General features: G+C 66.7%; 410 protein-coding genes and 5 pseudogenes. 223 read left to right on the top strand and 192 right to left on the bottom strand.

The genetic code is table 11. The annotated features are described in order from the left end of the window. The first annotated feature begins 84 nt into the window (after positions 1–84). On the top strand, positions 85–1,560 hold the full coding sequence (locus HWX08_RS09405; protein WP_174921390.1) for a coniferyl aldehyde dehydrogenase: 1,476 nt from the start codon (positions 85–87) through the stop codon (positions 1,558–1,560). A gap of 36 nt (positions 1,561–1,596) precedes the next feature. On the opposite strand, the gene HWX08_RS09400 is transcribed toward HWX08_RS09405, so the two are convergent. Beyond that, positions 1,597–2,214 carry a LysE family translocator gene (locus HWX08_RS09400; protein ID WP_174921389.1) on the bottom strand — a complete coding sequence of 206 codons (618 nt, stop codon included), beginning with the start codon at positions 2,212–2,214 and terminating at the stop codon, positions 1,597–1,599. A gap of 67 nt (positions 2,215–2,281) precedes the next feature. Here HWX08_RS09400 and HWX08_RS09395 point away from each other — a divergent pair, with 67 nt between their 5' ends. The 7 genes from HWX08_RS09395 (at position 2,282) to HWX08_RS09365 (ending at position 9,582) form a co-directional block, all read left to right on the top strand. Further along, positions 2,282–3,205 (top strand): LysR family transcriptional regulator, encoded by a 924-nt coding sequence (locus HWX08_RS09395; protein WP_174921388.1) that lies wholly within the window; start codon positions 2,282–2,284, stop codon positions 3,203–3,205. A gap of 357 nt (positions 3,206–3,562) precedes the next feature. After that, entirely contained in the window at positions 3,563–4,102 is a 540-nt protein-coding gene (locus tag HWX08_RS09390; RefSeq protein WP_069258638.1) for a cytochrome b, read from the top strand. A gap of 306 nt (positions 4,103–4,408) precedes the next feature. Further along, complete coding sequence (locus HWX08_RS09385) at positions 4,409–4,831, top strand: cupin domain-containing protein (protein ID WP_174921387.1); 423 nt, start codon at positions 4,409–4,411, stop codon at positions 4,829–4,831. 144 nt (positions 4,832–4,975) lie between these two features. Beyond that, positions 4,976–6,142, top strand: a complete 1,167-nt coding sequence (locus tag HWX08_RS09380) for a porin (protein WP_069258636.1) — start codon at positions 4,976–4,978, stop codon at positions 6,140–6,142. Positions 6,143–6,199: 57 nt separating this feature from the next. After that, positions 6,200–6,817 carry an epoxyqueuosine reductase QueH gene (locus HWX08_RS09375; RefSeq protein ID WP_244122697.1) on the top strand — a complete coding sequence of 206 codons (618 nt, stop codon included), beginning with the start codon at positions 6,200–6,202 and terminating at the stop codon, positions 6,815–6,817. A gap of 729 nt (positions 6,818–7,546) precedes the next feature. Beyond that, positions 7,547–8,527: a DUF1852 domain-containing protein gene (locus HWX08_RS09370; RefSeq protein WP_174921386.1), complete on the top strand. Its 981-nt coding sequence runs from the start codon at positions 7,547–7,549 to the stop codon at positions 8,525–8,527. A gap of 26 nt (positions 8,528–8,553) precedes the next feature. After that, positions 8,554–9,582 carry a methionine synthase gene (locus HWX08_RS09365; RefSeq protein WP_208454946.1) on the top strand — a complete coding sequence of 343 codons (1,029 nt, stop codon included), beginning with the start codon at positions 8,554–8,556 and terminating at the stop codon, positions 9,580–9,582. On the opposite strand, the gene HWX08_RS09360 is transcribed toward HWX08_RS09365, so the two are convergent. After that, positions 9,579–9,851, bottom strand: a complete 273-nt coding sequence (locus tag HWX08_RS09360) for a hypothetical protein (protein WP_174921384.1) — start codon at positions 9,849–9,851, stop codon at positions 9,579–9,581. The two genes, HWX08_RS09365 and HWX08_RS09360, sit on opposite strands and share 4 nt — an antisense overlap. On the opposite strand from HWX08_RS09360, the gene HWX08_RS09355 reads away from it, so the two are divergent. Both HWX08_RS09355 and HWX08_RS09350 read left to right on the top strand, forming a co-directional pair. Further along, complete coding sequence (locus tag HWX08_RS09355) at positions 9,850–10,359, top strand: flavin reductase family protein (RefSeq protein ID WP_174921383.1); 510 nt, start codon at positions 9,850–9,852, stop codon at positions 10,357–10,359. The genes HWX08_RS09360 and HWX08_RS09355 overlap by 2 nt on opposite strands. A gap of 129 nt (positions 10,360–10,488) precedes the next feature. Beyond that, positions 10,489–10,821: a cupin domain-containing protein gene (locus HWX08_RS09350; RefSeq protein WP_174921382.1), complete on the top strand. Its 333-nt coding sequence runs from the start codon at positions 10,489–10,491 to the stop codon at positions 10,819–10,821. Positions 10,822–10,983: 162 nt separating this feature from the next. Here HWX08_RS09350 and HWX08_RS09345 read toward each other — a convergent pair whose 3' ends face one another. After that, on the bottom strand, positions 10,984–11,283 hold the full coding sequence (locus HWX08_RS09345; RefSeq protein ID WP_069258631.1) for an H-NS histone family protein: 300 nt from the start codon (positions 11,281–11,283) through the stop codon (positions 10,984–10,986). A gap of 282 nt (positions 11,284–11,565) precedes the next feature. Here HWX08_RS09345 and HWX08_RS09340 point away from each other — a divergent pair, with 282 nt between their 5' ends. The 3 genes from HWX08_RS09340 to HWX08_RS09330 all read left to right on the top strand — a co-directional run bounded on the left by HWX08_RS09340 (position 11,566) and on the right by HWX08_RS09330 (position 14,568). Continuing rightward, positions 11,566–12,054: a RidA family protein gene (locus HWX08_RS09340; protein ID WP_174921381.1), complete on the top strand. Its 489-nt coding sequence runs from the start codon at positions 11,566–11,568 to the stop codon at positions 12,052–12,054. Between the two features lie 776 nt (positions 12,055–12,830). Beyond that, positions 12,831–13,082: a hypothetical protein gene (locus HWX08_RS34690; RefSeq protein WP_341773820.1), complete on the top strand. Its 252-nt coding sequence runs from the start codon at positions 12,831–12,833 to the stop codon at positions 13,080–13,082. 400 nt (positions 13,083–13,482) lie between these two features. Further along, positions 13,483–14,568 carry a helix-turn-helix transcriptional regulator gene (locus HWX08_RS09330; RefSeq protein WP_226242856.1) on the top strand — a complete coding sequence of 362 codons (1,086 nt, stop codon included), beginning with the start codon at positions 13,483–13,485 and terminating at the stop codon, positions 14,566–14,568. Positions 14,569–14,638: 70 nt separating this feature from the next. Here the strand turns inward: HWX08_RS09330 and HWX08_RS09325 are convergent, their stop codons facing one another. Further along, complete coding sequence (locus HWX08_RS09325) at positions 14,639–16,804, bottom strand: glycoside hydrolase family 28 protein (protein WP_425128437.1); 2,166 nt, start codon at positions 16,802–16,804, stop codon at positions 14,639–14,641. 593 nt (positions 16,805–17,397) lie between these two features. Here HWX08_RS09325 and HWX08_RS09320 point away from each other — a divergent pair. From HWX08_RS09320 to HWX08_RS09310, 3 genes are read left to right on the top strand one after another with little or no spacing between them, the layout of a single operon-like run. Beyond that, entirely contained in the window at positions 17,398–18,384 is a 987-nt protein-coding gene (locus HWX08_RS09320; protein WP_069258627.1) for a TRAP transporter substrate-binding protein, read from the top strand. Beyond that, complete coding sequence (locus HWX08_RS09315; RefSeq protein WP_174921377.1) at positions 18,381–18,950, top strand: TRAP transporter small permease; 570 nt, start codon at positions 18,381–18,383, stop codon at positions 18,948–18,950. The genes HWX08_RS09320 and HWX08_RS09315 overlap by 4 nt, the downstream gene beginning before the upstream one ends. Before the next feature lie 4 nt (positions 18,951–18,954). Beyond that, positions 18,955–20,307, top strand: coding sequence for a TRAP transporter large permease (locus HWX08_RS09310; protein WP_069258625.1), 1,353 nt, complete (start codon positions 18,955–18,957; stop codon positions 20,305–20,307). A gap of 109 nt (positions 20,308–20,416) precedes the next feature. On the opposite strand, the gene HWX08_RS09305 is transcribed toward HWX08_RS09310, so the two are convergent. From HWX08_RS09305 to HWX08_RS09195, 23 genes are all read right to left on the bottom strand, one after another. After that, positions 20,417–20,659, bottom strand: a complete 243-nt coding sequence (locus HWX08_RS09305; protein WP_107314032.1) for a hypothetical protein — start codon at positions 20,657–20,659, stop codon at positions 20,417–20,419. Between the two features lie 32 nt (positions 20,660–20,691). Then, positions 20,692–22,146 (bottom strand): FAD-binding oxidoreductase, encoded by a 1,455-nt coding sequence (locus tag HWX08_RS09300; protein WP_174921376.1) that lies wholly within the window; start codon positions 22,144–22,146, stop codon positions 20,692–20,694. Between the two features lie 2 nt (positions 22,147–22,148). Then, on the bottom strand, positions 22,149–22,691 hold the full coding sequence (locus tag HWX08_RS09295) for a permease (protein WP_174921375.1): 543 nt from the start codon (positions 22,689–22,691) through the stop codon (positions 22,149–22,151). A 61-nt stretch (positions 22,692–22,752) separates the two neighbouring features. Then, positions 22,753–23,832, bottom strand: a complete 1,080-nt coding sequence (locus tag HWX08_RS09290; protein ID WP_174921374.1) for an ABC transporter permease — start codon at positions 23,830–23,832, stop codon at positions 22,753–22,755. Next, complete coding sequence (locus HWX08_RS09285) at positions 23,825–24,838, bottom strand: ATP-binding cassette domain-containing protein (RefSeq protein ID WP_174921373.1); 1,014 nt, start codon at positions 24,836–24,838, stop codon at positions 23,825–23,827. Before HWX08_RS09285 ends, HWX08_RS09290 begins: the two co-directional genes overlap by 8 nt. Before the next feature lie 13 nt (positions 24,839–24,851). After that, a complete protein-coding gene (locus HWX08_RS09280; protein WP_174921372.1) occupies positions 24,852–25,925 on the bottom strand; it encodes a TauD/TfdA family dioxygenase in 1,074 nt (357 codons plus the stop codon). A gap of 3 nt (positions 25,926–25,928) precedes the next feature. After that, positions 25,929–26,591, bottom strand: a complete 663-nt coding sequence (locus HWX08_RS09275; RefSeq protein ID WP_069258618.1) for a class I SAM-dependent methyltransferase — start codon at positions 26,589–26,591, stop codon at positions 25,929–25,931. Between the two features lie 35 nt (positions 26,592–26,626). Further along, complete coding sequence (locus HWX08_RS09270; protein ID WP_174921371.1) at positions 26,627–27,886, bottom strand: citrate/2-methylcitrate synthase; 1,260 nt, start codon at positions 27,884–27,886, stop codon at positions 26,627–26,629. A gap of 1 nt (position 27,887) precedes the next feature. Next, the gene (locus HWX08_RS09265) at positions 27,888–29,738 is read right to left on the bottom strand and encodes an acyl-CoA dehydrogenase family protein (protein WP_174921370.1); all 1,851 of its coding nucleotides are present in this window, start codon (positions 29,736–29,738) and stop codon (positions 27,888–27,890) included. Then, positions 29,738–30,829, bottom strand: a complete 1,092-nt coding sequence (locus HWX08_RS09260) for a hypothetical protein (RefSeq protein ID WP_175807008.1) — start codon at positions 30,827–30,829, stop codon at positions 29,738–29,740. The genes HWX08_RS09265 and HWX08_RS09260 overlap by 1 nt, the downstream gene beginning before the upstream one ends. Then, positions 30,826–32,400 (bottom strand): acyl-CoA ligase (AMP-forming), exosortase A system-associated, encoded by a 1,575-nt coding sequence (locus tag HWX08_RS09255; RefSeq protein ID WP_174920472.1) that lies wholly within the window; start codon positions 32,398–32,400, stop codon positions 30,826–30,828. Before HWX08_RS09255 ends, HWX08_RS09260 begins: the two co-directional genes overlap by 4 nt. Before the next feature lie 24 nt (positions 32,401–32,424). After that, positions 32,425–33,600 carry a PLP-dependent decarboxylase gene (locus tag HWX08_RS09250; RefSeq protein WP_174920471.1) on the bottom strand — a complete coding sequence of 392 codons (1,176 nt, stop codon included), beginning with the start codon at positions 33,598–33,600 and terminating at the stop codon, positions 32,425–32,427. Next, positions 33,590–34,579 (bottom strand): beta-ketoacyl-[acyl-carrier-protein] synthase family protein, encoded by a 990-nt coding sequence (locus tag HWX08_RS09245; RefSeq protein ID WP_069258612.1) that lies wholly within the window; start codon positions 34,577–34,579, stop codon positions 33,590–33,592. Before HWX08_RS09245 ends, HWX08_RS09250 begins: the two co-directional genes overlap by 11 nt. A gap of 3 nt (positions 34,580–34,582) precedes the next feature. Beyond that, positions 34,583–35,566 (bottom strand): ferritin-like domain-containing protein, encoded by a 984-nt coding sequence (locus tag HWX08_RS09240; protein WP_069249716.1) that lies wholly within the window; start codon positions 35,564–35,566, stop codon positions 34,583–34,585. 1 nt (position 35,567) lies between these two features. Continuing rightward, a complete protein-coding gene (locus HWX08_RS09235) occupies positions 35,568–36,200 on the bottom strand; it encodes a hypothetical protein (protein WP_174920470.1) in 633 nt (210 codons plus the stop codon). A 1-nt stretch (position 36,201) separates the two neighbouring features. Beyond that, positions 36,202–37,086, bottom strand: coding sequence for a hypothetical protein (locus HWX08_RS09230; protein WP_174920469.1), 885 nt, complete (start codon positions 37,084–37,086; stop codon positions 36,202–36,204). A 7-nt stretch (positions 37,087–37,093) separates the two neighbouring features. Continuing rightward, on the bottom strand, positions 37,094–37,348 hold the full coding sequence (locus HWX08_RS09225) for an acyl carrier protein (RefSeq protein WP_011661019.1): 255 nt from the start codon (positions 37,346–37,348) through the stop codon (positions 37,094–37,096). 58 nt (positions 37,349–37,406) lie between these two features. Further along, the gene (locus HWX08_RS09220; protein WP_174920468.1) at positions 37,407–38,513 is read right to left on the bottom strand and encodes a hypothetical protein; all 1,107 of its coding nucleotides are present in this window, start codon (positions 38,511–38,513) and stop codon (positions 37,407–37,409) included. Positions 38,514–38,527: 14 nt separating this feature from the next. After that, positions 38,528–39,847: a hypothetical protein gene (locus HWX08_RS09215; protein ID WP_174920467.1), complete on the bottom strand. Its 1,320-nt coding sequence runs from the start codon at positions 39,845–39,847 to the stop codon at positions 38,528–38,530. Further along, a complete protein-coding gene (locus HWX08_RS09210; protein ID WP_174920466.1) occupies positions 39,837–40,577 on the bottom strand; it encodes an outer membrane lipoprotein-sorting protein in 741 nt (246 codons plus the stop codon). Before HWX08_RS09210 ends, HWX08_RS09215 begins: the two co-directional genes overlap by 11 nt. Beyond that, positions 40,574–41,791, bottom strand: a complete 1,218-nt coding sequence (locus HWX08_RS09205; RefSeq protein WP_174920465.1) for an ABC transporter permease — start codon at positions 41,789–41,791, stop codon at positions 40,574–40,576. Before HWX08_RS09205 ends, HWX08_RS09210 begins: the two co-directional genes overlap by 4 nt. Further along, complete coding sequence (locus tag HWX08_RS09200) at positions 41,763–42,473, bottom strand: ABC transporter ATP-binding protein (protein WP_174920464.1); 711 nt, start codon at positions 42,471–42,473, stop codon at positions 41,763–41,765. Before HWX08_RS09200 ends, HWX08_RS09205 begins: the two co-directional genes overlap by 29 nt. Next, positions 42,470–44,236 (bottom strand): fatty acyl-AMP ligase, encoded by a 1,767-nt coding sequence (locus HWX08_RS09195; RefSeq protein WP_244122699.1) that lies wholly within the window; start codon positions 44,234–44,236, stop codon positions 42,470–42,472. The genes HWX08_RS09200 and HWX08_RS09195 overlap by 4 nt, the downstream gene beginning before the upstream one ends. Before the next feature lie 381 nt (positions 44,237–44,617). Here HWX08_RS09195 and HWX08_RS09190 point away from each other — a divergent pair, with 381 nt between their 5' ends. From HWX08_RS09190 to HWX08_RS09180, 3 genes are all read left to right on the top strand, one after another. Next, a complete protein-coding gene (locus HWX08_RS09190) occupies positions 44,618–45,565 on the top strand; it encodes a fatty acid desaturase family protein (protein WP_174920462.1) in 948 nt (315 codons plus the stop codon). A 31-nt stretch (positions 45,566–45,596) separates the two neighbouring features. Then, positions 45,597–46,469 (top strand): ferritin family protein, encoded by an 873-nt coding sequence (locus HWX08_RS09185; protein WP_174920461.1) that lies wholly within the window; start codon positions 45,597–45,599, stop codon positions 46,467–46,469. Between the two features lie 598 nt (positions 46,470–47,067). After that, positions 47,068–48,060 carry a LysR substrate-binding domain-containing protein gene (locus HWX08_RS09180; RefSeq protein WP_069258600.1) on the top strand — a complete coding sequence of 331 codons (993 nt, stop codon included), beginning with the start codon at positions 47,068–47,070 and terminating at the stop codon, positions 48,058–48,060. A 52-nt stretch (positions 48,061–48,112) separates the two neighbouring features. Here the strand turns inward: HWX08_RS09180 and proP are convergent, their stop codons facing one another. Continuing rightward, positions 48,113–49,582 (bottom strand): glycine betaine/L-proline transporter ProP, encoded by a 1,470-nt coding sequence (gene proP / locus HWX08_RS09175; RefSeq protein WP_174920460.1) that lies wholly within the window; start codon positions 49,580–49,582, stop codon positions 48,113–48,115. Between the two features lie 187 nt (positions 49,583–49,769). On the opposite strand from proP, the gene HWX08_RS09170 reads away from it, so the two are divergent. Continuing rightward, positions 49,770–50,006: a hypothetical protein gene (locus HWX08_RS09170; protein WP_174920459.1), complete on the top strand. Its 237-nt coding sequence runs from the start codon at positions 49,770–49,772 to the stop codon at positions 50,004–50,006. Positions 50,007–50,016: 10 nt separating this feature from the next. Here the strand turns inward: HWX08_RS09170 and HWX08_RS34760 are convergent, their stop codons facing one another. Further along, complete coding sequence (locus HWX08_RS34760) at positions 50,017–50,274, bottom strand: DUF4148 domain-containing protein (RefSeq protein ID WP_107312129.1); 258 nt, start codon at positions 50,272–50,274, stop codon at positions 50,017–50,019. A gap of 199 nt (positions 50,275–50,473) precedes the next feature. Here HWX08_RS34760 and HWX08_RS09160 point away from each other — a divergent pair, with 199 nt between their 5' ends. Beyond that, positions 50,474–51,151, top strand: coding sequence for a heavy metal response regulator transcription factor (locus HWX08_RS09160; protein ID WP_174920458.1), 678 nt, complete (start codon positions 50,474–50,476; stop codon positions 51,149–51,151). Next, complete coding sequence (locus HWX08_RS09155; RefSeq protein ID WP_174920457.1) at positions 51,148–52,629, top strand: heavy metal sensor histidine kinase; 1,482 nt, start codon at positions 51,148–51,150, stop codon at positions 52,627–52,629. Before HWX08_RS09160 ends, HWX08_RS09155 begins: the two co-directional genes overlap by 4 nt. Here HWX08_RS09155 and HWX08_RS09150 read toward each other — a convergent pair. The 3 genes from HWX08_RS09150 to HWX08_RS09140 are packed head-to-tail and all read right to left on the bottom strand — an operon-like array spanning position 52,610 to position 58,830. Continuing rightward, the gene (locus tag HWX08_RS09150) at positions 52,610–54,175 is read right to left on the bottom strand and encodes an efflux transporter outer membrane subunit (RefSeq protein WP_174920456.1); all 1,566 of its coding nucleotides are present in this window, start codon (positions 54,173–54,175) and stop codon (positions 52,610–52,612) included. The two genes, HWX08_RS09155 and HWX08_RS09150, sit on opposite strands and share 20 nt — an antisense overlap. Before the next feature lie 31 nt (positions 54,176–54,206). After that, positions 54,207–55,550, bottom strand: a complete 1,344-nt coding sequence (locus HWX08_RS09145) for an efflux RND transporter periplasmic adaptor subunit (RefSeq protein ID WP_174920455.1) — start codon at positions 55,548–55,550, stop codon at positions 54,207–54,209. A gap of 49 nt (positions 55,551–55,599) precedes the next feature. Next, a complete protein-coding gene (locus HWX08_RS09140; RefSeq protein WP_174920454.1) occupies positions 55,600–58,830 on the bottom strand; it encodes an efflux RND transporter permease subunit in 3,231 nt (1,076 codons plus the stop codon). Positions 58,831–59,100: 270 nt separating this feature from the next. On the opposite strand from HWX08_RS09140, the gene HWX08_RS09135 reads away from it, so the two are divergent. Both HWX08_RS09135 and HWX08_RS09130 read left to right on the top strand, forming a co-directional pair. Continuing rightward, positions 59,101–59,385 carry a DUF4148 domain-containing protein gene (locus tag HWX08_RS09135; protein ID WP_174920453.1) on the top strand — a complete coding sequence of 95 codons (285 nt, stop codon included), beginning with the start codon at positions 59,101–59,103 and terminating at the stop codon, positions 59,383–59,385. A 15-nt stretch (positions 59,386–59,400) separates the two neighbouring features. After that, entirely contained in the window at positions 59,401–59,628 is a 228-nt protein-coding gene (locus HWX08_RS09130; protein WP_174920452.1) for a hypothetical protein, read from the top strand. A gap of 127 nt (positions 59,629–59,755) precedes the next feature. Here HWX08_RS09130 and HWX08_RS09125 read toward each other — a convergent pair whose 3' ends face one another. Beyond that, on the bottom strand, positions 59,756–60,823 hold the full coding sequence (locus tag HWX08_RS09125) for a DNA topoisomerase IB (protein ID WP_244122700.1): 1,068 nt from the start codon (positions 60,821–60,823) through the stop codon (positions 59,756–59,758). Between the two features lie 407 nt (positions 60,824–61,230). Here HWX08_RS09125 and HWX08_RS09120 point away from each other — a divergent pair, with 407 nt between their 5' ends. From HWX08_RS09120 to HWX08_RS09100, 5 genes are read left to right on the top strand one after another with little or no spacing between them, the layout of a single operon-like run. Then, positions 61,231–62,193: an ABC transporter substrate-binding protein gene (locus HWX08_RS09120; protein ID WP_069258598.1), complete on the top strand. Its 963-nt coding sequence runs from the start codon at positions 61,231–61,233 to the stop codon at positions 62,191–62,193. Between the two features lie 60 nt (positions 62,194–62,253). Further along, complete coding sequence (locus HWX08_RS09115; RefSeq protein ID WP_174920451.1) at positions 62,254–63,768, top strand: sugar ABC transporter ATP-binding protein; 1,515 nt, start codon at positions 62,254–62,256, stop codon at positions 63,766–63,768. Beyond that, positions 63,765–64,805 (top strand): ABC transporter permease, encoded by a 1,041-nt coding sequence (locus tag HWX08_RS09110; RefSeq protein ID WP_174920450.1) that lies wholly within the window; start codon positions 63,765–63,767, stop codon positions 64,803–64,805. The genes HWX08_RS09115 and HWX08_RS09110 overlap by 4 nt, the downstream gene beginning before the upstream one ends. Beyond that, positions 64,802–65,893, top strand: coding sequence for a galactofuranose ABC transporter, permease protein YjfF (gene yjfF, locus HWX08_RS09105; RefSeq protein WP_174920449.1), 1,092 nt, complete (start codon positions 64,802–64,804; stop codon positions 65,891–65,893). Before HWX08_RS09110 ends, yjfF begins: the two co-directional genes overlap by 4 nt. A 29-nt stretch (positions 65,894–65,922) precedes the next feature. Beyond that, on the top strand, positions 65,923–66,210 hold the full coding sequence (locus HWX08_RS09100; RefSeq protein WP_174920448.1) for a hypothetical protein: 288 nt from the start codon (positions 65,923–65,925) through the stop codon (positions 66,208–66,210). Between the two features lie 48 nt (positions 66,211–66,258). Here HWX08_RS09100 and HWX08_RS09095 read toward each other — a convergent pair whose 3' ends face one another. Together HWX08_RS09095 and HWX08_RS09090 are read right to left on the bottom strand one after the other, a co-directional pair. Further along, on the bottom strand, positions 66,259–68,601 hold the full coding sequence (locus tag HWX08_RS09095; protein ID WP_174920447.1) for a sensor histidine kinase: 2,343 nt from the start codon (positions 68,599–68,601) through the stop codon (positions 66,259–66,261). Further along, complete coding sequence (locus HWX08_RS09090) at positions 68,594–69,427, bottom strand: response regulator transcription factor (protein WP_174920446.1); 834 nt, start codon at positions 69,425–69,427, stop codon at positions 68,594–68,596. Before HWX08_RS09090 ends, HWX08_RS09095 begins: the two co-directional genes overlap by 8 nt. 687 nt (positions 69,428–70,114) lie before the next feature. Between HWX08_RS09090 and HWX08_RS09085 the strand changes: the two genes are divergently transcribed. The 3 genes from HWX08_RS09085 to HWX08_RS09075 all read left to right on the top strand — a co-directional run bounded on the left by HWX08_RS09085 (position 70,115) and on the right by HWX08_RS09075 (position 76,752). Next, positions 70,115–70,489, top strand: coding sequence for a hypothetical protein (locus tag HWX08_RS09085; protein WP_174920445.1), 375 nt, complete (start codon positions 70,115–70,117; stop codon positions 70,487–70,489). 381 nt (positions 70,490–70,870) lie between these two features. Further along, positions 70,871–75,964: a YadA-like family protein gene (locus tag HWX08_RS34585; protein WP_175807010.1), complete on the top strand. Its 5,094-nt coding sequence runs from the start codon at positions 70,871–70,873 to the stop codon at positions 75,962–75,964. A gap of 125 nt (positions 75,965–76,089) precedes the next feature. Continuing rightward, a complete protein-coding gene (locus tag HWX08_RS09075) occupies positions 76,090–76,752 on the top strand; it encodes an OmpA family protein (protein ID WP_174920443.1) in 663 nt (220 codons plus the stop codon). A 214-nt stretch (positions 76,753–76,966) separates the two neighbouring features. On the opposite strand, the gene HWX08_RS09070 is transcribed toward HWX08_RS09075, so the two are convergent. Continuing rightward, the gene (locus HWX08_RS09070; protein ID WP_069258809.1) at positions 76,967–77,155 is read right to left on the bottom strand and encodes a hypothetical protein; all 189 of its coding nucleotides are present in this window, start codon (positions 77,153–77,155) and stop codon (positions 76,967–76,969) included. A 270-nt stretch (positions 77,156–77,425) separates the two neighbouring features. Between HWX08_RS09070 and HWX08_RS09065 the strand changes: the two genes are divergently transcribed. The 9 genes from HWX08_RS09065 to uvrA all read left to right on the top strand — a co-directional run bounded on the left by HWX08_RS09065 (position 77,426) and on the right by uvrA (position 90,242). Continuing rightward, complete coding sequence (locus HWX08_RS09065; protein WP_069258591.1) at positions 77,426–77,935, top strand: DUF1269 domain-containing protein; 510 nt, start codon at positions 77,426–77,428, stop codon at positions 77,933–77,935. A gap of 239 nt (positions 77,936–78,174) precedes the next feature. Next, positions 78,175–78,684: a hypothetical protein gene (locus HWX08_RS09060; protein ID WP_069258590.1), complete on the top strand. Its 510-nt coding sequence runs from the start codon at positions 78,175–78,177 to the stop codon at positions 78,682–78,684. 264 nt (positions 78,685–78,948) lie between these two features. Further along, positions 78,949–80,097, top strand: a complete 1,149-nt coding sequence (locus HWX08_RS09055; protein WP_174920442.1) for a c-type cytochrome — start codon at positions 78,949–78,951, stop codon at positions 80,095–80,097. A gap of 13 nt (positions 80,098–80,110) precedes the next feature. After that, positions 80,111–81,871, top strand: coding sequence for a cytochrome c oxidase subunit I (ctaD, locus tag HWX08_RS09050; protein ID WP_174920441.1), 1,761 nt, complete (start codon positions 80,111–80,113; stop codon positions 81,869–81,871). Continuing rightward, positions 81,868–82,479, top strand: a complete 612-nt coding sequence (locus HWX08_RS09045) for a cytochrome c oxidase subunit 3 (protein ID WP_174920440.1) — start codon at positions 81,868–81,870, stop codon at positions 82,477–82,479. Before ctaD ends, HWX08_RS09045 begins: the two co-directional genes overlap by 4 nt. After that, on the top strand, positions 82,476–83,210 hold the full coding sequence (locus tag HWX08_RS09040) for a heme-copper oxidase subunit III family protein (RefSeq protein WP_174920439.1): 735 nt from the start codon (positions 82,476–82,478) through the stop codon (positions 83,208–83,210). The genes HWX08_RS09045 and HWX08_RS09040 overlap by 4 nt, the downstream gene beginning before the upstream one ends. A gap of 8 nt (positions 83,211–83,218) precedes the next feature. Next, positions 83,219–83,560 carry a cytochrome C oxidase subunit IV family protein gene (locus HWX08_RS09035; RefSeq protein WP_174920438.1) on the top strand — a complete coding sequence of 114 codons (342 nt, stop codon included), beginning with the start codon at positions 83,219–83,221 and terminating at the stop codon, positions 83,558–83,560. A 173-nt stretch (positions 83,561–83,733) separates the two neighbouring features. Beyond that, a complete protein-coding gene (locus HWX08_RS09030) occupies positions 83,734–84,045 on the top strand; it encodes a high-potential iron-sulfur protein (protein WP_174920437.1) in 312 nt (103 codons plus the stop codon). A 302-nt stretch (positions 84,046–84,347) separates the two neighbouring features. Further along, complete coding sequence (gene uvrA, locus HWX08_RS09025; RefSeq protein ID WP_174920436.1) at positions 84,348–90,242, top strand: excinuclease ABC subunit UvrA; 5,895 nt, start codon at positions 84,348–84,350, stop codon at positions 90,240–90,242. Positions 90,243–90,360: 118 nt separating this feature from the next. Here the strand turns inward: uvrA and HWX08_RS34315 are convergent. The 8 genes and pseudogenes from HWX08_RS34315 to HWX08_RS08990 all read right to left on the bottom strand — a co-directional run. Then, positions 90,361–90,515 (bottom strand): annotated as a pseudogene (locus HWX08_RS34315) (long-chain fatty acid--CoA ligase); the annotation flags it as partial. A 47-nt stretch (positions 90,516–90,562) separates the two neighbouring features. Beyond that, positions 90,563–91,249 carry a nitroreductase family protein gene (locus HWX08_RS09020; RefSeq protein ID WP_174920435.1) on the bottom strand — a complete coding sequence of 229 codons (687 nt, stop codon included), beginning with the start codon at positions 91,247–91,249 and terminating at the stop codon, positions 90,563–90,565. A 151-nt stretch (positions 91,250–91,400) separates the two neighbouring features. Further along, positions 91,401–92,567: a CaiB/BaiF CoA transferase family protein gene (locus HWX08_RS09015; protein ID WP_174920434.1), complete on the bottom strand. Its 1,167-nt coding sequence runs from the start codon at positions 92,565–92,567 to the stop codon at positions 91,401–91,403. A gap of 2 nt (positions 92,568–92,569) precedes the next feature. Then, a complete protein-coding gene (locus HWX08_RS09010; protein ID WP_174920433.1) occupies positions 92,570–93,808 on the bottom strand; it encodes a CaiB/BaiF CoA transferase family protein in 1,239 nt (412 codons plus the stop codon). Positions 93,809–93,939: 131 nt separating this feature from the next. Beyond that, a complete protein-coding gene (locus HWX08_RS09005; protein WP_174920432.1) occupies positions 93,940–95,106 on the bottom strand; it encodes an acyl-CoA dehydrogenase family protein in 1,167 nt (388 codons plus the stop codon). Between the two features lie 25 nt (positions 95,107–95,131). After that, positions 95,132–95,593, bottom strand: coding sequence for a MaoC family dehydratase (locus HWX08_RS09000; protein WP_174920431.1), 462 nt, complete (start codon positions 95,591–95,593; stop codon positions 95,132–95,134). A 31-nt stretch (positions 95,594–95,624) separates the two neighbouring features. Then, entirely contained in the window at positions 95,625–96,512 is an 888-nt protein-coding gene (locus HWX08_RS08995; RefSeq protein ID WP_174920430.1) for an HpcH/HpaI aldolase/citrate lyase family protein, read from the bottom strand. 204 nt (positions 96,513–96,716) lie between these two features. Next, the gene (locus HWX08_RS08990; protein ID WP_174920429.1) at positions 96,717–97,334 is read right to left on the bottom strand and encodes a TetR/AcrR family transcriptional regulator; all 618 of its coding nucleotides are present in this window, start codon (positions 97,332–97,334) and stop codon (positions 96,717–96,719) included. Positions 97,335–97,408: 74 nt separating this feature from the next. On the opposite strand from HWX08_RS08990, the gene HWX08_RS08985 reads away from it, so the two are divergent. From HWX08_RS08985 to HWX08_RS08975, 3 genes are all read left to right on the top strand, one after another. After that, complete coding sequence (locus HWX08_RS08985) at positions 97,409–98,767, top strand: AraC family transcriptional regulator (RefSeq protein WP_244122701.1); 1,359 nt, start codon at positions 97,409–97,411, stop codon at positions 98,765–98,767. Between the two features lie 92 nt (positions 98,768–98,859). Next, positions 98,860–99,315 carry a nuclear transport factor 2 family protein gene (locus tag HWX08_RS08980; RefSeq protein WP_174920428.1) on the top strand — a complete coding sequence of 152 codons (456 nt, stop codon included), beginning with the start codon at positions 98,860–98,862 and terminating at the stop codon, positions 99,313–99,315. Between the two features lie 139 nt (positions 99,316–99,454). Beyond that, positions 99,455–99,667, top strand: a complete 213-nt coding sequence (locus HWX08_RS08975; protein ID WP_174920427.1) for a hypothetical protein — start codon at positions 99,455–99,457, stop codon at positions 99,665–99,667. Between the two features lie 102 nt (positions 99,668–99,769). On the opposite strand, the gene HWX08_RS08970 is transcribed toward HWX08_RS08975, so the two are convergent. Both HWX08_RS08970 and HWX08_RS08965 read right to left on the bottom strand, forming a co-directional pair. Then, entirely contained in the window at positions 99,770–101,284 is a 1,515-nt protein-coding gene (locus HWX08_RS08970) for an aldehyde dehydrogenase (protein ID WP_244122702.1), read from the bottom strand. Between the two features lie 92 nt (positions 101,285–101,376). Continuing rightward, positions 101,377–102,171, bottom strand: coding sequence for an SDR family NAD(P)-dependent oxidoreductase (locus HWX08_RS08965; protein ID WP_174920476.1), 795 nt, complete (start codon positions 102,169–102,171; stop codon positions 101,377–101,379). A 492-nt stretch (positions 102,172–102,663) separates the two neighbouring features. Here HWX08_RS08965 and HWX08_RS08960 point away from each other — a divergent pair, with 492 nt between their 5' ends. Beyond that, positions 102,664–103,632, top strand: a complete 969-nt coding sequence (locus HWX08_RS08960; RefSeq protein ID WP_174920426.1) for a PDR/VanB family oxidoreductase — start codon at positions 102,664–102,666, stop codon at positions 103,630–103,632. A 152-nt stretch (positions 103,633–103,784) separates the two neighbouring features. Here HWX08_RS08960 and HWX08_RS08955 read toward each other — a convergent pair whose 3' ends face one another. Further along, positions 103,785–104,966, bottom strand: a complete 1,182-nt coding sequence (locus tag HWX08_RS08955; protein WP_174920425.1) for a porin — start codon at positions 104,964–104,966, stop codon at positions 103,785–103,787. A gap of 436 nt (positions 104,967–105,402) precedes the next feature. Continuing rightward, the gene (locus HWX08_RS08950) at positions 105,403–105,681 is read right to left on the bottom strand and encodes a hypothetical protein (protein ID WP_244122703.1); all 279 of its coding nucleotides are present in this window, start codon (positions 105,679–105,681) and stop codon (positions 105,403–105,405) included. Positions 105,682–106,217: 536 nt separating this feature from the next. Between HWX08_RS08950 and HWX08_RS08945 the strand changes: the two genes are divergently transcribed. The 9 genes from HWX08_RS08945 to HWX08_RS08905 all read left to right on the top strand — a co-directional run bounded on the left by HWX08_RS08945 (position 106,218) and on the right by HWX08_RS08905 (position 116,210). Further along, positions 106,218–107,510: an acetyl-CoA hydrolase/transferase family protein gene (locus tag HWX08_RS08945; protein ID WP_174920424.1), complete on the top strand. Its 1,293-nt coding sequence runs from the start codon at positions 106,218–106,220 to the stop codon at positions 107,508–107,510. Positions 107,511–107,650: 140 nt separating this feature from the next. Next, the gene (locus HWX08_RS08940) at positions 107,651–108,805 is read left to right on the top strand and encodes a CaiB/BaiF CoA transferase family protein (protein ID WP_174920475.1); all 1,155 of its coding nucleotides are present in this window, start codon (positions 107,651–107,653) and stop codon (positions 108,803–108,805) included. A gap of 322 nt (positions 108,806–109,127) precedes the next feature. Continuing rightward, positions 109,128–110,270 carry an acyl-CoA dehydrogenase family protein gene (locus HWX08_RS08935; protein ID WP_174912036.1) on the top strand — a complete coding sequence of 381 codons (1,143 nt, stop codon included), beginning with the start codon at positions 109,128–109,130 and terminating at the stop codon, positions 110,268–110,270. Positions 110,271–110,354: 84 nt separating this feature from the next. Next, a complete protein-coding gene (locus tag HWX08_RS08930; RefSeq protein ID WP_059600924.1) occupies positions 110,355–110,852 on the top strand; it encodes a MaoC family dehydratase in 498 nt (165 codons plus the stop codon). An 11-nt stretch (positions 110,853–110,863) separates the two neighbouring features. After that, positions 110,864–112,075: a thiolase family protein gene (locus HWX08_RS08925; RefSeq protein WP_174920423.1), complete on the top strand. Its 1,212-nt coding sequence runs from the start codon at positions 110,864–110,866 to the stop codon at positions 112,073–112,075. 19 nt (positions 112,076–112,094) lie between these two features. Beyond that, entirely contained in the window at positions 112,095–112,514 is a 420-nt protein-coding gene (locus tag HWX08_RS08920; protein WP_174920422.1) for a Zn-ribbon domain-containing OB-fold protein, read from the top strand. A gap of 105 nt (positions 112,515–112,619) precedes the next feature. After that, positions 112,620–113,813, top strand: a complete 1,194-nt coding sequence (locus HWX08_RS08915) for a CaiB/BaiF CoA transferase family protein (RefSeq protein WP_174920421.1) — start codon at positions 112,620–112,622, stop codon at positions 113,811–113,813. Positions 113,814–113,838: 25 nt separating this feature from the next. Continuing rightward, positions 113,839–114,987, top strand: coding sequence for a CaiB/BaiF CoA transferase family protein (locus HWX08_RS08910; protein ID WP_174920420.1), 1,149 nt, complete (start codon positions 113,839–113,841; stop codon positions 114,985–114,987). Between the two features lie 290 nt (positions 114,988–115,277). Next, positions 115,278–116,210, top strand: a complete 933-nt coding sequence (locus HWX08_RS08905) for a LysR family transcriptional regulator (protein ID WP_174920419.1) — start codon at positions 115,278–115,280, stop codon at positions 116,208–116,210. 15 nt (positions 116,211–116,225) lie between these two features. On the opposite strand, the gene HWX08_RS08900 is transcribed toward HWX08_RS08905, so the two are convergent. Continuing rightward, complete coding sequence (locus tag HWX08_RS08900; protein WP_174920418.1) at positions 116,226–117,122, bottom strand: LysR family transcriptional regulator; 897 nt, start codon at positions 117,120–117,122, stop codon at positions 116,226–116,228. 111 nt (positions 117,123–117,233) lie between these two features. On the opposite strand from HWX08_RS08900, the gene HWX08_RS08895 reads away from it, so the two are divergent. The 3 genes from HWX08_RS08895 (at position 117,234) to HWX08_RS08885 (ending at position 120,553) form a co-directional block, all read left to right on the top strand. Then, positions 117,234–118,169 carry an alpha/beta hydrolase gene (locus tag HWX08_RS08895; RefSeq protein ID WP_174920417.1) on the top strand — a complete coding sequence of 312 codons (936 nt, stop codon included), beginning with the start codon at positions 117,234–117,236 and terminating at the stop codon, positions 118,167–118,169. 363 nt (positions 118,170–118,532) lie between these two features. Then, positions 118,533–119,978, top strand: a complete 1,446-nt coding sequence (locus HWX08_RS08890; RefSeq protein WP_174920416.1) for an MmgE/PrpD family protein — start codon at positions 118,533–118,535, stop codon at positions 119,976–119,978. Next, entirely contained in the window at positions 119,975–120,553 is a 579-nt protein-coding gene (locus HWX08_RS08885) for a DUF2889 domain-containing protein (RefSeq protein WP_174920415.1), read from the top strand. The genes HWX08_RS08890 and HWX08_RS08885 overlap by 4 nt, the downstream gene beginning before the upstream one ends. Before the next feature lie 259 nt (positions 120,554–120,812). Here the strand turns inward: HWX08_RS08885 and HWX08_RS08880 are convergent, their stop codons facing one another. From HWX08_RS08880 to HWX08_RS08870, 3 genes are all read right to left on the bottom strand, one after another. After that, positions 120,813–122,435: a GMC family oxidoreductase gene (locus HWX08_RS08880; RefSeq protein WP_174920414.1), complete on the bottom strand. Its 1,623-nt coding sequence runs from the start codon at positions 122,433–122,435 to the stop codon at positions 120,813–120,815. Positions 122,436–122,448: 13 nt separating this feature from the next. Beyond that, positions 122,449–123,735, bottom strand: coding sequence for an MFS transporter (locus tag HWX08_RS08875; protein ID WP_174920413.1), 1,287 nt, complete (start codon positions 123,733–123,735; stop codon positions 122,449–122,451). A gap of 551 nt (positions 123,736–124,286) precedes the next feature. After that, positions 124,287–125,840: an MFS transporter gene (locus tag HWX08_RS08870; protein ID WP_174920474.1), complete on the bottom strand. Its 1,554-nt coding sequence runs from the start codon at positions 125,838–125,840 to the stop codon at positions 124,287–124,289. Positions 125,841–126,562: 722 nt separating this feature from the next. Here HWX08_RS08870 and HWX08_RS08865 point away from each other — a divergent pair. The 3 genes from HWX08_RS08865 (at position 126,563) to HWX08_RS08855 (ending at position 129,594) form a co-directional block, all read left to right on the top strand. Further along, positions 126,563–127,519: an AraC family transcriptional regulator gene (locus tag HWX08_RS08865; RefSeq protein ID WP_174920412.1), complete on the top strand. Its 957-nt coding sequence runs from the start codon at positions 126,563–126,565 to the stop codon at positions 127,517–127,519. 415 nt (positions 127,520–127,934) lie between these two features. Then, the gene (locus HWX08_RS08860; RefSeq protein WP_174920411.1) at positions 127,935–128,297 is read left to right on the top strand and encodes a hypothetical protein; all 363 of its coding nucleotides are present in this window, start codon (positions 127,935–127,937) and stop codon (positions 128,295–128,297) included. Between the two features lie 52 nt (positions 128,298–128,349). Further along, positions 128,350–129,594: an aromatic ring-hydroxylating oxygenase subunit alpha gene (locus HWX08_RS08855; protein WP_174920410.1), complete on the top strand. Its 1,245-nt coding sequence runs from the start codon at positions 128,350–128,352 to the stop codon at positions 129,592–129,594. A 128-nt stretch (positions 129,595–129,722) separates the two neighbouring features. Here HWX08_RS08855 and HWX08_RS08850 read toward each other — a convergent pair whose 3' ends face one another. The 3 genes from HWX08_RS08850 to HWX08_RS08840 all read right to left on the bottom strand — a co-directional run bounded on the left by HWX08_RS08850 (position 129,723) and on the right by HWX08_RS08840 (position 133,780). Then, complete coding sequence (locus HWX08_RS08850) at positions 129,723–130,565, bottom strand: formate/nitrite transporter family protein (protein ID WP_107313403.1); 843 nt, start codon at positions 130,563–130,565, stop codon at positions 129,723–129,725. Positions 130,566–130,887: 322 nt separating this feature from the next. Continuing rightward, the gene (locus HWX08_RS08845) at positions 130,888–132,264 is read right to left on the bottom strand and encodes a nitrate regulatory protein (RefSeq protein WP_236858301.1); all 1,377 of its coding nucleotides are present in this window, start codon (positions 132,262–132,264) and stop codon (positions 130,888–130,890) included. Positions 132,265–132,376: 112 nt separating this feature from the next. Continuing rightward, positions 132,377–133,780 carry an aminotransferase-like domain-containing protein gene (locus tag HWX08_RS08840; RefSeq protein WP_069258348.1) on the bottom strand — a complete coding sequence of 468 codons (1,404 nt, stop codon included), beginning with the start codon at positions 133,778–133,780 and terminating at the stop codon, positions 132,377–132,379. Positions 133,781–133,948: 168 nt separating this feature from the next. Between HWX08_RS08840 and HWX08_RS08835 the strand changes: the two genes are divergently transcribed. From HWX08_RS08835 to HWX08_RS08765, 16 genes are all read left to right on the top strand, one after another. After that, the gene (locus HWX08_RS08835) at positions 133,949–134,230 is read left to right on the top strand and encodes a DUF2917 domain-containing protein (RefSeq protein ID WP_069258349.1); all 282 of its coding nucleotides are present in this window, start codon (positions 133,949–133,951) and stop codon (positions 134,228–134,230) included. 49 nt (positions 134,231–134,279) lie between these two features. Continuing rightward, a complete protein-coding gene (locus HWX08_RS08830; RefSeq protein WP_199855897.1) occupies positions 134,280–135,011 on the top strand; it encodes an AzlC family ABC transporter permease in 732 nt (243 codons plus the stop codon). Next, positions 135,001–135,333 (top strand): branched-chain amino acid transporter permease, encoded by a 333-nt coding sequence (locus HWX08_RS08825; RefSeq protein ID WP_069258351.1) that lies wholly within the window; start codon positions 135,001–135,003, stop codon positions 135,331–135,333. Before HWX08_RS08830 ends, HWX08_RS08825 begins: the two co-directional genes overlap by 11 nt. 101 nt (positions 135,334–135,434) lie before the next feature. Then, the gene (locus HWX08_RS08820; RefSeq protein WP_069258352.1) at positions 135,435–136,433 is read left to right on the top strand and encodes an SGNH/GDSL hydrolase family protein; all 999 of its coding nucleotides are present in this window, start codon (positions 135,435–135,437) and stop codon (positions 136,431–136,433) included. A 183-nt stretch (positions 136,434–136,616) separates the two neighbouring features. Beyond that, the gene (locus tag HWX08_RS08815; RefSeq protein ID WP_174920409.1) at positions 136,617–138,830 is read left to right on the top strand and encodes an iron-containing redox enzyme family protein; all 2,214 of its coding nucleotides are present in this window, start codon (positions 136,617–136,619) and stop codon (positions 138,828–138,830) included. A gap of 35 nt (positions 138,831–138,865) precedes the next feature. Beyond that, the gene (locus HWX08_RS08810) at positions 138,866–139,909 is read left to right on the top strand and encodes an inosamine-phosphate amidinotransferase 1 (RefSeq protein ID WP_174920408.1); all 1,044 of its coding nucleotides are present in this window, start codon (positions 138,866–138,868) and stop codon (positions 139,907–139,909) included. Between the two features lie 16 nt (positions 139,910–139,925). Then, complete coding sequence (locus HWX08_RS08805) at positions 139,926–140,606, top strand: LysE family translocator (RefSeq protein ID WP_084636082.1); 681 nt, start codon at positions 139,926–139,928, stop codon at positions 140,604–140,606. 63 nt (positions 140,607–140,669) lie between these two features. After that, a complete protein-coding gene (locus tag HWX08_RS08800) occupies positions 140,670–142,511 on the top strand; it encodes a carbamoyltransferase family protein (protein ID WP_174920407.1) in 1,842 nt (613 codons plus the stop codon). Between the two features lie 21 nt (positions 142,512–142,532). Continuing rightward, complete coding sequence (locus HWX08_RS34580) at positions 142,533–142,667, top strand: hypothetical protein (RefSeq protein WP_257785872.1); 135 nt, start codon at positions 142,533–142,535, stop codon at positions 142,665–142,667. 25 nt (positions 142,668–142,692) lie between these two features. Then, the gene (locus HWX08_RS08795; RefSeq protein ID WP_174920406.1) at positions 142,693–144,024 is read left to right on the top strand and encodes an aspartate aminotransferase family protein; all 1,332 of its coding nucleotides are present in this window, start codon (positions 142,693–142,695) and stop codon (positions 144,022–144,024) included. Between the two features lie 47 nt (positions 144,025–144,071). Next, entirely contained in the window at positions 144,072–144,311 is a 240-nt protein-coding gene (locus HWX08_RS08790; protein ID WP_167375380.1) for a hypothetical protein, read from the top strand. Beyond that, positions 144,308–145,537, top strand: coding sequence for an amidohydrolase family protein (locus HWX08_RS08785; RefSeq protein ID WP_174920405.1), 1,230 nt, complete (start codon positions 144,308–144,310; stop codon positions 145,535–145,537). The genes HWX08_RS08790 and HWX08_RS08785 overlap by 4 nt, the downstream gene beginning before the upstream one ends. A gap of 32 nt (positions 145,538–145,569) precedes the next feature. Then, positions 145,570–146,169 carry a formyltransferase family protein gene (locus HWX08_RS08780; RefSeq protein WP_069258358.1) on the top strand — a complete coding sequence of 200 codons (600 nt, stop codon included), beginning with the start codon at positions 145,570–145,572 and terminating at the stop codon, positions 146,167–146,169. 55 nt (positions 146,170–146,224) lie between these two features. After that, entirely contained in the window at positions 146,225–146,860 is a 636-nt protein-coding gene (locus HWX08_RS08775; protein WP_069258359.1) for a LysE family translocator, read from the top strand. A 20-nt stretch (positions 146,861–146,880) separates the two neighbouring features. After that, on the top strand, positions 146,881–148,110 hold the full coding sequence (locus HWX08_RS08770; RefSeq protein ID WP_069258360.1) for a hypothetical protein: 1,230 nt from the start codon (positions 146,881–146,883) through the stop codon (positions 148,108–148,110). A gap of 119 nt (positions 148,111–148,229) precedes the next feature. Next, positions 148,230–148,859: a hypothetical protein gene (locus tag HWX08_RS08765; RefSeq protein WP_174920404.1), complete on the top strand. Its 630-nt coding sequence runs from the start codon at positions 148,230–148,232 to the stop codon at positions 148,857–148,859. A gap of 83 nt (positions 148,860–148,942) precedes the next feature. Here the strand turns inward: HWX08_RS08765 and HWX08_RS08760 are convergent, their stop codons facing one another. After that, entirely contained in the window at positions 148,943–149,209 is a 267-nt protein-coding gene (locus HWX08_RS08760) for a hypothetical protein (protein ID WP_174920403.1), read from the bottom strand. A gap of 116 nt (positions 149,210–149,325) precedes the next feature. On the opposite strand from HWX08_RS08760, the gene HWX08_RS08755 reads away from it, so the two are divergent. Beyond that, positions 149,326–149,580 (top strand): type II toxin-antitoxin system Phd/YefM family antitoxin, encoded by a 255-nt coding sequence (locus HWX08_RS08755; RefSeq protein WP_069258363.1) that lies wholly within the window; start codon positions 149,326–149,328, stop codon positions 149,578–149,580. Continuing rightward, complete coding sequence (locus HWX08_RS08750; RefSeq protein ID WP_069258364.1) at positions 149,571–149,987, top strand: PIN domain-containing protein; 417 nt, start codon at positions 149,571–149,573, stop codon at positions 149,985–149,987. The genes HWX08_RS08755 and HWX08_RS08750 overlap by 10 nt, the downstream gene beginning before the upstream one ends. 170 nt (positions 149,988–150,157) lie before the next feature. On the opposite strand, the gene HWX08_RS08745 is transcribed toward HWX08_RS08750, so the two are convergent. Beyond that, positions 150,158–151,015, bottom strand: coding sequence for a PhzF family phenazine biosynthesis protein (locus HWX08_RS08745; protein ID WP_174920402.1), 858 nt, complete (start codon positions 151,013–151,015; stop codon positions 150,158–150,160). A 267-nt stretch (positions 151,016–151,282) separates the two neighbouring features. Between HWX08_RS08745 and HWX08_RS08740 the strand changes: the two genes are divergently transcribed. Beyond that, the gene (locus tag HWX08_RS08740) at positions 151,283–151,660 is read left to right on the top strand and encodes a hypothetical protein (protein ID WP_174920401.1); all 378 of its coding nucleotides are present in this window, start codon (positions 151,283–151,285) and stop codon (positions 151,658–151,660) included. Between the two features lie 120 nt (positions 151,661–151,780). Further along, the gene (locus HWX08_RS08735; RefSeq protein WP_174920400.1) at positions 151,781–152,416 is read left to right on the top strand and encodes an NUDIX hydrolase; all 636 of its coding nucleotides are present in this window, start codon (positions 151,781–151,783) and stop codon (positions 152,414–152,416) included. A 32-nt stretch (positions 152,417–152,448) separates the two neighbouring features. Here the strand turns inward: HWX08_RS08735 and HWX08_RS08730 are convergent, their stop codons facing one another. After that, complete coding sequence (locus HWX08_RS08730) at positions 152,449–153,420, bottom strand: AraC family transcriptional regulator (protein ID WP_174920399.1); 972 nt, start codon at positions 153,418–153,420, stop codon at positions 152,449–152,451. 94 nt (positions 153,421–153,514) lie between these two features. Between HWX08_RS08730 and HWX08_RS08725 the strand changes: the two genes are divergently transcribed. Together HWX08_RS08725 and HWX08_RS08720 are read left to right on the top strand one after the other, a co-directional pair. After that, complete coding sequence (locus HWX08_RS08725; protein WP_174920398.1) at positions 153,515–154,345, top strand: oxidoreductase; 831 nt, start codon at positions 153,515–153,517, stop codon at positions 154,343–154,345. Positions 154,346–154,535: 190 nt separating this feature from the next. Continuing rightward, entirely contained in the window at positions 154,536–155,372 is an 837-nt protein-coding gene (locus tag HWX08_RS08720) for an alpha/beta fold hydrolase (RefSeq protein ID WP_174920397.1), read from the top strand. A gap of 192 nt (positions 155,373–155,564) precedes the next feature. On the opposite strand, the gene HWX08_RS08715 is transcribed toward HWX08_RS08720, so the two are convergent. Together HWX08_RS08715 and HWX08_RS08710 are read right to left on the bottom strand one after the other, a co-directional pair. Then, on the bottom strand, positions 155,565–156,278 hold the full coding sequence (locus HWX08_RS08715; protein WP_069258369.1) for a DUF3142 domain-containing protein: 714 nt from the start codon (positions 156,276–156,278) through the stop codon (positions 155,565–155,567). A gap of 7 nt (positions 156,279–156,285) precedes the next feature. Next, positions 156,286–158,457: a PA5441 family protein gene (locus HWX08_RS08710; protein ID WP_174920396.1), complete on the bottom strand. Its 2,172-nt coding sequence runs from the start codon at positions 158,455–158,457 to the stop codon at positions 156,286–156,288. A gap of 459 nt (positions 158,458–158,916) precedes the next feature. Here HWX08_RS08710 and HWX08_RS08705 point away from each other — a divergent pair, with 459 nt between their 5' ends. From HWX08_RS08705 to HWX08_RS08695, 3 genes are all read left to right on the top strand, one after another. Continuing rightward, positions 158,917–160,431: a hypothetical protein gene (locus HWX08_RS08705; protein WP_069258371.1), complete on the top strand. Its 1,515-nt coding sequence runs from the start codon at positions 158,917–158,919 to the stop codon at positions 160,429–160,431. 37 nt (positions 160,432–160,468) lie between these two features. Continuing rightward, a complete protein-coding gene (locus tag HWX08_RS08700; RefSeq protein WP_069258372.1) occupies positions 160,469–160,795 on the top strand; it encodes a hypothetical protein in 327 nt (108 codons plus the stop codon). 147 nt (positions 160,796–160,942) lie between these two features. Continuing rightward, on the top strand, positions 160,943–161,995 hold the full coding sequence (locus tag HWX08_RS08695; RefSeq protein ID WP_069258373.1) for an AraC family transcriptional regulator: 1,053 nt from the start codon (positions 160,943–160,945) through the stop codon (positions 161,993–161,995). 50 nt (positions 161,996–162,045) lie between these two features. Here the strand turns inward: HWX08_RS08695 and HWX08_RS08690 are convergent, their stop codons facing one another. The 3 genes from HWX08_RS08690 to HWX08_RS08680 all read right to left on the bottom strand — a co-directional run bounded on the left by HWX08_RS08690 (position 162,046) and on the right by HWX08_RS08680 (position 165,129). Then, entirely contained in the window at positions 162,046–163,458 is a 1,413-nt protein-coding gene (locus HWX08_RS08690; RefSeq protein WP_174920395.1) for a 3-deoxy-D-arabino-heptulosonate 7-phosphate synthase, read from the bottom strand. A gap of 137 nt (positions 163,459–163,595) precedes the next feature. After that, a complete protein-coding gene (locus HWX08_RS08685; protein WP_174920394.1) occupies positions 163,596–164,150 on the bottom strand; it encodes a GNAT family N-acetyltransferase in 555 nt (184 codons plus the stop codon). A 217-nt stretch (positions 164,151–164,367) separates the two neighbouring features. Then, positions 164,368–165,129, bottom strand: coding sequence for a 2-keto-4-pentenoate hydratase (locus tag HWX08_RS08680; RefSeq protein WP_174920393.1), 762 nt, complete (start codon positions 165,127–165,129; stop codon positions 164,368–164,370). A gap of 485 nt (positions 165,130–165,614) precedes the next feature. Between HWX08_RS08680 and HWX08_RS08675 the strand changes: the two genes are divergently transcribed. From HWX08_RS08675 to HWX08_RS08645, 7 genes are all read left to right on the top strand, one after another. After that, positions 165,615–166,850, top strand: a complete 1,236-nt coding sequence (locus HWX08_RS08675) for an ABC transporter substrate-binding protein (RefSeq protein ID WP_174920392.1) — start codon at positions 165,615–165,617, stop codon at positions 166,848–166,850. A gap of 70 nt (positions 166,851–166,920) precedes the next feature. Next, complete coding sequence (locus HWX08_RS08670) at positions 166,921–167,790, top strand: carbohydrate ABC transporter permease (protein WP_069258377.1); 870 nt, start codon at positions 166,921–166,923, stop codon at positions 167,788–167,790. Continuing rightward, positions 167,787–168,689, top strand: a complete 903-nt coding sequence (locus tag HWX08_RS08665) for a carbohydrate ABC transporter permease (protein WP_174920391.1) — start codon at positions 167,787–167,789, stop codon at positions 168,687–168,689. The genes HWX08_RS08670 and HWX08_RS08665 overlap by 4 nt, the downstream gene beginning before the upstream one ends. Positions 168,690–168,693: 4 nt before the next feature. Further along, a complete protein-coding gene (locus tag HWX08_RS08660; RefSeq protein ID WP_174920390.1) occupies positions 168,694–169,479 on the top strand; it encodes an SDR family NAD(P)-dependent oxidoreductase in 786 nt (261 codons plus the stop codon). Next, the gene (gene dgoD, locus HWX08_RS08655) at positions 169,476–170,621 is read left to right on the top strand and encodes a galactonate dehydratase (RefSeq protein ID WP_069258380.1); all 1,146 of its coding nucleotides are present in this window, start codon (positions 169,476–169,478) and stop codon (positions 170,619–170,621) included. Before HWX08_RS08660 ends, dgoD begins: the two co-directional genes overlap by 4 nt. Positions 170,622–170,652: 31 nt before the next feature. Next, positions 170,653–171,732, top strand: a complete 1,080-nt coding sequence (locus HWX08_RS08650) for an ABC transporter ATP-binding protein (protein ID WP_069258381.1) — start codon at positions 170,653–170,655, stop codon at positions 171,730–171,732. Positions 171,733–171,802: 70 nt separating this feature from the next. Then, entirely contained in the window at positions 171,803–172,708 is a 906-nt protein-coding gene (locus HWX08_RS08645) for an SMP-30/gluconolactonase/LRE family protein (protein ID WP_174920389.1), read from the top strand. Positions 172,709–172,730: 22 nt separating this feature from the next. Here the strand turns inward: HWX08_RS08645 and HWX08_RS08640 are convergent, their stop codons facing one another. Beyond that, positions 172,731–173,726 (bottom strand): LacI family DNA-binding transcriptional regulator, encoded by a 996-nt coding sequence (locus HWX08_RS08640; protein ID WP_226243673.1) that lies wholly within the window; start codon positions 173,724–173,726, stop codon positions 172,731–172,733. A 307-nt stretch (positions 173,727–174,033) separates the two neighbouring features. Between HWX08_RS08640 and HWX08_RS08635 the strand changes: the two genes are divergently transcribed. From HWX08_RS08635 to HWX08_RS08615, 5 genes are all read left to right on the top strand, one after another. Continuing rightward, the gene (locus HWX08_RS08635) at positions 174,034–175,155 is read left to right on the top strand and encodes a porin (protein ID WP_174920388.1); all 1,122 of its coding nucleotides are present in this window, start codon (positions 174,034–174,036) and stop codon (positions 175,153–175,155) included. A 61-nt stretch (positions 175,156–175,216) separates the two neighbouring features. After that, a complete protein-coding gene (locus HWX08_RS08630) occupies positions 175,217–176,335 on the top strand; it encodes a 2-dehydro-3-deoxygalactonokinase (protein WP_174920387.1) in 1,119 nt (372 codons plus the stop codon). Continuing rightward, a complete protein-coding gene (locus HWX08_RS08625; protein WP_174920386.1) occupies positions 176,332–178,077 on the top strand; it encodes a right-handed parallel beta-helix repeat-containing protein in 1,746 nt (581 codons plus the stop codon). Before HWX08_RS08630 ends, HWX08_RS08625 begins: the two co-directional genes overlap by 4 nt. Positions 178,078–178,216: 139 nt before the next feature. Beyond that, positions 178,217–178,699, top strand: coding sequence for a universal stress protein (locus HWX08_RS08620; RefSeq protein ID WP_069258386.1), 483 nt, complete (start codon positions 178,217–178,219; stop codon positions 178,697–178,699). 15 nt (positions 178,700–178,714) lie between these two features. Next, on the top strand, positions 178,715–178,906 hold the full coding sequence (locus HWX08_RS08615; protein ID WP_069258387.1) for a DUF2964 family protein: 192 nt from the start codon (positions 178,715–178,717) through the stop codon (positions 178,904–178,906). 52 nt (positions 178,907–178,958) lie between these two features. Here the strand turns inward: HWX08_RS08615 and HWX08_RS08610 are convergent, their stop codons facing one another. After that, positions 178,959–180,137, bottom strand: a complete 1,179-nt coding sequence (locus tag HWX08_RS08610; RefSeq protein WP_174920385.1) for a tetratricopeptide repeat protein — start codon at positions 180,135–180,137, stop codon at positions 178,959–178,961. 299 nt (positions 180,138–180,436) lie between these two features. Between HWX08_RS08610 and HWX08_RS08605 the strand changes: the two genes are divergently transcribed. The 3 genes from HWX08_RS08605 (at position 180,437) to HWX08_RS08595 (ending at position 183,870) form a co-directional block, all read left to right on the top strand. Further along, positions 180,437–182,173, top strand: a complete 1,737-nt coding sequence (locus HWX08_RS08605) for a site-specific integrase (RefSeq protein ID WP_174920384.1) — start codon at positions 180,437–180,439, stop codon at positions 182,171–182,173. A 381-nt stretch (positions 182,174–182,554) separates the two neighbouring features. Next, positions 182,555–182,878: a TfoX/Sxy family protein gene (locus HWX08_RS08600; RefSeq protein WP_069258390.1), complete on the top strand. Its 324-nt coding sequence runs from the start codon at positions 182,555–182,557 to the stop codon at positions 182,876–182,878. A 71-nt stretch (positions 182,879–182,949) separates the two neighbouring features. Then, positions 182,950–183,870, top strand: a complete 921-nt coding sequence (locus HWX08_RS08595; protein ID WP_174920383.1) for a hypothetical protein — start codon at positions 182,950–182,952, stop codon at positions 183,868–183,870. 1,215 nt (positions 183,871–185,085) lie between these two features. Here the strand turns inward: HWX08_RS08595 and HWX08_RS08590 are convergent. From HWX08_RS08590 to HWX08_RS08565, 6 genes are all read right to left on the bottom strand, one after another. Further along, the gene (locus HWX08_RS08590; RefSeq protein WP_174920382.1) at positions 185,086–186,432 is read right to left on the bottom strand and encodes a hypothetical protein; all 1,347 of its coding nucleotides are present in this window, start codon (positions 186,430–186,432) and stop codon (positions 185,086–185,088) included. After that, entirely contained in the window at positions 186,429–192,743 is a 6,315-nt protein-coding gene (locus tag HWX08_RS08585) for an AAA domain-containing protein (protein WP_174920381.1), read from the bottom strand. The genes HWX08_RS08590 and HWX08_RS08585 overlap by 4 nt, the downstream gene beginning before the upstream one ends. A 17-nt stretch (positions 192,744–192,760) precedes the next feature. Continuing rightward, positions 192,761–193,402 carry a 4Fe-4S single cluster domain-containing protein gene (locus HWX08_RS08580; protein WP_174920380.1) on the bottom strand — a complete coding sequence of 214 codons (642 nt, stop codon included), beginning with the start codon at positions 193,400–193,402 and terminating at the stop codon, positions 192,761–192,763. Positions 193,403–193,405: 3 nt separating this feature from the next. Beyond that, positions 193,406–195,229, bottom strand: a complete 1,824-nt coding sequence (locus tag HWX08_RS08575; protein WP_174920379.1) for an AAA family ATPase — start codon at positions 195,227–195,229, stop codon at positions 193,406–193,408. A gap of 148 nt (positions 195,230–195,377) precedes the next feature. Further along, entirely contained in the window at positions 195,378–197,552 is a 2,175-nt protein-coding gene (locus HWX08_RS08570; RefSeq protein ID WP_174920378.1) for a DUF4132 domain-containing protein, read from the bottom strand. Beyond that, positions 197,545–197,694, bottom strand: a complete 150-nt coding sequence (locus HWX08_RS08565; RefSeq protein ID WP_174920377.1) for a hypothetical protein — start codon at positions 197,692–197,694, stop codon at positions 197,545–197,547. Before HWX08_RS08565 ends, HWX08_RS08570 begins: the two co-directional genes overlap by 8 nt. 434 nt (positions 197,695–198,128) lie before the next feature. Between HWX08_RS08565 and HWX08_RS08560 the strand changes: the two genes are divergently transcribed. Further along, positions 198,129–199,553, top strand: a complete 1,425-nt coding sequence (locus tag HWX08_RS08560; protein ID WP_174920376.1) for an aminotransferase-like domain-containing protein — start codon at positions 198,129–198,131, stop codon at positions 199,551–199,553. A 241-nt stretch (positions 199,554–199,794) separates the two neighbouring features. Here HWX08_RS08560 and HWX08_RS08555 read toward each other — a convergent pair whose 3' ends face one another. Then, positions 199,795–200,502: a pirin family protein gene (locus tag HWX08_RS08555; RefSeq protein WP_174920375.1), complete on the bottom strand. Its 708-nt coding sequence runs from the start codon at positions 200,500–200,502 to the stop codon at positions 199,795–199,797. 83 nt (positions 200,503–200,585) lie between these two features. After that, positions 200,586–201,350, bottom strand: coding sequence for an SDR family NAD(P)-dependent oxidoreductase (locus HWX08_RS08550; RefSeq protein ID WP_069258393.1), 765 nt, complete (start codon positions 201,348–201,350; stop codon positions 200,586–200,588). Between the two features lie 141 nt (positions 201,351–201,491). Between HWX08_RS08550 and HWX08_RS08545 the strand changes: the two genes are divergently transcribed. Next, positions 201,492–202,409: a LysR family transcriptional regulator gene (locus HWX08_RS08545; RefSeq protein ID WP_174920374.1), complete on the top strand. Its 918-nt coding sequence runs from the start codon at positions 201,492–201,494 to the stop codon at positions 202,407–202,409. 311 nt (positions 202,410–202,720) lie between these two features. Here HWX08_RS08545 and HWX08_RS08540 read toward each other — a convergent pair whose 3' ends face one another. The 4 genes from HWX08_RS08540 to HWX08_RS08525 all read right to left on the bottom strand — a co-directional run bounded on the left by HWX08_RS08540 (position 202,721) and on the right by HWX08_RS08525 (position 206,791). Then, on the bottom strand, positions 202,721–203,134 hold the full coding sequence (locus HWX08_RS08540; protein ID WP_174920333.1) for a hypothetical protein: 414 nt from the start codon (positions 203,132–203,134) through the stop codon (positions 202,721–202,723). 139 nt (positions 203,135–203,273) lie between these two features. Next, positions 203,274–204,137 carry an LD-carboxypeptidase gene (locus HWX08_RS08535; RefSeq protein ID WP_174920373.1) on the bottom strand — a complete coding sequence of 288 codons (864 nt, stop codon included), beginning with the start codon at positions 204,135–204,137 and terminating at the stop codon, positions 203,274–203,276. 358 nt (positions 204,138–204,495) lie between these two features. After that, entirely contained in the window at positions 204,496–205,497 is a 1,002-nt protein-coding gene (locus HWX08_RS34310) for a hypothetical protein (protein WP_226262379.1), read from the bottom strand. A gap of 280 nt (positions 205,498–205,777) precedes the next feature. Then, a complete protein-coding gene (locus HWX08_RS08525; protein ID WP_174920372.1) occupies positions 205,778–206,791 on the bottom strand; it encodes a LysR family transcriptional regulator in 1,014 nt (337 codons plus the stop codon). 105 nt (positions 206,792–206,896) lie between these two features. Here HWX08_RS08525 and HWX08_RS08520 point away from each other — a divergent pair, with 105 nt between their 5' ends. The 3 genes from HWX08_RS08520 to HWX08_RS08510 are packed head-to-tail and all read left to right on the top strand — an operon-like array spanning position 206,897 to position 209,037. Continuing rightward, the gene (locus HWX08_RS08520) at positions 206,897–207,631 is read left to right on the top strand and encodes an SDR family NAD(P)-dependent oxidoreductase (protein WP_174920371.1); all 735 of its coding nucleotides are present in this window, start codon (positions 206,897–206,899) and stop codon (positions 207,629–207,631) included. Positions 207,632–207,642: 11 nt separating this feature from the next. After that, positions 207,643–208,410: an SDR family NAD(P)-dependent oxidoreductase gene (locus HWX08_RS08515; RefSeq protein WP_174920370.1), complete on the top strand. Its 768-nt coding sequence runs from the start codon at positions 207,643–207,645 to the stop codon at positions 208,408–208,410. A gap of 27 nt (positions 208,411–208,437) precedes the next feature. Continuing rightward, positions 208,438–209,037: an NADPH-dependent F420 reductase gene (locus HWX08_RS08510; protein WP_174920369.1), complete on the top strand. Its 600-nt coding sequence runs from the start codon at positions 208,438–208,440 to the stop codon at positions 209,035–209,037. Positions 209,038–209,285: 248 nt separating this feature from the next. Here the strand turns inward: HWX08_RS08510 and moaD are convergent, their stop codons facing one another. The 5 genes from moaD to fdhD form a co-directional block, all read right to left on the bottom strand. Then, positions 209,286–209,543: a molybdopterin converting factor subunit 1 gene (gene moaD, locus HWX08_RS08505; RefSeq protein ID WP_069258399.1), complete on the bottom strand. Its 258-nt coding sequence runs from the start codon at positions 209,541–209,543 to the stop codon at positions 209,286–209,288. Between the two features lie 76 nt (positions 209,544–209,619). Further along, complete coding sequence (locus tag HWX08_RS08500; RefSeq protein WP_069258400.1) at positions 209,620–210,189, bottom strand: molybdenum cofactor biosynthesis protein MoaE; 570 nt, start codon at positions 210,187–210,189, stop codon at positions 209,620–209,622. Between the two features lie 47 nt (positions 210,190–210,236). Further along, positions 210,237–211,361 carry a GTP 3',8-cyclase MoaA gene (moaA, locus tag HWX08_RS08495; RefSeq protein ID WP_174920368.1) on the bottom strand — a complete coding sequence of 375 codons (1,125 nt, stop codon included), beginning with the start codon at positions 211,359–211,361 and terminating at the stop codon, positions 210,237–210,239. Positions 211,362–211,563: 202 nt separating this feature from the next. Further along, positions 211,564–212,778, bottom strand: coding sequence for a molybdopterin molybdotransferase MoeA (locus HWX08_RS08490; RefSeq protein WP_174920367.1), 1,215 nt, complete (start codon positions 212,776–212,778; stop codon positions 211,564–211,566). Further along, entirely contained in the window at positions 212,775–213,647 is an 873-nt protein-coding gene (gene fdhD, locus HWX08_RS08485; RefSeq protein ID WP_174920366.1) for a formate dehydrogenase accessory sulfurtransferase FdhD, read from the bottom strand. Before fdhD ends, HWX08_RS08490 begins: the two co-directional genes overlap by 4 nt. A 427-nt stretch (positions 213,648–214,074) precedes the next feature. Between fdhD and HWX08_RS08480 the strand changes: the two genes are divergently transcribed. The 3 genes from HWX08_RS08480 (at position 214,075) to HWX08_RS08470 (ending at position 217,570) form a co-directional block, all read left to right on the top strand. Next, positions 214,075–215,475: a cytochrome ubiquinol oxidase subunit I gene (locus tag HWX08_RS08480; RefSeq protein ID WP_069258404.1), complete on the top strand. Its 1,401-nt coding sequence runs from the start codon at positions 214,075–214,077 to the stop codon at positions 215,473–215,475. Between the two features lie 3 nt (positions 215,476–215,478). Continuing rightward, positions 215,479–216,486 (top strand): cytochrome d ubiquinol oxidase subunit II, encoded by a 1,008-nt coding sequence (cydB, locus tag HWX08_RS08475; RefSeq protein WP_069258405.1) that lies wholly within the window; start codon positions 215,479–215,481, stop codon positions 216,484–216,486. A 163-nt stretch (positions 216,487–216,649) separates the two neighbouring features. After that, positions 216,650–217,570, top strand: coding sequence for a bestrophin family protein (locus HWX08_RS08470; protein WP_174920365.1), 921 nt, complete (start codon positions 216,650–216,652; stop codon positions 217,568–217,570). Between the two features lie 168 nt (positions 217,571–217,738). On the opposite strand, the gene trpS is transcribed toward HWX08_RS08470, so the two are convergent. Both trpS and HWX08_RS08460 read right to left on the bottom strand, forming a co-directional pair. Then, entirely contained in the window at positions 217,739–218,752 is a 1,014-nt protein-coding gene (trpS, locus tag HWX08_RS08465; protein WP_174920364.1) for a tryptophan--tRNA ligase, read from the bottom strand. A 213-nt stretch (positions 218,753–218,965) separates the two neighbouring features. Beyond that, positions 218,966–219,121, bottom strand: coding sequence for a hypothetical protein (locus HWX08_RS08460; protein ID WP_167375384.1), 156 nt, complete (start codon positions 219,119–219,121; stop codon positions 218,966–218,968). A gap of 219 nt (positions 219,122–219,340) precedes the next feature. Between HWX08_RS08460 and HWX08_RS08455 the strand changes: the two genes are divergently transcribed. Beyond that, a complete protein-coding gene (locus HWX08_RS08455; RefSeq protein ID WP_174920363.1) occupies positions 219,341–219,514 on the top strand; it encodes a hypothetical protein in 174 nt (57 codons plus the stop codon). A 36-nt stretch (positions 219,515–219,550) separates the two neighbouring features. Here the strand turns inward: HWX08_RS08455 and HWX08_RS08450 are convergent, their stop codons facing one another. The 6 genes from HWX08_RS08450 to HWX08_RS08425 form a co-directional block, all read right to left on the bottom strand. Next, positions 219,551–220,879: an MFS transporter gene (locus HWX08_RS08450; protein ID WP_174920362.1), complete on the bottom strand. Its 1,329-nt coding sequence runs from the start codon at positions 220,877–220,879 to the stop codon at positions 219,551–219,553. A gap of 79 nt (positions 220,880–220,958) precedes the next feature. Beyond that, the gene (locus HWX08_RS08445) at positions 220,959–221,708 is read right to left on the bottom strand and encodes an SDR family NAD(P)-dependent oxidoreductase (RefSeq protein ID WP_174920361.1); all 750 of its coding nucleotides are present in this window, start codon (positions 221,706–221,708) and stop codon (positions 220,959–220,961) included. Positions 221,709–221,896: 188 nt separating this feature from the next. Further along, positions 221,897–222,787, bottom strand: coding sequence for a LysR substrate-binding domain-containing protein (locus HWX08_RS08440; RefSeq protein WP_174920473.1), 891 nt, complete (start codon positions 222,785–222,787; stop codon positions 221,897–221,899). A gap of 786 nt (positions 222,788–223,573) precedes the next feature. Then, on the bottom strand, positions 223,574–224,140 hold the full coding sequence (locus HWX08_RS08435; protein WP_159069182.1) for a hypothetical protein: 567 nt from the start codon (positions 224,138–224,140) through the stop codon (positions 223,574–223,576). A gap of 212 nt (positions 224,141–224,352) precedes the next feature. After that, positions 224,353–224,757 carry a hypothetical protein gene (locus HWX08_RS08430; protein WP_157126826.1) on the bottom strand — a complete coding sequence of 135 codons (405 nt, stop codon included), beginning with the start codon at positions 224,755–224,757 and terminating at the stop codon, positions 224,353–224,355. Between the two features lie 218 nt (positions 224,758–224,975). Continuing rightward, the gene (locus tag HWX08_RS08425; protein WP_069258822.1) at positions 224,976–225,578 is read right to left on the bottom strand and encodes a TetR/AcrR family transcriptional regulator; all 603 of its coding nucleotides are present in this window, start codon (positions 225,576–225,578) and stop codon (positions 224,976–224,978) included. 644 nt (positions 225,579–226,222) lie between these two features. Here HWX08_RS08425 and HWX08_RS08420 point away from each other — a divergent pair. From HWX08_RS08420 to HWX08_RS08400, 6 genes are all read left to right on the top strand, one after another. Next, positions 226,223–227,302, top strand: coding sequence for a DUF6396 domain-containing protein (locus tag HWX08_RS08420; RefSeq protein ID WP_244122704.1), 1,080 nt, complete (start codon positions 226,223–226,225; stop codon positions 227,300–227,302). An 18-nt stretch (positions 227,303–227,320) separates the two neighbouring features. Beyond that, positions 227,321–227,617: a hypothetical protein gene (locus HWX08_RS34305; protein WP_244122705.1), complete on the top strand. Its 297-nt coding sequence runs from the start codon at positions 227,321–227,323 to the stop codon at positions 227,615–227,617. A 233-nt stretch (positions 227,618–227,850) separates the two neighbouring features. Next, a complete protein-coding gene (locus HWX08_RS08415; protein ID WP_174920360.1) occupies positions 227,851–228,507 on the top strand; it encodes a hypothetical protein in 657 nt (218 codons plus the stop codon). An 81-nt stretch (positions 228,508–228,588) separates the two neighbouring features. Further along, positions 228,589–228,921: a RebB family R body protein gene (locus HWX08_RS08410; protein WP_059574945.1), complete on the top strand. Its 333-nt coding sequence runs from the start codon at positions 228,589–228,591 to the stop codon at positions 228,919–228,921. A 187-nt stretch (positions 228,922–229,108) separates the two neighbouring features. Beyond that, positions 229,109–229,465, top strand: coding sequence for a RebB family R body protein (locus tag HWX08_RS08405; protein ID WP_069258414.1), 357 nt, complete (start codon positions 229,109–229,111; stop codon positions 229,463–229,465). Between the two features lie 178 nt (positions 229,466–229,643). Beyond that, on the top strand, positions 229,644–229,967 hold the full coding sequence (locus HWX08_RS08400) for a RebB family R body protein (protein ID WP_069258415.1): 324 nt from the start codon (positions 229,644–229,646) through the stop codon (positions 229,965–229,967). A gap of 82 nt (positions 229,968–230,049) precedes the next feature. Here HWX08_RS08400 and HWX08_RS08395 read toward each other — a convergent pair whose 3' ends face one another. Beyond that, positions 230,050–230,724, bottom strand: coding sequence for a Crp/Fnr family transcriptional regulator (locus HWX08_RS08395; protein ID WP_107314246.1), 675 nt, complete (start codon positions 230,722–230,724; stop codon positions 230,050–230,052). A 407-nt stretch (positions 230,725–231,131) separates the two neighbouring features. Here HWX08_RS08395 and HWX08_RS08390 point away from each other — a divergent pair, with 407 nt between their 5' ends. From HWX08_RS08390 to argE, 7 genes are all read left to right on the top strand, one after another. Beyond that, the gene (locus tag HWX08_RS08390) at positions 231,132–231,689 is read left to right on the top strand and encodes an RNA polymerase sigma factor (protein ID WP_174920359.1); all 558 of its coding nucleotides are present in this window, start codon (positions 231,132–231,134) and stop codon (positions 231,687–231,689) included. A gap of 114 nt (positions 231,690–231,803) precedes the next feature. Further along, positions 231,804–232,121 (top strand): RebB family R body protein, encoded by a 318-nt coding sequence (locus HWX08_RS08385; RefSeq protein WP_069258418.1) that lies wholly within the window; start codon positions 231,804–231,806, stop codon positions 232,119–232,121. Positions 232,122–232,156: 35 nt separating this feature from the next. After that, the gene (locus tag HWX08_RS08380) at positions 232,157–232,750 is read left to right on the top strand and encodes a hypothetical protein (RefSeq protein WP_244122706.1); all 594 of its coding nucleotides are present in this window, start codon (positions 232,157–232,159) and stop codon (positions 232,748–232,750) included. A 306-nt stretch (positions 232,751–233,056) separates the two neighbouring features. Continuing rightward, complete coding sequence (locus HWX08_RS08375) at positions 233,057–234,397, top strand: flavin-containing monooxygenase (protein ID WP_174920357.1); 1,341 nt, start codon at positions 233,057–233,059, stop codon at positions 234,395–234,397. Positions 234,398–234,472: 75 nt separating this feature from the next. Next, a complete protein-coding gene (locus tag HWX08_RS08370; RefSeq protein ID WP_069258421.1) occupies positions 234,473–234,910 on the top strand; it encodes a RidA family protein in 438 nt (145 codons plus the stop codon). Positions 234,911–234,918: 8 nt separating this feature from the next. After that, positions 234,919–235,596: a DUF1028 domain-containing protein gene (locus HWX08_RS08365; protein WP_174920356.1), complete on the top strand. Its 678-nt coding sequence runs from the start codon at positions 234,919–234,921 to the stop codon at positions 235,594–235,596. Continuing rightward, positions 235,589–236,752: an acetylornithine deacetylase gene (argE, locus tag HWX08_RS08360; protein ID WP_174920355.1), complete on the top strand. Its 1,164-nt coding sequence runs from the start codon at positions 235,589–235,591 to the stop codon at positions 236,750–236,752. Before HWX08_RS08365 ends, argE begins: the two co-directional genes overlap by 8 nt. Before the next feature lie 60 nt (positions 236,753–236,812). Here argE and HWX08_RS08355 read toward each other — a convergent pair whose 3' ends face one another. Then, on the bottom strand, positions 236,813–237,736 hold the full coding sequence (locus tag HWX08_RS08355) for a LysR substrate-binding domain-containing protein (RefSeq protein ID WP_069258424.1): 924 nt from the start codon (positions 237,734–237,736) through the stop codon (positions 236,813–236,815). A gap of 398 nt (positions 237,737–238,134) precedes the next feature. On the opposite strand from HWX08_RS08355, the gene HWX08_RS08350 reads away from it, so the two are divergent. Beyond that, on the top strand, positions 238,135–239,556 hold the full coding sequence (locus tag HWX08_RS08350) for a purine-cytosine permease family protein (RefSeq protein ID WP_174920354.1): 1,422 nt from the start codon (positions 238,135–238,137) through the stop codon (positions 239,554–239,556). A 130-nt stretch (positions 239,557–239,686) separates the two neighbouring features. Here HWX08_RS08350 and HWX08_RS08345 read toward each other — a convergent pair whose 3' ends face one another. The 5 genes from HWX08_RS08345 to HWX08_RS08325 all read right to left on the bottom strand — a co-directional run bounded on the left by HWX08_RS08345 (position 239,687) and on the right by HWX08_RS08325 (position 248,229). After that, positions 239,687–241,966 carry an FdhF/YdeP family oxidoreductase gene (locus HWX08_RS08345; protein WP_174920353.1) on the bottom strand — a complete coding sequence of 760 codons (2,280 nt, stop codon included), beginning with the start codon at positions 241,964–241,966 and terminating at the stop codon, positions 239,687–239,689. A 124-nt stretch (positions 241,967–242,090) separates the two neighbouring features. Then, positions 242,091–244,937 carry an ATP-dependent Clp protease ATP-binding subunit gene (locus HWX08_RS08340; RefSeq protein ID WP_174920352.1) on the bottom strand — a complete coding sequence of 949 codons (2,847 nt, stop codon included), beginning with the start codon at positions 244,935–244,937 and terminating at the stop codon, positions 242,091–242,093. A gap of 620 nt (positions 244,938–245,557) precedes the next feature. Continuing rightward, positions 245,558–245,827, bottom strand: coding sequence for a hypothetical protein (locus HWX08_RS08335; protein WP_174920351.1), 270 nt, complete (start codon positions 245,825–245,827; stop codon positions 245,558–245,560). Positions 245,828–245,929: 102 nt separating this feature from the next. After that, a complete protein-coding gene (locus tag HWX08_RS08330; protein ID WP_174920350.1) occupies positions 245,930–246,745 on the bottom strand; it encodes a family 1 encapsulin nanocompartment shell protein in 816 nt (271 codons plus the stop codon). Between the two features lie 443 nt (positions 246,746–247,188). After that, positions 247,189–248,229, bottom strand: a complete 1,041-nt coding sequence (locus HWX08_RS08325) for a Dyp-type peroxidase (RefSeq protein ID WP_174920349.1) — start codon at positions 248,227–248,229, stop codon at positions 247,189–247,191. 389 nt (positions 248,230–248,618) lie between these two features. Here HWX08_RS08325 and HWX08_RS08320 point away from each other — a divergent pair, with 389 nt between their 5' ends. From HWX08_RS08320 to HWX08_RS08295, 6 genes are all read left to right on the top strand, one after another. After that, positions 248,619–249,002, top strand: coding sequence for a helix-turn-helix domain-containing protein (locus HWX08_RS08320; protein WP_174920348.1), 384 nt, complete (start codon positions 248,619–248,621; stop codon positions 249,000–249,002). Beyond that, positions 248,999–249,448: a phosphate-starvation-inducible protein PsiE gene (locus HWX08_RS08315; protein WP_069258432.1), complete on the top strand. Its 450-nt coding sequence runs from the start codon at positions 248,999–249,001 to the stop codon at positions 249,446–249,448. Before HWX08_RS08320 ends, HWX08_RS08315 begins: the two co-directional genes overlap by 4 nt. A gap of 51 nt (positions 249,449–249,499) precedes the next feature. Continuing rightward, entirely contained in the window at positions 249,500–249,697 is a 198-nt protein-coding gene (locus HWX08_RS08310) for a hypothetical protein (protein ID WP_174920347.1), read from the top strand. A 66-nt stretch (positions 249,698–249,763) separates the two neighbouring features. Then, positions 249,764–250,219 (top strand): DUF1269 domain-containing protein, encoded by a 456-nt coding sequence (locus HWX08_RS08305; RefSeq protein WP_174920346.1) that lies wholly within the window; start codon positions 249,764–249,766, stop codon positions 250,217–250,219. Positions 250,220–250,253: 34 nt separating this feature from the next. Beyond that, positions 250,254–250,502, top strand: a complete 249-nt coding sequence (locus tag HWX08_RS08300) for a hypothetical protein (RefSeq protein WP_069258435.1) — start codon at positions 250,254–250,256, stop codon at positions 250,500–250,502. 387 nt (positions 250,503–250,889) lie between these two features. Then, a complete protein-coding gene (locus HWX08_RS08295) occupies positions 250,890–252,314 on the top strand; it encodes an aminotransferase-like domain-containing protein (RefSeq protein ID WP_174920345.1) in 1,425 nt (474 codons plus the stop codon). Positions 252,315–252,346: 32 nt separating this feature from the next. Here HWX08_RS08295 and HWX08_RS08290 read toward each other — a convergent pair whose 3' ends face one another. Next, positions 252,347–253,507 carry an NAD-dependent formate dehydrogenase gene (locus HWX08_RS08290; RefSeq protein WP_174920344.1) on the bottom strand — a complete coding sequence of 387 codons (1,161 nt, stop codon included), beginning with the start codon at positions 253,505–253,507 and terminating at the stop codon, positions 252,347–252,349. Between the two features lie 234 nt (positions 253,508–253,741). On the opposite strand from HWX08_RS08290, the gene HWX08_RS08285 reads away from it, so the two are divergent. Both HWX08_RS08285 and HWX08_RS08280 read left to right on the top strand, forming a co-directional pair. Beyond that, positions 253,742–255,274 (top strand): FAD-dependent oxidoreductase, encoded by a 1,533-nt coding sequence (locus HWX08_RS08285; protein WP_174920343.1) that lies wholly within the window; start codon positions 253,742–253,744, stop codon positions 255,272–255,274. A 37-nt stretch (positions 255,275–255,311) separates the two neighbouring features. Further along, the gene (locus HWX08_RS08280) at positions 255,312–255,689 is read left to right on the top strand and encodes a DUF5594 family protein (protein WP_174920342.1); all 378 of its coding nucleotides are present in this window, start codon (positions 255,312–255,314) and stop codon (positions 255,687–255,689) included. 37 nt (positions 255,690–255,726) lie between these two features. Here the strand turns inward: HWX08_RS08280 and HWX08_RS08275 are convergent, their stop codons facing one another. Continuing rightward, the gene (locus HWX08_RS08275) at positions 255,727–255,948 is read right to left on the bottom strand and encodes a DUF6566 family protein (protein ID WP_069258440.1); all 222 of its coding nucleotides are present in this window, start codon (positions 255,946–255,948) and stop codon (positions 255,727–255,729) included. Between the two features lie 122 nt (positions 255,949–256,070). Between HWX08_RS08275 and HWX08_RS08270 the strand changes: the two genes are divergently transcribed. The 3 genes from HWX08_RS08270 (at position 256,071) to HWX08_RS08260 (ending at position 259,042) form a co-directional block, all read left to right on the top strand. Continuing rightward, positions 256,071–256,709, top strand: coding sequence for a MarC family protein (locus tag HWX08_RS08270; protein WP_069258441.1), 639 nt, complete (start codon positions 256,071–256,073; stop codon positions 256,707–256,709). A 46-nt stretch (positions 256,710–256,755) separates the two neighbouring features. Continuing rightward, positions 256,756–257,220: a DUF1269 domain-containing protein gene (locus tag HWX08_RS08265; protein WP_174920341.1), complete on the top strand. Its 465-nt coding sequence runs from the start codon at positions 256,756–256,758 to the stop codon at positions 257,218–257,220. Between the two features lie 454 nt (positions 257,221–257,674). Then, the gene (locus HWX08_RS08260; RefSeq protein ID WP_069258442.1) at positions 257,675–259,042 is read left to right on the top strand and encodes a sigma-54-dependent transcriptional regulator; all 1,368 of its coding nucleotides are present in this window, start codon (positions 257,675–257,677) and stop codon (positions 259,040–259,042) included. A 254-nt stretch (positions 259,043–259,296) separates the two neighbouring features. Here HWX08_RS08260 and HWX08_RS08255 read toward each other — a convergent pair whose 3' ends face one another. Further along, on the bottom strand, positions 259,297–259,518 hold the full coding sequence (locus HWX08_RS08255) for a CBS domain-containing protein (RefSeq protein WP_174920340.1): 222 nt from the start codon (positions 259,516–259,518) through the stop codon (positions 259,297–259,299). Between the two features lie 217 nt (positions 259,519–259,735). Here HWX08_RS08255 and HWX08_RS08250 point away from each other — a divergent pair, with 217 nt between their 5' ends. The 7 genes from HWX08_RS08250 to HWX08_RS08225 all read left to right on the top strand — a co-directional run bounded on the left by HWX08_RS08250 (position 259,736) and on the right by HWX08_RS08225 (position 263,731). Continuing rightward, positions 259,736–261,196: an RNA polymerase factor sigma-54 gene (locus HWX08_RS08250; protein WP_174920339.1), complete on the top strand. Its 1,461-nt coding sequence runs from the start codon at positions 259,736–259,738 to the stop codon at positions 261,194–261,196. Next, positions 261,193–261,495 carry a hypothetical protein gene (locus HWX08_RS08245; protein ID WP_174920338.1) on the top strand — a complete coding sequence of 101 codons (303 nt, stop codon included), beginning with the start codon at positions 261,193–261,195 and terminating at the stop codon, positions 261,493–261,495. The genes HWX08_RS08250 and HWX08_RS08245 overlap by 4 nt, the downstream gene beginning before the upstream one ends. A gap of 46 nt (positions 261,496–261,541) precedes the next feature. Further along, complete coding sequence (locus tag HWX08_RS08240; RefSeq protein WP_027792525.1) at positions 261,542–261,703, top strand: DUF1328 family protein; 162 nt, start codon at positions 261,542–261,544, stop codon at positions 261,701–261,703. A 624-nt stretch (positions 261,704–262,327) separates the two neighbouring features. Continuing rightward, entirely contained in the window at positions 262,328–262,708 is a 381-nt protein-coding gene (locus HWX08_RS08235) for a hypothetical protein (protein ID WP_174920337.1), read from the top strand. 112 nt (positions 262,709–262,820) lie between these two features. Next, positions 262,821–262,943: a hypothetical protein gene (locus HWX08_RS34575; RefSeq protein ID WP_279610504.1), complete on the top strand. Its 123-nt coding sequence runs from the start codon at positions 262,821–262,823 to the stop codon at positions 262,941–262,943. A gap of 4 nt (positions 262,944–262,947) precedes the next feature. Further along, a complete protein-coding gene (locus tag HWX08_RS08230) occupies positions 262,948–263,289 on the top strand; it encodes a DUF1488 family protein (RefSeq protein ID WP_174920336.1) in 342 nt (113 codons plus the stop codon). Positions 263,290–263,503: 214 nt separating this feature from the next. Further along, positions 263,504–263,731, top strand: coding sequence for a hypothetical protein (locus HWX08_RS08225; RefSeq protein WP_069258447.1), 228 nt, complete (start codon positions 263,504–263,506; stop codon positions 263,729–263,731). On the opposite strand, the gene treY is transcribed toward HWX08_RS08225, so the two are convergent. The 8 genes from treY to HWX08_RS08185 all read right to left on the bottom strand — a co-directional run bounded on the left by treY (position 263,718) and on the right by HWX08_RS08185 (position 282,170). Then, a complete protein-coding gene (treY, locus tag HWX08_RS08220) occupies positions 263,718–266,510 on the bottom strand; it encodes a malto-oligosyltrehalose synthase (protein WP_174920335.1) in 2,793 nt (930 codons plus the stop codon). The genes HWX08_RS08225 and treY overlap by 14 nt on opposite strands. Next, entirely contained in the window at positions 266,507–268,729 is a 2,223-nt protein-coding gene (malQ, locus tag HWX08_RS08215; protein WP_175807012.1) for a 4-alpha-glucanotransferase, read from the bottom strand. The genes treY and malQ overlap by 4 nt, the downstream gene beginning before the upstream one ends. Further along, the gene (gene treZ / locus HWX08_RS08210) at positions 268,726–270,597 is read right to left on the bottom strand and encodes a malto-oligosyltrehalose trehalohydrolase (protein WP_174919997.1); all 1,872 of its coding nucleotides are present in this window, start codon (positions 270,595–270,597) and stop codon (positions 268,726–268,728) included. Before treZ ends, malQ begins: the two co-directional genes overlap by 4 nt. Further along, positions 270,594–272,720 (bottom strand): glycogen debranching protein GlgX, encoded by a 2,127-nt coding sequence (gene glgX, locus HWX08_RS08205; protein ID WP_069258451.1) that lies wholly within the window; start codon positions 272,718–272,720, stop codon positions 270,594–270,596. Before glgX ends, treZ begins: the two co-directional genes overlap by 4 nt. A gap of 32 nt (positions 272,721–272,752) precedes the next feature. Further along, positions 272,753–274,960 carry a 1,4-alpha-glucan branching protein GlgB gene (gene glgB, locus HWX08_RS08200; RefSeq protein WP_174919995.1) on the bottom strand — a complete coding sequence of 736 codons (2,208 nt, stop codon included), beginning with the start codon at positions 274,958–274,960 and terminating at the stop codon, positions 272,753–272,755. Further along, positions 274,957–278,367, bottom strand: a complete 3,411-nt coding sequence (gene treS, locus HWX08_RS08195; protein ID WP_174920042.1) for a maltose alpha-D-glucosyltransferase — start codon at positions 278,365–278,367, stop codon at positions 274,957–274,959. The genes glgB and treS overlap by 4 nt, the downstream gene beginning before the upstream one ends. Continuing rightward, complete coding sequence (locus tag HWX08_RS08190) at positions 278,367–281,744, bottom strand: maltotransferase domain-containing protein (RefSeq protein ID WP_174919993.1); 3,378 nt, start codon at positions 281,742–281,744, stop codon at positions 278,367–278,369. Before HWX08_RS08190 ends, treS begins: the two co-directional genes overlap by 1 nt. 141 nt (positions 281,745–281,885) lie before the next feature. Next, positions 281,886–282,170 carry a hypothetical protein gene (locus HWX08_RS08185; protein ID WP_174920040.1) on the bottom strand — a complete coding sequence of 95 codons (285 nt, stop codon included), beginning with the start codon at positions 282,168–282,170 and terminating at the stop codon, positions 281,886–281,888. A 323-nt stretch (positions 282,171–282,493) separates the two neighbouring features. On the opposite strand from HWX08_RS08185, the gene HWX08_RS08180 reads away from it, so the two are divergent. Next, positions 282,494–282,736 (top strand): DUF6566 family protein, encoded by a 243-nt coding sequence (locus tag HWX08_RS08180; protein ID WP_174919991.1) that lies wholly within the window; start codon positions 282,494–282,496, stop codon positions 282,734–282,736. Between the two features lie 87 nt (positions 282,737–282,823). Here HWX08_RS08180 and HWX08_RS08175 read toward each other — a convergent pair whose 3' ends face one another. Further along, positions 282,824–283,498 carry an HAD family hydrolase gene (locus HWX08_RS08175; RefSeq protein ID WP_107312070.1) on the bottom strand — a complete coding sequence of 225 codons (675 nt, stop codon included), beginning with the start codon at positions 283,496–283,498 and terminating at the stop codon, positions 282,824–282,826. A 215-nt stretch (positions 283,499–283,713) separates the two neighbouring features. Between HWX08_RS08175 and HWX08_RS08170 the strand changes: the two genes are divergently transcribed. The 11 genes from HWX08_RS08170 (at position 283,714) to HWX08_RS08120 (ending at position 294,619) form a co-directional block, all read left to right on the top strand. Continuing rightward, a complete protein-coding gene (locus HWX08_RS08170) occupies positions 283,714–284,910 on the top strand; it encodes a sugar transporter (protein WP_174919984.1) in 1,197 nt (398 codons plus the stop codon). Positions 284,911–285,220: 310 nt separating this feature from the next. Beyond that, positions 285,221–285,934: a helix-turn-helix transcriptional regulator gene (locus HWX08_RS08165; RefSeq protein ID WP_069258790.1), complete on the top strand. Its 714-nt coding sequence runs from the start codon at positions 285,221–285,223 to the stop codon at positions 285,932–285,934. A gap of 101 nt (positions 285,935–286,035) precedes the next feature. Next, positions 286,036–287,508, top strand: coding sequence for an indoleacetamide hydrolase (gene iaaH / locus HWX08_RS08160; RefSeq protein ID WP_174919982.1), 1,473 nt, complete (start codon positions 286,036–286,038; stop codon positions 287,506–287,508). 541 nt (positions 287,509–288,049) lie between these two features. Beyond that, positions 288,050–289,186 (top strand): muconate/chloromuconate family cycloisomerase, encoded by a 1,137-nt coding sequence (locus HWX08_RS08155; RefSeq protein ID WP_174919980.1) that lies wholly within the window; start codon positions 288,050–288,052, stop codon positions 289,184–289,186. 56 nt (positions 289,187–289,242) lie between these two features. Then, the gene (catA, locus tag HWX08_RS08150; RefSeq protein ID WP_174919978.1) at positions 289,243–290,187 is read left to right on the top strand and encodes a catechol 1,2-dioxygenase; all 945 of its coding nucleotides are present in this window, start codon (positions 289,243–289,245) and stop codon (positions 290,185–290,187) included. A gap of 120 nt (positions 290,188–290,307) precedes the next feature. Continuing rightward, positions 290,308–291,666, top strand: a complete 1,359-nt coding sequence (locus HWX08_RS08145; RefSeq protein WP_107312065.1) for a Rieske 2Fe-2S domain-containing protein — start codon at positions 290,308–290,310, stop codon at positions 291,664–291,666. Then, complete coding sequence (gene benB, locus HWX08_RS08140) at positions 291,663–292,151, top strand: benzoate 1,2-dioxygenase small subunit (RefSeq protein WP_174919976.1); 489 nt, start codon at positions 291,663–291,665, stop codon at positions 292,149–292,151. Before HWX08_RS08145 ends, benB begins: the two co-directional genes overlap by 4 nt. Before the next feature lie 45 nt (positions 292,152–292,196). Continuing rightward, positions 292,197–293,219 carry a benzoate 1,2-dioxygenase electron transfer component BenC gene (gene benC / locus HWX08_RS08135; RefSeq protein ID WP_174919974.1) on the top strand — a complete coding sequence of 341 codons (1,023 nt, stop codon included), beginning with the start codon at positions 292,197–292,199 and terminating at the stop codon, positions 293,217–293,219. Then, positions 293,216–293,992: a benzoate diol dehydrogenase BenD gene (gene benD, locus HWX08_RS08130; RefSeq protein ID WP_174919972.1), complete on the top strand. Its 777-nt coding sequence runs from the start codon at positions 293,216–293,218 to the stop codon at positions 293,990–293,992. Before benC ends, benD begins: the two co-directional genes overlap by 4 nt. 73 nt (positions 293,993–294,065) lie before the next feature. Further along, the gene (locus tag HWX08_RS08125; protein WP_174919970.1) at positions 294,066–294,464 is read left to right on the top strand and encodes a RidA family protein; all 399 of its coding nucleotides are present in this window, start codon (positions 294,066–294,068) and stop codon (positions 294,462–294,464) included. Further along, entirely contained in the window at positions 294,464–294,619 is a 156-nt protein-coding gene (locus HWX08_RS08120) for a hypothetical protein (protein WP_174919704.1), read from the top strand. The genes HWX08_RS08125 and HWX08_RS08120 overlap by 1 nt, the downstream gene beginning before the upstream one ends. 218 nt (positions 294,620–294,837) lie before the next feature. On the opposite strand, the gene HWX08_RS08115 is transcribed toward HWX08_RS08120, so the two are convergent. Continuing rightward, a complete protein-coding gene (locus HWX08_RS08115) occupies positions 294,838–295,548 on the bottom strand; it encodes a response regulator (RefSeq protein ID WP_069258464.1) in 711 nt (236 codons plus the stop codon). A gap of 587 nt (positions 295,549–296,135) precedes the next feature. Here HWX08_RS08115 and HWX08_RS08110 point away from each other — a divergent pair. Further along, positions 296,136–296,483 carry a hypothetical protein gene (locus HWX08_RS08110; RefSeq protein ID WP_174919969.1) on the top strand — a complete coding sequence of 116 codons (348 nt, stop codon included), beginning with the start codon at positions 296,136–296,138 and terminating at the stop codon, positions 296,481–296,483. 140 nt (positions 296,484–296,623) lie between these two features. Then, positions 296,624–296,776: a hypothetical protein gene (locus tag HWX08_RS08105; RefSeq protein WP_244122707.1), complete on the top strand. Its 153-nt coding sequence runs from the start codon at positions 296,624–296,626 to the stop codon at positions 296,774–296,776. Positions 296,777–296,807: 31 nt separating this feature from the next. On the opposite strand, the gene HWX08_RS08100 is transcribed toward HWX08_RS08105, so the two are convergent. From HWX08_RS08100 to HWX08_RS08090, 3 genes are all read right to left on the bottom strand, one after another. Then, complete coding sequence (locus HWX08_RS08100) at positions 296,808–297,347, bottom strand: GNAT family N-acetyltransferase (RefSeq protein ID WP_069258467.1); 540 nt, start codon at positions 297,345–297,347, stop codon at positions 296,808–296,810. A gap of 195 nt (positions 297,348–297,542) precedes the next feature. Beyond that, positions 297,543–297,764 carry a hypothetical protein gene (locus HWX08_RS08095; RefSeq protein WP_174919967.1) on the bottom strand — a complete coding sequence of 74 codons (222 nt, stop codon included), beginning with the start codon at positions 297,762–297,764 and terminating at the stop codon, positions 297,543–297,545. 66 nt (positions 297,765–297,830) lie between these two features. Beyond that, complete coding sequence (locus HWX08_RS08090; protein ID WP_175914419.1) at positions 297,831–298,082, bottom strand: HPr family phosphocarrier protein; 252 nt, start codon at positions 298,080–298,082, stop codon at positions 297,831–297,833. 407 nt (positions 298,083–298,489) lie between these two features. On the opposite strand from HWX08_RS08090, the gene HWX08_RS08085 reads away from it, so the two are divergent. After that, positions 298,490–298,843: a zinc ribbon domain-containing protein YjdM gene (locus HWX08_RS08085; RefSeq protein WP_404822563.1), complete on the top strand. Its 354-nt coding sequence runs from the start codon at positions 298,490–298,492 to the stop codon at positions 298,841–298,843. 43 nt (positions 298,844–298,886) lie between these two features. After that, positions 298,887–299,723 carry a class I SAM-dependent methyltransferase gene (locus tag HWX08_RS08080; RefSeq protein ID WP_174919964.1) on the top strand — a complete coding sequence of 279 codons (837 nt, stop codon included), beginning with the start codon at positions 298,887–298,889 and terminating at the stop codon, positions 299,721–299,723. 44 nt (positions 299,724–299,767) lie between these two features. On the opposite strand, the gene HWX08_RS08075 is transcribed toward HWX08_RS08080, so the two are convergent. Together HWX08_RS08075 and HWX08_RS08070 are read right to left on the bottom strand one after the other, a co-directional pair. Beyond that, the gene (locus HWX08_RS08075) at positions 299,768–299,953 is read right to left on the bottom strand and encodes a ribbon-helix-helix protein, CopG family (RefSeq protein WP_069258471.1); all 186 of its coding nucleotides are present in this window, start codon (positions 299,951–299,953) and stop codon (positions 299,768–299,770) included. Positions 299,954–300,040: 87 nt separating this feature from the next. Further along, positions 300,041–300,799, bottom strand: a complete 759-nt coding sequence (locus HWX08_RS08070) for a YoaK family protein (RefSeq protein ID WP_174919962.1) — start codon at positions 300,797–300,799, stop codon at positions 300,041–300,043. A gap of 249 nt (positions 300,800–301,048) precedes the next feature. On the opposite strand from HWX08_RS08070, the gene HWX08_RS08065 reads away from it, so the two are divergent. Both HWX08_RS08065 and HWX08_RS08060 read left to right on the top strand, forming a co-directional pair. Continuing rightward, on the top strand, positions 301,049–301,399 hold the full coding sequence (locus HWX08_RS08065) for a hypothetical protein (RefSeq protein WP_069258473.1): 351 nt from the start codon (positions 301,049–301,051) through the stop codon (positions 301,397–301,399). Further along, positions 301,396–301,608, top strand: coding sequence for a twin transmembrane helix small protein (locus HWX08_RS08060; protein WP_006489184.1), 213 nt, complete (start codon positions 301,396–301,398; stop codon positions 301,606–301,608). Before HWX08_RS08065 ends, HWX08_RS08060 begins: the two co-directional genes overlap by 4 nt. Positions 301,609–301,803: 195 nt before the next feature. On the opposite strand, the gene HWX08_RS08055 is transcribed toward HWX08_RS08060, so the two are convergent. Further along, positions 301,804–302,721, bottom strand: a complete 918-nt coding sequence (locus HWX08_RS08055) for an AraC family transcriptional regulator (protein ID WP_174919961.1) — start codon at positions 302,719–302,721, stop codon at positions 301,804–301,806. A 138-nt stretch (positions 302,722–302,859) separates the two neighbouring features. On the opposite strand from HWX08_RS08055, the gene HWX08_RS08050 reads away from it, so the two are divergent. Then, on the top strand, positions 302,860–303,825 hold the full coding sequence (locus HWX08_RS08050) for an SDR family NAD(P)-dependent oxidoreductase (RefSeq protein WP_174920037.1): 966 nt from the start codon (positions 302,860–302,862) through the stop codon (positions 303,823–303,825). Positions 303,826–303,906: 81 nt separating this feature from the next. On the opposite strand, the gene HWX08_RS08045 is transcribed toward HWX08_RS08050, so the two are convergent. Further along, positions 303,907–305,211, bottom strand: a complete 1,305-nt coding sequence (locus tag HWX08_RS08045) for a HipA domain-containing protein (RefSeq protein WP_174919959.1) — start codon at positions 305,209–305,211, stop codon at positions 303,907–303,909. After that, complete coding sequence (locus HWX08_RS08040) at positions 305,201–305,485, bottom strand: helix-turn-helix domain-containing protein (protein ID WP_069258475.1); 285 nt, start codon at positions 305,483–305,485, stop codon at positions 305,201–305,203. Before HWX08_RS08040 ends, HWX08_RS08045 begins: the two co-directional genes overlap by 11 nt. On the opposite strand from HWX08_RS08040, the gene HWX08_RS08035 reads away from it, so the two are divergent. Both HWX08_RS08035 and HWX08_RS08030 read left to right on the top strand, forming a co-directional pair. Next, positions 305,484–305,762 (top strand): hypothetical protein, encoded by a 279-nt coding sequence (locus HWX08_RS08035; protein WP_174919957.1) that lies wholly within the window; start codon positions 305,484–305,486, stop codon positions 305,760–305,762. The genes HWX08_RS08040 and HWX08_RS08035 overlap by 2 nt on opposite strands. A gap of 39 nt (positions 305,763–305,801) precedes the next feature. Further along, positions 305,802–306,512 (top strand): MgtC/SapB family protein, encoded by a 711-nt coding sequence (locus HWX08_RS08030; RefSeq protein WP_174920035.1) that lies wholly within the window; start codon positions 305,802–305,804, stop codon positions 306,510–306,512. 195 nt (positions 306,513–306,707) lie between these two features. On the opposite strand, the gene HWX08_RS08025 is transcribed toward HWX08_RS08030, so the two are convergent. Continuing rightward, a complete protein-coding gene (locus HWX08_RS08025) occupies positions 306,708–307,892 on the bottom strand; it encodes a porin (RefSeq protein ID WP_174919955.1) in 1,185 nt (394 codons plus the stop codon). Between HWX08_RS08025 and HWX08_RS08020 the strand changes: the two genes are divergently transcribed. The 3 genes from HWX08_RS08020 to HWX08_RS08010 all read left to right on the top strand — a co-directional run bounded on the left by HWX08_RS08020 (position 307,891) and on the right by HWX08_RS08010 (position 309,779). Beyond that, positions 307,891–308,256, top strand: a complete 366-nt coding sequence (locus HWX08_RS08020) for a hypothetical protein (protein WP_157126809.1) — start codon at positions 307,891–307,893, stop codon at positions 308,254–308,256. The genes HWX08_RS08025 and HWX08_RS08020 overlap by 2 nt on opposite strands. Before the next feature lie 120 nt (positions 308,257–308,376). Further along, entirely contained in the window at positions 308,377–308,721 is a 345-nt protein-coding gene (locus HWX08_RS08015) for a DUF3088 domain-containing protein (protein ID WP_107312048.1), read from the top strand. Positions 308,722–308,771: 50 nt separating this feature from the next. After that, entirely contained in the window at positions 308,772–309,779 is a 1,008-nt protein-coding gene (locus tag HWX08_RS08010; protein ID WP_174919953.1) for an ABC transporter substrate-binding protein, read from the top strand. A gap of 134 nt (positions 309,780–309,913) precedes the next feature. Here HWX08_RS08010 and HWX08_RS08005 read toward each other — a convergent pair whose 3' ends face one another. Next, complete coding sequence (locus tag HWX08_RS08005; RefSeq protein ID WP_174919951.1) at positions 309,914–310,234, bottom strand: hypothetical protein; 321 nt, start codon at positions 310,232–310,234, stop codon at positions 309,914–309,916. An 882-nt stretch (positions 310,235–311,116) separates the two neighbouring features. Here HWX08_RS08005 and HWX08_RS08000 point away from each other — a divergent pair. From HWX08_RS08000 to HWX08_RS07985, 4 genes and pseudogenes are all read left to right on the top strand, one after another. Next, positions 311,117–311,542, top strand: coding sequence for a MarR family winged helix-turn-helix transcriptional regulator (locus HWX08_RS08000; protein ID WP_174919949.1), 426 nt, complete (start codon positions 311,117–311,119; stop codon positions 311,540–311,542). 598 nt (positions 311,543–312,140) lie between these two features. Beyond that, a pseudogene (locus HWX08_RS34755) lies at positions 312,141–312,392 on the top strand (MFS transporter); the annotation flags it as partial. A 69-nt stretch (positions 312,393–312,461) separates the two neighbouring features. Continuing rightward, complete coding sequence (locus HWX08_RS07990; RefSeq protein ID WP_174919948.1) at positions 312,462–313,781, top strand: chloride channel protein; 1,320 nt, start codon at positions 312,462–312,464, stop codon at positions 313,779–313,781. 58 nt (positions 313,782–313,839) lie between these two features. Then, positions 313,840–314,244, top strand: coding sequence for a BspC domain-containing protein (locus tag HWX08_RS07985; protein ID WP_226262336.1), 405 nt, complete (start codon positions 313,840–313,842; stop codon positions 314,242–314,244). A gap of 756 nt (positions 314,245–315,000) precedes the next feature. Here HWX08_RS07985 and HWX08_RS07980 read toward each other — a convergent pair. Next, positions 315,001–315,873 carry a slipin family protein gene (locus tag HWX08_RS07980; protein ID WP_089448659.1) on the bottom strand — a complete coding sequence of 291 codons (873 nt, stop codon included), beginning with the start codon at positions 315,871–315,873 and terminating at the stop codon, positions 315,001–315,003. A gap of 327 nt (positions 315,874–316,200) precedes the next feature. Between HWX08_RS07980 and HWX08_RS07975 the strand changes: the two genes are divergently transcribed. The 4 genes from HWX08_RS07975 (at position 316,201) to HWX08_RS07960 (ending at position 326,987) form a co-directional block, all read left to right on the top strand. Next, on the top strand, positions 316,201–316,653 hold the full coding sequence (locus HWX08_RS07975) for a type II toxin-antitoxin system HicB family antitoxin (protein ID WP_174919946.1): 453 nt from the start codon (positions 316,201–316,203) through the stop codon (positions 316,651–316,653). 59 nt (positions 316,654–316,712) lie between these two features. Further along, entirely contained in the window at positions 316,713–325,337 is an 8,625-nt protein-coding gene (locus HWX08_RS07970; RefSeq protein ID WP_174919944.1) for a glycoside hydrolase family 94 protein, read from the top strand. A gap of 161 nt (positions 325,338–325,498) precedes the next feature. Continuing rightward, on the top strand, positions 325,499–325,717 hold the full coding sequence (locus HWX08_RS07965) for a glycine zipper 2TM domain-containing protein (protein ID WP_050780501.1): 219 nt from the start codon (positions 325,499–325,501) through the stop codon (positions 325,715–325,717). Between the two features lie 88 nt (positions 325,718–325,805). After that, positions 325,806–326,987, top strand: a complete 1,182-nt coding sequence (locus tag HWX08_RS07960; RefSeq protein WP_012328539.1) for a DesA family fatty acid desaturase — start codon at positions 325,806–325,808, stop codon at positions 326,985–326,987. A gap of 64 nt (positions 326,988–327,051) precedes the next feature. Here the strand turns inward: HWX08_RS07960 and HWX08_RS07955 are convergent, their stop codons facing one another. After that, positions 327,052–327,231 (bottom strand): hypothetical protein, encoded by a 180-nt coding sequence (locus HWX08_RS07955; protein WP_174919942.1) that lies wholly within the window; start codon positions 327,229–327,231, stop codon positions 327,052–327,054. 52 nt (positions 327,232–327,283) lie between these two features. After that, positions 327,284–327,556: a hypothetical protein gene (locus HWX08_RS07950; RefSeq protein WP_089448656.1), complete on the bottom strand. Its 273-nt coding sequence runs from the start codon at positions 327,554–327,556 to the stop codon at positions 327,284–327,286. Between the two features lie 527 nt (positions 327,557–328,083). Here HWX08_RS07950 and HWX08_RS07945 point away from each other — a divergent pair. Then, positions 328,084–328,419 (top strand): hypothetical protein, encoded by a 336-nt coding sequence (locus tag HWX08_RS07945; protein WP_174920033.1) that lies wholly within the window; start codon positions 328,084–328,086, stop codon positions 328,417–328,419. A 116-nt stretch (positions 328,420–328,535) separates the two neighbouring features. Here HWX08_RS07945 and HWX08_RS07940 read toward each other — a convergent pair whose 3' ends face one another. Next, the gene (locus HWX08_RS07940) at positions 328,536–328,712 is read right to left on the bottom strand and encodes a CsbD family protein (RefSeq protein ID WP_012328536.1); all 177 of its coding nucleotides are present in this window, start codon (positions 328,710–328,712) and stop codon (positions 328,536–328,538) included. A 320-nt stretch (positions 328,713–329,032) separates the two neighbouring features. Between HWX08_RS07940 and HWX08_RS07935 the strand changes: the two genes are divergently transcribed. Together HWX08_RS07935 and HWX08_RS07930 are read left to right on the top strand one after the other, a co-directional pair. Continuing rightward, positions 329,033–329,620, top strand: a complete 588-nt coding sequence (locus tag HWX08_RS07935; RefSeq protein WP_012328535.1) for a BPSL1445 family SYLF domain-containing lipoprotein — start codon at positions 329,033–329,035, stop codon at positions 329,618–329,620. A 62-nt stretch (positions 329,621–329,682) separates the two neighbouring features. Next, on the top strand, positions 329,683–329,829 hold the full coding sequence (locus HWX08_RS07930; RefSeq protein ID WP_006413561.1) for a DUF3096 domain-containing protein: 147 nt from the start codon (positions 329,683–329,685) through the stop codon (positions 329,827–329,829). A gap of 61 nt (positions 329,830–329,890) precedes the next feature. Here HWX08_RS07930 and HWX08_RS07925 read toward each other — a convergent pair whose 3' ends face one another. Continuing rightward, the gene (locus HWX08_RS07925) at positions 329,891–330,130 is read right to left on the bottom strand and encodes a DUF2252 family protein (RefSeq protein ID WP_174919940.1); all 240 of its coding nucleotides are present in this window, start codon (positions 330,128–330,130) and stop codon (positions 329,891–329,893) included. A 43-nt stretch (positions 330,131–330,173) separates the two neighbouring features. Beyond that, the gene (locus HWX08_RS07920; protein ID WP_174919937.1) at positions 330,174–330,380 is read right to left on the bottom strand and encodes a hypothetical protein; all 207 of its coding nucleotides are present in this window, start codon (positions 330,378–330,380) and stop codon (positions 330,174–330,176) included. A gap of 569 nt (positions 330,381–330,949) precedes the next feature. Here HWX08_RS07920 and HWX08_RS07915 point away from each other — a divergent pair. Next, positions 330,950–331,108, top strand: a complete 159-nt coding sequence (locus tag HWX08_RS07915) for a DUF3309 family protein (RefSeq protein ID WP_105801283.1) — start codon at positions 330,950–330,952, stop codon at positions 331,106–331,108. A 127-nt stretch (positions 331,109–331,235) separates the two neighbouring features. Here HWX08_RS07915 and HWX08_RS07910 read toward each other — a convergent pair whose 3' ends face one another. Beyond that, positions 331,236–332,525 carry a cation:proton antiporter gene (locus HWX08_RS07910; RefSeq protein ID WP_012328530.1) on the bottom strand — a complete coding sequence of 430 codons (1,290 nt, stop codon included), beginning with the start codon at positions 332,523–332,525 and terminating at the stop codon, positions 331,236–331,238. Positions 332,526–332,908: 383 nt separating this feature from the next. Here HWX08_RS07910 and HWX08_RS07905 point away from each other — a divergent pair, with 383 nt between their 5' ends. After that, positions 332,909–333,127 carry a hypothetical protein gene (locus HWX08_RS07905; RefSeq protein WP_080001097.1) on the top strand — a complete coding sequence of 73 codons (219 nt, stop codon included), beginning with the start codon at positions 332,909–332,911 and terminating at the stop codon, positions 333,125–333,127. A 166-nt stretch (positions 333,128–333,293) separates the two neighbouring features. Next, positions 333,294–334,970: pseudogene (gene pgm, locus HWX08_RS07900) on the top strand (phosphoglucomutase (alpha-D-glucose-1,6-bisphosphate-dependent)). Between the two features lie 23 nt (positions 334,971–334,993). Here pgm and tkt read toward each other — a convergent pair. The 4 genes from tkt to HWX08_RS07880 form a co-directional block, all read right to left on the bottom strand. Next, the gene (tkt, locus tag HWX08_RS07895; protein WP_012328529.1) at positions 334,994–337,069 is read right to left on the bottom strand and encodes a transketolase; all 2,076 of its coding nucleotides are present in this window, start codon (positions 337,067–337,069) and stop codon (positions 334,994–334,996) included. A gap of 81 nt (positions 337,070–337,150) precedes the next feature. After that, the gene (locus tag HWX08_RS07890) at positions 337,151–337,936 is read right to left on the bottom strand and encodes a PRC-barrel domain-containing protein (protein ID WP_012328528.1); all 786 of its coding nucleotides are present in this window, start codon (positions 337,934–337,936) and stop codon (positions 337,151–337,153) included. A 350-nt stretch (positions 337,937–338,286) separates the two neighbouring features. After that, positions 338,287–338,550 carry a hypothetical protein gene (locus HWX08_RS07885; RefSeq protein ID WP_226248740.1) on the bottom strand — a complete coding sequence of 88 codons (264 nt, stop codon included), beginning with the start codon at positions 338,548–338,550 and terminating at the stop codon, positions 338,287–338,289. Positions 338,551–338,683: 133 nt separating this feature from the next. Continuing rightward, complete coding sequence (locus HWX08_RS07880) at positions 338,684–339,172, bottom strand: Spy/CpxP family protein refolding chaperone (RefSeq protein ID WP_174919935.1); 489 nt, start codon at positions 339,170–339,172, stop codon at positions 338,684–338,686. A gap of 316 nt (positions 339,173–339,488) precedes the next feature. Here HWX08_RS07880 and HWX08_RS34680 point away from each other — a divergent pair, with 316 nt between their 5' ends. Next, entirely contained in the window at positions 339,489–339,671 is a 183-nt protein-coding gene (locus HWX08_RS34680) for a hypothetical protein (RefSeq protein WP_341773824.1), read from the top strand. 243 nt (positions 339,672–339,914) lie between these two features. Here the strand turns inward: HWX08_RS34680 and HWX08_RS07875 are convergent, their stop codons facing one another. The 3 genes from HWX08_RS07875 to HWX08_RS07865 all read right to left on the bottom strand — a co-directional run bounded on the left by HWX08_RS07875 (position 339,915) and on the right by HWX08_RS07865 (position 342,823). Further along, positions 339,915–340,634, bottom strand: a complete 720-nt coding sequence (locus HWX08_RS07875; RefSeq protein ID WP_012328517.1) for a Crp/Fnr family transcriptional regulator — start codon at positions 340,632–340,634, stop codon at positions 339,915–339,917. A gap of 446 nt (positions 340,635–341,080) precedes the next feature. Beyond that, positions 341,081–341,899 carry a PRC-barrel domain-containing protein gene (locus tag HWX08_RS07870; RefSeq protein ID WP_174919933.1) on the bottom strand — a complete coding sequence of 273 codons (819 nt, stop codon included), beginning with the start codon at positions 341,897–341,899 and terminating at the stop codon, positions 341,081–341,083. 492 nt (positions 341,900–342,391) lie between these two features. Beyond that, the gene (locus HWX08_RS07865) at positions 342,392–342,823 is read right to left on the bottom strand and encodes a peptidase associated/transthyretin-like domain-containing protein (RefSeq protein ID WP_041491976.1); all 432 of its coding nucleotides are present in this window, start codon (positions 342,821–342,823) and stop codon (positions 342,392–342,394) included. Between the two features lie 516 nt (positions 342,824–343,339). Here HWX08_RS07865 and HWX08_RS07860 point away from each other — a divergent pair. Beyond that, positions 343,340–343,558, top strand: a complete 219-nt coding sequence (locus HWX08_RS07860) for a hypothetical protein (protein WP_012328514.1) — start codon at positions 343,340–343,342, stop codon at positions 343,556–343,558. 248 nt (positions 343,559–343,806) lie between these two features. Here the strand turns inward: HWX08_RS07860 and HWX08_RS07855 are convergent, their stop codons facing one another. Together HWX08_RS07855 and HWX08_RS07850 are read right to left on the bottom strand one after the other, a co-directional pair. Next, positions 343,807–344,109, bottom strand: a complete 303-nt coding sequence (locus HWX08_RS07855) for a hypothetical protein (RefSeq protein ID WP_144020730.1) — start codon at positions 344,107–344,109, stop codon at positions 343,807–343,809. 97 nt (positions 344,110–344,206) lie between these two features. After that, on the bottom strand, positions 344,207–344,893 hold the full coding sequence (locus HWX08_RS07850) for a Crp/Fnr family transcriptional regulator (protein ID WP_041492076.1): 687 nt from the start codon (positions 344,891–344,893) through the stop codon (positions 344,207–344,209). Positions 344,894–345,409: 516 nt separating this feature from the next. On the opposite strand from HWX08_RS07850, the gene HWX08_RS07845 reads away from it, so the two are divergent. After that, positions 345,410–345,748: a hypothetical protein gene (locus tag HWX08_RS07845; RefSeq protein WP_012328512.1), complete on the top strand. Its 339-nt coding sequence runs from the start codon at positions 345,410–345,412 to the stop codon at positions 345,746–345,748. A gap of 419 nt (positions 345,749–346,167) precedes the next feature. Then, positions 346,168–347,031, top strand: a pseudogene (locus HWX08_RS07840) (ATP-dependent metallopeptidase FtsH/Yme1/Tma family protein); the annotation flags it as partial. Positions 347,032–347,244: 213 nt separating this feature from the next. Here HWX08_RS07840 and HWX08_RS07835 read toward each other — a convergent pair. The 4 genes from HWX08_RS07835 to HWX08_RS07820 all read right to left on the bottom strand — a co-directional run bounded on the left by HWX08_RS07835 (position 347,245) and on the right by HWX08_RS07820 (position 352,019). Beyond that, positions 347,245–348,294 (bottom strand): AraC-like ligand-binding domain-containing protein, encoded by a 1,050-nt coding sequence (locus HWX08_RS07835; RefSeq protein ID WP_174920031.1) that lies wholly within the window; start codon positions 348,292–348,294, stop codon positions 347,245–347,247. Positions 348,295–348,399: 105 nt separating this feature from the next. Continuing rightward, on the bottom strand, positions 348,400–349,926 hold the full coding sequence (locus HWX08_RS07830) for an amidase (RefSeq protein ID WP_174919931.1): 1,527 nt from the start codon (positions 349,924–349,926) through the stop codon (positions 348,400–348,402). A gap of 57 nt (positions 349,927–349,983) precedes the next feature. Next, positions 349,984–351,042, bottom strand: a complete 1,059-nt coding sequence (gene oxdA / locus HWX08_RS07825; protein WP_069258501.1) for an aliphatic aldoxime dehydratase — start codon at positions 351,040–351,042, stop codon at positions 349,984–349,986. An 80-nt stretch (positions 351,043–351,122) separates the two neighbouring features. Then, complete coding sequence (locus HWX08_RS07820) at positions 351,123–352,019, bottom strand: transporter (protein WP_069258502.1); 897 nt, start codon at positions 352,017–352,019, stop codon at positions 351,123–351,125. A 552-nt stretch (positions 352,020–352,571) separates the two neighbouring features. Here HWX08_RS07820 and nthA point away from each other — a divergent pair. From nthA to HWX08_RS07775, 9 genes are all read left to right on the top strand, one after another. Further along, positions 352,572–353,171 (top strand): nitrile hydratase subunit alpha, encoded by a 600-nt coding sequence (gene nthA / locus HWX08_RS07815; protein ID WP_174919928.1) that lies wholly within the window; start codon positions 352,572–352,574, stop codon positions 353,169–353,171. Positions 353,172–353,210: 39 nt separating this feature from the next. Then, the gene (gene nthB / locus HWX08_RS07810; RefSeq protein WP_174919927.1) at positions 353,211–353,903 is read left to right on the top strand and encodes a nitrile hydratase subunit beta; all 693 of its coding nucleotides are present in this window, start codon (positions 353,211–353,213) and stop codon (positions 353,901–353,903) included. Between the two features lie 29 nt (positions 353,904–353,932). Then, positions 353,933–355,192 (top strand): GTP-binding protein, encoded by a 1,260-nt coding sequence (locus HWX08_RS07805; RefSeq protein ID WP_244122716.1) that lies wholly within the window; start codon positions 353,933–353,935, stop codon positions 355,190–355,192. A gap of 458 nt (positions 355,193–355,650) precedes the next feature. Continuing rightward, positions 355,651–356,595, top strand: a complete 945-nt coding sequence (locus tag HWX08_RS07800) for a helix-turn-helix domain-containing protein (protein ID WP_174919923.1) — start codon at positions 355,651–355,653, stop codon at positions 356,593–356,595. A gap of 281 nt (positions 356,596–356,876) precedes the next feature. Further along, entirely contained in the window at positions 356,877–358,316 is a 1,440-nt protein-coding gene (locus tag HWX08_RS07795) for an APC family permease (protein WP_174919921.1), read from the top strand. A 274-nt stretch (positions 358,317–358,590) separates the two neighbouring features. Continuing rightward, positions 358,591–360,036 (top strand): aldehyde dehydrogenase family protein, encoded by a 1,446-nt coding sequence (locus HWX08_RS07790; RefSeq protein ID WP_174919919.1) that lies wholly within the window; start codon positions 358,591–358,593, stop codon positions 360,034–360,036. 55 nt (positions 360,037–360,091) lie between these two features. Then, entirely contained in the window at positions 360,092–361,456 is a 1,365-nt protein-coding gene (locus tag HWX08_RS07785; protein ID WP_174919918.1) for an aspartate aminotransferase family protein, read from the top strand. Positions 361,457–361,617: 161 nt separating this feature from the next. Further along, positions 361,618–362,181 (top strand): cytochrome b, encoded by a 564-nt coding sequence (locus HWX08_RS07780; RefSeq protein WP_174919916.1) that lies wholly within the window; start codon positions 361,618–361,620, stop codon positions 362,179–362,181. 193 nt (positions 362,182–362,374) lie between these two features. Continuing rightward, a complete protein-coding gene (locus HWX08_RS07775) occupies positions 362,375–363,523 on the top strand; it encodes a porin (protein WP_174919914.1) in 1,149 nt (382 codons plus the stop codon). A gap of 68 nt (positions 363,524–363,591) precedes the next feature. Here the strand turns inward: HWX08_RS07775 and HWX08_RS07770 are convergent, their stop codons facing one another. Continuing rightward, positions 363,592–364,647: a porin gene (locus tag HWX08_RS07770; RefSeq protein ID WP_174919912.1), complete on the bottom strand. Its 1,056-nt coding sequence runs from the start codon at positions 364,645–364,647 to the stop codon at positions 363,592–363,594. Positions 364,648–364,961: 314 nt separating this feature from the next. Between HWX08_RS07770 and HWX08_RS07765 the strand changes: the two genes are divergently transcribed. Continuing rightward, positions 364,962–365,690 (top strand): IclR family transcriptional regulator, encoded by a 729-nt coding sequence (locus tag HWX08_RS07765; RefSeq protein WP_174919910.1) that lies wholly within the window; start codon positions 364,962–364,964, stop codon positions 365,688–365,690. Between the two features lie 32 nt (positions 365,691–365,722). Here HWX08_RS07765 and HWX08_RS07760 read toward each other — a convergent pair whose 3' ends face one another. The 9 genes from HWX08_RS07760 to HWX08_RS07720 are packed head-to-tail and all read right to left on the bottom strand — an operon-like array spanning position 365,723 to position 374,800. After that, on the bottom strand, positions 365,723–367,204 hold the full coding sequence (locus HWX08_RS07760; RefSeq protein WP_174919908.1) for an NAD-dependent succinate-semialdehyde dehydrogenase: 1,482 nt from the start codon (positions 367,202–367,204) through the stop codon (positions 365,723–365,725). Positions 367,205–367,258: 54 nt separating this feature from the next. Further along, a complete protein-coding gene (locus tag HWX08_RS07755; RefSeq protein ID WP_174919906.1) occupies positions 367,259–367,591 on the bottom strand; it encodes an NIPSNAP family protein in 333 nt (110 codons plus the stop codon). Then, positions 367,581–369,212, bottom strand: coding sequence for a bifunctional 3-(3-hydroxy-phenyl)propionate/3-hydroxycinnamic acid hydroxylase (locus HWX08_RS07750; RefSeq protein WP_174919905.1), 1,632 nt, complete (start codon positions 369,210–369,212; stop codon positions 367,581–367,583). Before HWX08_RS07750 ends, HWX08_RS07755 begins: the two co-directional genes overlap by 11 nt. Before the next feature lie 3 nt (positions 369,213–369,215). Next, positions 369,216–370,094: an alpha/beta fold hydrolase gene (locus HWX08_RS07745; RefSeq protein ID WP_174919903.1), complete on the bottom strand. Its 879-nt coding sequence runs from the start codon at positions 370,092–370,094 to the stop codon at positions 369,216–369,218. Between the two features lie 27 nt (positions 370,095–370,121). After that, positions 370,122–370,727 carry an amino acid synthesis family protein gene (locus HWX08_RS07740; RefSeq protein WP_174919901.1) on the bottom strand — a complete coding sequence of 202 codons (606 nt, stop codon included), beginning with the start codon at positions 370,725–370,727 and terminating at the stop codon, positions 370,122–370,124. A gap of 50 nt (positions 370,728–370,777) precedes the next feature. Beyond that, on the bottom strand, positions 370,778–371,293 hold the full coding sequence (locus HWX08_RS07735; protein ID WP_069258517.1) for a VOC family protein: 516 nt from the start codon (positions 371,291–371,293) through the stop codon (positions 370,778–370,780). A gap of 12 nt (positions 371,294–371,305) precedes the next feature. Then, positions 371,306–372,343, bottom strand: coding sequence for a WD40/YVTN/BNR-like repeat-containing protein (locus HWX08_RS07730; protein WP_107312651.1), 1,038 nt, complete (start codon positions 372,341–372,343; stop codon positions 371,306–371,308). 15 nt (positions 372,344–372,358) lie between these two features. Next, positions 372,359–373,171 (bottom strand): SDR family NAD(P)-dependent oxidoreductase, encoded by an 813-nt coding sequence (locus tag HWX08_RS07725; RefSeq protein ID WP_107312650.1) that lies wholly within the window; start codon positions 373,169–373,171, stop codon positions 372,359–372,361. Between the two features lie 48 nt (positions 373,172–373,219). Continuing rightward, complete coding sequence (locus tag HWX08_RS07720; RefSeq protein ID WP_174919899.1) at positions 373,220–374,800, bottom strand: acetolactate synthase large subunit; 1,581 nt, start codon at positions 374,798–374,800, stop codon at positions 373,220–373,222. A gap of 759 nt (positions 374,801–375,559) precedes the next feature. On the opposite strand from HWX08_RS07720, the gene HWX08_RS07715 reads away from it, so the two are divergent. Then, positions 375,560–377,986: a membrane-bound PQQ-dependent dehydrogenase, glucose/quinate/shikimate family gene (locus HWX08_RS07715; RefSeq protein ID WP_174919897.1), complete on the top strand. Its 2,427-nt coding sequence runs from the start codon at positions 375,560–375,562 to the stop codon at positions 377,984–377,986. Positions 377,987–378,093: 107 nt separating this feature from the next. Next, positions 378,094–379,209, top strand: a complete 1,116-nt coding sequence (locus HWX08_RS07710; protein ID WP_174919895.1) for a porin — start codon at positions 378,094–378,096, stop codon at positions 379,207–379,209. 168 nt (positions 379,210–379,377) lie between these two features. On the opposite strand, the gene HWX08_RS07705 is transcribed toward HWX08_RS07710, so the two are convergent. The 10 genes from HWX08_RS07705 to HWX08_RS07660 form a co-directional block, all read right to left on the bottom strand. Next, positions 379,378–380,310 carry an amidohydrolase family protein gene (locus HWX08_RS07705; protein WP_174919893.1) on the bottom strand — a complete coding sequence of 311 codons (933 nt, stop codon included), beginning with the start codon at positions 380,308–380,310 and terminating at the stop codon, positions 379,378–379,380. Positions 380,311–380,312: 2 nt separating this feature from the next. After that, complete coding sequence (locus HWX08_RS07700; protein WP_174919891.1) at positions 380,313–381,635, bottom strand: MFS transporter; 1,323 nt, start codon at positions 381,633–381,635, stop codon at positions 380,313–380,315. Positions 381,636–381,646: 11 nt separating this feature from the next. Beyond that, a complete protein-coding gene (locus HWX08_RS07695; protein WP_174919889.1) occupies positions 381,647–382,885 on the bottom strand; it encodes an MFS transporter in 1,239 nt (412 codons plus the stop codon). Beyond that, positions 382,882–384,162 (bottom strand): MFS transporter, encoded by a 1,281-nt coding sequence (locus tag HWX08_RS07690; protein ID WP_174919888.1) that lies wholly within the window; start codon positions 384,160–384,162, stop codon positions 382,882–382,884. Before HWX08_RS07690 ends, HWX08_RS07695 begins: the two co-directional genes overlap by 4 nt. After that, the gene (locus HWX08_RS07685) at positions 384,159–385,205 is read right to left on the bottom strand and encodes an amidohydrolase family protein (RefSeq protein WP_174919886.1); all 1,047 of its coding nucleotides are present in this window, start codon (positions 385,203–385,205) and stop codon (positions 384,159–384,161) included. Before HWX08_RS07685 ends, HWX08_RS07690 begins: the two co-directional genes overlap by 4 nt. 10 nt (positions 385,206–385,215) lie before the next feature. Next, positions 385,216–386,367 (bottom strand): porin, encoded by a 1,152-nt coding sequence (locus tag HWX08_RS07680; protein WP_174919884.1) that lies wholly within the window; start codon positions 386,365–386,367, stop codon positions 385,216–385,218. Between the two features lie 47 nt (positions 386,368–386,414). Then, on the bottom strand, positions 386,415–387,794 hold the full coding sequence (locus tag HWX08_RS07675) for an MFS transporter (protein ID WP_069258528.1): 1,380 nt from the start codon (positions 387,792–387,794) through the stop codon (positions 386,415–386,417). Positions 387,795–387,885: 91 nt separating this feature from the next. Further along, positions 387,886–388,815 carry an SMP-30/gluconolactonase/LRE family protein gene (locus tag HWX08_RS07670; protein ID WP_174919882.1) on the bottom strand — a complete coding sequence of 310 codons (930 nt, stop codon included), beginning with the start codon at positions 388,813–388,815 and terminating at the stop codon, positions 387,886–387,888. Positions 388,816–388,836: 21 nt separating this feature from the next. Further along, entirely contained in the window at positions 388,837–389,784 is a 948-nt protein-coding gene (locus HWX08_RS07665; protein ID WP_174919880.1) for an NAD(P)-dependent oxidoreductase, read from the bottom strand. After that, a complete protein-coding gene (locus HWX08_RS07660; RefSeq protein WP_069258531.1) occupies positions 389,784–390,482 on the bottom strand; it encodes an RraA family protein in 699 nt (232 codons plus the stop codon). Before HWX08_RS07660 ends, HWX08_RS07665 begins: the two co-directional genes overlap by 1 nt. A 165-nt stretch (positions 390,483–390,647) precedes the next feature. Here HWX08_RS07660 and HWX08_RS07655 point away from each other — a divergent pair, with 165 nt between their 5' ends. Then, positions 390,648–391,382, top strand: coding sequence for an IclR family transcriptional regulator (locus tag HWX08_RS07655; protein WP_174920029.1), 735 nt, complete (start codon positions 390,648–390,650; stop codon positions 391,380–391,382). A gap of 115 nt (positions 391,383–391,497) precedes the next feature. Here HWX08_RS07655 and HWX08_RS07650 read toward each other — a convergent pair whose 3' ends face one another. The 5 genes from HWX08_RS07650 to HWX08_RS07630 form a co-directional block, all read right to left on the bottom strand. Continuing rightward, the gene (locus HWX08_RS07650; protein ID WP_174919878.1) at positions 391,498–392,304 is read right to left on the bottom strand and encodes an alpha/beta fold hydrolase; all 807 of its coding nucleotides are present in this window, start codon (positions 392,302–392,304) and stop codon (positions 391,498–391,500) included. 80 nt (positions 392,305–392,384) lie between these two features. Further along, complete coding sequence (locus tag HWX08_RS07645) at positions 392,385–393,602, bottom strand: pyridoxal phosphate-dependent aminotransferase (RefSeq protein ID WP_174919875.1); 1,218 nt, start codon at positions 393,600–393,602, stop codon at positions 392,385–392,387. After that, on the bottom strand, positions 393,599–394,243 hold the full coding sequence (locus HWX08_RS07640) for an RraA family protein (protein ID WP_174919873.1): 645 nt from the start codon (positions 394,241–394,243) through the stop codon (positions 393,599–393,601). Before HWX08_RS07640 ends, HWX08_RS07645 begins: the two co-directional genes overlap by 4 nt. Positions 394,244–394,246: 3 nt before the next feature. Continuing rightward, positions 394,247–394,927, bottom strand: a complete 681-nt coding sequence (locus HWX08_RS07635) for an RraA family protein (RefSeq protein ID WP_174919871.1) — start codon at positions 394,925–394,927, stop codon at positions 394,247–394,249. Positions 394,928–394,955: 28 nt separating this feature from the next. Next, entirely contained in the window at positions 394,956–395,615 is a 660-nt protein-coding gene (locus HWX08_RS07630) for an RraA family protein (protein ID WP_174919869.1), read from the bottom strand. A gap of 190 nt (positions 395,616–395,805) precedes the next feature. Between HWX08_RS07630 and HWX08_RS07625 the strand changes: the two genes are divergently transcribed. Both HWX08_RS07625 and HWX08_RS34750 read left to right on the top strand, forming a co-directional pair. Beyond that, complete coding sequence (locus HWX08_RS07625) at positions 395,806–396,720, top strand: LysR substrate-binding domain-containing protein (RefSeq protein WP_069258537.1); 915 nt, start codon at positions 395,806–395,808, stop codon at positions 396,718–396,720. Positions 396,721–396,888: 168 nt separating this feature from the next. Next, positions 396,889–397,014: pseudogene (locus HWX08_RS34750) on the top strand (hypothetical protein); the annotation flags it as partial. A gap of 409 nt (positions 397,015–397,423) precedes the next feature. Here the strand turns inward: HWX08_RS34750 and HWX08_RS34290 are convergent. From HWX08_RS34290 to HWX08_RS07595, 5 genes are all read right to left on the bottom strand, one after another. Then, positions 397,424–397,729 carry a hypothetical protein gene (locus HWX08_RS34290; RefSeq protein WP_244122710.1) on the bottom strand — a complete coding sequence of 102 codons (306 nt, stop codon included), beginning with the start codon at positions 397,727–397,729 and terminating at the stop codon, positions 397,424–397,426. Between the two features lie 122 nt (positions 397,730–397,851). Then, complete coding sequence (locus tag HWX08_RS34285) at positions 397,852–398,163, bottom strand: hypothetical protein (protein WP_244122711.1); 312 nt, start codon at positions 398,161–398,163, stop codon at positions 397,852–397,854. An 8-nt stretch (positions 398,164–398,171) separates the two neighbouring features. Further along, positions 398,172–398,603 carry a hypothetical protein gene (locus HWX08_RS07605; RefSeq protein WP_244122712.1) on the bottom strand — a complete coding sequence of 144 codons (432 nt, stop codon included), beginning with the start codon at positions 398,601–398,603 and terminating at the stop codon, positions 398,172–398,174. Positions 398,604–398,656: 53 nt separating this feature from the next. Continuing rightward, entirely contained in the window at positions 398,657–400,774 is a 2,118-nt protein-coding gene (locus HWX08_RS07600) for a putative bifunctional diguanylate cyclase/phosphodiesterase (protein ID WP_244122717.1), read from the bottom strand. A 557-nt stretch (positions 400,775–401,331) separates the two neighbouring features. Beyond that, on the bottom strand, positions 401,332–403,029 hold the full coding sequence (locus tag HWX08_RS07595) for a M4 family metallopeptidase (RefSeq protein ID WP_174919865.1): 1,698 nt from the start codon (positions 403,027–403,029) through the stop codon (positions 401,332–401,334). 632 nt (positions 403,030–403,661) lie between these two features. On the opposite strand from HWX08_RS07595, the gene HWX08_RS07590 reads away from it, so the two are divergent. Next, a complete protein-coding gene (locus tag HWX08_RS07590) occupies positions 403,662–404,192 on the top strand; it encodes a P-loop NTPase family protein (RefSeq protein WP_174919863.1) in 531 nt (176 codons plus the stop codon). Between the two features lie 22 nt (positions 404,193–404,214). Here HWX08_RS07590 and HWX08_RS07585 read toward each other — a convergent pair whose 3' ends face one another. Next, complete coding sequence (locus HWX08_RS07585) at positions 404,215–404,622, bottom strand: VOC family protein (protein WP_174919861.1); 408 nt, start codon at positions 404,620–404,622, stop codon at positions 404,215–404,217. 422 nt (positions 404,623–405,044) lie between these two features. After that, positions 405,045–408,659 carry a YadA family autotransporter adhesin gene (locus HWX08_RS07580; RefSeq protein ID WP_174919859.1) on the bottom strand — a complete coding sequence of 1,205 codons (3,615 nt, stop codon included), beginning with the start codon at positions 408,657–408,659 and terminating at the stop codon, positions 405,045–405,047. Positions 408,660–409,789: 1,130 nt separating this feature from the next. Between HWX08_RS07580 and HWX08_RS07575 the strand changes: the two genes are divergently transcribed. Then, positions 409,790–410,599 carry a response regulator transcription factor gene (locus tag HWX08_RS07575; RefSeq protein WP_174919857.1) on the top strand — a complete coding sequence of 270 codons (810 nt, stop codon included), beginning with the start codon at positions 409,790–409,792 and terminating at the stop codon, positions 410,597–410,599. Between the two features lie 22 nt (positions 410,600–410,621). Here the strand turns inward: HWX08_RS07575 and HWX08_RS07570 are convergent, their stop codons facing one another. Continuing rightward, complete coding sequence (locus tag HWX08_RS07570) at positions 410,622–412,790, bottom strand: TonB-dependent siderophore receptor (protein ID WP_174919855.1); 2,169 nt, start codon at positions 412,788–412,790, stop codon at positions 410,622–410,624. Positions 412,791–413,262: 472 nt separating this feature from the next. On the opposite strand from HWX08_RS07570, the gene HWX08_RS07565 reads away from it, so the two are divergent. Next, positions 413,263–413,433 (top strand): hypothetical protein, encoded by a 171-nt coding sequence (locus tag HWX08_RS07565; protein ID WP_167375386.1) that lies wholly within the window; start codon positions 413,263–413,265, stop codon positions 413,431–413,433. 284 nt (positions 413,434–413,717) lie between these two features. On the opposite strand, the gene HWX08_RS07560 is transcribed toward HWX08_RS07565, so the two are convergent. Next, positions 413,718–414,743 carry an AraC family transcriptional regulator gene (locus HWX08_RS07560; protein WP_174919854.1) on the bottom strand — a complete coding sequence of 342 codons (1,026 nt, stop codon included), beginning with the start codon at positions 414,741–414,743 and terminating at the stop codon, positions 413,718–413,720. A gap of 352 nt (positions 414,744–415,095) precedes the next feature. On the opposite strand from HWX08_RS07560, the gene HWX08_RS07555 reads away from it, so the two are divergent. The 6 genes from HWX08_RS07555 to HWX08_RS07530 all read left to right on the top strand — a co-directional run bounded on the left by HWX08_RS07555 (position 415,096) and on the right by HWX08_RS07530 (position 421,409). Next, positions 415,096–416,343 carry a dienelactone hydrolase family protein gene (locus tag HWX08_RS07555; protein ID WP_174919852.1) on the top strand — a complete coding sequence of 416 codons (1,248 nt, stop codon included), beginning with the start codon at positions 415,096–415,098 and terminating at the stop codon, positions 416,341–416,343. Positions 416,344–416,383: 40 nt separating this feature from the next. Further along, positions 416,384–417,172 (top strand): SDR family oxidoreductase, encoded by a 789-nt coding sequence (locus HWX08_RS07550; RefSeq protein WP_107312194.1) that lies wholly within the window; start codon positions 416,384–416,386, stop codon positions 417,170–417,172. 67 nt (positions 417,173–417,239) lie between these two features. Next, positions 417,240–418,478, top strand: a complete 1,239-nt coding sequence (locus tag HWX08_RS07545) for a styrene monooxygenase/indole monooxygenase family protein (RefSeq protein ID WP_174919850.1) — start codon at positions 417,240–417,242, stop codon at positions 418,476–418,478. A gap of 5 nt (positions 418,479–418,483) precedes the next feature. After that, positions 418,484–419,011 carry a flavin reductase family protein gene (locus tag HWX08_RS07540; RefSeq protein WP_069258549.1) on the top strand — a complete coding sequence of 176 codons (528 nt, stop codon included), beginning with the start codon at positions 418,484–418,486 and terminating at the stop codon, positions 419,009–419,011. Between the two features lie 36 nt (positions 419,012–419,047). Next, on the top strand, positions 419,048–420,004 hold the full coding sequence (locus HWX08_RS07535) for a SphA family protein (protein ID WP_174919849.1): 957 nt from the start codon (positions 419,048–419,050) through the stop codon (positions 420,002–420,004). Between the two features lie 202 nt (positions 420,005–420,206). Next, complete coding sequence (locus tag HWX08_RS07530; protein ID WP_226242745.1) at positions 420,207–421,409, top strand: serine hydrolase domain-containing protein; 1,203 nt, start codon at positions 420,207–420,209, stop codon at positions 421,407–421,409. Positions 421,410–421,481: 72 nt separating this feature from the next. Here HWX08_RS07530 and HWX08_RS07525 read toward each other — a convergent pair whose 3' ends face one another. From HWX08_RS07525 to HWX08_RS07515, 3 genes are read right to left on the bottom strand one after another with little or no spacing between them, the layout of a single operon-like run. After that, positions 421,482–422,456: a hypothetical protein gene (locus HWX08_RS07525; RefSeq protein WP_107312192.1), complete on the bottom strand. Its 975-nt coding sequence runs from the start codon at positions 422,454–422,456 to the stop codon at positions 421,482–421,484. Then, positions 422,453–422,971: a (2Fe-2S)-binding protein gene (locus HWX08_RS07520; protein WP_069258552.1), complete on the bottom strand. Its 519-nt coding sequence runs from the start codon at positions 422,969–422,971 to the stop codon at positions 422,453–422,455. Before HWX08_RS07520 ends, HWX08_RS07525 begins: the two co-directional genes overlap by 4 nt. Further along, the gene (locus tag HWX08_RS07515) at positions 422,968–425,703 is read right to left on the bottom strand and encodes a xanthine dehydrogenase family protein molybdopterin-binding subunit (protein ID WP_174919847.1); all 2,736 of its coding nucleotides are present in this window, start codon (positions 425,701–425,703) and stop codon (positions 422,968–422,970) included. Before HWX08_RS07515 ends, HWX08_RS07520 begins: the two co-directional genes overlap by 4 nt. 614 nt (positions 425,704–426,317) lie before the next feature. Here HWX08_RS07515 and HWX08_RS07510 point away from each other — a divergent pair. From HWX08_RS07510 to HWX08_RS07495, 4 genes are all read left to right on the top strand, one after another. Beyond that, a complete protein-coding gene (locus tag HWX08_RS07510) occupies positions 426,318–427,106 on the top strand; it encodes a hypothetical protein (RefSeq protein ID WP_157126814.1) in 789 nt (262 codons plus the stop codon). 377 nt (positions 427,107–427,483) lie between these two features. Beyond that, positions 427,484–428,047 carry a hypothetical protein gene (locus tag HWX08_RS07505; RefSeq protein WP_481968964.1) on the top strand — a complete coding sequence of 188 codons (564 nt, stop codon included), beginning with the start codon at positions 427,484–427,486 and terminating at the stop codon, positions 428,045–428,047. Further along, a complete protein-coding gene (locus tag HWX08_RS07500; protein WP_174919845.1) occupies positions 428,044–429,423 on the top strand; it encodes a glycosyltransferase family 87 protein in 1,380 nt (459 codons plus the stop codon). The genes HWX08_RS07505 and HWX08_RS07500 overlap by 4 nt, the downstream gene beginning before the upstream one ends. 24 nt (positions 429,424–429,447) lie before the next feature. Next, positions 429,448–430,494: a glycosyltransferase family 2 protein gene (locus tag HWX08_RS07495; RefSeq protein ID WP_174919843.1), complete on the top strand. Its 1,047-nt coding sequence runs from the start codon at positions 429,448–429,450 to the stop codon at positions 430,492–430,494. Positions 430,495–430,553: 59 nt separating this feature from the next. Here HWX08_RS07495 and HWX08_RS07490 read toward each other — a convergent pair whose 3' ends face one another. Then, entirely contained in the window at positions 430,554–431,492 is a 939-nt protein-coding gene (locus HWX08_RS07490; RefSeq protein WP_174919841.1) for an ABC transporter substrate-binding protein, read from the bottom strand. 98 nt (positions 431,493–431,590) lie between these two features. Next, positions 431,591–432,715, bottom strand: coding sequence for a TauD/TfdA family dioxygenase (locus tag HWX08_RS07485; RefSeq protein WP_174919839.1), 1,125 nt, complete (start codon positions 432,713–432,715; stop codon positions 431,591–431,593). 444 nt (positions 432,716–433,159) lie between these two features. Here HWX08_RS07485 and HWX08_RS07480 point away from each other — a divergent pair, with 444 nt between their 5' ends. Beyond that, positions 433,160–434,605, top strand: a complete 1,446-nt coding sequence (locus tag HWX08_RS07480) for an MFS transporter (RefSeq protein WP_174919837.1) — start codon at positions 433,160–433,162, stop codon at positions 434,603–434,605. Positions 434,606–434,655: 50 nt separating this feature from the next. Next, positions 434,656–435,924: an ATP-grasp domain-containing protein gene (locus tag HWX08_RS07475; protein WP_174919835.1), complete on the top strand. Its 1,269-nt coding sequence runs from the start codon at positions 434,656–434,658 to the stop codon at positions 435,922–435,924. A gap of 30 nt (positions 435,925–435,954) precedes the next feature. Here HWX08_RS07475 and HWX08_RS07470 read toward each other — a convergent pair whose 3' ends face one another. After that, the gene (locus tag HWX08_RS07470; RefSeq protein ID WP_174919833.1) at positions 435,955–436,833 is read right to left on the bottom strand and encodes a LysR family transcriptional regulator; all 879 of its coding nucleotides are present in this window, start codon (positions 436,831–436,833) and stop codon (positions 435,955–435,957) included. Between the two features lie 166 nt (positions 436,834–436,999). On the opposite strand from HWX08_RS07470, the gene HWX08_RS07465 reads away from it, so the two are divergent. Both HWX08_RS07465 and HWX08_RS07460 read left to right on the top strand, forming a co-directional pair. Continuing rightward, positions 437,000–437,944 carry a hypothetical protein gene (locus tag HWX08_RS07465; protein WP_174919832.1) on the top strand — a complete coding sequence of 315 codons (945 nt, stop codon included), beginning with the start codon at positions 437,000–437,002 and terminating at the stop codon, positions 437,942–437,944. A 49-nt stretch (positions 437,945–437,993) separates the two neighbouring features. Beyond that, positions 437,994–439,211, top strand: coding sequence for an ATP-grasp domain-containing protein (locus HWX08_RS07460; protein WP_244122713.1), 1,218 nt, complete (start codon positions 437,994–437,996; stop codon positions 439,209–439,211). A 243-nt stretch (positions 439,212–439,454) separates the two neighbouring features. Here HWX08_RS07460 and HWX08_RS07455 read toward each other — a convergent pair whose 3' ends face one another. After that, positions 439,455–439,988 (bottom strand): GNAT family N-acetyltransferase, encoded by a 534-nt coding sequence (locus tag HWX08_RS07455; protein ID WP_244122714.1) that lies wholly within the window; start codon positions 439,986–439,988, stop codon positions 439,455–439,457. Between the two features lie 403 nt (positions 439,989–440,391). On the opposite strand from HWX08_RS07455, the gene HWX08_RS07450 reads away from it, so the two are divergent. Beyond that, a complete protein-coding gene (locus HWX08_RS07450) occupies positions 440,392–441,495 on the top strand; it encodes an extracellular catalytic domain type 1 short-chain-length polyhydroxyalkanoate depolymerase (protein WP_174919830.1) in 1,104 nt (367 codons plus the stop codon). Positions 441,496–441,571: 76 nt separating this feature from the next. On the opposite strand, the gene HWX08_RS07445 is transcribed toward HWX08_RS07450, so the two are convergent. The 4 genes from HWX08_RS07445 to HWX08_RS07430 form a co-directional block, all read right to left on the bottom strand. After that, positions 441,572–443,341, bottom strand: a complete 1,770-nt coding sequence (locus HWX08_RS07445; RefSeq protein ID WP_174919828.1) for a histidine kinase — start codon at positions 443,339–443,341, stop codon at positions 441,572–441,574. Between the two features lie 78 nt (positions 443,342–443,419). Beyond that, positions 443,420–444,838 carry a response regulator c-di-GMP phosphodiesterase, NosR family gene (gene nosR / locus HWX08_RS07440; protein WP_069258566.1) on the bottom strand — a complete coding sequence of 473 codons (1,419 nt, stop codon included), beginning with the start codon at positions 444,836–444,838 and terminating at the stop codon, positions 443,420–443,422. A 137-nt stretch (positions 444,839–444,975) separates the two neighbouring features. Further along, positions 444,976–445,425 carry a GNAT family N-acetyltransferase gene (locus tag HWX08_RS07435; RefSeq protein WP_107312158.1) on the bottom strand — a complete coding sequence of 150 codons (450 nt, stop codon included), beginning with the start codon at positions 445,423–445,425 and terminating at the stop codon, positions 444,976–444,978. Positions 445,426–445,530: 105 nt separating this feature from the next. Next, the gene (locus tag HWX08_RS07430) at positions 445,531–445,968 is read right to left on the bottom strand and encodes a tetratricopeptide repeat protein (protein WP_069258568.1); all 438 of its coding nucleotides are present in this window, start codon (positions 445,966–445,968) and stop codon (positions 445,531–445,533) included. 418 nt (positions 445,969–446,386) lie between these two features. Here HWX08_RS07430 and HWX08_RS07425 point away from each other — a divergent pair, with 418 nt between their 5' ends. After that, complete coding sequence (locus tag HWX08_RS07425; RefSeq protein WP_174919826.1) at positions 446,387–447,028, top strand: ABC transporter ATP-binding protein; 642 nt, start codon at positions 446,387–446,389, stop codon at positions 447,026–447,028. 225 nt (positions 447,029–447,253) lie between these two features. On the opposite strand, the gene pntB is transcribed toward HWX08_RS07425, so the two are convergent. From pntB to HWX08_RS07410, 3 genes are all read right to left on the bottom strand, one after another. Next, complete coding sequence (pntB, locus tag HWX08_RS07420) at positions 447,254–448,666, bottom strand: Re/Si-specific NAD(P)(+) transhydrogenase subunit beta (protein WP_069258570.1); 1,413 nt, start codon at positions 448,664–448,666, stop codon at positions 447,254–447,256. A gap of 13 nt (positions 448,667–448,679) precedes the next feature. After that, positions 448,680–450,272: a Re/Si-specific NAD(P)(+) transhydrogenase subunit alpha gene (locus HWX08_RS07415; protein ID WP_107312155.1), complete on the bottom strand. Its 1,593-nt coding sequence runs from the start codon at positions 450,270–450,272 to the stop codon at positions 448,680–448,682. A 791-nt stretch (positions 450,273–451,063) separates the two neighbouring features. Continuing rightward, positions 451,064–451,969, bottom strand: coding sequence for a LysR substrate-binding domain-containing protein (locus HWX08_RS07410; RefSeq protein WP_069258572.1), 906 nt, complete (start codon positions 451,967–451,969; stop codon positions 451,064–451,066). Positions 451,970–452,134: 165 nt separating this feature from the next. Between HWX08_RS07410 and HWX08_RS07405 the strand changes: the two genes are divergently transcribed. The 3 genes from HWX08_RS07405 to HWX08_RS07395 are packed head-to-tail and all read left to right on the top strand — an operon-like array spanning position 452,135 to position 453,869. After that, positions 452,135–452,671, top strand: a complete 537-nt coding sequence (locus HWX08_RS07405) for a sugar ABC transporter (RefSeq protein WP_174919824.1) — start codon at positions 452,135–452,137, stop codon at positions 452,669–452,671. A 7-nt stretch (positions 452,672–452,678) separates the two neighbouring features. Then, on the top strand, positions 452,679–453,005 hold the full coding sequence (locus HWX08_RS07400) for a hypothetical protein (RefSeq protein ID WP_174919823.1): 327 nt from the start codon (positions 452,679–452,681) through the stop codon (positions 453,003–453,005). 18 nt (positions 453,006–453,023) lie between these two features. Beyond that, on the top strand, positions 453,024–453,869 hold the full coding sequence (locus HWX08_RS07395; protein WP_174920022.1) for an MBL fold metallo-hydrolase: 846 nt from the start codon (positions 453,024–453,026) through the stop codon (positions 453,867–453,869). A 457-nt stretch (positions 453,870–454,326) separates the two neighbouring features. On the opposite strand, the gene HWX08_RS07390 is transcribed toward HWX08_RS07395, so the two are convergent. The 3 genes from HWX08_RS07390 to HWX08_RS07380 all read right to left on the bottom strand — a co-directional run bounded on the left by HWX08_RS07390 (position 454,327) and on the right by HWX08_RS07380 (position 457,263). Further along, positions 454,327–454,875 (bottom strand): glutathione peroxidase, encoded by a 549-nt coding sequence (locus tag HWX08_RS07390; RefSeq protein ID WP_174920020.1) that lies wholly within the window; start codon positions 454,873–454,875, stop codon positions 454,327–454,329. Positions 454,876–454,990: 115 nt separating this feature from the next. Further along, positions 454,991–455,641, bottom strand: coding sequence for a DJ-1/PfpI family protein (locus tag HWX08_RS07385; RefSeq protein WP_069258576.1), 651 nt, complete (start codon positions 455,639–455,641; stop codon positions 454,991–454,993). 176 nt (positions 455,642–455,817) lie between these two features. After that, a complete protein-coding gene (locus HWX08_RS07380) occupies positions 455,818–457,263 on the bottom strand; it encodes a DEAD/DEAH box helicase (protein ID WP_174920018.1) in 1,446 nt (481 codons plus the stop codon). Positions 457,264–457,668: 405 nt separating this feature from the next. Between HWX08_RS07380 and HWX08_RS07375 the strand changes: the two genes are divergently transcribed. Continuing rightward, positions 457,669–458,403, top strand: a complete 735-nt coding sequence (locus HWX08_RS07375; protein ID WP_174919821.1) for an ABC transporter substrate-binding protein — start codon at positions 457,669–457,671, stop codon at positions 458,401–458,403. Positions 458,404–458,578: 175 nt separating this feature from the next. On the opposite strand, the gene HWX08_RS07370 is transcribed toward HWX08_RS07375, so the two are convergent. Continuing rightward, positions 458,579–459,508 carry a LysR family transcriptional regulator gene (locus HWX08_RS07370; protein ID WP_069258808.1) on the bottom strand — a complete coding sequence of 310 codons (930 nt, stop codon included), beginning with the start codon at positions 459,506–459,508 and terminating at the stop codon, positions 458,579–458,581. A gap of 112 nt (positions 459,509–459,620) precedes the next feature. Here HWX08_RS07370 and HWX08_RS07365 point away from each other — a divergent pair, with 112 nt between their 5' ends. Together HWX08_RS07365 and HWX08_RS07360 are read left to right on the top strand one after the other, a co-directional pair. Continuing rightward, on the top strand, positions 459,621–460,793 hold the full coding sequence (locus HWX08_RS07365) for an acyl-CoA dehydrogenase family protein (protein WP_174919819.1): 1,173 nt from the start codon (positions 459,621–459,623) through the stop codon (positions 460,791–460,793). Between the two features lie 20 nt (positions 460,794–460,813). Further along, a partial coding sequence (locus tag HWX08_RS07360) for an electron transfer flavoprotein subunit beta/FixA family protein (protein WP_175869750.1) occupies positions 460,814–461,373 on the top strand: 560 nt, incomplete at its 3' end.

Genomic DNA, 461,373 nt, shown 5'->3' with positions numbered 1-461,373 from the left:
TTGACAGGGAACACATTGTGGTCCTATGATCCGCTTCATGCAAGTTGACAGTGTCTACATCAGCGCAACCTCGTGAGGTGCACCATGGCCGTTTCCGCAGAATCCAGCTCGAGCGCCGACCCGGCGGCATTGCTGGCCCGCCAGCGCAACGCATTCGTCAGCGAGGGGCCGCCGAGTTTGCAGCAGCGCAAGGCCCGGCTCGCGCGGCTGCGTGCCGCGGTGCTCGCGTATCGCAGCGAAGTGGAAGCGGCCGTCAGCGCCGATTTCGGGCATCGTTCGCGGCACGAGACCGCGATCATGGAGCTGGTCGGCGTGATCCAGTCGATCGACTACCTGACGCGCAACCTGCGCCGCTTCATGAAGCCGCAGCGCCGGCACGTCGGGATTTTCTATCGGGCCGGGCACGCGCACGTCGAATACCAGCCGCTCGGTGTCGTCGGCGTGATGGCGCCGTGGAATTACCCGTTCTCGCTCACGTTCATTCCGCTCGCCACCGCGCTGGCCGCCGGCAACCGCGCGATGCTCAAGCCGTCGGAACTGACGCCGCGCACGAGCGAGGTGATGCGCCGGATGCTCGCGGAGACTTTCCCGAACGAAGAAGTCGCGGTCGTGCTCGGCGGCCCGGAAGTCGGCGCCGCATTCAGCGGATTGCCGTTCGACCATCTGTTGTTTACCGGCAGCACGCAGGTAGGCCGCAAGGTCATGAAGGCGGCCAGCGACAATCTGGTGCCGGTAACGCTTGAACTCGGCGGCAAGAGCCCGGCGATCGTCGCGAGGGGGCACGTGAACGGCCGGACGATGTCGAGCATCGTGTTCGGCAAGCTGTCGAACGCCGGGCAGACCTGTGTCGCACCCGACTATGCGCTGGTGCACGAAGACGACCTGGACGCGTTCATCGCGCAATACGATGCGGCCGTGGCGCGCTTCTATCCGGGCGGGCCGACCAGCCCCGACTACACGTCCATCGTCAGCGACCGGCACTTCGACCGCCTGAAAAATCTCGTCGACGAAGCGCGCGGCAAGGGCGCGCGCGTGATCGAGGCGGGCGTGAACCCGCGGCAGGCGGCCACCCGCAAGCGCACGCTCGCGCCCACGCTGATCGTCGGGGCTGGCGACGATACGACCGTCATGCAGGAAGAGATCTTCGGGCCGATCCTGCCGGTGCGCACGTATCGCACGATCGACGAGGTCGTCGACTACGTGAATGCGCGTCCGCGTCCGCTTGCGCTGTATTACTTCGGCGCGCAGGACGGCGACTGCGAATCGTTGCTCAGGCGCACCACGTCGGGCAACGTCGGCATCAACAACACGCTGCTGCATGTCGCGCAGGAAGACTTGCCGTTCGGCGGTGTCGGGCCGAGCGGGATGGGTGCGTATCACGGCATCGAGGGATTCCGCGCGATGAGCCACGCGAAGGGCGTGTTCGCGCTGGGGCGCTGGAACCTGCCGAGCCTGCTGCGCGCGCCGTTCGGCAAGCTCGCTGACCTGTCGCTGACGGCGCTGCTCGGGCGCAGCCGCGAACCGGCGGGCGTGCGCGCGGGGTTGAGCGCCAGGCGCTGAGCCGGATTCGGGTTGCGGGGCGGCGCGCGGCCTGAATCAGCGCGCGCCGCGCACGATCGCAAGCGCGATGCCGAAGCCCACGAGCAGGCACCCGAAGGTGCGGTCGATCCAGTGCCGCAGCGACAGCAGGCGATCGCGCACGGCCGTCGCGGAGAAGCACAGCGCCACCAGGCTGAACCAGCCGGCGTGCGCGACGGCGATGAACGCGCCGTAGCCGAGCTGCACGATCAACGGCGTGTCGGGCCGCACGGCCTGCATGAACAGGCTGACGATGAACACCGTGGTCTTCGGGTTCAGCGCATTGGTCAGGAAACCGGTGCGCAGCGCGGCCAGGTCGGATAGCGGCGCGGCCGGTGCGTCGGCCTGCCCGCTGCCGGGCTTCGTCATCAGCATCTTCATGCCGAGGTAGATCAGGTAGACCGCGCCGATCAGTTTGACGGCGTTGAAGAGCCACAGCGACTCGCGGATCAGCAGGCCGACGCCCAGCAGCGTGTAGCTCACGTGAACCGTCACGCCCAGCCCGATACCCAGCGCGGTGAGCACGCCCGACCGGCGCGACAGCATCAGGCTGTTGCGCGTGACCATCGCGAAGTCCGGGCCCGGGCTGATCACGGCAAGCAGCGTGATGGTGACTACAACTATCAGTTCGGTCATCGTGTCGTCCTTGCGATTGGTCAGTTGATGGCGCAATCTTATGGGTCATGTTTCGTCGGGAAAAGCGATGATTTCTGACCAGAATGGTGAGTTAGGCTCACAACCCGTTCGCACGACCCTGCCGTCGCTGATGGCGCTGCGTTGCTTCGAGGCAGCAGCGCGTCACGAGAACTTCAGCCGCGCCGCCGACGAGCTGTGCCTGACGCATGGCGCGGTGAGTCGGGCGGTGCGTTTGCTCGAGGACGACCTGGGCGTCGCGCTGTTTCAGCGGCGCAGCCGTCGTGTCTTCCTGACCGATGCGGGCCGCAAGCTGGCGCAGGCGGTTCACGACGGGCTGGGGCTGATACGTGACGCCGCACAGGAATTGCGCACCGAGGCGGCGCTGGCGCGGCGCTGGGTGCTGTCGTGCGAGCCGACGCTGCTGATGCGCTGGCTGATTCCGCGCTGGCCGGATTTTCAGGCGCGGCATGCGGGCGTCGACATTCACCTGGCCGCGGCGGGCGGGCCGTTTTCGTTCGACAGCGGGATCGACATGGCGATTCGGCGCAATGACTTTGCGTGGCCGGCGGGTTATCACGCGGCGCCTCTGTTCGCGGAGCAGGTGGGGCCGGTTTGCCGGCCGGACAAGGTCGATGTGTGGTTTTCCGCGCGTCGCGGGATTCGCGCGCTGAAGGCGGACGTGCCGCATCTGCATACGCGGACACGGCCGGCCGCGTGGAAGGAATGGGCAGCGGCGGCGAATCAGCCGGCTCCGCGCGGACGCGGGCAGATGTTCGATCATTTCTATTTCAGTTTGCAGGCGGCGGTCGCGGGGCTCGGTGTCGCCATCGGGCCGTGGCATCTCGTTCGCGACGATGTTGAAAGCGGTGTGCTGGTCGCGCCGATGGGGTTCGTCGAGGACGGTTCGCTTTACAGCTTGCTGACGCCGGAACCGGTGGCGGCGGGCAGTGCGCAGGCGGATGTGCTGGGGTGGTTGCGGGCGGTGGTTTGATGGGGCGTGTGGGATGCGCGGCGGCGGTTTCTGTTGGCGTGTCGTGGCCAAGGTCGACATGTGCACGGTATCCGCGCAGGCCGCCGTGATCACCGTCGCCGGTGTGGCGAATCAGGTGCGAAAGTTTTGCCCGCCGCGTCCGCGATAAAGACGGTTGCCGCGTGAAGATGGACGGCCCGGCGAAATCCGGGGCAAGCGGGCGAGCGCGGGATATCAGTTGCCTTCCGTGAAAAACGAATGGCGACCGATGCGTACTGCGGGAATAAATCCCGGTCGGCTCGGGTATTTCAGGCATCGCGACGTTCTGCATATCGAACGTTCAGGTGAACGACACCCAACCGTACCGGAGAGGCCGCCATGTCACACCCCAATCACGCCGCCTATGCGCGCTTCGCGATCGCCATGCACTGGTCGATCGCCATCCTGATCCTGTCGAACCTGTCGATCGGAATCTACATGGATACGTTTCCGCACAACTCGTCGCAGTTCAACAGTGTGCTGTTTTATCACGCGTCGATCGGCAGCCTGATCTTCATGCTGACCGTGCCGCGCGTCGTGTGGCGGGTGACGCATACGCCGCCGCCGTTGCCGGCCAGCGTTCCGGCATGGCAGGCGCGGATCGCCGGCGTATTGCACGGCGCGCTGTACCTGCTGCTGATCCTCGTGCCGCTGACCGGCTACGTGCACCGCCTCGCCGGCGCCCATCCGGTCAGCTTCTTCGGAATCGCGCAATTGCCGATGCTGGTCGGTCGAGACGAACCGTTGCGGCTGCTGACCGATACGCTGCATCGCGCGTTGGTGCTGACGCTGGGCCTGCTACTGGCGATGCACATCGCGGCCGGACTGAAACACAAATTCGTCGACCGAGACGGTGTCGCGGAGCGGATGGGGATTTGAGCGCGACGTCAGGATGGAGGTCGTCTGCCGTCGCCGCATCGGCGCGGCGAGACAGATCGCGCGAGTGCTTTGTTTTGCCGCTCATTTCCATCAGGGAAATCCCGGTAAAGCGCAAGGTTATCAAACGCGATTAACTTATATCAAACAAATTTTGACGACGATTTATGTTCCTGATATGGTTTTTAACACTCGCAACGCACGGCCCGATGGCGTTGGCGCCCGGCGAAAAGATCCGCGTATTTCGCCAGCGGCTGAGCCGGATGCCCGGTCGGTCTGCAAGGGCCGACGGTATTTCCGGGGCGCCTGTTGTCGCGGGTGAAGCGTGGTCGGGTTTCGTCATCGCCGATCTCGCTCGCGGATATTGTGCAAACGTCGAGCGTGACGGTGCCGTACTTCTTCGAAATGCCATTGGAGAAGGGGTGGGCCACGCGCGGTGATTCGCTCGAACGTTGTGGCTTTGCGGCTTCGTCTGATCGGCTGGATCACGAATGCGACGGGGTCGAGTTCCTTTGCGTGATCGACGGCGCGGTTTTGCTGGATCTGGAAGATCAGGTATTCGTGCTGCAAACAGATGACTCGGCACATGGCCGAATCGCTGGAGTGACACCGGAAGCAAGGCGGCGGCATTCGTCCGGGCAGGGATGCCGCGATTGTTCTGATCGGAGACATGCCGGACAGGTCGAGAAGTGTGGCGCTTCCCTGCATAAAACTTTAAGGATGACGAAATGATCGAACTGACTATGTCGATTTGTCGAATATGACGCCGGCCGTTGCGACCGAGACGACGCCCATGCCGTGCGCCGTCATCTGCCTTCGAATACAACAAGACCCGTTTCAAACAATCCCGAAACCACTCCCGACAGTGAAATACAGATGAAAAACAAAAAAATCAACGTCAGCGTTATCGCTGTTGCCGCTTTCGCGGCATCGTCGGCCGCAATGGCACAGTCGTCGGTCACCCTGTATGGCATGCTCGATGCGGGCATCGGTTATACCTCGAACATCAACGGCCACAAGCGGTTCGGCCTCGATGGCGGTGCCGCGGGTTCGAACAAGTGGGGTCTCAAGGGGCAGGAAGATCTCGGCGGCGGGCTCAAGGCTCAATTCAAGATCGAGAATGGTTTCAACATCGGCACGGGCGGCATAGGCGGGCAGGGGCCGATCGGTTCGACGCGTTCGCTGTTCAACCGGCAAGCCTACGTCGGTCTCACGTCCGATCAGTACGGTACGCTGCGCATGGGGCGCCAGCTCGACGCCGTGACGGAAATGGTCCAGGGCCTGACGGGCGACGCCATTTCCGCGTCGACGTTCTCGACTCCGGGCGACGTGGACAACAACGACAACACGACGAACCAGAACAGCGCGGTGAAATACATTTCGCCGATCATCCACGGCTTCCAGGCCGAAGCCGCGTACTCGTTCGGCGGCGTCGCCGGTGCGATGGGTTCGGGGCAATCGTGGTCGGCGGCGGCGAACTACGCTCAAGGCGGCCTGACGGTCGCCGGCGGCTACTTCCATGCGGCAAACCAGGGTGCGAACGGGTGGACGAACGCGACCGCGCAACCGAGTTTCGGTGGTGCGCTGGGCTATCCGAGTTCGGGTTACAACGGCGGCAATGCGTTCAAGAGCGCGGGTATAGCGCAGGTCGCTGCCCAATACCAGATTGGCGCGTATACCGCCGGCTTGCGTTATTCGAACGCGCAATACCAGGGTAACGACGGCCAGCCGTCGATCCATTTCAACGTGCTGGGTGCGCTCCTGCAGTACCAGGTCACCCCGGCGCTGGCGCTGGCGACCGGGTATACGTACGTCTACGGTTCCGCGCCCACGCCCAAACTCGCCGCCGAAGGCCGTACGATGGCATCGATCAACCAGGTATCGCTGGGCGCGACGTATTCGCTGTCGAAGAGCACGTCGCTGTACGCGATGGGGGCCTACGTTCATGCCCAGGGCGCGCAGGCGTCGGCGGCCGACTTCGGCAACACCGCATCGGGCGGCAACCAGGTTCAGGTCAACATCGGCATGTATCACGGGTTCTGATCGCAGGCCCGGAAGTCCGGAGTGGTGGACACATTACTCCGGCAACGAAGCATTCCGGTGGAAGAACCGCACGCGCTCGCTCGGCAGTTTGCCCAGGGTGAGCGCGGCACGCTGCGCGTCGGCATCGACTTCACGATCTTCTTCTACAACCTGCATATCCATCCGCTGAAGGAATACGAACTCCGCAAGCAGGAAAATATCCGGTTTACGGAGAAGTTCGGTATTCCGTTCATTGATGCCGACTGCGACCGCGACAACTGGTTCGAACGCGCCAAGGGAATGGAAAACGAACCGGAGCGCGGCATCCGCTGCATGATGTGCTTCGATATGCGTTTCGAGCGCACGGCATTGTATGCGCATGAACATGGCTTCCCCGTCATTACCAGCTCATTGGGCATCTCGCGGTGGAAGAACATGCAGCAGATCAACGATTGCGGTGTGCGCGCAGCTTCGCATTATCCGGACATGCTGTATTGGGAATACAACTGGCGCAAAGCCGGCGGCTCGGCGCGCAAGATCGAGATCAGCAAGCGGGAAAACTTCTACCAGCAGGAATATTGCGGCTGCGTCTACTCGCTGCGCGACCCCAATCGGCATCGCGTCGAAAGCGGCCGGGAACGCATTCAGCTGGGTGTGAAGTTTTACGGCGACGACGATTCCTCAGTCGAATCCTGAGCGCGCCGTTCGTTCCCGGATCAACACGTAGTGGTTTGAAGACGCCGTGCTCGGTCATCGCGTGATCGCGCAGCGTACCGCCCGGGGCATGAGCTGGATCGCCGCGGCGTAGTCCATTGGCATTCCGCTGGCGCGCCGGAAGCGACACTAAAACGAACCGGGCGTCTTTCGGCTGCGAATCAGATCGAGATCGAAGCCGCTTGCGGCCATTTCATTCGTCGCTCGTTATCCCCGCATTGACCGCGGTAAGAGACGTTTCTTTCACGCACGCCCCATTTCGCTGTTCGCCGCGGAATTCGATCCGAAGCAAACGAACACACGTTGTCGCGCAAGGCGCTCGTCAGGCTCGCGCCATGACCTCGCCGCCGGGCTGTCCGCGCGGCGGTGTGCTTCGGGGATCAGGCCCTGCCAGCAACGAAGACTCCGGAACCCGATGTGCGTGGCCTCGCGAGCGTCGGGTATCAGGCGTCGCATGGCCGTGTGGCGGCCTTCACCGGACGACGGAGGTGCGAACGGAGCGGGCCGGCCACACGCATCGATCCATGAACATGATTAATGGATGGATGAGATTATTTCACTTTTATTCATCGATCGATCGACATAAAATTTTGCCTTGAATGCCGATATCGTAAAAATTTCTGCGGAAAGGTCGGAAATAAAATCGGGGTGCATTGAAAAGTCAAGAAATGAATTCTGGCTTTCTCTCTGAAATCAGGGTGTCAGATCATAATGAGCAAAGATTTTACATTTTCCATCAAGCGTATCAGCTTCGATGAAGATTATCGTCCGTCGGACAGTACGCGTATCACGACCAATTTTGCCAATTTGGCGAGAGGGGCGAGTCGTCGGGAGAATCTTCGGAACACGTTCAGGATGATCGACAATCGTTTCAATGCGTTGGCGCATTGGGATAATCCTGAAGGCGATCGTTATGCCGTCAAACTTGAAATCATTTCCGTCGAAATGAGTATCGATGGTGAAGGCAGCAGTGCCCTTCCCTTGATCGAGGTATTGAAAACGAATATCGTCGATCGAAAAACCGGCGAGCTGATCGACGGCATCGTCGGGAACAATTTTTCTTCTTACGTGCGGGATTACGACTTCAGCGTGCTGCTGCTGGAGCACACCAGGAATCAGCCCGAGTTCAGCACGCCGGAGAACTTCGGCGATCTGCACGGGAAGCTGTTCAAGTGCTTCGTGAACTCCAGCGCCTACAAGGCCAACTTCAAGAAGCCGCCCGTTATTTGCCTGAGTGTGTCGAGCAGCAAGCGGTATCACCGGACCGCGAATCAGCATCCGGTGCTGGGTATTGAATACGAGCAGGACGAATACTCGCTGACCGACGAATATTTCCGGAAAATGGGGTTGAAGGTTCGCTATTTCATGCCGCCGAATAGCGTTGCGCCTCTGGCCTTTTATTTTTCCGGCGATTTGCTCGCTGATTACAGCGATCTCGAGCTTATCGGCACCATCAGCACGATGGATACGTTCCAGAAAATTTACCGGCCCGAGATTTACAACGCGAATTCGGCAGCGGGGAAATGCTATCGGCCAAGCCTGAATCATCAGGACTATTCGCTGACCCGAATTGTTTACGATCGGGAAGAACGCAGCCGGCTGGCCGTCGAGCAGGGAAGGTTCGTCGAGGCGCATTTCATCAAGCCTTACCGGGCCGTTCTTGAACAGTGGTCCGCCAATTACGCGCTTTGATCAATAAGAGTACAAGGTCATCTATCGTGAAGAAACTGTTACCTACGTCGACTGCCGGCAGCCTGCCCAAACCCTCGTGGCTCGCACAACCCGAGACGCTCTGGTCGCCCTGGAAATTGCAGGACGAAGGACTGATCGAGGGCAAACAGGATGCGCTGCGTTTGTCGTTGCAAGAGCAGCAACACGCGGGCATCGATATCGTCAGCGACGGTGAGCAGACGCGTCAGCATTTCGTGACCACGTTCATCGAACACCTGAGCGGGGTCGATTTTCAGAACCGCAAGACCGTCAGAATTCGCGATCGCTATGATGCCAGCGTGCCAACGGTCGTCGGTGCCGTTGCCCGACAAAAGCCGGTTTTCGTTGAAGATGCGAAGTTTTTGCGTCGGCAAACCACGCAGCCCATCAAATGGGCGCTGCCGGGCCCGATGACGATGATCGATACGCTGTATGACGATCACTATAAAAGCCGAGAAAAGCTGGCCTGGGAGTTCGCCAAGATTCTGAATCAGGAGGCGAAGGAACTGGAGGCTGCCGGCGTCGACATCATTCAATTCGACGAACCCGCGTTCAACGTCTTCTTTGACGAGGTGAACGACTGGGGCGTTGCGACGCTCGAGCGGGCCATCGAAGGTCTCAAGTGCGAGACTGCCGTGCATATTTGCTATGGCTATGGCATCAAGGCCAACACCGACTGGAAAAAGACGCTGGGTTCGGAATGGCGGCAATACGAAGAGGCCTTCCCGAAGCTGCAAAAATCCAGCATCGACATGGTTTCGCTGGAGTGCCACAACTCGCGTGTTCCGATGGATCTGATCGAACTCATTCGGGGCAAGAAGGTGATGGTCGGGGCCATCGACGTGGCGACCAATACCGTCGAAACGCCCGACGAAGTGGCCGACACGCTACGAAAAGCACTTCAGTTCGTGGATGCCGACAAGCTCTATCCTTGCACCAACTGCGGCATGGCGCCCCTGTCTCGTGAAGTGGCGCGAGGCAAGCTGAATGCGTTGAGCGCGGGCGCAGAAATCGTCCGAAGAGAAATCTCGAACTAGTTCCGCGCTGCGGTCAGAAGCGGTGCTCGGGGAATGGAAGGCGATGCGGATTTCAGGGAAAGGCTCAAACGCGCTGCCTGAATCGGCCGGAACACGCCGCCCGGATTTTCCGAGCACGACGATGCAGCAAAGTCCCGCTTCGGTTCTGTCGACTTCGATCGATGGGCCGCTTCCTCGATCGACAACCGATGAAGTAGGCCGGAATTCACTGACGACTTCCGGCTTTCCCGGGCATTTTCGAGCCGCCCCCAGCATTCAGTATCTGCCATGTCAATTTCCAGCCCCGTCATCGAGCCATTGCGCTTTCGCGAAGCACTCGGACATTACGCATCCGGTATCACGGTCATTGCATCACGCGTCGATGGCGAGCTGATCGGCTTCACTTGCCAGTCGTTCCATAGCGTGTCGATGAGCCCGCCGCTGGTGTCGTTCAGCGTGATGTCCGGTTCGGCCAGCTATCCCAAAATCCGCCGGGCAGGTCGATTCGTCGTCAATATCCTGTCGGACGAGCAAGTCGGGATTTCCAACCAGTTCGCTCGACGAGGCACGGACAAGTGGCGCGGCGTCGAATGGCAGGAATCGCCGCTGGGCAACCCGATCATCGTCGGCAGCCTTCACTGGCTCGACTGCGAAATCCATGCCGAACACGTCGCGGGCGATCACCTGATCGTGATCGGTGAAGTGAAAGCGTTGAACCTGCAAGAAGCGACTGCCACGCAGCCATTGCTGTATTTCAAGGGGCAATATTGCAACATCGCCGCGCAGGGCGCGGTGTGAATGTCTTTGGGCCGGATTGCGCGCATCACGCCCCCATCGCCGCAAAACAAGTCAGCCGTGCCGGCACTCACTGCACTACAGTGAACATTCCCGCCACTTCAATGCCGATTGCCCCGGCTACGCCACCCGATGCAACTTCAAACCGGCAACCTGTTCACGACCGACGGCCAGCGCGGCGACGATGAACATATCGACCTCCTCGTCACCGGCCAAGGTCTGAACGTCGAGCGAATCGTATCGATGGGCCACACGAGCCCCGACGGCTTCTGGTATGACGACCCGCGCGCCGAATGGGTCGTGCTGCTGTCGGGCGCGGCCGTGCTCGAATTCGAAGAGGGTGCGAAACGTCATGAAATGCATCCCGGCGACTACGTGCTGATCGAGCCGCATTGCCGCCATCGGGTCGCATGGACGCACGAAGAGACGCAATCCGTCTGGCTTGCGATTTATTACGAACGTTGAATCGGGAATGTCGGGCGGCGCGCAATCCGGCGCGTAGCGTGCAACCACGCGCCGGAACGCGCAAAGCTTCATCAACCGGGAACGGTCTTTGAATACCGCCGGTATCGATACCCAAATGGCAGGACGGCGCGCTATACCGCACGCCGGTACGCGTCGAGAATCTTATTCCTGAATCAGAAAGCGATTGCGATTCTTTGCGTCCTTGATCCATGCGGGCGCGCGACCGCGGCCCGACCAGGTCGCCCCGGTCTTCGGATCGCGATACTTGGCCTGCACGGGAGCAGCCGCTTGCCTCGCCGGGCGACCACGACGCGTGCCGAAAATGTCCTTTTCGGTGATGCCGTATTCCGCAACCTTGGTGCGGATGTCTTCGATGATCGCCTGGAATTCCGCGGCACGGGCAGCTTCGGCTTTCTCGGCCAAAGCTTCCATTTGGGCTTTCAGTTCCTTGTAAGTTGCCATATATCACTCTTCAGGTTGAGTACACATATGATAGCGGTTTCAACGGAAAGTTTTGAGGAAATTCACTCAGACTACGAATTTCTTCGTCAATCTGGCTATGCAGGACTGCTTCCATTGCCTGAAAAGTGTATCGCGGTTGAGAAAACATGGAGGATTACCCGGGAAAGCTTAACGGCGACGACCGGTCGCTTTGACCGTGCACGGCATGTCTTTTTTTCTGCAGACAGTCAGCCGTGACTTAATTATCCTTTACATTTTTCTGAAGTATCGGGGAATTCACCCATGAACAGAGACGATAAGCTGGTACAGATCGCGGCCGAATTCGGCTTCAATCCGGACGAGGAAATCAGGATCGGCGGAAAGTACACGCCGGTTCTGGTCGACGGGAACACGGCCTACGTGGCCGGCCAGATTCCGCGGATCGGCGACGTGGTGCATTTCATCGGCGTAGCGGGGGAATCCGTTTCGCTCGATGACGCTCGCCGCGCGGCGGGCGTATCGGCGCTGCGTGCGCTGTCGCTGATCAGAAAGCACCGCGGCACGCTCGACGCGATCGCGTCGGTGCCGCGCATCACCGTGTACGTGCGAAGCGCACCCGGTTTCACGATGCAAAGTGAAGTCGCCGACGGCGCATCCGACGTGCTGTATGCCGTGCTGGGCGACGCCGGCGTTCATACGCGCTCGTCGGTAGGCGTGCTGCAATTGCCCAAAGGCGCGTCGGTGGAGGCGGATTTCATTTTCGGGCTGAAGCGTGGCGATACCGGCGGCTGATTTCCGCGGGCCGCATCTCGCAGGTGTGTAGGTTCACGAAACGATCTTGTCGGCGATGCATCATTTGCTTGCAATGCCGAAAGCAATTAAAAGACTGCTGCCGAAGGCATTCGAAAAAATTGCTCTCCCGAGAGGCAATTCGAATCCTTCAGGCGGCGTTTCCGATAGCCGCGATACGAATGCGCGTCACCGGCAGATGCAAGCAGGCCGCGTAGTCGTGCAATCCGTCCGCACACGATCCCGTGCGCTGCCCATCGAATTGGGCGCGAACGTTGTCGCGGTCCGTGCATTCAAAGCAAACAGGTGCGTCAAACCCACACCCGCAATTGCCCCGCATGTGGCAACGCGCTACGCCTGCGCGCGCGGCAAATCTTCGCGTTCTGACTGCACGACAGCAGAGCGCCGCCTACGCGCCGTTCAACGAGTCGGTGCGATCGCGCATCGTCGGTAGCCGAATGCCTGTCGCACCGATCCCCGGCCGCCCGCAACGCCGGGAAACCCCGTTTCGCCGATATCGCCCGGTATCCCCACTTTGGGAGATGCCGTTACCCGACAGTCAGCCTACGATTGGCCACAGGGCATCGGGGCCGGAGTCGTCAGACCAAACGAACCGGCCCGCCATTCCAGGTCGAAATCAGCCAATGCCCATGCGGTTGACTGACACGGCTTTTTCGTACGATGGCGACCGGCGTGTGCGGCGAATCGTTTGCATCGCAGCATGATGGCGCGTTGATGACGGAAGGCCTGCTGTCGTATTTCGGGGAATTTCAATCAATATGCTGGCACGAGACTACGTGGAACGAGAGCTTTCTCACATTCAGAGAATGGTGGCTCTCCTGGACAGCGAGACGAACGCTGACGATGTGTCGATGTCGGGCGCGGGGCGTGTGCGGCACCCGCGCTACTGGCGCGGGCGAATCGAAGAAGTGCTGTCGGCGCCCGACGTGCCGTGCCACGTCAGAAAGCTCGGCGAAGCGATGCTCGTGAAGATCGACGCGATGGAATCGCGGTTCGCGACGATGAAGTAAGCGCATCGTCGGAACCGGCGCGGGCACGCGCGCGATCGCGCCGCCGACCGGCCGGCCGGTCGCCATCTCATCGAGCAGGGCCGCGCGGATTTCGTCGATCGACAGCGTGGTGCCGGTCGGATTGTTCGCCATGCGCCGCCGCATCGCATACCCGGTGCGGATGAAAAGCGCGACCTGGCGCGCCGGATTCGATTACGTGGCGAAGCCGAAAAACGTCTGCAAAAAACCCGGAAAAGAAACCTGAAAAGAAGCCAAAACCCCACATTCCGTCTGACGATAACCGTAACAAACGTGGTATTTCGACCAAACGAGAACGAGTGATTCAAACGCGGGCGCCGATTGACTAAGATGCGCTGAAGTCGTTCGACAAAAACGCACGGCGCGGGGTGGCCAGATGCAGATGAACGGGTTGATTCCGTCGGCATGGATCGATGACGTCTACGCGGCGGCGCTCGGCGATCAGCGATGGGAAACGGTGCTCGCCGGGCTGCGATCGTGCGTCGGCGTGCGCATGGTCACGCTGCTGTCGTTCGACGACACGGCGAGGGTGCCGGCGATCGAGCAGGCGGCGGCCGACGACGCGGCGTGGGTCGCCGCATGTCGCCACGCGTACAACACCGAGTTCTATCGGTGCGACCCGGTCGTGCCGGTCGCCGGCAACTGGCCGGCGGGGCGCTGGTTCGAGGACGTCAGGCACCTGTCCGCGCACCAGCGCGCGCACAGCGCGTTCTATCAGGAATTCCTCCAACCGTTCGGGATCGGCAGCATCGCCGGCCTGTACATCCATCGCAGCGAGGGCGCCGGCGCGTTCCTCAGCGTCCAGAGCGGCCTCGAATCGCACGGGCTTTCCGACGATCAGCGTCGCGCGATCGAAGGCATGGGCATGCACATCAACCGTGCGCTGCAGATCCAGGCGCGGATCGGCGCGCTGGAAGCACGTGTGGCGGCCGCCGAATCGGCGCTCGACGCGATTTCCGTGCCGGTGTTTCTGCTCGGTGCGCAGCGCGAGGTGCGCTACACGAATCGCGCGGCCGAGCGACTAATGACGGCCGAGCCGGCGATGCGGGTCGTGAACGGAAGATTCGCGCCGGAAGGCTGCGTCGACGATGCGCAGTGGCGGCAAGCGTACGCGCGCGGCGGGCTGTTGTTGCGGCGTACGACGGGCGAGCCGTTGCCGCTGGCATTGACGCCGGTGCCCGAGCAGTCGCGCGTCAAACGCGAGCGGCCGGGCGTCGAGATGCTGATGACGGCCGCCGACCTGCATTCGCCGTCGGCCCGCGCGCAGCGGCTGCGCGTGTTCTACGGGCTGTCGGCGGCCGAGGCCGAGCTCGCCGTGCTGCTGTGCTGCGACGGTCTGTCGCCGCAGGAATGCGCGGCGCTGCGCGGCGTGTCGATCGGCACGATCCGCTCGCAGATCAAATCGATCTACGCGAAGACGGCGGTGGCGCGCGCGGCGCAATTGACGTCGCTGGTCCTGCAAACGTGAACGCGCCGCCCGCACAGGCGCGGTGGGTTTCCCGCGTCGGTGCGGGAAGCCCGCGCGCCTCGGCCGCGCGTTACAGCGCCGGCGCCCACGTCGAACCGAACGGGTTCGACTGGTCGATGCCGGGGAAGTCGACGAACGCCTTGCTGCAGTCGAGCACGCTGGCCGGATCGATCGTACGGACCGCCGTGCCGTTGACGACGACCCGGTTCGCCGTCGACGGGAACACCGGCAGGTTCACGTTGTGCAGCGTGAGGTTCGCGTCGGACGCGATCGTCGCGATGCCGTCGGGCGTGTCGGCAACCACGTCGCTCAGCGACATCACGAGCGGGAAGGCCGGCTCGCCGTAGCCGCCGGTGTTCGCTTCGAACCCCTGCAGCTTCACGCCGGCCGAGCCCTGGATCACGACGTTCGCGAGCGAGATGTCGTGGAAGTTCGGGTACAGCGGCCCGCTCGCGGGCACGGCCTTCGTGCTGTAGTACGGCGTGAACAGCAGCGCGTTCTTCGCGTCGCGGATGCAGATGTTCGAATAGCGGATGTTGCTCACTTCGCCGCCGCGCGCATAGTCGGACTTGATGCGCAGCCCTTCCTCCGAATCCTGGAACGAATTGTCGTACACCTGAACGTTCGTCACGCCGCCGTTGGTCTCGCTGCCGATCGAGATGCCGTGCCCCCAGTAGATGTGGTTGTGTGCGATCGCGATCCCCCATTTGCGATCGCTGCGCACGTCGCGATTGCCGTCGATGCCGAACAGCCCCGAACCGGCGGGCGCCGGATTGTTGCTGCCCTTCAGCGCGATGTCGTCGTCGCCGGTGCTCACGTAGTTGTACGCGAACACGAAGTTCTTCAGGTAGCCGTCGAACGAGATCGCGGCGGCGGACGTCGTCGCGCTGCCGGTCGACAGCGCCGCCGCGGTCGGCTTCGACGCGGAGCCCGGGTCGAACGCATCGGTGTTCTTCACGTTGTCCGCGTTGAAGGTCTGCCCGTTGTACAGCGGATTGCCGTTGCCGGCCGGGTTCGCGAATGCGGCGAGCGTCGGCGTCTGCACCTTCACGTTCCAGATCGTCAGCCCGTCGATGCCGCTCGGCACCACGTGGAAATTCGGGCTGTTGTTCAGCGTGATGCGGTACAGCGTGAGGTTCTTCGCGTAGTTGAACACCATCAGCCGGAAATTCGACTGCGAGCCGAAGCCGGTCGTGCCGTTCTGCACCATGTTGCCGAGATACGCGAGATCCCACCACGTCATGTTGCGCACCGTCGATTTCGAATCGACGACGGTGCCGCCGTCGTCGCATGCGGTGCCGTCGGGCGCCACCGTGCCGGCCTTGTAGGCCGCGTACGTGTTCGAGCAGGTCAGGTCGACCTTCATCAGCGGGTATTTCGCATCGGACGTGACGAGCTCCGCGTAGCCGCGCCCGTCGATGCGGCCGTCGCCGACCACCGCCGCGTTCACGAGGTTCGTGCCGGTGATCATTGCGGCGCAGTTCGACGAGCTGCCGGCCTTCGTCGCGCTGACGGCCGTATTGCCGCAGTACGGGCCCGCGACGTTCGGCGAATACGCCTTCACGTCGCGCGACGCATACAGCGTGACGCCCTTGTCGATCCACAGCGTGACGCCGGACGGCAGCGTCAGCGGCCCGCTGATGAAGCCGTTGCCCGGGCCCCCATGGTTGACGACGAGGCGCACCGCGAACTTGCTCGCGCGGTACTTCGGCTTGGCCAGCTCCTCGCCGGACGCGCCGGCAAGGTTCGCGTTCGGCACGGCCGCCGCCTTCTGCGCGGCGGTGGCCGCGGCGTCCGCCGCCGCGATCGTCGCGCCGACCTCGGCATCCACCGCCGCGCCGCACGCGTCGAGCGCGGCCTGGATGCGTGCCTGGTCGGGGTTGGCCGTCGCGGCCGACACGGCCTTGCCGACGCCGGCCGTCGACGGGTCGGCCTCCGGCGGTAGCGAGCCGTCGGGGCGGCTCACGAGCGTATTGGCGGCCTCGAGCGTGCTGCACACCTGCGTGTCGGCGGGCAGCGCGGGTTCGGCCGGCAGGCTCGCATCGACGGTGGTCGTCCCGACCTGGAACACGCTCGTCGCGGGCGGCGCGGTGGGCGCGCCGCCGCCGGCGCTGCCGGTGCTGCTCGAATCGTCACCGCCGCACGCGGTGAGTGCCGTGGCCGTCACAAGCAGCGCGGCGAGCAGGCCGAGCGCGCGCGGGCGCCGGTTCGGCCGGGAAAAGGGAAACGTCGTCACGGAGATCTCCTGATAAGGCATCGGTCGAACGCGATGCCGGTTGGGGTATCGGGCAGTCGGACGGCACGGGCCGTCGCGCGGGGCGAGCGCGCGGCCGGGGCGGGCCGCCGGCAAGGCTGGCGTGGAACGGAGCGGGCACGGCCGCCGTCGCGGGTGGTCGGGGCGGGGTGGGGCGCCGCAGGCGCGAATCGCGTCGCGCACGATGCGCGGCCGGCGTGTGCTCGTGGCATCCCGGCGGCAGGGCTGCGCTGAGGTCAGTCATCCTATAACGAAGGCTGAACGAAGCGAAAGCAGCCATTCATGTGTCGGTAAACCGCCACGAAAGTGCCCGATTCGAATCCAGACCCGTTTCCGGAAAACGTTTCGCTGAAAGTCGCGTAAACAGAGAACGGGATTCCCCGATCCACGCCACAGACCCGTTATGGAGGCGGTTATAGGGGTATGCACCAAGTGAGTTAAACGATTAACCGACGTACATTCGCTCAACACGTCATACGACGTATGACTCAGCGGTTCGGGAACGCGTATCGACGACGCCCACGCGGGCCGACGGATCGCCGCACAACAACGATCGACCATCTAGGAGACTCACCATGAAGCACCGATTCACCGGCTCCCGTACCGCCTTGGCCGTCGCACTGATGGCCGGTTTCGCGATGTCCGCGCAGGCGCGCGTGTTCCGTTCGGCGGACGTGCATGGCGACAATTTCCCGACCAACATGGCCGTGAAGTTCATGGGCGACGAACTGTCGAAGCAGACGGGCGGCAAGGATTCGATCAAGGTGTTCGGCAACAGCGCGCTCGGCTCCGAGAAGGATACGGTCGACCAGGTGCGGATCGGCGCGATCGACATGGCGCGTGTGAACGGCGCGTCGTTCAACGAGATCGTGCCGGAATCGCTGATTCCGTCGTTCCCGTTCCTGTTCCGCGACGTCGACCATTTCCGCAAGGCGATGTACGGTCCGGCCGGCCAGAAGATCCTCGATGCGTTCACCGCGAAGGGGATGATCGCGCTGACGTTCTACGAGAGCGGCGCGCGCTCGATCTACGCGAAGCGCCCGGTGCGCTCGCCGGCCGACATGAAGGGGCTGAAGGTGCGCGTGCAGCCGTCGGACCTGATGGTCGACGAGATCAAGGCGATGGGCGGCACGCCGACGCCGATGCCGTTCGCCGAGGTGTACACGGGCCTGAAGACGGGCCTCGTCGATGCGGCGGAGAACAACATGCCGTCGTACGAGGAAACCAAGCACTACGAAGTGGCGCCCGATTACTCGGAGACGCAGCACGCGATGACGCCGGAAGTGCTGGTGTTCTCGAAGAAGGTCTGGGACACGCTGTCGCCGCAGGAGCAGGCCGCCATCCGGAAGGCGGCGGCCGATTCGGTGCCGTACTACCAGAAGCTGTGGACCGCGCGCGAGGCGTCCGCGCAGCAGATGGTGACGAAGGGCGGCGCGAAGATCCTGCCGGCCGCGCAGATCGACCGCGCGGCGTTCGTGAAGGCGATGCAGCCGCTGTGGACGAAGTATGAAAAGACGCCGCAGATGAAGCAGATCGTCGACGAGATCGAGGCCACCAAGTGACGCGTCGCACTTCCCTGAACGGCGCGGCGGCCGCGGGGGCGGCTGCCGCCCCGGACGGCGCCGCGCCGCACCGTCCGCATGCGGCGCCGCTGCTGCGCTGCGTGAACGACGTGCTGTTTCGCGTGCTGGCCGTGATCGCGTCCACGTGCCTCGCGGTGCTGACGGTGCTGGTGTTCTATGCGGTCGTGATGCGCTACGTGTTCGAGAACGCGCCGGATTTCGTCGAGCCGATCGCGCTGCTGCTGGTGATCGTGATCGCGATGTTCGGCGCCGCGATGAAGGTGCGCGACGGCGGCCATATCGGCCTCGATTCGCTCGTGCGCCGGCTGTCGCCGAAGGCGCGCACCGTGGTGATCGCGATCCAGCACCTGTGCCTGATCGCGTTCGCGATCATGATCATGGCGGGCTGCGGCAGCATGGCCGCCGAGACGATGGGCGACCGCATTCCGATCATCGGGCTGCCCGAAGGCGTGCGCTACCTGATCGCGATACCGGCGGCGATCGCCATCATTCTCTTCTCGCTCGAGCACCTGCTCGCGCTTCGTCGTTCTTCGCCGGGGCAATAACGCCATGGAACTCGCGATCCTGTCCGTCAGTTTTCTGATTTTCCTCGTGCTCGGGGTACCCGTGTCGTTCGCGCTCGGGATTGCCTGCGTGCTCACCTACATGGTCGAAGGCCTGCCGATCGCCACCGCGATGCAGGCGATGATCTCGGGGATGAATGCGTTCTCGTTCCTCGCGGTGCCGTTCTTCATCTTCTCCGGCGAACTGATGCTGCACGGCGGCATCGCGGACCGGATCCTGCGCTTCGCGCAGGCGACCGTCGGCCATTTCCGCGGCGGCCTCGGGATGGCGAACGTCGTCGCCTGCACGCTGTTCGGCGGCGTGTCGGGCTCGCCGACCGCCGATACGTCGGCGATGGGCGGCGTGGTGATTCCGCTGATGAAGCGCGAAGGCTACAGCGCCGCGTACGCGGTCAACGTGACGACGCATGCGTCGCTCGCCGGTGCGCTGATGCCGACGTCGACCAACATGATCATCTACGCGTTCGCCGCGCAGGGCATCACCGGGATGCTGCATGGGCAGCCGGTGAGTGGCGTGTCGATCGGCGACCTGCTGTTCTCGGGGCTGCTGCCGGTGTTGTGGGTGATGGGCTTCGTGCTCGCCGCCGCGTACTGGCAGGCCGTGCGTCACGGCTATCCGCGCCGTGAAGACGGCTCGTCCGCGCTGCCCGCGTTCCCCGGCTGGTATGCGGTGCTGCGCAGCTTCGTCGGCGCGGTGCCCGGCCTGATGGTGATCGCGATCATCCTCGTGTGCGTCGCGAAGGGGATTGCGACCGCGACCGAAGCCGCCGCGATCGCCGTCGTGTACTCGCTCGTGCTGACAGCAGTGGTCTACCGCACGCTGACGGCCCAGAAGCTGCGCCGTGCGCTGTCGCACGCGGCGCGTACGACGGGCGTCGTGCTGCTGCTGATCGCGGTGTCCAACATGCTGCGCTTCCAGATGTCGTACCTGGAGATTCCGGATGCGATCGAAGGGCTGCTGAAGCAGTCGACCGCCGCGCCGTGGCTGATGCTGCTGTACATCAACATCATCCAGGTGTTCCTCGGCACGTTCGTCGACATGGCCGCGCACATCCTGATCACGACGCCGCTGTTCCTGCCGATCGCGATGGCGTGCGGCGTCGGGCCGGTGCAGTTCGGGATCATGCTGCTGCTGAACTGCTCGCTCGGCCTCGTGCATCCGCCGATCGGCTCGGTGCAGTTCGTCGGCTGCGCGATCGGCAACGTGTCGATCGGCGAGACCACGAAGATGGCGTGGCCGTACTACCTCGCGATCTTCAGCGCGATCAACATCGTCACGTATATGCCGTTCTTCTCGACGTGGCTGCCGAGCCTGATCAGCGGGCACGCGGTGTTCTGATTCGCCGAAACGCGCGGCTCGCCCGACGCGGCGCCTGACGACCGAGGTTGTCAGGCGCCGCGGTCGTTTTTGCGGGCCGGGTTCGATTTGCGGCCACGCACCTGAACGCTCAATCCTGCCGCGTATCGGGCTCGCCGTTGCCGCCGGCCGACCGGTCGTCGCGCCAATCGGCCAGCTCGCGCCACAGCGCCGGGCGCGCATGATCGCGCGGCGGCAGCCGGATCACGTACGCCACACCGCCCACGTTGATCACGACGCCCGAGTCGGGCAGCGTGGCCGGAATGCCGGCGAACGGCGGGTCGTTCTCCGGTTCGTCGGCCGTATTCGGGCCGGGCGGGTGTCGAAGCATCATGTGAATTCTCCAGGGCGCCGTGCAGCGGCGCGTCAATAGCGGACACGCCCGATCAGCCCGAGCGGATCGACGGCGTGCTGGACGGCGGCGGCGACCTGCCGCTGGGCGGCCGGCACGTGCTTGCGGTAGTACGCGACGTTGACGGGCCCGACGCCGTGCTCCGCGCTGAAGCAGCCGCCGGCGCGCACGACGCGCTCGTACAGCGCGCCGCGCAGCGCCACCTGCTGCAGCGGCCCGTAGCGTGGCGCGCTGGCGTGCGGGATCGACACGACGAGATGGCAGCCGCCGTCGCCGAAATGTCCGAACGCGTAGCAGCGCAGCGACGGATGCGCGGACGCGATCCACTGCTCGGCGTCGGCGACGAACGCGGCGAGCGCGCCGCGCGCAAACGACACGTCGAACGACAGCGGGCTGCCGTCCTGCGCGACCGCGGCCGGCAGCGCGTCGCGGATGCGCCAGAACCGTTCGGCCGGCGCGCAGGCCGCGTCGAGCACCACCTGCTCGCCGGCCAGCGCGTCGAGCGTCGCGATCACGCGTTCTTCGAGCAGCGCATCGAGCCCCGGCAGGCCGGTCGCGATTTCGACGAGCGCATGGCACGCGCCGGCATCGGCGTCGAACGGAACGCGCACCGCCGGATACGCGGCCGCGACGCAGCCGACGGCCGCGGCCGACATGAACTCGAACGCCGACAGCATCTCGCCGAACGCGCGCTCGAACGCGAGCAGGCCGGCGAGCGCCGCGTCGTACGACGCAAACGCGACGAACGCGGCGCACGACGAGCGTTCGAGCGGCGCGAGCGCGAACGACACGGCCGTCACGAGCCCGTTCGCGCCGTTCGCGCCGATGAAGCATTGCGTGACGTCGAAACCCGCGTTGCGCTTGCGCAGCGGCGCGAGCGCGTCGATCACGGTGCCGGCCGCATCGGCGAGCACGACTTCGACGCCGAGCACGTTGCGGCGCACGTCGCCGTACTTGATCAGGCGGCTGCCGCCCGCGTTCGCGCCGACGAGGCCGCCGGCCGCCGGATCGCTGCCGAGGTCGATCGGCAGGCAGAGACCGGCTTCGGCCGCCACGCGGTTGATGTCGGACAGCCGTGCGCCGGCGTCGACCGTGATGCTGCGATTGGCCGCGTCGAACGCGCGCACCGCGCGCATCCGGTCGAACGACACCACGCATTGGGTGCCGCTGCGGTCGGGCACGGCGGCGCCGACGAGCCCGGTGCGCGCGCCCTGCGCGACGAGCGCGATGCGGTGCGCGACGGCGACCCGCGCGAGCGCGCTCGTCTCGGCGGTCGACGCCGGCCGCGCAATGCCGAGCGCGATGCCGCCGTGATGCGCGACGTCGGCCACGTACGGCGCGCAGGATTCGCACGCTTCGTCCGATTTGTCCGATTCACTCGATTGGCCCGACGCACCGTCGAGCCAGCCGTCGCCGAGCGTTGCGGCGAGTGCGTGCCGTTGCACGGCGCGCTCGGGCTGGGCACTCATCGTCAGTGGGCCCGCACGAGCTGCTTGCGCAGCCGGCCGCGCACGACGACCAGCGCGATCAACGGCACGACGCCGCCCCAAAGCGGGCTGTGTCGCATCGCGATCGACACCGCGAGCGCGACGACGGTGACGGCGAGCAGCACGATCGACAGCGACCGCGCGCGCGCGTGATCGACGAACGTGCCGTCGACGAAGCCGCCTGCCGACCACGCGGTATGCACGATGCCGACGACCAGCACGCAGACGAGCATCGCGGCCGGCCCGAGTTCCTCGCCCCACAAACGGCTACCGGCGGGCGATACCAGCGCGAGCACCGCGCCGATCACGAGGAACAGGTCGACGCCGATCGCGATGCTGTTGCGGTCCGCGCGGCGGACCAGCCATGCGCCGTGCACGAGCGCGAGCACGCCGCCGATCAGGAACGCATGCGTCCAGCGCACGTCCGGCTGTTCGGGGCCGAGGCGGCCGTAGAACAGGAACACGATCGCCGGTAGGAAGTTGCTCGCGTGCAGCAGGTAGTCGGTTATGGGATTGCTGGACTTCATCGGGGATTTCTCCTTCGTCGAAACATCGAAATGTCGAAACATCGAAGCGGCGGCCGGCGCGTCACGCGTCGTGCCAGCGGAACAGCCGCGCGGCGGCGAACAGGAACAGCGCGGTGCTCGCGGTCATGCCGAGCAGTTGCGGCGCGAGCTGCGCGTACGGGGCGCCGTCGACCAGCGCGCCGCGCAGCGCGACCGCGAACTGGTTGGTCGGCAGGAACGCGAGGACGGCCTTCAGCCAGGCCGGCGCGTCGTGCATCGGGATCGTCAGGTCGCTGAAGAACAGCAGCGGGTAGTAGGTGACGTTGCACGCGAGTTCGGCCGCGGCGAGCGATTTCGTGCGGCTCGCGAGCAGCACGCCGATGCTGAGCACCATCGCCGCGCCGAGCAGCACGATCGGCAGCGCGCGCAGCCCGTCGGGCGTCGCAATCGGCAGCGCGATGCCGAACGCGACGCGCGCGACGGTCAGCAGCACGAGCGCCGACAGCGCCATCATCGCCATCCGCGCGACGACCAGCGCGGCGAGAAACACGCCGCGCGAGACCGGGAAGCACACGTACAGCTTGAACGTATTGCGCTCGCGCAGCGACGCGATCGCGGTGGTGGTCGAGTTGAGGCCGATCGCCATGAACGCCATCACGAGAATGCCGGTCGCGAAGAACGCGCCATAGTCGAACGGGCGGCGCGCGGGCGCCGCGTTCTCGAAGCGCGCCTGCGCGGCGGGCAGCCCGAGCCGCTGCGCGGCGCAGCGCGCGAGCGCGATCTCGACGACGCGCGACGCGGCCTTTACGGCCAGCGAGCCGTTGAAGTCGTAACGGATCGTCGCGGGCGTGCGCTCGTCGGCGCCGAGCACGACGGTCACGCGATCGGCGGCCGCGCCGCGGCCGTCGAAGGTCGCCTTCACCGTGTCGCTGTGCGTGAGGCTCGCGACGATCTGCGCTTCGCATGCGCGGCTGTACGGCGTGGCGCCGCCGGGCACGTCGAACGCGACGTCCGCGGTGCCGAGCGAACCCGACCCGCCGAACGCGAACAGCATCACGCTCAGCAGGAACACCGGGAACACGAGCGTCCAGAACAGCGACGAGCGGCTGCGCAGATAGCCGAGCAGCTCGTTGCGCACGAGGATCAGGAACACCTTAGTCATGAATGGGGCCCTCGGTACAGACGCGCAGCAGGTCGCCCGGCGTGCTCGGCGCGAGCGCGAGATGCTGGATGCCCCGTTCGCCGACGATGCGGTGCACGTTCGGATGCAGCGTTGCGTCGCCGAACACCTCGACGACGTGCGTGGGCGACACGCGCACGCCGGTCACGCCCGGCAGCGCCGCGAGCCGCTTGCGCAGCGCGCGCGCGTCGGCTTCGTCGCGGCAATGCAGGACCGCGCGCGCGTCGCCGACGAGTTCGGCGCGCAGCGCGTCCCGGTCGCCCTGGTAGCGCACGCCGCCGTCGCGCACCCACACGAGATCGTCGACGACGGCCAGCTCTTCCTCCGCATGGCAGATCATCGCGATGCTCGTGCCGCGCGCGCGGTGGCGCAGCAGGTCGATCACGACGCCCGCATAGCGGCGGTCGAGGCCGGTGAACGGCTCGTCGAGCACGGCCAGTTCGGGCCGGTGCGCGAGCGCGACGTAGAGATCCACGCGCTGGCGCTGCCCCTTCGACAGCGCGCGGCACGGCTTGTCGAGCAGCTCGGCAATGCCGAGCGCATCGGTGACCGCGGCATCCGTGTGCACGTACATCGCGCGGTGCAGCGCGACGATTTCCGACACGCGCAGATGATCGGGATACTCGACCTTCTGCAACTGCGCGCCGAGGCGCCGCAGCGAGCGCGTATCGCGCATGAAGCGCGCGGCCGGCTCGTCGAGCACGCGCACGTCGGTGCCGCCGCGCCGGAAGCCGAGCAGCGTTTCGAGCAGCGTGGTCTTGCCGGAGCCGTTCGGCCCGACGATCGCGGTGACGGCGCCGAGCCGGAACCGCACGTGGCGCGCGGAAAAGCGGAAATCGCCGGCCGCGACGTCGATCGCGCGCGCACCCAGCGCCGCGCCCGGCGCGTGCGCATCGGGCAGCGGCGGCGCGGCCGTGCGCAGCGGCCGGTCGAATGCGGTGTGCGGGCCGAACAGCGCGCGCACGGAGGCGAGGAACGAATCGCTCATCGTCGGCTTCCTGTCAGTCGAACAGCATGACCTGCGTGTCGCGCGCGCCCCGGTACGGGTTGCGGCCGTGCGCGACCAGCATGTTGTCGACGACGAGCACGTCGCCGGCCTGCCACGGGAATGCCAGCTCCTCGTCGTCGAACGCGTCGTAGATCGGCGCGAGATCGTCGAACGGCATCGGCGAGCCGTCGCCGTAGCGGATCTCGTACGGGAATGCGGCGCGTGCGCCGTACATGCGCTGCAGGTAGCGGAAGCTCAGTTCGCCCATCGAGCGCGGGTTCGGGTGCTGCGCGCTCGCCTGGTTGAACCACACGGTTTCGCCGGTGCGCGGATGCACGCGCAGCGCGCTACCCACATGCGACACGGTCACGCTGCCGTCGTCGAGCCAGCGGCAGCCGACGCCGCGCTCCGCGCACAGCCGCTCGACCTCGTCGCGCTCGCGCGTGCCGAACGCGTCGTCCCACGGCCGGTGGTATTCGGCGAACGGCAGGTTCGGGTTCGCGGCGAGGCCGTCCGCGCGATCGCCGGGCGCCGCGAAATTGCGCAGGTACATCACGCCGCGCTCGGCGAACCGTTCGCGCAGCGCGGCCGGCACGCGCGCCGTCACGCGCCGCATGTCGCAGATCGGCGTCTCGCCGCCCGCGTCGGCCGGCTGCCGGCAGTAGAACGCGACGAGGCGCGGAAATGCGGGCATGTAGGCCATCTCCTGGTGCAGCCCGATCTTGAACGGCGGCGGCATGCGGGTCGACTCGTACACCCGGCCGTCGATCTGCCTGCGCGGCGCGGCGCCCGCCGTGTAGCCGTTCGCGTGCGCCGGATACAGCGCGCCGAGGCGGCCGAACGCAGCGGTGTCGGGCACCGCGAAGCCGCGCCACAGCAGCGCGCCGCACGCGTCGAGCAGCGTGTCGATCGTGTCGAGCCGCGAGCGGTACCACGCGACGAACATCTCCGGCGACGTCGCGAGTTCGGCGCTGCGCGGCGTCACGCACAACGGCAGCGTCGCGCCGGGCGCGACCGCCGCGCAGTGCACGTCGTCGGCGCCGAGCCGTGCGGCGGCATGCGCGGCGAGGAAGGCGAGGTCGGTCATCGCTCAGGCCAGCGCCGGTTTCTTCAGCAGGATCTCGAAGCCGAGCGCGCCGAGCCCCGCGCTCGGGCTGTAGATCGACGCGACGTCGGCGAGACCGGCTTCGGCGACGAGCGCGTGCGCTTCGTCGAGCGTGATCTTCTCCTCGACGTGGGTCGGCGGATAGTCGGCGGCGGCGCGCATCTCGGTGAAGCGGTCGAGCAGGTGCTGCGGCGCGTCGCGGCGCATGTCGTGCACGAGCGCGATCCCGCCCGGCTCCAGTACGCGATACATCTCGGTGAGGCTCAGCGCCTTGTCGGGCAGATGGTGCAGCGTCGCGCGGCCGACGGCCATCGTCAGCGTGCCGTCGTCGAACGGCAGCGCGAGCGCGTCGCCCACGCGCATCTCGATCGTGTCGTCGAGACCGAGGTCGTGGATGCGCGGGCGGCCTTCGTCGAGCATCGCCGGATCGAGATCGATGCCGACGTAGCGCCAGCCGCGCATCGCCGGATCGGTCGCGAGCCGCACCGGCACGACGCCGGTGGCCGTGCCGATGTCGGCGATCGTGCCGGGCGTCATCGCGCGCGCGAGCTGGCGGATGCGGCTGATGAACAGCAGGTCCCACGGTTCGAGCGTTTCGGTGGCGAAGCGATCGTAGTCGTTCGCCGGGCGCAGGTTCTTGAGCAGCATGACGTTCCTTTGGCTGAGTGCGGAGGGAGAAGGGTTCACAACCAGCCGACCGGCACGGCGGCCAGCAGCCGTCGCGCGGTCGCGCTGTTGACGCCGAAAGCCGGGCGGCGCCGGCGCTCGACCGCATGCGCGGCCATCGCCGCGATGCGCGCGCCGAGTCCGACGCCGACACCCCACGACGGCGCGGCGACACCGAGTTCGAGCAGCGTCGCGGCGGTCAGGAAATCGATGTTCGGCCGCAACGCGCGGCGCGCGTCGGCCTGCGCGCAGCACGCGTCGAACAGCGTCACGTACGCGCCGTCGAAGCCGCATGTGGCGAACCGGCCGCGCATGTGCGGCGGCCGCGGGTCGGCGACGAACAGCGGATGGCCGAAGCCGTACAGCGTGCGTTTCGCGTCGAGCGTCGCATCGATCGCCGCGCGCCCGGCCGCATCGAGCGCGGCGGCCGGTGCATCGGTGCCGCCGGGGATCGCGCGCACGAGCGCGGCGAGCCACTGCATCGCTTCGAGCGCCGCGCCGACGTGCGACGGTCCGCTCGCGAGGAAACCGGACGCGATCGCCTGCGTGAGCGTCACGCCGGTGCCGATCGCGACGCGCGGCGCGAGCACGGTCGGCGTGATGTAGCCGAAGCCGGCGTGCCACGCGACGAGCAGCATGTCCATCGCCGCCTGCGCCGGTGCGTCGGTGCGCGTCGCGCCGGTCAGCACGAGCATGCGACGGGCTTGCGTCGCGGCGCCGTCGAGCGACGCGCCGGCCGCATCGTCGCGCGCGGCGAACGGGCGGCCTTCGATCGCCGCACGCAGCAGGAACGGCGCGGCGGCCGCGCACAGCAGCATCGTGTCGAGATCGGCGTCGTCCGGCGCGGCGTCGCCGCGCACGCGCGCGGTCACGTCGTCGAAGCCGCGCAGCAGGCCGGACGCGGCCGCGAACACCGGCGCGACGCCGGCCGCGCCGAGATCTGCTGCGAAGGACTGCGCGGCCGAGCCGGGCGCCAGCGCATCGGCGAACGTCGCGAGCCGCGCGCCGATCGCCGCTTCGTGCGTGCGATGCGCGGCGCTGCCCGGCGCGACGTCGAACCACAGATGCGCGAGTGCGCCTTCGAACGTCGTCGCGCCGATCAGCGCGTTCAGGTCGAGATCGCGCACGCGCAGCGCTTCGGGTTCGAGCGTCGCGCCGTCGATGTCGGTGCCGCGGTGGCGGGTGGCGGGGCGGCCGAGCAGGTTGCGCGGTGCGTCGCCGGACGACGCATTCGTGGCAGGCGTGACGGTAGTGCCGTGATTAAGTGTCGTGTCCATGTCATTCCACCTGCGCGAGTTCTTCGCTGCTGACGCTGATCGCCGCCTGCGCCATCGTGGCGATCACGGCCGCGTGCTGGTCGACGACGGGCAGCACGTTCGCGAAGTAGTAGCGCGCGCTTTTCAGCTTGCCGCGATAGAACGCGAGTTCGGCAGGCGTGTCGGCCGTTTCCGGCGCGTCGAGCCGGCGCGCGGCGATCGTCGCCGATTCGAGCAGCACCCACGCCGACGTGACGATGCCGAACATCTCGAGAAAGCGCGTGTAGAACTGGCTGCTGCGGTGCGTGTGGCCGTCCTGCACGTCGCGCGCGATGTCGTCGAGCGCGGCGGCGATCCGGTCGGCGCCCGCGCGCAGCGCGTCGAACAGCGGGCGCAGTTCCGCGTGCGTGCCCGCGTGATGCTGGCGTGCGAGAAACACGTCGAGCTCGTCGCGGTAGTACTGGATCAGCCGCGAATGGCGGCCGAAGCCGAGCTTGTCGCGCACGAGGTCCTGCGCCTGGATGTAGTTCGTGCCTTCCCAGATCGACAGGATCTTCACGTCGCGCGCGTTCTGCTCGACGGGGCTCGCGTCGGTATAGCCGAGCCCGCCGTGCACCTGGATCGCGGTTTCGCAGATCCGCCATGCCTGGTCGGAGATGAACGCCTTGCAGATCGGCGTCAGCAGCAACTGGAGCTTGCGATGGCGCTCGATCTCGGCCGGGTCGGCATCGGGCGTCGCTTCGAGCATCGCCGCGCGCGTCGCGGTCGCCGCGAGCTTGCCGAGCAGGCCGCGGCAGCCGTCGACACGGCTTTTCATGTCGACGAGCATGCGCTGCACGTCCGCGTGCTCGACGATCGCGACACGTGCGGCGTTGGTGTTCGATGCGCGCTCGATAGGCCGGCCCTGCAGCCGGCGCCCCGCGTATTCGACTGCGTGCAGGTACGCGCTCGACGCGACGCCGACGCCGAACATGCCCGTGCTCATCCGCGCCTGGTTCATCAGCGGCATCAACTGCAGCAGGCCGACGTTGCGCCGGCCGCCGAGCAGCCAGCCTCGGGTCGTGCCGTTCGCGCCGAACACGAGATGCGTGTTCGCGCAGCCCTTGAGCCCCATCTTGCGCGGCAGGCCGATGCAGTCGACGTGGTTCGGCTGCAGTTCGCCCGTCTCCTCGTCCGGCCAGAAGCGCGGCACGACGAGGCACGACAGCGAGAACGAGTCGGGCGACGCGGTGTCGATGCGGCCGAGCACGAAGTACAGCGTGTTCTCGGTCAGCTCGTGCATGCCGGCGGAGATGTAGACCTTCTCGCCGTCGATCGCGTAGATGTCGCGTTCGAGCGGCGTCGCGCGCAGTGCGACCGCGGTGAGGTCGGTGCCGGCCTGCGGTTCGGTCGCGCAGAAGCATGCGTCCCAGCGGTACGCTTCGAGCGGCGCGATCAACGCCTTCTGGTGCGGCGTGCCGTGCATCTGCAGCAGCTTGATCGCGGGGCGCGTGAAGCCGCCGTACGTCATGAACGACGGGTTCGCGCCCATGAACATCTCGTAGATCATCTGCGTGACGATCGGCGGCAGCCCGTGCGCGGTGCCGAACAGCGTGTTCGACCATTCGTCGCGAAAGCGCGCCCACAGCGCGTGGAAATGCGACGGAATGCGCACCTGGCCGTCGTCGAGCAGCGTGCAGCCCTCGACGTCCGCCTGCTGATAGCTGCGGCCGAGGTCGAGCGCGAAGTCGCGCGCGCGTTCGAGCAGCGCGTCGATCGATGCGCGGTCGTGCGTGCCGTACGGGTTGGGCTCGGTCAGGAAGCGCCGGTCGGCTTCGAACAGTTCCCACAGAAAGAAGCGCAGTTCGCGCAGGCTCACCTTGTAGGCGCTCATCACGCGTCTCCTTCGATATCGAGCGCGGCGTCGAGGCCGCCGGCGAGGTCGACGACGGCCGCCGCCGCCGCGCCGTGCAGCGCCGCATCCCACACGAGCACCGTGCGGCGTTCGCCTTCGTCGAGCGCGCCGGCGAGCCGGATCAGTGCGGCCGCCGATTCGGCCGACGACAGGTGGCCCGCGGCTTCATGCTGGATGCGCGCGGCGACCGGGATCGACGCGGCGTCGGCCACGCGCGCGGCGAAGCCCGGATCGAAACCGGGCGGCACGCACCAGTCGATCTGGTTCGCGCGCAGGTTCGCGTGGTCGAGCGCGCGGCGGATCGCCCGTGCGGCGACCGGCGCGAGCGTGTCGCGCAGCGTGACCGGCGCGTCGGCCCACGGATCGGCGATCGACGGCCCGAATTCGACCGCGACGGATCGCACGCCGCCCCAGTCGGCCGGCTCGGGCGTCGGGCCCGCACGCGACACGAGCAGCGCGGCGGCCGCGTCGCCGTAGCCGACCAGGTCGCCGAACTGGCGGAAGAACGGGTAGAGCCACTTGTCGCTGAGGATCACGAGCGCCTGGTCGCCTTCGTCGAGCAGCCCGTCGAGCAGCATCAACGCGGAATACCAGCCGAGCGTGCCGTTCTGGCCGAGCGCGAACGGCGTCACGCGCTGCAGCCCGAGTTCGTACTGCATGCGCCCGACGACCGAATCGCCGATGCCTTCGTTGAGCGCGCAGCTCGCGACGATCACGTGGGTCGTGCGGGCCAGTTGCGCGGAGCCGAGCTGGTCGCGCAGGTCGAGCGCCGCGTCGGCGGCGAGGTCGGCGAGGCTGCGCCCGGGCGGCGCGACCCGCAGCGTGGGCCGGCCGCCCGGCGCGAGGCGCGTGCCTTCGTCGGGCGTCAGCGCGCCCATCCCGCGCGGCCGCGCGAAGCGGGCCTGCGGCAGCAGCAGGTGGCGGTAGCCGGGATGGCGTTCCTGCGCCTGGATCGCGCTGAACACGACCGACGGCGGCAGCACCACGACGCCGCCCGACAGCGCGAGCGTGCCGGGCGCGGCGACGCGGCGCGCGCCGAGGCAGGTTTCATCGAGCGTCGACAAGGTCATGCGGCGGTCTCCTCGTTCGTGTGCGCGAACGCGTCGCGGTACTGGTTTTTCAGCGCGGGGCGGTCGATCTTGCCGTTCGGGTTGCGCGGCAACGCGGGCAGCGATTCGACGACGAGCGGGTTCATGTAGGTGGGCAATGCGTCGCGGCACGCGCGCGCGATGTCGGCGCGGCATGCGTCGGCGTCGAGCGTCGACACGACGCATGCGGCGATCGCCTCGCCGAGCGACGCGTGCGGCACGCCGAACACCGCGGCCTCGCGGATGTGGGGCAGCGCGAACAGCACGTCCTCGACCTCGGTCGGGCTCACGCGATAGCCGGACGTCTTGATCATGTCGTCGCCGCGCGCGACGAAGTACAGGTAGCCGTCCGCGTCGCGGCGCACGATGTCGCCGGACCACACCGCGACGTCGGCGCGCGGAATCTCGCCGTGCCGGCGCGGCAGCGCGCGAAAGCGCTGCGCGGTCAGCTCGGGCCGGTTCCAGTAGCCGAGCGTGACGAACGCGCCGCGATGCACGAGTTCGCCGGGCTCGTCGGCCGCGCATTCGCTGCCGTCCGCGCGCAGCACGAGGATTTCGGCGTTCGGCACGGCCTTGCCGATCGACGTCGGCCGCAGGGCGGCGTCGGCCGGCGGCAGGTACGTCGAGCGGAACGCTTCGGTCAGTCCGTACATCAGGTACGGCGCGGCGTTCGTGAACAGCGCCTGCAGCCGGTGCAGCAGCGGGGTCGCGAGATGGCCGCCCGTGTTCGCGAAGCGGCGGATCCGCGTGCGGGCGGTATCGCTCCAGCCGGTGGACGCGAGCTGCATCCACAACGGCGGCACGCCGGTGATCGACGTCACGCCGAATGCGTCGCAATGGCGCGGCACCTCGGCCGGCTGCAGGAAATCGAGCGGCGCGTAGCACGCGCCGACGGCGAGCGCGGTCGTGAGCTGGCTCAGGCCCGCATCGAAACTGAGCGGCAGCACGCCGAGCACGACGTCGTCGTCGGCCAGCGCCTGGTAAGCGGCGACGCTGAACGCGCCCGACACCAGGTTGCGATGCGACACGACCACGCCTTTCGGCTTGCCGGTCGAGCCGGACGTGTAGAGCAGCGCGGCGGGATCGTCGTCGACCGAGCGGCCGGCGGCGAACGATGCTGAAGTGTCGGCGCCGGACGCGCCGATCGCGTCGGCCAGCTCCTCGATCAGCATCGCGCGTTCACCGACGAGCGCGGCGAGCGCCGGCAAGCGCTTGATCCGCTGCGCGCCCGTGATGAACAGCGCCGCGCCGCTGTCGGTGACGATGTGTTCGATCTGCGCTTCCTTCAACTGCGGATTGACCGGCACGAAGATCGCGCCGAGCGCGTTGGCCGCGAGCATCGCGACCACGGTTTCGACGCGCTTCGGCGCGTAGATCGCGACACGCTCGCCGGGCCGCACGCCGCGCGACGCGAGCGCGGCGGCCGCGCGGCGGACTGCGCGCGCGAGCTGTTCGTAGGTCATCGTGCCGCCGCCGTCGGCATAGGCGGGATGCTGCGGCCAACGCTGCGCGCCGTGTTCGAGCAGGTCGGCGACGCTGATCAGGGCGTTCATGATCGGCTCCTCTGTTGGATGGGTCTAGGCGGGCCGCACGTACACGTGCGCGGCTTCGTGGGACAGGAAATGCGCCATCGAGTACGTGCGGTGATACGCGCCGCAGCGCGCGAACACCGCGATGTCGCCGACCTGCGGCGGCGCGCCCGCGTCGTCGCGGCCGATCACGTCCGCGCGGCTGCAGGTGCTGCCGACGTACAGCGTCGGCACGCCGCGCGACGGCGGCGCGGGGGCGCGGCGCACCAGCGACGGCGCGGCCAGCCGGCGCATCACCGATTCGGTCTGCGCGAGCAGGAACGCATGCGACAGTCCGCCGTCGCAGACGGCGATCGTGCGGTCCTGCCACGTCTTGACCGCGACGACGCGCGTCGCGAACACGCCCGCGTCGGCGAAGATCGCGCGGCCGGATTCGTGCGCGAGCGAATACCGGCCGGCCAGCGGCGCGAGCGCGCTCGCATAGCGCTCGAATGCGGCGTCGCCCGGATGATCGTCGGCGAAGCCGCCGCCGAGGCTCAGCGAGGCGAGCGGCGCGCCGTTGGCGGGCGCGAGATCGCGGGCCAGTGCCGCGAGCCGTTCGGGCAGCACGAGCGTGTCGGGCTGCGTCGCGTCCTGCCGGATGAACGAGTGCGGGCCGGAGAATACGTGCAGCCCGGCCACCGGCAAGCCGGCGGCGGCGAGCGTGCGCACCGCGTCGTGCGCTTCATTCGGCGTCATCCCGAAGTGGTCGTGCCACAGCGGGCGCGCATCGTCGCCGGCCAGCGCGCCGGCATTCACGCGCAGCAGCACCGAACCCGGCGTGCTGCCGCCGGCCGCCGCCTCGCGCGCGAGCGGCACGAAGCGCGCGACTGCGTCCGGGTTGTCGAGCACGAAGTGGCAGCGCGACGCGAGCCCCGCACGCATGAACATCTCGTCCATCGCCGGGTTGTTCAGGTAGCGCGGCGCCTTGATCCGGCCGATCACCGCGTCGAGTTCGCCGCGGCTCGCGAGCTCGACGCCGTCCTCGTACGCGTGCGCGCAGCGGGCGAGCAGGTCCTGGTTCGGGTTCGCCTTCAGCGACACGATCAGCCGCGTGCCGAGCCGCGCCTTCAGCGACCGGTAGCGCGCGATCGCGACTTCCGGCTCGTACACGTAGCACGGCGTGCGCAGATCGGCGATCCACGCGTGGTCGCCGGTGGGCGGAAGCGGGCGCTCAGGCGTCATGGCGGCCCACCGGATGGAGCGTGGCGGCCGCGTACGCGCCGCAGTTCGACTGCATGACGCCCAGCACGCGCTGCCCGCGCGCGACCGCGTCGAGCCCGACGTCGGCCAGGTTGATCGGGAAATCCGAACAGCACGCATGGCCGCGCGCATGGATGTTCTCCGCATAGAGCCGCTCGGCCGGCACGCGCATCGCGCGGCACAGCGCATTCCAGCCGGGCAGGTCGGCGTTGTGCGGCAGCACGAGTTCGTATGCGTCGAGCGCGTGCGGTTCCAGTGCGACGGCCGCGTCGATCGCCTTGCGCGTGTACGGCCACTCCATCATGATCAGGTCGGCCTCGTTCGCGGCGACGGTGTCCGAGCCGCGATGCCATTTCGCATGCGTCTCGATCGCGATGCCGCCGAGGCGGTTCTTCGTGCTGTTGCGCGCGATCAGCATCGCGGCCGCGCCGTCGCACTGCACGCCCGTCATCTGCCGCATCCGGTAATCCTCGCCGTACACGCGGTCGGACGACACGACGAGCGCCGCGTCGAGCTGCGGATGGCGGCGCATCAGCGCGCGCACCGCCTCGATGCCGGCCGCGACCGACACGCAATTGAGCTGCGCGACCGAGCCGAGCCACAGCGGCTCGATGCCGAACCGCGCGGCTACTTCATGCGGCAGGCTGCGAGGCGCGGGCGGCACGCTGAACTGCTGCGTGTGCACGTGGACGATCGCGCCGATGTCGGACGGCGCGACGCGCGCCGTGTCGAGCAGCCGGCCGACCGCCGCGATCGCGAGATCGGTCTCGCTCGTGTCGAGCGCCATGTGGAAATAACGGCTGCCCGACTGCGCGATCGCCGCGGCCCGCTGCGCGGGGTAGTCGCGCTCGGCGGCCCATGCTTCGATGTCGACCGGCAGGCCCGGCAGCTCGTAGGCCACCGCGTCGATGCCGATCCAGAAGCCGGCGCTGCGTGAGGCTGGGGAGGCGTTCGTCGTCATGGTTCAGTTGAGCGGCATCGCCGCGTAGTCGAGGACGTCGAGTTTTTCGAAGGTCGCCTGCACGGTCGGCGTGAGCAGGCCCATCTCGCGGATCGTCGGCACCAGGCGCCGGAAGATCGAGCGGCGGATCGAGCTGGACACGGGCGACTCGCGCACCATCGCGCTGCATTCGCGTTTCGACAGCCCCATCGGCTCCCAGATGTCGTCCGCACACAGGTGCTCGTACAGCACGGCCGCGCCTTCGCAGACGAACTCCTCGCGCTCGCGCAGCTCGACCGCGCTCATCTCCGCATACACGCGGCACAGCGTGATCCGCCCGACCGCGAAGTGGCGCGACTCGTCGCGCTGGATGCGCACGAACAGGTCCTTGATGAACGGATCGGTGCTGTACGCGACGACGCTCTGGAAGATCGACAGCGCGATGCCCTCGACGAGCACCTGCATGCCGAGGTTCGTCATGTCGAGCGCACTGCTCGTGATCGTGTCGTGCAGCAGCCCCTTCAGCGAGCGGCTCATCGGGTAGCTGACGTCGAGCTTCTCGTTGACGAGCTTCGCGTACGCCTCGACGTGGCGCGCTTCGTCCATCATCTGCGCGGCGGCGCACAGCCGCGCGCTCAGGCCGTTCTCGGCCGACGCGAGCTTCGACGCGCAGATCAGCGCGGCCTGCTCGCCATGCAGGATCTGCGACAGCAGCCAGCCCTGCGCGTGATGGCGCACCTCGCGCTTGTCGGCGTCGGACAGCTTGCCCCACAGTTCCGTGCCGTAGATCAGCAGCGTCGGGTCGGGCATGCCCAGCGGATTCGCCGGATCGAGGTCGTGACTCCAGTCGACGTCGGTCGCGACGTCCCACTGCGCGGCCTTCGCCTTCTCGTACAGCCGGTTCAGCGCCTCTTCGCGCAGCGCGTAGTCGTTCGACATCAGCGCGTCGACGGGCATCGACCAGCGGATGTCGGCCGTATCCTGCATCACGGTAAGCGTGTCAGTCATGTCAAGGTCTCCCCGGCCGCGCGGCGGCGCCGGAATGATGGGCGGAATCGGTAAGCAGCGGGGCGGCGGCGCGTGGCGTCGCCGGGTGCGGTTCGAGACGGATCGCATACGACGGCCATGGGCCGCGCAACTGCGCGTCGAACGCGTCGGCGAGCCGCGCGGGCCAGATCGCGCAGCACACGCGGTTGTCGCCGGCGAACTCCGCATCGCGCAGGATGCGGTCGCCGATCCACACGACCGGGGCGCCGCGTGCGGCATCGCGCAGCGCTTCGTCGTACAGGTGCACGCCGAGCAGCACGTGCGGCGCGAGCAGTTCGGCCGGCAGCGCACCGAAGTACGGCGCGCAGACTTCGATGAACACGCGCGCGTCCGGATGCACGGCGTCGCGGATGCGCACCGCGATTTCCGCGAGGAACGCGAAATACTGGACGTGGTCGAGCAGCACGCGGCGTTCGCCGCCGAGCGTGTCGCCCGCGTCGCCAGCGTCGTATACGTCGCCCGCGCTTTCCGCGAGCGCGGCGCGCGCATAGTCGGCCGGCGTGTCGAGCGGCATCCGGTACGCGCTCGCGGCGACCGCGACCGGCTGCCGCGCATCGCGCTCGATCCGGTAGGTGAAGTGAACGGGTCGCACCATGTCACGCCTCGCCGTCGAGTGAGAAGGTCGCATCCGGCGCGAACGCGACGTCCGCGACCGCGTAATAGCCGTTCAGCGCGAGCGAGCAGACGGCCGCGCGGCGCGGCGTGTCGCCGTCGCGGTGCGCGAGCAGCACCGACAGCCACGGATCGCTGCCGAATGCGTGACCGAACAGCCCGTGACCGTCGGGCAGCAGCGGCGTCTTGCCGACCGACGCGAGCAGCGCGCGGCGCGACGTGGCTGGAAAGAACGGCAGCGCCGCGTGCAAGCCGGGGCGCGCCGCGCAGAACGTGCGGATGTCGCGGCCCAGCCGCACGACCGCGCTGGCCGGCGGCGCGGCGTCCGCGAGCACCGAGCGCGCGGACGGCGACGCTTCGCGGCCGACGTCGACGAGCAGCGTGCACACGCCGAAGCCCGAGCGCCCCCACGCGGGGTTGCCGTGCCAGTACGTGTAGCCGTGCACGTCGATGTCGACGATCTGCAGCAGCAGCGTGCGCGGCCCGGTTTCCGCCGCGGTCGCGAGCGCGCGGCGCAGCACGTAGCCCCAGCCCGCGCACTCGTACGAGCAGGTCATCCAGTCGGGCGTGTAGTCGTTCGCGCCGGCGAGCGCGTGCGCGAACACGCGATGCTGCGGCGAATCGTTCATCAGCAGCATCGACAGGATCGTCGAGCTGACCACGTAGTCGTCCGCGCCGACCGCGCCGCACAGGCGCTCGCGTTCGGCGCACGCGAGCGTGCCGATCGCGTGCGCCGTGTCGTCGAGCGGCACGGCCGCGCCGTCGCGCGACGGCGCGACGCGCCGGTACGCGAGCGCCTGCACGGTCAGTGCGGTCGCCGGTGCCGGCTGGGCGGCGGGAGCCGCCGCGGTCGCAAGGGGCGCGAGCATCGTCGTGTCAGGCGGCGTGCTGCTGGCGGCGCAGTTGCGCGTCGAGCTGCTGCAGCGTCGTGTACTGCGTGATGTTCAGCGCCTCCGGATCGATCGAGCCGTAGAGCTGTTCGCAGAACACGATCAGCTCGACGATGTTCAGCGAATCGATGCCGAGTTCGCCGATGCCGGCGTCGGTGTCGACGGTCTCGACGTTGAGGATCTTCGCGACTTCGCGGGACAGGATGTCGAGCGCGTCGGCCGGAACGGTCTGGGTCGTCATGAGAGGAGCTCCTGGTAATGAAGTGGGTTGATCGGGATCGATCGGCCTGTCGCGTGGGTCAACTGCCGGCTTCGCAGCGCAGGCTCTTGCGAAGCTCGTGATAACAACGGTACGAACTGCCTTCCATCTTCGAGAACGCCAGCAGGTCGCGCTGATCGTCGAAGGTCGCGACCCGGCCGTCGCGCACGAGCGCCGTCAGGAACTCGTTCGACAGCAGCTTGATCGCGAGCACGCGCTGCACCTTGCCGAAGCTGTAGTGCGCGTCGTCGGTCTGGCTGCGCGCGGCGTCCTCGATGAAGCGGTGCACGGCGCGCGCGTCGGCGTCGAGTTCGACGCGGCCGGTGCGTTCGAGCCAGCCGACGTGCGCCATCAGCGCGCGGACGAAGTACGGCCGCACGACGGTCAGGTACTTGTTGAACACGGTCGGGCCGCCGATCCGCAGCCGATCGTCGGCGCTCGCGCGCACCTGGCCGCCGACGTTCGCGAGCTGCAGATTGCCCGCGAGGAACGGCGCGCCGCAGGTCGTGCGCTTCAGCTTGCGGTACTCGTCGGGCCACACGAGGTACGCGGCGGGGAACATCACGCCCGGCAGCCGCGCGGCCACGACCGCCATGCAGTCGCGATGCGCTTCGATGCCCCAGACCTTGTCGACGGTGAGCGCGAGCCCGTGGTCGTCGCTGCGCACGACCGTGCGCCACGCGGCGAGCGTCGGGCCGCCGCCGTCGCTCATCAGGAATGCGAAGTTGTGGCCGCTGTCGATGCAGTCGCACGCGCGGCGGTTCTGGTCTTCCGAAAAGAACAGCCCGAACATGATGCGGATGAACGCGCGCATGAACGGCTTGAACAGATGATGAAACCCTTCGCGGCCGATCTGTTCGAGCAGCGCCTCGGTGAGCGGCGCCTCGTCGTGTTGCAGCGGCGTCGACGCGGACGAATCGGGCAGCACGTCCGGCGTGGCGGGATGCAGCGCGATCACCATCTCGCTGTCGAGCAGCCGCACGGCGGCCGCTTCGACGAGCCGGGCGGCCGCGCGCGGCGGCGTGCCGAGCGATGCGATCGTGTCGAAGTGGCGCAGCACCGGATACGCGGCCTGGTCGGCCACGCGCAGCAGCAGCGGGGTCGCGAGCGGGGCGGCGGACGAAGCGGGAACGGAAAGCGTGGACATGGGCAGGATTCCTGTCAGAAGCGCACGCGCACGGCGGCGTCGATACGGGTGCCGAGACCGACCATCCGGTACTCGGAACTGCTGTCGGAGAACGCGCGGGTGACCGCGACATCGACGCTCACGCGCTTGCTTACGTCGGCGACGGCCTGCGCTATCGCGAGCAGGCCCTTGTCTTGCGGCGAGTAGACGCCGCGCAGCGAATACTCGACGCGGCCGATCTTCTTGCCGAGACGTGCGAACAGGTAGTCGCGCAGGTTGCCGTCGACGCTCACGAAATCGGCCGTGCCGCCGAGGCCGGCCAGCGCGGCGCCGGGTGCGGCGGGCAGCAGTGCGTTGTTCGCGCGCACCGCGCCGACCATCCGGCGCCACTGGCTCGCGTCGTAACGCGCTTCGTCGTGCGACCACTCGACGATCAGCGAGACGTTGCCGGGCAGCGCGCTCTGCATGCCGACCGCGCTGCGCCACATGACCTGGCGATCGTTGCGGCGATCGACGGCGTCGTATGCGTTCGGGGAATCGAGCGGCGTGCCGTTCGCGATGAACGCCGGCAGCGGCCGCGTCGTGCCGCGTTCGAGCCACGCGCTCGCATAGACGGTGTTCGAGCGCGCGACGTCGAACGACAGCGTCGCGCCGGCGCCGCCGCGCCCCGCGTGACGGCCGGCGAGCAGCGCGGCCGAGCCGCCCGACCAGTTGTACGCCCCGCGCACGAGCTGCGTCGCGCCCTGCACGTCGCGGTTGTCGACGTCGTTGCGCAGCGTGCGGTTTTCGCCGGCGATGAATTGCACCGTGGTCTGCTCGCCGGCCCATTTCGCTTCGACGAGCGGCGTGCCTTCGACGTCGCCGTAGCGGTCGTAGATGTCGGCCGTCGCCGCGCGCTTCTGGAAGAAGCCGAGCGGAAAGAACGCCTGCGACGTGTCGAGCGGATCGATCCGCTTGCCGGCCGTGAGCGTGATGCCGTTGTCAAACGCGTAGCGCACGCCGGCCTCGTTGAAGCGGGTGGCCTGCGCGCCGAGCGAGTGGTTGGCGGCCACCGCGCGGGCGTTCAGGAACAGGTTTTCGCCGTCGATGCGCGCGAGCACGCCCGCTTCCTGCAGGTTGCGCGGCTCGTCGCCGATCAGGTGGCCGAGCAACGCGTGGCCGTCCATGCTGTCGACCGAGCGGGCGTACGCGATGCCGTTCAGCGTGCTCAACTGTTCCATCAGCGATTCTCCGTGCGCGAGCGTGCAGCCGAGCGCCAGCGGAACGGCGAGCGCGACACGCGGCCAGCTGCGGCTGGTTGACGGGCGAGGGCGGTCACGATGGGCGTCGGCATGGGCGTCGCGGTCACTGGCCATCGGCAAGCGTGTCGGGGTTGAACCAGCCCGACGGAATCCGGTGCGGCTGGCCGTCGAGGATATCGACGACGCTCGCGCGCTGCTTCTCGATCTCGTTGCGATACGTGATCTTGCGGATCACCTTGCGCCCGTTCGCATCGACCGGCGCGGCGAAGTCGGCGCTGCGAAACAGCAGGCCGCTCGCGAGGAAGAACTGCGCGCGCACCGGCACGTCGGTATCGGGCGTGACCCACAGCTTGATCGTCGGGTACACGTTGTCGGGGTCGGTCGCGGTCAGGTCGAGCTCGGTGGCCGGCTTGCCGGCGATCGTCGTCGCGCCCGCCGCGGCCGACGCGCGATAGCTGTCCGCCCAGTGCGTGCGCGTGATGTCGCTGATCACGACCTCGCCCTGCAGCCGTTGCATCCCGTTGATGCGGACCGCGCTGCGCGTGTTTGGCACGTAGAACCAGTGGCCGCGCGTCGTCGCGAGATACTTCTGGCCGTCGTTCTCGCCGCTGCGCGTGAGCGCGAGCGTGTCGCCGTTGCCGCGCGTGTAGACGAGGTAGCGGGTCGCGTCGCCGGCCTGCCCGCCGACTTCGTTCGTGATCTGGATGGTCGTCTGCGTATCGGCGGCCGTGCTGCGATATGCGTCGGCGCGGGCGAGCATGGTCTGGGCCGTCGGCGCGTCGGCGGCCTGCACGAGCGGCGCGCACGCGACGAGCGCGGCGGCCAGGGAGCGAATGCGAATCATGGGGCGAGTCCTTCGAGGATGTTGCGTTTGGCGAGCCCGAGCGTCGCGAGCAGCGCGGCGGCCACTCCGAGCGCGACGAACGCGCCTTCGACGGCGGCCACGGCGGCCGGCGACACCGCGAATTCGAGCAGGATCGGCTTCACGCGGCCCGGCGGCGCGGGCAGATGGATCTGCGCGTGGTTGAGCGCGACCATCGTCAGCAGCGCCGCCGCGATGCCCGCGGCGGCGCCCAGCAGGCCTAGAAAGGCGGTCTCCTGGATCAGCACACCGCGCACCGTTGCAGCCGGCACGCCGAGCGCACGCAGGGTCGAGATCTCGCGACGGCGCTCGACGATGCTCATCAGGATCCAGTTGCTCATCGACAGCAGGATGGTCAGGCAGAGAATCGCGCCGAACACCGAGAACTGGTTCTTGTACAGCGCGACGACCTGGTGATAGAGCGACACGAGCTGGTCCCAGGTCTTCACGTCGAGCGTCGGCAGCGCGGCGCGCAGCGTCGCGGCGGCGGCCGGCGTGTGCGCCGTGTCCGACAGGAACACCGCGATACGCGACGCGCGGTCGGTGCGCAGCAGCGCCTGCGCGGCCGTGAACGTCACGTCGACGATCCGCTCGTCGACGTCCTTGTTGCCCGTGCTCATCACGCCGACGATCTGCGCGTCGGTCGCGTTGATGCCGCCGTGCGCGGTCGACGCCATCAGCTGCACGACCGAGCCGACGTGCACGCCGAGCTTGCGCGCGAGTTCGGCGCCGACGACGACTTCGGTGCCGGCATTCGTCGGCGACAGGTAGCGGCCCGACAGCACCGTGTGATAGTCGAAGAAGCCGGGCGGCTCGCGGTTCGGCTCGATGCCTTCGCCGACGAAGCCGTCGCTCAGGTCGCCGTTCGAGATCAGCCCGTCGAAGTCGATGCCGCGCGCGGTGGTCGCGACGCCGGGCAGCGCCGCGATCGCGTGCGCTGCGGCGGCCTGCTCGTCGGCGCTCAACCCGTACTGCAGCGGCCGCTCGCCGATCAGGTCGAGATAGCCGCGGTGCAGCACCTGCACGTGGCCGACGCCGCTGTCGATCGACCCTTCGCGCACCGCGTCGAAGGTCGCGATCACATAGCCGAGCGCGAGGCTCGACGCGAACGCGGCAACGCCGATCATCGCCATCGTGAGCACGGTACGGCGCTTGTTGCGCCAGAGGTTACGCCACGCAAACGTCGACCAGTTCACGATTCACTCCCGGTACGCCGTCGCGCATCTCGATGCGGCGCGGCAGGTGCGCGCACAGACGATCGTCGTGCGACGCAATCAGAAAGGCGGTGCCCAGCGTGCGGTTGGTGTCGAGGATCAGCTCGGCCACCGCCCGCGCGTTGGTGCTGTCGAGGCTGGCGGTCGGCTCGTCCGCGATCACGATCGCCGGCTCCTTGGCGAGCGCGCGGGCCAGCGCGACCCGTTGCTGCTCGCCGCCGGACAGCTCGCCGGGGCGGTGGCGTTCGCGCGCGGCGAGCCCCACCGCGTCGAGCATCGCGCGGGCGCGCTCGCGGCGCGTGCGCGGCGTGCCCCATGCGAAGCAGCCGAGCTCGACGTTCTCGAGCGCGGACATCACCGGTATCAGGTTGAACTGCTGGAACACGAAGCCGATGCGCTCGCGGCGGATCCGCTCGAGCGTATCCGGCGCATCGTCGATCCGGCGGCCTTCGAGCCAGCGCTCGCCGGTGCTCGGCACGTCGAGAAAGCCGGCGAGGTTGAGCAGCGTGCTCTTGCCGCTGCCCGAGGGGCCGACGAGCGCGACGACGTCGCGCCGGCCGATCGAGATCGTCGCGCCGCGCACCGCGACGACGCGGCCCGCGCCCTCGTACACGCGTGAGACGTCGCGCAGTTCGAGCACCGGCGTGAGCGGGGCGGCCGTCATGCGTACGCTCCGTGGCCGGCTTCGGCGGCCGCCGGCGCGTGGATCACGGGCAGCGCGCCGTTCGCATACAGGTCGCGGCACTTCACGCGCTGCAGCTTGCCGCTCGTCGTGCGCGGCAGCGAGCCGGGTTCGACGAAGCACAGATCCTGCGCGGCGAAGCCGATGCGCGACGCGAGCAGTTGCTGGCACTCGGCGCGCGTCTGCGGCGTCGCATCGACGGGCCGCGCTTCGATCGCGACGACCAGCCGCTCGGTGCCGGTCTCCGGGTCGGGCAGCCCGAACGCGATGCAGGTGCTCTTGCGCAGCGTGCGATGCGACGCAAGCGCTTCCTCGATTTCGTGCGGGAAGTAGTTACTGCCGCGAATGATGATGACTTCCTTCTTGCGCCCGAGGATATGAAGCTGGCCGTCCGCGACGTAGCCGATGTCGCCGGTGCGGAACCAGCCGTCGGCCGTCAGCGGCGCGGCGATCGAGCCGTCGTCGGGGTTCAGGTAGCCGAGCATCACCGACGTGCCGCGGATCGCGACTTCGCCCACCGCGCGGTTCGCCAGCGCATGGTCGCCGTCGTCGAGAATCCGGAACGCCATGCCGTCGATCGGCGTGCCCATCGCGAGCACGGTTTCGGTGTTGGCGGCGGCGGCGCCGTCATTCGCGGCGGCCGGCTGCGCGTCGCGGCGCTCGATCAGCGCGCGCCGGTCGAGCGTGTCGGCGATCACGTACGGCGCGCCGTCGATCGCGCCGTCGTGCCACGCACGATGCATCGATACCGCGAGCGTCGATTCGGCCATTCCGTAGCACGGCTGCAGCGCCGATGCGGCGAGACCGTACGGCGCGAACGTCGCCGCGAAGTCGCGCAGCGTCGCGTCGTCCACGCGTTCGCCGCCGATGAAGATGTTGCGGCACGCGGACAGGTCGACGCCTACCATCGCGGCGGCATTGAAGCGGCGCACGCAGTAGCGCAGCGCGAAGGTCGGCACCGATGTAGTCGTCGCGCGCGCCGACGCGATGCGCTTCAGCCAGCCGAGCGGATTCCGGATGAAGCTGTTCGGCTGCATCATCAGCAGCGGGGCGCGGTAGTGCATGTTCGACAGCAGCGTGAGCAGCCCCATGTCGTGATAGAGCGGCAGCCACGATGCAGTGCCGTCGCCGGCCGCGATGTCGAAACGCACCGATCCGCCGATGCCGAGCACGTTCGCGATCACGTTCTCGTGGCTGAGCACCGCGGCCTTCGGGTGCGACGTCGAACCCGACGTGAGCTGTACGTGATGCGGGTCGCGGCCGTGCTTCGCGCTGATCAGCGCGCGCCCGCCGGCATCCGCGGCGCTCGACAGCATCTCGAGATCGACGACGCGGGTGGAGGACGCGGGGAATGCAGCGTCGCGCCACGCGGCGGCCTGCGCATCCGCGGCGATGACGACGCGCGGCCGGTACAGCTCGCAGGCGACGTCGATCACCTGCCGCCCGGCGGCGGCGCGGCGCGCGGGAACGGGCACGGTGCAGGGCAGCGCGCCCGTCATCACGCAGGCCATCATCGCGGCCGCATGCTCGACCGACGCGGGCAATGCGAGCATCACCAGGTCGTTCTCGCGCACGCCGAGTTCGCGCAGCGCGCCGGCCTGGCGAAACACTTCTTCCGCGAAGCGCCGGTACGTGATGCCCGCCTCGTTGCCGGCCTCGTCGACGAACGTCATGCGGTGCAGCGCGCCCGCGACGTCCTCGAGCGATTCGATCAGGCGATGAATGGTGGATGCGCACTTCGTCACGAGGATTCTCCCCTTGAGGAACACGGACGCTCGGGCCACGGTGCCGGCGGCGCCGTTCGTCGAGTGAGGAGGATTCTTGCCGGATCGATGCGACGCGACAAACGGAATCTACGCACGCTATGCATGAGCGGAACGCATCCACGAGGTGACCGGTCGGTCGCATTCGACCAGTCGTCTAGTTCACGATGTGGTGCGCTCATGCGCGGGCGTCATGCAATGCGTTCGGAAAATTCGTTTGTCCGAAGCATCGACTCACAGAAGAATTGCAACCCGGCAGCGCGCCAGCGTCGCCGCGTCATCGTGCCGGGCAGGGTCCGGCCCAAGGAGAGCGTTTTGTCCGTCACCTCATCGCTTGTCGCCCGCCAGAAACCGGTTGCAGACATGAAGAGCCGTCCGAGCGGCGTCGTCTTCTCGCTGAAGCTGGCGGTCTACGTCGCGCTCATCGCGCACGGGATGCTGTTCGCGCTGTCGACGTATGTGATCCTGAAGATCTTCGGTATCCTGCTGATCGATGCGATGTATGCGCACGGCGTCGAGCTGCAGCATCAGGCGCTGCACTACCAGGGGTTCCGGAGCAAGCGGCTGAACATCGTGTTCGGCGTGCTGCTCGGCATGCCGATGCTCGTGTCGTTCCATGCATACCAGGACAGCCACCTGCGCCATCACCGGCTGCTCGGCACGCCCGAGAACAAGGAGTTCTTCGACTACGGCGACCAGTACGGCGCGAGCCCGGTCGTCAATCTCGGCCTGTGGGCGTGGCGGCTGTCGATGGCCGCGCACTATCTCCAGTTCGCGAAGAACGTCGCGAAACTCGTCGTGCCGGGGGCGCGCTTCGGCGACAACCCGCTCGTGTCGCGTGCGATCCGCCGCGATCACCTGCTGATGGTCGCGGCGATCGCGCTGCTGGCCGGCGTGTCGGTCGCGCTGCACACGTGGTTCGCCGTGTGGGTGTGGGTCGTGCCGCTCGTGTTCGTGGCCGCGCCCGTGCATGCGCTGGTCGAGATGCCCGAGCACTACCGCTGCGACCTGACGAGCACCGACCCGTTCCGTAACACGCGGACGATCGAGAGCAACGCATTCATGACGTGGTTCACGAACGGCAACAACTATCACGTCGAGCATCACATGATGCCGAACCTGCCGATCGAGCGGCTGCACGACCTGCACGGCGCGATCGCGCCGCGCATCCGCTATTACCACCGCACGTACCGGCAGTTCTATTCCGCGCTGCTGCGCGGCCGGCTGTCGCCGCGCACGGTGGACGACGACGCGGACGACCGTGTGCCCGACGCCGAAGCGGCGGCGCCGGCGTCTACGCAATCGGCATGACCGCGACGTGCGCGAACGCCCTTGAACGACGGTGACGACGATGCTCTATCCGGAATTATTCAGATCGCTGGAAGCGGTGCGCTGGGACATGGAGAAGGACATTCCGTGGGACAGGTTCGACGCCGCGCGGCTCACCGACGAGCAGGCCGAGACGATCAGGATGAACGCGATCACCGAGTGGTCGGCGTTGCCCGCGACGGAGATGTTCCTGCGCGACAACCGGCACGACAGCGATTTCTCCGCGTTCATGAGCGTGTGGTTCTTCGAAGAGCAGAAGCATTCGCTCGTGCTGATGGAATACCTGCGCCGCTTCAAGCCGGAAATGGTGCCGACCGAAGCGGAACTGCACGCGGTGCGCTTCGAGTTCGACCCGGCGCCGCCGCTCGAAACGCTGATGCTGCACTTCTGCGGCGAAATCCGCCTGAACCACTGGTACCGCTGCGCGGCCGACTGGCACACCGAGCCGGTCATCAAGCAGATCTACGAAACGATCTCGCGCGATGAAGCGCGCCATGGCGGCGCATACCTGCGCTATATGAAGAAGGCATTGAACGACTGCGGCGACGTCGCGCGTGCGGCGTTCGCGAAGATCGGCGTGCTGATGGCGTCGGCGCGCCGCACCGAGAAGCCGCTGCACCCGACCAACCTGCACGTGAACCAGGCGCTGTTCCCGCGCGACACCGTGCAGTCGCGCCTGCCCGATCCGGAGTGGCTCGAGCGCTGGCTCGACGAGCAGATCCGCTTCGACGGCGAGTGGGAAAAGAAGGTCGTCGAACGCATCCTGCACAACCTGTCGATCCTGTTCGAGCGCACGTTCGCGACCGCGCAGGAATTGAATCGCTACCGCCGCGAGGTGACCGCGCGATCCCAGTGCGTGGCGGACGGCGTAATGGACAGCGCATAGTTGATATGCGTGCTGTCCAGCAATGAAGGAACCGATTCCAGATGCATGCATTCAGGTCGCCGATACGGTCGACCGAATAAGCATTGCCGGAAACAATTGATTCGTCAATTTACGGGAATTGCACGATGCAATTCAATTTCATGCGTTTAGTATATTTTCATAAACATGAGTTTACGGATTTGAATTGCAATGCGCGAGTGCGTTGGCGCGTGGTTTCTTTTCGCAATCCGGGAAGTTAAAATATTTGTCGGGGAATTGAAATTGTATTGTAGGTATCGTCGAATAGCGCCGTTACAACGTCGAAACAGCCGTCGCAGCGTCGATTTGCGCCCGAAATCCTCTGTTTTAACGCGCCGTTGTCGATCATCGTCGCGATCATTCACGCCACGCATTTATTTACAAAATCACAACTTCATAATGCCAATGTAAGCATATCGTGCCGATGAAAATCGATAGATAAATACAAGTGTCACGATTGAAAATAAGAATGATCCGCATCCATGCTTCAATATAAAATCGTTTCCGAATCCAAATAGGAGAGACGATTCAGGGAGACGAGCGGCGATTTGCCTGGTGGGTGCAACTTTGAGGCGGCGGTATGGCTAATGTGAGATTGGCAAAGCGATTGAGAAGTATGCCTTCGCTGGATTTCCTGAGAGGCTTCGAATGCGCGGCGCGTCATTTGAGCTTTACGCGTGCCGGGCAGGAACTGAACGTCACGCAATCCGCCGTGAGTCGGCAAGTCAAGGCGCTCGAGGAGCAGCTCCGGATCGAGCTCTTTCATCGGCACATTCGTTCGCTGACGCTGACCGACAAGGGGCGTGAGCTGTACGACGCGATCTCGTTCGCGCTGTCCGACCTGGAATCGGTGATCGGCAAGCTGTCGTCGAGCGTGGGCCAGCGTTCGATCTCGTTGTCGACCACGGTCTCGTTCGCGGCGCTGTGGCTGATTCCGCGCCTCGGCTCGTTCCGCGCGAGCTATCCCGACATCGACGTGCGCGTGTCGGCCACCAGCGAAATTGAAGATCTTAAACGCAAACGTTTGCACCTGGCCGTGCGATATGCAGGGCCGTATACGTCGACGGACGATACCGACGTATTGTTTCGCGAACGTGTCGTGGCGGTGTGCAGCCCGAGCCTGCTGGCGGCGACGGGCGACGCCGCGTCGATGAAGCCGGCGGATCTCGACAAGCACGTGCTGCTGCATCTCGACGATCCGCGCGGCGAGTGGCCGTGGCACGGCTGGAGCCATCTGCTGAAGGAACTCGGCGTGCCGCGCCTGCGGCCCGCCGGCGCGCTGCATTTCAGCCAGTACGACCAGCTGGTGCAGGCGGCGGTCGACGGCCACGGCATCGCGATCGGGCGGCGGCCGCTGGTCGACGGGCTGCTGAAGCAGGGCCGGCTCGTCGAGCTGTTCCCGCACTGCACGGTCGCATCGGGCAGCTACGTGCTCGTGCAGAACCCGGATGCGTGCAACGAGTTCGATATCGCGGTGCTGACCAACTGGCTGCTCGAACAGGCGGATCATCCGCTCGCGTCGGGCCAGGAAGCGGCGGGCAGCAACGTGCTGCCGATGTTGCGCGTCGGGTAGCACGGGCGCGCCGTCGCGGCGAAGGTGTCGCGCCCGCCGATGAGTACCGGCATCACACCCGTTCGCTGACCGGCGTGAACTTGCGGTTCCGCCCGCGTGCGTCGTCGGCGCTGCCGCGAACGAGGCTCAGCGCTTCCGCGCGGCTCGCCACGCACGGCGCGGAGCCGGGCAGCGGCTGGCGTGCGGTCTCGCGCAGCGCGAGCACCGACACGATGCCGATGAACGATGCGCCCATCAGGTAGTACGCGGGCATCATCAGGTCGCCGGTGCGATCGACGAGCCATGCGGTGACGAGCGGCGTCGTGCCGCCGAACAGCGACACCGACACGTTGAAGCCGATCGCGAGCGCGCCGTAGCGGATTCGCGTGGGGAACAGCGCGGGCAGCGCCGACGGCATCACGCCGGTGAACGTCGACAGCAGGACGCCGTAGATCAGCATCCCGCCGAACACCGGCAGCATGCCGCCGGTGCGGATCAGCATCAGCGCCGGCACCGCGAGCACGAGCAGGCCCACGCAGCCGGCCATCATCACAGGCTTGCGGCCGACCTGGTCCGACAGGTGCCCGGCATAGAGCGTCATCGGCATCATCAGCACCATCACGAGCAGCACGAGGAACAGGCCGTGCGATTCGCGAAAGTGCAGCGTCGCCGACAGGTAGCTCGGCAGATACGACAGCGCCATGTAGTCGGTCACGTTGAAGATCAGCACGAGGCCGACGCATTGCAGCAGCGGCTTCCACTGTTCGGCGAGCAGCGTCGCGAAGCGCTGCTTCGGCCGCGTGCGTTCGTCCGCTTCGCGTGCTTCGGCTTCCTTCTTGAAGGCTGGCGTTTCCTCCAGTTTGAGCCGCACGTAGAGGCCGACGAGACCGAGCGGGCCGGCGATGAAGAACGGTACGCGCCAGCCCCACGACAGCAGCGCTTCCTGCGACAGCGTGGCCGTCAACAGCGCGACCGTGGCCGCGCCGAGCGTATAGCCGATCAGCGTGCCGAACTCGAGGAAGCTGCCCATGAAGCCGCGGCGCCTGTCGGTTGCGAATTCGGCGATGAAGGTGGCTGCGCCGCCGTATTCGCCGCCGGTCGAGAAGCCCTGCACGAGCCGCGCGACGAGCAGCAGTACCGGCGCCATGATGCCGATCGACGCGTAGCTCGGGATCAGGCCGATCGCGAACGTGCCGGCGGCCATCATGATCATCGTGGCGGCGAGCACGCGCTGGCGGCCGATGCGGTCGCCGAGCGGGCCGAACACCATGCCGCCGAGCGGGCGCACGAGGAACGCGGCCGCGAACGTGCCGAAGGTGGCGAGCAGCTGCGCGGACGGGCTGCTGGACGGGAAGAACACCTTGCCGAGCGTGACGGCGATATAGCTGTACACGCCGAAGTCGAACCATTCCATCGCGTTGCCGAACGCCATTGCGCCGACCGCGCGCTTGAGGACGGCGGGGTCGACGATCGTGATGTCGTCCAGCTTGACGGACTGGCGCGAAGACCGGGCTTTCGCGGGGTGCGCTTGCGACGGGCTCAATGAACTCTCCTGGAATGGCCTGGGCAGCCGGCCGGGCGCGAATGCGAAAGGGCGGTCGCGCCGGGGGCGGCGAAGGCGGATGTCTCGGATGCGTCGATGCCGGTGGCGTGACGCGCGCGGCGGACGACACCGGTCAGGTATGTGGTGCGAACCAGTTTAGAGAATCGGGGACGAGCGGCTATCGGTCATGCGCCTGGAACCCGGTGGTAAACGACACGCGCGGGAGCGGCGCCGATTGCGCGCCGTCGACGGTCAATTTGCCGCGCGCCTGCGTCATCGGCAACCGGTGGTGATTCGACCGTCCGGCAATACGAAAGCCGGCTTGATCGAAAAGGAAATCCGCGAACGCGCCGGCGCGCGCCGCGGAATCCGCCGAAATCTGCCGGGCAGCCGAGACATCCGACCGTCAGCCGATTGTCGGTAACATGCCGGGATCAATGGTCGGCCGATGCCGTCGTGGCGGGCGCCGCGTCGCGATGGGCGATCGCATAGAGCTGGCGATTGCGCGCGATCTGCGACGCCGACGGCGGATAGTCGTTCCGGTTCCACGGCAGCAGGCCGTCGGCTTCGGCATCGATCAGTTGCTGGCGGACTTCGGCGCGCGTGAGCGGCGCCTGCGTGGACTGGGCAAACGCCTGCGTGCCGAACGGCAGGCTCAAAGCGGCAAGAACGAAAGCAGCGACGAGTTTCATGGCGACTCCTTGGCGGTTGAACGAATGGGCGAGCGAGAGCAGGCCCACGCTTCGAATTCTGGCCGCCGCGGCAGTCGCCACCCTGACCCGCCGATTACAGTTTCGTAATCGGGCCGCGCCGCGCCCGCGCGGGCGGTTCGGCCGCGCGGTTTGCCGGTAACATCGGCCCATGTCACCACCGAATGCGACGGAGTCGATCATGCGCATCCTGATAGTCGAAGACGAACCGAAGACCGGCGCTTACCTGAAGAAAGGGCTGGAGGAGTCCGGCTTCAGCGTCGATCTCGCGAAGGACGGCGGCGAGGGGCTGACGCTCGCGCAGGAAGAAAGCTACGACGTGATCGTGCTCGACGTGATGCTGCCCGTGCTCGACGGCTGGAGCGTGCTCAAGCGGTTGCGCGACACGCGCGAGACGCCCGTGCTGTTCCTGACCGCGCGCGACGACGTGCAGGATCGCGTGCACGGGCTCGAACTCGGCGCCGACGACTACCTCGTGAAACCGTTCGCGTTCGTCGAACTGCTCGCGCGCATCCGCACGCTCGCGCGCCGCGGGCCGCCGCGCGAGACCGAGCGCATCGCGGTGGGCGACCTGGAGATCGATGTCGTGCGCCGCCGCGTGAAGCGCGGCACGGTGCGGATCGACCTGACGCCGCGCGAATTCTCGCTGCTGCAGTTGCTCGCGCGCCGGCAGGGCGAGGTGCTGAGCCGCACGCAGATCGCGTCGTACGTGTGGGACATGAATTTCGACAGCGATACCAACGTCGTCGAGGTCGCGATTCGCCGGCTGCGCGCGAAGATCGACGACGCATACCCCGTCAAGCTGATCCATACGGTGCGCGGCGTCGGCTACGTGCTCGAACCGAAAGGCGACGCATGACGCTCGGCCGCTCGCTCGGCGCGACGCTCGCGCTCGCGTTCGGCGCGATCACGCTCGCCGTGTTCGCGCTGGTCGGCGCCTACGTGTACACGGGCCTCGAACGGCAGGTGAGCACGCAGGACGACCTCGACATCGTGCTCGCCGCGCGGCATACGCGCCGGCTCGCCGGAGAACTCGACTCGCTCGATGCCGTGCGTGCGCACGCGGACCGGCTCACGAGCCAGGTGCTCGGCAACGAGGCGCTGTCGCTGGCGGTGGTCGATGCGCAGGGCAACGTGCTCGCGCGCCACAACGTCGAGCGCACCGAGTTCGACGATCCGCCGGACACGGCCGCCGGTGCGTCGTCGCCCGCGCCGCGCACGTTACCCGATGCCGAACTGTTCCCGCCGCACGCGACGCCGGTGCCCGCGAACCAGCGGATTACCGCCGACCGGATCGCGACGTGGACCGCCGACGGCGGCACGCCCGTGCGCGGCGTCGTCGCCGATGCCGCATTGCGCGACCGCACGACGATCCGGATCGCGATCGCGCGCAACATGAGCGATCGCGCCGAACTGCTCGACGGCTACCGCGACAAGCTGAAGATCGCCGGCGGCCTGGGCGCGCTGTTCGCGATGCTGCTCAGCTACTGGCTGATCCGAAAGTCGCTCGCGCCGCTGCGGGAGATCGTCGCGAACACGGGCCGGATCACCGTCGACAAGCTCGATACGCGGCTCGACGCATCGCGCGCGCCGCGCGAGCTGACGGCGCTGGTCGATGCGCAGAACGCGATGCTCGGCCGCCTGCAGCAGGCGTTCGGGCACCTGTCGCAATTCAGCGCGGATCTCGCGCACGACCTGCGCACGCCGCTGAACAACATGCGCGGCGCGACCGAGGTCGCGTTGGCGCGGCCGCGTTCGGCCGACGAATATCAGGCGCTGCTCGAATCGAACCTCGAGGAATACGACCGCCTCGCGCGAATGATCGAGAACGTGCTGTTTCTCGCCCGCGCCGAGCATCCCGGTTTTGTCACGCGGCAGCGCGCATTCGACGTGCACGTCGAACTGGAACGCATCGCCGGCTATTTCGAAGGGCTGGCCGACGAAGCCGGTTCGACGGTGTGCGTCGACGGGCACGGCCGGCTGACCGCCGATCTCGAACTGTTTCGCCGCGCGGTCAGCAACCTGCTCGCGAACGCGCTGCGCTACACGCCGGCGGGCGGCGTCATTGCGCTGCGGGTCGACGAAACGGCGGACGCGGTGTGCGTGGTCGTATCGAACCCGGGCGAACCGATCGATCCCGCGCTGCTGCCGCGCATCTTCGACCGCTTCGTGCGCGGCGACCCCGCGCGCAGCGGCGGTGTGCCGGGCGGCACGGCCGGGCTGGGCCTCGCGATCGTGCGTTCGGTGATGGAACTGCACGGCGGCACCGCGCGCGTCGAAAGCGATGCGGGCGGCACGCGATTCATCCTGACCTTCGTCAAGACGCCGACGGCGTAGCGGCCGTGTGCCCGACGGCGGCGATGTCGGCGCCTGTGTGCCAGCCGCCGCCCAATGCCGTCAGCAACCCGACCGCGGCCTCCATCCGGCGTGCGGCGATCTGGTCGGCCAGGCGCCGGTTCGTCAGCGCGATCGTCTGCGCGGTCACGACATCGAGATAGCTGACCGCGCCCGCGTTGAAGCGGTTGGTCGTCAGCCGCAGCGACAGGTCGGCCGCGTCGGTCGCGCGCTGCTGGCTGCGGGCTTCCGACGCGAGCGCATCGAGCGCGGACAGCCGGTCCTCGACCTGCTGGAACGCGACGAGCACCGTTTGCCGATAGTCGGCGACCACGCCGTCGTATTGCGCATGCGCGCCGCGCAGCGACGCGCTGCGGCGGCCGCCGTCGAACAGCGTGCCGGCGAGCTGCGAACCGAGCGACCAGAACAGGCTCGGCGCGGTGAGCCACGGCGCGAAGAACCCGCTTTCGAGCCCGGCGCTCGCCGACAGCACGAGGTCCGGAAAGAACGCGGCGCGCGCCTCGCCGATCTGCGCGTTCGCGGCCGCGACGCGGCGCTCGGCCGCCGCGATGTCGGGCCGCCGTTCGAGCAGTTGCGACGGCACGCCGGCCGGAATCGTCGGCACCTCGAACGATTGCACGCGCGGCGGCAGCGCGAACGTCGACGCGCTTTCGCCGACCAGTGTCGCGATCGCGTGCTGGAGCTGCGCGCGCGACGCGTCGATGTCGGTGTCCTGCGTGCGCGTGGATTCGAGTTGCGTCTCGGCCTGCGCGACGGCCGACGCGTCGATCGCGCCGGCGGCGAGCTGCCGTTTCAGCAGCGTCAGCGCGTCCGCGTATGCACGCACCGTATCGTCGAGCAACTGCTTTTGCGTATCGAGCGAGCGCAGCGCGAAATAATCGGTCGCGAGTTCGGCCGTGACCGACAGCTTCACGGCCTGCAGGTCGGCGGCGCTCGCGTCGGCGTTCGCCTGCGCGCCCGCCACCGCGTCGCGCACGCGGCCGAACACGTCGGGTTCCCAGCTCGCGGCCACGCCGGCCTGATAGTCGGGGGTCGTCTTGCCGGCGAGCGACGAGCCGAGCTTGTTCTGCGACAGGCGCGCGCGGCTCTGCGCGACGCCGGCCGTGACGGTCGGCAGGAACCCCGCATGCTGGTAGTCGACCATCGCGCGCGCCTGCTGGAGATCGGCGACGGCCTTCTTCACGGTCTGGTTCGAGATGTCGACGCGGGCTTCGAGCGCGTTCAGGCCGACATCGCCGAAGACGGTCCACCATGGGCCGCGCGGCGCGGCATCGGCCGGCGCCGCGACGTTCCAGCCGGGTTGGGCGGCGGAGCCAGCCGCCGGTATGCCCGATGCCGGTACGCCCGATGCCGGTACGCCCGATGCCGGTACGCCCGATGCCGGCACACCCGCATAGTGCGCAGGCACCGCGACGGTGGGCGGCGAATAAGGCGGCAGCGTCGAGCACGCGGACAACGCGGCCACGGCGGCGGCGACGCCGAGCACGACGACGCGGCGGGTGAACGGAAGCGGACGAAGGAAGCGCATGGTGGATATCTCGCGGGTTTTCATGGGCACATCAGCCTCGGGCGTGCGTGGAAGCCGTCGTCGGCATCGAAGCCGGCGCGGCGACCGCGGCGGGCGTCGACGCTGCCGCACCGGGTGCCGGGCCCGTGCGGACCGCCGGCGCGATCGACACGATCTTCACGATCTCGCCGGCGGCAATCGAGTCGCCCGGGTTGTCGATCACGCGATCGCTCGCGGCGAGCCCCGACACGATCTCGACGCGCGTGCCGAAATCGCGCCCGATCTGCACGGTCTTCAGCGCGGTAGTGCCGTTCGCGGCGACGGTCGCGACCGTCACGCCGTTCGGCCGGAACAGCAGCGCGCTGACCGGCAGCTCGAACGCCGGGGCCGCGCTCGGCACGAGCAGGTGCGCCCGCGCATACGCGCCGGGCATCAGCGCGCCGTCGCCGTTGTCGACGTCGATCTCGACGCGCAGCGTGCGCGTGACCGGATCGATCGCGCCCGCGCTGCGCGCGACGCGCGCGGCGAAGCGCCGCCCCGGATACTGCTGCGTGGTCAGGTAGACCGACGTGCCCGTCGTCACGCCGGCCGCGCTGTCCTGCGGCACGTCGACGAACACGCGCAGCGTCCCAGTCTGTTCGAGATGGAACAGCTCGCCGGACAGGCCCGGGCTGCCCGGCGTGCCGCCCGCGGTGACGAGCGTGCCGACGTCGACGTTGCGCGCGGTGATCACGCCGTCGAACGGCGCCGCGACCGCTTCGTACGACACCAGCTCGGTCAGGTGCGCGACGTTCGCCTGCGCGGAGGCCAGCATCGCGCGCTTCGCGTTCATGTCCGCGACCTTCGTGTCGGTGTCCTGCTGCGACACCGATTGCGTCTTCAGCATGTCCTGCCAGCGCTGCGCGGTCGATTTTGCGTAGTCGTAGTTCGCCTGCGCGGTCGCGGCGTCGGCGCGCGCCTGCCGCAACTGCGCGTCGAGGTCGGGCGCGGTGATCCGCGCGAGCGTCTGTCCGGCCTTCACGTGCGCGCCGATGTCGGCGCTCCAGTGCGCGATATAGCCGCTCGTGCGCGCATAGATCGACGCCTCGGCATAGGGCATCACCGCGCCCGGCAGCGTCAGCGTCTGGTCGGTGGGCGCCGCGCCCGGCAGGATCACCGAGACCGGCAGCGCCTGCTGCGCGGCCACCTGTACGCGTTGCGCGGCGCGCGCGTCGATGCGCGGCACGATGCCGGCGGCCAGCAGCGCGGCGGCCGCCGCGATCGCGACGAGTGCAACGTTCAGTGTGCGCCCGCGCCGGGACGGCGAAGGTTCGGGCGCCGTGGCGCGCGCGGTGGGCGTTGCCGTGTGCGCTTCGGCGGCCGGCGGCGGGGCGAGAGGGTCGGTCGTGTCGTTCATGATGGATTCGGGGTCGGGCGAGTCGAAGGAAGTCCAGGGGTAGCCGCGCTCAGCGCAACGCCGGTGCGTCCTGCGCGCGGCGCGCGGTGGCCGCGTCGCGGCGCCGGTCGAGCCACGCATGGACGAAGCCGAACACGACGGGCACGAACAGCAGCGTCGACAGCGTGCCGAACGCCAGCCCGCCGATCACCGCGCGGCCGAGCGGCGCGTTCTGTTCGCCGCCGTCGCCGAGGCCGAGCGCCATCGGCAGCATGCCGATCAGCATCGCGAGCGCGGTCATCACGACCGGGCGGAAGCGGCCGAACCCCGCGTCGAGCGCGGCCTGCCACGGCGGCGCGCCGCCCGCGATCAGCTCGCGCGCCGCGTTGACGACCAGGATGCTGTTCGCGGTCGCGATGCCGATGCACAGGATCGTGCCGGTCAGCGCGGGCACCGACAGCGTCGTGCGCGTGACGAACAGCATCCACGCGATGCCGGCGAGCGACGCGGGCAGGCCGCCGACGATCACGAGCGGATCGAGCCACGACTGGAAGTTGACGACCATCAGCAGGTAGACGAGGGCGATCGCGAGCGCGAGGCCGCCGAGCAGCCCGGCAAACGACTCGTGCATCGCCTGCACCTGGCCGCGCAGCACGATCGACGAACCGGGCGGCAACTGCGCGCGCGCATCGTCGACGAGCTTCGTCACGTCGACCGTGACGCCGCCGAGATCGCGCCCCTGCACCGACGCGAAGATGTCCAGCACCGGCTGCACGTTGTAGTGCGAGACGACCGCCTGCTGCGTCGCGCGCGAGAAGCTGCCGAGCGTGCCGAGCAGGTTCTGCACGGGCGCGCCGGCGGCCGGGCCGCCGGCCGGCGTTTGCGGCGAACGCGCGGCGCCGGTCGGCAGCGGTACGTTCGCGAGCGCCTGCAGCGAATCGACCGTGTACTGCGGCGCCTGCACCACCAGCGGATAGCTGACACCGTTGCGCGGATCGAGCCAGAAGTTCGGCGTCGTCTGCGAGCTGCCGGACAGCGCGATCAGCAGGTTCTGCGCGACGTCGCGCTGCGCGAGGCCGGCCTGGATCGCCTTCGTGCGGTCCACGTTCACATTGATCGCCGGTTCGTCGCCGGGCTGCTGGATGCGCGCGTCGACGAGGCCGCGCACGCCGCGCAGCTTCGCGAGCAGCGCGTTCGCGACGGCGCGGTTCTGGTCGAGCTTGTTGCCGACGATCTGGATGTCGATCGGCGCCGGCAGCCCGAAATTGAGGATCTGGCTGACGATGTCGGCCGGCAGGAACGCGAACGTCACGCCGGGAAACGACTGCGCGAGCAGGTTGCGCAGCTTCGCGACGTAGGCGGCGGTCGGTGCATGGTTCGGCTTCAGCGTGATCATCACGTCGGCGTCCTCGGTGCCGATCGGGTCGGACGAGTCGTACGTGAGGTTGATCCCGCTCACCGGCACGCCGATGTTGTCGAGCACGCTCGCGATGTCGTGCGCGGGAATCACGTCATGAATGCGCGCTTCCACTTCGTCGGTCAGGCGCGCGGTTTCCTCGATCCGCGTGCCGGTCGGCGCGCGCAGATGCAGGCGGATCTCGCCCGTGTCGACCGACGGGAAGAAGTCCTGGCCGGCGAACGCGAACAGTGCGGTCGATGCAGCGCACGCGAGCAGGAAGGCGGCCGCGAAACGGCGGCGGCGCGCGATTGCCGCCGCGAGTAGCGCGCGATAGCGCAGCCGGACCGCCTCGAAGCGATGTTCGAAGCCGGCCTGTAAACGCGCGATCCGGGCGAACACGCCGCGCGGCGGCCGGCCGTGCCCCTTCGCGCGCATCAGCACCATCGCGAGCGTCGGCACCAGCGTGCGCGAGAAGAAATACGACGCGACCATCGCGAAGATCACCGCCTCGGCCATCGGCACGAACAGGTAGCGTGCGACGCCCGTCAGCAGGAACATCGGCACGAACACGATGCAGATCGACAGCGTCGACACGAAGGTCGGCACCGCGATCTCGCCCGCGCCGGTCAGGATCGCGTCTTCGAGCGGCGCGCCGCGTTCGAGGTGATGCGTGATGTTCTCGATCGCGACGGTGGCGTCGTCGACGAGAATCCCGACCGCGAGCGCGAGGCCGCCGAGCGTCATGATGTTGATCGTCTGGCCGAGCGCGGCCAGCGCGAGCAGCGACGTGAGCACCGCGAGCGGAATCGACACCGCGATGATCAGCGTCGCGCGCCAGCTGCCGAGGAACAGCAGGATCATCAGCGCGGTGAGGCACGCGGCGATCAGCGCCTCGCGCACGACGCCCTGGATCGCCGCCTTCACGAACACCGACTGATCGCCGAGCGCCGAGATGTGCAGCGCCTTCGGCAGCCCGGCCGCGATCTTCGGCAGCATCGCCTTGACCTGGTCGATGATCGCCAACGTCGATGCGCTGCCGGTCTTCTCGACGGTCAGCAGCGCCGCGCGCTTGCCGTCGGCGCGCACGATGTTGGTCTGCGGCGCGTAGCCGTCGCGAACGTGCGCGACGTCGCGCACATAGACGACGCTGCCGCCGATCGTCTTCACCGGCAGGTCGTTCAGCGCGGCGACCGTTCGCGTGCTGCCGTTCATCTGCACGTCGTACTCGCGCGTGCCGATCTTTGCAGTGCCGCCGGGCAGGATCAGGTTCTGCGCGTTGATCGCGTTCACGACGTCGATCGGCGCGAGCCCCTTCGCCTGCAGCGCGCGCGTATCGAGGTCGACGACGATCTGGCGGATCTTGCCGCCGAACGGCAGCGGCACGGCCGCGCCCTGCACGGTCGCGAGCTGTGTGCGGATGAAGCTGTTGCCGAGGTCGTAGAGCTGCTGCTCGGCGAGCGTGTCGCTCGACAGCCCGAGCTGCAGGATCGGCACCGTCGACGCGTTGTACGTGATGATGTTCGGCGGCAGCGTGCCGGGCGGCAGGATCCGCAGGATCGACGTGGAGTTGCTCGCGGCTTCCGCGATCGCGCGGTTGATGTCCGCGCCGGGGTGGAAGAAGATCTTCACGACCGACACGCCGTTCAGCGACTGCGATTCGATGTGCTCAATGTCGTCGACGTCGGACGTGAGCGCGCGTTCGTAGTTCGACGTGATGCGCTTGGCCATGTCCTCGGCGGAGAAGCCGTTGTACGACCAGACGATGCTGACGACCGGGATGTCGATGTTCGGAAAGATGTCGGTCGGCGTGCGCAGCAGCGCGAGCGGCCCCGCGATGAAGATCAGCAGCGCGAGCACGACGAACGTATAGGGCCGGCGCAACGCCAGCCGGACGATCCACATGATGTTTTCCTCGAAGCAGGGCACGGGCGCCGCATTCGATGCGACGAGCGTGCAGTCTGACGATGCCGCGTTGACCCGACCCTGACCCGAAGATTACGAAGCTGTTATCCGCGCGCCGCGCCGCGGATTTCGAAATTGTCATCCGGCAGTCAGCGTCGCGCCGGCCGCGATCGCCAGAATGAATGCGTCAGGCGGCGAAACCGTATCCGAGGTCCCGCCGGCGACGCATCGACGATGCGTCCTCATCGAACCGTTTTCGGGAGTTTCATCATGAATCGCAGACTGATCGCAGCCGCCGCGCTGCTCGCACTCGTCATCGGCACGCCGGTCGCCGCTTTCGCACAGACGTCGTCGTCGGGCCTGACGCGCGCCGACGTGATCGCCGAACTGGTCCAGGCGCAGCGCGACGGCACCGTGCCCACGTCGAACTGGGACTATCCGCCGAGCACGCAGACGATCGCGCGCAATCGCGAGCTTTATGCGATCGCGCACGGCGAGCCGGCCACCGCGACCGCGAGCGCGTCGACGCCGGTGTCGGCCGTCAACGCGCATTGACGCGGGAGCCGGGCGATGAAGCTCCTTTCCCGACTGGCGATCGCCGCGCTGCTCGCGGCGGCGGTCGCGCCGGCATTTGCGCGCGGCATGCCGCAACTGCCCGATGACGACGGCGGGCGAGCCAGCGTGCTGCGCGAATTGAACCCGACACGGGTGGACGGCGATGCGCGCACGCGCGCCGCCGGCGTCGTTTCGAATCGGGGCGTCGACACCGACAGGCACGCGATGGCGTGCCGAAAGTGAGCGTCGCCGGGTATCGCGGACTGGGCATACTGCCGCGGTTCGGGACGGTCGCGCGCACGCAAGCCGACGGTCAACGGGCGGGTGGCGAGCGATACCGGTTGCGCCGACGCCGACGCTGTTCGCTCGCTCACCCAGCCTTGCGGCGGCTCGCCGACGCGAGCAACGCCACGAACGCCGCTTCGTCCACGCGCAGCCCGCGCGGCGTGCGCATCACCGCGAGCGACGCCAGCATGCCCGCTTCGAACGCGTCGAGCACCGCCGGATGAATGTAGCAGCGCCGGCACACGGCCGGCGTGTTGCGCAGCAGGTCGGCCACCGCGCGCACGGTCTCGACGATCTGCTTGCGCGCGTGCGTGACGCCGCGATGCGGCGCGCGCCGCAGCAACGCGAGCGCATGCACGCTGCCGGCCCACGTCCGGTAATCCTTCGCGGTGAAATCGGTGCCGCTTGCCGCGCGCAGGTAGTCGTTCACGTCGGACGAGCCGACTGCGTGGCGCGCGCCGTCGTCGACATACTGGAACAGCTCGTGGCCGGGCAGCTCGGCGCAGCGCCGTACGATCCGCGCGACCCGGGCGTCGTCGACCGTCACGTCGTGCTCGATGCCGCTCTTGCCGGTGAAGCGCAGGCGCACCTGGCCGGCTCGGAGCTTCAGGTGACGCTTGCGCAGCGTGGTCAATCCGTACGACGCGTTGTCGCGCGCGTATTCCGCATTGCCGATCCGGGCGAGCGTCGTGTCGAGCAGGCGGACGATCGTCGCGACGATCTTGTCGCGCGGCATGCCCGGCAACGCGAGATCGCGCGCGACGCGGGCGCGGATACGCGGCAGCGCGCGTGCGAAGGCCGCCATCCGCGCGTACTTGTTCGCGTCGCGCGTCGCCCGCCACTGCGGGTGGTAGCGGTACTGCTTGCGCCCGCGCGCGTCGCGGCCCGTCGCCTGCAGGTGGCCGAGCGGATCCATGCAGATCCACACGTCGGTATAGGCGGGCGGGATCGCGAGCGCGTTGATCCGGGCGATTTCGTCGGCGTCGCGGATCCGTGAACCGTCCTGCCGGTAGTACGCGAAGCCGTTGCGCAGGCGGCGGCGCGTGTAGCCGGGGCGGCTATCGTCGACGTGGCGCAGCGCCGCAGCCGCCTGCGGGCCGGGCTGGCCCGCCCGGGTCCGGGGCGGCGCGGCGGTAGACGCGTGTTTTTTCATGCTGCAGTGCGACGTTCGGCCAAGGGGGATGTGCGCAGCGATCTGCGCTCGCGTGCGGCGGGCATCGTCGTTCTCCTTTTTTGCGGGCGGGCCGCTTCGATTCGCGAGCGGTTGTGTCGTGCGCGAGCAAGATTCGTGCGCCGGCGACATAAGCGGTTGCCCGACGCCGCAACCCCCCGCCCCACGGGCTTCCCCCAGTGTTTAGGTGTTTATACGTATGCCGAATCCGATATCGCCTCAATCCAATATTTCATTAGAAGGTTATCGGACTTGTTTCTAGACTGATGCGGGGTCTACAGACCGGTCCGGCGCGAAGCCCGCGGCCGGTGCACAGCCCCGACCCGCGTCCGCGCCACGCAGAAACACAACAGCGCCGCGGCAGACAACGACATCATCGGAGACGGACCATGACATTCATCAGGAAGCTCGCGGCCGGCACGCTCGTCGCCGCGGCGACGGTGCTGGCAGGCGGCGCGCACGCGCAGCAGAAGCCGATCACGCTCGGGTTCTCGCAGGTCGGCGCGGAAAGCGCGTGGCGCACCGCGAACACCGTGTCGGTGAAAAGCGCGGCCAAGGACGCCGGCATCAACCTGAAATTCTCGGATGCGCAGCAGAAGCAGGAAAACCAGATCCGCGCGATCCGCTCGTTCATTGCGCAGAAGGTCGACGTGATCGCGTTCTCGCCGGTCGTCGAATCGGGCTGGGAGCCGGTGCTGACCGAAGCGAAGGCCGCGCACATCCCGGTGATCCTGACCGACCGCGCGGTCGACGTGAAGGACCCGTCGCTGTACGTGACGATGATCGGCTCCGACTTCCTCGAGGAAGGGCGGCGCGCGGGCCACTGGATGGAAGAGCGTTACAAGAACGACCCGGGCCCGATCAACATCGTCGAGCTGCAGGGCACGGTCGGTTCCGCGCCGGCCAACGATCGCCGCGCGGGCCTGCTCGAAGTGATCAAGAGCAATCCTAAATTCAAGGTGATCGCGTCGCAGAGCGGCGACTTCACGCTGGCCGGCGGCAAGCAGGTGATGGAAGCGTTCGCGAAGACCTACGGCAAGCAGATCAACGTCGTCTATGCACACAACGACGACATGGCGCTCGGCGCGATCCAGGCGATGGAGGAAGCGGGGATCAAGCCCGGCAAGGACGTGAGCGTCGTGTCGTTCGACGCGACGAAGGGCGGCTTCCAGGCGATGGTCGCCGGCAAGATCAACGTCGACGTCGAATGCAGCCCGCTGCTCGGCCCGCAGCTGATGAGCGCGGTGAAGGACGTCGTCGCGGGCAAGCCGCTGCCCAAGCGCATCGTGACGAACGAGACCGTGTTCCCGATGAACGTCGCGGCGCAGGTGCTGCCGACCCGGAAGTACTGACCTGTTCGCCTGGACGGCGGCGCGGCAGCCGCTGCCAGGCGACGCTTCGACGGAGGAGGCATGGAGAGTTCGCCGGTGGTCGAGATGATCGGTATCGACAAGGCGTTTCCGGGCGTCAACGCGCTGCAACGCGTGGACTTCCGGCTGTTTCCGGGCGAGATCCACGCGCTGATGGGCCAGAACGGCGCCGGCAAGTCGACGCTGATCAACGTGCTCACCGGCGTGCATGCGCACGATGCGGGCGAGATTCGCGTCGGCGGCCGGCCGGTGCGCTTCGCCGCGCCGCGCGAGGCCGAGGCGGCGGGGATCCAGACGCTCTATCAGGAAGTGAACCTGTGCGCGAACCTGTCGGTCGCCGAGAACATCTTCGCGGGCCGGCAGCCGATGCGGCGCGGCGCGATCGACTGGAAGGCGATCCATGCGCGCGCACGCGCGGCGCTCGCCGAACTCGACCTGTCGCTCGACGTCACGCGCTCGCTCGACGCGTATCCGATCGCCGTGCAGCAGATGGTCGCGATTGCGCGCGCGGTGTCGGTCGATGCGCGCGTGCTGATCCTCGACGAACCGACGTCGAGCCTCGACGACGGTGAAGTCGCGCGGCTGTTCGACGTGCTGCGGCGGCTGAAGGCGTCGGGCATCGCGATCCTGTTCGTCACGCACTTTCTCGAACAGACCTATGCGGTGTCCGACCGGATCACCGTGATGCGCAACGGCGAGCGCGAAGGCGAGTACCTCGCGCGCGATTTGCCGGTCGATGCGCTGGTCGCGAAGATGACCGGCCGCGAGCCGATGTCCGGCACGCTGCAGGCCGGCGCGGCGGCCGTGCGGCGCGACGTCGGTGCGGCCGCGCCGTTCCTGTCGATGCAGCAGGTCGGCCGGCGCGGGATGATCAGCCCGCTCGACCTCGACGTGCGGCCCGGCGAGATCGTCGGGCTGGCCGGGCTGCTCGGCTCGGGGCGCACGGAGACCGCGCGGCTGGCCTTCGCGGCCGAGCGGGGCGACACCGGTGCGATCGAGATCGACGGCGCCCGCGCGCGGCTCGCGTCGCCGCACGACGCGGTCCGCAACGGCATCGCGTACTGCCCGGAGGATCGCAAGAAGGAGGGCATCGTCGCCGCGCTGTCGATCCGCGAGAACATCGTGCTCGCGCTACAGGCCCGGCGCGGCTGGTGGCGGCTGATCGGCCGCGCGCGCCAGCGTGCGCTCGCCGACGACTACATCGCGCGGCTCGGCATCAAGGCGCGCGACGCGGAGCAGCCGATCGGGCTGCTGTCCGGCGGCAACCAGCAGAAGGTGCTGCTCGCGCGCTGGCTCGCGACGGAACCGAAGCTGCTGATCCTCGACGAGCCGACGCGCGGCATCGACGTCGCCGCGAAATTCGACATCATGGAGCGCGTGCTCGCGCTCTGTGCGCAGGGGCTCGCGATCCTGTTCATCTCGTCCGAGATCAGCGAGGTGGTGCGCGTGAGCCACCGGATCGCGGTGCTGCGCGACCGCCGCAAGGTCGCCGAATTGTCGGGCGCCGATACGTCCGAGGAGCAGGTTTACCAATTGATCGCGGGAGGCCGGCCATGATGCGGTTGCGCATGCTGTTTCGTCATTCGCTCGCGTGGCCACTGCTGACGCTCGCGCTGCTGTTTGCGTTGGACGTCGCGCATCGCCCGGGCTTCCTGTCGATCGCGCTGCTCGACGGCCACCTGTTCGGCGCGCCGATCGACATCCTCAATCGCGCGGCGCCGCTCGTGATCGTGTCGCTCGGCATGACGCTCGTGATCGCGACGCGCGGAATCGACATCTCGGTCGGCGCGATCGTCGCGATCGCCGGCGCGGCGGCCGCGATCGTGCTCGATGCGGACCCGTCGCGGGTCGGCGCCGCGCTGGCCGCCGCGCTCGGCGTCGGGCTGCTGGCCGGCGCGTGGAACGGGCTGCTCGTCGCGTTCGTCGGGATGCAGCCGATCATCGCGACGCTGATCCTGATGGTGGCCGGGCGCGGCATCGCGCAATTGCTGACGGGCGGCCAGATCATCCCGATCGGCGCGCCGGGCTACCTGATGCTCGGCGGCGGTTATGTCGCGACCGTGCCCTGCGCGGTGTGGATCGCGCTCGCGACGATCGCAGCGACCGCGCTGCTGGTGAACCGCACGGCGCTCGGGCTGTTCATTCGCGCGATCGGCGTGAATCCGGTTGCGACGCGGCTCGTCGGGCTGCGCTCGGGCGCGGTCGTGTTCGGCGTGTATCTGTGTTGCGGCGTGATGTCGGCGCTCGCGGGCATCCTCGCGAGCTCGAACGTGCGCAGCGCGGACGGCAACAACGCGGGGCTGCTGCTCGAACTCGACGCAATCCTCGCGGTGACGCTCGGCGGCACGTCGCTGCTCGGCGGCCGCTTCAGCCTCGCGGGCTCGGTGCTCGGCGCGCTGATCATCCAGACGCTCACCTACACGACCTATTCGATCGGCGTGCCGCCGGAGGCGACGCTCGTCGTCAAGGCGGTCGTCGTGATCGTCGTGACGCTGATCCAGTCGGACGCGGCGCGCGCGCTGCTGGTCCGGCACGCGTCGCGGCTGCTGCCTTCCGCGCGTTCGCGCGCCACTACCGGAGCGACGCCGAGATGACCCGTTTCCTTGGCCGCCTTGCCGACCCGCGCACGCTGCCGATCGTCGTGACGATCGTGCTGTTCGCCGCGCTGTTCGGCTTCGGGTCCGTGATGTACACGGGCTTTTTCTCGATGCAGGTGCTGACCGGGCTGCTCGTCGACAACGCGTTCCTGCTGATCGTCGCGATCGGGATGACGTTCGTGATCGTATCGGGCGGCATCGACCTGTCGGTGGGCTCGGTCGTCGCGCTGACGACGATCTTCTGCGCGGTCGGCGCCGAGCGGCTGCACTGGCCCGTGTGGGTGATCGTGCCGCTGGTGCTCGCGTTCGGCGCGCTGTACGGCGCGGCGATGGGCGCGCTGATCCACTACTTCCGGCTGCAGCCGTTCATCGTCACGCTCGCCGGGATGTTTCTCGCGCGCGGCGCCTGCTTCCTGATCACGACGCAGTCGATCACGATCAACGAGCCGGCGTTCCATGCGATTGCCGGCATCAGCGTGCCGGTCGGCGGCGGCATGCTGAGCGCGGGCGCGCTGATCGCGCTCGCGACGCTGGCCGTCGCGATCTACGTCGCCCATTTCACGCGCTTCGGCCGCAACGTGTATGCGGTCGGCGGCAACGAACGCTCGGCGCTGCTGATGGGGCTGCCGGTCGCGCGCACGAAAATCGGCGTCTATGCGCTGAGCGGCTTCTGTTCGGCGCTCGGCGGCGTGGTGTTCACGCTGTACGTGCTGTCGGGTTACGGGCTGCAGGCACAGGGCATGGAGCTCGACGCGATCGCCGCGACCGTGATCGGCGGCACGCTGCTGACGGGCGGCGTGGGCTACGTGATCGGTTCGGTGTTCGGCGTCGGCATCCTCGGCACGATCCAGGTGCTGATCACGTTCGACGGCACGCTGAGTTCGTGGTGGACGCGGATTGTGATCGGCGCGCTGCTGTGCGTGTTCTGCGTGCTGCAACGGGTCATCGAGCGGCACGCGACGCGGCGCCGCACCGGCGGCACGGGGCTCGGCGCGCGGCGGCCGGCACGCGATGCCGCACCCGTGCGGCCGGCACCGCCCGAGGAAGACGTCGCACTGGTCTCGTCGATGCGGCGGTCGTCGTGACACCAACCGGCTGGCGCGACGAGAGCGGGATGACACGCGAGAACGTGACGGCGGCCGCGGCCCACGTGTCCGCCGCCGAGCCCGGCCGGCGGCCGCTGCTCGATCTGGGCGACGCGCGCGATCGCCGGATCGTGGCCGATGCATTGCGGGCGCTGCTGCGCGAACGCTCGGAAGCGCTGGCGTTCGCGATTCGCGTGGCCGACGAGCAGGGCCGCCCGCGCCAGGATGCCGGCGAATTCGGGTTGACCGACATCATGCGCTTGGCCCGCGTCGTCGAGCGGGCCGAGCGGCATCGCGCGCGAGACGAGGTGGCGTGATCGACAGCGCGCGCACGCCGGTGTGTGCGTGTGCCCGTTCCCGTGCCGTCAGGCCCGCCCGGCCGCGTCCGCCTCGGTGTCGAACAATCCGTCCGGCACGCGCGTCCGCTTGAGCGAACCGGCCAGTTTTTCGATCGCGGGCAGGTCCAGCGCATCGAGGTGCTCGCGCATCGTCCGCACGAACGGCGCATGGTCCGGCTCGTCCGCATACCGGCCGAGCCATTCCTCGATATCGGTTAGCCGGCCTTCGCCGGCGAGCACGATCAGCTCGGCGAGCGCGTCGGCGCTCGGGCAGCGCATCGCGGGCACGACGATCTCCGGTACGTCGCCGTCGGGCTGAAACCGCCTGATAAGTCCCGACGCCGGCGCGAGCGCATGGCCGAGGGCGGGCGCGACGACCGGGAACGAGAACGACGTGCCGACGCCCGGCTGGCTGGTGACGGCCAGCTCGCCGCCCATCGCGGCGACGATGCGCTGCGCGATGAACAGGCCGAGCCCGGTGCCGCCGTTGACGGCCTGTACCTGCTGGTACGCGCGGAAGATGTCGGTGGTCGCGGTGATGTCGATGCCGATGCCCGTATCGGCGACCTCGAACAGCAGGCGCCACGTGTCGTCGCTGTCGCGCGATGCATGCACCGACAGCGTGACCGTGCCGTCGCGCGTGAATTTCGATGCATTGGACAGCAGGTTCAGCAGCACCTGCTGCAACCGGATGCCGTCGATCAGCACCGTACGCGGCAGCGCCGTGAGGGGCCGGTAGACGAACCGGTTGTCCTGCTGCGCGCACAGCGCGACCGCGTAGTGGCCGATGTCGTCCAGCAGCGCGGGCAGGTCGGTGCGGTCGGGCGCGATGCCGAGCGGCTGGAGTTCGGCCTTCGTGAACGCGAGCAATTCGTCGATCAGCGTGAGCTGGTAGCGGATGCTGCGGTCGATCGACCGGATCAGCCGCGCCTGGCTGCGCGTCGCGCCTTGCAGCAGCAGCTTCGCGTAGCCGTTGATCGTCGACAGCGGCGCGCGCAGGTCGTGGCTGACATAGCCGAGCGTCTCGATCTTCTGCAGCATGTGCGTCTTCGACTGCTGCAACGCGTCGTTGAGCGCCACCGTGCGCCGCGCGACTTCGTCGCGCAGGCGATCCTGCTCGGTGAGCTGCCAGTGTTCGAGCCGCTTGCGCGCCTCGGTGCGCTGGCGGCCCACGTGGTCGATCCATGCGGCCAGCACCAGCAGGTGCGTCGCGAGGCCGACGATGGCGATGACGGGGTTCGGATAGAAATCGGATTTCAGCCAGAGCAGCCACGCCGGCGTCGCGCTCATGCCGTCGAGCATCCGCAGCAGGATGTTGAAGCTCGCGAACGTGACGGCGAGCAGCATCACGCGGCTCGTCGGCGTGCGGCGGATCACGAGCATCAGCGCGAGGCCGATGTTCACGAACCCCAGCGCCATGTTCAGCCGCAGGCAGAACCACGTGAACGTCAGCAGGTCGCCGAATGCCGCGCCGGCCATGCCGACGCATTCGAGCGCGAGGAACGCGACGTAGACCGTGCGCATCGGCATGCCGGCCTTCTCGCGGCGCGCGATCATCAGGATGAAGACGATGAAGCACGCGATCGCCAGATACGCGAAGATCACTTCGCCGCGCGCCGACCACGCGTAGGCGCCGGGCCACAGATACATCACGGTATAGCCGCGGTAAGTCGCCTCGAACAGCGTCGTGCTCAGGGCCAGCGCCGCGAGCACGACGAACAGGCGGCTGCGCGAAAAGAACCCGATCAGCAGCGCGCACCACACGAGCGCGAGCAGGCCGCCGAAGAAGCCGAAGTTCCACATCGCGGCGCGCAGTTCGTGTGCGTTCCACGCATCGCGGGTGAACGCGGCCGGTTCGAGCCGCATTTCCTTGCGCGACGTGATGCGGATCAGCACGGGCAGCCGTTCGCCCGCTCGTAGCGTCGCGTCGAGCACCGGATAGCGGGAGACCGGCGGATTCGCGTTGCCGCCCTCCGCCGGGAATCGGCCGGCGAGCGTCCACGCGCCGCCGCGATCGACATAGAAGTCCGCGCGGTCGACGCGTGCGTCGCGAATCGCGAGCACCAGCGCGCGCTCGACGGTGTCGAGATTGGCGAGCGTCGCGCCCACCCACCACGCCGAGCGGGAAAACTCGACGTTGAACGCCGGTTCCGCTGCCGCGGGGGCGTCGCGGCGCGAGCGTTCGAGCCGCGCGGCCACGTCGCCGACGGACATCGCCGCGCCCGGATCCTCGACGATCGACATCGCTTCCACGCGCGCGGTTTGCGCGGTGGGTGCCGTCGCGTCGACGCGGGGCGCCGCGCGCGCGGCCACCAGTGCCACCAGCAGCGGCAGGATGGCGAGCCAGCCGGATGCGCGACGCCTATGCATTGCGCGGGTGTTCATGCGACGGCGGCGGCGCGTCGGGCGTCGGGCGCTGCCGCCGCCAGTCGGACGGCGTGATGCCGAAGCGTTCGCGAAACGCGGTCGCGAAATTGCCCGGCGTCGAAAAGCCGATCTCCTCGGCGATGTCGCCGATGCCCATCGACGTTTCCGCGAGAAAGTGCTTCGCCGCCCGCAGCCGCGTATCGCGCAGATATTCGAACACGGACTGGCCCAGGTGATCGCGGAACACGCGGGACAGTCGCTTCTCGTGCGTGCCGACCTGCCGCGCGAGTTCGTCGAGCGCCGGCGGATGGCGCAGCTCGCGCAGCAGGATCTCGCTGGCCGCGCGCACCAGTGCGGCGTCGGGGTGATCGGGCAGTTCGGGCAGGTGCGCGAACGGCGGGCTGCGCCGCGCGCGCTTCAGGTGATTGCGGATGCGGGCGATCACCTCGGCCGGTTCGAACGGCTTCACGATGTAGTCGAGCGCGCCCGTTTCGAGCCCCGCGATCCGGTCCTCGAGATCGCCCGCGGCCGTCAGGATGATGACGGGAATGTTCTGCGTCGACGGCGTGGACGCCAGCAGCCGGCACGCGGCGAAACCGTCCATGCGCGGCATCCTCACATCCATCAGGATCAGGTCGGGCGCGATGGCCTGCGCGCGGTGATAGGCCTGCAGGCCGTCGAATGCGACGCTGATCCGGCACTGCGCGACACGCAGGATTTCCGTCAGGAGCCGCAGGTCGTTCGGGCGGTCGTCTACGACGAGAATGTGTGCGCCAGCGAGATCCGGTGTGGCGCGAGGCAACGCCGAACTGGACGAGCGGGATGACATGGTTGCGAAGGCTTAGGGGGTAGGCCGGGGGGGCGGACTCGCTGCATCGTTGTGCGCGATTGTTGCAAAAAATTATAAGTCGACAAAGACCCCGACGGTGGGATTCCGTGCGGCGCGTATGGACATGTTTGACAGCGCGAAGATCCGGTGGCGATCGCCCACCCGGACGGCGGAAAAGGAGTCGGCAAAAAATTCCGGATTCGATATTAAATACCGGCCTTTATTGCCGATTAAATGACGCGGCCATGAAATTGGCCCGGATGATGAATTGGCGTTCTTTTTGTAGAAATGTGATCGGTGCGGGAATTCATCGATTCCGTCAATTCGTTTTGCCGGAGATTAAGATTTTATTTATATCCGGTTAAAACTACTTTCACATTTATCGAGGAGGACGACGGCGAATCGTATGAATGTAAATAACTTCCGCTCCAGAAAACAATTTGTCCGCTTCGGAAAAGGTTCGATCCGGAGAAGCCCGGCACACTTGGCGCGACGCGGATGGAATCGGTTCTTGGGTACCGGCCGGTTCCGCGCGAAATTTTCTGTTGCCGCCGTCTTTTCGAGAATGCGGTATTCAATGTGACATTGGATGCTGGCAGTCTAAACCTTCTGGAAAGCAGCGATGCAATGCAGGTTGGCACGAGGTAATGCGGGTTCCATCGTTCGTCGAATGATCTGATATGAAAAATGACCGACGAAGCATGGATGACGATGCAATTCTGGCACATCAGGCAACAAGAAATAGTCAAAGAAAGTCAGCAGGGTAATTCAGTGCAGGGGTCGTCCGGCAGTCGCATTCCATTCCGGAAATCCGGAATGGAATGCGTACGCGAGGATGGAAAGGGTGAGTGGTTCGCGTCGATTGCCGGGCGGTACGATTTTCCGGACGGCGATTGCGAAATGCACTCTCGATTCAGGCGGGGCACGAAAAACATGAATATCGAAAGCATGGCAGATCAAAGCACCGGTTCGCCCGACCCGGTGTCGGCTGTCAGCGGCCGCGATCCGGCGGCGCATGCGTCGGCTCCGGGGGGCATGCGGCGTCATCCTCCCCCCGAATAACACTACGCGGGCGGCGCGCCGGTTCGGCGCGACGTCCGTCCATCCGGCGTCTGAACGACGCAATCTCATGAGATTCGAGGTCGCCCGCGCGTCACGCGCGACGGGGCGGGCGTCCGCGCGCGTTCCCGGAACGGCGCGCAGCGTGCCGCCCGATCCGGGCACCCGGCTTCCATGAATCGATAAACCGCGATCGTCGTCGTGCGGTCGTGTGCTTGCGACGTGTGTCGCGTGCGCCGTGCAGAACTGCTCGGCAGTCAATTTAGAAGTCCGAAGTAGGTTGCGGAGCGTCGCGAGGCGGGTGAAAACGGAGACGGAGACAGTCTTTGCCCGGTCGCGTTCGCTGTTGCGTCATCCAGCACATGTGAACCGAGGGAAAACAAGATGAACAAGTCGTTCAAGTCGATCTGGAACGAAGCACTGGGCGCGTGGGTCGCGGCGTCGGAGCTCGATCGTGCGCGCGGCAAGCGGGTCGCGTCGTCGAGAAGCGCGGCCGCGCATGCGGCGGACGCGGGCGCCGTCGCGGGCCTTTCAACGCAGGCGGCGCTGTCGCCCAGGCGGCTCGTCGTGATGATGGCGGCCGCGTATCTCGGGCTGTTCCAGGCCGGCGCGCATGCGCAATATTCGGCGGGCGGCGGCTCCGCGACCGGCGGCGCAAGTTCGACCGCGATCGGCAACGGTTCCGTCGCGTCGCAGGTGAATGCGACCTCCTACGGCAACCTGTCGACCGCGGCGGGCCAGTCGTCCACGGCGATCGGCCCCGGCGCGCGTGCGATGGCCGATGGCGGGACGGCCATCGGCATCAACTCGCAGGCGACCGGCTTCAACAGCGCGGCGCTGGGCGTGCAGGCAATCAGCAGCGGCTCTTTCTCGGTTGCCGTCGGCAATCTGTCGAGCGCGACCCAAACCGGCGCGGTGGCGATGGGCAGCGGCGCGGCCGCGACCGGCGTTTCGGCCGTCGGGCTCGGCAACAACGCGCTGGCGTCCGGCCAGTATGCGGCCGCGCTCGGTCTCGGGGCGAGCGCGGTCGGGGCGCAAAGCGTGTCGCTCGGCTATGCGTCGAATGCGACCAACACGGGCTCGGTTGCGCTCGGCAACCAGTCGACGAGTTCGGGCGCGGCCGGCGTTGCGGTGGGCAGCGGCGCGCTGGCCTCCGGAAATTCGGGTGTGGCGATGGGCGTCAACAGCGGCGCGAAGGGTACTTCGTCGATCGCGATCGGCTGGGGCGGCACCGCCGGCGTGCCGGGTTCGGGCACGCAGTCGCTCGGCTCCAGTTCGATCGCGATGGGCTCGAATACGACGGCCACCGCCAACAATGCGATTGCGTTCGGCGTGAACACCGTTGGATCGGGCGTCAGTTCGATCGCGATGGGCGTGCAATCGAGCGCGACGCAGCAGTTCGGCCTTGCGTTCGGCAATCTCGCGCTCGCCACCGGCGCAGCGGGGACCGCGCTGGGCGCCAGCGCGACGGCATCGCAGACCAACGCGTTCGCGGCAGGCACCTCGAGCAAGGCGACCGGCGCCAACGCGATCGCGCTGGGCGCGCAGGCCACGTCCGCCGCGACGAACACGGTTGCCCTGGGCGCGGCAGCTTCGGCGACCGACGACGGCAGTGTCGCCATCGGCGCTTCGTCGAACGCGGGCAACAACACCGGCACGCCGACCTATCGCGCGACCGCGGTCGGTGCCGGCAGCCAGGCGACCGGGCAGTTCTCGTCCGCATTCGGCGCGACCGCGGCCGCGACCGGCAACGCCGCCGTGGCGATCGGCGATGCCGCCAATGCGTCGGCCGCCAACGCGATCGCGATGGGCAGCAGCGCCGTCGCCGATGCGGGCAACGCCGTGGCGATCGGCACGGGCGCCACCGCCACGGGCGGCACGGCGGTGTCGATCGGCGCGGGCAACACCGCCGTCGGCAACGGTGCGGTGGCGATCGGCGATCCGAGTTACGCCAGCGGCACGGGGGCGTTCACGGGCGGCGCGAACAACATCGCCAACAGCGACGGCACAGCATCCGCGACGGTCTCCAATCAGGCCAATGGCGCGGTGGCGATCGGCAACAACAACAAGGCGATCGGTCAGGGCAGCGTCGCGCTGGGCAACGGATCGACGGCGGGCGCGGCGGGCATCGCCGGCAATATCGCGTTGGGCGACGGCGCGACGGCGGCGACCAGCGCCGGCGACGTCGCGCTCGGCTCCGGGTCGGTGACGGCTGCGCCGAATCCGACCTCGACCGGCACCATCGGCGGCGTCACGTACACGTTCAACGGCGTCAATCCGACCAGCGTCGTCAGCGTCGGCGCGGCGGGCCACGAGCGCCAGATCACCAACGTCGCCGCGGGGCGGATCAGTTCGTCGAGCACGGATGCGATCAACGGCTCGCAGCTCGATGCGACGAATCAGGCGGTGACGTCGCTGTCGACGTCGACGCAGTCCAGCATCACGTCGTTGTCGACGTCCACGTCGACGGGGATCGGCTCGTTGTCCACGGGGCTGAGTTCGACCAATAGCGCCGTCACCTCGCTGTCGACGTCCACGTCCACCGGTCTGTCGTCGGCCAATAGCGCGATCACGTCGTTGTCCACGTCGACGTCGACGGGGATCGGCTCGTTGTCCACGGGGCTGAGTTCGACCAATAGCGCCGTCACCTCGCTGTCGACGTCCACGTCCACCGGTCTGTCGTCGGCCAATAGCGCGATCACATCGTTGTCCACGTCGACGTCGACGGGGATCAGCTCGTTGTCCACGGGCCTGAGTTCGACCAACAGCACGGTGACGTCGTTGTCGACGTCTACATCCACCGGTCTGTCGTCGGCCAATAGCGCGATCACGTCGCTGTCCACATCGACGTCGACGGGGATCGGCTCGTTGTCCACGGGCCTCAGTTCGACCAACAGCGCGGTGACGTCGCTGTCGACGTCGACATCCACCGGTCTGTCGTCGGCCAATAGCGCGATCACGTCGTTGTCGACGTCCACATCGACGGGGATCAGCTCGTTGTCCACGGGCCTGAGTTCGACGAACAGCACGGTAACCTCGCTGTCGACGTCCACGTCGACCGGTCTGTCGTCGGCCAATAGCGCGATCACGTCGTTGTCCACGTCCACGTCGACGGGGATCGGGTCGTTGTCCACCGGCTTGAGCTCGACGAACAGCGCGGTGACGTCGTTGTCGACGTCCACGTCCACCGGTCTGTCGTCGGCCAACAGCGCGATCACGTCGTTGTCCACGTCCACATCGACGGGAATCGGCTCGTTGTCCACCGGCTTGAGTTCGACCAACAGCACGGTGACGTCGCTGTCCACGTCGACGTCGACCGGCATCAGCTCGCTGTCCACCGGCCTGAGCTCGACGAACAGCACGGTGACGTCGCTGTCGACATCCACGTCGACCGGAATCAGCTCGCTGTCCACCGGCCTGAGTTCGACGAACAGCATGGTGACGTCGCTGTCGACGTCCACGTCGACGGGCATCGGCTCGCTGTCCACCGGCCTGAGCGCGACGAACAGCAACGTCACGTCGCTGTCGACCGCCACGTCGACCAGCATCGGTTCGCTGTCCACCGGCCTCAGCTCGACGACCAGCGCGATTTCGTCGCTGTCGACGTCGACCTCGACGACCGTCGGCTCGCTGTCCACCGGGCTGTCGAGCACGAACAGCAGCCTGACGTCGCTGTCCACCGCGACGTCGACGGGCATCGGCTCGCTGTCCACGGGCCTCAGCTCGATCGCGAACAACAACACCAATCTCGGCAACAGCACGGCGGGCGCGATCGGCGGCGGGGCCACCTACGATCCGACGACCGGCGCGATTTCGGCGCCGTCGTACGTGACGTACAACAGCGACGGCTCGACGACGGTCAACCACAACGTCGGTTCGGCGATCGACAACATCAACGCGAACGGCATCAAGTATTTCCACGCGAACTCGACCGCACCGGACAGCCAGGCGCTCGGTGTCGACAGCGTGGCGATCGGCCCGAACGCGATCGCGCGCGTGGACGGCAGCATCGCGCTCGGCTCGGGTTCGGTGTCCGATCGGCCGATCGTGCAGTCGTCCGGATTCCTGCGCAACGGCAGCGCGTCGATTCCGTTCGATACGACCGACGAGAAACTGCTCGGCGCGGTGTCGCTCGGCGATGCGACGGGCAAGACCTACCGTCAGATCACCAATCTCGCGGACGGCACCGGGCAACACGACGCGGTGACGGTGCGGCAGCTGACCGGCGCATTGCAGTCGTTCGCGGTCACGCCGGAGAAATACTTTCATGCGAACTCGACGGCGGCGGATTCGCTCGCGGTCGGCGCGGAATCGGTCGCGGTCGGGCCGACGACGGTCGTGAACGGCGACAACGGCGTGGGCATCGGCAACGGCGCGATCGTCGATCAGACCGCGCCCGGCGGCATCGCGATCGGTCAGGCGGCGAGTTCCGCGCAGGCCGACGCGATCGCGCTCGGCAGCGGCGCGACGGCGACCGGCGCGCAGTCGGTCGCACAGGGCGCCAACGCGGCGGCGGTCAGCGTGGGCAGCGTCGCGCTCGGTTCCGGCGCGCGCAGCACCGCGACCGATGCGCTCGCGCTCGGGGCCGGCGCGTCGTCGACGTTCGCGAACAGCGTCGCGCTCGGCGCGGGTTCACTGACGACGGTCGGCGCACTGACGAACTACATCGCGTACGGCCTGACCAGCCCGCAATCGTCCGCGGGCGAAGTGAACGTCGGCAACCGGCAGATCACCGGCCTCGCGGCAGGCAAGAGCGGCACGGATGCGGTGAACGTGTCGCAGCTCGACTCGGTCGCGAACCAACTGACGACGCTGATCGACCAGCGCACCGCGAACGGCTCGTATTCGACCCATCCGACCGGCACGAACGTTGCGCCGGTGGTGGCCGGCGCGAACTCGTCGGCGGGCGGCTCGGGCTCGGTGGCATCGGGCTCGAACAGCACGGCGGTCGGCAACGCGTCGACGGCGTCCGGTAACGGCTCGACCGCGATCGGCGTCGGTGCGGTAGCGTCGGGCAACAATTCGACCGCGCTCGGCGCGGGCAGCAACGACGGCGGCCGGTCGAACGTGGTCGCGGTCGGCTCGGCGGATTCGCCGCGGCAGGTCGCCAACGTCGCGGCCGGCACGCAAGGCAACGACGCGGTGAACGTCAATCAGCTGAATGCGGTGTCGAACCAATTCACGCAGTCGCTGAACACGGTCAACAACCAGCTCACGCAGATGCAGCAGCAGATCCAGCAGACCGATTCGATGGCACGTGAGGGGATCGCGGCCACCGCCGCCATGGCGTCGATTCCGCACATGGACCGCGATTCGAACTTCGCGATGGGGGTCGGCACGGCGACGTTCCAGGGCCAGAAGGCCATGGCGGTCGGCATGCAGGCGCGTATCACGGAGAACCTGAAGGCGACGGTGAACGGCGGTTTCGCCGGCAGCCAGCGCGTCGTCGGCGCGGGCATGCTGTATCAGTGGAAGTGATCGCGCGCAGCGGTTCGTTCCGGCACGCGTTGCCGGAGCGGACCGCGCCGAACGCAATCGCACGCGGATGCGGCTGCATCGTTGCGCCGCCCGCGTCGCGCCCCTCGCATTTTCGGAGTCAACAAGTGAAAAACATCCATCTTGCCCTGCTGGCGTCCGTCGTTTCCCTCGCGGCCTGTTCGAGCGCGTCGGGGCCGACTTACAACGCCTATGAACTTCAGCCCCGTGACGGCATCCGGACCTTCCGGGTCGACTGTCACGGCATCCTGTCGAGCGCGCAGACCTGCGTGAAGGTCGCGACGCGCATGTGCGGCAACGAGCCGGTGCGCCGGATCGACTCCACGACGCCGTACCGCGACGGCGCCGATCCGCACTCGATGGTGTTCCAGTGCGGTGCGGCCCCCGCGCCGGTCGCGGCGGCCGCCGCGCCGGCACCGGCCGCGGTCGAGAAGGTGAGCCTGACCGGCGATGCGTACTTCGCGACCGACTCGGCGGTGCTCACGCCCGCGGCGAGCGCCGCGCTCGACAAGCTGCTCGACCAGCAGGGCGACAAGCATTTCTCGCGCGTGGACGTGGACGGCTATACCGACGCGACCGGCTCGGACGCGCACAACCAGGCGCTGTCGAAGCGCCGCGCCGATGCCGTCGCCGCGTATCTGCGCGAACACGGGCTGAAGGCGGATTCGTTTGCCGCGACGGGGCACGGCGAAGCCAATCCGGCGGCATCGAACGATACCGTCGAGGGCCGTGCACGCAATCGCCGTGTGGAAATTTCGCTGCAGAAGTAACGCGTAGCGACCGCGGTTGCCGCAGGCGTGATCGTCGACACGGACGGGACGGCGCGCTTGCGGCAGCGGCGCTAGATGGCAACGCGGGCCGTCGAGGACAGATACGCGAACGCGGCGCGTGTGCGGTGTCGCCGCCGTCGTCGCACGGACGCCGTTGCAGCAGCGGCGCGATGCAGGTTCGATCCGCGAGCCGTCATCCGCGCCGCGCAACGGATCAGTGCCTGATCACGCAGACGGCCACGATCTCGTATCCGGGGTCGGCATGCGTATTCGCCGCTTTTTCCGCTTCGTCATACGAACCGAAGGACATTGCGTCTTCGATTGCTGGCGCCATGCCGATGTCGCCGTCCTCGGCAGTGCAGAGGAATTGCTCGCCGGTCTTCACGACGTAGACGGACATCATGATTCCCTCCATCGGTTGCAGGGGGAAATTCCAGTCTAGCAGGCAGGAGAGGATGCGGCAGTCTGCCGTGTCGTCGACGTGAGGCCGTGGGTCCGACGCGGCGCGTGTGCAAGCGCAAAGCCGCGCACGATACCCGCATGCGACCCCGAACCCCGAACGCGATGTCACCGTCGGAATGCCCGTGTGCGCACGGATACCATGCGGCCGACGCTGACCTAGAATGAAACAGGCTCCGTTGCGGATGAGCCGATGGAAAAAGAGGGGGGTGCCATGAGACGCCTTTATTTTCTCGTCCCCGATACGCAGATGGCGAAGGCGATCGTCGATGACCTGCTGCGCGCTCGCATCATCTGGCGCCATATTCATGTGCTCGCCAATCACAGCGTCCAACTCGATGAGTTGCCCGAAGCATCGTTGCTTCAGAGCAGCGACGTCGTGCATGCGCTCGAGCGCGGCGTCGCGCTCGGCGGTGCGACCGGCGCGCTCATCGGCCTCGTCGCGCTGGTGTTCCCTCCCGCGGAACTCGTGATCGCGGGCGGCGCCGTCGTCGCATTGACGCTCGCGGGCGCGGGCTTCGGCGCGTGGACGGCCGCGATGATCGGCATCGCCGAGCCGAACGGGCGACTCGCGCGATTCCGCGAAGCCATCCGGGACGGCCAGATCCTGATCATGGCCGACGTGCCAGCGCTGCGGGAGCAGGAAATCGAGGAGATGGTCGCCCGGCATTTTCCGACGGCGGACCTGGAGGGCGCCGAACCCACGACGCCGATCTTCCCCTGACGCGCGAACATTCGCAGATACGGACACCGGCGCTCGTCGACGTGCCCCGACGAACGCGTGTTCGCATGGCCGCGATCCTCGGCGGCATGCCGTTGCGTTCCGATGCGCCGCACGGGCTTCTCGCGCGTTGCGCCGGCCCCGTATCCGGCCGTTGAGGATCACGGGCCGTCGGCGCGAATCGCGCGTTCGGAACCCGAGTGCTGAAGTCGAATCTTCAGCAGCTTCAGCAAGGAGGTCATATGGAACTGCACCTTCAATCACATCATTGGGAACGGCGCACGCCGGACTGGGTCGCCGCCGCGGTGGCCGGCCTCGCGGGCGGTGCGCTGGTGATCGTGCTGGAATTCTTCTGGTCGACGCTGGTGCTCGGTGAAAGCCCGTGGCGGCCGACCCACAAGATCGCGGCGATGGTGATGGGCCGCAGCGCGCTCGGTCAGCTCTCGCAATTCAAGCTCGAAATCGTCGCGATGGCATTGCTGCTGCACTACGTGCTCGGCGCGATCATGGGGATGATGCTCGCCGCGATCATCGCGCCGTTCCGCTTCGATTCGAGCGTGGGGATGGAAGCGGTGATCGGGCTGGCCTTCGGTATCGTCGCGTATGCGTGGAACTTCCATGTGATGACGGCCGTGTTTCCGTGGTTCGTGTCGGAACGGGGTGCCGGGCCGTTGCTGGCCAACCTGCTGTTCGGCGTGGTCGCCGCCGTCGCTTACGGCAGGCTGGAGCGATGGCGCGGGCACGGCCACTGACGTATCGATCCCTCCCGTCGCGCGGGCCTGAAATACGCGGCGTGCGCGCCCCGCCGCGCTGCCTTGCACGATGCACGGGAGCGGACTACCTTTTTCTTTAGAGCCGTCGTATGCGACGCATCGTGAAGCGATCCCGGCGGAGTCGCCGGCGCCGAGCGCCGACGATACGACGATAAGAAGAATGCGAAACGCGGCGATGCGGCACGACGCCGCCGGCCGCGTCGTGCCGACGGCTCGAGCGCGTGACATGCAGCGAGGCGGCGTATGGCCCTTGCGATTGCCCTGGTCCTGATCATCGTATTGGCGGTGGGGTTTCACTTTGCCAGCCCTTGGTGGATCACGCCGATCGCGTCGAACTGGGTGCGCATGGACGACATGCTGACGATCACGCTCGTCATCACCGGCGCATTCTTCATCGCGATCAACCTGTTCATCGTGATCGCACTGGTGCGCTACCGTCACCGCGACGGCCATCGCGCCGCCTACGCGCCGCACGACAGGCGGCTCGAATGGTGGCTGATCGGGCTGACCTCGGTCGGCGTGGCGGCGTTGCTGGCGCCGGGGCTCTTCGTCTACGCGGACTACGTCCGGCCGCCGCCGAAGGCGTTGCAGATGGAAGTGCTCGGCCAGCAATGGCAATGGCGCTTCCGTTTCGCCGGACCGGGCGGCAAGCTGGGCACGACGGACGTGCGCTACATCAGCAACGACAACCCGTTCGGCCTGAATCCCGCCGACCCCAACGGCCGCGACAACTACCTGATCGAGTCGCCCGAGGTGCACCTGCCGCTCAACCGGCCGGTCCAGGTGCTGACCCGGTCGCGCGACGTGCTGCACGACTTCTACGTGCCGCCGTTTCGCGCGCGCATGAACATGGTGCCGGGCATGGTGACCACCTTCTGGTTCACGCCGACCAAGGCGGGGCGTTACGACATCCTGTGCGCGCAGCTCTGCGGCATCGGGCACTCCGGCATGCGCGGCGTGGTGGTGGTGGAGGACGAGGCATCGTTCTCGCGCTGGCTCGCGCGGCAGCCGACGTTCGCGCAACGGCAGCTGGCCGGCGTGCAGTCGGCATCCGCCGCCGCGGGCGGCGGCGCACCGGCGCTCGCCGAGCTGGGCAGGACGCTCGCGGCGGCCAAGGGCTGCGTCGCGTGCCATACCGTGGACGGCAGTCCGCGCGTCGGCCCGACGTGGAAGGGGCTGTACGGCAAGACCGAAACGATGGCCGACGGCAGCACCGCGAAGGTGGACGACGCGTATCTGCGCGCGTTCATCCGCAACCCGACGGCCCGCGTCGTGAAGGGTTTCTCGCCGATCATGCCGCGCTTCGACCTGAGCGACCAGGAACTGAACGCGCTGGTCGCCTATATCGAGGCGCAGGGCGGGCCGGACACCGCCGACGCGGCCCGGCGCTAGCGGAGCAGAGGCCATGACGTACGCACACCCCGACCACGCCCCGCGCAGCTTCTGGACCCGCTACGTGTGGAGCCAGGACCACAAGGTCATCGCCGTGCAGTACGCGCTGACGGCCATCGCCATCGGCCTGGTCGGCATGGTGCTGTCGGATCTGATGCGGCTGCAGCTCGGCTTCCCGGGCAAGTTCGCGTTCATCGACGCGACCCACTACTACCAGTTCGTCACGATGCACGGGATGATCATGGTGATCTACCTGCTGACGGCGCTGTTCCTGGGCGGCTTCGGCAACTACCTGATCCCGCTGATGCTCGGCGCGCGCGACATGGTGTTCCCGTTCCCCAACATGCTCAGCTACTGGGTCTACCTGCTGGCCGTGCTGGTGCTGATGGCGAGCTTCTTCGTGCCGGGCGGGCCGACCGGCGCGGGCTGGACGCTGTATCCGCCGCAGGCGATCCTGCCGGGCACGCCGGGCGTGCAATGGGGCATCGTGCTGATGCTCGTGTCGCTGGCGATCTTCATCGTCGCGGCGACGATGGGCGGCCTGAACTACGTCACCACCACGCTGCAGGCGCGCACGCGCGGGATGACGCTGATGCGCATGCCGCTCACCGTGTGGGGGATCTTCACCGCGACCATCCTGGCGCTGCTCGCGTTTCCGGCGCTGTTCGTGTCGGCGGCGATGATGCTGCTCGACCGGACGCTCGGCACCAGCTTCTTCGTGCCGGCCGTGGTGTCGATGGGGCAGACGCTCAAGCACGCGGGCGGCAGCCCGCTGCTGTTTCAGCACCTGTTCTGGTTCTTCGGGCATCCGGAGGTCTACATCGTCGCGCTGCCGGCCTTCGGCATCGCGTCGGACCTCATCAGCACGCACGCGCGCAAGAGCATCTTCGGCTACCGGATGATGGTGTGGGCGATCGTCGTCATCGGTGCGCTGAGCTTCGTGGTCTGGGCGCACCACATGTTCATCGCCGGCATGAACCCGTACTTCGGCTTCTTCTTTGCGACGACCACGCTCGTCATCGCCGTGCCGACCGCGCTCAAGGTCTACAACTGGGTGCTGACGCTGTGGCGCGGCGACATCCATCTGACCGTGCCGATGCTGTTCGCGATCGGCTTCATCAGCACGTTCGTGCTGGGCGGGCTGACCGGGCTCTACCTCGGCAACGTGAGCGTGGACATTCCGCTGTCGAACACGTACTTCGTGGTCGCGCACTTCCACATGGTGATGGCCGTGTCGCCGATCCTGGTGGTGTTCGGCGGCCTCTATCACTGGTATCCGAAGGTGACGGGCCGCATGCTCGACGACACGCTCGGGCGCGTGCATTTCTGGATCACCTTCGTCGGGACCTATGCGATCTACTTCCCGATGCACTATCTCGGCATCCTCGGCATGCCGCGACGGTATTACGCGTACGAGGGCTACAGTTTCATTCCGCATTCGGCGCAGACGCTCAACGCGTTCATTACCGTCGTCGCGCTGATCGTCGCGGCCGCGCAGCTGCTGTTCCTGTTCAACCTCGCGTGGAGCCTCGCGCGCGGCAAGCGCGCCGACGGCAACCCGTGGCGCGCGACCACGCTCGAATGGCAGACGCCGCAAACGCCGCCGGCGCACGGCAACTGGGGCGCCGCGCCGCCGGTCGTTTACCGCTGGGCATACGAATACAGTCCACCGGGGCAGGCGCAGGACTTCGTCCCGCAGAACCAGCCGCCCGCGACGCCATCCGGGCCCGAGCCGGCCCGGCCGGCGCTTCATCCCGGCGAGGCGCGCGAATGACCACGCTGCCGCGCCCCTTCGTTCCCGATGCGCGATCCGGCGCGCCGAACGCGGGCCGCACGGGTTTGATCGTCTTCATGGCGGTCGCCACCGCGTTGTTTTCGCTGCTGCTGCTCGCCTATGGGATGCGCATGCGCGAGCCGGACTGGCAGCCGATCCCGCACCCGGCGCTGCTCTGGTGGAACACCGGCGCGCTGGCGCTCGCAAGCGCGGCGATGCAGCAGGCCCGGCGGATCACCTGGCACCGCGCCGCGTGGCTGGTCGCCGGCGGGGGGCTGGCGGCGCTGTTCGTGATCGGGCAACTGGCCGCGTGGCGCATGCTGTCCGCCGCCGGGCAGACGATCGCCGTCAATCCGTCCGACAGCTTCCTCTACCTGCTCACCGGCCTGCACGGGCTGCACGTGCTCGGCGGGCTCGCGGCCTGGGGGATGACCATCGTGCGTGTGCGGCGCGCGGACCCGTTCCGCGCGCAGCGCGCCATCTCACTGTGCGCGATCTACTGGCATTTTCTGCTGGCGGTCTGGCTCGTGCTGCTCGCGGCGATGTGGTGGATCACCCCCGCGATCGTCGCCGCCGTTTGCGGGCCGCTGTATGGAGCCGCCCCATGACCTCGCCCACGCTCCACCCCGAATCCGCCGGCGAATCCGCGGCCGAACCGGCCGTCGACCTCGCGCCGCCCGGCGGCGGCCCCGACGGCTGGCGCGGCATCGTCACCGACTGGTCGGCCGACCGCGAAGCGTTCAAGGTGCCGTGGGGCAAGGCGATGATGTGGATCTTCCTGCTGTCGGACACTTTCGTCTTCAGCAGCTTCCTGATCGGCTACATGACGGTGCGCATGTCGACCACGGCGCCGTGGCCCGATACGTCGAAGGTGTTCGGGCTCACCGTGGGCGGCGTGGAGGTGCCGTTGCTGCTGATCGCGATCATGACGTTCATCCTGATCAGCAGCAGCGGCACGATGGCGATGGCCGTGAACTTCGGCTACCGGCGCAACGCCAGGCGCGCCGCCGCGCTGTTGCTGGCGACCGCGCTGCTGGGCGCGACCTTCGTGTCGCTGCAGGCCTTCGAATGGAGCAATCTGATCTTCCGCGAAGGCATACGGCCGTGGGGCAACCCGATGGGCGCCGCCCAGTTCGGCGCGTGCTTCTTCATGATCACCGGGTTCCACGGCTTTCACGTGAGCTGCGGCGTGATCTACCTGCTGCTGGTCGCACGCAAGATCCTGCAACCGGGGTTCGCCGATCGCGGCAACTTTCAGATCGTCGAGATTGCCGGCCTGTACTGGCACTTCGTCGATCTCGTGTGGGTGTTCATCTTCGCGCTGTTCTATTTGTGGTGAGGCCGGGTATGGACCATACCGATCCCGCCGATCGACCCGACGCCGCGCACGGCCAGCAGCATCCGGTCGGCATCTACCTGAAGATCTGGGGCCTGCTGTTCGTGCTGAGCACGCTGTCGTACCTGGTCGACTACTTCCACGTGCAGGGCCTGCTGCGCTGGGTGCTGATCGTCGTGCTGATGATCGCCAAGGCCGGGCTGATCGTGTCGATTTTCATGCACATGATGTGGGAGCGGCTGGCGCTGGTGTACGCGATCCTGATCCCGCCGCTGTGCCTGCTGGTGCTGCTGGTGCTGATGGCCGCCGAAGCGCATCACACGTTCGGCATGCGGGTGCTGTTCTTCCACTGATCCCGTCGACAGCCGTGCATCCCGTCAATCACCGTGCGCCGGTCGACCGGCGCCGCGCATCGCGACGGGTGCGATGCGTGGGCGCCATACGGGGCGATCGCCGGACGCCGTCATGTCGTCGCGGAATCTCGCTTTCCCGACATGCGTTCACGCACACCTGAAAGGAGGCTCCCATGACATTCTCACGCCGACGTTTCATCGCAGCCACCACCGTTTTCGCGTCCGCGCTGGCCGTCGGACGTCGCGCGGCGGCGGATGCCGGGGTGGTGCAGGAATCCGATGCAAACGCGCTGGCGCTCGGTTACAAGGCGGATGCCGGCCGGGTCGATCGCGCGAAATTTCCGAAGTTTCAGGCGGGCCAGGCCTGTGCGAATTGCCAGTTCTTCCAGGGCAAGACCGGCGCCGCGATCGCGCCGTGCGCCATTTTCGGCGGCAAGCAGGTGGCGGCCAAGGGCTGGTGCAGCGCCTATTCGAAGAAGGCGTAGCACGCAGGTGCGGCATGACGGCGCTGCCGGCGCGCGTGACGCGCAAGCGATTGACGGGGCCGGACCAACCCACCGGCGCGTGAACGCAAGGCCGGGCCCGCCGACGCGAAGCCGGCGTAATCTGGCGGCTTTCCCGCACACGCGCCGCGCATGGAAAACTGTATGAATATACAGTATAGTATCCGTCGAACTCGAGCGGCGCGGGCATGACCCGTGCGGCACGGTCGCCGCGCATTGCGCGTATCCGCCACAGCGTTCCGGCACCGTGAATTCCGGCTAACTCATTCAGACGGGCAGGCAAATTGTCATCCAGCAATCTGATCCGCATTCGCGGAGCACGTCAGCACAACCTCAAGAACCTCGATCTCGACCTGCGCACCGGCGAGATGACGGTCGTCACCGGCCCGTCGGGCTCCGGCAAGTCGAGCCTCGTGTTCGACACGCTGTATGCGGAAGGCCAGCGGCGCTACGTCGAGACCTTCAGCGCGTACGCGCGGCAGTTCCTCGACCGGATGGACCGCCCGCAGGTCGAGCGCGTCGACGGCGTGCCGCCCGCGATCGCGATCGACCAGACCAACCCGGTCCGCAGTTCGCGCTCGACGGTCGGCACGATGACGGAGCTGAACGATCACCTGAAGCTGCTGTACGCGCGCGCGGCCGAGCTGTTCGACCGCCAGACCGCGCGGCAGGTGCGGCACGACACGCCGGAAACGATCTACGCGGAGCTCGTCGCGCGCACGCAGGCGGACGATCCGCGCGTCGTCGTCACGTTCCCGGTCGAGCTGCCGGAAGCGGTGTCCGACGAGGAAATCGCGCAGTGGCTGTCGGCGAGCGGCTATACGCGCGTGCAGGCGCAGCGCGAAGTGGCGTCGCCCACGGGCGCGCGCAAGGTGCTCGACGTGGTGGCCGACCGCTTCCGCGTGCAAGGCGCCGACAAGGCGCGCGTGGTCGAGGCGATCGAGGCGTCGCTGAAGCGCGGCGGCGGCCGCGTGAACGTCTACGTGCTCGCGGCGGAGGCGGAAAACGTAGTCGCCGAGCCGCAGGTGTGGCGTTTTTCCACCGGCCTTCACGATCCCGACAGCGACCTGCGCTACGCGGAGCCGCAGGCGGCGCTGTTCTCGTTCAACTCGGCGTACGGCGCGTGCGAGACCTGCCGCGGCTTCGGCCGCGTGATCGGCGTCGATCTCGGCCTCGTGATTCCCGACGCGCGCAAGACGTTGCGCGGCGGGGCGATCAAGCCGATGCAGACGCCCGCATGGAAGGAGTGCCAGGACGACCTGATGCGCTACGCGGCGAAAGCCGGCATCCCGCGCGACACGCCGTGGGCCGACCTGTCGGACGCCGAGCGCGACTGGGTCGTCAACGGTTCGCCCGACTGGAACGGCAAGTGGCAGAGCCAGTGGTACGGCGTGAAACGCTTCTTCGGCTATCTCGAATCGAAGGCGTACAAGATGCACATCCGCGTGCTGCTGTCGAAATACCGCAGCTACACGCCGTGCGACGTGTGCGGCGGCGCGCGCCTGAAGACGGAATCGCTGCAATGGCGGCTCGGCTCGAAGGAGAATGCCGACCGCGTGCTCGCGCCGGCCGATCGCTTCATGCCGCGCGGCGTCGACTGGAGCCGCGCGCAGCTCGAAGCGCTGCCGGGCCTGACCGTGCACGACCTGATGCTGCTGTCGATCGAGCGCATCCGCCGCTTCTTCGACGACATCACGCTGCCGAGCGCGCTGCTCGACGATGCGCTGAAGCTGCTGCTCGCCGAGGTGCGCACGCGCCTGAAATACTTGTGCGACGTGGGGCTCGGCTACCTGACGCTCGACCGGCAGAGCCGCACGCTGTCGGGCGGCGAAGTGCAGCGGATCAACCTGACGACGGCGCTCGGCACGTCGCTCACGAAAACCCTGTTCGTGCTCGACGAGCCGAGCATCGGGCTGCATCCGCGCGACCTCACGCGGATCGTCGAGGCGATGCAGCGGCTGCGCGACGCGGGCAATACGCTGGTGGTCGTCGAACACGATCCGTCGGTGATGCTCGCGGCCGACCGGCTGATCGACATGGGGCCCGGCCCCGGCGAGCGCGGCGGCACGATCGTCTACGACGGCACGCCGGCCGACATCCGTTCCGCGCCCACGCTGACGGGCGAATATCTCGGCGGGCGCAAGCAGGTCGCGCATGCGTCGAACTGGGCGCGCCGCGTGGTCGACGCGAACACACCGCGCATCGTGCTCGAAGGCGCGAGCGAACACAACCTGCGCGACGTGACGGTCGAGATTCCGCTGCAACGGCTCGTCTGCGTGACGGGCGTGTCGGGCTCCGGCAAGTCCACGCTGCTGCAGGACGTGCTGTATCCGGCGATGGCGCGGCACCACGGCAAGGCGACCGAGTCGCCGGGCGCCTACCGCAGCCTCACGGGCGCCGACCAGGTGGGCGACGTCGTGTTCGTCGACCAGTCGCCGATCGGCAAGACCACGCGCTCGAACCCGGCGAGCTACGTCGGCGCGTTCGACGAAATCCGCAAGCTGTTCGCGAAGGCGCCGCTCGCGCTGCAGCGCGGCTACGGCGCGGGCACGTTCAGCTTCAACTCGGGCGACGGCCGGTGCCCGACCTGCGGCGGCTCGGGCTTCGAGCACATCGAGATGCAGTTCCTGAGCGACGTCTACCTGCGCTGCCCGGACTGCGACGGCAGCCGCTACCGCGCCGAGATTCTCGAAGTGCGCATCGAGCGCGACGGCCGCGCGCTGAACATCGCCGACGTGCTCGACCTCACGGTCAGCGAGGCGGCCGCGTTCTTCGCGGCCGACGCCGAGGTGCTGCGCGTGCTTCAGCCGATCGTCGACGTCGGCCTCGAATACGTGAAGCTCGGCCAGCCGGTGCCGACGCTGTCGGGCGGCGAGGCGCAGCGGCTGAAACTGGCCGGTTTCCTCGCCGAATCGGCGGCGGCGGCCAACGGGCGCCGGGTCGCGACGGAAGAGGCGCGCATCGCGCGCGCGAAGCTGTTCATGTTCGACGAGCCGACCACCGGGCTGCACTTCGATGACATCGCGAAGCTGATGCAGGCGTTCGGCAAGCTGCTCGCGGCCGGCCATTCGCTGATCGTGATCGAGCACAACCTCGACGTGATCCGCGCGGCCGACTGGCTGATCGACCTCGGCCCGGAAGGCGGCGACGGCGGCGGGCGCGTGCTGTGCGCGGGCACGCCCGACGACGTGAAGGGCTGCGCCGAATCGCACACGGGCGTGGCGCTGCTGCAGTACGACCGCGACATGGATACCGAAGCGGCGCTCGCCGACGAAGGCAAGCCGCTGCAGGCCGTGCTGAATGCGGCGCGCGAGCGGCGTGCGATCGAAGGCGAGGACGTCGTGCGGATCGTCAACGCGCGCGAGCACAACCTGAAATCCCTCGACGTCGACATCCCGCACGGCAAGTTCAACGTGATCACCGGCGTGTCGGGTTCCGGCAAGTCGACGCTCGCGTTCGACATCCTGTTCCACGAAGGCCAGCGCCGCTACCTCGAATCGCTGAACGCGTATGCGCGCTCGATCGTGCAGCCGGCCGGCCGCCCCGAAGTCGACGCGGTGTACGGCATCCCGCCGACGGTGGCGATCGAGCAGCGGCTGTCGCGCGGCGGGCGCAAGAGCACCGTCGCGACCACGTCCGAGGTCTGGCACTTCCTGCGGCTGCTGTACGTGAAGCTCGGCCTGCAGCATTGCATCCACGACGGCACGCCGGTCACGTCGCAATCGGTCGAATCGATCGCCGCGCAGTTGCTGCGCGATCATCGCGGCGAGCACGTCGGGCTGCTCGCGCCGCTCGTCGTGAACCGCAAGGGCGTGTATACCGATCTCGCGAAATGGGCGAAGGCGCGCGGCAGCACGCATCTGCGCGTGGACGGCGAGTTCGTGCCGGTCGATCCGTGGCCGAAGCTCGACCGCTTCCGCGAGCACACGATCGAGTTGCCGGTGGCCGATATCGTCGTGTCGCCGGACAACGAGGCCGAGCTGCGGCGCATGCTCGACGACACGCTCGAGCTCGGCAAGGGCGTGATGCATCTGCTCGCACCGCTCGACGGGCTGCACGATGCGATGCGCAACGATCATTCCACCGCGCGCGTCGGCACGGTCAAGGTGCTGTCGGTCAAGCGTGCGTGCCCGGTGTGCGGCACGAGCTATCCGGAGCTGGACCCGCGGATGTTTTCGTACAACAGCAAGCACGGCTGGTGCACGACCTGCGTCGGCACCGGCGTCACGCTCACGCGCGAGCAGCGCGCCGCGTACGACGACACCGTGCTCGCCGGGGACGATCGCGGCCGCGAGCAGACGCTGCCGTCGGACGAGCAGGAACCGGAAGGCGTCGGCAACGAGCCGTGCCCGGACTGCCACGGCACGCGGCTGAACCCGTCCGCGCGCGCGGTTACGTTCGATGCGCATCCGATCGTCGAAGTCGCGCAATGGACGGTGTCCGACACGCGCCGCTGGATCGACCGGCTGGCACTCACCGGGCGCGACGCGCAGATCGCGCGCGACATCGTCAGCGAGATCGGCAGCCGTCTCGCGTTTCTCGAGGAAGTCGGGCTCGGCTACCTGAGCCTCGATCGCGCGGCGCCGAGCCTGTCGGGCGGCGAAGCGCAGCGCATCCGGCTCGCCGCGCAGCTCGGCAGCAACCTGCAGGGCGTGTGCTACGTGCTCGACGAGCCGACGATCGGCCTGCATCCGCGCGACAACCAGATCCTGCTCGACGCGCTGCGCAAGCTCGGCGACAAGGGCAATACGCTCGTCGTCGTCGAGCATGACGAGGACACGATTCGCCGCGCCGATCACATCATCGACGTCGGCCCGGGCGCCGGCAAGCGCGGCGGCACGCTGGTCGCGCAGGGCGCGGTGGCCGATCTGGCCGCGCAGTCCGATTCGGTTACCGGGCGGCTGCTCGCGCAGCCGATGACGCACCCGCTGCAGCCGCGCCGCGGCGTGAGCCTGCCGGGCAGGAAGGGCGAGCCGGCGGTGCCGGACGCGTGGCTGACCGTGCATGGCGCGAAGCTGCACAACCTGCGCGACGTCACCGTCGGCATTCCGCTCGCGCGGCTCGTCGCGGTGACGGGCGTGAGCGGCTCGGGCAAGTCGACGCTCGCGCGTGACGTGCTGATGACGAACCTGCTCGATGCGGTCGGCCGCTCGGTGCTGTCGTCGCCGGCCACGCGGCGCGCGCGTAAGGCCGCGCAGCAGGATGCGCCGGCCGCCAATCGCCGTTCGAGCGTGCTCGCGCGCAGCGCGCCGCGGCCGTCGCTGAACGTCACGCATGCGTGGCAGGGCTGTGCGTCGCTGAGCGGCTGGGAGCAGATCGACCGCGTGCTGGAAGTCGACCAGACGCCGATCGGCAAGACGCCGCGTTCGTGCCCGGCCACCTATATCGGTGTGTGGGACACGATCCGCAAGCTGTTCGCCGATACGCTGGAAGCGCGGGCGCGCGGCTACACGGCGTCGCGCTTCTCGTTCAATACCGGCGACGGGCGCTGCCCCGCGTGCGAAGGGCAAGGCGTGCGCACGATCGGCATGAGCTTCCTGCCCGACGTGAAGGTGCCGTGCGACGTGTGCCACGGGCAGCGCTTCAACCCCGAAACGCTCGCCGTCACGTGGCGCGGCCGGAACATCGGCGACGTGCTGACGATGGAAATCGACGAAGCGGTGGAATTCTTCGCGCCGATGTCGAACATCGCGCATCCGCTGCAGCTGATGAAGGACGTCGGGCTCGGCTACCTGACGCTCGGCCAGCCGTCGCCCACGCTGTCGGGCGGCGAGGCGCAGCGCATCAAGCTCGTCACCGAGCTGACGAAGGTGCGCGACGACATCACGCGGCGCGGCCAGAAGGCGCCGCACACGCTGTACGTGCTCGACGAACCGACGGTCGGCCTGCACATGGCGGACGTCGCGAAGCTGATTCGCGTGCTGCACCGGCTCGTCGATGCGGGGCACAGCGTCGTCGTGATCGAGCATGACCTCGACGTGATCGCGGAAGCCGACTGGATCATCGATCTCGGGCCGGAAGGCGGCGTGGGCGGCGGCACGATCGTCGCGGCGGCACCGCCGGAGGCGCTGGCGAAGGTGAGCGCGAGCCATACCGGGCAGGCGCTCAAGCCCGTGCTGGCGCGCACGCGTGCGGACGACGGGGAAGTCGAGCGCGAGGGCGAAGCGCGGGTGGGTTGAGCGCGACGCGTCGTGTCGACGGCCTCTTCTTGAGCGATGCGGCTCATGCACCCCTCGCTTCGAGGGGTGTTTTTTTGAGGGCGGTCGTCTGGGCGATATGCCGCGGCCGTGATCGCGGGGCGCGCACGCCGTCGCCCCGTAGTTCGCGTTCGAGCGCATCGGCCAGCGTGCCGCCGTCCGCGTGGCTCAGGCTGCGATCGGGGAGATGGATGAACGGGCGCCCGGGGTCTCGGACAGCCAGCGATCCAGCAATTCACGAATGCGTGCGGTCATGCCCGATTCTCGTTGCCCTTTGCTGCGATACGCGTATGGCAGCCGGCTCAGACGAAGCGCATGACGTCGTCCACGCCGGCGCGCGTGGTGCGGAACTGGTTGACGGGATGCGCGCCTTCCGCGTACCCGAACGAGATGCCGCAAATCATGTGCTGCGTATCGGGAATGCCGAAATACTCGCGCACGAAACGGGCATGGCGGGCCAGCGCGCCCTGCGGCGTGGTGGCCACGCCGTGCGCATACGCCGCGATCAGGAACGACGACACGAAGCCGCCCGCGTCGATGAGCGCATACGGGCCGAGTTCCACCGGCACCGTGACGATCGCCACGTGCGGCGCGTCGAACATGCGGAAGTTGCGGAATGCCTGTTCGGCGCCGCGCTCCGTGTCGTTCGGGCCGATACCCAGCGCCGAATACAGCGCAATGCCGGCGCCGCGACGTCGTTCGCGGTAAACGCCTTCATAGCTCGGCGGGAAGGGTAGGTCCGATTCGTTTTCCGGATGCGCGTTGACCCGCCGGATCAGCACTTGCCGAAAGCGTTCGGTGCTCTCGGGCGTTTCGGTGACGACCAGTTGCCACGGCTGCACGTTGCACCACGAGGCCGAGCGGCCCGCCATGCCGACGATGCTGCGGATCAGTTCGGCGTCGAGCGCCTGATGTCGATAGGCGCGGCAAGTAGAGCGCCCGCTCGTCAGGCAGTCGAGCGCCGCGAGTTCGGGGGTAGGCGATGTCATGTCGGTTGTGTCCTTGCCCGTTGCCCGCCCCGCGCGCTTCGGGGGCACGACGGGCGCGAGCGGAAAACCATCGGGGGGAACACGCCGGCGATTGCACCGGCGGCGGCCATGCGGCGCGCGCGACGCGATCGGCGGCCGTGTTCGCCCTCGGTCAGATGAACGTGCCCTGCGCGCGCCAGGCGTCGATGCGCGCGTCCGGTAGCCAGTCCTGCAGCGCGGCGATCGCGTTGTCGGTGGTCGGCGCAGCGGGTGGCTCGGGCGGTGCGGCCGGCGTGCGCGAGAAACGCGGGCCGGGCGCCGGATGCGTCACGCCGTTCAGGTCGACGAACGTGCGGCGCGCCTTCACATGCGGATGATTCGGCGCTTCGTCGAAGTCGAGCACGGGCGCCACGCACACGTCGAGATGGCCGAGCCGTCGCGCCCACTCGTCGCGCGTGCGTTCCCGGAATTTCGCGGCGAATATCTGCTTGGCTTCGGGCCATTGCGCGCGATCCATCTGCGCCTGCAGCCGCGGATGGTCCTGCAGTCCGAGCTGTTCGAGCAGCAGCCGGTAGAACTTGCCCTCGATGGGGCCGACGCTCACGTACTTCCCGTCCGCGCACGCGTAGACCTCGTAGAACGGCGCGCCGGTGTCGAGCAGGTTCGTGCCGCGCGCGTGGTCGAGCATGCCGGCCGCATGCAGGCCCATCGTCACCGTCATGATCGACGCCACGCCGTCGATCATCGCGGCGTCCACCACCTGCCCCTGCCCGGAACCGCGCGCTTCGAGGATGCCGGCGAGCAGCCCGAAGGCGAGGTACAGCGAGCCGCCCGCATAGTCGCCCAGCACGTTGAGCGGCGGCGTCGGCGCCTGCCCGGCGCGGCCCATCGCATGCAGCGCGCCAGTGATCGAAATGTAGTTCAGGTCGTGGCCGGCCACCTGCGACAGCGGGCCGTCCTGCCCCCATCCGGTCACACGGCCGTAGACGAGGCGAGGGTTGCGCGCCAGGCACGGCTCGGGGCCGAGACCGAGGCGCTCCATCACGCCGGGGCGAAAGCCTTCGATCAGGCCGTCGGCCCGCTCGATCAGCTCGAGCACCATTTCGACGGCAGCGGGATCTTTCAGGTCGACGCGCACGGACTTGCGATTGCGCAGGCCCAGGTCGAATTCCACGGGGCGCGGCGCGCCGAGCCCCGAAGGCTCCTTGCGATCCACGCGGATGACGGTCGCGCCCAGATCGGCGAGGAACATCGCGGCCAGCGGCCCGGGGCCGATGCCCGCGATCTCGACGATCCGGATGCCCGCGAGCGGGCCGCGGCGGGATGGCGCAGCGGACATGGTCAGATCACTCCCTGCTCGCGCAGTTCTTGCAGGCGATCCTCGGACAGCTTGAGCAGCCCGCGGTAGATCTCGTCGTTGGCGGCGCCAAGCTCCTGCGCCGGCTGGTCGAACTGCACGGGCGTCTGCGACAGCTTGATCGGCAGGCCCATGCCCATCGCGTCGACGTCGGCCAACCCCGGGTGCTCCAGCCGCACCACGGCGCCGCGCGCCTGCAGCACCGGGTCCTTCAGCACGTCGAGCGGCGAGCGCACGGGCGCAGCCGGCACGCCGCGCCGGACCTGCAGCTCCGCGATGACTTCCTCGGTGCTGTGGCGGCTCGTCCAGTCCTCGATGATCGCGTTGATCTCGGCCGCATGCTTCATGCGCGGGCCGCGTGTCGCGTAGCGCGGGTCCGTGACCATCTCCGGCCGGCCCACCGCTTCCATCAGGTTCTTGAACCAGTCGGGCTGAAACGCCACCATCGCCACGTGGCCGTCGCGCGTGCCGTAGACGCCGAAGGGCACCAGACGATCCTGGAAATTGCCCGAGCGCTTCGCGTAGCCGTGCTTGAGGAACACGTCGAAATGCTCCTCGGCCACCAGCGACGACAGGCAGTCGAGCATCGACACCTGCACGCACTGGCCCACGCCGGTGCGGCCGCGGTGAATCAGCGCGGCGAGGATGCCGTTGACGGCGTACAGCGGCGCGATCAGGTCGGCGATCGGCAGGCCCGAGCGGGTCGGCGGGCCATCGGCGAAACCGGTCACGTCCATGATCCCCGACAGCGCCTGGACGATGATGTCCATGCCTTTCAGGTTCGTGTACGGGCTCGGCTCGCCGAACGCCTTGATCGACGCATAGACGATGCGCGGGTTGACCTCGCGCACGCTCTCGTAGTCCACGCCCAGCCGCGCTGTCACGCCTTCACTGGCGTTTTCGATGACGACGTCGGATTCCTTGACCAGATCCATGAACAGCGCCTTGCCCTGTTCCGATTTCAGGTCGAGCGTGATGCTTTTCTTGTTGCGCGCGCGATTGAGAACGGTCAGCGACACCTCGTCGTCGCCCCGGACGCCGAAGTGGATGCCGTTCTTGCCGACATACGGGGGATTGTTGCGTGCGATGTCGCCGCCGCTCGGCGATTCGACCCGAATGACTTCGGCACCCATGCCACCCAGCAGCAGCGATCCGTACGGGCCGGCCAGGGCCACGGTCAGATCGAGCACTCGGATACCTTCCAACGGTCTTGCTGCTGACATGCTTGTCTCCTGAAACTGGTCTGCGGCCGGTGCGCGGCCCGGATGCGCCGGTCGCGGCGCGCAGACAGTTCTTTATGCCTGTTCGGTGCGCCGGCGTGCCCGACCCGGGGCACGCCGGCGCATTGCCGGGTTCAGTACGATTTCGGCAACCCGAGCTTACGCTCGGCAATGTTCGACAGAATGAGTTGCGGGGTGACAGGGGCAATGTAGCCGATCCACGCTTCGCGCATGAACCGCTCGACGTGATACTCCTTCGCGTAGCCGAAGCCGCCGTGCGTGAGGATCGAGGTCTGGCACGCATTCATGCACGCTTCGGAGGCCAGCAGCTTCGCCGCGTTCGCCTCCGAGCCGCATGGTTGCCCGCGGTCGTACAGGTCCGCCGCCGCGAAGATCATGTGGTTCGCGGCTTCCAGCTCCGCCCAATTGCGCGCGAGCGGATGCTGCACGCCCTGGTTCTGGCCGATCGGGCGGCCGAACACGACGCGCTCCTTCGCGTATTGCGTCGCGAGGTTGAGCACCGCGCGGCCGATACCGACCTGCTCGACGGCCACCAGCACGCGCTCGGCGTTCATCCCGTGGAAGATGTAGCTCAGACCCTTGCCTTCCTCTCCGATCAGTTCGTCCTTCGACACAGGCAGATCGTCGATGAACAGCTCGTTGGTGTCGACCGCCGCGCGGCCGAGCTTGTCGATCTCGCGGATGTCGACATACTTGCGGTCGAGCTTCGTGTAGAACAGGCTCAGCCCCTCGCTGTGCTTCTTCACTTCCTCGATCGGCGTGGTGCGCGCGAGGATCAGCATGTGGTCGGCCACCTGCGCGGTCGAGATGAAGACCTTCTTGCCCGAGATCAGGTAATTGCCGTCGGGCTGCTTCTTCGCGACCACCTTGAGCTTCGTGGTGTCGAGGCCCGTATCAGGCTCGGTCACCGCGAAACAGGCCTTGTGCTCGCCGCGCGCGAACGGTGGCAGCCACGCTTTCTTCTGCGCATCCGTGCCGAAATGCACGACCGGCTGCAGGCCGAAGATGTTCATGTGGATGGTCGACGCGGCCGCTTGCCCGCCGCATTCGGCGACCGTGCGCATGAACAGCGCCGCTTCCGTCACGCCCAGGTTCGCGCCGCCCACGTCTTCCGGCATGCAGATGCCGAGCCAGCCGCCGCTCGCGACGGCCGTGAAGAACTCGTGCGGGAATTCGTGGTTCTTGTCCTTGTTGCGCCAGTACTCGAGCGGAAAGTCCGCGCAGATCTTCTGCGCCGCATCGACGATCGCGACCTGCTCGGCGCTCAGTTGGTAGTCCATGTCCGGATCTCCTGCGGGAATGAGGTCAGGCCTGGCCGGCGGGGCGCAGCATCATCAGGCCCGTGCGCACGGCCGTGCACACGATCTCGTCGCGCTGGTTCTTCGCCACGTGCTTGAACGTGACGATGCCCGAATCGTTGCGACTCTTCGACAGACGCGTGTCGACGATTTCGGTTTCGACGCGGATCGTGTCGCCGTGAAAGGTCGGCTTCGGGAACGCGATCTCGCCGAAGCCCAGATTGCCGAGCGTCGTGCCGAGCGTCGTTTCGTACACGGTGATGCCGGCTACCAGCGCGAGCAGGAACATGCTGTTCACGAGGCGCTGGCCGTACATCGTGTTCTTGCTGTATTCGGCGTCGATGTGCAGCGGCGCGCAGTTGTAGGTCATCGCCGAGAACAGCACGTTGTCGGTTTCGGTCACCGTGCGGCGGATCGCATGCTCGATCACCATGCCGGGCTTGAATTCTTCGAAGTAAAGGCCTGCCATTTATTGTCTCCTGACGTATTCGGGTGGGCAATCAGCGGTTGAACGACTGCGCGAGCGCGATGATTTCGCGCGCGGTTTTCGCGTGGGCGATGTCGATGTGCTCGCCGTCATAGATGCACGACGCGCGGCCTTCCGCCTGGGCCTTGTCGAGCGCATCGATCATGCCCTGGTAGAACGCCACTTCCTCTTCGGTGGGGCTGTAGGTCCGGTTGACGATCTCGACGTTCGACGGATGCAGCACGAGCTCGCCGCTCATGCCGAGCTGCCGGTCGTTCGCCGACGAAACCTTGAGGCCGTCAAGGTCGTGCACCTGTTGCCACACGCCGCCGATCGGCAGCTTGCCGGCGGCGCGCGCGGCCATCACGATGCGCGACTTCAAGAATTGCGTTTCGCGACCTTCGAGCGACCAGACGGTCTTCAGCGCGCGCGCCACGTCGGCGTTCTTCGCCGTCGCGCCCACGATCGCGGGCACCCGTTCGTGCTGCGCGATTTCGTATGCGAGTTGCAGCGAGCGGGCGGTTTCCAGCAGCGGAATCACCTTGGTGTGACCGACTTCGACGCCGGCGCGGTACTCGGCTTCGGCCAGCATCGACGACACGGTATGGATGTCTTCCGGCCCGCAGGGCTTGGAGATCACGATGCCCTCGACCACCGGGTTCACGATGGCCAGGATGTCGTCGAAGTCGTACAGGTGCGCGCTGCGGTTGATGCGCACCCAGACGCGCTGCTGCTGCCCGGCCAGCCAGTCCAGCTTGGAGCGCACGATTTCGCGTGCTTCGACTTTCTGGGCCGGCGGCACGCTGTCCTCGAGATCGAGGATCAGCGCGTCGGCCCCGGACTGAATGGATTTCTCGATCCAGGTCGGCTTGTTGCCCGGAACGAAAAGGAAGGAACGGATCGGTTTCATCTGCGTCGTCATGACTGTCTCGGCCTGTTGATGGAGGGCATCTGATACGTGCGTCAGGCTTTACCTAACAACTGGTAGTTAGTTTGATGCGCAAATGCCGAAACCGTCATTGGGGTTTGTACCGAGAGGCAGTCGCCGCCACGCATCGGTGCGAGCGCCGGTTGCGGGTGCGAAGGGGCGTGCGGAGGGTGCTTGTTGCAGGCAAGGGCGCGGGAATCACCGCGACGGCGGCCCCACGCCCGAGAAGAACATGTTGCAAAGCTGGCTGGCGATCCGTTCCAGCGAGCCCTTTTGCGGGTTGAACCACGACTCGATCGAATTGATGCTGCCGAGGATATGGACGCGCGCGAGGTGGATGTCCACGTCGTTGCGGAGCCTGCCTTCGGCGCGCAGGTCTTGCAGCAAGCCGTTCCAGAGCGCCTGGTGACGCTCGCGCCGCACGACCTGCCGTTCGCGAATCGTGTCGGGCAACTGGCCCAGCAGCCGGCCGTGCGCGACCGCGAAATCGCCGTGCATGACGAGGCCGCGCATCTGCCCGAGTACCGCAGCGCGGAACCGCTGTTCGGCCGTGGCGCCGGGGGCGAGCGCGTCGAGCTGCTCGTTCAGGTGATGGACGATGCGTTCGGCGCCTTGCTCCATCACCGCCTCGACCAGCTCTTCCTTCGACGAAAAATGGTAGTAGATGCTCGCGGCCTCGATGCCGGCCTGATCGGCGATGTTGCGCATCGTCGTGGCCGAATAGCCTTGCAGGCCGAACGTGCGCGCGGCAAAACGGATCAGCGATTCACGCGTCTCGCACGTGCTGACAACATTCGACTTCGTTCGTTTGGCCATACCCCTGGATGCCTGCGCATGGTGAGTCATGTCGGCATACTAACAGTAGTTAGGCTGGCGCCGGGGTGGCCTGCGTGCGCGAACGGAGCGCCTCGCGAAATGAGGCGATCCGCTCGTTGTCCGTGCGGCGTGCGGCCACCCTGCTGGCGATCGTCGCCCGGCATTACGACCTTGCGATGCGCGCGCGGCATCCACAGTACGGAACGAAATCGCCGCGCGAATTGACTTGCGTTCGCGGTGGAATCAGGCTTGGTCACATAGCGTCCGGCCGTGGGCGACGCCGTAGCCGGTTTCGACGCCGCGCCGCGACCGCCGCAGGACACCAGAACATAGTCAGCGTCGCAACGGCCAGGACCGGCAGTGCGGCCAGGAGACAGACGATGCGGGTCCGCCGTGGTCCGAAGGACGGTGTACCGGTCATCGTTCACGGATGGATGCCTATGGACTCGCTCTCGGATGTGCTTGCGCGGCTGAAGCCGCACAGCCAGTTCTATGCGGGACTCGACGCGGCGGGCGAGTGGTCGTTCGCGTTTCCGGAATATGACGGAATCAAGTTCGCCGCGGTGTTGCAGGGCGCATGCTGGGGCGTGATCGAAGGCGTTGCGCAGCCGGTCCGCTTCGAGAAGGGCGATTGCTTCCTGCTGAACAGCCGGCGCAGCATCGTATTGTCGACCGACCTGGCGCTCGAGCCGCAGGACTCGACGGCGATCATGGATGCGGTCGCGCGCGATGGCATCGCGGTCCACGGCGGCGGCGGCGACGTGCTGCTGATCAGCGGATTCTTCGCGTTTGCCGGTGACCATGCTGCGCTGCCGTTCGATGCACTGCCGCCGCTCGTCAGTGTGCCACGCGCGTCGAGCCAGGCCGAGGTGCTGCGCTGGTCGCTCGACCAGTTGACCGCCGAGCTGCGCGACCCGCAGCCGGGTAGTGCGCTGGTGTCGAACCATCTGCTGCACCTGATGCTCGTGCACGTGCTGCGCCTTCATCTGGCGGCCACGCCCGCCGGATGGTTCATGGCGTTGTCGGACCGGCGGATCGGCGCGGCCATCGGCGCGATTCATGCGGAGCCCGCGCGCCACTGGACGCTTGACGAACTGGCGCGCATTGCCGGGCTGTCCAGAACCGTCTTCGCGCAGCGCTTCAAGTGCCTCGTCGGCGCGACCACGATCCACTACCTGACACGCTGGCGGATGCTGATCGCCGCGGACCGGCTGCGCGCCGGTCGCGAAAGCATCGCATCGATCGCGTTCTCGCTCGGCTACGAATCCGAAAGTGCGTTTTGCACCGCATTCAAGCGAACCATGTGCTGCTCGCCGACGCAGTATCGCCGCCGGGCGCGAGCGGCAGATCCGTACGATCTCGAAACAGACGCGCACGGTGGCGATAGGTCCGAGCGGACCGAAAAAAATAACATGGTGCTGTGTCCGATCTAGATCGTCGCGCTTCGCAACGAAAACACGTGTATCGGAAACCGTGCCCGGCGTGTGTCCGGGCACGCATCAGACCATAACGGGAGACCACCGGCATGACCGCCAGCGATTCCAGCCTCGACGCAGCACTGCGGCGACTCGTCGATACCGACGGGATCCGCACCTTGATGTCGAAGTACTGTCACGGCATCGACAAGCACGACGAAGCCCTCTTCATGAGCATCTGGGCGGACGACGGCATCTACGAGCTGCCGCGCGGACAGACTGCCGGCATCGACGGGATCCGGCAGCTGGTCCGTAAGGTCTGGCGCGAGGTGCCGAAGTGCCACCATCACATCACGAATCCGCTGATCGAGATCGATGGCGATCGCGCGACGGCGGCTACCGACGTCATCTATTATCGGCAGACGGACGACGGCGTACTGCAGCTGCTTTCGGGAACCTATGCATTCAGGTTCGCGAGAATCGCCGGGGTATGGAAGACGACATATCTGAAATTCTCCAGTTTCGGCACGGTCAGCCCGGTCTTCAAGGAAAACATCGGCGGGTGATGGTGTCGTCCGCTGGCGTAGTGGGTGGATTGAACGGATCGCCTGGCGATAAGCAACGTGCGTAATGATTCGGATGACGATGTAATTTTCAAAAAAAATGAAGATGAAGAATGACTGATCATCCAACCGGTGAATCGAGATGTTCGACGAAGCCGGCCACGCGTGCGTGCGCGACCCGGGCGTGCCGGTCATCATGGGGCCGGCAGCGATGGCCAAACTGGCCGAAGCGGTGGTCGACCGGCGCAGAAGCCTCGGCCTGACCAAGTCGGAGGTCGTGACCGGCACGTATCGAACGACGCCGGCCTACATCCACGAAGAACTTCAGGCAATGGGGAAGAAACTCGTTGCGTGACGCCATGACGACAATTCGCCGCCGATTCTTCGCCGATACGCACGGGTTGCGCCAAAGCGATGCGCAGACGGTGAGTCCGCGCATCGCCGACACGCCATCCGTTCAGTCCGCATACAGGTTCGGAAACTGCCCGGTGGTGCTGATTACCGTCGTCCGGGTTTCCAGATACGGATCGAGCGCGTCGATCCCGTTTTCGCGCCCCCAGCCGCTCGCCTTGAAACCGCCGTACGGCGTCGACCAGCGCAGGAACGAGTAGGTGTTGACCCACACCATGCCCGCGTCGATACGGCCGGACACGCGATGCGCGCGGCCAACGTCGCGTGTCCACAGGCCCGCCGTCAACCCGTAGGGCGTGTCGTTCGCGATCGCGACCGCCTCGTCTTCGCCGTCGAACGGAATCAGCGACGCCACCGGGCCGAAGATCTCGTCGCGCGCGACGCGCATGCGGTTCGTGACGCCGGCGAATACGGTCGGCTCGACGAAATAGCCGGCCGCGAGTTCGGGCGTCGCGATCCGATGCCCGCCGGCAACGAGTTCCGCGCCGTCTTGCTTGCCGATCTCGATGTATGAAAGCGTCTTGTCCAGTTGCGCCTGATGCGACTGCGGGCCCATATGATTCGAATCGATCGACGGCATGCCGACGCGCACCGACTTCGCGCGCGCGCAGAACGCGTCGACCACGCGCTCGTAGATCGGCCGCTCGACGAGCACGCGCGAGCCGAGCGCGCAGCTCTGCCCGGTCAGCCGCCACGCGGATGCGGTGGCGGCATTGATCGCGTTGTCGAGGTCGGCGTCCGCGAACAGGATATGCGGCGCCTTGCCGCCGAGTTCGAACGTGAAGCGCTTCAGGTTGTCGGCGCCGTCGCGAACCATCTGCTTGGCGGTCTGGCTGGCGCCCGTAAACGAGATCTTGTCGATGTCCGGATGCTTGACCAGATGCGCGCCGGCGGTGCGCCCGTAGCCGGGCACCACGTTGAATACGCCGGGCGGAAAGCCCGCTTCATAGACGAGACGCGCAAGCTCGAGCGCCGAAACAGGCGTTTGCTCGGCAGGCTTGACGACGACCGTGCAGCCCGCCGCGAGCGCGGCGCCGATCTTCAGGCAGGTGGCGAGCAGCGGCGCATTCCACGGGATGATCGCGCCCACCACGCCGATCGGCACGCGCGTCGTGAACGCATGAACGCTGTCGTCGATCGGAATGGTCGTGCCTTGCGCCTTGTCCGCCAGCGACGCGAACCACTGATACCACTGCACCTGCGCCGTCAGGCTCGCGCGATGCTCGCGCACGAGATTGCCGTTGTCGCGCGACTCGATGATCGCCAGTTCGGGAACCGCCGCGCTGAAGCGTTCCGCGAGGCGGCGCAGCAGCGCCGCGCGCTCGTGTCCCGGTGTGCGGCGCCACGGGCCATTGAATGCGGCGCGCGCCGCGGCGACCGCGCGATCGATGTCCTGCGGGCCGCCCATCGGCGCGATCGCCCAAGGCCGGCCGGTAGCCGGATCGATGCTTTCGACCAGCTCGCCGTCGATCGGCTTCACCCAGGCGCCGTCGATATAGAGATGTTCGTAGCGGCGCAATGATGTGCCATCCGTCATTGCGTGTTGTGAGGTGTTCGACATTCGGTACTCCAGTCAGGTCGTGCGTGGTGCGTGAAAGCATGCCGTGCGCGCGTCGCGCCGGTTCGTGAACGGGTGCAACGGCCGCCCGCCGCTCAGATCGGCGTATCGGCGACGCCGCCGTCCACCCGCAGCGCGGCGCCCGTCGTGGCGGACGCGAGCGGCGAGCACGTGTAGAGCACGAGGTTGGCCACTTCGTCGACCGACGCGAAGCGCCGCGTGATCGACGACGGACGCAGCGCCTTGACGAGTTCGGCGCCTTGTTCCTCGATGGTTTTGCCGGTGCGACGGATCTCGGCTTCCAGGAAACCCACGACGCCTTCACTCAGCGTCGGGCCGGGAAGTACCGCGTTCACCGTGACGCCGGTTTCCGTCATGCGTTTCGCGAGGCCGCGCGAAAGTCCGAGCAGTGCCGTCTTGGTGACCGCGTAATGCAGCATGTCGGGCGGCGTGCTGATCCCGCACTCGGAACTGATGAACACGACGCGCCCCCAGTTGCGCTCGCCCATTTTCGGCAGATAGGCTCGCGACAGCCGGACCCCGGACATGATGTTGATATCGAAGTACCGCTGCCACGTTGCGTCCGATGTCGCGAAGAAATCGGCGGTTTCGTAGATGGCCGCGTTGTTCACCAGAATGTCGCAGTCGGGCACCTGTTCGACGAGCGCATCGCATCCGGCGGCGGACGACAGGTCGGCGGCCGCGCCGCGCACCTGCGCACCCGGAATCGCGGCCTTGATCGCCGCGACGGCCGGCGCGATCCGCTTCTCGTTGACGTCGTTCACGACGACCTCGGCGCCGCACCGCGCGAACTGCTTCGCGATCGCATGGCCGATGCCCTGCGCCGCGCCGGTCACGACGGCAAGCTTGCCGTCCAGCGTGATCTGCATGATGTCTCCTTGTGTGGTCGATTCTGTCGGCAGCGAGCCGTCGCGCGTTCGCTGTTTCGTGACGATCGGTCGTTGCGCGCGCCGTTGCCCGAAGCCGGCCGGGATCGCGTGATCCGCAGTGTCCGGTTCGCACGGGGATGTGCCGGGACGCGTGTCCAGCGGGTTCGGTATTCGCGACCGCTTCATCGGCGCAATGCGTCGCGTGCTGATCGTAAGCACCGGATGCCGAGCAGGCCATGCTGCGGCGTTCGAATCTCTTGCTCGATCGTACGGAATCACGTCGTGTGCGCATACGCCGGTACGCGTGACCCGTCGCAAGCAAGGAGGCCGCCCCGAAGTACGGAACGCCGAAACGCGTCGAATTGACACCGGACAGCTCCGCCTCTGTAATCGAAAGATCAGGGAAGGGAAATCGCGCGATGTCCGTCGTGCGTTTTTCACAGGTTGACGATCGCGAACGAACGCGCTTAGCGACGTTCCAGGAAAGAGGTGATGAACATGATCGACGGACTGACCGTCCGGGTTGCGGCGAAGCATGAAGAAGCCGTCGACATCTGCAGTTTCGAACTGGTTCATGCGGATGGCCTGCCGCTGCCGCCGTTCTCGGCAGGTTCGCATATCGACGTGAACGTGCCCGGCGGCCCGACGCGCCAGTATTCTCTGTGCAATGCACCCGACGAAAATCATCGGTACCGGATCGCCGTGCTGCGCGATCCGAAGTCGCGTGGCGGGTCGGTCGGCATGCACGACCGGGTGAACGTAGGCGACGTGCTGACGATCAGCGTTCCGAAGAATCATTTCGCGCTCGCGCGTGACGCGACGCACAGCCTGCTTCTGGCGGGCGGCATCGGTGTGACGCCGATTCTCTGCATGGCGGAACGGCTGGCGCGCATCGATGCGTCATTCGACATGCATTACTGCACGCGTTCACGCACGCGCACGGCATTTCTCGACCACATCGCACGCGCGCCCTATGCCAGTCGCGTGCAGGTTCATTGCGACGACGAAGACGACAGCCAGCGATTCGATCTCGCGGCACGGCTCGCTGTTCCCGAACCCGGCACGCACCTGTACGTATGCGGCCCGAAGGGATTCATGGACGCGGTGCTGGCCACCGCGCGTGCGAACGGATGGCCGGAAGCGCAACTGCATTACGAGTTCTTCGCGGCGGACGCGCGACAGACGGATCGTGACGGCCGTTTCGAAGTCGAGATAGCGAGCTCGGGCAGGGTGATCGTCGTCGAAAAGAACGAAACGGTCGTGCGGGCGCTCGCGAAGGCCGGTATCGAGATCGAGACGTCGTGCGAGCAGGGCGTGTGCGGGACGTGCGCGACGCGCGTGCTGGCGGGAGAGCCCGAGCATTTCGATTTCTGCCTGACGGCTGACGAACGCGCAGCGAACGACCAGTTCATGCCGTGCTGTTCCCGTTCGAAATCCGCCAGGCTGGTGCTGGACCTGTAACGGGCCGGCGTCGACGGCCGGTTCCGGCTCGTCGCAGCAGAGGCGAAACAGCAGAGGCGAAATGCAGTGCGCCGCACGAATCCGCCGCAGACGTCGCGGCGGATTCGTGCGGCGCGGCACTTCGATGCGACGACCGAGGTCGTCGCGACGCGTCAGAACTTGTGCCGCATCGCGACGCGCAGCGCGATCTGATGGTTGGACGTCGACGGCGTCAGCTGGTTGATCGACGCGACCGCGCTACGGCCGGTCGAATCGGTTCCGCTTGCACGCTGATACGTGCCGACGAAGTAGACGTCGGTGCGTTTCGACAGGAAGTAGTCGGCACCGAACGATGCCTGGTTGTAGTGCGCACCGCCGGTCGCATCGGCGCCGCTGTTCTTCGTATACACGTAGTTCGCGCCGACGACGAACGCCGGTGTGATCTGATACTTGACGTTCAGCTCCGCGTTGTTGAATTTCGCGGTTCCGCTGATCCCGCCGGCCGGCACGGGGCCCGTCGTGGTATCGCCGAGATGACGGAACTGCGTGTTCGAATAGGTCGCGCCCAGCGTCAGCGAACCGATCGTGTAGGCGGCCCCCGTGCCGATCACCTGCAGCGTGTGCGCCGATGCATAACCCGAAATCACGGGCGATGCGCCGAAGTTCGAGCCGGGCACCCCGTTGACCGTCGCGGCAACGGTTCCGCCCGATCCGTAAAACGACGTGTTCGGGTTTCGCACGTTGAGGTAGCCCGCGGCCATCGAAAGCGGGCCGTTCGTGTAGCTGGCGCCGGCCGACCAGATCTGGTTGCGGCCGGTGTGTCCCGACACGCCGCCCAGCGAGTAGAGCGCGGTCGCGGTCACGCCGTGAAATAGCGGGCTGGTGTACTTGATCGCATTGTTGACGCGGTTCGTATTGTTGAAGTTGTCGTTGTCGGACGGATGGGCGGCCAGGTAGCCGCCCCATTGATCGCCCGCTTCGAGCAGCCCGACCGAATCGACGACGGAATCGTACTGGCGCCCGAGGGTGACGACACCGTATGGGCCGGAAAGGCCGACATAAGCCTGCCGGCCGAATTCGAGGCCGCCCTGGCCGAGCTTGCCGGTATTGACGTCGAAGCCGTTTTCCATCACGGCGACCGCGCCGTAGCCGCTGCCGAGATCTTCCTTCACGCGCAACCCCCAGCGGCTTCCGTTCAGCACGCCGCTCGCAAGGCTGTAGAGATGATGGCCGGATGCGTTGCTGACGTAGTTGACCCCTTCGTCGAGGATCCCGTACAACTGCACGCTGCTCTGCGCATGTGCCGTGCCGCCGACGCAACCCACCGCTGCGCAAAGCGCAATCGTCTTTTTCATTGACTGTCTCCAAACTGCTTTCGAATTTACGTGTCGTGACGTAGCAATCAGCAGGAGATTCAATGATTCGGAAAGCTAAACGACAGGGATAGATGGAGGTCGTCTTCCAGCTGCCTGATCGCCATGCTCGACCGAATCTGAAACGTCCCGCTGCAGCAACGTTCGGTGATTAGATGCGTGGCCGATATCATCGTCAATCGATCGGGCGATCCGATTCCGTGCAGTGAAACAGGCGTGGGGAGACGCCGTGCGGACAGCGTAGAGACCCTTAAGGGTAAAACCGCAACGCGCGGGATCGATCGCGTTGTGTCGCGATCGTGCAGCGTTGCGGGCGATGAGGAGGAGGTCGATCAACGGCGGCGATCGTGATCGCAGGTGCCGGCACGCACGCGTTGAATCGCAGGCGGATCATCCGGCGGAGGGATTGAAACTGTCGTTACTTCACGAGGTGAATTCGTCGTCCGGATTCAGTGGGTGCCGACGGCGTATCGATGCGCACGGTGCCGCCGCCCTCGACGTTTTCCTTCGCGATCCGCATGGCCTGATCGAACTGCGTGCCGGTGGCCACGTGACGATGATCGACGCTGACCAGCCACCCGCGTCCGCTGTGGCACCAGCGTATCCGCCGTTCGTCGAGCAACGCGACGAACCATCGCCACAGTGCGGCGTCTTCCGCGTTGGCGCTGTCGCGCGCTGCCGCGCGCGCGCCCATCATGCTCGATAAGTCATCCTCGGTTCGTCGCTTTTGCATTGTCTGAGCCTCTCAATGAGCAGGCCGGCCCGTCGATTCCGGCACCGTGTCGAACAGGTCGCCGACGAAGCCACCATTGACCGCGCGTTCTACCGGGGCCCAACCTTGCCGTAGCGTCAACAGTGTCGGTTCGGCTGCCGCGACGTCAAGAACGCATCCGCAATGATTCCGTACTTCGGAACGCTCGAGGGGGATGAGGAATCGGGGCAGCCGGACGGGTCATGCTTGCCGGACGAAAAGGCCCGGCACGGACGTTCCGACGTACGGAACAACCGCCGGCCCTGCATTGACGGTCCGGGGTACGCCGCACACGATGTGCCGATGCCCGCCGCATCGTCCGGCGACCGGGCGCGGTCCGGAACAGACACACATCCGGATTTCCCGTCGATACGCAGACGCCGCCGACGCGACGCACGAGAACATCAATCCGTCATGACGACGATTCCGGATCACGTGAACGACGCCGGAGCGTGCGACATGACATTCGACCCTGTCCATTCATGCACCACGCAGAACTCGCGATTCCGGGCGGTTCGACCGATGCCCGCCTGCCCGGCGACTGCCGCGCACTCTCCGCGCTGATTCGCCCCGGCGATACGGTGATGTGGGGTCAGTCGCACGCCGAGCCGGTGACGCTGATGCGCGCGCTGGTCGCCCAGCGGCACAGCTTGCAACGGATTCGTCTCTTTCTCGGTATCGGGCTCGCCGACATACTCGCGCCCGAACACGCCGACGCATTCGATTTCCTCGCCTATTGCGGCAGCGGCGCGAACCGCAAGCTCGCGCGTGCGAACGTGCTCGACATTCTTCCCGCCCATTATTCGCAACTGCCGGAACTGATCCGCAGCGGCACGTTGCGGATCGACGTCGTGATGCTCCAGGTCTCGCCGCCGGACGAACACGGCCGCTACAGCCTTGGGCTTGCGCGCGAATATCTGGTGGAAGCGCTGAAGCATGCGCGGGAGATCGTCGCGGAAGTGCATCCCGACGTGCCGTGGACCTATGGCGGTCCGTTCTTGCGCGCCGCCGACATCGATTTGCTGGTCGCGTCGGACACGCCGTTCCCGGACGCCGCTGCGACGGCGCCCGGGCCGGCGGAGCAGGCGATCGGGCGACACGTCGCGTCGCTCGTCGAAGACGGCGCGACGCTGCAGACGGGCATCGGCGCGATTCCGGACGCGGTGATGGCTGCGCTTCACGACAAGCGCGACCTCGGCGTGCATACCGGCAGCATCGGCGACGGCGTCGCCGCGCTGTGCGAAGCCGGCGTCGTGACGAATGCGCGCAAGACGATCGATGCGGGCATCACTGTCGGCGGCGTCATCATCGGCTCCGCGCGCGTGCGCCGCTTTGCCCATCGCAATCCGGCACTCGAACTGCGCGGCACCGAATACACGCACAACCCGCACGTGCTGCGCCGGATCGATCGCTTCGTTGCAATCAATTCGGCGGTGGAGGTCGACCTGACGGGTCAGGTCAACGCGGAAGTTGTCGCCGGCACGTATGTCGGCGCGGTCGGCGGCGTCGGCGATTTTCTGCGGGCGGCGCAGAACAGTCGCGGCGGCGTGCCGATCGTGGCGTTGCCGTCCACCGCAGGCGCGCACAGTCGCATCGTGACGACACTGTCCGGCCCCGTGACGGTGCCGCGCAGCGACGCGTGCGTGATGGTCACCGAATATGGGGTCGCCGATCTGCGCGGTCTGTCGCTCGCGCAGCGCGTGCCGAAGATGATTGCGATTGCGCATCCCGATCATCGCGAGCGGCTCGCGCGCGAGGCCGGCCTGTCTGGCTGACGCGGTGGCGCGAACCGATCGTCGCGCCCATCCGGCCGGTTCGATCGGGCCGAATCGGTGTTTCGATTAATCGGAATTGGCCTGCCGGCCTGACCCGCGTAAGCTGAACCGAAAAGAGCCATCTCTTGGAGACGATCGAAATGGGCAATGCAAAGGGGCCGCTGGCCGGCATCAGGATCGTGGAACTGGGCGGCGTCGGGCCGGTGCCGTTCTGCTGCATGCTGTTGTCGGATCTGGGTGCGGATATCATCCGCATCGACCGCCCGCCGGGCTACGACGGCGGCCAGCCGGGCGATCCGCGTTTCAATTTGCTGAATCGCGGCCGGCGCAGCGCCGCGTTCGACCTGAAGCAGCCGGAAGCGGCCGGCGCGGTGCTGAAGCTCGTCGCCCGGGCCGACGTGCTCGTCGAAGGCTTCCGTCCCGGCGTCGCCGAAAAGCTCGGCCTCGGGCCCGACGCGTGCCTCGCGGCCAACCCGGCGCTCGTCTACGGCCGCATGACCGGCTGGGGGCAGGACGGCCCGCTCGCGCAGGCGCCGGGTCACGACATCAACTACATCTCGCTGAGCGGCGTGCTGCACGCGGTCGGCGCGGCCGGCGGACCGCCGGTGATCCCGCTCAACCTGGCCGGCGACTTCGGCGGCGGCTCGCTGTATCTCGCGCTCGGCGTGGTGTCGGCGCTCTTCGAGAGCCGACGATCGGGGATAGGGCAGGTCGTGGACGCCGCGATGGTCGACGGTTCGGCGTCGCTGATGACGCTCTTCTACGGGATGTTCGCGAGCGGATACTGGAAGGACGAACGCGGCAGCAATCGTCTCGACTCCGGCGCGCCCTGGTACAACGTGTACGAGACGAAGGACGGCCGCTGGGTCAGCGTCGGATCGAACGAAACGCGCTTCTGGCGCAATACGCTGGCATTGCTCGGCCTGCCTGAAGGCGACATGCCGGATCAGCACGATCGCGCGCGATGGCCCGAGATTCACGCGAAGTTCGCCGCGATCTTCCGCACGCGCACGCGCGACGAATGGTGCGCGCTCGCCGAAGGCCGGGACGTCTGCATCGCGCCGGTGATGTCGCTGACGGAAGCGCCCACCCATCCGCACCTGCGCGCGCGGCAGACGTTCGTCGAGCGCGATGGCGTCGTCCAGCCCGCGCCGGCGCCGCGCTTCAGCCGCACGCCCGGCGCGATCCAGTCGTCGCCGGCGCGGCCCGGCGAACACACCGACGCCGTGCTCGCCGACTGGGGGTTCACGCCCGCGGAACTCGCGACGCTGCGCGAGACGGGCGCGATCGCGTGACCTGAACGCAGCCTGCCGTCGATGTCGTAAACGCCCGCAGCGCGTGCGGGCGCGTTCCTGCTGTTCCCCCCGGAATCCCCTCCGGGGTTCCTCTCTCCCCGCGTAGCGCGGCGTACCCATTCCATCCCGTTCTTCACGTTGCAATCGCATCCGCGATCGAGGTCGCGACGCCGTGCGCGAACAGGCTGAACCGCGCTTCGACATTTTCGAAGCGCCGCTTCAGAAATGGCCAGTTGGTTCGAAGCGCATGAGGCCCTAAGCTCGATTCCATGACGAACAGCGCGCCTGCCCGAGCAGACGCCGATAACTGGAGCGAAGACAAATGGCTAACTTTCTCGACGAATCGCAGACCATGTGGCTCGACACCGTGAACAAGTTCATGGACAACGAGATCACGGTCGAATACGTGCGCAAGTGCGACATGAATCGCGATTACCCGTACGAGGCCTACGAAAAGATCGCAAAGCAGGGCTGGCTCGGGATCCTGATTCCGGAGGAAGAAGGCGGATCGGGCGGCGACATCTTCGATTATTCGCTGATGGCAGAAGGCCTCGGCAAGTTCGGCTTCGACTTCGCGTGCTCGGTGCTGGTGCCGACGTTTACCGCGATGAACATCATCAAGTTCGGCACGCCCGAGCAGAAGAAAAAATACGTACAGCCGTTCATCGACGGCAAAATCCGTTTCTCGGTGTCGATCTCGGAACCCGATGCGGGTTCCGATGCGGCGAACACGAAGACGCGTGCACGCCGCGACACCAATGGCGACTGGATCGTCAGCGGCCAGAAGCTCTGGTGCAGCGGCGCGGCCGCGAAGGATACCGTGATCGCGATGCTGGTGCGCACCAGCACGGACGACAAGCACAAGGGCCTGTCGGTGCTGCTGATTCCGAACGACACGCCGGGCATGGTGATCAACAAGCTGCCGACGCTGTCGCGCCATGCGACGGGCACGACCGAAATCTTCCTCGACGAAGTACGCGTGCCGGCCGATGCGTTGCTGGGCGAAGAAGGGCAGGGCTGGAAGATCATCACCGAGCACCTCGAGCTCGAGCGTTGCGCGGTGGCGGCAGCTTATACCGGCAATGCCCAACAGGCAGTGGCGACGGCCACGCGCTACGCGCACGACCGCATTCAGTTCGACCATCAACTGTACGACTTCCAGGTCATTCGCCACATGCTCGCCGACTGCCAGACGAAGGTCGACGCGGCACGTCTGCTTTGCTATCGCGCGGCGCGGATGGCGGCCGATCACGTGCCGTGCAGCCGCGAGGTGTCGATGGCGAAGCTGTACGGCTCGGAGACGCTGAAGGAATGCGCGCTGGCCGGCATGCAGATTCTCGGCGGCTACGCGAACCTGCCGGAAGCGGACATGGAACGCTACCTGCGCGAAAGCATTCAATCGACGATCGGCGGCGGTACGTCGCAGATCCAGCGCACGATCATCGCGAAGTCGATGCGCCAGTAACCGGGCCGACGCATCTTCCAACGGCCCGGCGCGCTTGCCGCCGTCGCGCCGGATCCTCAAACCAGGCAATAAGGAGACACCGCCATGAGCGGCATCAACAACAGCATCAACATTCCGCTCGACGAGCTCGAAGTCGGTCAGAAATTCCGTTCGCCCGGCCGCACCGTAACCGAGAGCGACGTCGTGATGTTCTGCATGTTCACCGGCAACTGGATCGAGATCCATTCGAACAAGGAATACGCGGAAAAAACGCGCTGGGGCGAACGCATCGTGCAGGGCATGCTGACGTTCTCGCTGATCTCCGGCCTGCTGCAGTTCGGCCCGGCGATCCAGGCGAATTACGGCGTCGACAAGATGCGTTTCCTGAATCCGGTGAAGATCGGCGACACGGTGTACGCGAGCGCCGAAGTCATCGCGAAGAAGGACAAGGACGACAAGTTTGGCGTCGGCACGATGCTGATCCAGGCATACAACCAGCGTGGTGAAGTCGTGCAGCGCAGCGAATGGAGCCTGCTGATGCTGCGCAAGCGCGCGGATCTCGACGCGCTGATCGCCGAAGCGCAGCCCGAGTTCAAGGTCTGAGGAGCGCGGCCATGACTCCTCGTCCGGTTGCGGCGATCGTCGGCATGGGCGATGCCTATGCGTCACGTGCGAATCGCAAGGACCCGCTTCAGTTGGCCGCCGAGGCAACGCTCGATGCGCTTGCCGACGCGGGCATCCGCAAGGATCAGGTCGACGCGGTGTTCACGGGACGCTCGCCGTGGGCCGACAAGCGTTCGCAGTGGAGCAACATCTTCATCTCGCACATGCAGATGCCGGTGACGCTCACCAGCGAGCTGACGATGCACGGTGCGGGCCTGACGTCGACGCTCGCGATCGCGTCGCAGATGATCGCCGCCGGCCGTGCCGAGTACGTGCTGTGCCTGCAGAGCGACGCGACCGAGCTGTTCGTCGACGCGGTCGCGATGGGCGCGGAAGCCGACGCGGACCCGCAGTTCGAGATTCCGTACGGCCCCACGATCCCGGCGCTCTATGCGCAGGCCGCGCAGCGCTACTTTCACGAGTTCGGCATTACCGAGGACGATCTTGCCGATGTGGCGATCGCGAACCAGCGTTGGGGACGCCATCATCCGCACGCGGCGAAGGCGAAGTTCGGCGAGATCGATCGCGCGGCGGTGCTGTCGTCGCCGTACGTGGCGACACCGCTGCGGCGCTGGATGTGTTCGACGTGGGGCGGCGGCACGGGAGGCGCGCTGGTCGTGACCTCGCTGGAAAACGCGCGCCACGCACGCGATCCGGTGTACCTGCTCGGCTACGGATCGGCCACGACGCACGAATATCTGACCGACCGCATGAACATGCGTCAATGCAGGTTCGACAGTCTCGGCGCATTGCCGAACCTGACGACCACGGCAACGGCCGAGGCGGCGCGACAGGCGTACACCATGTCGGGCCTGACGCCTTCCGACATCGACATGGCGCAGATCTCGGTGAACTTCGCGCACATGGGGCCGATCGTGATGGAGGACCTGGGCTTCGCGAAGAAGGGGCGCGGCATCGATCTCTATCGCGAAGGCCGTACCGGCGTCGACGGCGACCTGCCGACCGACACCAACGGCGGCTGGCTGTCGTTCGGGCAGCCCGGTATCTCGTGCAACATGGACAGCATGGTCGAAGCGGTCCGGCAGTTGCGCGGGCAGGCGCTCGGGCTCGCGCCGGCCCGCCGCCCGCAAACCGTGCTGGTGCAGGGCGCGGGCGGGATGCTGGCCGCCGGCGCGGTGCTGCTGCTGTCGTCCGCAACGTAATATCCGACCGGAGCATTCCATGATCGAAACGCATTCGCCGAACGCCTGGCCGCAGCCTTACCGGCTGCTCGACGCGCAACCCTACTGGGACGCGCTGGCCGACGACAAGCTGACGTACCAGCGCTGCACGTCCTGTCACGAAGCCGTGTGGCCGGCTCACTCGTTCTGCACGCATTGCGGCGCAAAATCCCTTGACTGGACCGAAGCGTCGGGCCGCGGCGAAATCTATTCGCACAGCACGATCATGCGCGGACCGACGCCGGTGTGGGCCGGGATCGTTCCGTACACGGTCGGCTTCATCCGCATGGACGAAGGCTACTATCTGTTCGCTCAGATCGACGCGCCGCCTGAAACGATCCGGATCGGCCAGCACGTCGAAGTCCGGTTCGTGCTGCGCGGCGCGCAAAAGCTGCCGGTGTTCGTGCCGTCGAAAACCTGAGGGCCGCGCACGGCGCGCCGGTCCACCGGCGCCCGCGCGGCGTGCCCGCTCACGGAGGAGACATCGTGAAGCCCTTCAATTTTCATACCGTCGTCGGAGGCTGACATGGCCGGACCGCTCGACGGCGTACGCATTCTCGACCTGACGTCGAATTTCATGGGCCCCTATGCGTCGCTGCTGCTCGCGGACATGGGCGCCGACGTGTGCAAGATCGAATCGCGCGACGGCGACACGACGCGCCACATCGGCCCGAGCCGTCATCCGGGCATGGGCCCGATCTTTCTGCACCTGAATCGCAACAAGCGCAGCCTCGTGCTCGACCTCAAGCATCCGGACGGGATCGGCGCGCTGAAGCGCATGGCGGAATCGGCCGACGTGCTGCTGTACAGCATGCGGCCGCACACGATGGCGAAGCTCGGCATTGCGTACGAGGATGTGTGCAAGTCCAATTCGCGCATCATCTACTGCGGTGCGTTCGGCTTCGGACAGAACGGCCCCTATGCGTCACGCCCGGCGTACGACGACCTGATCCAGGCCGCGGTCGGGATGCCGGTGCTGCAAAGCCGGAAGGCGGGGCCGCCGACCTACGTCGCGACTGCAATTGCCGATCGCGTGGTCGGCATGGCAACCAGCAATGCGGTCGCGATGGCGCTTTACCGGCGCGAGAAGACCGGCGTCGGGCAGCAGGTGTTCGTGCCGATGCTCGAGACCTTCGCGCATTTCGTGCTCGGCGATCATCTGTACGGGCACACGTTCGTGCCGCCGCTCGGCGACTGGGGCTATGCGCGGATGATGAATCCCGACCGCCGCCCGTATCGCACGCTCGACGGCTATATCGGCGTGAACGTCTATGCGGACCATCACTGGCAGCGTTTCTTCGTGCTGTCCGGGCATCCGGAGATGGCCGACGATCCACGCTTCAACAACATCGGCGGGCGCACCGAGCACATCGCGCAGCTGTACGCGTTCCTCGCGAGCGTGTTCGAAACGCGGACCACGGCCGAATGGGTGAACGCGCTGACCGAAGCGGACATTCCGGTGATCGAGATGAATACCCCCGAAACGCTGATCGACGATCCGCACATGACGGCGGTCGGCTTTTTCGCCGAGCAGGATCATCCGTCCGAAGGCCGGATCAGGACGCTGGGCATTGCGCAGCAATGGAGCGAAAGCGCGCCGGAGCTGCGTCATCCGGCGCCTCGCCTGGGCGAGCATTCGGTCGCGCTGCTGACCGAATACGGCTTCGGCCGCACCGAAATCGACGGGATGCTGCGTTCCGGCGGCGTGTCTCAATTGTAGTCACCACAAAATCAGGAGAAGCGACATGTTGCGTGACTTGCCACTGTCGGGGGTCGTCGTGGTCGAACTGAGCGATAGCGCATCGGTGCCGTTCAGCGGAAAAATCCTCGCATCGCTCGGCGCCGAAGTGTGGAAGATCGAGCGACCGACCGGGGACTCGGCGCGCGGGTGGGGGCCGAGCGAATGGAAGGGCAGCGGCGCCGCATTTCACGCACTGAATCGCGGCAAGCGTGCGATCTGCATCGACATCAAGGATCGCGCACAGCTGGCGACGCTGCATCGGCTGATCGCCGAGCATGCGGACGTATTCATCCACAACTTGAGACCGGGCTCCAGTGCCGAATATGGGCTCGATGCCGACAGCCTGCGCGTGACCAAGCCGGAGCTGGTCTACTGCGAGATCGGCGCGTTCGGCCATCTCGGGCCGCTGAACACGCTGCCGGGCTACGATCCGCTGATGCAGGCGTTCTCGGGGATCATGAGCATCACCGGCGAGGAAGGGCAGGCGCCGGTCCGCGCCGGTGTGTCGATCGTCGATTTCGGCGCAGGGCTGTGGGCCGTGATCGGCATCCTGTCGGCGCTGTATCGCCGCCAGATCAAGCACTGCGGCGCGACCGTCAACGGCTCGCTGCTGGAAACGGCGATCGGCTGGATGACGGTGGCGATCGCGAACTACAGCGCGGACGGCGATACCGGCGGCCGGCACGGATCGGGCGTCGCGTTCATCGTCCCGCATCGCGCGTATTCGACGGCCGACGGCCACCTGATCGTCAGCGCCGCGAACGACGCGCTGTTCGCCAAGCTGTGCGCGGCGCTGGAGCGTCCAGAATGGGCGCACGACGAGCGCTTTGCGACCAATGCGGCGCGCCTGCGCAATCGCGCGGAGATCGACCGCCTGATCGGCGAGCGGCTCGCGACGGACAACCGCGCGGCGTGGCAGGCGCGCTTGCAGGCGGCAGGCATTCCCGTCGCGCCGATTCAGACCACCGCGGAGGTGGTTGCGCACGCGCAGACGCACGCGCTCGGCATCATCGAGAAACCGTCGGACGACGAGATCGGCCTGGTCGGGCTGCCGCTGTCGTTCGACGGCAAGCGCCCGCCGCCGCTGCACGCGGCCCGCGACATCGGCGCCGACAATGCGTTGCTCGACGCGCTCCTCAAGACGGGCCGCTAGGCGCATCGCGGCAACGGTATGAAGATTGGCGAAGCCGCGCGCCGCCGCGGCTACCGTTCCACTGAAACCTGCACGCGCGGCCGGCACTGCATGCCCCCGGCCGCGTTCTGCCGCGCCGCATCACTGTTCGAACGGATCTCGGTGTAGGATCGGCTTCGAACGCCGCCGTCCTTCACGCCCCTCGCATTCGCCGCAACGCATCGTTCCCGTTGCGACGAGCCCGGCACGACTGCGACGCGCAACCGGCTGCGGCGCCCGACAACGTCATGAAGACGTGCATGAGGGGAGACATGAGTACATTCAATCGCCTGCACCTGATCCGGCAGGTCGATCTGTTCACGCTGAAGCTGTTCCTGTCGGCGGTCGAGGAGCAGCAGATCGGGCTTGCGGCCATCCGCGAGAACGTGGCCGCGTCGACCGCGACCAAGCGCATCCAGGACCTCGAGGACATCGCGGGCATCAAGCTGCTGGAACGCAACCCGAAAGGCGTTGCGCCGAGCCCGGCCGGCGAGGTGCTGGTCCGCTATATCCGCCGGATCTTCGACGACCTCGACGACATGCGTTCCGAGATCGCGTCGTTTACCGATGGCATGCGGGGAGAACTCTCCGTCGCGTCGGCGCGCTCCATCATCGTGCCGTTTCTCGCACGCGAGATCGGCGACTTCCAGCGCGACTATCCGCTCGTCGATCTGGTGGTGAACGAACTCGAGAACGCCGAGATCGTGCAGGCCGTCGCGCGCGGCGATGCGGACGTCGGTGTATTCGCGGCCGCGCACGAACTCGATCTGGGCGGCGTCGACGTGACGCCTTACCGCGAGGATCGCCTGATCGCGGTCGTCCCGCTGGGCCACCCGCTCACCGCGCGCGCGAGCCTGACGACACAGGATCTGCTGTCGGAGAACCTGATCGTGGTTGGTGCGATGCTCGGCGCGATTCGCGCGGCGGCGCGCCGCATCGGTGTCGATTTCGAGCCGCGGTACGGCGTCAGGAGCGCGGGCGTCGCCGTCAGCCTCGTGCAGGCGGGCCTCGGCGTGACCGTGCAGCCGGAGTGCCTGGTCAGTCATGAACTGTTCAGTCGCGTCGCCGTGATGGAGCTCGCGGAGCCGTGGGCCGTGCGCCGCATCCATATTGCGACTGCGCGCGGCCGCGAGCAGGGCCCGATCGCGCGCGCGCTGATCCGGCAACTGCTGGACCGGCCGGCCGAAGACGTGCCGCTGGAATAACGGCACCCCCCGTCTTTACGGCTTCCTGTATTTCAGCGCGTCGACCAGCAGCGAGAACGCGGATGTCGCGTGCCGCCGGTTCGCGTAGTAGAGGTGGTAGCCCTCGAAGGTCTTGCGCCATGCGCCCAGCACCTCGACCAGTTGCCCGGACGCGAGGGCCGCGCGCACGTACTCCTCGGGCAGATACGCGAGCCCGAGGCCGGCGAGCGCCGCATCCCGCACCGGCGCGATGCTGGTGTATACCAGCGGGCCGTCCACCTTGATGCGGTGCTCGTTGCCGCCCTTCGTGAAAAGCCACGGCAGGAATTCGCCATGCGTCGGCAGGCGCAGGTTGATGCACGCATGCGACACGAGATCGGGCGGGCGCTTGGGTGCTGGGTGGTGTTCGAGATACGCGGGCGCGCAGACGACGGCCATCGGAATGTCGGGGCCGATCCGCACGGCGATCATGTCCTTCGCGACGAGGCGGCCGCGTCGCACACCGGCGTCGAAACGACCGTCGACGATGTCGGCAAGCCCGTAGTCGGTCGTGATCTCGATCCGGATGCCCGGATGATCGGGCAGGAAGCGGGCAATGGCCGGCTGCAGCACGCTCTGTACTGCGAATTCGTCGGCCGTCAGCCGGACCACGCCGGTCGGCTTGCCGATCAGTTCGCCGATTTCCTCGAGGCCGGCATCGATTTCGCTCATCGCGGGGCCGACGCGGTTCAACAGCCGTTCGCCGGCCTCGGTCAGCGACACGCTGCGCGTCGTGCGCGCGAACAGCCGCAGGTCGAGCCGCGCCTCGAGGCCGCGGATGGTCTGGCTCAGCGCCGACTGCGACACGCCGAGCCGTGCCGCCGCACGGGTAAAGCTGCGCTCTTCCGCCACCATCACGAACGCGGACAGATCCTTCAGATTGTTGCCGGCCATTGAGAAACTCTGCTTATGACTTTAAGCAGATTTTGCAGGATTATCACTCGGCGAGCCAGCGTCTAACATTGGTGCAGTTTCGAATTTCCCACCGCACTGGAGGACAACGCCATGCCGCAATCCGTCAAATTCCGCAACCGCTCGGCAGACATTGCTGCCGATCTGTACGTCCCGCCGAACTTCGACGCCGGCACGAAGTATCCGGCCATCATCTGCGCGCATCCGATCAGCAGCTGCAAGGAGCAGACCGCGTCGATCTACGCGCAGAAGCTGGCCGCGCTCGGCTTCGTGACGCTCGCGTTCGACGCATCCCATCAGGGCGCGAGCGGCGGCGAGCCGCGTTACCTGGAAGATCCGGCGTCGCGCGTGGAGGACTTCCGGTGCGCGGTCGATTATCTGGTGACGCTCGAATACGTGGACGACGAGCGCATCGGCGTGCTGGGCATCTGCGGTGGCGGCGGCTATGCAGTCAACGCTGCGATGACCGAGCGCCGGATCAAGGCGGTGGGCACCGTCGTCGCGGCCAATTATGGCCGCCTCATGCGCGAAGGCGATATGTCGGCCGACGCGGCGCTGGCGACGCTCGACGCGATCGGCAAGCAGCGTACCGCCGAGGCGCGCGGCGCCGAACCGTTGATCGTCAACTACATTCCCGCGTCGGAGGCGCTGCGCGAGCAGGCCGGGATCGACGACATCGACATCGTCGAAGCCGTCGACTACTACACGACGCCGCGCGGGCAGCAACCGGGCTCGCCGAACAAGCTGCGCTTCTCTGGCCTGCAGGCGGCGGTGGGCTTCGACGCGTTTCACCTCGCGGAGCAACTGCTTACCCAGCCGCTGCAGATCGTCATCGGCAGCAGGCCCGGCGCATTTGGATCGTACCGCGACGGCTACGAACTGTTCGAGCGCGCGCGTTCGAGCCGGAAGAACCTGTTCGTCGTCGACGGCGCGAGCCACTACGACCTGTACGACAAACCCGAATGCGTCGAGCAGGCGATGGCGAAGCTGGGGCCGTTCTTCCAGGACAACCTCGGTTCGGCCCGCTGACGACGGCGCCGTGCGCGGCGCATTCCGAACCGAATTCGCCGGCGACGTGAACATGCGCCCGGAACCTCCTGGCGAGGGGAAAGCACGACGTTCGCGTCGAATATCCGCGGGCACGCCCGATACGGTCGATCGACGATCGGGCATACCCGTTTACGGCAACGGTGCCTTTTCAAAGTACGGGAGAGTCGCCCGGCGCGAATTGACGGCGAACCGCTGCCCGGATCATCCTGACGGCGTGCGCTGCCTGCGCGACGCTGCGCGCTGACATCGACGAAACGTTCACACGGCGTGCGTATCGCGGCCGCACGCTGCGATGTCGCAGCGTGCGTCGACGGGCAGGCGCGTCACGACAGGAGACGGACCATGCACTTTCCCGACGGCGCCGGTGAACCGGCATCCACGCCGACGGACGTCACCGCGGCGATCGCCGCGCATGTCGCGCGCGTGGCGAACGGGCGCTCGACCGATGCCGATACGCAAGCGCTGCGCCGGCTTTTTCTCGACAACTTCATCGTCTCGCTGTGGGGCGTGACCCGGCCGTGGACCGGCCAGATCGCGCGCTGGTCGCGTCGTTTCGCCGGCACGGGTGCAAGTCCGGTGCTCGGCGCCGACTGGACGGCCGATGCGTCCGTTGCCGCACTGGTGCATGGCACGGCGTCTCACAGCTACGAACTCGACGATACGCATAACGAGACGCTGAGCCATCCCGGCGCGGCCGTCATTCCCGCGGCGCTGGCCGTGGCAGCCGACATCGGTGCGTCGCAGGCGATGCTGTTCCGTGCGGTGGCGGCAGGATACGAAGCGATGGCGCTGGTTGGCGCGGCAGCGGGCGGCATGGAAACCGTGCATCGCGGCTTTCATCCCACGGCGATTTTCGGCACGTTCGGCGCGGCTACCGCATGTGTGGCGTTGCATGCATACCGGGACGACGCGCCGGTCACGCCGGACTCGCTGATCCGTGCCTGGGGACATGCCTTGTCGCAGGCGAGCGGCTCGATGCAGTTCTCGGCGGAGGCGTCGGGCGGAGAGGTCAAGCGGGTTCATGCGGGTATCGCGGCACGCAATGGCGTGCTCGCCGCGGAATTCGCGCGGATGGATGCGGTAACGGCACCGCAGCGGGTCGTCGAAGGCACCTACGGGCTCGCGGCGCTGTTCGGCGGCCCGCTGCGGGCGGTGGAGCTGAACGGCGCGCTGCAGATCCATTCGATCAGCCTCAAGCCTTACGCGTGCTGCCGCCTGTTCCACTCGACGATCGACGCGCTGGCCGAACTGACCGACAACTTTGCGATGCGGACCGACGACATCCGCGAGATCGTGATCAGCGGCCCCCGGCTCATCGCGGATCAGCACATGCTCGCGCGGCCCGAGTCGGCGATGGCCGCCCAATACAGTTGCCCTTATATCGTCGGCGCGACGCTGAGCTATGGGCCTTACCGTTACGACGCGTACGACGACACGTTCCTCGACGATCCGCAGATCCGGCGCATCGCGCAGCGTGTGCGTTTCGAAGCCAGCGATGCGCTGACGCAGTATTACCCGACCCGCTTCGCGACCGGCGCCCGGATCGTGCGCGATGGCGGCACCGCGCATTCCAGCGTTGTCATCGACAGCGTCGGCACGCCCGCCAGGCCGTTGACGCTCGACCAGATCATCGCGAAAGGCGACGGCCTGGCGTCGCATGGCGTGCATGCGTCGGCGGCCGGACAATATGCCGAGCTCATCCGTGACGAGCGCAGCGATGGCCGGGTGCTCGCGCACGCGCTGGCGAATGTTTCGCGCGAAATCGATGCAAACAGGAGTGCGGGATGAGCGGTCACGCTAACGCTGCTGCCACGGAACACGTCACGCGCGAGCCGCTGCACGCCCGGCACATTTCATTCGAGGGGTTCAGGCGAAGCGACGGCCTCTTTGAAATCGAAGGCCATCTGACGGACCGGAAATCGCACGATTTCGCACCGCCGAGCGGCGCGCGCGTGGTGCCGGCGAACGAGCCGATTCACGATCTCGGCCTGCGCGTCGTGTTCGATCTCGACATGGTCATCCACGCGGTCGGCACCTTCATCCGCGCGTATCCATACCGCGAATGCCCGGGCGGCGGCGCGTCGCTGCAAGCGCTGGTCGGACTGCGCATCGGTGCAGGCTGGAGCGGCGAGGTGCGCAAGCGCCTGCCGCCCGGCGACACCTGCACGCACTTGCGCGAAATCCTGATTCCGCTCGCAACCGCTGCCATCCAGACCGTCAACCCGCTGCGCTCGCAAGCCTTGCTCGACGCGACCGATGCCGGCGGGACACCGCTCAAGATCGACAGTTGCTACGCATACGGTGCGTCGCGCGAACTCGTCCTGCAGCGCTGGCCGACGTTTCACCGGCCGGACAAGCGCTAGTCGATATGCGCGTCGGCGCATGATCCGCATGCGTCGAGCCAATTCGCGACGAGCAGCGTGTCGCAACCGCTACGGCTGATCGCCGGAAACGAAGCCGGCTCGCTGTGGTTCAGTCGGTAAATCTTCGATACGGCCGCGAGCGCGGACAAGAAACTGTCCGCGATCCAGGGCGGCACGCACATGTCGCGCTACGACGCGCCGGCGCAGATGCCCGCAGCGGTGTCGAAGCTTGGCGCCGTTCTTTGGCAAGCACCGGTAATCACGCGGGCACCGCGCGGGCGGACATCGCATCCGCTCGGATCAGGTCCGCGGCCTTTTCGCCGATCATGATGCAGGCCGCGTTGGTATTGCCGGCGACGATCTTCGGCATGATGGACGCGTCGGCGACGCGCAGCCGGCCGACGCCGCGGACGCGCAGCCGCGGATCGACGACGGCCTGTGCATCGACACCCATCCGGCATGTGCCGACCTGGTGCCAGCCGCTGTTGCCGTGAGTCTTGAGATGCGCGAGCCACTGTTCGTCGGTCGTGATGGACGCTCCCGGTACGCGCTCCTCGATGATCCGCGACGCGAGCGGGGCAGTGTTCGCGATGCGCCGCATCAGCCGCAAACCCGCGATCGAGCGCCGGATGTCGCCCGGATCGCTCAGGTAATTCGGGTGAAACGCGGGCGCCTGCAACGGGTCGGGCGACTTCAGTTCCATATGGCCGCGCGAATCGGGCGTCAGCAGGACGACCGACGCGCCGATGGCCGGGAAATCGTCGACGACCGGCTCGCCGGACGCCGCGAACTTGAACGTCATCGGGCTCACCGTCAGTTGGAGATCCGCTTCCGGGCGTTCCGGCTCGCTGCGCGCGTAGGCCGTCACGGGTGCCGCGCCGAGCGCGAGATAGCCGCTGCGGGTCAGCAGATAACGCATGCCTTCCAGATACTTGCGTAGCCCGCGCAGCCGGTGGTTATACGAGCTGTCCGGCGTGACGCGCCATGCGAGCGAGCCGAACCAGTGATCCTGCAGGTCGCGGCCTACGCCGGGGGAATCAATCGTCGCCGCGATCCCGTGCCGATGCAGGGCCGCGGCGTCGCCGATGCCGGACAGCATCAGCAACTGCGGCGATGCGAGCGCGCCGCCCGACAGGATCACTTCGCGCGCAGCGGCGATGTGCCGCCGCTCGCCGCGATCCAATACCTCGATGCCGGTGGCCTGGCCGGCTTCCAGAACCACGCGCATCACCCGCACGCCGGTGCGCACCGTCAGGTTGCGACGATGGCGCACCGGTTCGATGAATGCGTTGTAGGACGTGTGGCGGCGCCCGTCGCGGATCGTGTATTGCCGATAGGCGACGCCTTCGTGCGGCGGCCCGTTCAGATCCGCGCTGCGGCGAATGCCGGCCTGCTGCGCGGCGGCGATGAAATCGTCGGCGCTCGGATGCGAGATCGCCGCGTCGCTGACATGCAGCGGCCCCTGTCCGCCGTGATGGTCGTTTGCGCCACGCTGGTTCGTTTCCGAGCGGATGAAATACGGCAGCACGTCCGCCCAGCTCCATCCGTCGTTGCCGAGCGCGGCCCAATGGTCGAAATCGCTCGGCTGGCCGCGCATGTAGATCATCCCGTTGATCGAACTGCTGCCGCCGAGGCCCTTGCCGCGCGGCCAGTACACCGTCCGGCCGCCTAGCGTCGGCACGGGCTCGGTATCGAACGCCCAGTTGAACCGCTTGTCCATGAACAGCTTGCCCGCGCCGGCGGGCATGCGCACCCAGAAGTTGTTCATGTCCGGGCCGGCTTCGACGAGCAGTACCCGCACCGCGGGGTCCTCGGACAGGCGGCTCGCCACCACGCAGCCCGACGAGCCTGCGCCTACCACGATGTAGTCGTATGTTTCCATCGAACGGGCGACCTTATTCCGATTTCGGGATCAGCGGCACGACCGTTGCCGCGATGATGGCGGGGATGGCAAACGCGTAGAAATTCCAGTGCATGCCGAGGTTGGCGCCGACGATCCAGCCACCGATCATCGGCCCGAGGATCGACCCGAAGCGCCCGACGGCCTGTGCGCCGCCCAGCGCCGATCCTCGGCACGAGGTCGGGAAGTGTGCGGCGATATACCCGTAGATCAGGCTGCTCGTGCCGATCGAGCCCAGCCCGGCGCCGAACACGGCGAGCATCAGCCACGTGGAGCCGAGCTTCTGGCTCAGCACGATCAGCGACACGCCGCCGATCACGAGAAACGGAAACATCACGCGTCGCGAGCCGAGGCGATCGGCCAGCCACGCGCCGCCGAGCATGCCCACGACCGCGCCGAACTGCATCACCAGCAGGAACTGCAGCGACGAGCCGAGCGGATACCCGGCCGCTCGCATCAACTGCGGCAGCCACGCATTGAGCCCGTAGATGATCAGTTGCACGCAGAAGGTCATGAACGCGAGCAGCAGCGCGGTGGCGCGGAACTCGCGGGAGAGCACCAGCCGGTAGCCGCTTGCCGCCTGCGCGGTGCCTGGCGACGCGCGCTGGGCATCCTTGTCGCGCAGGATCTGGTCGAGATCGAGCGAATAGCGGGCCGCGAGCGCGCGCGCTTCGACCATGCGACCACGCTCGACCAGGAAATCCACCGACTCGGGAAGCAGGAAATACATGACCGGCATGAGCAGCGCGTAGAACGCGCCGAGCGCATACAACGTGCGCCAGCCGTGCTCGTGAAGCAACGCGATGGCGAGCAACGCGCTGACGATGCCGCCTACCGAGTAGCCGGTCAGCGTGAGCGCGTTGTAGAGCTGGCGGCGCCCCTTGGGCGCGTACTCCACCGACAGCGCCACGGCGGACGGCACCACGCCGCCCATGCCGATCCCGGTGACGAAGCGGGCCGCGCCCAGGAACGTGGGGGAGGTCGCAAATGCGCAGACGACCGACCCGACGGAGAACCACAGCACGCCCACCATGAGCAGACGGCGCCGGCCGATGCGATCGGTCAGCGGGCCGGCCACCGCGAGGCCGACCATCAGCCCGACCAGCGTCCAGCTGCCGATCAGGCCGGCGGTGGCAGGGCTCAGATGCCAGCCGGGCTCTGCCAGAAGATGTGGAACGGTTGCGCCGTAGACGATGAGATCGTAGCCATCGGCCACGAGCGTCAGAAAGCATAGAAGAATGATGAAAAGACTGCTGCGGACCGGCTGCGTTGCTTGATTCATGTCGTCTCCATACCTTTGTTGTATATGTGTTGCCGGGCGAATAATTCAGGATTCCGTAGTCATGGCGATCGTGCTTGCCACACCGCGGATGCCCGGCCGATCAATTCCGGGTGCGTCCCGGATTCTTCTTGTGCGTCGAGTCAGGTCACGCCCGAGCGGCGGACCTGGAGTGTGCGTGCACATCGCGGGTGATTGCCGACACTGCGTTCCGGTCATGAAGATGAGCGGCCGGAACGGGCGATGCCTGCCATGCGATCCAATGCTGCTGTCGTCCCGTACCGATGCCCGTATACCGGGTTCGCCTCGGCTGCCCGTGTCGGACAGCGTAAAAGCACGCCGGCGGCAAACCAATTGAGTTTTTGCGAAGCCTCGGTTCGGAGGGATCGAATCCGGCGCGCATGCGCCGGCAGATGTCTCTGCAGACGAAAGCCGTGCACCGGGCGTCCGCATGTGCGAGCGTGTTATCCCGCCAATCTGGCTTGGCGAGCTCGGGAATTCCTGCGGTCTCGTGTGTAGGGTGCAGGCCAGGTGCATTGGCGATCCGCATCCGGTTACCTGATCTGCCGCTGCACCGAGGCGATCACGCCGCCTGCGAGCGCGATCCCTGCAATCATCTCGAAGCCGTCCAGCACGCTCAGGAAGCTGGCCTGGTGTGCGGCCATACTCGCCAGTCGACCCAGCGACAGGCTGCGCGCCGCGCCTTCGCCCAATCCCTGCGCCTCGAACGCATGCGTCATCGTTTCGAGCGCGTTCTGGAACACCGGGTTATACGGGCTTGCGAATTCGACGAGACGCGTATGATGCAGCGCCGTGCGATGCTGATCCACGATAATGAACGTCGCGGTGGACAGCGAGTAAGCCATCTGCTTGACGACATTCTTGAAGCGGTAACCGTGCGTGAATTCGTCGTTCGAGAAAATCTGAAACGCTGCGCTCGCCGTCGGCAGTGCGATGAACATCAGCAGAAAGCCGCGCAACACCAGCGGCGGCAGCAGCCAGCCCACGCTGACGTCGGGAGGCAGGTTGAGCATCCAGACACTGATCGTGGCTGCCATGACGAAGCCCGGTACGATCAGCCATTTGCGCCTGATGAGGCGCGAGTACTTGAAATACGCGATCGCCATCGGTATCGCCGCGAGCGAAGTCAGCCCGACGATGCGGCCGGTATTTTCCACCGGGTAGCCCAGCCCGCCTTGCAGCAACCGCGACACCAGAAAGCCGATCGCATTGCTGATGAAGTAATAGAAGGCATAGAGCACGATACCTTGCCGGAAAGGCCCTTCGCGCAGCGCATTCAGGCGAACCAGCGGGCGTGGATCGTGCCACTGGTGCCACGCAAACCAGCCGATCGCGGTCAGCCCCGCGACGGTGGCCAGCGGCATCAGGGGCGTGGTGCTGAACACTTCGAAGCGCAATTGCTGCGCGACGATCTGCAGCGCACCCAGTGCGATGGCGAACACCAGATAGGGCCACAGATGAGTGGCGCTGCGCCGCTCGACCGGGCGCCTGCCGATGTGCGGCACCACGAGGAATGCAAACACCGATAGTGCGGCCCCACCCACCGTCGAGCACATGAACAGCGCGCGCCAGTCGAAGCATGCAACGAGATAACCGCCTGCCATCGGCGCGAGTGCGCTCGCGAGCAGGATCATGATCAGGAAGATGCGCGTGGCCGGTGCGCGATCCTGCGGCGTGAAACCGATTTGCAGCATGATGCGGCAGGTGCCGAGCATCGGTCCGATGAAATAGCCCTGAAAGCCGCGCGCCGTGGCGAGCGCAAGCGACGATTCGCTGAGCGACGCGATCAGCGCGCCCGCCGCGAACATCAGCAGGCAGCCGCTCAGGTAGCGCCGGAAGCCGAGGCGCTCGATCAGCCACTGCTGTTGCACGATGCCGAGCACGGAGGCAGTCGCATAGGCGGTCGACGACCACACCAGCTCGTCCGGCGACGCATTGATGCCGCCCGCGATAACGCTCGTAAAGAACGAGAAGATCGTGTTGTCGAAGTAGTCGATGCCGACAGCCAGCGCGATCGCCCACGGCAGCAGATCGCTGCGTAAATGTCTGAGCGTGAATACGCGGGCGCGGGCGGGCGTGATTTTCATGACGCCGCCACCTCGGGCACGTGCGTCGACGGCACTTGCCCGCGCGCGAATCCGGCCGGAGGCAGGGCGCGCATGGGGAACGTGGCGTAGCCGGGGCTGAGAGAGTGGCCGCAAAGTGTCATCGACTACCGATTGTCCAGGGTATCCTCGCCGAACGACGGTGAAGACGCGTGCAACGCATGTCAACGGGATGGCAGTCCTCGCAGTGCATTCCGCAAGGCGCTATGTCGAAGCCGATTATTCCCGGTGTCGCTGGTCGACGATAAGGGCTAACGGGCGTTCATTCCGTGCTTTGAAATCAATGCACGGGATTTCCACACGGCTTCGTCGGAGCGGCGGCTCCGACAAACTTCATGCCGGGTATGCGAAAGCGGTCCAATCCGGCACGCTACTGATGCGCGGGCGCTTTTCCGGCCGGATTTGTGCGATGAGCCGGGCAAGCCGATATGTGACACAGTAAGATCGGGGTTATCGCGCAAAAAGTCGCACGACGAACGCGCACGGGCGGATGCGCCCATTGGCATGATGCTTTTGGTCGGTGCATCGGGCATGGCACCCGTCGCCCGATCGGTTCGCGCGCAACGTTTCCGCCACGGTATGAGAGTGGGCACCGCGGGATGACCGCGGTAGCGCTCCGCTACGACGCCGTGGTATCGATATCGACTGTCGGCATCGGTCCTCATTGAGGATGACGTCGATCAACGACTGCAATCCGGATATCCATGGATCCGCTTTCGGACGTTCTTTCACTATTAAAACCGTGCAACCGGCTTTATGCGTCGTTCGACACGGGCGGTACGTGGTCCCTATTCTTTCCGCCATACAACGGCATCAAGTTCGCAGCCGTTCTGCAAGGCGAATGCTGGGGAAGCGTCGATGGCATGGCAGAACCCGTCCGGCTGGAAGAGGGCGACTGTTTCCTGCTGAACCGAGGCAGCGGAATCGTGCTGTCGGCCGATCCGTCCCTGCCGCCGCAAGACTCGTCGGCCGTTCTGGAAGCCATCGAACGTGACGGGATCGCCATCCATAACGGTGGTGGCGATGTCCTTCTGATAGGCGCGTTCTTCTCGTTTCCCGATGATCACGCGGCGATGCTGCTCGACGCACTTCCGCCGTTCTTCAGTTTTCCACGCACGACCCGTCAAGCGGATATCCTGCGCTGGTTGCTCGATCAGTTGAAATCGGAATTGCATGCGTCGCTGCCGGGCGGCACGCTGGTGTCGAATCATCTTCTGCACCTCATGCTGGTGCAGATGCTACGGCTTCATCTAGCCACGTCACCCTCCGATTTTCCCGTCGGATTGTTCGTCGCACTGTCGGATCGACAGCTTCGAACAGCGATTGACGCAATGCATGCCGATCCTGGCCGTCGGTGGTCGCTCGACGCACTCGCGCGGATCGCCGGACTCTCGCGCACGATTTTCGCGCGTCGGTTCAGAGAAACCGTCGGCGAAACGCCGATGGGCTACCTGATGCGATGGCGCATGCTCACGGCGATGGATCGATTGCGCCATACGAGCGAAAGCGTCGCATCGATTGCATTTGCGCTCGGTTACCAGTCGGAAAGTGCATTCTGCACCGCGTTCAAGCGAACGACGTCCTGCTCCCCTGTCCAGTATCGACGCCAGCCGCCGACGGTCGACGACGACACGCGTCACGTGCCTGGACGTCACCGCTAGAGGGTGCACTAGAACCGGACATACGCCCGCTCGGCGGTCGACAGGCTTCGACCGCCGAATCCCGGCATGCGCTGCCGCACTGCGACGATCGCGTTTCGGTCTTCCCGTCGGTCGGCCGTCGATCGAACGGTTCCGGAAATCCGTACGCGCTATAAACAAATTCGGACGCTTTCGAAATACCCGCTCACTCACCGCCGAATACTATCTACCCGAGTGCCGTCGATCCCAACCGGACCCGACGGCACCGAATGCCCGCCGACAGGTACGTCGCCTCGTCACATTTATTCGCATTGCAAATTATTTGAATCGTCACGCAATGACGCTTCATCGTAATGCGTATGGCGCGGCCTGATCCGCTTACAGAAAAAACAGAATCTGCGTCACCGTCCGACGCAGAGACATCCGGAGGAGCAAGATGACTGAAGCAGTATCCGATGAGTCTGGCCGTCTGCCGCAGGGTTTCGAGGATCTCGAGCCGTTTCTCGCACAGTGGAGCGCGCCGACATCCCATGAACGATGGATCAACCGCGCAGCGATGCCTTACGCGGAGATCGTGACGTTCTATGAAGCGATGTCCGCGCAGGCGGAGGAGGCGACCGTCCATCTCGAGCAGTTTCCGCTCGATGACATGCCGGCGCCCGAGCAGAACCTGTTCCGCCTGCTGCTCGCGATGTGCCACGCCGCGATCGCCGTGGAGATGCACGGGGCGCCGGGTATCCGACATGCGCCGCCCGTTCACGCATTGACGATTACGACCGGTTTTCAGCCGCACGGCTGAGCACGTGTCGATTCGATTAAGACCCCGTCCTTCACCCCTTTCAGGAGCTGGCATGAACCACCCTGGCGAACTCGAACCGAGCTTGACCGAATCCGTCGGACTGTCGACGAAACCGATGCCCGTGTCGCTGTATACCGACCCGGCCCAATACGAGACCGAGCGCGAGCGCATTTTCCGTCGTGCGTGGTTGATGGTGGGTCGCGTCGAGCGCATTCCGAAGCCGGGCGATTTCTTCGTGAAGGAACTCGCGATCTTCAACGCCTCCGTCATCATCGCGCGCTCGGACGACGGCGAGATCCGCGCATTTCACAACGTGTGCGCGCACCGCGCGAACATCGTCGAACATCGTCCGAACGGAAATGCGAAACGCTTCGTTTGCCGCTATCACAGCTGGGGCTACAACAATGCGGGCGCACTCGCGCACGTGCCCGACGAAGCCGGGTTCTTCAACCTGGACAAGAAGAAATGCGGGTTGACGCCGGTGGCGGTCGAGCAGTGGGACGGCTGGATCTTCATCAACATGGCGCCGGCGCCGGAAGTCGGCCTGAAGGAATTCCTGGGACCGGCGGCGGACACGCTCGCGGGCATCGCCTATCAGAATCCGGATCATCCGATCGTGCTGCGCGGTGAATTCAGGGCGAACTGGAAGGCGGTGGCCGAGAACTTCAGCGAGGCCTACCACATCGCGTCGATTCACCCGAAGACGCTGGGTCCGGTCTACACCGGGCAACCGAATCCGTTCAGCCGTCCGATCAGTGCGAATCTCTACGGTGCGCACCGCTCGATGTCGCTGTGGCTGAACACCGGCAGCCAGCCGTCGGAGCAGGCGAAAGTGATGCGCTGGCTGTTCTCCGCCGGACAGACGGTGACCGGCACGCGAAAGGGCAACGAGATCAACCCGGTCGTCGAGCACCAGGCCGTCAACCCGACCAAGCACACCGAGTGGTCGAGCGATGTGAACTGGTTTTTCCCGAACTGGCATCTGCAGATTTCGGCGAACCAGTTCTGGACGCACGAGTTCTGGCCGACCTCGGCGAATACGACTGTCTGGGAAGCACGCTTCTACAACCGGAAAGCGACGACCGTACGCGAGCGCCTCCAGCTCGAGCATTTCACGTCGCACATCGCCGACACGATGCTCGAGGATCTCGGCAACATCGAAAGCATGCAAGCCGGCATGGAGTCAGGCGCAAAATCGTTCGTGTACTTCAACGAAAGCGAGATCCTGTGCCGACACGGTCTCGAGCAGGTCGTCAAGTGGTCCGCTGCAGAGACTGTGCGGGACGCACTCGCGTAAGTGACAGCGCGTGCGCGGCGGCGGCAACTGCTCGCCGCGCACCCGCCGCGAGCAGAGGGCGATGCGCATTCCGGGCCGGCGCCCGGTGCTGCGCATCCAGTTTTTTCAAGGCCGCTGAAGCGCGCCGATCACGCCTTGCGCGCAACGACCCCCACCGGCGCGGCGGGCACGCGTTTCGGCGCGGTCTTGTAGTGCGTGCTGTACAGCGCCGCGCCGACGAACAGCAGCCCGCCGACCAGGTTGCCGAGCACGGTCGGGATCTCGTTCCACAGCAGGTAGTCGACGATCGTGAAGTGGGCGCCGAGCATCAGGCCGGACGGGAACAGGAACATGTTCACGACCGAGTGCTCGAAGCCCATGTAGAAGAACACGAGGATCGGCATCCACATCGCGATCACCTTGCCCGGCACGGACGTCGACATCATCGCGGCGACCACGCCGGTCGACACCATCCAGTTGCACATCACGCCGCGCACGAACAGCGTGAGCATGCCGGCCGCGCCATGGGCCGCATAGCCGAGCGTGCGTGCTTCGCCGATGCCGCCGATCTTCTGTCCGATCGCGTTCGGCGCCTCCGAAAAGCCGAACGTGAAGATGATCGCCATGAACAGCGCGACCGTCAGCGCGCCCGCGAAATTGCCGAAGAACACCAGCGTCCAGTTGCGGAACACGCCGCCCCAGGTCGCGCCGGGCCGGCGGTCGATCACCGCGAGCGGCGCGAGCGTGAAGACGCCGGTGAGCAGGTCGAAGCCGAGCAGGTACAGCATGCAGAAGCCGACCGGAAACAGCAGCGAACCGGCCAGCGCGTTGCCGGTATTGATCGTGATGCTGACCGCGAAAGCGGCCGCGAGTGCGAGGATCGCTCCCGCCATATAGGCGCGAATCAGGGTATCGCGGGTCGACATCGACAGTTTCGATTCACCGGCGTCGACCATCTTGGTGACGAACTCGTTGGGCGTGAGGTAGGCCATGGTGTGCGCTCGCAAAGTTGGACGGGCAAAAAAAATCCGCGCCGGGCACTCGCTCGACGTGCGGGTACCCGGCGCGGACGCTGTTATCCACGTGATCGTCCGCCATGGTTCGACATGGCGCGACCGTCAGGCCGCCATTAGCCTGACGATCGTGTTGTTCGCAACTTTCATACCAGTGACGAGGAAATCGCGGGGCAGGCCGGCCGGGCGCGCCATTCCGGGCAGCGGCCGCCGCGAAACGACCGCGGCGCATCGCACTCGTGCGGTGCAATCGCGCCTCCCGCCCGCGCCGCGCGCGCTATCGCGGTGCGGCGGGTTCCGTTCAGGTCGTGCCGCGCCGCGACCGTCGCCGCGCGGCAGGCCGTGCGTGCTCGTCGACGAATCGCTCGGGCGACGTCAGCGCGTCTTCCGCGATATCGGCAAGCGGACGATTGCCGTCCATCGACGCCTTCTGCAGCATTCGGTACGCTTCGTCTTCCCGCAGGTTGTAGCGCGTCATCAGCGTGTTTTTCGCGCGCTGCACGAGCTTGCGCTCGTAAAGGGCGCGGCGCGCGGCGTCGAGTTCGACCTCCGCGCCGGCCAGTCGCGCCGATTGCGATTCCAGCAGCGACTTGAGGCTGGCGAGCGTCGACGGATCGGCGCCGGACAGGCGCTCCGGCGGTTCGTGAACCGCCGCGCGCGACGTCGGCGGCTCGCCGGCGAAGAAATGGGCGAGCGCCTGGATATGCGGCGGCGGATTGTTTCGCAACTGCGCCATCAGGCGCTCGGAATCGCGCAGCGTACGGCGTGCGTCGTCGATTCGCGCGTCGCAGGTTTCACGCACCTGCAGCGTCAGCGCGATCTGGAGGTGCCAGAGATCGTCGATGCGGGCGCTCGCCGCGTCGAACCACGCTTCGCTCAGGCCGGCATCGAGCGCATCGCCGGCCTGCGCCGTGCACAGTACGCGTCGCAGCTTCTCGAGCGCTACCTCGTGTTGCTCCGTCATCCGCGTTTCGCGCCATGCGTTTTGCGCGGCGCTCGCAAAGTTGGCGAACACCTCGAGGCTGCGCTCCTGCGCCGCAATCAGATACAGCAGCCGCTGCTGCTGGTCCGCCGAAAACGTGCCTGCCGCGAACATATGGGCGCCGACTGCGCGTTCCTGTCCCGCTTCCTCCTTGCCTTCGACGACATGGACGAGCGCGATCAGCATGCGCGCCACCGACGGGTCCGCCGCGCTGTCGGCAAGCTGGAAAATCAGTTCCACGAGGCCGCCGATCACGGTGCTGAACGCCTGGACGGAATCCGGCGCGGAGAGCGTGATGCGCTCGATCCGTTCGCGCAGCACGTCCAGCGATTCCAGGTCGAGCAGCACCCAGGCGATCAGCGACAGCAGGCGTGACGTCGAGCCGCGCGACGGCGTCAGTTCCAGATCCAGGCGTTCGCGCAGCTGCGCGACGAGCGGCGCCGATTCGTCGCGCGCGGCCGCGCGTTCCGCGGCGAAACGCCGGCCGAGCGACGCCAGATAGATGCTGGTCGCGCCGCGTTCGCGCTGCAGCGCGTGGATCAGGCGGCCGAGCAGGTCGATCAGCTCGATCTGCTCGGCCACGCGGCGCAGCGCCGCGATTTCCTGCTGCTTGGCGAACAGCGCGAATTGCAGGGCGGTGGCGGACATGGTGGCGTTGAGCGGCGGTAGAGGCTGAACGCAGTGTAGTGCGGACAATAAATGGCGTTGTCGCGCGCCACAGCTTCGGAGCCCGCCGACACGTCGCCGCGGTTCGATCGCAGACACTTGCAGCGATGCGGCTTGCACTCAGGCAAGCACCCCCGTCACGTCACCGCGCGAGCCGGGGCGCCGCGTTGATGAACGGCTCCGCCAGCAGGTCGCTTGCCGCCGCCACGTTGAGCCGGACCCACGGCGTCGTTTCGCCGTTCGGACGGTAGTCACGCCCCGGCGCGAGATCGAGCCCGAACGTGCGCGCGGCTTCGCAGAGCCGCGCCGAATCCTCCACGCCGGGCACGCATGCCCAGACGAACATGCCGCCGCTCGGCTGTTCGTACACTTCCCAGCCCGCCTGCCGCAACCGCGCAACCGTGTTGGCCGACGCCTGCGCGAGACGCCTGCGCAGCCGCTCCAGGTGCTTGCGGTGCGTACCGCGTTCGAGCAGCAACGCGACGATGCTTTCCGCGATGCGCGCGCCGCCCATGCTGGTGAGCGCCTTCAGGTCGACGAGCGACTTGATCAGGTCGGGCCGCGCAGCCAGGTAGCCGATCCGCAGCGACGACGACAGCGACTTCGAAAAGCCGCCGAGGTAGATCACGCGTTCGAGCTGGTCGAGCGTCGCGAGCCGCTGGGAAGGGGCCGCTTCGAAGTCCGCGTAGACGTCGTCCTCGACGAACGTGAAATCGTGCTGGTGCGCGAGCTGCAGCAGCCGGAACATGACCTGCGGCGTAATGCTCGTCGCGGTCGGGTTGTGGAACACGGTATTGACGAAGAACAGCTTCGGACGGTGTTCGCGCAGCAGCGCCTCGGCCATTTCGACGTCTGGCCCCGTGGCGCGGCGCGGCACGCCGACGAGCTTCACGCCGTGCAGCTTCAGCAGGCCGAACAGGTTGAAGTAGCCCGGGTCCTCGACGAACACCGTGTCGCCCGGTTTCAGCATCAGGCGCACGATCAGGTCGAGCGCCTGGCTCGCGCTGTGCGTGACGACGATCTGCTGCGGCTGCGCGTCGATGCCGAGCGGCGCGAGGTGCCGGCTCAGATGCTGCCGCAGCAGCGGATCGCCCTGCGGTTGCGCATAGTCGACGAGGTTCGCCGCGTCGCTGCGCACCACGTGACGCGTGGCTTGCGCGATGCCGTCGACGTCGCGCCACGCGGCCGGCATGAAGCCGCTCGACAGTTTGACGCGATCGTCGCTCGACGCGAACTGGCCGAGGATGTGGCTCGATTCCTCCTCGGCGACCCGCGGATCCGCGCCGCCGGCGAGCGCATGAGTATCGAACCGGTCGGTCACATAGAAGCCGGAACCGTGACGGGGTCGGATCAGCCCGCGCGCGGCGAGCAGATCGTATGCCTCGACGACGGGAAAGCGGCTGATCTGCTGGTCGGCCGCCATCTTGCGGATCGACGGCAGTTTTACGCCGCTGCGCAAATGCCGCGAGCGGATCATCTGTTCGAGCTGACAGGCCAACTGCTCGGTCAGCGGAACGCCTGCCGTCGTATCGAGCGCAAGTTTCATTCGACCCCACCGTGGGTAAGTGCACGCAAAGTGTTCAGTAAAACCACAGAACACTTTGCGGGTGATTGTTCGGGTTTGTTCATTCCATCGGACGCATTCTAGCCGAATAATCGCCGCCGTAAGACCTTCAGAAAGGCGGCGATCGCGCCGAGCGGCAAGGAGGACCAAATGCGGGAAATCCGGCTGTTCCAACTTGAAGAAGACGGCACGCCCACGCGCTGGGATGCGTGGACGCGGCAAACGCTGGTGGTGCGTCGCGGCATGGTGTGGGTGACGGTGCCGGACGTGCTGAGGGATTTCTGGCTGCGCGAGAACGAGCGATTCGATCTCGCCGCGCATTCGACGATCTGGGTGAGCGGGATCGGCGGGAGCGAGATCGCGATCGCGGAGGAGCGGCCGGTGCGTGCGCAGACCGGCTCGCGGCTGCGCATGCTGTTGTGGGGGCGATGACGGCGGACGCGCGCGGCGGCCGCCGGTAACCGATGGGGAGTCGGAAAGCGTGAGTGTCGAGTCGCAGCCGTTCGTGATGGCGCTGCCGAAGTCAGAGCAGCTCTATCAATCGTTCCGACTGTCGATCCCGGTGGCGATGGCGTACGTGCCGCTCGGGATCGCATTCGGCGTGTTCCTCGTGACCAGCGGGGTGCAGTGGTACTGGGCGCCGCTATCGGCGCTGATGATCTTCGCGGGCTCGATCGAGTTCCTCGCGGTGAGCCTGATGGTGTCCGGGATGACGCTGCCGCAGGTCGCGCTGACCGCGCTGATCGTCAATTTCCGTCACGTGTTCTACGGGCTGTCGTTTCCGTACACCCGGCTGCACACAGTGCCGCAGCGACTGTACGGCGTCTTCGCGCTGACCGACGAGACCTATGCGATCACGTCGGCGGGCGAAGGGGCGACGCTCAACGGCTTCCAGATCACCGCGTTGCAGGTCATCAGCCATGTGTGGTGGGTCGGCGGCGCGCTGCTCGGCTCGCTCACGGGCCTCGCGATCCCGAGCAGCGTCAAGGGCTTCGGTTTTGCGCTGACGTCGATGTTCGTGATCCTCGCGGTCGACGCGGTGCGCACGAAGGGCACCGCGCGGCTGATCGGCGCCGCGGCGGTCGCGAGCGCGGCCGCCTTCGCGAGCGAGAAATGGCTTTACCACGAATCGTTCCTGTTCGCCGGTCTGCTGGTTTATCTCGCGATATTGACTTTGCTTTATATTTTCGGAGCAAAAGATCGTGACGAATGATTGGCGTGCATTTTCCGTAATAATCACCATTTCTGTTGTCACAATTGGTTTGCGTTATGCGCCGATTTTGTTGGTGAAACGACTTGAAAAAAACGGATACCTCCGATATCTTGGCGAAAGCATGCCGCCGGGTGTCATGATCCTGCTGGTGCTGTATACGCTTAAAGACAAGGACATTAGCCATTATCCGTATTGCCTGCCCGATCTGGCGGCGCTTGCGCTGTCCGTGCTGGTTTACTGGAAATCCAGGAACGGCCTGCTGGCGATCGCCGCCGGGCTCGTGCCTTATATATTGGCCGTGAATTTCCTTGTCGCCAATTGATTGAAATCGATTTTCAAAAGATCCACTTGCGCTCGATGTGGATTTAAAGAATCATGGGCCGTCGCTTAATAAATAAGAAATAATATCTGAGAGAGATAGCAATGAGTGCACGCGAGGAACTGACGCCGCAAATGGCGGATTACGAGAAGAAATTCACCGACGGTGGAGAGGTCCGTTGGTTGCCGTATCTGATGTATTTCCATCCCGCGGAGCATCGCTCGCCGGTCGTCAACACCGACGCGAGCGGATTCCGCTACTCGGAGCGCGGCGGCGTGCGCTACTCGGTCGCCGATCACGCGGGCATCCATTCCGCGCGATTGCTCGCCGGCAGCTCGACGGTGTTCGGCATCGGCGCGAGCGCCGATCGCTGGACGCTGTCGTCGCGGCTGTCGGAGAACGACCGTCGCGGCGCGCCGTGGCTGAACTTCGGTGGACGCAGTTTCAACTCCACCCAGGAGCTGATCCTGTTCACGCTGTATCGCCACCTGTTGCCGAAGGTCGAGGAAATCGTGCTGTTTTCCGGCTTCAACAATCTGGGCCTCGCGCGGCAGCCGAGCCAGAACCGGCTTGAGCACGGTGCATTCTTCAACTGCAACCAGTTCTTCGATGCGTTCCGTCCGGAACCGGCCGGTCGCCGCAAGGGGCTGTCGCTGTTCGGCCGCGGTGAGGTCGAAGAGCCGGTCGAGCCGCCGCCGTCGCTCGACGCGCAGATCGATTACGCCGCCGATCTCACGCTGCGTCATCTGGATGCGTGGCGTGCGCTCGCGGCGGATCTGGGCGCGAAGCTCACCTTCATCCTGCAGCCGCTTGCCGGATGGATTCGTCCGAAGGGCTGCGCACAGGAGGAAGCGCTGTTCGCCGAGCTCGACCGCGCGGGCCGTTTCAGCGACGTGTACGGCGACATCCTGACGCGCGACGCGTGCAACGCGTACGCGGCGAAATTGAGCGACGGCGCGTCGAAGCTCGGCGTGAAGTTCGTCAACATCACCCCGTTCATCGCGGAGGCGCTGAAGCCCGACCAGTGGCTGTTCGTCGACCGCATCCATTTCACCGACCAGGGGCATGACTTCGTCTCGAAGCTCATTCTCGACGTCATCTGAAGGAGCAGACCATGAATGTGTTCAAGCGACTCTTCTCCCGGCTCGGTCAACTGTTCGGCAAGAAAAAGAAGAAGGCCGATTCGTCGATCTACCCGATGTTCTGATTCCGGCACGCGTGTCGCGTGACGAGCAGGTGGCTGCACGGGCAGCCGCCCGGATTGCTGCATTCTTCAGAGGCCCGACATGTGGCGTGAGACCTATCGACTGGCGACCGATCCGGAAGCCTTTCTCGACGACCGGCGTATTCGCGCGCGGCTCGCGGGAACGACCGCCGTCGAACCCGGCCGGCGTGCGCAGGCATTTTCCGCACAGGTCGACGAGATCGTCGCGTGGCGCGACTCGCGGCGCGACGGTTGGCAGCAGCTCGCGAACGATGCGCATCGCACCGGCGGCGGCGCGGCGTTCGCCAGCGCGATCCTCGTGCAATCGGCGCCGCTCGCGTCGGTGCTCGGCGCGTGGCTGCAAGGCATGAGCGCGCCCGGCGTGTTCGAGGACGACGCACATCTGCGCATCATGGCGCTGCATGCGGGCGAGGTCGGCGTCGGCCGGCCGGAAGCGTCGCGCTACGACCGGTTCAAGGCGCTGTTGCGCGAGGCCGCGCTCGCCGATGTCGCGCTCGAGCCGTTCGAGCTGTCGACGGTTGCGTCGATCGACGACGAAGCGTTCCGCCTGCCGGCGCTGCTGCTGGCGATGAGCCGCCGTTCGGACGCGTTCGGCCCGGAACTCGCGGCCGTCGATCTCGCGTTTCGCTCGATCGGCCTCATGCCCTGCTGGGCCGCGCTCGGCACCGTGCCGGCGCACGCATTCGACGTGCGGGCGCTCGATCTGCGCACGCCCGTCGGGCGGGTGGAAGGGCTCGACGCGCCCGCCCAGTCGCGCTGGGTGGTCGAACAGTATGCGGCGCACGACACCGCGGCGCGCGAGCGCATCGAGCACACGCTCACATGGACGTTCGATGCGCTGCGCGCTTGGGATGCGTTCGTCGAAGCCGCGGCCGCCCGCGTGGCATCGCCGCGGCTGGCGATGGCGCGGCTGATGCAGCAGCGTGCGCGCGAGGCGATGGTCTATCACCACGAGTACAAGCTCGGCGGGCGTGTGCTGTCCGAGTGGTTCAAGGACGCGCTGCGCGACCCGGAGCCGCTGGTCGACATGCTCGCGAAAAGCCGCCTCGTCGTGCCCGGCCACGCGGAGCGCAGCCCGCTGGTCACGACGCTGATCGGCCCGGGCGGACGGATGTTCCGCGTATTCAGCGACGACGATCTCGCGATCATCCGCCGCTGGATCGATGCGCTGGCCGACGCACCGGCGGCGATCGCGGCCGCACCGCGCGCGGCGGCGGCCGAACCGCGGCCGGTACCCAAGACGGCACCGGAGACGGAACCGGCGCTGTCGCTGGCCGTCGACGACACGACGCTCGGCAGCGCGCCGTCGAGCCTGCGCGAACTGTATTTCGTGCTGCAGGGCCGGGCGCTCGCGCCGCGCACGCGGCAACTCGCCGAGCGCTATGTGCGCGACTGGCTCGCGCGCGCCGCGCGCTCGCTGCACCGCGCCAACCGCGGGCTGCCCGCGACGTGGCACGTGGGGGCGTTGCGGGCATGGCTGCTCGACCAGCACGACCGGCACGGGCGCGAATTCGAGCAGAGCGATCCGGCCAGCCTGCCGTCGCGCGAGGAGGTCATCGATTCCACGCTGCAGCTAGCGCCGCTCACGCTGATCGACGGCTCGTGGCTGCAGGGGTTCAGCGACTGGCGGCTCGCCGCGTCGCAGGTCGGCTTCGCGCTGTTCCAGACCTACTGGGACGAGCTCGGTAACGGCCTGTACGCGTTGAATCACCCGAAGATCTATCGCGACGGGCTGCGCGAGATGGGCATCGAACTGCCGCCGACCGGCAGTCGCGCATTCGCGCACGATCCGCGCTTTCGCGACGAGTCGTTCCGCCTGCCGGTCTACTGGCTGTGCCTCGGCAAGTTACCGCGCACGTTCATGCCGGAGATCCTCGGGATGAACCTCGCGATGGAACTGTCGGGGGTGGGCGGCAGCTACCGGAGCGCGCGGCGCTTCCTGCGCCACTACGGCTTCGGCACGGCGTTCGTCGATCTGCACAACACGATCGACAACGTGTCGACCGGCCATTCCGCGTGGGCGGTCGACGCGATCGACGCGTACATGCGCCAGGCGGCCGCGCAGGGCGCGGGCGCCGACGTGACGGCCGCGAGCTGGGAGCGGGTTCGAATCGGCTACGAATCGCTCGCGCCGTTGCCCGATCGCCGGGAGCGCTGGTTCGGCAAGCTCGGCGCGCGGCGCTGGACCCGCGTCGCGCCGGGCACCGGCGGCGCGTCGTCTGTGTCGTCCGCGTCGGACCTGTTTCACCATGCGCCGGTTGCGCGGCCCGCATGAGCGGCGCGCCGACCGACCACCTTCGAGGCCGTGTAATGTCACTTGTCAACGTACACAACGAATGGGACCCGCTGGAGGAGATGATCGTCGGGATCGCGGACGGCGCGCAGGTGCCGCGCCCCGACCCGGGCCTCTACGCGCTCGACTATGCCGAGCATCACGCGCGCGCCGACGAGATTCCTTCGGGCCCGTATCCGGACCAGGTGCGTGCGGAAGCGGCGGAAGACCTCGACGCGTTCGCCGCATTCCTGCGCGGGCAAGGAGTGACGGTGCGCCGCCCGGAGACGACCGATCACACGGCGACGTTCGGCACGCCCGACTGGCACACGGACGGCGAGTACAACTACTGTCCGCGCGATGTGCTGCTGCCGATCGGCAACACGATCATCGAGGCGCCGATGGCATTGCGCAGCCGCTATTTCGAGTCGCACGCGTACCGCTCGCACCTGCTCGACTATTTCGCGAGCGGCGCGCAGTGGATCGCTGCGCCGCGTCCGCGGCTGCGCGACGCGACGTACCGTGCGAACCCGGCCGACGGCCAGATCCTGGCGAACCTCGAGCCGGTGTTCGACGCGGCGAACGTGATCCGGATGGGCCGCGACCTCCTGTACCTCGTGTCGAGGAGCGGCAATCGCCTCGGCCTCGAATGGCTGCAGCGCACGCTGGGCGACGGCTATCGTGTGCACGCGATCGAGGGGCTGTACGACGGCACCCACATCGACACGACGATCACGCTCGTGCGACCCGGCCTCGTCGTGCTGAATCCCGAGCGCATCACGCGCGCGCAGGTGCCGGAGATCTTCCGCAACTGGGAGGTGATCTGGTGTCCGGAAATGGTCGATACGGGCTACTGCTGGTCGTATCCGCGCGCGTCGATCTGGCAGGGGATGAATTTCATCATGGTCAACCCGTCGCTCGCGGTCGTGAACGATCGGCAACTGCCGCTGATCCGCGCGCTGGAGAAGCATCGCGTCGACGTGGCGCCGCTGAGCATGCGTCATGCACGCAGCCTGAGCGGCGGGTTCCACTGCGTGTCGGTGGACGTCCGCCGGCGCGGCAGCCTCGAAGACTACCGCTGAACGGAGCCGCACCGCGATGGATTACCTGTCGATCATTCTGTTCGTGATTTCGACCTGCGTGACGCCCGGTCCGAACAACGTGATGCTGATGTCGTCCGGCGTGAACTTCGGCACCGCGCGCACGATGCGCCACGTGATCGGGATCAACGTCGGCTTTCCGCTGATGCTGATCGCGGTCGGGCTCGGCGCGGGCGTGGTGTTTCATCGCTACCCGTCGCTGCACGATGTGCTGCAGGTCGTCGGCGCCGTCTACATGCTGTATCTCGCGTACCGCATCGCGACCGCGCCGACCGTCGATTTCAACGCGAAATCGGGGGCGCCGCTCGGCGTGATGTCCGCGGCGCTGTTCCAGTGGGTGAACCCGAAGGCATGGGTGATGGCCGTCGGTGCGGTGCTGACGTATGCGTCGACGTCCGGTTCGTATGCGTTCGACGTGCTCGTGATCGCGCTGCTGTTCTGCGTGTTCGGCTCGCCGTGCTCGATGGTGTGGGTGTTCTTCGGGACGTTCCTGCGGCGCTACCTGGCGAAGCCGCGCGCGCTGCGCGTGTTCAACGTCGCGATGAGCGCGGTGCTTGTTGTCTCGCTGGTACCGGCCCTGCACGGCCTCGTCGCGAAAGGGCACCGCGACGCAGCCGGCGATGCGCCGGCCCGGCCCGTCGCCGGGCATGTCGTGGCGGCGCACGACCGTCTGTCGTAGCGCTGTCCGTCGCGCCCGCGCATTTCCAACTCAAACAACCGATCAATCGACAGTCACTTCGACATGGCCAACCATATACTCGGCATCTCGGCGTTTTATCACGACAGCGCAGCCGCGCTGATCCGGGACGGCGTGCCTATCGCGGCCGCCCAGGAAGAACGCTTCACCCGGGTGCGTCACGATCCGGCGTTTCCCGCGAATGCGATCCGCTACTGTCTCGACGAGGCAGGCATCCGTCTCGGCGACCTGACGGCGATCGTCTACTACGAGGATCCGAAGGAGAAATTCTCGCGCGTGATGTCGTCGTTCGCGAGCGCCGGCACCGGCGGCGCTCGGGCGTTCGCGCATACGATCCCCGAATGGCTGCGCTGGAAGCGCCGCATGATCGAGCACGTCGACCAGGAGATCGCGCAGCTCGGGCTCGGACACGCACCGAAGGTGATCGCGTCGCAGCATCACCGCTCGCATGCGGCCGCCGCGTTCTTTCCGTCGCCGTTCGAGCGCGCGGCCGTGCTGTGCATCGACGGCATCGGCGAATGGCACTCGACGACCGTGTGGCGCGGTGACGGCACGTCGCTGCGCCTGCTGAACTCGATCTCGTATCCGCATTCGGTCGGGCTGTTCTATTCGGCATTCACGTACTACTGCGGCTTCAAGGTCGATTCCGGCGAATACAAGCTGATGGGGCTCGCGCCGTACGGCGATCCGATCTATGCGGACACGATCCGCGACGAGCTGATCAACATCCGCGCCGACGGCTCGTTCACGCTCAACATGGATTACTTCGAATACCTGAAGGGCGAGCGGATGGTCGGCGACGCGTTCGAGCGGCTGTTCGGTGCGCCAATCCGCCGGCCCGAAAGCCCGATTTCCCAGCGCGAATGCGATCTCGCGGCATCGGTGCAGAAGGTGACCGAGGAAGTCGTGCTCGGGCTCGCGCGCGCGGCGGTCGAGCAGGCTGGCGAACGCCGGCTCTGCCTCGCGGGCGGTGTCGCGCTCAATTGCGTCGCGAACGGCGTGCTGAGCCGCTCGGGCGAATTCGACTCGCTGTGGATCCAGCCGGCCGCCGGCGACGCCGGCTGTGCGCTCGGCGCGGCGATGGATGCCGCGGTGAAGCTCGACGGCCGGCCGCATGTCGGCACCAGGCTCGCGGATGCGATGAGCGGCGCGCTGCTCGGCCCGCGCTTCGGCGACGACGAGATCGCCGCGTTCCTCGACGGCCACGGCTATCGCTACAAGCGCCTCGAAGGCGAGGCGCTGTTCGACGAGGTCGCCGGCCATCTCGCCGAGGGCGCCGTGGTCGGCTGGTTCCAGGACCGCATGGAGTTCGGGCCGCGCGCGCTCGGCGCACGGTCGATCATCGGAGACCCGCGCGACACGACCATGCAGCGCAAGATGAACCTCAAGATCAAGCACCGCGAATCGTTCCGGCCGTTTGCGCCCGCCGTGCTGCTCGAGGATGCGACGCAGTATTTCGACATCCGCGAGGAGAGCCCGTACATGCTGATCGTGTCCGAGGTCGCCGATGCGATCAAGACCGAACAGTCGCGCAGCCCGGGCGGCCCGAACCGCGGGCTCGGCAGCATCAACGACGTGCGCTCGACGCTGCCCGCGATCACGCACGTCGATCTGTCGGCGCGCGTGCAGACGGTCACCGACGAGAGCAATCCGGCGTTCGCGCGCCTGTTGCGTGCGTTCAAGCGCCGCACCGGCTGCCCGGTGCTCGTCAATACGTCGTTCAACGTGCGCGGCGAGCCGATCGTTTGCCGGCCGGAAGAGGCGTACGCGTGCTTCATGCGTACCGAAATGGACGTGCTGGTGCTCGGCTCGCACGTGCTCGTGCGGGCGGACCAGCCCGTGTTCGAAGAAGAAACCGACTGGCGCGAGGCGATTCCGCTCGACTGACATCGGATCTGGGAGACAACCATGCTGCTCAAGACACTGTCCTTTCTGCTTTACCTCCTCGTGCTCGTGCCGATCGGGTGGCTGCGCCGGCTCGGCAACCACTCGCGCTTCAGCCCGGGTTTCCATCGCGCGCCCACGTCGTGGGACCGCACCTGAACACGCACGTCACGGAACCACGCACATGTCAGCAGTCATCTACAAGAACCTGAATGCCGCGCCGATCGTCGCGACGGGCGGTGCGGGCGTCTGGATCGAGGACGCCGCCGGCAAGCGCTATCTCGACACCTGCGGCGGTGTCGCGGTATCGAGCCTCGGGCACGCGCATCCGCGCATCGTCGCGGCGATGGAACGCGAGGCGCGCAAGCTCGCGTGGGCGCATGCGGGCAGCTTCACGACGCCCGCCGCCGAGGAACTCGCCGAGCGGCTCGTCGCCGCGTCGAACGGGCTCGCGAAGGCGCAGTTCCTGTCCGGCGGCTCGGAGGTGATGGAGCTCGCGATGAAGATCGCGTACCAGTACCAGTGCGAGCGCGGCAAGCCGTCGAAGCAGACGTTCATCGCGCGCCGCCAGGGCTATCACGGCAGCACGCTCGGCACGCTCGCCGTATCGGGCAATCCGCAGCGACGCTCGGTGTTCGAGCCGCTGCTGCCGCCGGCGGAGTTCGTGTCGCCGTGCTACGCGTACCGCCATCAGCGCGCGGGCGAGAGCGACGACGCGTATGCGACGCGTCTCGCACAGGAGCTCGACGACAAGATCCGCGTGCTCGGCGCGGAGAACGTCTGCGCGTTCGTCGTGGAAACGGTGGTCGGCTCCACGAACGGCGCGGTCCCGGCGGTGCCGGGTTACCTGAAGAGGATCCGCGAGGTGTGCGACCGGCACGACGTGCTGCTGCTGCTCGACGAGGTGATGGCCGGCATGGGCCGCACCGGCCCGCTCTTCGCGTATCTCGACGACTGCATCGTGCCGGACCTCGTCGCCGTCGGCAAAGGGCTGGCGGCCGGCTATCAGCCGATCGCGGCGGTCCTGACGAGCGCGGCGATCCACGACGCGATCGCGCACGGCACCGGCGTGCTCGGCAACGGCCAGACCCACGTGAACCATCCGTTCGCCTGCGCGGTCGCGCTCGAAGTGCAGCGCACGATCGAGGACGAGCGGCTGCTCGACGCGGTGCGCGCACGCGGCGAGCAACTGCGTGCGCGGCTGCGCGAGCGGCTCGCCAACGTCGAGAACGTCGGCGACGTGCGCGGCAGGGGGCTGTTCGTCGGCGTGGAGTTCGTCGACGACCGCGCAACGAAGGCGCCGTTCAGCGGCGGCGGCGCGTTCGCCGCGCGCCTGAAGCGCGAGGCGCTCGGGCGCGGCCTGCTGATCTATCCGGGGTCCGGCACGGCGGACGGCGTGCACGGCAATCATGTGCTGTTCGCGCCGCCCTTCGTCGCGACCGCGCAGGACATCGACGAGATGGTCGAGCGCTTCGCGGACGTCGTGCAGGCGTGCGTGGTCGCGCAACCGGCATGACGCACGGCCTGCACGAAGGATTCGCGCGCGGAACGGGAGACGACGCGATGAAACTGCAAGCGGATGAACTGGACGGATGGGTGCTGGAGCACGCGGATTTCGAGCGGCTGCCGTCGCACGGCTACCTGTTCTACTCGGACCGGCGCTGCTACGTGTGCTATCCGGCGAGCGGCGCACGGCGCACGCGCGACGTGCTGCCGCGCGTCGTCGACCTGCTCGCGCGGGGCGGCGACGGCGCGTGCCGGCTGCGCGGCCTGCTGACGCTCGCTGCAACGGAGGACGCATGATGCATGCGGAATCACTGATCGTTACACCGGCGCGGGCGTTGCCGCCCGTGGCGCCGGCACCGCGCGACGACGATGCGTGGGCGCTCGTCAACGCGCTCGTATTCGACAGCCGCGCCCACGTGCTGCGCCAGGCCGACGTCGAGATCGCGGCCGGCGAGATCGTCGCGGTCGTGCCGGCGGGTGCCGCGCGCGTGTCGCGGCGCATCGACGCGAGCGGGCTTCTGTGCGCGCCGGGGCTTGCCGGCGTGTTCCCCGCGACGGGCGGCGCGCAGGCCGACGCGCTGCCCGGCGACGCGCTGTCGCGTTCGCTGGCGCGCGGCATCACGTTGACCGGTTGCCTGACGGCGGACGTCGCGGGCGACCTGCCGCGCGCGATGCGGGCCGGCGGCCGCGTCGTGCTGTTCGCGACGCTCACCGATCGTTGGGTCGGCCCCGGCGACGGGCCGCCGATCCGCAGCGTCGACGGCTGTCTGCTCGAATACGCACGGGCGCTGCAGGCCGCCGACGAAGCGCGCGCGCGCGTGGTCGTCGCGCCGGCGATCGGCTCGCAGCTCGCGGCATCGCCGCGTCTCGTCCTCGCGCTGCACGAGGCGGCGCGCCGACGCGGCGGCCGTTTCGCGGTGCGCATCGACGGCGGCGGCGAATATGCGTCGCAGTTCCGCGACGCGTACGGCTGCTCCGGTGTCGCGCTGTTGCGCAGCCTCGATGCGCTCGATTCGCATGTGCTGGCCTATCCGGCCACGCCGCTCGGCAGTCACGAGCGCAGCATGCTGCGCGCGAGCGGCGCACACGTGGTCGGCGCCACGCCCGCGCAGGGCGGCGAGGCGGCCGTGCTCGCGTGGTCGGGCGCCGACGCGGGCTTCGATGCGTGGCTCGACGTGCGCCGCCGCGAACGTCGGGCCGCATCGGCCGCGTGGCGCGCGCGGGATGCGGCCGCCGAACTGGTCGACAGCCTGACGTGGAAGGGCGCACGCGCGCTCGGGCTGGCCGACGCCGGCCGCGTGGCGACCGGACAGCGTGCCGACCTGCTGCTGTACGACCGGCCGCCCGCCGTGCGCGAGCGCCCGGCCGCCTTCGACGCCGCGGCGTTTCTCGAGCTGGTCGCGCACACGAGGCCGGCCGCCGTGCTCGTCGACGGCGAATGGGCCATCGGCGCGCCGCCGGCCGCCGCGTATGCGCCCGGCGGGCCGTCCGCCGACGATTTCGCGATCCGCTTTGCACGCTGATCGTTTTTTCACCGTTTGAGGGAGGGTGTCCGATGTCGAACGAACCGTGCCGGGACAAGGTCCTGCTGTCGGTCTGCACGATGAACTGGTGCGATCTGGGCGTCGAATTTGCGAAGACGGTGTTCTCCGACGTCGAGGTGTTCCGCTGGGATCCGGGCGACCCGTATCCGCACCACCTGCGCGACTGGGAAGGCGACTGGATCATCTCGTACCGGGGCGACTTCATCTTCCCGAAGGAGATCTACTCGCGGGCCCGCAAGGGAGCGATCAACTTCCATCCGGCGCCGCCGAAGTATCGCGGGCTCGGCAGCCAGCACTACGCGATCTACTACGGCGACGAGACTTACGGCTCGACCTGCCACCATCTCGCGCCGTCGGTGGACAGCGGGCAGATCATCAACGTCGCGCGCTTCAACGTCGCGCAGGCGGAAACCGCGTCGTCGCTCCGGCTGCATGTCGGCGCGTACTGCCTGCAGCAGTTCATCGAGCTCGTCACGGACTACATCGTGCCGGGCCGCGCGTTGCCGCAGTCGACCGAACGCTGGGGCGAGCGCCTGTACCGGCAGGGCGAGCTGCAGGGATGGATGGACAAGATCCGGCAGGAAGAGCCCGATCACCGTTGTTTCAGATAAGCATGACGACGCGCGGCGAGACGGCCGCGCGTCCCGACCGGCACAGGATACCCAGATGAATCTCGCGCATTTCTCCAACTTCGGCGTCGCGTTCGCCGTCTACCTGATCGGCACGGCGACGCCGGGGCCGGGCAACCTGTCGATCGCGAACGCGTCGCTCAACTACGGACGCACGCCCGGTCTGGCGATGGCGGCCGGCGTGATTTCCGGCTCGCTCTGCTGGGGCGTGACGGCGGCGGCCGGCGTGTCCGCGATGCTGTTGTCGTACCGGCCGCTGCTCACGTGGCTCAAGATCCTCGGCGCCCTCTACTTGCTGTGGCTCGCGTACAAGGCGATCCGCACCGCGTATTCGTCGCGTGACCCGCTGAAGGCGGGCGCGCAGGCGCGGCGCGGCAGCCTGGCGGTGTTCTATCTGCAGGGGCTCGGCATCCACCTCACGAACCCGAAAGCGATTCTGACGTGGCTGACCGTGACGACGCTCGGGCTGTCTGCGAACTCGCCGGCGTGGACGAGCTTCGTGCTCGTCGCCGGTTGCGCGGTGCTCGGCTTCATCGTGTTCACGACGTATGCGCTTGCGTTCTCGTCGCATTCGGCGGGGCCGTTCTTCACGCGCACACGCAAGCCGTTCGGGCTCTTCTGCGGGCTGTTCTACTGCGTGCTCGCGGCGGGCTTCATCCGCTCGCTCGCCTAGCGTCTCCGGCGGAGCGCCGCGTGAGGCATCTTCAGACCAGCGACCCGACCATCGCATTTCAGCTATGGCGCGAACGCACGCGCCAGGACAACTGCCTGCATCTGGAGATCGCGCTCAATTATCTGAGCGAGGCCGTGTTCGAGGCGCAGTTCGCCGCGGCGACAGCCAGTCTCGCGTGGCGCGCGACGCCGGTGAATCCGGGCGACCCGGACGACATGCGCTCGGTCGTCGACACCGTGCAGCAGGTCGCGGCCCGGCGCGCGTGCCGGCTGTTCGGTGCCGAGTATGCGAATGCGCTGCCGATGTCCGGCTCGCAGGCGGGCGTCGTGGTGCAGCACGCGACACTGCGTTGCGGCGACGCGGTGCTCGACGTGTCGGCCTCGCGCGGGCGGCCGACGCTGCGGATCTCGCGCGTGAACGCGCTCGGGCACCTCGACCCGCTGGCCGGCTGCTGGATCGGCGACGGACGCGGCCAGATCGATTGCGCCGCGCTCGCGTGGCATGTGCAGACGGTCGCGCCGCGAGTCGTTCGCGCGACCGTCACGGCCAACTGGGGGCTGGACGACTGGGCGCCGCTCGCGGTCGTCGCGCATGACGGCGGCGCGTATTTCACGGTCGATCTCGGTCACTTCGCGGGGCCCGTCGCGGCGGGGATCCTGCAGTCGCCGGTGCCGTATGCCGATTTCGTGTCGATGGCGACGAACGGCACGCTGCGCGGGCCGCGCGGCGGGCTCGTGCTCGCGCAGGCCCGCTTCGAGCCGCACGTCGAGCGCGCGCTCGTCGTGGGAAACGACACGCTCGTCGCGCTCGCGGCGAAGGCGGTTGCGTTTCACGAGGCGTTCGCCGAACCGTTTCGCCGGTACCAGCGGCAAATGCTCGACAACGTCCGGGCGATGTCCGCGGTGCTCGTCGAGCGCGGCTTCAGGACGGACAGCCGCGAGTCCGGGCAGATCGTCGTCGGCGGTCTCGGGCCGGCGGGCGGTGCGTCGGCCGCGCTCGAACGACTGGCGGCCGCGCACGTGCTCGCGGACCGCTACCGCCTCTACCGGCCGGACGAGGATCAGATCGTCGATGCGGGAATCGGTGTCGGCGTGGCGGCACTGACCGCACGCGGACTGACGACGCGGGACGCTGCCCACGTCGCGCACCTGATCGCCGACGTGCTCGGCGCGCCGCAGCGCGACGAAATCGTCGAGCGTGCTCGCGACGAGGTTCATGAGCTGTGCAGGCAGTTTCCGGTGGGGCAATGAGCGGAGTGGATCACGCTGGGTACGGTCCGGGCGCGTCGTCGGGGTGAGCGGCGTTGTGCGTCGATTCTGCGGGCGGCGATCACTCGACAGGTGGGAATGGAATCTGATTCGCAATCCGAATGGAAATACGCAAAAGAACGAAAGTGCGCCTGTACGGCACGTATCGGTGGCCATGGCATGCGATGCCGCGTCAACCCGTCTCGTGGGGCGGGCTCGATCTGTCTTCGGTGTTCGGCAAGCCGCTTCCCGGTTTCTGCGCGTACTACGGTAGTTCGGCACTCGATTTCATCAAGGCGGATGCGGCTCTCGGTTGCGGATACTCGCCGCGCGGCGCTCCGACGCATCAGCTTGCCTATTTCGAGCTGACTGCGCATTTTTCCAACCCGGCGCCCCACGCGACGAACTCGATCGACCGCTGGAAGCGCGCGAATACGTCGGTCCTCGATCTTCGGCAGGGACGATATGCGCACGCGCTGTTGCCGATGCTCGAATCCGTGTTCGGGGCCAACGGGCACAGCGGCATCGTCACGGCGCTGAACGCCGAACCGGAACGGGTGCGGGAGATCGTGAACGCGCTCCCTCATCTCGAAGCGGTGGTTTTTCCGATCCAGTGTGCGGACGACGTCACGCGGCTCCTGATGTGGGTCGTCGATCCGGACAAGGCCATCTCGGCCATTGCTCCGAGTGCGACAGGGTTGGCATTTTCGTTACGAACGGACGGCAGGGCGGACATGACCGTTCCGGTTTGAAACCGGATCGGCGCCATCGGGAGCCTTGCTTTCGCTCGATCCGGTGGCGGCCCTGAAAGCGCGTTCGTGCGCACGCCCGGCGTTCATGCGTAGCTGGCGATCAGCGTATCGAGATTGTGTTGCGCGCGCGCCGTGAGCGGCGCGAATTCAGCCGAGTGAAACAGCGGGTCTTGCGCGCGCAGATGTTCGAGCGCCTGCCTGCGGCCGGTGCGGAACCCGGCCGACGGCGCATCGAGGTCCTGCGCCCATTCGCGAGCGATCGCGCAGTCGTAATCGCGCAGCCGGTCGGGCTCGGCCGCGAGGATCGCGAGATCGGCATCGAGAAAAATCTGCCCGGCCCGCTGGCTCACCGACCATTGGAAGCAATACTCTGCCCGTCCTGCAAAGGACCGGCTTTCTTTGCATCGCCCCGCGCAAAATGCGTATATTACGTATAATACGCATTCTAGAGCCCTCGGAGGTCGACATGCCAACCATTACAGCAACCGAGCTGGCACGCAACACGCGCCAGATCCTCGACCAGGTCGCGCAGCGTCGCGAAACCGTCGTGGTCGAACGTAACCAGACCGTAATCGCTCGCCTGGTGCCGGCCGAACCCGTCATGAACGCGGCGCAGGCGCTCGAGGGCTTGCCGCAGACGCTAGGCGCCGAGGACGCGGCCCGCTGGCTGCGCGATAGCCGCACTGGCTTCGAAGACGGAGTGCGTGACCCGTGGGCGTAATTATCGACAGCTGCGTTTGGGTGGGCTTGGCGGGTGGTGCAGTTGAGCCGCGCGCCGTGATCGACGCCGCCGGCGACGCGCCGGTGTTCATCTCAACGGTCTCGCTCGGCGAACTGGCATTCGGCGTGCATGCATGCGCGGACGCCGCTGAGCGTGCGCGGCGGGCCGCACACCTGAGGCAGCTCGAGCGCCGGCCGGTGCTCGACGTCACGAGCCACACCGCGGCCGCGTTCGGCGTATTGGCAGCGGCCGTCAAGCAAGCCGGCCGCTCGCCGCGTCCGCGCTATAACGATCTGTGGATCGCGGCGCAGGCAATCGAGCACGGCTACGTGCTAATGACGCTGAACACCGCGGATTTCGCGGATTTGCCTGGGCTGACCGTGCTGATGCCTGCAGCGGCGGCCTGACGTGGCCGCCGCTCTTGAGCCTGACCGGAGTGCACGATGGCATTCCGCAATACCTCGACGCGCCGGCTTTCATCGATGAGCGCAACTTTCGCCAGTTGACGCCGATCGGCGCGCATTTGCGCGACGCGTATCCGCAGCTCGCCATCGCGCACGGCGACGACCGAACTGGGTTACACGTCGATCACGCCGCGCCCGAGTTCGATCACGCGCCCGCCGACGCCGATCGTGCCGGCTGCGTCGACCGATAGCCGCAGCAGGCAAGGCCGGCCGATGGCTTCACCCTGTTCGACCTGGAATGCGGCAGGCAGGCTGCGGTTCATCGCCAGCAGCCATCCGCCCAGGTTCGCACAGGCGGACCCGGTGCCCGGGTCTTCCGACACGCTGCCCTGCTTCACGAAGAAGTAGCGCGACACCACCGTCCCCGGCCGCTCGGCGTCGAACGCGAACACGTACGCGGTCTTGCGGCCGAGGCTGCTCGTCGGCCAGGTGTCGACGCTTGCGCCGTCAGGCTGCGCGCGGCGCACGGCGGCGGGGTCGCGGAGCGCGACGAGCAACTGGTCGGCGCCGGTGTCGACCCAGAGCGGCGGCGCGAGCAGATCGCCTTCGTCGAGCCCCAGCAGGGCCGCCATCCGTGCATCGGACAATGCGCACGGCGCCGTCTTCGGCATGCCTGCGTGCGGCGCGGTGAACGTCCACACGTCGCCTTGCGCGAGGACGTCGACCACGCCGGCCTTGAATTCGAGCGCGAGCCGGTCGCCCGTACCCAGCAGGCTGCGCACGACCTGCGCGGTGCCGAGCGTCGGATGGCCCGCAAACGCCATCTCGTGACCCGGCGTGAAGATCCGAACCCGCGCATGCGCACGCTCCGACGGCAGCACGAAGGTCGTCTCCGACAGGTTGAACTGCACCGCGAGTGCCCGCATGGTCGCGTCGTCCATGCCACGCGCATCTTCGAATACGCACAACGGGTTGCCGCCGAACGTCGATTCGGCGAACACGTTCAGCAAGCGGAAGGCATAAGAGGTCATTCGAGGCTCGTGTGAGTGTGGAATTTCCGTGTCCGCGCGGAATGTGCGCGGCTCGCTACGCGGGGCAGCCGCGCGGCGTTGCAGCGGTCGGTTCGGATTATCGAGCGGCGCGAGCATCGCCGGCATGTCGGGGTGCTTCAGGAGCTTCCTGTATTCCGCCAGATTCATTGCATCGATCTGCACGCGACTGCCCATGTCCGCCTTGATGGTCTCGATCGAGAGCAACGTAATCGCCGAATGGGTCGTCAAGGTGGCGTGACCGGATGAATGATCGCCGAAATCCGAGACTGCCGCCTCGGTGTCGTCCGCTACCGCTACCACGATCCGGCGACCGGACCGCCGCAGACTGGCGCTCGCGCCGCATTTGTTCCTGTCGCGGCGGCGCGCCGCGGTGAGCGTGCGATTGCCGCAAATCGCCACGTGCGTCTCGACGCCTCGCGCAGCGGCCCGAGATCGCCGATCGCTTCGTTCCGGCCGCCCGCGAAGCGCTGCGTTCGCGCATTGACGATGACGCGCGCGACGACGATTCGACATCCGATTTTCGTGCATGATGGGATTGCACCGTTGATCGCCGCCGATCGGGCTTGCGCCACGCCGGCGAAGCGTTTCGCGCCGCAGCGGACGGTCGCGGCTTCGTGCGTGTGATGGGCGATCGCACGCGAACGCGGCATGATCGGATTGCCCCCAACGACGCCGCACCCACGCAACACCTGTCGGGGTCAGGGTCGCCCGGCGCGTGCCGGTTGCCGCACGCAGGAGGAAGTCATGGAACCTGACGGAAACGTCGCGAATACCGGCGGCGAGCCGGCCGTGCTCGACGCGATCGTCCGTGCGGTGGAAGGCTGCGGCATTCCTGCCGGCACCGACTGGCCGACGGCGATGCAATCGCTCGCGGACAACGACGGGCAGTGGAAATTCTCGGCAGTGCTGGTCGCGATCGTCGCACGCCGTGAGCCAACGATCCTGTTGACCCTGCGCGCGCCGAATCTCAGCGAATACTCGTCGCATGTGAGCTTTCCGGGCGGCCGCCCGGCGGCGTCCGATCGCGATATCGGCGCGACCGCATTGCGCGAGGCGTTCGAGGAAATCCGCCTCGCGCCGGACGCGGTCCGCGTAGTCGGCAGCTTGCCGATTCACAAGACCAGAAAGCGCCGTCACGCGATCTTTCCCGTGATCGGCATCGTGCCGGAAACGGCGCTATGGGAGGCGGCGCCCGCGGAAGTCGCCGAGATCTTCGAGTTTCCGTTCTCCGTGCTGCTGAATCCGGATCTGCTGCGGCAATACACGGACGGCGAGCGCACGGGCGCGTGGTACTGGGCGGAGCAGACGCAGGACATCTGGGGCGTGACCGCGCTCATCCTGAAGTCGGTCGCCGGTCTCGTGCGCGATGCCGTGCGTTGACGGCAAGCGACACGGCCGGATATCGACGCCGTTCAATGCGACGACACGAACGCCGCATCGTCGAACGCCGCCGGAAGAGCGAAGCTGTCGCGCATGCGCTGCGTTTCCTTCGCCGGCGTCAGGCCGAACAGGCGTTTGAATTCGCGGCTGAACTGCGACGGGCTCGCATACCCGACCGCATAGCCGGCCGCTTCCGCAGTCAGGTCCTCGCGCACCATCAGCAAGCGCGCCTGATGCAGCCGGATCGACTTCAGGTACTGCATCGGCGACACCTGCGTGATCGCCTTGAAGTGACTGTGAAAGCTCGGCACGCTCATGCCGGCTTCGTCGGCCAGTTGCGACACGTCGAGCGGCTGCGCGTAATCGGCGTGGATCACGCGCAGCGACCGGCCGATCCGGCCGAACTGCCCGCGCATCGCCAGCGCGCTGCGCATCGCGCTGCCCTGCGCGCCGGTGAGCACGCGGAAATACAGCTCGCGCAGCAACGCCGGGCCGAGCACCGCGGCGTCGAGCGGCCGGTGCAGCGCGTCGACGAAACGCAGCACCGATGCGTGCATCGTCTCGTCCATCGGCGTCGACATCATGCTGCGGGGTGCCTGCACGGGCTCCGCGATGCCTGCCCGGTCGATCTGCGCGGCGAGTTCGGCGGCCAGCGTGAAATCGAGGTGCAGGTACAGCGCGAGCAGCGGGCGTTCCGGCGTGGCGTCGGTTTCCATGGTGAACGGCACGGGCACGGACACCGCCAGATAGTGATGCGCGTCGTACAGATAGCGCTCGCCGCCGAAGTAGCCGCGCTTGCAGCCCTGGCACACGATCACGATGCCCGGGTCGTACAGCACCGGCGTGCGCGACAGCGCGCGGTTCGAGCGCAGGATGCGCACGCTCGGCAGCGCCGTCAGGTTGTAGCCTTCGTCGGGCGCCAGCGCGCGCAGCAGCGCAACCAGGCGCTTGCGTTCGCGCGGCGGCAGCGACGGAACACGGTCGGAAGAGGGCTCGTTACTCATAGTTTTGTGCAAGAAAATCAGCGGAATCGGGCTTATTCCGCGTAGCGGGTCAGACTAGTATGCATGCTTCAATCGACATTCGGGAGAAGCTCACATGGCATCTGGCAACCTCATGCTCATCACCGGCGTCAGCAGCGGCTTCGGCCGCGCGCTCGCTCAGGAAGCGCTCGCGGCCGGTCACACGGTGGTCGGCACCGTGAGAAGCGAGCAAGCGGCGCGGGATTTCGACGCGCTGTCCGCGCAGGCGGTCGCGCGCGTGCTCGACGTGACCGACTTCGATCGCATCGACGGCGTCGTGGCTGACATCGAGGCGAACGTCGGGCCCGTCGACGTGCTCGTGAACAACGCCGGCTACGGGCACGAAGGGATCATGGAAGAATCGCCGCTCGCGGAGATGCGCAGGCAGTTCGACGTGAACGTATTCGGCGCGGTGGCGATGATGAAGGCGGTCGTGCCGTACATGCGCGAACGGCGGCACGGCCGCATCCTGAACGTCACGTCGATGGGTGGCCACATCACGATGCCGGGCATCGCGTACTACTGCGGCAGCAAGTTCGCGCTGGAAGGCATTTCCGAAGCCGCCGGCAAGGAGCTGGCGCCGTTCGGCATCGCGGTGACGGCCGTCGCGCCGGGTTCGTTCCGCACCGACTGGGCCGGCCGCTCGATGTCGCGCACGCCGCGCTCGATCGCGGATTACGACGCGCTCTTCGATCCGATCCGTCAGGCACGCGAAGAGAGGAGCGGCAAGCAGCTGGGCGATCCCGCGAAGGCCGCGCGGGCGATGCTCGCGGCGATCGCGTCGGACCATCCGCCCGCGCATCTGCTGCTCGGCAGCGACGCGCTGCGGCTCGTGCGCGGCAAGCTGGCGGCGCTGGACGAGGAAATCCGGGCGTGGGAGGCCGTGACGGTGTCGACGGACGGTTGACGCGCGAGGCGGCGCGCCGGGCACGACGGGCACGGGCGCGTCGACGCGGCATCGTTCGCACCGCGAGGTTTCGCACGCGTCGACCGGATCGCCGACGCTCGTTCGCATCCTGGAAGCATCGTTTAACAAACCTGTCCCATAATGGCTACCGGCCGGAGCGCCACCTTCATCCACCTCACAGGAGTCCGCGATGCCATACGTCACCACGAAAGATCACGTCGAGATTTTCTACAAGGACTGGGGGCCGAAGGACGCGCAGCCCATCGTCTTCCATCATGGCTGGCCGTTGTCCGCGGACGACTGGGACGCGCAGATGCTCTTCTTCGTCCAGAAGGGCTATCGCGTGGTGGCGCACGATCGGCGTGGCCATGGGCGGTCGGCGCAGGTGTCGGACGGCCATGACATGGATCATTACGCGGCAGATGCGTTCGCGGTCGTCGAAGCGCTCGACCTGCGCAACGCGGTGCACATCGGCCATTCGACGGGCGGCGGCGAAGTGGCGCGCTACGTCGCGAAGCACGGCGAGCCGGCCGGCCGCGTCGCGAAGGCGGTGCTGGTCAGCGCCGTGCCGCCGCTGATGCTGAAAACCGAATCGAACCCCGAAGGGTTGCCGATCGAGGTGTTCGACGGCTTCCGCAAGGCGCTCGCGGACAATCGCGCGCAGTTCTTCCTCGATGTGCCGAGCGGCCCGTTCTACGGGTTCAACCGCAACGGTGCAACCGTGCATCAGGGCGTGATCCGCAACTGGTGGCGGCAGGGGATGGAGGGTAGCGCCAAGGCGCATTACGAGGGCATCAAGGCGTTTTCGGAAACGGACCAGACCGAAGACCTGAAGTCGATCTCGGTCCCGACGCTCGTGCTGCACGGCGAAGACGACCAGATCGTGCCGATCGCGGATGCCGCGCTGAAGTCGATCAAGCTGCTGAAGAACGGCACGCTGAAGACGTACCCGGGCTACTCGCACGGGATGCTGACGATCAACGCGGACGTGCTCAACGCCGACCTGCTGGCTTTCGTGCAGGCATAACGGTTGCCGGGGCGGCACCGGCCCGCTGCGGCGGGCCGCGCCGTCGCGGGAGACCGAACCGGTTCAGCGCGACCTTCGGCCGCAAGCTCGACGGCCGCGAGGATGCGATGCCAGGTTACGCGAGACGATGCTGAAGATCGACGATCACGAAGCCGGAGCACGGGTGCGGTCGACGCCGCCTTGCTTTGCCCGTCAGCCGTTGCGCAGGAACACGACGTAGCCGCGGAACCACGGGTTCGTCGCGAGGTAGGGCGGCGCGTCCCACTCGCCGCCCTGGATGATGCCGATGCGAAACGGCAACTGCAGCCGCGCGACGCGCGGCAGGTAGTCCGCGTAGTCGGGGATCGTGCGGCGGCCCTGGTAGGTCTGTACGACCACTTCGTCGACGATTCCCCTGAGCTGGTTGACCTGGTCGGTATCGATGCGGCTGCTCCAGTCGAGCAGCCCGGTGATGCTCAGCCGGCAATCGGCGGGCAGCGTCTCGCGCAGCGACCGCAGGAATTCGAGGTAATCCTGCAGGTGGCGCGTGCGCGCATCGAAGTCGATCTGGATGCCGGCGATCGTGCGGCCCGACGCGCGCCAGCGCGTGAGCTGCGCGAGCATGATCTGCGCGACGCGCGGCGTCCAGCGCAGCGTGTGCGCACGATAGACGAGCCAGACGCGCGCGTTCGGCGCGGGCGGCAGCGCGACACCCTGCGCGATCACGCGGACCTGCGACTCGTCCCGCGGCGACGCTTCGATCTGCCCTTGCAGCACGTAGACGGCGCGGGCGTCGCGCACGACCGCCTGCGGCTTCACGCCCGCCCACAGCCAGAACGCGTCGTACTGCTTGGCGTCGACGGTGCCGGCCAGCGCGACGCGCCCGGCCAGCAGCGCGACACACGCGATGCACGCGATACGCTTCACGCGGCGCTTACCAGTAGTAGCGCAGCTTCTGCGCCCACGGGCTGCCCGGGTAGCTGGCCTTCAGCGCATCGAACCAGCGCTTGCGCGCGTTCTTCGGCACGTCCTTGCCGCCGCATTCGTTGTAGCCGGCCGGCGCATAGCACTTGATCGCACGGTAATACGCGTACGCCCGGTCGTTCGGGTTCGCCTGCGCATCGGCCATCACCGTCACGTAGCTCGACATCCGCTCGTACGGCTTGCCCGCGAACTGCGACGGCGCCGCGCCGAGCGTCGGCGGGATGCGGGTGGCGGAGGTCTTCGACGCATAGCGCATCCACGGTGGCACCGGATCGCCTTCGAGGCCCGACGCGGGCGGGTGCAGGCGCACGAAATCGGCGAGACAGTTCAGCCCCTTCGCATCGGCGGGATTCTGCTGGAGCGTCGCGGCGATGTCGTGCGCGGACGGGCACACATAGCCGTCTTCGTTTTTCGCGCCCGCCGCGACGAACGGCTTCAGCGGATCGGCCGGCGTGCCGGGCACCAGCGCGGCATCGGCGATGAATTCGGCGTAGTGCGAACGCGTGAGTTCCTTGTACAGCAGCGTGTACAGCGCGGTGTCGCGCAGCGCGCCGCCGCTCGCCTGGTTTTGCGCCTGCGCGCGCAGCAGGTCCGCACTGGCCGAGCGTTGCAGCAGCACGGCGCGGATCGCGGCGTTCTGCACCGGCGAATCGTCGGCGAACGCATCGTTGACGAGCCCGGCTTGCTCCAGGTTGATCGCGAGCGCGAGTTCCAGGGCTTCGCGCTGGAAGCGGAACGTCGCGAGCGGGATCAGGTCGCGCCACAGCTGGCGCGCCTTGTCGGTCTGGCCGCTATCTTCCAGCGCGAACCCGCGCAGCGCCTGCTGGCTCAGGCCGAAGTAGTCGAGCGGCTCGGCGGGTGCCTGCGGCAGCAACGCGAGCGCGGCGTCCGGCTTGCGGCCGACCTGCACGTACCAGGTCGCGAGCAGGTAGTCATGGAGCGCGGGCGCGTTCGCGAAGCGCGGCTTCTGCGCCTGCAGGTCGTCCAGCGTCAGCGGCTTGGCGCGGCTCGAATCGCTGCTGTCCGACGTGCGCATGCGCAGCAGGTCGACGGTCGCGAGCACGGTCGGCGACTGAATCTGTCGCGCATCGAATTCCGCGCCGAACAGCAGCTTGCTGTCGAGTTCGTTCGCGAGCTGGATCAGCGGCACGTTCGACGTCGCCGGCGACCAGCGCGCAAGCGCGTGGCCGTACAGGTCGGCCTGCTGCGTGACGTTCCCGCCGAGCCACGCGACACGCCGCAGCAGCCCCGTCGCGGAGGTCGCATAGCGTCCCTGCGGATAGATCTTCAGGTAGGTGCGAAAGACCGTATTCGCGGCGTCGAGCGACACCTTCGTCACGCGCTCGCGCGACGGCACGGGGCTGTCGTTGTCGAACGCGTTGGCCTGCGCGGCGTTCAGTTGCGCGCGCCCGGCCATGTAGAGCCCGGTTTCCTTCAGCCACGGGTTCGCGCTGTGCGACGCGCTCGCGAACGCGCGGGTCGCGCCCAGGAAGTCGGCGCGGTAGAACGCGTTCGTGCCGTCGAGGTAGGCGGCGAACTGCTGGCCGAGCGGCGACTTGACCGGCGGCTTTGCCCAGGCCGCGCTCGCGCCGCCCGCGGCACAGGTCTTCTGGGCGATGTCGGCGCGCGCGGTGCGCAGCCGTGCGGCTTCATCGGCGGGGAGGCCGCCGGCGCTGCCCAGTGCGTCGTTGAATGCGTCGGCGCCCGCGCGCATGCTGCGGCAGATGCTGCCTTCGCCGTCGGCGTACCGGTTCGACGCCGTGTCGGCATCCGCGGCGTCGCCGCTCTTGTCGGGCGCTTTCTGCCCGATGTCGATCCATCCGGAGAAGTCCATCGGGAACGGCACGACGATCTGGTTGATCCGGTCTTTCGCCGGGATCGTCTTCGGGTCCGGAAACGTCTGCGCGACCTTGGCGCTGTCGACCATCATCAGCATCGCGTTGATGCGGGTGTCGTTGGCGGGGCTGAGCATCGGCACGTTCGCGCACGAGTAGGCGGTTTGCCGGAGCGTGGGGGGCGCATAGCAGCCGTCGTCCCCGCTGGCATGGGCGGCCGGAATCCAGAACAGGCCGGCCGCCAGCGCGGCGAACAGGTGTCGGTGCAGCAATGGGGTGTTGGGCATTTTTTCTTGTCCCGGGTGTGAGGCCGCAGCGGCCGGGTCTCTCAGGCGAGGCGTTTCGCCCCGGCGCGTATCGTACCGCACCGGCCACTCGGGCTGATTCGGCCGCGAGCGCGCGCAGGCCAGGCGCCGGTTTCCGCAGATGCGGGCGGGCGAAACGGAAGTCCACTCACTGTAGACGCAACGCCACCTTGAATCCGGACGCCCTGAATTAAGATGCAGCCGGCAGCGACGGACATCCGTCGATAGATGACACGTCGTGTCCGCGCTGCCCGACGGGGGCGGTCTGCAGAAAGCGGCGTTCGCATCGATTCGCACGACGGAATCGGGCATGACGGGAACGAACGCCGGTTTTCATGCCTGTTCAATAGCACTGCTTATCAATCGACTGGCCGGCGCGATGCAGCGTGTCGGCGAACGGCTGACGAGAGTAAGCCGGAGAACGACAAAAAGAGGATTCCGATGAAACCCATTGCATGGATGGTCATGGCAGCCGCGCTCGCGCTGTCCGCATGCGGCGGCGACGACGTCGCCACGAACGGCGGCGCGTCGTCGACGTCGCCGGACAAGCCCGGTTCACCTTCCGGTCCGACCTCGCCCGGCGGTTCGAACGGCGGTTCGAATGGCGGACCGACGGACGGCGGAACCACGCAGCCGCAGGCCGGCTGGTCGAAGGCGGCGGCCGTGGACGGCAAGGGACCGGAAGGCGAGCCCAGCGTGACACTCGACGCGAGCGGCAATGCGCTCGCCACCTGGATGACCAACGGCACGGCCGGCACGACCGGCAACGAAATGTGGGGCGCGCGCTATGTGGCGGGCTCCGGCTGGGGAAGCGCGACGCGGCTCGACACGAGCGACGGTTCGCATGCGATGAATTCGCTGACCGGGGTGCAGCCGCAACTGGTCGGCAACGCGAGCGGGCAGGCGGTCGCGTTCTGGACCGAATGGACGCCGGGCCCCAACACCTATGCGCTGTGGGCGCGCCCGTACAGCCCGGGCACCGGGTGGGGCACGCCGGTCTCGCTGGCGCCGGACATGGCCGGCTCGTCCTATACGGCCGGCATGGACAGTCAGGGCAACGCGCTCGTCGCGTGGACGCAGTCGATCAGCCTGCTCGATACGCGCATCGCGTGGTCGCGCTATACGCAGGCCGGACAGTGGTCGCCGACGGCACTGATCCAGATGCCGGTGCAGACCGGCCCCGACGCCGTGACCGGCGACACCGACAACGTGAGGCCGATGATCTCGGTCCTGTCGTCGGGCCGGGCCGTGCTCGCGTGGCGGCAGACCAACCATACGAAGTCGGCGCTGTGGACGGCCACGTACGACGCGACCAACGGCTGGGCCAACGTCAATCAGGCGGTGTCGAATTCGAGCCTGTTCACGACGATCGTCTCGCCGACGGCCGGCATGGATGCGAAGGGCAACATCACGCTGGTCTGGGGGCAACTCGACGTGACGGGCGGCAAGCTCTACACCAGCACGATGTCGCAGCGCTATGTCTCCGGCACCGGATGGCAGCCCGCGCAGCCCGTCGCCCCGGCGATCGCGGTGCCCACCGGGTTCATCGCGACGCCGATGCTGACCGTCAACGAAAACGGCGTGGCCGCCGCGATGTGGGCGGAGGGCGGCGCCGTCCTGCAGGCGAGCGTATCGGACGCCGGCGGAAACTGGGGCCCGCTGCAGAAGCTGACGGAACACCTGAACGGCGCGGCGCTCCAGTACCCGCCGCTCGTGATCGATCCGGCCGGCAACGTGTCGGTCGCATGGGAGGACACGGGCACGCCGAACGCGACGGTCGTCTTCGCGGCCAGCTATCGGAAGGGGGCGTGGAGCACGGCGACGCTGGATCCGCAGAGCGGATCGTGGCCGGCGCTGGCCGTCAATGCGGCGGGAGCGATGGCGCTCGTCTGGCAATCGTATGTCACGAATATCGGCAGCCAGATCCAGTCCAGTTTTTATACGCCGGGTTCGTAACCGGCCGGCATCGGGAAGTCGAAGGAGAAATCAGACCATGAAGAAAACCTTGCATTGCACCGGACGGACCGCGCTGGGCGCGGCGCTCGCCGGCCTCCTGTTGTCCGCGTGCGGGTCGACGCAGATGAACATGGTCGACGTGCAGACGTCGACCGCGAAGACGCTCGGGCTCGCGTCGTCGGACGAGATCACGATCGCCAACGTGCAGTACGGGAAGAAGGACGGCCTCGGCGGCCAGAAGGTGAGTTACGACGCGACGACCGGCAAGGGGCGGCGTTTCGGCTGCACGGTGTTCATGATTCCGGGGCTCACGCCGATCGATCGGCCGACGTACAACAACTGGGAATGCCATCCGCAACGCTGATGGCCGCGGCAACGACGGCGCCCGTCGCGGCGCGCCGGGCGACCGCCTGCGGGACGATCCGCCGCGCCGGCCTTGCGCCGGCGCAATTTGGTCCGATAATCGACGAACCGATCTATCCTCTCGTGTCGGCTCGATAAAAATACTGTCATGGATCAAGCGGAATTCGTCCCCGTTTTCAAGTTTCGCACCATCGATTACCCGGAGCCGGACCGGTTCCACGTCTGGGTCAAGGACATGCTGTGCGATTACCGCCTCGACGATGACGGCGGTCACGGCCCGTTCGACGCGGAAGCGAGCGGCGCGGCGCTCGGCCCGCTGATCCTGTCGGGCCGGCACTGGCGATCGCGCGCGCCGGTCTATCGGGTCAATCGGACCACGCGGCGGATCCGGCTCGACGGCCAGGATTCGATCCGCTTCACGCTGCTGCTCGGCGGGCGGGTGGCCAGCCATATCGGCGGGCCCGAACTGGTCAAGGGCGCCGGCGAACTGTTCGTCTACGACGTCGCGCAGGTCAACGACTGCAGGGTCGAGGCCGGCGACGTGATCAGCCTCGTCGTGCCCAGATACCTGCTGCCGAGTCATGCGGCGCGGGCGCACGGCCAGACGCTGACGAGCGGCGTGGGGCGGCTGGTCGGCGACCACATGCTGTCGCTGTTCCGCAATCTGTCGAAGCTGCGCACGCACGAGATCCCCGGCATCGTGCAATCGATGCTGTTGCTGTTGAGCGCGGCCGTGTCCCCGACCACGCAGGCGCTGCACGACGCATGCGGCCCGATCGACGGGGCGCTGGCCGAACGGGTGCGACGCTACATCGACGTGCACCTGCTGGAACCCGATCTCGATCCCGACCGGATCTGCCGCGATATCGGTGTGTCGAGAGCGCGGCTCTATCAACTGTTCAAGGAAGACGGCGGCGTGATGCGGCAGATCACGCGCCGGCGGCTGCGTCACGCGTACCACGTGCTGGGCGACCCGCAGCGCCGGCATCGGCGCATCGCGGAGATCGCATGGGCGCACGGCTTTCCCGACGAGAAGTATTTCCACCGGCTGTTCAAGGCGGAGTTCGGCCATACGCCGAAGGAAACGCTCGAATGCGCGACCGCGCCGGTGCTGCTGCCCTGCGATGCGGCCGACGATCGGTGGGCGGATGGCGGCCGGCTGGCAGGGTGGACGCTGCCGTTCGGCGTGCTAACCAACTGAGTGGGCGGGCAGCGCGTTGCGGCTGCCATGCGGCGGCCCCGTTTCGTGCGTCACGCGTAGACGCTGCTCGCCACGCCGCCTTCATCGACATCGTCGATCGCGGCGCGCAAGTCGTCGATCGCCACCATCAATTCGCGAACCTGCCGCAACGACGGGTACTGATGCAGCACGGCATGCCATTGCGGCAGCGTCAGCAGCGCGTGCCAGACGACGCCCAGGCCGTCCGGGTCGGCATCCGGCTGCTGCGCGAGCGCGCTCGCGTATGCGAGGCTGGCTTGCGCCGACAGCAACTGCATTCGGCTCGCGGCGCCGAGCAGGCGCGGCGTCGCGTCCGCGGACGCATCGCAGCAATAGAGCACTTCCCGGGGCAGCGTGGCGTCGTCGGTCGTCAGCGCGCGCAGCGACGCGCCGTGCACGCGCACCGTGCCCTGGTGCGTCTCGAACGCATAGATCGTATCCGGGTCGGCCTGCGCGAGCAGGGTCAGGCCGCGCAGCAGCCGCGGCAGATCGGTCGTCGCGGCATCCGCGGACGCCTTCGCTTCGACGAGGAAGCGCACTTTCCATGCGGGTGCCGGGTCGTCGTCGCGCGGGCGTTCGAGCAGGACCGCGTCCCATTCGGTTTTCGCGCGATCGTGCCGGCCCGGTATCGACGACGGCACGCGCATCGACGTCACCACCCGGTACGTGCGGCGCGCGTCGACGGCGTCGAGCCGGCGGGCCAGCGCGTCGAGCGCCTGCGCGGCCAGCGCTTCGGCGGCGGCGCCGCGCCGCTGCGACGCGACGCCCTGCGCGACGGCGACCGTGCTGCCTTCGAGCGGACCATGGCGAACCCAGAGCGCGCGATAGCGGCGCACGTGCTCGTCCGCGGCCAGCGCGTCGACGCGCAGCATGCGTGCGAGCGCGGGGCTGTCTTTCAACTTGACGATGTCCTGCTCGAATGCGGCGTCGCTCGCCATGTCGGGCAGCGCGAGCAACTGCCGCAGCGTGTCGTGCAGGTCGGCCCACGACGCGGCGGTGGCGGCCGCATGCAGCCGCGCGAGCCCGTCGCGTTGCCACGGGCGGGCGCTGCGCTCGAGCTTGGCCGGGTGCGCGATCGCGTTGACGGCCGAATGCAGCGCGCGGCGGTCCTGTTCGGCGTGCGCGGTCAACGACGCGTATTCGCGCACGCTCGGCGCATCGTGTCGCAGCACCGCGGCCTGGAAGGCGGGGTCGCCGCCGTGCGGATCCATCGCATCGCGGATCATCCGTGCGAGCGCGTCGATGAAGCGCTGCCGCAGTGCCGCGCCGGGTGTCTGCCCGTCGCTGCGCGTCCGGCGCGCTTCCTCGATCACGATCGCCAGCGTGGCGGCCGGGTTCGCGGCGTCGGCCGGCGACAGCGCGCGGTCGAGCGGCGGCAGCCGGTAGCGGCGTGCGACGGTGCGCAGGGTTTCGTCGAGCAAGGCGGGAAGCGGTGTCAGCGACATGTTCGGGATCGGCGTGAAAGCGGTGCGCGGGCGCGGCGGAGCGGGCCGGAGCGAGCGACGATGTACAACGGTATCACGCCGGCGCGGGCGGGGCAGCGCATGTCGTTGCGAAGGAGCGGACGTGTCGGCCTGCGGTATCAGTCGGGCGCAATGTCCTTGGTCAACGTCTCGATGGTCAGGTTCGCGTCTCGCGGTCGGCCGACGCGGGCGTCCAACGGGTAGCCCTTCCGCTCGCCCGTTCGCGTGTAGCCGCGGCGCAAGTAGAAGTCGATCAGCTCATGGCGTACGGACAGAACGACCATCGCGGCCGTTTGGATCTTCCAGCTGCGGACGGCGAATTGCTCGGCCTCGTTCAGCAGTGCCTTTCCGAGCCCGCGGTCCTGCATCGACGGCGCGACGGCCAAGGTGCCGATATAGGCCGCGCTTCCGTCTTTCCTGACTTCGATGCAGCCGGCGATGCGGCCATCGATTTCCGCGACGAGCAGGACGGTGTCCGGTGTACGCAGCGTCGCGGCGAGCTGCGGCGATGTGATCCGCGGGCCGTCGATCAATGCGGATTCGTGCGTCCATCCGGCCGCGGCCGTCGTCGGGCGGTACGCCGCATTGACAAGTCGGACGAGCGCGTCGACGTCCTGCTCGTTTGCCGTGCGGTAGCGGGCGGCGCGTTGGATCGCGCCGGTCGTTTCATCCATTGGAGCACCCCGGGTTCGTTGCATCGGTTCGTTCTGAACGTCACGTCGTCGTCGCTCAAGGGTAGAGGGACGATTGGCTGCCACTGTGGAGGGGGCAGACGCGCACCTGATTACGGTCGCGAAAGACGCCGCGCATCGATTGCCGCCGTCACGCTGCGATCAGTAGTCAGCGATCAGCATCCCGACCTGGCTTAGCGATGCCTACGCACCGCGCCCGTCACGCCGTCAACGTCACCGACAGGCTCCCAAGTTCGCCGAAGCGGACCGTCAGTGCATCGCCGAGCGGCACCTCGATCGCGCCTGCATACGAGCCGGTCGTCACGATCTGCCCGGCACGCACCGGATCGCCGCGCGACGCGAGGAAATTGACGAGCCACACCAGCGGCTTGAGCGGATCGCCGTCCGGATGGCGGCCGTCGATCGTGCGGTTCAGCGCGCCTTCGAACGACAGCGCCAGCGTCTCGAGCGGCACGTTCAGCCCGTCGGGTACGACCGGGCCGACACACAGCCCCTGGTTGAATTGCCCGTCGGCCAGCAGCTCGAACTTCGATGCGCGCGTGGGTTCCGCATAGCGACAGCCGAGCACTTCGAGCACGATGCGCACTTCGCGGATCGCGTCGCGTACGGCCCGGTCGTCGTACGGCCGTTCGCGCGCGGGCAGGTCGCGGTCGAGCACGAACGCGATTTCCGGTTCGATCCGCACGATCGGCCCGCCGACGACGCGGTACGGCGCATCGGCCTCGCGGATCGTCGACGCGAAGATCGGCGCGAGGATCACGCGGTCGGGCGGCGGCAGCGCGCATTTCCAGCCGCCGACGGGTTCGCCGAGCAGGTCGGTCACGCGCTGCTGGATCGCGAGCGCGTCCTCCACGTTCTCGGGACGCAGCGCATCGGGCAGCAGCGGGCCGGGCGAGCCGGCATGGCGGGCGGCGACGAGATGCTGGGCGGCGCCGTCCACGCGTTCGGTAGTTGTTGTCATGTCGGTTGAGCGAATTGGAAGTGGAGCCCGCAAAAAGGGGCCGGACGAAAGTCGCACATGCGATGATAGCGCGCTTCGGCGGGACGGCTGTTCTGTGTCCGTCGAGGGTGGAAGCGGCAGCCTGGGCGCTTGCGCACCATCATCGTCTTCGCGAATTTTCCGTAAATCTGGATAGACACGCGTTTTTCCCTAAAACAACGATTCCTTCGATCCGGATACCGGAACGAACCTTCCATCGTCGTCCGGTCGCGTACCGGCGAACCTCGGGCGCGCCATCCCGTACGCCTCGGGATATCCCCTAGACGATCGCTTCATGTCCGCGCTTGCAAGCCGGGCACGTTGTGCGACACAATAGGGAAAGCGCTTTCCCAAATAAATCGGACGACGGGGACGCGCGGGCTTCCAGCGCGACGGATCGCGGCCGCCTTGCGTGCCGCATGCCACTGGCCGAGCGCAACGACTCAACAACGACGTGGAGACAGCAGATGTTCAACAGGCTTCGGGCGGCAACTTTCGCAGTCCTTTCAGTGTTGGCGGCGCAGGTGTGCGCCGCGCCGGTCACGCTCGACGTGACGGGCTGGAAGGGCGGCGGCGCCGAGCCCGCCAACATGGCGGTGCTGATCGCAAAGTTCGAGAAGGAAAACCCCGACATCAAGGTCAAGTTCGAGTACATGTCGCGTAACGACACGACGACGGTCGTGTCGTCGCGGCTGCAGGGCGGCAACGGGCCCGACGTGCTGATGGTCGACCGCGAGCTGATGCGGCAGTGGCAGGGCGCGCATCAGTTGCTGGACCTGAGCGGCGAGAAGTGGGTGCCGACGATCTGGCGCGGCGTGCGCGCGCATGCGCAGGTCGGCGGCAAGACCTACATGCTGCCGATGGAGCTGGTCGGCATCGGCCTGTTCGCGAACCTCGACCTGTTCAAGCGCGCGGGCGTCGCGACGGTGCCGACCGACGTCGACCAGCTGAAAGCCGCGTGCGGGAAGCTGGCGGCGGCCGGCATCACGCCGATGTTGCTGCCCGCGAAGGAAGGCTGGGCACCCGCGGCGCTCGTGATCGCGTCGGGGCTCGCGGCCGGCGGCGGCGACGCCGATGCTCGCGCCGAATCGTTCGTCGGCGCGGGCAGCGCGCGTTTCGCGGCCGATCCGGCGTTCAGGCAGTCGATGGCCGCGCTGAAAGTGCTCGCCGACGCGAAGTGCTTCGCGCCGCGCCTGAACGATGGCGTGAGCGCATGGAGCACGGGGTTGACCGAGTTCCAGGCCGGTCGCGTCGCGATGATGCCGCAGGGTGCGTGGAACATCGCGAAGTTCAGCGCGACGAAGGGGTTGGCGTTCCAGTTCGCGCCGCTGCCGGCGCTCGTGCCCGGCAACGGGCCCGTCGCGCTCGACATGCTCGGCACCGCGTGGGCGATCAACGCGGCGTCGCATCAGGCCGACGCGGCGAAGAAATGGCTCGCGTTCTGGGCACGCCCCGACAACGACCGCCAGTTCCTCGACGCGGAAGCCGGGTTCAGCCCGTTCGAGGGCGGTGCCGACGCGATGCCGCCGCAGGCGCAGCCGTATTCGGCCGCGCAGAAGAACGGGCATGTCGTTCTGTATCCGAAGGGCGTGTGGACCGGAACGCTGTTCACGGCGATCTGGAATTCGATGTCCGCGTATTTCCTCGACATCGGGCAGGACCCGGCGAAGCTGCTCGCGCGGTGGGATGCGGCCGCACGATGAACCGCGTATCCGCTGACATTTCCCGCGCCGCGCGATTGCGCGCGGTGCGGTTCGACGAAGGAGGTGCCCGATGAAGCGCAACCGGACCTTGCTGTGGTGCGCCGTGCCGGCGCTCGCGCTGTATGCGTTGCTGAGCCTGTATCCGCTGTTCAAGGCAGCGCGCATGAGCCTGACGGATTTTTCCGGCGTGGGCGATGCGCACTGGATCGGGCTCGCGAACTACGCGGCGGCGTTTCGCGATCCCGCGAGCCTGCATACGCTCGTCGTCACGTTCGCGTATGCGGCGATCGTCGTGATCGTGCAGAACGGGCTCGGGCTGCTGTTCGCGGCCTTGCTGTTCTCGCTGCCGCGGCTGCGCGGCGCGCTGCGGGTCGGGCTGCTGGTGCCGAGCATGTTCTCGGCGGTGATCGCCGGCTTCGTATGGGAGTACCTGTACTCGCCGCTCGGCGGCGGCATCAACGAACTGCTGCATCTCGTGCGTCTCGACGCGCTGCAGCAGGTATGGCTCGGCGATCCGTCGGTCACGCTGCCGGCCGTCACGGCCGTGCACGTGTGGATGTACGTCGGCTATTCGACCGCGATCTTCCTGGCCGGCTACCTGAACATTCCGTCCGAACTGCACGATGCCGCGAAGCTCGACGGCGCGAACGCATGGGTGCGCTTCACCCGCATCGACCTGCCGCTGCTCGCGCCGGCGTTCACCGTGAACATCACGCTGAGCACGATCGGCACGCTGAAGACCTTCGAGCTGCCGCTCGTGCTGACCAACGGCGGCCCCGACGGCGCGACGACCACGCTCGGGCTGCAGATCTTCCACAGCCTGTTCAACGACTACAAGTTCGGTTTCGCGAGCGCGCTGTCGATGATCATGCTCGCGATCGTCGTGGTGGTCGCGACCACCCAGAACACGATCCTGCGACGCCGGGAGGACAACCTGTGAACGTCATCCGTCAACGCTTTCACGCGGACCGTCCGTCCGCCGGCACGTCGGGCGGCGGGCTGCGCGCGGGCGCGCTGCTGCGCCGCGTACCGGGCTTCGCGCGGCTCGTTGCCGCAATCGCGATCGTCGCGATCGTGCTGCTGCCGACGATCTACATGGTGCTGATGTCGCTGCGCACCGGCGACGACATCATCGCGCGCCCGCTCGGGCTGCCCGATCACGTGTTCTTCGGCAACTACGCGGCCGTGTTCACGCAGATGAACTACTGGCGCAGCGTCGCGAACACGATCGGCATCACGCTTGCGGTCACGTTCCTCGTCGCCATGCTGTCGTCGCTCGCGGCCTATCCGCTGGCGCGCGTGAAGGGCAGGCTGTCGAACGCGGTCTACATCGTGCTGACGCTCGGTCTGACGATCCCGATGTTCGTCAGCCTGACGCCGCTCTACGTGCTGTTCCGCGACCTGCACCTGCTCAACACGTACCTCGGCGTCGTGCTCGCGTACACGGTGCAGAGCCTGCCGCTCGGCGTGTTCTTCTACACGAGCTTCCTGAAGCGGATTCCGCTCGAACTCGAGGAAGCCGCGGTGATGGACGGCTGCAGCCCGCTGCAGGTGTACTGGTACATCGTGCTGCCGCTGTTGCGGCCGATCACCGGCACGCTCGCGATGTTCGTCACGCTGTCGGTGTGGAACGACCTCGTCTATCCGCTGCTGTTCCTGACCGACTCGTCGAAATTCACGATCACGGTCGCGGTGTTCCGCTTCATCGGCACCAACGACATCGATCCGACCAAGCTGTTCCCGGCCGCCGTGATGGGCACGCTGCCGCTGCTCGTGCTGTTCTTCATTCTCCAGCGCAGGATCGTCGCGGGCATCACGGCCGGCGCGGTCAAGGGGTGACACCATGAATCCATTCGAATCGCTCGACGGCCGCGTGGTCGTCGTCACCGGCGGCGGCGACGGCATCGGCCTCGGCGTCGTCGAAGTCCTCGCGCAATGCGGCGTGCAGGTCGTGGTCGCGGAGAAGAACGCCGCGCGCGCCGATGCGGTGCGCGAACGGCTCGGCGGGCGGGACGCGCTGTTCGTCGAAACGGACGTCGCCGATCCCGCGAGCGTGGCTGCGCTGTTCGACCGCGTCGATGCACGTCACGGCCGGCTCGACGGGCTCGTGAACAATGCGGGCATTACGCTGCACGGCCCGTTCGACACATTCTCGCTCGACGACTGCGACCGCCTGTACCGCACCAACCTGCGCGCGATGTTCCAGTGCGCGCAGCTCGCGGCGCCGCGCATCGCGCGCGCGGGCGGCGGCGCGATCGTCAACATCGCGTCGAATCACGCGGGCGCGAGCGTACCGGGCTTCGAGATGTATGCGGCGACCAAGGGCGGCATCGTCGCAATGTCGCGTGCGATGGCGACGAGCCTCGCGCCGCAGCGCATCCGCGTGAATACGCTAAGCCCCGGCTTCACGCTGAACGCGCCGATCGGCGCGGCGCTCGAGCGCGATCCCGCGCTGCTCGACGCATACCGCGCGCTGCATCCGGCGCAGCGCATCAACGAGCCGGCGGATATCGGCCGGATTGCCGCGTTCCTGCTGTCGGACGCGGCGATCGCCATCGCCGGCGCGGATCTCGTCGCCGACAACGGCATGTCGGCATTGCTGTTCAACCGCACCCGTTCCTCCTCATGAAGATCACCGAAATCGAAACATTCGCGGTCGCGCCGCGCTGGCAGTTCGTGAAGGTCAGCACCGACGAGGGCCTCGCCGGCTGGGGCGAACCGATCGTCGAAGGGCGCGCGGCCACCACGGCCGCCGCCGTGCACGAACTCGCCGACTACCTGATCGGCCGCGATCCGCGCCACATCGAGGATCTGTTCCAGGTGATGTATCGCGGCGGCTTCTATCGCGGCGGCCCGATCCTGACGAGCGCGATTTCGGGCATCGAGCAGGCCCTGTGGGACATCAAGGCGCGCGCGCTCGGCGTGTGCGTCTACGACCTGCTCGGCGGGCCGGTGCGCGACAAGGCGCGCGTCTATGCGCACGTGAAGGGCGACACGCCCGACGAGATGGCCGCGAACGCGCGGCAGCTCGTCGAGGCCGGCTATACCGCGCTGAAGATGGGCGTGGTCAACGCAACCGACTGGATCGAATCGCCGGCGGCGATCGATCGCGCGGTCGCGCGTTTCGGCACGGTGCGCGATGCGATCGGCAAGGACGTGGGGCTCGGCATCGACTTTCACGGCCGCGTGCGCCGCCCGGTGGCGAAGGCGCTCGCGAAAGCGCTTGCGCCGTTCGATCCGATGTTCTACGAGGAATTGCTGCTGCCCGAGCACAACGATGCGCTGCGCGAAGTCGCGCGCGACTGCGCGGTGCCGCTCGCGACCGGCGAACGGCTGTTCACGCGCTGGCAGTTCAAGGAATTACTGCAGGAGGGCGTCGTCGACATCGTGCAGCCCGACGTGAGTCACACGGGCGGCATCTGGGAGCTGCGCAAGATCGCGGCGATGGCCGAAGCGTACGACGTCGCGGTCGCGCCGCATTGCCCGCTGGGGCCCCTGACGCTCGCGGCGTCGCTGCAGATCGATTTCTGCACGCCGAACGCGTTCATCCAGGAGCAGTCGACCAATGTGGCCTATCACGACGACAACGCGATGTATGCGTACACGCGCGGCATTCCGTTTGCGTTCGACGCGGGTTACGTCGCGCGCCCGGATGCGCCGGGGCTCGGCGTCGAGATCGACGAGGACAAGGTGAGGGAGGCTGCCGCAACCGGGCACCGCTGGCGCAACCCGGTGTGGCGTCGCGAGGACGGCTCGGTCGCCGAATGGTGAGCGGCAACAACGGACGAGGAGAAACGCAATCATGGCAAGTGTGTCGCTCAAGCAGATCCGCAAGCGTTACGACGACGGCGCGGATGTGATCAAGGACGTCAGCCTCGACATCGAGGACGGCGAATTCATGGTGTTCGTCGGCCCGTCGGGCTGCGGCAAGTCGACGATGTTGCGGATGCTCGCGGGGCTCGAGGAGATCACGTCGGGCGACCTGCTGATCGACGGGCGCCGCGTCAACGACGTGCCGGCCGCGAAGCGCGGGCTCGCGATGGTGTTCCAGAACTATGCGCTCTATCCGCACATGACGGTGTTCGAGAACATGGCGTTCGGGCTGAAGCTCGCGGGTGTCGACGCGGCCGAGACGCGCACGCGCGTCGGGCAGGCGGCCGAGGCGCTGCGACTGTCCGCGCTGCTCGAGCGCAAGCCGAAGGCGCTGTCCGGCGGCCAGCGGCAGCGCGTCGCGATCGGTCGCGCGATCGTGCGCAAGCCGGGCGTGTTTCTGTTCGACGAACCGCTGTCGAACCTCGACGCGGCGTTGCGCGGCGGGATGCGGCTCGAACTCGCACGGCTGCATCGCGAGCTCGGCAGCACGATGATCTACGTGACGCACGACCAGGTCGAGGCGATGACGCTCGGCGACCGGATCGCGGTGTTCAACGGCGGGCGCATCGAACAGGTCGGCTCGCCGCTCGCGCTGTACGAGCAGCCGGCGAACCACTTCGTCGCGTCGTTCCTCGGCTCGCCGTCGATGAACTTCCTGCCGTGCCGCGCGCACGGCGGCGTCGACGCCCCGCGCTTCGACGTGCCGGGCGGCTCGCTCGCGGTCGCGCCGGATGCCGCGCGCGCATGGCCGTCGGGTTCGCTGCAGCTCGGCATCCGGCCGGAGAATCTCGCGGTCGGCGCGCCCGGCACGGGGCTCGACGGCCGTGTCACGCACGCCGAGCATCTGGGCGACGCGACGATCGTCTATGTCGAGCTCGCAGGCCACGATCGGCCGCTGTCGGTGCGGCAGAACCGCGACGCGTATGCGGTCGCGGCCGGGCAGCCGGTCGGCGTGCGTGTCGACATGCGGCACGCGCACTTTTTCGACGACGCGGGCCGCGCGCTCTGAGTCCGGCCGGCAGGTTCCGCCCGCCGCACCGGGGGCGGCCGAACGCATGCATGCATAAGACAGAACTTCGATGACGACAGTAAAACTGGTACAGGGCGCGAACGCGATCCTGGGTGAAGGCCCGCTCTGGTGCGAACGCTCGGCGTCGCTCTACTGGATCGACATCAAGCGCACCGCGCTCTACCGCTACACGCCCGGCCACGGGCAGACGGGCTTCTGGTTGCTGCCGGAGCTGGCCGGTTGCGTCGCGAGTGTCGACGACGGCCGGCTGCTCGTCGCGCTGAAAAGCGGCCTGCACCTGTTCGATGCCGCGCACGGCACGCTCGAACGGCTGGCCGACGCCGCGCATGCGCGGCCGTCGCTGCGCTACAACGACGGCGCGGTCGACGCGCGGGGCCGCTTCTGGGTCGGCACGATGGCCGACGACGGCGACGGCCCCGGCGATCTGCATTGCTTCGAGCATGCGCATGCCTCGCGCGTAGCGGTGGCCGGCTTCGCCTGCGCGAACGGGATGGGCTGGAGCCCCGACGGCGCAACGATGTACGTGACGGATTCCGGCCGCCGCACGATCATCGCGTACGACTTCGACGTCGCCGCGGGGCGGTTGTCGAACGCGCGGCCGTTCGCGACGTTCGGCGACGCGCGCGGCGTGCCCGACGGGCTCGCGGTCGATGCGCAGGGCGGCGTGTGGTCGGCGATCTGGGACGGCTGGCGGCTGCATCGCTACGCGCCGGACGGCACGCTCGACCGGGTCGTCGAGATGCCGGTGCAGCGGCCGACCAGCGTCGCGTTCGGCGGTGCCGATCGCGCGACGCTGTTCGTGACGTCCGCGTCGGTCAACGTGAGCGCCGACGGGTTGCTGCGCGGGCCGCTCGCGGGCAGCCTGTTCGAGACGCGCCCGGGCGTGGCCGGGCTCGAACAGCATTGCATCGCGCGTGCGTGGCTGGGTGAAGCGCTCGCGGCCGTGCCGCGTTGACCGGACAGCGAGCGGCGCTCGCCTAGCGGCGGCGCGCGTCGCGCGGCCGCACCGTCGATTCGCGCACCACCAGCCGCGCGTCGAGCATCGTGTGCGGATCGGGCGACTTGCCGGCGAGCGCGTCGAGCAGCGTCGTCATCGCGACTTCGCCCGCGCGCTCGGTTTCGGTGTCGATCGACGTCAGCGTGGGTGACGTGAGCTTGCCGAGTTCGAGGTTGTCGAAACCGCACACGGCGACGTCGTGCGGGATCGCGATGCCGAGCCGTTCGGCTTCCTTGATGAAGCCGGCCGCAATCATGTCGTTGTAGCAGATCACCGCGTCGGGCGGCTCGGCCGCCAGCATCACCGATGCGCACACGCGCTCGCCGTCGGCCACCGTCGCACGCGGCACGCTGAAAGTGCGCAGCGGCAGGCCGGCGCGCGCGAGCACCTGCTCGGCGCCGGCGCGGCGTTCGTCGTCGCCGCGCGCGTTCGGCAGGCTGATGTACGCGAAGCGCTGGTATTTCTCCATCAGCAGATGCTGCGCGAGCATTTCGCCCGCGCGGACCGGATCGGAGTACAGCGTGAGCAGCCCGTCGCGTGGCGCGGAACCGACCGCGACCACCGGCTTGCCGAGGCTCGCGGTCCAGCGCAGGTCGTCGTCGGGCATGCTGGTGTTCAGGATCAGCCCGTCGACGCGCCGGCTCAGTTTCGTCAGCGCCGGCCGTTCACCCTTGCGGTTCTCGTCGGCGTCGACGATCAGGACGACGAAGTCGTTGCGCTGCGCGATGCGGTTCACGCCCTTGACCATCGCGGTGAAGTACGGGTTGAGAATGTCCTGGATCACGACGCCGACGGCGCCCGTCTGGCCGGTGGCCATCGAGCGCGCGAGCGGGTTCGACTCGTAGCCGAGCTCCTCGATCGCTTCGGCAATGCGGCGCTCGACGTCGGGCGAGAAGCGCTTCGTCTTGTTGATGAACTTCGAGACGGTTCCGATGGAGACGCCGGCTGCGGCGGCGACTTCGTTGATCTTGGCCACGATGAAAGTGTGTGTCAGTGCATTTTGCCGGCGAGCATAGCATGCGCGCCGGCGGCGGCGACCGTGCGGCGGCAGCGGGTGCGTGCCGTGCGATCGGACTCGGTAGTATCCCTTGGAGGACTCGAAATTCCTTGAAAAAGCGCAATCGTGCATCGACAATGAAAGCGCTTTCCCTTTCGCGAGCATAGCACGCGCGCAGTCCACTCGAAGCGGAGTGGAAAACGACGCACGACGACCGCCGCGAAATTTTTTTGCAACGGAGGGAAAGCGTTTTCCCTTATCAGATAACAAGCAGGAGGAGATCTGGATGCGACAGTATGGGTGGATCGCGGCGCTCGCTCTGGCGGTGCCGACCGTGGCGCACGCGCAATCGAGCGTTACCGTGTGGGGGCGTGTGGGCGGCGACGTGCAGTACCTGAGCGGCGTGCAGAACGGCCCGCATTCGACGGGCTCGCGCTTCTCGGAAGGCAACGACTGGGGGACGAGCATCCTCGGCATCACCGGCAAGGAGGATCTCGGCGGCGGCAACCAGGCCGTGTTCTGGCTCGAGTCGTCGATCAACGCGGCGAACGGCAACTACGGCGGCGGCGTGCTGTTCCAGCGCGGCGCGTGGGTGGGTTTCAAGAACGAGCGCTACGGGTTTTTGCGGCTCGGGCAGGGTTCGTTCATCAACAGCTACATCTGGTCGTACGATCCGCTGCTTGAGGAGAACTATTCGGTCGAGTCGCTGACGTCGTACCGCAACGGGCCGAAGCTGTCGAACGGGATCCGCTACGAATCGCCGAAATTCGGCGGCTTCTCGTTCGCGCTGCAGGCGAACCTCGGCAACAGCGCGAACGGCTGGTTGCGCGGCTCGCCGAACAACGTGAGCGCGACGGGGCTGTCCGACGGCGCGACGCTCGCTTATACGCACGGCGACTTCGAGGTGCGGGCCATCTGGAACGAGATCCGCAACCAGTACGGTCGCGAAGACAACCTGTTCACCGCGTCGCAGGAAGCGTTCATCGGCGTGCGCGACCGCTTCGGCCCCGCGCTGGTGCAGCTCGGATATACGCGCTACAGCGCGCCCGACACGCCCGCCGGCCTGTCGCGCACCGCGAACTACTACTGGGGCGGCGTGACCTATGACGCGACGCCGTTCCTGCATCTGCAGAGCGCCGTCTACTCGATGAAGATCGACGCGGGCCAGTGGACCGCCGATCACAGCGGCGAAGGGCGCTCGACGATCATCGGCCTTGGCGCGATGTACGACCTGTCCAAGCGCACGTTCCTGTATGCGACGGCCGCGCATGTGTTCAACAGCGCGGGTGCGAACCTGGGCGTGAACCCGCAGTCGCCGGGGTTCGGCAATGGCAACGGGCTCGGCGCGTCGCCGCTGCCGGGCCATGGACAGACGGGCGTCTACGCCGGGATCGAGACGCTCTTCTGATATCGGCCTGACGAAGCCGTTCCCAGCAACCAATAAACAGAGGAATCCTATGCAAAAAGCAATGCCTCGACCCGACGGCGACGCGCTCGTCCCGCGCCTGATCGCACTCGACTGGGGCACCACATCGCTGCGCGCATACCTGATGGCGGGTGCGGGGGCCGTGCTCGACGAACGGGCCGCGCCGAAGGGCGTGATGCAACTGGGCGGCGCGGCCGTCGCGATCGCTGACGCCTGCGATGCGGCGTTCGAGGACGTGTGCGGCGCATGGCTCGATGCATGGCCGACGCTGCCGGTCGTCGCGGCCGGCATGGTCGGCAGCGCGCAGGGCTGGCGCGAGGCGCCGTATGTGGACGTGTCGATCGACGCGGCCCGGCTCGGCGCGTCGCTGCAAACGGTGCGCGCGCGGCGCGGCACGACCGTGCATATCGTGCCGGGGCTGATCCAGCGTGGCGAACTGGCGAACGTGATGCGCGGCGAGGAAACGCAGATCGTCGGTGCGTTGCACGCGGGCGGCGCGACGCACGACGCTGCATCGCTTCGCTGGATCGGGTTGCCGGGCACGCATTCAAAGTGGGTCGCCGTGCGCGGCTCGCGGATTGAACGCTTCCGCACCTTCATGACGGGCGAACTGTACGCGCTGCTGTGCACGCACAGCCTGCTCGGCCGCACGATGCAGCCGTCGTCCGGGTTCGCGCGCGACGCATTCGAGCGCGGCGTGCGCGCCGCACAGGCCGGCCATGCGACGGGATTGCTCGCGACGATCTTCGGCAGCCGCGCGCGGTTGCTGGCTGGAGACCTGGCGCCGGTCGAGCAGGCCGACTACCTGTCCGGCGTGCTGATCGGGCATGAGCTGGCGGGGCTCGCCGCGGAAGGCGACGGGCCGGCTGCCGACGCAGGCGCAGGCGTGCCGCGATCGATGCTGATCGGCGATGCCGCGTTGTGCGAGCGTTACAGGCATGCGGCATCGCTGTTCGGCTGGCCGCCCGCCGATACGATCGACGGCGCGGCGGCAGCGGGGCTGTGGGTGCTGGCCGAGCGCGCGGGGTTGCTGGCGGTGTCGTCGTCCCGCGCAGCCGGCGAGCGGCCGAACGATGACGATGTTGTTTCCGCGGCCGGCGGCGCCGGCGCGTTCACACCACCCGGGTCGATCGCCCGGCAACAGGAGGAGGCATCACGATGAACAGACGCAATCTGGTGGCATGCGTATCGGTCGCGCTCGCAGCGTGCGGCGGGGATGGAAGCGGGAGTGCGCCCGCGGCAGGCATCGCGAGTGCGCGGGCAGCCGCGCCGATTCCTGCCGGCGCGTCGGTCTACGTCGACTGCTCGCAGCCGGACGACGGCACGGGTTCTCAGGCGTCGCCGTTCAATCGGCTCGGCGATCTCGCGACGACGATCGGAGCCGGCACGCACGTGTACTTCAAGCGGAGTGCGACGTGCACGGGCCAGTTCGTATCGCAGGGCTCCGGCACCGCATCGGCACCGATCGTCGTGGCGGCCTACGGCAGCGGAACCGCGCGGCCGGTGATCGCCGGCAACGTGTCGGGGCACGGGGCGGCCGGCGCGGCTGTCGCGCTGACGAACCAGGAATACTGGGAAATCCACGACCTCGAAGTGACCAATACGGCTGCCCAGCGTGCGGAGCGCAACGGGATCCTCGTACTGCTGCAGGACTTCCGGAACGGCACCGATGCGAACGGCAATCCGCTCGGCGTCGGCCATCACTACTTGATCGACAACGTGTACGTGCACAACGTCTATGGCAACAACGACGACAGCAACGACCAGAACACGACGCCGGGCGTGACCGGCAACAAGTGGAGCAACGGCATCCAGTTTCGCGTGACGGGTACCGCCATCCCGAACCGCTTCGACGGTGTCACCGTGCAGAACAGCAAGATAGCGACGGTCGACCGCGAAGGGCTGACGACGTGGTCCGACCAGAATTGCCGCACGCAGTTCGGCTGCACGGGCACTCAGAACTGGCTCGCGTCGACGAACGTCGTATTCAAGGGCAATACGATTCACGACATCGGCGGCGACGGCATGGTGATTCGCGTTGCGCAGAACGCGCAGGCGTACGGCAACCTCGGTTACGACATCGCGATGCGCGCGCTCAACTCGAACGCGGGCTTCTGGACCATCAACAGCGACGGTACCGACTTTCAGTATAACGAAGTGCATCACGTGCGGCGCGGTTCGGGCAACAACGACGGCGAAGCGTTCGATGCCGACTACGGCAACAACAATCCGATCTTCCGGCACAACTACAGTCACGACAACGCGGGCGGCTTCCTGCTGTTGTGCGGCGGTTGCGGCGGAGGCGCCTACACGCAGGGCGTCGTCGCACGCTACAACCTGAGCGTGAACGATGCGCGCGAGATCGTGATGGCCGACGGTTCGGGCAAATTCAACAGCGACGGCAGCGTCACCGGGCCGCTGCAGTTCTACAACAACACGATCTACCTGCCGGCCGGATCGAGTACGGCGATCACTGCCACGCAGAGCGCCGGCTACAAGACGGCGATCCAGTTCTCGAACAACATCGTCGACAATCTCGGCACGGGCGCTTACCTGGCGTCGAGCGCGAATTACGTGCCGACGTGGCGCAACAACCTGTTCTTCGGCACCAACCATGCGGGCGATCCGTCGGACGCTACCGAAATCAGCGGCGATCCGCAGTTCGCGGGCCCGCTGACCGACGCGAGCGGCAATTCACCGACCGGCTTCGCCGGCGGTCCGTACGACAATTACGCGGCGCTCGCGGGGTTCAGGATTGCCGCGCAGTCGCCTGCCGCGAGCAAGGGCAGCATGATCGAACTGCCGAGCACGGTCGACCTGTACCAGAATCCGTTGCCGACGAAGTGCGCGCCCGACATCGGCGCGCATCAGGTGACGCCGGTGCCGGCGACGTGCGCACCGTGACGGCGACGCGACGCTTTGCCGCGCCGCCGGCTGCCGGTCGATCTTGATCTCCGTCAACCTCCGAACCCGCCATCAGCCGATGATGGTGACAAGGCCGCGCGCCATGGGACGCGCGGCCACTCACCCCAGCGAGGTTCGCATGTACGAAAAGATCATGGTGGCCGTCGACGGCAGCGCTTCGTCGAAGCAGGCGCTTGCCGAGGCAGTGAAGGTCGCGCTGGCAGGCGACGCGCACGTCAGCGTCGTGTATGTGGTGGACAAGTCGGTGCTGTTCACCTACGCGGGCCGTTTCGACCCGCACGCGCTGGTCGAGGAAATCCGCGACGACGGCCGCAAGGTGCTGCGCGAAGCCGAGCAGATCATTGCACTTGCCGGCGCGAAGGGCGAGGCCGAACTCGTCGAGACCGAGAGCATCGGCGAGGACATCGCGGAGCGCCTGCAGCGCTACGTGAAGGAATGCGGGATCGATCTCGCGGTGGTCGGCACGCACGGGCGGCGCGGGATCCGCCGCGTGCTGCTCGGCAGCGTCGCCGAGCGCTTCGTGCGCGGCTCGAAGTGCCCGGTGCTGCTGATTCGCGGCGACGATGATGACGCAGCGGCTACGGCTGCCGCTGCTGCCTGACGCGAGGGACGCACGATGATACGTCGCCAGTACCGGATCGTCGTTGCGGCGATCGCCGTGTTCGTGTCGCTCGCGGGGATGATGGCCGTGGTGTCGGGGCTGCTGTTCGACAACACGATGGCGCTGCGCGGCGGCGCGATCGCGCTGATCGTCGGCGTGGCCGCCTTCGTCGTGATGCTCAATCCGGGGCCGAAAGGCGAGGCGTGACGCGGGCGGGCCCGCACGCTTTCTTGTTTCCCGCCCCGCCGTTGTTTCTCACTTACTCGCTGGCGGTATCCGGCGCCTTCGCGTCGTCCTGCCCGATCGGTATCGCCAGCCGCTTCACCGTCTCCGCCAGCTCCGCGTTCTTCGGCTGAATCTTCCGCGCCTGCGCGAACGCATCGCGCGCTTCATCCCGGCGCCCCATCTTCCACAGCACTTCGCCCTTGTGCGTCAGTCCGGTCGCTTGGGCTTCGCGCGCATCGTCGTCGCCGTCCTTCGCGAAGATCGCGATCGAACGGCCGAACCACGCGAGCGCCTCTTCATTGCGATCGAGCCGGTACAGCGCCCAGCCCTTGCTGTCGAGTGCATACGGATCGTCGGGCGACTTCGCGAGATGCGCGTCGATCATCTCGAGCCCCCGTTCGACTTCCACGCCGGCGTCCGCGAGCCGGTAGCCGATGTCGTTCAGGTGATCGTCCGGAATCCTGTCGAAATCGAGCGCGGCAGTCACGCGGCCCGCATCGCGTTCGGCGATCGCGAGCGACAGCAGCTTCGCGACGATATGCTGCCGTAAATCGCTGCTGATCCGGTCACCGTTGGCGACCAGCGTGCCGAGGTACTGCGTGTACAGGTCGGGCGCGCCCGGGGCGTTTGCGCTGTTCGCGATCGCCGCGCCTGGCCCCGCGCACCAGTCGGTGTCGGCCGAGCCGGCCAGTGTGCCGACGTAAAGATTGACGTTGCGCGGCGTGCGCGATTGCGCGTAGTAGGTGTAGCCGTTGGCATCCGAGTAGCCGCACGCCAGATATTCGTTCTCGACGTCCAGCACGTACGGGACGTGGCCAAGCGGTGTCGTGCCGCCCGGGTCGACCACCCGGAACGATTCGCCCATGTCGCCGTCGCCGATGACCGGGTTGAACACCCACTGCTTCTCCGGATGCCGTTTCGGCAGCCGGATCGTCACGGTGCGCCCGGCCGCGTCGGTCGTGCCGAAGATCACGCTGTCATGCTGATCCGGCTTGACGGGCAGCCCCGCGATGACCTGACCGGGCAGGAACAGCCGGTAGCGCGCATTCGGCAGCGGCTGCTGCGTGACGGGGTCGCGCAGCACGAACTGGTGAACGTAAGCCCCTTTTCCGAGCGACGCGGTCGGCGGGATATAGGTGCGCGCGTACGCGGCCGGCAGGGCGGTGCAGCTCAAGGTCGCGGCGACGAGCGCGGCGAGAAGGCGGGATGTCATGGATTTGCGGTTCTTGTTGGTAAAGGTGTTATTGACCGACGGCCGGAAATGCAATGAACGATCTGCGGGACTTTCGATGTCCCGCTGCGATCCCGATACGGATGGCCGGATCGTCCAGCGCAATTCAATGCGGATCTCTCCCGCCGCAACGTGATGCGGGGAAACGGCGGACGGATCACGCGCGAATGCAGTGCGCAGCATAACAGGCTGGGTCGAACGTCCCGCCCGTGAACTTTCATCTCGACGGAACGCCGCGCGCGACGTTTCCGGCCGCGCGCGCTTCTGTCAAACTTGCGACCATGAAACCTCGCCTCACCTCATCGCCTTCCTCCGATTCCGCGCCTGCGCCCGCAGGCTTTCCCGACGCCGACGAACTGGCCGCGCTGCGTGCGTGGTATGCGGGCATGACCGTGCGCCAGGTCGTCGAGCGCTACCTGCCCGATCGGCTCGGCGACGGGCGTTCGGCGCGCGGTGTGATCGGCGGCATCCGGCGCCGCCTCGTGCGCGTCGCGCGGCAAGCGGGCCGGCCCGATCTCGCGGAGCGGCTCGGTCATCCCGACGGTGAGCGTGCGCAGGCGGCGAAGGCCGCGGCCGAAGCGATCGGCGTGCTGCGTCATGCGCGCGCGCCGGTCCCGCAGATCAGCGACGACGTCGGCCTGTGGCTACCCGCGCGCGCGGTCGTCGCGCTGCGTGCGCACGGCATCACGACGCTGGCCGACCTCACGGTGCGGATTCCGCGCCGGCGCCAGTGGTGGCGTGCGATCGCGGGCCTCGGCGTGGCCGGTGCGCGGCACATCGAGGCGTTTTTCGCCGCGCATCCGGACCTGACCGAACGGGCGCGCGCGCTGATCGCGGCGACGCCGCGCGGCAGCATCGTGCCGTGGGAGCAGTTGAAGCTGCCGCACGAGGTCGACGGCTCGGCCGGCACGTTCCGCGCGCCGCGCGCGACCTGCACGCTCGATGCGGACAACGACTACGCGGCCGTGCATGCGTGGTTGTCGCTGCACGAATCGGCCGCGACGCGGCGTGCGTACCGGAAGGAGGCCGAGCGGCTGATCCTGTGGGCGATCGTCGAACGCGGCCGCGCGCTGTCGTCGTTGACGACCGAGGATGCGGTCGCGTATCGCGCGTTCGTGCGGCGCCCGACGCCGCACGAGCGCTGGGTCGGGCCCGTGCGGCCGCGCGGCGCGCCCGACTGGCGGCCGTTCTCGGGCGCACTGTCCGCCCGCTCGGCGGCGTACACGCTGTCGGTGCTCGGCGCGCTGTTCCGCTGGCTGATCGAGCAGCGCTACCTGCTCGCGAATCCGTTCGCGGGCGTCAAGGTGCGCGACACGCGCGGCGCGAACGCACTCGACACGTCGCATGCGTTCACCGAAGGCGAGTGGCTGCTCGTGCGGACGATCGCCGACGGGCTCGAGTTCCGCAAAGCTACGGCGGCCGGCGCGCCGCAGTCGGGCTGGACGCCGGCCGCCGCGCAACGGCTGCGCTTCATTCTCGATTTCGGCTACGCGACCGGGCTGCGCGCGAGCGAGCTGGTCGGCGCGACGCTCGGCGACATCGAGACCGATGTGCACGGCGATGCGTGGCTGAAGGTGATCGGCAAGGGCGGCAAGGCCGCGCGGGTCGCGTTGCCGCCGCTCGCGCGCACGGGGCTCGACCGCTATCTGGTCGCGCGCCGGCTGCCGGTCACGCCGTCGCGCTGGCGGCCCGATACGCCGCTGATCCCGAGCCTCGCGGAAGACGGCGCGGCCGCGATCACGAGCGTGCGGCTGTGGAAGGTGATGCAGCGGTTCTTCGCGCAGACGGCCGAGCAGGTCGATGCCGACAATCCCGCGCTCGCGCAGAAGCTGCGGCAGGCGAGCCCGCACTGGATGCGGCATACGCATGCGACGCATGCGTTGGCGCGCGGCGCGGAGTTGACGACCGTGCGCGACAACCTGCGGCATGCGTCGATCTCGACGACGTCGATTTATCTGCACGGCGACGACGTGAAGCGCGCGCGGCAGATGTCGAGCGCGTTCGCGGCCGACAAGTAACGGCGTCGTTTCGGTCGGGCGGCGGCCGCACGCCGCCGCGTGTGGGCCATGTCGGCTGTCGACGCGTGCTCTGCCGCGCGTTTCCGCGCCGCGCTCGAAAGCGGGGCGGCCGCGCTGCGGCGCGTGGCGAATGCGTGCGTGCGGTTTTGACCATACGAGAAACATGCGATTCAGGTTTAAGCGCGGGCCGGATGTCGCACCGTCATGCAACTGTCACGGCCCATAGCGCAGCGCGCCATGGGCCGGCAAGCGCCGCCCTCCGCGCGTTAATCCACGTTCCGCCGACGAAACGATGCCGCACCGCAGCGCAGTCGGATTTATCCATCGCGCGGAACGGTCCGCCACACACGACGGTCATAAACTTTTTGCAAGGAGCGACGGATGGCATCGAGCCAAAGTACGGTCGATTTCATCGTCGAGCAGATGGCGGGGGCCGGCACGGTATCGGCACGCAAGATGTTCGGCGAGTACGGTATCTATTGCGACGGCAAGATGGTCGCGCTCGTCTGCGACGACCGGCTGTTCGTCAAGCCCACGGCCGAAGGCCGCGCGTTTCTCGGCACCTGCGACGAAGGCTCGCCGTATCCGGCCGCGAAACCGCACCTCGTGATCGGCGGCGAGCGCTGGGACGACCGCGAATGGCTGTCGGCGCTGATCCGGATCACCGCCGCGCAGTTGCCGGTGCCAGTCAAGCGCGGCCGCTAGCAGCCGTGCGCGATCCGCAGGCGTATTCTGTGATACATGCGCGCGGCCATCGCGCGCCAGGGAGTACAAGAATGGAGACATCCGGACATTCGTGCGGCACGCGGCTTGGCCGCCGCGCGGCGCGCACGCTCGTGGCGGCGTTGTGTGTCGGCTGGAGCGCGCTGTCGTTCGGCGCGGAGGCCGCGAACGGCGCGGCCGCGCTGCTCGACCGTTACCACAGCCTCGGCGCGCAACTGAAGGACAACGCGTTTCACCGGCCGCTGGTCCTCGAATCGGCGGAAGCGTCGTCGTCGCTGAAGGGCGACATCTACGCGGTGGTCGACTATCCGTACGCAGTCGTGAGCGGCCAGCTCGACGATCCCGCGCAGGGCCCCGCGAACTGGTGCGCGGTGCTGATCCTGCATCTGAACACGAAGTATTGCCATGCGTCGACCGGCAGCAACGGCCCGGTGCTCGACGTGAACCTCGGCCGCAAGATCCAGCAGAAGCTGCCGGACACCTATCGCGTGCAGTTCCGCTATCGCGTGGCGGCCGCGACGCCCGACTATTTCCAGGTCGACCTGACCGCCGACAGCGGCCCGATGGGCACGAAGGATTACCGGATCGCGCTGGAGGCCGTGCCGGTGGGCGGTTCGCGCACGTTCCTGCATCTCACGTATTCGTATGGCTTCGGCACGGTCGGGCGCATGGCGATGAAGACCTACCTGGCGACCGTCGGCAGCGACAAGGTCGGCTTCACGGCCGTCGGCGGCGGATCGGCCGCGCAGCCGCAGTATGTCGGCGGCGTGCGCGGGCTGCTGGAGCGCAACACGATGCGCTACTACCTCGCGATCGATGCGTATCTCGCGACGCTCGACAAGCCGCTCGACCAGCGCCTCGCGCGCTGGTTCGACGCGACCGAGCAGTATCCGCAGCAATTGCACGAGGTCGAGCGCGGCGCGTATCTGCAGATGAAAACGCAGGAGGTGCAGCGGCAGCAGGCGGCGCGGTAGGGGGCGCATGGTTGATGCGGCGCAGCAAGCGGACAGCTTCGTGAACGTTGTCCATCTGGCTGGCACGAGATGGAAGTGTGTGGCGGACACAATTCGACACCGTTTTCCAGGAGCCCGTCGGAGCCGATTATTCGCAACCGCGACCCGGAATTCACCAAACGGATTGTCCACTATCTGTTTTTCCGGGTGATTTATTAGAGTCGTTGAGTTCGACGGAGGATTGTATTAATCCTCTTCCCAAAGGCTATGGCATAAAATCCTATCATCATCGAGCGATAGGGGGTAAGGGGCGACAAGGGAAATTTGGTCGGCAATGACTTGGTGTGGCTGCACGGATCTGATTGAATCACTCTAATGCAGATGCGGACGGTCACATTATAAAATACCAAAAACGTCATATCGGGGAAGTATATGGCACTGATAGGTAACAGCCTGGTTGGTATAGGTTTGCTTGCATCATTGATCGGTATTGGCGGCTTTGTAGATACACGCAAGGTCGATCGGAGGTTCAAGACTGGCTATAAGAACAACGAGCCGGATTCTAGAAATTTTGCTCGGTCAGGAAAGGTCTTGTTGTGTGGCATCGGTCTATTTTTATTCGGGTTGGTAGTTAACAGCATGTCGGATTCGGACATACAAGCTACCCGAACCGAAGCGACTCACAAGGGCCGGCCAGCGGAAGATCTTTCCTCTGGATATTCATCGGAATCGACAAACGAGAATGTGCGGCCGGAGGTGCATGCATCAGCTCGATCCGCATCCAGCATGCCGAGTTCTGAGCGTCCATCATTCGAAAAATCTGAACAGAACAGCAGCGCGTCGGACGCGTCTGCGGGTCATGCCGTGCAAACGCGAGTTTTCGAGACTAGTTTCAACTGTTCACGGGCATCGCACGATGACGAATCGGCAATCTGTCATGACCCGGGTTTGGCCGCAATGGACCGGAGGTTGGCGCAACTGTATACGGCTGCACTGCAAACCGTCTCGGATCCGGAGTCTCTTCGGCAATCCGAGTCAGACTGGGTCGGTACGCGACATCAGTGTGGCAACGACCTCGATTGTTTGCGTCGCGCATACGGCGAGAGAATCGGCCAGTTCATGGGTTCGCTAGGTTCGAAGCCTTTGCTTCCCGAAGATGGGAAATAGAATCGCGTCGGTACCGAAGCCCCTGGCGCGCGGCATATGCCGCGCCCGGAAGACTTTCCGACGCACGATTTACCTCAGCGTGCGCATGGCTGCTGCGGGGCTGGACGCATGGTCCATCTCGGAAACAACCTTGAGCGGTACCTCGCCAACACCCATTGCACGTTCGATCAGCAAGTCATCACCATGTTGTGCCAGCAACGCCTGCAACCGGCCAAACTCGCCACACCAGAGCGTTTCGACATCTTTATCGCGGGCAACGTCGCGATTCGCGGCGAGAGATACGGCCCGAACCTGCAGGCGACCCGCTTGAGCCTGACCACCGATTTCCACACCATAGTCCGGCAGGGAGGGTTTCTTGACGACGACCCGGCCGTCCTTCGCCCATGCCGTCGTCATACCCTCATGTACTTCATAGCCGAGTCGCGCCAAGCCGCTCAGGATGGCGTTGCGCCGAGCCTCCGCCGCTTGTTGCTGTCGCACTCGAGCTATTAGTTCCTGCCCGGATCGGGTCAGCTCGGCCACGAAGTCAGGCGACGTGGTGATATCGCATTGTCGGGCACGTTCGACAAACATTGCAGTGTCTGCCGTGTCGTAAGCCCGAATCTCCGCCGTTAATTCTTCCAGTGCCGAGATAGCCGTGCGACGTGCGCGAGCCGCGTCGATGGCGCTCGACAGGTCGAGGATCAGGCTGTCGAGCAACAGGCTTCGTCGCGCGTCGCTCGGTTCGTCTTCGAGGGCATCCAGGCGCGACGAGAATCCGGCGACCGCTTGTGGTTCCAGGAATACCCGTGCTTCGCCGATCTGTCGATCGAGACGGTCGATCGACGGATCACGAGACGCAGCCATTTGCGTCGCCGTCCACGTTTGGAAGGTTGCCGTCGTTTCCGTCGGCATGAGGCGATTCGCTAGAGCCCGTTGCGCATCGTTGAGCGTTCGTTCTACCGCAGGCGTCAGAAGAGCGAACCCTTGCGCGAGCAGGGCATCGGCGTTCTTGAGCATGTTTCCCGAGCGCAAGTGATCGAGCTGCTTATGGAGTTCAGCCGGAATCTCGACGCCTTTCGCTTCGAGTGCGTCGAGCAATGTCACCGCGCTGTGCCGTCCTTGCCGCCGGCGCTTCGCTGCCTGCTCGGCCTGCTCGATTGCCGCCTGTTGACGCCGGGCGAGATCCGACTTCAGGAAAGCGATCTCGTCAGGCACTTTCTTTTGCAAGTCCATAAACGCGTCGGCTGCGATCAATGCTCCCAGCGCGTCACGGCGAGCCCGGGTCGCGGCGATCTCCTCATCAAGCAGCTTGCCGATATGTGTGCCTTCGGCAATCCACGTGGCGATGGCCTGGTCAAGACGTTGCAGATGTCCCTCGCAGATGGCGACGATTTCCTCGCGCGTCACGATCCGAACAACTTTCGGGCCACTCATGCCACCACCTCCTGGTTCAGGGCCAGCGCTATGGCTGATTTGAGGCGTGCCTTTTCCGTTTCCGGATCGTGGTACCAGGCCTGCGACGACACGCGATGCAGAGTCGGAATCGCCCGTCCCAGCACGGACGGCCGCCAGATTTCCCGGGCACGCGCATGTTCGAGCAGGGGGTGACGTGGCGCATCGCACTCGATGCCGATCGCATAAAGGCCGGTTTCCGGATTTGCGATCGCAAAATCGAGTCCGAACGCATCGCCTTCCTGGGCGGACACCGGTGATAGGCCGAGGTTCTTCAGATAGGCAAGCACGTCTTCCGCGAATCCGTCGACGGTACCCGCCTGCCGCAACTTTGCATGCGCTCGTTCGCTGCTCATGCGGCCAAGCAACGCACGGCCGGCAGGCAGTTCACCGTTCGACATCGCGCGTGCGTATTCCATATAACCCTGAAGATAGTCGCGCGGAATCGCTGGCTTGCGCTGCGTTGTGAGCATATCGGAGATCTCGCGGATCGGCATCGACGTGATGAGCACGACTTTATGGCGGGCGCGCGTCACGGCCACATTGAGACGTCGCTCGCCGCCGCTCTGCCCAAGCACGCCAAACATGCGTCGGAAGGTTCCCTGACCGTTTCGCCCAAAGGTCGTCGAAAAGACGATGACGTCGCGCTCGTCCCCTTGGACATTCTCGACGTTCTTCACGAATACGGCCATGTCCTCGCCGCGATCGGTTCTGTCGAGCTCCTCACGATAGGCGTCGCGGAACGCCTCATCGTCTTCTGCGCGCTGCTCCAGGCGTTCCAGAATGAGGTCTGCTTGTTTGCGGTTGAACGTGACCACGCCGACGGAAGGGCGGTGCGCGTAGGGTTGTTGCCACAGTTGCGCGAGATAGGCGACCACGCGATCCGCTTCGTCGCTGTTGGTCTGCTGCTCGTAAAGACCATTAACCTGGATGAGTTCGAGGGGCTTGACCTCACGCACCGTGGCATCCGGATGGCGAACAGGCACGCTGAGGTTGTTCTCATAGAACGCTGCGTTCGAATAGCCGATCAACTCTCGATACGACGAACGATAGTGAATCTGCAGCGTCGACACGGGCAGCGCGCTCCGTGCCAGTTGCAGCAGGTCGGGGCAGTCCTTGATTTCGCGTCGGTTCCATGTGTCCTCGAAGCGCTCACGTTCGTCTTCCGTCGCCGCTTCGTCGGGTTGCTCACCGTCGAAGATTTCCGCTTCGTCGCTATCTGCCCGGCTCGAAAAGAACGCCGTCGGCGGCATTTGCTTTTCGTCGCCACTGACAATCGACAAGTTGCCTCGGAACAGCGTGGGGATTGCGTATTCCACCGGCATCTGCGATGCCTCGTCGTAGACGACGGAATCGAACAACCCCGATTTCAGCGGCAGTACGCGGCTGGCAACGTCGGGGTTCATCAGCCAGACCGGCCGCAGCGCCATCAGGCCCAGCCCCGTACCGAGTTCGATGAATTCACGCAGGCGCCGAGAGCGCCGACCGGTCAAACGAGTCACGTCTTCCCAATCACGTGCCGAACCCAGTCTACTGCGGTCGATACCGTTGCGAAGCATCTCGCGGTTCAGGCGACGCATCTCCTCATCGGCAGCCGCGAGCGCATCGATTTTTGCGGCCGTTTCACTTTGGTCGAGCAGCAACTCGGGATTGTCCTGCTCCATGCGCCGTTTCCATCCGAGTCGCGCTTCGCGGTTGATCATGCGCCGCACTGCGTCGTCGAGGTGTTCGGGCGGCAGACGCGTCAGAGCATCTTCGTGGTCGCGCATGATGGCAAATACGTCGAGTGCCTCTGATGAGACATGCCGCGCTCGCGTCCGGAATTGCTGATACGCGGCTAATGTCGGCAATGCATCGCTAATGCGGTTCAACGGTGCCTGATAACTGATGTTGTCGGCAATCGCCTGCCGGCAGGCGGAGACAAGTTCTGTCGAGAGCCACTCGTCGAGCGGCCTCAGCGCACGAAGACTGTGCTGACGTGCGTTGTGTCGCACAAACGCGGTCTCGAAACCGTCGAGCAACTGCTTGACGGGTGCTCGATCTCCAGTCATCACGGCCGAGTCGAACTCGTCGCCGCGTGGCGCGATCGCAAGATGCTGCGCGAGTTCGCGGATTTCCTCGAGCTGCCGCAGGCGGGTCAGGCACGCGTCGGCGAGTCCCGGCCCGCAGGTAGGTTCAACCGTATCGAGATGCAATGCCCGGCTGATCGTGTTCAACGTGTCGCGTAGCGGCCTCCAGGCCTTTTCGAGTCGGGTAGCGGCCAGCAGTTTGCGAAGCGTCTCGTCTGTCGCGGGAGCACCGCAGCCGATGACGAACTTCATCAGGTGACTACGCCGCAGATAAGTGGCCGGGTTGAGGCGACTCAACAGAGACGGTGCGCGAGTCGCCAACGTCGCCTGCGTTTCGAGCTTGCTGAGCTCAGGATCCGGCAGGCGTGCAACGGTATCCGACAACGCGGTGTCGAAGCCGCTGGTGTCGACTGCCAGCAAATCGCGATGCAGGCCGCCGAGTGCTGTGTAATGCCGATGACCTTCAGCATCGGCATGATCTGCCGGTCGAAACAACGGCAACCATTGCGCAAGCCGCTTGCGTTGCGTATCGTCCAGCGCGACGAGGCGGCTAGCGTTGGCATCGAGCCACGCGCGATACGGGGCGGGGTCGTCGACATCGAATCGCGCGGGATGCGCCGCGAGCGTCTCGATTCGCAGGCGCTCCGCCTCGCAAAAATCGGCGAAGAACGCATTGAACGTTTCGAGCGTGGCCGCATCCGTCGCGAAGGACTGCAATTGCACCAGTGGGCTGCCCTCGAACTTCGACGGCAACCAGTAACGGGTGAGCGGTGCGCAGTGTTCTTCGAGCGTGGTCAGTGCCGAAATATCGAGCGTGGCAAGCCGTGCACGCAACTGCGGCACGCTGACAGGCGGAGTGCCGGCTTCGAGCTGGATCAGTTCGCCGAGCAGTGCCCGATAGCTGAGACCGGTCGATTCGTCGACGCGATGCAGTGCTGCATGCTGACGATCAAGTTCGCCCTCGAGGGTCTCGATTCTCGCGGCCATGCGTTCACGCTGGCGAACCAATCCGTGGTCGAATACGGTGCCGCGAAAGATCGCGTCCAGTTGCTCGCGAACTGCCCGGATTGTTGGCTCGCGGTCCTTGTTGACGTCGTTGAGCATGACGATGCGATCGCCCAGGCCTTCCGCGACGAGACGCTTGCGAACGACCTCCAATGCGGCATGCTTCTGACAGACGATCAGCAGGCTGCGACCTTGCCCGATCGCGTCGGCCACCATGTTGACGATTGTCTGGCTCTTGCCGGTACCGGGCGGTCCTTCGACCAGCAGTCCGGGGCCCTGACGCGCCTGCAGGATCGCCGCTTCTTGCGATGGATCGCTTGCTACCGTTAGGAATCTGTTGAGTTCGGTTGTGACTGCTTCGGATGCATCGTAGGCTGATTTGTCCTTGAGCCGCAGCATCGACTCGAGTGCGGTACCGGAAGGCGACAATTGCTTGAGCTGACGCAGATCCTCGCCGATGGCCTGGCCGGCGAAGTCGACGTGAAAGAGCACGCCGGAGCAGGCGATGCGTGTCGTGCCGAGGGGCATGTCGAGGGTCGGCAACGGTAGCGCGCCGAGTTTCCGACTTTCCACGTCGGCCAGCAGGCCGAAAGCATCGACCACGTCGGCCGCTTTCAACGCGGAACGTCCGAGCACCTCGTCGGCTGCGACGCGCCACGCCTTGACGGCCTCGCGTCCCAGCAAGCCCTCGAGCGCCGGATTCAGGCGAACCTCCTCGCGTTCGCCATCAAAAGCCATCGCGACCTGGCCTCGCGTGCCGAGTTCCATCAGCAGTTTGACTGGCCACAACAGGATGGGAGCGATGCGAGGGCGCGTCGTACTGCGATGGTCCTTGTAAAGCAGGAACGGGAAGCCGAGATAGAGGCCGTCGATGCCGGTATCGCGCTTGTAGAGCGAGGTCTGCCGGTACAGCGTGTTCAATCGGCCTTCGAGCGTTCCGCCTGTACCAAACACGGCCGGATCCACCGAGACCGTCTGTACGTTACGCTGGAGCAGATGGTCGAGCAGCGCGGTGCTGGCGAATCGCTCGCCGTTCAGTTCGTGAAGATCGATACGACCCGTGGTTTTGCCGATGGTCATCCGTACCAGCGGACCTCGCAATACGGCAGTGGCAACTTTTTTCTCGAAGAAGTCGAGTATCTGCGATACGTATTGCTGCTTCTGCGGTTCCAGCCACTGCTCGGCAGGCACGGACAGGAGGACGACCACTTCGTGCAGGGGCAGACGACGTTCCAATCGGAACTGCTCCGCCCAGTCGTCGATTGTCTGATTTCCGGTCCGCGCGAACCCGGCGATTCGCTCATCAACGGCGTGGAACAGCTCGACGCGCGGCAACGCAAGCGCGGTCCGGGCAGCCTGACGGTCAAACATCAGAATCTGCTCTCGCTCCGCAATGGCTGCCGCCTGGTTGAGGATCTCGTCGACCGAACGAAACTGCGAAATTGTCGCGCTCAACAGAACGATCAGGTCTTCCTCGCTGAGGACGCGGCGCTCCGACAGCGACAGCAGGCCGTGATGGTCTGAATCGGGCAACAACAGCCGTCGCTCTTCCCATTGCGCGGCCAAATGGGCACGCGACGTGGAAAGCAGTGCGATGCGCACCATGTCCTCGTCAAGTTCGATGCCAAGATGAGCGGCGCGGTGTCGCACTTCATTAGCTCGAGAGCGCAGTCTGGACAGCCAGTTTTCCGTGTCCAGTCGTTCCAGGAATGCCGGAACCGGCCCGGTCACCAAGTCGTAACCCTCGAGCGGGTTTTGCAGCAGCCAACCAGGCGTGACGATCTCGCCGCGCAGGATAAGCGGCATGTCGGGATTCAACAGCTTGAGCGCGATCATCAGACGGCAATCGTCATCAACACCGTCGAGTTGAGCAACCTGACGCAGGCCGGCTAGCGCTTTTGCGCCGGCGCCGGCCTGTTCTGCCCATGTCAGCACAACGCCGCGATGAAGGTGGTCGCGTGCCACTTCCCAATTCTCGCGCTCCGCAGCGGCCAGCGCGAAGACCGCCGGTTTCCGATATTGCCGCGCGCCCAGCGCGATGCTGGCGCCTTCGTCATCGTCGGAATCGACAGTCGCCGCCGACGGAGCATCTTCCGGTTTGCCATCCAGCCAGGCTTTGACTTGAGGCCATTGCCAGCGTTGATGTCGGTCACGTGCCAGCAAGCCTCGCAGCAAGAGGTGAAGTGACGGATCCAGATCGTCCGGCAGAGTGACGCCGTTGGCCAGCACATGAATCAGAAACGCGCGCGGGTTGATGCCCTCGAAACAGCGGCCGTCGGTCAGCTGCTCGAGCAGGATCATGCCGAGGCTCCACCAGTCGGACGCCGCGGCAACACCGCCGGCAATGGCTTCCGGTGCCATATAGCGCGTCGTTTCGAGAGGCGAGACGATATCGAGATCGAATTCGGACAGCCGTGCCGAGCCAAAGCCGCTGATGACGAGGTCCAGCGGTTCGCGGCTGCGAACAAGCAATGTTCCGGGCCGGAGGTCTCGGTGTCGAAGCCCCGCTTCCGAAAACGCCTGCAGGGCTCGGCCCAGTTCATCGACGACATGACGGATCGTCGCGATATCGCGTACGGCCATGCCGAGATCGGCCAGCGTACCACCGCTCATCTCCTCGGCGACTTCGTAAGCACGTTGATCCCAGCGTCCGGTGGCGATGATGTCCGGCACATGCTCGCGCGGCAGGCGGCGAACCACGTCGTAGACCGCCGGGTCCGGTTCTGCGCCCGGTCGATAAAGCGTCAGGATCGCCTGCCTGCCGGTCTCGTCCTGCTGGGCCACGTAGCGTTCGCGCACGCCGTCCGTACTGGAAATCTGACGCAATAGTCTCCAGCCGTCGATCTTCGTTTCTTCGGCGGGTGCCGGCGGCGATGCCTCGGTCGAGCGATCTGCCGAAATCTCGACGTCGCTGCCGAGAGGTGGCACATCAGCGGGCGCGGCCGGATCTGCGCCGCATTCGAGGCACATGAGGTCGCCGTCGTTCATCGGATGGCCGTTCGTGCACGACAATGATGTCGGCACCGCGGATTCGAGTGCGTCTGAAGCCGCTTGCTGGCTGACATTCTCGACAGTGATCACATCTTGGGGGCGCCAGCCGTTTGCCCGGATCGGTACTCCAGATAAGTCCCAGTTGCAAACGGCTTCTCCGACCGTGCCTGCACAGAACCACTCATCGACCGACCGCTCGGTTCGGCAATTCGGGCAAAAACGCATCATGGCTGACATTTCCTGTCTTATCTATTTCGTACCTTATTCGCACTGATCCGGACGTGATGGCCCTGATCGTTCAATAGGTCTCTCAATCGTTGAAAATCGTCTCGGTCCGGTATCCCCGCGAACCAGACGCTACCATCGTCGTCGAACATGACGTCGAGCGCCTTACCGTTTCGTGGCGCGTGTTCGTAGTGTGCAAAACGAGCATGGCCGAGTGCGGTGAGGCAATGCAGCCGTTGATTGTCGCTGCCGCGCAAAGGGCGTGTCTGCGGGGCGTCGATGTCGAACGGATCCGAGATCAGCGCATCGATCAAGCCGTCGGCGCGGGCGAGCGTATCAGCCACCGATTCGATCGGGTGGCCGCTATAGACGAGCACGTCGCCAGCCGATTGCTGCCGTAGGCCACGCAACAGCGCGATCAGCGCGTCTGGCTGATCGAACGGCTCTCCACCCGAGATCGTGATGCCGGTGGATTCAGGCAACCAGGTTTGGACCTGCGACAAGATGGCGCCTACGTCGGTTTCGCCTCCGGCGTTTGCCCATGTATCCATCGAAATGCACCCGGGGCATCGGATCGTGCAACCCTGAAACCAGATGCCGATTCGCTGCCCAGGCCCGAGTGTCGTCACGGGAAAGTGCAGGCGCGAAACGCGAATATCCATGGCCTAGCGCTTTTGCAACTCGAACGAGCCGCAGTCGATGCCCGAAATGACAAACCGATCACCGGCGTTCGCATCCTGATCGAACAGGCCGCGTGCCAGCGGATTAAGCAGGTGCGCTTCGATCTGGTTTCGGATGCCGCGGCCGCCGTTTGACAGATCGCCGAGGCATTTCGCCTGGAGCGCTATCTTGGAACTGGAGTCGAGGTCAACGACGATGCCTTGGGAGGCGACGTCGTCGAGGACGGCATGGACCATCTGCTCGAAAATGTCCGTCGCGACATCCTCGCGGATGAAGTCGAAGACGATGATGTTCTCGCCGATGCGGTTGAGGATTTCTGGCCGGTTCAGGACCAGCTTGAAATGCCGATGGATTTCCCCGAGGACTTTCTTCTGGATTTCCGCAAAGTCGTTTCCTGGGTGGATATTGGCCACGCGCTGACCCGATTCGTCCTGGCGGTAAATGCCGAGGTTCGACGTAAAAACGATCAACGCTTCGGAAAAGTACACGCGATCACCGCGTCCCGACGTCAGCACGCCGTCATCGAGAATTTGTAGAAACTTGTCGAGAATGCGTGGATGCGCCTTTTCGATTTCGTCGAAGAGCACCACGCTGAACGGGCGTTCGCGAATCGCATTCGTCAATTCTCCGCCGACGTCGTAGCCGACGTAGCCGGGTGGAGCGCCGATGAGCCGCTGATCGGCATGCTCCGCACTGAACTCGGACATGTCGAAGCGGATGTAGGCACTTTCGTCGCCGAACAGCAGGCTCGTGATCGTCTTGGCGAGTTCGGTTTTCCCGACGCCGGTCGGGCCGGCGAGGAACGCGACACCGCGGGGCCGGTTTCCTTTCCGCTGAGAACCGACGCCCGTCATCGCTCGTTTGACGAGGTCGAGCATGTGCGTGACTGCATGCGCTTGGCCTTTGACTCGCCGGCGAATGAAGGCGTCGGCGTGACGGATCTTGTCTCGATCGATTTGCTGCCACGGATCCTCGGTGACGCCCACTTTATAACGTCGCACGGCGTCGGCAATTTTATCGAGGGGAACCTGTTCGACGCGGGCGAGCGTGGCGATCGCATTCATGTCGGCCAGCAGCAATCCGTCGCAACCGTCAACGAATGCGGATTCTGCGTCGGAAAGACTGTCCGGTGTAGTGGCCTGGGCGCCCGGTACGCCACGCAGCAATGCGCCGGCCAACGCCCGACGCGCGGCACTGTCGGGTTTCGACACGGGAATATGCCGTATCCGAGGGTTGTCGATCAGCAACCAGTCTGGCAGATCGCCTTCCTTGTCGACGATCCAGATCACGGTATTGAAATACGGACGGCGCAGTTCTCCCCAGGGGCGGGGTGCGGCCATATGCGCCAGCACCAGTGCGCGCGTGAACAGGGTGTGTTCCGTCGGGTTCAGGGTTTCGGCGCGAATCGCCAGTCGAGAAGCAAAATCGACGACGAGGGCAATCGGCGGCCCGGGCAGCGTGGCCAGGCGTTCAAGGCATGCGGTGAGCGCGTCAATGCCGCCCGGCGCCACGCCATCGACCGGTGTCAAGCCAAGACGTCGCAGGGTTGCATCGGCAGGCTCCGTTGGCGGCACCCGGCTGTCGGGTACCGTGAAGCCTGAAATCGGGCTCCAGGCGACCCACTGCGCATAGCCTGACTCCCGCAGATTGTCGCCGAGCGTACTCACCAGCGACTGTGCCGTCACCACTTCGGGAGCAACTTCACATGCCTGCAAATCGCGTACGTTTCCCGAGAGCACGAATTGGCTTTTCAACGGGAGGAAGCGCAGCAGATCCCGTAACCATCTTGGCTTGGTGTAGGCAGGCATGTCGTGACGGCGAGCAAAGTAAGTGAAAGCAAAACGTTACCATAGCCGCCCGACCGGGATATGCAGAACGAATAAGGCTACCGGAAACGATTCGATATATTTTTACGCGCTGAGAAACGGTTATTGGCGGCCATGCTTATTCACGGGCTCAGCCGAGCAACCCCGCGACGACATCGACGATCCGCTGCAACAACGCTTCGTCATAAGGCAGCCACGGCACCGCGTGCAGCGGCGACGGCGGCGGCTCGATCGCGGGTTCGACGGGCTCGCCGTCGCGCATCACGCGCCCGGTCGCGCAATGCACCGACCACGCACCGACACGCACATGCCGTTCGTCGATCGTCATCCGCCCTTGCGCGATCGGCCCCGCGAACACGAGCGACAGCACGTTCCTGCGATGCCGCGCCATCGTACTCAGCGGCAGATCCGACAACCGGTTCAGGCGCTCCCAGCGTTGTGCCTCGCGTTCGCGCCGGCGCGCCGGATCGGCCGTGAGCGCGGCGGCTGCGTCGCGTGTCGCGTCGTCGTCGAGCGCGAACGCGGCGACGCTCACGAGCAGGTCGACCGCGCGCGCCACTTCCGAGAACACGACACGATCGATCTCGCCGATCGGCAGCGGTACCCAGCGGCGATCGTGCCGGCGTTCGAAGTGCAGCCGGCGCGACGTGCCGTGGCTTTCCGAACCCGGATAGAGCCGCGCATCGACGAGAAAGGTCGCGCGCACGTCGCCGAACTCGCGCACGAGCCCGTCGTCGTATGCCCGGATCGACCAGCCTTCGCGCCGCGCGACGCCGATCAGCGGCCGGCTCGACAGCACGTGGCCTTCGAACATCGCGGAATCGCTGGCCGCCGCATCGCCGTCGTCCGGTACGTAGTATTCGCGGAAAGCCTGCCTGACCGGCTGCCGCAGCGTGCGGCCGACGATCGCACGTTGCCACGCGAGGCGCTCGTCCGCGTCGGCCAGCAGCGGGTGCCATAGCCGGATCTCGCTGTCGCCGGCGATGTCGATCGCGTGCCCGGCCGTGTCGCGCAGCACGACCTTGCCTTTCGCGATCTCCGGCATGAACGACCGCGTCGAGCCATCGCGGCCGCGCGCGTGCCAGATCATGCGCGCGGCGAACGCGGCGCCGGCAGGCGCATCGACGAGGCGTTCGCGCCATTCGGCATGGCCGAGCGTCATCGGTTGCCAGAAGCCGGCTTCCATGCACGTGGCGAGCATCGCGAGCTGCTTCTTGTCGGGCTTCGCATCGAGCGTCATGCGCAGCGCGGTGCGCGGCCGCTCGCCGAGCGCGCGTTCGGCCGGCTTCAGGTTGCGCGCGAGCTTCTTCTGCACGCCGGCATGACGCACGATGGCCAGCGCGTCGCGCAACGCGCGCACGCTCTCGGGCGTCGGGATCGTCTCGACCGCATGGCCGAGCGCGATCGCGAGCGATTGAGACGGCGCGGTCTTCGCGGCCGTCGGCGCGACGCACACGCCGGTCAGCAGCGGCCCGATCAGCGGACGCAGCCACGCTTCGTCGCGATAGGCGGCCACGCGAGCGGCGCGCGCGACGACCTGCGCGTCGTCGGTCGTAAACGCGCGATCGGCTTCGTACGGCACGGCGCCGGCATGCAAGGCCGCGACCTGCCGCGCGGCCTCGGTCAGCGCGTCGCGCGCGAAGGCGACGTACGCGGCGTCTTCCGCGAGCGTGACGGCCGGATCGCTGAAGTCGATCCACAGACGCTTCGGCGCGAAATAGCCGTCGTGGGTCGCGGCCAGCGCGAGCAACGCGGCCGGCCCGAGTTCGGGCAGCACGTCGAGTTCGCGCACGCGGAACGGCGAGTCGGCCAGCGCCAGGGCATACGCATCGCGTCGTGCCGAGAAGTCGCGGCGACCGGCGAACCAGTCGAGCGCATAGGCGCCATACGCGGACGCCCCGCGCATCCCTCCTTCCTCCGGTTCGCCCGCGATGCGGGCGAGTTCGGCCTGCAGCGCGGGCGACGGCAGCGCGTCGAGGCAGGGCAGATCCTCCAGCGCGCGTTGCCATCCGCCGGCAGGAATGTCGCGAAACAGTTCGAGCGCCGCGTCGGCGTCGACGAGCGGCACGAGGCCGAGCGCATCGATCTGCCCGCGCAGCCAGCGCGCGAATTCGGCGCGCGCGTCGTCGTACGCGTGGTCGCGCCGCATGAGGTCGTGCTCGACGCGACGCAGCGCCGGCCAGACGGCGCCCAGCGACGATGCGTCGAGCGTCGACAGGTCGGGCGGCGCGCCGGTGAAGCGCGGATGGTCCGCCGTGCCGGTCAGCCGCGCGACGAGCTGCGCGACGAGGTCTCGGTCAGGCATGGGCGGACTCCTTGCCGACGGCGTGCGATGGCCGGGCGCCGGCGCGGCCGGACGCGTCGTTTGCGTACCCGTTTTTCCGTCCCTGCCGGACTGCGCGGCTCGCGCCGACAAGCCCGGCTGCCTGTTCGATCGTGGATTGCATGGTCTGACTCCGGCAATGAAAACCGTGCGGCGGCACAGTATTGCACCCCAATTGACGCAATCGGGCGAATGGCGGCCCGGCGGGCGTTCCGGGCCGATCCGGCCGCGTGGCGCGGCCGCCCGCCCGTTTCATAAGACGTACAGTTCTCCCGCCATGCGCGATTCGCGCCGAACTGTACTCTTGTTCGCGCGATCGATGTGTGTACTCGTCGCCAACTGTTCTGCTCTTAAGATTCCATCATCAAGTGCACAGTGCCGCAGATCCAGTCGTCCCGGACCCCTGTTGGCGCATCTTCAAGAGAGCCAGGCGATGGAAAAGGCAAAACCGGAGGGAAGGATCAGGAATCACGACGGCCCGGTCGGCGGGCGAAACGCGTGCGCGCCGGATGCGCGTGGGATGGCCGTGCGGCCGCGCACACCGGCGGGAGGCACGCGATGAAACTCTATGAAAAACTCGCGGACGACATCGAGCGCCTGATCCGCCAGGGCGTGTACCGGCACGGCGACCGGATTCCGTCGGTGCGGCAGGCGAGCCAGCAGCACCGGATCAGCATCACGACCGTGCTGCATGCGTATCTGCTGCTGGAAAGCCGCGGGCTGCTCGAAAGCCGCCCGCAGTCCGGCTATTTCGTGAACCTGCGTCGCGACGACAGCCATGCACCGGTGCGCGAGCTGCGGCCGTCGAAACCGATCGCGATTTCGTCGTCGGTGGACGTGAGCCGGCTCGTGCTGTCGACGCTGCGCTCGATCGGCACGGACGACGCGGTGCCGCTCGGCTCGCCGTATCCGGACCCGAGCCTGTTCCCGTTCGAGAAGCTGAACCGCTACGCGTATGCGGCCGGCCGCGACAAGTCGCTGTGGGGCGTGACCGACGGGCTGCCGCCCGGCCATCCGCGGCTGATCCGGCAGATCGCGCGGCGCTACCTGGAAAACGGGATGTCGGTGGACCCGAACGAGATCATCGTGACGGTGGGCGCGACGGAGGCGATCAACCTGTGTCTGCAGGCGGTGGCGAAGCCGGGCGACACGATCGCGGTGGAGTCGCCGACGTTCTACGCGATGCTGCACGCGATCGAGCGGATGGGGATGAAGGCGATCGAGGTGGCGACGCATCCGGAATACGGGATCGACGTCGCGGCGCTGGCCACGATCGCGAAATCGCAGCCGATCGCCGCGTGCATGGTGATGCCGAACTTCCAGAACCCGCTCGGCTTCCAGATGCCGGATGCGCGCAAGCGCGAGCTGGTGGAATTCGCGACGAACGCGGGCATGCCGCTGATCGAGAACGGTGTGTACAACGAACTGTACTTCGGCGACGCACATCCGAGTTCGCTGAAGTCCTATGACCGCAGCGGGATCGTGTTGCATTGCTCGTCGTTCTCGAAGAGCCTGACGGCCGCGTACCGGATCGGCTGGGCGCTGCCGGGCCGTTATCGCGACCAGGTCGAGAAGCTGAAATTCCTGAACACGCTCGCGACGCCGTCGCTGCCGCAGCTCGCGATCGCGGAGTTTCTCGAACGCGACGGCTACGAGCATCACCTGCGGCGGATTCGGAAGGCGTATGCGCAGCAGGCGAACCTGATGCGCGCGATGGTGTCGCGGTTCTTTCCGGAGGGCACGCGCATTTCGAGCCCGGCGGGGGGCTACGTGCTGTGGGTCGAGTTGCCCGCGCAGGTCGACGCGATGCGGCTGTACCAGCTCGCGCTGGAGCAGGGAATCACGATCGGGCCGGGCTACATGTTCTCGATCACGGACAGCTACCGGAACTTCATCCGGCTGAATTACAGCAGCCCGTGGTCGCCGGAGATCGAGCAAGCGGTGATCACGGTCGGCAAGCTGGCCGCGGCTTGCATGCGGTGAAGGGGCGTGCGCGGGGTTTTGCGCTTTTACGACGAAGCCGGCCTGGTGCCGGCTTTTTCTTGGTTCTTCGCGGATTCATGGGGATGTCGCTTGCCGGCCCGTCACGGACATCCGGTCGCGCGGGATCGACGTCGGATCCTCATCGCAAAGCCGCCATTTAAAGCTACCAAACCGAGTCGTGTGCAAAACGTGGAAACCCGTGAAGAATGCCATCGCGCGCGAGCGCAACGGAATAATTTCCCTACCGTAAAAGCTCGACTATCACGACATCGGTGTCGTCTCGCGCTACCAACGTAAGCTGCGATTCGTCGCGTATGGCAACTCCGTCGCGTGGCGCGAGCCGGATTTCCCCGACATCCAGCCGACCATGATCGGCAACCAGATACGCCATGCGTGACGCCGGCAACACGTGATGCACCGTCGTGCCTTCGCGTAACGTCGCGATACGCACGCGCGCGTCCGCGTGAATAGGCAGCGCGCCCGCGCGCACATCGTCGGCATCGCCGCTCGCCAGCGTGACGAAGCGGCCTTCGCGACATCCGCGCGAACAGATACGCGTCGCCCAACGGGACGTGCCGCCCGGCGTGTGCGGATGTAACCAGATCTGGAATAGCCGCGCAGGCACATCTTCTTCGTTACGCTCGGCATGGTGGACCGCGGTGCCCGCACTCATCACCTGCAGGGAATCGGCGACCAGTCGCGCGCGATTGCCCGAGTCGTCTTCATACGTGATCGCGCCCGAGCACACCCATGTCACGATCTCAACGTCGCGGTGAGCATGCAGGTTGAAGCCCGAGCGCGGCGCGAACTCATCGTCGTTCCACACGTAGAGCGCGCCAAGCGGCGCATGGCCGACTCGTCCGCATTCGCCGAAGCGGAAATGCAGTCGCGTATCGAGCCGGTTGCGCCTGACTACGCCAAGCGAAAGGTAAGGACGATGTTCGATCATGATGTGCATTCGCTCAAACGCGCGCATTCGCCGGGCGCTGGTGCGATCGTCGAGGGCGCCGCAACCGCGCGCCCAGGCTGCGCTCAGACCTGCTGCTGGCCGCCATCGACGAATAGCTCGACGCCGTTCACGAAGCTCGCATCGTCAGAGGCCAGGAACAGCGCGGCGCTCGCGATCTCGCCCGGCTCGCCGAGACGCCCCATCGGGATCTGGGCAGCCAGGTAATCGGCGAGACCCTGGCGTTGGGCGGCATCGTCACCGGCGAGGTCGAGCAGGCCGGGCGTGCGCGTCGCGCCCGGGCTGATCGTGTTCACGCGGACGCGGCGGTCCTTCAGATCGAGAATCCAACTGCGTACGAAGGCGCGCACTGCGGCTTTCGATGCCGAATACACGCTGAATGCAGCCGTGCCCGCGCTGCCTGCCGTCGAACCCGTGAGGATCACCGACGCACCCTCGGCGAGCAGCGGCAGCGCCTTTTGTACCGTGAACAGCACGCCCTTCACGTTGCGATCGAAGGTGTCGTCGTAGTGTTCTTCGGTGATGCTGCCAAGCGGCAGCATCGAGCCGCCGCCGGCGTTCGCGAACAGCACGTCGAGATGCCCCTGTTCTTCCTTGATCTGCGCATACAGCGCGTCGAGCTCACTCATCTTCGTGGAATCGCCACGTACGCCCGTCGCGTTGCCGCCTGCTTCGCGGATGCCCTTCACCGCGGCATCGAGTTCGGCCTGACGGCGGCCGGTGAGGTAGACGTGCGCGCCTTCTGCCGCGAAACGCTGTGCGGTCGCGAGGCCGATGCCGCTGGTTGCGCCGGTAACGAGTGCAATCTTGTTGTCGAGCTTGCGTGCCATGGTGTTTCTCCTTTCGGTCGGTAACTGGATGACTGCGTTCGGTGTTGCGTGCTGCGATGTGAGGAGAATATCGACGGCCTTATCTTTTCGAAATAGAATTGATTGAAATCAACCGTTGCAAAAATGAAAAGATGAGGGGAAATGGCGAAGCTGCCTGATTTCGAAGGACTCGCGATGTTCGCGAAGGTCGCCGAGGAAGGATCGTTCGCGGCCGCGGCGCGCGCGATCGGGGTATCGGTGGCCACGGTGTCTCGTGGCGTCGCCCGTCTGGAAGACCGGCTAGGCGCGCGGCTCTTCAACCGCACATCGCGCCAGCTCTCACTCACCGAGTTCGGCCGAACGATCTGCGAGACGGCCGGGGAGATCTACCGTCAGGCCGAAGAAGCAGAAAGCGCCGCGCGCGAGATGTCGGTGCAGCCGCGAGGACTGGTGCGTCTGGCCGTGCCGATGTCGTTCGGGCTGCGCTGGGTCGCGCCCCTGCTGCCCGCGTTCTTTCGCGCGTATCCGGAGGTGTCGATCGACCTGCATCTATCGGACGCGTCGGTCGACCTGGTTGCCGATGGCTTCGACGCCGCACTGCGCATTGCCGCGCTGCCGGATTCGTCGCTGGTGGCGCGACGGCTATGCGCGGTCACACAATTTGTGGTGGCGTCGCCCGCGTACCTGAAGCGCGAAGGACGGCCCGCGCATCCGCGCGAACTGGTGGGCCGGCCGTGTCTCTCATACGCGTACCGCGCACGCAGCGACGTCTGGCGCTTCACGAACGCCTCGGGGGAGGAGGAGCCGGTCATGCCGGCCGGTCCGCTGCGCGTGACCAATTCCGATGCGCTGCTGCCCACGCTGCTTGACGGACTCGCAATTGCCGAGCTGCCCGAATTCATCGCCGCCGAGTATCTGGCCGATGGCCGCCTCGAAGCGATCCTCACCGACTGGTCGCTGACGAAGGGCGGCCTTTACTTCGTCACGCCATCGGCGCGCGCCCGTCCCGCCAAGGTGGCTGCGCTGTCCGATTATTTTGCGGAGCATCTGTCCGAGCCGTCATGGCGATGGCCGAAGTAATACCTTCGACGAGCTGAATGGCTGGCTGCCCGTCCTCAGCTGTTGCGTGAGGTGTTGGACACGGTAGCAGCGGCAGATGCTTCCGAGCATTGCTGCCATCGAAGAATCGAGAAAGCGGACTTCCGGTCATCTACTTTGCGGACGTCCGCCGACGAGCGACGGGCCGTACTGGTTGCTCCCCAGGCTTGACGGGTTTTCCGGTTTTTTTAGTCTTGTGCAAGACCGGGCTCTGGGTAGCATCCTTCGGGCAACTCCGGCAATCGCCTAGACAGCAGTCATTCACCGTTCAGACCGTCCTGTACTGCTCCCGCTCAATTCAAAATGAGCGATTCGCTGACGAAGACGTTATAAGGCGTAATTTCCAGATCCAGATTTTCAGGGACGGGTATGCCGTTCCCGCAATAGTTGATTTCGACATCGGCAAGATGCCCGGACTCGTCGGCAAAGAGCAGAATCTCGATCGATCCCCGACCTTCCGGTTCCCGCCGATCCCGGAAGTCCGCTTCAAACACCATGCGATAAGGTCGCCCACTCGCTGCGACGGCGATGGGAGGCACTTTATCGGGCGCGGCCAACGACAGGCCGAAAGTGTTGCATCCGCATTCACAGAGTCTGACTATCTCTGCATTCGAGAACTGCGCTGCCAGCGCGTCTCGATTTGGAAATGGGCAGTGTTCAAGAATAAACGCAACCCAATAGGCTGCCTGTTTCAGATCGTTCGGCATCTTGCGTCCTGGCATCGCGGCTTGTGGCGTCAACGTCGATTGTCGGCGGTTCAAGCGGCACTGTCGAACGTCACGATGTGGCCGAATCCCGTCCGCTTCCCGACAATAGACGATCGGACAGGGTGTGCGAAGGGCAAAGCTATCGCAGCAACATGCCTCCGCGGATCTCGGCAGGCCGTCCAACCACCCACGACAGATTGCGCTGACCATGACCCACGGGAAGGCCCCCATAGATCGGGGCGCCGAGCGGCGCCAGCACGTCCAGCAGAACGTCCGTGAGTAAGTAGTTGGCCCCGGCTGGCAACGGGCAGCGGATGAAGTCGCCGAGCACAATCGCGCGTGCGCCATCGAGGATACCGGCGTGACGCATCGTCATGATGCTACGGTCAATGCGGTATGCAAGTTCAGTAACGTCCTCCAGAACGACAATGGAGTCGCGAAATCTAGGCTGCCAACGGCTGCCGGCCATGCTCGCGAGTACCGTGAGATTGCCGCCGACAAGCGGCCCCCCGATCGAATCAGCCGACCCATGCAGACGTTCGAGTGGCAGTGGCGTCGGCGAGACCCTGGTGAGTGCGCCCAGAACGCTGAGGCGCGACTCCTCGTCAACTTTCGTCGCGAGGCCGTTGAGCGTCGGTCCGTGAATTACGTTAATGCCGGGAATCTGCTTCAGCGCGCAGAAAAGCGCGGTCGCATCGGAGAAGCCGATCACGGTTTTCTCTCGTGGCACGGTAGTGGGCAGCGCGGGCAGCACATGCGCAGAGCCATAGCCGGCGCGTGCGATCCAGACGATATCGACTGCCGGGTCTGACAACGCCGCAAGCAAATCGCCAATACGATCCTGATGAGATCCCGCGAGATACCGGAACCGGTCAGCTACGTGCGCGCCGACAGAGACGGAAAACCCCCAACTTTCCAGCAGCGATACGGCCCGCGCCAGGTTATCCCTGTCAGGAATACCCGCCGGCGCCACGACGGCCACCCGTTTACCTTGCACTATCACGTCGGTTGCTCCATTGTTTCACCGGTCGCCGGTGCCAAGCATTCGAGCGGAGCGTAGCCGCGCTCCAACCGGAGCCCGCCTCCGCATTGAAAGCAGAAATCGTTGCGTCTTGCCTGCCGCTTGCAACTTCTGACGCAACGATTGTCGCGAACCGCGAACTGCCGTATGAACGAGACATAATGCGACCTGCAAGCTTACGAGATGCGCCGCCGGTGCAGTGGCAATGCAGCCCGGGTCACGTCTTTATCAGCCTGACGCCGACGTCGACGATTCAGGCGCTGAGGCCGAGTGGCCGTTCATGGCGGTAGCTGCCGCTCGCCATCGCCTCTGCACCGACAACAACTGACCGGCCTCGTCCTTACGAAGAAGGTTCGAGGCAATCACTTCGACGGATCAAGACCCGTACCGCGCGCAAGAGGTGACGGTTTATCGTCGGAATCAGTGTCGCAGGAATCTCATAAGGCCCAGCGGTTCGAAAATCGGCTGCGTGCAGGATGTGAGCCTGCCCGCCGTTGAACTGAACGAACGCTTCGATCGTCGGGTCGTCCCGCATCGCAGCTTTCATGTCGTCGTCCCCGATCCAGTGGGATGAATAAAGGGTGAACGTCGGTCCGTCAAACGGTGGAAGCGCTCGGAAACCCGCGTGAACGAGCCAGTCGAATTGCGCCCGATTCACTTTAACGATACTAGACGCGCCGTAAAGACCGTTATCGCTGCGCGCGAGATGCTCGATCCACCAGTCGTTTTGCCATGGTTCGTAACCGAGCAACGCACCTTCGAGTCGCTCCATGTTTTCGCAGCCATCGCCTTGCCGGTTGAGATTCTGACGGAAAAACTCCAAAGCCGGGATGCGCCACTCCTCGCCTTTGAGCGCATATAGGATTTGCCCGATTCGCCGCGCCGGACGGCCGTGACGCACCGGTGCGTCGACGATGATTTCCTGCGAGTGCAAGACACCTCGAGCCACATACTCGTCAAAGCGAGCCTTCCGTTCGACCGATGGCCGGTATTCGCTGTCGAAATCGATGAACCCGAATGGTTTGCGCCCTTGCACCATCAAAGCCAGCTCGTAACCAGTATGGACAAAGTACGGTACAGGAACACGGTCTTTCACATATTTCGCGAGGATGGTTTCGCGTGACCCGTGTTCAAAGTCGATCGCGAAGAATTCGCAAACGTCGGCGACCTGTATCGGCGACAGAAGATACCAATCGTCAAGCTCGGCATCCTCCGGGGCGTCCGGGTCGACGAGCCGCCGCAGCGCCTCAACATCGTCGATTTCGAATCGGATCTGAAGGCACGGGTACAGAAGATCAGGATCGATCGCCGACAGAATGAACGAGTTTTTCGAATCTCTCATGGCAGCTTCCCGTGCGTCAGTTTGAAGACTTCGATTCAATTCGCGCGAAGATTGTCGACGATCTACGGGCCCACCCGCAATGAGAAACGAACTGGCCCCCGGCGCCAGATTACCTTTCAATGTTCGCCCTTGACCGTCACTGGCTGAATCGACCCAGACAGCCAAAGATGCTTACCAGTGCAACGACAGCGAGAAACATCCCAACCAATGCGTAAGCGGAGAGAACTCGATTCCGAGCATTGCTGCCATCGAGGATTCGAGAAAGCGGACTTCCGGTCATCTACTTTGCGGACGTCCGCCGACGAGCGACGGGCCGTACTGGTTGCTCCCCAGGCTTGACGGGTTTTCCGGTTTTTTTAGTCTTGTGCAAGACCGGGCTCTGGGTAGCATCCGTCGGGCAGCTCTGACAATCGCCGAGACGCTCAACGAGTTGCGCCTCGCATTCGGAAATCGAGTACCCGCGCCGCAGCGAGATCATGAAGGTGAGCGGACGCATGTGCCATGCGCGCCGTTGGAGTTCGACCAGTGTTCCCTTCGCGAGGTCGTCATCGACCATATGGCGCGGCATGTGACCCCAGCACAAGCCGCCCCTGAGCAGATCGTGCTTCGCGCCGAGATCATTCACCCACCACTGGCGTTCACTGGCGACCCCCTGTTGTGTCTTTTCCGCATCGGGCTGATTGTCCGTTACAACGAGCTGGATGTGCCGGGCAAATTCCTCCCGTGGAATTTGCCCCGCGATCGAGGCCAGCGGATGCGATGGCGCACAGACGGTCACCATTTGTGCGTCGCATAGATGCTGCCGCTCTATGGTACCGGGGCTCAGCTCCGGCACGTCCGTGATCGTCACCGCCAATGCGCACGTGCCTTCGAGAACCAGGCGCTCGCCGCCCTGCATGGTTGTCATGCGCAGATTGATCGCAACCGTCGGAAAGTCCGCCTGCAAGGTGCGCAGGCATTCGATCAGGTGCGCACGTGGGAAATAGCTATCCACGGCAATCGAGACCTGTGGGACGCCGGCTTCGGCAATCGCAACCGCACGCATCTTCATTTCCTCGGTGCGCGAGATGACCCCGCGCGCGTCGGGCAGGAGGCTGCGGCCCGCGGCCGTCAGCGTCGCCTTGCGAGTGTTGCGCTCGAACAGCACCACATCGAAGGCGCTCTCGAGTGCGCCGATCGCATGACTGATCGCGGACTGTGCGCGCCTCAGCTGCCTTGCCGCTCCGGAAAAGCTTCCCTGGTCACACACGGCGACGAATGCCCGAAGTTGATTGATGGTGACGTTGTCCAGCATATCTATCTAGAAAGTAGATGGTATTTATAGATATTCAGTCAATTGGCTTTATGAATCAAGGGCCTCAGAATCGGTTTGTCGCTTTTGTTTCGAAGGATGCAAGACATGAACAGACTGAACGGAAAGACCGCAGTGATCACCGGTGGCGCTACCGGCATCGGCCGCGCCGCGGCAAAGCGTTTCATCGAGGAGGGCGCCTTCGTCTTCATCTTCGGCCGCCGGCAGGAAGCACTCGACGCCGCCGTGGCCGACCTCGGGCCCAATGCCCGTGCAGTGAAGGGCTCGGTCTCCGACCTGGCCGACCTCGACCGGCTCTACGCGGCGGTGAAGGCCGAGCGCGGCACCCTCGACGTCGTTTTCGCCAATGCCGGGGCGGGAAGCCAGCTGCCACTCGGCCAGATTACCGCCGGGCACATCGACGAAATCTTCGATACCAACGTGAAGGGTTCGATCTTCACGGTCCAGAAGGCGCTGCCTCTGATGGGCCGGGGCGGTTCGATCATCCTGACCGGATCGAGCGCCGGCACCACGGGCGCCCCGGCATTCAGCGCCTACAGCGCGAGCAAGGCGGCCGTGCGCAACCTCGCACGGACCTGGGCAGAGGACCTGAAGGGCACCGGTATCCGGGTGAACGTGCTGTCCCCTGGGCCGACTGCGACCGAACTCGCGAAGGAAGCGCTCGGCGAGGAAGGCATGAAGGTTTTCGCTTCGCTCAATCCGCTCCAGCGTATGGCCGATCCGGCGGAGATCGCGGCGGTGGCCGCCTTTCTCGCGTCGTCGGACAGCAGCTTCATGACCGCCAGCGAGGTTGCCGTGGACGGTGGCCTCGCACAACTCTGAGGAAAAGACAGATGACTCAATCGCTGAAGGGCAAGACAGCGCTCGTTACGGGGGCATCGCGAGGCATTGGCCGCGCCATTGCCGAACGTCTTGCAAAGGACGGCGTGCTGGTCGCGCTGACCTACAACGCCAGCAAATCCGCCGCGGACGAGGTGGTCGCGGCCATCGAGAAAGCGGGCGGCACCGCGTTCGCGATCCATGCGGACCTCGTCGACCCGGCGGCCGTCCCGGCCTTGTTCGAGAGACTTGACGACGAGTTCACCCGACGGAACGGCAGCAAGGCCCTCGACATTCTGGTCAACAACGCCGGCAATTCCGGCTGGGTCGGCTTCAAGGACGCGACGCCGGAGAGCTGGGACACCCTGATGGCGGTCTACGCCCGCGCGCCCTTCTTCATCGTTCAGGCCGCGCTCGATCGTCTCGCCGATGGCGGACGCATCGTCAACATTTCGTCCGCTGCCGCCACGAAGCCCGTGACGGCTGCGCCTGTCTACTCGATGGCGAAAGCGGCCATCAACACGCTGACCCATACGCTCGCCATCGAACTGGGGCCGCGTGGCATCACCGCGAACGCGGTCGCGCCGGGCTACACGCGAACGGATGCGAACGCAGCCTTGCGGGAGAACCCCGAACTCGTCAAGGCGCTCGAGGCCCAGATCGCGCTGGGACGCTGTGGCGAGCCTTCGGAAATCGCCGCCGTCGTCGCTTTCCTCGCTTCCGACGATGGCCATTGGGTGACAGGCCAGACGATCGAAGCGAGCGGCGGCTACAAGCTCTGAGCGCGCCGGGAAACGACGGAGAAACCTATGAGTTACGCAATCATCGGCTTCGGCAAGATTGGCCGCGCACTTGCCAGGGCGTTCGCCCGCAACGGTATCGAGGTGGCCGTTGCAACCACGCGCGACCCGAAGAGCTTTGCAGCCGAGGCAGCCGCGATCGGCCCCACGATCATTCCCCAAACCCTGACTGAAGCCGTCAAGGCGGACATCATCTTTCTGGCAGTGCGTTTCGAGTCGCACGCGGACGTCGCAAAAGCACTGCCCGACTGGACGGGGAAGACCATCGTCGACGCGATGAACACGCAGACCCCGCTCGAGGAGCTGAGCGGTCTCCCTTCTTCTGCCTTCGTCGCGAAGGCGTTCACCGGAGCCCGGCTGGTGAAAGGCTTCAACCATCTGGTCGCGGCCGTCCTCGATCGGAATCCGGCCGAGCACGGTGGCAGGAGAGTCGTGTTTCTCGCGAGCGACGACGACACCGCAGCAGCGAAGATCGGCGAGCTTGCGGAAAACCTCGGTTTCGCGCCGATCGAACTCGGCGGGCTGTCGGAGGGTGGACTACTTGTGCATGCGCGCGGGAAAAGCTGGGGTCGACTGATCTTCAAGGACTTGATCAAGTTCGACCAATGACAACGGCTTGCGGTCATTTCGCTGAGTCGAATGGCCGATTACCGGTGCGGACTCGACCCATCGATGCAGCGGCCCCGGGATCACGGCCATCAGGCGCATGTACACCGTGATCCCGGTGAACATGCCGGGCACTTCGAAATCTTTCAGCAGCGTCGCGACGCCGCCCGCCCGGCGGCAATTCTCGAAACCTGCGGGCGTGTGCTGCACGGGGCCGTCGACGTCATGATGAATTGGGGCCCATCGTCATGTCACCCGCCCGTCACCGGCGGAAAAAACGCCACTTCGCTATCTTCCCGCACGACGAAGCCGCCCGTCACCATCTCGAGATTGACGGCCGCCCGCACGGGCCGGTCCATCCGCAACGCTTCAGCGCTGCGTGCGTCGCGCGCGGCCAGCGTGCTGCGCAGCGCGTCGACGGTCAGTTCGCGCGCATCGATCTCGACGGTTTCCTCGTCGGTATCGAGTTGCTCGCGGATGCTTGCAAAGTATTTGATCGTCAGTTTCATTGCGATGTCTTGAATGGAATCGGAATCGGCGGAATGGGCGGAACCGGCAGAATCGGAAAACGCGCAGCGGGCGCGCTCACCCCCAGCGCCGCATCGCCTGATCGTCGTGCGCCTTCGCCTCGACCCAGCCGGATGCGCCGTCGTGGCGGATCTCCTTCTTCCAGAACGGCGCGTGGGTCTTCAGGAAGTCCATCAGGAACTCGCATGCATCGAACGCGGACCCGCGATGCGCGGCGGCCACCACGACCAGCACGACCGCCTGGCCGAGCGGAATGCGGCCGACGCGATGCACGATCTTGATCGCTTCGAGCTGCCAGCGCGCGCTCGCTTCCTCGACGATGCTCCACAGCGCCTGTTCGGTCATCGTCGGATAGTGCTCGACTTCGAGCGCGACGACGTCGTCGACGTCGCCTTCGTTGCGCACGACACCGAGAAAATTCACGACCGCACCGACATTCGGATTGCGAACGATCGGCGCCAGCTCGGCGCCCGCGTCGATCGGCACGTACTGCACGCGCACTTCGAAGCCGGCGGTGATCGCCGGCGGCGGCTCGGGGTGCGGGTCGGTCGTGCCGTCGGGTGCGGGGCCGGCGGCATGCAACGGATCGTCCGGCAGCCCGGCGCGGGATTCGGTGAAGGTCGTCATGACAGGTTCTCCTGTGGGCAGTGCGTTCCGGGTCGCGCGGCGGCCCCTCAGCCGCCGACCAGCGACATGCGCACGGTCGGATAGGTCTTGCCCGGCGCGCGGGCCGGCCGGGCGGCCCGACGCTCGGAATAGCGGTCGTCGCGGTGCGTCCAGCGCTCGCGCACGGCGGCGGCGAGATCGCCGGTCGAGGTTGCGTCGTCGAGCCACGGCCGCAGGTCGGTGCCCTGCGTCGCGAACAGGCACGTATAGAGCGTGCCGTCGGCCGACACGCGGGCGCGCGAACAGGTGCCGCAGAACGGATGCGACACGCTCGCGATGAAGCCGACTTCGCCCGCGCCGTCGATGTGCGCGCAACGGATCGCGGTCGCGTCGTGCGCCGGTTCGCCGACGAGCACGAGCGGATAGTGCGCGTCGATCGTCTCGCGCATCTGCGCGGCGGGCACGACCTTGTCGCCGGACCACAAATGCGCGCCGCCGACGTCCATGTATTCGATGAATCGTACGGCCACGCCCGTATGCCGGAAGTGCCGCACGAGCGGCAGGATCTGCTCGTCGTTCGCGCCGCGTTCGATCACCGCGTTGACCTTGACCGGTGCGAGCCCGGCCGCCTGCGCGGCCTCGATGCCGGCCAGCACGCGCGACACGGGCACGTCGGCATCGCTCATCCGGCGGAACACCGCGTCGTCGAGCGCATCGAGGCTGACGGTCACGCGCGACAGCCCCGCGTCGCGCAGCGAGCGCGCCTTCGCGGCGAGCAGCGAACCGTTGGTCGTCAGCGCGATTTCGACGGGCTTGCCGTCGACGGTCGTCAGCGCGGCGAGGCGTTCGATCAGCGCTTCGAGATTGCGGCGCAGCAGCGGTTCGCCGCCCGTGATGCGGATTTTTTCGACGCCGAGCGACGTGAACGCGCGGGCGATCTTCTCCAGTTGTGCGAACGACAGCCGGTCGGACGACGGCATGAACGCGTAGTCGGGGCCGAAGGTGTCGCGCGGCATGCAGTAGCCGCAGCGGAAATTGCACTGGTCGATCACGGACAGGCGCAGGTCGCGCAGCGGGCGGCCGAGCGTGTCGGTCGTGCGGAGAAAAGCGCCGGGCGATGCGCGGCCGGAAGGTGCGGCCGCGGCCGGCGCGGCGGAAGCGATGGCATTCACGATCGGTTCGTCGGCCTGCAAGAAGTAAGCGGTGAGGCGTCCCCGGTCGGACGAACGCGTGCGGATGTGCGCTCGCGCGGCGCGTGACGAGCCTCATCGTGAGGATAGTCCGCCGGGTTTTCCCGGCAGGGGCACAATCGCGTCCGAATTGCAGGAATACAGTTCGCGATGCGGGCGGCGCGGCGGCGAATGCCGTGGGTCGGACGCATGACGGCCGTCGCGCTCATGCGAGCCACTGCGCGAATTCGTAATACGGAACCGCGTCGCCGCGCGCGATGCGCCGCCCGGCCGGCAGCCGGGCCAGCCCGCTCGCCTGCACGAGCGATTGCAGCGTGCCGGCGCCTTGCTGGCGCAGCGTATCGAGGCCGGGCGCACCGTCGAGCCCGACCGCGCAGTGCACGCGCACGAAGCGCTCGCGCTGCGCATCGGGCTCGAAGTCGGCGTCGATCGGCAGCGACGGCACGATCGGCACGCGCGCGTCGCGGCCTTGCAGCCGGCGGATCAGCGGCGCGACGAACAGCGCGAACGCGGTCATCGCGGCGCCCGGATTGCCGGGCAGCAGCACCACCGGCCGCGTGTCGAGCCGGGCGAGTGCAACCGGCTTGCCCGGCTTCATGCGCACACCGGTGACGATGAACGATGCGTCGAGTGCGTGCAGTGCGGGCCGCAGCAGATCCTTGTCGCCGACCGACGCGCCGCCGACGCAAATCACGAGGTCGCAGCCCGCGTGCAGGTCGCGCAGCGCGCGATCGACGGCGGGCGCGGTGTCGGCCGCATGCACGTTCATCGCGACCGCGGCGCCGGTTCCCGCGACCAGCGCGGCGAGCATCGGCGCATTGCTGTTGTAAATCTGTTGCGGAGCACGCGGCTGGCCGCACGCGACGAGCTCGTCGCCGGTCGTCAGGATGCCGACGCGCAGCGCCGGCCGCACGTCGACGCGCGCGAGCCCCTGCGCGGCCGCCACGCCGACGTGCATCGCGCCCATGCGCACGCCGGCCGGCACGAGCAGGTCGCCGGCGCGCACTTCCTCGCCGCGGCGGCGGATATGCGTGCCGTCGCGCTGCGGCGCGTCGAATACGACCCGGCCGTCCTGCTCGCGGGCGTGCTCCTGCATCACGACGGTGTCCGCGCCGGGCGGTATCACGCTGCCGGTGAAGATGCGCGCGACCGTGCGCGGGGCCAGCGGCGCCGGCGTGTCGCCCGCATAGCAGCGTTGCGCGACGGGCAGCGGCTCGCCCGATGCGAGATCCGCGTGACGTACGGCGTAGCCGTCCATCGCGCTCTGGTCGACCGGCGGCTGGTCGAGCACGGCGGTGAGCGGCGCGGCCAGCACGTGGCCGGCGGCTTGCGCGACCGGGACGGCGCGGGTGGCGTCGAGCGGCGCGAATGCGCTCGCGAAATGCTGCTGCGCGGTATCGAAATCGGTCAGTGGGTTCATCGGGAGAGCGCCGGATGCGCCCGAGCGGGCGCCGGTTGATCAGGGTGGATGGCGTCGGGCGACACGTACTCGACGAAGCCGTCGTTGCGACAGAAGCCGAGCAGCCGCACGCCGGCTTCGCGGGCGACGTCGATCGCAAGCGACGTCGGTGCCGAGATCGTCGCGATCATCGGGATGCCGACCCGCGCGGCCTTGCGCACCAGTTCGTAGCTTGCGCGGCTCGACAGGAACACGAAGCCGTCGTGAAGGTTCGCGCGGCGCCGCGCGAGCCGGCCGATCAGCTTGTCGAGCGCGTTGTGGCGGCCGACGTCCTCGAACACGTCGAGCACCGCGCCATCGCGGTCGCACCACGCGGCCGCGTGGATGCCGCCCGTCTCCCGCATCAGCGTTTGACGGGCCGGCAACGCCCGCGCGGCGCGTTCGAGCGCTTGCGCGCCGATCCCGGCGGCCGAGCCGGCGGCGGCGATGCGCGGCGGGTGCAGGTCGAGCTGTGCGATGCTTTCGATCCCGCATACGCCGCAGCCGGTGCGGCCGGCCAGCGCGCGCCGGTGCGCCTTCATCGCCATGAATGCCTGCTGCGACACGGTGAGCCGCACTTCGGCGCTGCCGGGCCGCCATTCGCTTTCGATGTCGAACACGTCCGACGCGCGCTCGACGATGCCTTCGCTCAGCGCGAAGCCGAGGCCGAATACGTCGAGATCGATCGGGGTGGCCATCATGACCGTGTGCGCGATGCCGTTGAATACGAGTGCAACCGGCGTTTCGTCGACGACGCGGTCGACGGTGTCGCGCGCTTCGCCGGCACGGTGACGCGTCACATGACACGCGGTGCTGCCGGTCGGGTCGTCGCGGCGGATGCAGGACTCCATGCGGTTTTCTCCAGGGGATCGGCCGGGGGGGCCGGCCGGGTCGGGCGCATGCGCCCAACCACGGGAATCGATGCTGCCGGGCGGATTCGGCCGGAGAAGGCGCGCCGTGGCGGCAGGCAAGCGTTGGATCGGATGTTAACGGGGATGAAAGGCGAGCCGGATGTACAGCGCCGCTACGCGGAAAGCAGTACAGCTGAGCGTCCCGCAGGCACGAAATGTGTTTTCCGTGCACACATCTTCGGCCACGGCAGCAGCACAGTTTCAGCGCACGTTCGAACGATTGCGAGTATCGTTGCAAACGCGATATCGTCATTCACGCTTCGATGCCATGCGAGTAACCGTTTGTGTTCGCATGTGTTGTCGCCAAGCCGTCGCGCGATTTCCTGCTTCGGGCGTACGTCCTCACAACCACGAGCAAATTACGGTCATGGAAATCTTCGATGCGTTCCATCTCGCCCGGTTGCAATTCGCGTTCACGGTGTCGTTCCACATCGTGTTTCCCGCGATCAGCATCGGCATGGCGAGCTTCCTGGCGGTGCTGGAATGGCGCTACCTCGTCACCGGCGACGCCGCCTACAAATCCATGTTCCAGTTCTGGTCGAAGATCTTCGCGATCGGCTTCGGGATGGGCGTGGTCTCCGGCGTCGTGATGGCGTACGAGTTCGGCACGAACTGGGCCGGCTTCTCGCGCGTCGCGGGCAACATCACCGGCCCGCTGCTCACGTATGAAGTGCTCACGGCGTTCTTCCTCGAAGCCGGCTTCCTCGGCGTGATGCTGTTCGGCTGGCAGCGCGTGAGCCCGCGCGCGCACTTCTTCGCGACGCTGATGGTCGCGGTCGGCACGCTGATCTCGACGTTCTGGATTCTCGCGTCGAACAGCTTCATGCAGACGCCGCAGGGCTACAAGATCGAGAACGGCCTCGTCGTGCCGGTCGACTGGTTCAAGGTCGTCTTCAACCCGTCGTTCCCGTACCGTCTCGTGCACATGACGATCGCCGCGTTCATCGTCGCGGGCTTCATCGTCGCCGCATGCGGCGCATGGCACCTGCTGAAGGGGCGCCGCGACGAGCCGGTGAAGCGCAGCTTCTCGATGGCGCTGTGGATGCTGCTGGTTCTCGCGCCGATCCAGATCGTCGTCGGCGACGCGCACGGGCTGAACACGCGCGAATACCAGCCGGCGAAGATCGCGGCGATCGAGGGGCTGTGGGAAACCGAGAAGGGCGGCACCGCGCTGAACCTCGTCGGGCTGCCCGACATGCAGGCCGAAACCACCCGCTATGCGATCCAGGTGCCGCACCTCGGCAGCCTGATCCTCACGCACAGCTGGGACGGCGAGATTCGCGGGCTGAAGGAATTCGCGCCGCAGGACCGCCCGTATTCGCCGATCATCTTCTGGACGTTCCGGATCATGGCGGGCCTCGGGATGCTGATGCTGCTCACCGCGCTGCTCGGGTTGCTGCTGAGAAAGGGCGGGCGCCTGTATGAAACGCGCTGGTTCCAGTGGTTCGTGGTGGCGATGGGGCCGTCGGGCATCGTCGCGCTGCTGGCCGGCTGGATCACGACCGAGGTCGGGCGTCAGCCGTGGACCGTCTACGGCGTGCTGCGCACCGTCGATTCCGTCGCGCCGCTCAGCGCGCAGCAGGTCGGCGTGTCGCTGCTGATCTTCGTGGTCGTGTATTTCCTGGTGTTCGGAACGGGTATCTACTACATGATGAAACTGATGAAGCGCGGGCCGGCCGCGCAGGCCGGGTATATCGAGCTGCACCGGCATCCGGGGCTGCGCAAGAGCGCGCTGTCCACGCCGCTGAACGTGACCGAAGCGGAGTAAGCCATGCACATCGATCTTCCTGTCGTGTGGGCCGCGATCATCGGCCTCGGCGTATTCATCTACGTGATGCTGGACGGCTTCGATCTCGGCATCGGCCTGCTGTTTCCGTTTTTCGACGCGAAAGCCGAGCGCCAGGTGATGCTCGACACCGTCGCGCCGGTGTGGGACGGCAACGAGACGTTCCTCGTGCTCGGCGGCGCGGGCCTCTACGGCGCGTTCCCGGTCGTGTATTCGACGCTGCTGCCCGCGAACTACCTGCCGCTGGTGCTGATGCTGGTCGGCCTGATTTTCCGCGGCGCCGCGTTCGAATTGCGCGCGAAGGCCACGCGCACGCAGCACATGTGGGATCTCGCGTTCATCGGGGGCTCGGCGCTCGCCGCGTTCTGCCAGGGGATCGTGCTTGGTTCGCTGCTGCAGGGCATCAAGATCGAGAACCACCAGTTCGCGGGCGGGCCGTTCGACTGGCTGTCGCCGTTCAGCATGCTGTGCGGGATCGGCGTGCTCGTCACCTATGCGACGCTCGGCTGCGGCTGGCTGATCCTGAAGGTCGACGGCGAACTGCAGCGCAAGATGCGGCTGTTGATGAAGCCGCTCACGGGCGTGCTGCTCGCGGTGATGGGCGTGGTGAGCCTGTGGACCGTGATCGGGCTGCCGGCCGTCGCGCACCGCTGGTTCGGCAGCGGCAACCTCGGCTGGTTCCTGCCGGTGCCGGTCCTCGTCGTCGCCTGCGTGTGGGGCATCTTCCACACGGTGAAGCGTGCGCACGAGGCCACGCCGTTCCTGTTGACGCTCGCGCTCGTGTTCCTCGGCTACACGGGGCTCGTGATCAGCATCTGGCCGAACATCGTGCCGCCGTCGCTGACGATCTGGGACGCGTCGTCGAGCCATTCGAGCCAGCTGTTCGCGCTCGTCGGCACCGTGATCGTGCTGCCGATCATCCTCGTGTACAACGCGATGCAGTACCGCGTGTTCCGCGGCAAGGTGCGCGAGGGCGACATCGGCTATCACTGAGCGGCAAGCGATGTGACGGGGCACGGCCGGCGCGGGCGTATCATTGCGCCCAGCCTGGCCCGGCACCCGAGTGAAAGCGGCCCGCCACGCGCGGGCCGTTGCGCATCGGGTGCGCGCGCAACGGATGGCGTTTGCGTATTACTTTGGCAGTCGAGACAACACCATGATCGTCAGACCACGACAGAACTGGCTCAGGATGCTGTTCGTATGGAACGGCTCCGTGCTGCAATCGATCATTCCGCAGCTCGTGTTCATGGCGGTCGTCAGCACGCTGGCGGTCTTCACGAACGGGCGCATCTTCGGCGAGAAGATTCCGCTCAACACAGCGCCGTTCACGCTGTTCGGGCTCGCGCTCGCGATCTTTCTCGGGTTTCGCAACAACGCGAGCTTCGAGCGCTTCAAGGAGGCGCGGCATCTGTGGGGCAACCTGCTGATCGCCGCACGCGCCGTGACGTCGCAACTGCATCGCTACCTGCCCGACGGCGTGAGCGATGCCGAGCGCAACCGGCTCGCCGATCTGCTGATCGCGCTCGCGTATGCGCTGAAGCATCAGCTGCGTCATACCGATCCGACCGAAGACCTGCATCGCATTCTCGGCGCGGAGCGCACGGCCGCGCTCGGCGGCAAATGCTACAAGCCGGTCGCGATCCTCGACGAACTGCGCGGCGGTATCGTCCGCGCGCTGGGCCGCGCGCCCGGCAGCGAAACGACCTGCTGGATGTTCGAGGCGCAGCTCGACGAGCTCGGCAAATCGGTCGGGGGGTGCGAGCGCATCCTGTCGACGCCGATTCCGTTTTCGTACAGCGTGCTGCTGCATCGCACCGTGTATGCGTATTGCGTGCTGCTGCCGTTCGGGCTCGTCGATTCGACGGAGTTCTTCACGCCGCTGATCTGCGTGTTCATTTCGTACACGCTGATCGCGCTCGAGGCGATCGCGAACGAGGTGGCCGAGCCGTTCGGCCTCGCGCCGAATGCGCTCGCGCTCGATGCGATCACGCGCACGATCGAGCGGTCGGTGCTGGAACTGGGTGACCGGCCGTTGCCCGAGGAGTTCGTGCCGGCGTCGACGTATCAGATCACGTGAGAACGGGCGGACGCTAGTTTTCGATCGCTTTGGAGTCCCACGTTCCGAGCGATATCGCTTTGTGCAGCATGCCGACGGTCAATGCCTGTCGCTGGAACGTGTGGGGCTTTCGGAGCAGGTAACCTCCGGAGCGCATCGCGTCCCCGCAATGCGCATCCGCAGCGCCGCTCAATCGAAATACGTGAGCCCCATCGCGCGCTTCACGTCGGCCAGCGTCGCACCGGCCACTTCGCGCGCATGCAGCGTGCCGCGCTTCAGGATCGTCATCACTTCGGCCTTGTCGGTCTCGAACTCGCGGCGGCGCGCGCGGATCGGCTCGATCAGCGCCTGCAGCCGCTCGTTCAGCACGCGCTTGACGACGCTGTCGCCGAGGCCGCCGCGGCGATAGTGGGCCTTCAGCTCGTCGACCTTCGCCACGTCCGGCTCGAACGCGTCGAGGAACGTGAACACGACGTTGCCCTCCACCTGGCCCGGGTCGCTCACGCGCAGGTGGTTCGGATCGGTGTACATGTCCTTCACGGCCTGCGCGATTTCGTCGGGCGTCGAGCCGAGCGTGATCGCGTTGCCGAGCGACTTGCTCATCTTCGCCTTGCCGTCGATGCCCGGCAGCCGCGTGACCGACGACAGTACGGCCTCGCATTCGACCAGCACCGGTTGATCGACGGTCGCGTTGAAGCGGCGCACGAGTTCGTTGGTCTGCTCGATCATCGGCAACTGATCGTCGCCGACCGGCACGTGTGTTGCCTTGAACGCGGTGATGTCGGCTGCCTGACTCACCGGGTAGGTGAGAAAGCCGGCCGGGATGTCGCGCTCGAACCCGCGCAGGCGGATCTCTTCCTTGATGGTCGGATTGCGTTCGAGGCGCGCGACCGTGACGAGGTTGAGCAGGTATTGCGACAGCTCGGCGAGCTCGGGCACCTGCGACTGCACGACGATCGTCGAGATCGCCGGATCGATGCCGACGGCGAGGTAGTCGAGCGCGACCTCGATCACGTTCTCGGTGACGCGCTGGCGGCGGCCCATGTTGTCGGTCAGCGCCTGCGTGTCGGCGAGCAGCAGGAATTGCGTCGCTTCGTGCTGCATCTGCACGCGTGCGCGCAGCGAGCCGATGTAGTGGCCGAGATGCAGCGGGCCGGTCGTGCGGTCGCCGGTGAGGATGGTCGGGCGGGTCGGGTGGGTCATGTTGGTCGTTGCTCCGGGTTGTCGAAGCCGCCAGCCATGATGTCTGCGCAGAAACGCAAATGCCGCCATGGCTGGCGGCATCACGTTTGGGACATGCAAAAGGAAACGGGCCGCCTGGTCAGGCGCGCCACCAGCGATGCACGTTCGGCGAGGCAGGTTTGATTTCCATGGCGGGGAGTATAGCGCAAGTCACGGGCGGGACGCGCGGCGGCGTCAGCGTATGACCGACTCCATCGCGAGGTAGGCGGTTTCGGCCGACGGCCACAGCAGGTACAGCAGGCCGGCCATCAGCAGCAACGCGCCGGCACGCGCGAGCGGCGTGCGGTCTTTGTCGTGCGGGGGGCGGGGCGGCTGCTTCGGGTTCTTCATGCTTGCTGGCGCGCGAGGCGCCACTCCAACGGTTACTGCAACGGGTCGCGCGGGGCGAGGCCGGGGTGTTGCGGGGTTCTACGGGGTAGGGGTGCGGTTGGCGGACCGTGTCGCTCAGGGCGCGGCAGGTCGGCCGATCGCGAGTTTTAAAAGGGGACAGTTAAGCGCCCTGTGGCTGCCGACTATGACAGGCGACGGACATCCTACCAGTTCGTAGGTATGGACACAGTCAAGAATTGTCGGGACGTGGCGTTGAAAGAGCGCGTGGCCGCGGCGTGCTTTGCCAAATTAAAAATCGGAATTGCCGATTACCGTGAAGTGGCGACAAGCGGCGACGGCGCGCTCGGCAAGCGTCAGCCCATCCGATACGGAATGTTCATGACGGATCCTTGATTCAAAAAAGGCGAGTCTTTGCAGGGGCGGACGGCGTCAGCGATTGACGGCTTTGGCCGGCACGAGGAAAACGAGCCCGGCACCGATGACGATGGCGACGGAGATGAAGAGGAGCCCCGCCGTCGATTTACCGGTCAGATCGTTCAACCAGCCCACGATGGCCGGCGAGAAGAAGCCGGCGAGATTGGCGAAACAGTTCACCGCCGCGATACCCGCCGCCGCGGACATGCCGCCGAGAAGCGCGGTCGGCAGCGACCAGAACTGTGACGACGAAGCGAGAATGCCTGCGGCGGCAACGCTGACACACACCAGCGACGCGCCGACACCGCCCAGCGCCGGCAGCGTGGCGAAGCCGACTGCCGATATGAGCATCGGGATCGCAAGATGCAGACGGCGTTCGCGATGGCGGTCCGCGCTCGCTCCCACCAGCGGCAGCGCAATGATGGCGCACAGGTACGGGATGGCAGTAAACACGCCCACCCACAGCGGATCGGCCACGCCGGATCTGCGGATGATCGTCGGCAGCCAGAATGTGAGCCCATATTGACCGAGCACGACGCAGAAGTAGATGGAGGCCATCAACCACAAACGACGATCGCCGATGAACGACCCGATCGACACATGCGCGATCTTGTGCGCGTTGTCGTTCGCCACGTTTCGCACGAGGAGCGCTTTCTCCGCATCGGTGAGCCACTTCGCGGCAGCGATACCGTTATCGAGGTAGAACAGGATCGCGACACCAAGGAGCAACGACGGCAGCGCTTCGAGGATGAACAGCCACTTCCAGCCAGCCAATCCTTGTACGCCCTGGAACGCATGCAGGATGTAACCGGACAGCGGGCCGCCGACGATGCCGGCCAGCGGAATAGCCATGAAAAAGAGCGAGAGTGCTTTTGCGCGCCGTGCCGAAGGAAACCAGTAAGTCAGGTACAGAATGACACCTGGCGCGAACCCCGCCTCGGCCACGCCCAACATGAAGCGGAGAACATAGAACGTCGTGGGCGACTTGACGAAGGCAAACGAGGCCGAGATCACGGCCCAGGTCAGCATGATGCGAGCGAGCCAGTTTCGTGCGCCTACTCTGTGCAACATGAGATTGCTCGGCACTTCGAAGAGAAAATAACCGAGAAAGAAAATGCCGGCGCCAAGGCCATACACGGTCTCGCTGAAGCGCAGGTCGTTGAGCATCTGCAGTTTTGCGAAACCCACGTTGACACGATCGAGATAAGCGCCCAGGTAGCACAGCATCAGGAACGGTATCAGGCGCCGTCCGACTTTCGCATACGTTTTTGTTTCGAAGCTCGTCGAGTCGGCGAGCGTCGTGACATCGCCCGCCATTGACGGCGCGGTGGCCTTCGTTTTCATGGTTGTCTCCTGCCATATCGCCCCGGGTTTTACCGCCGGGTGCATTGACCAGCCGCCGCAACCGCGGCCGATGTCGTGCTTAATGGATCAGCATTCCGCCGTTGACGTCGAGCGTGATGCCCGTGAGGTAAGTCGACAGGTCGCTCGAGAGGAACAGGCAGGCGTTCGCGACGTCCGCGGCATCCCCGAGCCGGCCGAGCGGGATGCCCTTGATGACGTCGGCGCGCATCTCGGCCGTGAGCTTGTCGCCGGTGATGTCGGTCTGAATGAGACCTGGGGTGATCGAGTTGACGCGGATGTTGTCCGGGCCGAGCTCACGCGCCATCGCGCGAGCGAGACCGAGTACACCGGCTTTGGCTGCGCTGTAGTGCGGACCGCCGAAGATGCCGCCGCCGCGTTGTGCGGAAACGGATGACATGCAGACGATGCTGCCGCTCCTTTGCGCCCGCATGTGTGGAATGACCGCTTGCGACATATAGAGCGTGCCGCGCAGGTTCACGTCGATGACCGCATCGAAGTTGTCGGCGCCGATGTCCATCGTCTTCAAAGGCTGCGTGATGCCTGCGTTGTTGATCAGGCCATCTACACGGCCGTACTTCTCGATGACCGCCGCGACGGCAGATAGACATGCGGCTTTGTCGGTCACATCGCAGCGGAGGCCGAGGTTGTCGCCGCCGAACTCGTGTGCAGCACGCTCGGCGTCTTCCTTGTGAAGATCCAGAATCACGACGCGCGCGCCTTGCGCGGCGAGCGCCTTTGCGGTCGCCTTGCCGATGCCGCGCGGCGAGGCGGCACCGGTTACGATTACCACTTTGCTGTCGAGCAACATGTTGTCTCCATCGATCATGTTAGTTGGTGGACGCAGTTTCAGTGCTTCAACCAGCTCGATCAATGCAGTTCGGCTCAACTATTGCTGAAGAATTTTCAGGTGTGGCTGCAACGGAGGCTCACGGGTGTCGGAATGCGGCCTTTGGCGTGACGCCGGGGAGCCGCCGCCCCGACCGGCGCGGCGCGACGCTACACGGCGGCGCGGCTGGTCTCTCGCTCGATCCAGTCTAAAAATTTGGACACGCGTGGCAAGTCCAGATTCCGGGCAGGGTATACGAGGTGATGCGCTCCGACCTCGACCGCATGCGTGCGATCGAAGACCGGTACGAGTGAACCTCGTTTGAGATGGACGGATGCGAGCATCGTGCTTTCGAGCGCAATGCCGTGTCCCAATGCCGCGGCTTCGAGAGACATGTACGAGCGGTCGAACGCGAAATCGTATGCCTTGTGCGATACCGCGACGCCGAACTTGCCGAACCATTGCTTCCACTGTACGAGCGGCGTTTCCGAAAAGATCAGGCGCCGTTCGAGCAGATCATCGGGGGTACGCACCGGGTGTTGTTCGAGGTATTCCGCCGATGCAAGCGGCGTGATGAACTCGTTGCGTAGCGTCTTGATCTCGCCATCGGTCCAATGGGCGTAGCCATGCCTGATGTCGAGATCATAGTGGCCCGAGGTGAACGACACGTCCTCGTACGAGCACGCGAGATTCAACTGAATGTCGCCGTTCGCTTCCTGAAACGAGGCCAGCCGCGGCAGCAGCCACATCAACCCAAAGCTGGGACTCGAATGAATGCGAAGAATCTCGATACCCGACTGGCTCGATGCACGCTCGGTCGCGCGGCTCAGGTCGGCGAGCGATCCGGTGACATCGACCAGGTACTGCTGGCCCGTTGGCGTCAGCACGAGTCCCCGCCCCAGCCTCGTGAACAAGGGTCTTCCAATCATGGATTCGAGATTGGCAATCTGATGGCTGACCGCCGATGGCGTTAACCCTAATTCATCAGCTGCCCGATTGACGCTCTTTGTCCGGGCGACACTCTCGAACGCGACGATGGCTTTTAGCGGTGGGATGCGCATTGTTCCTGGATGCTGCGTTGACAAACTGTACTGGATCAGGGTGGTCTGCTTCCCTGAGAGCGGTTTCGGAAATGTCGCGTATCCAGGAGGTAATGGCAAGCCGCGGTTCGGCTGATAGGTCATCGGTTCGCGAGGGCGCGAGGGGTTGTGCAAACTGGAGGGCGAGTTCGGCGACCGGACGCATCCGCCGGTAGTCGGACAGGGCAGGTCTCGGGTCGAAATTCGGCGTTCAGATGCTTTGACCGTCTGGCGGCGCGTGGCTGGCGTCCGACGGCTGGCGGCCGACCGCGGCCGGCCGTTGTCCTCCGAGGGGCGACCGGCGCAGATCGACCCCGACCGGTCACACAACGCCACGTACTGCGCATGGCTGCTTTAGGGGCACAACGGCCACGCAACCTTGAGCGGAATCATGTTGACGGCTGCTGGATGCGTGTCGAGCGACGAGCCCTTCATCATGAGCTCTTACCGTCAGTCTGAGCCAGTATGCTCAAGCTGACGCACGATACCGCGCCAGTACGGGCGGCATTTTCTGCCGAACCCGTTTGCATCATCGGTCAGCGAGCGGCCAACTACCGGCGCACGGGAGGAGGGATTTTTCAAACGTGGGTTCTGCGAAGACAGCAGCGCGCCCGCGTCACGCTCGCTGCGAGACTGAACACGCCTGATGCCGAGGTCTGCCAAATCCGGTGGCGTCAGGTCGCTGACGAGCCGATCACGACTGAGCGTGACATGATGCCGTGTGAACGGCGTCCGCAGCCGAAATTTTGGAGTGCAGATTTGTTGACGCTAGCTTCCCGAATGTTCCGCCATACATCCGGCGAGCCGCGCATAGGCCGCCTGCAGTCCGACCAGCTTGGCCTTGAACACCTCGTTACCGGCGAGAGAAACCGAAAGGTTGTTCGTGTCCGCTTTTTCCTTCAGCACCGACATGATTTTCACGGCAACCATAAGCGTGCCGTTTGACTTATTCCCGATGGTAGTCTGCAGGGCAGGCCAGTTGAACGTGCCGTCATTCCCACGAACAGCGAGCATCACGCGCCGCGTCGAGTCAGCGGTCTTTGGAATACGCGGACTTTCGAACCACAACATTCCGGACCCCGACTTTGCCATTTCCGCATCCATTGGACCATGAATTGAATATGTTCCATTGGGGGTCACGAAACTGATTGAACATTGGTAGCCGTCATTTTTTGGATTGCGCACCAAGACCCAAAAATAGTCGTCTCCCTTATCGAAGAGCTCGTGTGCGACCGCTCCATTTGCGCTCGGGCTGGCATTATCAGAAGCCGCCCGAGACGCTGCCGCGCCACAGAGCAAGGCACCTGCGGCCAATGCTACAGAAAGGGCCTTCAAGACAGTCCGTACATTCGACATGGGTCCACCTGTCATCAAAGGAATGCGATATCGGTCAATTGAAAGGCGTCCAGTTGGCAAAGCTCCATGGCAGAGAGTCGCCCGACCTGAGGTTGGGGGTACGGAAACATCCTGGGGGCATCCACCCACGCTGTCCGTCAGGCCGTCCCTGCAATCAGGTGCGACGACCTGTATCCCGACGACACTTCGCACTATGGGCAAGGCACCAATCCGACCGTGTCCCCATAGTTGATCGAGCACATGTGCTGTTCAGGCGGTGCCGGCGGTCGATAGTTCGGCGACATACGCTTCTGGATTTCTGCGCCCTCCGCAGCCTGCTGGTCGGCCTCCCACTGAGCATCATGCTCAAACCTTTGGCGGATTGCTGCTTTTCCCTCTGGGGTCTTGTTATAAGCCTCGGCTGCCGCTTGCGACTTCTGCAACTGAAGTTGGTAGAGCTGTGCTTCTTCGGGCGTCATTGCGTATTTGCTTTGCGGCAATGTACAGCCGCTCATCAACGCCAATGCCAGCAGCGCGCCTGTCAGTACGTTCCGTTGACCTGAAAACATTGCGAGCCCCTTAACGTTGCCATTTATTGCGCCGTTCTGAAGGCGCACGCCGCGTATCGTGTCCCACCCCACACCAACTAACCTGCCGGCGCGCGTCAAATGATACCGGTTGGTCTATTTTATGGTCAAGTTGCGAGCAGGCATATTTGCGTCGGCTTTGTGTCACACCTTCTGGAATCCGGGTCCTAGCCGCTGATCCATCTGTGCGGATAGCCGCGAACACGTACGTGTACAGACCCGCCGGCTCAATCGCCAACGCGGGCATGTTACTTCCCTGTTTGTGAGATTTTTCTTGCTGGAGGCGAGCTTGGCAGATACTGCATCAGAAGGGTTTCGGCCGCATGCCAAGCCTCCGTAGCGCACTGGGTGTTGTTTGACGCTCGGGCTTCTACGGTGGCGCCATCGAGAAGCAACATGAAGATCCCGCTCAACCATGCTGCTTTCGCAGTGGGGAGTATCCCTTCCAGCGTGCATGCCATTAGCCGTGTCATGTCCAGACGGTAGCGAATGGCGACCTCCGATATGTTCGGGTGATCCCGTCCGAACTCAGCAAGCGCACGCTCAAACAGGCAGCCGGCAAACTCGGGAGCCCGGAACCACGCTCCATACCAGTCGAAGACCGCTTTCACTTTGTCTGTGGGGTCGTCTTGCGCATATATGTGCGGCTCGACGCTTGCGAAGATGAGTGCGTACCGTTGGACAAGGACCTCGCGGATCAGATCGTCCTTGCCAGCGAAGTGCCGGTACAAAGTCATCCGCGCAACCCCGGATTCGCTGATAATCCGCTCGATACCGACCGACTGGAAGCCGTGTATCGAGAAGAGTCGCGTCGCGGTATCCACCACCATTTGCCGCTTGCTCGCTCGCATCGAAACGTTTCCCTGGTACTCCTTCCTTGAGTCGAAGGGTCGCCCGCTAAAATACAGGCGCATCGGGTTCAATTGTAGCGAAAGTCCACGCTCCCCCGCGATAACAGCGCCCGTCACGCGCACGATCAACAATCGCTTTAGCTTCGTGGTCGGAACGAAACATGATTACGGGACGGGGCAGAAGATTTCCCCGCTGCTGAGCTACATCTCAAGCGTTGCCTCGCCGAGCAAGTAGCAGGTCGGACCAAGTTCCGGCAAGCGCTTGACGCCGAGACGCCTATAGCCGATTCAAGATCCGAGCGTCTAAACGGCCGCTTTCGAGATGGACGCGTCGTTCGAGCGTCGCAGCCAAGCGAAGACCGAGAGTCTCTTCCTGGCCGAACTGAGCCGCAACCCCGTGGCTGGCGGACCGGCTTCGGCCAACGAAATTGCCCGAAAGCAAGGGGACGCGCGAACCCGCTTCATTCATCCGTTCCATGATGACCGTATAACAAGCGTTCGCTTTTCCTGAGCAGGCTTCCCAAATCGTGCTAAATCAATTGTGTTCGACCTCCGCCAACCGTATCGGATTGCCCCGGTTATTTTCTGCTTGCCTGTTCCTCGCATGTGCCGCCTGCTCGATGCACGATTCTCTTCCGCGAAACATGTCGCTCGACGCTTTCAATCCGCATCGCGAGACGTTCGTTTGCGTGCACGAAGCCGCCGTGGTTCCGGCAATCGATCCCGAGGCGGATCGCTGGAATCAGCAGGCGATGAAGATGACGGGTGCATTGTTGTGGCCGAACCAGCGCGACTACAAGGGCGCTGTCGACTTGTGGACGAAGGCGGCCGAGCGCAAGCACTGGAAGGCGATGCTGAATCTGGCGAATGCGTATGCCCAGGGGGTGGGCGTGGATCGCAATACCGAACGCGCCGTGCAGATCACCGAAGAGGCGATAAAGCTGGGCATCCCCGCGGCCTACGATCTGATGGGCGCGTATTACATGAACGGAGTGGGCGTCAAGCAGGATGCCAGTCGTGCTTATGCCTTCCGGCAACTTGCAGCGGACAAGGGCAGCCCCAGCGCCATGGCGTACTTGGGCAACAAGCTCGACGCCGCCTACGATGATCCGAAATCCGGTTTCTGGGGGAATCGAAAGATTGCGCTCAAAATGCTCGAATGCGGCGTCGCCCAGGGCAACGGAGATGCCGCGTACGCGCTTGGAACGACACTGGTCGGCACCGACAAGTCGATGGACGAGGACAATGTGCGAGCACTCAAGATTCTGCATGAGGGCGTGAAGTACGGTAGCGCTAAGAGTGCTGCATATCTGTTCGGTGCGTTCGATGACGGCGATCCTATAGCGGGGAGCGTGAAGGATCGTGCCCGCGCCGAGCGCTACAGCGTCCTTGCCGATCGCCTCGAGCGCGATCCCGACCTGCGTCTGCCCAATCTCGACAAGGTCGTGCCGCTGCCGCCCGCCAGACTGCCCAAGTGGGACGGCAACAAGGAGACGTTGATCGACGCGGCGAAGGCCGTGACGTCCGCGCCGGTGTCGCCGGCCAAGCCCGCTGCCCATCCCGTGTCGCTGCGTACGGGCCGCGCGCACGTGCCCGATGGCGCCATGCTGCCGGAGAAGCCGCAGGTTGCCGTTCCCCCGCAGGCGGAAACGACCGCCGCGCCGGTCGGCGGCTACTGGCTCGCACAATTGAAATATCCGGCCGCCGAACGTCACTTCGCATGAAATTACACGCAGGCGCCGATGCATTCCCGGCAGGACGAACCGTTCGATCGGGGTCGCCCTGGCCTGATGCCCGAGGACGGCCGCATCTCCTTCCACTATGTCGGCGACGTGATTCCGATGCCCGCGCAACCGCTGGAATCGCATTCGCGCGTCGCGCAACGCATCGTGCGCGCCGCCGAATTTCCCGATCCGGCCATCCGGTGTCGCGGCACGCACGCATATAGAAATCGACCTTTCGCGCGACACGGCATGTCCGCGAAATGTATTCCTTTCTACCCGCCGTCCTCGCCGCACGCCCACCACACGTATCGCTGACCCGCCATCGGCGCGCACCGCGCACGCGGAGCCCGATTTCACAGACTCGTCTCACGGTTCGTCCCTGCAGCGGTCCTGCCGAATTTCCGGTCAGGCCATCGCACGTCCATTTCCGGGAGAACACCATGCGATATCCATTGCAGCCTGCCGACCGGCGCACCGCCGCACGGCGTCCGTCCGCTCCCCGCCCGCACGCACCGGCGCCGCGGGCGGACTTCGAGACGAGGTAAGCCATGAGCCAAGACGCACTCGACCCGCTGCTGCGGCAGCTCGCGGAGAAGCGATTGGGGCGGCCCCTCGCGCCGGCCGAAGAACAGGCGCTGCTGGACCAACTGTCGGGCAGGCACGGAAATCCGCCGGCGACGGCCGCCGGCACGGCCGCGCCGGCGCCCGCCGCGAACCGGCCGTTGCCGCAGTTGAAAACCCGGCAGGAAGCGCGCGAACAGATCAAGCACTTCCTGCAGCTCAACCAGCAGAAGGCGTACGAGAAGATGCGCGGCATCCTCCAGACGATCGACGCACAGAACGAGACGACGCTCGGCATGCTGGCGTCGGAACAGCGGAAAGTGGCGGGCGTGCTCGACGCGAACGAGCCGTCGGGCGACGGCGACGCGCAGGCCGGTGCCGCGGCCGAGATCCAGGACAGCACCCGCGAGGCGCTGGCGATGATCGGCGAACAGTTGACCGGCCTGATCCGGCAGGAAATCGACGCCTGCTTCCGGCAATACGTCGATTCGCTCGCCGAACGGCTCTCCGCGCGGCTCGACGCGATGGAGGCACGGCTGCGCAGCGCCGCCGACGCCCCGGCCGAACCTTCCGACGCGCCCGAACTGCCCATCGCCGTCGTCACGACCGTTCACGATACCCGCGGCGCAGCGTCCATGGAGTAGCACGCGGGTTATTCGGCAGAAAACGAGACCGGCCGGCCCCCGATGTGCGATCTCTCAACTACGTGAACCAAGGAGCTACAAATGGCTGATACGTGTCAAGTGTGCCAGGTGAATCCCGCGATTACCGATGCGGTCACACAGGTCAACGTCAAGGTGGTCGCGGAAGCGCCGGCAATGGCGATGGGCTCGCTGTACCAGGCCCAGAGCCATTCGCTCAGCATCCTGTTCGAGAACGCGGTGCAGCAGCAGTCGCAGGCCGCGATCCAGTCGCAGACGTCGACGAACGTGGGGACGATGCAGCTCTACACGATCGGGCCGGAAAGCGCGGGCGCGGCCGCCACGGAAATCGGCGCGAACGGGATCATCTCGATTCTGGCCGACGTGATCGCGATCGGGAAGGCCGTCAAGGGCTGACGTGCCATCGCAACGCCGTGGTTGAACGGCGGCGCAAGCGGCACGCGCCGCCAACGCCGCCGCCGTGCCGCGGCCCCGCATGGCCGCCGGCGCCTGAACAGCGGTGCCGCGCGGTGTTCCGGAGCAAACGACAGAACGGGCAGAGCCGATTCGATGCGGCGCCTGTTCGCGAATCAGGAGAAATACGATGGCAGATAACGCAGATGACCTGAAAGACCCGTGCAACTGCAAGACGTGCGCGGTGAACGCCGCGATCACCGACGCGGTCACGCAAACCAACGTCAAGGTGGTCGGCGAAGCGCCGGCGATGGCAACGGGCTCGTTGTACCAGGCCCAGAGCCATTCGCTCAGCGTGCTGTTCGAGAACGCGGTACAGCAGCAGTCGCAGTCGGCGGTGCAACTGCCGACCTCGACGAACGTGGGCACGATGCAGCTGTACACGCTCGGGCCGGCGAGCGCAGGCGCCGCCTCGACGGAAATCGGCTCGAACGGCGTGCTGTCCGTACTGGCCGACGTGCTCGCGCTCGGCAAGGCGCTTGTCTGACGCGCAGGCTGGCGTCGACGCCGGGCGGCGGCCCCGATCGGTGGCCGCCGCCCGGCGCCCGATGTCGTGTCGATGCGCGCACAGCATCGACGGCCCGTGCGGCGGGGCGTCGCCGACCGACCCACTCATGCTTTCGCCGTGACTGCACCGCAGCGGCGAGCCAACCAGGAGCAACGACATGCCGGAACAGGTTTCCGCCGCGGTGACCGATGCGGTCACGCAATCCAACGTCAAGGTGGTGGGCGAGGCGCCCGCCGTGGCCTTGGGCACGCTCATGCAGTCGAACAGCCACGCCTCCGCGATCCTGCTGCACAACGCGGTGCAGATGCAGGCGAACCAGGCCATGTCCAACCTCGCCGCCACGACCGTCGGCGTCATGCAGCTCTATGCCGGCTCGCCGGCGGCGGCGGCCGGCGCCGCGCGCTCGGCGAACGACAGCTTTGCGTCACAACTGTCCGCGGTCGCGCAACTGCTGAACGCGATCGGCCATTGGCGCGGCTGATCCTCCCCGCGCGCCGCCCGATCCGGCGCCCGCGCTTTCCCCCGCGCCGCGGCACCGCACGACGCTCGTGCGTGCCCGGCCGTCAATTGGCGTCGACGATGGTCCGGAGCAGTTCCGGCTTCTCGATCGTCACGCCGTGTTCGTGAAGCCGGATCAGGCCGTCGCGCTGCATCTTCTGCAGGCTGCTGTTCAGTCGCGGCCGGCTGACGTTGAGCATCGCCGCGAGGACGCTCTGGTTCTCCGGCAGCGGCACCTCGAGATCATTCCCTTGCATGCGGTTCAGCAGATGGCGCGCGAGCCTCGCTTCGAGCCGGTACAGGCATGCCGATTCGACGAAGTCGCTCAACTGGTGGATGTGCCGGCACAGCTGCTCGTGGATGCGCCCCATGAATTCCGCGTTGGCCAGCAGCGGCGCGAAATACGGGCGATGCAGCAGCGAGATGCGGCAGTCGGCGCTCAACTGGGCCGTGAAGTTGCGCCGGTGTGCGCGGATCAGCGTGTTCTCGCCGATGAGTTCGCCCGGCATCGAGTGACCGAGGATGATCTCGCGTCCGCCGGGTTCGTGCAGCGTCTTGTAGACGCGTCCGCAGTGCACGAACGCGACGAAATCACCCGGATCGCCCTTGAAGAACAACAGGCGATTGCCGTGTTCGGGCCACGGCGTGACATGGCGCTCCACGTGAGCGATCAGGCTTTCCGGGAGGTCGGTGAGTATCGGTATATTGCGCAGCGTCTGAGCGTTAGCAAGGGCAGGCATGTTTTCCGCGCGAGGTTGTTTGACGATACGACCACCTAGCGAAAAACGCTGTCTTCGGCATTGCGTGAAAAAAGAAAAATGAAAGTATCGAGATAATCGGCCAGCAGTCCGTACAGGGCGGCACTTCGGCGGCAACGGCGCTGGGTCGATCGGCATGGATAGCGGCATGCCGGCCAGCGAACACGTCGTGGCGGCAGTCGTTCTTTTTCATCGCAATGCCGATATTCAGGTCCGGCGACGCACCTGAAACAACGGATCGGGCAATACCGGGGAATTGAAAATTCCGTTCATAATAATCAAGAAAATTTACCGAAACCGATTATCGTTATAACGGTGTTACACGGGTAACAGCGCCATTCCCGGCGTCGAATCGATTCTGTGTTTTCCATGAAAAAGGAAGACACGGGATGACAACCTCGAACCAGCACGCTGCCGCGACGCCCGAGTCTCCGGCGCAGCAGCTCGATCGCACGTGGCGGGAAATGCAGGGGAAATTGCGGCGCCGCGCGCGCCTGTTATGCAAGGGCGATATTCACCGCGCGGACGACCTGCTCTCCGATACCGCACTCAAGGTCCACATTTACCTGCAGCGCTCGCCGGAGCGCGTTCAGAACCTCTCCGGTTTTCTCTTTCTGGTGCTGAATCACGCCTTCCTCGACGGCGCGCGGCGCCGGTTGCGCGAGCGCGGCATGCTCGAATTCGACCCGGGCTGGGACGACGACCATATCGTCGAGCTGGCGGGTCACGCGCCGTCGGTGGAGCAGCAACTGCTGCTTCGACAGCAGTTGCTGCGTCTGCAGCACGCGTTGTCCACGCTGCCACCTCAGCAGCAGATGCTGTTCACGCTGAAGTTCGAGGAGGACCGGTCCTACCTGCACATCGCGGCGGCGCTCGGGATCAACGAACCGCTCGCCAGAAAGCGCGTCGAGCTGTTGCGCAAGAAGTTGCGCGACGAACTCGCGTAAGCACGTTCACGAACGCGGGTATGCAGCGTTCCTAACGGCATGTGCGGCGTCGCTGGCCTGCCGGCCCGTCCGTTCCTTCAATCGCATGCCGGAGCCGAGATCCGAGGAGGCCTCGTGGCAGACAAAGTCAATGAGCAGATTACCGACGCGGTGACACAGACCAACGTCAACGTCGTCGCGGGATCTCCGGCCCAGGCGCTGGGTACGCTTTACCAGATGTTCAGCCAGGCGGTCGGCATCTCGGCGCAGAACATGACGCAGCAGCAGGCCGCGCTGAACCAGATTTCGAACGCCGTCGTGTCGAAGGCGGTGGCGATGATCCTGTCCGTCGAAGCGTCGCCGAAGAGCGCGTCGGGCGGTGGGACGGGTGGCGGATCGGGCGGCTTGCCGCAGGTTCCGGCGGCCGGGCCGCAGACGGGTTCGGCGCATTAGGTCGCGATGACTCTCGGGATACGTGAACCATGAACATGAAAGGTCTTTTGGGCGGACGCGGCGACGGTGCGACGCAGACGCCGGACGCCGTCACGGACGCGGACGCCGCAGTCGAAGCCACGACGCCGGCCGGGACACCGAAGGCCGGCGCGCGCGCGTGGCCGGTGAGCCGGCTGCGCCGGTTCACCGATGCGCTGAAAGCGCCCGACCCGGTCGCCGGTGCGGCCGGGTCGGGCGGCTCCGCGCTGCAGACCGTGCAGGCGATCAATGCGGAGGCGGCGTCCTATGCGACGACGCAGATCGCCGTCGGCCCGAACATGTTGATCACGCAGGCGGGCGGGATGGTCGCGCAGGCGGCGGCCAACTACTTCGAGGCGACGACGTCGCTGGCGATCGCGGGCAAGAGCGTACTGATGAAGGATCTGGCGCAGAAGACCGTCGACGAGAACGTGCGCGGGATGGCGATGGATGCGGTGGGTCTGCTGTTGACCGATCTGTTCGTGGCGACCGCGGCGATCGTCGCGGGTGCCGCGGAAGCGATCGAAGGCGAGGCCGCGAGCGTCGCGCTCGACAGGATCGACGAGAGCCTGCAGAAGTATCAGGCCCTGCTGGACAAGAAAGGCGTATAGCGCGAGGGTGGCGGCGCGGGACGGTGCAGCCAACGCCGGCGGCGCCGGCAGCGTCGACGACGGCCCCGCAGGCGCGACACGACAGGCGTCGAGTCGATGCACGCGTGAGCGTCGGCGCGACACGGACGCATCGAACCGCTCCCGGCCCATACGCCGCCCGCCATCCCCGCCACGCCCAGCTTTTTGCTCGTCAACACCAACAAAAAACATCATTTCGCGCCACGCGGCCTGTCAGCAGAATGTCTCCATTCCCCCTCACGCGACGACACGAGCGTCGCATGAGCCGCACTTCAGAAGGAGACAGCCGTGGCAGTCGAAACAACGTCAATCGATACGCTCGTCGTCGGCGCCGGTCAGGCCGGCGTGGCGATGAGTGAGCACCTGGGCAAGCTGGGCGTGCCGCATCTCGTGCTGGAGCGCAGCCGCATCGCCGAGCGCTGGCGCACGGGGCGCTGGGATTCGCTGGTCGCGAACGGCCCCGCGTGGCACGACCGCTTCCCCGGCCTCGAATTCGACGGCCTCGATCCCGATGCGTTCGCGTCGAAAGACCAGGTCGCCGACTACTTCGAAGCGTATGCGCGCAAGTTCAACGCGCCGATCCGTACGGGCGTCGAGGTGAAGAAGGTCGTGCGCAATACGGGCAAGCCGGGTTTCGTCGTCGAGACGTCCGACGGCACGATCGAGGCGAACCGCGTGGTCGTCGCGACGGGGCCGTTCCAGCGCCCGGTGATTCCGCCGATCGCGCCGGACGACGCGCGCCTCGTGCAGATCCATTCCGCCGACTACCGCAACCCGGGCCAGCTTCCGGACGGCGCGGTACTGGTGGTCGGCGCGGGTTCGTCGGGTGTGCAGATTGCCGACGAACTGCAGCGCGCGGGCCGGCAGGTGTACCTGTCGGTCGGCCCGCACGATCGCCCGCCGCGCGCGTATCGCGGCCGCGACTTCTGCTGGTGGCTCGGCGTGCTCGGCGAATGGGACAAGGAAGTCGCGACGCCCGGCCGCGAACACGTGACGATCGCGGTAAGCGGCGCGCGCGGCGGCCATACGGTCGATTTCCGCCGGCTCGCGAACCAGGGCGTGACGCTCGTCGGGCTGACGAAATCGTTCGACGGCGGCGTGGCCGTGTTCGAACGCGATCTGGCGATCAATCTCGCACGCGGCGACGAGAACTACCTGTCGCTGCTCGACGCGGCCGACGCCTATGCGGCGCGTAACGGCCTCGACCTGCCGGAAGAACCGGAGGCCCGCCGCATCCTGCCGAACCCGGAATGTGTCGCGCATCCGATTCTCGCGCTCGACCTCGCCGGCGCGGGCGTCACGTCGATCGTCTGGGCGACGGGCTATGCGGTCGACTACGACTGGCTGAAGGTCGACGCATTCGCCGACGACGGCAAGCCGCAGCATCAGCGCGGCGTGTCGAAGGAGCCGGGCATCTATTTCCTCGGGCTGCCGTGGCTGTCGCGGCGCGGCTCCAGCTTCATCTGGGGCGTGTGGCACGACGCGCGGCACATCGCCGATCACATCGCGATACAGCGCACCTACCTCGAATACCACGACGCATCGCAGCGCCGCGCGACGTCGGCCGCGGCGCAGGACGGCGGCGTGTCGCGCGCCGACGCGCAGCCGCTTGCCGATGCGGTGAACTGAACGGACCCCTGCCGCCAGCCGCACCGCGTTCGTGCCCGGTGCGGCGGCGCGACCCTTGACGACTGAAGGATTTCGATGAGCGAACCGACCCATACCCGTATCCGCATGTTCAACACGAAGGATACCTACCCGAACCAGACGCTCGACAACGACCTGTGCCAGGCCGTGCGGGCTGGCAACACCGTCTACGTGCGCGGCCAGGTCGGCACCGATTTCGACGGCAACCTGACCGGCCTCGGCGATCCGCGCGCGCAGGCCGAGCAGGCGATGAAGAACGTGAAGCAGTTGCTGGAAGAAGCCGGCAGCGACCTCACGCACATCGTGAAGACGACGACCTACCTGATCGACCCGCGCTATCGCGAGCCCGTGTACCAGGAAGTCGGCAAGTGGCTGAAGGGCGTGTACCCGATCTCGACGGGGCTCGTCGTGTCCGCGCTCGGCCAGCCGCAGTGGCTGATGGAAATCGACGTAATCGCGGTGATCCCGGACAACTGGCAGCCGAACCGCGCATAGGAGGCAACATGACTTTCTCCATCGTCGGGCGCTGCCCGGAGACGGGCCAGCTCGGGATCGCGATCAGCTCGTCGAGCATCGCGGTGGGCGCACGCTGCCCGTGGGTACGCGCGGGCGTCGGCGCGGTCGCGACGCAGAACGTCACGCTGCCGGCGCTGGGGCCCCAGACGCTCGACCTGATCGAGCACGAGCAGCTCGCGCCGGCCGCCGCACTCGACCGCGCGCTCAGCGCGAACGGCTGGAGCCAGTACCGGCAGGTGACGGTGATCGACGGGCAGGGGCAGACGGCGTGCTTCACCGGCAAGGAAGCGCTCGGCACGCATCATGCGGTGCGGGGCGAGCAATGCGTGGCGGCCGGCAACCTGCTGGCCGCGCCGGCCGTGATCGACGCGATGGTGCGCGCGTTCGAACAGGCGCCCGGCGTGCTCGCCGATCGGCTGCTGGCCGCGATGCACGCGGCAATGAAAGCCGGCGGCGAGGCGGGGCCCGTGCATTCGGCCGCGCTGCAGGTGGCCGGCGACGTGACCTGGCCGATCGTCGATCTGCGTATCGACTGGGCCGACGTGGACCCGATCGGGCAGCTCGACGCGCTGTGGCGTGCGTATCGACCGCAGATGCAGGACTACCAGACGCGCGCGCTGAACCCGACCGCCGCGCCGAGCTACGGAGTGCCGGGCGATGAATGACACGTCGAGCCGCGCGTTGCTGGAGCGGCTGATCGCTTTCGCGACGGTCAGCCGCGATTCGAACCTCGAGATGATCGGTTTCATCCGCGACTATCTCGCGGGCTTCGGCGTCGAGAGCGAACTGTTCTACAACGCAGAGCGCACGAAGGCAAGCCTGTACGCGACGATCGGCCCGCGCGATCGCGGCGGCATCGCGCTGTCGGGCCATACCGACGTGGTACCGGTGGACGGGCAGGCGTGGACGGTCGAGCCGTTCCGGCTGACGGAGCGCGACGGCCGCCTGTACGGCCGCGGCACGGCCGACATGAAGGGCTTCATCGCGTCGGTGCTGGCGGCCGTGCCGGCGTTCGTCGCACGGCCGCTCGGCACGCCCGTGCATCTGGCGTTCTCGTACGACGAGGAAGTCGGCTGCCTCGGCGTGCGGCCGATGCTCGACGCGCTGGCCGCGCGCGCGCACCGGCCGCGCCTGTGCCTGATCGGCGAGCCGACCGAACTGAAGCCGGTGCTCGGTCACAAGGGCAAGCTCGCGATGCGCTGCCACGTGAAGGGCGCCGCGTGCCATTCGGCGTACGCGCCATCGGGCGTCAACGCGATCGACTACGCGGCGAAGCTGATCGGCCGGCTCGGCGAGATCGGCGCGGCGCTCGCGCGGCCCGAACGGCACGACAGCCGTTTCGATCCGCCGTTCTCGACCGTGCAGACGGGGCTCATCAAGGGCGGCCGCGCGCTGAACATCGTGCCGGCCGAATGCGAATTCGATTTCGAGGTGCGTGCGCTGCCGGATTTCGACGCGCACGACGTGCCGAACAAGCTGCTCGATTATGCGGAATCCGAACTGTTGCCGACGATGCGCGCGGTGCAGCCCGATACCGATATCCGGCTGCAGCCGCTGGGCGCGTATCCGGGGCTCGCCACCGCGCCTGACAGCGAAGCCGCGCGGCTGCTCGCGATGCTGAGCGGCTCCGATGCGTTCGGCACGGTGGCGTTCGGCACCGAGGGTGGGCTGTTCGGGCAGGCCGGCATTCCGACCGTGGTGTGCGGGCCCGGCAGCATGGACCAGGGGCACAAGCCCGACGAGTTCGTCACGCTCGACCAGCTCCACGGCTGCGACGCGATGCTGGGGCGGCTGGCCGCGCATCTCGCTGCGGCCGTCTGACGCGGCGAGCGGCCGACACGCACGCACCGCGTCCCGCGGCGCGTGCGTTTTTTCTTGTCGTTATTGCGCGGTTTCCGCGACGAGCTGCGCGAGCCGTTCGCGGCAGAAATCGACGAACGACTGCGCCTGCTTCGTGAGCTGGCCGCGTTTCAGCCGTGCGCTCACGAGTCCCGACGGGCTCACCGTTTCGCTGAGGCCGATCGTCACGACGCGCTGGCCGTCGTACGTGTATTCGGAATGCGGGCGCGTGACGAGCAGCGAGAAGCCGAACCCCTGGCCGACCATCCCGCGCACCATCTCGATCGACGGCGACCCGAACACGATGTTCGGCGTGAGCCCGAGCTCGTGAAACAGGCTGACGAAATACGTTCGGCTCGGCTGCACGTCGAGCAGGATCATCGGCTCGACGCACAGGTCGCGCAGCGACACGTGCGTCTGCCCCGCGAACCGGTGATTCTCCGGCAGCAGCACGTAGGGCTGCTGCGGCGGCATCAGCGGTTCGGTCTCGATCGTGCCGTCGAGATCGTGGTCGTACATGAGCGCGAGATCGAACGTGCCGGACGTCAGGCCCTGCACGAGTTCCTGCTGGTCGCCGTCGCGCAGCCGGATGTTCACGCCCGGGTAGCGCTCGCGAAAGCCCGCGATCAGCTGCGGCAGATAGAGCGGCGCGACCGTCTCGAAGCAGCCGATGTCGATCTGCCCGGTGATCACGTCGTTGTCGGCGAGCGCGTTCTGTTCGAATTCGTGCGCGATACGCAGCAGCTCCTGCGCTTTCCTGTAAAAGCGCGTGCCGCTCGGCGTCAGCGACACGCCCTGCGCGTGGTGGCGGATGAACAGCTTCACGCCGAAGCTTTCTTCCAGCCCCTTGATCGCGCTGGAGATCGACGGTTGCGCGATGAAGAGCTGGCGCGATGCCTCGGCGACGCTGCCCGATTCCACCGTCGTCACGAAGTATTTCAGTTGCCGCAAAGTGTAGTGAGCCACAAGCACCTCTGATGCACGGCCCCGGCGTGCCGCCGCGGGCGCAATCTGTCCATGGTTGTGCGTAGCACCTTACCTGAAAGCCTCCCGCCGGCGGCATTTCCGCTGCAGAGCTTTTTCGTATGTCGCAGAAATATTTTTAGTATTTTCCGGTCCCGCCGAGCGTGGCGCACCATCGCCTTCAACCCGGATCACGAAGCACACGAAGCGGCCGCGCGCGTGCCGGCGGGACAGGTCATCCGTCCCCGCCTGCCGCGCATTCGCCGCTTCGCCCGACACCGCCGCGCGTGCACGCGGCGCGCCGTCGCTCGCGCATCCGGCCCGATTGCCGGCGCGCACCCCGACGCGCGCCGGCGCGAAACGGCACGCGCGCATCGTCGCGCAGGACAGGAGACTTCACCATGACGAACGCGGAACGCAATGCGTCCCCGATGATAGAGAAGCATACGATCGGCTACGTGCCGCCCGCGGAGCGCCACGGCAAGGTGCGCGACCTGTTCACGCTCTGGTTCGGCGGCAACATCGCGCCGCTGCCGATCGTGACCGGCGCGCTCGGCGTGCAGCTCTTCCACCTGAACCTGATGTGGGGGATCGTCGCGATCGTCGTCGGCCAGGCGGTCGGCGGCGTGCTGATGGCGCTGCATTCGGCGCAGGGGCCGCAGATGGGCATCCCGCAGATGATCCAGAGCCGCGCGCAGTTCGGCTCGTGGGGCGCGCTGCTCGTCACGGTGATCGCGGCCGTGATGTACGTCGGCTTCTTCGCGTCGAACATCGTGCTCGCCGGCAAGTCGGTGCACGGCATCGCGTCGTCGGTGCCGGTGCCCGTCGGCATCGTGATCGGCGCGGTGGGGTCGGGGCTGATCGGCATCGTCGGCTACCGGTTCATCCACATCCTGAACCGCATCGGCACGTGGGTGCTCGGCATCGGCATCGTCGTCGGCTTCTGGATGATCCTCACGCATGTGAGCACCGACGATTTCCTGACGCGCGGCGGCTTCGACTTCGCGGGCTGGCTTGCGACGGTGTCGCTGTCGGCGTTGTGGCAGATCGCGTTCGCGCCGTACGTGTCGGACTATTCGCGCTATCTGCCGGAGGACGTCGGCGTCGCGTCGACGTTCTGGGCGACCTATCTCGGCTGCACGATCGGCTCGACGCTCGCGTTCGTCTTCGGCGCGGTCGCGGTGCTCGCGGTGCCGGCCGGCGCGGACACGATGGACGCGGTCAAGCAGGCGACGGGCCCGCTCGGCCCGCTGATGCTCGTGCTGTTCCTGCTGAGCGTGATCAGCCACAACGCGCTGAACCTGTACGGCGCGGTGCTCGCGGTGATCACGTCGGTGCAGACGTTCGCGTACAAGTGGATTCCGACCGCCAGGGCGCGTGCGGTGGTGTCGGTCGTGATCTTCGTCGCGTGCTGCTACGCGGCGATCGGCGCGTCGACGAACTTCGTCGGCAATCTGGTGGATCTGGTGCTCGCGCTGCTCGTCGTGCTGGTGCCGTGGACCGCGATCAACCTGATCGACTTCTACGTGATCCACAAGGGCAAGTACGACATCCAGTCGATCTTCATGGCCGATGGCGGGATCTACGGCCGTTTCAACCCGCAGGCGCTGCTCGCGTATGCGATCGGCATCCTTGTGCAGATTCCGTTCATGAACACGCCGATGTATGCAGGCCCGATCCCCGCGCATCTCGGCGGCGCGGACCTGTCGTGGCTCGTTGGGCTCGTGCTGACGTCGCCGCTGTACTACTGGCTCGCGACGCGCGACAGCGCGTACCGGCGCCGGCAGACCGGCGCGCATCTGCCGCCGACGGCCGCGCGGTAAGCGGGGCGTTGTTCAACGCGGAGAACGAAGGCGGCCGCCGCATCGGTTGCGATGGGGCGGCCCGGGAAAGCGTTTCGGGAAGAAGCGGGCAGGCTCGCGGCCGGCGCCGCGCCGCGAGCCTGCCCGTGCATCAGACGACCGCCGAGCGCACGACGCGCACCGGCACCGACTTGTACGACGGCGTGCCGCTTTCCTTGTCGATGTAGTCGAGCGGCACCAGCACGTTTGCTTCCGGGTAGTACGCGCCGACCGAACCCGGCGCGATGTCGTACTCGATCGCCGTGATCTTCTCGAGGCGCAGCGTGCGGCCCGATGCGGTGAGCGTCTCGATGTCGACGAGGTCGCCGTGTTCGAGCCCGTACTTCGCGAGATCCGCCGGGTTCATGAACAGCACGTCGCGCCGCCCGAACACGCCGCGATAGCGATCGTCGAGCCCGTAGATCGTCGTGTTGTACTGGTCGTGGCTGCGCAGCGTGATCAGCCGCAGCACCTGCTCGGCGCCGAGCACGTCGGCATCTTCCTTCACGCCCTTGTAGACCGAGAACATCGCCTTGCCGGTCGGCGTCGGCCACACGCGCTCGGTGGGCGGTAGCGGCAGGCGGAAGCCGCCCGGCGTGCGGATGCGCTCGTTGAACGCCTCGAAGCCGGGCACCGTACGATCGATCAGGTCGCGGATGCGGTCGTAGTCGGCGATCAGGTCGAGCCACACGACCTTGCTCGCCGGCAGCGTCGCATGCGCGATTCCCGCGATGATCGCGGGTTCCGAGCGCAACTGGTCGGACGCCGGCTTGAGCTTGCCGGCCGACGCGTGAACCATCGACATCGAATCCTCGACGGTGATCGACTGCCGGCCGCCCGCCTGCATGTCGAGCTCGGTGCGGCCGAGCACCGGCAGGATGAAGGTTTCCTTGCCGACCAGCAGGTGAGAGCGGTTCAGCTTGGTGCCGAGATGCACGCTCAGGTCGAGCTTCGCCATCGCCGGGAACGACTGTTCCGGATCGGGCAGCGCGACCGCGAAGTTGCCGCCGAGGCACAGCAGCGCCTTCGCGGTGCCGTCGATCATCGCCTGCATCGCCTGCACGGCGTCATGCCCGTGATGGACGGGCGGCGTGAAGCCGAACACGTCCTCGATTTTCTTCAGGAACTCGGCTGACGGCTTTTCGGTGATGCCGACCGTGCGGTTGCCCTGCACGTTCGAATGGCCGCGCAGCGGGCACACGCCGGCGCCGGGCTTGCCGATGTTGCCGCGCATCAGCAGCAGGTCGGCGATCAGGCGCACGGTTGCGGTGCCCTTGTTGTGCTGCGTGACGCCCATCCCGTACGTGACGATCGTCGCGTTCGACTTCGCGTAGGCGAGCGCGACCTGTTCGAGTTGCGCCTGGCTCAAGCCGCTCGCGCGTTCGATGTCGTCCCACGACGTGGCTTCGAGGTCGGCCGAGAACGCGTCGAAGCCGTTGGTGTGCTGCGCGATGAAATCGCGGTCGAGCACGTCGCCGCGCTCGGCTTCGAGCTGAAGCAGTGCCTTCATGATGCCCTTCAGCGCGGCCGCATCGCCGCCCGCGTCGACCTGGTAGTACGTCGATGCGATGCGCGTCGAGCCGAACGACGCCATCTCGATCATGTCCTGCGGATCGGCGAAGCGTTCGAGCGCGCGCTCGCGCAGCGGGTTGAACACGATGATCGGCACGTTGCGGCGCGAACACTCGTGCAGCGTGCCCATCATCCGCGGATGGTTCGTGCCGGGGTTGTGGCCGATCGAGATGATCAGCTCGCAGTGGTCGAAGTCCTCCAGCGACACGGTGCCCTTGCCGATGCCGATCGACTGCGGCAGGCCGACGCTGGTCGGCTCGTGGCACATGTTCGAGCAGTCGGGGAAGTTGTTGGTGCCGTACTCGCGCGCGAACAGCTGGAACAGGTACGCGGCTTCGTTCGATGCGCGGCCCGACGTGTAGAACTCGACCTGGTCGGGCGACAGCGTGCGCAGCACTTCGCCGATGCGCGCGAACGCGTCGTCCCATTCGATCGCGCGGAACGTATCGGTCGTGCGGTCGTAGACGAGCGGATGCGTGAGCCGGCCCATGTTCTCCAGCTCGTAGTCCGACATGCGCAGCAGCGACGACACGGTGTTCGCCGCGAAGAACTCGGGCGTCACGCGCTTGGTCGTCGCTTCCCACGTGACGGCCTTCGCGCCGTTCTCGCAGAACTGGAACGTCGACTTGTGTTCCTTGTCGGGCCATGCGCAGCCGGGGCAGTCGAAGCCGTCGGGCTGGTTGGTCCGCATCAGCACGATCGGCGCCTCGATGGTTTCCATTTGCGTGCGCACCGCCTCGGCTGTCGCGCGAAGCGCGCCCCAACCACCGGCGGGCCCGTCGTACTTCCTGATGCCTGGCACTTCGCGTCGATTTGTCATGTGAATCTCCATCTGCCGTTCCCGGTGCGGGCGGCTCGGTTGCGCCGTGTCGCGGCGTGGGGGCGACTCCGTCCCGCGGACGGAGCCGGTCATGCGTGCCCCGGGCGAGCGGGGCATGCGGGTTTCAGTGCGCGCCCTTCTTCGCGCCGGACGACTTCTTGCCGGACTTCGCCGACGGCGGCGGGGCGTCGGCCGGTGCATCGGCGTCCTTCGCTTCGCCGGCGGCCTTCGTCGCCTTGCCGTTCGGTTTCGCGTTGCCGTCGGCGTCCTTCTTCGCGTCCTTGGCGTCCTTCGTCTCCTTCGCTTCAGGCGCCGCGAGCTTGTTGAACGTCACTTCGTCGCTCGCCTTGTCGTAGTCGACTTCGACGCGATCGCCCGACTTCAGCCGATCGGCGAGGATTTCCTTCGCGAGCCGCGTCTCGATGGTCTGGCGGATCTGGCGTTTCAGTTCGCGCGCGCCGAACTCCGGCTGGTAGCCGGCTTCGGTCAGGTGCTCGACGAGCGAATCGCCCATCACGAGCGTGATGTCCTGCGCGGCGGCCGTGCGCACCACGCGGTCGAGCTGGATCTGAACGATCGCGCGGATGTTCTCCTTCGACAGCGCATGGAACACGATCACCTCGTCGATCCGGTTCAGGAACTCGGGGCGGAAATGGCCCTTCAGCACCTGCATCAGCTCCTCGCGGATCGCCTTGTCGGTCTTGCGCGCGGCTTCCGGCTGCGTGAGGTTGTCCATGATGATCGCGGCGCCGAGGTTACTCGTCGCGATGATGATCGTGTTGCTGAAGTCGACCACGCGGCCCTTGCCGTCGGTCAGCCGGCCGTCGTCGAACACCTGCAGCAGCACGTTGTAGACGTCCGGGTGCGCCTTCTCGATCTCGTCGAGCAGGATCACGCTGTACGGGCGGCGCCGTACGCGCTCGGTCAGCTGGCCGCCTTCGTCGTAGCCGACGTAGCCGGGCGGCGCGCCGATCAGCCGCGCGACCGCGTGCCGCTCCATGTACTCGGACATGTCGATGCGGATGATCGCCTGCTCGTCGCCGAACACGGTCTCGGCCAGCGCCTTCGCGAGCTCGGTCTTGCCGACGCCGGTCGGCCCGAGGAACAGGAACGTCGCGATCGGCCGGTGCGTCTGGCCGAGCCCCGCGCGCGACAGCCGCACTGCATCGCTGACCGCGACCACCGCGTCGCTCTGGCCGACCACGCGCTCGCGCAGTTGCTCTTCCATCTTCAGCAGCTTCTGGCGTTCTTCCTGCGTGAGTTCGGACACCGGGATGCCGGTCAGGCGCGACACGACCTCGGCCACCGATTCGACGGTCACTTCGAGCGTCTCGGAGCCCGTCTTGCGCTGCCACGCCTCCATCATGTCGTCGACGGATTTCTGCTTCGCGTTGATCTGCTCCTCGAACTGCTTCGCTTCGTCGAAGCGCTTGCGCGACGTCGCGTAATCCTGCTCGCGCTTGAGCTGCGCGATCTGCGCTTCGCCTTCCTGGATGTCGACCGGGCGCGACGTCGCGCCGATCCGCACGCGCGCGGCGGCCTGATCGATCAGGTCGATCGCCTTGTCGGGCAGGAAGCGCGACGTGATGTAGCGGTCGGCGAACTCGGCGGCCGCGACGAACGCGTCGTCGGCGAACGTCACCTGGTGGTGCGCCTCGAGGCTGTCGCGCAGCCCGCGCAGGATCACGATCGTCTGCTCGACGCTCGGCTCCGGCACGAACACCGGCTGGAAGCGCCGCTCGAGCGCGGCGTCCTTCTCGATGTACTTCTGGTATTCGTTGAGCGTCGTCGCGCCGATCAGGCTCAGCTCGCCGCGCGCGAGCGCGGGCTTCAGCACGTTCGCGATGTCGAGGCCGCCTTCGCCGCCGCCCTGGCCCGCGCCGACGATCGTATGCAGCTCGTCGATGAACAGGATCAGTTCGTCCTGCTTCGCAGTCACTTCGTCGATCAGCTGCTTCGCGCGCTCTTCGAATTCGCCGCGATATTTCGCGCCGGCCACCATCGAGTTGATGTTGACTTCGACGAGCCGCTTGTTGCGCAGCACCTCGGGCACGTCGCCATTGACGATCCGCTGCGCGAGCCCTTCGACGATCGCCGTCTTGCCGACGCCCGGCTCGCCGATCAGCACCGGGTTGTTCTTCTTGCGGCGGGCGAGCACCTCGATCGTGCTTTCGATTTCCTGCGCGCGGCCCAGCACCGGGTCGAGCTTGCCCTGGCGCGCGATCGCGGTGAGGTCGCGGCCGAACTTGTCGAGGTTCGGCGTGCCGGTCGGCGCATCGACGCGGCCGTCCTCGGCGCCTTTGCCGACCACCTTCACGACCTTCTGGCGCAGCGCCTCGGGCGTCACGCCGTATTTCTTCAGCAGCGTACCGGCGATGCTGTCCGGTACCGAGGCGAGGCCGATCAGCAGATGCTCGGGGCCGATGTACGAATGGCCGAGATCGCGCGACGCCTGGAACGCGTACTGCACGGCCTTCTTCACGCGCGGCGAGATCGTCAGCTTGTCGAGAGGCGCATCGGCGGCGGCCGTGCCGGTGTGCGCATGCTCGTCGATGTACGACTTGATGTCCTGCGGCGACAGCTTCAGTTCCTTCAGCAGCGCGGCGCACACGTCGGTGTCCGCGAGCGCATACAGCAGGTGTTCGGAATCGAGCTCGCTGCGGCGCAGCTCGTGCGCCTTCTCGGCCGCGCGCTGCAGCAGCTCCAGCGTCTGCTCGCTGAACGCGTCGGTCGGGTCGACCGACTCGCGCGGAATCTCGGCGGCAAGCGACGATTCGTCGTCGAGCCCGCCGAACAGCGACGACGGGCCGCCGCCCAGCAGCGAATCGAACGGATTCAGCATGCTCTGATGCCGCATCAGCTGACGGAAGTGGTAGTCGCAGATCGAGATCGTCTTGCGCTCGCCGTCCTGCATCACGGTTGCGCGCGCGACGGCCGGCCGGGCGTGACAGATATCGCAAAGTGCGGGCATGGTGGTCTGGCTCCTGTCGGTGAAAGTGGGTCGAAGGGTGAAGTCCCGATGCGGTGCGGCGCTCGCGCGTCCCGACCGTGCAGGCACGACGCGCGGCGCGGCGGTGCGCGGGCCGCGCCCGCGCTGTCGCGCAACGCGCGCCGGTGTCGTGCAGCGGCGCGGTCGGGGCGGCCAGCGTGCGTGCCGGGAGGAGCCCACGCCATCGCTTCGACTGCGTTCAAAATAGCGAATCGCCGGAGGTCATCCAAGACACAGTTCCGCGCCGGCCCGGCCGCCAATTGCACCCTCGCAAGCGCGCGTGCGCGGGCGGCAAGGAGTACAGACGGGCGCACGCGAGGCGGCACGGGCGTGCGCGGCGGGCGCAGCGTGTGATGGCCGGAAGCGGGAGCGGGCGGAACGCGAACGGATCGCGGTGCGACATCGGCGCGCAGGGCGCCGAAGGTCGATGGGGGTGCGGGGATGCGGGAGGACGGGCGCGGCGCGAGCGCGGCCGCGCGAGTGCGCGTCGGCCGGTCAAGTGCGCCCGCACACGCACCGCAGACGATGCGTGTGGCGCGGCCGAACGCGAGGGCGGGTTGCACGGTCCAGGCCGGACGCAGCGCAACCGACGCGTGCCGAGGTCAGTCCGAAAGTTTCATCGCGAGCCGCTGCCGGGCGATCTGCTTCACGTCAGTCGACAGTGCCGCATTCGGCAGACCATTGGCCCAGACGGAGAACGAATCTTCGATCAGGTTACGCGTGTCGGGCGGCAACTCGGCCAGGACCAGCGACATCACGGTAAACAACACGGCGGTGTCGGCCGCCTGACTGCCCGCGTTCGCGTCGACGGCCTGCTTCAGCGTGTCGACCGACGCCTGCAGCGCCTGCAATGACTCATTCGTATCGCTCATCACACACTCCATGCAAGATGGGTTCGATCGGCGACGAACATGCGGCCGGCAGTGCGGCCCGTTGCGCGCGACACCCGGCAGGCGTCGCGCGCGGGCGACCGGTCAGGCCGCCGGATTGCCCTGCGGCGCCACGGCAACCGATGCTTCGCTCGTCAGCATCAGGAACGTGAACGTCTCGCGCAGGTACAGGCGGACGACCTTGTCGGTATGGCTCGTGTAGCCGATGGAAACGTCTTCCCCGAGGTGCAGCTCGTAATCGCCGCCGCGCGTGGACAGCACGCAGCCGCCGCTGATCGCCGGCGCCCAGATGATCTCGCCGCTGACGATCCGCTTGATGTGGCCGAGGACCGGATAGCCCTGGTCGCGCGCTTCGCTGAGCGCGGTGTACGCGTCCGAGCCGAGCACGACCGAATACGGGCCGTCGACGCCGGCGAGCCGCAGCGCCTCGAGCGCGTCGCTGATCGCGTCGGGGTACGCGCTGACGTCGGCCGGCAGCGTGAGCTTGCGGTTCGACGTGCCTTCGCGGATGCCGAGGATGCCGGCCGCCGGATAGCCGTCGAAAATCGCGCCGTCTTCGGCGAACGCGAGCCGCTGCGCGGCGTCCTTCGCCGGTTGCCAGTCGGCGTCGCGCGCGCCGCGCTCGACGCTGTCGATCGCATCGCGGCTCAGTTCGAACGGCACCGTCAGCTCGACGATCGTGCGGACTTCGCGCAGCCGCGCATTCACCAGCTCGCGCGGCGCGGTGACGTCGACCAGGTGCCCGGTGCCGACCGCCGACAGCTCGGGGCCTTCGGGGCCGTCGACGTCGACGACGCGGCGGCCGGCCACCGATCGTTTGAACGTGCGTGCCACTTCCTCCTCGATTTGTTCCCAGGCGGAAGACGAGATCGGGGCGAGTTCGCGGTGCAGGTTATTCATGGATTTGGGCTGCCTCACGTCAGCGATGACACTTCATGGTGGGCCGATCGGCGGAACGACTGCGCCTGACGTCAGGCGCGCCGATCACGGACGAAAAAACATATTAGCAGGCTCTGTCGACACTGCTGCAGCACAACGCGAAACGATACCGTGCGATGGCGCAACTGTTATGCAGTTCAGGTGCTGGCGTCGGTATGCACAGGTACGAACGATGCGGCGGTTGGCGATGCCGGGTTCGTGCCGGTGTGCCTGTGCCGCTCGGGTCACGTGCGGCGGTGGGCTGAATCGGTTCCGGTTCAACGCCCGGTGCGCACTGAAGATTCTTACGAATATTCATCCAGCCGGGCTTGCGCAAGCCGGGGCGGGCGGTGTTCAGCCGCCGGGGCCGGGTGTGGCCCCGGCCCCGGCGCAGGTTGCGCGCCGAACGCCCTTCGCCCCCCGTATTACGACGGAACGCCTTTCAACGAGCCGATGTTCAGCGACCCGTCGCGATGCGGCGCGGCCGCCGCGGGTTCCGGCTGCGCGGCCGTTTCGGCCGGCGCCGCGCGATCGGCGAGCGCCTCGAGCAGGTCGGCCGACGGCACGAAGAACAGCGAGCCGGTGACCGCGCGGCTGTAGTCGAGCAGGCGGTCGTAGTTGCCGGGCGGGCGGCCGACGAACATGTTCTCGAGCATTTGCTCGATCGGCGCCGGCGAGCGCGCATAGCCGATGAAATAGGTGCCGAATTCACCGGCGCCCGGGCGCCCGAACGGCATGTTGTCGCGCAGGATCTTCACTTCCTCGCCGTTCTCGTCGAGCGTGGTCAGCGAGCTGTGCGAACACGACGGCTTCACGTCCGGCGCAAGCTCGATGTCGGACAGCTTCGTGCGGCCGATGATGCGCTCCTGCGTCTCGACCGCGAGCGCGTTCCAGCCGGCCATGTCGTGCAGGTACTTCTGCACGAGCACGTAGCTGCCGCCCGCGAAGTTCGCGTCTTCGTCGCCGATCACCGTGAAGTCGATCGCCTCGCGGCCTTCCGGGTTCTCGGTGCCGTCGACGAAGCCGATCATCGCGCGCTGGTCGAAATTGCGGAAGCCGTGCACCTCGTCGACGACTGTAACGGCGTCGCCGAGCGCGCCGAGCAGTTGCGTCGCGAGTTCGAAGCACAGGTCCATCGCGTCCGCGCGGATGTGCAGCAGGATGTCGCCCGGCGTCGCGACCGCGACGCGCTGCCCGGCGCCGAATTCGCGGAACGGATGCAGCGAAGCGGGGCGCGGGTTGCCGAACAGCGCATCCCATGCGTCGGAGCCGAAGCCGCATACGCACGTGAGGTTGCTGCCCGGCACGCGCTTGCCGACCGAGCGCACGAGCGCGGCGATGTCGCCGCACCATGAACGGATCGTGTCGGCGTGATCGGCGCCGGGATTGATCGTCGCCACGAGGAAGATCGCGCTGCGCGTGATCGTGCTGTGAACGGCCTGGGAGAGCGGGGGAGGTGTCTGCATCGCGGCCTGCCGGTCAGTCGTGTTGGAACGGGCGGGCCGTGGCGCGCGAACGCGAACGGTTGAACTGTGTCATGCGACTGTTCTCTTTGTGTCATGCGGATGAAGGACGTTGCGCGGACCTCGCGCAACGGGCCGCAGCGGTGGCGGCCGGCCGTCCGGCGCGTGAGCCGCCCGCGCCGCGTAACGTCGTCGAGCAAGCAATCTAGCAGCTTCGGCCGGTCTTTGGAACACGTATCGCCAATCTGTCATCCGAATGCGTCAAACAGGGCCGGATTTTGGGCGGCGCCCGCGCAGCTGTACTCCTGGCGCGTGCGGCGCTGTGCTCTTGAGCGTGCGTGCCGTGTGCAGTAGATTAGGTTCCGCTGCGCCCGCCGACGAGGAGCGTCACCATGAACCTGCTGGATGCGATGCGTGTGTATGTCGCGGTGGTCGAGCACGGCGGCCTGTCCGGCGCGGCGTCCGCGCTGCGGCTCGACGAAGCGCAGGTGAGCGAACGGATCGACTGGCTCGAACGGTACCTCGGCTGTCGCCTGCTGCTGTGCTGCGAGCACGACGACGTCGCGTGCAGCGACGCAGGCGACGCGTTTCACGTGTGCTGCCGCCGCACGCTGTCCGCGGTCGAGCAGGCAACCGGTGCGGCCGGCCCGCGCGCACCGCACGAGCCGGACGCGGACGATGTCCCGCAAGCCATGCAATCCGCGCCGTCCGTGCGTGAAGCCGCCTTCTCGCCGGCCGGCGCCGTTCGAGCCTCATCATCGCGACCGTCACCTTGAATACGACCACCGTTTCCTGCTCGCCGGCCGAGCGCATCCGCCGCCGCTTCGGCCATTTCCTGCATGCGGCCGAACTGGCGGGGCTGATCGTGATCGGGCTCGCGACCGCGTTTGCGATGGCGCAGGAGGCGTGGAAGGTCGTGGTCGCCGGCGAAGTGTCGCTGACCGACCTGCTGCTGATGTTCCTGTATCTGGAAGTGCTCGCGATGAACGTGCGCTACCTGCGGCTCGGCCGGTTGCCCGTGCGGTTTCCGCTGTTCATCGCGATGACGTCGCTCGCGCGCGACCTGATCCTGCGCGGCGCGACCGACAGCCCCGAACGGATGCTGATGACGACGCTCGGGATCGTGCTGCTCGCGGTCGGCGTGCTGATTCTGAGTTTCGGCCAGCACCGCTTTCCGGCCGACGTCGCCGACGTCGAGGACGACGCGCATGAGCGCCGCTGACAGGCACGCAAGCCGCATGCAGGTTCGATGTCACTGCCACGAGGAGGCCGGATGAACACGCAGTCCGCCGAAGCGAAACAGGCGATCGAGTTGCAGCAAGCGGCGTCGGACGCGTACCGGCTGGCGCGCGACACGCGCGATGCCGATCCGATGCTCGCCCGCGCGCCGTTCGTCTCCCGGCTGCAGCGGGCGGCCGCGCATGCGTATGCCGATGCGGCGCGCGCCCGCGCGGCGGCCACCGGCCTCTGAATCCAGCCCCGGCGTGCCGCGTGCGGTGCGCCGGCAGCCATTGACACCCACCGAGCGAGGTATCGCATGACCAGGCAACTGATCGTCTCCGTGTTCGACAGCGTCGACACGGCCCACAAGGCCGCAGCCGATTTCGAGGCGCTGTCGGAGAAGAACGAAGGATTCCACATCGAGAACGGCGTCGTCGTCGAGAAGGACACGACCGGCAAGCTCGCGGTGCTCGACGCCGAATCGCGGCCGTTCAAGGGCGGCGTGATCGGCGCGATCGCGGGCGGGCTGCTCGGCCTGCTCGCCGGGCCGATCGGCGCGATAACAGGGATGGCGGCCGGCGCGGGCGCCGGCATTCTCGCGCAAGCGGCCGGCAATGCGCTGCTCGACGGCACGTTCGTCGAGATGGTCGCCGCGCGGCTTGTGCCCGGCAGCGTCGCGATCATCCTGGAAGCGAAGGAGGCCACGCCGTTCTCGGTCGACAACGTCGTGACCGGATTCGGCGGCAAGGTGTTCCGCCAGACGCTCGACTGAGCGCGCCGGCTGCGAACCGCATCGGGAGAACGACATGCGCATCGACCAATCGTACCGGCGCTTCGACATCGCGGCGACGCTGTCGCCGCTGCCCGCCAACCGCGCGATCGCGATCGTCGACGTGACGACCGACGATCCGGCCCGCATCGCCGATCTCGGCACCGGGCAATTCCTGCAGATCCGCCAGTGGGTCGAGTCGAACGACGCCGCGTCGCTGACGGTGGTGTTCGACGCATGCAAGGTCGCGATCGATCACTACGCGGACAACGTCGACGACGCTTGACCATACGCGAGGCCCGCGTCTGAACGGGCCTCGCGTGATCGACTGCCGGCCGCGCGCGGCCGTGCGCGACGACGTGCGCCGGTGCAGCGCGGCGACGGGTTGCCGTGCGATCGCGCGGGCCATGCCGCCGCATTCGAATCTGTTCACCACGCCGGCCGGATTTCACGTTTTCCCGCCCAACTGTCACTTACATTCGTCGAAATGACGCAGTAGGATGCCGAACCTTGTCTAGATGAGATTCGCATTGGTATCCGCTTTCAATTTCGATAACGGACGAGGTTCGACCCGGGCTCCCCGCGCCCGGGCACGGCTATCCGGCTTCGTCCGTCGGCGCGATCGTGCCGGCCGTGCATCGCAGGCCGGTTCACCGCTGGCGGGGCGAGGCGGATGAAGCTCTACGAGAAATTTGCAAACGACATAGAGAGACTCATCCGGCAGCGCGTATATCGACACGGCGATCGCGTGCCGTCGGTGCGGCAGGCGAGCCAGCAGCACCGGATCAGCATCACGACCGTGCTGCATGCGTATCTGCTGCTGGAAAGCCGCGGGCTGCTCGAAAGCCGCCCGCAGTCCGGCTATTTCGTGAACCTGCGTCGCGACGACAGCCACGCGCCGGTGCGCGAGCTGCGGCCATCGAAACCGATCGCGATTTCGTCGTCGGTGGACGTGAGCCGGCTCGTGCTGTCGACGCTGCGCTCGATCGGCACGGACGACGCGGTGCCGCTCGGCTCGCCGTATCCGGACCCGAGCCTGTTCCCGTTCGAGAAGCTGAACCGCTACGCGTACGCGGCCGGCCGCGACAAGTCGCTGTGGGGCGTGACCGACGGGCTGCCGCCCGGCCATCCGCGGCTGATCCGGCAGATCGCGCGGCGCTACCTGGAAAACGGGATGTCGGTGGACCCGAACGAGATCATCGTGACGGTGGGCGCGACGGAGGCGATCAACCTGTGTCTGCAGGCGGTGGCGAAGCCGGGCGACACGATCGCGGTGGAGTCGCCGACGTTCTACGCGATGCTGCACGCGATCGAGCGGATGGGGATGAAGGCGATCGAGGTGGCGACGCATCCGGAATACGGGATCGACGTCGCGGCGCTGGCCGCGATCGCGAAATCGCAGCCGATCGCCGCGTGCATGGTGATGCCGAACTTCCAGAACCCGCTCGGCTTCCAGATGCCGGACGCGCGCAAGCGAGAGCTGGTGGAATTCGCGACGAACGCGGGCATGCCGCTGATCGAGAACGGTGTGTACAACGAACTGTACTTCGGCAACTCGCATCCGAGCACGCTGAAGTCGTTCGACCGGCACGACATCGTGCTGCATTGCGCGTCGTTCTCGAAAAGCCTGACGGCCGCATACCGGATCGGCTGGGCGCTGCCGGGGCGCTATCGCGACCAGGTCGAGAAGCTGAAATTCCTGAACACGCTCGCGACGCCGTCGCTGCCGCAGCTCGCGATCGCGGAGTTTCTCGAACGCGACGGCTACGAACATCATCTGCGGCGGATTCGCAAGACGTACGCGCAGCAGGCGAACCTGATGCGCACGGTGGTGTCGCGGTTCTTCCCGGAAGGTACGCGCATCTCGAGCCCGGCGGGCGGCTACGTGCTGTGGGTCGAGTTGCCCGCGCAGGTCGATGCGATGCGGCTGTACCAGCTCGCGCTGGAGCAGGGGATCACGATCGGGCCGGGCTACATGTTCTCGATCACGGACAGCTATCGGAATTTCATCCGGTTGAATTACAGCAGCCCGTGGTCGCCGGAGATCGAGCAGGCGGTGATCGCGGTCGGCAAGCTCGTCGCCTGCTGCATCGACTGAACGTTCCGTCGCCTGTCGCGCGTCATGTCATGTCACGTCAGCCGGTACGATTGCGCGCCCGTTCCCGCGAGCGTGCCGCCGTCGACGATCAGGTATTCGTTGCGGATCGGCCTGCCGTCGAACCAGCATTGCAGGATCTCCAGCGTGCCGGCCGCGTAGCGCGCCTGCGCGGACAGCGACGTGCCGGAGATGTGCGGCGTCATCCCGTTGAACGGCATCGTGCGCCACGGGTGATCGGCCGGCGCCGGCTGCGGAAACCACACGTCGCCGCCATAGCCCGCGAGATGCCCGGACGTGACGGCCGCCACGACCGCGTCGCGGTCGACCAGCTTCGCGCGCGCGGTGTTGATCAGGTACGCGCCGCGCTTCATCCGCGCGATCATCGCCGCGTCGAACAGGCGCTCGGTCGACGGGTACAGCGGGATCTGCAGGTTGACGATGTCGACGGCGCCCGCGAGCGACGCGGCATCGGCGTGATACGTGAGCCCGAGTGCCTGCTCGACCGACGCGTCGAGCCGGTGGCGCTGCGTGTAGTGCAGATGCAGGCCGAACGGCTTCAGCCGGTGCAGCACGGCGAGCCCGATGCGCCCCGCGCCCACCGTGCCGAAATGCATGCCCTCGACGTCGTAGCTGCGCGACACGCAATCGGCGATGTTCCAGCCGCCTTGCTGCGCGATCGCATGCGACGGCAGGTAGTTGCGCACCAGCGCGAGCGTCGTCATCACCACGTGCTCGGCCACGCTGATGCTGTTCGAGCCGGTGACTTCGGCGACGGTGATGTGGGCGCGCGCGGCGGCGTCGAGATCGACGTGATCGGAGCCGATGCCGGCCGTCAACGCGAGCTTCAGCTTCGGCGCGCGGGCGATCCGTTCGGCCGTCAGATACGCGGGCCAGAACGGCTGCGAGATCACGACATCGGCGTCCGGCAGCCGGCGCTCGAATTCGGAGTCGGGGCCGTCCTTGTCGCTCGTGACGATCAGCGTGTGGCCGTGCGCTTCCAGATAGCCGCGCAATCCGAGCGCGCCGGACACCGAGCCGACGAGTTCGCCGGGCCGGAAGCCGGGCGGGCCGGCGGGCGTCGGCGCGGTTTGTCCGTCCGCGTAGTGGGTGATGACCGGAATCGCATCGCGCACGTAGCGCGGCGGGTAGCCGTCGACCGGATCGGGGTAGAGCACGCACAGAACGGTGGCCATCGGGGAGCCCTCCTGGTGACGGGTGAAGGCGGCACGCGGATTGCGCAGGACGCGCGATGTACCCCGCAGGCCGGCTGGCGTGTTGCGCCGCAACGTTCGTGACGTTCTACGCCCGCCATGGGCCGCGTGCAAGCTACAGTCCGCGTTTGCGTGCGCTGCGGGGCGTCTGTACCTGTTCTTTTCAGGAGGGATGTCGATAATGGGATCGTTACCTGACTTTTCGGGAGCCACGTCATGACTGGAAGCGACGCTTCGTCTTCACGCCCCGACCTCACACAAGGCATCGCGCTCGACGATCTCGCGGACGGCGCGATGATCGAGGGCCATGTCGGCGACGCAGCGGTGCTGCTCGTGCGCCACGCCGACGAACTGTTCGCGGTGGGCGCGCAATGTCCGCACTACGGCGGGCCGCTGGCCGAAGGGCTGCTGGTCGGCGACACGATCCGCTGTCCGTGGCATCACGCGGCGTTCTGCCTGCGCACGGGCGAACTGCAACGCGCACCGGCGCTCGACGGGCTGCCGTGCTGGCGCGTCGAACGCCGCGACGGCCGCGCCGTCGTGCTCGATGCGCGGCCGGCCGCCGTGCCGCCCGCGCTGAATGCGGCCGGACTGCCCGCGTCGGTGGTGATCGTCGGCGGCGGCGCCGCGGCGATCGCGGCCGCCGTGACGCTGCGGCAGGAAGGCTATCCGCATCCCATCACGCTGCTCACCGCCGATGCCGATCCGCCGTACGACCGGCCCAACCTGTCGAAAGACTATCTCGCCGGCACGGCCGAGGCCGACTGGCTGCCGCTGCGCGCGCCGTCGTTCTATACCGACCAGCGGATCGACGTGCGGTGCGGGGCGCGCGTCACACGCATCGATACGGCGCAGCACGCGGTCGAGCTGGCCGACGGCAGCCGTGTCGGATACGGCGCGCTGCTGCTCGCGACGGGCGCCGAGCCGAACCGGCTGACCATCCCCGGTGCGGATCTGCCGCACGTATGCATGCTGCGCTCGCGCGCCGATTGCGATGCGCTGATCGGCAAGCTGAAGACGGCGCGCCGCTGCGTCGTGGTGGGCGCGAGCTTCATCGGGCTCGAAGCGGCCGCCGCGTTGCGCACGCGCGGGCTCGTCGTGCAGGTCGTCGCGCCCGATCCGCACCCGATGGCGCGCGTGCTCGGCGAAGCGCTCGGCGACTCGCTGAAGGCGCTGCACGAATCGCACGGCGTCGTGTTCCATCTCGGCGTGACACCCGCGCGGATCACGGAGGACGGCGTGGCGCTGTCGAACGGCGACGTGCTGCCGGCCGACGTCGTGCTGGTCGGCATCGGCGTGCATCCGAACGTGGCGCTCGCGCAGGACGCGGGGCTCGCCGTCGAGCACGGCGTGACGGTCGACCGCTTCTTGCGGACGAGCGTGCCCGATATCTACGCGGCCGGCGACATCGCACGCTGGCCCGATCCGCACACGGGCGAGCGGATTCGCGTCGAGCACTGGGTCGTGGCCGAGCGGCAGGGCAGCGTCGCCGCACGCAACCTGCTCGGCCAGCAGCGCCCGTTCGACGCGGTGCCGTTTTTCTGGAGCCAGCATTACGACGTGTCGATCCGCTACGTCGGGCATGCGGAGCAATGGGATCGTGTCGAGATCGACGGCGAGCTCGGCGCGCACGACTGCTCGATCGCATACTGGCGCGGCAATACACGGCTCGCGGTCGCGACGCTCGGCCGCGATCTCGACAGCCTGAAGGCGGAAGCCGCATTCGAGCGGCAGATGGTCGCCGCGTGACGGCGGCGTGACGACGTGATTCGAACCCGGAGGCGAGATGAACCCCGATGTGCGTGCCCGTTTTGAAACCGAGTTTGCGCCGCACATCGCGGCGCGCGTGCGCGGCCTGTATGAGCCCGGCGAAGTGAAGGTCGACGTGGTGCCGCACGACGGGCAGGGCGGCCCGACCTGCGTCGACGTGGTCGGCCTCACGTCGACGGTCGGGCTGCCGAACCCGCTGAACGCGCGGCTCGCGTGGTGCGACGACGCGATCGAGGCGCTGCTGGCCGACCCCGACCGCAGCCGCTTCGACCGCTACCTCGCGGCGCTGCCGGTCACGATCGAACGCTGGCAGATGACGCTGCCGGTCGACTTCAGCTCGCGCACCCAGCGCGACCGCGAGATCCTGATCGGCGATCTGGATTTCGATGCGTGATCGCGTCGAGCCGGGCGCGCCGACGAACCGGTTGCCGTTATCGGTCGCGTGTCCTGATCATGACGCGGCCCTGGTCGATGCCGCCGCGCAGCGCTTCGTCGCACGTGAGCCATTCGGGTGTGACGAGCTCGGGCGCGGGCAGATCGACCGGCGCGCCGTCGCGAAAGATCCGCACCTGCGCGACCCACGCGCCGGTCGCGGTGCGCGTCGCATCGACGCGAATCTCGTGATCCATGAAGGTGTCGGTGGCTTGCTGCATCGGTCGGGGCCCTCCGTCGTGCGTGATCGCGGTGCGTCGATCGTAGCAGCATGGCGCGCGCCGTGCATCGGAAACGAAGCGGAACCGGCGCGCGAAGCGCCGCGCGACACGGGAGCGAGCCAGTGGCCTTCGACCTGACCTTTGCCATCAAGGTATTCGCCGCGCTGTTCGCGATCATGAACCCGATCGCGAACATTCCGGTGTTCCTGTCGCTGACGGAAGGCGCGGCGGACGGCGTGCGCCGCAAGGTCGCGCTGACCGCGTCGATCGGCGTGACGGTCGGCTGCATCGTATCGGCCGTCGCGGGCGGCGCTATCCTGCACGTGTTCGGCCTGACGATCGACGATTTTCGTCTCGCGGGCGGGCTGCTGGTGCTCCTGATCGCGCTGTCGATGCTGCACGGCACGCCGAGCCGCCAGCATTCGCCGGGCGACGACGAGGGCGCCGACCCGGCCGCGGCCGAAAGCGTCGCGATCTATCCGCTGACGATTCCGCTACTCGTGGGCCCCGGCACGATCGCGACGATGATCGTGCTCGGGCACAACGCATTCTCGACCGGGCAGGAACCCGCGTTCGCGCTCGGGCTCGCCGCGTTTCTCGTGCTGCTGACCGTGTCGTTGCTGTCGGCACCGTTGATCGGCCATTACCTGTCGCCGCGCGTGACGGCGGTGACGCAACGGCTGATGGGGATGATTCTCGCGGCGATCGCGATGCAGATGATCGTCGCGAGCCTGAAGGCCGCGTTCGGGCTGCCGCATTGAGCGCGATGCCTGCGCAATCGGCCGCCATGATTTCATGGAGTCGCAGATGAATACGCTGATCGTGTTGTCCTATCCCGACCTCGCGGCCGCCCATCGCGCGCTCGCCGAACTCGATACGTTGCGCGACCGGCACGTCGTCGCGCTGTCGGGTGTGGCGATCGTCGAATGCGCAGCCGACGGACAGTTGCGCGCCCATGCGGTCGACCCCGGCCGCTCGCCGCCCGGATCGCTCATCGACAGCGTGGTGGCGCACATCGAATCGTCCCTCGATGCATGGCGCGAGAAGCCGGTGGACGACGCACTGATCGACCGCGTCGCGCGCAAGGCGCATCCGGGCACCGTGTCGCTCGGGCTGGCCGCGACGCAACTCGACATCTACACACTGAGCACGGCGCTCGCACCGTTCGGCGGAGAAGTGATCGATACGACGCTGTCGATCGACGACGAGCTGAAGCTCGTCGAGGCGATCTCGCATGCGCGCGACGGGGGCGGCGATGCTGTGGCCGACTGACTGACGACGCGTCTGATGTGCGTCGTGCGTGATGAATCGGCAGGGCTGCGCGAGCCGGCGGAGTCATCGAGTCAGCGCCGTTGTCATCGCCGGATTTCGACATGCAAAAAATCAGGCCGGAAAGTTTGACCGCAAAGCGCGGATATATAAGCAAAAGACGCCATCGAGGCCACTTCGCACCGCATATCCGGCGCGAGCACGAGGCGTTCTTACCGATTGCGTCGCATTGAATCCGGCAATGCAGTTACCGTGAACGGATAGATTTATTCGATGATCGGCGCATGCGCGACATCGCTCTCCTATACTGAAAGGGACCGCTTTTTTACGGGAGGATAGCCAGTCGGGACGAGTGCATTGATCATGCCGTATCGTCGTGTGACCGACGGCCGGACCTCGCTGAAACCGCTGCGGTTCCGGCGGATACGTGTGCCGGGCCGCTTCACAAGGAGCCACGATGCCCTACGTCCTGATCGTCGAAGACGATGCCGATACGCGAGCGATGCTTGCGGCGCTCGCGCGCACGCAGCAGCTTGCCTGCGACACGGCCGCGACGCTCGAAGAAGCGCGCACGCTCGTGTCGACGCATACCCCCGATCTCGTGCTGTGCGATCTCGTGCTGCCGGACGGCAACGGGATGGATCTGTTCGATTCATTGCCAAAGCGTTCGCACTGCGAAATTGTTTTGACCACCGGCCACGCGAGCCTCGAAACCGCGATCGACGCGTTGCGGCGCGGCGCGACCGACTACCTGGTGAAGCCGCTGAACATGCAGCGGCTGAACAGCATCTTCGCGCGCGTGCCGCGCACCACCGCACTGCATGAGGAAATCGCCGAGCTGCGCTCGGAGTTGCAGCGTCTCGGCCGCTTCGGCCGCATGCTCGGCAGCTCGCCCGCGATGCAGACCGTGTACGACGCGATCGGCCGCGTCGCGCGCACCGAGGCGTCGGTGCTGCTGACCGGCGAATCGGGCACCGGCAAGGAGCTGGCCGCGCAGACGGTGCACGACCTGAGCCTGCGCCGGCGCGGCCCGTTCCTCGCGGTGAACTGCGGGGCGATCGCCGCGAACCTCGTCGAGAGCGAGATGTTCGGCCACGACCGCGGCAGCTTCACCGGGGCGGAGCGCCAGCACAAGGGCTTCTTCGAACGCGCGGACGGCGGCACGCTGTTCCTCGACGAAATCACCGAGATGCCGCTCGAATCGCAGGTCAAGCTGCTGCGCGTGCTGGAGACGGGGCGCCTGACGCGGCTCGGTTCGACGCGGGAGATCGACGTCGACGTGCGGATCGTCGCGGCGACCAACCGCGACCCGGAAGCCGCGATGGCGGACGGCAAGCTGCGGCCCGACCTGTTTCACCGGATCAACGTGTTTCCGATTCCGCTGCCGTCGCTGCGCGAGCGCGGCGACGACATCCCGATGCTCGCCGACGCATTTCTGCAGCGCTACAACGAGGAAACCGGTCGCACTTTGCGTTTTTCGCCGGCCGCGCGCGAAGCGCTGAAGCGCTACGCGTGGCCCGGCAACGTGCGCGAGCTGCGCAACTTCGTGCAGCGCGCGGCCATCTTCAGCGACACCGACGTGATCGACAGCCTGCCGCCGCCGATCATGGACGAACTGTCGAACATGGTCGATTCGCATGAAGATCGCGTGACGGTGCCGTTCGGCACGTCGCTCGAGGAAGTCGACCGCAAGCTGATTCTCGGCACGATCGAGCAATGCGGCGGCGTGAAGGCGCAGGCGGCCGAGGTGCTCGACGTCAGCCTGAAGACGATCTACAACCGGCTCGCGCAACTCGAAGGCGAAACGGACAAGCGGGAATCGTGATCTGGGCGCGACCGATCGGGCTTCGGCCGGCGGGAACGCGATGGGCGGCAAGCCGGTCGGTGGGCGCGAAGCCGAACTCGCATCGGCGCGCGCGAACACACGTGTGACCCGACAGGCCGGTTGGCGACACGGGCATCCAGCGGTCTTGCGCGGCCGAGGCCCGTTTCTGGCGCCGTGGCAGCGCTTCTGACCGGGCGCCTGCATCGCATCATCCGGCCGACCTTTCTTCGAGCGATCAGCAGCGTGCCTTACCGTTACGTCCGCTGCGGGTGCGACACGCCGTCGAGCGTGTTCGCTACGTCGGCGCGTTCGGTCGCGCGCATCGCAAGGTCGCGGCTCGTCATCCTTCCCACCACCCGGTTGTCGTCGCACATGGGCAGCGTGCCAATGTCGTAGCGCTCCACCCATTGCGCGGCGTGGCGGATCGAGTCGGTCCGCGCGACCGGCTGCTGCCGGTTACACCACCACCGATCCATTACCGATTCGACATGAAGCTGGCGCGTACCGGGCCGTGCGCGAAAAACGTGCCCAAACTTGCCGCCGGCTTGTAAAAAAGCGGCTCCGCCCGGCTGCAACGCAGGGTGCGATCCCGCGTGATCCGCGACGTAGCGCGATCTGCGTGCCTGGCATGGAAGCTGCGTAAATCCTGACCGAATACCGATACGAACCCACGAAACGTCAGGAGGACTCTCGATGTCCGTCTCGCTTGCACTGCAGATGCGACAGCATCTCGCACTTACGCCGAGGCTTCAGCAATCGCTGCGGTTGCTGCAGTTGTCGTCGCTCGAATTTCAACAGGAGTTGCGGCAGGCGCTCGATCAGAATCCGTTTCTCGAGGATGGCCAGGGCGACGAGGAGGCTGAGGGCGACGCACCCGGGCCGCAGGCCGAAGCCGCCGCGCCCGAAGCAGTGCCCGAGCCTGACGACGCTCGCCCGCAATCTGACGACGTGCCCGAGGTGCCGGAGGCGTCCGAGGTGTCGTTGACGGCCGCGCCCGCACCGCGCGACGCGAGCCGCCACGGCGACGATGCGGGCGGTCTGTCGCCCAGCGAATGGCTGGCCGCGGAACCGTCGCTGCATCAGCAGCTGCACGATGCGCTGCGGCTCTACCCGTTGAACCGGCGCGACCGCGAAGCCGCGCGCATCGTGATCGACGCGCTCGACGACGACGGCTACTTGCGTCAGGAGCTGGCCGAACTGCTGGTGGCGGCCGATCCCGCGCTGCTGTTGACGGAGCAGGATCTCGCGGTCGCGCTGCGGCTCGTGCAGATGCTCGACCGCCCGGGGCTGGCCGCGCGCTCGCTGTCCGAGTGTCTCGTGCTGCAGCTCGACGCGATTCCGGCCGGCACGCCGGCACTCGCGGAAGCAAAGGCGATCGCGCGCGAGCATCTCGAGCGGCTCGCGCGCCGCGAAACGGCCGAGATCCAGCGGCGCATCGGCTGCAATGCGCAGACGCTGCAGGCGGCCTGCGCGCTGGTGCGCAGCCTCGACCCGCGCCCCGGCAATCATTATGGCAGCACGCGCGGCGACTACGTGGTGCCCGACGTGATCGTGCGTCAGGTGCGCGACGAATGGATCGTGACGATCAACCCGGCCGTGCTGCCGCGCGCGCGACTGCACGAACGCTATGCGACGCTGTTCGCGCAGTCGAGCGGCGAGCGCGATTCGCCGCTCGGCCAGCAACTGCAGGAAGCGCGCTGGCTGATCCGCAACGTGCAGAAGCGCTTCGAGACGATCCAGCGTGTCGGCGAATGCATCGTCGCGCGGCAGCGCGACTTCTTCCGCTACGGCGAGATCGCGATGAAGCCGCTCGTGCTGCGCGACATCGCCGAAGAGCTCGACCTGCACGAATCGACCGTGTCGCGCGCGACGGGCAACAAGTACATGGCCACGCCGCACGGCACGTTCGAGTTCAAGCATTTCTTCCCGCGCAAGCTGGAGGCGGCCGGCAAGGGCGTGTGCTCGGCGGCGGCCGCGAAGGTGCTGATCCGCGACATGATCGCGGGCGAGCGGCAGACCGATCCGCTGTCCGACGTCGCGCTTGCGCACAACCTCGCGGGCCGCGGCATCCTGCTCGCGCGTCGCACGGTGACGAAGTATCGCCAGGCGATGAAGATTCCGCCGGCCGACCTGCGTCGCCGCGACGCCGCGTGATGTCTGCCCGGCATGGCCATCGTGCGTGCGAGCCGATCGCCGCATCGGCGCGCGCCGACGGCAGGCGTGCCGCCATGCCGGCCGGATCGCATGCGGTGTCGCATGCCGTATTGCAGACCGGATCGCGAGCCCGGCGGCATGCGCCGCGTATTGCACTTCCGGGCGGCCACGATCCGGTGGCTATCCGGGACCTCGGGCCGCAAGCGAAGTCGGCGGCCGGGGCGATGAGCGAACAGGCAATTGATAAAACCGAGTTCACGACGAGGCTCGGCAACCCGGAGCACAAGCCCGATGCGTGAACGACGACGACGTGTGCTGACGACAGCTGCCATCCAGGAGGTATCCATGCTTCGATACGCCATCATCTTCTTCATCATCGCGATCGTCGCGGCCGTGTTCGGCTTCGGCGGGATCGCGGCCGGCGCGGCCGAGATCGCGAAGATCCTGTTCTACATCTTCGTCGTGATCTTCCTGGTCACGCTGCTGCTGGGCGTCGTGCGACGATGAGGGGTATCCCGGCCGGTCGCAGCGCGTCGACGAACCCAGACACGCGTTTGCGATCGGCGATTTAATCGTAGTCCTATGTTGTCGTGCATGGTGACGATGCGTCCGGGTGGTTGACCGGCCGGGTATCGTGGAAGCGCGATGCCTGCTGCATGTGCGTCCCCACGGGGCGGCAGCGTGCGGCCTACGGTGAATGAAAGCAGGCCGTGCGTCGAGGATGCGGCAATCGAATGCAACCGGGCATTCGACGTGATGGGCGCCGAATCCGGCAGGGCGTTGCATGCGCGCTGATCCGGCAGCCGCGTGTGCGGCTGGCGGAGCGGCGATCCGCTGACCGCTGGGTTCACGGATGCGGCGAGCGGATGCCGATGCCGATGCCGTTCCCGGTCGGCCCTATCCGTCGCCACCACGCGCACGGTAGCCGTCTGCGCGGCCCGGCACATCGCGAGCGCATCGACGCCGACGCTTCAACCGGTGATACGCGTTCGTCGCCGGAATCGCGCAAATCGCGATCACCGATACCGGCACGGGCGCCGGCACGGGCGCAGCAAGCGGGTGCCCCGTGCCGAACGACAGCGTTCGAGCGCGAACAGGACATGCCAATCCGCCATCTGGCAGGAGGACATCATGCAATCGCATTCCCGCAATCAGCTGGAGAACGACGACGTTGACGAGACCGACGCCGACGACGACAACGAGACGATCGACGCCGACGGTTTCGATACGACGGTCCATGTCGACGTGGCAACCGGCACGGTCAAGTTTCAGGCCGCGTGGATGGAGGCGGCCGACCCGCCGCCCGAGACCGAGCGACATTCGGTCGTGCTCGTGCTCGACTGCGACACGATGGAGCGCTACGCGGATCTCGACGAAAGCACGCGGATGCGCGTGCACGCGATCCTGCGCCACACGGTGCAGGACCTGCTCGACCGCCAGCCAGACGAGCATGCGACGCTGACGATCGAGCTGACCGATGCGATGCTCGACGCAGCGCGCGTGCTGCAGTGACCGACCCGATGGGCCGTCCGGTATCGCCTGCGCGAACGGGCGTGCCGGCATGCCGCTTGCTCCATCGGGATGAAGCGGCACGATGTGTGTCGCCACGCTGATGGAGGCGCTCATGCGCGACAGGCTGGATGATGGGAAGCTCGACATTCTCGCGGTCGACGGCTTCGATGACGCCGAATTGCCCGCGTTCATCAGTAACCAGCGGTTCGATCGCCTCGCGGCGCGGAGGGCCTGACACGATGCCGGCCGATTCTCCCCGTCGCGTGACGTTGACCGACGAACCGCCCGTGTTCGACGGCGCCGCGCTTCAATTGCGCTTCGTCATCGACGTCGACGGCGAACCGCAGCCTTGCGCGATCACGGTCGAAGCGCTGGAAGATCATTTCGGCGCGAATTCCGCGCTGGAAGCCGACTTGCGCGATGCATTCGAGCAAGGCCGGGCGCGCATCGAGGCCGCCTGCGCGGACATGTTGAGCAAGGGCGGCAGCGAGGGTGACGGCGGCATGGTGCTGCACAGCGGCGTTTTCCGCGCACCGGCCGGCCGCGTGCGCGCCGGCCTGTTCCGGTCGCGAGGCTCCTGACCCGACAGCCGTTTCCGGCGGGTCGCACGCCGGTCGGCTCTCCGCGTTACACACCGTTGAAAACTTTGCACCGGCCGCCGTGAGCGGCGCGGTGCCGCATCGCGCCGCGCGCAGGCGGCACGGGCGGCGCCACCGCCGAGCGAACCGGCACGATCCGTGCATGCCTGTCTGCGCGCCGGCGCGCATCTCGCGCAGCCGCCCACGGGGAACGAGCATGCTGTCCGCCCACGAATTCGCTACGCTGCTCCTGGTGCATCGCGCGCCGGAGCAGATCCAGATCGACCGCGAGGACTTCGTCGCGCTGGTCGAGCGACACCTGATCGTGATGCAGTACGACCCCGCATCGGGCGAGCGCCGGCCCGCGCTGACGGCCGACGGCCTGTCGCTCGTGCGGTGCGTACAGCGCAACGACACGAAAGAAGCCGACGTCACCGATGCGTGACGGGCCCGCGCGCGGCCACCAGCACCGCGACGGGTAGCGTGGCCAGGCAACGGGCGAGCGGCAGCACGCGGCCCGGCACGTCGAACGCATCGCCCGCATCGCCCTTATCCCCGCCATTCAGCCAGTCCATCCAGGGCCCGTCCATGCCGCGCGGCAGGACGACCGCCGTATCGCCCCATTGCGCCGGTTCGACGCGCGGCAACCCGGGCGCTTCGCCGAGCCACCGGCAAGCGAGCCGGGTCGCGACGACCACGACGGCGGCCGCCTCGTCACATCGTGCGAACGCGATCGCATGCCGTCCGAGCGGGCCACGCACGCGCAGCGGTACGTACGCGCCATCCGCGAACGTCGCCGGCCACCGCGCGCGCAGCGCCAGCATGCGCTCGACCAGCGCGCGCTTCACGCGCGCGTCGGGCCACGCGGCCAGATACGACGCGACCGGCGCGTCGACCCGCTCGGCCGCGAGCGCCGCGAACGGCACGTCGCGGCGATTGTCCGGATCGACGAGCGAGTGATCCCATGACTCGGTACCTTGATACAGGTCGGGCACACCGGGCGACGCCATCCGCAGCACGGCCTGCGTCAGACTGTTGACGACGGCCGCCGGCGCGATCCGCGCGACGAACGCGTGCAGCCGGTGCGCGAAATCGCCGGCGCCGCGCGGCGTCAGGATCGCGCGGACGAACGCGTCGCAATCGCGCTCGTAGCGCGGATCGGGCGCGAGCCAGTCGGTGTGCCGCTTCGCTTCGCGCAGCGCCTTCGTCTGCCACTGCGCGACGCGTTCGGCGAGCGCCGCGAGCCCGGCCGCATCGTCGGGTGCGAGTTCGGGCGGCCAGCAGCCGACGAGCGTCTGGTACAGCATCGCCTCGGCGGCCGGCCCCGGCGCCCACGCGGCGTCGCGATGCGCGCCGCCGCGGTGCGGCCGGTTGAGCGCGGACCAGTCGAGCGACACCGTGCGCCACGCGTCCGGTATTTCACTGAGCACGGCCAGACGCGCACGCGCATCCTCGCCGCGCTTGTGGTCGTGCGTGGCGGTGGCGACGAGCCCGTGCGGCACGGTGCGCGCGCGGCGCCGGTTGCGCGCATGGAACGCGCCGCGCGACAGGCTGAAGTCGCCCGCGTCGGCGCCGACCTCGTTGCGCGACAGCAGCCGGCCGTAACGATAGTGGGCCGTATCCTCGACGCCCTTCGCGGCCAGCGGCGCGGTGAGCTGCGCGAACGCGACGCGCGCCGCGTGCAGCGCGTCGGCGTCCGCGCGCGGGATGTGCGCGACCGGTAACCCGAGCCACGTCGCGACCCGGTCCAGCGCGAACCGATCGGCCGGATCGATGGCCGCGCTCGCGGCTGCGTACGCCTGTGCGAGCACGCGGCGGTCGGCGTCGGCGGGTTCTTCACCCCGCGCCGGATACATCCGGTATACGGGCAACTGCACCGCGAGTTCGCCGAGTACGCGCCGAATCGCGATCAGGCTGACGTCGCGCGTCGCGGGCGCAGCACGCGCGATGTCGTGCAGCGCCCGCGCCGCGCGCGCATGCTCGACGGCGAGCTGGCGCAGCAGCACGCGCCGCTTGCCGTCGCATGCCTCCTGCGCGAACGTGCGCGACGACCCCGACACGTGCGCCCAGTGCTCGGCGAGCGGCGCGGCGCCGGCCGGATCGTGCAGCAGCGCGCCGACGTCGTTCATGAAGTCGTAGCCGGTCGTGCCTTCGACGGCCCAGTCGGCGCGCAACTGCTCGCCGGGCGCGAGGATCTTCTCGACGACGACGTAAGGTCGCGCGTCGCGTTGCGCGGCCAGTCGCGCATGCAGCCGCCGGCCATACCCGCGCGGATCGGCGAGACCGTCGACGTGATCGACCCGCAGGCCGTCGACGTATCCGGCCGCATGAAGCCGCAGCGGCAGTGCATGGGCGGCGTCGAACACCGCGTCGTCGTCCATGCGGACGGCCGCGAGCGTCGCGATGTCGAAGAAGCGGCGCCAGTTCAGTTCGTCGGCGGCCGTGCGCCACCACGCGAGCCGGTAGTGCTGGCGTTCGAGCAGCCGGTGCAGGCAGGCGCGCGAGCGCGCGCGGCGCGGATCGGCGCCGCGCAACACCGCGTCGAGCGCATGCGGGCCTTGCGCGGCCGCGTGATCGCGCAGCGCCGCGTGCGCGGCGGCCAGCCGTGCGCTGTCGCACGGCAGCACGGCGTCGAAGCGTTCGGCGAGCGCGTTCAGGTCCGCGCGGTTCGCGATGCGCAGGATGTCCGCATAGGTGGCCGCGGCGACCGGCAGCCGCCGCCCCGGGCACGACACGAAGAAGCGCCCGGTGGCCGGATCGGCGCCGAGCGTGATGTCGCCGGCCGCGAGCGCGTCGCCGTACGGCATGCCGAGGCAGGGCAGCAGCACCTTGCCGTCGAGCGCCGCGTCGGGCGGATGCCAGTCGATGTCGAAGTGATGCGCATACGCGCTCGCGGGCCCCCATTCGAGCACGTCGTTCCACCAGCCGTTCGTCGAGCCGCCGACGCCCATGTGGTTCGGCACGATGTCGACGATCACGCCGAGCCCGTGCGCGCGCAGCGCATCGACGAGCCGCACGAAAGCGGCTTCGCCGCCGAGTTCGGGGTTGATCGTGCCGTAATCGACGGTGTCGTAGCCGTGCCGCGAACCGGGCTCGGCCGTCGCGATCGGCGACAGGTACAGGTGGCTCACGCCGAGCCGCGCGAAGTAGCCGGCGTGCGCGGCCGCGTCGTCGAACGTGAAACCGGCATGCAGCTGCAGCCGCAGCGTCGCGCGCGGCGTCATGGGCCGGGCTCCCGCGTACGTCGCGCCTGCGCGATGGCCGCGATGCGCTCGCGCACGGCGGCGTCGAACAGCGTGTCGACCGCGCGCGGCAGGCGCTGCCGCCAGTTCGGATGGCCGCAGGGCGGGCCCGGCAGGTTCGGCTGCATGTCGAGCGCGAGCAGATCCTCGAGCGGCAGGATCGCGAGCGGCGACGGGCTGCGCGCGACGTGCGCGAGTATCGCGCCGACCGGCGGCGCATCCGCCGGCGGGGCGGCGGCCTCCGGCGGCGCGCAACCCGCACGCTGCAATGCGCGCCACAGCGCCGCGCGGTCGGCGGCGCGCGCCGCCTGCGCGGCGACGAGATCCGGGTCGACGGCGGGCGGCGGCGTGACGGGGCCGCCTTCCGGGCGCGGCGCGGTGTCAGGCGAGTCAGCCGCGCGTGCGACGCGGGGGGCCGGGTCGCGCGCGTCTGCCTTGTCCGCCTCATCCGGCGCAAGCGTGCCGACGTTGCGCGCATCCGCGTCGTCCGATTGCCGCGCCGCGTCGGCCGCGATCCGCCGCCACGCGAGATCGACGCCGCGCCACCAGCCGGCGACGGTCGGCAGATCGTGGGTCGACGACATCGCGATCGCGTCGCGATCCCATGCCGACGGCGGCCGGAACGCACCGTCCGCGTCGCGCTCGAACCACAGCACGCGCATCCCGGCGATGCCCTGCGCGCCGAGCCGTTCACGAAACCCCGCCGGCACCGTGCCGAGATCCTCGCCGATCGCGATCGCACGATGACGGGCGGCCTCGAGCGCGACGAGCCGCACGAGATCGTCGACCGGATAGCGCAGGTACGCGCCGTCGCGCGGCGAGCCGCCGTCCGGCACGATCCACATCCGCGCGAAGCCGAGCACGTGGTCGATGCGGATGCCGCCCGCATGCGCGAACGCCGCGCGCAGCAGCTCGACGAACGGCACGAAGCCTTCCGCGCGCAGCGCGGCGGGCGTCCAGGTCGTCACGCCCCACGCCTGGCCGGCCGCGTTGAACAGGTCGGGCGGCGCGCCGACCGACACGCCGCGCAGCAGCATCGCGCGATGCGCCCACGCATCGCTGCCCGCGCGATCGGAGCCGACCGCGAGGTCGGCGATCAGCCCGGTCGCCATGCCCGCGCCGCGCGCCGCGTGTTGCGCGTCGCCGAGCGCGCGCGACGCGCACCATTGCAGGTACGTGTGGAACGCGACCGTGTCGGCATGGGCGTGCGCGAACGCGTCGACGTCGGCCGACCCCGGCTCGCGCCACGGCGCCGGCCAGTGCCGCCAGTCCGCGCCGGCTCCGTGCTCGATGCAGAACGCCTGCAGCGCATCGAAGCGCGCATGGGCGTCGAGCGCCGCGCCGCCCGCCGCGCGAAACCGCTCGAACGCTCGGTGCGACGGGTCGTCGCTCGCGCGCCACGCGTCGAAGCACGCGCGCAGGCGCCGCAGCTTCAGCGGCAGCACGTGCGGCCAGTCGATCAGCGGCGCGTCGGCGGTGCCGGGCGCGTGACGCGCGGCGTCGGCGCCCGGCACCGCGTCGCAATCGAGATACGCGACGTTGTGCCAGCGCCGCGACGACGGCGAATACGGGCTGTCGTGCTCGGGCAGCGCCGGATAGCCGGCGTGCGTCGGGCTGATCGCCACCGCGTGCGCGCCGTGCCGTGCCGCCTGCGCGGCCAGCCGCGCCAGTGCGGTGTAGTCGCCCGCGCCGTCGTCGCCGGTGAGGCGCAGGCTGTAGAGTTGCGCCGCGATGCCCCAGCGGCCGCCCGCATCCGCCGCGCGCGGGTCGGGCGCCGGTGGGCGCGGCGGCGCGATCGTGATGCCGATCCGCTGGTTGCCGACATCGAGCGCGTGATAGCCGGGCATCGCGAGCGGCGGCAGCGTGCCGTGTTCGCTGGCGCCGCCCACGTGCCCGTCGACGTGCCCGCCCGCTTCGAGCGTGATCCGGAAGCGCGCGCCGGGCGGCGCGATCGCGGCCGGCAATGTCAGCGGCCGGCCCGCATCGCCGGTGACGATGCGCGGCGCCGCCGCGTTCGCGTCGGCGAGCGCGGCGGCGCTCGCCACGCGCTGGGCCGCCGTGCCGCACGGCCAGCCGAGCGTGTCGACGAGCGCGGCGAGCGCGTCGTCGTCCACCCGCCGCGCGATGCCGCCCGCGTCGGTCCAGTCGGGTTCCAGGCCGGCCGCGCGCGCGAGTTCGGCGATCGATACGTCGGTCGTCATGCGCGCTCCTGTCCGTTCGCGCGGTGCCGCCGCGCATCGTCGTTGACCTCGCCGTCGCGCCACACGATGCATGCGCGCGGCGGCAGCCGCAGGTCCGGCAGCCGGTCGCGCGCGCGCGGCGGCGTCTCGAACACGATCTTGCCGACCGGCAGCGCGGGCAGCACCGCGTCGTGCGAACCGAGGTTCAACGCGATCGTCAGCGTGCTGCCGTCGCCGAGGCGCCAGCGCGCGGCGAGCGCCTGCGGGTCGCCTTGGCCCGCGAGCAGGTCGACGCCGAGCGCGCGCGCGCCGGGCAGGTTCGGCGTCACGAGCGCCGCGCGTACGGCGAGTGCGCTGCGGTAGAAGCGCCGCCATGCGTCGGTGTCGGGCGTGGTCTCGTCGCTGCTGCCGTGCAGCGTCGAACGCACGAACGTCGCGATGTCGTTCGGATCGGGAATCGCGTCGCGATGCGCGGCATCGGCGAACGCCGGAAAGGCCGCGAATTCGCGGCGCCGGCCGTCGCGCACCGCGTCGGCGAGCGCGCCGCGATAGTCGGTGAAGAACTGGAACGGCTGCGTGCTGCCGTCTTCCTCGCCCATGAACAGCAGCGGGATCGACGGCGCGAGCAGCAGCAGCGCGGTCGCCGCGCGTACCGCGTCGTCGTTCGCGAGCGCGCGCAGCCGCTCGCCGAACGCGCGGTTGCCGATCTGGTCGTGGTTCTGCAGGAACGCGACGAACGCGGTCGGCGGCAGGTGCGCGCTCGGCTCGCCGCGTGCGGCGCCGTCGTGCAGCGGCGACGGTTCGCCCTGGTACGCGAAGCCCTCGCCGAGCGTGCGCGCGAAATGGCGCAGCGGCGCGTCCGCGTACGCACGGTAGTAGCCGTCGCGCTCGCCGGTCAGCAGCACGTGCGCGCTGTTGTGGAAATCGTCGTTCCATTGCGCGTCGAAGCCGCCCGGCCCGAGCAGGTTCGCCGCATTGCGCTCGTTCTCCAGCACGAGATGCACGTGGCGCGTGTCGCCCGCATACGTGCGCACGCGGCGCGCGAGCTCGCGCAGCCACGCATCGTCGTCGATCGCGTGCGCGGCGTCGATGCGCAGCCCGTCGAAACGGAATTCGTCGAGCCAGTACAGCGCGTTCTCGATGAAGAACGCGCTCGTTTGCGCGCGCGAAAAGTCGATGGCCGGCCCCCACGCGGTCTGTCGGTCCGCGCGGAAGAACGCGGGCGCGTAGCGCGACAGCAGGTTGCCGTCCGGGCCGAAGTGGTTGTAGACGACGTCGAGGAACACCTGCAACCCGAGCCCGTGCGCGGTGTCGACGAGCGCCTTCAGTTCCTCGGGCCGCCCGTAGGACGCCGCGGGGGCGAACGGCAGCACGCCGTCGTAGCCCCAGTTGCGCGTGCCGGGGAACGTGTTGACCGGCATCAGCTCGATCGCGGTCACGCCGAGCGCGGCGATCGCCGGCAGCCGCCGCTCGACGCTCGCGTATCCGCCGCATGCGCCGACGTGCAGCTCGTACAGCACCGTCTCGTGCCACGGGCGGCCGCGCCACGCGTCGTGGCGCCACCGGTATGCAGCGGGATCGACGACCTGGCTTGGGCCGTGCACGCCGCCGGGCTGGAAGCGCGATGCGGGATCAGGCACCGCAAGCTCGCCGTCGAGCCGGTAGCGATACAGCGTGCCGGGGCCGCACGGCGCGACGACCTCGAACCAGCCGTCGGCGAGCGCGGTCATCGCGACGGCCGACGTGCTTTCGCCGTCGATTTCGACGGCGGCCGTGCGGCTCGCGGGCGCCCACAGCCGGAAGCGCGTGCGGCCGGCATCGATGCAGGTCGCGCCGAACGACGCATCGAACGCGTGCGTGCCGGCGGGGCGGACGGAGCGTGATCTCATGGCGAGTCTCCCGAAGGCCAGTCGGCCGGCACGACGGCCACCGCGATCGCGACCGCGTGCGCGGCGACGTCGAGGCCGTCGGCCGGCCACGAACGCGGGCCGGCGTCCGGCGTGGCCGTGTCGACCAGCACGCGATAGTCGAGCGCCGGCGCGGGCGGCGTGAACACGACCGTCTCGGCGGACGCGTTCAGCATTACGAGCAGCGCCTCGGTGCGCCCGGTGCGGCCCGGGCCGACGCGCCGCATCGTCAGCGCGCGGCGCTCGTGGTCCTGCCATGCGGGCACGGTCAGCGCGTCGCCGCGCTCGTCGAACCAGCCGATCTCGGCCATGCCCGGCGCCGCGTCGCGGTCGCCCGACGGATAGCTCGGCGCGGACATCGACGGATACATGCGCCGCAGCGCGGCGAGCCGCGACACGAAGCGCATCAGCGTCACGGCTTCGTCGCTGCGCGCGAGATCCCAGTCGAGCCACGACAGCTCGTTGTCCTGACAGTACGCGTTGTTGTTGCCGTGCTGCGTGCGGCCGAATTCGTCGCCGGCGACCAGCATCGGCGTGCCGAGCGCGGTAAACAGCGTCGCGAGCATCGAGCGGGCGACGCGCGCGCGCACCGCGCGGATCGCCTCATCGTCAGTCGGCCCTTCGACGCCCCAGTTCGCACTGCAGTTGTCGTCGCGGCCGTCGCGGTTGTCCTCGCCGTTCGCGTCGTTGTGCTTGCCCGCATACGACACGAGATCGGCGAGCGTGAAGCCGTCGTGCGCGGTGATGAAATTGACCGACGCCCACGTATGACGCCGATGGTGGTTGAACAGGTCGGCCGACCCGGCGAGGCGCGCGGCAAGTTCCGGCCGCTGGCCCGCGTCGCCGCGCCAGAAGCGCCGCACGGTATCGCGAAAGCGGTCGTTCCACTCGGCGAAGCCGGGCGGATGGCGGCCGAGCTGGTAGCCGCCGAGGCCGAGATCCCACGGTTCGGTGATCAGCTTGCGCTGCGAGAGAACCGGGTCCTGCCGCAACGCGTCGAAGAATCCCGCGCCGGGATCGAAGCCGTGGTCCTCGCGGCCGAGCGTCACGCCGAGGTCGAAGCGGAAACCGTCGACGTTGAACGCAGTGGCCCAGTAGCGCAGCGAATCCATCACCATCTGCAGTACGCGCGGGTGCGACAGGTTCAGCGTGTTGCCGCAGCCCGTCTCGTCGACGTGATAGCGGGGGTCGTCCGGCATCAACCGGTAGTAGCTCGCGTTGTCGAGCCCGCGCCACGACAGCGTCGGGCCGAGCTGATTGCCTTCGGCCGTATGGTTGTACACGACGTCGAGCACGACCTCGATGCCGGCCGCGTGCAACTGCCGGATCGCGATGCGCATCTCGTCGAGCCGCCGCGTCGCGAGATACGTGGGCTCCGGCGCGAAGTATGCAGCGGTGTCGTAGCCCCAGTAGTTGCGCAGCCCGCGTTTCACGAGCTCGCGCTGCTGCAGGAACGCATGGATCGGCAGCAGTTCGACGGTCGTCACGCCGATCGACAGCAGATGATCGATGAACGCCGGATGCGCGAACGCGGAGAACGTGCCGCGTTCCGGCACGCGCAATCCGGCGCGCCGCATCGACGCGCCGCGCACGTGCGTTTCGTAGATCACCGTGTTGCGCCACGCGACGCGCGGGCGCCGGTCGTTGCTCCAGTCGAACGCCTCGTCGACCACCACGCACTTGGGCATCGCGGGCGCCGAATCGCGGCGGTCCATCGACAGGTCCGCGCGATTCGAATGCACGCGATAGCCGAACAGCGCGTCCGACCAGCGGAACTGGCCGACAAGCTTGCGCGCGTAAGGGTCGAGCAGCAGCTTGGTCGGGTTGAAGCGGTGGCCGTGCTGCGGCTGATACGGGCCGTCCGCGCGAAACCCGTACACGGTACCGGGATGCGCGTTGGGCAGGTAGCCGTGCCACACCTCGTCGGTGCATTCGGGCAGGTCGAGGCGCGCGAGCTCCTTGCGGCCGGTCGGATCGAACACGCACAGCTGGATGCGATGCGCGTGCGCGGAAAATACCGCGAAGTTGGTCCCAAGGCCGTCCCAGGTCGCGCCGAGCGGGTAGCTTCGGCCGGATTCGAGACGGGTGGGCAGGGCGGTCGGCATGGGGCGGATCTCCGTGTCGAAGGCGCGGGTGATCAAGCGGGAGTGAGCCACAGCGTCGCGAGCGGCGGCAGGCGCAAGGTTGCCGACCACGCTTCGCCGTGCGCGGGCACGGCTTCGGCCCATACGGCGCCGTCGTTGCCGGCGTTGGTGCCGCCGTACGACGCGGCATCGGTGTTCATCAGTTCGCGCCAGTGGCCGGGCGCAGGCAGCCCGAGGCGGTAGCCGGCGCGCGGCACGGGCGTGAAGTTGCAGACGGCGACCACCAGGCGCCCCGTTTCGTCGCGCCGCGCGAACGCGAACACGCTGTTGTCGCGGTCGTCGCCGATCAGCCAGGAGAACCCGGCCGCGTGGCAGTCGAGGGCATGCAGCGCCGGCTCGGCCGCATACGCGCGGTTCAGGTCGCGCACGAGCCGCTGCACGCCGCGATGCGCGGGGGCGTCGAGCAGATCCCAGTGCGGCGTCGCATCGTGCGCGAACTCGGCCCATTGCGCGAATTCGCTGCCCATGAACAGCAGCTTCTTGCCGGGGTGCGCCCACATGAAGCCGAAATACGCGCGCAGCGTCGCAAGCCGCTGCCAGGCGTCGCCGGGCATCTTCGCGACGAGCGAGCCCTTGCCGTGCACCACTTCGTCGTGCGACAGCGGCAGCACGAAACGCTCCGAGAACGCGTACACGAGCCCGAACGTCATCCGGTCGTGGTGATAGCGGCGGTGGATCGGATCTTCGTGCAGATACGCGAGCGTGTCGTGCATCCAGCCCATGTTCCACTTGAAGTCGAAGCCGAGCCCGCCGTCGCCGGTCGGCGCGGTGACGCCCGGCCACGCGGTCGATTCCTCCGCGACGGTGACGACGCCGGCCGGCGCGGCCGCACCGTGCAGCGTGTCGTTCAGCATCCGCAGGAACGCGACCGATTCGAGGTTTTCGCGGCCGCCGTACACGTTCGGCACCCATTCGCCTTCGGCGCGCGAGTAGTCGCGGTACAGCATCGACGCGACCGCGTCGACGCGGATGCCGTCGACGTGATAGCGGCGCGCCCACGCGAGCGCGGACGCGACGAGGAACGCGCCGACCTCGGTGCGGCCGACGTTGAACACGCACGTGTGCCAGTCGGGATGCATGCCCTCGCGCGGGTCCGCATGCTCGTAGAGCGCGCTGCCGTCGAACTGCGCGAGCCCGTGCGGATCATCGGGGAAGTGCGCGGGCACCCAGTCGACGATCACGCCGATGCCGGCCGCGTGCGCGCGATCGACGAACCGCGCGAAGCCGTCGACCGGCCCGAAGCGTGCGGACGGCGCGAACTGCGCGAGCGGCTGGTAGCCCCACGAGCCGCCGAACGGGTACTCGGCGATCGGCATGAATTCGACGTGCGTGAAGCCCATGCCCCGCACGTACGGAATCAGCCGCTCGGCCAGTTCGTCCCACGTCGCGCTGCGCTCCATCTCCTCGGGAATGCGTAGCCACGATTCCGCATGCACCTCGTAGATCGACCACGGCACGCGGTAGCGGTCGTTGCGCGGTCGTGCGTGCATCCAGCCTTCGTCGTGCCACGCGAACGCGTCGAGCGCCGCGACGTCGGCGACGACCGACGCGGTGCGCGGCGGCGCTTCGGTCGCGCGCGCGCACGGGTCGGCCTTGTGCGGCAGCACGCGCCCGTCGGCCGCGCGCAGCTCGAACTTGTAGCGCTCGCCCGCGCCGATGCCCGGCACGAACAGTTCCCACACGCCCGACGGCCGCCGCAGCCGCATCGGGTGGCGGCGGCCGTCCCATGCGTTGAAGTCGCCGACCACCGACACGCGCTGCGCGTTCGGCGCCCAGACCGCGAAGCGCACGCCGTCGGTGTCGCCGATACGCACGGGCGTCGCGCCGAGGCAGTCGAGCACGGCGGCCGGGTCGCCGGCCGAGAAGCGCGCGAGCGCCGCTTCGTCGAGCAGCGTGCCGAATGCATACGCATCGTCGGTCACCTGGTGCGCGTCCGGCCAGTCGATCGCAAGCAGGTAGCGGGGCGTGCCGCCGTCGTGCGCGATCGTCCCCGCGAAGCAGCCGGCGCGGTCGATGCACGCGAGCGCACCGAGTTCGCCGCCGTCCGGCGCCAGTGCGCGCACGCGTTCGGCACCGGGCAGCAGCGCGCGGACGACGAGCCGGTCGGCCTGCTCGTGCGGGCCGAGGCACGCGAACGGGTCGGGATGGCGGCCGGCGAGCAGCGCGTCGATATCGGCGCGTTCGAACAGCGTGTCGGTCATCGGGTCTCTCCGTCTTCGGGGCGGCCGCCGTCGCCCAGCAGGCGCTCGACCAGCGCCGCGAGGCCGCCGACCGGCACGCTCAGCCAGTCGGGCCGGTTCGCGGCCTCGTAACACAGCTCGTACGATGCCTTGTCGATCAGGAACAGCGCGAGCAGGCGATCCGCGTAGCGCGGATCGACGAAACGGGCGGGCGCGAGGTCGGCCGCCGCGCGATAGCATTCGACGAAACGGTCGGCGGCGGCCTGCCCGAAGCGGTCGAACAGCGCGCGCTTGCGGTCGGCCGCCTGCTGCGGCGCTTTCTCGATCGCGATCTGCGCGGTCGCGCCGACGTACGACAGCGAGCGCAGCAGGCCGGCCACGTCGCGCAGCGGATGCGACTTCGCGCGGCGCCGCGCGAGCGGGCGCGCCGGCTCGCCTTCGAAGTCGATCAGCAGCGCGTCGCCCTGCACGTCGAGCACCTGGCCGAGATGGAAATCGCCGTGAATGCGCGTGCATTGCGCGTCGAGCGTGCGCGGCACGAGTTCGCCGATCGCCCGCACGGCCGCGTCGCGCGATGCGAGCAACGCGTTGGCCGACGCGCGGGTCGCGGGCTCGAGCGTATCGAGCCGCGTGCGCAGCACGTCGAGCGCGCGCTCGAACGAGGCGATCGCATCCATGCACCAGCCGTCGACGTGATCGGGCGTCGCGGGCTCCGGCGCGAACGCGGGATCGTCGGACGGCTGCGCGAGCGCGACGTGCAGTTGCCCGAGCCGCGTGCCGACGATGCCCGCGAACGCCGCGTAGCCGAGCAGCGCATCGGATTGCGCGCTCGCTTCGGCCGCGGCGTCGTCGTCCGCCGCCGGCAGCGCGAGTTCGTCGATCGCACGCCGCAGGAAATCGAACGAGCGCGTCCACGCGTCGCCCTGATTGTCGACGTAGCGCTGCAGGATCGCGACCGTATGCGGGTTGCCGTCCGGATCGACGTGCACGACTTCGCCGGCGAGCGTCGCGGTGTTCGCATAACCGATGCGCGTCAGGTGCCGGCTCATTTCCGCTTCCGGATGAATGCCGTGCGCGACCTTGCGCACGAGTTTCAGCACGATCGCGTCGCCGATCACGAGCGAGCTGTTGCTCTGCTCGGCCGCGAGCCAGCGCACTTCCGCGTCGTCGCCCGGGTCGAGCGCGGCGAGCGCGTCTTCCGGCAGGAACGCGAGCCGCCCGCCGTCGGACGTGGGCACCGTCGCGCCGTCGCGCAGCTTGCGCAGCATTCCGTGCGCGAACGCGGGCAGCGCGAACGCATCGGTCAGGTAGCCGACCGTATGGCCGCGCCGCACGCGCGCCAGCGCGAGCTGCGCGAACAGCGGGTGCGAGGTCTCGCCGCCCCACGCGGTTGCGAGCGGCACGACGTAGCGTTCGACGCCGCCGTCGCTCGCGGATACCCACGCCTCCGCGTACTGAAACGGTTCGTCCGGCACCGGCGTGACGACGTTCAGCCACGCGTCGCCGATCGCGCGATCCTTCGACGCGAACCAGCGCCGGCGCGCGAGCCACGACGCGAGCGCATCGTGCGCGAGCGCGTGCAGTTGCGACACGTCAGGCCGCGTGTCGCTGCGCCGCATGACCAGCGTCACGTATTCGGGCAGCGGCTCCGCGTGCGGCTGCCGCCACGACGGCTCGCGGCCGTGCTCGGCGAGCACGAACCAGAGGAATCCGTACGGCGGAAAGGTGAGCAGATACGGGAGCTGGCCGATCGGCGGAAACGGCGAATCCGACGTCATCTCGATCGGCACGCGGCCCGCGAATCCGGACAGGTCGAGCTCGACCGCCTGCGACGCGCGCGACAGGTTCGCGACGCACAGCAGCGGATCGTGGCCGTCCAGCTCGCGCAGGTACGCGAGCACCTTGCGGTTCTCCGGGCGCAGGAAGCGGATCGTGCCGCGCCCGAACGCCTGCGACGCGCGGCGCGTCGCGAGGATGCGGCGCGTCCAGTTCAGCAGCGAATGCGGGTCGCGCGTCTGCGCCTCGACGTTGATCGCGTCGTAGCCGTACAGCGAACCCATCACCGGCGGCAGTACGAGCATTTCGGGATCGGCGCGCGAGAAGCCGCCGTTGCGGTCCGACGACCACTGCATGGGTGTACGCACGCCGTCGCGGTCGCCGAGGTGGATGTTGTCGCCCATTCCGATCTCGTCGCCGTAGTAGATCACCGGCGTGCCGGGCATCGACAGCAGCAGCGAGTTGATCAGCTCGATGCGGCGCCGGTCGCGTTCCATCAGCGGCGCGAGCCGGCGCCGGATGCCGAGGTTCAGCCGCGCGCGCCGGTCGCTCGCGTAGGTCTGCCACAGCAGGTCGCGCTCGGAGTCGGTCACCATCTCGAGCGTCAGCTCGTCGTGGTTGCGCAGGAACACGGCCCACTGGTTGCTCGGCGCGAGCGCCGGCGTCTGCCGCATGATGTCGACGATCGGGAAGCGGTCCTCGCTCGCGATCGACATGTAGATGCGCGGCATCAGCGGGAAGTGGAACGCCATGTGGCATTCGTTCTCGTCGCCGAAATACTCCTGGACGTCTTCCGGCCACTGGTTCGCTTCGGCGAGCAGCATCCGGTTCGGATATTCGGCATCGATCGTCGCGCGGATCTGCTTCAGGATCGCGTGCGTCTCGGGCAGGTTCTCGTTGTTCGTGCCTTCGCGCTCGACGAGATACGGCACCGCGTCGAGCCGCAGCCCGTCGATGCCCAGGTCGAGCCAGAAGCGCATCACCTGCAATACCTCGCGCACCACGGCCGGGTTGTCGAAGTTCAGGTCCGGCTGGTGCGAATAGAAGCGGTGCCAGTAATACTGGCCGGCGACCGGGTCGTAGGTCCAGTTCGACGTTTCGGTGTCGAGGAAGATGATCCGCGTGTCCGCGTATTTCGTGTCGGTGTCGGACCACACGTAGTAGTCGCGATACGCGGAGCCGGGCTTCGCGCGGCGCGCGCGCTGGAACCACGGATGCTGGTCCGACGTGTGGTTGATCACGAGCTCGGTGATCACGCGGATGCCGCGCGCATGGGCTTCGCGGATGAAGCGCCGCACGTCGGCGAGCGTGCCGTAGTCGGGATGCACGTCGCGGTAGTCGGCGATGTCGTAGCCGTCGTCGCGGCGCGGCGACGGGTAGAACGGCAGCAGCCAGACCGTGTCGACGCCGAGTTCGGCGATGTAGTCGAGCTTCGCGATCAGGCCGGGGAAGTCGCCGATGCCGTCGTTGTTCGAGTCGTAGAACGACTTCACGTGCACCTGGTAGATGATCGCGTCCTTGTACCACAGCGGATCGTCCGCGCAGAGCGCCGGCGCGCGGCGGCGGGCGCGGCGACGGCGCGCCGCGCCGGCCGGTGCGAGCGACGAAAACTGCGCGCGGCGCACGTCGTCGAGGGAATCTTCGCGTTTCATCATCCATGCGCTCCCGAAGGTGGCCGGGCGGCGCCCGGTTCTGGCGCCGCCACCCGCGCGGCGCCTGGAGACGGCGTGAGCCGCCAGATCGCATACGGCCGCACGTGCGGATCGAGCGACACGTACTGGCGATGCCCGCGCCAGGTCTGCGCATGCGCGGCATCCTGCTCGAGCGCGTCGAGCGGTTCGCCGTCCACGAGCCCCAGCCCGCGCCACAGCGACGCGTCGAGCGTGAAGTTCGCGACCTGCGGATGCCACGGGTCGGTGCTGATCGCGACCACGACCACGCTGTCGTACGCCGGCGTCGCCTTCACGAACACGAGCACCGCGTCGTTGTCCGCGTCGACGAACGTGACGCCCAGATGCGTCTGCAGCGCCGGGTGCGCGCGCCGCGCGCGGTTCAGCCGCGCGATCTCGGCGCCGATGTGCGCGGCCTTGCTCCAGTCGCGGGCACGCAGTTCGTATTTCTCCGCGTTTGCGTATTCCTCGCTGTCCGGCAGTGGCGCCGATTCGCCGAGCTCGAAGCCCGAGTACATGCCCCACGACCCGGCGAGCGTCGCCGCGAGCGCCGCGCGGATCACGAACTGCGTGCGCGGCGCGTTCTGCAGGTGGCGCGGGTTGATGTCGGGCGTGTTGACGAAGAAGTTCGGCCGGAAGAATTCGCGTGCGGGGCCGGTCGTCAGTTCGGTCAGGTAGTCGATGAATTCGCGTTTCGACTCGCGCCACGTGAAGTACGTGTACGACTGCGAGAAGCCGACCTTCGCGAGCCGATACATCATGCCCGGCCGCGTGAACGCTTCGGACAGGAACACGACGTCCGGATGCCGGCCGCGCACGTCGTCGATCATCCACGCCCAGAACGGCAGCGGCTTCGTGTGCGGGTTGTCGACGCGGAAGATCCGCACACCGGCTTCCACCCAGAACAGCACGGCGTCGCGCAGCGCGAGCCACAGGTCGGGCAGCGCGTCCGGCGCGTAGAAATCGGGGTTCACGATGTCCTGGTAGCGCTTCGGCGGATTCTCAGCGAAGCGCAGCGAGCCGTCGGGGCGCCACGCGAACCAGCCCGGATGCGCGGCGAGCCACGGGTGATCGGGCGAGCACTGGATCGCGAAGTCGAGCGCGATCTCGAGCCCGTGGCCGCGCGCGGCATCGACCAGCGCGCGGAACGATTCGAGCGTGCCGAGCTGCGGATGCACGGCCGTGTGGCCGCCGTCGGGCGAGCCGATCGCGTACGGGCTGCCCACGTCGTCGGGGCCGGCCGTCAGGCTGTTGTTGCGCCCCTTGCGCGCGGTCGTGCCGATCGGATGGATCGGCGGGAAATACAGCACGTCGAAACCCATGTCGCGGATGCGCGGCAGGTGCGCGATCACGTCGTCGAACGTGCCGTGCCGGTGCGGATCGTCGCTCGCCGAGCGCGGAAACATTTCGTACCAGCTCGAGAAGCGCGCCGCGCGGCGTTCGACGTCGACCGGGTAGCAGGTTTCATCGTGGGTGACGAACGGCCGGTAGCGCAGCGCCGCGAACGCATCGGCAAGCTGCGGCGCCGCGAGCAGCGCGCGGCGCGCATCGGCCGGCGCGTCTTTGAACTCGGCCACGAGCCGTTTCATCTGCGTGAGCGCGCGCGCATCGAGCGGATCGGCGCGCTTGAGCGCGGTCGCGAGCAGCAGTTGCGCCTCGCGCAGTTCGAGCGTCACGTCCTGGCCGGCCGCATGCTTCTTCGCGACGTCGTCGACGAGCGACGCCCAGTCGTCGCGCCACGCGATCACGCGGAATTCGTGACGGCCGAGCCGGTCGAGCACGACGCGCGCGTGCCAGCGGTCGTTCGGTTCGGCTTCGAACGGGATTTCGCGCCAGTCTTCGCCGGCCGCGCGCCATTGCAGGACGGCCGCGAGATGCGCGTGGCCGTCGCTGAAGATCGATGCGTGGACAACGAGCGTCTCGCCGACCACGCGCTTCACCGCGAAGCGGCCGCCGTCGACCGACGGCTCGACGCGCTCGATCGCGACCCGGTCGGCCGCGAGCGCGGCCGACAGCGTATTGCCCTCGCGCGCGGCGTCGGGGCGTGTCGTGACGGGCGGCGCCCGCCGCGCATCCAGCAATGCATAGCCGCCGGGTTCGAGCGTGAACGGTTCGAGTGCGGTTTGCGCGCCGTCGCGCGTGACGACACGTGTGAATTCTCCCGGCACGCCGGGCAGGATCGTCGCGGGGTCGACCGCCGCGGCGGCGTCGAGATCGGGATTCAGCGCGATCAGCAGCGCCGCGTCGTCGTGTTCGAGCGACGGCCCCGTGCCGCGCAGCAGCGTGGTCGCGGCCGCGCCCGGCCCGCTCAGTTGCGCGATTTCGCCGCGGGCCGCCGCGACGGGCGTGGCGCGGCGCCACGCGTTCGCCTCGGCGATCGCACCCGACAGGTCGAAACGCGCACGCTCGAATGCGGCACGGTAGCGCGCGGCATCCGCGTCGCGCGCCATCAGCGGCACCGTGACGCCGCGCTCGAAGCCCATCGGCACGAGCCAGCCGGTGCCGACGGCCGCGGCCGTCCACAGCGCGCGGTGATACGCGCGGGCGACGGTTTCGTCGGGCGCGTCGGGCCAGTCGTCGGCGACGCGCGGGCCGTCGAACGCGTCGGGAAACGCGATCGGCGAGCCGATGCGCCGCAGCAGCCGGTGTTCGTCGACGAACCACGGTGCGCGCAGGTCCCACCAGCGCGCCGACGAGAACACCGCGTCGAACCCGGCGCCTTCGAGCCGCGCGAGCGCGTCGCGCGCATGGCCGGGCACGCCCGCGAGCAGCGCGACGTCGGAGCGCGCACGGCGCAGCGCCGCCCGCCACCCGGGCCACCAGTCGGGCGGCAGGTGATGCGGCGCGTCGATGAGGAAACCGGCCGCGCCGGCGTCGGCGAATGCGGCGAGGTGCTTGCACCACCACGCGGACAGCGCGTCGCGCGCCGCGTCGTCGTCGAGATTCGCGTGCGCGACATCCATCGCATGCGCGGTGCCGCGCGGGTCGATCAGCGCATCGTCGTGCGCGCGCTCGACGTACCAGTCAGGGCGCTCGGCGCGCAGCGGGTTTTCGCGCGCGATGCGCTCGGGGACGACTTCGAGCAGCAGCCGCAGCCCATGACCCTGCGCGAGTTGAGTGAGCCGCGCGAAGGTTTCGAGCGCGCTCGCGCGGGTCGCGAACGATTGGGCCGGACGCCGGAAATCGGCCACGTGGCGCGGAAAACCGGCGACGCTCCCGGCCCAGAAGGCACCGACCAGCACGTGATCGAAACCCATGCCCGCGATATGCGCGAACGTCTGCGGCCATGTGTCGAGCGGGCCGACGAGGCGGGCGTCGCAGAAATAGAGGTGCGGAGCGAAGGGTGACGTGGAATCCATGGCGTGGCGCGTAGGGCGGCGGTCGATGACTTCGGTCCACCGCAACGCACGTGCCTGCCGGCCGATTTCCCGCGCGGCGGGGCCTGCGCGGGAGGCCGACCCCAACGGACTGTCGTTTTTACACGATTCGGGACCGCGCGGTCATCGCGGGCCGAAGTCCCGGTCGGCGTCGATGCGCTGTAATAGTGCATCGCAGCGTTCGCGCAGCGCGTGCAGTTCCGGCGAGTCGGCATCGAGCCGCCCGTGGGTGCCGCTGTCGGGATCGCGGTTCGCGACCGCGATGTCGTAGATCCCTTGGGCGATCGTCGCGGATGCGTCCGCGATCCTGACCCGCGCAAGCCATCCGCATTCGGCGTGATGGCACGCGAGCCACGCGCGCTGCGCATCGACGACCTGATCGGTCGTGGGCCATGCGCCGGAGCGCATGCGCGCGGCAAGCTGGCTCGTCACGAGATAGGAGAGCAGATCGGTCGTTTGATTCACACGAGGCTCCTTGGCGAAGAGGCGACGTTCGATCCGCGAGCCGGGAAGGCGTCGATGCGCCGATCGTCGTCCGGTTGCAGGGGAGTGAACCGTATCGCGGGCTCGCGGCGCGTGCCGGCGGCGGTTCGACACGCAAGCGTCGCGCAAACGGCGTGCCGGGCGGCGAGTACCGGGCACGGCGCGTGCGCACCGGGCGCACGGGCGCGCGGCGATCATGCGGCGCGCATTTTTTGCATCGTCATTGCAGACGGGTACAGGAGACCACCGTGCAAAATCGACAGGATGCACAGATCCGCGACCTGTATCGCGGGCACGAGATACGCGTGTGGGCGCGGCGCAACGCCAGCGGCGCGTGGCGCCACGACGTGCAGGTGGTGGTCGGCGACGCGCGCGGCGAGTTGCGCGTGCCGGCGGCCGACGGCCCCGACTGGAAGACCGAGAGCGAAGCGCTGCGCGCGGGCGTCGAGCGCGGCCGCCATCTGGTCGACAAGCACGTCGACGACGATTGAGCCGCGCGGCCGCCGCGTGCCGGTACGGCTTGAGCGTAGCCGGTCAGACGGCGCTTCCGCGCAGGTGCGGACGGTGAAGCCGGCGTGTCAGGGCCGCGCCGCAATCTCGTCGAGATGCCACAGCAGATCGGCCGGATCGTCGTACACGCGCAGCGCGCCCGCGCGTTCGAGTTCGTCGCTGCCATAGCCGCCCGACAGCAGCCCGACGCCGAGCGCGCGGCAGCGGGCCGCGGCCAGCATGTCCCAGATGCTGTCGCCGACCACGACCGTGTGCTCGATCGGCACGTTCAATTTCGCGGCGGCCGTCAGGAACAGGTCGGGGTCCGGCTTCGCGTATTTCACCTGGTCGCGCGTGACGACCACCTGCTTCGCCGGATCGACGCCGAGCGCCTCGAGATTGATGGCGGCCGTTTCCATCCGCCCGCTGGTCGCGATCGCCCAGCGAATGCCCGCCGACGACAGCGCGGCCAGCAGCTCGCGCGCACCCGGCAGTGGCCGTACCTGCGCGCGCAGCCGCTGGTACGCGGCCGCATGCAGCCGCGCGAGCCGCTCGACGCGCTCGGCATCGATGTCGCCGGCCGTCTCGCGCAGCAACTGATTCAGGAACAGGCCGCCGCTCATGCCGATCTTGCGGTGGATGCGCCATACCGACAGTTCGATGCCCTCGGCATCGAGCGCTTCCTTCCATGCGAGCACGTGCTGATAGACGCTGTCGACGAGCGTGCCGTCGAGGTCGAACAGAAAGGACGTTTCAATGCGCATGGGAATCTCCTGGTTCGTGAGGGTTCGGGCGAACGGGTCGCGAAAAGCATGTCGGCACATTATCGGCGCACGGCCGTGTCATGACCATGTCCCGCGGCCATCGCGCACCGCCGCGCGCCGCGCCGTGTCATGCGCCGCTGGTACAATCGCGGCGATCGCCGGGCGCGGTTTCTCCGCGCCGCGCGCCTCCAACCCTCGTCTCGTCGATTCCAGGTATGGCCACACCGGACGCCGTCAGTTCCAAGCACTCGTGGTGGGGCGTACTGACCCTGGCACTCACCGCCTTCATCTTCAACACCACCGAATTCGTGCCGGTCGCGCTGCTCAGCGCGATCGGCGACAGCCTGCACATGCAGCCGACCGACGTCGGCCTGATGCTGACGATCTACGCGTGGGCCGTGGCCGTCGTGTCGCTGCCGCTGACGCTGGCCACGCGCCACGTCGAGCGCCGCAAGCTGCTGACGGGTGCGTTGCTGGTGTTCATCGGCAGTCATGTGGTGACCGGTGTCGCGTGGAATTTCGCGGTACTGATGGTCGGCCGGCTGGGCATCGCGTGCGCGCATGCGGTGTTCTGGTCGATTTCCGTGCCGCTGGCCGTACGGCTCGCGCCGAGCGACCGCAAAAGCCGCGCGCTCAGCCTGCTGGCGATGGGCACGGCGATCGCGATGGTGGCCGGCATTCCGCTCGGGCGCGTGGTCGGCGAAACGTTCGGCTGGCGGGTCACGTTCCTGATCATCGCCGGCGCGGCGGCCGTCGCGTTGCTGCTGCTGCGCGCGACGTTGCCGGTATTGCCGAGCCAGGGCGCCGGGTCGCTCAGCAGCATCGGCGTGTTCCTGCGCAAGCCCGCGCTGGTGGCGCTGTATGCGATCACCGTGCTCGTCGTGTCCGCGCATTTCACGTCGTACACTTACATCGAGCCCTTCGTCCACAGCGTCAACCATGCGAGCAGCAGCCGGATCACGTATGTGCTGATCCTGTTCGGCGTCGCCGGCATACCGGCCGCGATCTGCTTCAACCGCATCTATCCGCACCGGCCGGACGATTTCCTGCTCGGGTCGATCGTCGCGCTGGCGGGATGCCTGCTGATCCTGTTCCCGTGCGCGCTCAACATCGTCACGCTGTCCGTGCATACGCTGGTCTGGGGCGGCGCGATCGTCTGCTTCGGGCTGGCCATGCAGGCTTGGGTGCTGAAGCTGGCGCCGGAGGGAACCGACCTCGCGGTGTCGATCTTCTCGGGGCTGTACAACGTCGGCATCGGCGCCGGCGCGCTGATCGGCAACCATATCGCCAGCGACTTCGGGCTGCCGTGGATCGGCACGTTCGGCGGCGTGGTCGGCGCGGTGGCGGTCGGGATTGCGTGGCTCGCGTTGCGGCTGCATGCGCGGCAGGCGGTGGCGGCTGCCGGCCACTGAGCGGGCCTTCACGTTCGCGCAACGACGCCGCGGCCCGTCGCGCCGCGGTTGGCCGGCCGTCGTGCTTCCCGGGAAACCGGCCGCGTTGCGTCGCGCTCGTGCGTCGGGAAACCGCCCGGGTGTCGGCGGGCTGGGCGACGCATGCGCCCGCACGCTGTCGTAGTCGACACGCGCTACGCGATGCATCGATCAGCCGGGTAACATGACGCATCGTGATGAACCCGTGCCCGTTCGGGCCATCGTCACGAAAGCCCCCGTCGAAACGCTCGACGCAGGCGTTCTCCACCGGCTTGCCGAGGAACCGTCCGTGATGAACCTTTCCGCGTCCGATATCACACCGGAGGAACTCCGGCTGTTCGGCGACATCGTCGCCCGTCTGGAAGAGCTGGGGCCGGTCGTCGACGTGAGGACGGTCGTACTGCCCGCGATCACGCAACTGCTGCGCGCCGATTTCGCCGCGTCGTTCGATTGCGACGAACGAACCGGCCTGTGGTGCAACGGGTTCTCGTACAACGTCGATCCGTTGCAGATCGCGCGGTACGAAGCGTGGTTCCAGCATATCGACCCGGTCACGTCGCCACTGCGCGCGCGCCGCGTGGCGACCTGCGTCGACGAGGTGGTGAGCCGGCGCGAGCTGGAGCGCACCGAGTTCTACAACGATTTCCTGTGCCGCGACGGCATGCACCACGGCATCAACGTTTACGCGTTCGACGGCGCGACCCACGTGGGCGACCTGCGGATCTGGCGGGCGCGGGGGCGGCCCGATTTCACCGAACGCGACAAGCTGCTGCTGAACGGCATCGAGCCGTTTTTCCGGCGCGCGCTGCTGCGGCGGCGCCACGCGTGCGCGGGGCTGACCGAGCGCGAGAGCGACGTCGCGCGGCTCGTCGCCGCCGGCTATACCGACAAGGACGTCGCGCGCACGCTCGGCATCGGGCTGTCCACGGTGCGCACGCATCTGCGCCGCGTGATGGCGAAGAAGGGCGTCGCCAACCGCGCGAGCCTGGCGGCCGCGCTGGCGTGACCGGCCGCGCGGCGCATGGGCGGGGTCATCCATTGTGACGATGGTCGTCAAAATCGGCGCGTCCTACCTTGTGACGACCCCTGTGACGAGGAACGACGACGATGCCCACCCTGGGAACCCTGACGCTCACCGAAGCCCGGAACGCGATCCTGCGCCGGGAGTTTTCCTGTGTCGAATACGCGTACGCATTGATCGAGCGCCACGCACGCTGGCGCTACCTGAACGGCTTTACCTGCGTCGACGACGCGCGGCTGCTCGCCGAAGCGGCCCGCTGCGACCGCGACCTCGCGACGTCGGCCGCCCCGCACGTGCTGCTCGGCCTGCCGATCGCGATCAAGGACAACATCGACACCACGTGTTTGCCGACCGGCAACGGCACGCTGGCGCTGCACAATCGCGTGCCGCCGCGGCACGCGCCGGTCGTCGCGCGGCTGCTGGCGCACGGGGCGCTGATCGCGGGCAAGGCGAACCTGCACGAGCTGGCATTCGGCGTATCGGGCAACAACCGCGTGTCGGGCATGGTCCGCAACCCGTACGACTTCAACCGGATTCCGGGCGGCAGCAGCAGCGGCTCGGGCGCACTGGTCGGCGCGGGCGTGGTGCCCGCCGCACTCGGGACGGACACCGGCGGCTCGGTCCGGATTCCGGCGGCGCTGTGCGGTGCCGTCGGCCTTCGTCCGACCGTGGGGCGCTACCCGTCGGGCGGCGTCGCGCCGATTTCTCACACGCGCGACACCGTCGGGCCGATCGCGCGGTCGGTCGAGGACATCGCGCTGCTCGACGCGATTCTGTCGGGCACCGGCACGCCAACGTCGATGCCGACGCGCAGCGCGACGCGGCCGGTGCGTCTCGCGGTGCCGCGCACGACGTTCTGGCGCGGCCTCGCGCCGGATGTCGACGCGGTGGCGAATGCCGCGGTGGCGAAGCTGGCGCAGGCGGGATTCGAGTGCGTCGACCTCGATCTGAACGACTATCCGGACTTCTTCGACGACGAGCCGGCCGTCATCGCGATGTACGAATTCCGTGCGTCGATGCACGCGTATCTGGTCGAGAACGGCTACGACCTGTCGGTCGACGATATCGTCGCGAACGTCGGAAGCCCGGACGTCGCACGAATCGCGCGTCATATAACCGGCCCGGACGGGATCGGCGAAGCGGCCTATCGCACCGCGCTCGACCGCCGTACGCGGTCGCGTGCCGCGTATCGGCAATGCCTCGCCGACAGCGGCGCCGATGCGCTGGTCTTTCCGACCACGATCGCCGCCGCATGCCCGATTCCGTCGGGCGACACGATGATCCTGAACGGTGAAACCGCTTCGGTGTTCGCGACCTACATCCGGAATACCGAGCCGGGCAGCAATGCCGGCGTACCGGGCATGACCGTGCCGGCCGGCCTGACGGCGGCCGGGCTGCCGGTCGGCCTCGCACTGGATGGAGCCGCCGATACCGATCGCGAATTGATCGCGGTCGCGCTGGAGGTCGAGCGGGTGCTGGGGAGGCTGCCGGCGCCGGACGACGGGTATGGGGTGGAGGGGCGGCTCGGAGGCTGGCCCGGCGCCGACGGGATGTCGTGAAGGCGCGCCGAGGGGCGGTGGCACGATGAATCGCCCGCACTCGCCACGAAGCGAGCCGGCAGGCAGGCCCGGTGGATTGCGCTGATGCCGAAGCCTGCATGTACCCGACCGGGCGGATGTGCAGACACCGCCGCCGGGAATCATGACGGGGCTACTTTGGCCTGCGCCGGCAAGCGGCGGACAAACCGGCCACGAAGCCGGTCGCCATCTCGCGAAACTCGCGCACGCGCGCCCTGACGACGCATCAGGAAAACCCTGACAGCGGCCCGCCGAGGCCGCTTTTCTCGCGTCGCCGCGCACGATGGCCGATGCCGTTCCCGTCCCCGGCGGCACGCAACCGCGGTTGCCGCTCCCCCTGATCCAGCATGGCTTTCCGCTCTCGTTGCCTGTCAGGAAAGGTATGGCAGACCGCGAAATTACGCCGATATTCGCCAATCTCGATACCTGAAAGGTATTGAAAAGCCCGCCTAAAAGTATTGGACGCTCGATCCGGCCGAGACGTATAAATCGCCTCAAGAACTTCACCCCCACGGCGTGCCCCATGTCCTCCGTCACCATCGAACGCATCGAAACCCGCCTCGTCGACCTGCCGACGATCCGCCCGCACAAGCTGTCGGTGGCCACGATGCACGGCCAGACGCTGATGCTCGTGAAGGTGTTCTGCAGCGATGGCGTGACGGGGCTCGGCGAAGGCACGACGATCGCCGGCATGGCGTACGGCCCGGAAAGCCCCGAGGCGATGAAACTGGCGATCGACACGTATCTCGCGCCGGCAATCGTCGGCAAGGACGCAACGCGCATCCAGACGCTGATGGCGTTCCTCGGCAAGCTCGCGAAGGTCAACCACTTCGCGAAGAGCGCGCTCGAAACCGCGCTGCTCGACGCGCACGGCAAGCGGCTCGGCGTGCCGGTGAGCGAGCTGCTCGGCGGCCGCCGCCGCGATCGCCTGCCGGTTGCGTGGACGCTCGCGTCGGGCGACACGGCCACCGACATCGCCGAAGCCGAGCGGATGCTCGACCAGCGTCGCCACAACGTGTTCAAGCTGAAGATCGGCGCGAAGGCGCCCGATACGGATATCCGCCACGTAGCCGAGATCAAGAAGGCCGTCGGCGATCGTGCGTCGGTGCGCGTCGACGTGAACATGGCTTGGAGCGAAACACAAGCCGCGCGTGCGATTCCGGCGCTGGCCGATGCCGGCTGCGAACTGGTCGAGCAGCCGGTGGCCTCGGCCGCGGCGCTCGCGCGCCTGATGCGCCGCTTCCCGGTCGCGCTGATGGCCGATGAAATCCTGCAGGGCCCCGACAGCGCATTCGACATCGCGAAGCATCACGGCGCGGACGTGTTCGCGATCAAGATCGAGCAGAGCGGTGGCCTGTTCGCCGCGCAGCGTGTCGCCGCGATCGCGGATGCGGCCGGCATCGAGCTGTACGGCGGCACGATGCTCGAAGGCGCGTTCGGCACGGTGGCCTCTGCACACCTGTTCGCGAGTTTCGCGAACCTGCAGTGGGGCACCGAACTGTTCGGGCCGCTGCTGATCACCGAAGAGATCCTGACGCAGCCGCTCGATTACAGCGACTTCGAACTGACCGTGCCGGACGGCCCTGGCCTCGGCATCGAACTCGACGAGGACAAGGTCAGGCGTTTCACCCGCGACGGGCTGACGAAAGTCGCGCGATAGAGAACCCGAGCCAGGCAAAGGCCGTCGTTCCCCCTAATACACATGGAGACACCATCATGAGCGTCAAAGTTTTCGATACCCGGGAAGTGCAGGAACTGCTGAAGGCCGCGTCGAACGCGGGCGCGAACGGCGCGAAGGGCGGCAACGCGCGCACGCAGCAGGTCGTGCTGCGGCTGCTCGGCGACCTGTTCAAGGCGATCGACGATCTCGACATCACGCCCGACGAAGTGTGGGCCGGCGTCAACTACCTGAACAAGCTCGGCCAGGACGGCGAAGCGGCGCTGCTCGCGGCCGGCCTCGGCCTCGAGAAGTATCTCGACATCCGGATGGACGCCGCGGACAAGGCGGCCGGCCTCGACGGCGGCACGCCGCGCACGATCGAAGGGCCGCTGTATGTCGCGGGCGCACCGGTGCGCGATGGCGTGTCGAAGATCGACCTCGACGCGGACGACGGCGCGGGCCCGCTCGTGATCCACGGCACGGTGACGGATCTCGACGGCAAGCCGGTGGCGGGCGCGCTGGTCGAATGCTGGCACGCGAATTCGCACGGCTTCTATTCGCACTTCGACCCGACCGGCAAGCAGAGCGATTTCAACCTGCGCGGCGCGGTGAAGACGGGCGCGGACGGCAAGTACGAATTCCGCACGCTGATGCCGGTCGGCTACGGCTGCCCGCCGCAGGGCGCGACGCAGCAACTGCTGAACGCCCTCGGCCGGCATGGCAACCGCCCGGCGCACGTGCACTTCTTCGTCGACAGCCACGACCACCGCAAGCTGACGACGCAGTTCAACATTGCCGGAGATCCGCTGATCTGGGATGACTTCGCGTACGCAACCCGCGAGGAACTGATCCCGCCCGTGGCCGACAAGACCGGCGGCACGGCGCTCGGCCTGAAGGCCGATGCGTACCAGGACATCGAGTTCAACTTCGTGCTGACGCCGCTGGTGCAGGGCAAGGACAACCAGATCGTCCACCGCCCGCGCGCCGCCGCGACGGCATAACCGCCCGACGGCGCGGCGGCGCGATTGCGCTGCCGCCGCCGGCCGGGTTCCCGCGAGATTCAACCGATTACCGATGCGAGCGTGCTTGCAGGACGCGGCACGCGCATGGGAGGAGTCAACATGTCCGCCACGATCGATCAAGCCACCGACCTGGATCACCTGCTCGCCACCGCGGTGCAGGACGACAAGGAGGCCGGCGTATTCCGCTGCCGCCGCGACATCTTCACCAATGCGGAACTGTACGAACTCGAGATGAAGCACATCTTCGAGCGCAACTGGGTGTACCTGGCTCACGAAAGCCAGATCCCGGACAACAACGACTACTACACGACGTGGATCGGCCGTCAGCCGGTCGTGATCACGCGCGACAAGACCGGCGAGCTGCATGCGGTGATCAATGCGTGCGCGCACAAGGGCGCGATGCTGTGCCGCCGCAAGCACGGCAACAAGGGCAGCTTCACGTGCCCGTTCCACGGCTGGACGTTCTCGAACACCGGCAAGCTGCTGAAAGTGAAGGACGAGAAGACGACCGAGTATCCGGTGCAGTTCAACACGAACGGCTCGCACGATCTGAAGAAGGTCGCACGCTTCGAGAACTATCGCGGTTTCCTGTTCGGCAGCCTCAGCGCCGACGTGCTGCCGCTCGAGGAATACCTCGGCGAAGCGCGCGTGATCATCGACCAGATCGTCGACCAGGCGCCGAACGGGCTCGAAGTGCTGCGCGGCAACTCGTCCTACATCTACGAAGGCAACTGGAAGATGCAGATGGAGAACGGCTGCGACGGCTACCACGTCAGCACCGTGCACTGGAACTACGCGGCGACAATGGGCCGCCGCAAGGAGGACGGCACCAAGGCCGTCGACGCGAACAGCTGGAGCAAGTCGGTCGCGGGCGTGTACGGCTTCGAGAACGGCCACATCCTGCTGTGGACGCAGACGATGAATCCCGAAGTGCGGCCCGTGTACCGGCACCGCGACGAGATCAAGGCGCGCGTCGGCGACGTGCAGGCCGACTTCATCGTGAACCAGACCCGCAACCTGTGCGTGTACCCGAACGTGTTCCTGATGGACCAGTTCAGCACGCAGATTCGCGTGGTGCGGCCGCTCGCCGTCGACAAGACGGAAGTCACGATTTTCTGCTTCGCACCCAAGGGCGAGAGCGATGCCGATCGCACGGTGCGGATTCGCCAGTACGAGGATTTCTTCAACGTGACGGGCATGGGCACCGCCGACGATCTCGAAGAGTTTCGCGCGTGCCAGGCCGGCTATGCGGGCATCACGGCGATGTGGAACGACCTGTCGCGCGGCGCGCCGTTGTGGGTCCACGGGCCCGACGAGAACGCGAAGAAGATGGGGCTGAACCCGCGCATTTCCGGCGAGCGCAGCGAGGACGAAGGGCTGTTCGTGTGCCAGCACGAACACTGGGTGAACGTGATGCGCGATGCGCTGAAGAAGGAACGGGGGGAGGTGACGGCATGAACTTCGATTACCGGACCATTTGCGCGGCGCTGTATCGCGAAGCGCGGCTGCTCGACGATCGTCAGTGGGACGAGTGGCTCACCTGCTACACGGAAGACGTCACGTACTGGATGCCCGCGTGGGACGACGACGATCGCACGACCGACGATCACCAGAGCCAGATCTCGCTGATGTACTACCCGGACCGCGGCGGCCTCGAGGATCGTGTGTTCCGGATCAAGACCGAGCGCAGCGGCGCATCGACGCCCGAGCCGCGCACCAGCCACAACGTGACGAACGTCGAGGTGCTGGCCGAACGCGACGACGAGGTGGACGTGCGCTACAACTTTCACACGCTGAACCACCGCTACCGCGTGACCGATCACTTCTTCGGCACGATGTTCGTCACGTTGCGCCGTGCGGACGACGAACTGCTGATCTCGTACAAGAAGATCGTGCTGAAGAACGACTACATCCGGCAGGTGCTCGACGTCTATCACGTCTGACGCCCGTTGTTTCGTCATGAAAGAAAACGCAGTGGAGGTGACGCCATGTCCAGCTACAAGATTGCCCTGAATTTCGAGGACGGGGTAACCCGCTTCATCGACTGCAAGGCCGGCGAGAAGGTGCTCGATGCCGCCTTCCGCGCGAAGATCAACCTGCCGATGGACTGTTCCGACGGCGTGTGCGGCACCTGCAAGTGCCGCGCCGAAAGCGGCCGCTACGATCTCGGCGACGACTACATCGAAGACGCGCTCACCGAGGACGAAAAGGACGGCGGCCTCGTGCTGACCTGCCAGATGGTGCCGCAAAGCGATTGCGTGATCGCGGTGCCGACGTCGTCGGTGGCGTGCAAGACGGGCCAGAGCGGATTCGCCGCGACGGTGACGAAGGTCGAGCAGCACAACGATGCGGCCGTCGTGCTCGAACTCGACGTCGGCGCGGCCGCGCCGGTGTTCCTGCCGGGCCAGTACGTGAACATCGACGTGCCCGCGAGCGGGCAGCACCGTTCCTATTCGTTCTCGTCGGCGCCGGCAGATTCGAAGGTCAGCTTCCTGATCAAGAAGATTCCCGGCGGCGTGATGAGCACGTGGCTCGAATCGGCGCAGCCCGGCGACACGCTCGAACTGCACGGGCCGCTCGGCAGCTTCTACCTGCGCGACGTGCAGCGGCCACTGTTGTTCCTCGCGGGCGGCACCGGGCTCGCGCCGTTCCTGTCGATGCTCGAGGTGCTCGCGCGCAGTGGGTCGCAGCAGAAGGTCCACCTGATCTACGGCGTGACGCGCGATCTCGACCTCGTGCTGGTCGACGCGATCGAGGCGTACGCGGCGAAGCTGCCGAACTTCAGTTTCGCGACGGTCGTCGCGGATGCGGCATCGGGCCATCCGCGCAAGGGTTGGGTCACGCAGCACATTCCGGCCGATGCGCTGAACGACGGCGACGTCGACGTGTATCTGTGCGGGCCGCCGCCGATGGTCGACGCGGTGCGCAAATACTTCGACGACGAAGGCGTGAAGCCGCACAGCTTCCACTACGAGAAGTTCACCCCGAACGTCACGGCAAAGGCGGCATGATCATGCAACGATTCTCCGGCAAGGTCATCGTCGTCACGGGCGCCGCGCAGGGCATCGGCCGTGGCGTCGCGCTCCGCGCGGCGGCGGAAGGCGGCAGGGTGCTGTTCGTCGATCGCGCGGATTTCGTCGCGGAGGTCGCGGCCGAAGCGACGGGTTGCGACACGGCCGGCTTCGTCGCCGATCTCGAAACGTACGAAGGCGCGCACGCGGCGATCGCATGCGCGGTGCAGACGTTCGGCGGCATCGACATCCTGATCAACGGCGTCGGCGGCGCGATCCGCATGCGCCCGTTCGCCGAATTCGAGCCCGCGCAGATCGACGCGGAAATCCGCCGCTCGCTGATGCCGACGCTTTATACCTGTCACGCGGCGCTGCCGCATCTGCTCGCGCGCGGCGGCGGCACGATCGTCAACATCTCGTCGAACGCGACGCGCGGTATCCGCCGCGTACCGTATTCGGCGGCCAAAGGCGGCGTCAACGCGCTGACGGCGGCGCTCGCGATGGAATACGCGACGCACAACATCCGGGTCGTGGCCACCGCGCCGGGCGGCACCAGCGCGCCGCCGCGCCGCGTGCCGCGCAATGCGGCCGGCGACAGCGAGCAGGAACAGGCGTGGATGAGCGAAGCCGTGCGCCAGGTCACGGAATCGACGTTCTTCAAGCGCTACGGCAGCCTCGACGAACAGATCGCGCCGATCCTGTTCCTCGCGTCCGACGAAGCGAGCTACATCACCGGCACGGTGCTGCCGGTCGCGGGCGGCGACACGGGTTGAGCCGCGCGCGGCGTTCGACGTGCCCATCGACAACCAACCGGCCGGCGCCGAGACGCCGGCCATGGAGACATCCATGCGTGATCGCAAAACCATCGTTCCGGCGGGAATGGAAGCGGTGTACGAGAAAATCGGCTACGCGCCGGGCCTGAAAGTCGGCGATACGCTGTACGTCTCCGGCCAGATCGGCCGCGATGCGGCGATGCAACTGGTCGAAGGCCGCGAAGCGCAGATCGTGCAGGCGTTCGAGAACCTGAAGCGCGTGCTGGAAGCCGCCGGCGCCTCGTTCAACGACGTGGTCGACCTGACGACCTTCCATACCGACATGCGCGACCTGCCGTTGTTCATGCAGGTTCGCGACCGTTACCTCGCTTCGCATCCGAAGCCGGCATGGACGGCGGTCGGGGCGCACATGCTCGGCGGCGCGCCCGGTTATATCGTCGAGATCAAGGCCGTGGCCGTACTGGCGGCGTAATGCGCGTCGCCGGCGTGCAGTCGCGAGGGGCCGCGGTTCATGCGAACGGCAACGCGTCGTGGCGGTCGGGCCGCTTCGACGACTTCGTCTATTCGATCGACAAGACGAGCGGCGCGGTGCGGTCGATTCCCGTCGGCATGGCGCCGCACGGTTAGCCGTGTGGCTGCAGCCCGGCCGCTACTCGCCGGGCCATACCGGAAACTTGCGGTAGTGCGACGGCCGGCACGTTCGCCGACGCGCTCGACACGCCCGGCATGCAGAGCGGCATCCAGAATCTCTCGGTGCTATTGATGGCGCTATCGCGCATTCCGCCGGAGGCGGTGCGCAAAGCCGTGCTCGCCGTGACGGCGCACGCGGGCGCGCGGCCCGTCACTCACTCCCACGCGTGCTTGCTGAACTGATAGCCCTTGCAGCGAATCGTCTTGATCCGCTTCGGCTCCGTGACGTCGTCCCGCAGCTTGCGGCGCAGCTTCGAGATGCGGCCGTCGATCGAGCGGTCGAAGCCGTCGAATTCGATGCCGCGCAACAGCACCGTCAGGTCTTCGCGGCTGACCACCTCGCCGGCGCGGCAGGCCAGCGCCCACAGCAGGTCGAATTCGGTCGACGTCAGGCGCGGCGCGCTCCCGTCAGGAAGGCGAACCTTGCGATCCGCGCGGTCGATCGAAAACTTGCCGAACTCGAACCGCTGCGGCGACGCCGGCGCGGTATCGGCCGGCCGCATGCGGACCCGGCGCAGGTGCGCCTTGATCCGGGCGAGCAGAATGCGCGGCTCGACCGGCTTGTGGAGAAAGTCGTCCGCGCCGAACTCCAGGCCGAGCAGCTCGTCGTACAGTTCGTCGCGGGCCGTCATCATCACGACAATGCCGTCGTAGTGCATGCGTGCCTCGCGGCAGATCTCGAAACCGTCCTTGCCCGGCAGATTGATGTCGAGCAGCACCAGGTCGGGGCGACTCGCGACGATGCTCGCCACCGCATCGGTGCCGTCGAGCAGCGTGTCCACCTCGTACTGATGCTTGCGCAGATAGTCTGCGATCAGCGCGGACAATGGGGCGTCGTCTTCGACGAGCAGGATTCGGGTGGGCATCGCTAAACGAGGGGGCAATACGGGAAATTGGCGTGCGGTTAGGCCCGGTCCGAACGCGTGGTAGCCGACGCGACGCGGATGATACTGCGGAACATTCCGGTGGAATGTGACGAAATCTGCATCGGTCTTCGCGCCCGTTCGTCCGGCAATCCTTGCCGCCCTGCAGCAAACGTCGAAGACCGGCCCGGTGAGCGGGGCGACACATGACGGCGCGCTATCCGGCACGCAGGCGGGAGGGAACCCAGACCCGACGCCGTCCGGGCAGACACGCCCGCGGAAACCGGCTCGCGCGAACGCCGCGACACCGCCCGATTCAGGTCAGGTAAAGATTACTCGACAGATCATTACGAAATATTACACGATCCGCGGTGAATGCCTCCCTACAATCGTCGCAATCCACGAGGAACCGGGCGCGCTTGCCCCTCGTCGTTCACGGCCGAGACGGCGAAAGGCGGTAATCGGTATTCGCCGTAGTCCGCACCCGACGCGCCACGGCCACCCTCGAATACGCATGGATTTGCGCTGATGCCGCACGCGCTTGCGACGGAATGCTTGCCGACACCACGGCGGACAGATAGGAATACGAAATGGACTCCCGGCAGATCATCCACACGATCGAAGTGCTCACGAACGCCATCGAGGTCGCGGTCGCCCGTGCCGACTGGAGCGAGGCCGTCCGGGCCGCGGAGACACGTGCGACGTTCCTGATGACGCTCGTGCCCGATCAACCCGACGAGGTCCACGCGGCGATCGGCAGAATGCGGGAGACCGACATCCGGATCTCCACCGCCGCGCGGGAAACACTGGAAGCCCTCGTGGCCGAGGGCTGGAAGGCGTTGCACGAAGCGAGGCTGTCGATGCAGGCGTTGACCGCTCGGCCGCTGTCGCCCAGCGCGGATGCCCGGGCCTCCCGATCCCGTTCGTGGCACTCGTGAGTTTCACGGCCGTTCGAGAACGCGAACGGTCTTTACAAGTCTCAGTCAGGTCTCAACGTTTCGGTGGCGGTATGCGATTTCGAAAACGCATCAGGTATGTCGATGCAACGCGGTGGTTCGCCGACGGCGATCACGATCGGGTGGAAGCCCGTGATGGCGGATGGGCGATCGTCACGCCGGAAGGCTGGCGTTCGGTGAAGCCGGGCGACTGGATCCTGCTCGACGAGCGCGGCAACTGCTGGCCGATGAATGACGGGCTCTTCAGCAGTCTCTACGAACCCGCCGGGGAGTGAGCGGGAAGGGCGAGCCGGTACGCCGTCGCGCCTACCGGCTCGCGCGCGAAAACAGCAATGAATCGGCGTCGTTGAACCGAATCGGCACCGGTTCGCCATAACCGGCTTTCTCCGCCACGCGGATCGACGCGACGTTGGTCGGCGCGATCACGCACACGCTGCGCTCGAATCGCTGCTGCCCATCGAGCCATGCGAGCGCCGCCGCGAGCGCCTCGGTCGCGTAGCCCTTGCCGTGCGCCCATGTCGCCAATGCCCAGCCGGCTTCCGGCACGCCGCGAATCGACGGCTCGATGAGCCGGTGGAAGTCGGCGAAGCCGAGATCGCCGACATAGCGGCCCGACGCCTTCTCGCGAATCGCCCAGTAGCCATAGCCGAGCAGCGGCCACAGCCCGCGATACGCAAGCATGCGCATCCACGAGTCGCGCGGCGCGGACGGCTCGCCGTTGAAGATGTGTGCGACGACCTTTGGCTCGGCCCACATCGCGGCGAGTGCATCGAAGTCGCCGAGCGGATGGCCTTCGAGGATGAGACGCGGCGTGTCGAGAACGGGCGGGGAGGAGACGGGTGGCATCGGGCGGGTCGGAAAAAGGGGGAAGGCCGGGCGGCTGGACCGTCAGTACGTCGATGCCGTGCTCGCGCGGGGCATCGACCACGGCCATTTCGGCAAGACGGGGAACGGAAATCATATCAAACCCCCTGCCCGGGCTGGCGCGCACGCAACGCTTTCGGATCGAGCGGCCGGCCCGCCAGCCGGCCCGCCTTCGCGTTACTTCCGGCTTTTCAGGAACGTCCGCCCTTCGGCGGTGATCGCCGCGCCGGAGCGACCGTGCGCCGGGTGGCTCACGAACCCCGCGCTGACGAGCTCCCGCGCGATCGACCAGCCGAGCGCCGGCGCATCGCGGCCATAGCGGACGTCGGCGAGGCGTTCGAGTGCCCAGATCGCGGAGGCCGACAGGTTGGGGGTGCTGGACGTGGAATGGTCGTTCATCGCTTCCTCGGGAAATGGCGTTTCGGGATGGACGGCGCGAGGCCGCGGGATCGGCGACGCCAGGCGTCAGCCGGCTTGCAGCAACGGCAACAGCGCCTGAAGCGCCGCGTCCTCATCGGGGCCGGTGGCGAGCACCTGCGCCGACGTGCCGCCGTGTACCTGCAGCGACGCGATCGCGCCACCGTCTTTTGCGTTGCTGCTGTGTCCGTTCGCGATCAGCTGGATGTCGCTGTCGAAACGGCGGGCCGCGTCGACGGCCGCGTCGCGCGCGGCACGGCCGCGATCGCGGTTCCATGCGGGTCCGATTTGAACGTACACGACGGTTGCCACGATGCTGGAAAGCCTCCGGACAGGGGATCGGGGTCGGTGCGTGCCGCCGGGGCGACAGCACACCGGGCATGCGCGACACGCAGGATTGCGCGCGTGTCGCGGACCTCGTGCGTCCGGCGTTCGCGATTTCGCGCATGACCGCAGCGCATCGCACGGGGTCGTTTGCACACGCCATTCGGTGCGAACGCGCCGGCATCCTCGGCGAAGGCGCGTTCAAGTTCGCAGATCGTCGCAAAACGGCGATTATAATGCATCGACCGTCTCATGTGAATTACATTATAATGTTGTGTGCATCGATGCCGGCCCGCGGCGCTGCCGCCGGATGAGCGGCAACGCATCCCGGCGTGCAATCCGCTCGTCCGGCATCCTCATCGACCACCCCCAACTTCTCCCCAATGGAAGCTGCAATGAACGCCCCCGCCTGCCCGCAATGCGCGATGGAAAACACTTACCCGGACGGCGCGCTGACCGTCTGCGCCGACTGCGGCCATGAATGGTCGGCCGACGCCGGCGCCGCATCCGGCGACGAACCGGCGGCCGACGTCGTCAAGGACGCGAACGGCAATGTGCTGTCGGACGGAGATTCGGTCGTGCTGATCAAGGATTTGCGCGTGAAGGGCTCGTCGATCACACTGAAGATGGGCACCAAGGTCAAGAGCATCCGGCTCGTCGGCGGCGATCACGAGGTCGACTGCAAGACCGACATGGGTGGCTTCATGCTGAAGGCGTGCTACCTGAAGAAAGTCTGAGCGCGCACGCCCCGATCCACCGTTCGCAACCGAGTCTCCGCTCATGGCCGAGGAACGCATTTCCTACGACGCATTCGTCAGATTTCTGGCGACGCCGCTGAACGACGGCCGGCCGTTCGTGCTGGAGACGCAGCACGCGCTGTCGCTGCACTTCGACCATTTCGGCACGCAGAGCTTCATGTCGCTCCGCGACCCGGGCCGGCTCGAGCTTGGCTACACGCGCGTGATGATGGGCTTTCTGCTGCTGCAGCCCGAGCCTGCGCACATCTGCATGCTCGGGCTCGGCGGCGGTTCGCTGGCGAAATACTGCTACCGGCACTTGCCCGGCTCGGCGATCGACGCGGTCGAGATCAACCCGGACGTGATCGCACTACGGGACGTATTCAGGATTCCTGCCGATGACGGTCGGTTCAAGGTGGTCTGCGCCGATGGCGCGGATCATCTGGAACGGGCCGATGTCCGCGCGGACGTGATCCTGCACGATGCGTTCGTTGCCGACGGCATGCGGGGCCGGTGTGCGGGCACTGCATTCCTCGCGGCATGTCACGCGCGCCTGAGCGAAACCGGCGTGCTCGCCATCAACTTCATGGACGACGATCCGGCGCTGCCGCAGCATCTCGAGCAGTTGCGAGCGGTGTTCGGCGCGTCGTATGCGCTGGTGCCGTGCGGCGACGACAACAATTTCATCGCGTTCGCGTGGAAGGGCGGGAACCGGCTGCCGTCACTGCGCATCCTGCTCGAACGCGCACTGGCGTGCGCGCGGGCCGGCGAGCTCAAGCTGGCGGTCACGGCGAGGCGCATGAAGGCGGGGGAGAGCGTCGACCCGCAGCGGATGGTGCTGCTTGCGCAGCCGCACGGGCGGTGGGAAATCGGCGCGTAGCCGCCATGGAAGTGCCGCCGCGAGCGTGGTTTGTGCTACCGCGCTTACTTCACGCGCTTGCCGAGCGCGCTCTGGGTCTTGTACGTCACGCCATGGCGGTCGAGATACTCGCGGATCAGTTGCCGCACGACTTGCGAAGGCGTGAGATCCTGCTCCGCGCAGAGCATCTCGAAGGCTTCTTTTTTCGCAGGGTCGATCAGGACGGTCAGGCGGGCGGTTTTCGTTTCCATTGCAGAGCGAGGGTGGTCGATATGTTAATCAAATTATAATCGATCCGCTTTCGGCGCCACCGCCGGAAACGCTTCCCGGGGGCACGCTCAGCGCCTGCTGCGGAGCAACGCGAGCAGATCGTCGATCACCGGCACGATCGCGAGCATGACGAGCATCGCGGCGAGCGGCACGGTCGATACGTACCCCGCACGCTTGAAGCCGATCGCGCCGGCCAGACCGCCGATGAAGAACGCCCCGAGCATCGTCGCGTGAATCCGCAGCTTGGCGCGGTTGGCGATGACCGCATGCGCATCGACGCCGGACGCCGACCGGTTCCAGTAGAACAGCTTGCCGAGCTCGATGCCGAGATCGGTCACGATGCCGGTCATGTGCGTCGTGCGGATCTCCGCGCCCGACAGCTTCGTGATCGTCGCGTTCTGCAGCCCCATGATGAAGCACAGCAGCGTCACGGTCACCGGCACGAAGAAGGTTTCCCACAGCGCGAGGTGGCTGCCGAGCAGCCCGAACAGGAGCAACAGCGCGGCCTCGACCAGCAGCGGCAGCACGAACTGGCTTTGCAGGCCGCGGCGGCGGCCCCAGTTGACGAGGACTGCCGAGCAGCCTGCGCCGATCAGGAACGAGCCCAGCGAACTGATGCCGGCCAGCGCGAAGCGCACGTCGCCGAGCGCCGTCTGGTCGGCGATCGCCGACACGATCCCCGTCATGTGCGACGTGTATTGCTTGACCGCGAGAAAGCCGCCGGCATTGGTGGCGCCGGCGACGAACGCCAGCGAAAAGCCGAGCTGACGGTTCGCGGTCGCGCTACGGTGTTTTCCCGTCAGATTTCGAAAATACTGCGCTGGCATAGGGGCTTCGCTCGATCGCCGCGGATCGCGGACACGGACGGGAACACCGGCGCCGGACAGCAGGGCTGGCACGCCGCTTGCGGACCGGCACCGGATTGCTCGAATCATGTGATGAGTATGATAATGACATTATCATACTCTGTTATCCCGATGGGGCTTTCAGTACAATGCATGTGGCGCGGCCCGAGCGCGACTTCCCCGTCGGATGGCCGCGCCGCCCGCATGTGCGATCACACTGCCCACCGTTTCATGACCCCGATCAAGTTCATTCTTCGATACACCGCGATCCCGTTCACGGCCATCGTGGCCGTGGTGATCTGGACTGTCATACCATCGTCGAAAGAGATCGATGCGAGACAATATGCGGCGCTGTCGCGCGCATACGCGAGTTTCCCGCTGCCGTTCCGGCGCGCGATCTCGGCAACGATCGACGATGGCCGGATCAACGACCGGCGCTACCAGGCGCTCGTGCGCGATTCGCTGAGCAATGGCGTCGCGCTGGACTGGCCGGCGTCGGGCGTCGGCGCGCTCGCCGACGAACGGCAAAAACTGACCGAACTGATACGGGCCGATTCCGATCTTCAAGGGCATCACCAATGAAAACGCTGCTGGTTTCCGTGGCCTTCGCGATGATCATCGCGAGCCTGATCTTCGCGCTGTATTTCATGAATCACGATCGCGGCAAGTCCAAGCGGATGGCATGGTCGCTCGCGGCGCGCGTCGGACTGTCGGTCACGCTGTTCTTGTCGCTGCTGATCGCTTACAAGCTGGGCTGGATCGAGCCGACGGGGCTGCCGATCGGGCGCTGAACGACGAACGCCCCGCTGCATGCGGGGCGTTCGTGCAAATGAGAGTTTGGATTTTCAACAGTGCTATTGTGATAATTATACTTATCCCGATATCGTCGATTCGAATCAAACCCATCTGGGGAGCGCAACATCGCCTGCGTGGCTGAAAGGGGGTGGGGCGCCAACGAAAGCGGGAGTAGCGCCCCCGAAACGACGCTAATCGCCCGATTCGCTCGCGAAGTCCTGACGATAGGCACGGGGAGAGCGACCCGCGATGCGCTTGAACGCATGTCCGAACGCGCTGTCCGAGTCGTAGCCGAGCGTCTGCGCGATCGCCGATATCGATGCGTTCGAGCGTCGCAGTGCCCGCATCGCGAGCTGCACGCGCCAGCGCAGGACGTACTCGAGCGGCCCGAATCCCAGCCGCCGCTTGAAGTGCAGCGCAAACGTCGAACGCGATACATGGCAGCAAGTCGCAAGCTCGTCGACGGTCCAGCGCCGTGCGGGCTCCGCGTGAATGGCGACGAGCGCCGCGCTCACCCGGGAATCCGCGAATCCGGCCAGCCACCCGGCGTCGCTGTTCGCACCGTCGTCCACATAGCGCCGCAGGATCTCGACCAGCATCATGTGACCGAGATGCCGAACCATCAGCGACGCACCCGGCGACGGCCTGCCGAATTCATGCGCGAGGCGCTGCAGTGCCCAGCGCAATACCGCCGCCTGTTCCGAGTCGCCGCTCACGATCACCACGGGCGGCAAGCTGCCGAGCAGCAACGGCATGCCTTCCTCGTACGAGAAGCGGCCGCCGATCAGGAAGCAGTTCACCGGTTCGCCATGGTGCGCGATACCGTGTTCGATGTTCCGGTACATGTCGGCGGCGGGCACCGGTGTGACGGATGGATCGCTCGCCAGCGTAAAAGCCCGCGGCGACGCGAGCAGGAAGCAGTCTCCCGTGCGCAGCCGGACGGGCGGGGTGCCGTCGACGGTCAGCCAGCAACTGCCTTCGACGACCGCATTGAACTTGATGCCCTCGGGCGGCGGAATGGCAACCGCCCACGGGCCGCCGGCTCTCAGTCCGGTGAAATACGAGTCGCGGGTTTCCAGCAGCGACAACACTTCCGACAGCGGATCCACGTGCAAGCTCCGGACGATCTCGACGAAAAGCCGGATTTTATTGCATTCACAGTCCAGAGGTGTCGCCGGAAAATGACCTTGTGCACCGACGCGACCGACAGGCGGCGCGTGCCGCACGCATCGTTCCAGGAGCCTTCAATGACGAGCAGGCAACACCCCCTTCATTCCGGATTCGACGCCGCATCGACGGCAAGCGACGTACTGGCCGATCTCGACCTTCACGGCAAGACCGCCATCGTCACGGGCGGCCATTCGGGTCTCGGCCTGGAAACGACGCGCGCGCTGGCGCAGGCCGGTGCGACCGTCGTCGTCGGCGCACGGCATGCCGATGCCGCGCGCGATGCAACACGCGGCATCGCCGGTGTGGAGATTGCGGTACTCGACCTCGCCGATCCCGCGAGCGTGGCCGCTTTCGCGGCGCGGTTCGTCGATGCGCGACGCGACGTGGACATCGTCATCAACAGCGCGGGCATCATGGCGTGCCCCGAGACCCGCGTCGGCGACGGCCGGGAAGCGCAGATGGCCGTCAACCATCTCGGCCACTACGCGCTCGTCAACGGGCTGTGGCCCGTGCTCGCGCAGCGCGACGGGGCCCGCGTCGTCTCGGTGTCGTCCCTCGGTCACCGGCTGTCGCCGATTCGCTGGGATGACATCCAGTTCGCCCGTGGCTACGACAAATGGCTGGCATACGGGCAGTCGAAGACCGCCAACGCGCTGTTCGCGGTGCAGCTCGACGCGCTCGGTGCCCCGTTCGGCGTGCGCGCCTGGTCGTTGCATCCGGGCAAGATCGCAACGCCGCTGCAGCGCCACCTGACACGCGAAGAAATGATGGCGCAGGGCTGGGTGGACGAGCACGGCGTGCCGATCGATCCGACGTTCAAGACCCCCGCGCAGGGCGCGGCAACCCAGGTATGGGCGGCAACGTCGCCGCGCCTCGCCGGCATCGGCGGCGTTTATTGCGAGGATTGCGACGTCGCGGTGGTCACGCAGGGCGACGAGGAGTCTGGCGTGCGGCCGCATGCGATCGACCCGGAAGCCGCGGCGCGTCTGTGGGCGTGGTCCGCGAAGCAGACCGGAATCGATGCCTTCGCGGTACGTCGCTGAAACCCGAGCGCACACGGCGAAATACGCAGGCGCGTGCGCAGACCGGGGCCGGCGGCCGGCGCGAAATCCGCGTGCGGCCGCTCAGCCGCGCGCGTTGCGAAGCGCGCGGCTCATCTCCGCGATCGGCATCGCGACAATCGAGTTCAGCAGGCGGATTTCACCGGCGTCGGGGCGTGCGATCTCGCGCACTTCGTCCAGCGTTTGCGCGACGTTGCGCTCGAGCGGCTCGAGAAAGCGCAGCAGTTCGCTTTCCGCGGCCTTGTCCCTGAGCCCGAGCGCGCTGCCGAACGCGACCAGCGCGCCCGTGTCGATGTCGGAGAAGCGCGTCGCCGAGCCGAGCGGCATCGTCAGCTCGCAATGCGGCCAATCGTCGCCGCGATGGTCGGGCCGGTGCGTGGGCGTGTGATAGACGACCGTGCTGACGAGGTCGTAGAACGGCGCAAGCCGGTAGCCGCGCGCGTCGACGAAGAACGACAGGTTTTTCAGGTGCGCGTCGCCATTGCCCACCACCACGTTGAAAATCGTCCAGCGGAACACCGACAGGCGCGCCAGCGCGCGCGTGCTGGTTTGCGCGATCGCGCGGCCGAGTTCTTCCGCGTTCGCACGCTGGTACTTGAAGCCGCGATCGTAGTTCAGCAACTGCATCGCATCGATCGTATGCAGGCGTGCGGCCGGCTCCGCCGAGGTATCGCGGTCGAAACGGTCGATCACGTAGCAGGCGGACGGCGCACGCAGGAAATGCACGTCGGGAACATCGAGGCCCATCCGCTTCGCGAGCTTCATGCAGAAGAACTCGTTGATCGCCGAATGCGGATAGCCGGCGGCGCGCATGTCCGGCTTCAGCAGATGCATCGACGGTTCGCTGCCGACCGGTTCGAACAGCGTGTAGTCCGGCGCTTCGCCGCGCAGGATCAGCAGCAGCTTCTGCTGCGCGCCGGCCGCCGACATCCGCTTGGGCGCGGTGGCCGTCAGCGCGCGCTGCGGCATCGCCTGGATGCGGCGTTCGAGTTCGTCGAGCGAAAGCGGCTGCCGGCTGCCGGGCGCTTCCTGCTCGCCGTCGGCCAGCAGCGTGAGCGCGCCGGCCGATTCGCGACCGAAATACGCGAGCAGGCCCCACGCATCGGCCGCATCGACCTTCGCCTCGCGCGCGAGCGACGTGCGCATGCCTTCCTCGGGCAGCAGGTTGTCGAAGAACCACTGCACCGGGCGATCGGTCGACGTGTCGGTGAACGGGGCCGCGCGCAACGCGAAGGCCGGCGACAGCGGGTACGCGGCCGGATTGGCCAGCCATTGCGGGTCGTACGCGAACGACCAGATGCCCTTGTCGTCGGTCAGCGTGCCCATGCGCGTGCCGTTCGCGGATGCGATCAGCGTTCTAGCCGCCATGTGCGCTCCTGCGACGTTGCGCGGCCTTGATCGCGGTGGCTTCGGCAATCTCGACCGACGACTCGGCGTACAGGCGCACGCCCAGTTCCGCGAGCAGCAGCCATACCTTGCCGATCTGCGCGGTCGGCTTGCCCGCTTCCACATGGCTGATGAACTTCGGCGACAGCCCGGTCGCGTTCGCGAGCGCGTCGCGCGTGAAGCCCTGCTGAAGCCTTGCCGCGCGGACGAGGTGGGCCAGGGCGCCGATCGTGTCGACGGATTGACTCTCCGACATGACGCTCTCCGTGTTTCGTATCCGATCGGGAACAGTATCGCACAACTCACCGATCGAGGCGCGCTTTCGTTTCCATACGGGAACGAAACTGCCGTTGCTTACCGTCAAGCGTCGCGTCGTATCCGATCGGGTACAGAAGTGGCGGAAAATCCGGATGAAGAGCACTTTCGTATCCGAACGGGTACGGTTCCAGGGCACCTCCGAATGCGCAAAGCAGGTTCGATCCTTGCGTCCTGCCAGCGGCGTCGAAGGCGTTCGCGTGACGCACGACGCATGACGCATGACGCATGACGATTCGAACACGAAGGAGGCGCCCATGGAGCCGATGCCGGCCGTACTGCAGTGGAGCGACGTGCTGATCAGGGTCGTGCTGTCGCTCGTCGCGGGCGGACTCATCGGCCTCGACCGCAGCGAATCCGGCAAGACGGCCGGATTGCGCACGACGATCCTCGTGTGTTTCGCCGCGTGCCTGGCGATGCTGCAGGTCAATGCGCTGTTGCCGCAGGCGGGCAAGCCGCCGGGCGCGTACGCCGTGCTCGATCCGATGCGGCTGCCGCTCGGCATCCTGACGGGAATGGGCTTCATTGGCGGCGGCGCGATCCTTCATCGCGACGGGCTGGTGTCCGGCGTCACCACGGCCGCGACGCTGTGGTTCGTGACGGTCATCGGCCTGTGCATCGGCGGCGGCCAGTTGTCGCTCGGCGTGCTCGGGCTGGCGCTCGCGCTGCTGGTCATCTGGCCGCTGCGGTTCGTCGAAAAGCGCCTGCGGCGCGTCAGGACCGCGCTGATCGCGGTCGAATATCCACGCGGCTCGGCGGCGCGCGAACGGCTGATCGAGAAACTGCGCGACGCCGGCTTCACGTGCCGGACGCGGGGCTTTCACGAAGCGGCCGCACACGCGGAGCGCGAGGAAGAGCTGCTCGTGCAGTGGCGCGAAGCGGCCGCCGCCGACGTGATGCTGAAGCAACTGATGCGGATCGTCGAATCGGCCGGCCTGACGTCAGTCCGCTGCTCGACGGAGAACTGATCCGCGCGGCTGCCACGCGATAGACGGGCTCGTCCGCGAAAACGCACGCTGCACGATGCATTCGCGGCCCGACGTCAGCACAGCAAGCCTGCGTTGCGCGGCAGCGCCCATTCTCGACAAGCCGGCATGGCGCGGCACACAACGATTCCCTCGTTGCTTAACGTGCACGCCCCGCCGCGCCCGACCTGCGCGCGGTCAGAACTTCACGCGCAGCCCACTGACAACCGCGACCTGCCGGTTCGTCGACGACGCGCTGCCGATGTTCGCAATCGACGCGATCGCGCGATAGCCGCCCGTCGTGGACGTGCTCGGATCGCCGGCTGCAAGCTGGTAGATGCCGGACAGGTAGAGGTCGGTACGTTTCGACAGCGCGTAGTCGAACCCGAGCGTGAACTGGTGCCAGCGCGGCTTGAGCGTCTGGCCGCCGGTGCCCGGCAGGCCGCTCGCGCGCCCGTCGGTGAACGTGTAGACGCCGATCAGCGTGGCCGCCGGCGTGATCTGGTAACGCGCGTTCACGTCGTAGTTGTTGAACTTGCGCGACGAGCCGTCGAGATAGTCGAGCTGCGTGTGGCTCCACGCGAAGCCGAGCGTCGCACGACCGAGCGCGTAGTTCGCGCCGACCACGCCGATCTGCTGCTTGCGCACGCCGCCGTTCAGCCCGTAGAAGAACGCGCCGCTGTAGTCGTTGCCGGTGGTCGACGTCGCGCCGCCCACCGCGCCGCCCGTATTCGACGTCGCATTCGGATGATTGAAACGCACGTAGCCGGCGCCTGCCGACAGCGGGCCGTTCACGTAGTTCGCCGACGCGCCCCATGCGTTGTTGTTCGAGAAGCCGGTGCCCGCGCCGCCGTTGGCCTGGTTGCTGAACGCATAGAGCAGGTCGGCCGTGAAGCCGGCGATCGTGTCGCTGCGGAACTTCACCGCGTTGTTCAGCCGGAAGCTCTGGTTCATGTTGTCGTTGTCGCCCACGTGCGTGGCCGGCGACCAGAAACCCGACCCCGAGTACTGCGCGACGAGGTCGGTGATCGGCTCGTACTGGCGGCCGAAGGTCAGCGTGCCGAGCCCCTTGCTGGCGAGGCCCACGTATGCGGAACGGCCGAACAGGCGGCCGCCCTGGCCGAGCCCGCCGTCGCTCGGCCGGAAGCCGCTTTCGAGCGTGAAGACCGCCTGCAGGCCGCCGCCGAGATCTTCCACGCCTTTCAGGCCCCAGCGGCTGCCGCTCAGCTTGCCGCTCGTCTGCTGGATGTTGCTTGCGCCCCCCTGGTTGTTCGTATAGGCGAAACCGGCGTCGACGACGCCGTACAACGTGACCGAGCTCTGCGCATGCGCGCCGACCGAACCGATCGAAACCAAACCCAGGACTACCGATTTCTTGATCATGACTATCCTCTGTTTTTATGGGTACGTCTGCGAGGATCACGATGCTATTGACGACGGCCGTGCCGGCGAACGGTCGATCCGTGATTTGCAAATCGCTGCGCGGCCGAATTGCAATGTGCGTTGCCGCAAACCCGGCATGTGCGCCGCGATCGCGTCCGGCGACCCTGCTGCGGCGAACACATCGTGCGAACGGCGAACGTCGCGCGGCGGAAACACGCGGGCGTCGTCATATCGATCGCTGAAATCGTTCGATGTCCGCAATACACGCAGCTACGCTTGCGATGTTTTTACGCAACGTCCGCTTTGCGGCGCTCGCCCGATGCGCTACGTGCGCCCGCATATCGATTCCGCAAAACGTTGGTAGGACCGTGCGACGCGTGACGGTAGAGTCGGGCGTCCGGCCAGGTGCCGGCATGCTCCGGGAACGGCAAGGTGCGCAAGTGCGTTCGTCCCGGTTGAACAACTCACACGGGAGCCATTGGATATGAGTCGCGATGTGCTGTTTCTGCTGGAACCGGGCTTTGCCGATCCGAAGCATCCGGGCCGGCGCTTCGTCTGCCCGCATGGTCTGTCGATCGAGGGGCTGCTCGCCAGCGCGCCCGATCGCGCGGATCGAATCGACGTGAAACGCGTCGGCTTCGAGCGGCCGCGACACGCGGTGATCGACGCGCTCGACGATGCACACCAGGGGCTGCCGGTGCTCGTGCTCGGCCGCGACCAGCCGGCGCCGGACGACGCGCAAACGCTCGGCGACGTGCGCTTCGTCACCGACGCGCGCCGCATCCTCGAACTACTGGCCGAACGCCACGGCTTTCCGGTGCTGCATTGACGCGGCAACGTCCACTTTCCGATCGAGCGACCGGTCGACAGGAGCACCCGATGTCGTCAATTTTGGCGGTACGCCGCCGTTTGCTGCTTGCCGGCGCCGCGCTCGTCGCGGCGCCATTCGCCCCATTGACCGCGAAGGCCGCATTCGCCGCCCCCGCGGTCAATGCCGATCTCGCCGGCACCACGTTGCGCGTCGCGACCTACAAGGGCGGTTGGCGTGCGCTGCTGCAGGCGGCCGGGCTTGCCGACACACCATACCGGATCGAGTGGCGCGAGCTGAACAACGGCGTGCTGCATATCGAGGCGCTCAATGCGGATGCGCTCGACATCGGTTCGGGCAGCGAAATTCCGGCCGTGTTCGCCGCGCGCCAGAAGGCCAACGTGCGGCTCGTCGCCCGCGTGCGCGACGACCTGAACAACCAGGTGACGCTCGCGCGCAAGGACACGTCGATCCGCAGCATCGCGGATCTGAAGGGCAAGCGCGTCGGGTACGTGCGCGCCACGACGTCGCACTACTTCCTGTATCGCCAGCTCGCGGAAGCCGGCCTGAGCTTCGACGACATCCAGCCGATCAACCTGTCTCCGACCGACGGGTTGTCCGCCTACGACCGGGGCGACATCGACGCGTGGGCGATCTACGGCTACAACGGCCAGCTCGCACGCAATCGCTACGGTGCGCGGGTGCTGAAGACGGGGAAGGGCTATCTGTCGGGCAATTTTCCGGTGTACGCGAACCCGCGCACGCTCGACGACGTGCGCCGTCGTGCGGCGACGGGCGACCTGCTGCTGCGGTTTCGGCGCGCGTATGCGTGGGCGAACGGACATTTCCGCGACTATGCGCTCGTGCAGAATCGCGAAACGCGCGTGCCGGTTGCCGATCTCGTCGCGATGTTCGACCAGCGCAGCGAGGATTACGCGCTGCTGCCGGTAACGCCCGACGTGATCGCGCAGCATCAGCAGGTCGCGGATGTATTCGCGCGGATCGGTGTGCTGGACGGGCCGGCGAGTGTCGCGCCGCTGTGGGATACGTCGTTCAACGCGCTGCTGGCGGCGACGTGACCGGAGGCAATGAGAATACGCCCGCGTGAGCGGAGCATTCGGGTGAACACACGCCGTCGCAAGCGCGGCTTTCCGCGCATGAACGAGGCTTCAAGCCCGGCGTGAGGTTTGCCGGGCAATCCTGCGGGAGCGGGTCAGGCGAACGTCGTCGCGACCATGATGCCGAACACGACGCCGATCGCAATCCCGCAGAGCCGGCCGTAAATCGATGCGCGCACGTTGTCGTCGAGCACGAACGGCGAGCGTTTGTGCTTCCAGACCGTGCTGAATGCGACCGGGCGGGTCAGCAGCGCGATGCATGCGATCAGCACCGGCGTCGCGATGAGCATCGCGATGCGCTGTCCGTTCCAGTCGACACCGTGCATCGCCAGCGAAACGAGCGCCGCAAGCGGCATCTCGACGCACAGGCCGAGCAACGAACCGTTGACGAATGAATCTCCGGGAGACTGGAACATGATCGGTCTGAGCGTTCGGATGAAATCGGCGCCCGGTTCGAGCCCCGAAAATTAAAATCACGGCGGTCGCCCACGGTCGGTCGACCGCGTTCGACATCAGCCAGGATGACGGCCGGATACTACGGCAAATCGTGCGCTCGTTGGCGGTCATTCAAGCTATTTAACAAACGTCCGGAATTGCCGCATTTTGATGCTGCGCCGGGTACCACGCCGTGGTGATAGTCGGGCGACCTTGTCGCCGTTTGCATGCGCGTATGCAACGCCCGTGCTCCTGAAGCGCAAGCTCGATATTGCGCGTCTTTATCCTTTATCAGACTCGCCCATGAGAAGACACACGAGTGAGTTCGATCCCTTCGCCCGCGAAGCGATAGTGATCAGGAAACCTCGGGGAACGACACGCAAAGGAACATGCCCGCCGCAGTGGACGGGCTGGATTGAGGAGAAACGGATCACCACCGGAATCGATTGCCCGACAGCAGGGAGTGGGCACCCCAGCCGTCAGGGTGATACGTGACACTCGGGATGTAGAGCGGGTAATAAGGCCGATTGCCCGCCCATCCATTGCGGGATCTCGAAGGGGATTCTCGAGATGGCTGCGAGCGACCCACATGCAGTATATTCGGCGACGGGACGACGACGTGGCTCGCCGTTCCCGCATACGAGTGTGTCGAATAACCGGGCTGCGCGACGACCAGGGCGACCAGCAGCGGTATCGAAATGCCGTCCACTTCTCCTCACCGATTCAGGTTGATGGGGTCAATCCACAATGCGACCGAAGCAGCGACCGATGAAAGCACTTTGCACTCCCCGTCACGCGCGCCTATATTTTAGGTCACGTGATGACATGATTCCAGAAAACTCCCGGTGTTCACGGAGTTCGTGATGGCAGCAAGCAATCGAAAGGCCGGCGCAAGCGTCACGAAACACGACCTCGAGCAGCTATCGGAATTTCGCTACCGTCTGCGGCGTTTTCTGCGTTTCTCGGAGGAAATCCTGCGCGCCGAGGGGCTGACGCCTTTGCAGTACATGCTGATGTTGCACACCTGTGCGTTTCCGGACCGCTCGTGGGCGACGGTCGGCGAGATTGCCGAACGGCTGCAGGCGTCCTCGCATGGCACGGTGGCGCTCATCACGCGCTGCGAAGCGGCCGGGCTCGTCCGGCGTCAGACGAGCGAGCAGGATCGAAGGCAAGCGGAGATCCATCTAACGGAAAAAGGGGCGAATTGCTTACGCAAGGTTGCGGCTTTGCACAAGTCGGAGATCCAGTCGTTCGGCTGGGCTTTCCAGGACGTCACCGATATCAACTGAGCGCGCGGCAGTGACGAGCGTGGATTCGCCGGGACGGTCGATATTGGTCGGTCGTCGCGACAACGGACAGCGCGGGAGAACGAACACACACGGAGCAGGGGAGGTCGCTTGCAAGGAGCGCGACCTTGACCTCCATCTGGAAGGCAAGCCCCAGCGTGACGCCGGAATCATCGAGCTATTGTTCGCCGGCACGACCCGCCTGGTCGGTTCCGACAGGTTGTTCGGCGCTATCACGCATCGCGCATCGCCGGCCCGCGGAGCATTGGTAGCTGCGTATTCGGCGCGATCATCGAAGCGGCGTTCGACGTGGTCAGCACGCTGCGTCAGATACACATGACCATGGCGATGGTAGTAACCCGGCCGGAGCATGAGAAATGTCACATCATGACTAGTTGCCATGTTACGATGCTGAAATTCTGCGGAACTGCGAATTCTGATGTGCTCCCTCAGCTTGCGTCACTCGACGTCCTGTCGTCCCGATACGAAAGGCGAGGGCGAGCTTTTTGAACCCGGCTGCCCAGCGGGTTTTTTTGTTCGTTGTTGGATCTGTTCGGTAAATCGCGTCAACGATGCCCAGTCGTCCACCGTGTTTTCGCGCATGACCGCGCCCGAATTGCGCGCGACCACGTCGCTCGCGGCGATTTTCGCGCTGCGCATGCCCGGCCTGTTCATGATCATGCCGGCGTTCTCGCCTACGCGAAAACCCATCCCGAGCAGCGACAACGTGCTGCTCGGCCGCATCGTGGGCGGCTGGCTGCTGAAGCAGGGCGGTCCGAACATGGTGTTTCTGATCTGTGCCGGCGTGGTTGCGGTATGGCTCGCGATCGCATTCGGCATGAAGCCGCCGGTGCGGCGAACCTGAACGATCCGGACATCGTTTGACGATGAACAAGACTGACGAGTGGTTGGGGGGAGACCGATGATCCGCATTTCCGCGCTCGCCGATCGCCGCGCGCTGCTGCATGCGCGGCGTCTGTGGCTTCACTATGGCGTGTTCTGGCTGGGTGCGGTGGCTGTCGGCCTCGTGGCGGTGCTTTACGCGAAGCTGATCGATTTCGGCTACGCGGTGTTTCTGGGCTATGCCACCCGACATGCGTGGCTGCCGCTGATCGTCACGCCGCTGATCGGTGCGGTGACAGTCTGGCTCACGCGGAGATTCTTCGATGGTGCGGAGGGGAGCGGCATTCCCCAGGTGATTGCGATGCTGCACGCCCCGGGCAACACCGGCGCGCGGTTGCTCAAGTTGAGGATCCTGGTCGGGAAGATCCTTGTCTCGTTCCTGGCCATTCTCGGCGGATTCACGATCGGCCGGGAAGGTCCGACGATTCACGTCGGTGCCGCACTCATGTTCAACCTGCGGAAGTTCTATCCCCAGCGGTTTCGTGCGATTCGCCCGGGCGTCCTCGAGCACCGGCTGGCCCTCGCAGGCGCGGCAGCGGGCCTTTCCGCTGCGTTCAATGCACCGCTCGCGGGCGTCGTGTTCGCCATCGAGGAACTCACGCGAAGTTTCGAACAACGCACGAGCGGTGTGCTGATCACCGCGATCATCTTCGCCGGTATCGTATCGCTCGGCATTCAGGGCAACTACGTTTATTTCGGCACGATCGATGTCGGTGCGCACCTGCCTGAGTCGCTGGCGCTCGCGGTCGTCCTCATCGGTGTGATCGCGGGCGTCATGGGCGGAATCTTCTGCTGGCTGTTACTCAACACGCGACGCTGGATGCCGCAACGGCTTCAGGATTTTCGTGCCGGCCAGCCGGTGCTGTTCGGCGCGGCGTGCGGGCTGGTCGTCGCGGTCGTCGGCGTCGCGACACACGGCCATACGTTCGGCAGCGGATACGCGGAAGCCCGCGGCATGCTCGAGAGCCACACGGACGTGAGCGTCCTGTATCCGGTGTTCAAGATGGTTTCGATGATCGGCTCGTACCTGCCCGGCGCGCCGGGCGGCTTGTTTGCCCCGTCGCTTGCGATCGGCGCAGGGATCGGCAACACGCTGCATATCCTGTTCTCGGGCATGCAGTTGCAAATGCTGATCGCGCTCGGGATGGTCGGCTATCTGGCCGCGGTCACGCAGAGCCCGATCACCGCGTTCGTGATCGTGATCGAGATGATCAACGGCCACGCACTGGTCATCTCGCTGATGGCCACGGCGCTGATCGCCAGCCGCGTGTCGCGATTCTTTGCGCCGCCGCTGTACGAAGCGTTGTCAGCACGCTATTTCCCCTCGGACCACCGATGACCTTTTGCGGGCATGGTTCCGGGGCATCGAAGATCATTCACTGCATTCGTCTCGACTCATGAAGGGCCTGCTGATTTTTCTTGCCACGTTGCTGCTGCTGTTTGCGTCTGTCGCGCGCTTGCGCGCCGACGACGCGATTCCCGAGGATTACCGCTACCTGGCACGGATGAACGTTCGTCCGATCGTCATCAATTGCGTCGCGGAAATCGACCGATGGATTCGGACGTCGTCGAAGTACGACATGTTTCTCGCGCCTGACGTCCGGCTACTGAGAGCCAAGGTTCGTGCTTTTCGCGGGATGGAGGATCGTTCCAGCAGCGAGCCGATGGTCGATTCCACGGTGGCCGTTCGTGCTTCAGCGCGCCTGCGGCCTCGTGGCGCGTGGATCCCCGTAATTGCGAAGTGCAAAGTCTGGCGTGCACACGTGGTGAGCGTCTTGCTGAAACCGTCGGATTTGCGGTGACGGGTTCATTGCCCGGAGCTGCAACTGCTGCCGGGCGATGATGAGCACTGGTACCTCGGTGCAACTATGCGTTTTTCGTTTCCCGCTTGGACGATGGGAACGTGATCTCGCTGGCTCCGATACGCAAGAGTGGGATGCGGTGAGGGGTAACCTTGATTTCCGTGGAGTTCTCCGGTTAGAGCGCTCTAGACTGCATGCGGGTTTGCGACCCGCCCCCACTAAATATTGGTTTAAAATCAAATGGTTGTTGTCTGGGTGCCATGCCGACGGGTTCGAGGCATACCGTCAAACCAACCGTTAATAGGAAATGAAAGCCCGGAAAAGGGCGCGCGAGTCTCCCGCAAGGTGATGCACTGTCATCGCGGCGCATGTCGGGTCAGTTGCCGACGCGAACCAGGCGAACTTCGTAGCAGCAGTCGCGTGGCGCGTCGGCGGCACCGTCTCGGTGACGAACCAGGTGCAATTCGAAGATCAGCCTTTGCGATATGAGCGCGGCCACTACCTTCTTGCCATGACACGTTCACGCAGGTTCAGCAATCGATGCTATATCAGGATCGACGGCCGATCTGGAATGAGTGTCGGACTGACCTTCGCCGCGACCATCCCCGCGTTGTAACGTGGTAAAGCGATTTCTGCCTCCTGCCCATGGTGGAGTATTCACAACAGACTCGCCATCAAATTGTAGGTGTACCCCGTTCTGGCAATGTCCGGGCGATCTGTGCAAGGCGTCGCAGGGGAGTGAATACGAGCTAGCGATTACGCCGCTGTCTTGAGCGAAGGCACGGGCGCGGCGCCCGCCGCGTCATGCCCGGCAATCGCAAGCGCGAGCACGGGATTCAGGCTGTCCACCATCGCGCTGGGAATCAGGATCGTCGCGCCGCGTTCCTTCGTCGTTTCGTAGATGATGTTCATCGCCCGCAACTGAAGCGCACCCGGATGATTTTCGTAGACCTGCGACGCTTCGACGAACTTGGCGGCGATTTCGGCCTCCGCCGAGCCGAGGATCACCCGTGCCTGCTTTTCGCGCTCGGCTTGCGCCTGCCGCGACATCGAATCCTGCAGCGCGACCGGGATCGCGACATCGCGGGTCTCGACCGAGCGGACAGTCACGCCCCATTCCACGGTCTTTCTGCCAATCTCGTCGCGCAAGTGCATGTCGGCCGCCTTGCGATCCGACAACAATGCAGCCAGCATCGATGCCCCGATCATTTCCCGCAGTGAGGTTTGCGCAACGCGGTCAATGGCTTGCCGGTAGTCGGTGATGGCGAGCGCGGCTTTCTGCGCGTCATGGACGTGCCAGAAAATCACGGCGTCGACGTTGACAGGAACGGTGTCTTTGGTCAGCGCTTGTTCGGCGTTGAAGGCGGTGGTTTGAATACGTTCGTCGATGATCGCGACAACGTTGTCCAGGATTGGAATGATCATGAAGAAACCGGCACCCTTGACGCTTTGCAACTTGCCAATCCGAAGGATCACGAACTTTTCCCAGACGTTGGCGACCCGCACGGACAACGCGATCAGGACCGCGACGATAAAAAGGGAGACCGCGAGATACAGGTAGCCCCACGCGCCGACGGCGAATGCCGCGAGGACGAACGCAGCCGATAAAACGAGTGTGATGGGATTCATGGTGAGGCTCCGTTTGGGTGACAACGACCTGTCGGATGAGCGATGAAGCACGCCGCATCCAGATTGTCTTGGGCATTCTGGCAACAGGGACAGAGGCCCTTGATGTGAGTGTGCGCGCCATTGCAGTGCCGATCGGTACGGTGCCGTACCTCGATCGAGCGCGTTGTGCCTGACTGACCGGGTGGCGAGGCATCGGGCGATCCGGGGTGTGAACGGCGGGCAGGTCACCACGAAACGTGCCCCGCAGACTGTTCTTCAGCGTACCGACTCGTCAGGCCGCCGCAACGCATGATGACGTTCGTCGTCATTTTCTGTCGGGAGCGGTTCATGAAATATCCGGTCTATATCACGCATCACGGGAATCCCCGCTATCGCGGCGCGCTTCCGGATTTTCCGGAAATCGATGTGGAAGGTGACTCGTATGGCGAGTTGCAGGCGGCTGCGGCGCGACAGGTCATGGCCTGCTATGACCGCTCCGCGCGTCTCGTGCCGCCGCCGACCACGGACATGGCGATATTGCAGGCGTCGGATGTCGACCTGGGTAACGGAATCTGGCGGTTCTTCGATATCGACCTGACCGGCGTGACCTCGAGTTCCGTGCGGATCGCGCTGTGCCTGCCGAAGCGCAGCGTGCGCGACATCGACATGACGGCGAGCGCGCTGCGCATGACTCGCGATGCGTTCGTGTCGATGGCGTGCGCGAACGCCGCCGATCGATCCGCGCAGCATCGCGACGTGCGTTTCGAACCCGTCGCGAAATCGCTGTCGGAAGCGGGTTGATGGTGCGACGCACAGCGTATGACGCCGGACGGGTGGTGCGGTCATTGGGAGAAGGTGCGTTGAAGATTCACGTTGCGCGTGTTTCGCGACGCCGGACATCGCCATGGAGCAATGCACGGCCGATTCGCGAGGAGTTCTTCGGCGATGAACGGCTTGCGCAGCATGCGGGCAGTCTGGCGCGTGCGCAGAAGGTACTTCCCGGGGCGCCCTCTGGCCCGTCTCTGGCGACGCGGCTGAAGGACAACGCGGATCATCTGCTGAAGGCGTACCGGAATACGGTGGCCGCAGATGCGCGCGGCGAGGAAATCACGCCGGCAGCGGAGTGGCTGCTCGACAACTACTATCTCGTCGCGGAGCAGGTGCGGCAGATCCGCGACGATCTTTCCCCGCGCTATTACCGGCAACTGCCCAAGCTCGGCAATGGGCCGTTTGCCGGGTATCCGCGCGTATTCGAGATCAACTGGTCATTCGTCGCCCATACGGACAGCCGTTTCGATCCCGATATGCTGTGCCGCTTCATGCTCGCCTATCAGGCGGTGGAACCGCTGACGATCGGCGAACTGTGGGCAGTGGCGATCACGCTGCGGATCGTCTTGATCGAAAACCTGCGGCGGCTCGCGGACCAGATCATCGACGATCGGCACGCGCGACTCGACGCCGACGCGCTCGCGGATCGCCTGCTCGGCGAACGCGGGCAGGCACGGGTGGAAACGGAGCCGCTCGTCGCCCGTTATGAGCAGGCCGTATTGCACGATGCGTTCGCGGTGCAACTGATTCAGCGGCTGCATGATCCCGATCCGGCCGTCGCGCCGGCGCTGGCGTGGCTGCATCGGCACTTGGCGGCGCGCGGCGCGACGCCGGACCAGATCGTCGCCTCCGTCAACCATCAGCAGGGCGCCGCCAGCCTGACCGTGCGCAACGTGATCACCAGCATGCGGCTGATTTCGGAAGTGGACTGGACCGATCTGTTCGAGCGCATCAGCCTGGTCGATCAGGTGCTGCGCAGCCATCCGGGCTTCGCGGAGATGGATTTCCCCACGCGCAACCTGTATCGCGACGCGGTGGAAGCGCTTGCCCGCGGCGCGCCCGTCAGCGAACTCGAGATTGCCCGCCGCGTCGTCGCCGATGCAGCGGCGCAAGGGGCGAGCCGCGTGCCGGCCGCCGGCGCGGTGCCGGCCCGCGAGACAGACCCCGGTTACTACCTGCTGGCGGACGGCCGCACCGCGTTCGAGGCGGAGATCGGCTATCGGCCGCCCGTTGCGTTGTGGTTACGGCGCCTGACGCGCCACGCCGGTCTCGGCGGCTATCTCGGCCGTATCGGGCTGATTGCGGCACTGCTGCTCACGGCCATGCTGGCGTGGCTCACTCGCATCGAGCCACCCGGTCACTGGTTGATCTGGCTCGGCGTCGCCGGCCTGCTACCCGCGCTGGATACCGCGGTCGCGCTCGTCAATCGCAGCGTGATGCGCGATGTCGGTGCGAAGATCCTGCCCGGCCTCGCCTTGCTCGACGGCATTCCGCCGGGCCTGCGCACGATGGTCGCCGTGCCGGTGCTGCTGACGACGGAAGCGGCGCTCGGCGAGCAGATCGAGCAACTGGAAATTCATCACCTGGCGAGCCCTGACGGCGCGCTTTACTTCGCCTTGCTCTCCGACTGGGTGGACGCGCCCACCCCGCACGCGGACAGCGACGACGGGCTGCTGGCATCCGCGGTGGCGGGTATCGACCGGTTGAATCGCCTTTATCCGGCGGCGCCGGGCGAGGGCGAGCGCTTTCTGCTGCTGCACCGCAAGCGCGTGTGGAACGACGGCGAACGGTGCTGGATGGGCTGGGAGCGCAAGCGCGGCAAGCTGCACGAGCTGAACCGGTTGCTGCGCGGGGCGTCGGACACGACATTCATCTCGCTGGCAGGCAGGCCGCCGCGCGTGCCGCCTGACGTGCGCTACGTGATCACGCTCGATGCCGATACGCGGTTGCTGCGCGATACTGTGCGCCGCCTGATCGGCAAGATGGCGCACCCGCTCAACCGGCCGGTATTCGATTTGGCGAGCCGGCGCATCGTCGAAGGCTACGGCGTGCTTCAGCCGCGCGTCACGTCGTCCCTCGCAAGCGGTGACGAGGGGTCGCTGTTCCAGCGCGTGTCGTCGAGCGCGCACGGCATCGATCCCTACGTGTCGGCCGTATCGGATGTCTACCAGGATCTGTTCGACGAAGGCTCCTATGCGGGCAAGGGCATCTACGACGTCGACGCGTTCGAGGCGGTGCTCGCCGGCCGCGTGCCGGAGAACACGGTGCTCAGTCACGATCTGTTCGAAGGCATTTTCGCGCGGGCCGGGCTGGCGTCGGATGTCGAGGTCGTCGAAGCGTCGCCGTCCCGCTACGACGTCGCGGCGGGACGCCTGCACCGGTGGGCGCGCGGGGACTGGCAGCTCCTGCCTTGGTTGATTTCCGGCCATGAACGGCTGACGGCGGTCGGCCGCTGGAAGATGCTGGACAACCTGCGCCGCACGCTCACGGCGCCCGCCATGCTGATCGCGCTACTGGCCGGATGGATGCAGCCGCTCCCCGTATCGCTGGGCTGGAGCGCCTTCGTGCTGGTGATGATCGCGCTGCCGTTCCTGTTGCCCGTATTGAGCGGACTGGTGCCGCGCTGGCGGCGCACGCATGTCAGGATGACGACGCGCAGCGTGCTCCATGCGTGGTCGATGGAGCTGCGCTTCGCGTTGACGCGGTTCGGCCTGTCGATCGTCATGCTGCCGCAGCAGGCGTGGTCGATGGGCGACGCGATCGCGCGTACGCTGTTTCGCTTGGGGATCAGCCGTCGCCACCTGCTCGAATGGACGACAGCGGCCGCAGCGGGCGCGCGCGACCGGCGGACCCTCGCGTCCACCTATCTGCAAATGCGCGGCGGCGTGACGCTCGCGCTGCTTGCTGCGGCTGCCAGCCTGACGGCGGGCTGGCGCTTCGATCGTCATACGGGCTGGCTGGCCGTGCCGTTCGCACTCGTCTGGCTCGCCGCGCCGGCGATCGCGTATTGGCTGAGCCGTGCACCACGGCCGGCGGGCGAACTGGCGGTGACCCCGCACGATGCGCGTCAACTGCGGCTCGACGCGCGCCGGACCTGGCGTTATTTCGAGACGTTCGTGACGGCGGACGATCAGATGCTGCCGCCGGACAATTTCCAGGAGGACCCGAAGCCCGTTTGTGCGCGCCGGACTTCGCCCACCAATATCGGGCTGTACCTGTTGTCCGTCGTCAGCGCCCGCGAGTTCGGCTGGCTCGGCACGCAGGACGCGGTGTCGCGGCTGGAGGCGACGCTCGCGACGATGCGGCTGATGTCGCGCTATCGGGGCCATTTCTACAACTGGTACGACACGCGCGACCTGCGGCCTCTCGAGCCGCGGTATGTATCGTCGGTCGACAGCGGCAATCTCGCCGGGCACCTGATCGCGCTCGGCAACGGTTGCCGGGCGTGGGCGAATCAGCCCGCTGGCGTGGGACGGCAGGCCGCGCATGAAGGGATCGGCGATACGCTGGCGCTGTTGCGCAAGGCCGTGTGCCGAAATGGCGACGTCCGGACGGCCTTGCACGGTGAATTCGAGCGGGCCGCGACCGAACTGGAGGACACGCTCGCCGCGACGGATGGCCGCGCCGCGACGGAATGGAACGCGATCACGATCCTCGCTGCGACAGTCGCCGACGTCGCGCGCGCGCTGATGGACGAGGTCGGCCGGGTGCGGGGCGGCGACGTCGACGACGTGCTGTTCTGGGCGCAGGCGCTGGAGCATGGGGTGCAAGGGCATTGTCGTGACGCGACGCGCACGCCGGACGAAGCGGACGTGCTGAACAAGCGTCTTCAGGTGCTGGCCGATTCCGCGTTGCAGATGGCCTATGCGATGGAGTTCGGCTTTCTGCTCGACCCGGTGCGGAACCTGCTTTCGATCGGCTATGCCGTGGCCGACGGCCAGCGCGATCCGGGCAACTACGACCTGCTGGCGTCGGAGGCTCGCCTGGCGAGCTTCGTCGCGATCGCGAAAGGGGATGTCCCGGCGCGCCACTGGTTCCGGCTCGGCCGCCTGGCGACGCCGATCGGGCACGGCGCCGCGCTGGTCTCGTGGTCGGGATCGATGTTCGAATACCTGATGCCGTCGCTCGTGATGCGCGCGCCGGACAGCAGCCTGCTCGCGCGGACCAACCATCTGGTGGTACGTCGGCAGATCGCCTACGGCGACGGGCTGCGGCTGCCGTGGGGCATGTCCGAGTCGGCGTACAACACGCGCGACATCGAGCTGACCTATCAGTATTCGAGCTTCGGCGTGCCGGAGCTGGGGCTCAAGCGCGATCTCGACCAGAATCTGGTGGTCGCGCCCTATGCGACCGCGCTGGCGGCGATGGTCGCGCCGCATGCCGCCGCGTGCAACTTCGAACGGCTGCGCACGGCCGGCGCGTGCGGGCGCTTCGGCTTCTACGAAGCGCTCGACTATACGCCCGCACGCGTGCCGGAAGGTGTGCCGGTTGCCATCGTGCAGGCGTTCATGGCGCATCACCAGGGCATGTCGATCGTGGCGATCGCCAATGCGTTGCTGGGCGGGCGCATTCGCACCTTCTTCCATGCGGAACCGGCCGTTCGAGCCACCGAGCTGCTGTTGCAGGAGCGGGTGCCGGGCCGGGTCGCGGCAGGGCGGCCGCGGGTCGACACGCGCCCCGCCGGCAGGATGCATGGGATCGATGCCGGCGTGGCGCGGCGCCTGCTGTCCGCGAACGATCCCGCCCCCGTCACGCATCTGCTGTCCAACGGCCGCTATGCCGTGATGCTCACGGCCGCGGGGTCCGGCTACAGCCGTCGCGACGATCTGGCCGTTACGCGCTGGCGGGAGGACGCGACGCGCGACGATTGGGGCAGCTATCTGTATCTGCGAGACGCCGAGAGCGGTGACGTCTGGTCGGCCACATGGCAGCCCACTGGCGTGGTACCGGACAGCTACGACGTGACGTTCACCGAGGATCGCGCCGAGTTCGTGCGTCGCGACGGCACCTTGACGACGTCGCTCGAGGTGGTGGTATCCGCCGAGGACGACGCAGAGGTGCGTCGAGTGTCGGTAGCCAACACGGGCACCCGGCCGCGCGTGATCGAATTCACGTCGTACGCGGAAATCGTGCTCGCGCCGGCCGCCGCCGATCACGCGCATCCTGCATTCTCGAAGCTGTTCATCGAGACCGAGTACATGCCGGCATCCGGCGCCATCCTGGCGACGCGCCGCAAGCGCGCGCCGAACGAGGCGGAGGTTTGGGCCGCTCATCTGGCGGTGACTGTCGGCGAAACCGTCGGCGCGGAAGAATTCGATACCGATCGATTGCGTGTCATCGGACGCGGACGCAGCGTTCGCTTGCCGCTTGCGCTGACCGAACGGCGTGCGCTGAGCGCTTCCGAAGGCGCGGTGCTGGACGCGGCGTTCACGTTGCGGCGGCAACTGCGCATCGAGCCGGGCGCGAAGGCGAGCATCGTCTACTGGACCATCGTCGCGGATTCGCGCACGCAGTTGCTCGATCTGGTCGACAAGCATCGCGACGGCGAATCGTTCGCGCGTGCGGCGATGCTCGCGTGGACCCAGGCGCAGGTGCAGCTGCGGCACAGCGCGGTGAGCCTCGACGAGGCCGCGTTGTTCCAGCAGCTGGCCGGATACATGCTCTACAGCGATGCGTCGATGCGGCCGGGCTCCGCGGCGCTGCTGCGCCATGCGGCGGCGGTATCGGCGGCGGGAGGCGTGGGCGCGTCGCCGTTATGGACGCATGGCGTATCGGGGGATCTGCCGATACTGCTGGTCCGGATCGACGACATCGAGCACGTCGCCATGGTGCGGCAGTTGATTCGCGCGCACGAGTACTGGCGGATGAAGCGGCTCGAGGTCGATCTGGTCATCATCAACGAGCGCGCGGCGTCGTATGTGCAGGATTTGCAGGCGGCGCTCGAGGGGCTGGTGCGGCCCCGGCAGCCGCCGGGCGAAGCCGGACGCGGCAGTATTTTCGTGCTGCGCGAGGACCTGATGGCGGTGGCGGCGCGCGCGCTGTTTCCGGCGGTTGCGCGGGCCGTGCTTGCCGCGCGCAACGGCCGGCTGGTGGATCAATTGCGGCGCCTCGGGGCGTCGCCGCTGCCCGCGCGCCCGGATGCCGCGAGCCCGCCGCTGCTGCCGCCTGCGAATCCGTCACCGAAGGGCGCACAGGCCGGCGCCGGTCTCGAATACTTCAACGGCATCGGCGGTTTCGCGCGCGGCGGCCGCGAATACGTCGTGATCCTGCAGCCCGGTCAATGCACGCCGATGCCGTGGGTCAACGTCGTCGCGAATCCGTCGTGCGGCTTCCTGACATCGGTGGAGGGGGGCGGCTATACCTGGGTGACGAACAGCCGCGAGCATCCGCTGACGCCGTGGTCGAACGACCCGGTCACCGATCCGCCGAGCGAAGTGTTCTACATCCGCGACGACGAGACGGGCGTGCGCTGGGGACCGCAGGCGGGTTCGATCGGCGACGACGCGCCGAGCGCGAGCGCTTTCGTGGCGAGTCATGGCCAGGGCTACAGCCGGTTTGCGCATTCCGCCGCCGACGTCGCCGTCGAGTTGCTGCAGTTCGTGCCGCTGGCCGATCCTGTCAAGATTTCCCGGCTGACGTTGCGCAACCTGTCGAGTCGGCGCCGCCGGCTGTCCGTCGCCACCTATGCGGAGTGGGCGCTGGGGGCGCCGCGCAGCGTCGCGGCGCCCCACACCGCGAGCGAGATCGATCCGCCGACCGGCGCGCTGTTTGCCCGCAACGACTGGAGTCAGGTGTATCGCGGCAGCGTGGCGTTCGCCGATTTATGCGGCCTGCAAACCTCGTGGAGCGCGGACCGGCGCGAGTTCATCGGCCGCAATGGCGTCCTGAGCGATCCCGCCGGTTTTCCGGGCAGCGCCGGCGCGTCGCCGTTGTCGGGCCGCGTCGGCGCCGGGCTCGACCCGTGTGCCGCGTTGCAGACCACGGTCGATCTCGAACCCGGCGGCAGCGTCGAAATCGTCTTGCTGCTCGGCGAAGGCGCCGATGCGGCAGCGGCGCGACAGTTGATCGCGCATTACCGTCAGGCGGATCTCGACGCGATATTCGCCGCCGTGACGGCGTTCTGGGACGAGACGCTCGGCGCCGTTCAGGTCGAAACGCCCGATCGCGCGATGGATCTGATGCTGAATCGCTGGCTGCTGTACCAGACGCTGTCGTGCCGGATCTGGGCGCGTGCGGGCTTCTATCAGGCGAGCGGCGCGTACGGTTTTCGCGACCAGCTGCAGGACGGCATGGCGCTCACGGTCGCCCGCCCGGCCCTGACGCGCGAGCATCTGTTGCGGGCGGCGGCGCGCCAGTTTCCCGAGGGCGACATGCAGCACTGGTGGCTGCCCGAAAGCGGCAGCGGCGTACGCACGCGGATCTCCGACGATCGCGTCTGGCTCGCCCATGCGGTTGCGCACTACGTCGATGTCAGCGGCGACCGCGCGATTCTCGATGCGTCGATCCCGTTCATCGACGGGCGACCGCTGGCCGCCGACGAGCACGACGCGTTCTTCATCCCGCGCGTCTCGGAAACGAGCGCGTCGCTGTTCGACCATTGCGTGCGCGGGCTGGAGTCGAGTCTCGCGCAGGTCGGCGAGCATGGCCTGCCGCTGATCGGCACGGGCGACTGGAACGACGGCATGAACCGGGTCGGCGAGGCCGGGCGGGGCGAAAGCGTCTGGCTCGGGTGGTTCCTGCATGCGACGCTCACGGCGTTCGCCCCGCTCGCCACGGCGCGCGGCGCGGGCGAACTGGCGGCGCGCTGGCTGACGCGCGCCGGCGCGTTGCGCGATGCGCTTGCCGATGCGGGGTGGGATGGCGGTTGGTATCGGCGTGGCTACTTCGACGACGGTACACCGCTCGGCTCGGCCGGCAACGCCGAATGTGCGATCGACGCGATCGCGCAGTCGTGGAGCGTGCTGTCGGGCGCGGCGGACCCGGCGCGCGCCGCGCAGGCAATGGACGCGCTGGAAGCGCGGCTGATCCGCCGCGACGATGGCTTGGCATTGCTGTTTGCGCCGCCGTTCGATCGATCGCCGGTCGATCCCGGCTATATCAAGGGTTATCCGCCGGGCATCCGGGAAAACGGCGGCCAGTACACGCATGCGGCCACGTGGTCGGTGCTTGCGTTTGCGCAAATGGGTGACGGAGATCGCGCCGCGAAGCTGTTCGCGCTGCTCAATCCGGTCAATCGCAGCCGCACGCGCAGCGGCGCGAATCGTTATCGGGTGGAACCATACGTGGTCGCGGCCGACGTCTATTCGGTCGCGCCGCATGTCGGCCGTGGCGGATGGACCTGGTACACCGGCTCGGCGGGCTGGCTATATCGTGCGGGCATCGAAGGCCTGCTCGGCCTGCGCAGGCATGGCGACATGCTGTCCATTCAACCGTGCATACCGCGATCCTGGCCGGGCTTCAGGGCAACGCTGCGCCACGGGGCGTCGCACTACGACATCGTCGTCGAGAATCCGGACGACGTCAGCGGCGGCGTGTCCCGCCTCGTCGTGGATGGCGTGCGGCTCGCCGCCGGAGAAGCGATGGTGCGACTCGTGGACGACGGTCGGCGTCACAGCGTGGTCGTGACGCTGGGGGCGGCGCAAGCGGTGCTTCTGTGAGGCGACGGGGCGGCATCCGGGCCGGTACGTTAGCGGACGGACTGCGCGCGATTCACCGCCCATCATGAACCGACGTCCCGAATTTCATCGGGATGTCAGCGCATGGGCTTCCGTGCGTCGTGCCGGATCGGACGGCGCGGCGGCAACCCGAGGGGATGATCATGAGAAAGCTACATTCCATGGCAGTCGAGATGGCGATCGTCACATTGACGATCGTCGTGCTGGCGGGTTGCGGCGGTATGTCTCGCCGCGGAACGGATACCGTGATCGGGGCGGGTGTCGGTGGCGTCGCCGGCGCGGTCCTGACGGGCGGCAGTGCGTTGGGCACGGTGGGCGGCGCGGCCGTCGGCGGCGTTGTCGGCAACCAGGTCGGGAAATAGGCCGGCCGACGGGTAGGGAATCGGCACGCGCACTCGCCGTCGCGGCGAAGCGCGCGCGGATACATGCGTGACCCGGAGTGCGACCGGTATGTCGGCATTTCTCCTGAACGGCGAGCTGAGGCTGTCCTGGTGGCAGCTTGCGGGGGTCGTGTTCGTGCTCACGCATGTCACCATCATCAGCGTGACCGTGTACCTGCACCGCTGTCAGGCGCATCGGGCGCTGGATCTGCGCCCGTGCGTCAGCCACTTCTTCCGGTTCTGGCTGTGGTTGACGACCGGCATGCTGACCCTGCAGTGGGTCGCGGTGCATCGCAAGCATCACGCGAGAAGCGAGACCCCGGAGGATCCGCATAGCCCGCGAACCCGTGGCCTCGCGACCGTGCTGCTTCGCGGCGCGGAACTGTACCGGGAGGCAGTGCGGAACGAGGAGACGCTGCGCCGGTTTGGATCGGGTACGCCCGACGACTGGCTCGAACGCCACGTCTATGCCCGCTATCCGAATCTCGGCGTCGGGCTGCTCGCCGTGATCGACGTCGGGCTGTTCGGGCTCCCCGGCGTGGCGGCGTGGGCGATCCAGATGATGTGGATTCCGTTCTGGGCCGGCGGCGTAGTCAACGGTTGCGGCCACTTCAGCGGTTATCGGAATTTTGCGACGCTCGATGCGAGCACCAACATTTTCCCGCTGGGCATCCTGATCGGCGGGGAAGAACTGCATAACAATCACCACGCATACGTGACGTCCGCGAGGCTGTCGAACCGATGGTTCGAGTTCGACATCGGCTGGCTGTACATCCGCCTGCTGGCGGCGTTGAGACTGGCGACCGTTCGGCGACTCGCAACGAAGCCGCGCCTGCTTCCGAACAAGGCAGTGGTCGACGATGCAACGCTGCAAGCGGTTATCCGCAACCGCCATGCGGTGATGGCCGCCTATGCGCGCATGCTCGAACCCGCCTGCCGGCGGGAACTGCGCCGCATGAAGGACATGAGCCGCGACGACAAGCGCGCGTTCGCGCTCGCCATGAAACGCTGGCTGCGCCAGGCCTGGGGCCATCGAGGCAAGCCCGATCTGCGGGCGCTGACGAGCCCCAATGCCAATCGGCGAATGCGCGTGTACGTCGATATGTACGAGGCGTTGCTCGAGCTATGGACGTGGTCGCACGCGTCGCACGAGCAATTGCTGGTTCAGTTGCAGGATTGGTGCCGTTGCGCGGAGCAGAGCGGTATCAAGGCGATTGCCGATTTCTCGATGCGCCTGCGCCAGTATGCGTGATCCCGGCACGCCGGTGACCCGCCATGCGGGACCGGCATGCCACAGTGTGCGGCGCAAGCGCCGCTCATCTCGCCCGATTGTCTGGGTGCGAATAACGCCACTTGCTTGCATTGGAATTGATGCCGGCATCCTGGCGAATGCGCTTTTCGGCGCGTTCGACGTCGGCACGGGCCAGATCATCCCGCTGCTTTTTCCGGGTCGCGTCATCGCGCCGATCGATTGAGGTGCCTGAGTGATATTTCATGGATTGCTCCTGAGTGAGGTGTGCTCGCGTCGGGCCGGATGCGGCGGACGAATCAGATCGCCGCAGGGGCGATCTTGCCGTCCACGATGTCCTTGCCGAATTGCATCGCTAGGTCGAGTGCGAGCGCCGCCGTTTGCGGAGCGCCATGCTCGAAAATGGTCGAGTAACGCGGTGCCGTTGCGGAGGTAGCCGGAATCGTGTCGATGCGCACGATTGAAGCAAAACGCCTCGGGCCGGGAGCGTGGGGATCGCCGAACGGCGGGAAAAGCATTTGTGAATAGACGCGGAGTTCATGTCCGCGATATTCGAGCGTGGGGATGGTCATGATTTGCTCCTGACAGAGCAACGGTTGGCGCCGAAGGATTCAAGGGCGCCGATGCCTTGGCAACAAACCGGCAGGTATCTTCAGTGTGCGCGCTCGACCATGGTTTCGCAATAACAATATCGGATGCCGAATCATATTTTCAATGCGGGTCAATCACCGGGTTGCGGTGCGGTTGCGGAAGAATCTGCTTCCAAATAGTCGATACCGTACAGACCGACGCGCGTCTTCCGGTTCACGATGAACTCAACACCGAGGAGGCCGCCATGTGCATCCCACTTTCACTCGAGGTCGTCGAGACCCTCAAATCGCTTGATCGAATTCCGGATTCCCAGGCTGATATTCCACGCGCCATAGCCGCTGAACTATTGGCTCACGGGCTTGCATACGAGTCGCGCACCGGCGGTTCGATCAACATGACGGCGGCAGGCCGTCTGTGGCTGAATCGGTGTGCGGACTAGCGCGCATGCGTCGACCAGGCGAGACCGGATTTTGTCCTGCACAACGATTCATGGATCCATGAGGCAATGATGAAAACCCAATCTACACGATGGTTTGCGCTGGACCAATACGCGCCCGTTCGCGGCGGATGGTATGAAGTGCGACTGGTGAGCGGCAACACGGCGTTTGCGAAGTTTGGCGATGGCGAATGGACGGAAAAGCCGATGCTTACCTTTACGCGCTGGCGAGGCTTGCGCTCCGATCCGGCCAAGTCGGGCGATGCAGTGGATGCGACCGCAGATGCGACCGCGGCGAAAGGTGTCCGGGACGCGTGGGACGCGTTCTTTCCCGGCGTGGGAAACGAGCAGCACAAGCCGCTTGCCGCTGCGCATGGCGACCACCCCCGACGCATTGCGGCATCGTGACGGTCAGTCGGGAAGCGGGTATCGCCGGATGTTGCCTGCACGCGCGGTCAACATCCAGTGAATCCGCATCACGTTGCCCGATCGCGCGGCGCTACGGAACCGTTCGCGCGAACCCCCTACGGCCGCTTCCTGAATTGCTCTTTCGCGTCACCGAATGACGCTTGTGTCTTTCCGACGACCTGCTCGACCGTGCCCTGCATTCTGGTCGATCGATTTCCCATGATCCTGCCGACCATTTCCTTCAGTCTGCCTTTCGCTTCCGCGATGCGGCCTCTCACCTGATCCCTGTTCATCACACTGCTCCTTGACATGGGTCGCCTGCTTGATCGGTACGAAACCTGGAACCATCGAAGCGTCGTATCGGGCGCTTTACGCGGAACAACCGGTGCGCCCGAAGACACACTGAGCGCAATCGCGATGGAAGTCGGTACGATGCCGTACGCGGATCGCCGCCGGTGCGCCAGCGTATGCATGCGGGCGGCGATTGCATCGATCGCCGCGAAGCCAGGTTGAGAAGGTTGTCTGTTTTTGCAGGCTTGGTACGCTTTCGTACCGCATTCGCATTCGCCTGTGTGTAGCGTCAGGGGTATCCACGAACAACCTGGGGTGAATCATGCAGCGACGAACATTTCTATGGGGTACGCCGGGATCGATCCTGGCTATCGGCCTCGCGGTCTCGGGATGCACGACGACCGGTACATCCGACGCCAGTGGTCACCAGACCGACAAGCGCCACACCATCGATGCTGGCGTCGACTCGACCCTCGCACGCCTTTACACGACCGCCAAAGGCTCGCGTGAACTCGTCGGCAAGGCGCGCGGCGTGCTGGTATTCCCGTCGGTCATCGCGGCCGGCTTCTTCGTCGGCGGCCAGTACGGCGAAGGCTCGCTGCGCGTTGCCGGCAGCACGGTCGGTTACTACAGCACCACGACCGGCTCGATCGGCCTGCAGATCGGTGCGCAATCGAAAGCCATCATTTTCCTGTTCATGACCGAGGATGCGCTTGGTCGCTTCCGTAACAGCGAAGGCTGGTCGGTGGGCGGCGACGCGTCGGTGGCAGTACTGAAAGTCGGCGCGAACGGCAATGTCGACACCAGCACCGCGACCGCGCCGATCGAAGCATTCGTACTGACGAACAACGGATTGATGGCCGGCGTGACGCTGGAAGGCACGAAGATCACCCGGCTCAAGTCGCTGTAACGAGCGGCGGACGCGGGGCGGCTTGGTCTCCATTGGTTGTTTTCATTCTTGCGGAGGGGCGTATGCACATTCTCACGAGCGCGGGCCCACTGGTTTCGCTGATCGCCGGCATTCTGATTCTGGTGGTGCCCCGTCTGTTGAATTACATCGTGGCGATCTACCTCATCGTCATCGGGTTGCTCGGGCTGTTCGGAGGACATCTCCACTGAACCACTGAACCGAGCCTCTCGCGAAAATGCAGGTGACGAACCTCGCGGGCGGCGCCCGCGATCATCGACTGTCGACGTGCCCCTGAGCGTTCGCGACGGGGCCCGGATTGCCTGCGTGGCAGTTGCCGCCAATCCGGACCGGGGGGGGTTCCGGTAACGTGCGACGCTCCAGGCTATCGAGCCATGCGTGGAATCTGACGGTATTGCCCCGGACATAGGCGCGGGCCGACCGCGCCATCTTCACGCTCCGGAGCGCAACGAGGGCACCCTGCCGCCCGTTGACGGGCGTTGGCCGCCGCATCGCACGACCCTGAGCGCGTGGTGGCTGAAGCGGGCTGCATGCGCTATCGAGCCGATCGGCATGCCGTTCCCGGACGCGGGCTCGCGTCGGAACGCTTTTGCTCCGCAGTGCGCGGTTGCTCGCGCGCGTTCGGGTTCGTCAGCCTCGGCTTTTCGGGGGCAATGGGCATTCCGTCATCGGTCGCGGTATCTTGCGCATATTTCCGATGCTGTTGCGGCGTGCCGCGGGCTTTCCGAGTCAGGTCGTTCATGAGCTTCTCCGGTGAATGCCGCTTCGCATGGATCCGGCCGCTAGAACCGGATCGCGGCGAGACCATCGGCAATGTGTCGGCGCGTTGTGGCGCCGAACGCGTATCGGCATCGGCAGCGCATGCGCGCGTGCCGACCCAGAATGGACGAGCGAACAGCGGAAGTCGGTACGATGCCGTGCAGTGGCGGCTGGCGTCGCTTCGGACCGGCAAGCCGATGATTTGCGCCGATGTCCGCGATAATCCGCACTCGTCCGGTACGTTGCCGGACAGACTCCACTCGCGCGTCCGCCTACATTGATAGCGAAAGAGTCGATGCACGTCCCGAACCGGGTGCATCGAGCACGTGTTCTGCATGAAGGAGCAGGACGACTGACTTCCCGGCTACTCCGGCATTCGAGATACGGCACCGCCCATTTCGACGCGACAGGCAGCGAACGGCGCGTGCGCGCGTCGACATGGAAGCGCACGGGAGCGTATCGGCGGACACATCGGTTCGATTGCATTCGATGGCCATCGGGGCGAACGCACTGCGCCATGACCCGCCGGATGATTGATTGAGGAGAGACGACATGTCACTGGGACTTCTTCTACTGATCGTTGTCGTGCTGCTGATGGTCGGGGTGATCCCGACCTGGCGCTATAGCAACGGCTGGGGCTATGGTCCAAGCGGATTGCTGGGCTTGGTATTGGTCGCGTTACTCATCCTGATGCTGCTGGGCAGGCTGTGACGCGGGACATTATCGACGCTGCAGGTTCATGGGAAGACTGCCGCCCGACACCGCGAGTGTCGGGTGTGGCATCCCGCCGAACCGTTCGACCCGCGTACGCATCGCGCCACCGCGCCCGCGCTGGATCTCACGCATAGCGACGCATGAGCGGCGCGGCTGAAATGCCGTGCAGCACGATCGACATGGCGATGATGGCCAGTACCCATGGAACCAGCGGCAACAGTTGCGCACGCGGCCCTTGCTCGAGGGCCAGCATCAGGTAATACAGGGAACCCACGCCGCGAATGCCGAACCAGCTGATCAGCCGGCGCTGGTGGCGCGACGCCTGGGATCCTATCAGCGCGAGCCCGGTGGCCGCCGGCCGGATGACGAACAGCAGGGTCGCGACCACGGCCGCGCCGGCCCAGGTGAGCATGTCAACCCAATAGCGGGAGACGAGCGCACCGATCAGCAGGATCAGCACGGCTTCGGCGATGTGTTCGAGCTCGATCGTGAATCCCATGACCGACTCCGCGACGAAGGCATGGGCTTTGTCGGGATCGGTGGCGGTGGCCTCGACATCCTCGCTGTCCACGATGCCGACCGTCTCCTTCGACGTCTTCCGGCCGCTCGTTCGATGCTCGACACGCCGCATCGCGACGCCCGCGGCGAACACGGCCAGGAACCCGTAGCCATGAATGGCGAGCGTCACGCCGTACGACAGCATGATCAGGCCCAGCGCGAAGAACCCTTCGAGGCCGAGCGCCTGTCCGTGGCGGCTGCGCAGGAATGCGACGAGCCGGGCGGTGGCGAAGCCGAGCAGCCAGCCGGCGCCCACGCCGGAGGTGATACCCCATGCAATGCCGCCGAGCATGCTCCAGTGAAGCTCCGACATCGTGCCAGACCCGCACGCAAGCAGGCCGATCACCGCGCAAGGGTAGGCGGTGCCGTCGTTGATCCCGCCTTCGCCGGACAACGAAAAACGCACCAGTTCGACGTCACCCGCGTCGCGCACGCCGACGTCATGAGCGAGCACGGGATCCGTCGGCGCGATCATCGCGCCCAGCAGTACCGCGACGCCGAGACTCAAATGCAGCACCAGCATGCCGAGCGCGGCGATCGACGCGACGGTGAAGATCATCGCGACGACGCCAAGCCGCAGCGGCAGCATCCAGCGGCGATCGGCGGGCGGAACACGCAGCCTAAGGCCGATCGCGAACAGCGAGATCAGCAAACCGATTTCGGCTGCGATGCGCAAGTGCGTGACGTCGTCCGGCAATGTCAGCGACAGGAAGCCGAGGCCGGCCGGTCCGATCAGAAAGCCGATCCCGAGATACACCATGGCCGCGCTCAACGGCAGACGCTTGAGCGACGACCCGATGAGTCCCATGAAAATCAGCAGGGCTCCGAAGATGAGGCATCCGATGGTTTCGGTCACTTTGAATGTCCTGCGTGGGTAACGTCGCGCTCGCCACGCGTCGAGCGTCGAACGCAGGTCGCTATCCGTTGTCGTTCAGGCGGCACGCGGCACGCGCGGGACGGCACATACCGGACTGGGCATCGATGCCTCGCATTCGTCGCACAATATCGCTCCGGTCGTTCCACGTTCGCAGCGAGTCGGTCCGGCGTCTGTCCGATGGCGGACAAAGAACCGGGCGCAACCGTCGCAACCATCGCGATCGAAATGACGCGTGGCTGCTGCTGACGCGGCCGGGACGACGCGCCCGAACCGGCATGCACGCGATGTACGGTAGCGGGCAGAGCGGTGCAGTGCTTCGTCATAGACTGTTCGGCGATCCTCACGACAACCGGAGCATGGCCATGGCCCATACAGCAATCGAGGGCGATCTACGTTCACTCGAACGACTCATTGCACGCGTCACGCTCGGTGAGCCTGCGCCATGGGCGCTCTGGCGAATTCGGCTGGAATCGATTCTGGAACACGGCCGTTTGACACCGTCGGAACGCATGCATCTCGTCAGCATCATCGCCCTTCTCCTCATGCTCGAGCGTCGAGCGGGCAAGCTGGCCGCGCATTGAGCACGGCCGCCGCGTCGCGCGTTCGAGGGGGGCGCGGCGGTGCCCGCCATCCGCCGGGCGCGTGGCGGTAGTCATGGCTCGCGCTCGAACGAGAATGGCGGCTGTGTCCCAGACAGGAGGCATGTTGAATCCCGCTACATCCGACCCGCCGGGCGCGCCGGCCGCGATGCCCGTCAGTCCGCTGGCAGGCCGGCTCGCACCTTACGCGCTGCGGATCGACGTTCCCCGCCTCGTGACCGCGTACTACACCGATATGCCGGACCCGGCAGTCCCGGCGCAACGCGTGACGTTCGGCACATCGGGACACCGGGGTTCCGCGTTGACCCGCAGCTTCAACGAGTGGCACGTCCTCGCGATCACGCAGGCGATCTGCCGGTATTGACGTTCGCACGGCATCCACGGTCCAGTGTTTGTCGGCATCGATACGCATGCACTTTCCGAACCGGCGCAGGCGAGCGTGCTTGAAGTGCTGGCTGCCAATGGCGTCGAGGTCATGCTGGCGCCGCCGGGTGAGTACACGCCCACGCCGGCCGTTTCGCGCGCGATCCTGACGTACAACCGGGGACGCAATGCCGGGTTCGCCGACGGCATCATCGTGACGCCGTCGCACAATCCGCCGGACAACGGCGGCATCAAGTACAACCAGGCGACCGGCGGCCCGGCCGGGGAGGCCGTCACCCGATGGATCGAAGCGGCCGCGAACGATCTGCTCGAAGCGCGGCTCGCGGGGGTGAGCCGCGTCTCGTTGTCGACGGCATCGAATGCCGCCACAACGCACCGGTACGACTTCCTCGCGGCGTATGTCGACGACCTGGCCAGCGTCATCGACATGGACATCCTGCGCGGTGCGCCGATCCGGCTCGGCGTCGATCCGTTCGGCGGCGCAGGCGTGCACTACTGGGGTGCGATTGCCGAGCGTTACCAACTGAATCTCGCGATCGTCAGCTAGGAAGTCGATCCGACTTTTCGCTTCATGAGCGTCGACTGGGACGGGCGGATCCGCATGGATCCGTCGTCGCCGTATGCGATGCAGAGCCTGATCGCGCGGAAAGACCAATTCGATGTCGCGTTTGCGTGCGATACCGACCACGACCGGCACGGGATCGTCACACGCAGCGACGGTTTGCTGCCGCCCAATCACTATCTCGCGGTGCTTGTCGACTATCTGCTCGCGCATCGGCCGAAATGGCCCGCTCGCGCGGCGGTCGGCAAGTCGGTCGTCTGCAGCGAGATGATCGATCGTGTCGCCCGCGCACACGATCGCGCAATCTACGAAGTGCCCGTCGGCTTCAAGTGGTTCGTCGGCGGATTGCTCGACGGCACGCTGGGGTTCGCCGGCGAGGAGAGTGCGGGGGCCACGTGCCTGCAGCTCGACGGGCAACCCTGGACGACCGACAAGGACGGCATCGTTCCCGCGTTGCTGTCGGCCGAAATCACGATCCGAACCGGCCGCGATCCGGCGGAGCATTACCGCGACCTGGCGCACCGCTTCGGCGCGCCCGCCGAACGGAGGGTACAGGCCGCAGCCACACCTGAGCAGCGCGCGCTGCTGGCGCGGCTAGCGCCGCATCAGTTCACGCACACCGAACTGGCGGGAGAGGCGATCGTCCGGATACTCGATCGGGCGCCGGGCAATCGGGCCGCGATCGGGGGCATCAAGGTGATGACGGAGCACGGCTGGTTTGCCGCGCGGCCGTCAGGTACCGAAGATCTCTACCGGATCTATGCGGAAAGCTTCAACGGAGAGGATCACGTGGCGCGCATCGTGTCCGATGCGCAGTCGATGGTCGACGCGGTGCTCGAAGCAGGCACGCGCGATGCCGGTGGCGGCTCGAACGCCTGATACGCGCATGGGCCGCCCAACGGTCACACGAGCAGTTTCAGTGCGCGGTCGCAGACGTTCTCGACCGTGAAGCCGAAATCGCGCATCAGCTCGGCGCCCGGCGCCGACGCGCCGAAACCCGCAATGCCGAGTACGTCGCCACGATCGCCGACATAGCGGTGCCAGCCTTGCGACACGCCCGCTTCGATCGCCAGCCGCGCACCGACCGACTTCGGCAGCACGGCGTCCTGATACGACTGGGGCTGAGCGTCGAACAATCTCCAGCAGGGCAGCGACACCACCCGAACCGCCACGCCGCGCGCGAGCAACTCGGCGTGCGCTGCCAGCGCGAGCCCGACTTCCGAGCCTGTCGCGATCAGGATCAGCGCGGGGCGACCGTCGGGGGCATCGGCGAGCACGTAGCCGCCGCGCCGCAAGCCCTCTGCCGGCGCGAACCGGAGGCGATCGATGGTCGGCACGTCCTGGCGGGTCAGGATCAGCGCGGTCGGCCGTTCTCGCGCTTCGAGCGCCACGCGCCACGCGACGGCCGTTTCGTTGGCATCGGCCGGTCGAATCACCAGCAGGCCCGGGACCGCGCGCAGGCCGGCAAGCTGTTCAATCGGCTGATGCGTCGCACCGTCCTCGCCGACGGCGAGGCTGTCGTGCGTGAACACGTAGATCACCTGCAGACGCATCAATGCGGCGAGCCGGATCGGTGGACGCATGTAGTCGGAAAAGATCAGGAAGGTCGCACCGAACGGCAGGATGCCGCCGTGGGCCGCCAGGCCGTTCAGGATCGCGCCCATTGCATGCTCGCGCACGCCGAAATGCAGATTGCGGCCGCTGCGGCTCCAGCCGCCGCCGTCGGAACCTTGCCGGTCGAGCGCGTTCATGCCGGCGGCCTCGAAATCGCCGTGCCCGGTCAGCGCGGTGAAGGTGGAGGGATTCAGATCGGCGGAGCCGCCGATGAGCGACGGGACGCGGGGGGCGAGGGCGTTCAGCACCTTGCCGGATGCGACCCGCGTCGCCATGCCTTTCGGATCGGCCGGAAAGACCGGGATATCGCGGTCCCAACTGTCGGGCAGCGCGCCGCGCACCGAGCTCAGCAGCATCTCCGCCAGCTCGGGAAACACGCGCGCATAGGCTGCGAACAAGGTGTTCCAGTGCGCTTCCCGTATTTGCCCCTCCGCCAGTGCCCGGCGAAAATGCGCGAGCGCCGGTGCGGGGATATGAAACGCGGGATCGGGCGGCCAGCCGAGGTTGTGCTTGGTCAGGCGCACCTCGGCATTGCCGAGCGGCGATCCGTGAGCCTGGTAGGTGTCTTGCCGGTTGGGCGAGCCGTAGCCGAGATGTGTGCGCACGAGGATCAACGACGGACGCCGCTGCTCGGCACGTGCGGCGAGCAGCGCTGCGTCGATGGCGGCAAGGTCGTTGCCGTCGTCGACCGTTTCCGTATGCCAGCCGTAGGCGTCGAACCGTTGCGCGCGATCTTCGGTGAAGGTGATCGCGGTGCCGGCGGATAGCGTGACGCGATTGTCGTCGTACAGGCAGATCAGCTTGCCGAGCCGGAGATGGCCGGCAAGCGATGCGGCCTCCGCCGCGACGCCTTCCATCAGGTCGCCGTCGCTGACGAGTGCATAGGTGTGGTGATCCACGATCTCGAAACCGGGGCGGTTGTAGCACGCGGCGAGCCGCGTTTCCGCCATCGCCATGCCGACGGCGTTGGCGAGGCCCTGGCCGAGCGGGCCGGTGGTCGTCTCGACGCCCGGCGTGAGGCCACGCTCCGGATGGCCGGGCGTGAGGCTGCCCGATTGCCGGAAGCGGACGATCTGATCGAGCGGCAGGTCGTAACCGGTGAGGTGAAGCAGGCTGTACAGCAGCATCGAACCATGTCCGGCCGACAGGATGAAGCGATCGCGATCGAGCCACGCCGGATTGGCGGGGTGATGCTTGAGATGGCGCATCCATAGCGCATAGGCCATCGGTGCGGCGCCGAGCGGCAAGCCTGGATGTCCGCTCGCTGCTTTCTGCACGGCATCGATTGACAGGAAGCGCAGCGTATTGATGCAGAGCGCATCGAGTGCCGAACCTTCGGTTGTCGGGAAATCGGTTGAGGTCATGCAGCTGCTCCCTGGCGTCCTGTCACGCGATATCCCGCATGGAAGGGTAGTTGCGTTGGCTACCCGTTGCGCGGGTCAGCGTTATCGGTCTCCGTGCCAATAGCCGTGCTTGCCGTAGAACTCGTGCAACTCGATCTCGTAGCTGCGATGAACGAGCTGCGAGTCGTCGTATGGCGGGCTCTGGCGGATCGCGGCGCGCGTGAGCGTGGTCGATACCGTTTCCGTGGGCCAGTCCACCTGGTCGAGCCAGTGAGTCGCGATCAGCACTTCCTTGCCGGTCGACCACCAGCTCGACGTGTCGATTGCCAGATAGCGGATCACCCAGGCTTCATCGTCGTAAATGAAGTCGGACACGTGACCGATATGTCCGTCCTTGGCTTCGAGCCGATATCCGTCGACCTCGCCGGTGCTGCGCAGATGCGTATCCGCCGCTGCGCCGGCCGGCGCGGTGTGCGGGAGAAGCGGATCGCCCGCGTCGGCGTCCTGCGACGGCCCGGCGGGATCGAAAGCAGGGTATGCGCCCATTCCCCAAAGGTTCGGGCCGCCCCAGTAGGTCGGGTAGTTGTAGTAACGCAGGTACTCGATCTCGTGCTGGCGCGATACCGGCTTGTGCGTGTCCACATTCGGACTGTCCCTCACCTGCTGTTGCGTGAGGCTGACGTATAGCGTGCGGGTCTCGGGATCGGCATGCGTGACGGAATATGGCGAGACCAGCACTTGCCTGTCGTGCAGCCAGTCGCCCGTCTCGACGACGAGGTAACGGATGCACCAGTTGCCATCGTCGAAGTAGGCTTGGTGGACGTGGCCGATATCGCCGTCCTTCGCTCGAACCGTGTCTCCGTGCAACCTTCGAATGCTTCGCAACATGATGTCCTCGCCAGAGCGATGCCCGGCACGTCGGTGATCAGGCTGGCCTGGCCGCCGTGCGGTGGTATCCAGCCGTTCGTCCGCCGATGCGGAGCAATTCCTGCCGATCGCATCCCCTCGGATGGCCGACATGGTTGAAACGCTACACGCGCTGAATGGCCGATGCGGTACGAAACCGTACAAAGCATGCAGCCGCTCGAGCACGGGGGTGATCCATCCGGCGGCGGGCCGTCCTTCCCGATATGTCGCGGAACATTCTCTCGGTCTTCGTCGTCAGGATCGCGAAGCAGTTAGGATCAACACGTCGACGGGCTGCCGGGCGACCGAGGCTGCCGGATTCGGTTCGTGTCTCAGCGCAGCCGCAGCGGCATGAACAGCGAGATGCCCGGTGCCGGTACCGGCGCGTAAACCATCGGAGGCGCGCCATACGCATACTCCTCGTCGCCGTCATAACCGTCGTGGCCACCGTTCCGGTAATGGCCGTAGTGACGACCATCCTGATGTGTCATGCGCGCGTGATTGCCCTGGTCCAAACCGTGATTCATTCTCTCCGCATGCAACGGCGGTGCGGCGAAAAGGCAGCCGATCGCGACTATCAGGCCGACGAGTCGCATGCCCGATCTCGGCGCCATTGTGGTTCGACGTGCATGTCCGATAGAAACGTCCATCATGTTCTCCTGTGTACGGATCCGGAATCCACTGGTCAGTGACTGCCATCGACAGCCGGTATCGGCGGACGGTTCGGAACTATTGTTTCTTGATCAGGTGGTGGTCGTTGCCACGGAAAATCGCATCCGCGTTCTGCTTTTGCGTATTGGACATGCTGTCGTACAGCGGCTGAAATGCCGTGGTCAGCTTTTTGACGCCATCGGCGTGCACGTTGGCGACATCGCCATAGGAGTGGAGATCGTCCATCGCGCTCATGCTGCTCGCATGATCGCTACGGATCTTCCTGAGCGTTTCCATCGCTTTCGCGTTGTCCCGCATCACCTGCGCGACTGGCTGCCACAGGGATTCCTGGCCGGGTGTGATGCCAAGTCGCTGGTGCAGGCTGTTGATGCGTCCGTCGACCGACTTTTGGGCGGCCACGGTCATGACGTGGGGCGGTGACCGATCCGGTGCGGGTCCGGCGGCCTTCGAGAGTTGGGGGAAGACGGCTGCGCCGAGGGCGACTGTCGCCGCCAGGGAGAACGCGTAGGCAATCTTTCGGGGGGCGGCGAGGAGAGCGGATGTCATGGCGGATCCTGATGAAATTTCTGAAGGAGTCGACGTACCGCGACTCACTCGGTCGACGGAAAATTCGGCCCGGTAGCTTAGCTATACGCGGGACGCGTGGCTCAGTCTGTCCGATGCCGGACGGTTTGCCGGTGCGCGTGGCTCGTCTCCCGATGCGCGGCGCTTCGCGGTGGCTCGCGATCCGCGTCCAGCGGCATTTTCAAATCGGGCCTATGCTGGCGTCGTAATCGGCGGGATTCCACGCTGGCTGGCCGTCGATACGCCGGTCAGTCGAAGCGGCCAGCCTCGTCCGACACTCAGCGCCACGGAGGCGGTTATGCGCAGCAGGTATCGAGAGCAGAATACGAACGGCGGCAAGAGCGAACGCAATGTCGACGAGGCAGTCGAGGGGACATTCCCCGCCAGCGATCCGCCGTCGATCGGCGGTGTCACCAGGATGATTTCCCGCCCGGCCCATCGAAAGCATCACCGGAAGGTGTCGCACGTCAAGCACCGTTAGCGCGGGTTGCACGGCGCGGCGCGGGTCAGTGCCCTGCGTGACCGCGATCCATCGAGTCGTCGCCGGTATTCAGCGATATCGCTGATCGCGGAAGTAACGATCGTGGCGATGGCGCGCCGATGTTCCCGGTGTACAGGGTAGCCGGATGAGACGATGTCACGGAGATATCGGGTCGCTTCCACGCCTTCGCGTGGCGCCAGGGGCACGTGCGGGAAAGGCCGGTACGATGCGGCGCAGTAGCGGCTAGAGTCGCTTCAGATCGGGAAGCAGGCGATCGAATTCGCGTTTGACCACGCTGTAGCATTCGCACACGCGCTTTTCGAGCCCAGGGCGATCCAGCACCTCGATATGGCCGTAGTTGTAGCGGATGAGGCCCGCGTCCTGCAGCTTCAATGCCGCTTCGGTCACGCCCGACCTGCGCACGCCCAGCATGTTGGCGATCAGTTCCTGCGTCATGCGCAGCTGGTTCGAAGGCAGGCGGTCGAGGCTGAGCAGCAGCCAGCGGCAAAGTTGCTGGTCGATCGAGTGATGCCGGTTGCACACCGCGGTCTGGGCCATCTGCGTGATGAGCGCCTGGGTATAGCGCAACAACAGGCGCTGCATCGCATTGCCGCGCCGGAATTCTTCTTTCAGGATACGCGCGTCGAGCCGGTAGGCCTGCCCCGCGCTTTGCACGACGGCGCGGCTCGGCGTCGTTTCGCCGCCCATGAACAGCGACACGCCGATCATGCCCTCATGGCCGACGATCGCGATTTCAGCGGATGAGCCATCCTCCATCACATACAGCAGCGACACGATCGACGTGGTCGGAAAATAGACGTGATGCATCTGGCCGCCCGACTCGTACAGCACGTTTCCCAACGGCATGTCGACAAGGGTCAGGTGGGGGGCGAGGTGAGCGCGTTCGTTTTCCGGCAGTGCGGCAAGCAGGTGATTTTCGGTAATGGGCGGGTTGTCCAGCATGCGTGGCTCCTGCGCTCGCGCCCGGCAGATGATGGAGAATCCGGCCGATATGGGCGCAGCGGGAATCAGCGGGACGAGACAACCATCATACTTTACCGATCCCACGACCGGACGGGATGGCGGCGCCAATGCGTCCTTTTTTCGATGAGTTCGGAATGACCGTTCGAATACGGATCTGCCTTCAAAAATTATAGTGTCGGCACATGTCTCATCAAGGTGCGCGCAATCACGCGCGCTCGATATGGAACCGATATTTCACTGCGCGGTTGACGGAAAATTCCCGGCCTTAAACGCGTGATGCAACGGCAGGCGCGGATTGACCCGTTCGATGAATTGCGCGGCCGAGATGACGGGCATGAACGCGGACACGTAACTTTTCCGATACGAACCGATAAAGCGTTCGGCATGGACGAGCCCGAGTGCCGCAGGGGATCATGCTGGCGGCATCAAAGCGTCTCGTGGGCAGTGGACGATTCGGCATTCAGCCAGTAGCCACGCTTGCCGTAAAACAGATGCAGCGCAATCTCGTCGCTTCGGTAGACGGGCTGCGAATCGTCGTATTCGGGACTCCGGCGAATCGAGTCGCGGTTGAGTGCAGTGGATACCGTTTCCGTGGCCCAGTTCACCCGGTCGAGCCAGTGCGTCGCGATCAGGAATTCCTTGTTGGTCAACCACCAGTTCCGCGTACTGATTGCGAGGTAGCGGATCACCCAGGCTTCATCGTCGTAGACGAAGTCAGACACGCGGCCGATGCGTCCGGCCGTGGCTTCGAGCCGATAGCCCCTGACGCTGCTGGTGCCGTGCAGATGCGTATCCGTCGGCGCATCGGCCGGCACATCGGCGGGCATTGTGAGGGGAGGGAGCGGATTACCGGCCTCGAGTTCTCGCGACAGGGTGCCAGAACGGGACGTAGGGCATGCATCCATGCCCCACCGGTTCGGGCCATCCCAGTAGCGCGGATAATGGTAGTAGCTCAGGTATTCGATCTCGTGTTGGCGGGATACCGGGTTGTGTGTGTCCAGATCCGGGCTGTCTCCCACTTGCTGGCGCGTGAGGTCGACATGCAGCGTGCTGGACCGGGAGTCGGTATGCTTGATGCAGTAGGGCGAGATGAGCACCTGCCTCTCGTGCAGCCAGTCCTCCGTCTTGACGACGAGGTAACGGATGCACCAGTCGTTGTCAAAGTAGGCTTGGTTGACGTGTCCGATGTCGCCGTCCTTTGCGCGGACCGCACTTCCGTGCAATGCCTTGGTGCTTCGTAACATGATGTTCTCTTCAGATCGATGCGCGGCATGCCGATGATCCGGCGGAATCGCGTGCCGTGCGGTGGCGTCCAGTCACTCGCCCGTGGACGAAGGGCGATTCGTGCCGATCCCGCTCATTCATGCGGTTCGCAGTCTGGCGCGGCGTCGTGACGAATATCCGGCATGCTTTACACGGTACCGGCAATGAACGATCGACGCGGTACGTAAGCGTACGGAGTGCGCGCCAATCAATTCAGGTCTGGGTGTCGAACCGACTCGAATGGAAAGGTCGAAGCGTTTCAAGCGCGGGCGCGTGACGCGGACGCGATGTGAAGCCGACGATGCAGGCATTCGACGATGCGGATTGTTTGCCGTGGCGCACTCGCAGTGCGGATTGCCGCTTCATCGGCGATTACAACGGGGCGCCGTGCCGGGCGGATAAATGTGGCCGTACCGGCTCAAGATGCCGTTTTACCGACAGCCGCCTGTGTGAAGACGAGCGGGTTCCGATGCCTACGTGAACCAGATGAATGTATGACGCGCATGATGGGATGCCGAAATGTCCACGATGTATCGTTCGGATCGGCCGTTGTAGCTGGCGTTGATTACATAACGTCCGTTTTTCAGATTGGCCAGCATGAACGGGCCATCGGACGGCGTCTCCAGAACCGTATTTCCTTTCATATCCGTGATGGTCACCCGGACGTCGGACAAATATTCGTTCGCGCCTCGGGTGCGGCGCACGAAGGTGAGCACGAGCGCATAGTCGCGCATGACGCCCTTGATGGCGATCGATTGATCAAGTCCAATGCCGCCTGACAAATAGGTAACCTGATCGGCATGCTGCATCGGGGGGAGGTCGCCGTCGGCCGCTGCTGGGGCGATTCCGGCTAATGTGGGGCCGAGAATGAGCGCGAGCATTAATAAGGGTGCAGGTGTTTTCATCAGGGATCTCCTGGAGGATTCGGCAGGGAGTCTAGGTGTGGCGGACGGTCTGGCTGACAGAGCCGGCCCGCCTCTCACCAATGCGGTTATTCGTGCCGCATGTCTGTTCGGTGCCGAACGCTTGCTTTTCATCCGATTGCGCGCCGCCTGTTGTAGAAGGACTCGTTCGCCTGCTCTGCGGAGGGTTCGCTTCGGGTACCGTCGCGCGAAGAGGGTTGCCGTTACACCATGTGTTTCGGCTCCGACCGACAATCGATTGAAAGCCGCTCCCAAGATAAGCCATGGCCGCATCGACGGCAGGCGTGCATGGACGGCGACATGGCGGTCGAACCGTTTTGCTGCGAGTCCTCTCCGTTCGGGGGCTGGCATGGCACCGCATTCGACTGTTGCATCCAGCCACCCGCGCGCATCTGAAGCGTATGGAGAAATGCGTGCCCAATGTACGGTAGAGGGTAGAGCGATGCGATCCGGTGCCATAAGCTGTTCTTCGATCCAGGTGACGAACGGAGTGTTTCCATGGGCAACACGGAAATCGAGAGAGACCTGTGTTCTCTTGAGCGGCTCATCGCGCGCGTCACGCTCGGCGAGCCGGCTCCATTGGCCACCTGGAAAGCGCGGCTGGAATCGATCCTGGAGCGCGACGGCTTGGTTCCGGAGGAGCGCGCGCATCTCGTCAGCCTCATCGCGGTCCTTCTCATGCTGGAGCGTCGAGCGAGCAAGGCCACCGCACATTGAGCGCCTCTGGCGGGCCGGCTGATGCTGGTGTGACAAGCCGCTTCGCTGCGTAGCGGGTTGGTATGGTTGCGCAGGGCATTGGTGTCGGCAATTCGCGTGCTGCGCCGATATGCAGGGCCCGGCAGTCCCGCCGCCTGGCATGGGTAACCGATGCCAAGATCGACGCGCCACCCGCTGGCGCGATCAGGCCGACGCAGTGCTCGAACTGGTGCCGCGCATCGAGTCAGCCTCGCATATGCCACGGCGTTTCAGGTGCGCCGCGAATCGATGGCGCCACAACCCGACGAGAATTCGAAAAAGCCGAGATTGCCGACGGCGCGCACGGAGTTCTTCTCGAGGATCGTCCCGGACCTGCAATCGAGCAGCGGCGACAGGCCGCGGCACGCGAGCGTGCGCAACCACGATTCGCGCGGCGTCGATTGACGTTGTACCGATGCAGACGTAAGGCGGATGCGCGATGCGATCTTCGGCCGGCTCACGGCAACGCAGCAGGCCGTTGCTGGCACGCTGTCCACGCGGACGATTGGGAGAGGGCGGAGGGAGGCGGGCAAGCAAATTGACTCATGAAGAGCGACGAGCGGACCTTGCCGGCCAATCGTGTGGAGCCCATGCAATGTCAATGGCAGGGCGATTCGGGCTCGAGCCTGTCTACTTGGCCAACAACAGCCTGTCGCTTTCCTTCTTGACCACCATGTAGCATTCGCACACGCGCCGCTCGAGGGCATTGCGGTCGACGACTTCGATCAGCCCGCGCGAATACCGGATAATGCCCTCTTCCTGCAACCGCTTCGCGGTTTCAGTTACGCTGGCCCTGCGCACGCCGAGCATGTCGGCAATCAGTTCCTGCGTCATCCTTACGTTATGCGAATCCAGGCGGTCGAGACTCAGCAGCAGCCACCGGCAGAATTGTTGCGCGATGGAGTGGTGACGGTTGCAGACGGCCGTCTGTGCCATCTGGGTGATAAGCGCCTGCGTGTAGCGTAGGAAGAGGCGCTGCAACGCGCCACCGCGCGCGAATTCTTCCTTGACGACCTTTCCGCTGAGGCGAAAGGCTTCGCCCGCGCTCTGGACGATGGCCCGGTTCGGCATTGTTTCGCCGCCCATGAACAACGCGACGCCCAGCAATCCGTCGCGCCCGACTACGGCAATCTCCGCGGAAGAGCCGTTTTCCATGACATACAGCATCGAAATGATCGCGGTCGTGGGCAGATAGACATGGCTCAGGTGATCGCCTGATTCGTACACGACATGCCCGAGCGGTAGCGTAACCCACGACAAATGCGGCTCGATGCGCTTGAGCTCGTCCCGCGGTAGTTCGGTAAGCAGATCGTTCATGGCCGCGGCAGAATGGGTCGAGTCCTCGGGCTCCACTGATGCGACGGCCGCACCCGATCTGACTCTGTCGATGCGCGCGAGGAGCCTTGCATGCTGCGCCGCCTGGGCCTCCCGGTTTTTCTCGGGGAGCAAGCTCGACAGCGACGTGCGCAGCGTGTCGTGGCCCAATGCATCCAGGATCTTGATCTTGGTCAGAATGCCGAGATCACTCTTGCCGTTGCGCCATGCCGAGATTTGCGCGCGCGTAAGCCCCAGGCTGTCGGCCAGTTGCGCGTCGCTGCCGAACTGCCCTTCACGCTTCAGTTCATCGAACAGCTCACTCCAATCAAATCGCATGGTTTGATAGCCAGGTTTGTTGTCAAATGGATTTGACAACAAACCGGACCAATGAAAGAATACGGTGAGAGTTGGCATGTCAAATCCAAATGACACTTATAGCATAGGCGCCTTCCGTCGTGAAATAGCGTCCGTGCTCCGGGCATTCACGCCGCGCTCGTGCATTTCACGAGACCCTGCATGAGTGATCACCCGTCCTACATCCGTCTCCCCCTCTCGTTGTCCGACAGTGCTCTCGTCGTTGTGCCGCCCTCATTGGACGATGACGAATTTGCTGCTCATCAGGTCGAGTTCATCAAGTGCGTCTTCAGCTACAGCGCCTATCTGCGCGAGCGTGAACGCGAAACGCCCGTCTCCGACTCCTTCCTCATTGCATTCGTGAGCCTTTTCGAGGCGATTGATGCGAATGCGCCCGAGGACGCACGTCGATGCGCGCTGCAACTGCAGCAAATTCTCCGCATGCTCGTCACGGGGCCCGACGGCATTTCGCCGGAACCGAGCATACCGCCCGCATTCTAGATGGCCGGCCGGGCCCCGCTGCCGTGTGCCGCGAACAAGGTCGTACGCTTGGCGCGGTAGCGGACAGAAGGATCGTTCACACGACACTAGACTTCGTATGCACTCAGACGGATCGATTGGCATGCCGATCGACGACTAGGTCCGGCCTCGAAGGTTGGCATGAGAGATTGCATGGGAGCGCGTCGACATGAATACCGAAGCACCGGCTGCCCGTTTGGCCCAGCGACGGGGGATGCGGAGGGAGGAGGGGCATGCACCATTGCCGACGCCCGTGTTGGGGGCGAAGATCTGCATGCTATTTTCAATCGACGCTTGAGACCACGACAACGCCGCAAAAGGCGATTGGCGGCCGCATCCCGCGATGTGAACGCATCACGGCTGCTCCCTGATGGGTATGCCAGCGTACCGATTCCCGGACTGTTGCCGCGGCCAACCGGCCCGAGATCCTCGACCTGGCGCTGCTGCGGCCGGGCCGCAGACCGTCACATCGCGATCGACCGGCCGGACCTGACCGGACGAAAACAGATCCTCGCCGCGCATACGAAACGTGTGGAGCTTGCGCAGGAGGTCGATCTTGCCGAACTGGCGTCGCGCAAGCCCTGTTTCGTCGGCGCGGATCTCGCAAACGTGGTCAACGAGGCCGCGCTGCACGCGGCCGAACTCGGCAAGCCGGCGATAGACATGGCCGATTTCGCCGGGGTGATCGACCGCGCGATGACGGGCATCGAGCACAGGAGCCGCGTGATGAACGAGCAGGAGAAGCGTATCATCGCGCATCACGAATCCGGGCACGCGCTCGTGGCACAAAGCCGCGCACACTGCGATCCCGTGAAGGAGGTATCCATCATTCCGCGCGGCGTCGCGACGCTCGGCTATACGCAGCAGGTCCCGACCGAGGACCGCTACGTGCTGCGCAGATCGGCCTATCGACGTTCGACGATGACGCGCCACAGGCCGGCCCGCCGGACTTGTGGATGCTGGGTAACGGGCGTTGCAGCGAACATACGGCGGATGATCAACAACGAGGTGCGCGCGCTGCTCGCCGATGCGCATATGCGTGTCGCGTCAACGCTCGGCAAGCAGCATGACTCGCTCGAGCAGATTGCCCGATGCTTGCTGGAACAGGAGAGTCGATCGATCACGACACGCTGGCGGCCCAGATTGCGCCGTCGGCCGATGCCGATGCCGATCTGGCGACGCGGGCGGAGGCGACGGCGCGTGTTCCGGTACAGCGCATCGTGTCGTTCTACGGGCGACGCGCACGGCTCGGTGAGCGCAGATGATGATCCATTGATTCGTCGAACACCGCGATTGACTCAAGACGCCAAATTAACGAGAGACGACGCAGACTCTGTTAATTGGCAGAGGGGTGTCACAATGGCCACCCGAATCTACCGCGCTGCTAATTGTATCTTGATATTTTACATAATATGTATGATCGAGCTTTTTATTGTAGGAGCAAAGTTGTAATGTCGCATCTGGGGGTGCGGCGGAATTCATGCAGAAGAGCCGCCACCCGCACGTCGCAATTCTCGCCATTCCCGCGGCGACATCGCAAACCGCTCACGGAACACGCGACTGAAGTGCGACATGTCGTTGAAGCCCCAGCGCAATGCGATGTCAGACACCCTCATCACCGCATACATGGGATTCGCGAGATCTTCCGCGCACCGCTCGAGCCGCAGATTCCACACGTAACGCATCAGCGACGTATTTTCAGCCTCGAACAATTTGTTGATGTAACGCGAAGAAATTCCGGTCGCCTGCTCGATCATGAGCGGATTCAGTTCCGGGTCGCGCAAGTGCTCAAGCAGATGCCGCTTCACGCGCGTCAGCGTCAGCGCTTTCATCCGCGACTGGGTGATGTCGTTGCGCTGCAGGCTTCCTAGCGTCATCGCGATGAGAGAGATCGCGGTATCCGACAGTTGCAGCATATCGGCGTCGGACACATGACGAATCTGCGACAGCATCTGCTCGAGAAACACACGCATGATGTTGCTGACGCCCTGCCCGGTCTGAATCCGGCACGCAGTGCGTTGTTCCATCCCGACGACGAGCTGGTTCAGCGTCGCGCGCGGAATGCTGACGACGATCTCGCGCCACGATTGCCCGAACTGCAGGTGATGCGGCCGGGTCGCGTCATAAATCGCAAAATCCCCGGGATTCAGCGTGACGATTTTCCCGTCCTGCTCGATTGACTGGCTACCCTCGAGCATCAATATCGCAAAATACTTGTCCTCGTACTCGTCCCGCGCCTGGCGATAACGCCGGGTCACCGCCTGCTCGCTCGCGTAAATTTCGGAGATCCGCATCCTGTCGCACTTGCGCTGCCGCACCCGGCCGAAGAAATCGTCTTTCTGTACGGCGGCGATCTCCACGTCCGCGAACAAACGCAGGATCGCTTCGCGCCAGAACTCGATGCGCTGGCTCACGGTGCCCTGGGTCGCAACCTGGATCGACGCGTCCCTCCAGTCGGCCGGTGCGCCGTCGGAGTCCCGGCCGGGACCATCGCTGCTCCCGACGCGAGGGAAAGGAAGCATCGTCATCATCATGCCCCAAATGGAAGAACCAGCCAGCCGGTAGGGTTCTGGGTCAAAAACGCGTTGTCAAACCGACTCGACAGCTTACCGCGCGCTGCCGCTCCGCGCTCGTTATGCGAACGTCGTCTGGCTCCAGTCGGACGATTGTTCATACGCAAACGCACACCGGTAGATCGTCGCTTCGTCGAAGCACCGGCCAACCAGTTGCAGCCCGATCGGCAGGTCTTCGGCGATCCCGCAAGGCAGCGACATCGCCGGATGCCCGGACACGTCGAAGGGCGCGGTGTTCGCAAGCATTTCGAACGCGCGCGTCAGCGAATCGGACATCGTGCAGCCCGGCTCCGGCAGCCTTGACGCGCGGATTGGAACGGTAGGCATCAGCAGCAGATCGAACGATTGCAGCGCTGCGTCGTATTCGGCGCGCAGCCGCCGCGCGAGATTCTGGCACTTCGCGTAGTAGCGGCCGCGATAGCGGCTCGTGAAGTATTCGCCGAGCAACATCGTAACCTTCACCGTGTCCGGCAGTTCGTCGGCGCGCTCGCGCCAGCCTGCGTGATGGTCGATCATCCCGGTCATGTACAGCCCTTTCCAGTTGAAGCCGTGGCTGTTGCCCTTCATCATCTGCTGCGTCGCACCTTCGGCCGCGATCGGCAGCCAGATGGCGGTGCCAGACGCGTGCAGCGGCACCGACACCTCGTCGACGAGCGCGCCGAGCTGGCGCAGCCGGTGCGCGGCGACGAGCACAGTCTCGTCGACGACCGACTCCGAATTCGCAAGCCCGAAACCTTCGCGCAGAATACCGATCCGCAGCCCGGCGACACCCTTGTCGATCCCGTCGAGGAAATCGCCACGTGGCGGCAGCGCACGCTGACGCGGGTCGAGCCCGTCGTCGCCGGCGATCACGTCGAGCAACCGCGCGTTGTCGAGCACGCTGCGCGTCAGCGGGCCGAGATGATCGACGGTCGCTTCGATCGGCATTGCACCGGTGTAGGGCACGAGCCCATGCGTCGGCTTCATGCCGTAGACACCGCAATACGCGGACGGAATCCGCACCGAGCCGCCCTGATCGCTGCCAAGCGCCATGTCGACCTCGCTCGCCGCCACCAGCGCGGCACTCCCCGACGACGAGCCGCCGGACGAATGACCGGCCTTGCGCGGGTTTTCTACCGGACCCGAGGCGCTGGTGTGCGAGCCACCGGAAAAGCAGTAGTACTCGCAGGTCGATTTGCCGGCAATCGTCGCGCCCGCATCGAGCAAGCGCGTGACGACCGTGGCGTCGACATCCGGCACGTAGCCCTCGAACGTGCTTGCGCCATTGCGCATCGGCACGCCGGCGACACTGATGTTGTCCTTGATCGCAATGGTCCGGCCGTGCAGTTTGCCGTCCGGCGCACCGTGGATCGTGCTCTTGCGCGCCCACGCGCCGTAGCGGTTCTCGTCGCCTTCGGGCCGATAACCGGGCGTGCGCGAATACATGACCGTGGGCAAATAGTCGGGCAACGCATCGATCGCGTCGTATGCGTCGAAGTTCGCCTGCAATGCGTCGTCATAATCGGCCAGTTGCCGTTCGTCGACATGGAAGCCAAATCCGGCCGCGATATCGGAAAGTTGTGTGCGGGTTGGGCGCTTGATCGCCATGACATTCTCCTGTTCGTTGAGGCGGCGCCGGGCACGTCGCACGGCGCGTGGGGCACGTCAGCGGGCCGCGGCGACGGCGTCGCGCAGCATCCCGGTTCGCGGATGGCAATTGATGTATTCGTACACCTGATTTTTTGCATCGAACACGGACACCTCGTGATACAGCCGCAGCTTCTCGAGCCCAGTCACGACGCGGAAGAACGTCACGAAGATCCGTAGATGGGTCGGGTGCGACTCGGCCCAGCGTTCGAGGCGGTCAAGCGAGCGCCAGTGGCCGATGTTGTAGCTCTCGTCGAGCAGATTGCCGTCGAGGTCTATCGACTGCACGTAGCGGTTACTGTAGCAACCGACCTCGGCGCCGTTGTCGCGCAGGAAGTCCATGCCGGCGCGCAGCGTCGGTTCGATCTCTTCGAGATACAGCCGCCGTTCGTCGCGTTCGGCTGCGCGCCAGTCCTGGCCGGAGCGGATCAGCGCGATGTTGTCGTGTGCGAGCACGACGACGCGACCGCCCTGCTCCGGGTCGCCGGCGACGATCTGCAGTTCACCGTGAGCGCGCATCCAGTCGGTCTGCGAGATCGGGAAGCGGTCGCGCATCGAGCCCCAGTAGCCGTGCTCCTCGATTTCGTTGCTGACGCCGTCCATCACCGCGCCGACGCCCGGAAAGTCACTCTTGAACGCGTAAAGCGTCTCGAATTGCTCGGCACGCGGCGCGACGATCTCCCGGAAATAGCCCAGGCCATCCTCGAGCCGTTCGTCGGACGCCCACCAGCCGGCGACGTCCGGCGACGCGATCCAGCGTGCATACGCGCTCGGGTCGCGCCAGTAGCCGACCGCGATCAGGTTGTCGTAGCCCTGGTTGTCGGTATGCTGCGTCAGGTCATGATTGCCGGGGCCGTCGGGCAGGCCGAAGCCGGCGACGATCCGGCGCAGCGCAGCGAGCGCGGCGGGACGTTGTTCCGCGCCGCGATACTGGACGCCGAAGTAGCCCATCACGACCTGGTTCAGGTCTTCGGCCGCCCGGGCGACGTACATCGGGAACGGCGGTTGGTAATCGTCGGCGACGCGGCGCGACAGCGTACGCGGACAGACCAGGTGTTTGTCGATGGCGGATTCCATGAATGGCCTCGCTGGGGTGACGGGTTGATAAAGACGAGAGAAGAACAGGCGTTGCCCGGGTGTCGGTGCAATGCACAGCGTCAAAAGATGTGCGCGTAGCGCAACCCGACGAGAACGCTGTCGCGCGGGCCGTTGTGTACGCTGAGATCGGTGCCGAGCTGGATCTGCACCTGATCGGCCTTGGTCACGAACTTCGACGCGGTGAGCCGCATACGCGTCGTGCGCAACGCATCGTGGTTGTCGACGCCGTCGACGCTGGTCGCACCTCCCCAGAACTGCGTGACGCCGATCCCGAACGATGTGCCCGGATCGGGCATGTAGCGGACCATCGCCTGCGCGCTATAGCTCATCCGCTGATGCAGCGTCGCGCCGCTCGTGCCGTACGACGTATTGTTGCTGTACCAGATCGCATCGCCCACCAGATCGAGGGCCCATTGCGGCGAGAAGTGCTTGACGTATGCGGCCTGGAAGTCGAGCGACCAGCGATGCGCGCCGAGATTCAGGCCGCGGTTCTGGTCGTAGCTGCCGGTCGGTGCATACAAGTAGACGGTCCCGGCGATGACGTCTTTCGCGTCGTTCAGGCGGAACTTCAGCGGCGCGGTCAAGATGACGTCGCCGACGCCGTTCGTGCTGCCTAACCCGCTCGCGTTGCCGAAGCCGCTCACGTGCCCAAACGGCAGCAGCACCTGCGGATCGATCGTCAGCCGGTCGGTCAGTGCGAATACGTGCAGCAGACGCGCGATGCCGATGTTCGATTGCAGGTCGAAGTCCGACGTCTTGCTGCCGTTGGCGTAATACGCGTTGGTCGCCGAGTAGTTGTAGTACAGCACACCGATCGTCGCCCCGACCGGGTACTGCTCGTAGTCGCCCGGATCGACTTCGACCGCGCCTGCGTAGTGGGACGCGATCAGCATCACCGACGCGCCGATCGCGCGCATGATCCGCTTCAGTTTCGTGCGGTTAACGGATTCCATCATTCCCCTGACATGGATGTGCAGACACCTCCTCGACACGTCACACCGGACGCCGGTATCGAGGTGCGTTGCGTGGCTGTTGTCTGGCGACGCGCGATGCGCGCCACCGGTTGGCGGCGCCCGTGACAGACATCGCTTGAGGGGAGAATAGAAAGGCAAAATGCGCGTTTCTGTTTCGTAGCGGAACAAAAATTTGACTGTGGTGGGCCTCCGCGCGCGGCGTCATCGGAATGCCATCCCGCTGACGGCAGCAGGTCGGAAAGACGCGAGGACAGGCATGCAGACACGCCGAAGTCGCTCGCGACGACGCGGCGCACGGAGGCGGGGTCGCCTGTATACAGCGGCGGCATCGTATTTCGTGCTGCCGGATACCGCGCCTTCTCACGCTTCCGCCCCAGCACAGTTTCTGATCCGACACGGCACAGAAGCGCGCTTTTTCTCTTCTTACCCTGCTCGTGGAGCGTGACCGCACGATGTGGACGCGCCACGCTCCGTCCGACGGCTGCGTGGCATCGCGAACGCGGTCGTTCCGAACCATGTCAAGGAGTTCCAATAATGAGCGCGACACCCTCCACCGACACGACGTCGACGCCCGGCGAAAGAGCATGGGCGCTGTTCCGCGTGATGCAAGAGAAGAACCTGATCCCCGACGGCTACGTCGAAGGAATGACGCAACTGATGTCGGAACAGTTCGATCCGGCGAACGGCGCGCGCGTCGTCGCGCGCGCCTGGGTCGATCCGGCATTCCGCGAACTGCTGCTGAAGGACGGCACCGCCGCGTGTGCGCAGTTCGGCTACACCGGCCCGCAAGGCGAATACATCGTCGCGCTCGAGGACACGCCGACACTGAAGAACGTGATCGTCTGCAGCCTGTGCTCGTGCACGAACTGGCCGGTTCTCGGCCTGCCGCCCGAGTGGTACAAGGGCTTCGAGTACCGCGCGCGGCTGGTGCGCGAAGGCCGAACGGTGCTGCGGGAGCTCGGCACGAATTTGCCGGACGACGTCGTCGTGAAGGTCTGGGACACCACGGCCGAGAGCCGCTATCTGGTGCTGCCGGTGCGTCCGGCCGGCACCGACGGGATGAGCGAGGCGCAACTGCAGGCGCTCATCACGAAGGACGTGCTGATCGGCGTCGCGCTGCCGCGCGTCGGCTGACCCGCGCCTCTACCCTCGATATTCGTTTCGGAGACTTCAATGGACGGCTTTCACGACCTCGGCGGATTCCAGGGCTTCGGCCCCGTTCCGCACACGATCAACAGCCTCGGCTACAAGCCGGTATTCAAGGAAGACTGGGAGCATCTCGCCTACAGCCTGATGTTCGTCGGCGTCGATCATCTGAAGAAATTCAGTGTCGACGAGGTGCGTCACGCGGTCGAGCGGATCGATGTGCGCCAGCATGTCGGTACCCGGTATTACGAGCGCTACGTGATCGCGACCGCGACGCTGCTCGTCGAGACCGGCGTGCTGACACAGGCGGAGCTCGACGCCGCGCTCGGCTCGCACTTCAAGCTCGCGAACCCGCCGCATTCGACTGGCCGCCCGGCGCCGGTCGGCGTCACGCACTTCGAAGTCGGCGACCGCGTCGTCGTCCGCGACGAATACGTGAGCGGGCACATCCGCGCCCCGGGCTACGTGCGCGGCAAGGAAGGCGTCGTGCTGCACCGGACGACGGAATCCTGGCCGTTCCCGGATACCATCGGCCACGGCGACACGCGCGCGGTCCGTCAACCGACCTATCACGTCGAGTTCCGCACGACGGATCTGTGGGGCGATGCGGCCGACGACGGCTATGTCGTCGTCGACCTTTTCGAGGGCTATCTGAAACGCGCGCCAGCGCGCGCTGCCGATTCACGTACCGCGTCCCACGCGGTGGAGACCCCAGCGTGAACGCGCAGGCCGGCACGGCCGGGACCGCGATTGCCGACGCCCGCGTCAGGCCGGTCGAACCGCCTGCGCGTATTCCGGTGACAGTGTTGTCCGGCTTTCTCGGTGCCGGCAAGACGACGCTGCTGAATCACGTGTTGCGCAATCGCGCGGGGCTGAAGGTCGCCGTGATCGTCAACGACATGAGCGACGTGAACCTCGACGCGGACGACGTGCGCCGGAACGTCGAGCTGCATCGCGGCGACGACGAGTTGGTCGAGATGAGCAATGGCTGTATCTGCTGCACGCTGCGTGCCGATCTGCTCGAGCGGATCAGCGCGCTCGCGCGGCAACGGCGCTTCGATTACTTGCTGATCGAATCCAGCGGGATTTCGGAGCCGATGCCGGTCGCGGAGACGTTCGCGTTCCTTGATCGCGACGGCTTCAGCCTCAGCGAACTCGCGAGGCTCGACACGCTCGTGACGGTCGTCGACGGCGAGACCTTCGAGGCGAGGATCGCGTCGACGCAGACGGTCACGAACGGCGTCGCGCAAGATGCGCGCAACCCGGATGATGGCGATACCGCGGCGACGCGCCCGTTGTCGGATCTGCTGATCGAGCAGGTCGAGCATGCGAACGTGATTCTCGTCAGCCGGGTCGACCGGATCGGTGACGCACAGTTCGACCGGCTCCGCGTAGTGCTTGCGTCGCTGAACCCGTCCGCGCAGATCCTGCCCATGCGAAACGGAGAAATCGACGCGTCCGTGATCCTGAATACGCGACGTTTCGATCTTCCAGCACTCGTGGAATCTCCGGGGTGGATGCAACGGATGCACATCGATGAACGGCCGTCCGAGTCGGAGTCGTACGGGATCGCGTCGTGGGTCTATCGGGAACGTGCGCCGTTTCACCCGGCACGCCTGCTCGCGTGGCTCAGTCGGCCGTGGACCAACGGCCGGCTGCTGCGCTGCAAGGGCTACCTGTGGGCCGCGCACCGACATGCCGAGATCGGCATGCTGGTGCAGACGGGGGGACGGTTCCGATGGGGCTATGTCGGCCGCTGGTGGCGGTTCGTCCCGCAGTCGGACTGGCCGCGCGACGACTATCGCCGCGACGGTGTGCTGAACAAATGGGAGGAGCCGGTTGGCGACTGTCGGCAGGAGATCGTATTCATCGGGCAAGCGATCGATGGCGAGCGATTGCGGCGCGAACTCGACGCGTGCCTGCTGACCGTCGAGGAAATCGGCGCGGGACCGGAATCGTGGGCGCGGCTCCCGGAAGCCGGCACGTTCGACGCGCTCTCGGCCCTCTAGCGACGGGCCGGCGCGCGGAAAGTCGACCTGGATCGACCGACGCATGGGCGCCTCGCCTGTGCGCGGTTTTCGTGCTCGTCGCATCGGGCGGCCCCCTGCGTAAACTCCCTCTACGAACGAATCAAAATCCCTTATAATGGGATTATATATATATTGTGCGCACCTAGCTCCAACAAATATTTGCCACAGTCCTGAATTACGGGTTGTCTTTCATCTCCGCTACAAAACCATCGCCATGCAAAGGCGCGCCCGCCCGGTGAGCGGCAACGCGGTGTGTCTTCCGCGTCACCCGGTGTTTTTTTCTGGATATGATCGTCAGCGGGGCCCGGCGTGTTGCACCGCACCGACCGGAAGTCACCCAGGCGGATCGCGCATGACGCGGTCGTACTACCGCGCCCGGGCAGCATGAGCCGGCTTCGGCCAGCATCGATTTCGAGACGGGATGCATTAGCCACACCATGAACCTGCACGCTGAAACACTGTGCTTCTCGGATGTGTTCCTCCATTCCCAGGCGATCGTGAACTGGTCGCAGCACTACGACCAGATCAGTCCGGGCACGGCCACGACCACGCTGCGCCAGGTCGCCGGCCAGCGCTTTCACGTCTTTCGCGAACGCATCAACCAGCGCGTGATGCAGCACGGCCTGGCGCCGCGCGACCGCCTTTGCTTCGCGCTGCCGATTGCCGGCACCGTCGCGCCGGTGGTCCAGGGGCGCACCGTCGAGCGCCCGAGCCTGCTGACCTTGCGCGGCGGCGAGGAGTTCGTCGCCCACCTGCCGTGCGACACGGAAGTGCTCGCCTTCACGATCGACCGCACGCTCACGGCCGATCGCGAACTGGACGAACTCGCGAACCTGCCCGCCCGCGTGCTGAAGCAGCCGGTGCTCCCGATCTCGCCCGCGCGCTACCGCGATGCGCTGGACGGCCTCGAACGCGTGCTCTGCCAGGCACTCGACAGGGGTTCGCTCACGGCGCGCGACGGGTTCGACGAGCGCGTGCTCGCGCACAGTGTCGTCGGCATCCTGCTCGACCTCGTGCAGTCCGACGATCCGGAGGCCGGCGCGCTGCCGTCGGCATCGACGCAAAGCTATATCGTTCGCCGCAGCCAGGAGATCGCACTGGAAAGCGACGATGTGCCGACGGTGATCGATCTCTGCCATCACCTTCGAATCAGCCGCCGCACGCTGCAATACAGCTTCCAGAACGTCGTCGGCACCACGCCGACGGCCTACCTCCGCTCGATCCGGCTGAACGCCGTGCGGCGCTTCCTGATGACGACGCCCGACACGATGCGGATTGGCGACGCTGCAGCGCAATTCGGCTTCTGCCATTTCGGGCGTTTTTCCGCGTACTACCAGCAACATTTCCACGAACTGCCGTCGCACACGCCGCGCCTGAGCTGAGTCCGCGAACGCGTCGCGGCCGCGCATCCGGGTAATCCCCTGCCGCCCGGCGCATGCGGATTGCCGAAAGCGGACAACGCCTGCTTTTTCGGCACCGTAAATTTTGTCGTCGGCCTGTTCCGCATCGCACTGCACCGGGCGGCCGTCCAAGCGCAGCCCTGTGCCGTCGGCGCACGTCGGCATCGATGGCCGGTTCGTCAGGATCGGCCCGCGGCACGGGGATATTGATCAGGCATGCCGGTGTCGATTCCCGATGGACGATCCGGTCAGCGGGACTACTCATGAACGAATCGTCACCCCGGCCCGAAGCGGGCCTCAGCAGGAACGCCGTCGGACTTTCCCACATCGTCTTCTTCGTCGTCGCGGCAGCGGCGCCGCTCACCGCGATGGTCGGCGCGACCCCCGCCGCGTTCTCGCTCGGCAACGGTGCCGGCGTGCCCGGCGTATTCGTGCTGGCGGGCGTCATGTACCTGATCTTCAGCATCGGCTACGCGGCAATGAGCCGGCACATCGCCAATGCGGGCGCGTTCTATGCATACATCGCGAACGGGCTCGGGCGTCCTGCCGGCGTGGGCGGCGCGTTCGTCGCGATCGTCGCGTACAACGCCGTGCAGATCGCGATCTACTGCATGTTCGGCTTCTTCCTGAACGACAGCATCCAGCGGCACTACGGCGTCGACGTGCCGTGGTGGGCGTTCGCGCTCGCCTGCGTCGTCGCCGTCCACTTCTGCGGCGCGCGGCGCATCGAGTTCAGCGGCCGGCTGCTCGGGATGCTGATGATCGGCGAGATCGCGATCGTGATGCTGCTCGATCTCGCGATCGTCGCGCATGGCGCGAGCACCGGCGGCTTCAGCGCGAAGCCGTTCAGCCCCGCGATGGTGTTCGCACCCGGGCTCGGCACCGCGCTGGTGTTCGTGCTCGGCTCGTACATGGGCTTCGAGGCAACGGCGATCTTCTCCGAGGAGGCCCGCGACCCGAAACGCACGATCCCGCGCGCCACGTACGTGGCCGTGATCCTCATCATGGCGTTCTACGCGCTGTCGTCGTGGGCAATCGTCGAGGCGTGGGGCGAGAGCCGGATCGCCGCGCAAGCGGCCCGCGATCCGGCCAATCTCTGGTTTGCCGTCAGCGGCCGGCTGCTCGGCGGCATCGCGACGGATGCGATGAACGTGTTGCTCGTCACGAGCCTGTTCGCGGCGATCCTGTCGTTCCACAACACGATCACACGCTATTTCTACGCGATGGGCCGTGAACGCGTGCTGTGGCGCAAACTCGGCCATACGTGCCCCGTGCATCGCTGCCCCGACGTCGCCGGGAAAGTGCAGACGCTGATCGCACTCGCGGCTATCGTCGGCTCCGCCGCGTGCCGGCTCGATCCGTTCGCGGTCGTGTTCTCGTTGATGAGCGCGCTGGCCACGATCGGCATCATCGCGGTGCAGATCCTCGTGGCGGCCTCGGTGATCGCGTTCTTCGCGCGCGATCACCGGGACGCCGGTCTCGTGCACCGCCTGATCGCGCCGCTCGTCAGCGTGATCGCGCTCGGCGCGTGCCTCGTGCTGGTCGTGCGCAACCTGTCCGTGCTGAGCGGCTCGGATTCGGCCTTCGTCGCGATGTTTCCGTATTTCCTGGTCGCCGTCGGCGCGCTCGGCGTCCGCGCGGCCTTGCGATTGAAGCGCAGCGATCCCGACCTGTATCGCGAACTCGGACGCGCCACGCCGTAACCGCCGCCCTGCCGGCGCCGCTCGCGGCGCCGGCATCGTCTTGCCCCACCCCGCCGCTGCTCCACGACCGGCGCGCGATGCGTCGCTGCATCCCGCCGGCACGGCCCTGCGCGGGTATTCCCTATCCCGGTCACGCGGCAACGATTGCCGATAGCGGACAAGGCCCGCCGTTTCAGCGACATACAGTGAACCCGACGTCGAAGCCGTGCCGCAACCGCCCTCACCGCCGCAACCGGCGCGGCCCGACGACTCGCCCCTGTGAAACACGGACATCATGATGAAAATTCAGAACCTGATCGGCGGCCGGCATTGCGATGCATCTGCCGGCCGTACCTTCGAAAAGCTGGCGCCGGCGACCGGCGACTACGTCGCCGCCGTGCCGGCGTCGACCGTCGAAGACGTCGATCGCGCGGTACGCGCCGCACACGGCGCGCTGCACGATGATGCATGGGCACGCGCGGGCGGAGCGGCCCGGGCGCGCTGGCTGCTCCGGCTGGCCGACCTGATCGAGCGCGACCGCGACGCGCTGGCGGAATGCCTGGCCGTCGAACAAGGACGCCCGCTTGTCGAGATGCGCATGATGGACGTCCCGATGAGCATCGACACGCTGCGCTACTTCGCCGGCTGGGCCGACAAGCTCGAGGGCCGCACGATTCCGACCGACGGCTTCATGGGCCGCCCGACCCTCAACTACACCCGGCGCGCGCCGGTCGGCGTCGCCGCGCAGATCATCCCGTGGAACGCGCCGCTGATGATCGCCGTGTGGAAACTCGCACCGGCGCTCGCGGCCGGCTGCCCGGTGGTCGTCAAGCCGTCCGAGGACACGCCGCTCGCGCTCGCCCGTCTCGGCGAACTCGTCTGCGAAGCCGGGCTGCCCGCCGGCGTCGTCAACATCGTCCACGGCGTCGGGGCCGAAGTCGGCGCCGCGCTGGTCGCGCACCCGCTCGTGAGCAAGATCAGCTTCACGGGCAGCACCGAAGTCGGCCGGACGATCGCCGCCGAAGCGGCCCGGACTTTCAAGCGCGTCACGCTGGAGCTCGGCGGCAAGGCCGCGCAGATCGTCTTCGCGGATGCCGATCTCGACCGTGCGATCCCGTCGCTGATGGCCGGCATGTTCGCGAACCAGGGCCAGACGTGCGCGGCCGGCTCGCGCGTGCTCGCACACCGCTCGATCGCGCACGCACTCGAGGAGCGGCTCGCCGAGGCCGCCCGCGCCATGCGCGTCGGCCCGCCGTCGGAGCCGGGTGTGCAGATGGGCGCGCTCATCAACCCGCGTCACCTCGCACGCGTGCGCGCGCACGTGGAAGGCGCGCTCGCCGAAGGCGCGGTCATGCTCGCGGGCGATGAGCAGGTGCCGCCGCGCGGCTGCTTCATGCGTCCGACGATCCTCGGCGGCGTGCATCCGGGCATGCGGATCGCCCGCGACGAAGTGTTCGGCCCCGTCGGCATGGTCATGCCGTTCGACACCGAGGACGAGGCCGTCCGCGTCGCCAACGACACGCCGTTCGGCCTGTCCGCTTCGGTCTGGACGCAGGACGTCGGCACCGCGCACCGCGTCGCCGAACGGCTCGACGTCGGCGCGGTCGCCATCAACGCATGGAGCCCCATCGATGCGCGCCTGCCCTGGGGCGGCACCAAGCAGAGCGGGATCGGGCGCGACCTGTCGAAGGCCGCGCTCGACTCGTACCTCGAGGAAAAGATCATCAGCGCAGCCCTGTGATTCCGCGGCGCACGCCGCGCCGCACTGTCTTCAAGCACTTCGTGAGAGATACACCATGGACTACCAAAAGCGACAAAAGCGATTCTGGCACCCGATGAGCTCGGCAGCCGCCGGGCACACGACCCCCACCGTGATCATCGAGCGCGGCGACGGCAACTACGTGTACGACGTCGAGGGCCACCGCATGCTCGACGGCGTCGGCGGACTCTGGAACGTCAACGTCGGCCACAACCGGCCGGAAGTGAAGGCCGCGATCGCCCGCCAGATGGACGAGCTGTCGTACTACCAGACCTTCGACGGCGTCGCCCATCCGCGCGTGTACGACCTGGCCGACCGCCTGTGCGCGATGTTCGCGCAGGAGGACATGCAGCGGGTGATGTTCGGCAGCGGCGGCTCCGACGCGATCGAGACGGCGCTCAAGATGGCGCGCCAGTATTGGGTCGCCGCAGGCGAGCCGTCGCGCACGAAATTCCTGTCGCTGCGCAACGGCTACCATGGCGTGCACGTCGGCGGCACGTCGATCGGCGGCAACGGCGTCTATCACTATAATCACGGTCCGCTGCTGCCCGGCTGCGTGCTGCTCGACACGCCGTGGCTCTATCGCAACCCGTGGAACTGCGACGATCCGCAGCAACTCGTCGAGCATTGCATCCGGCAGCTCGAGGAAACGATCGCGTTCCATGGCCCGCAGACCATCGCCGCGTTCGTCGCGGAGCCGGTACAGGGCGCAGGCGGGCTGATCGTGCCGCCCGCCGACTACTGGGCGCGCGTGCGCGCCGTGTGCGACCGCAACGGCATCCTGCTGATCGCCGACGAGGTGGTCACCGGTTTCGGCCGCACCGGCAGCCTGCTCGGTAGCCGCGGATGGGGTGTCGCCGCGGATATCCTGTGTGTCGCCAAGGGCATTTCCGCCGGCTACGTACCGCTCGGCGCGACGCTGTACAACGGGCGCATCGCGCAGGCGATCGAACAGGGCGCGGGCTTCTCGCACGTGATCATGCACGGCTATACGTACAGCGGGCATCCGCTCGCGTGCGCCGCGTCGCTCGCGGTGCTCGACATCGTCGAAGCCGAGGATCTGCCCGGTAACGCGGCACGGGTCGGCCAGCGGCTGCTCGAGCAGCTGCTGCCGCTGAAGGCCGACTTCGAGACCGTCGGCGACGTCCGCGGCAAGGGGCTGATGCTGGCGCTCGATCTCGTCACCGACAAGGCCAGCCGCACGCCGCTCGACCCGGGCAACGGGTTCGCGGCACGCGTGGCCGATGCCGCGCGCCGGCGCGGGGTCCTGGTCCGGGCGATCGCCAACAAGGTCGTGATGTCGCCGCCGTTGACGCTGCAGCAGAGCGAGGCCGACTTCATCGCGGCGACGTTGCGCGAGGCGCTGCAGGAGTGCTGTGCGGATTCGCGATCGATCGCCTGACCGCGCGGACAGCCGGGCGCACGGATCTTTCGTCGCGGGTTCGTGCGCACCGCCATCCGGCTCAGCCCGGGCCCCGGCTCGACGAAGGTCGCCGCGGGGCATCGACGTCGACGATGGGCGTGCCGCCCGTCGCAATTTCGCTTTCAAGGAAGACTAGCCACATGGAAAACCAGGCCATTGCATTCACGGTCGAGAAATATCCGCTCGTGCTGCGGGTGCTGCACTGGGTCAGGGCGATCCTGATCGGCGCGCAGCTCTGGACCGGATGGACGATGGTCCGGCTCGACGACAACCTGCCGGCCAAGTTCGACTGGTACTACCCGACGCACAAGGAGTTCGGCGTGCTCACGCTGCTGGTGGTCCTGACGCAACTGGCGATCCGGTCGATGAAGCCGCTGCCGCCGCTGCCGTCGAGCCTGCCGAAGCTGGACCGCAAGCTCGCCAAGATCGCGCACTACCTGCTGTATGCGCTCGCGATCATCGTGCCGCTGATGGGCTATTCGATGTCCAGCACGTATACGCAGAGCGACGGCGTGCCGTTCTTCTTCGTCCGCGTCCCCGAGCTGCTGCCGAAGAACGACCACTGGTTCGCGGCATTCCAGTGGCTGCACCGGACACTGGCCTACACACTGCTCGTGCTCGTCGTGCTGCATATTCTCGCCGCGCTGAAACACCGGTTCCTCGACTCGAACCGCGACAACGACGTACTGCGGCGCATGCTGTAACGCCGCCCCGGCCCGTTGCCGGTTTCCCGGCGACGTTCGGCACCCGGGCCGCCCGATCGTGGCGCCCGGTTTCTTTTGATCCATACATTTCGTTTTGCTAACTATATGCGGACCGTCCCGGCCGTCCGGGGCACCGGCACGCCGTCGGGAATGGTACCGCACCGCCATACCGGCACGCACCTGGAGATCGACAATGAAGAAGATGATCGCGGTCGTTTCGACCGCCGGCGCCATGGGATTCGGCCTCACTGCCCATGCACAAAGCACCGTGACGCTCTATGGCCTGATCGACGAAGGCGTCAATTTCACGAGCAACGCGGGCGGCGGCAAGGCCTACCAGATGGTGAGCGGCGACACCGTCGGCAGCAACTGGGGGCTGAAAGGCACGGAAGACCTCGGCGGCGGCCTGAGAGCGTTGTTCCAGCTCGAGAACGGCTTCAACGCGAGCACCGGGGCGCTCGGCGTGACGTCGCGGATGTTCGGCAGGCAGGCGTACGTCGGGCTCGATTCCGACCGATTCGGCACGCTCACGCTCGGCCGCCAGTACGATCCCACGCTCGACATGTGGAGCCCGTTCACGGCCACCGGCAACTGGCTCGGCGATTTCGGCGCGCACCCGTACGACAACGACAATGCCGACTGGGACTACCGCATCCAGAACAGCATCAAGTACGTGTCGCCCGCGTACGCCGGCTTCAAGGGCGAAGTGCTCTACGGGCTCTCGAACCAGGCGGGCGGCTTCGCCCGGAACCGGGTGCACAGTGCCGCGCTGCAATATCAGATGGGCGCGTTCTCCGCGGCCGTCGCGTACCTGAAGGCCAGCAACGGCGGCGCGAACGCGGGCGGCGCATTGTCGAGCGACGATACGGTCTTCAGCGGCCGCGCGCAGCAGAACATCGATGCCGGCGCGTCGTACAAGTTCAGCGACAAGCTGACGCTGTCCGCCGCGTATTCGCACGTCGACGTGTATCGGCCCGAGTCGAATCTCTACTTCGCGAACCAGCCTGCGGCGGGCTCGCAGCACGCGTGGAAATTCGACAACTTCGAGGTCAACGGCCAGTACTTCTTCCGGCCGGACGTCTGGCTCGGCGCGGCGTACACCTACACGCACGCCCATGTCACGACGGCGGCGGGCGACGCATCGCCGAGCTGGCACCAGTTGTCGACGATGCTCGACTACGATCTCAGCAAGCGGACCTCGACGTACATCCAGGCCGCGTACCAGCATGCAACCGGCAACACCGGTACCGATTTCGACGATGCGCACGTGCTCGGCACCGCCGGGCAGTCGTCGGGCCGCAATCAGCTGACCTTGCGCGTCGGGATGATGCATCGGTTCTGAACCGGGCGGGTGACGCACGGGCTCGCGCGTCATGTCGTGGTCGCGGCAGCCCGTGCGGCGCCGTGCCGTCAGAATTGATGCCGCACGCCGACGCGCACCGCAGTCTGCGTCGAGCCGGCCGCCGCGCCGCCGAGCGCGGCCTCGACCTGGGCACCGTACGCGCTGTCGTGCCCGCGTGCGAGCACCGCGTACAGGCCGGTACGCTTCGACAGCGAATAATCGGCACTCAACGTGACCTGATTGGCCGAACCGATGTCGCCGCCGCGCTGCTGGAACTGGAAGCCGCCGCCCAGTTGCAACGACGGCGTGACCGAATAGGTCAGCCCGGCGTCGTAGGTGGTGGCCCGCAACGGTGCGGCTGCGCCGATCCGCACGTCCGACACCATGCCGAAGACGCGAAGCCGGTCGAAGTTGTAGCCGGCTCCGCCCGAGAAATTGCGAAGATTGCCGCCGGCGGTCACGTCGTGCTGGCCGAAATAGGCGAGCGCGGCGCTGAACGCGCCCTGCGTGTAGGACAGCATCGCGCTCTGCACGCTGCTGCGCGCGACCGAGCCGGGCACGTTGCCGAACCCCCACATACCGCCGAACGCGATACCGCCGAACGTCGGACTCACATACTTCACCGCGTTGTTCACCTGGACGCCCCACACGCGGTTGTCGAGTGCGCCGCCGGCCGACGCATTCGCCGGCAACCCCCACGCGAGCAGGCCGGCCGGCGTGTTCGCGCCGATCGCGAACGACGGCATGAGATCGCCGACGAAATCGAACTGGCGGCCGAGCGTCACGGTGCCCCAGTCGCCGCCGAGCCCGACGTACGCTTGCGAACTGAACGCGGCGCCCGGCACGGTCAGCGTCCCGTCCGACGTCTGGAACTGGCTTTCGAGCCGGAACACGGCGAAATTGGCGCCGCCGAGTTCCTCCCTGCCCGTCAGGCCCCACACGTCGTTGCGCGACACGCCCGCCTGCAGCGCGAGCTGGCGCCCGCCGCGTGGCGCAGCTGCCACGTCGCTCGTATAGGTCACCCCCGTGTCCAGCGAACCGTAGAGCGTCACGCTCGATTGTGCGAACGTCGGCGCAACGGCACCGCATCCGCACAATGCCACCATCCGGAACCACGCTTTCATCGTCTTCTCCTCATCGAATTTTCCCGGCCGATGCGCGCGTGAGCCGATCGCCACGGCAACGACATCGATCCGGCACGACCTTTCCGGTTAAAATAGGAATCCATATCAATAGACGGCCCGGCGATCCGCTGCACCTCGGCCGGCCTGCTTCCCGAGCATTCGCCGACACGGCTCCGGTTCCCGCCAGCTCGACTTAAGTTAGACTACGACCCTGTCTGTCGCGGTGCCGCACGCCATGCCGCAACCCGGCCGCGCGAACCGCGTTCGTCCTTCTCGTTTCATTGCCGCAAGCCGCCTGAATCCCGGATCACGTCATGTCGAGCCTCACCAAAATGCTGTCCATCCTCGACGTCTTCTCTTCGTCCGCGACGTCGATGACGGCCGAGGAAATCGCCGAACACATGGGCTTTTCGCGGACCACCTGCTACCGCTACGTGAAGGAACTGGCGTCCGTCGGCCTGCTCGTCGGCAGCAACGGCCGCTATACGCTGGGCCCGCGCATCATCCATCTCGACTACAACATGCGGCAGTCGGACCCGATGCTCACCGCCGCGAAACCCGTCATCCAGAAGCTGGTTCAGGTCACCGGCGGCGATGCGCTCGTGTCGACGCTGTTTGACGAGCAGATCATCAACGTCATGCACGAAACCGGCGCGGATAACCTGCAGCTGGGTTTCGGTCGCGGCCGCATCATGCCGCTGTTCCTGGGTGCGTCGTCGAAAGTGATCGTCGCCGCGATGTCGCGTGCGCGCCTGAAGCGCCTGCACGAACGGCACAACGACGAACTCGGCGAGTTCGCGGCCGACTGGACGCAGTTCTGGCGCGCCTGCCAGCAGATCGCCGACGCGGGATACTGGATCTCGCGCGGCGAGCTCGACGCCGGGTTCGTCGGCATCGCCGCGCCGATCCGCACTGCCAGCAGCGGCGAAATCAACAGCAGCCTGTCGCTCGTCTTTCGCGCCGAACACTTCGCGCTGTTCGACGAGCGCGTGCTCGGCAAACTCCTGATCGACGCCACCGCCCGGATCGGCGACGCCATCTGACGCGCCGCGCGTGAAGGCCGACGTGCCCACGGTCAATTCATCTGCGTGACGAACTTGGTGACCAGGTAACCGTCGAACGTCTCCGTTCCGCCCTCGCTGCCGAAGCCGCTGTCCTTCACGCCGCCGAACGGGATCTCGGCCGGCCCCATCCCGAAGTGATTGATGTTGACCATGCCGGCTTCGAGCGAGCGGCTGATCCGGTGCGCGTTGCGTGCGGATTCGGTGAACGCATACGACGCGAGGCCGAACGGCAAGCGGTTGGCTTCGGTGAGCGCGTCGTCGAGCGCGTCGAACGGCACGATCCCGACGATCGGACCGAACGGTTCGTCGTTCATCAGGCGCGTGTCGCGCGCCGGGCCCAGCACGACCGTCGGTGCGAAATAGTGCCCCGGTCCCCGCAGCGCCGTTCCGCCCGCGGCAATCTCCGCCCCTTTCGCCCGGGCGTCGGCGACGAACGCGTCGATCTCGGATACCCGTCGCGCATGCGCGAGCGGCCCCATCGTGGTCGCCTCTTCCAGCCCGTAGCCGACGCGAATCTTGCCGACCGCCTCGAGATACGCGGCGACGAACCGCTCGAACACCGGGCGTTGCACGAAAAACCGGGTCGGCGACACGCAGACCTGCCCGGCATTGCGAAACTTGTACGCGGCCAGCATCGGCGCGGCGCGCGCGATGTCCGCATCCGCGCAGACGAGCACCGGCGCATGCCCGCCCAGTTCCATGGTCATGCGCTTCATGTACGACGCGGCAAGCGCGGCCAGTTGCTTGCCGACCGGCACCGAGCCGGTGAACGAAATCTTTCGTACCAGCGGCGACTCGATCAGTTGCTTCGATACTTCGCCCGGTACGCCCCAGACGATGTTCAGGCACCCCGGGGGCAATCCGGCATCGTGAAAGATGCGTGCGAGCGCGACGATCGCGCTCGGCGATTCCTCGGGCCCTTTCAGTACCAGCGTGCACCCGCACGCGAGCGCGGCCGCAATCTTGTGCATGGCCTGGCTGAACGGGAAATTCCACGGAGAAAACGCCGCGCACACGCCGATCGGTTCCCGCAATACCGTCTGCGCGACGTCGGGAGAACGCGATGGAACGACGCGGCCGTAGGTGCGGCGCCCCTCCTCCGCGTGCCATTCGAGCTGTTCGGCCGACGACGCGACCTCGGCGATCGCCTCGCGAAGCGGCTTGCCCTGGTCCATCGTGATGTGACGGCCGATCGTTTCGGCCCGCTCCCGCACGAGCGCGGCGGCGCGGCGCAGGATGTCCGAGCGCACGAGCGGCGACTCGCGCCGCCACGCCGCGAATGCGCGGTGCGCGGCGTGCACCGCGGCGTCGATATCTTCCGGTGTCGCATGCGGCAGCGCGCCGAGCACGCGGCCGGTTCCCGGATCGAGAACGGGCTGCGTGCGCCGGCCGTCGGCCTGCAGGAACCGGCCATCGACATACAGATGGAGCGGCGCGTAATCGCGTGGCGCGTCGGGCGTCACAGGCGACGTCAACGGTGTAAACGGAATCAAGACGGATACCTCGGTAGAGACTGCACGATGGGCGCGGACGGTGCGACGACCGCATCACGCGGCCGGGTTCGGCGCACGCAACAGGCCGCCGATTTCCTGCCGGAGAATCTGGTTTTCCTGTCTGACGAGCAGATGCCGGACCTTGCCGCGAAACGTCCTGAACTCGGGATCGGCCATCAGCACGGCACGTCGCCGCGCGCGATCGTCCAGCGAATCGAACGCCCACAGATAGACGAGCTGGTTCAGCGGCCCGACTTCCGTCGCAAAGCAGCCGACCATCGTGCCGAGCGCCTGCTCCTGCGCCTTGCGGCCGCATTCCGCGTACAGCCGCAGATAATCGGCGACGCCGCCCGGCACCAGCGTGTACGTGCGTTGCTCAACAAACATCGACTTCCTCCCGTTGTCGCGGCGCGAACGCCTGAAAGGCCGCGGTCACACCGGCGATCCCCGCGGCATCCGTCTGCGCGGCCACGTAGCGATCCGGGCGCACCACCACGAGCGGGCCCGGATGGCGGTCGAACCAGGTCGCCAGTGCGTTGTCGACGTCTTCGACGCACGTGCTGCCGTAGCCGCTGGCCAACCGGCCCGCTCGGCCGGTGCCGCTGCGCGAACGATTGACCTGAATGAACGTTGCGCCCAGCGCTGCCCAGTACGCGCGGTCGTCGTCGCTCAGGCACGCCTGCGGATCGCATTGCCAGCCGACGATCGAGAACCACAGGCCGAGCACGTCGTCGAGCTTGCGGCGCACGCCGTCGGCCGTCTCGACGTCGGGCTGCGCGATCATCCTGCCGACTGCACCATCCGGCACCCCCGGCAGCACGACGCCCCGCGTATAGCTCGGCATTGGCTTGAAACGCATCTGCAGGATGTAGTCCTTCAGGCCGGGCGCAAACCGCGCGAGCCCGAGGAAACGATCGCGCAGGAACGCGACGAGCCGGCTGGTCGGCATCAGCATCGCGCCGAACGTGTCCGCGAGGTCGATCATCGCCTTCGCGTGATCGCGCCGCTCCGATTCGTACGTGTGGATCACGCCGGGATGCAACGCACCGTTGACGACGCCCGCCAGTTTCCACGCGAGATTGCCGACGTCGCGCAAGCCCGCATTCAGGCCCTGGCCGATCCACGGCGGCGTCAGGTGGGCCGCATCGCCGACGAGCGCCACGCGGCCGACGACGAAGCGCTCGGCGATGCGCGAATGGTGCGTATAGGTCCGCGCGCGCACGATCTCGAGGCGCTCGACATCGTCGACGTACGGCGCGATCAACGCGCGGATCGATTCCGGCCGCGCGATCGCTTCTTCATCCTCGTGCGGGAACACGAGAAACTCCCAGCGCCGGAAATTGAACGGCAGGTAGATGCAGACGTTCGGACGGCGCGGGTCGCAGTTCAGCGCGGTGCACGGCTGGTCGAGCCCGGCGTTCTTCACGTCGACCACCACCCACTTCATCGGATGGGTGGTGCCGGCCAGCTTGATGCCGAGCCACTCGCGCATCGGGCTGCGGCCGCCGTCGGCCGCCACCACGTAGTCGGCCTCGAGCGCGTAGTGCCGCCCGTCGGCGCGGCGCACCTGCAGTGTGACGCGTTCGTCGTCCTGTGCGACACCGACCACTTCTTCGCCGGTCCGCAGCGACACATGCGGGTAGCGAGCCAGCCCGTCGCGCAGCGTTCGCTCGGCCAGCTGCTGCATGAAGATGTTGCGCCGCCACCAGCCGAATTCGCGCATCGACGGGCGGATGTCGGCGAAGCATTCGCCGTTCGCCTTGAACATCCGCAGCGGCACGTTCTGGATGATGTCGCGGCTCAGTTCGTCGGCGAGGCCGGCGGTCTGGAACAGCCGCAGCGCCTCGTCGTCGATGCCGACCGCGCGCGGAAACTCGACGATCTGCGGCGCCTTCTCGATGATCACCGTCGCGACGCCATAGAGTCCGAGCAGGTTCGCCATCGCCGCGCCGTTCGGCCCCGCGCCGACGATCGCGACCGAGGTCCGTTCCGGTTGGTTCGCGCTCATGCGTCAGCCTCCCGTGCGCCACGCCGGATCGTCGAGACGATCGAGCCACGTGCGCAATGCGCGGTTGAACGCGGCGGGTTGATCGTCATGCACGTAGTGCGTCGCGCCGGGAATGTCGATCCGGTCGATTCCGGCATTGGCCGCGACCATTTCGGCCGCCACGTCCGCGGACAGGAAATCCGATGCGCCGCCGCGCAACAGCAGCGTCGGCACGTGCAGGTTGAGGACCAGCGGCCACAGATGGACGAGTTGCTCCGGCGTCGCGGCGAGCCGCGCTGCCGCAATCCCGTCGGCGTCGTGCCGCCACACGATCCGCCCTTGCGCATCCTCTTTCAGCGAGTACGCGACGCGCGAATCGAGCGTGGATTCCGCGATGTTCGGCCGCTGGCGTCGCCAGAACGCGCGCGCGTCGTCCCACGACGCGAACGCGTCCGGCGTTTCCTTCAGCTCGCGCTTGATGCGCTCCGAACCCTGCGAACCGGCCGACGCACCGGGGCCCATGTCCTCGATCACGAGGCCGGCGAGCCGTTCCGGCTGCGCTGCGGCATAGACGAACGCATTGGCGCCGCCCATCGAGTGCCCGACCAGCACGAATCGTTGCAGGCCGAGCGCGCGCACCAGCGCGTCGAGATCGCGCACGTAGGCCGTCGCGTAATAGTCCCGCTGCGGATCCCAGTCGCTCAGCCCGCGGCCGCGCTGATCGAGCGCCACGACCCGGTAGCGGTCGACCAGCGCGTCGGCGACGGGCTCCCACGTGTGCGCGTAGCTGCGCAACCCGTGCAGCATCACCACGGCCGGTGCATCGTCGCGCCCCCAGCTCACGTAGCGCAGCCGCAGCCCGTCGCTGTCGACCCACCCATCCTTCACGGATGCCGTATTCATCCTCTCCTCCCCGGCCTGCATCGGCGATCAGACCAGACCGTCGTTGCCGACGATCTCGCTTGCCTTCAGCCCGCCGAGCCGCGCATGCAGGCGGCCGCGCGTCGCGAACGCGAAGATCACCAGCACTTCGTCGTCGTTGGGCGCATCGGGGAACAGACACGTCACCGTGTCGTAGTGCGAGCGCACGTAGAGCGCATCCTTGTGCGCGAGCGGCACGTCGATCACGGTATTGACCGGGCCGCGCTTGCCGCTCGACGGCACCCACGACTTCCCGCCGCCCAGCGCCGCCCGGATCGGCTCCGCGAAGATCGACGTCAGGAACGCGTTGCCGTGTTCGTATTCGCCGGCCGAGCCGACCAGGCAGGCCTTGCCGTAACTCTCGATCGCACGGTCCGCGGCGAGCGCTTCGATACGCCGCGCGAACTCTTTGCCGAGCGCGGGCGACGGACGCACCAGGTCGTCGAGGTTTTCGCTGAAGCGCCCCGCATACGGGTTGTGAACGGCCGCGGCGATCACGATCTTGCGCAGCGGCTCGCCGTCCGCGAGCTGGCCGGATTCGTTCGCGAGCGAATCCTCGATCTGCGTATACCACTTGCGGATATGAAACCCTTCGAGATTGGCGATCTTGCTCATCAGGAATCCTCTGTTAAATGTCGGCTATGGGGAAATGGAAGACCGGCGCGTCAGTCGAACAGCGGATCGAGTTGCGCGGGGTCGCTCGGTGCGTTGTACCGGTGCAGCACGCGCTTGCCCTCTTCGTCGTCGGTGACGGTTTCGCAGAAGAATTCGAGGCGGTTGCCGTCCGGGTCCGTGAAGTACACGCCGATCCCGACCTTGTGATCGGTGATCTTGACGATCGGCACGTTGCGGCGAATCAGCATGCCGTACAGGCGACGCAGTGCGGTCAGTCCGCCGGCGATCTCGAGCCCGTAGTGCTGCAGGCCGATCGTGCCGAGCTCCGCGTCGGACGCCGCGCGGATCAGTGCGATGTCATGGTGCTTCTGGCCGAAGGACATGAACACCCACTGCTCGCCGCGCGCGGTTTCCGTCATGCCGAGCACTTCGGCGTACCAGGTGCTCGAGCGCACGGGGTCGCGCACGAACAGCGACAGGTGGGTGCGCTGGACGCGCGGGGTCGGCAGCGGCAATCCGCTCGCGTTCGCGCGCTCGGCGTGCCGCTGGATGTCGGACGGTGTCATCGTTCGCTCCCCTCAATTGATCGACTGCGCGTGCGCCACGAGCGGTGCTTCGAACGGCGTCCACGCGACGGCCGTGATCTCGCTGAAATCGCGCCACTCCTTGGCCCAGTTCCGGCCGCCGTCGCGCGAACGGAACAGGTGCCCGTACTTGGTGCCCGCATAGACGAGCGCCGGCCGGGCCGCATGGACGCCGAACGCCCAGAACGTGGAATTCGGCGGCGTCTGCAGGTCCGTCTCGTGCCACGCGTAGCCGCGATCGGTCGACCGGTAGATGCGGCTGCGGGTGCCGGGCGTGCCGTCGCCGATCGCCATCAGCAGGTCGCCTTCCGGCTCCGGCAGCTGCACGACCGTGCGCGTGTAGTACAGCCCGTCGAAGCGGTCGCGCGACTGTCTGGCATCCCAGGTCTGCCCGTCGTCCTCGCTCACGTACACCGCGTTGACCGTCAGCAGCACCGTGGTTTTCGGCCGGTCCGCCGTGGCGGACAGCACGGCGATCGCATGGATGTCGCTGTTGCGGATCGCCGTGCCGGGGCCGTCCACGCGCGCCCAGCTCGCGCCGGCATCGCGGCTGCGCCACGCGCCGCCCTCCTCCACGCCGTACCAGACGTTGCGGCCGTCGTCCGGATCCACGCAGATCGTCAGTAACCGCGGGCGATTGACGCCCGCGCAGAACTCGGGGAACTCGGGCGCCGTTCTCTCCCACGTCAGGCCCGCGTCGCTCGACTTGTACAGCGCGGCGCGCGACGGTGCGCCGGTGCCCGCATAGAGCACCGCGGGGTTCGCCGGATCGATCGCGATGGACCAGACCGTCTGCCCGTTCAGCAGGTTCTCCGGACGAAACCAGTGCGCGCCGCCGTCCTCGCTGATGCACAGCCCCGCATCGGCGCCGGCATAGACGCGCGACGGGGTCGCGGGGTCCACTGCGAGCGCACGGACGATGCCGTCGAATTCGATCGGCTCGGCGAGCCCGAGGCGATGCCAGGTCTTGCCGTCGTCGTTCGAGCGCAGGATGCCTTGCCCGGCCGTGGCGACCAGTACGGTTGCGGTCATGAAATGCTCCTCGTGTCAGAGAAAAATGCCGCGCGTGAGGCCGCCGTCGCAGCCGATCGACTCGCCGGTGATCGAGCCGGATTTCGGCGATGCGAGAAACGCGACGATCCACCCCATTTCTTCCGGCTGCAGCACGCGCCGGATCGGCGTGACCTTCACGTAGTTCGCCTCGACCTCCGCGGCCGTGAGCCCCTGCTTCTGCGCCTCTTTCTCGTAGAGTTCGTGGATGTGCGGCGTCTCGACGACGCCCGGGTGAATCGTGTTGACCGTGATGCCGAACGGGCCGAGCTGGTCGGACAGCGTCTTGGTCAGGTGCACGATCGCGACGTTGCGCATGCCGGACAGCTGCTTGCTGCCGCGGCCCGTGAGGCCGCCGATGTTGACGATCCGGCCGAAGCCGTTGCGCCGCATGTAGGGCGCGGCCGCCTTCGCGCAGCGCAGGTAGCCGACCACCTTGATGTCGATGTCCTGAAGCAGCCCCTGCGGGTCGGCGTGTTCCAGCTCGGCCCGCACGAGGCCGCCCGGATGCGCGGCGCCGTTCAGCAGGATGTCGAGCCGGCCGAAGCGCTCGACGCTCGCGGCCATCGCCGCTTCGACGGACGCCATGTCGGTCGTGTCCAACGTGACGGGCAGGATCGCACCCGCCGTGTCGCCCAGCGGCGCGAGTTCCGCGCGAAGCTCGGCGGCGGCCGCTTCGAGATGTTCGATGCGCCGCGCGGCGAGGGTGACATCGACGCCTTCGCGGGCCAGCTCGAGCGCGACGGCCTTGCCGATGCCCATGCTGCCGCCGGTGATGAACGCGGCTTTTCCGTGGAGTTGCAGATCCATAGCGATGAAAGGTGAGAGTCCGGATTGAAGGGGAAAGCGGGTGCGCGATCAGGCCACGCACATTTCGATGAGCGTCGGCCCGTCGGCATACGTGAGCGCGTCGTCGAGCGCCTGCACCAACGCTTGCGTCGTGCTCGCGCGCTCGGCCGGCACGCCGTAGCCGCGCGACAGCGCGAGCCAGTCGATCGGCGGATCGTCCAGCAGCGTCAGGCGGCTGGCGTGCGGCGTGTCGGCCGGCAAGCCGCTGCGCGCGAGTTCGGTCTGCAGGATGCCGTAGCGCCGGTTCGACGCGATCAGCACGACGACCGGCAAACGCTCGCGCGCCATCGTCCACAACGCCTGGATCGTGTACTGCGCACTGCCGTCGGACTGCAGCGCGAACACGCGGCGGTCCGGGCACGCGACGGCGGCGCCGAGCGCCACCGGCAAACCCTGGCCGATCGCGCCGCCCGTATTCGTGAGGATCGTGTGACGGCGGGCGCGCGCCGACGCGGTGACGAATGGATAGCCGCACGTGCCGCCCTCGATCGACACGATCGCGTCGTCCGGCAACGCATTCGCCAGCACGCGGCCGACGGCCTGCGGCGTCAGCGACCCCTCCTCGACCTGCCAGCATTCGACTGGCACGCCGTCGGCGTGCTCCGGTGCGCCAATGCGATCCGCCAGCGCTTCGAGCGCATCGTCGGCAGCGTCGCCCGGCGCGGCGAGCGTCACGATGTCTTCAGGGCGCGCGAGTTCGCCTGGAATGCCTTCGTAGCCGAAGTAGGTGACGGGCGCGAGCGCGCCCGCCAGCACCACGCGCCGGCTGGCCAGCGCGGCCAGCGCCGGCTCGGGGAAGTAAGGCAGCCGGTCGATGTCCGGCAGGCCGCCGCCGCGCTCGGCGCGCGCCGGGAAGGTTTCGCTGAAGCAGGTCGCGCCGGTCGCCGCCGCGATGCGCGCCGCCGCGCGCTGCCCGCGCGCCGACAACGCACGGCCGCCCATCAGCAGCACCGCGCGATGGCCGCTGAGCAGCAGATCCGCGACCCGCCCGACCTGCGCGGGGTCGAACGACACCGTGGCCGGGCGAACGACGGCGGGCGACGCCGCATTGCGCACCTTGGCCGACTGGAGGTCGACCGGCAGCACGAGCGTCGATACGCCGCGCTGCGCGCCCATCGCGGCCGAAATCGCGTCGGCCGTATCCGTCGCGAGATCCGTATCGCGCGCGACGCTGCGATACCACACCGAAACGGGGCGGGCGAGCGACTCGATGTCCGACGTGAGCGGCGCGTCGTACTTCAGATGATCGCGCGTGTGATCGCCGACGATGTTCAGGATCGGCGTGCGCGCACGGCGCGCATTGTGCAGGTTGGCGATGCCGTTTGCGTGGCCCGGCCCGAGATGCAGCAACGTCATCGCGGGCTTGCCGGTCATGCGGCCGTAGCCGTCCGCGGCGCCCGTGCACACGCCTTCGAACAGCCCGAGGATCGAGCGCATGCCCGCCACGGTGTCGAGCGCACCGACGAACGGCATCTCGGTGGTGCCGGGATTGGCGAAACAGACGTCGACGCCGGCGTCGCGCGCCGTCTCGAGCACGACGCTCGCCCCGCTTCGGGTTCCGGTATCGGTGTCCAACTGTGGGATGTTCATGCGGCCGCTCGACGGTTTGAATGGGATGGGTTTTACTGTAATCCCGAATTACGGGATTTGTCAAACAGCAAAACGTCGACGTCACGTTTGTCGCACACACGTTTACCCGATCCATTCCTCACAATTTCATGGAATTCCGTACATCCACGATTCCAGCGGCATCCCCAAAAAATTATCGCTATTCCCGTTATTCGGAATTTTATGATTCCCCAATCGAGCCGACGCTTCGCCCGCCACCCCGTTGCCGGCCACTTCGCCATGGACGCGGCACCATCGCCCTTCGATTGCAAATGCGTCTGGCATGCTGGACGGCTCGTTGAGCGAGCGCGGAGCCGACCATGCAGCCATCCGGATGGGTGACACTGACGATGCGAGAGCCTGATCGACTCAAGGTAATCCAAGGCTGTGTGGGGTGGGCACGGGCTTGATGCGTGGACGTGCGACCGAACGGCTCGGCGTAACCGCCGCGCAGTTCGCGCGCGTGCCGCGAAGAACCCGGCATCCCCTCCGCGCGCGCCATCGTCATCGTCTCGTCAGATAGTTAAAACATGAAGCAATTCGTCGATTGATATAAAATGCACTATTTGGTTAATTTCCTGAACTAACTCGACGTCGGGAAAGAGAAGGTTCGCCTCCGGAGCCTGTGAAGGCATGCGTGCAACGCCGCATGTCGCTCCGGGGTGCATGCGCGGCCGCACTCCCGTGCCGCGAGCGTCTCCCCTTCGCTCCCCGCCCGGCGCAAACCGAGAGAAGACAACCATGTCCATCCAATCACATCCAGCGCCCGTTCGCGGTGCGGCCCGAATCGGGTTTGCCCTCGCCGGACTGGCCTGCGTGCTTCTAGGGATCTATTTCGCGATCGGCGGCGGCATGCTCATCGCACGCGGCGGCAGCTGGTATTACCTGCTGGCCGGGCTTGCGTTGTGCGCGACCGGCGTCCAGCTCGCGCGACGCCGCTCCAGTGCGGTCCCGATCTACCTCGTGATGCTGATCGCCACCGCGCTGTGGGCCGTGTGGGAGGCCGGCTTCGATTTCTGGCCGCTCAACACGAGGATCTTCATGTTCTCGATGATCGGCATGCTGCTCGCGGCGGCGTGGCCGCTGCTGCGCCGTGCCGAAGGCAAGGCGCCCGCCCGCGGCGCGGCCTGGGGCATCGCCGCCGTGCTGCTCGCATGCAACGGCGCGTTCGTCTACGGCATGTTCGTGCCGCACGGCACGTTCGGCACCGAAGCGCCGCTCCCGGCAGCCAGCCACGCCGGCACCGACGACTGGACCGCTTATGGGCGCTCCGCCGGCGGCGACCGCTTCGCGGGCGCCGCGCAGATCAATCGCGACACCGTGAAGAACCTGCAGGTCGCGTGGACGTTCCGCACCGGCGACACGCCGCTCAGCCCGGACGGCGGCGGCTCGGAAGATCAGGAAACGCCGCTGCAGGTCGGCAAGACGCTGTTCCTGTGCTCGCCGCACAACACCGTGATCGCCGTGGATGCCGCGACGGGCACGGAAAAATGGCGCCACGCGTTCCCGACCAAGACGACGGTCTGGGTGCGCTGCCGCGGCCTCGCGTACTTCGACGCCGACAAACCGCTCGTGCAGCCGAGCGTCGCCGGCTCGACGCCGGTGTCGCCGATCGCCGCGTCCGGCGATCCGGCCATGTGCCGCCGCCGCATCTTCATGAACACGATCGACGCGAAGCTCGTCGCGCTCGATGCCGACACGGGCAAGCTGTGCGACGACTTCGGCGATCATGGCGTCATCGACCTGAAGGCCGGCCTCGGTAACGCGAAAAGCCCGCTGTACGAACTCACGTCGCCGCCGACGGTGGCGGGCACCACCGTGGTCACGGGCGGCCGGGTCGCCGACAACGTGTCGCTCGACATGCCCGGCGGCGTGATCCGCGGCTTCGACGTGATGACGGGCAAGATGAAGTGGGCATTCGATCCGGGCAATCCGGACGATCACGCCGAGCCGGCCCAAGGCAAGCTCTTCACACGCTCGACACCGAACGTGTGGGCGCCGATGACCTACGACGCGACGTCGAACACGATCTACATGCCGGTCGGCAACGCAGCGATCGACCTGTGGGGCGTCAAGCGCACCGCGCTCGACGAAAAGTACGGCGCATCGATCCTCGCGCTCGATGCGACGACGGGTGCGGAGAAGTGGCACTTCCAGACCGTGCATCACGACCTCTGGGACTACGACGTGCCGATGCAGCCGACGCTGGTCGACTTCCCGATGGAAGACGGCAAGCACGTGCCTGCGCTGATCGTCGGCACCAAGATGGGCCAGCTGTTCGTGCTCGACCGCGCAACCGGCCAGCCGCTGACGAAGGTCGTCGAGCATCCGGTCAAGACCGCGTCGATTCCGAACGAGCCGTATTCGAAAACCCAGCCGCTGTCGGTCGGCATGCCGCAGATCGGCGCCGAGGTGCTGAAGGATTCGGACATGTGGGGCGTCACGCCGATCGACCAGCTGATGTGCCGCGTGATCTTCCGCGGGATGCGCTACGACGGTCTTTTCACCGCGCCGGACACCGATCGCTCGCTCAGCTTCCCCGGCTCGCTCGGCGGGATGAACTGGGGCGGCCTGTCGTACGATCCGAACGCCGGCGTGATCTACGTGAACGACATGCGGCTCGGCCTCTGGGTCCATCTGGAGAAGGAAAAGAACCGTAGCGGCACGTCCGACGGCAACGAATCGGTGAATGCGGGCATGGGCGCGGTGCCGCTCGGCGGCACACCGTACTCGGTGCTGAAGGACCGCTTCTTCTCGCCGCTCGGGATTCCGTGCCAGAAGCCGCCGTTCGGCAGCCTCACCGCGGTCGACCTGAAGACGCGCAGCATCGCATGGCAAGTGCCGCTCGGCACGGTGAAGGACACGCGCCTCTACGGCGTGCAGATGCACATGCCGTCACCGATCGGCATGCCCACCATCGGCGGCTCGCTCGCGACCGGCGGCGGTCTCGTGTTCTTCGCGGCGACGCAGGACTACTACCTGCGAGCGTTCGACAGCTCGACGGGCAAGGAACTGTGGAAGGCACGCCTGCCGGTGGGCAGCCAGGGCACGCCGATGAGCTACACGATCGACGGCAAGCAGTACATCGTCATCTCGGCGGGCGGTGCGCGCCAGTCGCCCGATCGCGGCGACTACGTGATCGCCTACGCATTGCCCGACAACAAGTAAGCGCGCGATCCGGCCGGATCATGCGCGGCGTGGCGCGGCGAAGGTTGCCGCGCCACGCCGCATCCGGCGCGTCATGCCGCTGCTGCGGCGCCATCCCTGCCTTCCCCATGAGTCATTCCTGTCCCGCCTCCCATCCCGACTACCACGACGTCGCGTCGGGAAACGGCCGACCGCGCCCGCCACGCCGGTCGGTCGCCCGCATCCGCTTCGCCGCGCATATCGGTGCGGCCGCAACGATCGTGGCCGCGCATCCGTCGCCGGCCCACGCGCAAGGCAGCGTGACGCTGTACGGTGCGATCGACACGAGCATCGAACTCACGAATCCCGGCGCGGGCTACGTCGCGCGGATGGATTCCGGCGCATATCGCGGTTCGCGCATCGGCATGCGCGGCGCCGAGGATATCGGCAACGGCGTCAAGATCCTGTTCGACCTCGAAAGCGGCTTCGGCTCGACTAACGGCACGCAGGCCGTCGCCAATACGGTGTTCAACCGCCAGGCATGGATCGGCGTGAGTTCGCGCTACGGCACGGTGCGGGTCGGCCGCCAGTATTCGCCGATCTATATCCCGTTCAAGGGGCAGCTCGATGCGTTCGGCGCGGGCACGATCGCGTCGGGGCTCGACAACCTGTCGAAAATCACGCCGTACGCAAGCAATGCGATCACGTATCTTTCGCCGGAAGTCCACGGCTTCTCGACCACGATCATGGCGTCGTTGCGCGACGCAACGGACGGCGACGGCAACGGCCTCGCGGGGCACATCGAGACGTTCTCGTGGCATGGCGGCCCGCTGCGCGTTTCGTACGCGCATCAGCAAACCCACGGCAGCGGCGCGCTGCGCGCCAACCTCGGCGGCGTGTCCTACGCATTCGGCCCGGTGACCGCCTTCCTGTCGTATTTCAACGGCGACGGCGGAACGCCCCGATATCACAACGACGGCGTGTCGGCGTCGGCGCGCTACGCGGTGAATGCGCGCTTTCGCACGTCGCTGGGTTACACGTGGCTGCGCGACCGCTCGGGCGGCGACAACGACGTCGACCAGTTCAGCGCCGCATGCGAGTACGACGTGTCGAAGCGGATCCTGCTGTATGCGAGCGCCGCGTGGCTGCGTAACCGCGGCCACGCGTCGTTCACGCTGAAAGGCGTCAACGTGACCGGCCTCCCGCCGTCGTGGCCGGGGGCATCGGTGAGAGGCATCCAGTTCGGGATGATCGATCGTTTCTAGAAGACGAAGGCAGCGAAATCCGGCCAAGCTGGCGAAGTGGATCGAGATCGACGGCGAGGACGACGTCCAGTTTCCGAAGATTTCCTCCCCGAGAGCGCATCGCGACTTCTTGTTCGAGGATCGATTCGCGGTCCATGCGAATCAAAAAAGCGACTGTGCGATCAGCCTTCAGTTCCAGCGGTACAACTGCTCCGGATTAGCGACGAATATCATTCGTTGCCAGTCCGGACGCCCGATCCAGCCGGCGATCACGTCCAGCATGCCTGCGTCGTCCGGCTTGTCCGTCTTCTGCGTCGGGTGCGGCCAGTCGGTGCCCCAGAGCATGCGTTCCGGCGCCATGTCGATCAGCGCCTTCGCGATCGGTGCGACGTCATCGTACGCAGGCGCGCCCGTCTTGCTGTCGACATACGGCCCCGACAACGTGATCCACGTATTGCCCTTTTCAACGAGGCGTTGCGCGGTACGAAACGCGGCCGACGCCAGCCCGCCGGGCTGCGGCACATGCGCGATATGGTCGATGACGAGCGGACAAGGCAGCGCCGCAAGATGCGGCTCCAGCTCCGGCAGCCGCGCGCCCTGAACCACCAGCTCGATATGCCATCCGAGGTTCGCGATGCGTGCGGCGAGCGGCGCCAGCATGTCGAGCGTCGTCGCGCCCGGATAGCTCAGGTTGAACCGGATCGCGCGGATACCGCCGCGATCGAGCGCCCGAAGTTCGTCGTCGCTCACGGTGCCGTCGACGACGGCCACGCCGCGCGCGTCGGCGCCGAACTGCGCGATCGCGGCCAGCGTGCAGCGATTGTCGGTCCCGTACGTCGACGGCGTCACGACCACGTTGCGCTTCACGCCGATGCGCGCCTGCACGCTCCGATATTGCGCGACGGTCGCATTCGGCGGTCGCAGCGTCGTGCCAGGCGCGACCGGGAACCGGTCGTCGTAGATGTGCATGTGACAGTCGATCGCCCCTTCGGGCAGCCGGAACGCCGGCCGCCCGGTGCCGCTCGACCACGTTTCGCCGGCGGCGGCCGGCCTCGGCAATGCAGCCGAAGCGAGCGTCGCGCCGGCGATCCGGAGGAATCCGCGTCTCGCGATGCGCGCCATGATCAGATGGTCTCCGTCTTGCCGACCAGCTTGCCGGCCGCATGATTGCGCGTGAGCAGCAACAGCGTCGCGACGCTCACGAGCGTGAGGATCGCGAGCGGCATCAACGCGAGCGCGTAGCTGCCCGTCGCCGCCTTCACCCACCCGTACACGTTCACCATCAGCCCGCCGCCGAGCAGGTTCGCGATCGCGTTGACCGTCGCGAGCCCGGCCGCCACGGTGCTGTTGGACAGCATGTCGGTGGCGAGTGCCCAGAACGGGCCCTTGAACGAATACGCGCCGACCAGCACCGCGCAGAGCATGCAGATCGTGGGCAGCAGCGATCCGCTCAGCGACGTCGCGAACAGGCCCACGCCGATCAGCAGCATCGGCACGACCGTGTGCCAGCGCCGCTCGCCGACGCGGTCCGAGCGCCGGCCCCAGTAGACCATCAGGATGGAGGCCAGCGCATACGGCACCGAGTTCAGCAGGCCGGTCTGCATGACGGTCAGGCCGAACGACTTCAGCAGCTGCGGCTGCCACACCGACAGCGTGCTGCCTGCCGCGGAAGCGCACGTGTCGACGAGCGCGAGACACAGCACGTAGCGATTGCGGAACAGTTGCGTGAGCGGCAGCGACAGCACCTTCTTGCGGGTCTTGTTGCCGGCTGCCAGCGCGCCCGAGAGCCACGCGCGCTCGTCGTCGTCGAGCCACGTCGCGTTTTCCGGCTTGTTCGTCAGTATGAACAGGCATGCGACGCCGAGCAGCACGGTCGGAATGCCTTCGAGGATGAACAGCCAGTGCCATCCACGCAGGCCCCAGACGCCGTCCATCTGCAACAGCAGCGCGGAGAGCGGCGAGCCGATGAAGCTCGCGGCCGGAATCGCGACCATGAACGTCGCGACGATCCGCGCACGATACTGCGCGGGAATCCAGTACGACAGATAAAGCAGCACGCCCGGAAAGAAGCCGGCCTCGGCCGCGCCCAGCAGAAAGCGCAGCACGTAGAACGTCGTCGCGTTGTGTACGAGCGCGGTCGCCGCCGACACGATGCCCCACGTGATCATGATCCGGGCAATCCAGATCCGCGCGCCGTATTTCTGCAGCGCGAGGTTGCTCGGCACTTCGCAAAAGAAATACGAAATGAAGAACAGGCTGCTGCCGAAGCCGAAGACCTTCGCCGACATCCCGAGGTCCTCGTTCATCTGCAGCGACGCCATCCCCACGTTGCCCCGGTCGATGAAGGCAAGCAGGTAGCAGATCATCAAAAAGGGAACGAGTCGCCAGACGACCTTTCGTATGGTCCGGCGCTCGATCGCGGACGCGTCCATGAAACCCGTTTGCATGTTGTCTCCGTTTATTGTGCGCCTGAGCGCGTTCCTGTGAACCGTTGCCATGCGATAACCGCAACGACGCCGCACGCGAGCACGGACGCCATGGCGGCGAAGGTGTGTCGCACGCCGAGCGCCTCCGATGCGCTTCCGACGAGCAGGTAACCGAACGGCATCGTGCCGTTGTAGGCCATGCCGTACATCCCGACGAGCCCGCCGCGCACGTGTTCCGGACACTGGCGCTGAATGGTCGCGTTCGTCGACGTGGCCGCGAACGTGAGGCTGAAGCCGAGTGCATAGAACGCGGGAATCGATCCCGCCGCACCGGTCGTCGCGGCCAGCACGGCCAGCGCGCCGACCGCGGTCCACGGCGCGTATGCGATGAACCGGTGCGACGCGCGCGGCCCGAACGCCGACGACAGCAGCACCGCCGCACTCAACGAGCCGGCGCCGGCGCACGCGAAGAACACGCCGGTAAAGTGCGCCGCGTCGTGAAAGCCCTGGTCCGCGAGCAGCGGCACGAGCGTCTGGTAGCTGCCGGCGAACAGGCCGATGCACGCGAGAATCGGCAGATAGCGGGCCGAGAACGCATCGGACATCACGTAGCCGACCGCGTCGCGCAGGCCGCTCTCCGCGCGCGACGGGCGGTTCGCCGACGCGGTCCGGATCGACCGCACGCACGCCGCCATGAAGCACAGCGCGAGCGCATAGATCGCAAACGACGTCCTGGGCCCGAGCGTCGGATAGACGAAGCCGGCGATGGTCGGGCCGACCATGCGCCCGACGTTGTAGACCATCGTGTTCATCGCGACCGCGTTGGAGGTGTGCGTCGCATCCTGGAGGCTCGTCAGAAGCAGCACCTGCCGCGCGGGCGTTTCGACCGCGCTCGACACGCCGATCGCCAGCGCATGCGCGAGGATCAGCTTCACGCCGAGCAGGCCGAGCAGCGACAACGTGAAGAGGCTGCCCGTCAGCAGCAGCGACGTCGTCAGCACGCATAGCGTCACGCGGCGCGCGTTGGCCGAGCCGATGCGGGAGCCCGCCACCGGCGCGACGATCAGTTGCGGCCCGTACAGCAGGAAGTTGAGCAGCGCGAGGATCGCGCCCGAGCCGGACAGGTGATAGATCAGCAGATTGAGCGTGACGTTCTGCGTCCAGCTGCCGAGCACCGACGCGACCTGTCCGCTCAGGTAGCGCCGCAGCGATGCTTCCGACAGCGCGGGAAACAGCCGGCTCACCCACCCTGCTTCAGTTGCCACGCTCATGACAGCGCCTTTCCGCGCGTTTCGGGCGCGAACAGCACGACAGCGGCCGCGGCGACGAACGCCACGATCGTCGTCGCGAGTCCGAGCACGAAGCCGTCCGGCGTCGACGCCAGCGCACCGATGACCAGCGGCGCGATGAAGCCGCCGAGCCGGCCGCCGTTGTACGCGAGGCCCATGAAGAACCCGCGCGATGCGGTATTGCCGATGATCTCCGCGAGGAACGGGCCGGCACCCGCGAAGATGCCGTTCACGCTGAACCCGGTCAGAAAGATCGCGGCCATCAGCAGCAACGGATTCGCCGACACGATGTACACGCCGACGGCCATCGCGCCGACCAGCAGGTACGCCAGAAACATCGGCCGCCGACCGAGCCGGTCGACCCATGCCGAGAACAGCAGGAACCCGGCGATCGCGCCGAACTGGAGCGCCAGCACGAACTTCAGGCTATGCACGAAGTCGAGGTGCTTCACCGTGACGAGGAACGTCGGCGTCCACGTGAATACGCCCCAGTAGAGGTACTGCAGAAAGAAGATGAAGCAGAAGGCGGTGAGCAGGCCGCGCACGTTCAGCTTCTCGTGACTTGCGTTGTCGAGCTTGCGCGCCTGCGATTTCGCGTGCCTGCGTTCGAGCCAGATCGGCGATTCCGGCGTCTTGCGCGCGACCCAGAACAGAATGAAGAACGGCGACGCACCGATCAGGAACAGCAGACGCCAGCTGTCGCCGGCCAATCCGCCATGCGCGGCACCGACGATGCCCGAGATCGCGATCGCGAGAATCGCGCCGATCGGCAAGCCCATCTGCATCAGCGCGCCACCCTTGCCGCGCCGGCTCGGATGCCAGGTCTCCGCGATGAGCGCCGCGCCGGCGGTCCAGGTTCCGCCCATGCCGAGCGCGCCGAAAAAGCGCAGCGCGGCAAACCAGTGCGCGTCGGGCGCAAACGCGATCAGGCCGGAGAACAGCGAGTAGATGCCGACGCACAGCAGCGCGGTGCGCACGCGCCCGATCCGGTCCGACACGAAGCCGAACAGAATGCCGCCGACGATCTGGCCGGCCGCCGTTACGCTCGTGAAAATGCCGAGCTGCGCCTTGCTCAATCCGAACTGCAGCGCGAGCGTCGGCAGCAGCAGCGAAAGCAGGAACGAATCGTAGCTCTCGAACGTCCAGCCGAGCCCCGCGAGCGACAGCGAACGCCACTCGATACCGGTCACGCGCGTGAGCGCTTTTTCCGCGGCCGCGGACGCCCTCTCCTGCGTCGCTACGGTTGCACTCGTCTTCATGGGTTGTCTCCGGGAATCGCGATGCGATACGTCGATGCGGCCGTGCGGCTGAACAGCGCGGCCTTTTCATCGGCCGACATCGCGGACGCAAGTCGTTTGAAGGCGTTCCACAGCACGCGATAGCCGAACATCCCCTTGTCAACGGGGAAGTTGCTCTCGAACATGCAGCGATCGACGCCGAAAAGTTCGACGCAGGTGTCGAAACAGGGCTGCCACGCCGCGGCCAGTTCCTGCGACGACGGCGGCAGCGCGCGCGCGGCGAAGTCGAAACCGAACACGGTCATGCCCGCGCCGCCGAGCTTCATGCGCGTGTTCGGCAGCGCGGCGAGACGCTCGAGTTGCCGCTTCCATTGCGCATGCACTTCGGCACGCCGGCCGGCGTGCGGACCCACGCCGACCGGGCCGCCGAAATGGTCGATGACGACGATGACGTGCTCGCATGCGCGCGCGAGTTCGTACAGGTCGTCGAGCTGCGTGTGATAGACCCACGCGTCCAGCGACAGCCCGTAACGGCCGAGCGTCGTCACGCCCCGCCGGAAAGCCGGATCCGACATCCGGTCGCGCGGCGGCGTCACCGGGCTCGATCGCACGTCGGGGCTCGCATGCCACGCGAGCGGATTGCGGATTCCGCGCAATCGCCCGCCGGACACCTGCAGCATCGTGTCGAGCACCGCGTCGAGTTCCGCGCCGAGCGACAGATCGGCGCCGCCGACGATGGCCTCGCAGCATCGCGCGGGGCCGTACGCGCCGCTGTCGAACATCGCGGCGATGCCGCTCGCGAATTGCACTTCGCCGACCGGCTTGAACGCGTCGGGCCCGCTTGCGCGCAACATCGATCGACACTGCACGTAGACCGTCGACACGACCCGATGGCCGCTATGCACGTCCGCGCCGAACTCGTCCGCGAGATAGCGCCCGGTCTGGCGGTCCCACAGGTGATGGTGGGCGTCGACGATGGCCAGCTCGGGTTCGAGCACGGGCTCGTCGCGCAATGCGAGCCACTCGGGCCTGACGGGCAGATGGGGCGCATGAACGGTCTGCATCGCACTCGCCTCAGAACTTCTGGCGCATGCCGATCACCACGCCCGTCTGGTTGTGATCGGGTGCGACCGTGCCGTAGCCGTTCACGCCCAGCGCGGAGCCGCCCTTGTTGCGCGCGAAAGCCGCCGTCGCGTAGATATCGGTGCGCTTCGACAGCAGATAGTCCGCACAGAGCACGGCAAGCCATGGATCGGCATTGGTCGAATGCACGTCCTGGTAATAAGCCGTTGCCGTGACCACGAACGCCGGCGACACCGTGTATTGCGCGCCGGCCCAGTACAGGTTCGCCGCGCTGGCTTCGGCGCCGTTACCGACACGGATCGGATTCGCCGGCAGGAACGCGTTCGACGCACGCAGGTAGCGATAACCGGCGAATCCCTTCACCGGTCCGATCGCATACGACGCGGCGGCCGTGGCGCGTCGCTCGGTGCCCGTGTTCGTCGCGACGGTGTTGCTGTTGCGCTGCTCGTACGACACGCTCGCGGCGAGCGGCCCTTGCGCGAAACTCAACGCCCCGCTGAAGAAGCGGCCGGTGAGTTGCGCGCCCGGCACCTCGGCGCCGTATCCGGTGTCGTAGCGGGTGCTATACATGGCCTGCGCCGTCAGCGGACCGAACACGCCGGTGTACTTCGCCGAATTGTCGATCCGCGCGGCCGCCGCGTAGTCGAGCGACAGCACCGAGTATCGCGACGACGCGCCCATCGGGTCGAAGGCCACGGCCTGTTCGTAGAAGAGCGAGTTCTGGCGGCCGAACGTCAGTTGCTGACCTCGGTACGACAGCCCGACCCACGCCTGCCGCCCGAAAATTCGCGACGTCGTGGCGGCGTTCGAACCGAGGCCTTTCGTCGACTGCGCAGTCGTGCCGTCATTGACGTTGAAGCCGCTCTCCAGCTGGAAAATGGCCTTCATGCCGCCGCCGAGATCCTCGACGCCCTTCAGTCCCCAGCGCGAACCGGACAGGTTGCCCGACGCTTCGCGCGTCTGCGCGCCGCCGGTACTCGTGTTGTTGATGTGCTCGATGCCGACGTCGACGATGCCGTACAGCGTGACGCTGCTTTGCGCATGCGCGGCACCGCACCACAAGGTCGCGCTCGCGACGGTGACGGCGCCCAGCACGAAACGGGATGACGGGAGGGCATTCTGGCGGGCCTGATTCGACAACATGGAGTCTCCAAACTGTTTTTTTGTGGGTGGATCCGACGAACGAAAATTCATGGCTCGCGGGCGGCAGGCGCTTCGCCGGCGCCCGAGCCCGGATCGCCGAGCCACGCGATGGTCAACGCGCCGAGCAGCAGCACACTCGACACGGCGATGAGCGGCGCGGTGAAGCCGCCGGAAAATTGCTTGAGCGCACCGATCATCGACGGCCCGACGAAGCCGCCGAGATTGCCGACCGACACGATCAGCGCGAGTCCGCCCGCGGCGGCCCGGCCGGTGAGGAATCCGGACGGAATCGCCCAGTACGTCGCCTGGAACGCGAGGACCCCGCTCACCGTGACGCACAGTGCGATCAGCTTGAAAGCCGGCGCATGAATGAAGGCGCTCGCGCACAACGCGACGGCGGCGATGGCCAGCGCACCGGCGACGTACGGAATGCGGTTGGCCGCGCGATTGGCGAGACGCGCCCACCAGAGCATCGCGACGGCGCCGATCGCATACGGAATGGCCGTCAGCCAGCCGACCACCGCGTGTTCGACGCCGAACTGCTTGATGATCTGCGGCATCCACAAGCCGACGCCAAGCGAGCCGACGATCCCGCAGAAGTTGACGAACGCGAGCACGAACACGCGCCAGTTCGTCATCGCGTCGCGCAGGTTGCTGCCGTGCTTCGCACCGATGTCGCGCTGCTCGAACGCAAGTCGCTTCGCGAGCGATGCCTTCTCTTCGTCACTGAGCCATGCAGCTTTCTCGGGACGGTCGGCCAGCACGAACAGGCACGCGATGCCGAGCAGCACCGCAGGGATGCCTTCGATCAGCAGCAGCCACTGCCAGCTGCGCAGCCCATGCAGGCCGCCGAATTCGAGCAGCGCACCGGAAATCGGCGAGCCGATCATGTTCGCGACGGGAATGCCGACGAGGAAGGCGGCCGTCACCTTCGCCCGCCACTTGCCGGGAAACCAGTGCGTGAAATACAGGTAGATGCCGGGCGTGAACCCCGCCTCGGCGAGCCCGAGCATAAAACGCGCAGCCGCAAAGCTCTTCGGCCCGACGACGAACGCCGTCGCCATCGAGAACAGGCCCCACGTGATCATGATTCTCGCGATCCACACGCGCGCCCCGACCTTCTGCATGATCAGGTTGCTCGGGATCTCGAACAGGAAGTAGCCGATGAAGAAGAGGCCGGCGCCCAAACCGAACTGCTCGGCCGTGAGACCGAGATCCTTGTTCATCGTGAGCGCGGCAAAACCGACGTTGGTTCTGTCGAGATAGCTGATCACGTAGCAGGCGAAGATGAACGGCAGAATGCGCCGGAACGCCTTGGCGAGCGTGCGCTCGCTGGCCGCGTAATCGTCGCCGGCCAGGCGCTCCGCGCTTGGCGCGTCGGCGCGCGGTGCGTCGTCGCCGGCATGCAGCGCGTGCGAAATGGTCATGCTTGTCTCCTTCGTCGCGCGGCTGGCGGCGCGATCTATCGGCAGGCGGGCGGGAAGCCGGCGAGCGGCTTCCCGGTTCGGCTCGTGGGTCTCAGTCCTTCTTCGCGGCCTGTTTCGGCAGCGGACCGGCAATGGCCATCTCCGCTTTCAGGACCGAACCGGACGTCGATTCGGTGATGAAAAGCGTCTTCATGTCCGGGCCGCCGAAGCACACGCTCGTGAGCGACGCCCCTTTCGGTCCGGTCAGGATCTCGACGGGCTCCGCGCAGTGATTGAGCACCCACACGCGGCCGAGCCCCGGATTCGCGACGAACAGGCGGCCTTCGAGATCGACGGTGAGGCCGTCGGGGCCGCTCGGTCCGTAGGACGTGAAGAACTGGCTGACCTTGGTGACCGACCCGTCGGCCTGCAGCGGCATGCGCCACACGGCATTGCCGCGCGTCATCGCGACGAACAGCACCTTCTCGTCGCGCGACAGGACGAGCCCGTTCGGGCTCGGGCAGGTGCCAAGCAGCATGTCGAGCTTGCCGTCGGGCGACAGCCGATACACGCGGCCCGTCGGATCGTGCAGCCCGGTCTGCCCCTGGTCGGTGAAGTAGATGTTGCCGGCCGAGTCGAACGTCAGGTCGTTCACGCCCTTGAAGCGCTCGGTGTTGCGGCGCTCGAGATACGGACGAATTTCACCGCGCTCGATATCGAGCAGCATCAGGCCGTTCCGGTAGTCGGTGATGATCAGGTGCGATGCGTCGAAGCGCTTCATCCCGTTGGGTTCGCCGTCGTATTCGACGACGAGATCCCAGTCGCCCGACGGCGAAATGCGGAAGATGCGCCCGTGCGGAATGTCGGTCACGAACAGATAGCCGTCCGGATCCCACACCGGCCCTTCGAGAAAGGAATCCGTAACCATGCCGCCGCGGTTCGCGCGCGCCCATTCCGTGCGGACATCCGGCTTGCGAAACTTCTCCGGCATGCGCGTGAACAGGTCGGCTTCGCGCACTTCGGGACTCGTCAGATAAAACATGCGTACCTCGATGTTCGGGGTTCAGGCCGCGCTGTGCGCGCGTTCGTCGAGCGCCGCGAGAATGTTGGCGGCGGCGCCCTTCCCCATGTTCACGTACGCGGCATCGCTCACGCCGCCGATATGCGGAGACAGAATCACGTTGGGGATCTGCTGGAACGGGTGCGGCGCCGTCATCGGCTCGACGTCGAAGCTGTCGAGCCCGGCCGCGCGCAACTGGCCGCTCGCCAGCGCGTCGGCGAGCGCGGCTTCGTCGATCAACCCGCCGCGTGCGGTATTGACGAGAATCGCGCCGCGCCTGAAATGCGCGAGCGTGTCGCGGTTGAGCATCCGGCGGTTGTCGGCCGTCAACGGACAATGCAGCGACACGAAGTCCGACTCCGCGTACAGCGTGTCGAGCGGCACCCGCTTCACACCGGCAGGCGCTTCCTTCGCGAACGGATCGAACGCGAGTACCTTCATGCCGAACGCCGTGCCGATCGCGGCCACGCGCCGGCCGATCGCGCCGAGTCCGACGAGGCCGAGCGTGCGTCCGTCGAGTTCGACCGACTTGTGCGTCGACTTGTCCCAATGGCCTTCGCGCATGCGGATATCGAGCTGCGGAACCGACTTCGCACAGGCGAGCAGCAGCGCCCATGCGTGCTCGGCGACGGCGGCCGCATTCGCGCCGACCGCGGCGCGCACCGCGATGCCGCGCGCGGCGGCAGCGTCCTGATCGATCACGTCGATGCCGCTGCCGTGCTTCGAAATCACCTGCAGGTTTTCGGCGGCGTCCATGATGCGTGCGTTGATCTTGCCGTACCGGACGATGATCGCGACCGGCTTGTGCTGGGTGCAGAGCGCCGCGATGTCGTCTTCGGTCGGTTGCCTGCCGGCGAACACGACGTCGAACTGCGCAAGCATGTCGAGCGCTTGCGGCGCGAGGTCGGCGGCGGTCACGAGAATGACGGGTTTATGCGAACCGGCCTGCATCAGAGTGCCTCGCCTTCGGCCAGCATCCCCACTGCGCGCAGTTCCTTCTCGATCCAGCCCGGACGAACGTCGCCCTTGTGGATCGCGGCGATACGCGCGGTTTCGGCGTCGAGTTTTTTCTGCGCAAGCTCGACGATGCGCGCGACGTCGGCGCGCGGAATGACGACGACGCCGTCGGTGTCGCCGACCACCAGGTCGCCCGGATTGACCGCGGTGCCGCCCAGCGAGATCGGCGCATTCACGCGCCCTGCCACGCTTTTGGTCGGGCCGCACGGATTGAGGCCGGCCGAGAAGACCGGATAGTCGCCGTTGGCCAGTTCGTGTGCGTCGCGCACCGCGCCGTCGATAACGATGCCGGCGATACCGCTCGCCTTCGCCTGCGTCGCCATGATTTCGCCGAGCAGCGCGCACGAGATGTCGCCCTTGCCGTCGACCACGACGACGTCGCCCGGCTTCGCGACGGCAAGCGCCGCATGGATCGCCAGGTTGTCGCCCACACGGACTTCGACCGTGACTGCGGGGCCGGCGACCTTCATCTTCGGCGACAGCGGCCGCACGCGGCCATGCACCGTGCCGCGGCGGCCGGCGACATCGGCCAGGATCGCGGCTTGAAAGCGCGCGGCGGCCTGGACGAGTTCGGGAGACACGCGTTCTATGTCGCGATTGATCGGAGAAGGGCTGACGGATGGCTGGCTCATGATTCGACCTTGGGTTGGTCGTTGTACTGTGTACAACGATGGTGTACGTGGTGAAATCACTATAACCAGAGGACATACGTCATGGCACTGGCGTTTACCCTTTTACGTGGTAAACCAGCGTTTTACTCTGTACAATTCCCTGAGAGTGTCGACGGGAGAGAAAGAATGGGAAATGACGGCGTGGTTGCTGTGGAAAAGGCGCTTTCGCTGCTGGACTGCTTCAAGCCCGGCGCCGAATCGCAGTCGCTCGCGATGCTGTCGCAGGCATCCGGCATGCACAAGACGACGGTCTATCGGCTGATGAACTCGCTGGAGCGAATGGGCTATGCCGTGCGCGCGCAGTCCGGCAACTATTCGCTCGGACATCGCGTGCTGTACCTCGGCAAGCTGTACGAGCAGTCCTTCCATCTGTCGACGGTGGTGGAACCGGCGCTGCATGCGCTGGCCGCGCTGACGAAGGAAAGCGCATCGTACTACGTGCACGACAACGGTCAGCGGCTTTGCCTGTTTCGGGCCGAGCCGTCCGAAGGGCTACGTGAAACGCGGCTCGCGGGGACGATACTGCCGCTCGACGACACGGCCATCAGCCAGGTGATCCGTTACTGGGGACTCGACGAGCCGATCTATGACGAGCCGCCTGCACTGCCGATGTTCACCGCCGGCGCGCGCGATGTCCATACGGCGGCGTTCGCAACGCCTGTCTTCGGTGTCGGCGACAAGTTCATGGCAGCCCTCACTCTTTCGGGACCCGCATCGCGTCTGAGTTCGGCCCACGAAACGGGTGAGCTGGATCGCCTGCAGCTGGATGCGGCTGCCGATCTGTCCCGCCGGCTCGGCGCGAGTTCGGCATTCTGCGAACGGTTCTACGGCAGATCGACACCAGCTTCGTCGGCACGATAGCCGTCGCAGCATGCCATTGCGCGGTGCAATGACGGATATTCCCGGCGCACATCTGCCGCACCGTGTGCCGTGGCTGCCTCGATCACATCCCGAAACACCGCGAACAGCTGTTGTTTCAGCTTGATCGGTTTTGAAATGCTGCAATCGCCTCCCACATCGACACCGGATTCGAATACATCGGAAAATGTCCGCAATCCGGGATTTCGGCCAGTTCAACGCCGTTCTCTTGTATGCGCTTCAGATAGGAAAGCGATGCATTCTGCTCGCCGTACATAAACATCCGAGGCATCGGCAGACCGAGGAACTTCGCCATAAGGTCACCGTTATCCGACAGATCGACCATCGACCGAAAGATCCCGCCGACGGCTTCGGCGCGAACCTTGTGACGCAGACTCGCCGAGTAAAGCGCGCTCGCATAGGCGGGCGAGTGCAGCGTCCGTTCGATAAAGTCGTCGAAGAACCGTTGCGCGTCGTCCCGTGCATGGTCGACGATCTGTCGGCTGAGAAAGCAATCTTCCGGGGCAATGTTTCCTTCGATATCGACAAAGCTCAGAACACGCTCCGGTTGCTGGTGCGCGAGCATCAACGAGGTCAGCCCGCCCATCGAATGCCCGATTAGATGAAACCGATCGAAACCGATATGGCCCAGGACAGCCCGCGCAGTTTTCACCAGAAACGGGATATTGATCTGCGACAGATCGGCACAACGGGTCTCGCCGCACCCCGGTGCGTCGTATGCAATGAACGGATGCCCGTCAAATGCGGCATGACGCACGATGTCGGCATAGTCCTCTTTCGTGGAACCGAAGCCGTGCAGGAACACGATCGGTGCTTTTTTTCCGTCGCGATGAATGGCCGAAACGTCCAGCACCGTGCCGTCGACGTTGAACCGAAACTGCGACCGGGTAAATTCACGAGTCATCTCAATCACCTTGCACCAATATCGCCGCGGCGCGGCCTCGAGTCACTGAAGGTAACCGGGCCCGCGCACTGCGACTACGTTCAATCCGCCAGCGTCGCGCAGAAATCCCGAATGGCAGCGCAAGCGCGCGCCAGGGACTTGTCGTCAAGCGCATATGCGATGCGAATGTAAGGCCCGAGCCCGAACGCGCTGCCATGCACCGTGGCGACACCAGCGTCGTCGAGCAACGCATTGACCACTGTCTCGTCGCTGTCGAGCCGTACGCCCGCACGCGTCGTCTTGCCGATCAGGTCTTCACATGACGCAAATACGTAGAACGCGCCCTGCGGTACCGCGCAATGCAGGCCCGGCGCTTCGGCGAGCCGTTCAATGACCAGATCACGCCGGCGCTGGAATGCGATGCGCGAGCGCTGGATGAAGTCTTGCGGCCCCGTCAATGCCGCGACAGCGGCATGCTGCGATATGGTCGATGCACCCGACGTCTGCTGCCCTTGCAGCTTCTCCATCGCTTCGATCAACCAGCCGGGACCGGTGCCGAAGCCGATGCGCCAGCCCGTCATCGCATAGGCTTTGGATACGCCGTTCATCGTCAGCACGCGATCGCGTAGACGCGGTTCGACCTGGGCGAGCGTACAAAACTCGATGCCGTCGAAAATCAAATGCTCGTAGATGTCATCGGAGAGCACCAGCACCCCCGGGTGCGCGAGCAACACCTCCGCCAATGCCAGCAGTTCCGCACGGCTGTTGACCGCGCCTGTCGGGTTCGACGGCGAATTCAGAATCAGCCAGCGCGTACGCTGCGTGATCGCCGCTTGCAGCGCGTCGGCCGTAAGCTTGAAACCGCTTTCCGCCCCGCATGGAACGATCACTGACTTCGCGCCGCAGAGTTGCACGATTTCAGGGTAGCTGACCCAATACGGCGCCGGCACCACCACCTCGTCGCCCTCGTTAAGCGTGGCTGCCAATGCATTGAAGATCACTTGCTTGCCACCATTGCACACGAGCGTGTCGCGCCATTCGACATTCAGGCCGTTCTCGCGCTGAAACTTCGCGGCGATGGCCTCGCGCAGCGCGCGCAACCCCGCCACCTGCGTGTAGCGCGTATGGCCCGCCCGGATCGCGGCGATGCCGGCTTCGCGAATGTGTTCCGGAGTATCGAAATCCGGCTCGCCGGCGCTCAGCGAAATCGCCGCCGCACCGCTGGCGCGCCGCGCGGCCACCCGATCCATCACCATATAGGTGGCCGACGGACGGGCTTCGGCCAGGAAGCGATTCAGAACGTCTGCCGATACGGTCATTGCGCCGCCCTCCAGCTGGTGAGCCCCATCAGTTCCAGCGTGCTGCGGCCTTCACGCAACGCATTCATCATCTTCGCTTCCTTGTCGGCACGGATCTGCCCCTGAGCGAGCGTCCCCTCGACGTGCGCCGCCGGAATGACGAGGACACCGTCGTCGTCGGCAACGACCAGATCCCCGGGCGCCACCGGCGTGCCGGCAAAGCTGATCGGCTGCCCGACCGACGGTGCGCTGGCCTTGATCGTGCCGCGCATGCAGATGCCGCGGGTAAACACGGGAAACCGCCGATTGATCAGGGCCGCGATGTCACGCACGCCTCCGTCGATGACCAGGCCGACGACGCCGGCAGCTTCGGCCGCCACGGTCAGCACTTCGCCCCAGTAGCCCGACACGAAACCGCCGGTCGACACGACGAGCACGCTCCCCGTCGGCACCTGTTCCATCGCGATGTGGATAGACAGGTTGTCGCCGGGGGAACATTCGAGCGGATACGCAGGCCCGGCAATCGAGGCCCCCCGCCATACCGTGCGAATCGCGGGATCGACCGAGCTAGTGGCGAGACCGGACGCTTCGTGCAGCGTCGATGTACCAAGCGTGCACGCTTGCGCCAGCAGAAGCGGGTCGTACGAACGAGCGTGGGTCATGACTCAGTCCTTGGTTTGAAGTGTGTGATAGCCCAGTGCGGCGCGCGCGTCACCGAGAGACTTGCCTTCCGCGATCTGCTCGCGGATGCGCAGCTCGACTTCCTCGATCTTGCGGGCGATTTCGGCTACTTCGCGGGCGCGGCCGCGCGGCACGACGACGACGCCGTTCGCGTCTGCCACCACGATGTCCCGCGCTGCAACGCGCACGGTTCCAATCCCCACCGTGGTATTCACCGATTCGACCTGCACGCGGTCCTTGCCTGTCCGCATGAAGCGACCAGCCGTGAATAGCGGATAGTTGTCGGCCAGCGCCTTGTTCACGTCGCGGCAGACACCGTCGATCACGGTGCCGGCGATCTCGCGCAGCCCGGCGTACTGGGTCATGATGTCGCCCCAGACCGTGCAATCGGTGCGACCGTCGTTGTCGATCACGACTACGTCGCCTTCAGCGACGTCATCAATGAAGTCCCCCACGGTGCCGGGCGGATTGCTGGCCGGCACGTACTTGACGGTGAATGCCGGCCCTACGACGACCTTCGTATAGTTCGCCAGCGGCATGATGCCCAGCGACTGCCCGTGCAAGCCCAATTTGTCCATGGCGTCGGAGATACCGGGGGTGTCCAGCCCGGCGAACAACGACACCCATTCCCGATCTTCCGCGCTCGCCCTGTTCGGATTTTTCATATGAAAACGCTCCCCGAATGGTGTCGAATCAGCGGGCCGCGATGGCCTCGAATTCCTTGTCGTGCATGACCTCGGCAACGGAGCGGCCTGCGCGCACGGCGGCGACCATCCCATCCTGCCGACGCGCAATGCGCTCGCCGAAATCCAGCACCTCGTCGATACGCGCTGCCGGTACAAACACCGTGCCGCAGCGGTCGGCAATGACGTAGTCCCCGTCGAGCACGGTGACGCCCGCCATCTGGACTGCTTTGCCCGAGTCGACCTGGATCACGCGATTGCGCGCGCTGATCATCGTCACGCCACGGCCGTAGACCGGGTAGCCGATCGACTCGCTGCCCTCGATGTCGCGGCTCAGGCCGTCGATCACCGACCCGCGGATTTGTTTCGCCGTGGCGGCATTGGCCAGGATGTCGCCCCAGCAGGAAATTCCGTCGGCACCGCCGGCGATCACCAACACTCGGTCGGTCGTGGTCACCGCGTCGATGACAGGCGAGATCAAATGCACGGTAGGCCCGGCATCCACTTTCGGGACGAGCTGAATCGTACTCGCGCGACCGACGATCTTCGGGCAGTCCCACAGCGGGCGAAGGCCGTAAGTCGCCCCCGGGAGATCGAGAAAATCGAGCGCATCGGAAACGGTGTTGGTGTCGAGCGCGGCAAGGCGATCGAGGATGGAGGTGAAGTTCATCGCGGTAGCGTTCGTTGACAGGTGTCACAATCGTCGCGTTGCCGCGTTGATCTGTAAATTTCTAATTTCGTATCTGCCTGATACCATTTTCGGATCAGCGAAAAACAGTGCTTTGGGGCCACGCAGGCGGAAAATATCCGCCTTCGGCACATCTGGTCTATCGCCGAACATCGAGGACGGAGATACCCGCATGAGCAATACGATCGACTTCAGGCTAATTCGCCAGCTGTGGATGTTCCTGGCCGTCGCCGAAGAACAGCACTTCGGACGAGCGGCGAAACGCTTGAACGTATCTCAGCCGCCATTGACGGCCCAGATAAAGATTCTCGAGCAATCGCTAGGGCTTCAGCTTTTTTATCGCTCCCGCCAGGGCACGCAGCTCAGCCCCGCTGGCGCCGCGATCCTGCCTGCCGTACGACAATTCACGAGTCAGGTCGAACGGCTGGAGCGCGTCGTCCGTGAGGTCGCATCAGGACGGTCCGGTGTCCTGCACGTGGGAGCCATTACTTCCGCGATGCTCGAAACCGTCCCGCCGCTGCTGGACGAGCTCAAGCGCGCGTATCCGGACCTGACGGTCTTCGTGAAGGAAATTGACAGCGTCGACGCAATTCCCGCACTCGAAGCGGGAGAGCTTGACCTCGCATTCGTGCGCGTCGACAAGGAAATCGGAAACGGCATCCTGACGATGCCGCTTGCCGAAGATCGCCTGGCCGTCGCGCTTCCCAAAGATCACGCGCTTGCGTCCTTGCCGAGAGTACGATTGCGATCCTTGGCGGGTGAGCAAATGGTCGTTTCCTCGCGACAGGTCGCCCCGGACTATTTCGACTTGCTGATGTCCGTTTGCCGATCTCACGGGTTGGCACCGCGTGTCATGCATGAGGTCCGATCGATTACGTCGCAGGTGGCCTACGTCGGTTGCGGACAGGGTGTTGCCCTGGTGCCGTCGTCAATGCGCAAGCTGGTACCCGGAAACGTCGTCGTGAGACCCTTGAAAGAAAGGGTGATGGTGGTGACGGCGGCACTGGTATGGAACTCGAACCGCTACCACCCGATGGTCGACGAAGTCGTTGCTTCGTTGAAAAAGCAGGCGACCCGCCGCCTCTGAACCATCTGCGTGCCAGTGACCTGCCCGGATGCTTCGACTGCAATGTTCAACCCTGCGAGAACGGCACGGGTACCCATCGGCACGTCCGCCCGCTTAAAGACGTCCCGGCGTACGAGATAGGGCTGCGATCCACGGCTCATCGAGACGACCGGGCGCGCGAGCAGTTCATTGACATCCAGACCGGCTGACGCCGAGCCGGGCCTGCCGATCCAGCCCATTGCCTACGATTCGCCGATAGCGAAGCTGCTCGCTCACGGCCGTACACGTGACGAGGCCATCGCACGGATGCGCGTCGCCTTGGACGAGATCGTGATCGACGGTGTCGACACGTCGGTACGGTGCGCCCCGCGTGTACGTGATGCTTCGCCGGGAAGGCAGGCGAAACAATCATTAACGCGTCGAGCGCGTGTATCGGGAACTGGCGGTGGTGGTGAACACAGGCTTGAAGCCTGTACATGCGGTGGAATGACGGGCGCGAGCGTTCGCACAAATGGAACGGTGCCGTCAAATACTGACGGCGCACCCGCGCGTAAGCGGTTTGGCACCCGTCGTAAAGGTTCCCTCAGCAGAACCGGCCGGCGGCAAATCATTGACCGGCGAAAAGACGCACTCATCGCGCCGTCATGCGCCCGCCCTCCGGCGGTCGCGTTTCATGTCGATCGACACAGTGCGAACGGCCGGGCGGCGAGATCGAGCAAGCAGATTACCGCTGGCTGACCTTCACGCGCGGCAGCCACTCCGCCTCGGCGCCCTGCGTGCCTTTCAGGTGCGCGGGAACCGCGTCCTGCACGTGTGCATCGAAACGGCGGACTGCTTCGTTGTCGAGATGTCGGCCATCGAACGTCGACTGGCGACGGGTAATCATGTTGATGCGAAGACGTTTTGCCGCCATGGTCGGTATTCCTTGAAAATTCGACACCCCGCAGACTGGCGAAGTGCCATGGACATAGATGTACGCGAGAAAGATGTCGCTGCGATGACGCGGCGGGCGACGCGAATCCTTCGCCACCCTATCGCCGTGCAGCGCGGTGGCGCCGGCACGCCAGCAAGCAATCCTTCATGGACTCCAGGGAACCGTTCGAGTTCCGTGACACCGTCAACTTGACGAGCGGCGTCACGGTGCCACGACGCTCACGTACGCTCGAGTCGATACCCATAGTTGTAGACGGTCGTGATCGCGAGCCCGTTCTTCGGCCTCAGCCCCAGGCTCGTGCGCAGCTTGCTCACGTAGATGGCGAGCGTCGTGTCCGGGCGGCGCAGGCTCGCGTTGAGTTCGGCCAGAAAGGTCGCGCGGTTCGGCAGGCCGGTGAGCGAATCGTGATGCGGGAGCTGCTGGATGCGCGCTTCCGCCTCGGCCTGCTGCGTGACGATCGACCACGACAGCATCGGGCCGATGTAGCCCCCTTCCGCATCGCGCACGCCCGAGACCTGGATGTCGAGCACTTCGGGCCCTAGCCGGACGCGGGCGCAATGCGGCAGGTTCGCCGGATCGGCGAGCAGGCGGCGCTGCTGCAGGCCATGTTGATCGCGGTGGCGACGAGCGTCGGCTCGTGCGTCGACAGGAAGAACGCGACCTGCGCCTTTTGCCACGCGTCGCCGTACGGAAACAGCAGCAGCGCCCACGTGGTGAACGTCGCCGCGATCGGGATCACCAGCCAGTTCGTGACCGTGAGCATCATCGCGGCCGGCATCGCGACCGACAGCCACCACGGCGTGCTGCCCAGGTGCGTGACGGCGAGGCTCCAGGTGCTCGAGATGAGGATCAGATACATCACCGGGAGCTGCCCGGCGAATACCCGGAATTGCGCCGCGAGCAGCGCCGGGTTGCGGGCCGGCGCGGCAATGCGCGCCAGTCTTGCGATCCGTGCGTAATGGGCTTTCATGTGAGCGTGCATGCTGCAACCCGCGTTCGGGTTGCCGTGGCCGGCGTCGGCGGCTAGCCGCGCGGGTCCGGTTCCGCGTCGGCGTCGACGGTCTCGACGGCTGCGGCGATCGTTCCGGACGCGGCGGCCGGCGCGCCGGCGCGGTTGCCCCCGGTCAGCGCGATCTGCCCGCTGCCGACGATCTCGCTCAAGGGGGCGGGCCGGCCGAGCAGGAAGCCCTGCGCTTCGTCGCAGCCCTCGTCGGCCAGCAGCGCGAGTTGGGCGCGTGTCTCGATGCCTTCGGCGAGGATCGGAATGCCCAGGCTCTTGCCGAGCGCGAGCACCGCGCGGATGATCGCGCGATCTTGCGGCCGGGCTTGCGCATCAGCGACGAACGACTGGTCGAGCTTGATCCGGTCGAACGGGAACGAGCGCAGCGTGTCGAGCGACGAATAGCCGGTGCCGAAATCGTCGAGCGCGATGCTCACGCCCAGCGCCTTGATCTGCCGCAGCGTGTCCAGCGCGCGCTCGCGCCCGGCGAAGATCGTCGATTCGGTCAGCTCCAGCTGCAGTCGCGACGCCGGCAGGTGGGTGGTTTCCAGCACGTCCGCCACGAGCGTCGTCAGGTCCGCGTGCATGAACTGCACGGCCGACACGTTTACCGCGACCGCATAAGGCGGCTCCCACGCGGCCGCCCGCGCGCATGCCTCGCGCAGCACCCATTCGCCGATGTCCAGGATCATGCCGTTCTCCTCGGCGAGCGGAATGAACTCGGCGGGCGAAATCGGGCCGAGCGTCGCGTGCTGCCAGCGCAGGAGCGCCTCGTAGCCGCGAATCTCGCCGGTCGCGAGCGACGTCTGCACCTGGTAGTGGATGCTCAACTGGTTGTCGGCCACCGCACGCCGCAGGTCGGCCGCAAGGCTGCGGCGCGCGCGGACGATCAGGTCCATCGCCGGCTCGTAGAAGCAGATCGACTGCGCGATGCTGCCCTTGGCGCGGTACATCGCGAGGTCCGCGTTGTTGATGAGGGCGGCCTTGGTGGCGGCGTCGTCCGGGTAGATCGCGACGCCGAAGCTCGCACCCGGCACGACCTCGTAGTCGTCCAGCCGCACCGGCTTGTAGAGCGCCGGCTCGAGCCGCTCGAGCAGCGCCACCACGCGCGTGTCGTCGTCCATCCGGCAGAGCGCCGCGAATTCGTCGCCGCCGACGCGGGCCACGAATTCGCCGTCGCACAGCAGGTTCGCCATGCGCCGCGCGAGGATGCGCAACACCTCGTCGCCGGCATGGTGGCCGCGCAGGTCGTTGATTTCCTTGAAGCGGTTCAGGTCGATGCCGATCAGTGCGAGCTTGGTGCCCTGCGCGTGCGCAAGCTCGATTTCGAGGTCCAGCCGCTCGTTGAAGCCGGCCCGGTTCGGCAGGCCGGTCAGCATGTCGCTCAGCGCCAGCCGGCGCAGGTGTTCGAGCGATTCGGCCCGCACGTTGCTGTCGATCAGGTAGCTCACGAGCCCGGTGCAGACGATCACGAGCGAGGTGCCCGCCACCGCCAGCGCAAGCGGACGCAGCGTGTTCATGTCGTCCCACGCGCCGTCGAGCGTCAGCGGCGTGATGCGCAGTGCGGACATCCCTGTGAAATGCAGCGCGAGGATCGCGAGCGACAGCACGCCGGCCATCTGGTTGACGGCGTGCGGCGACGGCCGCAGTGCGAGGTGCAGCGCGAGCGCCGCGAGGGTGAGCGACAGGAGCACCGACGCGATCAGGTAGCCGGGGTCCCACGACACGAAACCTTCAACCCGCCACGCGAGCATGCCGGTGTAGTGCATCAGCACGATCGCGATGCCGACGATCGCGCCGCCAAGCGCGGGCGCGGCCCTGACGGTGCGGCGGGTCGTGAGCGCGAAGCCGATCGTGCTGCCGCCGACCGCGATCAGCAGCGACACGAGCGTGAGCGGCAGGTCGAAGTGCACCGGCGCGCCGGCGTCGAAGCCGAGCATCGCGACGAAGTGCGTGCACCAGATCGCGACGCCGGCCGAGATGGCCGTCAGCACGAGCCAGCCGAGCCGCTGCGTGCCGGCGGTGCTCGCCGTGCGCTGGAACAGGCGTGCGGTGACCCACGAGCCGGTCCCGCACAACAGCGCCGCAAGCAGCACCAGCCAGTGATTGTGCCGATGAACGATGCACCCGAAAACTGTCACCAAAGCCTTACTTCCCTTTCCGTCGCATGGGTTGATGGCGGTCCTGAACGCAGCGCGGAGGCAGGGGCGATGCCGCGTCGTTCGGGAGCGCCTTCGAGATATCGGCAGCGGATGAACAAACTGAACGCCGGGCGGCTGCGCGCAAACGATTGCACGGAAGATATTTTTTCGAGAGCAATGCCGGAACGACACGCGCGTCAGGTTGCGGTAGGCGGCCGGTACAACCATTCCGTATCTCGATGTGGCGGCAGACGCCATCACGGCCGCTGCTATCGCGGCAGGCAGCCGCGTCGCCCGCGCTCATCCGGCTGACACGGCTAGCCCGAGAACGCGCTCGGCGCGTGTCGCAACGGATGGCCAATCGTGACGATCTCAGCCGGACAGACGGCAGATGCGACGAAAGCCAAATGTGCAAAGATCGACGCCCTGCAATCGCAGGCCGTCGATCCCCCTCCGTCCGCCGTTCGCCCGCGTGTGTCGCGTGGCCCCCGCATTGCTCCGATGCAGGCGCGGCGCCACACGCGCTTCAGGCGTTCAACCTACCGGCACAGACGCGGTCAGTTCACCCCGACCGCACTCCATGCACGCGCGACGGTAGCGCTTTCCGTCGAGTTCGCGCCGTAAAGGTCCTTCGCCGCCTGGATCGATGCGCGACGTGCGTTCGGATAGCTGGAGTTGGCGTTCAGATACACGGTCAGCGTCCGGTACCAGATCTTGCCGGCCTTCTCGCGGCCCAGGCCGCTGAAGGTCGTGTCGCCGTTGCAGACCAGTTGCGCTTTCGTGAGCCCCGTATCGGTCGACGGCACCGTCGGGCCTTCGGCCAGCAGGTAGAACAGGCGGTTGCCGACGCCCGACGTGAAATGCGGATCATGGCGCGGATTCGACCACGAGAAGCCGCCGGACGGGTAACAGCTGAACGACCGGCCGTCGAGATCCTGCTTGTACATCTTGCGCAGGCCGCCGCTCACCACGCGCGCGCCGATCACGTAGTTGCCGGGATCGTTCGGGTTGTTGGCGTAATACTTCACGAGCGTGCCGAAAATGTCGGACGTCGACTCGTTCAGGCCGCCCGCGTCGCCCGAATAGTCCAGGTTCGCGGTGGCCTCGGTCACGCCGTGGCTCATCTCGTGTCCGGCGACGTCGACCGAAACGACCGGTTTCGGCAGACTGGTGCCGGGCTGGCCGTCGCCGTACACCATCACGCGCGACGACAGCCAGGCCGCATTCGCGCCGGTCGTGCCGCTGCCGGTATCGAATACGACGTGCGCATAGCTCTTCACGCCGCGGCCGTCGTTGAAGATGCCGTTGCGCCCGTGCGTAGTCTTGTAGTAGTCCCAAGTAAGCGCGAGACCATAATCGATGTCCGCGGCGACGGTCTGGCGGTCGGTGGTCGTATTGTTGCCCCACACGTTCGTGCTGCTCGTGAAGATCGGCAGGTCGGTCGCCCGTTCGACGTCGTCCGAGGTCAGGCCGCGGCCGTCGTAGACCGAGCCGGAGCCGCGGCTCGGATCGAGCATCCGGTATGCATTCGTGCCCGTCTGGTCCGTGGTGAGCGTCAGGTTGCCGTAGTACAGCGAGCGGCCGGTGCCCGTCGCCGCGGCGGTCTTGATCAGGTCCTGCGCGTCGAGCACGGTGCCGGTGCGCGCGTCGACGTAGTACAGCACCGCTTCGCCGTGCGTGTCGGTCGCCTTGCCGTAGACGCGCACCGCGTAGGCCAGCGTCGGCGTGACGTCGCGCGCGAACACGACGAGTTCCGCGTCATCGACACGGCGCACGTCCGAGCCGAAACGCGCGGCCGCGATACGCCGGACCCTGTCGGCGCCGATGTCGGGCGCATTGCGCACCACGGACCGGTTGCCGACCTTGCCGATCGTGCCGGCGAGACGGATCGGCGCAAGCTGGGTCACGCTCGCCTGCTTCAACTGCCCGTTGCTCGAATGGACGACGACGTCGCCGCCGATCACGAGCAGGCCCGCGTGGAAGCGATCGAAACGCACGTGCTCGGTGCCGTCGGGATCGACGATCACGTCGCGTACCTGGAACTGATCGCTGTCCGTCGGCGCACTCGCCAGCGGCCCTGCGAATTTCAGCGTGCGTGCTGCGCCGTCTCCGGCGAGACTGAAGGCGGACGGGTTCTGCTGGATCAGTTGCAGCGCCTTGTCGACCGTGGCCGACGGGTCGCCGGCCTGCGCAAAAGCACTGAGACTCGCGACGGTAATCGCGGTGATGTACAGCAGACGAGACAGTTTCTTCATGTAATCCCCCGGATTATGAATGGGTGATGTGCGAGGAATGCATCAAGGAGGAAAGACGTTTATCCAACACATGTCACGAACAGCAGAGGGATGCTAGAAGGTCAATTCAATTATTACAAGATATTTTCTGACAGATTAATTTTAACTGTCGCCGATGTGAATCGAGTCATGATTTGGTGAGGAATTTGCAATGATCTCGTCGGTCGCGACGACGGTATCGACACTATTGCAGCGGTGAAATGTGTACGGAGAACCCCGCGCGGCTTGGCTCTCAACGCGTGGCGCGGTTTCATCGGGGCGGACGACGTAATGCGGCGGCGAAGCGCCGGATACTACTTGCGTTATTAAATATTGATTTTGATTGTTGCCGTTCCGCGCGACTCAACGCAGCTTTTCAATACCGCATCCCTTCGGGATTTAAATGACGGAACCTTTGACTTCGTAGTAAAAGCATGGCGCCCGACGCGCGAGAAAACGCTTTCTACGAATCTTTCATTCGACGCGTGCGACGCATCGTCCGGCACCTGCATGCAACGCCGCTACCGCAGTCGGAATGTTGGACCGAAAACGCTGCGCGGCATCGATGCATCAGGCACAATACGCGGCTTCGTCATTCAACCGCGGGCAGCCCCATGCGCTTCGTCGTCGTTGGAACCAGCGGCGCGGGAAAATCCACTTTTTCCAGCGCACTGGCGGCAGCCGCCGGCTGCCCGTACATCGAACTGGATCGGCTCTACTGGGGCCCCGACTGGACTGCGGTGCCGCCGGAACAGTTCGAGCGCGCGGTGCGAGCCGCGACGGCCGGCGACCGGTGGGTCGCCGACGGCAACTACAGCGTCGTGCGCGACGTGCTCTGGTCGAGCGCCACGCACGTGATCTGGCTCAACTTCGGACGTCGAACGGTGTTCTCCCGGGTGCTCTGGCGCACGTTGAGCCGCGGGCTGATGCGCACCGAGCTCTCGCACGGAAACCGCGAGTCGCTGCGCATGGCATTCTCCCGTGAGTCCGTGCTGCTTTGGTCGTTCACCACGTTCGCGAAGAATCGCGTCAAATTCGCGAGCCTGCGCGACGACCCGAAATACGCGCATCTGCACTGGATCGAAATCACCCACCCGTCACGCACCCGCGCGGTCATCGACATGCTGACCCGCGCCGGCGGCTGAATGCGTCGCGACGGGTATCGGGTCAGTCGTCGAACGTGCCGCGATATTCCGGCGCGGCATCCGCGCGCGTGTTCAGCTCGAACATCACGCCGCCCGGCGCGCGGCAGAAGAAACGCGAACCGCGCCCGTTGTTGAAGACATTCGTGACCATCTCGACGCCGTCGCCCTTGAAGCGCTCGAACAACGCGCGAACGGCATCGAGGCTCGGCAGTTCGAACCCGACGTGGAAATTCGTCGGCCATGCGGGCACTTCGTCGCCGGCGTGATCGATCACCACGTCGAAGCCTGCACGTTTGAGAATCCAGGATTGGTCCCAGTTTCCGGCGATCGTGAAGCCGAGATACCGCTCGAAGAATCGGGCCGTCGCCAGCGTGTCGGCCGACGGAAAGCTCAGGTGATTGAGTTTCATGGTTTGCGTGTTGGCAGTCATTGCGCGTCTCTGTCATGGGTTGATCGGCGGCGGCCCCGCGCCGTACCGCCGGACGCATGCAGAATACGAGCCGGGGCTCGCATTCGACAACTCGCATTGGACGCACGATTCGACGGCGCGCGAACCCGTGCGACACGGCGGCCCGCGGCGCAAATGTGATCGCCGCGGATTGCGCAACTCGCATTCGGTATGGAATGGCGAGCACGACGACGACACGGCGAAACAGGCGATGCAAGACCCGACCGTCCGACGCGCGGCACCGACTGCGCACCGCGCTCGACGGAGCCGCGTCGATCTTCGCGACGCACCCAATGCGAAGGCCCGGGGTCGACGGACACACCCCGGGCCACGGATCTCCGGCCGGTGCCGGGCGCACTACCGCTGCCAGGCACCACCGGTCGATCGATGCTGCGCGAACGACGTCAGAACTGGTAGCCGGCCCCCACCACCGCACCGAAGTCCGAACGCGTGTTGCCCGTGACCGACGCCTTGACGACCCAGCGGTTGCTTTCCGTCACGTACGAGTACCCGGCCGCGAAACCCTGCTGGCCGTGAAAGTTCGACGTCGCCGCCGAGACCATCGAGCGGCCCGCTCCCGTCGGCTGCGGCAGGCCGGCCACCGCCATTGCCGATGCCACGCCGCCGTACATGTCTTTCTTCAGGTCGTTGAACGAGTTGTACACCTGGCCGATGCGCTGGTCGGTGTAGCCGTTCGCCTGATTCGTCGCGGCCGACAGGTTGTCGTTCAGTTGCTGCACGTTCACCGCGTCGGTCGGTGCGGTGCCGGCCGCGACGTTCGTGACCTGGCGTTCGCTACCCTTCGCGCCGACCGAGAACGAATTGTCGCGATCGGCGACGGAGCCCTGGCCGACCGCCACCGCATTCTTGCCGGTCGCGGTGGCCGTCGACCCGATGGCGCCCGCATCGGCGCGCGCGATCCACGTCGTGTTCGCATCGGTCGCCGCCGCGCGGATCTGGTCGTTCGCCGCGACGTTCTTCAGCGCCGAGTTGAACTGCCCCATGTTGACTGCGTCGTTGTCCTTCACGCCCGCCGCTACACCGGTCAGCACGCGGTCGCCCGCCGTGCCGGAGAAGTTCACGCTGGTGCCTCCCGAGTCCTTCCCGACCGTGATCGCAGCGTTCGGGTCCTGCTGCTGCACGAGGCCGGTCTTGCCGTTCGCGATGTCGGTCACATTCCCCTGCAGGTTCGTGATGTCGGTCGTGTTCTTCGCGACCTGCTGGTTGGTCGCGTAGAGCTGCGAGCCGTTCACCGCGTCCGTGCTGGTCGCGCTTAGCGCACCGGCCTGCACGTTCGTGATGCGCGTGCCGCCGGCGCCGCCGAGCGTGATCGTGCTCTTCGAGCCGTCGTCGTACTGCACCGCGAGCGCGCCGAGCTGGTTGAGGCTCGACTGCACGCCCTTCAACTGCTTCACGTTGACCGCATCCGTATCGTCGGTGCCCGCGGCGACGTTCTTCAGCACGACGGCCGCGTTCGTGTCGCCGCCGATCAGCGACACCGAATTCAGTCGGTTGCCGTTCGCGTCGACGTCGTACTTGACGACGTTCTTCACGGCCTCGCCGGCCTGATTCGACACCTGCGTGATCTGCTGTTCGAGCGACGATTTCACGCCCGACAGCTGGCCGCCGTTCACTGCATCCGTGCTGCCCGCGGCGACGTTGCCGTCGGCCACGTTGGTCAGCTTCGTCGACGCACCGCCGCGCGCCGCGTTGTATGCGCCGAGCGTCGTGTCGAACTGCAGCGCGTCCTGCTTCAGCCCGGCGATCGCGGCCGTGTTGCCGGCGATGTTCGTTTCGGCATTGCCGATGCGCGTTTCGTGGTTCTCGAGCGTCGCCGTGTTGCTGCCGACGCGGCCGTCGAGGTTCGTGAGCGCGTCCCCGACGTTGTTGAACGAACCGCCGCCGACTTTATAGGCCGGCGCATTGATCGAGCCGTCCGGATTCGCCGTCGCGCCGCCGCCCAGTGCGGCCGCCGTGCCGTCGATTGCGCGGCGCAGTTGCGCGCCGTTGACCGCATCCGTGCTGCCGGCCGCGACGCTGCCTTCCGCGACGTTGGTCAGATGCACGGGGCTCCCGCCGTTGCCCGCGCCGAGCGACACCTGCTTCTTGTTCGCATCGTCGTACTTCACGGCGAGCGCATCGAGCTGGCTCGTGCCGTTCTGAACCGCCGCGTTCAGCTGGTCGACGTTGACCGCGTCGGTGCCGTTCTTGCCGGCCGCGACGTTGCCGATGCGTTGCGGGCCGTTGCCGCCGTGGCTCGCATCGTACGCACCGAGGGTGCCGTTCCACAGCAGCGCGTCCTGCTGGAGCGCCGCGATGTTGCCCGTGTTCGTCGTCACCTGGTTGCCGAGCGTCGTCACGCTGTTGCCGACGTTCGTGATCGACTGGTTCAACGTGTCGGTGGCCTTGCCGAGCTGGCCGACGTTCACTGCATCGCTCGCGGCAACGCCGTCCGCCACGTTGTGCAGGCCGACCGGCGATTGTGCGTCCTTGCCGCCAAGCGTCACGCCGCTGTGCGCATCATCGTCGTACTGCACGGCGTTCTTCGTCGCGTTGCCGATCTGGTTGTTGATCGACGTGCTCAGGTTTCCGAGCGTCGTGTTGATGTTGTCCGTCACGCTCGTGCTCAGCGACGACAGGCCCCCGTTCAGTTGCCCGACGTTCACCGCGTCGGTGTTCGCGACACCGGCTGCGACGTTGTGCAGCGTCGTGCCGTTCGTGCCCGCGAACGTCACCGAGTCGAATCCGCTCTGGCCGTCGTACTTCACGTTGCGCGCGTCGGCTGCCTGCAGGTTGCTGATGTTGGTGGTCGCCGTGCTCAGCGACGTGTTGATGCCGGTCACGCTGGTCTGCAGGTTCGCGATGTTCGACGCCGCCGTCGAGATCGATGATTGCAGCGGCGCAACGCTGCCCTTCAGCTGGCCGACGTTGACCGCGTCGGTGTCCGCCACGCCGGCCGCGACGCCGTTGATCGTCGTGCCGTTGCTGCCGTCGAGCGCGATCGCCGCATGCGAATCGTCGGTGTATTTCACGACGTTCTTCGTCGCGGTCACGATACTGGTGCTGAGGCTGTTGCCCACGCTGGTCACGCGCTGGTCGACGTTCGAGATCGAGGTCGACAGCGAATTGCCGACCGACGTCACGCGCGCGTCGACCGTGGCGATGCTCGTGCTGAGCGCGCCGTTCACGTTCTTCAGCTGCTGGACGTTGACGGCGTCCGTATCGGCCGCGCCCGCCGCGACGTTCTTGAGCTGGCGCTCCTTGCCGATCGCGCCGAACGACACCGCGCCGCCCACCGGCGCGGCCGTGCCGCCGAATACCGGCGTGCCGCCATTGTTCGCGCCGACGCTGCCCGAGCCGATCGCCACCTGGTTGTTGTCGTTCGTCTGCGCGCCTGCGCCGATCGCCACCGATTGCGTGCCGCCGGCGCGCGTCTGCGTGGCCGCGTCGTACGCGGCGCCGTTCGATACGCCGTCGCTCGACGTCGGGTTCGCGCCGCCGATCGCGACCGAACGATCGCCGCTGGCGAGTGCCGAGTGACCGAGCGCGATCGAGCTCGTGCCGTGCGCATCCGCGACGTTGCCGATCGCCATCGAGAAATCACCGACCGCGGCCGACTGGCGACCGACGGCGAGCGACGTATTGCCTTGCGCGACGGCTACCGTGCCGATCGCCGTGGCCGAGTTCGCGAGCGCCTGCGCGCCGACGCCGACGGCGATCGAGCCGCCGCTGCTGGTGCCGCTCTTGCTGCCCGCATTCGACTGGTCGCCGATCGCGATGCCGCTGGCGCCGGCTTTGGCGTTCGTCCCCATCGTCACGTTCGTCGTGCTGACCGCCGCGTAACTGCCGTTCCGGGTCGCGACGCACAGCGGGTTCGTCCCGTCGATGCACTGCCCGCTCAGCGCGTTGTCCGGGTTGCCGCGGTCGACGAAATTGTCCGCATGCGCGGCGCCCGCGATCAGGACCCCTGCCCCCGTGAACATCGCGGCGGCCAGCGCCGAAATCTGCTTCCTCTTCATGGTCTTCTGCTCCGTTTTGTAGCGTTTGGTTTGAATACGAACGACTTTTTTATTGAAGACTTCAGTTGCGATTGCGATTACGGCTTCATTGCGAAACCCGGCTCCGGCACCCGGCCGGGCGTGTCGCAGGCGACACGCATCGCCCGCCCGTCGCGACGGCGCGGCCGAAAGCCCGGGCCTGCCGTGCGTGTGACGGTCCGTTCCGTTCATTCAGTCAACACATTAGGAATGCATATTGTTTTATATGGGCGAACTCGCCCCTCGGATGAATCCGGAGATTCAACCCGTCGTTATGGACATTCCCGATTGGATGTCGCGCAGACCGCGACCAACCCCGTTTCTTTTATTTCATCCACGGCAATCGGAGTTTCGCTTGCACACGGCCGGCGCGCTCGTCGATCACGCATCAATTGATGCATCTGAACCGATTCGCACAACGTCCGTCACGCTCCGTATTGCCCTGCACTGCTCGGTGCAACCCCGCATTCAAAGTCCGACGAATTATGAGACACGATCTAAAATTATTGAAGGCGACATTCTTTATAGATTGTAAAATCAAATATATTCAATGAGTTGCATTAAATTAACGCATCTCGCAAACGTTTTCTCGTTACCGGAATCAATCCGGATGTTTTGCCTGACGGACAAATACTTTGCTGAAGCGGATGGAGAATAAATATCGACAAAAAATTCCACCGAAAAAGCCGGCGGCCTGCGCAATTGCACGCCGGGGCACGCATGTAAATGGCGGAATGTGACAGGAATTGGCGTCCCGCGCGGCAAACACAAATCGCGAGACATGCTGAACAATCACAAAAGCGGAATGATGTGAATAGAGTCCATGTGTCTGGCGGGAATCGAAATATCCCCCTACAATTCGGCTCGCATCGATATACGTCAGCCGCGCGCTTTCCGACGCGCGACGCCGCAACGTTGTGCGTCTTTACCGGATCAGTGATCAGAACAAGCGATGCCGGCCATTACGCTAACCGGTCGTCTGCCGCGGCGTTTGGCGAATCCGGATATCGATGCGCGTGTGCGTCGCCCCGGCGCGGCTTTCGCCGATTATTCCGAACCGGGCCGGCCACCCGCAGGCACGCAGCCAGCAGCCATTCCAGAACAGGTGCACGATGCATCATCCATCGACCTCCGCATTGGGCGACGTCCATCTCCTGATCGTCGACGATCAGGCCGACCAGCTTCGCTTGCTGATCGACATCCTGCGCGGCACGGGCTGCCGGATCAGCATTGCGTCCGACGGGCTGCAGGCGTGCCAGCGCGCGCAGGCGCTGATGCCCGACCTGATCCTGATGGATGTCCGCATGCCGCGCATGGACGGTTTCACCGCGTGCCGGCTGCTGGCCGCCGACCCGCTGACGAGCACGATTCCGGTCATCTTCCTGACCGTGGCCGGCGCGTTGCACGAACGTCTCGAAGGATTCGAAATCGGCTGCGTCGACTATGTGGTGAAGCCGTTCGAGCCGGCCGAAGTGCTCGCACGGATTCGCGTGCAGCTCGCGCGGGCCGGGCGCGATCGGCCCGCCGACGCACAAGGCCCGCTCGTGGTCGGCAAGGACGACGACATCATCGTGCGCGCGGCCATCCGCCACCTGGCGCGCACGCTGAACGATCCGCCGACGATGGAGCAGCTGGCGCGCGCGGTCGGCACGCATGAAAAGCGGCTGTCGCGCGCGTTTCGCGACAATCTCGGCCAGACGGTGTTCGAATATCTGCGCCACGAACGGTTGCGGATCGCGCAGGATCTGCTGGATTCGACGTCGCTCAGCATCGCCAGCATCGCGAAGGAAATCGGCTTCTCCACGCCTGCGAACTTCGCGACCGCTTTTCGCGAACGTTTCGGCGTCACGCCGACCGAATGGCGGCGCCAGCGCCACGCCGGCGAACGCGCCGCGCACCGCGAGCCGCAGCGCGACGCTTAGGACGCGTGCCGCGCATGCGCGCTCACCAGTTGTATTTTGCGCTGGCCAGCACGGTCCGCTCGTTACCGAACACGCAGACGGCATACGACGTGCAGCCGCTGACATAGCGCCGGTCGAACAGGTTCGCGACGTTCAGCGCGAATCGCCAGTGCGGCATCTCGTAGTGCAGCGCCAGATCGACCAGCGTCACGCTCGGCACGGTCAGCGAATTGTCGGGCGCGCCGGCCGCCGCGCTCTGGTAGCGCACGCCGCCGCCGACCCCGAGGCCCGACAGCATGCCCGCGCGCCAGGTCCAGTCGGCCCACATCGACGCCATCTGCCGCGGCAGCGGCACGGCCACCGGCCAGTGGTTCAGCGACGCGTCGTTCGCCCGCACGTTCTTCACGTCCTGATGCATATACGACGCGACGACCGACAGCTCGCGCGTGATCTTGCCCACCGCGCTCAGCTCGATCCCGCGCGAGCGCACCTTGCCAGTCTGCACGGACGTCGTGCCGGTCGGATCGAGGTTCACCGGCGCCGGTGTCACGACGTTGGTCTGGTCGATCTGATAGACGGCCGCGCTCAGCATCAGGTTGCGGCCGGGCGGCTGCCAGCGCAGCCCGGCTTCCGTCTGCGTGCCGCGCGTCGGCTTCGGCACGCCGCCGCCCCACATCCTCACGCCGACGACGGGATCGAACGACGTCGAATGGCTCACGTACGGCGACAGCCCGGCGTCTCCCTGATAAGTGAGCCCGACGCGCCCCGAGAACGCACTGACGTCCTGCTGCGCGTGCGTGCCGGCCGTCCGGTCGTCGAACCCCGCATTCACGAAATCCTCGCGGCCGCCGAGCGTCAGCGTCCAGCGTTTCCAGCGAATCTGGTCCTGCGCGTACACGCCGATCGTGTTCATCGCGGTGTACTGGTCGACGCGGCCGAGCGACGTCGGGCCGGAGAAAATCGCGGCCGTGACGGGCCGGTAGACCGGGTGATACAGGTTGAGCGACGGCGCCAGCGCGAGCCATACGCTGTTGGTCGTGGTCTGCCGGTCGTATTGCACGCCGAGCAGCAGCGTATGTTCGAGCGGCCCCGTGCCGAAGCGCGCCTGCGCGCGGTTGTCGACGTCGAGCCGGCTGTAGTTGAGCTGGAACAGCCCCGCGACACGCATCATGTCGGTGGTGCTGCGCGGCGCGAGGCCGTTGCCGAACACGGTCGCGTCGTCGAGCGACAGGTGCGACCAGCGCACGTCCTGATGTAGCGACCAGATCGCGTTCACGCGGTGGTCCAGCGCGTAGCCGAGCGACCACTGCTTCTTGCGGTAATCGTTGAACCCGGGAGCGCCCATGTAGACGTCCTGCGACACGCGGCCGTTCGGGTTCGGCAACACCGTGCCCGACGCGGGCAGGAAGTTCGACGAAATATCGCCGCTGTCCTGCAGGAACCTCGCCGAGAGCGTCAGCGACGTGTCGGCGTTCGGCCGCCAGCGGAACGACGGCGCCAGCGCGACGCGCCGGTCGCCGTTCGGGCCGGTCACCGCATTGCCGTCGCGCGCCACGCCGACGAAGCGATACGCGTAGCGGCCGTCCGGGTCGAGCGCATCGCCGACATCGACCATGAACTGCTTGCGCGCGTCGTTGCCGAGCTGCACGCCCGCTTCGCGCACGCGCTCGCCGTCGGCGAGCTTCGTGTGCGCGTCGACGATCGCGCCGGGCTCTCCCGCGCCGTACAGCACCGACGTCGGCCCGCGCAGCACCGCGATCGAGTCGATCGTATACGGGTCGACGCGCCAGTTCGCGATGACAGCCGTATTCGGCGCCGCCACGCCGTCGACGTACAGCGTGGGCGTAAAGCCGCGCAGCGCCGCATACCAGTCGGTGCGGCTGTCGGCGCCGAACGTCGCGAATCCCGGCACGTAGCGCAGTATCTGGTTCAGATCGGTCGCGCCGGTCATCTCGATCTGCTGCGCGGTCACGAGATTGACCGTTTGCGGGATGTCGGCGACCGGCGTGTCGGTCTTCGTGCCGGCCCGCGTGCGCAGCCCGACGAGCCCGCTCGACGCGCCGTCGGCGTTGACCGTCACGTCGATGGCCGGCAGCACGGCCGCTGCCGCACCTGCTGCCTGCGCGTGCGCGCCGCCCGTTGCCGCGACGTACAACGCGCCTCCTGCGGCGATCGCCTTCGCGCGTCGCGCCGCACCCGTCCCCGTTACCATCGTTCGTTGCTCCGTCGTGCTGGTGGCCGATTCGGCCCGACCGCGGCGTGACGCATCGTCGGCGTCCGCCCTGCCCTGTGTTGTCATCCCGGCGATGCGGGTTGCGCGCGAGCCGGCATGCAGTGATCCATGGCGTCGTTCGCGAGCGCAGCGATGATACCGGGCGCACGTGGCGCGGTGTTTAAAAAAACAAACCTCGAGGGACGCGGTGCGGCGACGGCCGACGGATTCGACGCGACGGTCATGCCGGCTCGCCCCGTCCCGCGTAGCGGGCACACAGCTTGCGCGTCGTCCCGACGCGCAAAACAGCCGAGGCCGGGCACGCAACATGCTCGACGATCGTGCCCCGCGTCGCGCCCGGGGCATGGCTCGCACGCCCGCCCGAACCGGGGCCGCCAGGTCGCCGCGAGCGCGGTAACTTTTGCTCGCCCAGCCGCCCGCGCGCGGGCCAACACTACAAAGGAGAAAGGCGATGACCCTGCTTATCTACCTGGTCGGATGGATCATTTTCATCGGCGGCGTCGCATGGGGATTGATGACGCTGCACGTCTCGCAACACGTGATCGAGATCGTGGCGGTCATCCTGTTGGGCATCGCGGTCATTACCGGGGCGACGCGGGCGCGCAATCGAGACCGGTCGTAATGCGACGCGGGTGCCGCGATCGCGTACGCATCGGCATCGGTGCGACCGGTCGGTCTTTGCGCCCGTCCACTGTCGGTGGAGCACAACCGGGCATCACGCGGAACGACGCGCCTGTGTCTGTGTGACGCACGCCGTAATCCGGCGCGTCTCGCCGCGCCGCCACAGGCGCGAATACTCGGCGCATGAACACGCCAACGCAACCTGGTCCGGTTCCCCAATCTAGCGTGTGCGGTACAAACGGCAGCGGTGCAGCCCGCCGGCGGGCAACGGCGCGAACGCCTGCGTCAACCGCGCATGCGCCGCATCCTGAGCGTCGCCGACGGCGACTCTCCGAACGCCCGCTTGTACTCGATCGCGAACCGCCCGAGGTGCGCGAAGCCCCATTTCAACGCGATGTCCGTCACCGACGCGCGCGCTGGCGTCGCATCGGCCAGCAGTTCCTCGCGCACACGTTGCAGCCGCAACTGACGCACGAAGCCCATCGGCGTGATCCCGTGGCGATGACGAAAGCCGGCGAACAGCGTGCTCGGGCTGACGCCGGCCAGTTCGGCGAGCCGTTCGATCGTCAGCGGCTCGTCGAGATGCGCGCGGATGTAGTCCTCCACGCGCCGCACGTAGAACGGCGCGAGCGCCACCGGCAGGTGCCGCGCGCCGTTGCGCGCGCTGTTCGGGTGGCCGTGCAGCAGCAGGTTGAGCAGCGTCGATTCGAGTTGCTCGAACGCGAGCGGGTGACGCAGCGGATGCGCATCCGTCACGATCGCGCCGGCGAGGATCGGCAGCATCTGCGCGAGACACGTCCCCTGCGGCGACGACAGGCTGAATTCCGGCTCGAATTCGACCGGTGCGCGCCGGTCGTCGCCGAAATGCCGTTGCGCGTGGCGCTCCATCACTTCGCGCTCGATGCGCACGATCACTTGCGGGCATGCGTCGCCCCAGCGCATCTTCAGCGGCAGCGTCGGCGAGAGCAGCGATGCGGTGCCCGGCGACGACACGAAACGCGCGGACCCGCACTCGATCTCCGCATCGCCGCGCAGCGGAATCTGCAACAGGAAGAAATGCTCCAGCGGCCCGGGCTCGATGCCGACCCCGCCGCCATAATCGAGCAGGTTCAACGACAGGTTGCCCCAGCGCGCATGATGCATGCAGCTTTGCAGCGCGCGCGACGCGCCGGTCGGCGTGAGCCGGTGCGGCTTGAACACGTCGGCAACGCGCGCGCGCACCTCGTCGACGTCGTTCGACTGCAGCAGCAGGTTGTCGTGATTGAAACAGGCGGCGTCGGCCAGCCAGCCCGTTTCGGAAAATTGCGCCATCGATGATCTCCCGTCATGCTCGATTGCACGCGCGCCGTGCATGCATTCCCGCGATCGGGGCATGCGCCGCACGATCCGGATAGCGCCCGCCGTATCCGGACAGTCCGGCCGCCGGCACGCGCCAGTCCCGCGCAAACGATGCAAGAAGCGGACCGTTCGCGCATCGTAGAAAACTGTACCGGCATTCCGCATCCGCACATACCCGCAGTCGGCCGCGCGCCTGCCCACGCGCGGCGGCCGGTGCAGCAGGTTTCCGGAATTCGCGGATACCGGCCGAAGAAAGCGGATAGAAACGCCCGTTTCGTCCGCCAATACTGGGCCCGTCGCAGCAATGAAACGAATGGAGGGACACATGAAAGGACGTCACATCGAGATTCCGTCTGCGGACGGCGGCGCGTTTCGCGCGTACCTGAGCACGCCGGCCGCCGCCAACGGGCCCGGCATCGTGCTGTGCCACGAGATCTTCGGCGCGAACGCGACGATGCGCGAGGCCGCCGACTACTACGCGGAAGAAGGCTATACGGTGCTCGTGCCCGACCTGTTCTGGCGCCAGGCGCCGGGGATCGAACTCGGGTACGCCGGCGCCGACGCCGAGCGCGCGATGGCCCTTTACCGCGAATTCGACGAGAACCGGGGCGTCGACGACATCGGCGCCGCGCTGCACGCGCTCCGGCAGCGGCCGGAATGCACGGGCGACGCCGGCGTGCTCGGCTACTGCCTCGGCGGCAAGCTCGCGTATCTCGCCGCGTGCCGGCTGCCGGACGTGGCAGCGGCGGTCAGCTACTACGGCGTGGGCATCGAACAGGCGCTCGACGAAGCCGCGCACCTGCGCGGCCGGCTCGTGCTGCAGATTGCCGGGCAGGACCGCTTCTGCCCGCCCGATGCGCAGCAGCGCATTGCCGGCGCGCTCGCCGGGCGCGACGGCGTCGAGGTGTACGTGTATCCGGGCGTCGATCACGCGTTCGCGCGCGTCGGCGGCGATCATTTCGACCAGGCCGCCGCGCTGATGGCCCACCAGCGCGCGATCGCCGCGTTCCGTGCCGCGCTCGGCCCGCACTACGATCTGTCCACACTGTGGGAAGCGCATCTGACGCACGAATTCGACACGCGCAACGTCGACGCAACGATGGCGACGATGGTTACCGAACCGTACGTGAACCATATTCCGACGCTGACGGGCGGCGTCGGCCATGACGAGCTCAAGCGCTTCTACACGCATCACTTCGTGCATGCGAATCCGCCCGACACGACGATCACGCCGATCTCGCGCACGGTCGGCGCGAGCCAGATCGTCGACGAGCTGCTGTTCTGCTTCACGCACACCACCGAGATCGACTGGATGCTGCCGGGCGTCGCGCCGACCGGCAAGCGTGTCGAGATTCCGCTCGTCGCGATCGTCAAGTTTCGCGGCGACAAGCTCTATCACGAGCACATCTACTGGGATCAGGCGAGCGTGCTCGTGCAGATCGGCGTGCTCGATCCGGCGGGCCTGCCGGTCGCGGGCGTCGAAACGGCCCGCAAGCTGCTCGACGTCACTGTGCCGTCGAACGGCCTGATGCGCCGCTGGCAGGACAGCGAACCGTCGCCGGGTGCGCAGTGACGCACGCCTTTCTTCACCCCATGATTGACGGAGAGATGCCATGACTGCCCTTGCTGGCAAAGTCGCGATCGTCACCGGCGGCGCCACGCTGATCGGCGCCGCGGTCGCGCAGGACCTGAGCCGCGCCGGTGCGCGCGTCGCGATCCTCGATCTCGATGCGGACAACGGCGCGCGCGTGGCCGCATCGCTCGGCGAGGCGGCGATGTTCGTCGCGCTCGACATCACCGACGATCGTGCGATCGAGCGCGCGGTATCGGCCATCGTCGAACGGTTCGGCGCGATCGACGTGCTCGTCAACCTCGCGTGCAGCTACGTCGACAACGGCATCCACGCGACCCGCAACGACTGGCTGGCCGCGATGGACGTGAACGTCGTGTCGGCGGCGATGCTCGCGAAGGCCGTGCATCCGCACATGATCCGGCGCGGCGGCGGCGCGATCGTGAATTTCAGCTCGATCTCGGCGCAGTGCGCGCAAACCGGCCGCTGGCTGTACCCGACGTCCAAGGCGGCGATCCGCCAGCTCACGCGCAGCATGGCGATGGATCTCGCGCCCGACCGCATCCGCGTGAACTCGGTGTCGCCGGGATGGACGTGGTCGCGCGTGATGGATGAGATGACGCACGGCGACCGTGCGAAGACCGACCGCGTCGCCGCGCCGTTCCACCTGCTCGGCCGGGTCGGCGATCCGTCGGAGGTCGCGCAGGTCGTCACGTTCCTGTGCAGCGACGCGGCGAGCTTCGTGACGGGCGCCGACTACGCGGTGGACGGCGGCTATGCCGCGATGGGCCCTGAACAGGCGGTGCCGGCCATTGCGCGCCTCGCGGAGTGAGCACCGCCCGCCGCCGTTTCCCGCAACCCTTCTTCCGGCCGGCCTCCGGCCAGCCAAGGACATTCCCATGAGACGCATCGCCATCGTCGGCGCCGGCCAGTCCGGCCTGCAACTCGCCTTCGCCCTGCTCGACCAGGGCTACCACGTCACGCTCGCGACCAACCGAGACGCCGAACAGATCCGCACCGGCAAGGTCATGTCGAGCCAGTGCATGTTCCACACGTCGTTGCAGATCGAGCGCGACCTCGGCCTGAACACCTGGGAGGAAGCGTGCCCGTCCGTCGACGGGATCGGCATCGCGGTGCCGCATCCGGACGGCAACGGCCGCAAGATCATCGACTGGTCGTCGCGGCTGACCCGCTATGCGCAGTCGGTCGACCAGCGCGTGAAGATGGCCGACTGGCTCGACGGCGTGCGGCGCCGCGGCGCGGACGTGCGCATCGGCGACGTCGGCGTACCCGAGCTCGAGGAACTGGCGCGCAGCCACGACCTCGTGCTGCTCGCGGCCGGCAAGGGCGAGATCGTCGGCCTGCTCGGCCGCGACGACGCGCGCAGCGCGTTCGACCGCCCGCAACGCGCGCTGGCGCTCACCTACGTGAAAGGGATGACGCCGAGCCAGCCGTATTCGCGCGTGCGCTTCAACCTGCTGCCCGGCATCGGCGAGTATTTCGTGTTTCCCGCGCTGACCACGACGGGCCCGTGCGAAATCATGGTGTTCGAAGGCATTCCGGGCGGCCCGCTCGACTGCTGGGCCGACGTGAAGACGCCCGAGCAGCATCTGGACCGCAGCCTGTCGTTCCTGCGGCACTACGTGCCGTGGGAATTCGAGCGGTGCCGCGACGTCGAACTGACCGATCCGAACGGCACGCTGGCCGGACGCTTCGCGCCGACGGTACGCAAGCCGTTCTTCCGGCTGCCTTCCGGCCGCACGGTGTTCGGGATGGCCGACGCGGTGGTGGTCAACGATCCGATCACCGGCCAGGGCTCGAACAACGCGGCCAAATGCGCGCGCGCGTATTTCGATGCGATCGTCGCGCGCGATGCCGCACCGTTCGGCGAAGACTGGATGCAGCAAACGTTCGAAGGCTACTGGGCCTATGCGCAGCACGTCGTGCGCTGGACCAACTCGCTGCTCACACCGCCGCCGCCCCACGTCCTCGAACTGCTCGGCGCGGCCGGCCAGCTCCCGTCGCTCGCGAAGGAAATCGTCGACGGCTTCGACGATCCGCGCCGGTTCGCGCCGTGGTGGTTCGAGCCGTCGGCCTGCGCGGCGATGATCCGCGAACACGGCGCGCGGGCGGCGTGAGCGACATGGATACGACCGCTACCGATCGCCCGGCCCTCGACCCGATGCAGCTGCGCGCCGCGTTCGGGCAATTTCCGACCGGCGTGACCGTGATCACCACGTGCGCGGCCGACGGCCGCAAGGTGGGGCTCACCGCGAATTCGTTCTCGTCGCTGTCGCTCGATCCGCCTCTCGTGCTGTGGAGTCTTCGCAAGGTCGCGCCGAGCCGCCCGGATTTCGTCGCGGCCACGCACTTCGCGATCAACATCCTCGCGCACGACCAGATCGACCTGTCGCGCCGCTTCGCGACACCCCGCGCCGACAAGTTCGACGGCGTGCCGCACGCGGATTCGGCGGCCGGCGGCGTGCCCTGCCTCGACGGCGCGAGCGCGCGCTTCGTGTGTCGCAACGTCGGCCATTACGAAGGCGGCGATCATCTGCTCTTCATCGGCCAGATCGAACAGTTCGACGCATTCGGCAAGGCGCCGCTCGTGTTTCATGCCGGCCAGTATCGCGCGATCGCCGATCATCCCGATCTTTCACGCACCATTTGATTAGTTATACCAATGAATAAACTGGAGGTGGTGAACATGAAATCAGGCGCTCGCCTGCTCGTCGTCGCAGGTTTCGTCGCGGCCGGCATGGCCGCAAGCGCGCCGGCCGGCGCGACCGACCTGCCCGCGGTCAACCTCGGCATGACCAGCTTCCTCGACGGAATGCCGCCGGCCGGCGCCGGCTGGTACGGCACGCAGTACCTGCAGTACTACACGGCCGGCCGCGTGAACGACAACGCGGGCAACAGGGTCGGGCTGCCGAAGCAGGACGTCGACCTGTTCGCGGGATTGAGCCAGCTCGTCTACCAGTCGCCGCTGACGTTCGCCGGCATGCATCCGGGCCTCGACGTGATCGTGCCGTGGATCGGGTCCGCGCGGACCGACGACGGCATCGGCAACGTCGCGCTGAATGCGCGTGCCGGCTTCGGCGACCTGCTGATCGGCCCGTTCCTCCAGTTCGACCCGGTGATGGGCGCACAGGGCCCGCGCTTCGCGCAGCGCGTCGAATTCCAGTTCGTCGCGCCGACCGGCGCGTACGATCCGGCGCGCGCGATCAATCCGGGCAGCCATTTCTGGTCGTTCGACCCGTACTGGGCGGCCACGCTGTGGCTCACGCCCCGCTGGACCGTGTCGTGGCGCCTGCACTATCTGTGGAACGCGATCAACCACGAGCCGGCCACGTCGCTCGGCCCGGACGTGACGTCGACGCAGGCCGGCCAGGCGATCCACGCGAACTTCGCGACCGAGTACGAAGTGCGCCCCGGCCTGCGGCTCGGGCTGAACGGCTACTGGCTGCGCCAGACCACCGACATGAAGCAGAACGGGCAGGACGTGCCGGGCACGCGGGAAGCCGTGTTCGCGATCGGGCCGGGGGCGATGTACAGCTTCTCGCCGCATGATCATCTGATGTTCAACGCGTACTTCGAGACTTATGCACGCAACCGGCCGCAGGGCACGCGGATGGTGCTGCGCTACGTGCATCACTTCCAGTGACGGCGGCGAGCTCACCGGGCAAACGGGCCGGCACGCTGTCTCGTCGGACGAATCATGCAGGCTGCCGGCGCCCGTGCGCCTGTCCTATAGTTCTGGAGAAGACAACGCAGGCCATACGTCCCGTCCACGGAGGTACCGCGCAATGGCTCCGTCAGCCCCCTCCCGGTTCTTGTCGCACGTCTCGCGGCGGCTGGTGCACGGCGTGGTTGCCGTCGCACCGGCCGTGGTCATCGGCCTCGCCGTGTCCGCTTGCGGCGGCGACAGTTCGCCGACGTCGGGCACGCCCGCGTTCGCGGATGCAGCGCGTCCGCAGATCAACGCGCTGCTCGCCGATACGCTGACGCCCGGCGCGGTCGTCTATGTGCAATCGCCGCAAGGCACCTGGCTCGAATCGTTCGGTACGGCCGTGCGAGGCACGAACACGCCGATCCCGACGAATGCGCATTTTCGCGTCGGCAGCGTGACGAAGACGTGGACCGGCACCGTGATCCTGCAGCTCGTGCAGGAAGGCCGGCTGAGCCTCGGCGACACCGTCGGCAAGTTCGTCGCGAACGTGCCGAACGGCAATACGATCACGATCGAACAGTTGCTGACCATGCGCAGCGGCCTCTACAACTATTCGACGAATCTCGCGTTCAACCAGACGCTCGATGCGCAACCGGGCAAGGTGTGGACCCCGTCGGCGTTGCTGGAGATCGCCGAAGGCCAGCCGGTCTATTTCGCGCCCGGCGCGGGTTTTCGCTACTCGAATACGAACACGGTGCTGCTCGGGCTCATCATCGAGCAACTGACCGGCACGAGCGCGGCCGATGCGATGAACGCGCGGCTCTTTGCGCCGCTCGGCCTCGCCCATACCGCGCTCCCGCCGCAGCAGGACACGTCGCTGCCGGCACCGGCGCCGCAGGGCTATCAATGGGGCACCAATGCCGAGACGACCGACAGCGACGCGCTGTCGCCCCAACGACAGGCCGACGCGAAAAACGGCACGCTGCAACCGACCAACGTGACCGGCGCGAATACGTCGTGGGCATGGACGGCCGGCTCCGGTATGTCGACCATCACGGAACTGGCCGCGTACGTGCAGCGGATGGTCGGCGGCGGCTACCTGAACGCCGACCTGCAGGCGCAGCGGCTCGCCAGTTGCACGCCGGTCGACCCGACCGACCCGATGTCGGCGAGTTACTGCATGGGCCTCGCCAAATTCGGCACGTTCTACGGACATACCGGCGAGATACCGGGCTTCAACACGTTCATGGGCTACGACCCGCTCACCCGGACGACGATCGTCACGTGGGCGAACACGGCTGCCGCGCCCGACGGACGCGCGCCGGCCAACGAAATCGCACGGATCATCATGGGCGAGCTCGGCAAGGCGCCCGACGTGCCGGACGAAGGGCGGCCCTGACGGGCGGGAACGCACGGGAACGGCCGCGGCACCACCGGCCTCGCTCCTGCGGACGCCGTTCCTCCGGACAACTTACTTCGCCGCCTGCGCCGCCGGCGTAAACGAACACTTCGGATCGTCCTTGCCCCGCGCCGAACAGCATTCGAGCAGGTCGCTCACCGACTTCACGTTGGCCGCGTTCCATTCCTCGCGGCTGCGGTTGTTGTCGATCGGCATCCAGTGCGTGAGCGGATAGCTGCTTGCCAGCTGGTTGCTGCCCTTCGGCGGCGGCAGCAGCCCGGCCGCGAGCGGCACGTAGATCCTGCAACTGTTCTGGTCGCCGATCCGGTGACAGCCGATGCACGTGTTGCCGGGCGTGCTGATCGCGTGCGACGTCCACGATGCGAAGTCGGCGCCGAGGTTCACGTACTTGCCCCACGGATCGGTCGGCACGCGGTTCCACACCTGCCCGATCCACGGGCTGTACATGACGGGGCTCGCATCGTGGCACGACACGCAGCGCTTCGACGCGGTCGCGGCCGGCGTCCACCAGAATTCCGCGGCCGACGGCCGGCCGGGCGGCGGCGTCTTCTCGTTCGGCGGCGGCACGCGCGACGCGTCCATGCCGCCCGTGCCACCCTTGTCCGCATGAAACCAGCAGGTCTTGCCGTTGCGCACGTGGTGCAGCACGATGTCGACTTCGTCGTAGTACGGGCTGCGGTTCGCGCGAATCTGCTTGCGGCGGCAGAACGCCGAGATCTGCGTGTCGCCGTGCGACAGATCGAGGATCTTCGAGTAAGGCGTGCACTGCCCGGACGTCGGCGCATCGTACGGCAACAGCGCCGGGCGATCGCAGGTCATGTGCGCCGCATACCGCGCGGGCACGCTGCCGTTCACGGTGATCGGCACGTCGGTGCCGCTGTTGCAGTCGAACGCGGGAATCTCGCCGATTTCGTCGGTGCACTGCTGCGCGTATGCGTGCAGCGACGCATCGGCGCCGCCGGCGGCGAACGACACGGGCGCGGCCAGCAGCATCGCCAGCGCCGCGACGCAGGTCCGGATCGTCATGCCGCCTCCTTCGTGTAGCGCATCGCCACCTTGCGAATGGCCTCGACGTATTTGACGTAGCCGGTGCAGCGGCACACGTTGCCGCCCACCCATGTCTCGATCATCGCGTCCAGCTCGGCGACGTGCACCGGTTGCGTACGCAGATGGTCGAGCATCGCGGTCGCGGCCATCAGGAATCCCGATGCGCAGTAGCCGCACTGGAACGCGAACGATTCGAGAAAGCTCTGCTGCAGCGGCGACAGCGTGCCGCCCTGCGCGAGCCCTTCGATCGTGTACACGTGCATGCCGGCCATCGCGCTGACCGGCGTCGAGCACGACAGCGTCTTTTCCATCGGTGCGTCGGGCGCGTTGCGCACGCCCACCGTACACGCGCGGCACACGCCGATGCCGCAGCACAGCTTGGTGCCCGTCAGGTCCTGCCGTTCGTGCAGGAAATCGACGAGGTTCATGTCGCTATCGGCGGCGGCGGCCTCGACGGGCCGGCCGTTGATGGTCATGCGGACCGGATCGCTCATTGCAGTGCCTCCCGAATCTTGTCCGGCGTCACCGGCGTCACCCTGAATCGTCGTCCCGTCGCCATCGCCAGCGCGTTGAGCAGCGCCGGCGCGATCGGGCACATCACCGCTTCCGCGATCCCGCGCGCATTCGCGGGATCGTTGCCGGGCGGCGGCAGCGCGATCAGCTCCTGCGCGGGCACGTCGGGCAGGCGCGTCACCTGGTAGCGATCGAGGTTCCATCTGCCGCCGCCCGGCCCGTCGGGGCCGAGCGGACACGTTTCGGTCAGCACGTTGCCGATCCCCATCGCGACCGCGCCCTGCGACTGTCCTTCGACGAGCTCCGGCGACAGTTGCCGGCCGACGCTCACCGCCGACACCACGCGCTCGACCTTCACGCGCCCGGTCGCCGGATCGACGGACACGCCGACGAGCGACGCCGACGGCGCATAGGTCGTGCGCCCATAGAGGCTCGTGTCGACCGGCGGCGCCTGCAGCGTGCGCGGCAGCGGTTTGAGGAAATACGGATCGAGGCCGACCGCCACGTAGTCGTAGTCGATCTGCGCGTTGCCGGACGCGAACGGATAGGTGCCCTTCCAGAAGTACCCGGCATAGCTCGCATGCACGGCCGCGACCGTCTGCAGGCCCATCTTCGTGATGGTGCCGAGCAGCGCCGGCCACGGAATCGGCGCCAGCCCGTTCGCGACGAGCGCGCGATCGGCCCAGCGCACGTCCTCGGCCCGCACCGGCACGCCCCACCACGCGCGGGCGGCCGGCAGCACGCTTTGCAGGAACAGCGCCTGCGCCGCGCCCTTCACCGCGTGGTACTGGTGGAACGCACCGAGACAGGCGCTCGACGAACCGTACGTGTAGCGCACCGTCTTCGGATTGGCCGCCGGATTGCTCGAATGCGTGAGCCCGAGCGCGTTGAACGGCCCGATCTCGCTCATCGCGATCGTCTGCGCGTTCTGCCCGAGAAATTCGGCCGGCGCCAGACCCAGCGTCGTGGCCGCGCCGTTGCCCATGTCGGTGTACGGCGTGACCACGCGCAACCGGCCGTCGGGCAGGATCTGCACCATCCCGAACATGCCGTCGCCGGACGTGCCGTAGGCCTCGTTCGCCATCGCGAGCCCGACGCCGTAGCGCAGATTGCGCGCACCTCGTTCGGCCCGGGCAGTTTCTCGATCGAGCCACAACGGGTGCCGTTCGAGCCGGTCGAGCAGCGCATCGAGCTGCAGGTCGAACAGGATCGGCGCGCCCGTGATCGCGCGCCCCTTGCCGAGACCGGGCGTGTTGCCGAGCAGGTTGGCGCGACGGATCGCGAACGGCGAAAGCCCGAGCTGGCGCGCGGCCTCGTCCATCAGCGTCTCGATCGCCATGAACGCCTGCGGCCCGCCGAAGCCGCGCTGCGAGCCGCCGAACACTTCCTTCGTATAGGTCGACGCGGCCTGCGCGCGGGCGCGCGGAATCTCGTAGCAGCTCATCGCGCTCAGCGCGGCAAGCTGCGCGACGTACGGCGACAGGTTCTTCTTGCCGCCGCCGTTCAGCAGGAAGTCGCACGTGAGCGCTTCGAGCTTGCCGCGGCGGTTGAACCACAGCGATTCCGAAAACTGCGTCTCGCAGCGCTTCAGCCCGACCTGGAACTGCTCGTAGCGCGACTGCTGCCAGCGCAGCGCGCCCTTCGCGAACGGCGCGGCGAGCGCGAGATAGAGCGGGAAATACGACTTGTCGCGGCCGCCGAAACCGCCGCCCGGATAGCACGCGATGACGTGCACCTCCTTGACCGACACGTCGCTGCCGTCGAACAGCGCGAGCGCGCCGGTCGCATCGTCGTTCGCCGATTGCGTGCCGAGCACAAGGCTCATTTTCGCGCTGGACGCGTCGTACCACGCGAGCCCCGATTCGGGCTCCATGAACATCGGGTCCATCGCCGGCGTCTCGAACCCGTCGCGGTCGATCGCGCGCACACCGATCCATTCGCCGGACGCCGCATGGCGGTCGATCGTCGCGTCGATGTTGATCACCGCCTGCTCGCGTTCCTTCAGGTACTGCTCGGTCGGCTTGCCGTCGCTGCCGGTCTGGTAGTTGTCGACGTAGTTGAACTTGCGTGCGTCGTCGCGCACGTAGAGGGTCACGGGGGAATACGGCACGGCCTGCGAGTCGTTCGGGCGCGCGGCCGGCGCGCCGTAGCGGATCACGCTGCGGTTGAAATCGAGCAGCTTCTTCGCGCGACGATAGACATCGAAGTTCTCGAAGATCAGCAATGCGGCCGGTTGCCCGTAACAGTCCGCCGGGTGGCCGGTGCGCGCGAGCCAGTAGATGTCCTGGTTCGCGATCGGATCGGGGGCGGGCGCCAACGGAATCCGGCGCGCGGTCAGCAGCGCGTTGTCGACGACGGCAATCGGCCGCAGTTCGGGCGGCAGCACGCGCAGGTCGTAGCCTTCGTACACGGCGTCGACCCGATCGCAGCGCAACGCATAGAGCCAGCTCTCCTGCTGCGGCCAGCCGACGAAGTCGCGCGACTTGAAATCGCGTGCATAGATTTTCTGGCCCGTCACCTTCGGCATGCCGTCGATGCGCCAGCGCGCCTTGCCGGGCACCGGCGCCCAGGCGGGCCCGCTCGCGCCGTCGTCCGCCTGCTCGGCCGTGCCGAGCGCGAGCGCCGGTAAATGAGTGATCGAAATCGCGACGAGCGCGCCGCTCCCGGCCAGCTTCAGAAACGTCCGGCGTGTCACAGGCACATCGATGGCCATGCTGGGTCCCTCGTTGGATGGGTCATGCCGGCACCGGCGCCAACCCGCGCGTCGATACGCCGGCCTTGTATGGGCCGGTGTGGATCGGCATGCGGGAGAGATCGGTGCGGAAAACGTCTGTCGGCGCGACGGCGCCGGCGCTCAGGAACCGGGCGGGAGCGGACCGGGGAAGGTGCGCGGCGGATGCGCGGCGCGACAGGTGCGTGGACGCCTGCTCGGTGAAACGTCAGGCCGCGTGCTCGTCGTTGCTTGCTCGTTCATGTGTCCCCCGGCCTCGATCGTGCGTTACCGGCCTGTTTTGCGTATTGTCGGGCAGTCGCTTGATTTTCAAATGTTTTTATTCGGCTTTTCCGGTACGGATAACGCTTGAGTCGTTCGTACAGTCACGCGCGTTTGATTTTGGATAATGTAGAAATTCGGGCCGGTTATTGCAAGGAGTTTTTCAGGTGATGCACAGCGCCGCTGCGCGCGGTTCGCCCGTGCTTGCGCCCGGCTGGAAGGCCGCTCGCGTCACGCATTACAAATAGCTTTCCAAGCATTGGTCATTTCTGCAAACGACCGATTCTTTACGACCTCCCAATATCCGACGATAAATCATTGAAATCGACAAGGAGATGAACAATCACGCGTATTGTTTTATTCATTCAATGGCGGGCGTTCATCCTCTCTGGCTTGGTTTGCTGTCGCACGTGATCCGACGCCGCGAGCGCTTCGGGTGCGGGCGTGTTGTCGAGCAGCGTCGGCTTGGTCGCGCCTCGGTGTTCAGCATCTTCCGGTCGACCTGGTTGCACGAGGACGATTCCGACTGTGATTCGGACGGCGACCCAGCCGCATTGGATGGCAGTCATGCCGCCGTGATCCCGGACGAACTACGCAATTTCTTCGATGACTATCGACACGAGCATTATCCTTTCGGACTGCCATTGAATTCCCTTCGTCGATCACGACAATGGGGTTGGACACCACCGGCGCTACTCGAGCATTCGGAACGCGCCGTTCAGCGGCGGGAACGGGGATACGCACCTCTTTCCGCGCTAACGGGTATCAATGACGCCGTGTGCGGCACAGGCGTGTACGGAGCGACCGGCGGGACGATCTGGTTAACCGGAACCGCACGATCGTCGCTGCGTCGGTTGCCGTGTCAACGCTTACACAAAAAGAGTCGGCCATCGACGACGAAAGGCACGCGCATCAAGGGTTCCGGCGATACCCGCGTGGCCTGCCCCCGGGCCGCGCGCCAAAAATGTTTCAAAAATGATCGATGTCTTCCCGCACGTGCTGCACGCCGGATCGCCCGTCGCCGCGCTGTGGCAAGGAAAAAAGATTTTGCTCAGGACTTTCCCGAACGCGCGAAACCGGTCGCGTTTTACCGAATCGGCAGCACGCACGGCCGGTCGAAATGACGAAACGTTTCAATGTAGAAACACGCATTCCGTTTTCGCGGATTTCTCATACCTGAAAATCCCGTTTTCGCACGCATTCAGTACCCGAATCGCTCCCTGCTTTCAGCAGGCGGTTTGCAACCTGCGATTTTTTCTTCAACAATGAACTCACCGGATTGCGCCTCTTCAGATCGATTCGATCCGCGCGCAAGACGACATGAAACGGCTGCGACAGACCAAGCAGCCTCGACGCCATACGGGGAATCATGGACACAGCCCATCGTGATATGCGCGGGCGAGCGATACGCCGCGCTCCATGGCTGGCAGCCGGCCGGATCGTTCCGGACAGCTACATCGTGCCGATGTGCTGCGTCGCGTGGCTCGCGCCCCGGGGCGTCGTGACCGACGGCTTCACGTCGAACGCCATCGCCCACTTCGATGTCGACTTCCCGGTTTCCCGGATCGCCTCCGATCGGCTGACGCAAGGCCGTGTCGCGTCGGCCTACGAATCCGCTTCATTCCTGCCGACCGGGTTCGCGCACTTCGTTGCGTCTCCGCAGCACCGGCCGCTTCCCTGGTTCTATCCGCCGACGATGTTGCCTTTCATCGCGACGGTTGCCCTCGTGCCTTTCCTGCCCGCATATTTCCTCTTTTTCGCGGGCAGTCTTTTATGCTCCGCGTTCGCCGTCTCATGGTTGTCGGGATTGCGTGCGCTTCTTCCCGTGCCGTGCGCCGCAGCGCGCGTCATGGTCGCGTATCCGGCCGTCTGCGCGGCCGCGCACGGTGTCGACGATGCCCGGCCACCGGGCGACCAGAGCATCGTCGCGCGGGGGTGGCTGCTGCCGATCGTCGAAAAGTTCAACCGGCTGACCAAGCTGCCGCAGATCAGGCCGATCGTACTGCTCGCGGTGCTGTTCGTCGTCGCGCGCCGCGCGGCGTTCGCGTCCCGGAGCGCACGATGAGATCGTCGCGTTCCGAACGCCACGCGCATCCGTACGCCGGTGTGCATCCGGAACTCCCGATCGCGGGCCCGCGCCGCTATCCGCACTGGCTCAACCGCGAGCGCATACGCGTTTTTGCGGGCGTCGTGCTGGCAAGCGAGCTGCTGTTCATCGTCATCCACGTGATCCGCATGCATCTGTCGCACAACGGCGTGCTGCAACCGCTGTCGCAGGATTTCTCGCCGCTCTGGCGCGCCGCGTGGCTCGCCGCGCACGGGCATGCGGCCGATGCCTGGCATTCCCCCGCGCTGTACGCGGTACAGAAGCTCGCGATCCCGACGATGAATCTCGCGGACGGCACGCTGCCGTGGCGCTATCCGCCTTCCATGCTGCTGCTCGTGCTGCCGCTCGGCTGGCTGCCGTACACGGTCGCGCTCGTGCTGTGGCTCGGGCTCACGTATGCGCTGTTCGCGGTGACGATCCACGCAACCGTGCAGCGCGATGCCGCGTGGCTGTGCGCGCTCGCGTTCCCCGGCGCGTTCCTCACGGTGATCGTCGGACAGACCAGCCTGTTCACCGCGCTGCTCGCCGGCGTCGGGCTGCTCGCGCTGAACCGCCGCCCCGTGTACGCCGGGATCTGCTTCGGTTTGCTGACGATCAAACCGCAGCTCGCGGTGCTGTTCCCGCTCGCGCTGCTGTGCGCGGGCCAGTGGCGCGCACTGGCCGCATGGGCCGCGACGATCGCCGGCAGCATCGCGCTCTCGACACTCGCGTTCGGGATCGGCCCGTGGCTCACGTTCGCGCATGCGGTCGACAGCATCTACCCGATCGTTGGCACCGGCATGGCCACGCATACGCGGATGCCGTCGGTGTTCGCGCTCGCGGCGATGGCCGGCTGGCCCGCGATCGTCGCGAACGGCCTGCAACTGCTGTCGGCCGCGGTCGCGGCGCTCGCGGTGGTCTATGCGTGGCGCGGCGCCTGCGCGTATGCGCTGCGCGCCGCGACCCTCGCCTGCGCATGCCTGCTCGTCAGCCCCGATCTGTACGACTACGACCTGACCGGGTACGGCCTCGTGATCGCGTGGTACGCGCGCTATGCGTGGACGCACGGCTGGCGGCGCTTCGATCGCGAATGGCTGGTGCTGCTGTGGGTGATGCCGTTCGCGGGCGTCGCGGTCGTCCCGCATCTGTCGTTCCAGTTCATGCCGCTCGTCACGCTGGCGTCGCTCGGGCTGCTCGTCGGCCGGATCGCCCGCGAGCGGCACGACGTGCCGTCGATGCCGGACGCACGCGACTACTCGACCGAAACCGCGTTCACGCACCCGGCCAGAATGCACCGCCGCCCGGCGTACGGAGTGCGCCGCACCGACCGGCCCACCATCGGCACGCCTCGGTGACACGACATCGCAAGGGGAATCGTCATGCGGGAACCACGCTACCTGCCGCTCGTCTCGCTCGTCGTGCCGTTTCATAACGACAGCGAGGCCGTCGAGCGCTTCTTCGACATCGTGATTCCGCTGATGACGTCCATCGACACGATCCGTTTCGAGATCGTCTGCGTGAACGACGGGAGCCGCGACGACACGTTCGAACGCCTGGTCCGGATCGGCGCCGCCGAGCGACGTGTACGCGTGATCGACCTCACCCGCCGCTTCGGCAAGGAAGCCGCGCTGACGGCCGGCCTCGACGAAGCGCGGGGCGACGCGGTGATCGCGCTCGACGCCGCCCTGCCGGACCCGCCGGCCCTGATTCCGGTGATGATCGAACACTGGCGCGACGGCGCGGAAGTCGTCGCCGCGAAGCGCAGCAGCCGCGCATGCGATTCGTTCGCGAAACGCACCGCGGCCGCGATCGACTATCGCGTGCACAACCTGCTGTCGGACGCGCAGCTACCGGAGAACGTCGGCGCTTTCCGGCTGATGGACCGCAAGGTCGTGAATGCGCTGCGCAACCTGCCCGAGCGGCATTGCTTCATGAAAGGGCTGTTCGCGTGGGTCGGCTACCGGGCCGTGATCGTCGAATACCGGCGCGACGCGCGCAGCGCCGACCGCTCGACGTTCTTCGGCCGGCAGCTAAGGAATGTCGCGCTGGAAGGCATCGCCCGCTTCGGCACCGCGCCGCTGCGCAGTTGGGCCTACGTCGCCATCGGCATCGCCGCGCTCGCGTTGCTGGTCGGCGTGTTCATCGTCTTGTGCACGTGGCTGTCCGGCAATTCCCCGGTGCTCGGCTACGCGGCGCCGATCCCGGTCCCGCTGTTCGTCGGCGGGATCGGGCTGATCGGGATCGGCGCCGTCGGCGAATACGTCAGGCGGGTCCACGACGCGTCGAAACAACGGCCCGTCTACCTGATCCGCCGTCGCTACCAGGTGCACGACAAGGTGATCGAACTCCCGGTCGCGCTCGATGCGCACGACCGGAACGGCCGTCATCGCGCGCAGCCGGGCCGTGCGCGGTCCGGCGCACGCTGACGCGCACCGGACCCATACCTGCCGGCAATCGATCGCGCCGCTTCATGCGGCTGCCATGCTCAGGTGCGCGGCAGCCCCGGCGGATTGGTCTGCGACCGGTCGACCGCCTCGGCGTCGAGACGCCAGCGCTCGAGCACCTTCCGGTAGCTGCCGTTCGCGATCAGCGCATTGATCGCGACGGTCAGCGGCTCGGCGAGCCCGCTGCCCTTGCGCGTCGTGATCGCGACGTCCGCGGTGCGCGGCCAGCCGCCGCTCACGGTGCCGATCAGCTTCGCATCGCCGCGCAGCGACGCCTGGTACGCGAGCATCGAGTTCACGCTGAAGATCGTGTCGACGCGCCCCGACTGTAGCGCGACCCAGCGCTCCGCCGCATCCGCGTAATACTGAATCTCGACGGGCGCGAGGCCGCGCGCGACGTTCTGGCGGTTCCACTCCAGCAGGATCTTCTCCTGGTTCGTGCCAGAATCGGTCACGACGCGCAGCCCGGCGACGTCCTTCGGCTCGCGTATCGCGGCGAGCCGGCTGGTGTGCTTCACGTAGAAGCCGAGCTGATCCTTCCGGTAGGTCGAGAAGTCGAACTTCTCCTTGCGCTGCTCGGTCACCGTCACGTTCGAGATCACCGCGTCGACCTTGCCGGACTGCAGCGCAAGCGGCCAGTCGGCCCACGAGAGCGGCACGATCTTCAGCTTGCGGCCGATGCTGTCCGCGATGAGCTGCGCGAGATCGGGATCGAAGCCGACCACCGTTCGCGCATCGGTCGCATAGGTGCTGAGCGGCGGCAGGTTCGGCGCGATGCCGATCGTCAGCGTATTCGCTTCGGCGAACCGGAAGCCGGCCGGCAATGCGTGCTCGACCGCCGGGTTCACGGCGCCGCGCGGCCGGCCGGGCTGCTCGGGGCTCAGGTCGAACGTCGCCGCGTGCGCGGCGACACTGCCGCCGATCAGCACGGCTGCCAGCACGCGAACCACGCGCGCGACGGGAGATGCAGTTCTTCTCATATGTTTTGCATTCCTACCTGTTTTATTAAGAATATGCCGAGCGCGGGCGGCGCGGGACGATTTCCCCGGCCCGTCGGCGCCCCGCGTTCCCGGCCTGTTCAAGCGGGCGTCGCTTCGAGTTCGGTTGCGGCCGCGACAGCGCGTTGCGCCGCCGGCTGCGCGACCGGCAACGGGCGTGCCGCCGGCGACTCGCCCGCATACAGCGCCTTCGGATCGAACACACGGGCCTGCAGCGGCGTGAACGCACGGAAGTTCCACAGGCTGCGCGCGACGAACACGCGCTGCACCCAGCGGAACGCACGGTCGTTCTCGTCGTACTGCGGATCGAAGCGGTCGCGCGAATGCAGCGTGAAATGGTTGTTGATCAGCACCAGCTTGCCCGGCTGCACCTGCACGCCGAACGACACCTCGCGCACCGCGCGATACAGGTTGGCGAGCGCGTCCTGCGCGCGTTTGTTCACCGCCAGCACCATGTCCGGATAGAACGCGACCGTCACGCGCGGCGCGTCGATCGGCCCCGACAGCACCGCGCTCAGGTCGGTGTTGTCGCGCGGCGTCGGCGCCGCGCCGCGCCACCGATACGGCACGCGGATGATGTAGTGCTCGCCGTACAGTTGCGCGATGTCGTCCGGCGACAGCAGTTGCAGCGCACGGCGCGCGTCGGCGAGCCGCGTGTACGGGCCGCCGCCGGCTTCGCTGCGCACGCCGAGCAGCAGCAATGCGAACGGCGACGTGTCGCCTTCCGGCATGTGCGCCTGCGCGGCGTTCTCGATGTGGAAATCGAGCTCGACCTCGGAGCCGAGGCCCGTATAGTCGCGCGCGGTCGCCTTGTGCGGCGTGAGGTTGTTCACCAGCTCGCGGCCTTCGTGCGCGATCGAATACGGCTCGCCGGCCAGCGTGCTCAACGCAACCAGCACGTTCTCGCTCAGCACGCCGGCCTTGAACGAGCGGCCGGTTTCGTCGAATCTCGGGCTGCCCGTCACGTCGCCGTCGATCGGCAGGTTGTCGATCTCGATCGAGCCATGCGCGTCCGCCGTTGGCGCCTTCGCACGATCGAAGGCGTCGACGATCCGGTCGGGAAACGCGTTGTACGCCAGCTTGCGCACCGCGCTGATGTAGCCCGCGCCGCCGGCCGGATCGTAGTCCAGTGCACCGAGCGTCTTCCGGATGTGGCCGGATTCCGCCGCCGTCAAAGCGATGCGTTCGTCTGCGAGATAGGTCATAGGTCTCTCGTATAAAGATCGGGGGTCGATGAGCGGTAGGCACTACCGCCGCGCATTGCCGTCCTCGGGGCGCAGCGCTCGACAAGACTAGGAGACCGTCCTTGCATTGCGAAATGATATTAAATCGATTGCAAACAAAAATTCCCGATATAAGTTCAGCAATGCAACAGGCGCCATGCGCCGCCGCCGGCACGGCCGCTTAACACGATTGGTTGTTAAAAAAGCGCTGGTTATTATTTGTATTGCTTAGCAGGTCGATGCTAGTTTTCTGTCGGATTCGACGATGCGGCCGGCCGTCGATTGGCAGCCGGCGCCCTTGTTCCGCTCTACGGAAACCCGCCCGATGAACCGCTTCCGCCTGCTGCGCCGTTCGCTTCGAAACGACGCGTTCTTTTCCGCGTTTTCAGCGCGCTGTGTTTCCCGCCACGCGCCACGGAGTCCGCGATGAGCGATCGCGCTCCGGCACTCGAACGCGCGCTGACCGCCGCCGCGCCGCCGCACCGCACGTCGCTGCGCGCGATCTTCCCGACCGTCGCGGCCGCGAGCCTCGGCTTCGCGATCGTTCAGCTCGACGTGACTGTCGTGAACGTCGCGATTCCGAGCCTCGGCCATTCGTTCGGGTCGAGCGTCCACGGGCTGCAATGGATCGTCGATGCGTACACGCTGTCGTTCGCCGCGCTGCTGCTGACGTCGGGCACGCTGGCCGACCGCTTCGGCAGCCGCCGGCTGTTCGCGTACGGGCTCGCGCTGTTCCTGCTGGCCTCGCTCGGCTGCGCGCTCGCGCCGTCGCTGGTCGCGCTGATCGCCACGCGGGTCGCGCAGGGCATCGGCGCCGCGATGATCCTGCCCACGTCGCTCGCGCTCATCACGCATGCCTGTGCGAACGACAGTGCCGCGCGCGTGCGGGCCGTCGCGTGGTGGAGCGCGACGGGCGGCGCGATCAGTGCGGCCGGGCCGACGCTCGGCGGCGTGCTGATCGATTCGTTCGGCTGGCGCGCGATCTTCTTCATCAACCTGCCGATCTGCGCGCTCGGGATGTGGCTCACGCTGCGCCACGTGCGGGATTCGGCCGCCGCCCGCACACGGCTGTTCGATCCGGCCGGCCAGCTCGTCGCGGTGCTCGTGCTCGCGCTGCTGACGGGCGGGATCATCCGGGCCGGCGCACACGGCGTGAGCGACCCGGTTGCGGCCGGCGCGCTGGCCGCGTCGGTCGTGCTCGGCGCACTGTTCGTCGCAATCGAGCGGCGCGTCGCCGCGCCGATGCTGCAGCCCGCGTTCTTCCGGATCGCGCGCGTGCCGGGCGTGCTCGCGATCGGCGCGATCACGAATGCCGCGTTCTACGGACTGATTTTTTCGTTGAGCGTCTACTTACAGAACGCGCGCGGCTTCACCGCGACCGAATCGGGGCTCGCGCTCGCACCGCTCACGGTCATCATGCTCGCCAATATCGCCAGCGCGCGCCTCGCGGTGCGCTACGGATTCCGCGCGACCGTTCTCGTCGGCCTCGCCGTGTCGCTCGCCGGCTACGTGTGGCTGTGGCAGACGCTCGGCGCGCAAACGCCGTATGCACTGCTGGCACCGGGGCTCGCCGCGATGGCGATCGGCGGCGGCATCGCAATTCCCGCGCTGACGTCGACGCTGCTCGGCAGCGTCGAGGCCGGCCGCTCGGCCACCGCGTCGGCGATCCTCAATACCGCGCGCCAGGTGGGCGCGGCCGTCGGCGTGGCGGCGCTCGGCGCGCTGGTGGCCGGCCAGGGCGCGGCGATCGTGGCTGGCGCAGCGCGCGCATTCGCCGTCGCGGCCGTGCTCGTCGCCTTCTGCGTCGCGGTGGCCGCGCGCTGGCCCGGCGATGCGCGCGGCGATACACCCGATCCCGCCCGGCGAGCGTGAGCCGCGTCGCCCGCCGCCTTCAACCGACTCCCCACCGCAGCGAGGAACCCATGCCGCATCGCTTCATCGATACCGTCCTGATCGTCGACGGCGCGTCGACCGCCGCCTATCTGGCACCCGCGTTCCGTGCCTACGGCATCCGTTGCGCGCACGTGATCAGCGACCCCGATCTGCCGGAGATCTACCGGAACCAGTTCGTCCCGTCCGACTACGTCCGCCAGGTCCAGCATCGCGGCGATATCGACGCGACGCTCGCGCAGCTGAGCGACCTGCGCATCGGCGCGGTGCTGCACGGCCTCGACGCGGCGCTGGAGCTGGCCGACACGCTGGCCGAGCGGCTCGACGTGCCGACCCGCAACCCGCTCGCGACGTCGGCCGCGCGGCGCGACAAGTACGCGATGAACGAGCGCATCCGCCAGGCCGGCCTGCGCGCGCCGGCCCATTTCCACAGCACGTCGGTCGACGCCACGCTCGACTGGGCGCGCGCGCACGGCACGCTGCCGCTCGTCGTGAAGCCGGCGCGCAGCGCGGGCGTGGCCGGCGTGAAGATCTGCCGGACGCTCGACCAGGTCGAGGCCGCCGCGCGCGACGTGCTGGCCACCCGTTCGCTGTACAACCAGCCGAACGACGACATCGTGATCCAGAGCTATTCGGAAGGGCAGGAGTACATCGTCGATTCGGTATCCTACGAAGGCCGCCATCGCGTGGTCAGCCTGTGGGAAGTGCACCGCGACCGCACGCATTCGCCGCGGCTCGACAAGATGCTGGTGCTCAATCACGCCGATCCGCGCTACGCGCCGCTGCTCGACTATGCGGCCGACGTGCTCGATGCGCTCGACGTCCGCTTCGGGCCGACCCATCTCGAACTGTTCGACACGGCCGACGGCCCGACGATCGTCGAGCTGAACGCGCGGCTGCACGGCAGCCTCGATCCGCGGCTGACGAGCGCGGTCAGCGGCGAGAATCATGTGTCGGCCACCGTCGAGGCCGTGCTGCATCCGGAGCGGCTGTTCGGCGAAGTCGCCGCGCCGACGGATTTCCGCGGCTATTGCGGGCATGTGCTGCTGCTGTCGTCGCGCAACGGCGTGCTCCGGCGGGACTTCACGTGGCAGGCGATCGAGGCGCTGCCGTCGTTCGTCGGGCTCAAGCAATGGGCGAAGGTGGGCGACACGCTGCGCGTGACGACCGACCTGCAGACGGCGCTCGGCACGGTCGGGCTCTACAGCCCGACGTTCGAGCGCTTGCTCGACGATTGCCGCCGCATCCGCGAAATCGAGACCGATTTCTTCGCGGACGACCGGGCGGTCGCGCCGGTCTAGCGCGATCGCGGTGCGATGCGCGGCGCTCCGCTAACAACGCGCGAGCAACGCGCCCGCCTGCCGGCCGAGCAGCGCGCGCAACGCGTCGAGTTCGGGCAGCGCGGGCGCGTCTTCGGGCGTGACGAGGTAGGTCGTCACGCTGTCGAGATCGTCGAACGCATGCGCGCGCACCTCCTTGCGCGCCACGTGTTCGGTCGTGATCCGCTTCGGCAGGATCGCGACGCCCATGCCGGCCGCCACGCAGCCGAGGATCGCGCCGAACGTGCCGAACGACGCCACCGACTCGATCGCGACGCCGCGCGCTTTCAGCCAGTGCGCCGCGACCGCGCGATACGGGCAGCCGTCGTGAAACGCGAGCAGCCGTACCGCGTTGCCGGCCAGCACCTGCCTGCGCGTGACCGTGGCCGCGCTCACCAGTACCATCTCTTCGGCGAATGCCGGCTCGTAGCGCAACCCGGGCCGGACCACCGCGCGCGCGGTGAGCGCGGCGTCGATCCGGCCGCGCAGCAGCGCGTCGGCCAGGTCCGGCTCGCTGCCGATCTGCACCGCGAGGCCGAGCGCCGGATCGTGCGCCTTCAACGCGGCGGCGAGCGCCGGCAGCCGTGTGGCCGCCGTGCTTTCCATCGAACCGAGCCGGAAGCTGCGCGCAACCGGCGTCTCGCGCACCACCTGCGTCGCTTCGTCGACGAGGCGCAGGATGCGGTCGCAATACGGAATCAGCCGGCGCCCGGCGTCGTTCAGCACCAGCCGCTTGCCGTGCCGGTCGAACAACGGCGCGTCGAGCGACTCTTCGAGCTGGCGCAGCCGCGCGGTGACGTTCGACTGTGTGCAGCCGAGCCGTTCGGCCGCTCGCAGCGCGCTGCCTTCCTGGACGACCGCGCGGAAGGTTTCGAGCAGAGGAATGTTCATATCAATTTCTCTTGTTACTGATTCAGTTTATATCATTTTACTTCGTCGATCATCCGGTTTAGCCTGACGGATATCCTGCGCGTGCCCGCGCCGTTCGAGGAAACCGCATGCCCTCCGCTGTCCGCCCCGGCTTCGCCATCGCTCACCTCCGGCCCGAGGCGCGCCCGTGCGCGCGCTGATCGCCGCGCTGGTGCGGCGCGGCCCGACGGTGCTCGCCTGCGGCGTCGGCCTCGGGCTGCTGGTGCCGCCGCTCGCCGAACTCGCGCGGCCGCTGATGCCGGTCACGGTGTTCCTGTTCGTGCTCGGCACGCTGCTGCGCGTCGAACCGAGCGCGGTGCGCGCGGTCGCGCGGCGGCCGGCCGTGTCGCTGCTGCTGCCCGCCGCGACGATGATCGCGTGCCCGGTCGCGCTCGGCATCGCCGCACGGCTCGCCGGGATGCCGTACGACTGGGTCGTCGCGCTGGTGATCGCGTACTGCGCGCCGCCGTCGAGCGGCACGTCGACGATCGCGCGGATGCTGTCGCTCGATGCGAGCGTCGCGCTCGTCGCCACGCTCGCATCGATGGTGTTCGTCCCGCTCACCGCGCCGCTGCTGACGGCCTGGTTCAGCCACGACGCGGCCGTATCGATCTCGCCGCTGAATCTCGCGTTGCGGCTCGCGCTGCTGATCGGCAGCGCCGAGGGCGTCGCGCTGCTCGTGCGGCGGTTCGCGGGGTCGCGGCTCGACCGCTACGCGACGCCGATCGATGCGACCGTCGTCGTCGCGCTGCTGGTGTTCGCGCTCGGCACGATGGCCGGCATGCAGCAATCGATCATCGACGCGCCGCACCGCGCATTGACCGCGATCGCGCTCGCGTTCGCCGTCAACGCGGGCTTCCAGGTCATCGCGTACGGGCTCACGCCCGGCGACGTGCGCACGCGGCTGAACGTCGCGCTGATCGTCGCCAATCGCAACGTCGGCCTGATGTGGGCCGCGCTCGGGCTCGCCGCGACGCCGACGATGGCACTCGTGTTCACGTGCGCGCAGTTGCCGATCTATACGTTGCCGCGCGTCGTCCAGCACCTGCTGCCGCGCCTCGAAGCGCAGCGCCTGCGCCGGCGCGCGCGCTAGCCGGCCGGCAACGCCGCCCCCCGCTTTCGCACTCGACCAAGGACCCAGCATGAAGCGACTCATCGTGATCGGCGCCCGCGCCACCGGCAGCAGCGTCGCGCTCGTGCGCGGCGCGCTCGCCCGCCACGCAGCCGTGACCGTGATCACCGCGCCCGGCCACCGTCTCGACGGCGTGTTTCCGGCCGGCGTCGAGACGATCAATCTCGAGCCCGACGCCGGCCAGCTCGCCGGCTGGCTGCGCACGCGCTTTCCGGACGAACTCGACACGCTGCGCGTGACGACCGCGCACGACACCTATGCGCGCACCGCCGCGTGGGTCGCCGACGCGCTCGGCCTGCCCGGCCCCGATGCGCGCCACGTCGCGCACGCGGTATCGAAGTCGAATCAGAAGGCGCTGCTCGCCGCGCACGGCATCCCGGCCGCGCAGTTCGTCACGGGCACGCTGGCCGCGCCGGCGGCGCTCGCGGCGGCGGCCGCTCCGCTGCGGTTCCCGGTCGTCGTCAAGCCGTCGGAAGGCTCGGCGAGCGACGGCGTGCGGCGCTGCGAGGACATCGCCGGCGTACGCGCGCAGCTCGACGCGCTCGCCGCTGCGCAGACCGATGCGCAGGCGCTTGCGACCGAGCGCGTCGTGATCGAGGAATTCCTGAGCGGCAGCGAATACTGCATCGAGTATTTCGACGGCCGCTACGTCGGCGCGCTGCGCAAGCTGAAGCGGCATGGGGCCGGCTTTCTCGAGCGCGGCTATACGTCCGAACTCGACCTCGACGCGGATACGCTGCGCGCGCTGATCGACGTCGGCGCGCGCGCCACGGCGGCCGCCGGGCTGACCTGGGGGCCCGTCCACCTGGACTGCATCGTGCACGACGGCGTGCCGCACGTGATCGAGCTGAATCCGCGCATCGCGGGCAGCTTCATCTGCGACATCGTGCGCGACGGCTACGGCTTCGACGTGGCCGAAGCGCTGCTCGACAAGCTCGACGGGCGCGCGGTGACGATTCCCGAGCTGTTCGAGCCGCACGCTTACGCGCGCGCCGAATTCCTGCTCGACAGCGATCCCCGCGCGTGGTGCTTCGCGCAGGCGGGCGAGCTCCGCGACGGCGCGGTCACGATCAACTACGGGCCGCAGGTGCTGCCCGATCGCGAGCGGCGCGCGTTCCTGTATGTGCGGATCGCGCTGCCGACTGTGCACGACGCAGCCGGTGCGCCGGCGCATCACGGTGCGTCGGCCCACGCGACGACGGTTGCACAACCGGCCGTTTCCGGCTGACGCGGTGGGTGGCACGATCACGCGGGCGCCCTGCCGTTTCCGCGCATCAACGGCATCCCGTGCCATGTGATCGAGGCTTGCCGCTCGACCGCGCCGTTTACGCTCGTCGCCGGGTTTCCCGATGAAACGATCGAAGGCGACGCGTTCCGGCCGGCGCACACGACGCCGGCGCGTGCAGTCGAACTCGCCGCCGGGCTGTACCGGGACGGCCTGCCCAGCCGACGAACACCCGCACCCGTGTCGTCACACGCTACGCCCGAGCAACTGCCCCGGCCATCCGTCCACGTCGAAGGTTGAAATGCGCCGATACCCGCACGACTCGTAGAAGCGCACCAGCGCGCCCGTGCCGCCGCCGTAGCAATCCACCCGCAGGCGCCGCACCCCGGCCGCCCGGGCGCGCTCGTCCGCGAAAGCCATCAGACGCCGGCCGACACCGCGCGCCCGCGCGTCGCGCGACGCGACCAGCACGCGCACGTAGATTTCCGGCTCGGTCGCGGGCGGCACGTAGGGCATGGATTCGCCGAGGATCAATGCGCCCAGGATGCGGCCTTCCCGATCCTCCGCCACCCATGCGTCGGGCAGCGCGCAGGCTTCGGTCACGAGCGCAATCCGCCTGGGCTGGGTCGACCACGGCTCGCGGCCCCATTGCCCTTCGTTGCCGATCGCGACGAACCACGCGACCACGTCATCGAAGATCGCCAGCACAGCCGGCGCATCGAGCGGGCTGGCCCGGCGAATCACGGGTTCGTCCGTTCCTGTCATCGTCAAGATCGACACTCCTTCGCCGGATTCGACGACCGGCGCATGATGGGATGTAAAACCGGGATGCCCGAGAATGGGCGATCAAGCGTGCTACGGTACCGACATTCCGCGTTGTCTATCAAGGCGTGACGTGGCGGCACGCTGCTGCACCGGCGGTAACCGGGCGGTCGACGGGGCCGGAGCATGCGTCGATTCGCACGCACGTCATATCGGACCGTTAACGTCGACAATGGCAGAATCGAACCGGATCGCCGCCGTTCCGCACGATTGCGCTTGACGTTGCATCCGACCGGCCGACCTGTTCCGACACGCAAGCGGCGGCAGCACGAACCTTGCTCCGCGCCCCTTTCGATTCTCGACTCGACGGCGGAATCGGCCGCATCGTCCCGCCCCGGCCGGCACCGGCACGAAATTGCACATGCCCAGGAAAAAAACCAGCCTCTGGTTACGGCCTCTCGAACTGCTCGCCGCCGCCACCGGTGCGCGCCCGGCGAAGCGCCCGACGAAGCGCACCGGCAAGCCGCGACCGGCCGCCAAACGGGCGATCAAGCCGGCCGCCCGGCCGGCCGCTACCGCCCGCACCGCCGCCGCGCCGTCCCCCCGTACTCCGACGAACAAAGCGCCCGGCACATGGCTGCGCTCGTTTCATTCCGCCGGCCCGAGCGCGGGCCGCTACGTGAACCATCTTGCGTACGCGCTGTATCTCCCCGCCGCGCCGGCAACGACGGCCGGCCTGCCGGTCGTCGTCATGCTGCACGGCTGCAAGCAGAGTGCCGAATCGTTCGCGGCGGGCACGCGCATGTGCGGTCTCGCCGAGCGCTCGGGCTTCGCCGTGCTGTTTCCCGAACAAGCCAAAACCGCGCATGCGCACCGCTGCTGGCACTGGCATGGCGACGCAACGGAGTCCGAAGCCGCGGCCGTCGTGTCGCTGGTCGACGCCGTCGCGCAACGGCATGGCTTCGACCGCGACCGGATCTACCTGGCCGGTATGTCGGCCGGTGCGGGGCTTGCCGCGGCGCTGGCGTTGCGCTATCCCGACCGATTCGCGGCCGTGGGCCTGCACTCCGGCCCCGCCATCGCGCCGCCGTCGTCGACGATGGCGGCGATGAACCTGATGCGTCGCGGCCTGCGCGACGAACCGGTCCGCGCGGTCGACGCGTGCGCCGACGTCGCGTCCTATCCCGGCATGCCGGCCCTCGTCGTGCACGGCGCGCTCGATACGGTCGTGACCGACCGGAACGCAACGCAGCTCGGCATCCAGTTCGCACGGCTCAACCGGCTCGTCGACGAGCACGGCGCGCTGCGCGTCGGCGAGCAACGCAGCCATGCGCGCGACGAGGTCGACTACGTCGACTATCGGAAGGGCGGCCGGCTCGTCGTCAGGGTCTGCATCGTCCGCCGGCTGCCGCACGCATGGAGCGGCGGCGACCCGCGCGAGCCGTTTCATTCCGCCACCGGGCCGGACGCCGCCGCGATGTTCTGGCATTTCTTTCGTCGCCAACGCCGCCAGCGCCAGCGATGACACGCGGCAAGCGCCGCAAACGCGGCCAGCGCGCGAGCCGAGCCGGCCAGGCGCGTACGACGCCGTCATCCTCCGCTCACGCCCGTTGCACCAGCGCTTCCGGATTCACGCGCGCGCCGCTGCGCCGGATCGGCAGCCGCACGCAGAACGTCGTGCCGCGCCCGGGCTCGCTCGTCACGTCGATGGTGCCGCGATGCCGCTCGACGATGCCGTGCGATACCGACAGGCCGAGGCCTGTGCCCTGCCCGACCGGCTTGGTCGTGAAGAACGGATCGAAGATCCGCCGCACGACGTCGGGCGTCATCCCGGCTCCGGTGTCGCTGATCGCGATCGACACCTGCTCGCCGTCGCTCGACGTGCGGATCGTGATCACGCCGCGCTCGGCAATCGCCTGCGCCGCGTTCACCAGCAGGTTCATGAAGACCTGGTTCAACTGCGACGGCAGGCACTCGACCGGCGGCACGTCGCCGTAATCGCGCACGATGTCGGCCTTGTACTTGAGTTCGTTGTGGACGACGTTGAGCGTGCTTTCCAGGCCCGCGCGCAGATCGACCACGCTCCACGCGTCGCTCGCCGGGCGCGAAAAATCGCGCAGGTCCTGCACGATGCGCCGCACGCGCAGCGCACCGTCGATCGATTCGTCGATCAGCGTCGCGATCTCGGCGCGCACGTAGTCGAGATCCGCCCCGCGGGCCTTCGCCGTCAGCGCGTCGCGCGCGGCCGGATCGAGCTGCGCCGCCACGGCTTCGTGCGCGGCGATCACGTCGAGCAGGCCATCCACCCACGTTTTCAGCGTATTGAGGTTCGCGCTGACGAAGCCGATCGGATTGTTGATCTCGTGCGCGACGCCGGCCGCGAGCTGACCGATCGACGCGAGCTTTTCCGATTGCAGCAACTGCACGTGGGTTTCCTCCAGCGCGTGCAACAGGCGTCGCTGCTCGTCCTTCTCCTGTTCGAGCCGCGCCTGGGCGGCCTTGCGTTCGTCGATCTCGGTCGCCATGTTCTCGCGCGTACGCTGCAGCATCGCCGTCGTCTGTTCGTAGCGGTGCAGCGCGCGTTCCAGTTCGGCGGTGCGCACGCGCACGAGCCGTTCGAGCGTGTCGGTCATGCCGCGCAGAAAGGTGGTGCGCGCATCGAACCGGCTCAGCAGCAGCGTGACGACCAGTGTCCCCGTCGTAAACAGCGCGACGGTCGTCGCGAGCCACGGCATGTCGACGCCGTTCGCGGCCCCGCACCGCGCGTCCGGCGCGAAGTGCGCGGCCGCCATCGCCGTGTAGTGCATGCCGGTGATGGCGAGCCCCATGACGACGGCCGCGCCGACCCGCTGAGCGGTCGCATGGCGCGCCTGCCGCGCGCGCAGCGCCTGCGCGATCCACAGCGCGGCGGTCGACGCGATCACCGCGATGCCGATCGACGCGGCGAACAGCACGGCATCGTAGCGAATGGCGGGCGTCATGCGCATCGCGGCCATCCCCGCGTAGTGCATGCCGGCGATCCCGCCGCCCATCAGCGCGCCGCCCGCGAGCAGGCGCCGCCAGCCCAGCCGCGCGCGCGTGACGACGGTCAGCGCGAAGTACGACACGAGCACCGCGATCGCCAGCGACGCACCCGTGTCCGGCCACGCGTAACCGAGCGGAATCGGCAGCGAAAACGCGAGCATGCCGACGAAATGCATCGACCAGATGCCGGTGCCCATCGCCGCCGCGCCGCCGCACAGCCACGCACGCCTGAGCTTCGGGTTGTCGAGCAGCGAAATGAAGCCGGCCAGGTCGAGGGTCGTATAGGACGCCAGCGTCGCGATCGCGAGCGACAGCAGGACGAGCGGGAGATGGTAGGTGCCGTACATGATCGAGCGCCCGAATCGAGTGGAGTGCGTGGCCGCGGCGCACACGCGCACCGCGGCCGTCAGGCCGCGCGCGGGTGCTCAGGCAGGGGCGGCGCCCGCGTTCGGTGCGCCCGCGGGCTTCACCGCCGCCTGCCCGGCCAGCACGAGGATGTCGAACGGCGTCCCCTCGCGCGTCTCGAAGCGGCGCACGAGCTCGATCTGATGCGCGGACATCACGCTGCCCTTGGTCATCAGCAGCACGCCGCGATGCGTGCGCAGATCGTCGGCGAGCTGCATCCCTTCGCGCAACTGCGCGGACTTGACCTCCGCGACCGACGCCGCGATGCCGAGACTCTCCGGGTCGCGCATCAGCTCGATCAGGCGTTCGACGATCTGCGGGTCGTAGCGCACGCCGGCCTGCGAGCGCAGCGCGTCGAGCGCCTGCTCGACCGAATGCGGCGCGCCGATGTCGCCGTTGCGCAACCCTTCGAAATCGCGCGCGACCGCGACGATCCGCGACCCTTGCGGGATCGAGTCGGCTACCAGCCCGTCCGGCGTGCCGCGTCCGTTGAAGCGCTCGTACTGATGCAGCACGATCGACGCGACCTTGTGCAGTTGCGCGACCGGCGTCAGCACCATCTGCGCGCGCAGCGGATGCTGCAGGAACAGCCCGTGTTCCTCGGTCGTCATTCGCGCGAGCGGCTTGTGCAGCAGCTCGTCCGGCAGCGACAGCTTGCCGATGCCGTGCAGCAGCCCCGCGAAATAGACGTCCTGCGCATGCAGCTCGCTCATGCCGGCGGCCAGCGCGAGCCGCCGCGCGATCTCGCCGACCCGCATCGCGTGACCGCTGGCGGACCCGCAGCGCAACTCGATCATGCTCGCGCAGACCTGGACCATCGCGGTGAAACTGCTTTTCAGGTCGCGCTGCGCGGCTTCGAGGAACATCACGGTCTGGCCGAGTTCCTCCGTGCGCGCGCGCACCTGCGTTTCGAGTTCCGTGTTGAAACGGCGCAGCGCTTCGTTCTGCGCTTCGGTCAACGCGGCCAGCCGGGCCGCTTCGCGCCGCAGGTGCCGCTGTTCGAGCGCGTGCTCGATGGTCAGCAGCAGATCGTGATCGTCCCACGGCTTGTTCAGGTAGCGATACACGCCGCCTTCGTTGACGGCCTGCATGACCGACGCGATCTCCGCATAGCCGGTCAGCAGGATGCGCATCGTGTCGGGGTAGCGTGCGCGGGCGCGGGCCAGGAACTCCGCGCCGCTCATGCCCGGCATCCGCATGTCGGACACGATCAGGTCGACTTCGCGCGACGCCAGGATCTCGAGCGCGGCCTCGCCGCTTTCCGCGGTCAGGATCTCGTAGCCGGCCGGCCGGAACACGCGCCGCAGCGCCGACAGCAGGCTCGGCTCGTCGTCGACCAGCAGGATCGACGGTACGCGTTCCGCGTTGTCGTCGGGGGCCGCCGCCGCGGTCGTTGCAGGCGATAGCGCATTCGGTCCGTTCGTTGCAGATGTCGACATGACTGGCCTCGGATCATGGACTTATGGTCTCTCTGCAACAACGGCATGCGCCGCGCATTCCGTATCCGGGAAAACACGGATGCGCTTGCGCGGCTCGCCCCGCGGATGCGTGACCGCAGCGCGAGCCCGGATGCGATCTACGCGAGCGCCGGGCCCGGTTCGCGCACGTAGTAGATGTCCCACTCCGTTTCGTCGGCCTGCACGAAGCCGTGCCGCGCATAGAAGCGGTTCGAATCGCTGCCGCGCAGCGCACCGACGCGCACCGGCACGCGCTGCGCGTCGGCCTCGGCGAAGATCCGGCGCAGCACGGCCGCGCCGATGCCCTTTCCCTGGTGCCCGGGCACGATGTACAGATGGTCGAGCAGCCAGTGGGCTTCCTGCGGCCGGACCACGAAGAAGCCGGCGTTCACGCCATCGGCTTCGATGAAGCGGCACAGCGCCGGGTCGAACGACGCGAGAAACCGCTCACGCGCCCGCTGCGGATCGAAGCGGCCGATGCGCTCGAGACTGTCTCGCATCGCGGCGATGCGGATGGCGACCAGCGTTTCGGCATCGGCGCGGGTGGCGACAGGAAAGTTCAGAGTCATGGGCGGGTTGCGCGCTTGTGCAGACAATGCCCGGCCTCGCGGCGCGGGCGTCGAAACCTGCTCGCGATGCCGGCCGGCGCGCGGCACGACACGAGCGTGTGGGCGTCAGGGCGTCTCGATCCCTTCCGCCCGTGTGGCCAGGAAGCGCAGATACTTGCCGTCCTCGTCCTCGAACAGCTCCGGCCCGCCGCCCATGTACGCGCGCATCAGCTCGTCGGCTGCGCGGTCGAGATCGCCCAGTTCGAACTGGCACTGGCCGAGCCGCAGATGCAGGAACGGGTTGCCGAGCGCGTTCGGGAAGTGCATCGCGTCGCCGAGCGTGTCGCGGCCTGCCGCGTAGTCTTCCTTCAGGAAATTCGCGTCGCCGATCGCGGCCATCAACCAGGTGCCGGCCTCCCAGTTCGTTTTCGGTTCGGGAAGCAGCGCGAATCCCGCCCGGAATTTTTCCAGTGCGCCGTCATAGTCCCCGTCTTCCATCAACGCATCGCCCGCGTCGCTCAGTGCGCCGATCCGCTCGTACAGCGCGTTGTCCAGTTCTGCCATGTCGAATTCCTGTTCCGGAGTTGAAATCGGCCCGATGCGGCCGTGGTCGCGATGCGATCGCGGCGTCGTGTGCCGTGTTGCGCGCCGTCTTGCCGCCCGGTCGTTCGCCCGGCCGGCATTCGTCGAGCATACCCGAGCCGTATTACCCGTGCCTGCGACGCGCCGGGCCGTCTGGTTGAGCCTCGTGCGCTGGCACTGGCGCGATGGTTCGCCGCTTGTCGCCGTCGCTTCGCTGTGATCGACGATCCCCGGCGGATCGCATCGCGGACGGCGGTGGCACGCGTCTGCCCGGCCGCCCCGCGCCACGCATTACACTATCTGCCGCAACGCCACCCCGACGATCCGTATTGCCGGCCATCCTGACGCCCGTGATCCGGGTCACGCTCACCGGGCCCCTTTTCGTTCGACCTACCGATCCATGCTCCGCTTCGACAATCTCGGCAAGCGCTACGACAAGCGCGTCATCTTCAACGGACTCCACTACGCATCCGACGCCGGATGCGTCGCGCTGTGCGACGAACAAGGCAGCGGCAGGTCGACATTGCTCGGCATTCTCGCCGGCACGATCGACGCCGACGAAGGAGAGGTGTGGCTCGGCGGCCATTCGCTGCGTACCGCGCCGCTCGATGCGAAATCCACGCTGGCGTACATCCCCGACGATTGCCTCGCGTATCCGTCCGAGACCGGACGCGGGTTCCTCGACAGCGTGGCAGCCGCCAGAAAGACGGCCGTCAGCGCGCGCACGCTCGAACTGGCGGATCGATTCGGGCTGGGCCCGCATCTGGAGAAGCGTTTCGAGCAGATGTCGTTCGGCACGCGCAAGAAGCTGTTCCTGACAGCGACGACGCTCGGCGCGCCGGCCGTCGTGATCGCCGACGATCCGGACAGCGGGCTCGATGCCGCGTCGCGTGCGGTTCTGGTCGACCTGTTCAGGACGCTGGCTGCCGACCGTACCGTCTTTTTTTCGAGTCACGATCCGGCGCTGGCGCAAGCGTGCGGCGCAACGGTCACGTGTTTTGCGGCGCTTGGCGCGGCGGGACAGGCGGCTGCGTCGCCGTGATGTGAAGGACGGCGCGTGACCGCGCTGCACGGGAACGAAACGCGACGGTACGCGTCGCGGCAACGGCGGATCGATCGCCGTCGTGTGCGGAAGGCGCGAAACGAACGCTTCCGCTTCGCCCTTCCGTGATGTGTATTTCGCGCGTGCCGGGCGCCGATCGGCCGACCATCCTGCATCATCGCCGGTGATCGTGCGCCCAGCGCACGCGCTTGCCGCTGCTTCGCGTCAGGCCTTCAACGCGCCGAACACTTCGTCCAGCATCTTCTTCGCGTCGCCGAACAGCATCCGGTTGTTGTCCTTGTAGAACAGCGGATTGTCGACGCCCGCATAGCCGGACGCCATGCTGCGCTTCATCACGATAGAGGTCTTCGCCTTCCACACCTCGAGCACCGGCATGCCGGCGATCGGGCTGCCCGGATCTTCCTGCGCGGCCGGGTTCACGATGTCGTTCGCGCCGATCACCATCGACACGTCGGCGTCGGGGAAGTCGCCGTTGATTTCGTCCATCTCCATCACGATGTCGTAAGGCACCTTCGCCTCGGCGAGCAGCACGTTCATGTGCCCCGGCATGCGGCCGGCCACCGGATGGATCGCGAAACGCACGTCCACGCCCTTTTCGCGCAGCACCTTCGTGAGCTCGTGCACGGTGTGCTGGGCTTGCGCGACGGCCATCCCGTACCCGGGCACGATGATCACGCTCTTCGCATCGCGCAGCAGCTCGGCCGTCTCCAGCGCGCTCACCGCCACCACTTCGCCGGCCGGCTGCGCGCTGCCGCCCGCCGACGCGGGCGCACCGCTGCCGGTGCCGAAGCCGCCCGCGATCACGCTGATGAAGTTGCGGTTCATCGCGCGGCACATGATGTACGACAGGATCGCACCCGACGAGCCCACCAGCGCGCCGATCACGATCAGCAGGTCGTTGCCGAGCATGAACCCGGTCGCCGCCGCCGCCCACCCCGAGTAGCTGTTGAGCATCGACACCACGACGGGCATGTCCGCGCCGCCGATCGCCATCACCATGTGCACGCCGAACAGCAGCGACACGACCGTCATCACGATCAGCGGCGTCATCCCTTCCTGGATCGTCTCCGCATGCAGGAACGCGCGGCCGTAGTAGATCACGATCAGCAGCGCGGCCAGGTTCAGCCAGTGCCGCGCCGGCAGCAGCAGCGGCTTGCCGCCGATCTTGCCGGAGAGCTTGCCGAACGCGATGACCGAGCCCGCGAAGGTCACCGCACCGATCAGGATACCGACATAAATTTCCACTTCGTGGATCGCGTGCTCGGCGCCCGTGAACTGCACCGACGTATCGATGTAGCTCGCGAAACCCACCAGGCACGCCGCGAGACCGACCAGGCTGTGCATCAGCGCAACCAGCTCGGGCATCTGCGTCATCTGCACCTTCTTCGCCGCGTAGAGGCCGACGGCGCCGCCGACGACCAGCGCGGCCACGATGTACGGAATGCCTTCGGCCGATACGCGCGGGCCGAGTACCGTGGCGAGCACGGCGATCAGCATGCCGATCATGCCGAGCAGGTTGCCGCGGCGCGCGGTCTCGGGATTGGCGAGCCCGCCGAGGCTGAGGATGAACAGGATGGCCGCGCCGATATAGGAGACGGTAGTCAGATTGGAAGTCATTGTGGTCGTCTCCTTACTTGCGGAACATCGCCAGCATGCGGCGCGTCACCGCGAAGCCGCCGAACATGTTGACGGCCGTGAGCGTCAGCGCGCCCACCGCCAGGCCCAGGATCAGCCCGGACGGGCGGCCGTCCGCCGCGGCTTCGCCGAGCGGCGGCGCGACCTGCACCAGCGCGCCGATCGCGATGATCGACGAGATCGCGTTGGTCACGCTCATCAGCGGCGTGTGCAGCGACGGCGTGACGTTCCAGATCACCATGTAGCCGACGAAGCAGGCCAGCACGAACACCGTGAAGTGCGACAGGAACGTGGCCGGCGCGAACTGGCCGACCAGCAGGAACGCCAGTGCGCCGACGGCGAACGTGATCGCGAGCGACTTCGCCGACATCGGCGCGCCGCTGCCGTGACCGTGGCCCTTCGATGCGGCGGCCGCGACCGGCGGCGCGGCGGGTTTCGGTACGGCGGCCGGCTGCTGGATCGGCGGCGGCGGCCACGTGACGTTACCTTCCTGGATGACCGTGAGGCCACGGATCGCATCGTCGTTGAAGTCGACGTTGATCGTGCCGTCCTTGTTCTTGCACAGCTCCTCGACCACGCGCAGCAGGTTGGTCGCATAGAGCGTCGACGACTGTCGTGCGAGACGCGACGCGAGATCCGTGTAGCCGACGATGGTCACGCCGTGACGCACCACGGCCTCGCCGGGCACCGTCAGCTCGCAGTTGCCGCCCTGCTCGCCGGCCATGTCGACGATCACGCTGCCCGGCTTCATCGACTGCACCATCTCGGCCGTGATCAGCTTCGGCGCCGGCTTGCCGGGAATCAGCGCGGTGGTGATGATGATGTCCGCGTCCTTCGCCTGCTGCGCGTACATCGCGCGCTGCGCCTGCTGGAAGCCTTCGCTCATCACCTTCGCGTAGCCGCCGCCGCCCGAGCCTTCTTCCTCGTAGTCGACCTTGACGAATTCACCGCCGAGCGACTTCACCTGGTCGGCCACTTCCGCGCGCGTGTCGTTCGCGCGCACGATCGCGCCGAGGCCCGCGGCCGTGCCGATCGCCGCGAGGCCGGCAACACCCGCGCCGGCGACGAACACCTTGGCCGGCGGCACCTTGCCCGCCGCCGTGATCTGGCCGTTGAAGTAGCGGCCGAACGCGTGAGCCGCCTCGATGACCGCGCGGTAGCCGCTCACGCCGGCCATCGACGTGAGCGCGTCCATCTTCTGCGCGCGCGACAGCGTGCGCGGCAGCGAGTCGATCGCGAGCACGGTGGCGCGCTTCGCGGCCAGCTGCTGCATCAGTTCAGGGTTCTGCGCCGGCCAGACGAAGCCGATCAGCGTGCCGCCCTCGCGCATCAGCGCGACTTCGTCGCTGCTCGGCGGACGCACCTTGAGGACGACGTCGCTGCGGCCCCATAGATCGGCAGCCGACGCCACGACTTCGGCGCCGGCCGCACGGTAGTCGTCGTCGCTGAAGTTCGCGCCGGTGCCGGCACCGCTTTGCACGGCCACCGAGAACCCGAGCTTGATCAGCTTTTCGACCACATCGGGAACGGTCGCTACGCGCCGCTCCTCGTGGGCCGTCTCCAGAGGGACCCCAATCTGTAATGTCATATCCTGAATGTCAGTAGTGGCCGTCGCAAGGAGTTACGGCCCGCGTTTCAAGTCACCCAAACTCAAATCCGTGTACGACTTCATGCCGCCGGCAGCTTCGCACTGCCGAGCGGATTTCACAAACGGTCCAGCCTCTAGATAATCGTCTTGTCAGATCGAAGCGGCGCATGTTCACGCCTGATCTTTCCGACGAATCGCCGGGATATGTTCATTTCGGAACGGAATCGCCAAGCATATCCCGTGCCATGCTCTTTCCGAAATTTATATTTTGAATCGGCGCGTATTCAATCCATGAATCCCCTGTCTCGACACGACGGCCCCGGCAACCTCCCGCATCCCCGCCAGCGCCGCCCCGTCTGGGCCGCCGACTCGGGAACCGGTTTGACACGCGACCATCCGGCTTGCGGCACACAAGCATCGGAATCGGTTTCATCGATCCTCTCCCGTTCGTCGGCATCATGCGATGTGTCGCGCGCCCACGACATCGTCCGTGTGGCCGACGATCTCCGGTGTCGGCGAGTTTAAAGGAGAACGCAGTCGATCCGGCTATCCCGGATCGAATCCGGCGACGATCGTGTTCATGCCGCGCGACGTGGGGCACGCACGCGATGCGCGTTTTTTGCGGCATGCAGGTCGAGGTGTCGATTCGCAATGCGCACGGCCGTGACGAGTTTTGATCCGCGAACACTAATCGCGTCACGCATTCGCGTCGATCCGCTCTCGCGCGTTCGCGCTGCCCGGCGATCTCCGGCGGGCACGAAACCTCAACGACACAGGCTTGGCGATGCGCGTCAGGCGCTGCCGTGCGGCGCCCGTTCGCGGGCTTCGTTCAGCACCCATGTCGCGAATGCCTGCAACGGCGCCGCGGTCAATTCAATCGGCTCGGGCAGCACGAGGCAGAAGTTCTTCGTGATCGTCCTGCCTGCCGGCCACGGCGCGACCAGCCGGCCCTGCCGGAGTTCGGCGTCGATGTACAGGCGCGGCACCAGCGCGACACCGAGGCCCGCCAGCGCCGCCTCGATCAGCATCGAATGAAGATCGTAGCGCGCGCCGACCGCCGAATTGGTCAGCACGATGCCGGCCTCCTGCGCGTACGCCTGCCATGCGTCCGGGTTCTGTCGGCGGTGAAGACGCGGCAGCGCATCCAGCGACGGGTTCGCGCCGGCGCCCGCGAGCAGCGCCGGGCTGCACACGGGCACCAGCACTTCCTCCACCAGCGGATGCAGATGCATGCCCGCCCATGCCGGATGCTCGAAATGAATCGCTGCGTCGAAGCCGCTGCCAGCCAGCAGGAACGGTTCCATCCGCTCGGCGAGATGCACGGTGATGTTCGGATGCCGCTGTTGAAAGTGCGCGAGCCGCGGGATCAGCCAGCGGGTCGCGAAGGTCGGAATGGCGGCGATCTCGATGCTCGCGCCTTCGACCGGTTGCCCCATCAGGTACAGGCTGTCCCGTTCCAGCCGATCGAGTATCTCGCGAACCTGCGCTGCGTAGCGCGCCCCGTTCGGCGCGAGCCGCACCCGATTGCCGATCCGCTCGAACAGCGTGACGCCGAGAAACGCCTCCAGCCGGCCGATCTGACGGCTGACGGCACCCTCGGTCCGGGCGAGTTCGTCGGCCGCTCGGGCAAAGCTCCCGTGTCGGGCGGCGGCTTCGAACGCCTGGAGCGCGGAATTGCTGGGGATCTTGCGGGGCATGGGCGTCTCGCCGGTCAGGTAGATCTGCCGTCAGCTTGAACAAATATCACTGAAGGCTGACTTTAATTCGTTTTATTGCGTGGAAATGCGAGCTTAGCATTACGTCCGTGCACTGAATATCCCGCGCTCGCCGATGGATGCGCATCCTGTTCAAAGGACGATTCGATGATCTACACCGTGGAATGCAGCTTCGCCGACCTTGACAGCGAAGCCGAATGGAACGACTTCTACAGCCTCGAAAAACTGCCGGCGCTGATCTCGGTGACGGGGTTTCACACGTCGCAGCGGTTCAAGGCGATGCGCGGTGGATGCCCCGTCTATCTGGCGATCCACACGATCGACGGGCTCGACGTGCTGACCGGCGACGAATATCGCCGCAAAGGCGGCGGCAACTTCGCGAAGTGGCAACGACACATCACCGACTGGCACCGGAATCTCTATCGCGCGAGCGGCTTCGCGCCGGCGGTGAACGACGACGAACGCATCGTGCTGTGTGCCGACGGCGCCGACCCGCTGATCCGGCTGGGCCTCGAACCGCTGGCGATACAGGCGGTGGCGCTCGACAAGTCTCCAGAGCAGCGCTGGCTCGCCGTCGTGCCAGAGAGCCATGCACTGCTTGCCGGCGCTCTCCCAGAAGGCGTGCACCTGTACGCGCCGATGACGCCGCAACTGACGAGCGCGCTTTCCACCGCACAGGAGTAGGTCAGCGATGCCGAACGTCACTGTGTCGATCGATGCGACGCGGATGCCGCCCGACGAAAACCTCGCCCGGTTGTCGCGCGACTGCGTCGAGCTATGTACGAACGTGCTCCGCGCGGAGGTCCGGAACGTCCACGTCATTTTTCTGGCGGTGCGGCACGGTCATGGACATCCCGTCTTCGCGGACATCCGCTATCGCGTCGGCGCATCGCGCACGCCGGACGTCATGAACCGGTTCATGGACGCGCTGGATCAGGCGATCGTTCGTCACACCGGTCTCACCGCGCGCATTCGGTGTTTCGGCTACACCGCATCGAACCTTCACGCCCGCAATTAGGCACTTCGGAGCAACATGATGCCCACCGTTACCTTTCCCCATCAGCAGGTCGGGGATTTCACGATTACCGCGATCAGCGACGGCTATCTGACGGCCAGCCTCGATTTTCTGTCGAATATCGATTCGGACAACGCAGCAAGCATGCAGCGCGATGCCGGGCAAACGGCGCCCGCGGCCGTGCATATCAATTGCTACGTCGTACGCGCAGCGGGTCGCACCATACTGATCGACGGCGGGGCCGGCGGGTTCAGGCAATGGGGCGGGCGCCTTTTGGCGAATCTGGCGCTCGCCGGAATCGAGCCTGCTGCGATCGACACCATCCTGCTGACCCATGCGCATCCCGATCACGTCGGCGGGCTCGTGAACGACGCCGCGCAGATCGCGTTTCCGAATGCGGAGCTGGTCGCGCATCGGCGTGAGGTTGCGTTCTGGCAGGACGACGGCAATCTGAGCCGTGCGAGCGAACGGGCGCGCGGTAATTTCGTCAAGGCACGCGAGGTGTTCGAAGCCTATCGCGACAGGCTTCGCGTGTTCGACGACGGGCAGGTCCTCCCCGGGATTCACGCGCTCCCGCTGCCCGGGCATACCGACGGACACACCGGCTATGTCGTCGAATCGCGCGATCAGGGCCTTCTCGTGTGGGGGGACGTCGTGCATTTCCCGCATATCCAGATTCAGCGGCCGGACGTATCGATTGCCTTCGATCACGATGCGTCGCTGGCCGCGGCCACGCGCGCGCGGCTGCTGGACCAGGTCAGCGCGGACGGGCTGTTGATTGCCGGCATGCATCTGGGCGAACCCGGCTTCGCCCGCATCGAGCGAACGCGTGGCGGCTATGCGCTGCGCTACGCGAGCGAAACATGAAGCCGCACGGCTACCGGCGTGCGATGCCGCCGCGTCACGCCCGGATACCGTAAGTACCCGATCATGCCGAGTGGCGCTTTTCGAGGGTTATACGACCTTTGCGCCATTCGCGTCGCGCTCCATACTTCGCGTGGACGATCAGGAACGGACAAGACGCACGAATGCAGTGGCGTCTTGAACCTGTTGCCCGATCCCTCACGACGTAGAAAGGAGCAAGAAGCCGCGAAGGCCGCCGTGCGCTCGCTCGCCCGCAGCGGGTCCTATGAGTTTCTCGACCGGAAAAATCCGCTTCAACGCAATCGCGCCGGGTGCGATCGACACGCTGCTGCATCGGAGACCTCCCGCACCGTCCGCGAAACGCCCGACCGAACCGAATCACCGAATCGCCGAATCACCGAATCGCCGAATCACCGACATCGTCAGGTCGATCCGGCGATCGACCGCACCGCACACCGGCTTACGCGGCCTTGGCAAGCTCCGCGTCGATCGCGGCGACCAGCTTCGGATCGTCCGCGGCCGTATCGGGCGAGAAACGCGCGACCACTTCGCCGCTGCGGCTCACGAGAAATTTCTCGAAGTTCCAGAGCACGTCGGGTGCCGGATTCGGTTGAATCCCGTAGCCTTCGAGGCGCGCACGGAACGGGCCGTCACCGGTCGCCTGCGGCTGCGCCCGGGTGAGCGAGCGATAGAGCGGATGCTGGTCGTCGCCGATCACGGAGATTTTCGAGAACAACGGAAACGTCACGCCGAAGGTGCCGGTGCAGAAGGACTGGATTTCCGCATCGGTGCCCGGCTCCTGCCCCTTGAAATTGTTGGCGGGAAACGCGAGCACTTCGAGGCCGTCGGCGCGCTTGCCCTCGTAAAGCGCTTCAAGCCCTTCGTATTGCGGCGTCAATCCGCATTTGGACGCCACGTTCACCACCAGCAGCACTTTTCCTTCATACGTGCGCAGCGTGGTTTGCGCGCCATCGATCGCGTTGACGGGAATATCGTAAATCGTGCTCATGTCTGCATCCTTGCATTGATCGAACTGATGGGTGAATGCACGACGCTCGACCGAGCGACGTGCACAGGCAACGACGGTGCTGCAACCTGTCAGGTATGCAGAATAAAATGCCGGATCACTGCTGAACCCGTCCGACTGCGACGGACGCATCACCGTCTTTGGCGGGCGACGAAAGATAAGGCTCGATATTCGCGAGCGCACGCGCGACGTACTCGTCCTTTTCCCCGACCGGCGCAACGTAATGCAGCGCGCTGCGCGCGGCATCCTCACCCTCCAGGCGCGCAATGATCCATGCGGCCAGATACTGCGACGCAAAACAGCCGCCGGCCGTCGCAACGTTCCCTTGCGCGAAGAACGGCTGATTGAGGACGTCGACGCCGGCCTCGACCACCCACGGTTTGGTGGTGAGATCCGTGCAGGCCGGAACGTGGTCGAGCAAGCCGAGCTTTGCCAGAACCAGCGTGCCCGAGCATTGGGCGCCAATGAGTTGCCGGGCGGGATCGAGATGCAACTGCGCCATCAGCGACGCGTCGTCGACCACTTCCCGCGTTCGAATGCCGCTTCCGACGATCACGGCGTCCGCCGTGCGCGCATCCGCCAACGTCGACTGCGCCTGCACGGTCACCCCGTTCATCGACGTGACGAACGGCTCCGGGCAGGCAAGCGTGACCCGCCAGTCGGGCTTCCTGATGCGATTGAGCACGCCGAGCGCGATGAGGGAATCGAGTTCGTTGAAGCCCTGGAAGGTCAGAATGGCGATGTGCATGGGGAGGCCCTGTCCGAAGTCGGGAAGTCGGTCGATGCATATTGCCAGATCGCCGTGACAAGCGGCGTCGCGTTGCGTCGGATTCGACTCGGCGATGCGACACGCTCGACGCTGCCGGCCCGCCCCGCTCCGGACCGCCAGCCATGCCTGATGACTGGCGCGATTCACCCGCCGAATCAGGCCGGGCGCTTGCCGCGGCCCCCCGCGGGTTTGCCAGCCGGTTTGCGTGCGCCCGCGGCGGGTTTGCCGGCCGGTTTGCCGCGCGGCTTCTGCGCGCCGAACGGACTGCCGCCGGGCACGCTCGCGCCCTTGCCCGCCGCCCCGGCGCGCGGCGCCGCGCCCTTGCGCTTGTTCTCGCCGCCTTGCGGGCGCGGCTTCTTGCCGGATACGGGCATCGCCCCCGACGCCGCCTGCGGCACCTTCGGCTTCTTGGGCTTTTTGGGTTTCTTGATGATCTGGCCCGTTGCGCTGGTTTCCGGCACGCGATGCTCGGCCTCGAAACCCGGCTCTTCTTCACGGCGCAGCGTCTGCCGGATCAGCGCTTCGATCGCGGCGAGTTGCGGCGCTTCGTCCGCGCATACGAGGGACACCGCCACGCCGCTCGCGCCCGCGCGGCCGGTACGGCCGATACGGTGCACGTAGTCCTGCGCGACGATCGGCAAATCCACGTTGATCACCAGCGGCAGGTCGTCGATATCGAGCCCGCGCGCCGCCACGTCGGTGGCGACCAGCATCTGTACCTCGCCCGCCTTGAAACGCTCCAGCGCACGCAGGCGCGCGGGTTGCGGCTTGTCGCCGTGGATCGTGTCGACCGCATAGCCCGCTTCGTCCAGCATGGCCGCCAGGTAATCCACGCCGTTGCGCGTCTTGACGAAGACCAGCGCATGCGTCCACTTGTTCTCGGCCACGAGGTGCATGAACAGGTCGGGCTTGTTCCGTTTGTCCACCGTCACGACCCACTGCTTGATCTTGCTGGCGGTGGCATTGGGCGGGCTGACGCTGATATTGACCGGCGCGCGCAGTATGTTCGCCGCCATCGCGCGGATATCGTCGGAAAACGTGGCCGAAAACAGCAGCGTCTGGCGCTGCGCGGGCAACGCGGCAAAGACGGCGTCGAGTTCGCGAGCGAAGCCGAGATCCAGCATGCGGTCGGCTTCGTCCAGCACCAGCGTTTCGACCTGATCGAACTGCACCGCGTTCTGCCGATTCAGGTCCAGCAGACGGCCGGGCGTCGCCACGAGCACGTCGACGCCCTTGCGCAGTTTCATCATCTGCGGATTGATGCTCACGCCGCCGTAGGCGGCCAGCATTCGCAGGTCGAGCCCCTTGCCGTAAGCGACGAAGCTCTGCAGCACCTGTTCCGCCAGTTCGCGCGTGGGCACCAGCACCAGCACGCGCGCGCGGTTGCTGGACACTGCCGGGCCATGCTGCACCAGCCGTTGCAGCAGCGGCAGCGCGAAACCGGCGGTCTTGCCGGTGCCCGTCTGCGCGCCCGCCATCACGTCCTTGCCGCCGAGCACGGCGGGAATCGCCTTGGCCTGCACCGGCGTAGGGGCCTGATAATTGAGGTCCTGCAGATTACGCAGCAAGGGTTCGATCAGGCCGAGCGAGGCAAAGGACATGGACGTATTCCGGGCTAAAACCGCAATTCTAGCGGGTGCCGGGCGGATCAAGGCCCGCAGCGCCTGAGCGCAGACCGTCGACGGGACGCCGCGCTGCCAGCCGGAAGCCGCCGCCGGCTGGTGCGACGCAGGCCGCTCCCGCATCTTTTCGCGCGCCGAAGCGTCCGTCGCGGCGGCTCGGCCGCTTCGCCCGTCCATCACTATCACTTCATGGCACGTGGTTCGGGCGACATGGCGACGGGAAGTCGTACCCGTCGCGTTGCCGGGTTGGCGACGACGCCGGGCTTGCGCCACTCGACACCGCTCCATGACGAAAGCCAGGTGATAAGCTCGATGCCGACGCACCGCCGCGCATCGCCGCGCCGCGCCGCGCCCCCCCGACCCTACGACCGAAACGAGCCGCCCATGTCACTCGCCCCTTGCGTCCTCTCCGCGTTCACGCCCACCGGCAAGCTGCGCGCATCGATCAATCTCGGCAACAAGGTCCTCGCGAACCGCGACCCGGCCACCGGCGAACCGTTCGGCGTATCGATCGACCTCGCGCGGGCATTCGCCGAACGCCTGTCGGCCGAGCTGGAACTCGTGGTGTTCGACACCGCCGGCCAATCGGTGCAGGCGCTGACCGACGAGCGTGCCGATTTCGGCTTCTTCGCGGTCGATCCGCTGCGCGGCGAGACGGTCGCGTTCACCGCGCCATACGTGCTGATCGAAGGGTTCTATCTCGTGCGCGACGCGTCGCCGATCCGCACGAACGCGGACGTCGACCGGCCGGACCACCGCGTGACGGTCGGCAAGGGCAGCGCCTACGACCTGTTCCTCACGCGCGAACTGAAGGCCGCGCAGATCGTGCGGGCGCCGACGTCGCAGGATGTCGTGCGGACCTTCGTCGAACAGGAACTGGAAGTCGCGGCGGGCGTGAAGCAGCAGCTCGAAGCCGACGCGGCGACAACGCCCGGCCTGCGCCTGCTCGACGAGCGCTTCATGGTGATCCGGCAGGCCATGGGCGTGCCGAAGAGCCGCGGCGAAGCGGCCGCGGCGGCGCTGAATGCGTTCGTCGAGGACATGAAGGCGTCGGGCTTCGTCGCGGATGCGCTGCGTCGGCACGGCATCACCGGCGCATCCGTGGCGCCGCGCGCGTGATCGCAACCGGCAACGGCCCGCGCCGATCGGGCCCGCTCGCCGGGATGTGCCCCTGCCGTCCTGGGGACGACGCGCCCCGCCAACGCCGCCGCGCCTGTTCACGCCATTCGCGCACGTTCCCCTTGAACGGAAAAATTCATCTGCGGGGCGGGCCCGTGATCAGCGTGATCAGCCCCTAGCCCAGCCACCGCGCATCGGGCCAGTCGCCCTGATCGAACGTGGCCTTCACGCAGTCGAGCAGCACGCCGACCACGCAGCGCACCGGCGCCGTGGCCTGCCGGCTGCTGGGCGCCGCGAGCACGATCGTGCGCCTGACGCCCGGCGACGCGAGCGGCGCCGCGCTCAGAGTGCCGCGCTCGACTTCCTGCGTGACGCCGACGGCCGGCAGGATCGTCCAGCCGTGGCCTTGCGCGACCAGTTCCTTCTGCACGCTCAGCGCATTGGTTTCGGCGAAGACCTGCAGCGTCACGCCCGCCTCGGCCGCCGCATGCTCGATCGCGGCGCGCAGGCCCTGCGGCGCGGAAGGCAGGATGAACGGCTCTCGTGCGACCCGTTCGAGCGGCAACGGCCGCTTGCGCGACAGCCCCGCCGACGGCGCCGCGACAGCCCACAGGCTTTCCTCGATCAGCGCCTTGACGTGCAGCGCGGGCGTTTCCTTCTGCCCGTACAGCAGCGCCGCATCGACGTCCCCCGCTTCGAGCCAGTCCTGCAGGTGCCCCGCGTAGCCGATCGTGAGCCGCAGCCGGATGCGCGGGTAGCGCCGCGCGACCTCGCCCGCCAGCCGCGTGGCGAGCAGGTCCGACGTGCTGGCCAGCAGCCCGATGCTGACGATGCCGGCCACCGGCCCGTCGGTCGGCTGGATCTCGGCCTTGGCCCGCGCCACTTCGTTGAGGATGCGGCGCGCGTACTCGAGCATCGTCTTGCCCGACGGCGTGAGCTGCATCCCGTGACGGCTGCGGTCGAACAGTTCCGTCCCCATGTCCTCTTCGAGCAGGCGCAGCTGGCGCGACACGGCCGGCTGCACGAGATTCAACAGGGCCGACGCACGGGTAACGTTGCCCGTTTCGGCCACGGTGACGAACGCACGCAGTTGCTTCAGATCCATCGCGGACACCTCGATGCCGAAAACTGATCCGGCCATCAGAAAATTCTATTGTTTAAGAAATCCATCAAAACTTATTATGGACTCAACCCATGCCAATGACGAGACACGATTCATGAGCGCCTCCGTTTTTTCCGCCCCCGACCAGTACCAGGAAATCCGCGACGCGGTACGCGGCCTGTGCAACCAGTTCCCGGCCGAATACCACCGCAAGATCGACGAGGCGCGCGGCTACCCCGAAGCGTTCGTCACGGCCCTCACGCAAGCCGGCTGGCTGGCCGCGCTGATTCCGCAGGAATACGGCGGCCCGGGCCTGTCGATGGCCGAGGCGTCGGTCATCATGGAAGAGATCAACCGCTCCGGCGGCAATTCGGGCGCGTGCCACGGCCAGATGTACGTGATGAACACGATCGTGTTCAGCGGCACCGACGCGCAGAAGCAGCGCTACCTGCCGCGCATCGCGGCGGGCGAGCTGCGCGTGCAGTCGATGGGCGTGACCGAGCCCACCACCGGCAGCGACACCACCAAGCTCAAGACCACGGCCGTGAAGAAGGACGGCCGCTGGGTCATCAACGGCCAGAAGGTGTGGATCTCGCGCGTACAGCACAGCGACCTGCTGATCCTGCTCGCGCGCACCACGCCGCTCGACCAGGTGCAGAAGAAGAGCGACGGGCTGTCGTGCTTCATCGTCGAGCTGGACAAGGCGATCGGCAACGGCCTCACGGTGCGGCCGATCCTCAACATGGTCAATCACGAGACCAACGAGCTGTTCTTCGACAATCTCGAACTGCCGGAAGACGCACTGCTCGGCACCGAAGGCAAGGGGCTGAAGGTGATCTTCGACGGCCTGAACGCCGAGCGCACGCTGATCGCGGCCGAGTGCATCGGCGACGGCTACTGGTTTCTGGAGAAGGCGCGCGACTACGCGGTCGAGCGCAAGGTGTTCGGCCGCCCGATCGGCCAGAACCAGGGCATCCAGTTTCCGCTGGCCGAATCGTTCATCGAGCTGGAGGCCGCGAACCTGATGCGCTGGCGTGCGTGCGAGAAGATCGATGCGCGCCAGAACGCGGGGGTCGAGGCCAACATGGCGAAGTACCTGGCCGCGAAGGCGAGCTGGGAAGCGGCCAACGCGTGCCTGCAGACGCACGGCGGCTTCGGCTTTGCGTGCGAATACGACGTCGAGCGCAAGTTCCGCGAAACGCGTCTGTACCAGGTCGCGCCGATCTCCACCAACATGATCCTGGGGCATGTGGCCGAGCACGTGCTGCAGCTGCCCCGTTCCTACTGATTACCGAAGGATTCCTTTTCATGAAGATTCTCGTACCCGTCAAGCGCGTGGTCGACGCGAACGTGAAGGTCGGCGTGAAGTCCGATCAATCCGGTGTCGACATCGCGAACGTGAAGATGTCGATGAACCCGTTCGACGAGATCGCGGTGGAAGAAGCCGTGCGCCTGAAGGAAGCGGGTGTGGCGACAGAGGTGATCGCCGTGTCGGTGGGTGTGGCACAAGCGCAGGAAACGCTGCGTACGGCACTGGCGATCGGCGCGGATCGCGCGATCCTCGTCGAATCGACCGACGGCGTCGAGCCGCTGGCCGTCGCGAAGATCCTGAAGGCGCTGGTCGACAAGGAACAGCCGCAACTGGTGATTCTCGGCAAGCAGGCGATCGACGACGATTCGAACCAGACCGGCCAGATGCTGGCGGCGCTCGCAGGCCTGCCGCAAGCGACGTTCGCGTCGAAGGTAACGGTGGCCGACGGCAAGGCGACGGTTGCACGCGAAGTCGACGGCGGCGCGGAAACGCTGTCGCTGACGCTGCCGGCCGTGGTCACGACCGACCTGCGCCTGAACGAGCCGCGCTACGTGAC

This window comes from Burkholderia metallica (genome assembly GCF_902832845.1).
Classification (GTDB): Bacteria; Pseudomonadota; Gammaproteobacteria; order Burkholderiales; family Burkholderiaceae; genus Burkholderia; species Burkholderia metallica.
This window is presented reverse-complemented; position numbering and strand designations above follow the sequence as displayed.

Bases quoted from the DNA above. Each gene is read 5' to 3' on its own strand.
- HWX08_RS09405 (WP_174921390.1), top strand. From the start codon at position 85: ATGGCCGTTTCCGCAGAATCCAGCTCGAGCGCCGACCCGGCGGCATTG.
- HWX08_RS09400 (WP_174921389.1), bottom strand. From the start codon at position 2,214: ATGACCGAACTGATAGTTGTAGTCACCATCACGCTGCTTGCCGTGATC.
- HWX08_RS09395 (WP_174921388.1), top strand. From the start codon at position 2,282: ATGATTTCTGACCAGAATGGTGAGTTAGGCTCACAACCCGTTCGCACG.
- HWX08_RS09390 (WP_069258638.1), top strand. From the start codon at position 3,563: ATGTCACACCCCAATCACGCCGCCTATGCGCGCTTCGCGATCGCCATG.
- HWX08_RS09380 (WP_069258636.1), top strand. From the start codon at position 4,976: ATGAAAAACAAAAAAATCAACGTCAGCGTTATCGCTGTTGCCGCTTTC.
- HWX08_RS09370 (WP_174921386.1), top strand. From the start codon at position 7,547: ATGAGCAAAGATTTTACATTTTCCATCAAGCGTATCAGCTTCGATGAA.
- HWX08_RS09355 (WP_174921383.1), top strand. From the start codon at position 9,850: ATGTCAATTTCCAGCCCCGTCATCGAGCCATTGCGCTTTCGCGAAGCA.
- HWX08_RS09360 (WP_174921384.1), bottom strand. From the start codon at position 9,851: ATGGCAGATACTGAATGCTGGGGGCGGCTCGAAAATGCCCGGGAAAGC.
- HWX08_RS09350 (WP_174921382.1), top strand. From the start codon at position 10,489: ATGCAACTTCAAACCGGCAACCTGTTCACGACCGACGGCCAGCGCGGC.
- HWX08_RS09345 (WP_069258631.1), bottom strand. From the start codon at position 11,283: ATGGCAACTTACAAGGAACTGAAAGCCCAAATGGAAGCTTTGGCCGAG.
- HWX08_RS09340 (WP_174921381.1), top strand. From the start codon at position 11,566: ATGAACAGAGACGATAAGCTGGTACAGATCGCGGCCGAATTCGGCTTC.
- HWX08_RS34690 (WP_341773820.1), top strand. From the start codon at position 12,831: ATGCTGGCACGAGACTACGTGGAACGAGAGCTTTCTCACATTCAGAGA.
- HWX08_RS09330 (WP_226242856.1), top strand. From the start codon at position 13,483: ATGAACGGGTTGATTCCGTCGGCATGGATCGATGACGTCTACGCGGCG.
- HWX08_RS09320 (WP_069258627.1), top strand. From the start codon at position 17,398: ATGAAGCACCGATTCACCGGCTCCCGTACCGCCTTGGCCGTCGCACTG.
- HWX08_RS09310 (WP_069258625.1), top strand. From the start codon at position 18,955: ATGGAACTCGCGATCCTGTCCGTCAGTTTTCTGATTTTCCTCGTGCTC.
- HWX08_RS09305 (WP_107314032.1), bottom strand. From the start codon at position 20,659: ATGATGCTTCGACACCCGCCCGGCCCGAATACGGCCGACGAACCGGAG.
- HWX08_RS09300 (WP_174921376.1), bottom strand. From the start codon at position 22,146: ATGAGTGCCCAGCCCGAGCGCGCCGTGCAACGGCACGCACTCGCCGCA.
- HWX08_RS09295 (WP_174921375.1), bottom strand. From the start codon at position 22,691: ATGAAGTCCAGCAATCCCATAACCGACTACCTGCTGCACGCGAGCAAC.
- HWX08_RS09290 (WP_174921374.1), bottom strand. From the start codon at position 23,832: ATGACTAAGGTGTTCCTGATCCTCGTGCGCAACGAGCTGCTCGGCTAT.
- HWX08_RS09285 (WP_174921373.1), bottom strand. From the start codon at position 24,838: ATGAGCGATTCGTTCCTCGCCTCCGTGCGCGCGCTGTTCGGCCCGCAC.
- HWX08_RS09280 (WP_174921372.1), bottom strand. From the start codon at position 25,925: ATGACCGACCTCGCCTTCCTCGCCGCGCATGCCGCCGCACGGCTCGGC.
- HWX08_RS09275 (WP_069258618.1), bottom strand. From the start codon at position 26,591: ATGCTGCTCAAGAACCTGCGCCCGGCGAACGACTACGATCGCTTCGCC.
- HWX08_RS09270 (WP_174921371.1), bottom strand. From the start codon at position 27,886: ATGGACACGACACTTAATCACGGCACTACCGTCACGCCTGCCACGAAT.
- HWX08_RS09265 (WP_174921370.1), bottom strand. From the start codon at position 29,738: ATGAGCGCCTACAAGGTGAGCCTGCGCGAACTGCGCTTCTTTCTGTGG.
- HWX08_RS09260 (WP_175807008.1), bottom strand. From the start codon at position 30,829: ATGACCTTGTCGACGCTCGATGAAACCTGCCTCGGCGCGCGCCGCGTC.
- HWX08_RS09255 (WP_174920472.1), bottom strand. From the start codon at position 32,400: ATGAACGCCCTGATCAGCGTCGCCGACCTGCTCGAACACGGCGCGCAG.
- HWX08_RS09250 (WP_174920471.1), bottom strand. From the start codon at position 33,600: ATGACGCCTGAGCGCCCGCTTCCGCCCACCGGCGACCACGCGTGGATC.
- HWX08_RS09245 (WP_069258612.1), bottom strand. From the start codon at position 34,579: ATGACGACGAACGCCTCCCCAGCCTCACGCAGCGCCGGCTTCTGGATC.
- HWX08_RS09240 (WP_069249716.1), bottom strand. From the start codon at position 35,566: ATGACTGACACGCTTACCGTGATGCAGGATACGGCCGACATCCGCTGG.
- HWX08_RS09235 (WP_174920470.1), bottom strand. From the start codon at position 36,200: ATGGTGCGACCCGTTCACTTCACCTACCGGATCGAGCGCGATGCGCGG.
- HWX08_RS09230 (WP_174920469.1), bottom strand. From the start codon at position 37,086: ATGCTCGCGCCCCTTGCGACCGCGGCGGCTCCCGCCGCCCAGCCGGCA.
- HWX08_RS09225 (WP_011661019.1), bottom strand. From the start codon at position 37,348: ATGACGACCCAGACCGTTCCGGCCGACGCGCTCGACATCCTGTCCCGC.
- HWX08_RS09220 (WP_174920468.1), bottom strand. From the start codon at position 38,513: ATGTCCACGCTTTCCGTTCCCGCTTCGTCCGCCGCCCCGCTCGCGACC.
- HWX08_RS09215 (WP_174920467.1), bottom strand. From the start codon at position 39,847: ATGGCCAGTGACCGCGACGCCCATGCCGACGCCCATCGTGACCGCCCT.
- HWX08_RS09210 (WP_174920466.1), bottom strand. From the start codon at position 40,577: ATGATTCGCATTCGCTCCCTGGCCGCCGCGCTCGTCGCGTGCGCGCCG.
- HWX08_RS09200 (WP_174920464.1), bottom strand. From the start codon at position 42,473: ATGACGGCCGCCCCGCTCACGCCGGTGCTCGAACTGCGCGACGTCTCA.
- HWX08_RS09190 (WP_174920462.1), top strand. From the start codon at position 44,618: ATGAAGAGCCGTCCGAGCGGCGTCGTCTTCTCGCTGAAGCTGGCGGTC.
- HWX08_RS09180 (WP_069258600.1), top strand. From the start codon at position 47,068: ATGGCTAATGTGAGATTGGCAAAGCGATTGAGAAGTATGCCTTCGCTG.
- HWX08_RS09170 (WP_174920459.1), top strand. From the start codon at position 49,770: ATGCGCCTGGAACCCGGTGGTAAACGACACGCGCGGGAGCGGCGCCGA.
- HWX08_RS34760 (WP_107312129.1), bottom strand. From the start codon at position 50,274: ATGAAACTCGTCGCTGCTTTCGTTCTTGCCGCTTTGAGCCTGCCGTTC.
- HWX08_RS09160 (WP_174920458.1), top strand. From the start codon at position 50,474: ATGCGCATCCTGATAGTCGAAGACGAACCGAAGACCGGCGCTTACCTG.
- HWX08_RS09155 (WP_174920457.1), top strand. From the start codon at position 51,148: ATGACGCTCGGCCGCTCGCTCGGCGCGACGCTCGCGCTCGCGTTCGGC.
- HWX08_RS09150 (WP_174920456.1), bottom strand. From the start codon at position 54,175: ATGCGCTTCCTTCGTCCGCTTCCGTTCACCCGCCGCGTCGTCGTGCTC.
- HWX08_RS09145 (WP_174920455.1), bottom strand. From the start codon at position 55,550: ATGAACGACACGACCGACCCTCTCGCCCCGCCGCCGGCCGCCGAAGCG.
- HWX08_RS09140 (WP_174920454.1), bottom strand. From the start codon at position 58,830: ATGTGGATCGTCCGGCTGGCGTTGCGCCGGCCCTATACGTTCGTCGTG.
- HWX08_RS09135 (WP_174920453.1), top strand. From the start codon at position 59,101: ATGAATCGCAGACTGATCGCAGCCGCCGCGCTGCTCGCACTCGTCATC.
- HWX08_RS09130 (WP_174920452.1), top strand. From the start codon at position 59,401: ATGAAGCTCCTTTCCCGACTGGCGATCGCCGCGCTGCTCGCGGCGGCG.
- HWX08_RS09125 (WP_244122700.1), bottom strand. From the start codon at position 60,823: ATGAAAAAACACGCGTCTACCGCCGCGCCGCCCCGGACCCGGGCGGGC.
- HWX08_RS09120 (WP_069258598.1), top strand. From the start codon at position 61,231: ATGACATTCATCAGGAAGCTCGCGGCCGGCACGCTCGTCGCCGCGGCG.
- HWX08_RS09115 (WP_174920451.1), top strand. From the start codon at position 62,254: ATGGAGAGTTCGCCGGTGGTCGAGATGATCGGTATCGACAAGGCGTTT.
- HWX08_RS09110 (WP_174920450.1), top strand. From the start codon at position 63,765: ATGATGCGGTTGCGCATGCTGTTTCGTCATTCGCTCGCGTGGCCACTG.
- yjfF (WP_174920449.1), top strand. From the start codon at position 64,802: ATGACCCGTTTCCTTGGCCGCCTTGCCGACCCGCGCACGCTGCCGATC.
- HWX08_RS09100 (WP_174920448.1), top strand. From the start codon at position 65,923: ATGACACGCGAGAACGTGACGGCGGCCGCGGCCCACGTGTCCGCCGCC.
- HWX08_RS09095 (WP_174920447.1), bottom strand. From the start codon at position 68,601: ATGCATAGGCGTCGCGCATCCGGCTGGCTCGCCATCCTGCCGCTGCTG.
- HWX08_RS09090 (WP_174920446.1), bottom strand. From the start codon at position 69,427: ATGTCATCCCGCTCGTCCAGTTCGGCGTTGCCTCGCGCCACACCGGAT.
- HWX08_RS09085 (WP_174920445.1), top strand. From the start codon at position 70,115: ATGACCGACGAAGCATGGATGACGATGCAATTCTGGCACATCAGGCAA.
- HWX08_RS34585 (WP_175807010.1), top strand. From the start codon at position 70,871: ATGAACAAGTCGTTCAAGTCGATCTGGAACGAAGCACTGGGCGCGTGG.
- HWX08_RS09070 (WP_069258809.1), bottom strand. From the start codon at position 77,155: ATGATGTCCGTCTACGTCGTGAAGACCGGCGAGCAATTCCTCTGCACT.
- HWX08_RS09065 (WP_069258591.1), top strand. From the start codon at position 77,426: ATGAGACGCCTTTATTTTCTCGTCCCCGATACGCAGATGGCGAAGGCG.
- HWX08_RS09060 (WP_069258590.1), top strand. From the start codon at position 78,175: ATGGAACTGCACCTTCAATCACATCATTGGGAACGGCGCACGCCGGAC.
- HWX08_RS09055 (WP_174920442.1), top strand. From the start codon at position 78,949: ATGGCCCTTGCGATTGCCCTGGTCCTGATCATCGTATTGGCGGTGGGG.
- ctaD (WP_174920441.1), top strand. From the start codon at position 80,111: ATGACGTACGCACACCCCGACCACGCCCCGCGCAGCTTCTGGACCCGC.
- HWX08_RS09045 (WP_174920440.1), top strand. From the start codon at position 81,868: ATGACCACGCTGCCGCGCCCCTTCGTTCCCGATGCGCGATCCGGCGCG.
- HWX08_RS09040 (WP_174920439.1), top strand. From the start codon at position 82,476: ATGACCTCGCCCACGCTCCACCCCGAATCCGCCGGCGAATCCGCGGCC.
- HWX08_RS09035 (WP_174920438.1), top strand. From the start codon at position 83,219: ATGGACCATACCGATCCCGCCGATCGACCCGACGCCGCGCACGGCCAG.
- HWX08_RS09030 (WP_174920437.1), top strand. From the start codon at position 83,734: ATGACATTCTCACGCCGACGTTTCATCGCAGCCACCACCGTTTTCGCG.
- HWX08_RS09020 (WP_174920435.1), bottom strand. From the start codon at position 91,249: ATGACATCGCCTACCCCCGAACTCGCGGCGCTCGACTGCCTGACGAGC.
- HWX08_RS09015 (WP_174920434.1), bottom strand. From the start codon at position 92,567: ATGTCCGCTGCGCCATCCCGCCGCGGCCCGCTCGCGGGCATCCGGATC.
- HWX08_RS09010 (WP_174920433.1), bottom strand. From the start codon at position 93,808: ATGTCAGCAGCAAGACCGTTGGAAGGTATCCGAGTGCTCGATCTGACC.
- HWX08_RS09005 (WP_174920432.1), bottom strand. From the start codon at position 95,106: ATGGACTACCAACTGAGCGCCGAGCAGGTCGCGATCGTCGATGCGGCG.
- HWX08_RS09000 (WP_174920431.1), bottom strand. From the start codon at position 95,593: ATGGCAGGCCTTTACTTCGAAGAATTCAAGCCCGGCATGGTGATCGAG.
- HWX08_RS08995 (WP_174920430.1), bottom strand. From the start codon at position 96,512: ATGACGACGCAGATGAAACCGATCCGTTCCTTCCTTTTCGTTCCGGGC.
- HWX08_RS08990 (WP_174920429.1), bottom strand. From the start codon at position 97,334: ATGGCCAAACGAACGAAGTCGAATGTTGTCAGCACGTGCGAGACGCGT.
- HWX08_RS08980 (WP_174920428.1), top strand. From the start codon at position 98,860: ATGACCGCCAGCGATTCCAGCCTCGACGCAGCACTGCGGCGACTCGTC.
- HWX08_RS08975 (WP_174920427.1), top strand. From the start codon at position 99,455: ATGTTCGACGAAGCCGGCCACGCGTGCGTGCGCGACCCGGGCGTGCCG.
- HWX08_RS08970 (WP_244122702.1), bottom strand. From the start codon at position 101,284: ATGTCGAACACCTCACAACACGCAATGACGGATGGCACATCATTGCGC.
- HWX08_RS08965 (WP_174920476.1), bottom strand. From the start codon at position 102,171: ATGCAGATCACGCTGGACGGCAAGCTTGCCGTCGTGACCGGCGCGGCG.
- HWX08_RS08960 (WP_174920426.1), top strand. From the start codon at position 102,664: ATGAACATGATCGACGGACTGACCGTCCGGGTTGCGGCGAAGCATGAA.
- HWX08_RS08955 (WP_174920425.1), bottom strand. From the start codon at position 104,966: ATGAAAAAGACGATTGCGCTTTGCGCAGCGGTGGGTTGCGTCGGCGGC.
- HWX08_RS08950 (WP_244122703.1), bottom strand. From the start codon at position 105,681: ATGATGGGCGCGCGCGCGGCAGCGCGCGACAGCGCCAACGCGGAAGAC.
- HWX08_RS08945 (WP_174920424.1), top strand. From the start codon at position 106,218: ATGCACCACGCAGAACTCGCGATTCCGGGCGGTTCGACCGATGCCCGC.
- HWX08_RS08940 (WP_174920475.1), top strand. From the start codon at position 107,651: ATGGGCAATGCAAAGGGGCCGCTGGCCGGCATCAGGATCGTGGAACTG.
- HWX08_RS08935 (WP_174912036.1), top strand. From the start codon at position 109,128: ATGGCTAACTTTCTCGACGAATCGCAGACCATGTGGCTCGACACCGTG.
- HWX08_RS08930 (WP_059600924.1), top strand. From the start codon at position 110,355: ATGAGCGGCATCAACAACAGCATCAACATTCCGCTCGACGAGCTCGAA.
- HWX08_RS08925 (WP_174920423.1), top strand. From the start codon at position 110,864: ATGACTCCTCGTCCGGTTGCGGCGATCGTCGGCATGGGCGATGCCTAT.
- HWX08_RS08920 (WP_174920422.1), top strand. From the start codon at position 112,095: ATGATCGAAACGCATTCGCCGAACGCCTGGCCGCAGCCTTACCGGCTG.
- HWX08_RS08915 (WP_174920421.1), top strand. From the start codon at position 112,620: ATGGCCGGACCGCTCGACGGCGTACGCATTCTCGACCTGACGTCGAAT.
- HWX08_RS08910 (WP_174920420.1), top strand. From the start codon at position 113,839: ATGTTGCGTGACTTGCCACTGTCGGGGGTCGTCGTGGTCGAACTGAGC.
- HWX08_RS08905 (WP_174920419.1), top strand. From the start codon at position 115,278: ATGAGTACATTCAATCGCCTGCACCTGATCCGGCAGGTCGATCTGTTC.
- HWX08_RS08900 (WP_174920418.1), bottom strand. From the start codon at position 117,122: ATGGCCGGCAACAATCTGAAGGATCTGTCCGCGTTCGTGATGGTGGCG.
- HWX08_RS08895 (WP_174920417.1), top strand. From the start codon at position 117,234: ATGCCGCAATCCGTCAAATTCCGCAACCGCTCGGCAGACATTGCTGCC.
- HWX08_RS08890 (WP_174920416.1), top strand. From the start codon at position 118,533: ATGCACTTTCCCGACGGCGCCGGTGAACCGGCATCCACGCCGACGGAC.
- HWX08_RS08885 (WP_174920415.1), top strand. From the start codon at position 119,975: ATGAGCGGTCACGCTAACGCTGCTGCCACGGAACACGTCACGCGCGAG.
- HWX08_RS08880 (WP_174920414.1), bottom strand. From the start codon at position 122,435: ATGGAAACATACGACTACATCGTGGTAGGCGCAGGCTCGTCGGGCTGC.
- HWX08_RS08875 (WP_174920413.1), bottom strand. From the start codon at position 123,735: ATGAATCAAGCAACGCAGCCGGTCCGCAGCAGTCTTTTCATCATTCTT.
- HWX08_RS08870 (WP_174920474.1), bottom strand. From the start codon at position 125,840: ATGAAAATCACGCCCGCCCGCGCCCGCGTATTCACGCTCAGACATTTA.
- HWX08_RS08865 (WP_174920412.1), top strand. From the start codon at position 126,563: ATGGATCCGCTTTCGGACGTTCTTTCACTATTAAAACCGTGCAACCGG.
- HWX08_RS08860 (WP_174920411.1), top strand. From the start codon at position 127,935: ATGACTGAAGCAGTATCCGATGAGTCTGGCCGTCTGCCGCAGGGTTTC.
- HWX08_RS08855 (WP_174920410.1), top strand. From the start codon at position 128,350: ATGAACCACCCTGGCGAACTCGAACCGAGCTTGACCGAATCCGTCGGA.
- HWX08_RS08850 (WP_107313403.1), bottom strand. From the start codon at position 130,565: ATGGCCTACCTCACGCCCAACGAGTTCGTCACCAAGATGGTCGACGCC.
- HWX08_RS08840 (WP_069258348.1), bottom strand. From the start codon at position 133,780: ATGAAACTTGCGCTCGATACGACGGCAGGCGTTCCGCTGACCGAGCAG.
- HWX08_RS08835 (WP_069258349.1), top strand. From the start codon at position 133,949: ATGCGGGAAATCCGGCTGTTCCAACTTGAAGAAGACGGCACGCCCACG.
- HWX08_RS08820 (WP_069258352.1), top strand. From the start codon at position 135,435: ATGAGTGCACGCGAGGAACTGACGCCGCAAATGGCGGATTACGAGAAG.
- HWX08_RS08815 (WP_174920409.1), top strand. From the start codon at position 136,617: ATGTGGCGTGAGACCTATCGACTGGCGACCGATCCGGAAGCCTTTCTC.
- HWX08_RS08810 (WP_174920408.1), top strand. From the start codon at position 138,866: ATGTCACTTGTCAACGTACACAACGAATGGGACCCGCTGGAGGAGATG.
- HWX08_RS08805 (WP_084636082.1), top strand. From the start codon at position 139,926: ATGGATTACCTGTCGATCATTCTGTTCGTGATTTCGACCTGCGTGACG.
- HWX08_RS08800 (WP_174920407.1), top strand. From the start codon at position 140,670: ATGGCCAACCATATACTCGGCATCTCGGCGTTTTATCACGACAGCGCA.
- HWX08_RS34580 (WP_257785872.1), top strand. From the start codon at position 142,533: ATGCTGCTCAAGACACTGTCCTTTCTGCTTTACCTCCTCGTGCTCGTG.
- HWX08_RS08795 (WP_174920406.1), top strand. From the start codon at position 142,693: ATGTCAGCAGTCATCTACAAGAACCTGAATGCCGCGCCGATCGTCGCG.
- HWX08_RS08790 (WP_167375380.1), top strand. From the start codon at position 144,072: ATGAAACTGCAAGCGGATGAACTGGACGGATGGGTGCTGGAGCACGCG.
- HWX08_RS08785 (WP_174920405.1), top strand. From the start codon at position 144,308: ATGATGCATGCGGAATCACTGATCGTTACACCGGCGCGGGCGTTGCCG.
- HWX08_RS08780 (WP_069258358.1), top strand. From the start codon at position 145,570: ATGTCGAACGAACCGTGCCGGGACAAGGTCCTGCTGTCGGTCTGCACG.
- HWX08_RS08775 (WP_069258359.1), top strand. From the start codon at position 146,225: ATGAATCTCGCGCATTTCTCCAACTTCGGCGTCGCGTTCGCCGTCTAC.
- HWX08_RS08765 (WP_174920404.1), top strand. From the start codon at position 148,230: ATGGAAATACGCAAAAGAACGAAAGTGCGCCTGTACGGCACGTATCGG.
- HWX08_RS08755 (WP_069258363.1), top strand. From the start codon at position 149,326: ATGCCAACCATTACAGCAACCGAGCTGGCACGCAACACGCGCCAGATC.
- HWX08_RS08745 (WP_174920402.1), bottom strand. From the start codon at position 151,015: ATGACCTCTTATGCCTTCCGCTTGCTGAACGTGTTCGCCGAATCGACG.
- HWX08_RS08740 (WP_174920401.1), top strand. From the start codon at position 151,283: ATGATCGCCGAAATCCGAGACTGCCGCCTCGGTGTCGTCCGCTACCGC.
- HWX08_RS08735 (WP_174920400.1), top strand. From the start codon at position 151,781: ATGGAACCTGACGGAAACGTCGCGAATACCGGCGGCGAGCCGGCCGTG.
- HWX08_RS08730 (WP_174920399.1), bottom strand. From the start codon at position 153,420: ATGAGTAACGAGCCCTCTTCCGACCGTGTTCCGTCGCTGCCGCCGCGC.
- HWX08_RS08725 (WP_174920398.1), top strand. From the start codon at position 153,515: ATGGCATCTGGCAACCTCATGCTCATCACCGGCGTCAGCAGCGGCTTC.
- HWX08_RS08720 (WP_174920397.1), top strand. From the start codon at position 154,536: ATGCCATACGTCACCACGAAAGATCACGTCGAGATTTTCTACAAGGAC.
- HWX08_RS08710 (WP_174920396.1), bottom strand. From the start codon at position 158,457: ATGCCCAACACCCCATTGCTGCACCGACACCTGTTCGCCGCGCTGGCG.
- HWX08_RS08705 (WP_069258371.1), top strand. From the start codon at position 158,917: ATGAAACCCATTGCATGGATGGTCATGGCAGCCGCGCTCGCGCTGTCC.
- HWX08_RS08700 (WP_069258372.1), top strand. From the start codon at position 160,469: ATGAAGAAAACCTTGCATTGCACCGGACGGACCGCGCTGGGCGCGGCG.
- HWX08_RS08695 (WP_069258373.1), top strand. From the start codon at position 160,943: ATGGATCAAGCGGAATTCGTCCCCGTTTTCAAGTTTCGCACCATCGAT.
- HWX08_RS08690 (WP_174920395.1), bottom strand. From the start codon at position 163,458: ATGTCGCTGACACCGCTTCCCGCCTTGCTCGACGAAACCCTGCGCACC.
- HWX08_RS08685 (WP_174920394.1), bottom strand. From the start codon at position 164,150: ATGGATGAAACGACCGGCGCGATCCAACGCGCCGCCCGCTACCGCACG.
- HWX08_RS08680 (WP_174920393.1), bottom strand. From the start codon at position 165,129: ATGACAACAACTACCGAACGCGTGGACGGCGCCGCCCAGCATCTCGTC.
- HWX08_RS08675 (WP_174920392.1), top strand. From the start codon at position 165,615: ATGTTCAACAGGCTTCGGGCGGCAACTTTCGCAGTCCTTTCAGTGTTG.
- HWX08_RS08670 (WP_069258377.1), top strand. From the start codon at position 166,921: ATGAAGCGCAACCGGACCTTGCTGTGGTGCGCCGTGCCGGCGCTCGCG.
- HWX08_RS08660 (WP_174920390.1), top strand. From the start codon at position 168,694: ATGAATCCATTCGAATCGCTCGACGGCCGCGTGGTCGTCGTCACCGGC.
- dgoD (WP_069258380.1), top strand. From the start codon at position 169,476: ATGAAGATCACCGAAATCGAAACATTCGCGGTCGCGCCGCGCTGGCAG.
- HWX08_RS08650 (WP_069258381.1), top strand. From the start codon at position 170,653: ATGGCAAGTGTGTCGCTCAAGCAGATCCGCAAGCGTTACGACGACGGC.
- HWX08_RS08645 (WP_174920389.1), top strand. From the start codon at position 171,803: ATGACGACAGTAAAACTGGTACAGGGCGCGAACGCGATCCTGGGTGAA.
- HWX08_RS08635 (WP_174920388.1), top strand. From the start codon at position 174,034: ATGCGACAGTATGGGTGGATCGCGGCGCTCGCTCTGGCGGTGCCGACC.
- HWX08_RS08630 (WP_174920387.1), top strand. From the start codon at position 175,217: ATGCCTCGACCCGACGGCGACGCGCTCGTCCCGCGCCTGATCGCACTC.
- HWX08_RS08625 (WP_174920386.1), top strand. From the start codon at position 176,332: ATGAACAGACGCAATCTGGTGGCATGCGTATCGGTCGCGCTCGCAGCG.
- HWX08_RS08620 (WP_069258386.1), top strand. From the start codon at position 178,217: ATGTACGAAAAGATCATGGTGGCCGTCGACGGCAGCGCTTCGTCGAAG.
- HWX08_RS08615 (WP_069258387.1), top strand. From the start codon at position 178,715: ATGATACGTCGCCAGTACCGGATCGTCGTTGCGGCGATCGCCGTGTTC.
- HWX08_RS08610 (WP_174920385.1), bottom strand. From the start codon at position 180,137: ATGACATCCCGCCTTCTCGCCGCGCTCGTCGCCGCGACCTTGAGCTGC.
- HWX08_RS08605 (WP_174920384.1), top strand. From the start codon at position 180,437: ATGAAACCTCGCCTCACCTCATCGCCTTCCTCCGATTCCGCGCCTGCG.
- HWX08_RS08600 (WP_069258390.1), top strand. From the start codon at position 182,555: ATGGCATCGAGCCAAAGTACGGTCGATTTCATCGTCGAGCAGATGGCG.
- HWX08_RS08595 (WP_174920383.1), top strand. From the start codon at position 182,950: ATGGAGACATCCGGACATTCGTGCGGCACGCGGCTTGGCCGCCGCGCG.
- HWX08_RS08590 (WP_174920382.1), bottom strand. From the start codon at position 186,432: ATGAGTGGCCCGAAAGTTGTTCGGATCGTGACGCGCGAGGAAATCGTC.
- HWX08_RS08585 (WP_174920381.1), bottom strand. From the start codon at position 192,743: ATGATGCGTTTTTGCCCGAATTGCCGAACCGAGCGGTCGGTCGATGAG.
- HWX08_RS08580 (WP_174920380.1), bottom strand. From the start codon at position 193,402: ATGGATATTCGCGTTTCGCGCCTGCACTTTCCCGTGACGACACTCGGG.
- HWX08_RS08575 (WP_174920379.1), bottom strand. From the start codon at position 195,229: ATGCCTGCCTACACCAAGCCAAGATGGTTACGGGATCTGCTGCGCTTC.
- HWX08_RS08570 (WP_174920378.1), bottom strand. From the start codon at position 197,552: ATGCCTGACCGAGACCTCGTCGCGCAGCTCGTCGCGCGGCTGACCGGC.
- HWX08_RS08565 (WP_174920377.1), bottom strand. From the start codon at position 197,694: ATGCAATCCACGATCGAACAGGCAGCCGGGCTTGTCGGCGCGAGCCGC.
- HWX08_RS08560 (WP_174920376.1), top strand. From the start codon at position 198,129: ATGAAACTCTATGAAAAACTCGCGGACGACATCGAGCGCCTGATCCGC.
- HWX08_RS08555 (WP_174920375.1), bottom strand. From the start codon at position 200,502: ATGATCGAACATCGTCCTTACCTTTCGCTTGGCGTAGTCAGGCGCAAC.
- HWX08_RS08550 (WP_069258393.1), bottom strand. From the start codon at position 201,350: ATGGCACGCAAGCTCGACAACAAGATTGCACTCGTTACCGGCGCAACC.
- HWX08_RS08545 (WP_174920374.1), top strand. From the start codon at position 201,492: ATGGCGAAGCTGCCTGATTTCGAAGGACTCGCGATGTTCGCGAAGGTC.
- HWX08_RS08540 (WP_174920333.1), bottom strand. From the start codon at position 203,134: ATGCCGAACGATCTGAAACAGGCAGCCTATTGGGTTGCGTTTATTCTT.
- HWX08_RS34310 (WP_226262379.1), bottom strand. From the start codon at position 205,497: ATGAGAGATTCGAAAAACTCGTTCATTCTGTCGGCGATCGATCCTGAT.
- HWX08_RS08525 (WP_174920372.1), bottom strand. From the start codon at position 206,791: ATGCTGGACAACGTCACCATCAATCAACTTCGGGCATTCGTCGCCGTG.
- HWX08_RS08520 (WP_174920371.1), top strand. From the start codon at position 206,897: ATGAACAGACTGAACGGAAAGACCGCAGTGATCACCGGTGGCGCTACC.
- HWX08_RS08515 (WP_174920370.1), top strand. From the start codon at position 207,643: ATGACTCAATCGCTGAAGGGCAAGACAGCGCTCGTTACGGGGGCATCG.
- HWX08_RS08510 (WP_174920369.1), top strand. From the start codon at position 208,438: ATGAGTTACGCAATCATCGGCTTCGGCAAGATTGGCCGCGCACTTGCC.
- moaD (WP_069258399.1), bottom strand. From the start codon at position 209,543: ATGAAACTGACGATCAAATACTTTGCAAGCATCCGCGAGCAACTCGAT.
- HWX08_RS08500 (WP_069258400.1), bottom strand. From the start codon at position 210,189: ATGACGACCTTCACCGAATCCCGCGCCGGGCTGCCGGACGATCCGTTG.
- HWX08_RS08490 (WP_174920367.1), bottom strand. From the start codon at position 212,778: ATGAACCCACTGACCGATTTCGATACCGCGCAGCAGCATTTCGCGAGC.
- fdhD (WP_174920366.1), bottom strand. From the start codon at position 213,647: ATGGAGTCCTGCATCCGCCGCGACGACCCGACCGGCAGCACCGCGTGT.
- HWX08_RS08480 (WP_069258404.1), top strand. From the start codon at position 214,075: ATGGAAATCTTCGATGCGTTCCATCTCGCCCGGTTGCAATTCGCGTTC.
- cydB (WP_069258405.1), top strand. From the start codon at position 215,479: ATGCACATCGATCTTCCTGTCGTGTGGGCCGCGATCATCGGCCTCGGC.
- HWX08_RS08470 (WP_174920365.1), top strand. From the start codon at position 216,650: ATGATCGTCAGACCACGACAGAACTGGCTCAGGATGCTGTTCGTATGG.
- trpS (WP_174920364.1), bottom strand. From the start codon at position 218,752: ATGACCCACCCGACCCGCCCGACCATCCTCACCGGCGACCGCACGACC.
- HWX08_RS08460 (WP_167375384.1), bottom strand. From the start codon at position 219,121: ATGAAGAACCCGAAGCAGCCGCCCCGCCCCCCGCACGACAAAGACCGC.
- HWX08_RS08455 (WP_174920363.1), top strand. From the start codon at position 219,341: ATGGACACAGTCAAGAATTGTCGGGACGTGGCGTTGAAAGAGCGCGTG.
- HWX08_RS08450 (WP_174920362.1), bottom strand. From the start codon at position 220,879: ATGAAAACGAAGGCCACCGCGCCGTCAATGGCGGGCGATGTCACGACG.
- HWX08_RS08445 (WP_174920361.1), bottom strand. From the start codon at position 221,708: ATGTTGCTCGACAGCAAAGTGGTAATCGTAACCGGTGCCGCCTCGCCG.
- HWX08_RS08440 (WP_174920473.1), bottom strand. From the start codon at position 222,787: ATGCGCATCCCACCGCTAAAAGCCATCGTCGCGTTCGAGAGTGTCGCC.
- HWX08_RS08425 (WP_069258822.1), bottom strand. From the start codon at position 225,578: ATGCGAGCGAGCAAGCGGCAAATGGTGGTGGATACCGCGACGCGACTC.
- HWX08_RS08420 (WP_244122704.1), top strand. From the start codon at position 226,223: ATGTCGCTCGACGCTTTCAATCCGCATCGCGAGACGTTCGTTTGCGTG.
- HWX08_RS34305 (WP_244122705.1), top strand. From the start codon at position 227,321: ATGCATTCCCGGCAGGACGAACCGTTCGATCGGGGTCGCCCTGGCCTG.
- HWX08_RS08415 (WP_174920360.1), top strand. From the start codon at position 227,851: ATGAGCCAAGACGCACTCGACCCGCTGCTGCGGCAGCTCGCGGAGAAG.
- HWX08_RS08410 (WP_059574945.1), top strand. From the start codon at position 228,589: ATGGCTGATACGTGTCAAGTGTGCCAGGTGAATCCCGCGATTACCGAT.
- HWX08_RS08405 (WP_069258414.1), top strand. From the start codon at position 229,109: ATGGCAGATAACGCAGATGACCTGAAAGACCCGTGCAACTGCAAGACG.
- HWX08_RS08400 (WP_069258415.1), top strand. From the start codon at position 229,644: ATGCCGGAACAGGTTTCCGCCGCGGTGACCGATGCGGTCACGCAATCC.
- HWX08_RS08395 (WP_107314246.1), bottom strand. From the start codon at position 230,724: ATGCCTGCCCTTGCTAACGCTCAGACGCTGCGCAATATACCGATACTC.
- HWX08_RS08390 (WP_174920359.1), top strand. From the start codon at position 231,132: ATGACAACCTCGAACCAGCACGCTGCCGCGACGCCCGAGTCTCCGGCG.
- HWX08_RS08380 (WP_244122706.1), top strand. From the start codon at position 232,157: ATGAAAGGTCTTTTGGGCGGACGCGGCGACGGTGCGACGCAGACGCCG.
- HWX08_RS08370 (WP_069258421.1), top strand. From the start codon at position 234,473: ATGAGCGAACCGACCCATACCCGTATCCGCATGTTCAACACGAAGGAT.
- HWX08_RS08365 (WP_174920356.1), top strand. From the start codon at position 234,919: ATGACTTTCTCCATCGTCGGGCGCTGCCCGGAGACGGGCCAGCTCGGG.
- argE (WP_174920355.1), top strand. From the start codon at position 235,589: ATGAATGACACGTCGAGCCGCGCGTTGCTGGAGCGGCTGATCGCTTTC.
- HWX08_RS08350 (WP_174920354.1), top strand. From the start codon at position 238,135: ATGACGAACGCGGAACGCAATGCGTCCCCGATGATAGAGAAGCATACG.
- HWX08_RS08345 (WP_174920353.1), bottom strand. From the start codon at position 241,966: ATGACAAATCGACGCGAAGTGCCAGGCATCAGGAAGTACGACGGGCCC.
- HWX08_RS08340 (WP_174920352.1), bottom strand. From the start codon at position 244,937: ATGCCCGCACTTTGCGATATCTGTCACGCCCGGCCGGCCGTCGCGCGC.
- HWX08_RS08335 (WP_174920351.1), bottom strand. From the start codon at position 245,827: ATGAGCGATACGAATGAGTCATTGCAGGCGCTGCAGGCGTCGGTCGAC.
- HWX08_RS08330 (WP_174920350.1), bottom strand. From the start codon at position 246,745: ATGAATAACCTGCACCGCGAACTCGCCCCGATCTCGTCTTCCGCCTGG.
- HWX08_RS08325 (WP_174920349.1), bottom strand. From the start codon at position 248,229: ATGCAGACACCTCCCCCGCTCTCCCAGGCCGTTCACAGCACGATCACG.
- HWX08_RS08320 (WP_174920348.1), top strand. From the start codon at position 248,619: ATGAACCTGCTGGATGCGATGCGTGTGTATGTCGCGGTGGTCGAGCAC.
- HWX08_RS08310 (WP_174920347.1), top strand. From the start codon at position 249,500: ATGAACACGCAGTCCGCCGAAGCGAAACAGGCGATCGAGTTGCAGCAA.
- HWX08_RS08305 (WP_174920346.1), top strand. From the start codon at position 249,764: ATGACCAGGCAACTGATCGTCTCCGTGTTCGACAGCGTCGACACGGCC.
- HWX08_RS08300 (WP_069258435.1), top strand. From the start codon at position 250,254: ATGCGCATCGACCAATCGTACCGGCGCTTCGACATCGCGGCGACGCTG.
- HWX08_RS08295 (WP_174920345.1), top strand. From the start codon at position 250,890: ATGAAGCTCTACGAGAAATTTGCAAACGACATAGAGAGACTCATCCGG.
- HWX08_RS08290 (WP_174920344.1), bottom strand. From the start codon at position 253,507: ATGGCCACCGTTCTGTGCGTGCTCTACCCCGATCCGGTCGACGGCTAC.
- HWX08_RS08285 (WP_174920343.1), top strand. From the start codon at position 253,742: ATGACTGGAAGCGACGCTTCGTCTTCACGCCCCGACCTCACACAAGGC.
- HWX08_RS08280 (WP_174920342.1), top strand. From the start codon at position 255,312: ATGAACCCCGATGTGCGTGCCCGTTTTGAAACCGAGTTTGCGCCGCAC.
- HWX08_RS08275 (WP_069258440.1), bottom strand. From the start codon at position 255,948: ATGCAGCAAGCCACCGACACCTTCATGGATCACGAGATTCGCGTCGAT.
- HWX08_RS08265 (WP_174920341.1), top strand. From the start codon at position 256,756: ATGAATACGCTGATCGTGTTGTCCTATCCCGACCTCGCGGCCGCCCAT.
- HWX08_RS08260 (WP_069258442.1), top strand. From the start codon at position 257,675: ATGCCCTACGTCCTGATCGTCGAAGACGATGCCGATACGCGAGCGATG.
- HWX08_RS08255 (WP_174920340.1), bottom strand. From the start codon at position 259,518: ATGGATCGGTGGTGGTGTAACCGGCAGCAGCCGGTCGCGCGGACCGAC.
- HWX08_RS08250 (WP_174920339.1), top strand. From the start codon at position 259,736: ATGTCCGTCTCGCTTGCACTGCAGATGCGACAGCATCTCGCACTTACG.
- HWX08_RS08240 (WP_027792525.1), top strand. From the start codon at position 261,542: ATGCTTCGATACGCCATCATCTTCTTCATCATCGCGATCGTCGCGGCC.
- HWX08_RS08235 (WP_174920337.1), top strand. From the start codon at position 262,328: ATGCAATCGCATTCCCGCAATCAGCTGGAGAACGACGACGTTGACGAG.
- HWX08_RS34575 (WP_279610504.1), top strand. From the start codon at position 262,821: ATGCGCGACAGGCTGGATGATGGGAAGCTCGACATTCTCGCGGTCGAC.
- HWX08_RS08230 (WP_174920336.1), top strand. From the start codon at position 262,948: ATGCCGGCCGATTCTCCCCGTCGCGTGACGTTGACCGACGAACCGCCC.
- HWX08_RS08225 (WP_069258447.1), top strand. From the start codon at position 263,504: ATGCTGTCCGCCCACGAATTCGCTACGCTGCTCCTGGTGCATCGCGCG.
- treY (WP_174920335.1), bottom strand. From the start codon at position 266,510: ATGACGCCGCGCGCGACGCTGCGGCTGCAGCTGCATGCCGGTTTCACG.
- malQ (WP_175807012.1), bottom strand. From the start codon at position 268,729: ATGACGACCGACGTATCGATCGCCGAACTCGCGCGCGCGGCCGGCCTG.
- treZ (WP_174919997.1), bottom strand. From the start codon at position 270,597: ATGAGATCACGCTCCGTCCGCCCCGCCGGCACGCACGCGTTCGATGCG.
- glgX (WP_069258451.1), bottom strand. From the start codon at position 272,720: ATGCCGACCGCCCTGCCCACCCGTCTCGAATCCGGCCGAAGCTACCCG.
- glgB (WP_174919995.1), bottom strand. From the start codon at position 274,960: ATGACCGACACGCTGTTCGAACGCGCCGATATCGACGCGCTGCTCGCC.
- treS (WP_174920042.1), bottom strand. From the start codon at position 278,367: ATGAAACGCGAAGATTCCCTCGACGACGTGCGCCGCGCGCAGTTTTCG.
- HWX08_RS08190 (WP_174919993.1), bottom strand. From the start codon at position 281,744: ATGGATTCCACGTCACCCTTCGCTCCGCACCTCTATTTCTGCGACGCC.
- HWX08_RS08185 (WP_174920040.1), bottom strand. From the start codon at position 282,170: ATGCGCTCCGGCGCATGGCCCACGACCGATCAGGTCGTCGATGCGCAG.
- HWX08_RS08175 (WP_107312070.1), bottom strand. From the start codon at position 283,498: ATGCGCATTGAAACGTCCTTTCTGTTCGACCTCGACGGCACGCTCGTC.
- HWX08_RS08170 (WP_174919984.1), top strand. From the start codon at position 283,714: ATGGCCACACCGGACGCCGTCAGTTCCAAGCACTCGTGGTGGGGCGTA.
- HWX08_RS08165 (WP_069258790.1), top strand. From the start codon at position 285,221: ATGAACCTTTCCGCGTCCGATATCACACCGGAGGAACTCCGGCTGTTC.
- iaaH (WP_174919982.1), top strand. From the start codon at position 286,036: ATGCCCACCCTGGGAACCCTGACGCTCACCGAAGCCCGGAACGCGATC.
- HWX08_RS08155 (WP_174919980.1), top strand. From the start codon at position 288,050: ATGTCCTCCGTCACCATCGAACGCATCGAAACCCGCCTCGTCGACCTG.
- catA (WP_174919978.1), top strand. From the start codon at position 289,243: ATGAGCGTCAAAGTTTTCGATACCCGGGAAGTGCAGGAACTGCTGAAG.
- HWX08_RS08145 (WP_107312065.1), top strand. From the start codon at position 290,308: ATGTCCGCCACGATCGATCAAGCCACCGACCTGGATCACCTGCTCGCC.
- benB (WP_174919976.1), top strand. From the start codon at position 291,663: ATGAACTTCGATTACCGGACCATTTGCGCGGCGCTGTATCGCGAAGCG.
- benC (WP_174919974.1), top strand. From the start codon at position 292,197: ATGTCCAGCTACAAGATTGCCCTGAATTTCGAGGACGGGGTAACCCGC.
- benD (WP_174919972.1), top strand. From the start codon at position 293,216: ATGATCATGCAACGATTCTCCGGCAAGGTCATCGTCGTCACGGGCGCC.
- HWX08_RS08125 (WP_174919970.1), top strand. From the start codon at position 294,066: ATGCGTGATCGCAAAACCATCGTTCCGGCGGGAATGGAAGCGGTGTAC.
- HWX08_RS08120 (WP_174919704.1), top strand. From the start codon at position 294,464: ATGCGCGTCGCCGGCGTGCAGTCGCGAGGGGCCGCGGTTCATGCGAAC.
- HWX08_RS08115 (WP_069258464.1), bottom strand. From the start codon at position 295,548: ATGCCCACCCGAATCCTGCTCGTCGAAGACGACGCCCCATTGTCCGCG.
- HWX08_RS08110 (WP_174919969.1), top strand. From the start codon at position 296,136: ATGGACTCCCGGCAGATCATCCACACGATCGAAGTGCTCACGAACGCC.
- HWX08_RS08100 (WP_069258467.1), bottom strand. From the start codon at position 297,347: ATGCCACCCGTCTCCTCCCCGCCCGTTCTCGACACGCCGCGTCTCATC.
- HWX08_RS08095 (WP_174919967.1), bottom strand. From the start codon at position 297,764: ATGAACGACCATTCCACGTCCAGCACCCCCAACCTGTCGGCCTCCGCG.
- HWX08_RS08085 (WP_404822563.1), top strand. From the start codon at position 298,490: ATGGAAGCTGCAATGAACGCCCCCGCCTGCCCGCAATGCGCGATGGAA.
- HWX08_RS08080 (WP_174919964.1), top strand. From the start codon at position 298,887: ATGGCCGAGGAACGCATTTCCTACGACGCATTCGTCAGATTTCTGGCG.
- HWX08_RS08075 (WP_069258471.1), bottom strand. From the start codon at position 299,953: ATGGAAACGAAAACCGCCCGCCTGACCGTCCTGATCGACCCTGCGAAA.
- HWX08_RS08070 (WP_174919962.1), bottom strand. From the start codon at position 300,799: ATGCCAGCGCAGTATTTTCGAAATCTGACGGGAAAACACCGTAGCGCG.
- HWX08_RS08065 (WP_069258473.1), top strand. From the start codon at position 301,049: ATGACCCCGATCAAGTTCATTCTTCGATACACCGCGATCCCGTTCACG.
- HWX08_RS08060 (WP_006489184.1), top strand. From the start codon at position 301,396: ATGAAAACGCTGCTGGTTTCCGTGGCCTTCGCGATGATCATCGCGAGC.
- HWX08_RS08050 (WP_174920037.1), top strand. From the start codon at position 302,860: ATGACGAGCAGGCAACACCCCCTTCATTCCGGATTCGACGCCGCATCG.
- HWX08_RS08045 (WP_174919959.1), bottom strand. From the start codon at position 305,211: ATGGCGGCTAGAACGCTGATCGCATCCGCGAACGGCACGCGCATGGGC.
- HWX08_RS08035 (WP_174919957.1), top strand. From the start codon at position 305,484: ATGACGCTCTCCGTGTTTCGTATCCGATCGGGAACAGTATCGCACAAC.
- HWX08_RS08040 (WP_069258475.1), bottom strand. From the start codon at position 305,485: ATGTCGGAGAGTCAATCCGTCGACACGATCGGCGCCCTGGCCCACCTC.
- HWX08_RS08030 (WP_174920035.1), top strand. From the start codon at position 305,802: ATGGAGCCGATGCCGGCCGTACTGCAGTGGAGCGACGTGCTGATCAGG.
- HWX08_RS08020 (WP_157126809.1), top strand. From the start codon at position 307,891: ATGACTATCCTCTGTTTTTATGGGTACGTCTGCGAGGATCACGATGCT.
- HWX08_RS08025 (WP_174919955.1), bottom strand. From the start codon at position 307,892: ATGATCAAGAAATCGGTAGTCCTGGGTTTGGTTTCGATCGGTTCGGTC.
- HWX08_RS08015 (WP_107312048.1), top strand. From the start codon at position 308,377: ATGAGTCGCGATGTGCTGTTTCTGCTGGAACCGGGCTTTGCCGATCCG.
- HWX08_RS08010 (WP_174919953.1), top strand. From the start codon at position 308,772: ATGTCGTCAATTTTGGCGGTACGCCGCCGTTTGCTGCTTGCCGGCGCC.
- HWX08_RS08005 (WP_174919951.1), bottom strand. From the start codon at position 310,234: ATGTTCCAGTCTCCCGGAGATTCATTCGTCAACGGTTCGTTGCTCGGC.
- HWX08_RS08000 (WP_174919949.1), top strand. From the start codon at position 311,117: ATGGCAGCAAGCAATCGAAAGGCCGGCGCAAGCGTCACGAAACACGAC.
- HWX08_RS07990 (WP_174919948.1), top strand. From the start codon at position 312,462: ATGATCCGCATTTCCGCGCTCGCCGATCGCCGCGCGCTGCTGCATGCG.
- HWX08_RS07985 (WP_226262336.1), top strand. From the start codon at position 313,840: ATGAAGGGCCTGCTGATTTTTCTTGCCACGTTGCTGCTGCTGTTTGCG.
- HWX08_RS07980 (WP_089448659.1), bottom strand. From the start codon at position 315,873: ATGAATCCCATCACACTCGTTTTATCGGCTGCGTTCGTCCTCGCGGCA.
- HWX08_RS07975 (WP_174919946.1), top strand. From the start codon at position 316,201: ATGAAATATCCGGTCTATATCACGCATCACGGGAATCCCCGCTATCGC.
- HWX08_RS07965 (WP_050780501.1), top strand. From the start codon at position 325,499: ATGAGAAAGCTACATTCCATGGCAGTCGAGATGGCGATCGTCACATTG.
- HWX08_RS07960 (WP_012328539.1), top strand. From the start codon at position 325,806: ATGTCGGCATTTCTCCTGAACGGCGAGCTGAGGCTGTCCTGGTGGCAG.
- HWX08_RS07955 (WP_174919942.1), bottom strand. From the start codon at position 327,231: ATGAAATATCACTCAGGCACCTCAATCGATCGGCGCGATGACGCGACC.
- HWX08_RS07950 (WP_089448656.1), bottom strand. From the start codon at position 327,556: ATGACCATCCCCACGCTCGAATATCGCGGACATGAACTCCGCGTCTAT.
- HWX08_RS07945 (WP_174920033.1), top strand. From the start codon at position 328,084: ATGAAAACCCAATCTACACGATGGTTTGCGCTGGACCAATACGCGCCC.
- HWX08_RS07940 (WP_012328536.1), bottom strand. From the start codon at position 328,712: ATGAACAGGGATCAGGTGAGAGGCCGCATCGCGGAAGCGAAAGGCAGA.
- HWX08_RS07935 (WP_012328535.1), top strand. From the start codon at position 329,033: ATGCAGCGACGAACATTTCTATGGGGTACGCCGGGATCGATCCTGGCT.
- HWX08_RS07930 (WP_006413561.1), top strand. From the start codon at position 329,683: ATGCACATTCTCACGAGCGCGGGCCCACTGGTTTCGCTGATCGCCGGC.
- HWX08_RS07925 (WP_174919940.1), bottom strand. From the start codon at position 330,130: ATGCGGCGGCCAACGCCCGTCAACGGGCGGCAGGGTGCCCTCGTTGCG.
- HWX08_RS07920 (WP_174919937.1), bottom strand. From the start codon at position 330,380: ATGAACGACCTGACTCGGAAAGCCCGCGGCACGCCGCAACAGCATCGG.
- HWX08_RS07915 (WP_105801283.1), top strand. From the start codon at position 330,950: ATGTCACTGGGACTTCTTCTACTGATCGTTGTCGTGCTGCTGATGGTC.
- HWX08_RS07905 (WP_080001097.1), top strand. From the start codon at position 332,909: ATGGCCCATACAGCAATCGAGGGCGATCTACGTTCACTCGAACGACTC.
- tkt (WP_012328529.1), bottom strand. From the start codon at position 337,069: ATGACCTCAACCGATTTCCCGACAACCGAAGGTTCGGCACTCGATGCG.
- HWX08_RS07890 (WP_012328528.1), bottom strand. From the start codon at position 337,936: ATGTTGCGAAGCATTCGAAGGTTGCACGGAGACACGGTTCGAGCGAAG.
- HWX08_RS07885 (WP_226248740.1), bottom strand. From the start codon at position 338,550: ATGCGACTCGTCGGCCTGATAGTCGCGATCGGCTGCCTTTTCGCCGCA.
- HWX08_RS07880 (WP_174919935.1), bottom strand. From the start codon at position 339,172: ATGACATCCGCTCTCCTCGCCGCCCCCCGAAAGATTGCCTACGCGTTC.
- HWX08_RS34680 (WP_341773824.1), top strand. From the start codon at position 339,489: ATGCGCAGCAGGTATCGAGAGCAGAATACGAACGGCGGCAAGAGCGAA.
- HWX08_RS07875 (WP_012328517.1), bottom strand. From the start codon at position 340,634: ATGCTGGACAACCCGCCCATTACCGAAAATCACCTGCTTGCCGCACTG.
- HWX08_RS07870 (WP_174919933.1), bottom strand. From the start codon at position 341,899: ATGTTACGAAGCACCAAGGCATTGCACGGAAGTGCGGTCCGCGCAAAG.
- HWX08_RS07865 (WP_041491976.1), bottom strand. From the start codon at position 342,823: ATGAAAACACCTGCACCCTTATTAATGCTCGCGCTCATTCTCGGCCCC.
- HWX08_RS07860 (WP_012328514.1), top strand. From the start codon at position 343,340: ATGGGCAACACGGAAATCGAGAGAGACCTGTGTTCTCTTGAGCGGCTC.
- HWX08_RS07850 (WP_041492076.1), bottom strand. From the start codon at position 344,893: ATGAACGATCTGCTTACCGAACTACCGCGGGACGAGCTCAAGCGCATC.
- HWX08_RS07845 (WP_012328512.1), top strand. From the start codon at position 345,410: ATGAGTGATCACCCGTCCTACATCCGTCTCCCCCTCTCGTTGTCCGAC.
- HWX08_RS07835 (WP_174920031.1), bottom strand. From the start codon at position 348,294: ATGACGATGCTTCCTTTCCCTCGCGTCGGGAGCAGCGATGGTCCCGGC.
- HWX08_RS07830 (WP_174919931.1), bottom strand. From the start codon at position 349,926: ATGGCGATCAAGCGCCCAACCCGCACACAACTTTCCGATATCGCGGCC.
- oxdA (WP_069258501.1), bottom strand. From the start codon at position 351,042: ATGGAATCCGCCATCGACAAACACCTGGTCTGTCCGCGTACGCTGTCG.
- HWX08_RS07820 (WP_069258502.1), bottom strand. From the start codon at position 352,019: ATGATGGAATCCGTTAACCGCACGAAACTGAAGCGGATCATGCGCGCG.
- nthA (WP_174919928.1), top strand. From the start codon at position 352,572: ATGAGCGCGACACCCTCCACCGACACGACGTCGACGCCCGGCGAAAGA.
- nthB (WP_174919927.1), top strand. From the start codon at position 353,211: ATGGACGGCTTTCACGACCTCGGCGGATTCCAGGGCTTCGGCCCCGTT.
- HWX08_RS07800 (WP_174919923.1), top strand. From the start codon at position 355,651: ATGAACCTGCACGCTGAAACACTGTGCTTCTCGGATGTGTTCCTCCAT.
- HWX08_RS07795 (WP_174919921.1), top strand. From the start codon at position 356,877: ATGAACGAATCGTCACCCCGGCCCGAAGCGGGCCTCAGCAGGAACGCC.
- HWX08_RS07790 (WP_174919919.1), top strand. From the start codon at position 358,591: ATGATGAAAATTCAGAACCTGATCGGCGGCCGGCATTGCGATGCATCT.
- HWX08_RS07785 (WP_174919918.1), top strand. From the start codon at position 360,092: ATGGACTACCAAAAGCGACAAAAGCGATTCTGGCACCCGATGAGCTCG.
- HWX08_RS07780 (WP_174919916.1), top strand. From the start codon at position 361,618: ATGGAAAACCAGGCCATTGCATTCACGGTCGAGAAATATCCGCTCGTG.
- HWX08_RS07775 (WP_174919914.1), top strand. From the start codon at position 362,375: ATGAAGAAGATGATCGCGGTCGTTTCGACCGCCGGCGCCATGGGATTC.
- HWX08_RS07770 (WP_174919912.1), bottom strand. From the start codon at position 364,647: ATGAAAGCGTGGTTCCGGATGGTGGCATTGTGCGGATGCGGTGCCGTT.
- HWX08_RS07765 (WP_174919910.1), top strand. From the start codon at position 364,962: ATGTCGAGCCTCACCAAAATGCTGTCCATCCTCGACGTCTTCTCTTCG.
- HWX08_RS07755 (WP_174919906.1), bottom strand. From the start codon at position 367,591: ATGTTTGTTGAGCAACGCACGTACACGCTGGTGCCGGGCGGCGTCGCC.
- HWX08_RS07750 (WP_174919905.1), bottom strand. From the start codon at position 369,212: ATGAGCGCGAACCAACCGGAACGGACCTCGGTCGCGATCGTCGGCGCG.
- HWX08_RS07745 (WP_174919903.1), bottom strand. From the start codon at position 370,094: ATGAATACGGCATCCGTGAAGGATGGGTGGGTCGACAGCGACGGGCTG.
- HWX08_RS07740 (WP_174919901.1), bottom strand. From the start codon at position 370,727: ATGAGCAAGATCGCCAATCTCGAAGGGTTTCATATCCGCAAGTGGTAT.
- HWX08_RS07735 (WP_069258517.1), bottom strand. From the start codon at position 371,293: ATGACACCGTCCGACATCCAGCGGCACGCCGAGCGCGCGAACGCGAGC.
- HWX08_RS07730 (WP_107312651.1), bottom strand. From the start codon at position 372,343: ATGACCGCAACCGTACTGGTCGCCACGGCCGGGCAAGGCATCCTGCGC.
- HWX08_RS07725 (WP_107312650.1), bottom strand. From the start codon at position 373,171: ATGGATCTGCAACTCCACGGAAAAGCCGCGTTCATCACCGGCGGCAGC.
- HWX08_RS07720 (WP_174919899.1), bottom strand. From the start codon at position 374,800: ATGAACATCCCACAGTTGGACACCGATACCGGAACCCGAAGCGGGGCG.
- HWX08_RS07715 (WP_174919897.1), top strand. From the start codon at position 375,560: ATGTCCATCCAATCACATCCAGCGCCCGTTCGCGGTGCGGCCCGAATC.
- HWX08_RS07710 (WP_174919895.1), top strand. From the start codon at position 378,094: ATGAGTCATTCCTGTCCCGCCTCCCATCCCGACTACCACGACGTCGCG.
- HWX08_RS07705 (WP_174919893.1), bottom strand. From the start codon at position 380,310: ATGGCGCGCATCGCGAGACGCGGATTCCTCCGGATCGCCGGCGCGACG.
- HWX08_RS07700 (WP_174919891.1), bottom strand. From the start codon at position 381,635: ATGCAAACGGGTTTCATGGACGCGTCCGCGATCGAGCGCCGGACCATA.
- HWX08_RS07695 (WP_174919889.1), bottom strand. From the start codon at position 382,885: ATGAGCGTGGCAACTGAAGCAGGGTGGGTGAGCCGGCTGTTTCCCGCG.
- HWX08_RS07690 (WP_174919888.1), bottom strand. From the start codon at position 384,162: ATGAAGACGAGTGCAACCGTAGCGACGCAGGAGAGGGCGTCCGCGGCC.
- HWX08_RS07685 (WP_174919886.1), bottom strand. From the start codon at position 385,205: ATGCAGACCGTTCATGCGCCCCATCTGCCCGTCAGGCCCGAGTGGCTC.
- HWX08_RS07680 (WP_174919884.1), bottom strand. From the start codon at position 386,367: ATGTTGTCGAATCAGGCCCGCCAGAATGCCCTCCCGTCATCCCGTTTC.
- HWX08_RS07675 (WP_069258528.1), bottom strand. From the start codon at position 387,794: ATGACCATTTCGCACGCGCTGCATGCCGGCGACGACGCACCGCGCGCC.
- HWX08_RS07670 (WP_174919882.1), bottom strand. From the start codon at position 388,815: ATGTTTTATCTGACGAGTCCCGAAGTGCGCGAAGCCGACCTGTTCACG.
- HWX08_RS07665 (WP_174919880.1), bottom strand. From the start codon at position 389,784: ATGCAGGCCGGTTCGCATAAACCCGTCATTCTCGTGACCGCCGCCGAC.
- HWX08_RS07660 (WP_069258531.1), bottom strand. From the start codon at position 390,482: ATGAGCCAGCCATCCGTCAGCCCTTCTCCGATCAATCGCGACATAGAA.
- HWX08_RS07655 (WP_174920029.1), top strand. From the start codon at position 390,648: ATGGGAAATGACGGCGTGGTTGCTGTGGAAAAGGCGCTTTCGCTGCTG.
- HWX08_RS07650 (WP_174919878.1), bottom strand. From the start codon at position 392,304: ATGACTCGTGAATTTACCCGGTCGCAGTTTCGGTTCAACGTCGACGGC.
- HWX08_RS07645 (WP_174919875.1), bottom strand. From the start codon at position 393,602: ATGACCGTATCGGCAGACGTTCTGAATCGCTTCCTGGCCGAAGCCCGT.
- HWX08_RS07640 (WP_174919873.1), bottom strand. From the start codon at position 394,243: ATGACCCACGCTCGTTCGTACGACCCGCTTCTGCTGGCGCAAGCGTGC.
- HWX08_RS07635 (WP_174919871.1), bottom strand. From the start codon at position 394,927: ATGAAAAATCCGAACAGGGCGAGCGCGGAAGATCGGGAATGGGTGTCG.
- HWX08_RS07630 (WP_174919869.1), bottom strand. From the start codon at position 395,615: ATGAACTTCACCTCCATCCTCGATCGCCTTGCCGCGCTCGACACCAAC.
- HWX08_RS07625 (WP_069258537.1), top strand. From the start codon at position 395,806: ATGAGCAATACGATCGACTTCAGGCTAATTCGCCAGCTGTGGATGTTC.
- HWX08_RS07605 (WP_244122712.1), bottom strand. From the start codon at position 398,603: ATGAAAGCCCATTACGCACGGATCGCAAGACTGGCGCGCATTGCCGCG.
- HWX08_RS07595 (WP_174919865.1), bottom strand. From the start codon at position 403,029: ATGAAGAAACTGTCTCGTCTGCTGTACATCACCGCGATTACCGTCGCG.
- HWX08_RS07590 (WP_174919863.1), top strand. From the start codon at position 403,662: ATGCGCTTCGTCGTCGTTGGAACCAGCGGCGCGGGAAAATCCACTTTT.
- HWX08_RS07585 (WP_174919861.1), bottom strand. From the start codon at position 404,622: ATGACTGCCAACACGCAAACCATGAAACTCAATCACCTGAGCTTTCCG.
- HWX08_RS07580 (WP_174919859.1), bottom strand. From the start codon at position 408,659: ATGAAGAGGAAGCAGATTTCGGCGCTGGCCGCCGCGATGTTCACGGGG.
- HWX08_RS07575 (WP_174919857.1), top strand. From the start codon at position 409,790: ATGCATCATCCATCGACCTCCGCATTGGGCGACGTCCATCTCCTGATC.
- HWX08_RS07570 (WP_174919855.1), bottom strand. From the start codon at position 412,790: ATGGTAACGGGGACGGGTGCGGCGCGACGCGCGAAGGCGATCGCCGCA.
- HWX08_RS07565 (WP_167375386.1), top strand. From the start codon at position 413,263: ATGACCCTGCTTATCTACCTGGTCGGATGGATCATTTTCATCGGCGGC.
- HWX08_RS07560 (WP_174919854.1), bottom strand. From the start codon at position 414,743: ATGGCGCAATTTTCCGAAACGGGCTGGCTGGCCGACGCCGCCTGTTTC.
- HWX08_RS07555 (WP_174919852.1), top strand. From the start codon at position 415,096: ATGAAAGGACGTCACATCGAGATTCCGTCTGCGGACGGCGGCGCGTTT.
- HWX08_RS07550 (WP_107312194.1), top strand. From the start codon at position 416,384: ATGACTGCCCTTGCTGGCAAAGTCGCGATCGTCACCGGCGGCGCCACG.
- HWX08_RS07545 (WP_174919850.1), top strand. From the start codon at position 417,240: ATGAGACGCATCGCCATCGTCGGCGCCGGCCAGTCCGGCCTGCAACTC.
- HWX08_RS07540 (WP_069258549.1), top strand. From the start codon at position 418,484: ATGGATACGACCGCTACCGATCGCCCGGCCCTCGACCCGATGCAGCTG.
- HWX08_RS07535 (WP_174919849.1), top strand. From the start codon at position 419,048: ATGAAATCAGGCGCTCGCCTGCTCGTCGTCGCAGGTTTCGTCGCGGCC.
- HWX08_RS07525 (WP_107312192.1), bottom strand. From the start codon at position 422,456: ATGACGATCCGGACCTGCGTCGCGGCGCTGGCGATGCTGCTGGCCGCG.
- HWX08_RS07520 (WP_069258552.1), bottom strand. From the start codon at position 422,971: ATGAGCGATCCGGTCCGCATGACCATCAACGGCCGGCCCGTCGAGGCC.
- HWX08_RS07515 (WP_174919847.1), bottom strand. From the start codon at position 425,703: ATGGCCATCGATGTGCCTGTGACACGCCGGACGTTTCTGAAGCTGGCC.
- HWX08_RS07510 (WP_157126814.1), top strand. From the start codon at position 426,318: ATGAACAATCACGCGTATTGTTTTATTCATTCAATGGCGGGCGTTCAT.
- HWX08_RS07500 (WP_174919845.1), top strand. From the start codon at position 428,044: ATGAGATCGTCGCGTTCCGAACGCCACGCGCATCCGTACGCCGGTGTG.
- HWX08_RS07495 (WP_174919843.1), top strand. From the start codon at position 429,448: ATGCGGGAACCACGCTACCTGCCGCTCGTCTCGCTCGTCGTGCCGTTT.
- HWX08_RS07490 (WP_174919841.1), bottom strand. From the start codon at position 431,492: ATGAGAAGAACTGCATCTCCCGTCGCGCGCGTGGTTCGCGTGCTGGCA.
- HWX08_RS07485 (WP_174919839.1), bottom strand. From the start codon at position 432,715: ATGACCTATCTCGCAGACGAACGCATCGCTTTGACGGCGGCGGAATCC.
- HWX08_RS07480 (WP_174919837.1), top strand. From the start codon at position 433,160: ATGAGCGATCGCGCTCCGGCACTCGAACGCGCGCTGACCGCCGCCGCG.
- HWX08_RS07475 (WP_174919835.1), top strand. From the start codon at position 434,656: ATGCCGCATCGCTTCATCGATACCGTCCTGATCGTCGACGGCGCGTCG.
- HWX08_RS07470 (WP_174919833.1), bottom strand. From the start codon at position 436,833: ATGAACATTCCTCTGCTCGAAACCTTCCGCGCGGTCGTCCAGGAAGGC.
- HWX08_RS07460 (WP_244122713.1), top strand. From the start codon at position 437,994: ATGAAGCGACTCATCGTGATCGGCGCCCGCGCCACCGGCAGCAGCGTC.
- HWX08_RS07450 (WP_174919830.1), top strand. From the start codon at position 440,392: ATGCCCAGGAAAAAAACCAGCCTCTGGTTACGGCCTCTCGAACTGCTC.
- HWX08_RS07445 (WP_174919828.1), bottom strand. From the start codon at position 443,341: ATGTACGGCACCTACCATCTCCCGCTCGTCCTGCTGTCGCTCGCGATC.
- nosR (WP_069258566.1), bottom strand. From the start codon at position 444,838: ATGTCGACATCTGCAACGAACGGACCGAATGCGCTATCGCCTGCAACG.
- HWX08_RS07435 (WP_107312158.1), bottom strand. From the start codon at position 445,425: ATGACTCTGAACTTTCCTGTCGCCACCCGCGCCGATGCCGAAACGCTG.
- HWX08_RS07430 (WP_069258568.1), bottom strand. From the start codon at position 445,968: ATGGCAGAACTGGACAACGCGCTGTACGAGCGGATCGGCGCACTGAGC.
- HWX08_RS07425 (WP_174919826.1), top strand. From the start codon at position 446,387: ATGCTCCGCTTCGACAATCTCGGCAAGCGCTACGACAAGCGCGTCATC.
- pntB (WP_069258570.1), bottom strand. From the start codon at position 448,666: ATGACTTCCAATCTGACTACCGTCTCCTATATCGGCGCGGCCATCCTG.
- HWX08_RS07415 (WP_107312155.1), bottom strand. From the start codon at position 450,272: ATGACATTACAGATTGGGGTCCCTCTGGAGACGGCCCACGAGGAGCGG.
- HWX08_RS07410 (WP_069258572.1), bottom strand. From the start codon at position 451,969: ATGCCCCGCAAGATCCCCAGCAATTCCGCGCTCCAGGCGTTCGAAGCC.
- HWX08_RS07405 (WP_174919824.1), top strand. From the start codon at position 452,135: ATGATCTACACCGTGGAATGCAGCTTCGCCGACCTTGACAGCGAAGCC.
- HWX08_RS07400 (WP_174919823.1), top strand. From the start codon at position 452,679: ATGCCGAACGTCACTGTGTCGATCGATGCGACGCGGATGCCGCCCGAC.
- HWX08_RS07395 (WP_174920022.1), top strand. From the start codon at position 453,024: ATGCCCACCGTTACCTTTCCCCATCAGCAGGTCGGGGATTTCACGATT.
- HWX08_RS07390 (WP_174920020.1), bottom strand. From the start codon at position 454,875: ATGAGCACGATTTACGATATTCCCGTCAACGCGATCGATGGCGCGCAA.
- HWX08_RS07385 (WP_069258576.1), bottom strand. From the start codon at position 455,641: ATGCACATCGCCATTCTGACCTTCCAGGGCTTCAACGAACTCGATTCC.
- HWX08_RS07380 (WP_174920018.1), bottom strand. From the start codon at position 457,263: ATGTCCTTTGCCTCGCTCGGCCTGATCGAACCCTTGCTGCGTAATCTG.
- HWX08_RS07375 (WP_174919821.1), top strand. From the start codon at position 457,669: ATGTCACTCGCCCCTTGCGTCCTCTCCGCGTTCACGCCCACCGGCAAG.
- HWX08_RS07370 (WP_069258808.1), bottom strand. From the start codon at position 459,508: ATGGATCTGAAGCAACTGCGTGCGTTCGTCACCGTGGCCGAAACGGGC.
- HWX08_RS07365 (WP_174919819.1), top strand. From the start codon at position 459,621: ATGAGCGCCTCCGTTTTTTCCGCCCCCGACCAGTACCAGGAAATCCGC.